The 461,373-nt window shown below is 69.3% G+C and carries 425 protein-coding genes, 2 tRNA genes, 6 pseudogenes, 2 riboswitches and 1 other annotated feature (1 of these 436 only partly in view); of the genes and pseudogenes, 268 read left to right on the top strand and 165 right to left on the bottom strand.

Annotation, left to right across the window (positions count from 1 at the left end):
* Window positions 1–2,019 carry the 5' portion of an efflux RND transporter permease subunit gene (locus tag R3A49_10155; protein ID MEZ5171094.1) on the bottom strand. Its footprint begins 333 nt before the window's first position, so the window shows 2,019 of its 2,352 coding nt (coding positions 1–2,019); the start codon lies at window positions 2,017–2,019; its stop codon lies beyond the left edge, outside the window.
* Between the two features lie 110 nt (window positions 2,020–2,129).
* Here R3A49_10155 and R3A49_10150 point away from each other — a divergent pair, with 110 nt between their 5' ends.
* The 32 genes from R3A49_10150 to truA all read left to right on the top strand — a co-directional run bounded on the left by R3A49_10150 (window position 2,130) and on the right by truA (window position 19,722).
* The gene (locus R3A49_10150) at window positions 2,130–2,795 is read left to right on the top strand and encodes a metalloregulator ArsR/SmtB family transcription factor (GenBank protein ID MEZ5171093.1); all 666 of its coding nucleotides are present in this window, start codon (window positions 2,130–2,132) and stop codon (window positions 2,793–2,795) included.
* Between the two features lie 230 nt (window positions 2,796–3,025).
* Entirely contained in the window at window positions 3,026–3,679 is a 654-nt protein-coding gene (rplC, locus tag R3A49_10145) for a 50S ribosomal protein L3 (GenBank protein MEZ5171092.1), read from the top strand.
* Window positions 3,676–4,353, top strand: a complete 678-nt coding sequence (gene rplD, locus R3A49_10140; protein MEZ5171091.1) for a 50S ribosomal protein L4 — start codon at window positions 3,676–3,678, stop codon at window positions 4,351–4,353. The genes rplC and rplD overlap by 4 nt, the downstream gene beginning before the upstream one ends.
* Entirely contained in the window at window positions 4,350–4,643 is a 294-nt protein-coding gene (gene rplW, locus R3A49_10135) for a 50S ribosomal protein L23 (GenBank protein MEZ5171090.1), read from the top strand. Before rplD ends, rplW begins: the two co-directional genes overlap by 4 nt.
* 2 nt (window positions 4,644–4,645) lie before the next feature.
* The gene (gene rplB / locus R3A49_10130; GenBank protein ID MEZ5171089.1) at window positions 4,646–5,482 is read left to right on the top strand and encodes a 50S ribosomal protein L2; all 837 of its coding nucleotides are present in this window, start codon (window positions 4,646–4,648) and stop codon (window positions 5,480–5,482) included.
* Between the two features lie 3 nt (window positions 5,483–5,485).
* On the top strand, window positions 5,486–5,758 hold the full coding sequence (gene rpsS / locus R3A49_10125) for a 30S ribosomal protein S19 (protein ID MEZ5171088.1): 273 nt from the start codon (window positions 5,486–5,488) through the stop codon (window positions 5,756–5,758).
* Window positions 5,758–6,336, top strand: a complete 579-nt coding sequence (rplV, locus tag R3A49_10120) for a 50S ribosomal protein L22 (GenBank protein ID MEZ5171087.1) — start codon at window positions 5,758–5,760, stop codon at window positions 6,334–6,336. Before rpsS ends, rplV begins: the two co-directional genes overlap by 1 nt.
* 3 nt (window positions 6,337–6,339) lie before the next feature.
* Window positions 6,340–7,263 carry a 30S ribosomal protein S3 gene (gene rpsC, locus R3A49_10115; protein MEZ5171086.1) on the top strand — a complete coding sequence of 308 codons (924 nt, stop codon included), beginning with the start codon at window positions 6,340–6,342 and terminating at the stop codon, window positions 7,261–7,263.
* A 152-nt stretch (window positions 7,264–7,415) separates the two neighbouring features.
* Entirely contained in the window at window positions 7,416–7,832 is a 417-nt protein-coding gene (gene rplP, locus R3A49_10110; GenBank protein MEZ5171085.1) for a 50S ribosomal protein L16, read from the top strand.
* The gene (rpmC, locus tag R3A49_10105) at window positions 7,832–8,062 is read left to right on the top strand and encodes a 50S ribosomal protein L29 (protein ID MEZ5171084.1); all 231 of its coding nucleotides are present in this window, start codon (window positions 7,832–7,834) and stop codon (window positions 8,060–8,062) included. The genes rplP and rpmC overlap by 1 nt, the downstream gene beginning before the upstream one ends.
* Entirely contained in the window at window positions 8,055–8,342 is a 288-nt protein-coding gene (gene rpsQ / locus R3A49_10100) for a 30S ribosomal protein S17 (protein ID MEZ5171083.1), read from the top strand. Before rpmC ends, rpsQ begins: the two co-directional genes overlap by 8 nt.
* Before the next feature lie 25 nt (window positions 8,343–8,367).
* The gene (gene rplN, locus R3A49_10095) at window positions 8,368–8,736 is read left to right on the top strand and encodes a 50S ribosomal protein L14 (GenBank protein ID MEZ5171082.1); all 369 of its coding nucleotides are present in this window, start codon (window positions 8,368–8,370) and stop codon (window positions 8,734–8,736) included.
* A 1-nt stretch (window position 8,737) separates the two neighbouring features.
* A complete protein-coding gene (rplX, locus tag R3A49_10090) occupies window positions 8,738–9,070 on the top strand; it encodes a 50S ribosomal protein L24 (protein MEZ5171081.1) in 333 nt (110 codons plus the stop codon).
* Window positions 9,070–9,636, top strand: coding sequence for a 50S ribosomal protein L5 (gene rplE / locus R3A49_10085; protein ID MEZ5171080.1), 567 nt, complete (start codon window positions 9,070–9,072; stop codon window positions 9,634–9,636). The genes rplX and rplE overlap by 1 nt, the downstream gene beginning before the upstream one ends.
* 8 nt (window positions 9,637–9,644) lie before the next feature.
* Complete coding sequence (locus tag R3A49_10080; protein MEZ5171079.1) at window positions 9,645–9,830, top strand: type Z 30S ribosomal protein S14; 186 nt, start codon at window positions 9,645–9,647, stop codon at window positions 9,828–9,830.
* Between the two features lie 13 nt (window positions 9,831–9,843).
* Window positions 9,844–10,248 carry a 30S ribosomal protein S8 gene (gene rpsH / locus R3A49_10075; protein ID MEZ5171078.1) on the top strand — a complete coding sequence of 135 codons (405 nt, stop codon included), beginning with the start codon at window positions 9,844–9,846 and terminating at the stop codon, window positions 10,246–10,248.
* 7 nt (window positions 10,249–10,255) lie between these two features.
* Entirely contained in the window at window positions 10,256–10,804 is a 549-nt protein-coding gene (rplF, locus tag R3A49_10070) for a 50S ribosomal protein L6 (GenBank protein MEZ5171077.1), read from the top strand.
* A gap of 10 nt (window positions 10,805–10,814) precedes the next feature.
* Complete coding sequence (rplR, locus tag R3A49_10065) at window positions 10,815–11,171, top strand: 50S ribosomal protein L18 (GenBank protein ID MEZ5171076.1); 357 nt, start codon at window positions 10,815–10,817, stop codon at window positions 11,169–11,171.
* A 13-nt stretch (window positions 11,172–11,184) separates the two neighbouring features.
* Complete coding sequence (gene rpsE / locus R3A49_10060; protein MEZ5171075.1) at window positions 11,185–11,736, top strand: 30S ribosomal protein S5; 552 nt, start codon at window positions 11,185–11,187, stop codon at window positions 11,734–11,736.
* Window positions 11,736–11,936, top strand: coding sequence for a 50S ribosomal protein L30 (gene rpmD / locus R3A49_10055; GenBank protein ID MEZ5171074.1), 201 nt, complete (start codon window positions 11,736–11,738; stop codon window positions 11,934–11,936). Before rpsE ends, rpmD begins: the two co-directional genes overlap by 1 nt.
* The gene (gene rplO / locus R3A49_10050; protein ID MEZ5171073.1) at window positions 11,933–12,424 is read left to right on the top strand and encodes a 50S ribosomal protein L15; all 492 of its coding nucleotides are present in this window, start codon (window positions 11,933–11,935) and stop codon (window positions 12,422–12,424) included. Before rpmD ends, rplO begins: the two co-directional genes overlap by 4 nt.
* A 35-nt stretch (window positions 12,425–12,459) precedes the next feature.
* Window positions 12,460–13,773 carry a preprotein translocase subunit SecY gene (secY, locus tag R3A49_10045; protein MEZ5171072.1) on the top strand — a complete coding sequence of 438 codons (1,314 nt, stop codon included), beginning with the start codon at window positions 12,460–12,462 and terminating at the stop codon, window positions 13,771–13,773.
* Between the two features lie 4 nt (window positions 13,774–13,777).
* Window positions 13,778–14,365, top strand: coding sequence for an adenylate kinase (locus R3A49_10040; protein ID MEZ5171071.1), 588 nt, complete (start codon window positions 13,778–13,780; stop codon window positions 14,363–14,365).
* Window positions 14,362–15,111 (top strand): type I methionyl aminopeptidase, encoded by a 750-nt coding sequence (map, locus tag R3A49_10035; protein MEZ5171070.1) that lies wholly within the window; start codon window positions 14,362–14,364, stop codon window positions 15,109–15,111. The genes R3A49_10040 and map overlap by 4 nt, the downstream gene beginning before the upstream one ends.
* A 676-nt stretch (window positions 15,112–15,787) precedes the next feature.
* The gene (gene infA / locus R3A49_10030; protein MEZ5171069.1) at window positions 15,788–16,012 is read left to right on the top strand and encodes a translation initiation factor IF-1; all 225 of its coding nucleotides are present in this window, start codon (window positions 15,788–15,790) and stop codon (window positions 16,010–16,012) included.
* Between the two features lie 34 nt (window positions 16,013–16,046).
* The gene (gene rpmJ / locus R3A49_10025) at window positions 16,047–16,160 is read left to right on the top strand and encodes a 50S ribosomal protein L36 (protein ID MEZ5171068.1); all 114 of its coding nucleotides are present in this window, start codon (window positions 16,047–16,049) and stop codon (window positions 16,158–16,160) included.
* A gap of 12 nt (window positions 16,161–16,172) precedes the next feature.
* On the top strand, window positions 16,173–16,550 hold the full coding sequence (gene rpsM / locus R3A49_10020) for a 30S ribosomal protein S13 (protein MEZ5171067.1): 378 nt from the start codon (window positions 16,173–16,175) through the stop codon (window positions 16,548–16,550).
* Window positions 16,551–16,552: 2 nt separating this feature from the next.
* A complete protein-coding gene (gene rpsK, locus R3A49_10015; GenBank protein ID MEZ5171066.1) occupies window positions 16,553–16,948 on the top strand; it encodes a 30S ribosomal protein S11 in 396 nt (131 codons plus the stop codon).
* Window positions 16,948–17,565: a 30S ribosomal protein S4 gene (gene rpsD / locus R3A49_10010; GenBank protein MEZ5171065.1), complete on the top strand. Its 618-nt coding sequence runs from the start codon at window positions 16,948–16,950 to the stop codon at window positions 17,563–17,565. The genes rpsK and rpsD overlap by 1 nt, the downstream gene beginning before the upstream one ends.
* A gap of 54 nt (window positions 17,566–17,619) precedes the next feature.
* Window positions 17,620–18,561, top strand: coding sequence for a DNA-directed RNA polymerase subunit alpha (locus R3A49_10005; GenBank protein MEZ5171064.1), 942 nt, complete (start codon window positions 17,620–17,622; stop codon window positions 18,559–18,561).
* A 6-nt stretch (window positions 18,562–18,567) separates the two neighbouring features.
* The gene (gene rplQ, locus R3A49_10000; protein ID MEZ5171063.1) at window positions 18,568–18,918 is read left to right on the top strand and encodes a 50S ribosomal protein L17; all 351 of its coding nucleotides are present in this window, start codon (window positions 18,568–18,570) and stop codon (window positions 18,916–18,918) included.
* Between the two features lie 12 nt (window positions 18,919–18,930).
* Window positions 18,931–19,722: a tRNA pseudouridine(38-40) synthase TruA gene (truA, locus tag R3A49_09995; protein MEZ5171062.1), complete on the top strand. Its 792-nt coding sequence runs from the start codon at window positions 18,931–18,933 to the stop codon at window positions 19,720–19,722.
* Here truA and R3A49_09990 read toward each other — a convergent pair.
* The 3 genes from R3A49_09990 to R3A49_09980 form a co-directional block, all read right to left on the bottom strand.
* The gene (locus R3A49_09990; GenBank protein ID MEZ5171061.1) at window positions 19,707–20,252 is read right to left on the bottom strand and encodes a hypothetical protein; all 546 of its coding nucleotides are present in this window, start codon (window positions 20,250–20,252) and stop codon (window positions 19,707–19,709) included. The two genes, truA and R3A49_09990, sit on opposite strands and share 16 nt — an antisense overlap.
* 116 nt (window positions 20,253–20,368) lie before the next feature.
* Entirely contained in the window at window positions 20,369–20,935 is a 567-nt protein-coding gene (locus tag R3A49_09985; protein ID MEZ5171060.1) for a hypothetical protein, read from the bottom strand.
* 42 nt (window positions 20,936–20,977) lie between these two features.
* A complete protein-coding gene (locus tag R3A49_09980; GenBank protein ID MEZ5171059.1) occupies window positions 20,978–21,724 on the bottom strand; it encodes a hypothetical protein in 747 nt (248 codons plus the stop codon).
* A 38-nt stretch (window positions 21,725–21,762) separates the two neighbouring features.
* Between R3A49_09980 and R3A49_09975 the strand changes: the two genes are divergently transcribed.
* Window positions 21,763–22,875, top strand: coding sequence for a VIT1/CCC1 transporter family protein (locus tag R3A49_09975; protein ID MEZ5171058.1), 1,113 nt, complete (start codon window positions 21,763–21,765; stop codon window positions 22,873–22,875).
* A gap of 6 nt (window positions 22,876–22,881) precedes the next feature.
* Here R3A49_09975 and R3A49_09970 read toward each other — a convergent pair whose 3' ends face one another.
* Entirely contained in the window at window positions 22,882–24,423 is a 1,542-nt protein-coding gene (locus tag R3A49_09970) for an alkaline phosphatase family protein (protein MEZ5171057.1), read from the bottom strand.
* A gap of 196 nt (window positions 24,424–24,619) precedes the next feature.
* On the opposite strand from R3A49_09970, the gene rplM reads away from it, so the two are divergent.
* From rplM to groES, 15 genes are all read left to right on the top strand, one after another.
* Window positions 24,620–25,063, top strand: a complete 444-nt coding sequence (gene rplM / locus R3A49_09965; protein MEZ5171056.1) for a 50S ribosomal protein L13 — start codon at window positions 24,620–24,622, stop codon at window positions 25,061–25,063.
* A gap of 23 nt (window positions 25,064–25,086) precedes the next feature.
* Window positions 25,087–25,479: a 30S ribosomal protein S9 gene (gene rpsI, locus R3A49_09960; protein ID MEZ5171055.1), complete on the top strand. Its 393-nt coding sequence runs from the start codon at window positions 25,087–25,089 to the stop codon at window positions 25,477–25,479.
* 18 nt (window positions 25,480–25,497) lie between these two features.
* The gene (gene glmM, locus R3A49_09955) at window positions 25,498–26,862 is read left to right on the top strand and encodes a phosphoglucosamine mutase (GenBank protein ID MEZ5171054.1); all 1,365 of its coding nucleotides are present in this window, start codon (window positions 25,498–25,500) and stop codon (window positions 26,860–26,862) included.
* A gap of 23 nt (window positions 26,863–26,885) precedes the next feature.
* Complete coding sequence (gene glmS / locus R3A49_09950) at window positions 26,886–28,721, top strand: glutamine--fructose-6-phosphate transaminase (isomerizing) (protein ID MEZ5171053.1); 1,836 nt, start codon at window positions 26,886–26,888, stop codon at window positions 28,719–28,721.
* A gap of 1 nt (window position 28,722) precedes the next feature.
* On the top strand, window positions 28,723–29,175 hold the full coding sequence (locus R3A49_09945) for a holo-ACP synthase (GenBank protein MEZ5171052.1): 453 nt from the start codon (window positions 28,723–28,725) through the stop codon (window positions 29,173–29,175).
* Between the two features lies 1 nt (window position 29,176).
* Entirely contained in the window at window positions 29,177–30,607 is a 1,431-nt protein-coding gene (locus tag R3A49_09940) for an NAD(P)H-hydrate dehydratase (protein MEZ5171051.1), read from the top strand.
* A gap of 57 nt (window positions 30,608–30,664) precedes the next feature.
* A complete protein-coding gene (locus tag R3A49_09935; GenBank protein MEZ5171050.1) occupies window positions 30,665–31,129 on the top strand; it encodes a CBS domain-containing protein in 465 nt (154 codons plus the stop codon).
* Window positions 31,130–31,139: 10 nt separating this feature from the next.
* Window positions 31,140–32,273, top strand: a complete 1,134-nt coding sequence (gene alr / locus R3A49_09930) for an alanine racemase (GenBank protein MEZ5171049.1) — start codon at window positions 31,140–31,142, stop codon at window positions 32,271–32,273.
* A gap of 2 nt (window positions 32,274–32,275) precedes the next feature.
* Window positions 32,276–33,256 carry a P1 family peptidase gene (locus R3A49_09925; protein MEZ5171048.1) on the top strand — a complete coding sequence of 327 codons (981 nt, stop codon included), beginning with the start codon at window positions 32,276–32,278 and terminating at the stop codon, window positions 33,254–33,256.
* The gene (locus R3A49_09920) at window positions 33,249–33,833 is read left to right on the top strand and encodes a uracil-DNA glycosylase (GenBank protein MEZ5171047.1); all 585 of its coding nucleotides are present in this window, start codon (window positions 33,249–33,251) and stop codon (window positions 33,831–33,833) included. The genes R3A49_09925 and R3A49_09920 overlap by 8 nt, the downstream gene beginning before the upstream one ends.
* Window positions 33,833–34,357 (top strand): tRNA (adenosine(37)-N6)-threonylcarbamoyltransferase complex ATPase subunit type 1 TsaE, encoded by a 525-nt coding sequence (tsaE, locus tag R3A49_09915; GenBank protein MEZ5171046.1) that lies wholly within the window; start codon window positions 33,833–33,835, stop codon window positions 34,355–34,357. The genes R3A49_09920 and tsaE overlap by 1 nt, the downstream gene beginning before the upstream one ends.
* Entirely contained in the window at window positions 34,354–35,073 is a 720-nt protein-coding gene (gene tsaB, locus R3A49_09910) for a tRNA (adenosine(37)-N6)-threonylcarbamoyltransferase complex dimerization subunit type 1 TsaB (protein ID MEZ5171045.1), read from the top strand. The genes tsaE and tsaB overlap by 4 nt, the downstream gene beginning before the upstream one ends.
* Window positions 35,070–35,612, top strand: coding sequence for a ribosomal protein S18-alanine N-acetyltransferase (rimI, locus tag R3A49_09905; GenBank protein ID MEZ5171044.1), 543 nt, complete (start codon window positions 35,070–35,072; stop codon window positions 35,610–35,612). The genes tsaB and rimI overlap by 4 nt, the downstream gene beginning before the upstream one ends.
* On the top strand, window positions 35,609–36,604 hold the full coding sequence (tsaD, locus tag R3A49_09900; GenBank protein MEZ5171043.1) for a tRNA (adenosine(37)-N6)-threonylcarbamoyltransferase complex transferase subunit TsaD: 996 nt from the start codon (window positions 35,609–35,611) through the stop codon (window positions 36,602–36,604). The genes rimI and tsaD overlap by 4 nt, the downstream gene beginning before the upstream one ends.
* 206 nt (window positions 36,605–36,810) lie before the next feature.
* Complete coding sequence (gene groES / locus R3A49_09895; GenBank protein MEZ5171042.1) at window positions 36,811–37,107, top strand: co-chaperone GroES; 297 nt, start codon at window positions 36,811–36,813, stop codon at window positions 37,105–37,107.
* 100 nt (window positions 37,108–37,207) lie between these two features.
* Here the strand turns inward: groES and R3A49_09890 are convergent, their stop codons facing one another.
* Window positions 37,208–38,839, bottom strand: coding sequence for an AMP-binding protein (locus R3A49_09890; GenBank protein ID MEZ5171041.1), 1,632 nt, complete (start codon window positions 38,837–38,839; stop codon window positions 37,208–37,210).
* Window positions 38,840–38,903: 64 nt separating this feature from the next.
* Here R3A49_09890 and R3A49_09885 point away from each other — a divergent pair, with 64 nt between their 5' ends.
* From R3A49_09885 to R3A49_09850, 8 genes and pseudogenes are all read left to right on the top strand, one after another.
* The gene (locus R3A49_09885; GenBank protein MEZ5171040.1) at window positions 38,904–40,397 is read left to right on the top strand and encodes a sulfatase-like hydrolase/transferase; all 1,494 of its coding nucleotides are present in this window, start codon (window positions 38,904–38,906) and stop codon (window positions 40,395–40,397) included.
* A 60-nt stretch (window positions 40,398–40,457) separates the two neighbouring features.
* Complete coding sequence (locus R3A49_09880; protein MEZ5171039.1) at window positions 40,458–41,129, top strand: CoA pyrophosphatase; 672 nt, start codon at window positions 40,458–40,460, stop codon at window positions 41,127–41,129.
* Window positions 41,130–41,244: 115 nt separating this feature from the next.
* Window positions 41,245–42,405 carry a GuaB3 family IMP dehydrogenase-related protein gene (locus R3A49_09875; protein ID MEZ5171038.1) on the top strand — a complete coding sequence of 387 codons (1,161 nt, stop codon included), beginning with the start codon at window positions 41,245–41,247 and terminating at the stop codon, window positions 42,403–42,405.
* A gap of 112 nt (window positions 42,406–42,517) precedes the next feature.
* A complete protein-coding gene (gene guaA / locus R3A49_09870) occupies window positions 42,518–44,044 on the top strand; it encodes a glutamine-hydrolyzing GMP synthase (protein MEZ5171037.1) in 1,527 nt (508 codons plus the stop codon).
* Window positions 44,045–44,126: 82 nt separating this feature from the next.
* Window positions 44,127–46,916, top strand: a complete 2,790-nt coding sequence (locus R3A49_09865; protein MEZ5171036.1) for a choice-of-anchor Q domain-containing protein — start codon at window positions 44,127–44,129, stop codon at window positions 46,914–46,916.
* 33 nt (window positions 46,917–46,949) lie between these two features.
* Window positions 46,950–47,421 (top strand): annotated as a pseudogene (gene dtd, locus R3A49_09860) (D-aminoacyl-tRNA deacylase).
* Between the two features lie 59 nt (window positions 47,422–47,480).
* Window positions 47,481–47,759, top strand: coding sequence for a hypothetical protein (locus R3A49_09855; GenBank protein ID MEZ5171035.1), 279 nt, complete (start codon window positions 47,481–47,483; stop codon window positions 47,757–47,759).
* Between the two features lie 71 nt (window positions 47,760–47,830).
* On the top strand, window positions 47,831–50,197 hold the full coding sequence (locus R3A49_09850; GenBank protein ID MEZ5171034.1) for a UvrD-helicase domain-containing protein: 2,367 nt from the start codon (window positions 47,831–47,833) through the stop codon (window positions 50,195–50,197).
* On the opposite strand, the gene R3A49_09845 is transcribed toward R3A49_09850, so the two are convergent.
* On the bottom strand, window positions 50,098–50,682 hold the full coding sequence (locus tag R3A49_09845; protein MEZ5171033.1) for a hypothetical protein: 585 nt from the start codon (window positions 50,680–50,682) through the stop codon (window positions 50,098–50,100). The two genes, R3A49_09850 and R3A49_09845, sit on opposite strands and share 100 nt — an antisense overlap.
* A gap of 155 nt (window positions 50,683–50,837) precedes the next feature.
* Here R3A49_09845 and R3A49_09840 point away from each other — a divergent pair, with 155 nt between their 5' ends.
* From R3A49_09840 to sucD, 3 genes are read left to right on the top strand one after another with little or no spacing between them, the layout of a single operon-like run.
* Complete coding sequence (locus R3A49_09840) at window positions 50,838–51,260, top strand: cobalamin B12-binding domain-containing protein (protein MEZ5171032.1); 423 nt, start codon at window positions 50,838–50,840, stop codon at window positions 51,258–51,260.
* A gap of 55 nt (window positions 51,261–51,315) precedes the next feature.
* The gene (sucC, locus tag R3A49_09835) at window positions 51,316–52,461 is read left to right on the top strand and encodes an ADP-forming succinate--CoA ligase subunit beta (protein MEZ5171031.1); all 1,146 of its coding nucleotides are present in this window, start codon (window positions 51,316–51,318) and stop codon (window positions 52,459–52,461) included.
* A 48-nt stretch (window positions 52,462–52,509) separates the two neighbouring features.
* A complete protein-coding gene (sucD, locus tag R3A49_09830) occupies window positions 52,510–53,394 on the top strand; it encodes a succinate--CoA ligase subunit alpha (GenBank protein MEZ5171030.1) in 885 nt (294 codons plus the stop codon).
* A gap of 76 nt (window positions 53,395–53,470) precedes the next feature.
* Here the strand turns inward: sucD and R3A49_09825 are convergent, their stop codons facing one another.
* The 4 genes from R3A49_09825 to R3A49_09810 all read right to left on the bottom strand — a co-directional run bounded on the left by R3A49_09825 (window position 53,471) and on the right by R3A49_09810 (window position 57,247).
* On the bottom strand, window positions 53,471–54,016 hold the full coding sequence (locus tag R3A49_09825) for a CD225/dispanin family protein (protein MEZ5171029.1): 546 nt from the start codon (window positions 54,014–54,016) through the stop codon (window positions 53,471–53,473).
* A gap of 148 nt (window positions 54,017–54,164) precedes the next feature.
* Entirely contained in the window at window positions 54,165–54,992 is an 828-nt protein-coding gene (locus tag R3A49_09820; GenBank protein ID MEZ5171028.1) for an SDR family oxidoreductase, read from the bottom strand.
* A 15-nt stretch (window positions 54,993–55,007) separates the two neighbouring features.
* Window positions 55,008–56,618 (bottom strand): hypothetical protein, encoded by a 1,611-nt coding sequence (locus tag R3A49_09815; protein ID MEZ5171027.1) that lies wholly within the window; start codon window positions 56,616–56,618, stop codon window positions 55,008–55,010.
* Between the two features lie 158 nt (window positions 56,619–56,776).
* Window positions 56,777–57,247, bottom strand: a complete 471-nt coding sequence (locus tag R3A49_09810; GenBank protein ID MEZ5171026.1) for a hypothetical protein — start codon at window positions 57,245–57,247, stop codon at window positions 56,777–56,779.
* A gap of 154 nt (window positions 57,248–57,401) precedes the next feature.
* Between R3A49_09810 and purN the strand changes: the two genes are divergently transcribed.
* From purN to mdh, 7 genes are all read left to right on the top strand, one after another.
* Window positions 57,402–57,980 carry a phosphoribosylglycinamide formyltransferase gene (gene purN, locus R3A49_09805; protein MEZ5171025.1) on the top strand — a complete coding sequence of 193 codons (579 nt, stop codon included), beginning with the start codon at window positions 57,402–57,404 and terminating at the stop codon, window positions 57,978–57,980.
* A gap of 48 nt (window positions 57,981–58,028) precedes the next feature.
* Window positions 58,029–59,540: a bifunctional phosphoribosylaminoimidazolecarboxamide formyltransferase/IMP cyclohydrolase gene (gene purH / locus R3A49_09800; protein ID MEZ5171024.1), complete on the top strand. Its 1,512-nt coding sequence runs from the start codon at window positions 58,029–58,031 to the stop codon at window positions 59,538–59,540.
* An 81-nt stretch (window positions 59,541–59,621) separates the two neighbouring features.
* Window positions 59,622–60,488 carry a tetrahydrofolate dehydrogenase/cyclohydrolase catalytic domain-containing protein gene (locus tag R3A49_09795; GenBank protein MEZ5171023.1) on the top strand — a complete coding sequence of 289 codons (867 nt, stop codon included), beginning with the start codon at window positions 59,622–59,624 and terminating at the stop codon, window positions 60,486–60,488.
* On the top strand, window positions 60,485–60,742 hold the full coding sequence (locus tag R3A49_09790) for a hypothetical protein (GenBank protein ID MEZ5171022.1): 258 nt from the start codon (window positions 60,485–60,487) through the stop codon (window positions 60,740–60,742). The genes R3A49_09795 and R3A49_09790 overlap by 4 nt, the downstream gene beginning before the upstream one ends.
* Window positions 60,743–60,862: 120 nt before the next feature.
* Complete coding sequence (gene icd / locus R3A49_09785; protein MEZ5171021.1) at window positions 60,863–62,068, top strand: NADP-dependent isocitrate dehydrogenase; 1,206 nt, start codon at window positions 60,863–60,865, stop codon at window positions 62,066–62,068.
* Window positions 62,069–62,123: 55 nt separating this feature from the next.
* Window positions 62,124–62,837 carry a hypothetical protein gene (locus R3A49_09780; protein ID MEZ5171020.1) on the top strand — a complete coding sequence of 238 codons (714 nt, stop codon included), beginning with the start codon at window positions 62,124–62,126 and terminating at the stop codon, window positions 62,835–62,837.
* Between the two features lie 82 nt (window positions 62,838–62,919).
* Entirely contained in the window at window positions 62,920–63,855 is a 936-nt protein-coding gene (mdh, locus tag R3A49_09775; GenBank protein MEZ5171019.1) for a malate dehydrogenase, read from the top strand.
* A gap of 9 nt (window positions 63,856–63,864) precedes the next feature.
* Here the strand turns inward: mdh and R3A49_09770 are convergent, their stop codons facing one another.
* Both R3A49_09770 and R3A49_09765 read right to left on the bottom strand, forming a co-directional pair.
* Window positions 63,865–65,109, bottom strand: a complete 1,245-nt coding sequence (locus R3A49_09770) for a hypothetical protein (protein MEZ5171018.1) — start codon at window positions 65,107–65,109, stop codon at window positions 63,865–63,867.
* A 24-nt stretch (window positions 65,110–65,133) separates the two neighbouring features.
* A complete protein-coding gene (locus tag R3A49_09765; GenBank protein ID MEZ5171017.1) occupies window positions 65,134–66,375 on the bottom strand; it encodes a hypothetical protein in 1,242 nt (413 codons plus the stop codon).
* Between the two features lie 316 nt (window positions 66,376–66,691).
* On the opposite strand from R3A49_09765, the gene R3A49_09760 reads away from it, so the two are divergent.
* From R3A49_09760 to R3A49_09740, 5 genes are all read left to right on the top strand, one after another.
* Complete coding sequence (locus R3A49_09760) at window positions 66,692–67,153, top strand: hypothetical protein (protein ID MEZ5171016.1); 462 nt, start codon at window positions 66,692–66,694, stop codon at window positions 67,151–67,153.
* 77 nt (window positions 67,154–67,230) lie between these two features.
* Window positions 67,231–68,433 (top strand): acyl-CoA dehydrogenase family protein, encoded by a 1,203-nt coding sequence (locus tag R3A49_09755; GenBank protein MEZ5171015.1) that lies wholly within the window; start codon window positions 67,231–67,233, stop codon window positions 68,431–68,433.
* A gap of 119 nt (window positions 68,434–68,552) precedes the next feature.
* Window positions 68,553–69,683, top strand: a complete 1,131-nt coding sequence (locus tag R3A49_09750; protein ID MEZ5171014.1) for a ferritin-like domain-containing protein — start codon at window positions 68,553–68,555, stop codon at window positions 69,681–69,683.
* A gap of 11 nt (window positions 69,684–69,694) precedes the next feature.
* Window positions 69,695–70,141: a hypothetical protein gene (locus R3A49_09745; GenBank protein ID MEZ5171013.1), complete on the top strand. Its 447-nt coding sequence runs from the start codon at window positions 69,695–69,697 to the stop codon at window positions 70,139–70,141.
* Between the two features lie 7 nt (window positions 70,142–70,148).
* Window positions 70,149–70,535, top strand: coding sequence for a 4Fe-4S binding protein (locus tag R3A49_09740; GenBank protein MEZ5171012.1), 387 nt, complete (start codon window positions 70,149–70,151; stop codon window positions 70,533–70,535).
* A 12-nt stretch (window positions 70,536–70,547) separates the two neighbouring features.
* On the opposite strand, the gene R3A49_09735 is transcribed toward R3A49_09740, so the two are convergent.
* Window positions 70,548–71,807, bottom strand: coding sequence for a class I SAM-dependent methyltransferase (locus R3A49_09735; protein ID MEZ5171011.1), 1,260 nt, complete (start codon window positions 71,805–71,807; stop codon window positions 70,548–70,550).
* Window positions 71,808–71,964: 157 nt separating this feature from the next.
* Here R3A49_09735 and R3A49_09730 point away from each other — a divergent pair, with 157 nt between their 5' ends.
* Window positions 71,965–72,597, top strand: coding sequence for an MOSC domain-containing protein (locus R3A49_09730; protein ID MEZ5171010.1), 633 nt, complete (start codon window positions 71,965–71,967; stop codon window positions 72,595–72,597).
* A 24-nt stretch (window positions 72,598–72,621) separates the two neighbouring features.
* Here the strand turns inward: R3A49_09730 and R3A49_09725 are convergent, their stop codons facing one another.
* Window positions 72,622–73,428: a sulfite exporter TauE/SafE family protein gene (locus R3A49_09725; GenBank protein ID MEZ5171009.1), complete on the bottom strand. Its 807-nt coding sequence runs from the start codon at window positions 73,426–73,428 to the stop codon at window positions 72,622–72,624.
* A gap of 38 nt (window positions 73,429–73,466) precedes the next feature.
* Complete coding sequence (locus R3A49_09720; GenBank protein ID MEZ5171008.1) at window positions 73,467–74,894, bottom strand: rhodanese-like domain-containing protein; 1,428 nt, start codon at window positions 74,892–74,894, stop codon at window positions 73,467–73,469.
* Window positions 74,895–74,998: 104 nt separating this feature from the next.
* On the opposite strand from R3A49_09720, the gene R3A49_09715 reads away from it, so the two are divergent.
* Window positions 74,999–75,946, top strand: coding sequence for a hypothetical protein (locus tag R3A49_09715; GenBank protein ID MEZ5171007.1), 948 nt, complete (start codon window positions 74,999–75,001; stop codon window positions 75,944–75,946).
* 78 nt (window positions 75,947–76,024) lie between these two features.
* Here R3A49_09715 and trxA read toward each other — a convergent pair whose 3' ends face one another.
* Entirely contained in the window at window positions 76,025–76,351 is a 327-nt protein-coding gene (trxA, locus tag R3A49_09710) for a thioredoxin (GenBank protein MEZ5171006.1), read from the bottom strand.
* A gap of 72 nt (window positions 76,352–76,423) precedes the next feature.
* Window positions 76,424–76,774, bottom strand: a complete 351-nt coding sequence (locus R3A49_09705; protein ID MEZ5171005.1) for a rhodanese-like domain-containing protein — start codon at window positions 76,772–76,774, stop codon at window positions 76,424–76,426.
* A gap of 108 nt (window positions 76,775–76,882) precedes the next feature.
* Here R3A49_09705 and R3A49_09700 point away from each other — a divergent pair, with 108 nt between their 5' ends.
* Together R3A49_09700 and R3A49_09695 are read left to right on the top strand one after the other, a co-directional pair.
* Complete coding sequence (locus R3A49_09700; GenBank protein ID MEZ5171004.1) at window positions 76,883–77,875, top strand: ATP-binding cassette domain-containing protein; 993 nt, start codon at window positions 76,883–76,885, stop codon at window positions 77,873–77,875.
* A 3-nt stretch (window positions 77,876–77,878) separates the two neighbouring features.
* Complete coding sequence (locus R3A49_09695) at window positions 77,879–78,718, top strand: ABC transporter permease (protein MEZ5171003.1); 840 nt, start codon at window positions 77,879–77,881, stop codon at window positions 78,716–78,718.
* Window positions 78,719–78,892: 174 nt separating this feature from the next.
* Here the strand turns inward: R3A49_09695 and R3A49_09690 are convergent, their stop codons facing one another.
* From R3A49_09690 to R3A49_09680, 3 genes are all read right to left on the bottom strand, one after another.
* The gene (locus R3A49_09690; GenBank protein ID MEZ5171002.1) at window positions 78,893–80,116 is read right to left on the bottom strand and encodes a serine hydrolase domain-containing protein; all 1,224 of its coding nucleotides are present in this window, start codon (window positions 80,114–80,116) and stop codon (window positions 78,893–78,895) included.
* 13 nt (window positions 80,117–80,129) lie between these two features.
* Window positions 80,130–81,344 (bottom strand): serine hydrolase, encoded by a 1,215-nt coding sequence (locus R3A49_09685; protein MEZ5171001.1) that lies wholly within the window; start codon window positions 81,342–81,344, stop codon window positions 80,130–80,132.
* A 97-nt stretch (window positions 81,345–81,441) separates the two neighbouring features.
* Window positions 81,442–82,332 (bottom strand): alpha/beta fold hydrolase, encoded by an 891-nt coding sequence (locus tag R3A49_09680; protein MEZ5171000.1) that lies wholly within the window; start codon window positions 82,330–82,332, stop codon window positions 81,442–81,444.
* A 188-nt stretch (window positions 82,333–82,520) separates the two neighbouring features.
* Here R3A49_09680 and R3A49_09675 point away from each other — a divergent pair, with 188 nt between their 5' ends.
* The 5 genes from R3A49_09675 to R3A49_09655 all read left to right on the top strand — a co-directional run bounded on the left by R3A49_09675 (window position 82,521) and on the right by R3A49_09655 (window position 87,595).
* Window positions 82,521–83,525 carry a hypothetical protein gene (locus R3A49_09675; GenBank protein MEZ5170999.1) on the top strand — a complete coding sequence of 335 codons (1,005 nt, stop codon included), beginning with the start codon at window positions 82,521–82,523 and terminating at the stop codon, window positions 83,523–83,525.
* A 93-nt stretch (window positions 83,526–83,618) separates the two neighbouring features.
* Window positions 83,619–84,404, top strand: coding sequence for a VOC family protein (locus tag R3A49_09670; protein MEZ5170998.1), 786 nt, complete (start codon window positions 83,619–83,621; stop codon window positions 84,402–84,404).
* A gap of 112 nt (window positions 84,405–84,516) precedes the next feature.
* On the top strand, window positions 84,517–85,008 hold the full coding sequence (locus tag R3A49_09665; protein ID MEZ5170997.1) for a hypothetical protein: 492 nt from the start codon (window positions 84,517–84,519) through the stop codon (window positions 85,006–85,008).
* Window positions 85,009–85,046: 38 nt separating this feature from the next.
* Window positions 85,047–86,651, top strand: coding sequence for an alkaline phosphatase D family protein (locus R3A49_09660; protein ID MEZ5170996.1), 1,605 nt, complete (start codon window positions 85,047–85,049; stop codon window positions 86,649–86,651).
* 77 nt (window positions 86,652–86,728) lie between these two features.
* Complete coding sequence (locus R3A49_09655; protein ID MEZ5170995.1) at window positions 86,729–87,595, top strand: SGNH/GDSL hydrolase family protein; 867 nt, start codon at window positions 86,729–86,731, stop codon at window positions 87,593–87,595.
* A gap of 27 nt (window positions 87,596–87,622) precedes the next feature.
* Here R3A49_09655 and R3A49_09650 read toward each other — a convergent pair whose 3' ends face one another.
* Window positions 87,623–88,333, bottom strand: a complete 711-nt coding sequence (locus R3A49_09650; protein MEZ5170994.1) for a hypothetical protein — start codon at window positions 88,331–88,333, stop codon at window positions 87,623–87,625.
* Between the two features lie 146 nt (window positions 88,334–88,479).
* Window positions 88,480–88,779: a MazG nucleotide pyrophosphohydrolase domain-containing protein gene (locus R3A49_09645; protein ID MEZ5170993.1), complete on the bottom strand. Its 300-nt coding sequence runs from the start codon at window positions 88,777–88,779 to the stop codon at window positions 88,480–88,482.
* A gap of 84 nt (window positions 88,780–88,863) precedes the next feature.
* Here R3A49_09645 and R3A49_09640 point away from each other — a divergent pair, with 84 nt between their 5' ends.
* The gene (locus tag R3A49_09640; GenBank protein ID MEZ5170992.1) at window positions 88,864–89,778 is read left to right on the top strand and encodes an HNH endonuclease; all 915 of its coding nucleotides are present in this window, start codon (window positions 88,864–88,866) and stop codon (window positions 89,776–89,778) included.
* On the opposite strand, the gene R3A49_09635 is transcribed toward R3A49_09640, so the two are convergent.
* Window positions 89,762–93,166, bottom strand: a complete 3,405-nt coding sequence (locus R3A49_09635) for a UvrD-helicase domain-containing protein (GenBank protein ID MEZ5170991.1) — start codon at window positions 93,164–93,166, stop codon at window positions 89,762–89,764. The two genes, R3A49_09640 and R3A49_09635, sit on opposite strands and share 17 nt — an antisense overlap.
* Window positions 93,159–96,362, bottom strand: a complete 3,204-nt coding sequence (locus R3A49_09630; protein ID MEZ5170990.1) for a PD-(D/E)XK nuclease family protein — start codon at window positions 96,360–96,362, stop codon at window positions 93,159–93,161. Before R3A49_09630 ends, R3A49_09635 begins: the two co-directional genes overlap by 8 nt.
* 80 nt (window positions 96,363–96,442) lie before the next feature.
* Here R3A49_09630 and R3A49_09625 point away from each other — a divergent pair, with 80 nt between their 5' ends.
* Window positions 96,443–97,372 carry a WYL domain-containing protein gene (locus tag R3A49_09625; GenBank protein MEZ5170989.1) on the top strand — a complete coding sequence of 310 codons (930 nt, stop codon included), beginning with the start codon at window positions 96,443–96,445 and terminating at the stop codon, window positions 97,370–97,372.
* Complete coding sequence (locus tag R3A49_09620; GenBank protein ID MEZ5170988.1) at window positions 97,369–98,328, top strand: WYL domain-containing protein; 960 nt, start codon at window positions 97,369–97,371, stop codon at window positions 98,326–98,328. Before R3A49_09625 ends, R3A49_09620 begins: the two co-directional genes overlap by 4 nt.
* Here the strand turns inward: R3A49_09620 and R3A49_09615 are convergent.
* Window positions 98,319–98,915 (bottom strand): GNAT family N-acetyltransferase, encoded by a 597-nt coding sequence (locus tag R3A49_09615; protein MEZ5170987.1) that lies wholly within the window; start codon window positions 98,913–98,915, stop codon window positions 98,319–98,321. The two genes, R3A49_09620 and R3A49_09615, sit on opposite strands and share 10 nt — an antisense overlap.
* A gap of 106 nt (window positions 98,916–99,021) precedes the next feature.
* Entirely contained in the window at window positions 99,022–99,870 is an 849-nt protein-coding gene (locus R3A49_09610) for an alpha/beta hydrolase (protein MEZ5170986.1), read from the bottom strand.
* Window positions 99,871–100,026: 156 nt separating this feature from the next.
* Between R3A49_09610 and R3A49_09605 the strand changes: the two genes are divergently transcribed.
* Window positions 100,027–101,913 (top strand): potassium transporter Kup, encoded by a 1,887-nt coding sequence (locus R3A49_09605; GenBank protein MEZ5170985.1) that lies wholly within the window; start codon window positions 100,027–100,029, stop codon window positions 101,911–101,913.
* A gap of 20 nt (window positions 101,914–101,933) precedes the next feature.
* Here the strand turns inward: R3A49_09605 and R3A49_09600 are convergent, their stop codons facing one another.
* The 3 genes from R3A49_09600 to R3A49_09590 form a co-directional block, all read right to left on the bottom strand.
* Window positions 101,934–102,299, bottom strand: a complete 366-nt coding sequence (locus R3A49_09600; protein MEZ5170984.1) for a VOC family protein — start codon at window positions 102,297–102,299, stop codon at window positions 101,934–101,936.
* Window positions 102,300–102,322: 23 nt separating this feature from the next.
* Window positions 102,323–103,777: an alkaline phosphatase D family protein gene (locus tag R3A49_09595; protein MEZ5170983.1), complete on the bottom strand. Its 1,455-nt coding sequence runs from the start codon at window positions 103,775–103,777 to the stop codon at window positions 102,323–102,325.
* 163 nt (window positions 103,778–103,940) lie between these two features.
* Window positions 103,941–104,468, bottom strand: coding sequence for a hypothetical protein (locus R3A49_09590; protein ID MEZ5170982.1), 528 nt, complete (start codon window positions 104,466–104,468; stop codon window positions 103,941–103,943).
* Between the two features lie 98 nt (window positions 104,469–104,566).
* On the opposite strand from R3A49_09590, the gene R3A49_09585 reads away from it, so the two are divergent.
* Complete coding sequence (locus tag R3A49_09585; protein MEZ5170981.1) at window positions 104,567–104,956, top strand: VOC family protein; 390 nt, start codon at window positions 104,567–104,569, stop codon at window positions 104,954–104,956.
* A gap of 36 nt (window positions 104,957–104,992) precedes the next feature.
* Here the strand turns inward: R3A49_09585 and R3A49_09580 are convergent, their stop codons facing one another.
* The 8 genes from R3A49_09580 to R3A49_09545 form a co-directional block, all read right to left on the bottom strand.
* The gene (locus R3A49_09580; protein ID MEZ5170980.1) at window positions 104,993–106,123 is read right to left on the bottom strand and encodes a ribonuclease D; all 1,131 of its coding nucleotides are present in this window, start codon (window positions 106,121–106,123) and stop codon (window positions 104,993–104,995) included.
* A gap of 14 nt (window positions 106,124–106,137) precedes the next feature.
* A complete protein-coding gene (locus R3A49_09575) occupies window positions 106,138–106,320 on the bottom strand; it encodes a hypothetical protein (protein ID MEZ5170979.1) in 183 nt (60 codons plus the stop codon).
* A gap of 249 nt (window positions 106,321–106,569) precedes the next feature.
* Entirely contained in the window at window positions 106,570–107,766 is a 1,197-nt protein-coding gene (locus R3A49_09570; GenBank protein ID MEZ5170978.1) for an AI-2E family transporter, read from the bottom strand.
* 126 nt (window positions 107,767–107,892) lie between these two features.
* Complete coding sequence (locus R3A49_09565; GenBank protein ID MEZ5170977.1) at window positions 107,893–108,651, bottom strand: succinate dehydrogenase/fumarate reductase iron-sulfur subunit; 759 nt, start codon at window positions 108,649–108,651, stop codon at window positions 107,893–107,895.
* Window positions 108,652–108,653: 2 nt separating this feature from the next.
* Window positions 108,654–110,594, bottom strand: coding sequence for a fumarate reductase/succinate dehydrogenase flavoprotein subunit (locus R3A49_09560; GenBank protein ID MEZ5170976.1), 1,941 nt, complete (start codon window positions 110,592–110,594; stop codon window positions 108,654–108,656).
* The gene (locus R3A49_09555; protein MEZ5170975.1) at window positions 110,591–111,373 is read right to left on the bottom strand and encodes a succinate dehydrogenase cytochrome b subunit; all 783 of its coding nucleotides are present in this window, start codon (window positions 111,371–111,373) and stop codon (window positions 110,591–110,593) included. Before R3A49_09555 ends, R3A49_09560 begins: the two co-directional genes overlap by 4 nt.
* Window positions 111,374–111,553: 180 nt before the next feature.
* Window positions 111,554–113,695, bottom strand: coding sequence for a glycoside hydrolase family 2 TIM barrel-domain containing protein (locus R3A49_09550; protein ID MEZ5170974.1), 2,142 nt, complete (start codon window positions 113,693–113,695; stop codon window positions 111,554–111,556).
* A complete protein-coding gene (locus tag R3A49_09545; protein ID MEZ5170973.1) occupies window positions 113,692–114,810 on the bottom strand; it encodes an alpha/beta hydrolase in 1,119 nt (372 codons plus the stop codon). Before R3A49_09545 ends, R3A49_09550 begins: the two co-directional genes overlap by 4 nt.
* An 87-nt stretch (window positions 114,811–114,897) precedes the next feature.
* Here R3A49_09545 and R3A49_09540 point away from each other — a divergent pair, with 87 nt between their 5' ends.
* On the top strand, window positions 114,898–116,331 hold the full coding sequence (locus R3A49_09540) for a magnesium chelatase (protein ID MEZ5170972.1): 1,434 nt from the start codon (window positions 114,898–114,900) through the stop codon (window positions 116,329–116,331).
* Here R3A49_09540 and R3A49_09535 read toward each other — a convergent pair.
* The gene (locus tag R3A49_09535; GenBank protein ID MEZ5170971.1) at window positions 116,322–116,687 is read right to left on the bottom strand and encodes a hypothetical protein; all 366 of its coding nucleotides are present in this window, start codon (window positions 116,685–116,687) and stop codon (window positions 116,322–116,324) included. The genes R3A49_09540 and R3A49_09535 overlap by 10 nt on opposite strands.
* A gap of 58 nt (window positions 116,688–116,745) precedes the next feature.
* Here R3A49_09535 and R3A49_09530 point away from each other — a divergent pair, with 58 nt between their 5' ends.
* From R3A49_09530 to R3A49_09510, 5 genes are all read left to right on the top strand, one after another.
* Window positions 116,746–118,743: a hypothetical protein gene (locus tag R3A49_09530; GenBank protein ID MEZ5170970.1), complete on the top strand. Its 1,998-nt coding sequence runs from the start codon at window positions 116,746–116,748 to the stop codon at window positions 118,741–118,743.
* 159 nt (window positions 118,744–118,902) lie between these two features.
* The gene (locus tag R3A49_09525) at window positions 118,903–120,030 is read left to right on the top strand and encodes a GAF domain-containing protein (protein MEZ5170969.1); all 1,128 of its coding nucleotides are present in this window, start codon (window positions 118,903–118,905) and stop codon (window positions 120,028–120,030) included.
* Window positions 120,031–121,093: 1,063 nt separating this feature from the next.
* Window positions 121,094–121,285, top strand: coding sequence for a hypothetical protein (locus R3A49_09520; protein ID MEZ5170968.1), 192 nt, complete (start codon window positions 121,094–121,096; stop codon window positions 121,283–121,285).
* Between the two features lie 497 nt (window positions 121,286–121,782).
* Window positions 121,783–122,664 (top strand): HAMP domain-containing sensor histidine kinase, encoded by an 882-nt coding sequence (locus R3A49_09515; GenBank protein ID MEZ5170967.1) that lies wholly within the window; start codon window positions 121,783–121,785, stop codon window positions 122,662–122,664.
* Window positions 122,640–123,143, top strand: a complete 504-nt coding sequence (locus R3A49_09510; GenBank protein MEZ5170966.1) for a response regulator transcription factor — start codon at window positions 122,640–122,642, stop codon at window positions 123,141–123,143. The genes R3A49_09515 and R3A49_09510 overlap by 25 nt, the downstream gene beginning before the upstream one ends.
* Before the next feature lie 21 nt (window positions 123,144–123,164).
* On the opposite strand, the gene R3A49_09505 is transcribed toward R3A49_09510, so the two are convergent.
* Window positions 123,165–124,460, bottom strand: a complete 1,296-nt coding sequence (locus R3A49_09505) for an MFS transporter (protein ID MEZ5170965.1) — start codon at window positions 124,458–124,460, stop codon at window positions 123,165–123,167.
* 200 nt (window positions 124,461–124,660) lie between these two features.
* Between R3A49_09505 and R3A49_09500 the strand changes: the two genes are divergently transcribed.
* The 5 genes from R3A49_09500 (at window position 124,661) to R3A49_09480 (ending at window position 130,081) form a co-directional block, all read left to right on the top strand.
* A complete protein-coding gene (locus R3A49_09500) occupies window positions 124,661–126,760 on the top strand; it encodes an RNA degradosome polyphosphate kinase (GenBank protein MEZ5170964.1) in 2,100 nt (699 codons plus the stop codon).
* Window positions 126,761–126,870: 110 nt separating this feature from the next.
* On the top strand, window positions 126,871–128,280 hold the full coding sequence (locus R3A49_09495) for a CHAD domain-containing protein (protein ID MEZ5170963.1): 1,410 nt from the start codon (window positions 126,871–126,873) through the stop codon (window positions 128,278–128,280).
* Window positions 128,277–128,708: an NUDIX hydrolase gene (locus R3A49_09490; protein MEZ5170962.1), complete on the top strand. Its 432-nt coding sequence runs from the start codon at window positions 128,277–128,279 to the stop codon at window positions 128,706–128,708. The genes R3A49_09495 and R3A49_09490 overlap by 4 nt, the downstream gene beginning before the upstream one ends.
* Entirely contained in the window at window positions 128,705–129,169 is a 465-nt protein-coding gene (locus tag R3A49_09485; GenBank protein MEZ5170961.1) for a phosphoglycerate mutase family protein, read from the top strand. Before R3A49_09490 ends, R3A49_09485 begins: the two co-directional genes overlap by 4 nt.
* 99 nt (window positions 129,170–129,268) lie before the next feature.
* Window positions 129,269–130,081, top strand: coding sequence for a hypothetical protein (locus R3A49_09480; protein ID MEZ5170960.1), 813 nt, complete (start codon window positions 129,269–129,271; stop codon window positions 130,079–130,081).
* Window positions 130,082–130,117: 36 nt separating this feature from the next.
* On the opposite strand, the gene R3A49_09475 is transcribed toward R3A49_09480, so the two are convergent.
* The 3 genes and pseudogenes from R3A49_09475 to pstB all read right to left on the bottom strand — a co-directional run bounded on the left by R3A49_09475 (window position 130,118) and on the right by pstB (window position 132,867).
* Window positions 130,118–130,810, bottom strand: coding sequence for a response regulator transcription factor (locus R3A49_09475; protein ID MEZ5170959.1), 693 nt, complete (start codon window positions 130,808–130,810; stop codon window positions 130,118–130,120).
* Window positions 130,810–132,054, bottom strand: a complete 1,245-nt coding sequence (locus tag R3A49_09470) for an ATP-binding protein (protein MEZ5170958.1) — start codon at window positions 132,052–132,054, stop codon at window positions 130,810–130,812. Before R3A49_09470 ends, R3A49_09475 begins: the two co-directional genes overlap by 1 nt.
* Before the next feature lie 39 nt (window positions 132,055–132,093).
* A pseudogene (gene pstB / locus R3A49_09465) lies at window positions 132,094–132,867 on the bottom strand (phosphate ABC transporter ATP-binding protein PstB).
* A 289-nt stretch (window positions 132,868–133,156) separates the two neighbouring features.
* Here pstB and R3A49_09460 point away from each other — a divergent pair.
* From R3A49_09460 to pstA, 5 genes are all read left to right on the top strand, one after another.
* Window positions 133,157–134,323 carry a Na/Pi symporter gene (locus R3A49_09460; protein ID MEZ5170957.1) on the top strand — a complete coding sequence of 389 codons (1,167 nt, stop codon included), beginning with the start codon at window positions 133,157–133,159 and terminating at the stop codon, window positions 134,321–134,323.
* 37 nt (window positions 134,324–134,360) lie between these two features.
* Window positions 134,361–135,032, top strand: coding sequence for a PhoU domain-containing protein (locus R3A49_09455; protein ID MEZ5170956.1), 672 nt, complete (start codon window positions 134,361–134,363; stop codon window positions 135,030–135,032).
* A gap of 269 nt (window positions 135,033–135,301) precedes the next feature.
* Window positions 135,302–136,291, top strand: a complete 990-nt coding sequence (locus R3A49_09450; GenBank protein MEZ5170955.1) for a phosphate ABC transporter substrate-binding protein PstS family protein — start codon at window positions 135,302–135,304, stop codon at window positions 136,289–136,291.
* Between the two features lie 4 nt (window positions 136,292–136,295).
* Window positions 136,296–137,234, top strand: a complete 939-nt coding sequence (gene pstC, locus R3A49_09445) for a phosphate ABC transporter permease subunit PstC (GenBank protein ID MEZ5170954.1) — start codon at window positions 136,296–136,298, stop codon at window positions 137,232–137,234.
* Window positions 137,235–137,272: 38 nt separating this feature from the next.
* Complete coding sequence (gene pstA / locus R3A49_09440; protein ID MEZ5170953.1) at window positions 137,273–138,184, top strand: phosphate ABC transporter permease PstA; 912 nt, start codon at window positions 137,273–137,275, stop codon at window positions 138,182–138,184.
* Here pstA and R3A49_09435 read toward each other — a convergent pair.
* Together R3A49_09435 and R3A49_09430 are read right to left on the bottom strand one after the other, a co-directional pair.
* Window positions 138,181–138,618 carry a hypothetical protein gene (locus tag R3A49_09435; protein MEZ5170952.1) on the bottom strand — a complete coding sequence of 146 codons (438 nt, stop codon included), beginning with the start codon at window positions 138,616–138,618 and terminating at the stop codon, window positions 138,181–138,183. The two genes, pstA and R3A49_09435, sit on opposite strands and share 4 nt — an antisense overlap.
* A gap of 75 nt (window positions 138,619–138,693) precedes the next feature.
* Window positions 138,694–140,094 carry a trypsin-like peptidase domain-containing protein gene (locus R3A49_09430; GenBank protein MEZ5170951.1) on the bottom strand — a complete coding sequence of 467 codons (1,401 nt, stop codon included), beginning with the start codon at window positions 140,092–140,094 and terminating at the stop codon, window positions 138,694–138,696.
* Window positions 140,095–140,402: 308 nt separating this feature from the next.
* Here R3A49_09430 and R3A49_09425 point away from each other — a divergent pair, with 308 nt between their 5' ends.
* A complete protein-coding gene (locus R3A49_09425; protein ID MEZ5170950.1) occupies window positions 140,403–140,675 on the top strand; it encodes a WhiB family transcriptional regulator in 273 nt (90 codons plus the stop codon).
* A gap of 13 nt (window positions 140,676–140,688) precedes the next feature.
* Here the strand turns inward: R3A49_09425 and R3A49_09420 are convergent, their stop codons facing one another.
* From R3A49_09420 to R3A49_09400, 5 genes are all read right to left on the bottom strand, one after another.
* Entirely contained in the window at window positions 140,689–141,717 is a 1,029-nt protein-coding gene (locus R3A49_09420) for a hypothetical protein (GenBank protein ID MEZ5170949.1), read from the bottom strand.
* Window positions 141,714–142,211: a zf-HC2 domain-containing protein gene (locus tag R3A49_09415; protein ID MEZ5170948.1), complete on the bottom strand. Its 498-nt coding sequence runs from the start codon at window positions 142,209–142,211 to the stop codon at window positions 141,714–141,716. Before R3A49_09415 ends, R3A49_09420 begins: the two co-directional genes overlap by 4 nt.
* A complete protein-coding gene (locus tag R3A49_09410) occupies window positions 142,208–142,717 on the bottom strand; it encodes a sigma-70 family RNA polymerase sigma factor (protein MEZ5170947.1) in 510 nt (169 codons plus the stop codon). The genes R3A49_09415 and R3A49_09410 overlap by 4 nt, the downstream gene beginning before the upstream one ends.
* Window positions 142,718–142,835: 118 nt before the next feature.
* Window positions 142,836–143,027 carry a twin-arginine translocase TatA/TatE family subunit gene (locus R3A49_09405; GenBank protein MEZ5170946.1) on the bottom strand — a complete coding sequence of 64 codons (192 nt, stop codon included), beginning with the start codon at window positions 143,025–143,027 and terminating at the stop codon, window positions 142,836–142,838.
* A 35-nt stretch (window positions 143,028–143,062) separates the two neighbouring features.
* Complete coding sequence (locus R3A49_09400) at window positions 143,063–144,076, bottom strand: LLM class flavin-dependent oxidoreductase (GenBank protein MEZ5170945.1); 1,014 nt, start codon at window positions 144,074–144,076, stop codon at window positions 143,063–143,065.
* Between the two features lie 56 nt (window positions 144,077–144,132).
* On the opposite strand from R3A49_09400, the gene R3A49_09395 reads away from it, so the two are divergent.
* Complete coding sequence (locus R3A49_09395) at window positions 144,133–144,999, top strand: glutamate formiminotransferase (GenBank protein MEZ5170944.1); 867 nt, start codon at window positions 144,133–144,135, stop codon at window positions 144,997–144,999.
* A 28-nt stretch (window positions 145,000–145,027) separates the two neighbouring features.
* Here the strand turns inward: R3A49_09395 and R3A49_09390 are convergent, their stop codons facing one another.
* Both R3A49_09390 and R3A49_09385 read right to left on the bottom strand, forming a co-directional pair.
* A complete protein-coding gene (locus R3A49_09390) occupies window positions 145,028–145,306 on the bottom strand; it encodes a WhiB family transcriptional regulator (GenBank protein ID MEZ5170943.1) in 279 nt (92 codons plus the stop codon).
* A gap of 281 nt (window positions 145,307–145,587) precedes the next feature.
* Window positions 145,588–146,946 (bottom strand): zinc-dependent metalloprotease, encoded by a 1,359-nt coding sequence (locus R3A49_09385; GenBank protein MEZ5170942.1) that lies wholly within the window; start codon window positions 146,944–146,946, stop codon window positions 145,588–145,590.
* 63 nt (window positions 146,947–147,009) lie between these two features.
* On the opposite strand from R3A49_09385, the gene R3A49_09380 reads away from it, so the two are divergent.
* Complete coding sequence (locus tag R3A49_09380) at window positions 147,010–148,068, top strand: NAD-dependent epimerase/dehydratase family protein (protein MEZ5170941.1); 1,059 nt, start codon at window positions 147,010–147,012, stop codon at window positions 148,066–148,068.
* A gap of 12 nt (window positions 148,069–148,080) precedes the next feature.
* On the opposite strand, the gene R3A49_09375 is transcribed toward R3A49_09380, so the two are convergent.
* Genes R3A49_09375 through R3A49_09365 form a run of 3 tightly spaced genes read right to left on the bottom strand, consistent with a single transcriptional unit; the run spans window position 148,081 to window position 150,340 of the window.
* On the bottom strand, window positions 148,081–148,992 hold the full coding sequence (locus R3A49_09375; protein ID MEZ5170940.1) for an Lrp/AsnC family transcriptional regulator: 912 nt from the start codon (window positions 148,990–148,992) through the stop codon (window positions 148,081–148,083).
* Window positions 148,989–149,132: an Lrp/AsnC family transcriptional regulator gene (locus R3A49_09370; protein MEZ5170939.1), complete on the bottom strand. Its 144-nt coding sequence runs from the start codon at window positions 149,130–149,132 to the stop codon at window positions 148,989–148,991. Before R3A49_09370 ends, R3A49_09375 begins: the two co-directional genes overlap by 4 nt.
* Window positions 149,133–149,185: 53 nt before the next feature.
* Window positions 149,186–150,340 carry a S1C family serine protease gene (locus R3A49_09365; protein ID MEZ5170938.1) on the bottom strand — a complete coding sequence of 385 codons (1,155 nt, stop codon included), beginning with the start codon at window positions 150,338–150,340 and terminating at the stop codon, window positions 149,186–149,188.
* Window positions 150,341–150,451: 111 nt separating this feature from the next.
* Between R3A49_09365 and R3A49_09360 the strand changes: the two genes are divergently transcribed.
* Both R3A49_09360 and R3A49_09355 read left to right on the top strand, forming a co-directional pair.
* Window positions 150,452–150,946, top strand: coding sequence for a molybdenum cofactor biosynthesis protein MoaE (locus tag R3A49_09360; GenBank protein MEZ5170937.1), 495 nt, complete (start codon window positions 150,452–150,454; stop codon window positions 150,944–150,946).
* Window positions 150,947–150,957: 11 nt separating this feature from the next.
* Entirely contained in the window at window positions 150,958–151,953 is a 996-nt protein-coding gene (locus tag R3A49_09355) for a rod shape-determining protein (protein MEZ5170936.1), read from the top strand.
* Between the two features lie 9 nt (window positions 151,954–151,962).
* Here R3A49_09355 and R3A49_09350 read toward each other — a convergent pair whose 3' ends face one another.
* Window positions 151,963–152,685, bottom strand: a complete 723-nt coding sequence (locus R3A49_09350; protein MEZ5170935.1) for a HEAT repeat domain-containing protein — start codon at window positions 152,683–152,685, stop codon at window positions 151,963–151,965.
* 96 nt (window positions 152,686–152,781) lie between these two features.
* On the opposite strand from R3A49_09350, the gene R3A49_09345 reads away from it, so the two are divergent.
* The 12 genes and pseudogenes from R3A49_09345 (at window position 152,782) to R3A49_09290 (ending at window position 167,485) form a co-directional block, all read left to right on the top strand.
* The gene (locus R3A49_09345; GenBank protein ID MEZ5170934.1) at window positions 152,782–153,474 is read left to right on the top strand and encodes a class E sortase; all 693 of its coding nucleotides are present in this window, start codon (window positions 152,782–152,784) and stop codon (window positions 153,472–153,474) included.
* Window positions 153,475–153,604: 130 nt separating this feature from the next.
* Window positions 153,605–154,741, top strand: coding sequence for a PDZ domain-containing protein (locus R3A49_09340; protein ID MEZ5170933.1), 1,137 nt, complete (start codon window positions 153,605–153,607; stop codon window positions 154,739–154,741).
* Between the two features lie 84 nt (window positions 154,742–154,825).
* The gene (locus R3A49_09335) at window positions 154,826–156,724 is read left to right on the top strand and encodes a DivIVA domain-containing protein (protein MEZ5170932.1); all 1,899 of its coding nucleotides are present in this window, start codon (window positions 154,826–154,828) and stop codon (window positions 156,722–156,724) included.
* A gap of 91 nt (window positions 156,725–156,815) precedes the next feature.
* Window positions 156,816–159,905, top strand: coding sequence for a UPF0182 family protein (locus R3A49_09330; protein ID MEZ5170931.1), 3,090 nt, complete (start codon window positions 156,816–156,818; stop codon window positions 159,903–159,905).
* 150 nt (window positions 159,906–160,055) lie between these two features.
* Window positions 160,056–161,465, top strand: a pseudogene (locus tag R3A49_09325) (SufD family Fe-S cluster assembly protein).
* A gap of 438 nt (window positions 161,466–161,903) precedes the next feature.
* Window positions 161,904–162,368 (top strand): annotated as a pseudogene (locus R3A49_09320) (LAGLIDADG family homing endonuclease).
* A gap of 99 nt (window positions 162,369–162,467) precedes the next feature.
* Window positions 162,468–163,214, top strand: a complete 747-nt coding sequence (locus R3A49_09315; protein MEZ5170930.1) for a SufD family Fe-S cluster assembly protein — start codon at window positions 162,468–162,470, stop codon at window positions 163,212–163,214.
* A gap of 45 nt (window positions 163,215–163,259) precedes the next feature.
* Window positions 163,260–164,552 (top strand): Fe-S cluster assembly protein SufD, encoded by a 1,293-nt coding sequence (gene sufD / locus R3A49_09310; GenBank protein MEZ5170929.1) that lies wholly within the window; start codon window positions 163,260–163,262, stop codon window positions 164,550–164,552.
* Window positions 164,545–164,901 (top strand): non-heme iron oxygenase ferredoxin subunit, encoded by a 357-nt coding sequence (locus R3A49_09305; GenBank protein MEZ5170928.1) that lies wholly within the window; start codon window positions 164,545–164,547, stop codon window positions 164,899–164,901. The genes sufD and R3A49_09305 overlap by 8 nt, the downstream gene beginning before the upstream one ends.
* Entirely contained in the window at window positions 164,898–165,746 is an 849-nt protein-coding gene (gene sufC, locus R3A49_09300; GenBank protein MEZ5170927.1) for a Fe-S cluster assembly ATPase SufC, read from the top strand. The genes R3A49_09305 and sufC (R3A49_09300) overlap by 4 nt, the downstream gene beginning before the upstream one ends.
* 158 nt (window positions 165,747–165,904) lie before the next feature.
* Entirely contained in the window at window positions 165,905–166,312 is a 408-nt protein-coding gene (locus R3A49_09295; GenBank protein MEZ5170926.1) for a YciI family protein, read from the top strand.
* 15 nt (window positions 166,313–166,327) lie between these two features.
* Entirely contained in the window at window positions 166,328–167,485 is a 1,158-nt protein-coding gene (locus R3A49_09290) for a DUF6596 domain-containing protein (protein MEZ5170925.1), read from the top strand.
* On the opposite strand, the gene R3A49_09285 is transcribed toward R3A49_09290, so the two are convergent.
* Window positions 167,482–168,495: a fatty acid desaturase gene (locus tag R3A49_09285; GenBank protein MEZ5170924.1), complete on the bottom strand. Its 1,014-nt coding sequence runs from the start codon at window positions 168,493–168,495 to the stop codon at window positions 167,482–167,484. The genes R3A49_09290 and R3A49_09285 overlap by 4 nt on opposite strands.
* 110 nt (window positions 168,496–168,605) lie before the next feature.
* On the opposite strand from R3A49_09285, the gene R3A49_09280 reads away from it, so the two are divergent.
* Window positions 168,606–168,923 (top strand): helix-turn-helix transcriptional regulator, encoded by a 318-nt coding sequence (locus R3A49_09280; protein MEZ5170923.1) that lies wholly within the window; start codon window positions 168,606–168,608, stop codon window positions 168,921–168,923.
* A gap of 22 nt (window positions 168,924–168,945) precedes the next feature.
* Window positions 168,946–169,533: a hypothetical protein gene (locus tag R3A49_09275; protein MEZ5170922.1), complete on the top strand. Its 588-nt coding sequence runs from the start codon at window positions 168,946–168,948 to the stop codon at window positions 169,531–169,533.
* On the opposite strand, the gene R3A49_09270 is transcribed toward R3A49_09275, so the two are convergent.
* The 5 genes from R3A49_09270 to R3A49_09250 form a co-directional block, all read right to left on the bottom strand.
* The gene (locus tag R3A49_09270) at window positions 169,530–169,709 is read right to left on the bottom strand and encodes a hypothetical protein (protein ID MEZ5170921.1); all 180 of its coding nucleotides are present in this window, start codon (window positions 169,707–169,709) and stop codon (window positions 169,530–169,532) included. The two genes, R3A49_09275 and R3A49_09270, sit on opposite strands and share 4 nt — an antisense overlap.
* Before the next feature lie 79 nt (window positions 169,710–169,788).
* A complete protein-coding gene (locus R3A49_09265; protein ID MEZ5170920.1) occupies window positions 169,789–170,271 on the bottom strand; it encodes an SUF system NifU family Fe-S cluster assembly protein in 483 nt (160 codons plus the stop codon).
* A 32-nt stretch (window positions 170,272–170,303) separates the two neighbouring features.
* A complete protein-coding gene (locus R3A49_09260) occupies window positions 170,304–171,536 on the bottom strand; it encodes a cysteine desulfurase (protein MEZ5170919.1) in 1,233 nt (410 codons plus the stop codon).
* Entirely contained in the window at window positions 171,533–172,318 is a 786-nt protein-coding gene (gene sufC, locus R3A49_09255; GenBank protein MEZ5170918.1) for a Fe-S cluster assembly ATPase SufC, read from the bottom strand. The genes R3A49_09260 and sufC (R3A49_09255) overlap by 4 nt, the downstream gene beginning before the upstream one ends.
* An 82-nt stretch (window positions 172,319–172,400) precedes the next feature.
* Window positions 172,401–173,525, bottom strand: coding sequence for a betaine/proline/choline family ABC transporter ATP-binding protein (locus R3A49_09250; protein ID MEZ5170917.1), 1,125 nt, complete (start codon window positions 173,523–173,525; stop codon window positions 172,401–172,403).
* A 101-nt stretch (window positions 173,526–173,626) separates the two neighbouring features.
* Here R3A49_09250 and R3A49_09245 point away from each other — a divergent pair, with 101 nt between their 5' ends.
* The 3 genes from R3A49_09245 to R3A49_09235 are packed head-to-tail and all read left to right on the top strand — an operon-like array spanning window position 173,627 to window position 176,140.
* The gene (locus tag R3A49_09245; protein MEZ5170916.1) at window positions 173,627–174,307 is read left to right on the top strand and encodes an ABC transporter permease; all 681 of its coding nucleotides are present in this window, start codon (window positions 173,627–173,629) and stop codon (window positions 174,305–174,307) included.
* A gap of 1 nt (window position 174,308) precedes the next feature.
* Window positions 174,309–175,109, top strand: a complete 801-nt coding sequence (locus tag R3A49_09240) for an ABC transporter permease (GenBank protein MEZ5170915.1) — start codon at window positions 174,309–174,311, stop codon at window positions 175,107–175,109.
* 47 nt (window positions 175,110–175,156) lie between these two features.
* Window positions 175,157–176,140: an ABC transporter substrate-binding protein gene (locus tag R3A49_09235; GenBank protein MEZ5170914.1), complete on the top strand. Its 984-nt coding sequence runs from the start codon at window positions 175,157–175,159 to the stop codon at window positions 176,138–176,140.
* Window positions 176,141–176,232: 92 nt separating this feature from the next.
* Here R3A49_09235 and R3A49_09230 read toward each other — a convergent pair whose 3' ends face one another.
* Window positions 176,233–176,841 carry an MBL fold metallo-hydrolase gene (locus R3A49_09230; protein MEZ5170913.1) on the bottom strand — a complete coding sequence of 203 codons (609 nt, stop codon included), beginning with the start codon at window positions 176,839–176,841 and terminating at the stop codon, window positions 176,233–176,235.
* Window positions 176,842–176,903: 62 nt separating this feature from the next.
* Here R3A49_09230 and R3A49_09225 point away from each other — a divergent pair, with 62 nt between their 5' ends.
* The 4 genes from R3A49_09225 to R3A49_09210 all read left to right on the top strand — a co-directional run bounded on the left by R3A49_09225 (window position 176,904) and on the right by R3A49_09210 (window position 180,854).
* The gene (locus R3A49_09225) at window positions 176,904–178,493 is read left to right on the top strand and encodes an EAL domain-containing protein (GenBank protein MEZ5170912.1); all 1,590 of its coding nucleotides are present in this window, start codon (window positions 176,904–176,906) and stop codon (window positions 178,491–178,493) included.
* Window positions 178,494–178,631: 138 nt separating this feature from the next.
* Window positions 178,632–179,762: an acyl-CoA dehydrogenase family protein gene (locus tag R3A49_09220; GenBank protein ID MEZ5170911.1), complete on the top strand. Its 1,131-nt coding sequence runs from the start codon at window positions 178,632–178,634 to the stop codon at window positions 179,760–179,762.
* A 41-nt stretch (window positions 179,763–179,803) separates the two neighbouring features.
* On the top strand, window positions 179,804–180,271 hold the full coding sequence (locus tag R3A49_09215; GenBank protein ID MEZ5170910.1) for a hypothetical protein: 468 nt from the start codon (window positions 179,804–179,806) through the stop codon (window positions 180,269–180,271).
* Window positions 180,272–180,632: 361 nt separating this feature from the next.
* Complete coding sequence (locus R3A49_09210) at window positions 180,633–180,854, top strand: hypothetical protein (GenBank protein ID MEZ5170909.1); 222 nt, start codon at window positions 180,633–180,635, stop codon at window positions 180,852–180,854.
* A 3-nt stretch (window positions 180,855–180,857) separates the two neighbouring features.
* Here the strand turns inward: R3A49_09210 and R3A49_09205 are convergent, their stop codons facing one another.
* Window positions 180,858–181,454, bottom strand: coding sequence for a DUF1802 family protein (locus tag R3A49_09205; GenBank protein ID MEZ5170908.1), 597 nt, complete (start codon window positions 181,452–181,454; stop codon window positions 180,858–180,860).
* A 24-nt stretch (window positions 181,455–181,478) separates the two neighbouring features.
* Between R3A49_09205 and R3A49_09200 the strand changes: the two genes are divergently transcribed.
* On the top strand, window positions 181,479–182,264 hold the full coding sequence (locus tag R3A49_09200; protein MEZ5170907.1) for an alpha/beta fold hydrolase: 786 nt from the start codon (window positions 181,479–181,481) through the stop codon (window positions 182,262–182,264).
* 137 nt (window positions 182,265–182,401) lie between these two features.
* Here R3A49_09200 and R3A49_09195 read toward each other — a convergent pair whose 3' ends face one another.
* Window positions 182,402–182,692, bottom strand: a complete 291-nt coding sequence (locus tag R3A49_09195; protein ID MEZ5170906.1) for a hypothetical protein — start codon at window positions 182,690–182,692, stop codon at window positions 182,402–182,404.
* A 163-nt stretch (window positions 182,693–182,855) separates the two neighbouring features.
* On the opposite strand from R3A49_09195, the gene R3A49_09190 reads away from it, so the two are divergent.
* Window positions 182,856–183,926, top strand: a complete 1,071-nt coding sequence (locus R3A49_09190) for a glucose-1-phosphate thymidylyltransferase (protein ID MEZ5170905.1) — start codon at window positions 182,856–182,858, stop codon at window positions 183,924–183,926.
* Here the strand turns inward: R3A49_09190 and R3A49_09185 are convergent.
* The 4 genes from R3A49_09185 to R3A49_09170 are packed head-to-tail and all read right to left on the bottom strand — an operon-like array spanning window position 183,913 to window position 188,122.
* Window positions 183,913–184,809, bottom strand: coding sequence for a GDP-mannose 4,6-dehydratase (locus R3A49_09185; protein MEZ5170904.1), 897 nt, complete (start codon window positions 184,807–184,809; stop codon window positions 183,913–183,915). The genes R3A49_09190 and R3A49_09185 overlap by 14 nt on opposite strands.
* Window positions 184,806–185,936: a glycosyltransferase family 1 protein gene (locus R3A49_09180; protein MEZ5170903.1), complete on the bottom strand. Its 1,131-nt coding sequence runs from the start codon at window positions 185,934–185,936 to the stop codon at window positions 184,806–184,808. Before R3A49_09180 ends, R3A49_09185 begins: the two co-directional genes overlap by 4 nt.
* A 9-nt stretch (window positions 185,937–185,945) precedes the next feature.
* The gene (locus R3A49_09175) at window positions 185,946–187,025 is read right to left on the bottom strand and encodes a glycosyltransferase family 1 protein (protein ID MEZ5170902.1); all 1,080 of its coding nucleotides are present in this window, start codon (window positions 187,023–187,025) and stop codon (window positions 185,946–185,948) included.
* Window positions 187,022–188,122 carry a glycosyltransferase family 1 protein gene (locus tag R3A49_09170; protein MEZ5170901.1) on the bottom strand — a complete coding sequence of 367 codons (1,101 nt, stop codon included), beginning with the start codon at window positions 188,120–188,122 and terminating at the stop codon, window positions 187,022–187,024. Before R3A49_09170 ends, R3A49_09175 begins: the two co-directional genes overlap by 4 nt.
* Before the next feature lie 239 nt (window positions 188,123–188,361).
* On the opposite strand from R3A49_09170, the gene R3A49_09165 reads away from it, so the two are divergent.
* From R3A49_09165 to R3A49_09145, 5 genes are all read left to right on the top strand, one after another.
* On the top strand, window positions 188,362–190,080 hold the full coding sequence (locus tag R3A49_09165; GenBank protein ID MEZ5170900.1) for an N-acetylmuramoyl-L-alanine amidase: 1,719 nt from the start codon (window positions 188,362–188,364) through the stop codon (window positions 190,078–190,080).
* Window positions 190,081–190,180: 100 nt separating this feature from the next.
* Window positions 190,181–192,889: a toll/interleukin-1 receptor domain-containing protein gene (locus tag R3A49_09160; GenBank protein MEZ5170899.1), complete on the top strand. Its 2,709-nt coding sequence runs from the start codon at window positions 190,181–190,183 to the stop codon at window positions 192,887–192,889.
* Between the two features lie 140 nt (window positions 192,890–193,029).
* Complete coding sequence (locus R3A49_09155) at window positions 193,030–194,016, top strand: acetoacetate decarboxylase family protein (protein ID MEZ5170898.1); 987 nt, start codon at window positions 193,030–193,032, stop codon at window positions 194,014–194,016.
* Window positions 194,017–194,022: 6 nt separating this feature from the next.
* The gene (locus R3A49_09150) at window positions 194,023–195,225 is read left to right on the top strand and encodes an acyl-CoA dehydrogenase family protein (GenBank protein MEZ5170897.1); all 1,203 of its coding nucleotides are present in this window, start codon (window positions 194,023–194,025) and stop codon (window positions 195,223–195,225) included.
* Window positions 195,225–196,544 (top strand): acyl-CoA dehydrogenase family protein, encoded by a 1,320-nt coding sequence (locus R3A49_09145; GenBank protein ID MEZ5170896.1) that lies wholly within the window; start codon window positions 195,225–195,227, stop codon window positions 196,542–196,544. Before R3A49_09150 ends, R3A49_09145 begins: the two co-directional genes overlap by 1 nt.
* A gap of 39 nt (window positions 196,545–196,583) precedes the next feature.
* Here R3A49_09145 and R3A49_09140 read toward each other — a convergent pair whose 3' ends face one another.
* The 4 genes from R3A49_09140 to R3A49_09125 all read right to left on the bottom strand — a co-directional run bounded on the left by R3A49_09140 (window position 196,584) and on the right by R3A49_09125 (window position 201,753).
* Window positions 196,584–198,029 carry a hypothetical protein gene (locus tag R3A49_09140; protein ID MEZ5170895.1) on the bottom strand — a complete coding sequence of 482 codons (1,446 nt, stop codon included), beginning with the start codon at window positions 198,027–198,029 and terminating at the stop codon, window positions 196,584–196,586.
* 12 nt (window positions 198,030–198,041) lie between these two features.
* Window positions 198,042–198,650, bottom strand: a complete 609-nt coding sequence (locus R3A49_09135) for a class I SAM-dependent methyltransferase (GenBank protein ID MEZ5170894.1) — start codon at window positions 198,648–198,650, stop codon at window positions 198,042–198,044.
* A gap of 1 nt (window position 198,651) precedes the next feature.
* The gene (locus R3A49_09130) at window positions 198,652–199,551 is read right to left on the bottom strand and encodes a glycosyltransferase family 2 protein (GenBank protein MEZ5170893.1); all 900 of its coding nucleotides are present in this window, start codon (window positions 199,549–199,551) and stop codon (window positions 198,652–198,654) included.
* Between the two features lie 96 nt (window positions 199,552–199,647).
* Complete coding sequence (locus R3A49_09125; GenBank protein MEZ5170892.1) at window positions 199,648–201,753, bottom strand: hypothetical protein; 2,106 nt, start codon at window positions 201,751–201,753, stop codon at window positions 199,648–199,650.
* 283 nt (window positions 201,754–202,036) lie between these two features.
* Here R3A49_09125 and R3A49_09120 point away from each other — a divergent pair, with 283 nt between their 5' ends.
* Window positions 202,037–204,082 carry a S8 family serine peptidase gene (locus R3A49_09120; GenBank protein ID MEZ5170891.1) on the top strand — a complete coding sequence of 682 codons (2,046 nt, stop codon included), beginning with the start codon at window positions 202,037–202,039 and terminating at the stop codon, window positions 204,080–204,082.
* On the opposite strand, the gene R3A49_09115 is transcribed toward R3A49_09120, so the two are convergent.
* Genes R3A49_09115 through R3A49_09100 form a run of 4 tightly spaced genes read right to left on the bottom strand, consistent with a single transcriptional unit; the run spans window position 204,040 to window position 208,656 of the window.
* Complete coding sequence (locus R3A49_09115; GenBank protein ID MEZ5170890.1) at window positions 204,040–205,431, bottom strand: class I SAM-dependent methyltransferase; 1,392 nt, start codon at window positions 205,429–205,431, stop codon at window positions 204,040–204,042. The genes R3A49_09120 and R3A49_09115 overlap by 43 nt on opposite strands.
* Window positions 205,428–206,315, bottom strand: coding sequence for a hypothetical protein (locus R3A49_09110; GenBank protein MEZ5170889.1), 888 nt, complete (start codon window positions 206,313–206,315; stop codon window positions 205,428–205,430). The genes R3A49_09115 and R3A49_09110 overlap by 4 nt, the downstream gene beginning before the upstream one ends.
* Window positions 206,312–207,343, bottom strand: a complete 1,032-nt coding sequence (locus tag R3A49_09105; GenBank protein ID MEZ5170888.1) for a glycosyltransferase family 4 protein — start codon at window positions 207,341–207,343, stop codon at window positions 206,312–206,314. Before R3A49_09105 ends, R3A49_09110 begins: the two co-directional genes overlap by 4 nt.
* Entirely contained in the window at window positions 207,340–208,656 is a 1,317-nt protein-coding gene (locus R3A49_09100) for a DUF4214 domain-containing protein (GenBank protein ID MEZ5170887.1), read from the bottom strand. Before R3A49_09100 ends, R3A49_09105 begins: the two co-directional genes overlap by 4 nt.
* 24 nt (window positions 208,657–208,680) lie before the next feature.
* Between R3A49_09100 and R3A49_09095 the strand changes: the two genes are divergently transcribed.
* Both R3A49_09095 and R3A49_09090 read left to right on the top strand, forming a co-directional pair.
* Window positions 208,681–209,874: a glycosyltransferase family 4 protein gene (locus R3A49_09095; protein ID MEZ5170886.1), complete on the top strand. Its 1,194-nt coding sequence runs from the start codon at window positions 208,681–208,683 to the stop codon at window positions 209,872–209,874.
* On the top strand, window positions 209,856–211,232 hold the full coding sequence (locus R3A49_09090) for a glycosyltransferase family 4 protein (GenBank protein MEZ5170885.1): 1,377 nt from the start codon (window positions 209,856–209,858) through the stop codon (window positions 211,230–211,232). Before R3A49_09095 ends, R3A49_09090 begins: the two co-directional genes overlap by 19 nt.
* Here the strand turns inward: R3A49_09090 and R3A49_09085 are convergent.
* A complete protein-coding gene (locus R3A49_09085) occupies window positions 211,218–212,576 on the bottom strand; it encodes a glucosaminidase domain-containing protein (protein ID MEZ5170884.1) in 1,359 nt (452 codons plus the stop codon). The two genes, R3A49_09090 and R3A49_09085, sit on opposite strands and share 15 nt — an antisense overlap.
* Before the next feature lie 230 nt (window positions 212,577–212,806).
* Here R3A49_09085 and R3A49_09080 point away from each other — a divergent pair, with 230 nt between their 5' ends.
* From R3A49_09080 to lipA, 10 genes are all read left to right on the top strand, one after another.
* Window positions 212,807–215,596, top strand: coding sequence for a VCBS repeat-containing protein (locus R3A49_09080; protein ID MEZ5170883.1), 2,790 nt, complete (start codon window positions 212,807–212,809; stop codon window positions 215,594–215,596).
* Between the two features lie 119 nt (window positions 215,597–215,715).
* Complete coding sequence (locus R3A49_09075) at window positions 215,716–216,645, top strand: ABC transporter permease (protein MEZ5170882.1); 930 nt, start codon at window positions 215,716–215,718, stop codon at window positions 216,643–216,645.
* Complete coding sequence (locus R3A49_09070) at window positions 216,645–217,862, top strand: ABC transporter ATP-binding protein (GenBank protein ID MEZ5170881.1); 1,218 nt, start codon at window positions 216,645–216,647, stop codon at window positions 217,860–217,862. The genes R3A49_09075 and R3A49_09070 overlap by 1 nt, the downstream gene beginning before the upstream one ends.
* Before the next feature lie 12 nt (window positions 217,863–217,874).
* Window positions 217,875–218,525 (top strand): hypothetical protein, encoded by a 651-nt coding sequence (locus tag R3A49_09065; protein MEZ5170880.1) that lies wholly within the window; start codon window positions 217,875–217,877, stop codon window positions 218,523–218,525.
* 2 nt (window positions 218,526–218,527) lie between these two features.
* A complete protein-coding gene (locus tag R3A49_09060) occupies window positions 218,528–220,177 on the top strand; it encodes a hypothetical protein (protein MEZ5170879.1) in 1,650 nt (549 codons plus the stop codon).
* Window positions 220,174–221,325: a hypothetical protein gene (locus tag R3A49_09055; GenBank protein ID MEZ5170878.1), complete on the top strand. Its 1,152-nt coding sequence runs from the start codon at window positions 220,174–220,176 to the stop codon at window positions 221,323–221,325. Before R3A49_09060 ends, R3A49_09055 begins: the two co-directional genes overlap by 4 nt.
* Window positions 221,322–223,760, top strand: coding sequence for a polysaccharide pyruvyl transferase family protein (locus R3A49_09050; protein MEZ5170877.1), 2,439 nt, complete (start codon window positions 221,322–221,324; stop codon window positions 223,758–223,760). Before R3A49_09055 ends, R3A49_09050 begins: the two co-directional genes overlap by 4 nt.
* A 215-nt stretch (window positions 223,761–223,975) precedes the next feature.
* Window positions 223,976–225,340 (top strand): dihydrolipoyl dehydrogenase, encoded by a 1,365-nt coding sequence (lpdA, locus tag R3A49_09045; protein ID MEZ5170876.1) that lies wholly within the window; start codon window positions 223,976–223,978, stop codon window positions 225,338–225,340.
* Between the two features lie 150 nt (window positions 225,341–225,490).
* Entirely contained in the window at window positions 225,491–226,840 is a 1,350-nt protein-coding gene (locus tag R3A49_09040) for a dihydrolipoamide acetyltransferase family protein (GenBank protein ID MEZ5170875.1), read from the top strand.
* On the top strand, window positions 226,837–228,507 hold the full coding sequence (lipA, locus tag R3A49_09035) for a lipoyl synthase (GenBank protein ID MEZ5170874.1): 1,671 nt from the start codon (window positions 226,837–226,839) through the stop codon (window positions 228,505–228,507). Before R3A49_09040 ends, lipA begins: the two co-directional genes overlap by 4 nt.
* A 37-nt stretch (window positions 228,508–228,544) precedes the next feature.
* Here the strand turns inward: lipA and R3A49_09030 are convergent, their stop codons facing one another.
* Entirely contained in the window at window positions 228,545–229,729 is a 1,185-nt protein-coding gene (locus tag R3A49_09030) for a hypothetical protein (GenBank protein MEZ5170873.1), read from the bottom strand.
* Between the two features lie 43 nt (window positions 229,730–229,772).
* Between R3A49_09030 and R3A49_09025 the strand changes: the two genes are divergently transcribed.
* Entirely contained in the window at window positions 229,773–230,852 is a 1,080-nt protein-coding gene (locus R3A49_09025; GenBank protein MEZ5170872.1) for a Xaa-Pro peptidase family protein, read from the top strand.
* Between the two features lie 16 nt (window positions 230,853–230,868).
* Window positions 230,869–231,768, top strand: a complete 900-nt coding sequence (locus R3A49_09020) for a hypothetical protein (GenBank protein MEZ5170871.1) — start codon at window positions 230,869–230,871, stop codon at window positions 231,766–231,768.
* 15 nt (window positions 231,769–231,783) lie between these two features.
* Here the strand turns inward: R3A49_09020 and R3A49_09015 are convergent, their stop codons facing one another.
* Entirely contained in the window at window positions 231,784–233,841 is a 2,058-nt protein-coding gene (locus R3A49_09015; GenBank protein ID MEZ5170870.1) for a sulfatase-like hydrolase/transferase, read from the bottom strand.
* Window positions 233,842–233,846: 5 nt separating this feature from the next.
* Window positions 233,847–237,308 (bottom strand): methionine synthase, encoded by a 3,462-nt coding sequence (gene metH / locus R3A49_09010; protein ID MEZ5170869.1) that lies wholly within the window; start codon window positions 237,306–237,308, stop codon window positions 233,847–233,849.
* 62 nt (window positions 237,309–237,370) lie between these two features.
* On the opposite strand from metH, the gene R3A49_09005 reads away from it, so the two are divergent.
* The 6 genes from R3A49_09005 to R3A49_08980 all read left to right on the top strand — a co-directional run bounded on the left by R3A49_09005 (window position 237,371) and on the right by R3A49_08980 (window position 243,160).
* Window positions 237,371–238,657 carry a CAP domain-containing protein gene (locus tag R3A49_09005; GenBank protein ID MEZ5170868.1) on the top strand — a complete coding sequence of 429 codons (1,287 nt, stop codon included), beginning with the start codon at window positions 237,371–237,373 and terminating at the stop codon, window positions 238,655–238,657.
* Window positions 238,658–238,696: 39 nt separating this feature from the next.
* The gene (locus R3A49_09000; protein ID MEZ5170867.1) at window positions 238,697–239,245 is read left to right on the top strand and encodes a cob(I)yrinic acid a,c-diamide adenosyltransferase; all 549 of its coding nucleotides are present in this window, start codon (window positions 238,697–238,699) and stop codon (window positions 239,243–239,245) included.
* Window positions 239,246–239,298: 53 nt separating this feature from the next.
* The gene (locus tag R3A49_08995) at window positions 239,299–240,786 is read left to right on the top strand and encodes a leucyl aminopeptidase (protein ID MEZ5170866.1); all 1,488 of its coding nucleotides are present in this window, start codon (window positions 239,299–239,301) and stop codon (window positions 240,784–240,786) included.
* 65 nt (window positions 240,787–240,851) lie between these two features.
* Window positions 240,852–242,237, top strand: coding sequence for a right-handed parallel beta-helix repeat-containing protein (locus R3A49_08990; GenBank protein MEZ5170865.1), 1,386 nt, complete (start codon window positions 240,852–240,854; stop codon window positions 242,235–242,237).
* The gene (locus R3A49_08985) at window positions 242,237–242,680 is read left to right on the top strand and encodes a plastocyanin/azurin family copper-binding protein (protein ID MEZ5170864.1); all 444 of its coding nucleotides are present in this window, start codon (window positions 242,237–242,239) and stop codon (window positions 242,678–242,680) included. The genes R3A49_08990 and R3A49_08985 overlap by 1 nt, the downstream gene beginning before the upstream one ends.
* Before the next feature lie 30 nt (window positions 242,681–242,710).
* Window positions 242,711–243,160: a plastocyanin/azurin family copper-binding protein gene (locus R3A49_08980; GenBank protein MEZ5170863.1), complete on the top strand. Its 450-nt coding sequence runs from the start codon at window positions 242,711–242,713 to the stop codon at window positions 243,158–243,160.
* A 62-nt stretch (window positions 243,161–243,222) separates the two neighbouring features.
* Here R3A49_08980 and moeB read toward each other — a convergent pair whose 3' ends face one another.
* A complete protein-coding gene (gene moeB, locus R3A49_08975) occupies window positions 243,223–244,392 on the bottom strand; it encodes a molybdopterin-synthase adenylyltransferase MoeB (GenBank protein ID MEZ5170862.1) in 1,170 nt (389 codons plus the stop codon).
* A 209-nt stretch (window positions 244,393–244,601) separates the two neighbouring features.
* Between moeB and R3A49_08970 the strand changes: the two genes are divergently transcribed.
* On the top strand, window positions 244,602–245,351 hold the full coding sequence (locus R3A49_08970) for an ROK family protein (protein MEZ5170861.1): 750 nt from the start codon (window positions 244,602–244,604) through the stop codon (window positions 245,349–245,351).
* 12 nt (window positions 245,352–245,363) lie between these two features.
* Here R3A49_08970 and R3A49_08965 read toward each other — a convergent pair whose 3' ends face one another.
* On the bottom strand, window positions 245,364–246,059 hold the full coding sequence (locus tag R3A49_08965; protein MEZ5170860.1) for an FxLYD domain-containing protein: 696 nt from the start codon (window positions 246,057–246,059) through the stop codon (window positions 245,364–245,366).
* 462 nt (window positions 246,060–246,521) lie between these two features.
* Between R3A49_08965 and R3A49_08960 the strand changes: the two genes are divergently transcribed.
* A complete protein-coding gene (locus R3A49_08960) occupies window positions 246,522–246,647 on the top strand; it encodes a hypothetical protein (protein MEZ5170859.1) in 126 nt (41 codons plus the stop codon).
* A 4-nt stretch (window positions 246,648–246,651) separates the two neighbouring features.
* Here the strand turns inward: R3A49_08960 and R3A49_08955 are convergent, their stop codons facing one another.
* A complete protein-coding gene (locus tag R3A49_08955) occupies window positions 246,652–247,260 on the bottom strand; it encodes a hypothetical protein (GenBank protein ID MEZ5170858.1) in 609 nt (202 codons plus the stop codon).
* Between the two features lie 747 nt (window positions 247,261–248,007).
* Here R3A49_08955 and R3A49_08950 point away from each other — a divergent pair.
* A complete protein-coding gene (locus R3A49_08950; GenBank protein ID MEZ5170857.1) occupies window positions 248,008–248,796 on the top strand; it encodes a shikimate kinase in 789 nt (262 codons plus the stop codon).
* A gap of 782 nt (window positions 248,797–249,578) precedes the next feature.
* Window positions 249,579–249,722, top strand: coding sequence for a hypothetical protein (locus R3A49_08945; GenBank protein ID MEZ5170856.1), 144 nt, complete (start codon window positions 249,579–249,581; stop codon window positions 249,720–249,722).
* 149 nt (window positions 249,723–249,871) lie between these two features.
* Here the strand turns inward: R3A49_08945 and R3A49_08940 are convergent, their stop codons facing one another.
* Window positions 249,872–250,531 (bottom strand): maleylpyruvate isomerase family mycothiol-dependent enzyme, encoded by a 660-nt coding sequence (locus R3A49_08940; GenBank protein MEZ5170855.1) that lies wholly within the window; start codon window positions 250,529–250,531, stop codon window positions 249,872–249,874.
* A gap of 81 nt (window positions 250,532–250,612) precedes the next feature.
* Between R3A49_08940 and R3A49_08935 the strand changes: the two genes are divergently transcribed.
* Window positions 250,613–251,656, top strand: coding sequence for a 2-oxoglutarate and iron-dependent oxygenase domain-containing protein (locus R3A49_08935; GenBank protein MEZ5170854.1), 1,044 nt, complete (start codon window positions 250,613–250,615; stop codon window positions 251,654–251,656).
* Here R3A49_08935 and R3A49_08930 read toward each other — a convergent pair.
* The 5 genes from R3A49_08930 to R3A49_08910 form a co-directional block, all read right to left on the bottom strand.
* The gene (locus R3A49_08930; GenBank protein ID MEZ5170853.1) at window positions 251,587–254,364 is read right to left on the bottom strand and encodes an EAL domain-containing protein; all 2,778 of its coding nucleotides are present in this window, start codon (window positions 254,362–254,364) and stop codon (window positions 251,587–251,589) included. The genes R3A49_08935 and R3A49_08930 overlap by 70 nt on opposite strands.
* A complete protein-coding gene (locus R3A49_08925) occupies window positions 254,361–256,409 on the bottom strand; it encodes a diguanylate cyclase (protein MEZ5170852.1) in 2,049 nt (682 codons plus the stop codon). Before R3A49_08925 ends, R3A49_08930 begins: the two co-directional genes overlap by 4 nt.
* Before the next feature lie 144 nt (window positions 256,410–256,553).
* Window positions 256,554–257,519, bottom strand: coding sequence for a methylmalonyl Co-A mutase-associated GTPase MeaB (meaB, locus tag R3A49_08920; GenBank protein ID MEZ5170851.1), 966 nt, complete (start codon window positions 257,517–257,519; stop codon window positions 256,554–256,556).
* Complete coding sequence (gene scpA, locus R3A49_08915) at window positions 257,516–259,678, bottom strand: methylmalonyl-CoA mutase (GenBank protein MEZ5170850.1); 2,163 nt, start codon at window positions 259,676–259,678, stop codon at window positions 257,516–257,518. Before scpA ends, meaB (R3A49_08920) begins: the two co-directional genes overlap by 4 nt.
* A gap of 149 nt (window positions 259,679–259,827) precedes the next feature.
* Complete coding sequence (locus R3A49_08910; GenBank protein ID MEZ5170849.1) at window positions 259,828–260,046, bottom strand: hypothetical protein; 219 nt, start codon at window positions 260,044–260,046, stop codon at window positions 259,828–259,830.
* An 88-nt stretch (window positions 260,047–260,134) separates the two neighbouring features.
* Between R3A49_08910 and R3A49_08905 the strand changes: the two genes are divergently transcribed.
* Genes R3A49_08905 through mnmA form a run of 3 tightly spaced genes read left to right on the top strand, consistent with a single transcriptional unit; the run spans window position 260,135 to window position 263,656 of the window.
* Window positions 260,135–261,442, top strand: coding sequence for a hypothetical protein (locus R3A49_08905; protein MEZ5170848.1), 1,308 nt, complete (start codon window positions 260,135–260,137; stop codon window positions 261,440–261,442).
* A gap of 9 nt (window positions 261,443–261,451) precedes the next feature.
* Window positions 261,452–262,624 carry a cysteine desulfurase family protein gene (locus tag R3A49_08900; protein ID MEZ5170847.1) on the top strand — a complete coding sequence of 391 codons (1,173 nt, stop codon included), beginning with the start codon at window positions 261,452–261,454 and terminating at the stop codon, window positions 262,622–262,624.
* 9 nt (window positions 262,625–262,633) lie between these two features.
* Complete coding sequence (gene mnmA, locus R3A49_08895) at window positions 262,634–263,656, top strand: tRNA 2-thiouridine(34) synthase MnmA (protein MEZ5170846.1); 1,023 nt, start codon at window positions 262,634–262,636, stop codon at window positions 263,654–263,656.
* 18 nt (window positions 263,657–263,674) lie between these two features.
* Here mnmA and R3A49_08890 read toward each other — a convergent pair whose 3' ends face one another.
* Entirely contained in the window at window positions 263,675–264,547 is an 873-nt protein-coding gene (locus tag R3A49_08890; protein MEZ5170845.1) for a hypothetical protein, read from the bottom strand.
* A 99-nt stretch (window positions 264,548–264,646) separates the two neighbouring features.
* On the opposite strand from R3A49_08890, the gene R3A49_08885 reads away from it, so the two are divergent.
* From R3A49_08885 to R3A49_08875, 3 genes are all read left to right on the top strand, one after another.
* Window positions 264,647–265,210, top strand: a complete 564-nt coding sequence (locus R3A49_08885) for a hypothetical protein (protein ID MEZ5170844.1) — start codon at window positions 264,647–264,649, stop codon at window positions 265,208–265,210.
* A gap of 50 nt (window positions 265,211–265,260) precedes the next feature.
* The gene (gene ligA / locus R3A49_08880) at window positions 265,261–267,288 is read left to right on the top strand and encodes an NAD-dependent DNA ligase LigA (GenBank protein ID MEZ5170843.1); all 2,028 of its coding nucleotides are present in this window, start codon (window positions 265,261–265,263) and stop codon (window positions 267,286–267,288) included.
* 148 nt (window positions 267,289–267,436) lie between these two features.
* Window positions 267,437–269,878, top strand: coding sequence for a hypothetical protein (locus R3A49_08875; GenBank protein MEZ5170842.1), 2,442 nt, complete (start codon window positions 267,437–267,439; stop codon window positions 269,876–269,878).
* A gap of 17 nt (window positions 269,879–269,895) precedes the next feature.
* Here R3A49_08875 and R3A49_08870 read toward each other — a convergent pair whose 3' ends face one another.
* The gene (locus tag R3A49_08870) at window positions 269,896–270,390 is read right to left on the bottom strand and encodes a hypothetical protein (protein MEZ5170841.1); all 495 of its coding nucleotides are present in this window, start codon (window positions 270,388–270,390) and stop codon (window positions 269,896–269,898) included.
* Here R3A49_08870 and R3A49_08865 point away from each other — a divergent pair.
* The 3 genes from R3A49_08865 to R3A49_08855 all read left to right on the top strand — a co-directional run bounded on the left by R3A49_08865 (window position 270,389) and on the right by R3A49_08855 (window position 274,556).
* Entirely contained in the window at window positions 270,389–272,248 is a 1,860-nt protein-coding gene (locus R3A49_08865; protein MEZ5170840.1) for a PASTA domain-containing protein, read from the top strand. The genes R3A49_08870 and R3A49_08865 overlap by 2 nt on opposite strands.
* Window positions 272,249–272,729: 481 nt before the next feature.
* A complete protein-coding gene (locus R3A49_08860) occupies window positions 272,730–272,969 on the top strand; it encodes a hypothetical protein (GenBank protein MEZ5170839.1) in 240 nt (79 codons plus the stop codon).
* Between the two features lie 63 nt (window positions 272,970–273,032).
* Window positions 273,033–274,556 carry an MFS transporter gene (locus R3A49_08855; GenBank protein ID MEZ5170838.1) on the top strand — a complete coding sequence of 508 codons (1,524 nt, stop codon included), beginning with the start codon at window positions 273,033–273,035 and terminating at the stop codon, window positions 274,554–274,556.
* A gap of 10 nt (window positions 274,557–274,566) precedes the next feature.
* Here R3A49_08855 and R3A49_08850 read toward each other — a convergent pair whose 3' ends face one another.
* Entirely contained in the window at window positions 274,567–274,977 is a 411-nt protein-coding gene (locus R3A49_08850; GenBank protein MEZ5170837.1) for a hypothetical protein, read from the bottom strand.
* 154 nt (window positions 274,978–275,131) lie between these two features.
* Between R3A49_08850 and gatC the strand changes: the two genes are divergently transcribed.
* From gatC to gatB, 3 genes are read left to right on the top strand one after another with little or no spacing between them, the layout of a single operon-like run.
* The gene (gene gatC, locus R3A49_08845) at window positions 275,132–275,458 is read left to right on the top strand and encodes an Asp-tRNA(Asn)/Glu-tRNA(Gln) amidotransferase subunit GatC (GenBank protein ID MEZ5170836.1); all 327 of its coding nucleotides are present in this window, start codon (window positions 275,132–275,134) and stop codon (window positions 275,456–275,458) included.
* The gene (gene gatA / locus R3A49_08840) at window positions 275,455–276,909 is read left to right on the top strand and encodes an Asp-tRNA(Asn)/Glu-tRNA(Gln) amidotransferase subunit GatA (protein ID MEZ5170835.1); all 1,455 of its coding nucleotides are present in this window, start codon (window positions 275,455–275,457) and stop codon (window positions 276,907–276,909) included. Before gatC ends, gatA begins: the two co-directional genes overlap by 4 nt.
* Window positions 276,906–278,357 carry an Asp-tRNA(Asn)/Glu-tRNA(Gln) amidotransferase subunit GatB gene (gene gatB / locus R3A49_08835; protein MEZ5170834.1) on the top strand — a complete coding sequence of 484 codons (1,452 nt, stop codon included), beginning with the start codon at window positions 276,906–276,908 and terminating at the stop codon, window positions 278,355–278,357. Before gatA ends, gatB begins: the two co-directional genes overlap by 4 nt.
* A 50-nt stretch (window positions 278,358–278,407) precedes the next feature.
* Here gatB and R3A49_08830 read toward each other — a convergent pair whose 3' ends face one another.
* A complete protein-coding gene (locus R3A49_08830; protein ID MEZ5170833.1) occupies window positions 278,408–279,427 on the bottom strand; it encodes an LLM class F420-dependent oxidoreductase in 1,020 nt (339 codons plus the stop codon).
* A 115-nt stretch (window positions 279,428–279,542) separates the two neighbouring features.
* Between R3A49_08830 and ilvD the strand changes: the two genes are divergently transcribed.
* Complete coding sequence (gene ilvD, locus R3A49_08825; GenBank protein ID MEZ5170832.1) at window positions 279,543–281,249, top strand: dihydroxy-acid dehydratase; 1,707 nt, start codon at window positions 279,543–279,545, stop codon at window positions 281,247–281,249.
* Here the strand turns inward: ilvD and R3A49_08820 are convergent.
* Together R3A49_08820 and R3A49_08815 are read right to left on the bottom strand one after the other, a co-directional pair.
* Window positions 281,236–282,519 carry a sensor domain-containing diguanylate cyclase gene (locus R3A49_08820; GenBank protein MEZ5170831.1) on the bottom strand — a complete coding sequence of 428 codons (1,284 nt, stop codon included), beginning with the start codon at window positions 282,517–282,519 and terminating at the stop codon, window positions 281,236–281,238. The genes ilvD and R3A49_08820 overlap by 14 nt on opposite strands.
* Window positions 282,516–283,904 carry a GGDEF domain-containing protein gene (locus R3A49_08815; protein MEZ5170830.1) on the bottom strand — a complete coding sequence of 463 codons (1,389 nt, stop codon included), beginning with the start codon at window positions 283,902–283,904 and terminating at the stop codon, window positions 282,516–282,518. The genes R3A49_08820 and R3A49_08815 overlap by 4 nt, the downstream gene beginning before the upstream one ends.
* Before the next feature lie 277 nt (window positions 283,905–284,181).
* Here R3A49_08815 and R3A49_08810 point away from each other — a divergent pair, with 277 nt between their 5' ends.
* Genes R3A49_08810 through R3A49_08790 form a run of 5 tightly spaced genes read left to right on the top strand, consistent with a single transcriptional unit; the run spans window position 284,182 to window position 289,322 of the window.
* Window positions 284,182–285,963: an acetolactate synthase large subunit gene (locus R3A49_08810; GenBank protein MEZ5170829.1), complete on the top strand. Its 1,782-nt coding sequence runs from the start codon at window positions 284,182–284,184 to the stop codon at window positions 285,961–285,963.
* Complete coding sequence (gene ilvN / locus R3A49_08805; GenBank protein ID MEZ5170828.1) at window positions 285,963–286,490, top strand: acetolactate synthase small subunit; 528 nt, start codon at window positions 285,963–285,965, stop codon at window positions 286,488–286,490. The genes R3A49_08810 and ilvN overlap by 1 nt, the downstream gene beginning before the upstream one ends.
* A 33-nt stretch (window positions 286,491–286,523) precedes the next feature.
* The gene (ilvC, locus tag R3A49_08800) at window positions 286,524–287,552 is read left to right on the top strand and encodes a ketol-acid reductoisomerase (protein MEZ5170827.1); all 1,029 of its coding nucleotides are present in this window, start codon (window positions 286,524–286,526) and stop codon (window positions 287,550–287,552) included.
* 13 nt (window positions 287,553–287,565) lie between these two features.
* Complete coding sequence (locus R3A49_08795; GenBank protein MEZ5170826.1) at window positions 287,566–288,702, top strand: adenylate/guanylate cyclase domain-containing protein; 1,137 nt, start codon at window positions 287,566–287,568, stop codon at window positions 288,700–288,702.
* Window positions 288,699–289,322, top strand: coding sequence for a glycerol-3-phosphate acyltransferase (locus tag R3A49_08790; protein ID MEZ5170825.1), 624 nt, complete (start codon window positions 288,699–288,701; stop codon window positions 289,320–289,322). Before R3A49_08795 ends, R3A49_08790 begins: the two co-directional genes overlap by 4 nt.
* A gap of 102 nt (window positions 289,323–289,424) precedes the next feature.
* On the opposite strand, the gene R3A49_08785 is transcribed toward R3A49_08790, so the two are convergent.
* The gene (locus R3A49_08785; protein ID MEZ5170824.1) at window positions 289,425–290,645 is read right to left on the bottom strand and encodes an aminotransferase class III-fold pyridoxal phosphate-dependent enzyme; all 1,221 of its coding nucleotides are present in this window, start codon (window positions 290,643–290,645) and stop codon (window positions 289,425–289,427) included.
* A gap of 147 nt (window positions 290,646–290,792) precedes the next feature.
* Between R3A49_08785 and R3A49_08780 the strand changes: the two genes are divergently transcribed.
* The 3 genes from R3A49_08780 to R3A49_08770 are packed head-to-tail and all read left to right on the top strand — an operon-like array spanning window position 290,793 to window position 294,167.
* Window positions 290,793–291,596 carry an enoyl-CoA hydratase gene (locus R3A49_08780; GenBank protein MEZ5170823.1) on the top strand — a complete coding sequence of 268 codons (804 nt, stop codon included), beginning with the start codon at window positions 290,793–290,795 and terminating at the stop codon, window positions 291,594–291,596.
* On the top strand, window positions 291,593–293,056 hold the full coding sequence (locus R3A49_08775) for an NAD-dependent succinate-semialdehyde dehydrogenase (GenBank protein ID MEZ5170822.1): 1,464 nt from the start codon (window positions 291,593–291,595) through the stop codon (window positions 293,054–293,056). The genes R3A49_08780 and R3A49_08775 overlap by 4 nt, the downstream gene beginning before the upstream one ends.
* Before the next feature lie 7 nt (window positions 293,057–293,063).
* A complete protein-coding gene (locus R3A49_08770; protein MEZ5170821.1) occupies window positions 293,064–294,167 on the top strand; it encodes a C45 family peptidase in 1,104 nt (367 codons plus the stop codon).
* 24 nt (window positions 294,168–294,191) lie between these two features.
* Here the strand turns inward: R3A49_08770 and R3A49_08765 are convergent, their stop codons facing one another.
* Window positions 294,192–295,640 carry an MFS transporter gene (locus R3A49_08765; protein ID MEZ5170820.1) on the bottom strand — a complete coding sequence of 483 codons (1,449 nt, stop codon included), beginning with the start codon at window positions 295,638–295,640 and terminating at the stop codon, window positions 294,192–294,194.
* Between the two features lie 54 nt (window positions 295,641–295,694).
* Here R3A49_08765 and R3A49_08760 point away from each other — a divergent pair, with 54 nt between their 5' ends.
* From R3A49_08760 to R3A49_08750, 3 genes are all read left to right on the top strand, one after another.
* The gene (locus R3A49_08760) at window positions 295,695–297,482 is read left to right on the top strand and encodes a CocE/NonD family hydrolase (GenBank protein MEZ5170819.1); all 1,788 of its coding nucleotides are present in this window, start codon (window positions 295,695–295,697) and stop codon (window positions 297,480–297,482) included.
* 88 nt (window positions 297,483–297,570) lie between these two features.
* Window positions 297,571–298,968 carry an amidase gene (locus R3A49_08755; protein MEZ5170818.1) on the top strand — a complete coding sequence of 466 codons (1,398 nt, stop codon included), beginning with the start codon at window positions 297,571–297,573 and terminating at the stop codon, window positions 298,966–298,968.
* Between the two features lie 28 nt (window positions 298,969–298,996).
* Window positions 298,997–300,115: a hypothetical protein gene (locus R3A49_08750; protein MEZ5170817.1), complete on the top strand. Its 1,119-nt coding sequence runs from the start codon at window positions 298,997–298,999 to the stop codon at window positions 300,113–300,115.
* Window positions 300,116–300,151: 36 nt separating this feature from the next.
* Here R3A49_08750 and R3A49_08745 read toward each other — a convergent pair whose 3' ends face one another.
* The gene (locus R3A49_08745; protein MEZ5170816.1) at window positions 300,152–301,552 is read right to left on the bottom strand and encodes an alpha/beta hydrolase-fold protein; all 1,401 of its coding nucleotides are present in this window, start codon (window positions 301,550–301,552) and stop codon (window positions 300,152–300,154) included.
* Between the two features lie 168 nt (window positions 301,553–301,720).
* On the opposite strand from R3A49_08745, the gene R3A49_08740 reads away from it, so the two are divergent.
* The 6 genes from R3A49_08740 (at window position 301,721) to R3A49_08715 (ending at window position 307,444) form a co-directional block, all read left to right on the top strand.
* A complete protein-coding gene (locus tag R3A49_08740; GenBank protein MEZ5170815.1) occupies window positions 301,721–302,578 on the top strand; it encodes a methyltransferase domain-containing protein in 858 nt (285 codons plus the stop codon).
* Window positions 302,579–302,584: 6 nt separating this feature from the next.
* Window positions 302,585–303,382, top strand: a complete 798-nt coding sequence (locus R3A49_08735) for a hypothetical protein (GenBank protein MEZ5170814.1) — start codon at window positions 302,585–302,587, stop codon at window positions 303,380–303,382.
* A 63-nt stretch (window positions 303,383–303,445) separates the two neighbouring features.
* Complete coding sequence (locus tag R3A49_08730) at window positions 303,446–303,793, top strand: helix-turn-helix transcriptional regulator (GenBank protein ID MEZ5170813.1); 348 nt, start codon at window positions 303,446–303,448, stop codon at window positions 303,791–303,793.
* On the top strand, window positions 303,793–304,296 hold the full coding sequence (locus R3A49_08725) for a hypothetical protein (protein ID MEZ5170812.1): 504 nt from the start codon (window positions 303,793–303,795) through the stop codon (window positions 304,294–304,296). Before R3A49_08730 ends, R3A49_08725 begins: the two co-directional genes overlap by 1 nt.
* A gap of 38 nt (window positions 304,297–304,334) precedes the next feature.
* Window positions 304,335–305,987 (top strand): glycerol-3-phosphate dehydrogenase/oxidase, encoded by a 1,653-nt coding sequence (locus R3A49_08720; GenBank protein ID MEZ5170811.1) that lies wholly within the window; start codon window positions 304,335–304,337, stop codon window positions 305,985–305,987.
* Window positions 305,984–307,444 carry an FGGY-family carbohydrate kinase gene (locus tag R3A49_08715; GenBank protein MEZ5170810.1) on the top strand — a complete coding sequence of 487 codons (1,461 nt, stop codon included), beginning with the start codon at window positions 305,984–305,986 and terminating at the stop codon, window positions 307,442–307,444. Before R3A49_08720 ends, R3A49_08715 begins: the two co-directional genes overlap by 4 nt.
* Here R3A49_08715 and R3A49_08710 read toward each other — a convergent pair.
* Window positions 307,441–308,622, bottom strand: a complete 1,182-nt coding sequence (locus R3A49_08710; GenBank protein ID MEZ5170809.1) for an amidase — start codon at window positions 308,620–308,622, stop codon at window positions 307,441–307,443. The genes R3A49_08715 and R3A49_08710 overlap by 4 nt on opposite strands.
* 340 nt (window positions 308,623–308,962) lie before the next feature.
* Here R3A49_08710 and R3A49_08705 point away from each other — a divergent pair, with 340 nt between their 5' ends.
* Window positions 308,963–310,174: a cytochrome P450 gene (locus R3A49_08705; GenBank protein MEZ5170808.1), complete on the top strand. Its 1,212-nt coding sequence runs from the start codon at window positions 308,963–308,965 to the stop codon at window positions 310,172–310,174.
* Between the two features lie 5 nt (window positions 310,175–310,179).
* Window positions 310,180–310,374 carry a ferredoxin gene (locus tag R3A49_08700; GenBank protein ID MEZ5170807.1) on the top strand — a complete coding sequence of 65 codons (195 nt, stop codon included), beginning with the start codon at window positions 310,180–310,182 and terminating at the stop codon, window positions 310,372–310,374.
* A gap of 33 nt (window positions 310,375–310,407) precedes the next feature.
* Here R3A49_08700 and R3A49_08695 read toward each other — a convergent pair whose 3' ends face one another.
* A complete protein-coding gene (locus R3A49_08695) occupies window positions 310,408–311,601 on the bottom strand; it encodes a class I adenylate-forming enzyme family protein (GenBank protein ID MEZ5170806.1) in 1,194 nt (397 codons plus the stop codon).
* A 179-nt stretch (window positions 311,602–311,780) separates the two neighbouring features.
* On the opposite strand from R3A49_08695, the gene menB reads away from it, so the two are divergent.
* Window positions 311,781–312,536, top strand: a complete 756-nt coding sequence (menB, locus tag R3A49_08690) for a 1,4-dihydroxy-2-naphthoyl-CoA synthase (protein ID MEZ5170805.1) — start codon at window positions 311,781–311,783, stop codon at window positions 312,534–312,536.
* Window positions 312,533–313,432 (top strand): 1,4-dihydroxy-2-naphthoate polyprenyltransferase, encoded by a 900-nt coding sequence (locus tag R3A49_08685; protein MEZ5170804.1) that lies wholly within the window; start codon window positions 312,533–312,535, stop codon window positions 313,430–313,432. Before menB ends, R3A49_08685 begins: the two co-directional genes overlap by 4 nt.
* Before the next feature lie 8 nt (window positions 313,433–313,440).
* Here R3A49_08685 and R3A49_08680 read toward each other — a convergent pair whose 3' ends face one another.
* Window positions 313,441–314,187: an alpha/beta fold hydrolase gene (locus R3A49_08680; GenBank protein MEZ5170803.1), complete on the bottom strand. Its 747-nt coding sequence runs from the start codon at window positions 314,185–314,187 to the stop codon at window positions 313,441–313,443.
* A gap of 41 nt (window positions 314,188–314,228) precedes the next feature.
* Between R3A49_08680 and menD the strand changes: the two genes are divergently transcribed.
* Together menD and R3A49_08670 are read left to right on the top strand one after the other, a co-directional pair.
* The gene (menD, locus tag R3A49_08675) at window positions 314,229–315,389 is read left to right on the top strand and encodes a 2-succinyl-5-enolpyruvyl-6-hydroxy-3-cyclohexene-1-carboxylic-acid synthase (protein ID MEZ5170802.1); all 1,161 of its coding nucleotides are present in this window, start codon (window positions 314,229–314,231) and stop codon (window positions 315,387–315,389) included.
* Between the two features lie 294 nt (window positions 315,390–315,683).
* Complete coding sequence (locus R3A49_08670) at window positions 315,684–315,977, top strand: hypothetical protein (protein MEZ5170801.1); 294 nt, start codon at window positions 315,684–315,686, stop codon at window positions 315,975–315,977.
* Window positions 315,978–316,008: 31 nt separating this feature from the next.
* On the opposite strand, the gene R3A49_08665 is transcribed toward R3A49_08670, so the two are convergent.
* The 9 genes from R3A49_08665 to R3A49_08625 all read right to left on the bottom strand — a co-directional run bounded on the left by R3A49_08665 (window position 316,009) and on the right by R3A49_08625 (window position 324,033).
* Window positions 316,009–316,755, bottom strand: a complete 747-nt coding sequence (locus R3A49_08665; protein ID MEZ5170800.1) for a hypothetical protein — start codon at window positions 316,753–316,755, stop codon at window positions 316,009–316,011.
* A gap of 106 nt (window positions 316,756–316,861) precedes the next feature.
* Window positions 316,862–318,109, bottom strand: a complete 1,248-nt coding sequence (locus tag R3A49_08660) for an ATP-binding protein (protein ID MEZ5170799.1) — start codon at window positions 318,107–318,109, stop codon at window positions 316,862–316,864.
* 2 nt (window positions 318,110–318,111) lie between these two features.
* Entirely contained in the window at window positions 318,112–318,807 is a 696-nt protein-coding gene (locus R3A49_08655) for a response regulator transcription factor (GenBank protein ID MEZ5170798.1), read from the bottom strand.
* A 24-nt stretch (window positions 318,808–318,831) separates the two neighbouring features.
* Window positions 318,832–318,969, bottom strand: a complete 138-nt coding sequence (locus R3A49_08650) for a hypothetical protein (GenBank protein ID MEZ5170797.1) — start codon at window positions 318,967–318,969, stop codon at window positions 318,832–318,834.
* 146 nt (window positions 318,970–319,115) lie between these two features.
* Window positions 319,116–320,396 carry an isochorismate synthase gene (locus R3A49_08645; GenBank protein ID MEZ5170796.1) on the bottom strand — a complete coding sequence of 427 codons (1,281 nt, stop codon included), beginning with the start codon at window positions 320,394–320,396 and terminating at the stop codon, window positions 319,116–319,118.
* Window positions 320,393–321,097, bottom strand: a complete 705-nt coding sequence (locus R3A49_08640) for a ubiquinone/menaquinone biosynthesis methyltransferase (protein MEZ5170795.1) — start codon at window positions 321,095–321,097, stop codon at window positions 320,393–320,395. Before R3A49_08640 ends, R3A49_08645 begins: the two co-directional genes overlap by 4 nt.
* Window positions 321,094–321,888, bottom strand: a complete 795-nt coding sequence (locus R3A49_08635) for a MerR family transcriptional regulator (GenBank protein MEZ5170794.1) — start codon at window positions 321,886–321,888, stop codon at window positions 321,094–321,096. Before R3A49_08635 ends, R3A49_08640 begins: the two co-directional genes overlap by 4 nt.
* A gap of 64 nt (window positions 321,889–321,952) precedes the next feature.
* Window positions 321,953–322,741: a crotonase/enoyl-CoA hydratase family protein gene (locus tag R3A49_08630; protein MEZ5170793.1), complete on the bottom strand. Its 789-nt coding sequence runs from the start codon at window positions 322,739–322,741 to the stop codon at window positions 321,953–321,955.
* Window positions 322,742–322,791: 50 nt separating this feature from the next.
* A complete protein-coding gene (locus R3A49_08625) occupies window positions 322,792–324,033 on the bottom strand; it encodes an MFS transporter (protein ID MEZ5170792.1) in 1,242 nt (413 codons plus the stop codon).
* 104 nt (window positions 324,034–324,137) lie between these two features.
* On the opposite strand from R3A49_08625, the gene R3A49_08620 reads away from it, so the two are divergent.
* Entirely contained in the window at window positions 324,138–326,123 is a 1,986-nt protein-coding gene (locus R3A49_08620) for a HAMP domain-containing sensor histidine kinase (GenBank protein MEZ5170791.1), read from the top strand.
* A 12-nt stretch (window positions 326,124–326,135) separates the two neighbouring features.
* On the opposite strand, the gene R3A49_08615 is transcribed toward R3A49_08620, so the two are convergent.
* The 3 genes from R3A49_08615 to R3A49_08605 are packed head-to-tail and all read right to left on the bottom strand — an operon-like array spanning window position 326,136 to window position 329,661.
* Window positions 326,136–326,960: an ECF transporter S component gene (locus R3A49_08615; GenBank protein ID MEZ5170790.1), complete on the bottom strand. Its 825-nt coding sequence runs from the start codon at window positions 326,958–326,960 to the stop codon at window positions 326,136–326,138.
* Entirely contained in the window at window positions 326,957–328,597 is a 1,641-nt protein-coding gene (locus R3A49_08610) for an ATP-binding cassette domain-containing protein (GenBank protein MEZ5170789.1), read from the bottom strand. The genes R3A49_08615 and R3A49_08610 overlap by 4 nt, the downstream gene beginning before the upstream one ends.
* Entirely contained in the window at window positions 328,594–329,661 is a 1,068-nt protein-coding gene (locus R3A49_08605) for a hypothetical protein (protein ID MEZ5170788.1), read from the bottom strand. The genes R3A49_08610 and R3A49_08605 overlap by 4 nt, the downstream gene beginning before the upstream one ends.
* 161 nt (window positions 329,662–329,822) lie before the next feature.
* Window positions 329,823–329,904: riboswitch (cobalamin riboswitch) on the top strand.
* A gap of 96 nt (window positions 329,905–330,000) precedes the next feature.
* Here R3A49_08605 and R3A49_08600 point away from each other — a divergent pair.
* The 3 genes from R3A49_08600 (at window position 330,001) to R3A49_08590 (ending at window position 334,086) form a co-directional block, all read left to right on the top strand.
* The gene (locus R3A49_08600) at window positions 330,001–331,251 is read left to right on the top strand and encodes a prenyltransferase/squalene oxidase repeat-containing protein (protein ID MEZ5170787.1); all 1,251 of its coding nucleotides are present in this window, start codon (window positions 330,001–330,003) and stop codon (window positions 331,249–331,251) included.
* Between the two features lies 1 nt (window position 331,252).
* On the top strand, window positions 331,253–332,188 hold the full coding sequence (locus R3A49_08595; protein MEZ5170786.1) for a hypothetical protein: 936 nt from the start codon (window positions 331,253–331,255) through the stop codon (window positions 332,186–332,188).
* Between the two features lie 176 nt (window positions 332,189–332,364).
* On the top strand, window positions 332,365–334,086 hold the full coding sequence (locus tag R3A49_08590; protein ID MEZ5170785.1) for a cation:proton antiporter: 1,722 nt from the start codon (window positions 332,365–332,367) through the stop codon (window positions 334,084–334,086).
* A gap of 24 nt (window positions 334,087–334,110) precedes the next feature.
* On the opposite strand, the pseudogene R3A49_08585 reads toward R3A49_08590, so the two are convergent.
* The 3 genes and pseudogenes from R3A49_08585 to R3A49_08575 form a co-directional block, all read right to left on the bottom strand.
* A pseudogene (locus R3A49_08585) lies at window positions 334,111–334,254 on the bottom strand (HNH endonuclease signature motif containing protein).
* A 22-nt stretch (window positions 334,255–334,276) separates the two neighbouring features.
* Window positions 334,277–335,146, bottom strand: coding sequence for an IS3 family transposase (locus tag R3A49_08580; protein MEZ5170784.1), 870 nt, complete (start codon window positions 335,144–335,146; stop codon window positions 334,277–334,279).
* 150 nt (window positions 335,147–335,296) lie between these two features.
* On the bottom strand, window positions 335,297–336,670 hold the full coding sequence (locus R3A49_08575; protein ID MEZ5170783.1) for a DUF222 domain-containing protein: 1,374 nt from the start codon (window positions 336,668–336,670) through the stop codon (window positions 335,297–335,299).
* A gap of 222 nt (window positions 336,671–336,892) precedes the next feature.
* Between R3A49_08575 and R3A49_08570 the strand changes: the two genes are divergently transcribed.
* Window positions 336,893–337,603, top strand: a complete 711-nt coding sequence (locus tag R3A49_08570) for a uracil-DNA glycosylase (protein MEZ5170782.1) — start codon at window positions 336,893–336,895, stop codon at window positions 337,601–337,603.
* 12 nt (window positions 337,604–337,615) lie between these two features.
* Here R3A49_08570 and R3A49_08565 read toward each other — a convergent pair whose 3' ends face one another.
* Entirely contained in the window at window positions 337,616–338,476 is an 861-nt protein-coding gene (locus R3A49_08565) for a sulfite exporter TauE/SafE family protein (GenBank protein MEZ5170781.1), read from the bottom strand.
* Between the two features lie 46 nt (window positions 338,477–338,522).
* Here R3A49_08565 and R3A49_08560 point away from each other — a divergent pair, with 46 nt between their 5' ends.
* Window positions 338,523–339,419, top strand: coding sequence for a 4-hydroxy-tetrahydrodipicolinate synthase (locus tag R3A49_08560; GenBank protein ID MEZ5170780.1), 897 nt, complete (start codon window positions 338,523–338,525; stop codon window positions 339,417–339,419).
* Between the two features lie 28 nt (window positions 339,420–339,447).
* A complete protein-coding gene (locus R3A49_08555) occupies window positions 339,448–339,726 on the top strand; it encodes a hypothetical protein (protein ID MEZ5170779.1) in 279 nt (92 codons plus the stop codon).
* Between the two features lie 6 nt (window positions 339,727–339,732).
* On the opposite strand, the gene R3A49_08550 is transcribed toward R3A49_08555, so the two are convergent.
* The 7 genes from R3A49_08550 to R3A49_08520 form a co-directional block, all read right to left on the bottom strand.
* Entirely contained in the window at window positions 339,733–343,341 is a 3,609-nt protein-coding gene (locus R3A49_08550; protein ID MEZ5170778.1) for a multifunctional oxoglutarate decarboxylase/oxoglutarate dehydrogenase thiamine pyrophosphate-binding subunit/dihydrolipoyllysine-residue succinyltransferase subunit, read from the bottom strand.
* Window positions 343,338–344,705 (bottom strand): 3-deoxy-7-phosphoheptulonate synthase class II, encoded by a 1,368-nt coding sequence (locus R3A49_08545; GenBank protein MEZ5170777.1) that lies wholly within the window; start codon window positions 344,703–344,705, stop codon window positions 343,338–343,340. Before R3A49_08545 ends, R3A49_08550 begins: the two co-directional genes overlap by 4 nt.
* Complete coding sequence (locus tag R3A49_08540) at window positions 344,702–345,184, bottom strand: proteasome activator (protein ID MEZ5170776.1); 483 nt, start codon at window positions 345,182–345,184, stop codon at window positions 344,702–344,704. The genes R3A49_08545 and R3A49_08540 overlap by 4 nt, the downstream gene beginning before the upstream one ends.
* Before the next feature lie 171 nt (window positions 345,185–345,355).
* Entirely contained in the window at window positions 345,356–346,171 is an 816-nt protein-coding gene (locus R3A49_08535; GenBank protein MEZ5170775.1) for an SDR family oxidoreductase, read from the bottom strand.
* A 20-nt stretch (window positions 346,172–346,191) separates the two neighbouring features.
* Window positions 346,192–346,266, bottom strand: a tRNA-Arg gene (locus R3A49_08530).
* Between the two features lie 30 nt (window positions 346,267–346,296).
* The gene (locus R3A49_08525) at window positions 346,297–347,094 is read right to left on the bottom strand and encodes a hypothetical protein (protein ID MEZ5170774.1); all 798 of its coding nucleotides are present in this window, start codon (window positions 347,092–347,094) and stop codon (window positions 346,297–346,299) included.
* The gene (locus R3A49_08520) at window positions 347,091–347,993 is read right to left on the bottom strand and encodes a GGDEF domain-containing protein (GenBank protein ID MEZ5170773.1); all 903 of its coding nucleotides are present in this window, start codon (window positions 347,991–347,993) and stop codon (window positions 347,091–347,093) included. The genes R3A49_08525 and R3A49_08520 overlap by 4 nt, the downstream gene beginning before the upstream one ends.
* Before the next feature lie 278 nt (window positions 347,994–348,271).
* Here R3A49_08520 and argS point away from each other — a divergent pair, with 278 nt between their 5' ends.
* The 5 genes from argS (at window position 348,272) to R3A49_08495 (ending at window position 354,613) form a co-directional block, all read left to right on the top strand.
* Window positions 348,272–349,915 carry an arginine--tRNA ligase gene (argS, locus tag R3A49_08515; protein MEZ5170772.1) on the top strand — a complete coding sequence of 548 codons (1,644 nt, stop codon included), beginning with the start codon at window positions 348,272–348,274 and terminating at the stop codon, window positions 349,913–349,915.
* 13 nt (window positions 349,916–349,928) lie between these two features.
* On the top strand, window positions 349,929–351,266 hold the full coding sequence (gene lysA, locus R3A49_08510) for a diaminopimelate decarboxylase (protein MEZ5170771.1): 1,338 nt from the start codon (window positions 349,929–349,931) through the stop codon (window positions 351,264–351,266).
* 23 nt (window positions 351,267–351,289) lie between these two features.
* Window positions 351,290–352,588, top strand: a complete 1,299-nt coding sequence (locus R3A49_08505; GenBank protein MEZ5170770.1) for a homoserine dehydrogenase — start codon at window positions 351,290–351,292, stop codon at window positions 352,586–352,588.
* The gene (gene thrC, locus R3A49_08500) at window positions 352,585–353,655 is read left to right on the top strand and encodes a threonine synthase (GenBank protein ID MEZ5170769.1); all 1,071 of its coding nucleotides are present in this window, start codon (window positions 352,585–352,587) and stop codon (window positions 353,653–353,655) included. The genes R3A49_08505 and thrC overlap by 4 nt, the downstream gene beginning before the upstream one ends.
* Window positions 353,656–353,779: 124 nt before the next feature.
* Window positions 353,780–354,613: an SDR family oxidoreductase gene (locus R3A49_08495; GenBank protein MEZ5170768.1), complete on the top strand. Its 834-nt coding sequence runs from the start codon at window positions 353,780–353,782 to the stop codon at window positions 354,611–354,613.
* A 20-nt stretch (window positions 354,614–354,633) separates the two neighbouring features.
* Here R3A49_08495 and R3A49_08490 read toward each other — a convergent pair whose 3' ends face one another.
* The gene (locus R3A49_08490; GenBank protein MEZ5170767.1) at window positions 354,634–355,881 is read right to left on the bottom strand and encodes a PQQ-dependent sugar dehydrogenase; all 1,248 of its coding nucleotides are present in this window, start codon (window positions 355,879–355,881) and stop codon (window positions 354,634–354,636) included.
* A gap of 58 nt (window positions 355,882–355,939) precedes the next feature.
* On the opposite strand from R3A49_08490, the gene R3A49_08485 reads away from it, so the two are divergent.
* The 9 genes from R3A49_08485 to R3A49_08445 all read left to right on the top strand — a co-directional run bounded on the left by R3A49_08485 (window position 355,940) and on the right by R3A49_08445 (window position 373,290).
* Entirely contained in the window at window positions 355,940–357,109 is a 1,170-nt protein-coding gene (locus R3A49_08485) for a cofactor-independent phosphoglycerate mutase (GenBank protein ID MEZ5170766.1), read from the top strand.
* Window positions 357,110–357,396: 287 nt separating this feature from the next.
* A complete protein-coding gene (rho, locus tag R3A49_08480; protein MEZ5170765.1) occupies window positions 357,397–359,037 on the top strand; it encodes a transcription termination factor Rho in 1,641 nt (546 codons plus the stop codon).
* Window positions 359,038–359,058: 21 nt separating this feature from the next.
* Window positions 359,059–359,265, top strand: coding sequence for a 50S ribosomal protein L31 (gene rpmE, locus R3A49_08475; GenBank protein MEZ5170764.1), 207 nt, complete (start codon window positions 359,059–359,061; stop codon window positions 359,263–359,265).
* Between the two features lie 16 nt (window positions 359,266–359,281).
* Window positions 359,282–360,217, top strand: coding sequence for a DUF1385 domain-containing protein (locus tag R3A49_08470; GenBank protein ID MEZ5170763.1), 936 nt, complete (start codon window positions 359,282–359,284; stop codon window positions 360,215–360,217).
* Window positions 360,218–360,553: 336 nt separating this feature from the next.
* Window positions 360,554–368,512, top strand: a complete 7,959-nt coding sequence (locus R3A49_08465) for a DUF5979 domain-containing protein (GenBank protein ID MEZ5170762.1) — start codon at window positions 360,554–360,556, stop codon at window positions 368,510–368,512.
* A gap of 347 nt (window positions 368,513–368,859) precedes the next feature.
* The gene (locus tag R3A49_08460) at window positions 368,860–370,944 is read left to right on the top strand and encodes a P-loop NTPase fold protein (GenBank protein ID MEZ5170761.1); all 2,085 of its coding nucleotides are present in this window, start codon (window positions 368,860–368,862) and stop codon (window positions 370,942–370,944) included.
* 39 nt (window positions 370,945–370,983) lie between these two features.
* The gene (prfA, locus tag R3A49_08455) at window positions 370,984–372,069 is read left to right on the top strand and encodes a peptide chain release factor 1 (protein MEZ5170760.1); all 1,086 of its coding nucleotides are present in this window, start codon (window positions 370,984–370,986) and stop codon (window positions 372,067–372,069) included.
* 2 nt (window positions 372,070–372,071) lie between these two features.
* Entirely contained in the window at window positions 372,072–373,016 is a 945-nt protein-coding gene (gene prmC, locus R3A49_08450; GenBank protein MEZ5170759.1) for a peptide chain release factor N(5)-glutamine methyltransferase, read from the top strand.
* A gap of 55 nt (window positions 373,017–373,071) precedes the next feature.
* The gene (locus R3A49_08445) at window positions 373,072–373,290 is read left to right on the top strand and encodes a hypothetical protein (protein MEZ5170758.1); all 219 of its coding nucleotides are present in this window, start codon (window positions 373,072–373,074) and stop codon (window positions 373,288–373,290) included.
* On the opposite strand, the gene R3A49_08440 is transcribed toward R3A49_08445, so the two are convergent.
* Genes R3A49_08440 through R3A49_08425 form a run of 4 tightly spaced genes read right to left on the bottom strand, consistent with a single transcriptional unit; the run spans window position 373,291 to window position 376,761 of the window.
* Window positions 373,291–373,719 (bottom strand): DUF983 domain-containing protein, encoded by a 429-nt coding sequence (locus R3A49_08440; protein ID MEZ5170757.1) that lies wholly within the window; start codon window positions 373,717–373,719, stop codon window positions 373,291–373,293.
* Window positions 373,720–373,743: 24 nt separating this feature from the next.
* A complete protein-coding gene (locus tag R3A49_08435) occupies window positions 373,744–375,234 on the bottom strand; it encodes a hypothetical protein (GenBank protein ID MEZ5170756.1) in 1,491 nt (496 codons plus the stop codon).
* A 10-nt stretch (window positions 375,235–375,244) separates the two neighbouring features.
* Window positions 375,245–376,021, bottom strand: coding sequence for a PD-(D/E)XK nuclease family protein (locus tag R3A49_08430; protein MEZ5170755.1), 777 nt, complete (start codon window positions 376,019–376,021; stop codon window positions 375,245–375,247).
* Entirely contained in the window at window positions 376,018–376,761 is a 744-nt protein-coding gene (locus tag R3A49_08425) for a hypothetical protein (protein ID MEZ5170754.1), read from the bottom strand. The genes R3A49_08430 and R3A49_08425 overlap by 4 nt, the downstream gene beginning before the upstream one ends.
* A 78-nt stretch (window positions 376,762–376,839) precedes the next feature.
* Here R3A49_08425 and R3A49_08420 point away from each other — a divergent pair, with 78 nt between their 5' ends.
* The 4 genes from R3A49_08420 to R3A49_08405 all read left to right on the top strand — a co-directional run bounded on the left by R3A49_08420 (window position 376,840) and on the right by R3A49_08405 (window position 381,796).
* The gene (locus R3A49_08420; protein MEZ5170753.1) at window positions 376,840–378,618 is read left to right on the top strand and encodes a DUF4012 domain-containing protein; all 1,779 of its coding nucleotides are present in this window, start codon (window positions 376,840–376,842) and stop codon (window positions 378,616–378,618) included.
* A 254-nt stretch (window positions 378,619–378,872) separates the two neighbouring features.
* Entirely contained in the window at window positions 378,873–379,217 is a 345-nt protein-coding gene (locus R3A49_08415; protein MEZ5170752.1) for a hypothetical protein, read from the top strand.
* 38 nt (window positions 379,218–379,255) lie between these two features.
* Window positions 379,256–380,692: an exopolysaccharide biosynthesis polyprenyl glycosylphosphotransferase gene (locus R3A49_08410; GenBank protein MEZ5170751.1), complete on the top strand. Its 1,437-nt coding sequence runs from the start codon at window positions 379,256–379,258 to the stop codon at window positions 380,690–380,692.
* A gap of 9 nt (window positions 380,693–380,701) precedes the next feature.
* Window positions 380,702–381,796, top strand: coding sequence for a glycosyltransferase family 2 protein (locus R3A49_08405; GenBank protein ID MEZ5170750.1), 1,095 nt, complete (start codon window positions 380,702–380,704; stop codon window positions 381,794–381,796).
* On the opposite strand, the gene R3A49_08400 is transcribed toward R3A49_08405, so the two are convergent.
* From R3A49_08400 to R3A49_08390, 3 genes are all read right to left on the bottom strand, one after another.
* Entirely contained in the window at window positions 381,754–382,326 is a 573-nt protein-coding gene (locus R3A49_08400) for a glycosyltransferase family 4 protein (protein ID MEZ5170749.1), read from the bottom strand. The genes R3A49_08405 and R3A49_08400 overlap by 43 nt on opposite strands.
* Window positions 382,327–382,916: 590 nt before the next feature.
* Window positions 382,917–383,963 (bottom strand): glycosyltransferase family 4 protein, encoded by a 1,047-nt coding sequence (locus R3A49_08395; GenBank protein ID MEZ5170748.1) that lies wholly within the window; start codon window positions 383,961–383,963, stop codon window positions 382,917–382,919.
* Window positions 383,964–384,253: 290 nt separating this feature from the next.
* Window positions 384,254–384,442, bottom strand: coding sequence for a hypothetical protein (locus R3A49_08390; protein MEZ5170747.1), 189 nt, complete (start codon window positions 384,440–384,442; stop codon window positions 384,254–384,256).
* An 81-nt stretch (window positions 384,443–384,523) separates the two neighbouring features.
* Here R3A49_08390 and R3A49_08385 point away from each other — a divergent pair, with 81 nt between their 5' ends.
* Window positions 384,524–385,621, top strand: a complete 1,098-nt coding sequence (locus R3A49_08385) for an O-antigen ligase family protein (protein ID MEZ5170746.1) — start codon at window positions 384,524–384,526, stop codon at window positions 385,619–385,621.
* Window positions 385,618–387,153 carry a hypothetical protein gene (locus tag R3A49_08380; GenBank protein ID MEZ5170745.1) on the top strand — a complete coding sequence of 512 codons (1,536 nt, stop codon included), beginning with the start codon at window positions 385,618–385,620 and terminating at the stop codon, window positions 387,151–387,153. Before R3A49_08385 ends, R3A49_08380 begins: the two co-directional genes overlap by 4 nt.
* Here the strand turns inward: R3A49_08380 and R3A49_08375 are convergent.
* Together R3A49_08375 and R3A49_08370 are read right to left on the bottom strand one after the other, a co-directional pair.
* Window positions 387,074–388,237: a hypothetical protein gene (locus R3A49_08375; GenBank protein MEZ5170744.1), complete on the bottom strand. Its 1,164-nt coding sequence runs from the start codon at window positions 388,235–388,237 to the stop codon at window positions 387,074–387,076. The genes R3A49_08380 and R3A49_08375 overlap by 80 nt on opposite strands.
* Before the next feature lie 123 nt (window positions 388,238–388,360).
* Window positions 388,361–389,446, bottom strand: coding sequence for a glycosyltransferase family 4 protein (locus R3A49_08370; protein MEZ5170743.1), 1,086 nt, complete (start codon window positions 389,444–389,446; stop codon window positions 388,361–388,363).
* 144 nt (window positions 389,447–389,590) lie between these two features.
* Between R3A49_08370 and R3A49_08365 the strand changes: the two genes are divergently transcribed.
* The 4 genes from R3A49_08365 (at window position 389,591) to R3A49_08350 (ending at window position 394,033) form a co-directional block, all read left to right on the top strand.
* Entirely contained in the window at window positions 389,591–390,814 is a 1,224-nt protein-coding gene (locus R3A49_08365; protein MEZ5170742.1) for a glycosyltransferase family 4 protein, read from the top strand.
* A gap of 209 nt (window positions 390,815–391,023) precedes the next feature.
* Entirely contained in the window at window positions 391,024–391,566 is a 543-nt protein-coding gene (locus R3A49_08360) for a hypothetical protein (protein MEZ5170741.1), read from the top strand.
* Window positions 391,566–392,504 carry a polysaccharide deacetylase family protein gene (locus R3A49_08355; protein MEZ5170740.1) on the top strand — a complete coding sequence of 313 codons (939 nt, stop codon included), beginning with the start codon at window positions 391,566–391,568 and terminating at the stop codon, window positions 392,502–392,504. The genes R3A49_08360 and R3A49_08355 overlap by 1 nt, the downstream gene beginning before the upstream one ends.
* Window positions 392,501–394,033: a lipopolysaccharide biosynthesis protein gene (locus R3A49_08350; protein MEZ5170739.1), complete on the top strand. Its 1,533-nt coding sequence runs from the start codon at window positions 392,501–392,503 to the stop codon at window positions 394,031–394,033. The genes R3A49_08355 and R3A49_08350 overlap by 4 nt, the downstream gene beginning before the upstream one ends.
* Before the next feature lie 41 nt (window positions 394,034–394,074).
* On the opposite strand, the gene R3A49_08345 is transcribed toward R3A49_08350, so the two are convergent.
* A complete protein-coding gene (locus R3A49_08345; protein MEZ5170738.1) occupies window positions 394,075–395,097 on the bottom strand; it encodes a GNAT family N-acetyltransferase in 1,023 nt (340 codons plus the stop codon).
* A gap of 100 nt (window positions 395,098–395,197) precedes the next feature.
* Between R3A49_08345 and R3A49_08340 the strand changes: the two genes are divergently transcribed.
* From R3A49_08340 to R3A49_08275, 14 genes and pseudogenes are all read left to right on the top strand, one after another.
* Window positions 395,198–395,836 (top strand): GNAT family N-acetyltransferase, encoded by a 639-nt coding sequence (locus R3A49_08340; protein ID MEZ5170737.1) that lies wholly within the window; start codon window positions 395,198–395,200, stop codon window positions 395,834–395,836.
* A gap of 41 nt (window positions 395,837–395,877) precedes the next feature.
* Window positions 395,878–397,137 (top strand): serine hydroxymethyltransferase, encoded by a 1,260-nt coding sequence (gene glyA, locus R3A49_08335; protein ID MEZ5170736.1) that lies wholly within the window; start codon window positions 395,878–395,880, stop codon window positions 397,135–397,137.
* A gap of 7 nt (window positions 397,138–397,144) precedes the next feature.
* Entirely contained in the window at window positions 397,145–398,377 is a 1,233-nt protein-coding gene (locus R3A49_08330) for an MraY family glycosyltransferase (protein MEZ5170735.1), read from the top strand.
* A gap of 134 nt (window positions 398,378–398,511) precedes the next feature.
* Complete coding sequence (locus R3A49_08325; GenBank protein MEZ5170734.1) at window positions 398,512–398,811, top strand: AtpZ/AtpI family protein; 300 nt, start codon at window positions 398,512–398,514, stop codon at window positions 398,809–398,811.
* Window positions 398,808–399,302: an ATP synthase subunit I gene (locus R3A49_08320; protein ID MEZ5170733.1), complete on the top strand. Its 495-nt coding sequence runs from the start codon at window positions 398,808–398,810 to the stop codon at window positions 399,300–399,302. Before R3A49_08325 ends, R3A49_08320 begins: the two co-directional genes overlap by 4 nt.
* A 3-nt stretch (window positions 399,303–399,305) precedes the next feature.
* Window positions 399,306–400,082 (top strand): F0F1 ATP synthase subunit A, encoded by a 777-nt coding sequence (gene atpB, locus R3A49_08315; protein MEZ5170732.1) that lies wholly within the window; start codon window positions 399,306–399,308, stop codon window positions 400,080–400,082.
* A 136-nt stretch (window positions 400,083–400,218) separates the two neighbouring features.
* The gene (gene atpE / locus R3A49_08310; GenBank protein ID MEZ5170731.1) at window positions 400,219–400,398 is read left to right on the top strand and encodes an ATP synthase F0 subunit C; all 180 of its coding nucleotides are present in this window, start codon (window positions 400,219–400,221) and stop codon (window positions 400,396–400,398) included.
* Between the two features lie 29 nt (window positions 400,399–400,427).
* A complete protein-coding gene (gene atpF / locus R3A49_08305; GenBank protein MEZ5170730.1) occupies window positions 400,428–401,132 on the top strand; it encodes a F0F1 ATP synthase subunit B in 705 nt (234 codons plus the stop codon).
* A complete protein-coding gene (gene atpH, locus R3A49_08300; GenBank protein MEZ5170729.1) occupies window positions 401,129–401,659 on the top strand; it encodes an ATP synthase F1 subunit delta in 531 nt (176 codons plus the stop codon). Before atpF ends, atpH begins: the two co-directional genes overlap by 4 nt.
* The gene (gene atpA / locus R3A49_08295; GenBank protein MEZ5170728.1) at window positions 401,659–403,272 is read left to right on the top strand and encodes a F0F1 ATP synthase subunit alpha; all 1,614 of its coding nucleotides are present in this window, start codon (window positions 401,659–401,661) and stop codon (window positions 403,270–403,272) included. Before atpH ends, atpA begins: the two co-directional genes overlap by 1 nt.
* Before the next feature lie 135 nt (window positions 403,273–403,407).
* Window positions 403,408–404,301, top strand: a pseudogene (locus R3A49_08290) (F0F1 ATP synthase subunit gamma).
* Window positions 404,302–404,443: 142 nt separating this feature from the next.
* A complete protein-coding gene (atpD, locus tag R3A49_08285) occupies window positions 404,444–405,883 on the top strand; it encodes a F0F1 ATP synthase subunit beta (protein ID MEZ5170727.1) in 1,440 nt (479 codons plus the stop codon).
* Window positions 405,884–405,886: 3 nt separating this feature from the next.
* The gene (atpC, locus tag R3A49_08280) at window positions 405,887–406,285 is read left to right on the top strand and encodes an ATP synthase F1 subunit epsilon (GenBank protein ID MEZ5170726.1); all 399 of its coding nucleotides are present in this window, start codon (window positions 405,887–405,889) and stop codon (window positions 406,283–406,285) included.
* A gap of 63 nt (window positions 406,286–406,348) precedes the next feature.
* Window positions 406,349–407,305, top strand: a complete 957-nt coding sequence (locus R3A49_08275; protein ID MEZ5170725.1) for a hypothetical protein — start codon at window positions 406,349–406,351, stop codon at window positions 407,303–407,305.
* Between the two features lie 88 nt (window positions 407,306–407,393).
* Here R3A49_08275 and glpX read toward each other — a convergent pair whose 3' ends face one another.
* A complete protein-coding gene (gene glpX / locus R3A49_08270) occupies window positions 407,394–408,386 on the bottom strand; it encodes a class II fructose-bisphosphatase (protein ID MEZ5170724.1) in 993 nt (330 codons plus the stop codon).
* Window positions 408,387–408,554: 168 nt separating this feature from the next.
* On the opposite strand from glpX, the gene R3A49_08265 reads away from it, so the two are divergent.
* Together R3A49_08265 and R3A49_08260 are read left to right on the top strand one after the other, a co-directional pair.
* On the top strand, window positions 408,555–410,153 hold the full coding sequence (locus R3A49_08265) for a sulfatase-like hydrolase/transferase (protein ID MEZ5170723.1): 1,599 nt from the start codon (window positions 408,555–408,557) through the stop codon (window positions 410,151–410,153).
* 111 nt (window positions 410,154–410,264) lie between these two features.
* Window positions 410,265–410,891: a class I SAM-dependent methyltransferase gene (locus R3A49_08260; GenBank protein MEZ5170722.1), complete on the top strand. Its 627-nt coding sequence runs from the start codon at window positions 410,265–410,267 to the stop codon at window positions 410,889–410,891.
* 37 nt (window positions 410,892–410,928) lie between these two features.
* On the opposite strand, the gene R3A49_08255 is transcribed toward R3A49_08260, so the two are convergent.
* The 4 genes from R3A49_08255 to R3A49_08240 all read right to left on the bottom strand — a co-directional run bounded on the left by R3A49_08255 (window position 410,929) and on the right by R3A49_08240 (window position 414,328).
* A complete protein-coding gene (locus tag R3A49_08255; GenBank protein MEZ5170721.1) occupies window positions 410,929–411,144 on the bottom strand; it encodes a hypothetical protein in 216 nt (71 codons plus the stop codon).
* A gap of 70 nt (window positions 411,145–411,214) precedes the next feature.
* Entirely contained in the window at window positions 411,215–412,300 is a 1,086-nt protein-coding gene (locus tag R3A49_08250; GenBank protein MEZ5170720.1) for a prenyltransferase, read from the bottom strand.
* The gene (locus R3A49_08245; GenBank protein MEZ5170719.1) at window positions 412,287–413,039 is read right to left on the bottom strand and encodes a methyltransferase domain-containing protein; all 753 of its coding nucleotides are present in this window, start codon (window positions 413,037–413,039) and stop codon (window positions 412,287–412,289) included. The genes R3A49_08250 and R3A49_08245 overlap by 14 nt, the downstream gene beginning before the upstream one ends.
* The gene (locus R3A49_08240; protein MEZ5170718.1) at window positions 413,039–414,328 is read right to left on the bottom strand and encodes a glycosyltransferase family 4 protein; all 1,290 of its coding nucleotides are present in this window, start codon (window positions 414,326–414,328) and stop codon (window positions 413,039–413,041) included. Before R3A49_08240 ends, R3A49_08245 begins: the two co-directional genes overlap by 1 nt.
* Window positions 414,329–414,487: 159 nt before the next feature.
* On the opposite strand from R3A49_08240, the gene R3A49_08235 reads away from it, so the two are divergent.
* The 9 genes from R3A49_08235 (at window position 414,488) to R3A49_08195 (ending at window position 423,435) form a co-directional block, all read left to right on the top strand.
* Complete coding sequence (locus tag R3A49_08235) at window positions 414,488–416,347, top strand: prolyl oligopeptidase family serine peptidase (protein MEZ5170717.1); 1,860 nt, start codon at window positions 414,488–414,490, stop codon at window positions 416,345–416,347.
* The gene (locus tag R3A49_08230) at window positions 416,344–416,985 is read left to right on the top strand and encodes an alpha/beta family hydrolase (protein MEZ5170716.1); all 642 of its coding nucleotides are present in this window, start codon (window positions 416,344–416,346) and stop codon (window positions 416,983–416,985) included. Before R3A49_08235 ends, R3A49_08230 begins: the two co-directional genes overlap by 4 nt.
* A gap of 25 nt (window positions 416,986–417,010) precedes the next feature.
* Window positions 417,011–417,844, top strand: coding sequence for an enoyl-CoA hydratase-related protein (locus tag R3A49_08225; GenBank protein MEZ5170715.1), 834 nt, complete (start codon window positions 417,011–417,013; stop codon window positions 417,842–417,844).
* 60 nt (window positions 417,845–417,904) lie between these two features.
* The gene (gene murA, locus R3A49_08220) at window positions 417,905–419,161 is read left to right on the top strand and encodes a UDP-N-acetylglucosamine 1-carboxyvinyltransferase (GenBank protein MEZ5170714.1); all 1,257 of its coding nucleotides are present in this window, start codon (window positions 417,905–417,907) and stop codon (window positions 419,159–419,161) included.
* A 168-nt stretch (window positions 419,162–419,329) separates the two neighbouring features.
* Window positions 419,330–419,584 (top strand): NifU family protein, encoded by a 255-nt coding sequence (locus R3A49_08215; GenBank protein ID MEZ5170713.1) that lies wholly within the window; start codon window positions 419,330–419,332, stop codon window positions 419,582–419,584.
* A 46-nt stretch (window positions 419,585–419,630) separates the two neighbouring features.
* The gene (meaB, locus tag R3A49_08210) at window positions 419,631–420,590 is read left to right on the top strand and encodes a methylmalonyl Co-A mutase-associated GTPase MeaB (protein ID MEZ5170712.1); all 960 of its coding nucleotides are present in this window, start codon (window positions 419,631–419,633) and stop codon (window positions 420,588–420,590) included.
* A gap of 293 nt (window positions 420,591–420,883) precedes the next feature.
* Window positions 420,884–421,114 (top strand): PLDc N-terminal domain-containing protein, encoded by a 231-nt coding sequence (locus R3A49_08205; protein ID MEZ5170711.1) that lies wholly within the window; start codon window positions 420,884–420,886, stop codon window positions 421,112–421,114.
* A 128-nt stretch (window positions 421,115–421,242) separates the two neighbouring features.
* A complete protein-coding gene (locus tag R3A49_08200; GenBank protein ID MEZ5170710.1) occupies window positions 421,243–421,863 on the top strand; it encodes a class I SAM-dependent methyltransferase in 621 nt (206 codons plus the stop codon).
* A gap of 186 nt (window positions 421,864–422,049) precedes the next feature.
* Window positions 422,050–423,435, top strand: a complete 1,386-nt coding sequence (locus R3A49_08195) for a DUF2252 domain-containing protein (protein MEZ5170709.1) — start codon at window positions 422,050–422,052, stop codon at window positions 423,433–423,435.
* An 85-nt stretch (window positions 423,436–423,520) separates the two neighbouring features.
* Here R3A49_08195 and R3A49_08190 read toward each other — a convergent pair whose 3' ends face one another.
* On the bottom strand, window positions 423,521–424,480 hold the full coding sequence (locus R3A49_08190) for an aldo/keto reductase family protein (GenBank protein ID MEZ5170708.1): 960 nt from the start codon (window positions 424,478–424,480) through the stop codon (window positions 423,521–423,523).
* A gap of 271 nt (window positions 424,481–424,751) precedes the next feature.
* Between R3A49_08190 and lon the strand changes: the two genes are divergently transcribed.
* Together lon and R3A49_08180 are read left to right on the top strand one after the other, a co-directional pair.
* Window positions 424,752–427,085, top strand: a complete 2,334-nt coding sequence (lon, locus tag R3A49_08185; protein ID MEZ5170707.1) for an endopeptidase La — start codon at window positions 424,752–424,754, stop codon at window positions 427,083–427,085.
* Window positions 427,086–427,156: 71 nt separating this feature from the next.
* The gene (locus R3A49_08180; GenBank protein ID MEZ5170706.1) at window positions 427,157–427,960 is read left to right on the top strand and encodes an enoyl-CoA hydratase/isomerase family protein; all 804 of its coding nucleotides are present in this window, start codon (window positions 427,157–427,159) and stop codon (window positions 427,958–427,960) included.
* Here the strand turns inward: R3A49_08180 and R3A49_08175 are convergent.
* A complete protein-coding gene (locus tag R3A49_08175) occupies window positions 427,957–428,958 on the bottom strand; it encodes a hypothetical protein (GenBank protein ID MEZ5170705.1) in 1,002 nt (333 codons plus the stop codon). The genes R3A49_08180 and R3A49_08175 overlap by 4 nt on opposite strands.
* Window positions 428,959–428,980: 22 nt before the next feature.
* Between R3A49_08175 and R3A49_08170 the strand changes: the two genes are divergently transcribed.
* Both R3A49_08170 and R3A49_08165 read left to right on the top strand, forming a co-directional pair.
* Complete coding sequence (locus tag R3A49_08170) at window positions 428,981–429,523, top strand: flavin reductase family protein (GenBank protein MEZ5170704.1); 543 nt, start codon at window positions 428,981–428,983, stop codon at window positions 429,521–429,523.
* Between the two features lie 97 nt (window positions 429,524–429,620).
* A complete protein-coding gene (locus tag R3A49_08165) occupies window positions 429,621–430,325 on the top strand; it encodes a DUF4389 domain-containing protein (protein ID MEZ5170703.1) in 705 nt (234 codons plus the stop codon).
* A 15-nt stretch (window positions 430,326–430,340) separates the two neighbouring features.
* On the opposite strand, the gene R3A49_08160 is transcribed toward R3A49_08165, so the two are convergent.
* Window positions 430,341–431,555: an acyl-CoA dehydrogenase family protein gene (locus R3A49_08160; protein MEZ5170702.1), complete on the bottom strand. Its 1,215-nt coding sequence runs from the start codon at window positions 431,553–431,555 to the stop codon at window positions 430,341–430,343.
* Window positions 431,556–431,629: 74 nt separating this feature from the next.
* A complete protein-coding gene (locus tag R3A49_08155; GenBank protein ID MEZ5170701.1) occupies window positions 431,630–432,523 on the bottom strand; it encodes a YhjD/YihY/BrkB family envelope integrity protein in 894 nt (297 codons plus the stop codon).
* Between the two features lie 71 nt (window positions 432,524–432,594).
* Here R3A49_08155 and R3A49_08150 point away from each other — a divergent pair, with 71 nt between their 5' ends.
* Window positions 432,595–433,230 (top strand): lysoplasmalogenase, encoded by a 636-nt coding sequence (locus tag R3A49_08150; protein ID MEZ5170700.1) that lies wholly within the window; start codon window positions 432,595–432,597, stop codon window positions 433,228–433,230.
* A gap of 12 nt (window positions 433,231–433,242) precedes the next feature.
* A complete protein-coding gene (locus tag R3A49_08145) occupies window positions 433,243–434,373 on the top strand; it encodes a sulfotransferase (protein ID MEZ5170699.1) in 1,131 nt (376 codons plus the stop codon).
* 12 nt (window positions 434,374–434,385) lie between these two features.
* On the opposite strand, the gene R3A49_08140 is transcribed toward R3A49_08145, so the two are convergent.
* Genes R3A49_08140 through R3A49_08125 form a run of 4 tightly spaced genes read right to left on the bottom strand, consistent with a single transcriptional unit; the run spans window position 434,386 to window position 438,086 of the window.
* On the bottom strand, window positions 434,386–435,591 hold the full coding sequence (locus R3A49_08140; GenBank protein ID MEZ5170698.1) for a hypothetical protein: 1,206 nt from the start codon (window positions 435,589–435,591) through the stop codon (window positions 434,386–434,388).
* 23 nt (window positions 435,592–435,614) lie between these two features.
* A complete protein-coding gene (gene ribB / locus R3A49_08135; GenBank protein MEZ5170697.1) occupies window positions 435,615–436,250 on the bottom strand; it encodes a 3,4-dihydroxy-2-butanone-4-phosphate synthase in 636 nt (211 codons plus the stop codon).
* Window position 436,251: 1 nt separating this feature from the next.
* The gene (locus R3A49_08130) at window positions 436,252–437,286 is read right to left on the bottom strand and encodes an ATP-binding protein (GenBank protein MEZ5170696.1); all 1,035 of its coding nucleotides are present in this window, start codon (window positions 437,284–437,286) and stop codon (window positions 436,252–436,254) included.
* Window positions 437,283–438,086, bottom strand: coding sequence for a response regulator transcription factor (locus R3A49_08125; GenBank protein MEZ5170695.1), 804 nt, complete (start codon window positions 438,084–438,086; stop codon window positions 437,283–437,285). The genes R3A49_08130 and R3A49_08125 overlap by 4 nt, the downstream gene beginning before the upstream one ends.
* Before the next feature lie 141 nt (window positions 438,087–438,227).
* Here R3A49_08125 and R3A49_08120 point away from each other — a divergent pair, with 141 nt between their 5' ends.
* Window positions 438,228–439,517 carry a Glu/Leu/Phe/Val dehydrogenase gene (locus R3A49_08120; protein ID MEZ5170694.1) on the top strand — a complete coding sequence of 430 codons (1,290 nt, stop codon included), beginning with the start codon at window positions 438,228–438,230 and terminating at the stop codon, window positions 439,515–439,517.
* Window positions 439,518–439,633: 116 nt separating this feature from the next.
* Here the strand turns inward: R3A49_08120 and R3A49_08115 are convergent, their stop codons facing one another.
* The 4 genes from R3A49_08115 to R3A49_08100 all read right to left on the bottom strand — a co-directional run bounded on the left by R3A49_08115 (window position 439,634) and on the right by R3A49_08100 (window position 444,153).
* A complete protein-coding gene (locus tag R3A49_08115) occupies window positions 439,634–440,638 on the bottom strand; it encodes an ABC transporter ATP-binding protein (GenBank protein ID MEZ5170693.1) in 1,005 nt (334 codons plus the stop codon).
* Entirely contained in the window at window positions 440,638–442,233 is a 1,596-nt protein-coding gene (locus tag R3A49_08110; protein ID MEZ5170692.1) for an iron ABC transporter permease, read from the bottom strand. The genes R3A49_08115 and R3A49_08110 overlap by 1 nt, the downstream gene beginning before the upstream one ends.
* Before the next feature lie 77 nt (window positions 442,234–442,310).
* The gene (locus R3A49_08105) at window positions 442,311–443,393 is read right to left on the bottom strand and encodes a thiamine ABC transporter substrate-binding protein (protein MEZ5170691.1); all 1,083 of its coding nucleotides are present in this window, start codon (window positions 443,391–443,393) and stop codon (window positions 442,311–442,313) included.
* Between the two features lie 76 nt (window positions 443,394–443,469).
* A complete protein-coding gene (locus R3A49_08100) occupies window positions 443,470–444,153 on the bottom strand; it encodes a thiamine diphosphokinase (protein MEZ5170690.1) in 684 nt (227 codons plus the stop codon).
* A riboswitch (TPP riboswitch) is annotated at window positions 444,140–444,252 on the bottom strand. (Overlaps the previous gene by 14 nt.)
* 39 nt (window positions 444,253–444,291) lie before the next feature.
* Here R3A49_08100 and R3A49_08095 point away from each other — a divergent pair.
* Both R3A49_08095 and tal read left to right on the top strand, forming a co-directional pair.
* The gene (locus tag R3A49_08095) at window positions 444,292–444,924 is read left to right on the top strand and encodes a GNAT family N-acetyltransferase (GenBank protein MEZ5170689.1); all 633 of its coding nucleotides are present in this window, start codon (window positions 444,292–444,294) and stop codon (window positions 444,922–444,924) included.
* A gap of 65 nt (window positions 444,925–444,989) precedes the next feature.
* Window positions 444,990–446,075 (top strand): transaldolase, encoded by a 1,086-nt coding sequence (gene tal / locus R3A49_08090; protein MEZ5170688.1) that lies wholly within the window; start codon window positions 444,990–444,992, stop codon window positions 446,073–446,075.
* 67 nt (window positions 446,076–446,142) lie between these two features.
* On the opposite strand, the gene gnd is transcribed toward tal, so the two are convergent.
* Entirely contained in the window at window positions 446,143–447,171 is a 1,029-nt protein-coding gene (gene gnd / locus R3A49_08085) for a decarboxylating 6-phosphogluconate dehydrogenase (GenBank protein MEZ5170687.1), read from the bottom strand.
* Window positions 447,172–447,328: 157 nt separating this feature from the next.
* Here gnd and R3A49_08080 point away from each other — a divergent pair, with 157 nt between their 5' ends.
* The 4 genes from R3A49_08080 to R3A49_08065 all read left to right on the top strand — a co-directional run bounded on the left by R3A49_08080 (window position 447,329) and on the right by R3A49_08065 (window position 452,419).
* Window positions 447,329–447,922 (top strand): histidine phosphatase family protein, encoded by a 594-nt coding sequence (locus R3A49_08080; GenBank protein MEZ5170686.1) that lies wholly within the window; start codon window positions 447,329–447,331, stop codon window positions 447,920–447,922.
* Between the two features lie 63 nt (window positions 447,923–447,985).
* The gene (locus R3A49_08075) at window positions 447,986–449,386 is read left to right on the top strand and encodes an NAD(P)/FAD-dependent oxidoreductase (GenBank protein MEZ5170685.1); all 1,401 of its coding nucleotides are present in this window, start codon (window positions 447,986–447,988) and stop codon (window positions 449,384–449,386) included.
* A 97-nt stretch (window positions 449,387–449,483) separates the two neighbouring features.
* Window positions 449,484–450,698 (top strand): sterol desaturase family protein, encoded by a 1,215-nt coding sequence (locus tag R3A49_08070; protein ID MEZ5170684.1) that lies wholly within the window; start codon window positions 449,484–449,486, stop codon window positions 450,696–450,698.
* Between the two features lie 17 nt (window positions 450,699–450,715).
* Window positions 450,716–452,419: a SulP family inorganic anion transporter gene (locus R3A49_08065; GenBank protein MEZ5170683.1), complete on the top strand. Its 1,704-nt coding sequence runs from the start codon at window positions 450,716–450,718 to the stop codon at window positions 452,417–452,419.
* 3 nt (window positions 452,420–452,422) lie between these two features.
* Here R3A49_08065 and R3A49_08060 read toward each other — a convergent pair whose 3' ends face one another.
* The 10 genes from R3A49_08060 to R3A49_08015 form a co-directional block, all read right to left on the bottom strand.
* Window positions 452,423–452,938: a hypothetical protein gene (locus R3A49_08060; GenBank protein MEZ5170682.1), complete on the bottom strand. Its 516-nt coding sequence runs from the start codon at window positions 452,936–452,938 to the stop codon at window positions 452,423–452,425.
* The gene (locus tag R3A49_08055) at window positions 452,935–453,468 is read right to left on the bottom strand and encodes a hypothetical protein (protein MEZ5170681.1); all 534 of its coding nucleotides are present in this window, start codon (window positions 453,466–453,468) and stop codon (window positions 452,935–452,937) included. The genes R3A49_08060 and R3A49_08055 overlap by 4 nt, the downstream gene beginning before the upstream one ends.
* A gap of 116 nt (window positions 453,469–453,584) precedes the next feature.
* The gene (locus tag R3A49_08050; protein MEZ5170680.1) at window positions 453,585–454,934 is read right to left on the bottom strand and encodes a M23 family metallopeptidase; all 1,350 of its coding nucleotides are present in this window, start codon (window positions 454,932–454,934) and stop codon (window positions 453,585–453,587) included.
* Between the two features lie 48 nt (window positions 454,935–454,982).
* Window positions 454,983–455,768 (bottom strand): hypothetical protein, encoded by a 786-nt coding sequence (locus R3A49_08045; protein ID MEZ5170679.1) that lies wholly within the window; start codon window positions 455,766–455,768, stop codon window positions 454,983–454,985.
* 23 nt (window positions 455,769–455,791) lie between these two features.
* On the bottom strand, window positions 455,792–455,926 hold the full coding sequence (locus tag R3A49_08040; GenBank protein ID MEZ5170678.1) for a hypothetical protein: 135 nt from the start codon (window positions 455,924–455,926) through the stop codon (window positions 455,792–455,794).
* Window positions 455,926–456,654: a hypothetical protein gene (locus R3A49_08035; GenBank protein ID MEZ5170677.1), complete on the bottom strand. Its 729-nt coding sequence runs from the start codon at window positions 456,652–456,654 to the stop codon at window positions 455,926–455,928. The genes R3A49_08040 and R3A49_08035 overlap by 1 nt, the downstream gene beginning before the upstream one ends.
* 112 nt (window positions 456,655–456,766) lie before the next feature.
* Window positions 456,767–457,066, bottom strand: coding sequence for a hypothetical protein (locus tag R3A49_08030; GenBank protein ID MEZ5170676.1), 300 nt, complete (start codon window positions 457,064–457,066; stop codon window positions 456,767–456,769).
* Window positions 457,037–457,109 (bottom strand) — tRNA-Arg (locus R3A49_08025). Before R3A49_08025 ends, R3A49_08030 begins: the two co-directional genes overlap by 30 nt.
* A gap of 168 nt (window positions 457,110–457,277) precedes the next feature.
* Entirely contained in the window at window positions 457,278–458,693 is a 1,416-nt protein-coding gene (locus tag R3A49_08020) for a hypothetical protein (protein MEZ5170675.1), read from the bottom strand.
* A 13-nt stretch (window positions 458,694–458,706) separates the two neighbouring features.
* On the bottom strand, window positions 458,707–459,621 hold the full coding sequence (locus tag R3A49_08015; protein MEZ5170674.1) for a hypothetical protein: 915 nt from the start codon (window positions 459,619–459,621) through the stop codon (window positions 458,707–458,709).
* A gap of 126 nt (window positions 459,622–459,747) precedes the next feature.
* Between R3A49_08015 and R3A49_08010 the strand changes: the two genes are divergently transcribed.
* Together R3A49_08010 and R3A49_08005 are read left to right on the top strand one after the other, a co-directional pair.
* A complete protein-coding gene (locus R3A49_08010; protein MEZ5170673.1) occupies window positions 459,748–459,951 on the top strand; it encodes a hypothetical protein in 204 nt (67 codons plus the stop codon).
* A 177-nt stretch (window positions 459,952–460,128) separates the two neighbouring features.
* Entirely contained in the window at window positions 460,129–460,500 is a 372-nt protein-coding gene (locus R3A49_08005) for an immunity 26/phosphotriesterase HocA family protein (GenBank protein MEZ5170672.1), read from the top strand.
* Window positions 460,501–460,692: 192 nt separating this feature from the next.
* On the opposite strand, the gene R3A49_08000 is transcribed toward R3A49_08005, so the two are convergent.
* Window positions 460,693–460,863: a hypothetical protein gene (locus R3A49_08000; GenBank protein ID MEZ5170671.1), complete on the bottom strand. Its 171-nt coding sequence runs from the start codon at window positions 460,861–460,863 to the stop codon at window positions 460,693–460,695.
* 235 nt (window positions 460,864–461,098) lie between these two features.
* Between R3A49_08000 and R3A49_07995 the strand changes: the two genes are divergently transcribed.
* Window positions 461,099–461,278, top strand: a complete 180-nt coding sequence (locus tag R3A49_07995; protein ID MEZ5170670.1) for a hypothetical protein — start codon at window positions 461,099–461,101, stop codon at window positions 461,276–461,278.
* Window positions 461,239–461,352 (top strand) — a sequence feature (AL1L pseudoknot). Its footprint overlaps the gene before it by 40 nt.
* Window positions 461,353–461,373: the final 21 nt, after the last annotated feature.

Below are 461,373 nucleotides of genomic sequence, written 5' to 3'. Positions count from 1 at the left end.
GATGCCGAAGTCGACGCCGATACCGAGAACGAGCGCGGAGAGCACCGCCATCGGCATGTCGTAGTCCTTGCCGATCCAGCCGGCCACGCCGTAGACGACGAGCACGGCCATGAGAACGGGAATCATGGCGAAAACGGCATGGCGTAGTGAGCGGAACAGCACCAGCATCAGGAGGAAGACCACGACGAGGGTGCCCAGGAACGCTTCGAGCATGCCCGTGACCATCTTGTCCTGCCAGACCAGGTTGAGGTAGGTCTCGCCGGCCCACTGCGCGTCGACACCCTCCGGGAGTGGGTTGCTCTCGAGGAACTCGCCCGTTGCGTCGACGACCGACTGCATCGAGGTGTTGTCACCGTCGTTCAGCAGGAGCTGGATGTTCGCCCGCCGGTGGTCGGATGTGACGAGGCTGTCGACACGCTCACCTCCGACCGACGCCGCGGCGACATCGATGCTTGCGTCGACGCTCGCAGCGTCGGGAGCCACCGCGAGAGCCACGTCGACGAACGACGTACTCGTTCCGACGACGTCGATGTCGCTCCAGCGTTCCTGGAGGGCGTCGATCGCTGCGACGGTCGCAGGCGCGGTGAGGTCTCCGGGCTCTTCGGACGTGAGCACCAGGCTCGCGTTGTAGGTGCCGGGGAAGCGGTCGTTCAGCTCCTCGCTGGCGTGGCGGATCTCGGTTCCAGGCTTGAACCACCGCAACGGGTTGTCGTTGACGGTGATGCGCAGGACACCGGGGACGGCGAGCACCGCCACGACCAGGGAACCGAGGAGCAGGCTCCGGGGAGCACGTGTCGTGAGACGTCCGAGCCGGCGCAGCCCCCCGGTCAAGAGCCCGCCGCGGTCCTCGACGTGAGTGGTCAGTAGCTTCGCGAACCGCCGCTCGTCGATGAGCATGACGAAGGCGGGGATGAACACGATCGTGAGCACCCACGCGGCCACCACGCCCAACGCCACGAAGCCGCCGAACACGCGGACGGGCGGGATGGGGGCGAGCATGAGAGAGGCGAAGGCGACCGCCGTCGTCAGCGACGTGTAGGTGAGGGGGAGGAAGAGCTCTGAGTACACGGCGTGGAGCGTGTCGCGCCGGTTCCGGTGGCGGGGGTAGCGGTCGAAGAACTCGCTGAGCACGTGGATGCTGTCGAGGATGGCGATCGGCATGAGGAAGATCGGGATCATCGAGCTCATGATGTGGACGGTGAACCCGGTCCCGATGAGCAGCCCCATGGTCCAGATCACGGCGGCCATCGCCACGGCCATGGCCGCGAGGACGAGGCTGAGCCGCCGGAAGAAGAACAGCATGAGCGCGAAGATGAGCAGGCCCGCCAGGGGAGCGAGAAGCGCCATCTGCACGAACATGTCTCGACCGAACTCGTCTTCGGCGAGGGGGAGGCCGGCGACGAGCACGTCCGCGTCGGACAGGGCGGGATCCTCCGCGGCGAGCCTCTTCACGGCGTCGGCAACGTCCCCGGCGGCGTCCTCACTCTCGAGAGGGACGACGATCCCTATCGCTGTTCCGTCCGGACTGACGATCCGGTCGGCCAGGAGTGGATCGGCTTCGAGTGCCGAGACAGTCGCGGAGACGTCATCGGCGGTGAATGCTGTGTCGGGGAAGTCGACGACCGTGTCGGCGCTCGTGACGCCGGTGGCGTCGACACCGTCGAGACGCTGGATCTCCCCGGTGAGCTCCGCCACGGCGGTGAACACTTCGGGCGTGAGGACACCGTCGTCGTCCACCACGCCGACCACGATCAGGTCTCCGGTCCCGAAATCGTCGCGCAGCTCGGCGTTCCGCACGCGCACGGGGTCGTCGCCGGGCAGCATGTTCTCCGGGTCGGTGTCCGTCTCGATGGACACGGTGAGGATCCCGAACAGGACCGTGAGAGCGAGCACCCCGACGGCGATTCCCACCGGGCGCCTGATGCCGAAATCGACCATGCCCCGCCCGATTCCGGCGAGCGGTCCGCGTCCGGACGCCGGGGGTGCCGGCTCCCGGATCGTGGGGGTGTTGGCGTCCATGGGAGCGACACTGTAGCATCTATTTCGGTATTCATCGAAATAGCGAAATAGGTAGTGGGCACGTGGCAGACGACGACACACGTGGTGAGGCACCCGGATCGGCAGGCGGGGTGGACTGCTCGACCCGGCGCGCCCTCAACGAACAGTTCGCACGCATCGCGAAGGCGACGGCGCACCCCGCACGGCTGGAGCTCCTGGATCTCCTCGCCCAGGGGGAGAGGCCGGTGGACGCCCTGGTGCGGGAGACGGGTCAGCCGACGAGCACCGTGTCGACGCACCTGCGGGTCCTCCGGCAGGCCCGCCTGGTGGAGACCCGTCGGGAGGGGAACCAGATCCACTACCGGCTGGCCGGCGACGAGGTGTCGTGCCTGCTGGCGGCGCTCCGGGCCGTGGCCGCAGCGAACCTCGCCGAGGTTTCCGAGATCTCCCGCGACTTCCTCGAGGAGCGCGACGCACTCGAGCCCGTCCCGGCCGCCGATCTCCTGGAGCGTGTCCGCGACGGCGAGGTGGTCCTCGTCGACGTGCGCCCGGCGACCGAGTACCGCTCGGGCCACATTCCCGACGCCGTGTCGATCCCCCTGGAGGAGCTGGAGGAGAGGATCTCCGAGCTGCCCGCCGGCACCGACATCGTGGCGTACTGCCGGGGGCCCTACTGCGTGCTGGCTGCCGAGGCCGTGGCGATCCTGCGGCGCAAGGGGCGCCGGGCATGCCGGATGGCCGACGGGTTCCCCGAGTGGCGCCTGGCGGGGCACCCCGTGGCGGGCGCCGCACCCTAGGGAACCACCGGTGACGCCGTTTCGACGGAGGGCAGTGGGGCCGCTAGTATCACCTTTCTGCCCACGGGCCCATTCCTCGGCCACGGGGCGAGTACGACCGGACGTTCCGACAACCGAAGTCTGCTCAGGCCGCCCGCGGGCGGAACCGGGCGGCACAACCAGACCACGCTCCGCCGGGGCTCACCTGCTCCGAGCGGAGCGTTCGCGTGAGAAGAAGGAAGTAGGACGGGATGGCAGGCAAGGGGATCCTCGGGCGCAAGCTCGGAATGACCCAGGTCTGGGACGACGAGAACCGGGTGGTGCCCGTCACCGTCATCCAGGCCGGGCCCTGTCGCGTCGTCCAGCTCAAGACCCCCGAGCGTGACGGCTACTCCGCTGTTCAGCTGTCCTTCGGCGACGTGAAGGAGGCGAACATCACGAAGCCCGAGCTCGGTCACCTCGCCGTGGCCGACGCACCTCCTGCCCGTCATCTCGCCGAGCTGCGCGTCGATGACCTCGAGGGGTTCGAGGTGGGCCAGACCGTCGCCGCCGACGTGTTCGAGAGCGGCGATCTCGTCGACGTCTCGGGGATCAGCAAGGGCAAGGGCTTCACCGGCGTCATGGCCCGCCACAACTTCGGGGGACAGCCGGCCAGTCACGGTGCGCACAAGGTCCACCGCAAGCCCGGAGCCGTCGGCGCCTGCGCGACGCCGGCGCGCGTGTTCAAGGGACAGAAGATGCCCGGCCGCCACGGCAACGCCAAGACCACCACCCTCAACCTCGAGGTCGTCGAAGGTGACGCCGAGCGCAACCTCCTGCTCGTGAAGGGATCCGTACCGGGCCCCCGGGGTGCGGTCGTCTTCGTCCGCGACGCCGTCAAGGCGCGCGAGAAGAGTGCGTCGTGAGCCCCGCGCTGAAGCTCGACGTCCGCACGCAGAGCGGAACGACCAAGGGGAGCGTCGAGCTCCCCGAGGCCATCTTCGGTATCGAGCCGAACGAAGCGGTGCTGCACCAGGTGGTCACGGCCCAGCTCGCCGCCGCCCGTGCCGGAACGCACAAGACGAAGACCCGCGCCGAGGTGGCGGGTGGTGGCGCCAAGCCGTGGCGCCAGAAGGGCACCGGCCGTGCCCGCCAGGGCTCCATCCGTGCTCCCCACTGGGAGGGCGGCGGAATCGCCCACGGCCCCCGACCCCGCGACTACGCCCAGCGCACCCCCAAGAAGATGGTGCGCCTGGCGCTGCGCTCCGCGTTGTCCGACCGTGCCGCCGATGGCAGGGTCCTCGTCGTCGACGCCTGGGCCTTCTCCGAGCCCCGGACCAAGGACGCCATCGCCGCTCTCGAGGCGCTGGACCTTCGCGGTGGCGACACCGAGGGCCGTGTCCTGCTCGTTCTCGACCGGACCGACGTCAACACGTGGAAGTCGTTCCGGAACCTCGGCCGCAGGGTGCAGATCGTCGTGCCCGAGGAGCTCAACGCCTACGACATCCTCGCCAACGACTGGCTGGTTTTCTCGCAGGCCACCCTCGACACCACAACAGACCGTCTCTCCGGCACGACCGATCCGGGAGCGTCGTCATGAGCCGTGATCCGCGCACGATCATCCAGGACCCCGTCGTGTCGGAGAAGTCGTACGCGGCCTTCGACCGCGACGTCTACACCTTCAACGTGGCGCCCGACGCCAACAAGGTGGAGATCGCACAGGCCATCGAGGCGATCTTCGGTGTGCGCGTCACGAAGGTCAACACCCTCAACCGGCAGGGCAAGAAGGTCCGCGACCGCCGCACCGGGACGTTCGGGCAGCGCAAGGCACAAAAGCGCGCCATCGTGTCGCTCGCCGAGGGCGACTCCATCGAGATCTTCGGAGGCTGAGGATGCCGCCGCGCAAACGCAAGCCGTCGAGCCCCGGGCGCCGCTTCCAGACGGTGGCTGATTTCTCCGACCTCACGGCGTCCAAGCCCGAGAAGTCGCTCACCAAGCCGAAGAAGAGCACGGGTGGCCGGAACTCCTACGGCCGCATCACGTCGCGCCACCGCGGGGGCGGCCACAAGCGCAAGTATCGCGAGATCGACTTCACGCGCGACAAGGACGGCGTGCCCGCCCGTGTCGCCACCATCGAGTACGACCCCAACCGCAACGCCAGGATCGCGCTGCTCCACTACCGCGACGGCGAGAAGCGCTACATCCTGGCGCCGGTGGGCCTGAAGGTCGACGACGTACTCCAGAACGGGCACGGCGCCGAGATCCGCGTCGGGAACGCGCTCCCTCTTCGCTACATCCCCGTCGGTACCACGGTCCACAACGTGGAGCTCAAGCCCGGCGGCGGCGGCAAGCTGGGTCGGGGCGCCGGCTCGGCCATCCAGCTGGTCGCCAAGGAGGGCAACTGGGCGACCCTGCGGCTCCCCTCGACCGAGATGCGCCGTGTCCCGATCGACGCACGCGGCACGGTCGGTCAGGTCGGGAACGTCGACGCCGAGCTCATCTCCGTCGGCAAGGCCGGACGCAGCCGCTGGAAGGGAAAGCGGCCGCAGTCCCGCGGTGTCGTGATGAACCCTGTCGACCACCCCCTCGGTGGCGGAGAGGGCAAGAGCTCCGGTGGACGGCATCCGGTGTCGCCCTGGGGAAAGCCCGAAGGGCGCACCCGCAAGAAGAACAAGAAGTCGAACGAGCAGATCGTGCGACGCCGCCGCGGACGCGGTTCACGGAGGTAGGACATGCCGCGCAGTCTGAAGAAGGGACCCTTCATCGACGAGCACCTCGCCAGGAAGGTCGCGGCGATGAACGAGTCGGGCGACAAGAAGGTCATCAAGACGTGGTCACGTCGTTCCACGCTGTCACCCGACATGGTCGGTCACACGTTGGCGGTCCACGACGGCCGCAAGCACGTACCCGTCTACGTCACCGAGTCGATGGTGGGTCACAAGCTGGGCGAGTTCGCGCCCACACGGATCTTCCGGGTTCACTCCGGTGCCGACAGTGCCGGCTGATGGCTGAAGCGACCGCACGCGCCCGTCTCCGCTACCTGCGGACGTCACCGTCCAAGGTGCGACAGGTCCTCGACCTCATCCGGGGCGAGGACGTCGACAGCGCGCGCGACATCCTCGGGCGCACCGACCGTGGTGCCACCGAACCCGTCCTCAAGCTGCTCGACTCCGCTGTCGCCAATGCCGAGGACAAGCTGGCGGTTCCCGAAGAGGAGCTCACGATCGAAGCGGCGTACGCCGACGAGGGGCCCATCCTCAAGCGGTGGCGCCCACGTGCGCGTGGCCGGGCGACCCGTGTCAACAAGCGGACGTCCCACGTCACGATCGTGCTGGCCCGCCTCTCCGAGGACGATCTGGCCCGCAAGTCGGAATCCGACAGCGCCGAGGGTGCGGCCCGCCGACGCTCCCTGCGCCGTCGCCGGGTCGAGGCTGCCCGGGCCGAGGAGGCCGCGGCCGACACGGACGAGGCTGCCGACGACACGACCGAAGAAGAGACCGACGAAGTCACCGAAGACGACACCGGCGACGACGTCGTCGACACGACAGAGTCCGAGGACGAGTCCGCGGACGGGGGCGAGTAGCACATGGGTCAGAAGGTCAACCCCTACGGGTTCCGCCTTGGCGTCACCACCGACTGGAAGTCGCGCTGGTTCGCCGACGGCGACGAGTACACCGACCAGCTCATCGAGGACTGGAAGATCCGCGACTTCCTCACGACCGAGCTCCCGCACGCTGCGGTGAGCCGCATCGAGATCGAGCGCACCCGCGACCGCCTCCGCGTCGACGTCTACACGGCGCGTCCCGGCATCGTGATCGGTCGGCGGGGCTCGGAGGCCGACCGCCTCCGGGCCGGGCTCCTGAAGATCACGGGCAATCCCACGATCCACTTCAACATCCAGGAGATCAAGCAGCCCGAGCTCGACGCCACGCTGATCGCACAGGGTGTGGCCGATCAGCTCGCCGGCCGTGTGTCGTTCCGCCGTGCGATGAAGCGCGCGGTGCAGACGGCGATGAAGGCCGGCGCTCTCGGCGTCCGCGTCCAGTGCAGCGGTCGCCTGGGTGGCGCCGAGATGTCGCGTACCGAGTGGTACCGCGAGGGGCGGGTGCCGCTTCACACACTTCGCGCCGACATCGACTACGGGCTCGCTGAGGCCCGCACCACGCAGGGTCGGATCGGCTGCAAGGTCTGGATCTACAAGGGCGACATCCTCCCCTACAAGTCGGCGTCGGAGGACAAGATCACCAGGGAAGCCGCCATGGCCGTGGGCGAGACGTCGGGGCAGACCCCGGGCCGCAAGATCGTCACCGCAGGTGGCGGCAAGCGTCGGCCGGCTGCCGAGGAGGTCTCGGAGGAGCAGGTCGCCGCGTCCGACGAGGAGCCGGGAGAGGCGGCACCTCTCGTCAAGGAGGCCGACCCCGAGCTCGAGAAGCTCCTCGCCGAAGAGGAGGAGATCGAGCGCCGCACCCGCGAGCACCACGAAGCCCCCCACTTCAGGAACGAAGAATGACATCTTCGACGTGTGACTCTGCCTGGGCTCCTCTTCCCATGGTCGCCCTCACTCGCCTCCGGGGATACCCCTCCGGCGCCCTCCGGGACGTTCGGGACTCCGGCTCGCTCGACTTCGCTCGCTCGCGCGCATGTACGAGGAGGTCGTAACCCGTGCTAATGCCGAAGAAGACCAAGCACCGCAAGCAGCAGCGCGGGCGCATGAAGGGAGTCGCCAAGGGCGGCACGAAGGTGTCGTACGGCGACTACGGGATCCAGGCACTCGAGCCCTGCTGGCTCACGAACCGTCAGATCGAGGCCGCCCGTATCGCGATGACCCGTTTCATCAAGCGTGGAGGGAAGGTCTGGATCAACGTCTTCCCCGACAAGCCCGTCACCGAGAAGCCGGCCGAGACGCGCATGGGCTCGGGGAAGGGCAACCCGGAGAACTGGGTGGCCGTCGTGAAGCCGGGCCGTGTTCTCTTCGAGCTCGCCGGTGTCGACGAGGCGACCGCCCGGGAGGCAATGAGGCTGGCGCAGCACAAGCTGCCGATCAAGAGCCGATTCGTCGTGCGTCAGGATGAGGCGTGATGGCGACCGCGAGCGAGCTCCGCGAGTTGGGCGACGACGATCTGGTTCAGCAGTTGGCCGAGGCCGGTGAGGAGCTGTTCAACCTGCGCTTCCAGAACGCCACCGGGCAACTCGACAGCTATTCCCGTTTGAAGCAGGTTCGACGCGACGTGGCCCGGATCAGGACCGTGCTGCGTGAGCGTGAGATCGAGGCCGCCGAGGCACTCGTCGAGGAGCAGACCGATGGCTGAGTCGGAATCCACCACCGAGCAGAGCGACGACAGGTCGTCTCGAAAGATCCGTGAGGGAATCGTGGTGTCCACCAGGATGGACAAGACCGCGGTCGTGGCGGTCACGAGCCGCGTGCGTCACCGGCGCTACCGCAAGACGATGCAGCGCACGAGTCGGCTGCAGGCCCACGACGAGACCAATGATGCGAACGAGGGTGACCGCGTGCGCGTCGCCGAGACGCGCCCGTTGTCGAAGAACAAGCGCTGGCGGATCGTCGAAGTGCTCGAACGGGCACGCTGACGGTCCCGGAGAGAACGACACACCCATGATCCAGCAGGAGAGCAGGCTCAAGGTCGCCGACAACTCCGGTGCCCGCGAGGTCCTGTGCATCAAGGTGCTCGGAGGAACACGGCGCCGCTACGCGGGTATCGGCGACGAGTTCGTCGCGACCGTGAAGGACGCCGTACCCGGAGCCGCCGTCAAGAAGGGCGAGGTGGTGCGGTGCGTGGTCGTTCGTACCCGCAAGGAACGCCGCCGTTCCGACGGCAGCTACATCCGTTTCGACGAGAACGCGGCCGTGCTCATCAACGAGCAGCGCCAGCCGCGTGGCACCCGCATCTTCGGCCCCGTCGGGCGCGAGCTACGCGATCGTCGGTTCATGCGGATCATCTCGCTCGCCCCGGAGGTCATCTGACATGAAGATCAAGAAGGGCGATCAGGTCGAGGTCCTGGCCGGCAAGGACGTCGGCCGGCGAGGCGAGGTCATGGACGTGATCCCGGGTAAGGAACGCGTCATCGTCGACGGGATCAACGTCGCCAAGCGACACCAGGCGGCCACCCGCGCCACGATGCAGGGCGGCATCATCGACAAGGACATGCCGATCCACGTGTCGAATGTCGCCATCGTGTGCGACTCGTGCGGGGCGCCGACGCGTGTCGGCTACCGCTTCGACCCCGACGGCGCCAAGTTCCGGATCTGTCGCAAGTGTGGCGCAGACCTGCCCGACAACGACAAGAGAGGTGCCTGATGGTCGATACAGCCCCGGCACCGCGCCTGCGCGAGCGCTACCGCGACGAGATCCGGCCTGCACTCCAGACAGAACTCGGTCTCGGGAACATCATGGAGGTTCCGCGCCTCGAGAAGATCGTCCTCAACTGCGGCGTGGGCCTGGCCACCGACAACAAGGCCCTCCTCGACGGGGCGGTCACCGACCTCGGCGTGATCACGGGCCAGAAGCCCCAGGTCACCCGGGCGAAGCAGTCGATCGCGAGCTTCAAGCTCCGTCAGGGGAACGCGATCGGTGCCCGCGTCACGTTGCGCGGCGCGCGGATGTGGGAGTTCTTCGACCGCCTCGTGAGTCTGGCGATCCCACGGATCCGCGACTTCCGGGGCATGAAGACCCGTTCCTTCGACGGTGCGGGCAACTACACGTTCGGTGTCACCGAGCAGTTGATCTTTCCCGAGATCGACTACGACTCGATCGACGCCGTGCGGGGAATGGACATCACCATCGTCACGACGGCTCGGACGAACGATGAAGGACGGGCGCTGCTCGCAGCACTCGGCTTCCCGTTCGCCCGCCAGGACGCGTAGAGGTAGAGATGGCGAAGAGAGCACTGGTCAACAAGCAGCAGCGCAAACCCAAGTTCGAGGTCCGTCGGTACACGCGGTGTCGCCGGTGCGGGCGCGCGCGTGCGGTGTACCGCAAGTTCGGGCTGTGTCGTATCTGCCTGCGCGAGCTCGCGCATGCGGGCGAGGTGCCCGGGCTGACCAAGGCGTCGTGGTGAGGAGGGGCCTGCTGTGTCGATGACCGATCCCATTGCAGATATGCTCACCCGCGTCCGCAACGCCAACCTCCGCCAGCACGATGATGTGTCGATGCCGTCGTCGAAGGTGAAGGTGGCGTTGGCCGACGTGCTCCAGAAGGCCGGCTATGTGAACGGCTACACCGTCGAGGACGAGCCCGGGCGCCCGAGCAAGATCCTCACGATCGAGCTCAAGTACGACGACGAGCGCCGGCGGACGATCTCGGGTATTCGCCGCGTCTCGAAGCCCGGCCTGCGTGTCTACTCCAAGGCACACGAGGTCCCTCGTGTCCTGGGCGGGATGGGGATCGCCGTGCTGTCCACGAGCGTCGGGCTCCTCACCGACGGCGAGGCGCGCAAGCGCAACGTCGGCGGCGAGGTCCTGTGCCAGGTCTGGTAGGTCTCCCATGAGCAGAGTCGGACAAGCACCCATCACCGTTCCCGACGGCGTCGACGTCACGATCGCCGGCGCACACGTCACCGCCAAGGGGTCGAACGGCACGCTCGAGCACGACGTGCCCCGAGGGATCACAGTCACCCTCGACGACGGCACGATCACCGTCGAGCGGGGTAGCGACGAGCGCTCGCAACGCGCGCTCCACGGTCTCACGCGCTCGCTGATCGCCAACATGGTCGAAGGTGTGTCGACGGGCTTCTCCCGGGAACTCCAGATCCAGGGTGTCGGCTACCGCGCCCAGTCGAAGGGGACGTCGGTCGAGCTCCAGGTCGGTTACTCCCATCCCGTGGTCTTCGAGGCGCCCGAGGGCATCACCATCGAGGTCCCCGAGCCCACGCAGGTGATCGTCAAGGGGGCCGACAAGCAGTTGGTTGGCCAGGTCGCCGCCGACATCAGGAAGGTCCGCACGCCCGAGCCCTACAAGGGCAAGGGAATCCGCTACGTCGACGAGCACGTCCGCCGGAAGGCCGGGAAGGCCGCCGTCGGTTCGGGTGCCTGAGGGGTCAGCCATGCGACGCGACAAGGCCGCAGGACGGGACCGGCGTCACCGCCGGGTCCGCAAGAAGATCCGGGGAACCGCCGAGCGTCCGCGCCTGTCGGTGTACCGGTCGAACAAGCACATCTACGCCCAGCTGATCGACGATCTGGACGGCCGAACCCTTGCGGCGGCGTCCACCGTCGAGCCGGGGCTGCGCGACGATGCCACGGGCACGGTGGATGCCGCCCGCAAGGTCGGCGCGCTGATCGGTGAGCGGGGCAGGGACGCCGGAGTGACCCGGGTCGTGTTCGACCGCGGGGGTTTCAAGTACCACGGCCGGATCGCGGGGGTGGCCGACGCCGCTCGCGACGCCGGTCTCGAGTTCTGAGCAGGGAGCAGTCATGGCCGAGGGCCAGTTCGAAGAACGAGTGATCGACATCAACAGGGTCGCCAAGGTCGTCAAGGGCGGACGGCGGTTCTCGTTCACCGCGCTCGTCGTCGTGGGCGACGGAAACGGCTCGGTCGGTCTCGGCTACGGCAAGGCCAAGGAGGTGCCTGCCGCCATCCAGAAGGGGATGGAGGAGGCCAAGAAGAACGTGTTCAAGCCGGCTCTGGCCGGTTCGACGGTCACGCACCAGGTGATGGGCCGCCACGACGCCGCTCGCGTGCTCATCAAGCCCGCGGCCCCCGGGACCGGCGTCATCGCCGGCGGCGCCGCCCGTCACATCCTCGAGGCGGCCGGTATCAACGACGTGCTCGCCAAGTCGCTCGGCTCGGCCAACGCCGTCAACGTGTCCCGAGCGACCATCCAGGGCCTGAAGGACCTGCGCGACCCCGACGAAGTCGCCAAGCTCCGCGGGCTCTCCCCCGAAGAGGTGTCGACACCCGGTCTCCTGCGGGCGTTCCGTGAGCGCCAGCGGGGTCCGGCGCCCGAGCCCACAGAGGTGACGTGATGGCAACCGTGCGTGTCACCCTCACCCGTTCCACCATCGGGACCAAGCCCAAGCAGCGGGGCACCCTTCGCGCACTCGGGCTCCGTACGATCAACCAGACGGTGGAGCACACAGACGGCCCGGCTCTGCGCGGCATGATCGACAAGGTTTCGCACCTCGTGAACGTCGAGGACGGCACCAGTGAGGACGCAACGTCATGAAGATCCATGATCTGAAGCCGCCGGAAGGCTCGAAGAAGCCGGCGCGTCGTGTCGGTCGCGGGATCGCGGGCAAGGGAGGCAAGACGGCCGGCCGCGGTTCCAAGGGTCAGCGGGCCCGTAACACCGTGAAGCCCGGCTTCGAGGGTGGGCAGACGCCGCTCGTTCGTCGTACGCCCAAGCTCAAGGGCTTCAACAACCCGTTTCGCGTCGAGTACGCGGTCGTCAACCTCGACACGTTGAGCGATTTCGCGACCGGGAGCGAGGTCACACCCGAGACGTTGCGCGAGCGTGGCCTCGTCGCCAAGCGTGGGCTCGTGAAAGTCCTCGCCCGCGGTGAGGTCTCCGCCGCGCTCGTCGTGAAGGCCCACGCCTACTCCCGGGCGGCTCGCGACGCGATCGAGGCCGCCGGCGGCAGCGTGGAGATCCTTCCTCCGCCGTGGGGCGATCGCCGCCCGCCCGCACAGGGCAACGCCCTGACCAATCGGTAGACTCGGGCACCGCCCGGCCAGGAGGCTCATCGCCCGTGCTTCAGCTCGGACGCCTTCGCAACATGTTCCGCGTTCCGGATCTGCGGACGAAGATCCTCTTCGTCTTCCTGATCGTCGCGATCTACCGTCTGGGCTCCCACATCCCGGTTCCCTACATCGACTTCGACGCCATCCGGTCGTTTCAGGACGAAGCTTCGCAGTCGGGGGTCCTGGGCCTGCTCAACCTCTTCTCCGGCGGGGCGCTCACCAACGTGTCGGTGTTCGCGCTCGGGATCATGCCCTACATCACGGCATCCATCATCATGCAGCTACTCGGTGTCGTCATCCCGAAGCTCGAGGAGTGGCAGAACGAGGGCCAGACAGGTCAGAAGAAGATCACGCAGTGGACCCGCTACCTCACGGTCGGCCTCGCCATCATGCAGTCCACGGCGCTGGCGTTCGCGTTCAAGAGCGGTACGTCGTCCGGGATCCTGAGCAGCGCAGGGTTGCCCCAGGGCATCAATCTCTTCCCCAGCTTCAACACGCCGCGCGCCCTCTTCTTCATCCTCACGCTCACCGCGGGCACCGCGCTCATCATGTGGCTGGGTGAGCTCATCACCCAGCGCGGGATCGGCAACGGGATGTCGATCATCATCTTCGCCTCTGTCATCTCCGCCCTGCCCGCGATGGGTCAGTCGGTGCTCCAGAACAAGGGGGAGTTCCAGCTGGCGATCGTGCTTCTCATCGGCGTCGCGATGGTCGTGGCGATCGTCTTCGTGGAATCGGGACAGCGAAGGATCCCCGTCCAGTTCGCCAAGCGCGTCGTGGGTCGCCGCATGTACGGCGGGCAGAGCACCTACATCCCGTTGAAGGTGAACCAGTCGGGTGTGATCCCGGTGATCTTCGCCAGCTCCATCCTGTTCTTCCCGGCGCTCATCGCCCCGATGCTCCCCGACGGCATCGCCGAGTGGATCAACGACAACCTCACACAGCCGCAGGGCTTCTTCTACATCGCCACCTTCACGCTCCTGATCATCTTCTTCGCCTACTTCTACACGGCGATCGCGTTCAACCCTCAGCAGCAGGCCGACATCATCCGCAAGCAAGGCGGCTTCATCCCCGGCATCCGGCCCGGGCCACCCACGGAGCGGTACCTGGCCAAGACCCTCAACCGCATCACGCTGCCCGGCTCACTCTTCCTCGCGGCCATCGCCCTCGCCCCGTTGCTCTACTTCTCGCTGGCCAACCTCCCGAGCGGCGCCGCGTTCGGTGGAACGTCGTTGCTCATCACCGTGGGCGTCGCCCTCGAGACGATGAAACAGATCGACAGTCAGCTGATGATGCGCAACTACGAGGGCTTCCTGAGTTGATGCGATGACACGCGGCCCGCGGATCGTCATGCTCGGCAAGCAGGGCTCCGGGAAGGGAACCCAGGCCGAGCGGCTCGCGGCCCACTACGGCGTGACGCACCTGTCCACCGGGGAGATCTTCCGGACGTCGGTCGGCGAGAGATCCGAGCTCGGTCTCGCTGCCAAGGAGTACATGGACCGCGGCGAGCTCGTCCCCGACGACATCGTGGTCCGGATCGTCGAGGAGTTCTTCGAGCGACATGACACGGCCGCCAAGGGCTTCTTCCTCGACGGATTCCCGCGCACCCATCAGCAGGCGGTGGAGCTACGGCGGATTCTCGACGGCACCGGCACGTCCCTCGACCTGGTGATCGAGATCGAGGTTCCCGACAGTGTCGTTCTGGAGCGCATGGTGGAGCGGGGCCGCGAGGACGACACCGCCGCCGCCATGAAGCGCCGGCTCGAGCTCTACCGTCGTGAGACGGAGCCGCTCGCCGAGTTCTACGGTGAGCAGAACCTCCTGGTGCGTGTCGACGGGACGGGTGAGGTCGACGACATCACCAAGCGCATGATCACGGTGATCGACGGGCACTTCGACGACTCGACGCCGTGATCACGCGCAAGACCCCCGACCAGATCGCCCTGATGCGGCGTGCCGGCCGGATCGTGGCGGAGATGCACGAGGAGTGCATCCGGGCTGCCAAACCGGGGGTCACGTTGCTCGATATCGACGCCGCAGCACGTGACGTTCTCGACCGTCGGGGGGCGCGGTCCAACTTCCTCAACTACCACGGGTTTCCCGCTGTGATCTGCGCATCGCCCAACGAGGTGATCGTGCACGGGATTCCCGACGAGAGCACGGTCGACGAGGGGGACATCCTCTCGATCGACTGTGGTGCGATCATCGAGGGCTGGCACGCCGATGCCGCCATCACGATCCCGATCGGTGAGGTCGACGACCTGTCGCAGCGCCTCATCACCGTCACACGGCGCTCGTTGGAGGCGGCGATCGAGCAGATCGTGGAGGGGAACAGGCTGGGCGACGTCGGAGCCGCGGTGGAAGAGGTTGCCGTCGCCGCCGGCTTCTCGGTCGTACGTGAGTACGTCGGGCACGGAATCGGCACGGCCATGCACGAAGATCCGCAGATCCCCAACTACGGGCCCGCGGGGAAGGGTATGACGATCAAGGAGGGCCACGTCTTCGCCATCGAGCCCATGATCAACGCCGGCTCCGCGGGCAACAAGGTGTTGGAGGACGGATGGGCCGTGGTCACCGACGACGGCCAGCGCTCGGCGCACTTCGAACACACGATTGCCGTGACTGCCGACGGCCCGGAAGTGTTGACGGTTCCGTGGTAGCTGCGCTACCCCGGAACCTCCCCACAGCCTCGCCTGGCCAGGTCCCTCCTCCGCCTTGGACGTCCCCGTCACCGCCGGGTTGGTGCGTTGGTGTTGCGATAGGCAACGGGAGTGCACCATCCCGGTGGGGTCTCCCGGGCGCAGAACAAGGGCCTGGCGGGCGGCGTTCCGATCGGTGCTCATCCCGCGATGCTGGGTCTGAACGGGCCCTTTCTCCTTCCTCCGAGATGGTGCGATTTCCGGGTCATAGGACGGGTTATCGCACCATCTCGGCGGGCTATCGACTCGTGTCGGCGTCGAGGTGCTCGAGCGGCGAGAGTGCCACCACGAACACGAGGGCGCCGGCGAAGGCGGGCTGTGCTGCGAGCAGGGCGTCGGAGACGCTCATGACCCTTTCGGGACAAGGGAACCGGGCTGATTCCGCCGGGCTCGCCCATTCTGGCCCCGTCGGGCGGACCAGACCCGGCGGTTCTTCTCCTCGCTATACGTCAATGCGGTGTCACATATGGACCTCAGTGACGCACAGGGAGGGAGGCTCGCATTGGGACCGGTGGGGCCGCTGGTGTATCCTCTTCCTTCGGCCCTGGGCCAGTTTTCTCATGAGGCGCGGGGCGATTCCTCGAGTGAAATCCACGGATACGAGCACGCGCCGCGCGCGCGGGAGTTGGTGAGGACGCTGGCAAAGCCGAAGGACGACACGATTCTGGTGGAGGGCACGGTCGTCGAGCCGCTGCCCAACGCCATGTTCCGTGTCGAGCTCGAGAACGGGCACACGATCCTCGCCCACATATCCGGCAAGATGCGGATGCACTACATCCGGATCCTGCCGGGCGACAAGGTCCAGGTCGAGCTCACGCCCTACGACCTGAGCCGCGGTCGGATCACCTACCGCTACAAGTGATCCGTACGGTCCCGAGAACTGGAACGAGAAGCAGATGAAGGTACGACCCAGCGTCAAGAAGATGTGTGAGAAGTGCAAGGTGATCCGTCGCAACGGTGCCGTGCGCGTCATCTGCGAGAACCCGCGCCACAAGCAGCGGCAGGGTTGAGGGGAACAGCACATGGCTCGAATCGCAGGCGTCGACATACCCCGCGAGAAGCGGACCGATGTCGCGCTCACCTACATCTACGGCATCGGCCGGAGCACCGGCTCGCTGATCTGCGAGGTCAACGAGATCGATCCCGCCACGCGGGTTCGCGACCTCACCGACACCGAGGTCACGAAGATCCGCTCGTGGGTGGAGCAGAACGTCGAGGTCGAGGGTGATCTCCGACGGGACGTCCAGCAGAACATCAAGCGCAAGATGGAGATCGGCTGCTACCAGGGGATCCGCCACCGGCGCGGCCTCCCGGTGAACGGCCAGCGCACCCGTACGAACGCCCGTACCCGTAAAGGTCCCAAGAAGACGGTGGCGGGCCGCAAGAAGGCGGTCAAGTAGTCGTGGCCAACCCGAGCGGGCAGCGACGCCCCAAGCGCAAGGAACGCCGCAACGTCGGCTACGCCGTGGCGCACATCAAGTCGTCGTTCAACAACACGATCATCACCATCACCGACCAGAACGGTGAGGTCCTCTCGTGGGCCTCGGCCGGCAACGTCGGCTTCAAGGGGTCCCGCAAGTCGACACCTTTCGCCGCGCAGACGGCGGCCGAGACCGCGGCTCGTCGGGCCATGGAGCACGGTGTCCGCAAGGTCGACATCGTCGTGAAGGGCCCCGGGTCCGGACGCGAAACCGCCATCCGGTCGATCCAGAACACGGGCATCGAGGTGGCGGGCATCAAGGACGTCACGCCGATCCCGCACAACGGCACCCGACCCAAGAAGCGACGGAGAGTTTGATGGCCCGCTACACCGGTCCCGTCTGTCGCCTCTGTCGGCGCGAGCGCATGAAGCTGTTCCTCAAGGGCCCCAAGTGCGAGTCCTCCAAGTGCCCGATCGAGCGTCGCCCCTACCCGCCGGGTGAGCACGGGCGTGGTCGCATCCGCGAGAGCGAGTACATGCTCCAGCTCCGCGAGAAGCAGAAGGCACGCCGGATCTACGGCCTCCTCGAGGGCCAGTTCCGCAACCTCTACACGTCGGCGGCCGCCGAAGACGGCATCACCGGAGAGAATCTCCTGCGGATGCTCGAGCAGCGGCTCGACAACGTGGTGTTCCGTGCCGGTTTCGCGGCGAGTCGCAACCAGTCCCGCCAGTTCGTTCGCCACGGCCACGTGAAGGTCAACGGAAAGCGCGTCACGATTCCCTCGTACCAGGTCCGCAAGGACGACATCGTCGAGTTGGGCGACAAGGCCAAGGCGATGATCGTCGTGAAGCACAACCTCGACACGATCGACAGGGCCGTTCCACCGTGGCTCGACGTTGTCGAGTCGAAGGCAACCGTGCGCGATCTCCCGATCCGGGAGCAGATCGACATCCCCGTGAGGGAGCAGTTGATCGTCGAGCTCTACTCCAAGTAACCGGGGGCGCCGGAGCGGCGTTCCCCTCTGACGACGACCAGAGGCGAAACACAGATGCTGATCATCCAACGACCCGGTATCGAGATCGGCGAGGCCGAGGGCAACACGCAGAGCTTCACGATTGCTCCGCTCGAGCCCGGCTTCGGCCACACCTTCGGGAACAGTCTCCGACGCACACTGCTGTCGGCGATTCCCGGTGCGGCGATCACGCAGGTGAAGTTCGACGACGCCCTCCACCCGTTCGACACGATCGAGGGGGTCAAGGAGGACGCCACCGACATCATCTTGAACCTCAAGGACGTCGTCCTGCGCTGCCACTCCGAGGAGGCCGTCACGCTGCGTCTCGACGCCTCCGGCCCCGGCGACGTCACCGCCGGTGACATCCAGGTCACCAGCGACGTCGAGATCCTCAACCCGTCGCACGTCATCGCACAGGTCAACGACAAGGGCCGGTTGGCCTGCGACCTCACAGTGGAGCAGGGCCGCGGCTACCTCTCGGCCGATCAGGCCCGGGCGAACACGTCGGGCACGATCGGCGAGATCCCCGTCGACGCCATCTTCTCGCCCGTACGGCGGGTGGCGTTCTCGATCGAGCCGACACGTGTCGAGCAGGCCACCAACTTCGACAGCCTCAGCATCGAGGTGGAGACCGACGGCTCCATCACACCGTTCGACGCGCTCGCCTCGGCCGGCGACACCCTCCGCAACCTCGTCACACTCGTGGCCGACATCTCCGAGGAGCCCCAGGGCCTCGAGCTCGGCGAGGTGGCTGTGGCTGCGCCCATGTCGCCCGATCTCGAGCTCCCCGTCGAGGACCTCGACCTGTCGGAGCGTCCGCGCAACTGCCTGAAGCGTGCCCGGGTCGACACCATCGGGCAGCTCCTCGAGAAGAGCGAGGACGACCTGCTGGCCATCACGAACTTCGGCCAGAAGTCTCTCGACGAGGTCCGCGTGAAGCTCGACGAGCGCGGCCTCACCCTGCGGGTCCGGGACTGACCGGTCGTGCCGACCCCGACCAAGGGACCCCGCCTGGGCGGAAGCCCCGAGCACCAGCGGCTCATGCTGGCGAACCTCGCCGCGCACCTGTTCGAGGCCGAGGTGATCGTCACGACGCTGGCCAAGGCGAAGGCGCTGCGCCCGGTCGCTGAGAAGATGATCACCAAGGCCCGCAAGGGCGGCCTGCACAACGAGCGCCTCGTCGTGTCGGAACTCCGTGACCCCGGGGTCGCAGCCAAGCTGTTCGCCGAGATCGGGCCCCGCTACGAGGACCGCGACGGCGGCTACCTCCGGATCCTGAAGCTGGGCCCCCGCAACGGCGACAACGCCCCGATGGCCCGCGTCGAACTGGTCTAACCCCTGCCCGTGATGGGCGAGTCTCCCGACACAGCGAGCCTCTTCGACGCATCCGGGCGTCCCAAGGTCCGGATGGTGCTCGCCTACGACGGCACCGACTTCCACGGCTTCGCGCAGCAGGCCGACCTCCGCACGGTCGAAGGCGTCCTGACTCGGGCCCTCGAGAAGGTCCTGCGCCACGACGTCGACATCACGTGCGCAGGGCGAACCGACAAGGGTGTGCACGCCGCCGCGCAGGTGATCTCCTTCGAGGCCGACCCCGGCGTCGACCCGTGGAAGCTGCGTGACGCCCTCAACGGGATGCTGGGGCCCGAGGTGGTGGTCCGCAGCAGCGAGCTCGTCGAGCCGTCCTTCGACGCCCGGCACTCCGCAACATGGCGTTCCTACCGCTACACGGTCGTGAACCGGCCCGAGCCCGACCCCTTCCTGGCGCGCTACGCCTGGTGGGTGCCCCAGGAGCTCGACCTACCGGCGCTGCGGATGGGTGCCGACCCGTTCGTGGGAACGCACGACTTCGCGTCCTTCTGCCGCAGGGGCCCCGAGGGCTCGACGACGCAGCGCACGGTCCACTCGTCGTCGTGGACCGACGCGGGCGACGGGGTGCTCCACTACGACATCCGGGCGGCTGCCTTCTGCTGGCAGATGGTGCGTTCGGTCGTGGGCACGCTCGTCGACATCGGCACCGGGAAGCTGCGTCCCGGCGACGTCATGTCGATCATCCGGGCGAAGGACCGCCAGGCCGCCGGGCAGGTCGCCCCGCCCCACGGCCTGTGCCTCACCGAGGTCGGCTATCCAGCGCCGTAGCCGATCGTGATGAGCTGCTTGTCCTCGTCGTCGCCGACGAGCCCACCCTCGGACACGGTGATCGACCCACCTTCGATGCCGTTGCCCGAGAAGCTCATCGCGAAGCTCTTGTTCCCGTTGACCGTTGAGTTGTTGGTACCGGCGACCTCGTAGCCCGCGTCGGGAAGGTCGCTCTCGTACATGCTGACCAGGTCGTCGAACGACTCGTCTGTCGTCCCAGTGACGCCCGCGCTCGTACCGGAGTCGCCATCACCGAAGGACGAGGAGGATGTGACTTCGAAGTCGTCGGGGAGCGGGATGTCGTCGGGGAAGTCGTCGGGGATCTCGCCGCCCCCGAAGCTGAACGAGCCATCGCCGTCCTGGCCTTCACCCTCGATGGTGACCTCGCCGTCGTTGCTGTCGACTTTGATGTCGCCCTCGGGCGTCTCGATGTCGAAGTCGCCGTCGGCGGCGTCGAGGACGTCGCCGGCGTTCGGGCCGTCGTCGCCGCAGGCCGTGAAGGCCACCAGGGCCAGTGCTCCGAGCGTCACCAGAACTGTGCGTCGCATCATCTGTGGGGTCTCCTGTGTGTCGGCCGGGATGGTGAAGGGAGCCGTTTCGCGCCCTGCGTGTCGAACAGTCTGACAGATCCTAGGGCGTACCGGGTTCAGTACGCAACGGAGAGTGAGAACTTGTCGGGGTTCTGACCGCTGAAATCGTGCTCGGCGTAGGTGATCTTCCCCTCGGTGATCCCGTTGCCCTCGAAGGTGATGGCGAACGCCGAGGCTCCCTCGATCGGGTCGTCGTCCTCGGACACGATCGTGTAGCCGGCCTCGGGAAGGCTCGTGGTGTAGAGGGCGTGGAGCCTTTCCAGTGACTGCCCGGTCACACCCGAGATGTTCGCCGTGGGTGCGCCCTCCGTGTCGGAGCCCGAGAACGCGGCTGTGACGACGAAGTCGTCAGGAAGCGGGATGTCGTCGGGGAAGTCGTCGGGAACCTCTTCGGGTCCGAGAACGACCGATCCGCCGCCGTCCTCGTCACTGATCTCGATCGGCCCCGATCCCTCGCCCTCGATACCGGGTGCACCCTTGCCATCACCCTCGACCGTGACGGTCTCGTTGTCGTCGCTGCTGCACGCCGCAAGAAGGAGGGCGCTGACCGCGAGCAGTGCCGCGAGCAGGGCGGCGGTCGTTGCCCGGGCGGGGCGCGAGCGGCGGCTCGAAGGGAGTGGCACGAGCGCGAATGATACTGCCGGGTCGAGCGGACGAGGCCGCGCTCAGCTACCGGGCGTGTCGGGAACCTCGGTGGGAGCGGCGAAGTCGTCCTCGGTCGGCGTGTCGACCACCTCGGCAACGAGGCGAACGGCCGTTCCCTCCTCGTTCTCGGCGATGAGCAGCAGGGGGACACCCGACTCGGCGTCGACGCACTCGGTGAGGCGGACCTGACCGGCGTCGGGTGAGGCGGTCTCCTGCCCGCCGGTCGAGGAGCCGTCGTCGGAGCCGTCGTCCAGCGGATCGGTGGCGAACGCGGCGCAGACGGCAGGTCGTTGTGCGATGACACGACCGTCTTCGGGGGTGTAGCCCGCCAGCATCGACGGTGACTCGCTGAAGACCAGCGAGGCGAACACTCCGAGGAACCCGCTGAGGAGACCCTGACCGGCGTCGCCGACGCCGGGGAGCCGGACGCACACGGGGTCCGAGCCCTCCGTGCAGCTGGCGAGACTCCCGTCGCCGTTGTCGATCACCAGACCCTGCTCCGTGCGGACAGAGACGCGGGGTGGGTCCTGGGCGTAGACGATGTTCTCGTCGACGGGGGGTTCCGAGGTCCCGTCCTCGAGGACGTACGTCACCCGGACGGTGGCGTCCTGGGCCGTCTCCAGCAGGGCGGCGAACTCCGGCTGCGTGACCTGGGCGGGCGGCTCGGCGTCGTCAGTTTCACTGTCGCCGCCACTGTCCGAGCACGCGACGAGCAGGACAGCGAGGGCTGTCAGCGAGGCAAGCAGTACTCGGCGATGCGTTCCCATGTCGGCGCGGTGAGGGTACCCGCTCGTAGGCTGCGTCCATGGCGCAGGAGACCGACGCCGAGACCACGGAGCGGCATCGCCGGCTGTACCTCGACGAGATGGCGGCTGCCGACCTCTACCGACGATTGGCGGCCCACGCCGACCCCGAGTTGTCGCGTCAGCTCGGAGCCGTGGCAGACGCCGAGGATCAGCACGCCGAGCACTGGGTGGGCCTCCTCCGGGAGGCGGGGACCCCCACGCCCGCCTACCACCCTCCCTTCCGGGTACGCGCCCTGGGAACGACGGCCCGGCTCATCGGCGTGGAGAGGGTGCTGCCGCTCGTGGCCCGGATGGAGGCGGGTGAGGTCCGTCGCTACCGGGGCCACGACGACGTCCCCGACGCTCTGGTCGACGAGGAGGTCGAGCACGGGCGCCTCGTGGCCGGCCTGGGAGGTGGAGCAGGTGTGGGCGCGGCCATCGCGGCTGCCGAGGGTCGTCACCGGATCGGCGTGGGCGACTCGCTGCGTCCGCTCGTGTTCGGCGCCAACGACGGACTCGTCTCGAACCTGTCGCTCGTGATGGGCGTGGCGGGCGGGACGTCCGACGAGTCGCTCGTGCTCCTCGCAGGTGTCGCAGGGCTCGTGGCCGGTGCATGCTCGATGGCTGCGGGCGAGTGGATCTCCGTCCGTGCCCAGGCGGAGCTCTACGAGCGTGAGCTCGAGGTGGAGCGTTACGAGATCCGGGACTTCCCCGAGGAGGAGACCGAGGAACTGGAGACCATCTACCGCTCCCGCGGGTTCGACAAGGCGGAGGCCAGGGCACTGGCGGAGCGGCTCATGGAGGACGAGGAGGTGGCGCTCGACGTGCACGCCCGCGAGGAGCTCGGCATCACCCCGGGAGAGCTCCCGTCGTCGTGGGTGGCAGCGGTGTCCTCGTTTCTGGCGTTCGCCGTCGGAGCGTTCGTCCCGGTATTGCCGTACGTGATCATGAGCGATCCGGGGGCCTTCATCACGGCCGCCGTACTGTCGGGAGTGGCGCTGTTCTGCGTCGGAGCGTTGATCTCGATCTTCACCGGGCGCAACGCCTTCTGGTCCGGCTTGCGAATGGTCCTCATCGGCGGTGGCGCCGCCGTCGTCACCTACGGAATCGGAACACTCATCGGCACCACCTGACTCGCATCAAACTTCGTCGAGGTAGAGGAAGCCGGCGCCCTCGTTACGCACCGGTATGCCCGCGTCGCGCAGCGCGGCGTCCCAGTCACCGCGCACCTCGGGGCTCGTCTGCTCCATCCCGTGGTCGGCCACGAGACAGAAGGCGGTGTCGTCGAACACGTCGGCGTTCTCGATGGCCGCGAGAACCTCCCCGAGGCGGGCGTCGGTGTCGCGGATGGCGGCTGCCGCAACCTCGGAGTGAGGTCCGCCCTCGTGCATGGCGGCGTCGGTGAGAGCGAAGTTCACCCACATGAACCGAGGTGCGGGGTAGTCGACGTCGCGGTAGCGACCGGACCAGATGCCGACGGCCTGGTCCATGGCCTGGTGGTCGATGATCGACCAGGCCTTGTAGCCGGGCGACGTGTCGGCGAACCGGCTGGTCGTGTGCGGGAGGCCGTCGGTGCTGGAGGTGATCTCGGGAACTGATCCCGAGCGGAAGAAGTCGAAGGTACTGAAGCCCGCGCCCCGGTCGCACGGCTCGTCGACCGCAGCGGTGAACGCGTCGGGCCACGTGCGTCGCACGGCCTCCCAGAGCGTCTCTGTGCCGTCGACGAGGTGTTGCATGGCGAACGGCCACGTGGCCAGCGAGTTGGTGTCGATGCTGCGGGCGGCGGAACGGTCGTACCAGGCGTTGTGCAGCACGCCGTGGTGGCCGGGGAGCCGTCCGGTGAGGATCGACGTGTGGTTCGCCAGCGTGACGGTCGGGAGGCCCGCCATGGCGCCGTGACGCATCGCCGTCCCCATGTCGATGAGACGCGCCACATGGGGCGCCTCTCCCGACGCTGCCATGTCGTAGAGGACGTTGGGGTTGGTGCCGTCGAACAGGAAGCCCGCCACGTGGCTCGGGACACCGTCGGCCGGGTCGAGCAGGTCGTGGCGCACCACGCCGTCGGCACCGGCCAGCAGCGCGTCGGCCTCGGACCTGTTCGCGGAGGTGTCGCGGGGTGCGACGCCGAGCAGCGCGGCCAGTGTGGGCCCGACATCGACGAGTCGCAGGGAGTCGTCGGACATTCCCCGTCGACGTGTTCCCCGGCCCGCGAGCACGAAGGGCGCGCGTGCCTGCACCACGTCGAGCGAACCGTGCTCGCCCACGTGGCCACCGGACTCCGGCCAGTGGTGACCGGCCGAGTGGACGACGCACACGTCGGGTGCCGCCGCGTGGTCGAAGAGCTGTGCCACCTGATCGTAGGCGTAGGGGTAGGCGTTGGCGGTGCGATCGGGATGCAGCGCGTCGAGTTCGTCGCCGAGCCCGGCGAAACGGTCCGTGGAACGGTCGCCGAGGGGGTTGCGACCCTCGACGGTCGTGTCGTCGGGCTCCGTGTGGGCGTCGCCCGGCCGGTCGAAGCGGACCCGCCCGTCCGGGGCGATCGCCTCGTAGCGCCCGTCGGCGACACGCAGGACCATCTCGACGGTATTGGCTACCGCAGGGTCGAGCAGAGCGCTCACCGCTGCATCCGAGAGCTCACGGAGGCGGGAAGAGGGCTCGCGGGGGGCCGCGTCGACCGGCATGCCGGAGCAGGCTAGTGGCGGTTGCGGTAGAGCTCGGGCCAACGGGGCGCCCGGGCTCGGATTGTCCACGTCCGCGGTGCCCGAGTATCCTTTCCTGTCTGCCCTGAGGCCTCTCCACGGCCCTCCCGTCACCACGCGGCCACGACCCCGAGCACCACGAAGAGCCTGAGTACCACGAAGAGATCGACGACACGACGTGCGCACTTTCAGCCCCACACCCGACGACATCAGCAGCGACTGGTACGTCCTCGACGCCCAGGGCGCCCGCCTGGGCCGAGTGGCCACAGAGGCCGCCACGCTCCTGCGCGGCAAGCACAAGCCCACCTGGGCACCGAACGTCGCCGGCGGCGATCACGTCGTTGTGATCAACGCCTCCGGGCTCGACGTGTCGGCCCGCAAGGCCGAACAGAAGACGTACCACCGCCACTCCGGCTATCCGGGAGGTCTACGCACCGAGACGCTCGAGCACCTGATCGAGCGTGATCCGGCCCAGGTCGTCAAGAAGGCGGTCAAGGGAATGCTGCCGAAGAACCGGCTCGGCCGCAGCATGCTCCGGAACCTGCGTGTCTACGCCGGTCCCGCCCATCCGCACGCCGCCCAGCGGCCACAGTCCCGCGCCATCAGCGGCAGCGCCCGCTGAGCACTCTCGCAGAGGAGTTTCCCGTGTCGAAGCCGCTCGTCCAGAGCACCGGTCGCCGCAAGAGCAGCGTCGCCCGCGTTCGCGTACGCCCGGGCACGGGTGTGGTCACCGTCAACGGCCGTTCCTACACCGAGTACTTCCCCACGCTGGTCCAGCAGATGACGGTCAACGAGCCACTACGTGTCACCGAGACGGCCGACGTCTACGACATCGACGCCAGTGTCGCCGGTGGCGGCACGAGCGGCCAGGCCGGTGCGGTCCGACTGGGGATCGCGCGGGCATTGACGGAGCTCGACGGTGAGCAGCGTGCCGAGCTGAAGAAGCTCGGGCTCCTGACGCGTGATGCGCGCGAAAAAGAGCGCAAGAAGTACGGCCTCAAGAAGGCCCGCAAGGCTCCGCAGTACAGCAAGCGCTGAGTCTGCGACCACCGCACCATGTCGCTGCGGTTCGGTACCGACGGGGTCCGGGGTGTCGCCAACCGTGATCTCACCCCGGAGCTGATCCTGGCGCTCGGGCGCGCGGTTGTGCGCGCGCTCGGAAACGAGCAACCTCTCCTCATCGCCCGTGACACGCGCCTGTCGGGGCCCATGCTCGAGGCCTCGCTCAGCGCCGGCGTGTGCGGCGAGGGCGGCCGAGTCGAGTCGCTCGGGGTTCTCCCCACACCCGGGCTGGCGCATGCGTCGCGGGTGCGGGGCGCACCCGCGGCGATGATCTCGGCCAGCCACAACCCCTTCGGCGACAACGGCATCAAGATCTTCGCCGCCGGCGGTCGCAAGCTCGCCGACGACATGGAGCGGCGAATAGAAACCGAGCTCCTCACGGTGCTCGGACGGGCGGTCTCCGACGACGATCCCGTCGGTGCGGAGATCGGATCCGCCCAGACACGCACGGACGCCGCCGACGAGTACGTCGCGCACCTCGTGGGCGTCCTCGAGGGCCGAACCTTCGACGGATCGAGGGTCGTCCTCGACTGCGGGCACGGGGCCGCACATCGCACGGCTCCCGCGGCGTTCGAGCACCTCGGTGCGGATGTCGTGGCGATCGGCGTCGAGCCCGACGGCCTGAACATCAACGACGGGTGCGGGTCGACACAACCCGAGCACCTCCAACGGGCGGTCAGGCAGCACGGCGCCGACGCCGGCTTCGCCTTCGACGGTGACGCCGACCGCTGTATCGCCGTCGACGAGACGGGCGCCCTGCGCGACGGCGACCACATCCTCGCTGTCACAGCGTTCGACCTCGCAGGCCGCGGGCGACTGCGTGGTGATGCCATCGCGACCACCGTGATGGCCAACCTCGGGCTGCGGCGGGCACTTGCCGCCGAGGGCGTCGGCATCGTGGAGACGCCTGTCGGCGACCGGCACGTCCTCACGGCCATGGAGGAGAACGACCTCGTTCTCGGCGGTGAGCAGTCGGGTCACGTGATCTTCTCGGAGCACGCCACCACCGGCGACGGCACTCTCACCGCTCTCATGGTCCTCGATGTCGTCCGTCGCACGGGTAGGTCGCTCGGCGATCTCTGCGACGTCGTCACCAAGCACCCGCAGGTCCTCGTCAACGTCCGAGTCGATCCCGGCGTGACCGACGCCGACCTCGACGGTGCCACCGGTTTCTGGGACGACGTGCGGACCGTCGAGGCGGAGCTCGCAACCAACGGGCGTGTGCTCGTGCGCCCCTCTGGGACGGAGCCGGTCGTGCGCATCATGGTCGAGGCGACCGACCCCGCCGTCGCCGACACCGCGGCCTCCCGCCTCAGTGCGTCACTGAGGTCCGCTCTGCGGACCTCAGTGACGCACTAGGGGTTGGTCGTAGACTCACTCCCGTGTGCGGCATCGTCGGTTACACGGGCTCGGACTCTGCGCTGCCGATCCTCCTCGACGGGCTGAGTTCGCTCGAGTACCGCGGCTACGACTCGGCCGGTGTGGCGCTCCAGGTTCCCGGCGACGGCCTCTGGATCCGGCGCCGGGCGGGCAAGTTGGCGGAGCTGGCCGGAGCGGTCGGTGACGCCCCGGGGGACGCCACCACCGGCATCGGCCACACCCGCTGGGCGACCCACGGGCGCCCGTCGGAGGAGAACTCCCATCCCCAGACCGACGAGTCGGGCGACCTGGCCATCGTCCACAACGGCATCGTCGAGAACTTCCTGGAGCTCCGCGCCGAACTCGAGGGCGCGGGCCACGAGTTCAGCTCGGAAACCGACACGGAGGTCCTCGCGCACCTCGTGGCCGATCGCCTGACCGACGGCGACGACCTCGCCACCGCCGTTCGCTCCCTGCTCCGCCGCGTGGAGGGGAGCTTCACCGTCGCCGTCGTACATGCCGCGGATCCCGGGCTCGTCGTCGCAGCACGCCGTGTGTCGCCGCTCGTGGCGGGGATCACCGACGGAGCAGGGCTGATCGCCTCCGACATCCCTGCCCTCCTCCCGCACACGCGCGACATCTTCGTCGTGGACGACGACCACGTCGTGGAGCTGCGACCCGGCTCGATCCGGATCACGGACCCCGACGGCACCGACACGGAACCCACGCCGCGAACCGTCACATGGGACGTCGAGCAGGCCGAGAAGGGCGGCTTCGACGACTTCATGCTGAAGGAGATCCACGAGCAGCCCGACGCCGTCCGCGACACGCTGCGCGGCCGCACCGACCCGGCCGGGCACCTGATGCTCGACGAGCTCCGCCTCGAGGAGGACGACCTGCGGGCGGTCGACAAGGTGTTCCTCGTCGGCTGCGGCACGAGCTACCACGCGGCGATGGTGGCGAAGTACGCGCTCGAGCACTGGACCCGCCTGCCGTGTGAGATCGACATCGCCTCCGAGTTCCGCTACCGCGACCCGGTCGTCGACACGCGCACGCTGGTGGTGGGGGTCAGCCAGTCCGGGGAGACCGCCGACACGATCGAGGCGATGAAGTACGCCAAGCGTTGGGACGCCCAAATCATCGCCGTCACCAACGTCGTCGACTCGGGTATGGCCCGTCTCGCCGATGCCGTCCTCTACACCCACGCCGGTCCCGAGATCGGAGTCGCCGCCACCAAGACCCATCTGGCACAGGTGGTGGCACTCGAACTGCTGGCTCTCTACCTCGCCGGCGTCCGCGGGACCCGCTACCCGAGCGAGGCGCGCGACCTGCTCGCGGAGCTCCTCGAGGTTCCGGCGCGGATCGAGACCGTTCTCGGGCGGAACGACGAGATCCGGCCCGTCGCCGAGGAGTTGAGCGAGGTGCGCGACTTTTTCTTCCTGGGCCGTGGCGTCGGCTATCCGGTGGCGATGGAGGGTGCGCTGAAGCTGAAGGAGATCAGCTATGCGCGCGCCGAGGCCTACCCGGGCGGCGAGATGAAGCACGGGCCCATCGCCCTGATCGAACCGGGGACGGTGGTCGTCGGCGTGGCGACCCGATCCCACGTCTACGCCAAGTCGCTCGCCAACATCTCCGAGATGCGAACACGGGGAGCGACGGTCCTGCTCGTGGCCAACGACGGCGACGAGGTAGCCGCCGAGCTCGCCGACCACGTCCTCTGGGTGCCACCGACCATGGAGCTCTTCTCGCCGGCGGTCGACACGGTGGCCCTCCAGCTGTTCGCCTATCACCTCGCCAAGTCACGCGGGCGCGATGTCGACAAGCCACGGAACCTCGCCAAGACCGTCACGGTGGAGTGACGTGGCACTCACCGGTGAGGCCCGTGCCGAGCGACTGACCCGCGACATCGGGGCGATCGCCGTCGGGCGCACGGTCGTGGGGCTCGGTGTCGATCTCGTGGAGCTCGAACGCATGCGTCTCGCGCTCATGCGCACGCCCAGACTCGAGGAGCGCTGCTTCTCACCCGCCGAGCGTGAATACGCCCACCGCTCCCGTGACGCCACGCCGAGCCTCGCCGCCCGGTTCGCCGCCAAGGAGGCTGTGATGAAGGCACTCGGCGTCGGCCTCTGGGCTTTCAGGCTCCGCGACGTGGAGGTCGGACGACTGCCCGGCGGTGCGCCCCGGCTCGTCGTGTCCGGACGGGCCGCAGACCTGGCCGCGTCACGTGGCGTCGGCTCCTGGGGGCTCTCGCTCACCCACACCGACACCACCGCCCTGGCTGTGGCTCTGGCCTTCGCCGCCGGGGGCCACTGACGTGCTGCCGGTCCTCACTCCCGAGGAGATGGGAGCGGCCGATGCCGCCACGATCGCCGCCGGGACGCCACAGAAGGCCCTGATGGGCCGTGCCGGTCGCGCCGTCGCGCGAACCGCTCTCGACATGCTCGGCGGTGGCTACGGGCACCGGTGTGTCGTCGCTGCCGGGAAGGGCAACAACGGAGGCGACGGCCTCATCGCCGCCGAGGCACTCCGGCGCCGCGGCGTGGGCGTGGAGGTGGTCCGGCTCGACGACGGTGTCGGCACGGTGGCCCTCGACCGTGCGCTCTCGCGTGCCGACCTGGTGATCGACGCGATGTACGGGACGGGTTTCCGCGGGTCACTCGAGGGAGACGCGGCGGTCGTGGCCGATCGCCTCCGCGACGGCCCGCCCGTCCTGGCGGTCGACATCCCGTCGGGTGTCGACGGGCTGACGGGCGCGGCGGCAGGTCCGACGGTCCAGGCAACTGCAACGGTGTGCTTCGCTGCTCTCAAGCCCGGCGTCGTCTTCGATCCGGGAGCCACCGCCTCCGGAGACATCGACCTCGTCGACATCGGGATCGACGTGTCGGCGACGACTGTCGGAGTCACCGAGATCTCCGACGTCGCCGCCTGGCTACCCGCCCTCCCCGTCGACAACAACAAGTGGCGGTCCCCGGTCTCGGTGGTCGGGGGCTCGGGGGGGATGACGGGCGCGCCTGCGTTCGTGAGTCACGCGGCGATGCGCGCGGGCGCCGGCATCGTGTGGTGCAACCTGCCGGGTCGCGAGGCTGCCCGGGCGGCGTCGGGGAGCGAGGTCATCACCCGGGCGGTCGGCGCCACGCCGGAAGGAGACCTGGAGTCCGCCGGCGCCCGCGAGGTGCTGGAGTCGCTCCCTCGTTTCCGAGCACTTGCGCTCGGGCCCGGCCTCGGGCGCTCGGGAGCGACGGCCACGGCCGTCCGTCACATCCTCGACAACGCCGACCTGCCCGTCGTGCTCGACGCCGACGGCCTCAACGCGCTCGCGGGCGATCCCGGACTGCTGACGACCCGTTCCCACCCCACGGTGCTCACACCCCACGACGGTGAGTTCGAGCGCCTCACCGGTCATCCTGTCGGGGCCGACCGGGTGGCTGCCGCGCGGGACCTGGCGGTCCGCGCGGACAGCGTCGTCCTGCTCAAGGGCTCCACGACCGTTGTGGCCGAGCCCCCGGGTCGTGCGGCGCTGAACATCACCGGCGGGCCCTGGCTCGGGACCGCGGGCACCGGCGACGTTCTCACCGGGATCGTCGCCGCGTTCCTCGCCCGGGGGGTCCCGGCCTTCGAGGCGGCCACGGCGGGCGCATTCGTCCACGGGCTCGCAGCGGACGTGGCCGGGCACCCGGGTCTGATCGCGGGTGACCTGATCGACGCCCTCGGGCCTACGCTGGCGCAGGTCGGTACCACAGACTGACCGACCCGGCCGGCGGAACCGGCCCCCGAATCCCGTGTGCCGAGAGGCGGAGGAACAATGAGTGAGGACATCCGAGTCGCCGACGTCATGACGAGAGACGTGGTGACACTGCGCCCCGACCAGAGCGTGGCCGAGGCGGCCGACGTCCTGGCGGGCCGAGCCATCGGCGCGGCACCCGTCGTCGACGGAGGTCGCTATGTCGGGTTGCTGAGCGACGACGACCTGATCGTGTCGGAGGCCCGCCTCCATCTACCGACGACCTTCAACATCCTCGGTGGGCAGTTCTTCCTCCCCGGCTCGCAGCACCGGTTCGAGGAGGAGCTCGAGAAGGCCGTCGGCGCCACCGTCGGTGACGTGATGGACGACGACCACGCCACGATCGGCCCCGACGAGCCGCTCATGGCGCTCGCCACGCTGATGCACGACAAGGGAATCACCCACGTCCCGGTCGTGTCCGACGGCGAGGTGCTCGGCATCGTCGCACGCGGCGACCTCATCCGGCACCTGTCGGAAACCACGTGACCCACCTGCGATGACCGATCGTCGCTCCGCGTGGGCGGAGATCGACCTCGCGGCCGTCCGCCACAACGTGTCGGTGCTGGCCGCCGCGGCGGCCGGCGCACAGCTGATGGCGGTCGTGAAGGCCAACGCCTACGGGCACGGCGCCGTGCCGGTGGGTCGCGCGGCACTCGAAGCCGGTGCCTCCTGGCTCGGTGTGGCCCGCGCCGCCGAGGGCACGGAGCTCCGTGCCGCGGGCATCGACGCGCCCGTCATGATGCTGTCGGACCCACCCGCCGACGAGATCGACAGCGTCGTCGATGCGGGTCTCGCCACGATGATCGGCGACATCCGGACCCTCGCACCGCTCGGAAAGGCATCGCGTGATGCGGCCCGGGTTGTCGATGTCCACCTGAAGGTCGACACCGGCATGCACCGTGTCGGTCTCGCCCCCGAGTCGGTGCCGACGGCGGTCGACGAGGTGCTGACCACCGACGGTCTGACGTTCGGTGGGATCGCCACCCACCTGGCGGTCGCCGACGACGTCGACGACGCCTTCACCGCGCAGCAGCTCGACGCCTTTCGATCCGTGGTGGAGGATCTGGAGCGTTCCGGCCGTCGCCCACCCCTCGCGCACGCCGCCAACTCCGCGGGCGTGCTCGCCCATCCGGATTCGCACTTCGATCTCGTGCGGACAGGGATCTCGATCTACGGACTGCCCCCCGGGCCCGGTATCGCCGCGCACCCACCACTCCGCCCGGCGCTGTCGGTGCACGCCCGGGTGTCGGCCGTACGCGACCTCGAGGCCGGCGAACGCGTCTCCTACGGGCGACGCTACGTGCTGGAGCGCCCCGGCCGGGTGGCCACCGTCCCCCTCGGCTACGGCGACGGTGTCCCGCGCCGCCTCGGGGCGGTCGGCGGCGAGGTGCTCATCGGCGGCGTCCGCCGCCCCATCGCCGGAACGGTCACGATGGACCAGTTCATGGTCGATGTCGGCGCCGAACCGGTCGACGTCGGCGACCACGTCGTGCTCATCGGTGCGCAGGAGGGCCCGGAATCGACCGGAGAGATCACCGCCACGGAGTGGGCTGACCGCCTCGACACGATCGACTACGAGATCGTCACGGGGATCCGGCGGCGTGTGCCGCGGGTCTACACGGGGGAGTGAGCGTGACCGGCGGGGGGCCGCGCTTCGAAGGTCGGTGGGCCGGAGAGCCCGTACCGGGTGGGCTGACGTCGATCGACGGCGTTCAGGTCGGTCACCGGGCTGTGGGTGCCACAGGTGTCACCGTCGTACTGGCCCCCGAGGGAACAACCGGTTCGGGTGAGGTCCGTGGCGGAGCGCCCGCGTCGCGTGAGACGGAACTGCTCGATCCGCTCCGCACGGTCTCACGCGTCGACGCCGTCACCGTCGCCGGCGGCTCCGCGTTCGGTCTTGCTGCCGCCGACGGCGTGATGAGGTTCCTCGCCGAGCGGGGCAGGGGACAGCCGACACCGGCGGGACCGGTCCCCATCGTGCCCGCTCTGGCGGTCTTCGACCTCCTGGAGTCCGGCGGCGGGCACCCGGGCGCCGACGACGGCTACGCCGCCGCGGCCGGAGCGGACGCGGACGAGACCGGCGCGTGCGGGCGGATCGGTGCCGGCCGGGCCGCCACCGTCGGTGCGTGGCGCGGATCGGCCGGGGCCGTCCCCGGCGGTCTCGGGCAGGCGGCCCGGCGTGCCGAGAGCGGGGCCGACGGGACGCGCTCGATCCCCACCGTGGCCGCCCTGGCGGTCGTGAACGCCTACGGGGACGTCGTCGATGACGACGGCTCGGTCCTGGCAGGCTCGGGTGCGCCCGACGACGCACCGCCGTTCGCCGAGATCCCACTCGACCCGTCTGTACCTCACGACGCGGGGGGCAACACAACGATCGTGGTCGTGGCGACCGACGCCGATCTCGACGCGGTCCAGTGCTCGCTCGTCGCGCAGAGCGCCCACCACGGGCTCGTCCGCTCCCTGTCCCCGAGCCACACACGCTTCGACGGCGATGCTGTCGTCGTGATCGCGACGGGAGCGGTGCCGGCGCACATCGACCGGGTGCGCGTCGCCGCCACGGCCGTCACGGCCGATGCCGTGCGGTCGGCCGTGAGGAAGCGATCCGGTGCCTGAGACCCCGATCGCCGAGATCCCGACCCTGGGCGATCTGGAGACGGTCGCCTCCACCTGCACGCGGTGCGCGCTCGCCGAGGGGCGCACACACGTCGTGTTCGGCGACGGCGACCCGTCAGCGGGCCTCGTGTTCGTGGGCGAGGGGCCCGGCGCCCGGGAGGACGAACAGGGGCTGCCCTTCGTCGGCCCGTCGGGCAACCTGCTCACGGAGCTCATCGAGGGGATCGGCCTCCGTCGTGGCGACTGCTACATCGCCAACGTCGTGAAGTGCCGACCTCCCGCCAACCGCGACCCCCTACCGGTCGAGATCGCCGCCTGTCGCCCCTACCTCGAGGCGCAGCTCGGCTTCATCGAGCCCACGGTGGTCGTGACGCTCGGGAACTTCGCCATGAAGCTCCTTCTCGACACGACGAACGGCATCACGAAGATGCGTGGTTCCCAGTACCCGTTCGGCGACTCGGTGCTCGTCCCCACGTTCCACCCGGCCGCCGCGCTGCGGGGTGGTGGAGGTGTCCTGGCCGACATGCGCGCCGACTTCGTGCGCGTGAAGCGGCTCCTCACGGGCGAGGAGCCCTGATGCCACCGGGGCTCGAGGTCGAGACCGAGGGTGCGGACGGCACGCGACGCTTCGGGGCCGCGCTCGCCGGCGCTCTCGAACCCGGGGATCTCGTCCTCGTGAGCGGCGCGCTCGGAAGTGGCAAGACGGTCCTGGCGAAGGGCGTCGGGGAGGGTCTCGGCGTCGCCGAGCCCGTCGTGTCGCCGACCTTCACGCTCGTTCGGGAGTACGCCGCTCGCGTGCCGTTCGTCCACGCCGACGTGTACCGGCTGTCCGATCTCGCGGAGTTCGTGGATCTCGACGTTTCTGAGCCGTTCGACGGCCGGGCCGTGACGCTCATCGAGTGGGGCGACGTCGTGGGAGCGGCGTTGCCACCCGAGCGGCTCGACATCTCGATCCGGCGTGTGCCGGGCGCAGCGGATCGCCGCCGGCTGTCCCTGGCCCCTGTGGGGAGATCCTGGGAGCCGCGCCTGCAACGTCTTGCCGCGCTGTGCGGGGGCGACATATCGGCGGGGCGAAACGCGGGCACCGGTGGGCCGTCGTGAACGTCCTCGCGCTCGACACCGCCACCGCCCAGGTCGGCGTTGCGATCGGTGTCGACGACCGTGTGGTCGGCGAGGTGCGCCTGGTCGGTGGTCGACGACACGCAGAGCACCTGGTTCCCGTGATCGAGGCGCTGTGCCGGGAGTCGGGCGTCGCACTCGACCAGATGGCAGCGATCGGCGTGGGGATCGGGCCGGGGCTCTTCACCGGGCTGCGCGTCGGGGTGGCCACCGCCACGATGCTGGCCCACGTTCTGACGATCCCGGTGGTCCCCGTCGGGAGCCTCGACCTCGTCGCACATCCGCTGCGTCACGCCGACCGCCGGATCGTCGCGGTACTCGACGCGCGACGCTCCGAGGTCTTCTACGCCTCGTACCAGCCGGTCCCCGGCGGTGTCCAGCGCCTCACGGAGCCGGCCGTCGCCGGTCCGGACGACGTCGCGGCCGAGATCGTCGGGCAGCGGGAGGAGACCCTGGTCGTGGGCGACGGCGTGGCCGCACACCCGTCCGTGTTCGCCGGACTCGATCGTACCGAGCACGCGGGACCCGAGTTCGCGGCTCCCAACCCGGGCTCGCTGGCGGAGCTCACAGTCCACAGGGTCGAGCGGGAGGAGTTCTCGCAGCCCGGCGAGATCGCGCCGCTGTACCTACGGGGCGCCGACGCGCGGATCAACTGGGAGCAGCGCCGCGGCGCCACGGCGGAGGGCCCGACGCCGTGAGCACACGACCCACCGACACGCGGCCGGCCGATGTCGAGATGGTCGAGATGCGCCGGCGCCATCTCAAGGGTGTGCTCGCCATCGAGGAGAGGGTCTACCCCCGGCCGTGGAGCGCATCGCTGTTCCTGAGCGAGATGTCGATGCGCTCGAGCCGTTCCTACTTCGTGGCCAGGTCGCGGCGCTCCGTCGTCGGCTATGCGGGCTTCATGCTCACCGACGACGACGCACACGTCACGACGATCGCCGTCGACCCGGAGCAGCAGAAGCGGAGAATCGGCACGCGACTGATGCTCACGATCACGCGTGCTGCGGTCGAGCGCGCCGCCCGCCACCTGACGCTGGAGGTCCGGACGGGCAACGCGGCGGCCCGGGCCATGTACCGACGGTTCGGGCTGGCCCCGGTGGGAACACGTCCCGGCTACTACACCGCCACCAACGAGGACGCCCTCATCATGTGGGTGCACGACATCGACTCCCCGGAGTACGCGGAACGTCTCGACGCCATCGGGCGGTCGCTCGACACGGAGAGCACACCGTGACGCACCTCACGCTCGGCATCGAGACCTCCTGCGACGAGACGGCGGCGGCCGTGGTCGCCGACGGCCGTGACGTGCGGTCCTCGGTCGTGTCGAGCCAGGTCGATCTCCACGCCCGCTTCGGTGGCGTGGTTCCCGAGGTCGCCAGCCGGGCTCACGTGGAGCTCATCGACGACGTGGTGTCGGAGGCCCTGGTCGAAGGGGGAGCGACCTACGACACGGTCGACCTCGTGGCGGCGTGCCACGGCCCCGGCCTCGCCGGCGCCCTCCTGGTGGGTGTGTCGGCTGCGAAGGCCGTGGCGCTGGCTGCCGGGATCCCCTACGTCGGGGTCAACCACCTCGAGGCGCACCTCCATGCCACGGTGCTCGAGCACCCCGAGGTCGAGTTCCCGGCCGTCGTGCTCATCGCGTCGGGGGGTCACACGCTCCTCGTGGAGGTGCGCAGCCGGCTGGAGCACGTGGTGCTGGGGGAGACGGTCGACGACGCGGCCGGTGAGGCCTTCGACAAGGTCGCCCGTTTCCTCGGGCTCGGCTACCCCGGGGGCCCGGCGATCGACCGCATCTCGGCGGACGGAGACGCGGGTGCCGTGGCATTCCCGCGGCCGATGCTCGACGACGGTGACACCTTCTCCTTCTCCGGCCTGAAGACGGCCGTCGTGAACCGGGTCACCGAGGAGCCGGGGCTGGCCACGGCCGACGTGGCGGCGTCCTTCCAGGCAGCCGTTGTCGACGTGCTCGCCACGAAGCTCGACCGGGCGGCCGGGCGGGTGGGTGCGGCCACCGTCGCCCTGGGAGGCGGCGTGGCGGCCAACCGGGCGCTGCGGTCCCGGGTGGCTGCCGACGCGGAGGCCGCCGGGCGCGCGGCGGCGCTTCCCGGCCCCGGCTTCTGCACCGACAACGGCGCCATGATCGCCGCCGCCGGATACGTCCGCTTCGGCGCCGACGGGCCCACGGCGCTGGATGCGGGGGTCGTCCCGGGCCTGCGGCTGGGGTGACCCGCAGAAAACCGGCGGGTCGGCCCCGCCCGTGTTGCCGGGGCACCCGGCGTGCTGGTACCTTGCCCGTTAGCACTCGTCAAGGGTGAGTGCTAACGCCACAGGCGCCGGCCGGCACGCCGAGCGGGGGAGACCCCGGCGGCACCTGGCTACCGGCACCGGCACACCGCAGACCAACACCCGCACATGCACGTGGAGGCACGTCGATGAATCTGCAGCCGCTCGAAGACCGCATCGTGGTCCGGACCTCCGAGGCGGAGGAGACCACCGCCAGCGGTCTGGTCATCCCCGACACCGCCAAGGAGAAGCCGCAGCAGGGCGAGGTCCTCGCTGCCGGCCCGGGACGCCGCAGCGACAGCACGGGCGAGGTCATCCCGCTCGACGTCGAGGCGGGCGACATCGTCGTCTACTCGAAGTACGGCGGCACCGAGATCGAGGTCGACGGCGAGGAGCTGTTGATCCTCTCCGGCCGTGACGTTCTCGCCAAGGTGGGCAAGAAGTAGCCCATCCGCCCGCGAGGTCGGATCACGAAACGGCGCCTCCGGGCGCCGTTTCCGCGTCCGGCACTGGGTGCGGCACTGCGTCCGGCAGTGCCCCGTCGTGTCAGCCGATACGCGCGAGCGCCTGCTCCTTGGCCCAGGCGTAGTCGGTCTTCCCGTTGGGCCCCCGTTGCACGGCATCGACGACCACGACATGGCGGGGCCGCTTGAAGCCGGCGAGATGCCCCCGGGTGGCGTCGGCGATCTCCTCGGGTGAGGCCGCGGCGCCCGGCTCGAGCTGCACCACGGCGGTGACGGCCTGGCCGAACTTCTCGTCGGGGACACCCACGACGACGGCGTCGGCCACGGCCGGGTGGCTCTTCACGGCCTCCTCGACCTCCTCGGGGTAGACCTTCTCGCCGCCGGTGTTGATCGACACCGAACCGCGCCCCAGGAGGTTGATCGTTCCATCGGCCTCGACCGTCGCCCAGTCGCCGGGGATCGAGTACCGGACACCGTCGTAGGTGGGGAACGTCGTGGCGGTCTTGTCGGGGTCCTTGTAGTAGCCGAGGGGGATGGCGCCGGCCAGTGCCAGCAGGCCCTTCTCACCGGAGCCCGGCTCGATCTCACGGCCGTCCTCCGTGAACACCTTGGTGGTGTCGCCGATCGTGAACCGCGCCGTCTTCGCCTCGCTGCCGGGGGCGTCCATGCTCGCACCGAAGCCGATGCCCTCGCTGGACCCGAGTGTGTCGATGCAGATAACGCCGGCCTTGTCGGAGAGCGCCTTCTTGACGGGCGCACTCCACATCACGCCCGAGCTGATGATGAGGAACAGCGAGGACAGGTCGTAGGCACGGCCTTCGGACTCGGCCGCCTCGAGTGCGTCCACCATCGGCTTGCCGAAGGCGTCGCCCACGATGCAGACCTGCGTGACGCCCTCTCGTTCGACGGTCTCCCACAGCTCGCGGGGGTTGAAGTGGCGTTCGGTGAGCGTGACCGCGGTACCGCCCACGGTCGTGGCGATCATCTGTGTGAAGAATCCGGTGCCGTGCATCAGGGGTGACGCGGGTATCTGGACGGGAACACGACCCTCGTCGACGAACTCCGCCGCGAGTCGACCCGCCTCCTCGGAGGTGGTCGGGATGTCGTGACCCGCCAGCGGGTAGACGGTCGGAGCGAGTGACCCGAAGACGTCGTCGTGGCGCCACATGACTCCTTTGGGCGTGCCGGTCGTGCCGCCGGTGTACAGGATGTAGAGGTCGTCGCCGCTGCGGTCGATGCGCGGGGCCGGGTCGTGCGCGGCGATCAGGTCCTCGTAGCGGAGGGCGCCGTCGAGGTGCGGTGAGCCGTCGTCGACCTGCACGACCGCCTTGAGGCCGGGCACCCTGTTCCGAACGGCGTTGACCCGCTCGGCCAGATCGCCGTGGAACAGGAGGATGTCGGTGTCGGAGTTGTCGAGGAGGTAGAGGAGCTCGTCCTCGACGTAGCGGTAGTTCACGTTCACGGGCGCGGCCCGCGCCTTGAAGGACGCGAACAGCCCTTCCATGTACTCGTTGCCGTTGTAGAGCATGGAGGCGACCTTGCCGCCGGCGGAGCACCCCAGCTCCGTGAAGGCGGCGGCGAGACGCGCGCTGCGGTCCTCGAACTCGGTCCAGGAGCGGCGGTTGTCTCCGTTCACGAGAGCGGTGCAGTCGCCGATGCCGTCGGCCACGACCTCCCACGTGCTCGCGATGTTGATGCCCTGCCCGGTCCCCACCGGTCGGAGGATACCTGCACTGCTTGTCTTCGCCCTTGGGGGGGACCTGTAACCTGGCATCTCCATGCCGAGCCCCGAGAAGCGTCCCAACATCCTCTTCGTGGTCTCCGACCAGGAGCGCCAGCGGAGCTGGCTCCCCGACCACATCGAACTCCCTGCACGACAGAGCCTGCTCGACAGCGGCCTCGAGTTCACCAACTACTTCACGCACTCGTCGCCGTGCTCGCCGTCGCGGGCCTCGCTCATGACCGGTGAGTACCTGCCCCAGCACGGTGTCGTCGACAACCTCATCCACGACCACCACAAGCCCCTCGACACCGCCACGCCCACGGTGGGCTCGATGCTGCGCGAGGCCGGCTACCGGTCGAGCTACATCGGGAAGTGGCATCTCTCGCGTGGCGCACACCCCGACATGGAGGCCTACGGCTACTCCGACTGGGAGGGCGACGACCGCCACTTCATGGGATGGGCCGGAACAGGCGTGCACTTCGACCCGATCATCGCCGAGAACGCCGCCCACTGGCTGACGACGAACGGCACCTCGCTCGACCGGCCGTGGTTCCTCACCGTCGCGCTCGTGAACCCGCACGACGTGATGTGGTTCCCGATCGACCAGCCCTTCTACCAGGAGCAGCACGCGAGCGAGGTCGACTTCTTCCGCACGCTCCTCGCGTCCGCGGGGTGGAAGGAGGGCGAGACGATCCCCGCCTTCGAGGACGACTACGACGAGATCTTCGAGCAGCTCCCCGACAACTTCGGCGACGACCTCTACACGAAGCCCGGCACCCACCGGCAGTGGCGGTGGGACCAGCAGCACGGTACCTGGGGCTACATCGATCCCGACGACAAGAAGATGTGGCTCCGCCACCTCGACTACTACGTGAAGCTGCACCAGCTCGCCGACCGGAGCCTGGCGACGGTGCTCGACGCTCTCGAGAAGAGCGGGGCTGCCGACGACACCGTCGTGATCTTCACGTCCGACCACGGCGACATGTGCGGATCGCACGGGCTCCGCTCGAAGGGCCCGTTCGTGTACCAGGAGATCATGAACGTCCCGCTCTACGTGCGCGCCCCGGGTGTCACCTCCCCGGGAACGGTCACCGACTCCCTCGGCTCGGCCGTCGACATCCCCGCCACGATCTGCTCGCTGGCAGGTGTCGAGGCACCGCCGTCGGTCAGGGGTGTCGACCTCACACCGGTGCTGTCCGACCCGACGGCATCGGCGCGCGACCGGATCATGTTCGCCCAGGACTCGGCGCACACCACGAACATCCAACGCACCCGCTACGCGCTGCGGGGCACGTTCGACGGCCGCTACAAGTACGCCCGGTACTACGGCGTCGGCGGGGGGCTCCCCAACGACCTGTTCGACCCGGCGCTCGCGGGCGAGAAGCTCTATCCGGTCGACGCGGCGTTCGACGACCAGGACCACGAGCTCTACGACCTCCGCGAGGATCCCGGCGAGATGGTCAACCTGGCGATGGACCCGGGGCGTCGCGACGAGGTCCGTCGCCGCTACGACGACCTCCTCGCCCTCGAGGCCACCCATTTTTCTTGATGCGTCCGTGAAGCGCGCATAGCGCGCTTCACGGACGCATCAAATCTGTAGGGTGAGGAGATGGTGGGGCGTGGGGGGAGGCAGCGGATTCCGCGGCCGCCCACGATCCGGCCGGGGCGACCGTCGCCGTGGGCCCACGTTCCCGCCGACAGGCGCAGTCTCGGCCTCGATGCCGTGCGGGAGCGCCTGGCCGATCTTCCTCCCCCGTCGCCACCTGACATCGCCGTGCCGGGCTCCCGCGACGCCGCCGTGCTGCTCCCGCTGTTCGAGGAGGCGGGTGAAGCGCGGCTGATCCTCACGAAACGCCCCGACACGATGCCGTCACACCGCGGTGAGATCGCTTTCCCCGGCGGCAAGCTCGACGTCGGCGACGTCACACTCGAGGCCGCCGCGCTGCGGGAGACATACGAGGAGATCGGCATCGACCCGGCCGACATCGAGGTTGTCGGCGAGCTCGACGCCCTCGGTACCGTCGGGTCGCGCTTCACGATCACGCCCTTCGTGGGCCTTCTCGAGGGTCGACCCGAGCTCCACCCCGACCCCGTCGAGGTGGCGAGGGTCTTCGACGTCCCGCTCTCCGCTCTCCTGGCCGACGGCGTCCACAGTGAGGAGGAGTGGGAGGTCGGCCTGCCCGATTTCACCATCCAGTTCTTCGAGCTCGACGACGAGACGGTCTGGGGTGCTACCGCGCGGATCCTGACCCGCTTCCTGGCTCACCTCGTCGCCGACTGAGGAGACTGCGTCGGGCGCCGGTCGGCCCACCGCTCCGGCTCGTCAGTACCCGAGTGCGCCGGTATCCGGGAAGTAGACTGACGAGTTCGGGCGGCGAGCGGAACGGGGTGCACCAGTGGAAGTCGAGATCGGGATCGGCAAGTCGGGTCGGCGGGCGTACGGGTTCGACGACATCGCCATCGTGCCCAGTCGCCGGACCCGCGATCCCGAGGACGTCGACATCTCCTGGGAGCTCGACGCGTACCGGTTCGAGCTCCCGCTCATGGCCTCCGCGATGGACGGTGTCGTGTCACCGAGCACGGCGGTGCAGATCGGGAACCTCGGTGGCCTGGCGTGCCTCAACCTCGAAGGTCTGTGGACGCGCTACGAGGATCCCGACCCGCTCCTCGACGAGATCGCCAACGAGCCGCCCGAAAAGGCGACCCGCCGCATGCAGGAGATCTACACCGAGCCGATCAAGGAGGAGCTGATCGGGCGGCGTATCCGTGAGATCAAGGACGGCGGCGTCGTGGCGTGCGCCTCGCTCACACCGCAGCGCACCGAGCAGTACGCCAAGCTCACGGTCGAGGCGGAGCTCGACATCCTCGTCATCCAGGGGACCGTCGTATCGGCTGAGCACGTCTCGAGCACCGTCGAGCCGCTCAATCTCAAGAAGTTCATCCGACACTTCGACCTGCCGGTGATCGTCGGTGGTTGCTCGAGCTACTCCACGGCGCTGCACCTGATGCGGACCGGTGCGGTCGGCATCCTCGTGGGCGTCGGCCCCGGACACGCGTGCACGAGTCGTGGCGTTCTCGGCATCGGTGTCCCGCAGGCGACAGCCATCGCCGACGTGGCCGGTGCACGGATCCGTCACCTCGACGAGACCGGGGTCTACGTCCATGTGATCGCCGACGGCGGAATGCGCACCGGTGGTGACATCGCCAAGGCGATCGCCTGCGGAGCGGATGCCACGATGATCGCCTCGCCGCTCGCCTGCGCCCACGAGGCGCCGGGGCGCGGCTTCCACTGGGGGATGGCCACGTTCCACCCCACACTGCCCCGCGGGGCTCGTGTCCACGCAGGCCAGAAGGCGACGCTGGCCGAGATCATCTCCGGTCCGGCACACGAGAACGACGGGACGCTCAACCTGATGGGGGGACTCCGCACCTCCATGGCCACGACCGGATACGAGACGGTCAAGGAGTTCCAGAAGGCAGAGGTCATGGTGGCGCCGTCTCTCCAGACGGAGGGCAAGACCCTCCAGCGCGCCCAGGGCATCGGCATGGGCAAGTAGTGGGAGTGACAGCGCGCCTGTCGCGGGCGAGCGAGCCGCGTCGAGCGAGCAGGAGTCCCGAGCGTTCCGGAGGACGCCGGAGGCGTAACCCCGGAGGCGAGCGAGGGCGACCATGAACGTTGTCCTTGTTGTCGACTTCGGGGCCCAGTACGCGCAGCTGATCGCCCGGCGCGTGCGCGAGGCGCACGTCTTCTCCGAGATCGTGCCCCGCGACATGCCGGTCGACGAGATGCTGGCGAAGGATCCTGCCGGGATCATTCTGTCGGGCGGGCCGAAGTCGGTCCACGTCGACGGTGCACCCTCCATCGACCCGGCGATCTACGACTCCGACGTCCCGGTTCTCGGAATCTGCTACGGGTCGCAACTCCTCGCACAGCAGTTGGGTGGCGAGGTGAGCCGCACCGACTCGGGGGAGTACGGCGGAACACCGCTCACCGTCGAGGTGCCCGGCGTGCTGTTCCGTGACCTCCCGACCGAACAGCAGGCGTGGATGAGCCACGCCGACGCCATCACGGTCGCGCCCGACGGGTTCGTCGTCACCGGCTCCACGCCGGGCGCTCCCGTCGCCGCTCTGGAGAACCGGGAACGCGGCCTGTACGGCGTGCAGTTCCACCCCGAGGTCGCGCACACCGAGCGCGGTCAGGAGGTGCTGAAGCATTTTCTCTACGACGCGTGTGGCACAGCCCCCGAGTGGACCAACACGTCGATCATCGAGCAGGCCGTCGCCGATGTACGGGCGGCCGTGGGTGACCAGAAGGTGATCTGCGGGCTGTCGGGCGGTGTCGACTCCGCCGTGGCCGCGGCGCTCGTCCACAAGGCGGTCGGTGATCAGCTCACGTGCGTGTTCGTCGACACGGGAATGTTGCGCCAGGGAGAGGCCGAACAGGTCGAGGAGACGTTCCGTCGCCAGTTCCACATCGATCTCGTGCACGTGAAGGCAGCCGACCGCTTCCTCGACCTGCTGGCCGGCGTCACCGATCCCGAGACCAAGCGCAAGGTCATCGGAGAGACGTTCATCCGCGTGTTCGAGGAGGTGGCGCGCGACCACAGCGACGCCCGCTTCCTCGTCCAGGGCACGCTGTATCCCGACGTCATCGAGTCGGGTACGGCCGACGCCGCGAAGATCAAGTCGCACCACAACGTCGGTGGTCTCCCCGCCGATATGGACTTCGAGCTCGTCGAGCCCCTGCGTGACCTCTTCAAGGACGAGGTGCGCGCCGTCGGTGCCGAGCTCGGGCTTCCCGAAGACATCGTGTGGCGCCAGCCGTTCCCCGGGCCCGGGCTGGCGGTCCGGATCATCGGTGACATCACCGTGGAGCGGCTCGAAACCCTCCGGGCCGCCGACGCCATCGTGCGCCACGAGATCCGCACGGCCGGTCTCGACCGCGAGATCTGGCAGTACTTCGCGGTCCTGCCCGCCGTCCGCACCGTCGGCGTGATGGGCGACGACCGGACCTACGCCTATCCGGTCGTCATCCGGGCCGTGACCTCCGACGACGCCATGACGGCCGACTGGGCCCGGCTCGACCATTCCCTGCTGGAGAAGCTCTCGAACCGGATCATCAACGAGGTCCCCGGCGTCAACCGGGTCGCCTACGACATCACGAGCAAGCCCCCCGGCACCATCGAGTGGGAGTGACCACCGCCACGCTGCGACCAGTCGGTCTCCAGGCGGGGCCGAGTTTCTCTCATCCGCCACCCGTCGTGACCGATCGAAGGACATGGCCTCTGACGATGGATCGCTCGCGCCCCGAGCAGGGCGCATCGTCGCTCTGCTCCTGCTGGTCGCGGCCGGCCTGACTGTCGTACCGGCGCAACGCGCCGATGCCGCGACGTTCGACGTCACCCGCTTCGACGACCCCGTTCCCGACGGTTGCAGCTCCGGTGTGGACTGCTCGCTGCGTGAGGCTGTGATAGCGGCGAATGCCAACGGCGGACCCGACGTCATCGACCTGCCCAACGGCACCTACTCCCTGACGATCACGGGATCCCTCGAGAACTCCTCGGCCACGGGCGACCTCGACATCACCGACGACCTGACGATCAACGGCTCCGATCCCGGAACGTGGGTCAGTGCGTTCGGCCTCGCTGCCGATCCCGACCGTGTGTTCCACTCCATGAACGGAGCGGCGGTCGAGCTCGTCGACCTCCAGGTTCAGGACGGTCAGGCGCCGCCGGCAGAGCCCTACGGCGGAGGGATCCTCCAGGAGAACGGATCGCTGACACTCACGCGTGTGGGCGTGCACGACAACTCGAACCCCGGTTCCGGTTCGCCCAACGACGCCGACGGCGGTGGGATCGCGACCCTCGGCGGGGATCTGACGTTGGACACGAGCGCGATCCAGAGCAACTCCACCAACGACGACGGCGGCGGTGTCGCGATGCTCGGTGGCGGCCTCCTCACGCTCACCGACTCGTCGATCGATCAGAACACCGTCACCGGCCCCGGGACCGGCGGTGGCGTGTCGACGAAAGGTGCCAACGGTGGCGGGCTCTACGTGGGACCGTCGGCCACCGGCGACTTCACGAACGCCAGTTTCGGCAACAACACGGTCCTCGACACCGACGAGTATTCCGGCGGTGGCGGATTGTTCATCGCAGGTTCCGTCGTGGCGGACGAGATGTACGTCTCGCAGAACGCCGCGGGGTCGTTCGGCGGTGGTGGACACATCGCAGAAGACGGCTCCCTGACAGCCTCGAACCTGCGTGTCAACACGAACGACGCCGGGGGTGCGGGTGGTGGTCTGGCGGTGCAGGGCACGCTCGACGTCACGTCCGGCTCGGTTGCGTTCAACACCGCGAGTGGAGCCGCCGGTCTCATCGTGGGCTCGAACGACGGGCCGACGGGAGATGTGACCTTCGGCGGCGTAAGAGTCGAGGAGAACGTCGCCGACTCCGTGGCCGGTCTCTACGTGTTTCCCGGCGCCGGCTTCAGCATGAACGGGGGGTGGGTGCGAGCGAATACAGCGACGAGCGGAGGGGTCGGTGGAATCGCCAACCTCGGAACGATGTCGCTGTCCAACGTCGCCGTCTCCGAGAACACGGCGGCCGACGGTGCCGGCGGCATCCTGAACGCGGCGACTCTCGACATCACCTCGGCCTCCGTATCGAACAACGATGCCGGAGACGGACCCGGCGGCGGTATCTTCACGTCAGGCTCGACGACGCTGGACATGGTCCTCGTGGAGGACAACGCGGCAACCAGCCTCGGGGGTGGCCTCCTCGTGACCGGTGGAAGCGTGGACGGCACCGACGTCGCCGTCCGGGGCCACGAGGGCCCGCTGCTCCTCGGTGGTGGGATCTACCAGGTGGACACAGGCAGTGGGCCGGCGGACATCACGCTCCATCGAGCCGTGATCAGCGACAACACGGTGTCTTCGGGGGGCGGCGGCGTGGTCCTCGATAACGGGACGCACAGCTTCACGAACACGACGGTCTCGGGCAACCAGGTGACCGACGGGAGTGGTGAAGGAGGCGGCATCATGGTCGGCGGCTCGGGAACGCTCGACCTGGAGTTCTCCACCGTCGTTGACAACAGCGCGTCGGAGGGCGGAGGCGTCGAGAACATGGACACGTCGACCGTGACCTACACAGCGTCGCTCATCTCCGACAACGCAGGTGGTGACTGCGACACCTACGACAGTGGCGTGCGTGTCTCGAACGACTTCAACGTGGCCGGCGACAACACGTGCGGCTTCGGCCAATCCGCCGACGTGAACAATGCCGGTCCGATGCTCGGTTCGACACTCGGTCCCCTCGCCGACAACGGAGGCTGGTTCGGCGTGATGCTGACGCACGCCCTGTTGCCCGGAAATCCGGCGTTGGATCTCGCAACAAACCCGAGGCCGTGCCCGGCGACCGACGAGCGCGGCAACAGTCGTCCGAACGGCCCGGCCTGCGACAGCGGGGCTTTCGAGGCGGCCTACACGCCACCGACCCCCACCGACCACAACCTCACGATCGACAAGACACTCGTGGGTGAAGCGAGGTCGGGTGGCGACGCGCGCTGGAACATCACGATCGGCAACTCGGGCACGGACCCCGCGCCCGGGCGTCTCACGTTCGCCGACACGTTGCCCGACGCCGTGCGTTTCGTGTCGGTGGATGCTCCCGAGTGGGACTGCTCCACCGAGGGCCGGACACTCACCTGCTTCTACGACGGTGATCTGGCGCCCGGCGTCGTGACGAAGCTCGACATCGTTGCGACTGTGGTCGGACCACCCGGTTCGAGCGTCGCCAACACGGCGAGCGTCTCGACGTTCGGGAGCGTGGATCCGACATTCGCAACGGCTCCGGGCACGGTGGCCGGTCCGGGTGAGAGCCCCGGCGACCCGACACCAGGTGAGCCGGGGAACGAGCCCACCGACGCCGGCCTCACGGATGCGGTCGGTCCGGGTGGGAGCCTGCCGTTCACGGGCTTCGACCTCACCAGCATCGCGCTGGGGGCACTCGTCGCCGTCGTTGTGGGAACCACACTCGCCTGGAGACCGCGCCGCGGCGCGTCGGCATAGGGTTCGTCCGACAACAGCTTTCCGGAGGCGGGGATGCGCGCGGTTCAACGTGTGAGCGAGGCGTCGGTCCGCGTCGAGGGTGAGATCGTGGGGCGCGATCGGTGCGGGCCTGTGCGTCTTCGTCGGGGTCACACACACCGACGATCCGGAGGCCGCTACGAAGCTCGCCTCGAAGGTCTGGAACCTGCGCGTGCTCGACGGACCGTATGACGCCGACGACGAGGATGGCGGCGAGGTCATGGAGCGCAGCGCTGCCGACCTCGGTGCTCCACTGCTCGTCGTCTCCCAGTTCACGCTGTACGGCGACACCCGCAAGGGACGTCGGCCGTCGTGGGGAGCTGCTGCGCCGCCCGCCGACGCCGAGCCCCTGTGCGATGCGTTCGTCGCAGCGCTCCGGGAGCTCGGCGCCACCGTGGCGACAGGCGTCTTCGGCACCGACATGGCCGTGTCACTCGTCAACGACGGGCCGGTGACCCTCATGCTCGAGGTCCCCACAGGCCCCTGACCTCGGGGGTTGTGGCACCCGGTGCCCCGCCGCCGTGGCCGGGCTACGCTGGGGCTCCCATGCGACGGATCGACTCCGCCCACTCCGTCTGGCTCTTCGACGAGGACGAGATGGTCTACCGACGCCTCCCCCGCGGCAGTGACGTCGACGCGCCGTCTCTCGCCTCCGACTGGGAGCGCTACTACGCGCTCGAGCTCGACGACGTCACAGGTCGGTTCACGGTGGCCCTCAACGAGGAGCGCACGCGCCTCATTCGCGCTACGCGCGACACCGAGGCCGACGACACCGACACCACCGAGCTGAACCTCACACCGGTCGACGGCCAAAGCCGAGGGTGAGCGCCGCAGGTCTCCGGGCCTGCGCGTCGAACGTATGTACGCCTCCGGGCGGTAGTCGCTACGATGAGTCGGTGAGCCCCGACGAGAAGCTGCTGGCCGGCCTCAACCCGGCCCAGGAGGACGCCGTCACCGCACCCGACGGCCCACTACTCGTGGTTGCGGGGGCCGGATCCGGCAAGACCCGGGTTCTCACGCACCGCATCGCCTGGCTGATCGCCGAGCGGGACGTGTCGCCGTTCGGCCTGCTGGCCATCACCTTCACCAACAAGGCGGCCGCCGAGATGAAGGAGCGGGTCGGCGCGCTCGTCGGTCCGGTGGCGCAGCGCATGTGGGTGTCCACGTTCCACTCGGCGTGCTCCCGCATCCTGCGCCGGGAGGCGCCCGTCCTCGGCTACCGGTCGGGTTTCACGATCTACGACCAGTCCGACGCGGTGCGCCTCACCGACTACGTGCGACGGGACCTCGACCTCGATCCCAAGCGTTTCCCGCCCCGGCGTCTCCACGCCGCGATCTCCACGCTGAAGAATGAGCTCATCGGCCCCGACGAGGCGACCGACCGCGCGGAGTCGATGTCCGACCGACACATCGCCGACGTGTACCGCGAGTACCAGAAGCGCCTCGCCGACGCGTCGGCGGTCGACTTCGACGACCTGCTCATGCTCACAGTGAAGCTGTTCCGCGAGCACGCCGACATCCTCGAGCACTGGCGCCGCCGGTTCGGCTCCATCCTCGTCGACGAGTTCCAGGACACCAACGTCGCGCAGTGGGAGCTCGTGCGGATGCTGGGCGAGGAGCACCGCAACGTGATGGTCGTGGGCGACACCGACCAGTCGATCTACCGCTTCCGCGGCGCCGACGCCCGCAACCTGGCGCGTTTCGAGGAGTCGTTCCCCGAGGCCGCCGTTGTCGTGCTCGAGCAGAACTACCGCTCGACGCAGCGAATACTCGACGCCGCCAACGCCGTCATCGAGAACAATCCGACGCGGCACGCCAAGAAGCTCTGGACCGACCAGGACGGCGGCGAGCTGATCGTGCGCTACCACGCCGAAGACGAGCACGACGAGGCTGCCTACGTCACGGGTGAGATCGTACGGCTGGTCGACGGGGCCGAGCACCGCTACTCCGACCTGGCGGTCTTCTACCGGACCAACGCCCAGAGTCGCGTCATCGAGGAGCAACTCGTGAGGGCGAACGTGCCCTACCGGGTCGTGGGGGGCACCAAGTTCTACGACCGCCGCGAGATCAAGGACGCCCTGGCCTACCTGCGGGCGTTCGTGAACCCCGACGACGAAGTCAGCTGGAAGCGGATCGCCAACACCCCCAAGCGCGGCGTCGGACAGGCCTCGCTCAACAAGGTCGAGGCGTACGCCCAGGGCGCCGGGATCCCGTTCCGCACGGCTCTCGCCGAGGCACGCTCGGCCGGTGTCACCGGCAAGGCGGTCTCGGGGATCGCCGACCTGCTGTCCGTCATGGACGAGTTGGACGGTGCCGCGGCCGGGGGGACGGCTGCCGTTCTCCGAGCCGTGCTCGACAGCACCGGCTACGTGGCGGCGCTCGAGGCCGACCGCTCCATCGAGGCACAGGGTCGGCTCGAGAACCTGGCCGAGCTCCTCGGTACTGCCGAGGAGTTCGACGAGGCCCTCGACGCCGGGAACCTCGACGGCCTCGTCGGTATCGCCGGCGTGGGGGACCCGACGCTCGGAAGCTCCGATCTGTCCGGCGACGGTACCGACGACATCCCCGACGCCGACACGCCGCTCGAAGCGCCGGTCGGGCTCGCCCGGGTGCAGGCGTTCCTCGAGGGCGTGTCGCTCGTCACCGAGCTCGACGACTCCGACCCCGACGGAAGCGCCGTCACGCTCATGACGCTGCACGCCGCCAAGGGCCTCGAGTTCCCGGCGGTGTTCCTCACGGGGCTCGAGGACGGCATCTTCCCGCACTCCCGGAGCCTCGGTGACCCCGACGAGCTCGAGGAGGAACGGCGCCTCTGCTACGTCGGGATCACCCGTGCCCGGCAACGTCTCTTCTGTACGCACGCCTGGAGCCGTACCCTGTTCGGCTCGACCGACTACTACCCGCCCAGTCGGTTCCTCGACGAGGTGCCGTCGGATCTCGTGCACGAGATCGGCGAGGCGCGCCGACGCGGCGAAGGCTCGTCGCAGCACCGCGACCACGTCGTCGACGCCGCCGTGCGCTCGGGTTCGGCGTCGGGCGGAGCGGGGGTCCCGCGCTCACACGCGCCCGAGGGTGCGCGCGGCGCCGAGTCGGCGGGGCTGCGGGTGGGTGACGACGTCCGCCACGACAAGTTCGGTGACGGCGTGATCATCGAGATCGAGGGTCAGGGCGACAAGGCGGAAGCCGTGATCCGGTTCCCCGACGCGGGGGAGCGCCGCCTGCTGCTGGCCTGGGCACCGCTCGAGAAGATCGGCGCGGCGTAGCGACGCTCAGCCGGCAGTCGCCGGCGCGGACTCCCGGGCCGGCGCGGGTTGCACGGTGTCGAGGTCCACGAGGAGGGCTCCTCGTTGTCCTCGTCGGTCGACACGCTCAGCGCGTAGCGGTCGAGTTCCTCGGTCTCGATCGGTTCGCCGTCGCAGTCGACGAAGGTCTCGTCGCGGCCCCGGTAGTCGGCGATGCAGCCCGGACGTCCGGGGACCTCGATGACCAGTGCCACGATCTCGCCGTCCTCCTTGGTGAGCCAGAACGACCGGTCGTTGCCCGTGGGGTCGGCCAGGAAGGCCGGGCCTTCCTCGTCGATGTTCTTCTCCTGGGCGGAGGCCAGCCCGATCTGTACGGGGCCTTCGCTCTCACCCTCACCGTCGCCCGCGGTCACGAACAGGATCGCCGCCGCCACGGCCAGGCCCGCGGCGATGAGAATCACCGACGACATCACGATCAGTGGGACGTCCTTCTTGGCGATGGCCACGGGTTCAGTGTCGCGGCGTCGACCCCCGACCGGCGAACCGGATGCTCCTGCATCCCGGAGCAACCGCGGAGCGGTGCTTTGGAGCGATCTCGGCGCCGGCGGGTACCGTGAGCGGCCGTCCGGGGAACGGCAGCCCCGGCAACCCAGGAGACGGAGTGCAGCGCCGCTACCGCGTTCTGATCGCCAAACCGGGCCTCGACGGGCACGACCGCGGCGCCAAGGTCATCGCCCGTGCCCTTCGGGATGCCGGCTTCGAGGTCGTCTACACGGGCCTCTTCCAAAGCCCGGAACAGGTGGCCGAGGCGGCGCTCCAAGAGGATGTCGACGCCGTGGGCCTCTCCCTGCTCTCGGGCGCGCACGCCACCCTCTTTCCCAAGGTCCTGGAGGCCCTGGCCGAGCGCGGGCGCGGCGATGCCCTCGTCTTCGGGGGCGGGATCATCCCCGACGACGACCTCCCGACGCTCGAGGCCGCCGGCGTGGCCAGACTCTTCACCCCCGGCGCCCCGCTCGACGAGATCACCGACTGGTTGGAATCCGCCCTCGACGAGCGCGAGGTCGACCTGACCGGCTCGGCCTGAGCGCTGACGACGTACCCATCCGGCACCGACACCAACAGAGACGTCAAGGAGCACCGTGGACCTCTTCGAGTACCAGGGCAAGCAGTTCTTCGCCGGCTACGACATCCCCGTGTCGCCCGGCGAGGCCGTCGAGACGGTCGACCAGGCCGTCGCCGTGGCGGACAGGATCGGTTACCCCGTCGTCGTGAAGGCCCAGGTCCTCGTGGGAGGGCGCGGCAAGGCCGGCGGCATCAAGCTGGCCGGCACGGCCGACGAGGTGCGCGAGCACGCCGGGAACATTCTCGGGATGGACATCAAGGGTCACACGGTCGGCTTGCTGTGGATCGAGAAGGCGAGCGACATCGCCGAGGAGTACTACGCCAGCTTCACGCTCGACCGCTCCGCCAAGCTGCACCTCGGGATGCTCTCGGCTCGAGGTGGTGTCGACATCGAGCAGGTGGCCGCCGAGGAGCCCGACGCCATCGCCCGGATCCATGTCGACCCTGTCGACGGTCTCACAGCCGAGGCCGCGGCCGACTGGGTCGACGCCGCGAAGCTCAACCCGGCAGCACGCGACGGCGCCATCGACATCCTCACGAAGCTCTACACCGCCTACACCGACGGTGACGCCGACCTGGTGGAGATCAACCCTCTCATCCTCACACCCGACGGGCGTGTCCACGCACTCGACGCCAAGGTCACCCTCGATGTCAACGCCCAGTACCGCCACGACGACTGGGACGCCTACGAGGCCACGCAGGTTCTCGACGCCCGGGAGCGCGAGGCCAAGGAGAAGGGGCTCAACTACATCGGCCTCGAGGGAACCGTCGGCATCATCGGCAACGGCGCAGGGCTCGTGATGAGCACCCTCGACGTCGTCAACCAGGTCGGTGGGGCACCCGCCAACTTCCTCGACGTGGGAGGGGGCGCGTCCGCCGAGGTGCTGTCGAACGCCATCGAAGTCGTCAACAACGACGAGGACGTGAAGGCGATCCTCATCAACATCTTCGGCGGGATCACCCGTGGCGAGGAGGTCGCTACCGGCATCGTCGAGGCCATGGGACGCGTCGAGCTGCGATCACCGATCGTCGTCCGCCTCGACGGCACCAACGCCGCAGAGGGTCGTGAGATCCTCGCGGCCAGCCCCGACGACCTGCTGCTCTCGGAGCCCACGATGCTCGACGCCGCACGGCGCGCTGTCGAGATCGCCAACGCGGCCTGACCGGCACCCGGAAGCGACGCACACCCACTTCGGAGGACACACCGCACCATGAGCATCTTCGTCGACCAGGACACCAAGGTCGTCTACCAGGGTCTCACCGGCAGCCAGGGCCGGTTCCACGGCCTGCGCAACCGCGACTACGGGACGCAGGTCGTGGCGGGAACCAACCCCAAGAAGGCGGGAACCGACGTCGACGGCGTGCCGATCTTCGCGTCGGTCGCCGAGGCCCGTGAGGCGACCGGTGCCGACACCTCCTGCATCTTCATCCCGGCCCCCGGCGTCGCCGCGGCCGTCGAGGAGGCTGCCGACGCCGGGATCGGCTTCATCGTCGTGATCACCGAGGGTGTTCCGGCCCACGACGAGGCGCGGTTCTACAACCGGATCCGTCGTGACCACCCCGACACGCTGATCCTCGGACCCAACTGCCCGGGCGTCATCAGCCCCGGGAAGTGCAACATCGGCATCACGCCCGGCGAGATCACGAAGCCCGGCGGACCGGTGGGCATCGTCTCGCGGTCGGGGACGCTCACCTACCAGGCGCTGCACGAGATGACAGCTCGTGGCATCGGCCAGACGACGTGCGTCGGCATCGGCGGCGACCCGGTGCCGGGTGTGAGCTTCATCGACTGTCTCGAGCGTTTCGAGGCCGACCCCGATACGGGTGCCGTCATCATGATCGGTGAGATCGGTGGCTCGGCCGAGGAGGAGGCCGCCGAGTTCATCGGCTCGAAGATGAGCAAGCCGGTGGTGAGCTACATCGCGGGTGTCACGGCACCGGCCGGCAAGAAGATGGGCCACGCCGGGGCCATCGTGTCGGGCTCGAAGGGCACCGCCGCCGCCAAGATGGACGCCCTGCGCGAGGCCGGGGCGACCGTGGCCGAGAACCCCACCGAGATGGCCGAGGCCATGGCCGACGTCGTCGCGGCGATGTGACGCTGAGGGAGAAGTAGGACGTCGGGTGTGAGTTGAACCAGATGTTCGGGCTCAACTCACCTGCTCGGGGGTGTCTTCAGAAGATCGGGGCGTTCTCACAGACGTGCCGGTTCTCGGGCGGCCACGCCGAGCAGATGTTGTCCCGTTGCACACGATTGAGTCCGTCGAAGCTGTCGTTGTTCTGTGTGGTGGGGACGTCGATGCGGTCATCGCGGTCGGCGGACATACTGCCGAGAGCGGCACCGATCACGATGATCACGAAGACGATCGAGATGACGGAGATCCACACGGACATCCGGCACCACCTCTTCGCCTCCTCGGCCTCCATTCTCGCCCGTGAATAGTCACCGTCCCTCCGGGCGTTGTTGGCGTTGTTTGCGTGTACCAGCGCCAAGATTCCCGTCGGCAGGAACAGGAACAGCGACACGACGGCGAACGTGGTGTTGTCGGGGATGTCACGGCTCGGCGGGTCCAGGTGGGTTTTCGACAGCGGCCGTACGGGCCGCTCATCGCCGCTGGAAACCGCTGTACCGCACGCAGCGCAGAAGCGCGCGCCTCGGGAAAGAGTCTCTCCGCAGTCTGTGCAGTAGTTGACTACTGGTCCATCGGTGGTACTGCTCATCGTCCTCACAGCGCTCGAATCGCCGATAGGTCCTATACAGGGACATGTTACCCGGCGAATCGAAACCCGAGAGGAGAGCCTCAGCGCACAAGCGCCGTCGCCGACCCCTGGTCTCGCCGATGGGTCAATGAGGTGTCATATGCGAACCTCATTGACCCATCGAGGAGGTACGCGAGCGGCGGACGGTCCGGTCGAACAGCATGGCGAACGCCTCGGGGGCGAGGCTGGAGGTGCGCGCGAGCAGCCGGGTCCGCCAGTCGGGTGCGATCGAGAAGGTGCCGCGTTCGATGCCGCGCACGGTCGCGCGGGCGACCTGGTCGGCGGAGATGGGTTCGATGGCACCCGAGATGGCCTTCGTCTCCTCGGGCTTGAACTGCTCCTCTGCTGTGAGCATCGGCGTGTCGACGTCGGGCGGGTACACGCAGCCGACGTGGACTCCGTGGGGCGCCAGCTCGCCCCGTAGGGACTCCAGCAGCCCCCGCACGGCGAACTTCGTCGGGGCGTAGGCGGTGAATCCGAAGACGCCGATGAGCCCCGCCGCCGACGACACGCCGACGACGCTTCCTCTCCCACGCGCCACCATCGACGGGACTACGGCCCGGACGGCGTGGAGTGTCCCGAAGTAGTTGACGTCCATGAGCCGGCGGAACGTCGCCACCTCGAGCTGCACGAAGTGGCCGGGGCGTGACACTCCGGCAGAGGCCACGAGGATGTCGCACGGGCCCATCTCGGCGATTGAACCGTCGATGGCGGCACCGAGAGCGTCGGGGTCGGCGACGTCGGCCGGGGCGGTGAGGATGTCTCCCCCGGCATGCCGTAACTCTGCTGCGGCGGACTCCAGCTGCTCCGGGCGCCGGGCGATCAGTGAGACGCGCGCTCCGCGTTCCGCAAGGAGCCGGGCCGTGGCGAGCCCGATGCCACTCGAGCCACCGGTCACGACCGCGTGGGAACCGGAGATCGTCGTGAACCGGGGCACGGCGCGGCGCTCGGGCTACGTGCCCGGAGGCGGCGGTGCAGGTGGTGGCCCGGGCGACGCCGGCGGCGTCGTCGGTGGAGACGGCGGGGTCGGCGTCGCGGGCGGTGCCGGAGGCTCGGGTGGTGGTGGGGGCTCGCGGCGGGTGAACGTGCCCGTCCTCGTGAACTCCTCGACCTCGTCCTCGGTCTCGGGGTCGCGCAGGATCCCCTGGGCGGCCAGGACCGCCGCCGCGGCGATCAGGACCATGCCCAGCGCGGCGGTGACGAGCCCGAAGCCCGTCACGGACTCGGAACTCTCGAAGAGATCGCCGACGAAGGTGAGAACACCGACGACAACGATCACGAGCCCCAGCCATGCGGAGCCGCGGCGCTGGTTGAGCGTGGCGATGAACACGCCGGCTGCTCCCGTGGCGGCGACCATGAGACCCACGAGCCACCATGCCTCGGCAGCCACGATGTAAGAGCCGAACACGGTGGCGAACAGCCCGATGACGAGGAACGGCGTGGCTGCCCCGGAGAAGTGCCGGCGGTCGAGTCCGAAGGCCGCGGCGAGGTACACGAGTCCGATCACGAGCGACGCGATCCCGGGGCCCCGGTCCTGGTCGGTGCTGCCGGTGAGGAAGAAGTCGAGGTCACCGACGAACGGCTCGTCGATGACGTCGCCCTCCGGGGGGAACGGAATCGGCTCGTCGTCGACGCCGTTGTCGACGCCGTTGCCAAAGTCGCTGTCGAAGTCGCTGTCGGGACCACCGTCGATGTCGGGTCCGACATCAGGCCCGACGTTGGAGCCGGTCGCGCACTCGCCTCCGAAAGCACCCGGGTCCCGGTCCCCGCACGTCTGACCGAAGTCCTCGTACTCCGAGCCGATGGGTGACTCGTAGTAGAGGTCGTCGCAGGCGGTGTCGTCGCCTGCCTCGCAGTCGTCGTAGAGGCCGTCGAGGTAGGAGTCGTCCCCGTAGTTCTGGGGCTCGTCCTCGTCGAATCCCACCGGGATGAAGGGAGCCGAGCCGACGTTGGTGGGCGCCTGTTCCGACCTGGAATCGTCGAGGCCGAAGGACGCCCCGTTGTCAGTGACCTGATCGACCGCGAAGACCCAGAAGAGCGCGAGGGTGACCACGAGGAACACGGTGCGGCCCCTGGTGGGTGGCACGGCGTAGAGGGCGCCCCAGCTGAGCAGGGTGAGGATCTCGATGGACGTCGTCGGGTCGCTCGTGGCTCCGACGGCGAGGAGGAAGATCCAGAAGGCCGGAACGGCCACGACGATGGCCGTGACCGCTCCGGCGCGCACCGGTTCGTTGCCGAAATAGACGGCCACGAGCCCGGCGAGGACCACGAGGGCGCAGAACGCCGCTCCGATCGTGCCCGACGGCTCACCGCTCGTGGTGAGGTCCGACTGGTCGGTCGCGAGTGCGAGCACGCCGATGACCGCCAGGAGCCCACCGGCGGCGCCGAGGGCGCTCGTGAGCGAGGGCACGGGCCGCAGGTGTGCGCGCCACCCCAGGTAGCCGGTCGATCCCGAATCGGCCCCGCCCGTGTCGCCGCCGGTGGGCGGTACGTCGCCCGGGCCGTTGCCGTCGTCGGGAGCGCTGTCGTAGGGAAGGCTCCCCGGTTGTGTCGGGTCGGTCACGGTGGTCTCCTCGACGGGGTCTCAGTCCGCACGATCTTCGCAATCCGACCAACGTCGGTGGTGGATACCCACTCAGCGCCGTCACGGGACGCGAAAAGGCCCCGCCGTAGCGGGGCCCTCCCGGTCAGTCGTTGATGGGGCCGGTGCGGCCCCGGCGCTCAGGCGCTGGGGGGTGGAGGAGGCGGTGTTCCCCCGGTGCCACCGGCGTCGCCCGTCTCGCCGATGCCCTGCATGGCCATGAACCCGCCCGCGGCGAGCCCGGCGGTGCACAGCAGACCGAGGTAGAGCCCGAAGGCTGTGTAGTCGGTGTTGCCGAGCCACTTGATGAGCACCAGGACGAACGCCGCCGCACCACCGATCGTGTACACCTGCTCCCACGTGAGGGGCCCCAACCGGTCCGGGAGCTCCACCTCGGTGAAGGTGCGGATCACGAGCAGTGCCACGAGCGCGATGCCGATGAGGATGGCGAGAATGCTGAGGAACGAACTCGGCGCCTGCCATCCGTTGCGCGTGTAGCTGCCGAAGCCGAAGTCGACGCTGTACCACGAGAGGAACGAATCCAGGAAGAGCACGATCCCGGCGACGCCGATCACCATCTCTCCCGGCTTGAGCTCCTTGATCTTGTCCATTGAGGCCTCTCCTTGCTCGTCTTGGTGGGGGCCTCGCTGGCCCGGCCGGCGCCCAGCATACGATCAGAAATCCCCGCGGAGCGCAAGGATCCTCCGATTTCTGGCCGTTTCCCGGCACACAAGGGCAGCGGGCGGCGTGCGCTAGGTTGCCAAAGTGCGCATCGGCGTCTTGGCATCGGGCGGAGGGACGAACCTCCAGGCGATCCTCGACGCCGACCTCCCCGTCACCGTGGTCCTGGCCGACCGGCCGGGGGCCGGGGCCCTGGTGCGGGCCGAGCGGGCCGGTGTGGACACCGCCGTGGTCGACCGGGCGGCACACCTCCCCGACCGACTGGCTTTCACCGACGCCGTCGTCGACGCACTGGGAGAGTACGAGGTCGATCTCGTCGCCATGGCCGGCTTCATGACGATCCTGGAGAAACCGATCTTCGACGTGTTCGCCGGGAGGGTCCTCAACACGCACCCCAGCCTGCTGCCGGCGTTCCGGGGGGCGCGTGCCGTGGAGGACGCGCTCGAGGCGGGGGTGAAGGTCACCGGGTGCACGATCCACATCGCGATCCCCGAGGTCGACGCCGGCCCGATCCTCGCCCAGGAGGCCGTGGAGGTTCTCGACGACGACACAACCGACGTGCTGCACGAGCGCATCAAGGAGGTGGAGCGGCGTCTCTACCCCGAGGTGCTCGCCCGGGTCGTCGCCGAGGGGACGACCGGGTTCGACGATTCGAGCCGGTAGGGGCTCCCACGCGGACGTACGAACGACGACACCGAGGAGAGAGCTGAGTTGACGAGACGGAGAATCGAACGGGCGCTGCTGTCGGTGTCCGACAAGGACGGGCTGGTGCCCTTCGCCCGCTCGCTGTCCGAGATGGGCGTCGTGCTCGTGAGTTCAGGGGGTACATCCAAGGCGCTGGCCGACGCCGGCGTTCCGGTGACAGCGGTCGAATCCGTCACGGGCGCCCCCGAGATGCTCGACGGTCGCGTGAAGACGCTGCACCCGCGGATTCACGGCGGGATCCTCGCGGATCGCGACAAGAAGTCGCATCGTGCCGACCTGGAGAGTCAGGAGATCGCTCCCATCGACCTCGTCGTGGTCAACCTCTACCCGTTCGTGGAGAAGCCGGGTATCGAGACGATCGACATCGGTGGGCCTGCGATGGTGCGCGCCGCGGCGAAGAACCACGGCTCGGTGGCGGTCGTGACCCGTCCCGACCAGTACGAGGGTGTCATCGCCGAGATGCGCGCCCACGAGGCGACCCTCGGCGCCGACACCCGTGAGGAGCTGGCGCTCGAGGCGTTCGCCCTCACCGCGTCGTACGACGCGGCGATCGTCGGCTGGCTCCAGCGCGAGGAGACACTCCCGAGGCATCTCGTGATCCCGCTCGAGCGTGCCGACGTGCTGCGCTACGGCGAGAACCCGCACCAGGAGGCCGCCCGCTACACCGAGCGCAACGTTCCGCCGGGGTGGCCCGAGCGGATCGTGCAGCACGGCGGCAAGGAGATGAGCTACATCAACTACCTCGACGCCGACGCGTCGTGGTCGCTGGTGCACGAGTTCGACGACACGGCGTGTGTCGTCGTGAAACACGCCAACCCGTGTGGTGTCGCCCTGGCCGACGAGCCCGCGGAGGCCTACCGCCGTGCGTTCGCCTGCGACGACCTCAGCGCCTTCGGCGGCGTCGTGGCACTGAACCGCGAACTCGACGTTCCGACGGCCGAGGCCATCGCCGGTGTCTTCACCGAGGTCGTGATCGCACCCTCATACGCCGAGGGAGCACTCGAGGTGCTCGCCGCCAGGAAGAACCTGCGCGTGCTGGAGGCTCCGGTGCCCGGCGTGTCCGGTCTCCAGGTGAAGGCGCTCGAGGCAGGGATGCTCGTGCAGCAGCCCGACTGCGTGTCGACCGACCGAGGCGAGTGGACCGTGGCGACCAAGGCGTCGCCCTCCGAGGGCCACTGGCGTGACCTCGTCTTCGCCTGGCAGGTCTGTGCGGCGACGGGCTCCAACGCCATCGTGCTGGCCAAGGACGGCCAGGCCTTCGGCATCGGCGCCGGTCAGCAGAGCAGGGTCCACTCCACCGAGATCGCCGCGAAGAAGGCCGGCGGCCGCGCCGAGGGCGGTGTGGCGGCCAGCGACGCCTTCTTCCCGTTCCGTGACGGCATCGACGCCGCCGCCGAGGCCGGGGTGAGCGCCGTGATCCAGCCCGGCGGCTCGATGCGGGACGACGAGGTCGTGGAGGCCGCCGACGAGCACGGAATCGCCATGGTGTTCACCGGAGCGCGACACTTCCGGCACTGATCTTTGTTTTGATGCGTCCGTGAGGTTCGCATAGCGAACCTCACGGACGCATCAAAACAGGCAAGCAAGAAGGGGGAGCGGGTGGGGGCGACGAAACTCGACGGTAAGGTGGCGTCGGCGGCGATCCGCGAGGAGTTGAAGGAGCGGGTCGCCAAGCTCGCCGAGCAGAACGTCACACCGGGGCTCGCCACGGTGCTCATCGGCGACGACCCCTCGTCGACGGTCTACGTCCGCAACAAGCACAAGGCGTGTGCCGACGTCGGCATCACCAGTGTGCGCGAGGACCATGGCGCCGACGTGTCGACGGCCACGGTCCTGGGCGTCATCAACCGCCTCAACGAGGACCCGGCGATCGACGGCTACCTCATCCAGTATCCCGTGCCCGACCATCTCGACTACGGAGTGCTCATCGAGGCGGTCGACCCCGACAAGGACGCCGACGGGCTGCATCCCACCAACCTCGGTCACCTCGCGTTGGGGGCCCGCGACAAGCCGCGACCGTGCACGCCGCTCGGGGTCGTGGCGCTGCTCGAGCGCAACAACGTCCCCATCGCCGGCCGCCACGTCGTGATCGTCGGTCGTGGCCCCACGGCGGGCCGACCGCTGGCGATGTTGCTGTCGCTCAAGGAGGATGGCGGCAACGCCACGGTCACGCAGTGCCACACCGGTACCACAGGGCTGCCCGACCACACGCGTAGCGCCGACATCCTCGTGGCGGCCGCCGGCAAACCGGGGATGATCACCGCCGACATGGTCAAGCCGGGAGCGGCGGTCGTCGACATCGGCATCTCGCGCACCGACGACGGGATCGCCGGCGACGTCGCACCGGAGGTCGCCGACGTGGCCGGATGGCTCGCACCGGTTCCCGGCGGGGTCGGGCCGATGACGATCGCGATGCTGCTGCGCAACACCGTGGAGCGTGCCGAGCGCCGGGCTGCGCGGCAGTGACGGCCGAGTTCCGCGCATCCGACGCGGGCGCGCCCGACGACGGCGCGCCGGAAATTCCCGGAGCGCCCTCGACGTGCGCACTGTGCGGCACGATGGTCCCGGCGGCCGACATCCGCTGCCCGGAGTGCCGCATGGACGCCCGGTTCGGCCCCGGACAGCCGCGGGCCTTCTCCCGGGCCACACTCTGGGCGCTGGTCGGCGTGCTCGTGGCCGTCTACCTCGTGACCCTCGGGCTCGTGGCGCTCGTCCGCTGAGAGGCCCGTCGAGGCGTACACGCTCGGATCGCCGGCCGGGGCGATGGGCGGCGCCAAACGGGGCTCCCCTACGATGACGGGTCCACCCCCATCGCGATCGCCCGGCTGCCGGAGGAGACCATGCCCGAGAAGATCCACCTCGACGACGACTCGGTTCTCCAGGTTCCCGACGACCCGATCGTCCCGTTCATCCGGGGGGACGGGACCGGCGTCGACATCTGGCCTGCGGCACAGGACGTCCTCGACGCAGCCGTGAAAAAGGCGTACGACGGCGAGAAGGCCTTCCACTGGAAGGAGGTCCTCGCCGGCCAGGCGGCCTTCGACGAGACCGGCGACTGGCTCCCCACCGAGACCGTCGAGGCCTTCCGCGACCATCTCATCGGCATCAAGGGGCCTCTCACGACCCCGGTGGGTGGCGGGTTCCGCTCCCTCAACGTGGCTCTGCGCCAGATCCTCGACCTCTACGTGTGCCTCCGCCCCGTCCGCTGGTTCAAGGGCGTGCCGTCGCCGGTGAAGTCTCCCGAACTGGTCGACATGGTGATCTTCCGCGAGAACACCGAAGACGTCTACTCGGGTGTCGAGTTCGAGTGCGGAACACCTGAAGCGGCCAAGCTCATCGACTTCCTCGGGGACGAGTTCGACATCGAGCTGCGGCGCGACTCGGGAATCGGCATCAAACCGATTTCAGTGACGGGCTCGAAGCGCCTCGTGCGCGCCGCCATCAACTACGCGATCGACCACGGACGCGAGTCGGTGACACTCGTGCACAAGGGCAACATCATGAAGTTCACCGAGGGAGCCTTCCGACAGTGGGGCTACGACCTCGTGCGCGAGGAGTTCGCCGACCGGGCCGTCGGCTGGGACGACTGCAACGGCGAGCCGGGCGACAGGATCCTCGTGAAGGACACCATCGCCGACATCACGCTCCAGCAGGTGCTCACGCGGCCCGCGGAGTTCGACGTGATCGCCACGATGAACCTCAACGGTGACTACCTCTCCGACGCCCTCGCCGCACAGGTCGGCGGGATCGGGATCGCGCCGGGCGGCAACATCAACTACGAGAGCGGGCACGGCATCTTCGAGGCGACCCACGGTACGGCGCCCAAGTACGCGGGCCAGGACAAGGTGAACCCGGGGTCGCTTCTGTTGAGCGGGGTGCTCATGCTCGAGCACCTGGGGTGGCAGGAGGCGGCCGACGACATCGTGCGTGCGCTCGAGGCGACGATCGCCGACAAGATCGTCACCTACGACTTCGCCCGTCTCACCGAGGGAGCCACACTCGTGAAGACGTCGGAGTTCGCCGCGGCCATCATCGACCGGTTGTAGGCGGGCGGGCGACCGGGTGCTCGCGGAACTGAACGTCCGCCACACCCGGCGCCACATGCCGACGCGGCGGGTGGCGGTCGAGGACAGCTACCTGCCGTTCGGTGGAGCGGCCCACGGGCTCGTGCTGCTCCAGGCGGTGGTCGCGGAGTTCGCCCCGTTGCTCGACGAGGAGCGTGCCGAGGCGTTGCCCGACCTCCTCACGGAGGCCCGCGACGGGTTGTCGGTCCCGTCGATCGCGCTCCGCTACCGGCTCCAGACCGACGTCCACGGGCTGGACCGTTCGCGTCACCGCGTCGTCGAGGAGTACGGGACCCGGGTGCTCGAGCTCGACGTGCACGGACGGGCGACACCCCAGATCCTGGGGGCGGTCATGGCCGCTGCCGCCATGCCCTCCGCGCCGCGACGGAAGGCACTCGGGGCTCTCGGGAGGGCACTCGGGCTCGAGTGGACGCCTCCTCCGGGCATGGTGGAGCGCCGACTCCTGCACGGCCTCCCCGTGGCGCGTCCCGCGCCGCCGGGCGCACGGGCCGGTTCGGCGCCGCGTAACGGGCACGACTCCTGGAAGGGAGTGCCCACCGAGACGCGGTGGGCGCTGGAGACACTCGACCTGGGACCGGGTGACGACATCCAGCGGGCCGTCGTGCAGCGGCAGTTCCGCGAGCTCCTGCGGGCGGCGCATCCCGACCACGGGGCGGCAGACGCCGGCGCGGCCGACCGGATCGCCGAGCTCACCGAGGCACGCCACGTTCTGCTCCGTGTGTCGTCCTGAGTTCCCGTAGCGTCGGTAGGAGCGCCGCCGGGGGCCCGGGGTAGGTTCACTACCGAACCATGCCGCGGAGGTCACAGAACCCATGAAGGTCACCGTTGTCGGCGCCGGCTTCTACGGCTCCACCACAGTCCAGCGCATCGCCGAGGCCGGCTACGCCGACGAGGTCGTGATGGTCGACATCATCGAGGGCAAGCCCCAGGGTCTCGCTCTCGACATGATGCAGAGCCGCTCCATCGAGGGCTTCGAGACCCGCATCGTGGGCACCAACGGATACGACGAGACCGCCGCCTCCGACATCTGCGTCATCACCGCCGGGCTGCCGCGCAAGCCCGGCATGAGCCGCATGGACCTCCTCGAGGTCAACGCCGGGATCGTGCGGGAGGTCACCGAGAAGTTCGTTGCAGAATCACCCGACGCTGTGATCGTCGTCGTGTCGAACCCACTCGACGAGATGACGATGCTCACCTCCCTCGTCAGTGGGTTTCCGCACGCACGCGTCATGGGCCAGGCGGGACTGCTCGACACCGCCCGGTTCAAGCACTTCGTCGCCGAACACTTCGGCGTCTCACCGTCGGCTGTCGAGGCCGTGACGCTCGGAAGCCACGGCGACACCATGGTCCCGGTCCCCAGCCTCGTGACCGTCGAGGGGAAGCCTCTCCGTGAGGTGGCCGACGCCCCGGCCGTCGACGAACTCGTCCAACGCACGCGTGACGGCGGTGCGGAGATCGTCGGCTACCTCAAGACCGGCAGCGCGTACTACGCCCCGTCGAGCGCCGCCGCGAAGATGGTCGAGGCCATCGCCACCGACTCCGGTGAGGTCATGCCCGTCTGCGCGTGGCTCGACGGCGAGTACGGCATCAGCGACGCCTACCTGGGTGTCGTGGCCAGGCTGGGTACGGGCGGCGTCGCCGAGATCGTGGAGCTGGACCTCGACGACACGGAGAAAGTGGCGCTCGCCGAGGCCGCCGAGGCCGTCGCCGCCAAGCAGGACGACGTCCGCCAGTTCGCTCAGAGCTGAGAGCCCCGGTCAGGCCCGGTTCAGCCGACGGTTGCGGGCACGGCTGATCGCGTTGCCCGTGAGGACCAACCAGCCCGCCACGATCAACGCGATGCCGACGGTGGTGAGGCCGGGGGCGTTGGACCCCGTGCGCGGGATCGTCTGAACACCAAGAACGTCGACGCCGGTATCCGTCGGCGTGCCGGCGTTCTCGATCTGGATGCCGGCGACATCGGTCGGAGGCTCCGGATTGGTGCAGAGAGCCGCGAAGAGCCCTCCGAGATCGAGTGTTGCGAGATCGAGACCGCCGAGATCGAGCCCGCCGCCGGTGGCCGATGCACCGAGCGACTTGGCTGCAGCCTGGCCCGGGCCACGACCGGCTGCGTTGATCGCCGCCGGGTCCACGAAGACGCCGTCGACGACATCCAGGACCGACATGTCGGGAGTGGGCATGTCGATGTTGGCGTAGCCCCCTGCGAGCGTCTGAGGAACGTCGGCCGCGCTGCCCAGGCCCACGTCGACCTGGGCGGGGCAGATGAAGTCGAGGAGCCCGGAGATCTGTGCGGGCGAGAGGGAACCGACGAAGTCGCCGAGGACGCCGGTGAGGCCGTCAGCTGCAACATTCAGCACACCCGTCGCAGGGTCGCTCAGCGGCTCGCCGGGCGCGCCGTTGATGGTGACGTCGGCCGCTGCCTCGAAAGCGGCGGGGTCGGCGTTCGGTCGGGGGAGGCCAACCGCCATCGTGTAGCTGCCGCTACCGGTGACGGCGACCTCGTCGGTGTCGTGCCTCCACTGGCCGAACACGCCCCAGCCGCCCATGGTGATCCCGTAGGAGACGGTGAAGAAGCTGACGGGAGCCTTGAACTGGCAGGGTGTGCCGTCGGAGGCGTTCTGCACGTCGATCGTGGCGTAGGCCTGGCCGGACGGCACGTCGACGGTGATGGCGTCGGGGTCGAAGCCGACGTAGCGGGTGGCGGCCTCGATGGCGGCGCACTCGGCTTCGGTGCCGAGGTCGTGCAGGATCTCCTGAGCACCGCTCGCGTTGCCTGCAGCGAGCTGGGCGACCGCTGCGTTGACGTCGTTCTTCGCCTGACCCTTGAGACCGTCGACGATGGCGCCGACCTGGCCGAGAGCGTTGCGGATGTCGGCCTCGGTGCGGTCGTTCAGGTCCTCAGGTGTTGCCGCTCCGGCCGGGACGGCGGCGAACGTCAGGGTGAGGGAAACGACGAGGGCGGACAGCATCACCAGCCGCCGGCCCCTTCGGTTCACGGTCATCGTCTTGTGCCTCCTGGTTGCCGGTCAGGCTTCGAGCCGGTTCCTGCGGATCCGACTGAGGGCGTTGCCGGTGAGCACCAGCCAGCCCGCCACGATCAGCGCGAGACCCACGCCGGCTTCGCCCGGGGCGTTGGAGCCGGTACGGGGAAGCGCCTCGGTGGCACCCGCCACGTCGACGCCCGAATCGGTGCCGGTTCCCGTCGACGCGGGAACGTTCTCGTCACCCGTACCGCCCACGTCGGGGGGCTCGGGGTCGACGCAGAGCACCTCGAGGTCGAGGCTTCCGAGATCGATCGCACCCAGGTCGAGTCCACCGCCCTCGGCCGACGCTCCGAGCGTCCGGGCCGCTGCAGTTCCCGAGTCACGACCAGCAGCGGCGAGCTCGGGGGTCTCGACGACGATGCCGTCGACCATGCGGGTGACCGGGAAGTTCGGGTCGGTGAGGTTGGTGGTCCCGAAGCCTCCCCCGAGCGTTGCCGGGACGTCGGCCGCCGATCCCTGGAAGGTGTCGACCTGGAAGGGGCAGATGAAGTCGAGGATTCCGCTGATCTGTTCGGGCGTGAGGGAACTGATGAGGTCACCGATGATGTCGTTGATGCCGTCGGCGATTCCGTCGAGCGGCCCGGCCGCGGCGCCGAGGTGCTCACCCGACTCACCGTCGAGGATGAGGTCCTGAGCGGCCTCGAGTGCGGCGGGGTCGGCCGTGGGCCCGGGAAGCCCGACGGTCATGTTGTAGGTGCCACTGCCCGTGACGGTCACGGCGCTGGTGTCCTCTTCCCACTGCGGGAGGACGCCCCACTGGCTCATGTAGAGACCCCAGGAGACGGTGACGAGGTCGACGGGCGCCGCGAACTGGCAGGGTGTGCCGTCGGACGCGTTCGGTACGACGATCGTCGAGTAGGCCTCGCCCGCACCGATGTCGTACGTGATGGCGTTGTTGTTGTACCCGAAGTAGCGGGTCTTGGCCTCGATGGCGGTGCACTCGGCCTGGTGGCCGAAGTCCTTCAGGGTCTCCTGTGCGCCACCGATGTCGCCGGTCGCGAGCTGACCGACGGCGGCGTTGAGGTCGTCCTGGGCCTGGCCTTGGAGGCCGTCGGCGATGTTCAGGACCTGCCCGAGCGTGTCGCGGATCTCACCCTCGATGCGCTGCTTCACCTCTGCCGGCGTTTCGCTCTCGGCTCCGACGGGCAGCGCCGTGACCCCGATGACCATCGCCACGAGCACTCCGAGAACGGTCGCCCGCCTGAGTGTGCGTCGCGCCTTCATGGGGAGCCTCCACACGCCCTGCCGGGCGCCGTCTCAAGGATGTGTCGCTCGACGGGTCTCCGCGCGATTCGGCGGAGCTTCTGTCGCCACTCTACGTGGCTACTACAAATCGGACAATAGGTCAGATGGCTCATCGTGTCAACCTCGTGGCGATCCGCGTGTTTCCGGGGGATCCGTCCGGTGCGGAGGCACGGCGCCGACGCCGGGGAGGTGCACACGGCGGCGATTCCCCTGTTACCACGAGAACGACGGACGGATCCAGCCTCGCGGCGCATCGAAGCGGCGCGAGGACGGCGGCGGTGGCAGGATGCCCCCCATGGACGACACGACCTCCCCGGACCGCTTCGACGCGCAGCGGATAGCGCTTCTCGCTGCCCGGGGGCGCCTCGGCCTCGGCCTCGCCGCGGTGGTGTTCCCGGGCCTGGTCGCCCGGGCGATGCTGACCGACGATGTGAGCGCGGGTACGAGGGCCCTGGGGCGCCTGGTCGGGATCCGCGACTTCGTGATCGGCGCGGCCACGGTCATGTCGATCAAGGACGGCAGCCGGCCCGAGAACTGGGTCGGCATGAGTGCGCTCATCGACATGGCCGACGGTGTCGTCTCGCTCGTGAGCCCCGGTGCGTCACGTCGCGCTCGGCTGGTGGGCGTACCGCTCGCGTTCGCGTCGGGTGCGCTCCACCTGCGCCTGGCCCGCGCGCTCGCCGACGCGTCACTCGACGAGGAGCGCGCCCGGCTCGAAGGGCCCTCCAGCGAGGCCGACGCCGACGACGCGTCGTGAACCGGCGCGCGATCTCCCGGTCATCGCCCGTCCCGACGTGTAGGCCGTCGGCACCGGATCGGCGGGAGTAGCGGCCGGTGGTCGACTGCGCACTCACGCCGGACCAGGACGACATACGCCGCCTGGCGCGGGACTTCGCCGTGAACGAGATCCGCCCGGTCGCGGCCCACTACGACGAGGTCGAGGAGGTGCCGTGGCCGGTGCTCCGGCGGGCGAACGAGATCGGGCTCCTCTCGTTCGGGCTCCCCGAGGCCTACGGCGGAGGCGGCGTTCCCGGCGGCCTGGTCGGGACGACGAACTTCGTCGTGATGGAGGAGCTGGCCTGGGGCTGCGCGGCGATCGCCACGACGATCGGCTCCTCGATCTACGCGGCCGGGCCGATTCTGGCATTCGGCACGCCCGAACAGCACGCGCGGTTCATCCCCCGGTTCTGCGACCCCGACACCGTGAGGCTCGGCGCCCTGTGCATCACCGAGCCCCACGGCGGGTCCGACGTCGCGGCGATGCGCACGACGTTCCGCCGGGAGGGCGACGAGTACGTGCTGGACGGCACGAAGTGTTTCATCACCAACGGAGGGATCGCCGATCTCCACATCGTCTTCGCGGTGGCACGTCCGGGCGGAGGGTGGCCACACATGGCGGCGTTCATCGTCGAACAGGGAAATCCCGGCCTGAGGATGGGCAAGGTCGAACGCAAGCTCGGTGTACGTGCGTCACACACCGCCGAGGTGGTGCTCTCCGACTGCCGCGTTCCGCTGGAGAATCGGCTCGGCGGGGAGCCGGGAGGGGAGTCGACCGGTGGGGCGACCGGTGAGAGCGGAGATCGCAGCGACGCCAACCCGCTGATGCTGCTCCAGTACTCGCGCATGACCTTCGCCGCGGCCGCGGTCGGACTGGCGCGCGCCGCTTTCGAGTACGCGCTCGATCATGCGCAACAACGGGAGTCGTTCGGCCGCAGGATCGCCGATCACCAGGCGGTCGCGTCGTTGCTCGCGGACATGGCGATGGGCGTCGACGCGGCACGCCTGCTGGTGTGGCGCGCGGGCTGGATGGTCGACACCGGAGCGCCACTGGACCGCGCCGAGGGATCCATGGCGAAGTGCTATGCGGCCGACGCCGCGGTGGCGGTGACCCGGGATGCGGTCCAGATCCTCGGTGGGCACGGGTACATGCGCGATCACCCTGTCGAGAAGTGGTACCGGGACGCCAAGGTGTACCAGATCTGGGAGGGCACCAACGAGATCCAGCGCACGGTCATCGCCCGGGCGCTCACGGGCTGACCCCGGATCCCGTACAGAACGTCCGGTGCCACGTCTCGGGACCTTCGGCCCTAGCCATGAGACAAAGTGGGGTCCATTGTCTCAGTGACGGTGTCCGTGGACGACGGTGGAGGTGGGCGATGGGCAAGCCGGTCATCGACTGGAGCTACGTGGAGCGGGTCCAACAGGGTGAGCTGGACCTCGACTGGCTGCGCAAGTGGAACCACGAGGTGGACGGCGAGGTCGTGCCGTCGCGCATCGGGCTCACGATGCGAGACATCGCGGTCGGCCAGTACGGCGACATACCCGAGACCGCTCCCATGCGCACCATGGCGCCACGCGGATCCGAACGCGACGCCGACCTGCCCGACATGGGCTACACGATCAACACCAAGGACGAGGTCTGGGCCGAGAACGTCATGGACCTCTACGAGGAGGGCGTCAGCCGTCAGTGGTCGGCGACCCGCGACATCCCGTGGAGCGAGATCCCCGATCTCGATCCCGACATCGAGCACGCGATGTGTCAGTTCTCGACGTTCCTCTCCGAGGTCGAGATGATCGCCTCCGACTTCCCCGCCAAGTGGATGTGGCAGATCAACCACGACTTCGTCGAGACCAAAATGTTCCTGGCGAGCCAGATCATGGACGAGGCGCGCCACACCGAGGTGTTCAGGAAGCGGGCGTTGGCGAAGGGCGGCGGTCTCGGCCGGGCGAAGACCACCACCGAGTACTTCCTGAAGCTCGTGCTCGACGCGCAGAACTACCAGGAGGGTTCCGCTCTCATGCACCTTCTCGGTGAGGGCATGGTGCTCTCGGTGTTCCGGGCCGGCGAGCTGATCTCGCCGAGTCCCGTCGAGAAGAAGATCTTCCGGCTCTGCATGCAGGACGAGGCGCGCCATGTCGCCTACGGCACCATGCACCTGCGCCACGTGCTGGAGCAGGATCCCGACAAGGCCGAGGAGTTCCACGAGTACCTCGACGCGGGTGAGGAGATCATCGCGGCCCTCTTCACCGTTCCCGAGGTCGTCGAGCCGCTGACCGTCATCATCGCCGGTGGTGCCGACGCGGCGGCCGACGTGGGGGACGAGGCGTCGAACATGCTCCAGGGGCGCGTGATCACCGAGTACCTCCAACGCTGCGATCGCGCCGGGCTCGACCGCCGGTCGCGCATCAAGATCCCGGGCGTGCTCACAGGCTTCGATCCCGCCACCGCGGGCGTCACGAGCGCCGATGCATACGCGCAGGCCGGCCAACCGGTCGCGGTCAACTGAGGAGGCTCACCGTGCCGAACTTTCCGTCCACCGAATGGTTCGATGCGCTCGCCGCGACGGCGCGACAGGACAACGATGTCCTCGAATCCCTGGGTTTCGCCAACATCCGGCTGGCTCTGCGAATCGCGGGCGCTCCCGGCGGCGACACCGTCTACGGCCTGCGCCTCGAGGACTACGACGTCTTCAGCGACGGAGAGGTCGATCCTGAGGAGTGGGGCGCCGACTGCGTGCTGGAGGGGCCCGCAGCCGTGTGGGATGAGATGGTTGCCAACATCGTCGAGCACGGTGCGGCAGACCTCGGTCACACGCTCAACGCACTGTCACTTCCCGAGACCCCCTTGCGTGTCGTGGCGGCCGACCCCATGGGTCGTGACCTCTTCTTCCGGTACAACCAGACGCTCCAGGAGATCTTCGACCGGGCGGCGAAGGTGCCGACAGAGTTCGCGGCGCTGGCCTGAGTCGGCCATGAGTCTCACGGTCCTCGAGGAATGCCTCGGCTGTGGAGCGTGCGAGACGGTGTGCCCCACGGGCGCCATCAGCCAGAGCGACGACTTCCGTGTCGCCTACGTGGTCGATCCGCTGCTCTGCAACGACTGCCGGGAGTGCGTGCCGATCTGCCCGGTCGACGTGCTCGTCGACGATCCCTCGTGGGCTGTCTGTGAGGGTCGCGGCTGCCCGCTGACGTCGTCGCGGCTCGCGGGGTGGGAGTGCACCCAGGGTCAGGGACGCTGTACGACGTGTGGAGCGATGCTGTGGTCTTCTCCCGACGGCGGCGGGTGGCTCTGTCCGCGCTGTGACGGCCGGTCACGGGTGATGTGCCCCAAGACGCGCAAACTCGAGGTGGCCGGGTAACGCCGGGTCCAATCAGATCCCGAAGTCTGGTCGGAGCGCCATGCCGGCGTCGCCGACGCTCACTCCGGACGGGCTGTCGTCGCCGGGGGTCTTCGTGGCGAGGATCTGGTGGACCTGTGTGCGGTTCCCCTCGAAGTTGATCGCCGACGCCGCCATGTAGAGAAGCCAGATCCGGGCGCGGGCCGCGCCCGCCTCGGCAACGGCGTCGTCCCAGTTCGCCTGGAGGTTCGCGACCCACGCCCGCAGCGTGAGGGCGTAGTGCTCCCGCAGCGTCTCGAGGTGGCGGACCTCGAAACCGGTCGCCTGGATGGCGGACGTGACCTCGCCGACCTCGTGGAGCTCACCGTCGGGGAAGACGTAATGGTCGATGAACGGTGAGATGCGGTGGCGGCGCCGGAGCCGGTAGCGCAGCGGCTCCCTGTGGCGCGGCGGTGAGCTGATGCCGTGGTTGAGGAGGCGCCCACCGGGTGCCAGCAGCCGGTAGAGCGACTCGAAATACGTACCGAGTCGGGCCAGGCCGACGTGCTCGAACATGCCGATGGAGCTGATGGCGTCGTAAGGGCCGTCGGCGATGTCGCGGTAGTCCTGGACGCGGATCTCGACCTTGTCGGACAGTCCCGCGTCGGCGAGGTCCTTCTCGGCCCACTCCGCCTGACGGCGCGACAACGTCACACCGACACCGGTGACGCCGTGGTGCTTCGCGGCGTGCTTGACCATGCCGCCCCAGCCGCAGCCCACGTCGAGGAGACGCATGCCGGGGCCGAGGCCGAGCTTGCGGCAGATGAGCTCGTACTTGTTGGCCTGGGCGTCGGCCAGGTCGATCGACGGGTCGGACCACACGGCACAGGAGTAGGTCATCGAGGGGCCCAGGACGAGTCGGTAGAAGTCGTTCGACACGTCGTAGTGGTGGGCGATGGCGGCAGCGTCGCGCTCAGGTGAGTGGAGCCTGCCGTGGAGGTGGGCCTCCTCGGGCGGTGGGGGGAGCGGGCGCAGCCCCGACGGCCCGACCGACTTGATGGCCTCCCACCAGTCGCCGGGTCGGATGCGGATATTGGGGAAGCGGTCGCGCAGAGCCAGCCCGTCGAAGATGTCACCCTCGACGTCGATGTCGCCCGCCACGAACGCCCGACCGAACCCGAGCTCACCCGGCGCCCACACGATCCGGCGCAGCGCGTCGGGAGACCGCACGACCACGGTGCACGCTGCGTCGGGGTCGCCGATGGCGCTGCCGTCGTAGAGGCGGATGCGCACGGGGAGGTCGGATCCGAGCATCCCCTCGACGAGCCCGGACAGAGGTGTGCGCACCGACGTTCCGGCGTCGCCGGCGCCGCCGGCTCGGTGCTCCGTGCGCTGTGCGGCCTGCGCAGCGTCCATGCGACGCAGCGTATTGGGCAGAGCCGGACCGTGCACGGCCTCTACGATCCGTGGGGTGGGAGGCATTCTCGTGTCGGTGAACGTGGGTCGTGTCCGCACCGTCGAGCGCGACGGGGAGAATCCCGACACGGCCATCTGGAAGTCGCCCGTCGAGGGCCGCGTGCGGGTTGCCGGCGTGCAGATCGCCGGCGATTCGCAGGCCGACAGGGACGCGCACGGAGGCCCCGACCGTGTCGCCTACGCCTACGCCGCCGAAGACCTCGGGTACTGGTCGGAACAGGTCGGCCGCCCGCTGGAGCCCGGGTCGGTGGGGGAGAACCTCACGACCCGCGGTGTCGACGTCACCGGGGCGCTCATCGGAGAGCGGTGGCGGGTCGGCACGGCCCTGTTCGAGGTCGCCCAACCCCGCGTGCCCTGCTGGAAACTGGGCCACCGGATGGGCGACCTGTCGTTCCCGAGGCGCTTCCGGGAGGCGGGGCGCCCCGGCGCCTACCTCCGGCTGCTCGAGGAGGGCGAGATCGGCGCCGGCGACTCGATCGGGGTCACCGCCCCGGCGACTGCCAGCCTGAGCGTCGCCGAGGTCGCCCGGATCCACGGAGCGGAGCGCCACCGGTCGGGTGAGCTGCTGGCGCTCGGCGCCCTGTCGGCCGACTGGGTGGCGTGGGCGCGCGACCGTGCCACCGCCTGAGGGGCGGACCGGCCCGCACCGTCGCTACATCGACAGGGCCGTGTCGAGGGCCGTGTAGAGCGCGATCACGATCAGCAGCTGGGCGAACGCCCGGATCAGCACACGCGATCGCACGCGCTTCGCGAGCCAGTTGCCGGTGACGACCCCGAGCAGCGCCGCCACGGTGAACGGGAGCGCCACGGACCACTCGATGGATCCCCAGGCCTGCCGGGCGATCAGCGACACGAGCGAGTTGATCGAGATGACCAGGAGCGACGTTCCCACGGCCTGGTGGACCGGGAACTTCAACACGACCATGAGGACCGGGACGATGATGAACCCGCCGCCGACCCCGAAGAAGCCCGTCACCACCCCCACACCGATGCCCAGGGCCGCGACCTCCGCGACCTTCCCCGGACGGCCCGCGAGCGCGTGGGGTACAGGGTCGCCGTCGTCCACGACACCGGGCTCGCGGTCGAACCTCGGGTCACGGGCCTGGCGGAACATCGACGCCGACACGACCAGGAGCAGCCCCGAGAACGCCAGGAGCAGCACGTCGTCGTCGACCAGCGTGTTGAGGGCGGAGCCGAGCAGCGCTCCGACGACACCACCGGAGCCGAAGGCGAGCCCGACACCCCATTGCACGTTTCCGTCACGCGAGTGCGCCAGAAGACCTCCGATCGCTGTGCACATCACGATGAGGAGGGCGCTGGCCGTCGCGTTCTTGGGAGTCTGTCCGGCCACGTAGACGAGCGCCGGCACCGCGAGCACGGCACCGCCGCCACCCAACGCGCCCATGACGAGGCCGATGAGGAATCCGAGCGGTGAGGCCAGGAGACCACGGAGGTTCATGGCGTCACCGTGTCACGCTCCGGCGGCGCTGCGGGTGATCAGCCTGCGTCGACGGGGTCGTCGGACGACGCTGTCGGTGCGGCTGCGACGGGTCGGTCCGCCGAGGCCCAGGCCTGGAAACCGCCGACGAGGTCGGAGACGTCGGAGAAACCGCGCGCCGACAGCGCGCTCGAGGCGATGGACGACCGGTAGCCGCCCGCGCAGTACACGACGGTGGGAACCGACCGGTCGAGCCCGCCCGGGTCGTCGAGCAGCGTGGCAAGGGGCACCGTTGCCGCGGCGGGGACGGTTCCGCCCTCGAGCTCTCCGGGGTTCCGGAGGTCGATCAGCTGGAGATCGGCGTCGTCGTCGAGGAGCTCCGCCAGCTCTGCGGCCGTGACCCGGGAGCTGCACTCCGCCAGGTCCGCGTGTTCGACGAGTGCCCGGATCGGGTCCTCCAGGTATCCCACGACCGTGTCGAACCCGATACGTCCGAGGCGGACCTTCGCCTCCAGCTCGGTGCCCGGATCACCGACGAGGACGATCGGCTGACCGGGCCGCGCCACGTCGCCGGCGTACTCGGCGAAGCGCCCGCCGAGCCCGACGTTGACCGAGCCCGGGAGGTGGCCGGCCGCGAACTCCATCTGGTCCCGCGTGTCGACCACCACTGCCCCGTCCGCCTGGTACGAGAGAACGCCTTCGAGGTCGAGAGCCGGTGGTGGTTCCGCCTCGGCCATGAGGTCGTGCGTTGCCTTGTTGGCGTCGGCGGCGAACGAGAAGTAGAGCGGTGCCACGCCCTGGCCCTGCGTGACGACCTCCACGAAGTCGTCCTCGCTCATCGGCGCGAGCGCGTAGTTGGTGCGCTTCTGCTCCCCGATCGTCGACTGCGTCTCTGTCGAGAGGTTCTTGCCGCATGCCGACCCCGCCCCGTGCGCCGGGAACACACGTGTCTCGTCGGGGAGGATGAGGAGCTTGTCGTGGAGTGAGTGGTAGAGGCGCCGCGCCAGGTCGTCGGCGCTCACACCCGAGGACGCGAGCAGGTCGGGCCGGCCGACGTCGCCGACGAAGAGCGTGTCGCCGGTGAGCACGCCGTAGGGCGTCCCCGTGCTCTGCTCGGTGTCCCACACGACGATGCTGATCGACTCGGGCGTGTGACCGGGCGTCGCGAGGACCTCGAGAGTGACCCGGCCGAGGTCGATCCGTTGCCCGTCGGCCAGGGGCTCGAAGTCGAAGTCGGCCCGCGCGGCCTCGCCGAAGCCGATCGTCGCACCGGTGGCATCGGCGAGCTCGAGGTGCCCCGAGAGGAAGTCGGCGTGGAAGTGGGTTTCCAGGACCCACTCGATCGTGAGCCCCTCGGCCTCGGCGTCGCGCAGGTACTCCGAGACGTCCCGTTGCGGGTCGACGACAGCGGCCCGTCCCGTCGTCGTGTCGCCGACGAGGTAGGAGGCGTGGGACAGGCAGTCCAGGTAGTACTGCGTGACGTGCACGCGCTCATCGTGGCACGCCGGCGCGGCACCGGCCCGGGCGGGACCCGGGGCCCGATTTCTGGAACACTGGCCCGAACAGCGCAGGTCGGACATCGGGGGCAGGGATGCCGAGGTTTCGGGTACGGACGTTGTGCGCTCTCGTGGCGGTGCTGGCCCTTACGGCCGCGGCGTGCGACAGCGACGGCAACGGGGAGGGCGACGGCAGCGAACCGGCGGAGTCGACGACCACGACCACCGCTGCGGCCCTCCCGGACCCGATCGCGGACCAGACGCCCCCGGTCGGCACGAACGGCATCGCCGACCCGGGTGACGGCACCTTCTGGATCGCGGACCTGAACGGGAGCCAGGTGCTGCGCGTCGACGCCTCGAGCGGCGCGATCCTCGCCCGCTACGGGGCGGCCGAGGGCGTCAACTCCCCCGACGACGTCGCCGTCGCCGACGACGGGTCCGTCTACTACACGGGCCTGGGTGCGGGAGAGGTGGGTCGCATCGATCCCGACGGCACGGTCGAGGTCGTCGCCGAGGTCCCCGTGGGCGTCAACCCGATCGCCTTCACCGACGACGGTCGCCTCTTCGTGGGCCTGGAGAAGGACGCTCCCGAGGACGCGGTCTACGAGATCGACATCACGGGCGACACAGAGCCGCGCCTCGTGGGCAGCGACCTCGGCCGTGTGAACGCCTTTGCGTTCGGTCCCGACGGGCTCCTCTACGGCCCGGGCTTCGGTCTCGACGGTGCGGGCACGCTGCGCCGCATCGACGTGGAGACCGGTGAGAGCACGGTCGTCACGGACGGCTTCGGGTTCCCCGTGTCGGTCCGCTTCGGCGACGACGGCACCGCCTACGTGCTCCAGACCGCACAGCCGACGCTGTGGAGCGTGGACATCGAGACAGGGGAGAAGACCGAGGTCGGCACGCCCACCACGGAGCTCGTCGACAACTTCACACTCACCGACGACGGCTTCGCCGTCACGGCGTTCAACGCGCCGACGGTCACGCTCATGTCCTCGGACGGCTCCGTGACCGGCACGCTGACCATCGGCACTCCCACCTGACGCCCCACCCAGGTGACGCGAGACGACCCCGGCCCTCGGGGGAGGTCCGGGGTCGCCCGGGGGGATCGGGAGGACCGCTCAGACCACGGCGCCCAGTCCGAGGTCGGCCTCGATTCCGGCCCGCGGTTTGGCGCCGACCGACACGGCGGCCATCTGCCCGTCCTTGAACAGGCCGATGGTCGGGATGCTCTGGATCCGGTAGTTCATGGCCGTGTTCTGTGCGGCGTCGACGTCGACCTTCACGACCTTCACGTCGTCGCGGTCGGCGGCGAGCGACTCGAGCTCGGGGGCGACCATGCGGCACGGGCCGCACCACTCGGCCCAGAAGTCCACGATCACGGGAACGTCGCTGTCGAGGACCTCCGCAGCGAAGGTTGAGTCGTCGACGTTGATGATGTCGGGCATCGGGGACCTCGGGTCGGTTGTCGGGGGGTCGACACAGGGAACAGCATTCTCCCCTCGTGTATTCCCGACCCGTCAGATCACCGAGCCCTCGGAGCCCTCGTCGGTGACCACGGGCATGCCCTCCGCCTCCCACGACTGCATACCGCCCTCGAGGTTGTAGGCGTCGAAGCCCCACTCCGTGAGGGTGGCGGTTGCCTCAGCCGAGCGCCCTCCCGACCGGCAGATGCACAGGATCCGGAGGTTGACCGGGAGGTCGAAGCGGTGGCTCTCGAGTGACCCGAGCGGGACGTGGTGGGCGTCGGGCGCGTGACCGGCGGCCCACTCGTCGGGCTCGCGCACGTCGAGCAGCCAGGTGTCGGCCGGCTCGGAGCGGTACTCGGCCGGGCGCACCGACGGAACACCGGAGCGGTTGATGAGTCCCATGAATGCCTTTCGGGAAGTGGTTCGCCTGCAGGCTATTCCGAGGGGGCCGTCCGCCGGGACCCGCCACGCCGCTTTGCCGACCGGCTCGGTGTCCTGCGACCCTAGAGCGTGCCTCCCAGCCGCAAAGCCGTCGAGGTCGACGGCCTCGTCCGGAGATTCGGCGACTTCACGGCCGTCGACGGGATCTCCTTCGACGTCGAGCCCGGTGAGCTGTTCGGTTTCCTCGGTCCCAACGGCGCCGGGAAGACGACGTCCATCTCGATCCTGTGCACCCTGCTCAACCCGAGTGGAGGCTCGGCCCGTGTCGCCGGCTACGACGTCGTGGATCAGCGCGACGAGGTCCGCACCAACATCGGACTCGTGTTCCAGGAGATCACCCTCGACGACTACCTCACCGGCGAGGAGAACCTGCGTTTCCACGCCGTGCTCTACGGCCTGCGCCGTGAGCAGATCGAGGAGAGGATGCCGCCGCTTCTCGAGATGGTGGGCCTCACCGACTGGGTCGACAAGCAGGTGCGCTTCTACTCCGGAGGGATGCAGCGCCGCCTCGAGATCGCCCGGGGGCTCCTCCACGCGCCGAAGGTCCTCTTCCTCGACGAGCCGACGATCGGCCTCGACCCGCAGACCCGCTCACACATCTGGGACTACGTCGACCAGTTGCGCCGGCGCGAGTCGACGACGCTCTTCCTCACGACGCACTACATGGACGAGGCGGAGCGCTGCGACCGCATCGCCATCATCGACCGCGGTTCCATCGTCGCGATCGACACACCCGACAACCTGAAGGCCTCCGTCGGCACCGACACCGTCACGATCACCACCGACGACGAGGACGATGCCCGGCGGGTGATCGCCCGCGAGCTCGGCGTCGACGGAGAGCCCTGTACGGAGGGGCTGCGCCTCCAGGTGCCCGAAGGTGAGAAGTTCGTCCCGCGACTCTTCCAGACTCCCGGGATCGGCGTGCAGTCCGTCGCGGTGCGCCGTCCGAGTCTCGACGACGTCTTCATCAAGTACACCGGTCGGGACCTGCGCGACGCGGAGTCCGACGCGACCGAGCAGCTCAAGTCCAACTCCATGGTGCAGGCATTCCGGAAGCGCTGACCGATGGCCGACACCGTTCTCGCCGCCGACACCCCGCGCACGACATCGCCACGCAACGGCCGCCTCCTGCACAACGCACGGACCGTCTACATGGTCTGGTACCGGGAGCTCATCCGCTTCCTGCGCTCCCCCGCCCGCATCATCTCCGGGCTCGCACAGCCGATCCTGTTCCTGATCGTGCTCGGCGCCGGCCTCAACCCACTCGTGGGCGACAGCTCGTCGGGTGTCACCTACCAGGAGTTCATCTTCCCCGGCGTGTTGGCGATGTCGGTCCTCTTCTCCAGCCTCTTCTCGGCGATCTCCATCGTGTGGGACCGGGAGTTCGGCTTCTTGCGGGAGATGCTGGTGGCGCCGGTGTCGCGCACGAGCCTCGTGCTCGGCAAGGCGGCCGGCGGCGGTGTCGTCGCCGTCATGCAGGGCGTCATCCTCCTCATCCTGGCGCCGTTCATCGACGTGAGCCTCGACGTGTGGCAGATCCTCGGCGTGTTCGGGCTCCTGCTCGTCCTGTCGTTCGCGCTCGTGGCGTTCGGCATCGTGCTGGCGAGCCGCATGCAACGCATGGAGAGCTTCCAGATGGTGATGGCGCTCGTCGTCAACCCGATGCTGTTCCTGTCGGGTGCGCTCTTCCCGCTCAACGACCTGCCGACCTGGCTGGCGGTCCTCACGCGCCTCAACCCCGCCACCTACGGAGTCGACGCCATCCGTCAGGTGATGATCCCGAGCACCCCGCCGGTCACGCTGAACGGCTGGCCGGTTCCGATCTGGCTCGACGTCGTGATCGTCCTCGGGATGGGCGTGATCATGCTCGGCCTCGGTGTCCGCTCGTTCCGCAAGGTCGACTGAGCCGAGGGTCAGCGGCGCAGGTATCCTGCGCCGCCCGAGGCGTGGCCCAGCGGCCCGGCGCCGAAGGCGCCGAGAGCGGCAAGAACTGAGCCGAGGGTCAGCGGCGCAGGTATCCTGCGCCGCCCGAGGCGTGGCCCAGCGGCCCGGCGCCGAAGGCGCCGAGAGCGGCAAGCACTAACCACCCTCGGTGAGTTGACCACCGAGGCGCATCAGTTCCGGTATCACGTCGGCGTCCTGGTTGTTGGCGGCCTCCTCCAGGTCGGCGGGTGCCATCCGGGTGAACACGATGCCCGACGACGGGTACCCGACGCTGACCTGCCCACCGAGACCCTGGGCCGAGAACATGTCCTCCGGGGCGCCCGGTGTCGGTACGCCGTCGCCCTCGGGCTTGCCGGCCAGCGTGCTCGGCTCGACCCAGTGCCCGGGCCGGTTCAGCCAGAAGAGGAATCCGTAGCCCGAGTTGAGGGGTGTGGGCGTGAGTGACTCCTCGACGTACTCGCTCGACACGACCGTGTCACCGTCCCACTGGCCGTCGCGCAACCAGAGGTAGCCGAAGCGCGCCAGATCGCGACAGCTCATCTGTGCATTGAAGAAGACGTTGGTGTTGCCGGCGGGGTCGTGGCCCATCTCGGCGTCCATGCCCGTGGGGCCGAACAGGTACTCGTCGGCGAAAGCGGCGACGTCGGTTCCCGTCGCCGTCTTTACCACGGCGTCGAGGACCTGGATGGCCGCGTTGTTGTACTCCCACTCGGTGCCGGGCGGGAACTGCTGACCCAGATCGACGGCGAGCTCCGTCTTGTCCTCCGCCTGGATCCCCATACGCACGTAGTCGGTCACGAAGTCCCACTCCCTCCCCGAGTCGTTGCTCAGGATGTTGCGGATGGTGACGTCTTCGCTGTCGGTGCCCTGCCACTCGGTGACGTAGTCGGACACCCGGTCGTCGATGTCGAGCGCGCCCTGGTCCTGGGCGATCCCCACGAGCGCGGACGTGACCGACTTCGTCGCCGAGAAGATCTCACCCTGCGTCGAGGCGTCGGTGCCCCTCCAGTACCACTCGCCGACCAGCTCGCCGTCGCGGGTGACGACGAGACAGCTCGACCCGCCGGACTCCGCGGCGTCGGCCATCTCCTGGAGGACCGCCGGGTCGACGCCGGCGTCCTCCGGCGTGACCTCCGTCCACGTGGCGCCCGGGTAGACGAACTCCCCGTCGGTCGTCGCTTCCTGTTCGCCCGACGGGGTCGTCTGTTTGTCGCTCCCCGTGCTGTCGGACCCGCCCCCGGAACTGCAGGCCGTGGCGATGAGCGCCATGGCCAGGACGGCCGCGGGAACGAGCAGCTCGCGACGCCGGCGCGCAGGCCGCCGAGGGTGGGCGTCGGTGGGTTGGTGGGTCGCGGTCAACTCGCCTCCACCGTCAGTTGCCGACCGGGAGCTCGGCGGCCAGCCTCTGGAGCTCGGTCACGGGGTCGGGCACACCCGGAACGGGCGTCGGGCTCGTGGGGCCCATCCGTGAGAACACGATGCCCGACGAGGGGTAGCCGACGCTCACCTGTCCGCCGAGACCCGAGACGCGGAAGATGTCCTCGGGCACACCCTCGGTCGGGATGCCGTCGCCTTCGTCCTTCGTGTTGTCGGAACGGCCCGCGCCGACCCAGTGGCCCGGCCGGTTGAGCCAGATCAGATAGCCGTACTGTGAGTTCGTGGGTGTCGGCGTGACCGACGCCTCCACGTATTCGGACGACACGACCTGCTCGCCGTCCCACTCGCCGTCGCGCAGCCAGAGGTAGCCGAAGCGGGCGAGGCTCTCGCAGTTCGACGAGACGTTGAAGTACATGACCGCGTTGCCCACCTCGTCGTACCCGAACTCGGCGTCCATCCCTGTGGGACCGAACAGGTACTGCTGGGCGTACTCGCCCGGGTTCATGCCTGTGGCCTGCTCGAGCACCTCGTCGAGCGTCTGGATGGCCGCGTTGTTGTACTCCCACTCGGTGCCGGGTGGGAACTGCTGGTCGAGGTCGATCGCGAACTGCGTCATGTCGTCGGCATTGGTCATCTCGATGTAGTCGGTCGTGAAGTCCCAGTAGCGCCCCGAGTCGTTGCTGAGAAGGTTCTCGATCGTGACGTCTTCGCTGTCGGTGCCCTGCCACTCGGTGATGTAGTCGGACGCAGGCTCTGTGATGTCGAGCTCGCCGCGGTCGTGGGCGATCCCGACGAGCGCCGCGGTGATCGACTTGGTGGCGGAGAAGAGCTCGCGAGGTGTCGATGCGTCGGTGTCGTCCCAGTACCACTCGCCGACGAGCTCACCGTCGCGTGTGACGACGAGGCACGTGGAGCCGGCAGCCTTCGCGAGCTCCGCCATCTCCTGGAGGACAGCAGGGTCGACGTCGGCCTCCTCTGGCGTGACCTCCGTCCACGTGGCGCCCGGGTAGACGTACTCCTCGGTCGCGCCCGGCTGGTCGGCCGGCGTGCTCTTCTCGTCGGAGCTCCCGGTGCTGTCGGAATCGCCTCCCGAGTTGCACGCCGCGGCGAGGAGCGCCAGTGCCGCAAGGACGGCGGGAGCGATGAGGAGTCGGCGTCGGTGGTGGGCCGGCCGGCCCCGGGTGTGGGGGCTCCGGTGGGTCGCTTCCATGTCGCCTCCGCGGCTTTTGTCCGAACAGCCTACAAAGCTACACGGCGAGCGCCGACCCCGGCCGTCGGCCGCAGGAACGGGATGGCCGCCGGCGAGGTCAGGCCTCGGCCGCGGCCAGTTGCCGGCGACGGCGCTGTGGAGCGTGGTCCGCGGGATCGGTCTCGTCGATGAAGGACGTGAGCACCTCGACGAAGCGCTCGGGCTGCTCGGCGTGCGGGAAGTGGTTGCAGCCCTCGAAGATCTCGAGCCTGCTCGCAGGCAGCGTCTCGTGCGCCCGGTAGGCGTGGTCGACCGGGATGATGGAGTCCTTCGAGCCCCACACGATCAGTGCGGGCACACCCTCGGCGATGTGGAGCTTGTCGAGGGCCGTGACCGACTGTCCGCCGGGATCGACGACGGCGCGCAGTGTCCGGACGAAGGCGCGGCGGTTGTCGGCGTCGGTGAGCGAGGCGTAGGCGCGCCAGACCTCCTCGACGAACGGCGCCTGCACACCGAAGCCATGGAGAGTCCCCCAGAGGCGGTCACCGGCGGACCGGGCGAAGCCGGGGAACAGCACGGGGAACGCGATCTCCGCACCGGGGACGGTCAGCAGGCGGAGAAGCGGGCTCAGTTCCCGGCCGAGGCCTCCTCCACCCACGACCGCGACACGGTCCGCCATCTCCGGGAACTGGTAGCCGAACTGCATCGCGATCCCACCACCGAGTGACTGCCCGACAACGGTGACGTGGTCGGCCTCGAGCACCAGCAGCAGGTCGCGCAGCGTGTTGGCGAAGGCGCCGAGCGAGTAGTCGCTGTGGGTCTTGGCGGACCGGCCGTGCCCGGGGAGGTCCGGTGCGATGACGGTGAAGCGACTCGCCAGCGCGGGAACGATCGGTGACCACGTTTCGGCGCTCCCGGCCATGCCGTGGACGAGGAGGATCGCCGGCCCCTGCCCCTCGAACGTGTAGCTCAGCTCGTGGCCGTGCAGGTCGACCGTGTGACGTTCCATGCCTGTCCTCCCGGGATCCGGTGGTCCGGCGGCGCGGTCGGACATTAGCCCCCACGGATCGCCCGACGACTCACCCGGACGCGACGCGAGGACGTGCCGGTTGTCACATGCCTGACGGCACAACGGGGCGTCTGCCAGTATGCAGCGGGGGCACACCCATCAGAGACACGATCACGGGAGTCATCGACATGGGACGGGTGCGCTACGACGAGCCGGTCCGGCCGTTCGGCCGGTACGGCTGGCAGACGATCAACGGGTTCCTGGAGAACGAACCGAGCTTCGGGTTCGCCGGCCGGCCCCTCCACGGGATGCAACTCCAGACACAGTGGCTCTACGGCTCGTTCAAGGCCGACGACTCCGACACGTACTACGCCGCCATCAAGCACTACAACCCCGTCAGCTCACTCGCTCTGCTCCTCTACAAGGCCGAGCCGGGCGGCGACTTCGAGTTCGTCAAGGAGGGCAGTCGCGCCTACAGGGGCGGCTGCTTCGGCGGTGAGCGCGCGGGCCGGTGGGGTGTGTGGGACATCGTGAGCGGTCCCGACGACCAGCGCTTCACGCTGAACGTCGGCGAGGACGGCGACACACACTGGCGCGACCGTGGCCTGCTCGACGTGAGTGGCGAGCAGCGCGGGAACCTCATGCAGTCGGTCGTCCTCGACGCCGAGTCGCCGATGGCCTACACGTCGCGTTGCGTCCGCGCGAGCGGAGACGTGATGGGTGATCCCGTCGAGGGTTTCTTCTTCCAGGACTTCCACCACCTCGCTCCGGGACAGGACTGGTTCATCACCGAGTTCTTCCACGGCGTCCAGGGCATCTGGGTCGTCGGCGCCACCGAGTACGAGGACGGCGGCTGGGACGTCACGAACTTCTTCAAGGGCGTCGACGGGTTCGCGTCCGTCCTCGTGCAGCGTTCGAGCGGGGAGCGCTTGGCGGCGACCGACCTGGAGGTGGAGGTCGACGTCGACGACGAGGGTTTCGTGTCGTCGGCGCGCTTCCTCGTCGACGACGACCAGACGTGGCAGTGGGCGCCGCGCAACGACGACGGCACACCGCGCATGCCGCCGCAGGCACTTCCCGGCGCCCCTGCATGGAACGAGGGGGTCGTGACACGGGTGGGCGAGAACCGCCCCTGGGCCCACAGCGAGGCCTGGATGGAGATCTACCAGCCCACTCTCGAGAAGATCACCTGACGCGACGCGTCAGGCCTTGGGGGTGATGAGCCGCCCGCGTACCCTGGGTGACGGTCGATCGCTGACCGCCGTCGAACGACCGAGGAGACACCCATGCCCGAACGCACGAGCTACCCCGCCGGTACCCCGTCGTACGTCGACCTGTCGACCACCGACCCCGAGGCGGCCCGGGCCTTCTACGGAGCGCTCTTCGGATGGGAGTACGAGATCGCCAGCGGGCCCCAGGAGGGCGGGTACGCCTCGGCGATGAAGAACCAGAAGATGGTGGCGGGGATCTTCCAGCAGCAGAAGGAGCACGCCGACATGGGGATGCCCCCGGCGTGGAACACCTACGTCACCGTCGACGACGTCGACGCCACCGCCGGGAGGGTCACGTCGGCCGGCGGACAGGTCCTGGCTCCTCCCTTCGACGTCATGGACGCAGGGCGGATGACCGTCACGATGGACCCGACCGGTGCCGCTCTTTGTTTCTGGCAGCCCAAGGGGGGCATCGGTTCCGAGCTCGTCAACGAGCACGGCACGCTCACGTGGAACGAGCTCGTGACGCCCGACGTCGACACGGCGGTTGCGTACTACGGCGATCTCCTCGGCTGGGGGACCGAGGCCATGGACATGGGCGATTTCACCTACACGGTGTGGACCCTCGGCGGTTCGCACGTCGGCGGCGCCATGCCGCCACCGATGGAGGGGATCCCGCCGCACTGGGCCGTCTACTTCGCCGTCGACGACTGCGACGGGACCGTCGAGACCGCGAAGGCCAACGGAGCCACGGCCCTCACCGAGCCGATGGACTCGCCGCCGGGGCGCATGTGCGCGCTCGTGGACCCACAGGGCGCTGCGTTCCACGTCATCCAGCTGGCCGAGCCCCCCACCGAGTAGCCGGCCGGAAGATCGAACCGGGCCCGAGCCCCGGGTGTGCCGTGGCGGCGTGTCCGGGCTCGCCGGCCGCTCTAGCCTGCACTCACGGACATCCCGATCCCGAGGAGTGAACATGCGCCGATACCGGTTCCTGATCCTGGCCCTCGTCGGCGTCCTCGCGTTCGCCGCGTGCAGCAGCGACAGCGACGACAACTCGAACGGTGACACGACCACGACGGGCGAGACGGCGGCCGAGGGTGACGTCGCCGACAGCGAGATGACGGTTGAGGTCGTCGACTCGTCGGAATTCGGGGAGATCCTGGCGACGAGTGAGGGCTTCACGCTCTACGCCTTCACGCCCGACGAGGCCGAGGGCAAGCCGACGTGCACGGACTCGTGCGCGTCCACGTGGCCGCCGTTCGCCGACAGCGGCAACAACGCCCCCGAGCCGTGGGGCGACGCCGACTTCGGCAGCGTCGACAACCCCGACGGCTCGGTCCAGGTCACCTACAAGGGCCTACCCCTCTACACCTACAGCGGTGACAGCAGCCCCGGCGAGACCAACGGCCAGGGTGTCGGCGGCCAGTGGTTCGTCGTCGGCCAGGACGGCATCGTCGGCGGCTGACCGACCCGGTCATCGACGTGGGCAGCGGGGGCGACGCGATGAGGGTGACGCGGCGCGGCTTCCTCGGGGGCCTGGGCGCCGTCGGCCTCGTGGCGTGCACGGGTGGCTCGCAGGACTCGCAGGAGAGGTCGGCCACCACCACCACGCTCGATCTTCCTGATCCACCTGCGCTCCCCGACGACCCGTTCACCCTCGGCGTGGCGTCGGGCGACCCGCTTCCCGACTCCGTGGTGCTGTGGACCCGCCTCGCCCCCGACCCCGTGGCCGGCGGAATGCCCGACACCGACGTCCCGGTCGTGTGGGAGGTGGCCGCCGACGAGAAGTTCGACGACGTCGTGGCATCCGGCGGCGAGATCACGGGACCGCTCGTTGCCCACTCCGTACACGTCGACGTGCGCGGTCTCGATCCGGCAACGGACTACTGGTACCGGTTCACCGTCGGCGACCACGAGAGTCCGGTGGGGAGAACCCGAACGGCGCCGGCACCGGACGCGTCACCCGACCGGATCGCGTTCGCCGTGGCGAGCTGCAACGCCTACCAGTCCGGCTACTTCACCGCCTACCGCCACATGGCCGACGAGGACCTCGACGTCGTCGTCTTCCTGGGTGACTACATCTACGAGCTCGAGGCGTCGGTCGACGCCCGTCCGCACGGCATGGACATCCCCCGCGGCCTCGAGGGGTACCGCTCCTACTACGGCCTGTACAAGACCGACACCGACCTCCAGGCCGCCCATGCCGCCTTCCCGTGGATCGTCACGTGGGACGACCACGAGGTGGAGGACAACTACGCCGGCCTCGAGCCCGGCGAGGTGAGCACCAAACTGTTCGACGACGCCGTCGAGACGTTCCCGGAGCGCCGGGCCGCGGCCTATCGGGCGTTCTGGGAGCACATGCCGCTCCGGGCGGAGCCGACGATGGGTGAGTCGCTCCGGCTCTACCGCGACTTCCGTTTCGGGGACCTGCTCGAGCTCCCCGTGCTGGACGCTCGTCAGTACAAGTCGCCCGTCGTCGAGGGCGAGGGCGCGGGCGGTCTGCCCCGGGGTGCGGGTGGAGGGCCGCTGCTCGACGGCGCGTTCGACGAGTCACGGTCGATGCTCGGCGAGGAGCAGGAGGAGTGGCTCGAGGAGATCCTCGTCGACTCCGACGCGCGGTGGAAGGTGCTGGCCCAGCCGTCGGTGATGGCCGAGATGGACCGGATGCCGGACGACCCGTCGATCGGCTTCTCCATGGACGCCTGGGACGGATACATCGCCAACCGCAACCGCCTCCTCGGTCTCGTCGCCGACGAGGGCATCGGCAACGTCGTGTCGGTGGGTGGCGACATCCACACGAGCGCCGTCACCGACCTGCGCGCCGACTACCAGGACCCGACCTCATCGCTCGTGGGCTCGGAGTTCGTCGGGACCTCGATCTCGGCCATCGAACTTCTCCCCGACGGTTTCGCACAGGCGACCCTCACCCAGGACCACGTGCACCTCTACGACCCCGACCGGCGCGGCTACATGCGCGTCGAGGTGGCGCCCGATGAGCTCGGTGTCACATACCGGTACGTGTCGGACACCGGGACACCCGACGGCACAATCGCCGATGGGACTCGCTGGGTGGTGGCCGACGGTGTACCGGGAGCACGCCCCGCCTGAGGTCGCACGTGCAGGCCGCGCTACAGGTCGGATGTGCGCCTGCCGATCCCACCGGATGAACGCACAGCGCCGTAGCCTTGTCGGCGCTCCGAGACCCGATCACCGAGGGCGTCGTGCTCGAAGCCACCCGCGGAAGGCCGATGTCGCGTACCCGTCGGGGCGCGCGCGTTCTCGTGCCCGCCCTTGCGCTCCTGATGGTGGCCGCCGGGTGCGGCATCGCACGTCCGATCCCGCCCGTCTACGAGCCTCCCGCCGGCACCGAGACGTCGACTGTGCTCCTGTTCGGTGACTCGCTGCTCGACCAGTCCGATGACGAGATCATCAGCCAGTCGGCGGCGTTCGGTCTCCCCTTCGAGTTCGTCGACGAGGCCATCGGCGGGCGGGGTCTGCTGTCGATGTGGAACTTCACCGATCCCCCGCGGGAGTCCCTCCAGGGCTACCTCGCCGAGTACGAGCCCGACTACGTCGTGTTCGAGTTCGCGGGGAACTACCAGCAGGTCCTGGCGGCGCCCGGCTACGAGAACATCGTGCATGGATCGGACGAGTTCTACGCCGCCTGGCTCGAGATGTACGAGTGGATGATGGCCGACATCGTCGCGGCCGGTGCCGTCCCGATCACCGTGATCCCTCCACCGATGGGTCCCGGTAGCCACGAGGAGGAGGTCCGCAACGCCCTTGTCGACCTCTACGCGGAGGCGGCGCCCGCCAACGGCAGCGAGGTCGTCGACTGGAGTGAGGCGCTCTCGGCACGCGACTGCATCGTGTGGATCCAGACCCGCAATGGCCTGCAGAGTATTCCGATCTGTTACGCCGACGAGCTGCGCTACGAGGGCGACATCGTGAACTACACCGTCCGGACGACGGACCGGCTCCACCTCGCGGAGCACGGGATCGTCCGGGCGGCGCGCTGGACCGTCGCGGGGCTCAGCGCGCAGCTCACCTGACAGCGGGCGGGCCTAGCCTCGGCCCTGCTACTGGATGCCGGCCACCTGCGCATCGGATCGGTCCTCCTGGGCACGGGAGAAGGCTGCGTAGCTCTCGTCGGCGACGGCGCACAGGGCGTTGACGTCGTCGGCCAGGGGCACCAGGTGCGTGAGCGTCGTGTTGCGCTCATAGGCCGCCAGGACCCGCTGGAGGAGATCGTTGCTGACCTCGAGGCAGCGGCGCGTCTTGTCGGCAGCGTCGGTCGCGAGGATGGCCCTCAACGCCGCCGCCCCGGAGTCGCTGCGAGCGGACTCGAGGTCCCGGGTCGCGGCGACGAGGCGTTCCTCGGCCGCCGCCATGTCGTCACGGAGTGTCGGGACGGCGTCCTCGAGCGACTCGGCGTCCTGAGCGGTCACGCTCAGCTGGGCGGCGAGCTCATCGGCATCGCCCTCGGCCTCGACCGCCCGCTGCTCCCAGTCGTCGCGCGCCTCCCTCGCCGACACGAGCGCCACGAGTAGGGCCGCCACGACCGGCAGGAGCGTGAGAAGCCCGAGGGCCAGGGGCCACCGGCGGGGGCCCGGCGCGGAACCTGCCGGCTCTGGGAACGGATCCACCGGCTCCACGTAGGGGACGTCACCGGGCGCGGTGGGCGGCCCGTCGCCGGTGTCGGCGTGCCACGACCCGCCGGCGGCGTCATGGCCGGGATCGGTGAACGCTGCGCTGTCGTCTGGTTCGGCGGGGTACCCGTCGGACTCCATCACCACTCCTCGTGGGCGATTCCTTACATGTCTACCCGCTGAGTGACGAAATGGCCAGCCTGGGTGCCTTTGCCCCCTCCAGAGGCGGTTCCGCGGAACCGGCTTATCCACAGGTGACGGTCCCGCGGGACCGTCGAGGCCCGTCGTCAGGGCCTCGGGGGAGTCCCCGCGCACGCGCACGGCGACGCCGTGCAGCGTGGGCAGCCGTTCGCGTAGCGCTGCGCCGCCTCGTCGAGCGAGAGGCCGAGTTGCGCCGCCAGGGAGGCCAGCCACGCCTGGACGTCACCCAGCTCGTGGAGCTGGTCCTCCGGCGTGCCCTTGCGGACGGCCCGGGCGAGCTCTCCGAGCTCTTCGGTCAGCCACGCCACCGTGGCTTCGACGCCGCGCGCCCGGTCCCGCTCGCCGTAGATGGCGACCATCAACTCCTGGAACTCATCGATCCGCATGGCGAACAGTCAAGCACCGGACGAGGCGAGTCGAACTCCACGTATCCCGATCCCCGGAGATCGACGACGTGGTAGCAAGGCTCCGTGATTCTCGACCTGGAGTCAGACCACGAACTCAGGTCGTCTGCTTTCGCCTTTCTCAGAGCTGCTCAGCTTCGGACGGGAGGCCCCGTCCGATTGGGAGATGTCTCGACGTTCGAGTTCAGGGGTGAACGGATTTCGCTCCTCGATCCCCAGCGCGGCATCAGGAGCCCTCGACAGTTGGAGACGGCGCTCTCATTCAGAACGCGCTTTGCGGATCGGCCCGAGGCGAGACCCTACGACGATTCCCCAGGTCCCGACGGCTACTTGCGCTACAAGTGGCGCGGTACGAATCCCGCACAGGCAGAGAATCGGGCAATGCGCCGATCACTCGAGCTCGGTCTACCCATGATCTGGTTTCAAGGGATCGCATCGGGCCTCTACCTCCCGATCTTCCCCGTGTGGGCCCTGGAGGAAGAGCCGAGTGCGTGCCAGTTCGTCATCGCACTCGACGAGCTGCAGATCGAGAGGTGGAAGCGGGCGGAATCGGATGTCACGCCACTCGATCGCACGTACGCCGATGAGATCGCGAGGCGTCGCCTACACCAGCCGGTGTTCAGAGCTCGCGTGCTCGACGCGTACGGATCGCGTTGTTCTATTTGTCGACTTCGACACAACGAGCTCCTGGACGCCGCCCACATCCGGTCGGATGCTGATGGCGGTCAACCAGTTGTCCCCAACGGTCTCGCGCTCTGCAAGATTCATCACGCCGCATTCGACGCCGAGCTCCTTGGAATCAGTCCCGACTACGAGGTCGTGATACGACCCGACGTTCTGGGCGAGACGGATGGCCCGACCCTCCGGCATGCGCTGCAAGGAATGCACGAGACGCTGATCGCGGTTCCGAAGAAGAAGGCCGCCCAGCCCGACCGCGAGCTTCTCGCGGAGCGTTTCGATTCGTTCAGGAAAGCCGGGTAGGCGACAGCGACGCGGTGACGGTTCCTCGCGCGGCGGCGAGGTCGCGGATCGACCGCGTCTCGGCGCCGTCTTCGCTCAGGAAGAGGAAGCGGCATTCGGTGACGTCTTGGCCGGTGGCCTGGGAGACGGCGAGGGCGTAGCTGGCGCCCTGGAGGCGGTAGCGCTCCAGCTTGGCGTCGAGGTCCTCCTCGGTGCGCCAGGCGTCGGTCTTGTAGTCGACGACGACGAGCCCGTCGTCGGTGCGGTAGATCAGGTCGACGTACCCCTCGAGGATCCGGTCACCGACGGGCGTCGCCACGTAGGTCTCCCGCCAGAACCGGCCCGACGCCGCTTCCTTCACGGTGTCGCTCTCCAACGCCGAGCGGGCGAGGGCTGTGACGCGTTCCTCATGGCCGACCACGCCCTCGGCGGCGGCCTGGGCGGCGGCGGTCTCCTCCAGGCCGGCACCGGTGCGGAGGTCGATCGTCTGGAGCACCGCGTGGACGGCCCGACCGATGGACGTTCCGTACCGACCCTTCATCCACGGTGGTAGCTCCAGGTCGCGGGCGTTCTTCTTCAACCCGGGGTCGTCGTCCGCCGGGGGCGCCTCCGTGGCCTCCCTGGCCTCCTCGGCGGCCTGCTGCTCCGCGGCCTGTCGGGCGATGGTCGTGGCGGCGATCGTGCGGGGCACCTCCCCGCGGGCCAGGACCTGCTTCAGCTCGGCCTCCCACGTGTTGCGGTCGGGGAACTCAGCCGACTCCCGCGGCTCGGCGATCGGGATGTCGGACTCCACAGCGTCGAGCTCCACGGCGTGTGGCGCGTCGGTCGATCCCTTGCAGAGAAGCTCGGCGGCGGTCAGCGACTGCTCGTCGGCGTCGCCCTTGCGTTCCTTGCGGTGAAACGACACCACCAGGTGGTCGCGTGCCCGGGTGGCCGCCACGTAGAGCAAGCGCAGTTTCTCGTGGTGGTCCATCTGCTCGTCGAGTGGCTGGAAGCGCGTGAACTCCTCGGTGGCGATCGAGTTGGTGAGCCGCAGCCCGTACCCGCCGTCGCGGGGCCACGTGATCTTCACGCCGCCCTTGCGCCCGCCGGGTCGTGTGCTCATCCCCGACAGGATCGTGATGGGGAACTCGAGGCCTTTCGCCCCGTGGACCGTCATGATGCGTACCGAGTCGTCGTCGGTCTCGGGGAGCACCGTCTCCACGACGCGGGCCCCGTCGTCGCTCTGGAGACGTGTCCACTCGAGGAACTCGCGCAGGCCGCCGCCCTGCGCCTCCCCGAAGGCGCGCGCCTGGTCGATCACGAACCGGACGCGCCGCCACAGGTCGCGTGGTCGTCCCTGTGCGAATCCCAGCTCCATGAGACGCCGGTCTCTCACGATCGTGGCCAGCAGTTCACTCGGCGACATCCACACCCGACGCTCGTGGAGGTCCGCGAGGTAGCGCATCGCCTGTCCGACCGGGTGATCGCCGGGAAGCCCGTCAGGCAGGGGAGCCTGGTGGTTGAAGACGCCGTCGTGATCGTGTCGGAAGGTGAACAGGTCGTCGTCTGCGCACCCGAGGATCGGGGAGCGAAGGGCGGTGGCCAGCGACAACTGATCGGTCGGGTCGTCGATCGCCCGCACGGTGGACAGGAGCTCACGGATCTCGCGGGTGGCGTAGACGAGCGAGGACGACTCGGCGCGGTAGGGGATCCCGGCGTCGTCGAGAGCCATCTCGAGGGCGGAGAGCGACGTGCGTGTGGGCAGGAGGATCGTGATGTCGCCCAACCGGGCCGGGCGCCAGATCTGCTCCTCGTTCTCATCGAGGCCGTCACCGACGGACCACTCCTCCGCGATGGCCGTGCGGATGGTTGCCACGACGTCGTCGGCCTCGAACTCGCGCAGCGGATCCGCCCTCGTGTCGGAGTCGTGGGCCGCGGCGCCGAGGATCGTGACGGCCGGCCCTTCCTCCGCTGCCTCGCGGACCGGGTCGAGACTCTCGTACTCGGGCTGCGAATCGGGCTCGGGTCGGATCAGCGTCGTGAAGGTCGCGTTGACCCACTCGATGATCGGACGCGTCGTCCTCCAGTTCTTCGTGAGCGACAGCCGCGTTCCGCCGAGAGAGTCGCGGGCCTCGAGGAACATCGCGATGTCGGCACGGCGGAAGCGGTAGATCGACTGTTTAGGGTCGCCCACGAGGAACAGGCGCCCCGGTTCGACGTCGACGTCGCTCCACCGCTTCGACCCGGCGTCGGGGTCGCCCGACGCCAGCTGCACCGCGAGGTCGATCTGGATCGGGTCGGTGTCCTGGAACTCGTCGAGGAGCAGTCGCGTGTAGCGGGACCGCAGCCTCTGTCGCACGGTCCACCCGTGCTCCGGGTCGCGCAGCAGACGGCGGGCGTGCACGAGCAGGTCGTGGAACTCGAGGCGCCCGGCACGTCGCCGCTCCTCCGCCTCGTCGAGCGTGAAGCGCCCGATCTCGGCGGCGATGCGCTTGGCTGCGCCCTCGGCAATCGCGTCGAGCGCCCGGCGACGCTTCTCCTCCATCTGCCCGAGGTCGGCCTTGATCTCCGCCAGGCACCCCTCCGGCCAGTTGCCCTTGCGGCCGTTCCCGAAGGTGAGCCTCGCGAGAGAAGACACGACTCGCAGGGTCTCGACCTCGTCGCCCTCCTGTGCGGCAGCGTTGACCTCGGCGCACCAGTCGACGACCTTGTCGAGGTGCCCGGCCATCAGGTCGTCGTCGGCCGTGCAGTGGTCGCGTCGCTCGCAGAGCGTCACGACGTCGTCGATGAGTGCCGACAGGTTCACCGCCGGTGGGTCGGGCTCGTCGCCCACGCGCTCCTCGACGAGGTCCCAGTTGGCGTTGAACTGGCCCGCCACGTCGCGGAAACGCTCGATCGTGCCGCCTGTCGCCAGCGTGAGGAGCAGGGCACGCTCGATGTCCGGGTCGACGAGCAGCCTGTCGACGAAACGGCGCCACCGGTCGTCGAAGGCCACCTGTGAGCTGATCTCGTCGAGGATCTCGACGCCGGGCGGCAGACCCGCCTCGATCGGGTGCTCGATGAGCAGGCGCTGGGCGAAGGCGTGCAGGGTGGAGATCGCGGCCGAGTCGAGCTCGTCGAGCGCCTCGCGGCACCGTTCCCGCTGTTCGTCTGACAACCCGGGATCTGCCGCACCCTTCTCGAGCTCCTTGCGGATCCTGTCGCGCAGCTCCGAGGCCGCCTTCTCGGTGAACGTGATGGCAGCGATCTCGCGCATCGGCGTGCGGTGCTCCGGATCGTCGGAAGTGACGAGCGCCACGACACGGTCCACGAGGGAGTTCGTCTTGCCCGATCCGGCGCCGGCCTCTGCGAACAGGGTCTGGTCCAGGCGCGACGTGATGGCGCTGCGGGCCTCCTCGTCGTCGGTGACCAGGACCGGTTCAGCCATCGTCGTCCCCGGGCTCCGGCAGCGCCTCGGGCTCGGCGAGCTCCGTGAAGACCCTCACCGCAGGGTCGAGCCGCTTGCGGGTCCACTCGCGGTACCGGTCGTGGGTCTCGAGACCGTCGGGGTCGCACCACGGGCACGAGATCCAGCCCTTCCAGCTCGTGGGCTCGTCGGGGTGGGCGGGGAACACGCCCGCCGAGATGCCGTCGGTGATGGTGGCCAGCGCCACGAGGAACTCCTGGTACACGTGCGGGGAGTAGTCGTAGCCGACGAGTGTGAACTCCCCCTTGGAGCTCACGAACCAGTAGTCGGCACGCACAGGTGTGGCGTCGTCGCCGAAGGCCCGCTGCGCGGCGAGCGCGTAGACGGGTAGCTGGAGCTTCGTGCCCCGCACGGTCGGCTCGGTCTCGTCGAGATCCTTGAACGCGCGCGTGCTGCCGGTCTTGTAGTCGACGACCGCCACGGCGCCGTCGTCGGTCACGTCGACGCGGTCGGCACTGCCACGGAACCGCAGCACTGTGCCGTCACCGAGTGGGAAGACGACCGGCTCGTCCCCGTCGGCGAGGCCGAAACCGAGTTCCGCGGCGACAGGAGTGAGCCGGAGTTGCGCGCGGCGCTGTTCGTCCTCGTCGAGGAAGCGGTCGAGGTCGCGCAGCATGCGACGCTTCGTGCCCCGCCACAGGAGCGGCCGTCCGGTGAGGCCCTGCTCCTCGAACTCGGTGCATGTGCCGTGGGCTATCTCGTGCAGGCGTGCGCGCCGCTCCGCGGACCACGGCTCACCGGGACTCGGGACGTCGTCGGAATCGAGGACCTCGGAGAGGAAGCGGTCGAGTGTGCGGTGCACGACGTTGCCGAGTTCGACGGGTGCGATGTCGAGCCGCTCCTCGGGATCGTCGGGCTCCTCCATCCCGAGGACCGTCTCCATGAAGTACCGGTGCGGGCACGACGCCCACTTCTCGAGACGCGTCGGGGAGGTGACCGTCTCGCCGACGTTCGGCCCCTGGACCGGGAGATCCCCCAGATTGCCGTCGTAGCGCGTGAAGCGGGAGGAGCGGCGCGCCAGGACCATCCGCAGGCCCGCGGCGATGGCGGCGTCGTCGGAGGCGAGCGGGTGGTCGGAGAGCCGCCCACCGGTACGTGTGTGGTCGAGGAGGACCCGGAGGTCGTACTCCTGGACCGTGGCGGGAAACCGCAGCCGGCTGAGCCCGCCCACGAACGACTCGACCTGGGTGAGCCAGGGGAGCTCGGACGCGGGCAGACCGTCGATGTCGTCGGCGTAGAGGCGGTCGCCGCCGTGCAGCGCCTCCACCGTGTCGAGCCAGAACCGTGACGGCATCCGCTCGGTGGAGCGCCGCAGGTCGCCGCGGGGGAAGCAGAGCACCGACTCGCCGGCCGCGGCCAGAACCGCCAGAAGCGCCCGGTGGTCGTCGTCGGACCGTGAACCGCGCAGCTGGAGTGCTCCGCCCGTCGCCTCCCGCTCGAGGTCGGGCAGGAGAGAGTCTTCGCGGTGGCGGGCCGGGAACGTTCCCTCGGCGAGACCGAGCACGATCACCCGATCGAGTTCGAGGCCGAGCCCGGCGGGGACTCGGCCCATCAGGAGCCCGTCGCCGAAGTGCCCCACGCGACCCAGACCGGCGTCGAGCTCCATCTCGAGGGTGCGGCGGAAGACCGGGAGTGTGGGCGCCTCCTCGAGCTCGTCGAGCCCGGCCAGCCGGTCGAGGGCCCGCTCGATCTGCTCGGCCGCGTCGACCTCGTGCTCGGGCCAGTGACGCCGGTGCCGCTCGTCGCCCAGCAGGTCGTGCAGGAGCTGGTGGGCCCATGCCGCCTTGTCGGCCCACGAGGGTGGGAGCTGACCCGCATCGAGCTGTGCGGCGAGGTGCTCGACGAAGTCGCGCAGGCCGCTCGTGTGGCGGATGTCGCGTGTGAGCCGCTCGACGCGCGACTCGTGCTCCTGGCGATGGGCCTCGGTGTCGGGGTCGGTCTCCGCCTCGAGTCGGCTCTCCCGCTCGGAGATGCGACGGTCGAGCCTGTGGCGCCACTCCTCGATCCCACGCACGACACCGGCGCGACGGCTGATCCTCTCCCATGAAGCGGACGGCACCGGCCGTCCGTCGACGCCGCGTACAGGTGCGGAGGTGACGAGGGCCATCACGTCCTGGCGTCGAAACGCGTGGTCGGGTAGCGCCAGAGCCCCGAGCAGGGTCCGCCCGACGAGGCTCTCCCGGAGCGTTCGCACAGAGGCGCCGTTGTGGATGATGCCGGCGGCCTCGAGCTGCTCGTGGACGATCCGTGCGTAGGGCTCGTCGGATCCGTACAGCACCGCCATCCGCTCCAGCGGCACGCCGTCGCGCAGGCCCTCGACGACGAGCCGGATCGCGGAGCGGACCTCGTCGTCGGCGTCCGACACGCTCATCAGACTCGTGCCGTGGGCAGGTGCGACGCCGCTGCTGGGCGCACCGACCCCGAGACGGTCGAGTGTGGACACGACGGTGGCGTCGGCACGTTCGACGCCGGTGAGACCGGTGACGACCGTGACGGGTGCGTGCTCGGAGACAGCGCGGAGCAGACGAGCCTGGGGCTGCGACATCCGTTGCGGAAGGTGGACGACGACCGCACCGAGGTCGGCCAGGACAGGGGAGCCCTCCCCGAGCGCCTCGACCGCCGCGTCCATCAGGTCGTGCTCGTCGTACCAGTCGGAGCTCAGCCCCGTGCGCGTGGCGCGGTGGATGCGGACGACGTCAGCGGCACGCTGCGACTGTCCGGCGAGCAGGTCGAGTTGGCCGGAGTCGAGGTCGGAGAGCTCCCGGTGGGCCCGGACGAGCGATTCCTCGGTGGTGGGGTGCTCGGCCACCTCGGCGAACATTCCGGCGTCGCTCGTCAGCACAGTCCGGATCGCGGCTGCGATCACGGGTGTGGACACGGGTCGGCGGTGTGCAGCGGCGAGGCGGGGTGCACCGAGCATCTCGGCGACCCGGTAGAGCGTGAGGAGGCTGATCCCGACGATGCCCGAGCCGGCGGTCGTGACGTCACCCTCCCGTCCCTCGGCGAGCATGCGGCGGGTCGCGACGCCGACGTAGTTGGTGGGTACGACGATGCTGACGGGCGCGAGCGGGTCATCGGCCTTGGCATCGGCCACGACCTCGTGCAGCGTTGCCGACGCCGGCCGCCCGTAGGAGGTGGTGATCAGCTCGATGGGCATCGCCCCGGATCGTAGGCGCCGCCCGGGACACTGACGGCGTGTCCGACAGCGCACCGCCCGGCGGTGCCTAACCTTCCGGCATGGTGCCTGACGCCGGGGGTCGACCACTGAGCCAGGCGGTCGCGGAGCGGCTGCTGCGCCTGGCCGCCTACCTGCGCCACAACGCCTCCGACGGACGGTCCGTCACCCTGGAGCACATCACCGCCGACCTGCCCGACTACGCCGACGGCACCTACGAGGGGACGCGTAAGAAGCTGCGGCGTGACCTGACGTCGCTCGAGGACTCGTTCCGGATCCGGGTCGACGTCGACGAGGAGGGCAACTACTCGCTACCCCGACCGTTCCTCACGTCGGAGGAGCGGCGAGCACTCTTCGCTGCTGCGGCCGCCGTCCACATCGACGACGACCTCGAGTTGCACCCCGGTGAGCTCTCGGCGGGTGTCGACTCACGGGACGCGTCGGTGTGGCTCCACCTCCACGGTCTCGTTGGTGCCCTCACCGGGGCCATCGCGGCGCGCCGACCGGTCGAGTTCGTGCACGACGGGGTGCCACGTTCGGTCGAGCCGTGGGCCCTGGGCCACTGGCGACGGCGCTGGTACCTCGTCGGCTACGACCGCGACCGTGAGGACATCCGGCGTTTCCGCCTCGACCGGATCGAGGTCACGGACGACGACGGCGGTGTCACGGTCGGCCCGGGCGGTGGGTACGTCGTGCCCGACGAGTTCGATCCTGCGAAGGCCTTCGACCTCCACCCCGATGCATGGGGCCACGACCCGCCTGTCCGTGCCCGGATCCTCGCCGACCGCGAGATCGCGGGCGCCCTCGCCACCCGCCTCCAGGGCGCCGTCACCGGCGAGGAGGACGGCCGGGCCCTCGTGGAGGCCGAGGTCCGACACTACGAGGCGTTCGTCGACACGGTGCTGGTTGCCGGTACGTGCGCCACCGTCGTGGGGCCCCCGGCCCTGGTCGACGCTCTTCGCTCACACCTCGAGGCGGCGGTCGGCACGTGAGTCCCGTGGGTGGCGCCCGACGCTTCGACGCGGTGCTCGGCGCGCTGGCATTGGCCGAGGAGCAGGGTGCGGTGAGCCTCGACGACGCGGCCGACGCGGTCGGTGTGAGTGCCGACACCCTGCACGCGCTCCTCGAGCCGGTGCTCTACCTCGACTTCCGGCTCACACCCCGCGGCGGGCGAATCGGTGAGCAGATCAACGAGTCGCGTGCGTTCCTCCTCACCGAGGACGGGACACTCGTGGTCGAGGAGGACAACTGGCTGCGCAACCTCGTGACGGAGCCCCCCGAACGCGACCTGGTCCTGCACCTGCTCACGGCAGGACTCGCGTACCGGGCGAGCACGTTCGCGCAGCGACGCGAGCTCGACCGCGCGCTCGACAGGCTCTCCGACGCGCTCGGTGCAGCGGTCCATGTGGCGGTCGACACGCCACCGGCACTCGGAGTCGCCCGCGAGGCGGCGACGCGCCGGCGCACGCTGAGGTTCTCCTACGTGAAGGCGGGTCTCGCCGAACCGTCGGAGCGCGAGGTCGAGCCACACCGCGTGTTCTGCAACTGGGGCAACTGGTACGTGTTCGGGCCGGAGGTCGGCGGTGGGGAGCCCAAGTACTTCCGTGTCGACCGCATGACCGACGCCGAGGTGGCCGACGGGACCTTCCCGGATCCACCCGACGTGGAGCTTCCCGACTTCTTCGACCTGTCCGACCACGCCGTCGACGTCGACCTGCGGGTGCCGCGCTCCGCCCTCCGGATGCTCGACGCCGACTACCTGATCCGGCAGACCACTGATGTGGAGCAGCAGCCTCACCTCGTCGACGTCTCGCTGACCGTGTACGGCGCGGCGACTCTCGACCACCTCCTGTTGCGCCTGCCGGGCGGCTCCTCGGTGACCGCACCCCACGAGCTGGCGCAGCGTCGCGACGCCCTCGCCCGGGAGGTTCTCGCTCTCTACGCCTGATCGGGGCGTCGGGGATCGCGCCACATCGTGCGCATGACGGGGACGCCGCCACCGAGATGGACCTCGTCGCGGATCCCGAAGCCGTGTCGGGCGTAGAAGGGCTCGTTGACCGGGTTCGACGACTCGAGGTAGCAGGGGAGGCCCTCGGCGTCGGCGCGGTTGGTCATCGCCGTCAGGAGGCGTGCGCCGAGCCCCTCCCCCTGCCGGGTGGGGAGGGTGCCGATGGAATCGAGGTAGTAGTGCGGTTCGAGGGGATGGACCGCCTCGATCTTGCGGAGCACGCTGAGGCCGGGGCTGGGCCCGAACGCCCGCAGGCCCGGCCACAGGAGTCGCAGCGTGTCGGGAAACCGCAGCTTCCACCTGTCGACTCCGCGCCAGATGGCGACGGCGGCTGCCTCGGCGCCCACGAACACGAGGTGGTCGTCGCGACGGAACTCGGCGCCGAGATCGGCGTGGAAGTAGTTGCGCAGCAGCCGTTGGCGGTGGGGGACGTCGCGCAGCAGGTACGACATGACCGGGTCGGTCACGAAAGCCGCACCGAGGGTGCCGGCCGCTGCGGAGCGGTCGCCTTTCGTTGCTCGGCGCACCTCGGTCACTGTGTCTGGGGCTTCCCCGGGTCGCGGTCGGCCACGTCGTCGACCAGGAACGGCCCAGCATGTCCCACCGGTGGGCGCGCGCCGCGCGGATCCACTGTCAGGAGCGCCGGTACGGATCGGAGTGCTCCCAGTCGGCGAGCAGCGTGCGGAGTCCCACGAGGAGGGGGAGCGGCTGGTCGAGCATGACGTGGTGCCAGGCCAGGGGGATCTCGATGACCGGTGCGACACGGCCGAGCTGCTCGTACATGTAGTCGCCGATGTCGGCTGTCACGAGGCCGTTCTGGGAGCGGAACAGTGCCACACGCGACGTCACGCGCTGGAGGGTGTCACCGGTCGGGAGCCGGAAGGCGAAGATCTCCGGGTCGAACTTCCATGTCCACCCGTCAGCGGTGCGGCGTGCCGAGTTCCGTGCGATGTGGTCGACGACGTAGGGCAACGAGGTGGGCTGGTCGGGCACGGTGCGGTACCGCTCGAGAGCGGCGTCGAGTGTGGGGTAGGTGCGTAGCGGCCCGAAGGCCTCCCGGCGCTTGGCGGCCTGTTCTTCGGGTGCGAGGCGCCACACGGGCGTGTCGAGGATCATGATGCCCGCCAGCGCGTCGCCGTAGGTGGCCGCCGCGGTGATCGCCACCCAGCCGCCCATGCTGTGGGCGATCACGATCGGTGGGCCGGAGATCTCCGCGTCGTGGGCCACGGCGAGGACCTCCTCGGCCCACCGTCCGTGCGTGTAGTCGCTGCGTCGCCCGCTGTCGCCGTGGCCCGACAGATCGATGGCCGCGACGCGGTACTCGTCGCGTGCAATCAGCGGTGCGAGGTGGTCCCACCAGTGGGAGTTCGCACCTCCCCCGTGCACGAGGACGATCCCGGGCCGGCCCGGTTGCCCCCATCGCCGGGAGTTGACCGGGCACCCGTCGACGGTGACGGCGACATCGTCGGACGGCGCCGCCAGAGCGTCCGTGAACCACTCGGGAGCGGCGGCTTCGTTTGGAGTCACCGGTGCATCGTTGCACGTTCCTCCGGTGGCCACGGACACCGCCGACGGCCCGATTTCGCCAACGCTCCGGCAACAGGCATCATGCGGGGCGGCCCAACCACGGAAGGTCTGATGGCGGAGCACACCCAGGAGCGGAGACACCGCGGCGCGTCCTACACGGCCGTCCTGTCACTCGGTGCCCTCGGCGTCGTCTACGGCGACATCGGGACCAGCCCCCTCTACGCGCTGCGCGAGTCCTTCGTGGGCTCCGGCCACGAGATCGCCGTGGCCGAGTCGAACGTTCTGGGGCTCCTGTCGCTGATCTTCTGGTCGCTCATCATCGTCATCACCCTGAAGTACCTCGTCTTCGTGATGCGCGCCGACAACGACGGAGAGGGCGGGATCCTCGCCCTCACCGCTCTCGTCACACCGAGGTCGGGCAACGGGCAGCGTCGTCGATGGATCCTGATCATGATCGGCCTCTTCGGAACCGCGCTTCTCTACGGCGACGGCATGATCACCCCCGCCATCTCCGTGCTGAGTGCCGTCGAGGGAACCGAGGTCGCCACACCCGGCCTCAGTGACCTCGTCATCCCTATCTCGGTCGTGATCCTCGTCACGCTCTTCGCGGTCCAGAAGTGGGGCACGGGCACCGTCGGGCGGGTCTTCGGCCCGGTGATGGTCGTGTGGTTCGTGGTCATCGGGGCGCTCGGGGCCGCCGAGATCGCCCGGCATCCCGGCGTGCTCGAGGCGGTTCTGCCCCACCACGCCGTGGCGTTCTTCGCTGACAACGCCTGGACCGGGTTCCTCGCCCTCGGTTCGGTGTTCCTCGTCGTGACCGGTGGTGAGGCGCTCTACGCCGACATGGGCCACTTCGGGCACGGGCCGATCGCGATCGGGTGGTTCTCGCTCGTGCTCCCCGGCCTCCTGCTGAACTACTTCGGCCAGGGCGCCCTCCTCATCAACGACCCGTCGGCGATCGAGAACCCCTTCTACCTCCTGGCGCCGGAGTGGGGGCTCTACCCGCTCGTCGTGCTCGCCACCGCGGCGACGGTCATCGCGTCCCAGGCGCTGATCTCGGGTGCCTTCTCACTGACGCGGCAGGCAACGCAGCTCGGTTACGCGCCGCGCCTTCGGATCATCCACACGTCGGCCACCGAGATGGGCCAAATCTACGTGCCGCTCGTGAACTGGATCCTCATGATCGCCTGCGTCGGGCTCGTGATCGGCTTCAAGGAGTCGAGCGGCCTGGCCGCCGCCTACGGGGTGGCGGTCACGACCACGATGGTGATCACCACGGTCCTCTTCTTCGTCGTCGCCCGCGAGGTCTTCAAGTGGTCGTTCACAGCGGCCGCGGCGGTCTGTGGCGTGTTCCTGGCCGTGGACCTGGCGTTCTTCGGGGCGAACATCCCCAAGATCCCCCACGGTGGCTGGTTCCCGCTCGTGGTGGGCGTCGTCGTCTTCACGGTCCTCACGACGTGGCACACCGGCCGTCACCTGGTGGGCCAGAAGATCCAACGACGCCAGACCGAGCTGTCGACCTTCATCGAGAGCGCGCTCCGCAAGAACCCCGAACGGGTACCCGGCACGGCGGTGTTCCTCTACAGCGTGCGCGGTACGACGCCGCCGGCGCTGTTGGCCAACTTCCGGCACAACAAGGTGCTCCACGAACAGCTCTTCGTCGTGTCGATCGTCACCGACGACGCCCCGAGGGTCCATCCCATCCACCGGTGCACGGTCCACGACTTGGGTGAGGGGATCTGCGAGGTCGAGCTTCACTACGGGTTCATGGAGAGCCCCGACGTTCCGGCGGCACTGGAGCACAACCTCGGGGTGAACACCGTCGACACCACGTACTTCCTCGGGCGCGAGACGGTGGTGGCCACGGCGCGCCCCGGCATGGTCCGCTGGCGTGAGCACCTGTACGTGCTCATGAGCCGCAACGCGTCGAGTGCCGCGTCGTACTTCAACCTGCCGGGAGACCGGATCTTCGAGGCGGGGATCCAGGTCGAGCTGTAGCGAGGGCCGGTAACGACGCGCTACTGGTCCTTCGGAGCGATGCAGAAGACGTTACCCTCGGGATCGGCCATGATGGTCCACGAGAAGTCGAAGATCTCGTGGTCCTCCACGTGGCTGCCGCCCAGCGCCTCGATGCGACGGCGCGCCTCGGCCACATCGTCCACGTAGGTGTCGAGGTGGACGGGGTTCCGGCCCTCCGAGCGCGCCTCGGTCAGCTGGAGTGCCACGGAGATCCCGCCCTCGTGCTGCGGCTCGAGCCACACGAAGAAGCCGGGGACCTCGCGGGCCACTCCGACACCGAGGAGCTCCGACCAGAACTCCTGTTCCTTCTCCAGGTCGACGACGTTGATCACAACCGCCGCCACCGTTGCCACACGCTGCGCCATCACGTTCCTTTCTGTCGTTGTTCTCAGGTCCGGATCGCTACGGAGCCGGGGCCGGCGGGGAGCGTCCACGTGGAGCCGGTGCTGCTCCCGGAGTCGTCGGAGCCCGGATCGTCGACGAAGCGGTACTCGGCGTCCCAGGCGTCGCGCGACACGTCGTGCAGCACCCAGCCCCGGTGCATCGCCTCGGCCCATGCCACGTGGGGGCTGTTGCCCGGCACGACGTCGGCGGCGACGGCCACGGCGCCGTTGTCCGAGGAGATGCCCGGCGCCACGAACTCGGTGCCGAGCGTCGGCGCGTCGGGGTCGTCGAAGTCGGTGGTGAGGCCTCCGACCCAACTGGAGTGCACGTCGCCGGTGAGAACCACGGGGTTCGTCGCCCCGCTCCGCGCGAGCGTGTCGAGCAGACGGTCGCGGGCCGCGGGGTAGCCGTCCCACTGGTCGAGGTTCCAGGCCTTGTTTCCCGGCCCGAAGCGCCACTGTTGGACCACGATCTGCTGCGCGAGCACGTTCCACACGGCGTCGGAAGCCGCGAGCTCGTCGGCCACCCAGCGCTCCTGCTCCGGCCCGAGGACGGTCGTCTCCGGGGCGAAGGCGGCGTCACAGCGTGGCCCGACGTCGCCGAGGGGGACATCGGGATCGCCACAGACCTGCGGTGTCCGGTACTGGCGGGTGTCGAGCACCAGGAACCGCGCCAGGTCGCCGAACGTCGAGCGGCGGTAGATCGCCAGGTCGGGCCCGTCGGGTGGCTCCATCCGAACCGGCATGTGCTCCCACCACGCCTGGTAGGCCGCAGCGCGCCGTGCGAGGAACGACGCGCGGTCGGGGGTCTCACTGTCGGACTCGGGGCTGTCGGCGGTGTAGTTGTTCTCGACCTCGTGGTCGTCCCAGGTGACCAGCCACGGCGCAACGGCGTGTGCCGCCTGGAGGTGACGGTCCTCCTTGTAGAGCGCGTAGCGGTTGCGGTAGCCGTCCAGGTCGAGGGCCTCCGGGAGAGGGTCGTCGCGCACGATGACGTTCTCGAAGCCCTCCCCGACATCGGTCGACGGGAACTCGTAGATGTAGTCGCCACAGTGCACGACGAGGTCGGGGTCGTGCGCCGCGAGGTCTGCATAGGCGGCGTAGAAGGCAGCCTCGTAGTTCTGGCAGGACACGTGACCGAAACGCAGCCGCTCCGGCGACGCGTCCGGTGCGGGCGTCGTTCGTGTACGCGCGACCGGGGTTTCCCAGTCGCCGGTGAAGAACCTGAACCAGTAGGGACGGTCGGGATCCAGCCCGCCGGCGTCGACGTGCACGGAGTGCCCGAGTTCGGGCACGGCGAGAGCAACGCCGCTCGCAGCGATGTCGCCCATGTCCTCGTCGGTGGCGATCTCCCAGCCGACCTCGACGTCCTCGTCGGGCATGCCGCCACCCTCTGTCGGGACCGGAGCGAGCCGCGTCCAGAGGACGACGGAGTAGGCCGACGGATCGCCCGACGCCACGCCGAGGCTGAACGGATCCCGTTCCAGGCGGGGCGGGACGGCCGGTCGTGCCGAGTCGCTCCCACCGCCCCGGCTGCACGCCGCGAGGAAGGTCGCCGCCGCTGACGCGCCGAGGAACCGCCGACGCGTCAGCTCTGGCAGGAGCGCCGCACGCCGTTGTCCTCTACTGGTCCGCAACCTGACCTGTCGGAGCGTTCGGCTGTGTGGGCGTCGTGCCACCCGTCGTCGTCGTGTTGCTCGGCTGCGTCGTCGTGGAGGTGTTATCCGTCGTCGCCCCGCCACCGGTCGTCGTGGTCCCGCCACCGCCGCCACCGCCGGAGGCCTCGGTGCTGACCGTCTCGGTCTGTGAGGCGGTCTTGCCGTCGCCGTCGTCGGCTGTGAGCTCGATGTCGTGGTCCTCGCCGTCGCAGGGGACGTCGATCTCGTTGGTGCCGGAGGGGTCGGGGCCCGAGGCGACCTGGTCACCGTCGACGGAGATCTCCACCTCGGTGGCACCCTCGGTCTCCCAGCTCACCTCGACAGTCCCCGTGCCGTCCCCCGAGCAGTCGGCGCTGTCGGGCACATCGAACGAGGTGATCGACACGTCGCCGCTGTCGTTGTCGTTGCTGTCGTTGCTGTCGCTGCTGCAGGAGACCGCCACGAGGACGAGGACCGACACCCCGACGAGCAGGGTCAACCGAGCACGCTTCATCACAACCCCCGACGACGACCCGACAGGCGCACACTAGCTGTCGGGCCGTTTCGGCGCGGCTCGCGGAACGACTGGCGGGACTGCGTAGGATCGTCCCGATGGACGTCCTCTCCAGCCGAGTGCTTCTCCACCCGACCGACTTCGACCGGTCCTACGGGTTCTACGCGCGCACCGTGGGCCTGCACCCGTACCGGGAGTTCGGCAGCGGCGACTCCCGGGGCGTCGTCTTCTTCACGGGGGGTGGATTTCTCGAGATCTCGGGACGGAGTGATGCTGGGGTCGTGAGCGAGCATCTGGCGCTGTGGTGGCAGGTCCGTGGCGTCGACGCCGAGTACGAGCGTCTGATTGATGCGGGGGTCGAGTCGTTCGAGGCACCGACGGACAAGTACTGGGGACTACGCGAGGCGCGGGTTCTCGACCCCGACGGGCTCGTGCTCGTACTCGTGGAAGTGCCCGACGACCACCCGTTACGCCGTGACACCCGTTGACGGCGAGGGCACCGGGGTGATGCCGGGACAACGCGTCTAGGCGAGGTCGTGGAGCCGGAGCCCGCCTTCCGGACGGAGCGCGAGAGCCTGGTGGCCGTCGAGGAGGCGGTCGATCGTCTCGGCCAGAACCTCGTGCCGCCACCCGTGCGACAGGCGGCCCGAGCCGTCGCGTAGGTAGTCGACCACGTCGGCGCGCGTCGCGAGTGCCGAGGTGTGCAGGTCCAGATCGGACGCACGCTGGTTGGCCCAGGCGAGGATCACCGTGACAGCGGGGCCGAGTGACCGGTCGAGCTCCTTGCCGTCCGGTGGTGGCAGCACACGGTCGTCGTCGAGGTCGATCCCCTCCCCGACCGCGTCGAGCACCTCCTGCCGGGTCCGCTCGTTCAGCCCACCGCGGTCGAGGCCGCGAACCGCCAGGAACTGCTTCGCCGTACGCGGCCGACGTTGCGCGATTCCGGCCAGCGCGAGATCCGACAGCACGAAACGCGGGGGGAGATCCCGTTTCACGGCGGTGCGCTCACGCCAGGCAGCCACCGTCTGGGCGACGCGGCGGGTCTCGCCGCGGAAGCGCCGACTCCCCTTGATCTTCCACCAGGCCGTGTCGGGGTCGCGGGGCGACCGGTCGCGGGCGAGGAGTTCGTCACACTCGTCGAGGGCCCAGTCGAGGCGACGCATCTCCTCGAGACGTTCCCGAAGTATGTGGTAGAGGTCGAGTAGGTACTCGACATCGGCCGCCGCGTACTGACACTGCTTCTCGTCGAGGGGTCGACGGGTCCAGTCGGTGAGCTGCTGACCCTTTGCCATCTTCTCGCCCGTGACGCGACGGACGAGGTCGGCGAGGCCGGGAGAGCCCAGACCGACAAAGCCGGCTGCCACCTGCGTGTCGAAGAGGTGGGTCGGCGTGGTTCCCGTGGCGCGCTCGAGGATGGCGAGATCCTGGTCGCCCGCGTGGGTCACCATGGTGCCGTCGCCGTCGAGGATCTCCGCGAGGGGCGAGACGTCGAGGGCGAGGGGGTCGATGAGGGCGACTCCACCGGGCCACGCGCACTGCAGAAGTGCCAGCTGCGGGAAGTAGCTCCGCTCGCCGTGGAACTCGGTGTCGAGGCCGTAGGCCGACTCGTCTCGGAGGGCCGCGACGACGGTGGCAAGACCGGATGGATCGTCCACCCAGCGGGTCCGGCTCAGCTGAGGCCTTCGCCGTCGTCCTCGCCGGCGGCCGCTCGGGCGAACACCCGGTCGATCATCGCGGCGTCGCGTTTGCTGGCCTTTTCGCGCAGGGTCCGTAGACGGCCGCGGTCACCGGCACCCGTGATGCCGATCCGGCGGACCTCGTCCAGCCACTTGCGTTCGGTCTTGGTCAGCATGACCGCTTTCTCCTCTTTCTCCCCCGGTCGGCTCCGGTGTACCGGTGTACCGGTGACGACGCCCGGAGAGCCCGGAATATTCCCAGATCCGGGCCCACCGTTGCGACTCCGGTCGGGTATTTCACCACTGATCGGCGCTCGAGATGCTCACCTTGACAGACCGGGCGAGCCGGCGGGCGCATTTTTCCGCCCGGAGCGGCACCACCGCCCCGGGGTCTGCAGCAGGCCGGGACCGGGCGGGTCGTCCGGTCAGTCGGCGTTGTGAAGCGACCGGAAGGGCCACCGTTCCCGCCACGGCCGGTGCTCGGCCGGCTCGTCGGTGAGGGCCGACTCGTCGAGCACGTCGTGGCGCTGGATGTAGGTGGAGCCGAACGCCTGGATGACCGCGGCCGCCGGGAGCGCGAGCAGCGCGCCCACCGGCCCGAGGATCCCGGCGCCGGCGATGACAGCACCGAAGGCCACGGCCGGGTGGAGCGCCATGGTGTGCGCCGTGACACGCGGTTGGAGCAGGTAGTTCTCGACCTGCTGGTAGACGACCACGAAGGCCAGGACCCACAGGGCGTCGACCGGGTCGCTGAGCAGTGCCACCAGCACGGCCAACGCTCCCGCCAGGTACGTCCCCACCGTCGGGATGAACTGTGAGACGACACCGACCCACAGTGCCAGTGCGACGGCGAACGGCACACCGATGATCGAGAACGCGATCCAATGGACGACAGCGGAGATCACAGCGAGGAGAGCCCGTGAGTAGATGTAGCCGCCGGTCTTGTCGATCGCGAGCTCCCACGTTTGTAGAAGGAAGCGCTGGCGCTTCTCGGGGAGTGCAGACAGCAACGTGCGACGGAGACGCGGGCCGTCGGCCACGAGGTAGAAGGTGAACAGTGCGATCGTGAAGAGCTGGAAGAGCACCGTGAGTACGGTCGTACCGACGTCGAGGGCGTTACCGGCCAGACCGGTCGCGAAGTCGCGTGCAGGGCCGTCCTTGTTGGTGAGGTCGTCGATCAAGGCGTCGGCGTCGACGTCGGCGTTGAACGTGTCGTTCACCCAGGTCTCGGTGCGCTGTACATAGTCGGGCGCCTCGTCGATGAAGTCAGCGACCTGGTTGGCGACGAGCGCGCCGATGGCAGCGAGGAAGCTGACGCTGACGACGAAGACTCCCAGGAACACCATGGCCGTGGCGGGACCGCGTCGCCATCCACGCCGGGCGAGGACGTTCACCGCCGGCTCGATCGCGAAGGACAGGAACAGCGCCACGAGGATCATGACGAGGAGCGTCCGGAGCCGGACGAGGAGCCAGTAGGACACGACGAGGGTGACGATGCCGGCGAAGAACAGGACCATCGCCCGGTTCAGCCATGGTGGGACGGGCGTCGGCTCTGCGGAGGCGTCCGGAACCCCGGGCTCGGCGCCGGGAGGCGGTGACGTGGGTGGTGTCGTGTCGTCCATGCGGTGGATCCCCCGGATCGGGATCCAGCGTACGGTCGCCACCCTCAGCCGTCGCGCACCCTCTCTCAGATCGATGCGTCAGTCGAGGTCGCCGTTGGTAGGCGGCCTCGAGTGGTGCATCGAGGTCTAGCGACGTCCCGCGAGGGCTCGGTTGGAGAATTTGGCGCGGACGTAGTCGCGGTTCATCAGCGCGATGAAGTCGATGGAGATCTCCTTCGGGCACGCCTTCTCGCACTCGCCGTGGTTGGTGCACGAGCCGAAGAAGTGCTCCATCGTGTCGACCATCCCCGCGACGCGGGAACCGCGCTCCGGTGCCCCCTGGGGCAGCAGGTTCAGGTGGGCGACCTTCGCCGCTGTGAAGAGCTGCGCCGCACCGTTCGGGCACGCAGCGACGCAGGCTCCGCAGCCGATGCAGGAGGCGGCGTCCATGGCGGCGTCGGCGGCCTCCTTGGGGACCGGCACACTGTTGGCCTCGGGGGCCGATCCGGTGGGGACGCTCACGTAGCCCCCGGCCTCGATGATCCGGTCGAACGGCGAGCGGTCGACGACGAGGTCGCGGATGACGGGGAAGGCCGTGGCGCGCCAGGGCTCGATCGTGATCGTCTGGCCGTCGTGAAACTTGCGCATGTGCAGCTGGCACGTGGCCGTGCCGAGTTCGGGACCGTGCGGGCGCCCGTCGATGATGAGAGAGCACATTCCGCAGATGCCCTCACGACAGTCGGAGTCGAAGGCGATGGGCTCCTCGTTCTTCTCGATGAGGCGCTCGTTGAGCTCGTCGAGCATCTCGAGGAACGACATGTCCTCGGAGACGTCCTCGGCGACGTAGTCGCGGAACTCGCCGTCCGTCGAGGAGGTCTGCCGCCAGACCCGCAGCTCGAGCCGCATGACTACTTGTAGCTCCTCTGTGCGAGCTTCACGTTGTCGAACACGAGTTGCTCCCGGTGGAGGGTCTCGGCGCTCCCCACGTCGTTGAACTCCCACGCGGCGACGTAGGCGAAGTGCTCGTCGTCGCGTAGAGCCTCGCCGTCCTCCGTCTGGTGCTCGCTGCGGAAGTGCCCTCCGCACGACTCCTCGCGGTGGAGGGCGTCGGCACACATCAGCTCCGCGAACTCGAAGAAGTCGGACACGCGCCCGGCCTTCTCGAGCGACTGGTTGAGATGCTCGTTTCCGCCGAGGACCCGCACGTCCGTGTGGAACTCGTCCCGGAGCACGGGGATCTCGGAGAGGACCTTCTCGAGGCCCTCCCGGCTGCGTTCCATGCCGCAGTGCTCCCACAGCATCTTGCCGAGCTCCCGGTGGAACCAGTCGACGGTGCGCGCGCCCCGGATCGACAGGAGTCGGCGGACCCGGTCGTCGACGTCTGCCTCGGCCTGTGCGAAGGCCGGGTCGGTCGTCGGGACCGGGTCGTCGCCGAGCTGATCGGCGAGGTAGTCGGCGATCGTGAACGGCAGGACGAAATAGCCGTCGGCGAGGCCCTGCATGAGTGCCGAGGCCCCGAGCCGGTTGGCGCCGTGGTCGGAGAAGTTCGCCTCCCCGATCACGTAGCAGCCGGGGATCGTGCTCATCAGGTTGTAGTCGACCCACAGGCCACCCATCGTGTAGTGCAGCGCCGGGAAGATCCGCATGGGCTGGTTGTAGGGATCTTCCCCCGTGATGCGCTCGTACATCTGGAAGAGGTTGCCGTACCTCTCCTCGATGGCGTCGCGTCCGAGTCGCCCGATGGCCGAGGCGAAATCGAGGTACACGCCGTTCTTCTTCACCCCGACACCGCGGCCCCGGTCGACCTCCAGCTTGGCGGCCCGCGATGCGACGTCGCGGGGCACCAGGTTCCCGAAGGCGGGGTAGCGCCTCTCGAGGTAGTAGTCGCGTTCATCCCGGGGGATGTCACCCGGCGCGCGTGTGTCGCCGTCGTCGTCGGGAACCCAGATGCGCCCGTCGTTGCGCAGGGACTCGCTCATGAGCGTGAGCTTCGACTGGAACTCCTCGGACGCCGGGATGCACGTGGGGTGGATCTGGGTGAAACACGGGTTGGCGAAGTACGCACCCTTGCGGTGCGCCCGCCACGCCGCCGTGACGTTGCAGTTCTTGGCGTTCGTGGAGAGGAAGAAGGCGTTGCTGTACCCGCCGGTCCCGAGGACGACGGCGTGACTCGAGTGCGACGAAACCTCACCCGAGATGAGATCGCGTACGACGATGCCCGCGGCGCGCCCCTCCTTGACGACGAGCTCGAGCATCTCGGTACGCGTGTGGAGCTCGACGGTGCCGGCGTCGATCTGGCGGGCGAGCGCCTGGTAGGCCCCGAGCAGGAGCTGCTGGCCGGTCTGGCCGCGGGCGTAGAACGTGCGGGAGACCTGCGCGCCTCCGAAGGAGCGGTTGTCGAGCAGGCCGCCGTATTCACGTGCGAAGGGCACGCCCTGTGCGGCGCACTGGTCGATGATGTCGAGGCTCACCTCGGCGAGCCGGTGGACGTTGGCCTCACGCGCGCGGTAGTCGCCACCCTTCACGGTGTCGTAGAAGAGGCGGTACACGGAGTCGCCGTCGTTCTTGTAGTTCTTGGCGGCGTTGATCCCGCCCTGGGCGGCGATCGAGTGGGCCCGGCGGGGGGAGTCCTGGTAGCAGAAGACCTTGACGTGGTAGCCGAGCTCCCCGAGCGAGGCGGCCGCGGCGGCGCCGGCGAGACCGGTGCCGACCATGATGATCGTGAACTTCCGCTTGTTGGCGGGATTCACGAGCTTCATGTCGAACTTGTGGTTCGTCCACTTGTCGGCGATGGGGCCTTCGGGGACCTTCGAGTCGAAGGTGGTGTCCGGTGCGGCGGTGGCGGTCACGAGATGATTCCCAACTGCACGGCGACCGGCATGCTGACGTTCCCGACCACGATGAGGGACGCGAAGCCGACGGCGAAGTAGCGCCGCCACAGGTTGAAGCGGGGGTTGTTGACACCGAGGCTCTGGAACATGCTCCACGCCCCGTGGAAGATGTGGATGCCGAGCAGGATGTTGGCGACGATGTAGACCACCGCCACCGGAACGCGTTCGAAGCTGGCCACCATGTTGTCGTAGACGTCGCCGCGTACGAAGTCGGGATTGGTGACACCCCACGTGAGGTCGAGCAGGTGGTAGACGATGAAGGCAGCCACGATGATGCCGGTCCAGCGCATCGTGCGCGACGCGAAGTTGGCGGCAACGTAGTCGCGTGGTGCCTGCCCGCGCTCTCCCCGGGCACGCCGGTTGGAGGCGGTCAGCTGGGCCGCCGCCAGGATGTGGAGGCCGAAGGCCGCGACGAGGCCGATGCGCAGGATCCACAGCAGTGAGGTGCGGGGGACCAGGTGCCCGCCGAGGTCACGCAGCGACTCGCCGTAGAGGTTGATCTCGTCGGGGCCGAGGAAGACCTTGAGGTTCCCGATCATGTGGACGAGCACGAAGCCGAGCAGCATCAGCCCCGTGACGGCCATCACCCACTTCTTGCCGACGTCGGAGGAGTAGAAGTCGACGATCCACGGACGCTTGGGCTTCGGTGGCGGTGGGACGGCCGGGCCGATTCCCGACGAGAGTGACGACGCGGCGTCGGCGCCGGGGGCCTCGTCCTCGGTGGTGGCTTCGGGCATGGGCGGATCCGCGTCCTGGGGACGCCGTCGTGAGCGGCGCGCACCCCGTAGTCGGGGGCGTGTCGACGGTAGCCAAGGCCCGGCGCGCTCCGCAGTTTGTGAACCGGGGCACGAGGACGTCCGCTCCATGTCGTCGTGCGTGCGCACGGACGCACCACCAACCGGATCCGGTGGCCGCGCTCAGCTGGGGAGAGCCGCCCCGGGGCGGGTCGACCGGAGGAGGAGAGGTGAGTAGGTGTTGACCACCTCGCCGCAGCGGCTGTGGCTGACGCTGATCTCCGCCTCCTCGGAGCGTCCCGCGTCGTCGATGGCGATGCGTCCGACGAACGTCACGTCGTCGGATGCGATGTCACCCTGCCACCGCCGGTGTGAGCGGCCGACGCGTGCCTCCACGACGGCCCCGACGAGCGGCTCGTCGCCCTCGTGGACGACGTGCACGGCCCCGGTGCGCGGGTCGAGCACGGGGAGGAGCGGCCGGCAGGCGTCGCGAAGTGCCCCGTAGCCTTTCTTGGGGCGGCGGGCGTGGTCGAGAACCGACCACGTCACCGACGGGTGCCCGTCGGCGAAGCAGAAGTGGCAGAAGCCTCCCGCCGGACGGTGACGGATCCTCCGGATGTCCTCGGTCTGGAGCTGGATCAGGGCCGCCTGGTACTCCTGGGTGGCGTCACGCCAGTCGTCGAACGTCGCGTAGTCGTCGGGCGGGACGTAGCGGTCGAAGTTCCGCTTCTGGAGGGCGTGGCGCTCGAAGAGACGGTCCCAGTCGAGGTCGGGCCAGCGGGCGGGCTCCATGAACGACGCGTCGGCGGGGACGGCCTGAGCGCCGTACTCGGAGATGAACCGGGCTGTGCGGGGCCACGCCGTGAGCATCCGGGCCAACTGGCCCATCTCGCCGTGGTACCAGCCGAAGTACCAGTGCGTGTCGGTGCCACCGGAGGTCGGCCCGGGCACGATCCCGGAGTGCCGGTCGACGAAGCGGCTCGAGTCGGCCCTGTGCAGCGCACGGGCCACCGACCTGTCGAGGACGTCCTTGTTCCACGTCGGCAGGGCCATGGAGCCGAGGATCCGGACTCCCGTGACAGCGTCGATCGCCTCGCCCGGGTTGGCGTCGACGGCCAGGGGCTCGTTGTGGGCGCACCACAGGGCGATGCTCGGATGGTGGCCCAGCTGCTCGACCATGGCGCGGGCCTGGCGCGTCGCCTCGCGCCGCAACCCGCGCGCGTAGCCCCACTGGAGCGGGAAGTCCTGCCACACCAGCAGGCCGGCCTCGTCGGCCGCGTCGTAGAACCCGGGGAGCGTCACGTGCGCATGGACGCGCAGGAGGTCGAGGTTCGCCTCCTGGGCCAGCTCGATGTCGTGGCGGAACTCATCGTCGTGGGTCTCGCCGATCTGCATCCTCGTCGGGCCCTGGTTGGAGCCCATCACGAATATGCGGCGGCCGTTCACGGTGAACGTCCAGTTCTCGACCGAGATCTCGCGGAAGGCCGTGCGTCGCGACCGGGTGTCGCTCACCGCTCCGTCGATCTCGACGGCGATGTCGACGTCCACGAGCGGCTGGTCGCCCAGACGCTTCGGCCACCACAGGGGAGGGCTCTCCACCTGGACGGTCCACGGAATCCTGTTGGAGCCCGCCACCACGGTGGCGTCGCGTGTGGCGTGCTCCTCGACGCCCGACCCGTGGACGTGGGCGGTCAGGCGCACCTGCCTCTCGGTGCCGACCTCCTCGCCGGCGTCGAGGTCGAGGTCGAGAAGCAACCGCCCGCGTTCGACGGTCGCCTCGGTGCAGAGCACGGCCGTGCGGGCGAGGCGCACCGGTCCGGTGTCGAGCAGGCGCACCGGCCGCCAGATGCCCCCGGGGTTCCACGTGGGGTCGAGATTGTCCCAGTGGGAGAAGACGCCCGTCACGAGTCGCTTGGCCGTGCGGTCCGACTGCGGCGCGCACGCCACCTCCACGGCGAGCGTGTGCTGGGATCCGTCGCGCATGCGGTCGGTCACGTCGAAGGTGTGGCACTCGAAGTAGCCCTGTGTGTCACCCACGTACGCGCCGTCGAGCCACACGTCGCCGTCGTAGAAGATGCCGTCGAACTGCAGGAACCGGCGCCGCCCCGCTGCGGGAGGGTCGATCGACAGGCGGCGCCGGTAGAGGACGGGGCCGTCGCTCGCCGCGAAGTGCTCCGAGGAGCGCCAGTGCCCGGGGACCGTGATGGTCGCCCATGACGAGTCGTCGAACTCGCGCTCGGCGAACGTGCGCTCCAGGGCGCCGTCGGCCTCGGCAGCGCGCCACGTCCCGCTGAGGTCGTGAACCTCGATGTCACCCGCGCTCACGGGCGATCCCCGGCCGAGGCCGGTGACCCCTCACCCGTGAGCTGCTCGTGCCGTGTGCGCTCACGAACAGCGACGGTGGCGAGGACAGCGATGAGGAGGGCGGCCGTGATGGTGGGTACGAGCCAGTCAGCGAGTGTGGGCTTCTCCACGCCGAGGTGACGGCGGAGGAACGACTCGGTGCTGCCCCAGACCTGGTTCTGGTAGAGGGACGCATGGGCCCGGCCGGGAAGGTACTGGTGGGAGTTCGGTACGCCGGCGGCCGTGAGGCGGTTGATCATGGCGTCGGGTTGCGACAGGGGAATCAGCTCCTCGGTGGAGTTGGCCAGGAACATCGGGGCTGTCGACGTGCCGACGTGGTCGATGGGCGACGCCTCCGCGTAGCGCCCCGGGCACTCCTTCGGTGTGCAGCCGAGGAAGTCGGTCACGAGGTTGGCCCGGGTGACGGCGATGCACTCGGGGTCATTGTCGCAGGCCTCGTCCTCTCCGGGCACCAGCGTGGCCAGGTCGAAGAGGCCCGACCAGCTCACGACCGCCGCCACCTGCGTGCCGGACGGCTCGGTGGCGAGCGGCTTCTCCGTGGGATCTCCGGTCGTCCCCAGTGTGGCGACCATGGCGGCCAGGTGACCCCCCGCGGAGCTGCCGATCATCCCGATCTTGTCGTCGTCGACGCCGTAGCGGTGGGCGTTGTCGGCGAGCCACTGGACAGACAGCTGCACGTCGTGGACCGCGTCGGGAAAGGCGTGGTCGGTCTGGCCGACGAGCCTGTAGTCGACGGTGGCGGCGACGAAGCCCTCCCCGGCGAGACGCTCGGCGGTCGGGGCCATGCTCTGCCGTTTCCCCTTCGCCCATCCACCACCGTGGACGAGGACGACGGCTGCACCGTTGCGCTCGTCGGCGGGGGGCAGGTAGAGATCGAGCTTCTGCTCGGGCTCGGTTCCGTACGCGACGCCTGTGTGGACCTCGTTGGCGTCGTCTGCCGCCGCCACACCGGCGGGCAACGACACGAGCGCCACGGACGCGAGCACCGAGGCGAGAACGAGGATCAGCGTGACGCGTTCCGCGCCGCGGCGATGGGGTCGTCGCGTGGCGGTGCGGGGACTCCGTCGGCTGCTCATGAGCGGGCCGATGGTACCGACCCGGTCATGGCAGTAGCCTCACGCGTCCGTCCCGGGAAGATTCGGGAAGTCGGGGAAACAGGAGTCATGGGTCGACCGACCTCGCTCGGGGAGCTGAAGGCAGCCGGGTGGGTGTCGCGCCCGGTCAAGGAGGAGATCCGGGCCAACGCCGCTGTGCGGATCGCGTCGGGCGACCGACTCGTGGACGGTGTCCTCGGATACGACGACACAGTTCTCCCGCAGGTGGAGAACGCGCTCCTGGCGGGTCACGACGTGATCCTCCTCGGAGAGCGTGGTCAGGCGAAGACCCGGATGATCCGTTCGCTCACGGGACTGCTCGATGAGTGGATGCCCGTCGTCGCCGGCAGTGAGATCAACGACGACCCGTACGCGCCGGTCTCCTCCCACGCCCGCCGGCTCGTGGCGGAGCAGGGCGATGACACGCCGATCGACTGGGTGCACCGCGATCACCGGTTCGGCGAGAAGCTGGCCACTCCCGACACGTCGATCGCCGACCTGATCGGTGAGGTCGATCCGATCAAGGTCGCCGAGGGGCGGTACCTGTCCGATGAGCTCACCATCCACTACGGCCTCGTGCCGCGCACCAACAGGGGCGTCTTCTCGATCAACGAGCTCCCCGACCTGGCGGAGCGGATCCAGGTCGGCCTGCTCAACGTGCTCGAGGAACGCGACGTCCAGATCCGCGGATACAAGGTGCATCTCCCGCTCGACCTGATGCTCGTGGCGTCGGCGAATCCCGAGGACTACACGAACCGCGGCCGGATCATCACTCCCCTCAAGGACCGCTTCGGAGCACAGATCCGCACGCACTACCCGCTCGACGCCGAGGTGGAGACCGCCGTCATCAACGCCGAGACGGCCGCTCCGGGCGTCGACGGGGTCACCGTCACGGTTCCGGATTTCATGACGGCCGTCGTGGCCGAGATCAGCCAACTCGCCCGCCGGTCGCCGCACATCAACCAGCGCAGCGGGGTCTCGGTCCGGCTGTCGATCACGAACAGGGAGACGCTCGTGGCCAACGCACTGCGTCGGGCGCTTCGCAGCGGCGAGCGCGAGGTCGTCCCCCGAATCAGTGACCTCGACGCCCTCGTCGCGTCCACGGCCGGGAAGCTGGAGTTCGAGACGGTGGAGGAGGGTCGTGACGAACAGGTCCTCGACCGGATCATGAAGGGCGCCGTGCTCGAGACCTTCCGGGTTCGGGTCGACCCCACGCTGCTCCCCGGAGTGGTCTCTGCCTTCGACGAGGGCCTCGTCGTCCACACGGGCGACGACGTGCCGTCCGAGGAGTATCTCGAGCTCCTCACGGGGCATGCCGAGCTGGGCGAGGTCCTGCGCTCCCTCGACGCCGGGGAGTCACCGGCGCAGGTCGCAGCGGCCGTCGAGTTCGTGCTGGAGGGCCTCCATCTGTCCAAGAGGCTCAACAAGGACGCGGTCGGAGGTCGCGCCGTCTACCGCGGCCGGCCGCGCCCCGACCCGCAGCCGGGTGGGGATCACCCGTAGGGCGAGTTCCCCTCGAGGAGATCGCACGCCTTCGAGGCGAAGCGGTTGACGTTGTCGACGCTGTCCTCGATCTCGGGGTCGTCGATCACGCTCTTGTCGCCGTCGGCCACCGACTCGAGAGCGCGGAGGAACACCTCGGCGTCGTCCCGGATCTCCGCCGGTGCGCTCTCGGCCATCGTGGTCACGAGATCGACCTGCTCCTCCGACGACAGGTCCCCGGTGCCGACCTCGGTGTCGTAGGTGGCGGCGGCCTCACAGAACTCCTCGGACGCCTCGGGCCCGTCGGACCCGGAACAGGCCGCGGCGACGGGCACGAGAGCGAGGAGTGGGAACAGGGCGATCCGGTGGCGGTGCACGGCACCATGGTCGGGGACGCCGGTACGCGGTCCCGAATCGGCCGGTACGCTCGGCGTGATGGCGCGGATCTTCCGGTACTCGCGTTGGGACGGCACCCAGCAGGGGTTCGACCTCGACGCGGAGTCACTCTTCGCCGAGATCTCCGACGACCTCGTCTACCACGGCGACCTCAACGCCGCGCTCCGGCGTCTGCTCCAGGGCGGCATGGAGGACGCCGACGGCAACCGGATGATGGGCTTGCGGGAGATGCTGCGCACCCTGCGCGAGCGTCGGCGCGACGAGCTCGAGCGACGCGACCTCGGCGGCGCCTACTCCGATGTGAACGAGCGGCTCGACGAGGTCATCGAGGAGGAGCGGCGCGGTATCGACCGCCAGGTGTCCGAGGCCGCTCACTTGCCCGACGAGCGCCGACGCGAGCTTCTCGAAGAAACGGCCGAGCGGCGGCAGCGTCAGCTCGACGAGCTACCTCCCGACCTCGCGGCGAAGGTGCGCGGGCTCCGGGACTACGAGTTCATGAGCGCCGAGGCGCGCGAACGCTTCGAGGAGCTCCTCGAAGAGCTGCGCAGCGAGCTCATGAGCTCCTACTTCAACCAGATCGCCGAGGGCATGGAGAACATGTCGCCCGAACAGATGCAACGGACGAAGGACATGCTCGCCGAGCTGAACGGGATGCTGGAGGCCCGCGAGCGCGGCGAGGAGCCCGACTTCGAGGGCTTCATGAGCCGGTACGGCGACTTCTTCCCCGGGAACCCCGCGACCCTCGACGAGCTCCTCGAACAGATGGCGCAGTCGATGGCGCGGATGCAGCAGCTCCTGAACTCGATGACGCCCGAGCAGCGCGCCCAGCTCCGGGAGCTGTCCGAGGAGCTGCTGGGCGACATGGACCTGAACTGGCAGGTCAGCGAGCTCGGACGGCACCTCGCCGATGCGTTCCCACAGCTCCCGTGGGACCGCGGACTGCCTTTCGAGGGCGACGAGCCCGTGGGCTTCGGGGAGATGTCGGGACTGCTCCGGACCCTCGGGGATCTCGACGAGTTGGAGAACCTGCTGGGAAACGCGACGCAGCCCGGACAGCTCGCCGAGGTCGACATCGACAAGGCGCGTGCGTTCCTCGGTGACGAGGCGGCCTCGTCACTGGAGAGGCTCGCCGACCTCGCCAGGATGCTGGAGGAGGCGGGGCTCATCGAGCAGCGGGAGGGTCGCCTCGAGCTCACACCCGCCGGCGTGCGTGCTCTGGGGAACCGGGCGCTCGGGGAGCTGTTCCGTCGGCTGGTCGCCGACCGGCCCGGCCGGCACGACACCCATCGAAGCGGCGCAGGCAACGAGAGGGCCTTCGAACACAAGCGCTACGAGTTCGGGGACCCGTTCCACCTCGCTGTCGGCCCGACGATCCGCAACGCCATCTGGCGCACCGGCGCCGGGACTCCGGTGCAGCTCCATCCCGACGACTTCGAGATCGAGCGCACCGACGCCACGACCCGCACGTCGACGGTTCTCCTGCTCGACCTGTCGATGTCGATGCCGATGCGCGACAACTTCCTCCCCGCGAAGAAGGTCGCGATGGCGTTGCACGCCCTGATCTCCGGGCAGTTCCCGGGCGACCATCTCGGCCTCGTGGGATTCGGGCGCGTCGCCCGCCCGATCCGGCCCGAGGAACTCCCGGAGGTGTCGTGGGACTTCGAGTGGGGCACCAACATGCAGCACGCCCTCCTGCTGGCACGCCGCGACCTCGCGCACCGGTCCGGAACGAAGCAGGTGTTGATGATCACCGACGGCGAGCCGACCGCCCACATCGAGAACGGTGAGGCACAGTTCCAGTACCCGCCGTCTCCCGTCACGGTGGAGGAGACGCTGCGGGAGGTCGCCCGCTGCACGAAGGCCGACATCCGGATCAACACGTTCATGCTCGACGAGAGCTATGCACTGCGCGAGTTCGTGGAGCGCATGACGAAGATGAACCGCGGGCGGGCCTTCTTCACGACGCCGGACGATCTCGGCGACTACGTCCTCGTCGACTTCCTCGAATCTCGCGCCCATCGATGTCGTGTGGGCTGAACGCTTCGTTCTCCGTGAGGAGCTGGGTTCTCGCGCCCATCGACGCCGTGTGGGCTGACGAGGCCTCCCACCGCCCCGACGGGAACGGCGGCCGGCGAATAGCGCACAACGGCTCAAGCCGCCCGTCCGGGCTCCCGATGAGACAGGGAGGAGCAGGAGATGACCCAGACACAGATCAACGCGCGACCCGAGCCCGAGGTGGGCATTCCTCCCGATGTCCGGGAGCGGATCGACGCGGAGGCACGCGGCGCCGGGCTCCGTCACGAGCCGACGGCTGCTGCCATCCGCCGACGACGAGCCCAGATCTCCATCGTCGCCGTCGTGGTCGTGGTCGGTCTCCTCTTCGTGACGGTCTTCGCGTCCGGCATCGCACCGAACGAGGACATCGTTCTCAGCCCCAACGTCCTGCGTCTCGGCCTTCTCGCCCTCGCGGTCGGCTTCACCGTGTATGCCATCGAGAAGGAGTTGCACCTCCGACGGCTGTCACGGCTACTGGCCGACGAGCTCGCCATCAACACGGCGTTGACGCACAGCCTCGACCAGTACAGCGCGCTCGTCGCGGCCGGTCAGGTCGTCAACTCCGTTCTCGATCTCGACGAGGTACTCGACGTGATCCTCGAGAACGCGCTCGACATGCTCGAGGGCTCACGTGGCTCGGTGATGCTGCTCGAGGGAACCGATGAACTGCGCGCGGTCGCCGTTCGGGGTAACGACCGCGCCAAGGGAGCGGCGGTAAAGGTCGGGGAGTCGGTCGCGGGGCAGGTCGCCCGGACCCGGGAGGCTCTCGTCCTCTCCGGAAACGTCGACTCGGACCGGTTCCCGGGTCACGAGCGCGACGACGCGACACCGACGACGTCCGTGTGCGCGCCGCTCGAGCACCGCGGGGAGCTCCTGGGTGTCATCAACGTCAGCCGGGAGAGCAACGACGACTACGACGAGTACGCGCTCCAGACACTTCGGCTCTTCGCCGAGCCGGCGGCCGCCGCAATAGCGAACGGCCGACTGTACGAGGCCGAACGAGCGCACGTGGTGGAACTGCTCGAGCTCGACAGGATGAAGTCGGAGTTCATGGCATCGATGGGACACGAGCTCCGCACGCCTCTCACCTCGATCCGGGGCCGTACCGCGCCACGCCGCCCGGTACTGGCCGACGAGGAGCGTGCCCACCTGCTGGATGTGGTCGACCGTCAGGCGAGCGTCTCCACGGGAATGGTCGAGGAGATGCTCACGTCGGCGGATCAGCGGACGCCGGGCGTGATGCCTCTCCTGGGTGCCCGGTCGATCTAGCGGCACCTGTTCGGCTCGTTGCACCGACTCGCAGGTCGCGGGCCGGCCCGTGCAGGTCGAGGCCTCCACGCCGCGATCGTACGCGGCGATCCCGAGGCCCCAGGCTTGCATCGTCGGCAACCTCATCGAGAACGCCTTCAAGTACGGCGAGCCGCCGTCTGGATCATCGTCAGCGCCGACGCGCCGGGAGCCCTGCTCGTCGAGGGACGAGGCCTGGGGTCCTGGCCTCGAGCGCGAAGATATTCGAGCGCTACTACTGGGCCAACTGGTCCGGACTCCACGCCCGGCCACGGACTGGGCCTTCCATCGTGCGGGGCCTCACAGCCTGTGGGGGCGAGGTGGGTGAGGAGGCGGAAATCCATGGCGCAGCCTTCAGAGTGTCGCTCTCGTCCGATCAGAGACCGACGACGAACAATCGTCGGCCACGTTCCGATCCAGGAGGAAGCCCTGCGGGCAGCAAGCCAAAGGTCCTGATCGTCGACGACGAGCCGGATGTGCTGCCACGCTCCGCATTCTCCTCGAGGGTGCAGGGCTTCGAGCCGTCCCTCGCCGCGGAGGGAGACAGCGCTGCGCGCACGATCACGAGAACCCCGGATCTCCTCCTCTGCTCGACATCATGATGCCGGTGCTGGACGGCTGGATGGTCTTGGCGCAGTTGGCCGACCGGCCGCAGCGACCCCACGTCGTCGCGCTCCGGCCAAGACCGGGCAGCGACACGCGTGCCCGCGAGCTTCTTGCGCAGCCGCCTACATCACGAAGCTGCCCGACCTCGCCGACCTGTCGCCACGCTGCGGAGCGCCTTCGCCGGTGAGACGACGGCCGCCGGGGAACTGCCGGTGAGGCGGGAGCCCCTGCCCGCCGGCTGGTGCCGACGAGCACCCGGCGGACAGTGGCGCGCCGGGATTCGGGTGCCGCCCGTGGGCACGGCGTCGCGAACGACCTTCCGCTGAGATCCCCACGACGATTCCCCGTTTCGCAATTCTGGGTATTCTTGATCATAATTTAGGAAAATCAGCCACCTGTAGGTGTGCCATGCTGGCCGACCAGTTCTCCGAGACCTTCCGTGACGAGCACCGTGCGGCTGTCTGCGACGCCCTGTCTGACCTCGACGACGCGCCTGGTCACGCACCGCGAGCGCGCAGCCGGGATCGTCGAGCGGATCGCGGTTCTCACCGGGCCGCACTTCCGCTACGAGGAGGAGTCGCTCTATCCGGCTCTGTCGAGATTCGGCGACCGTACGTCGAGTCGCTCCTGACGACCACGACGGGGCCATTGCAGGTGCCCGCCCTCGCCGAGCTCACGTCGGTTCCAATCGGCGATGACGAGGCCGAGGAGGGGACGGGAGATCGCCTCGGTCGATCCTCCCTCACGTGAGTGACTGCGATGGCCTGTCGATCATGGTCGAGCGGCTCGACGAGGGCGTCGTCAGCTCGATCTTCGACGCCCGCGCGCGCGGTCGCTCGACGAGAACCTCGATCTGCTCGCCTGGGCCGATCGGACCCGTCGGCGCCCGGCTCTCAGCACGGCGGCTTGATCCGCCAGCCGCACTCGTGCTCAGCGGGATCGCGGGGCCGCGCTGGAACGCGCCAGTCGCTCGATCACGTCGGCGGCCGAGGTAGTCGCGGAGCCTGGTGCCCATGAGATCACCGAGCTCCCGAATGGCGTCGCCGGTGGTGACGATCGGCGGTTCCGGGACCGGAGCGCCGTTCCCGGGCCCACACCGACGGTTGCGTCAGGCCGTTACAGAGGCACGTGCGACCTCGGTGTCGGGAGAGCAACGACGACTACGACGAGTACGCGCTCCAGACTCTTCGGCTCTTCGCCGAGCCGGCGGCCGCCGCGATAGCGAACGGCCGACTGTACGAAGCCGAACGTGCGCACGTGGTGGAACTGCTCGAGCTCGACAGGATGAAGTCGGAGTTCATGGCGTCGATGGGACACGAGCTCCGCACGCCTCTCACCTCGATCCGGGGGGCCGTGGCCGCGTCACGCCGCCCGGTACTGGCCGACGAGGAGCGTGCCCACCTGCTGGATGTGGTCGACCGTCAGGCGGAGCGTCTCCACGGAATGGTCGAGGAGATGCTCACGTCGGCGGATCAGCGGACGCCGGGCGTGATGCCTCTCCTGCGCCCGGTCGATCTGGCGGCACTCGTTCGGCTCGTTGCACTCGACTCGCAGGTCGCGGGCCGGCCCGTGCAGGTCGAGGGGCCTCCACGCTGCGACGTACGCGGCGATCCCGAGGCCCTGCGCCGCATCGTCGGCAACCTCATCGAGAACGCCTTCAAGTACGGCGAGCCGCCGGTTCGGATCATCGTCAGCGCCGACGCGTCGGGAGCCCTGCTCTCCGTCGAGGACGAGGGCCCGGGGGTCCCGGCCTCGGAGCGCGAGAAGATATTCGAGCGCTACTACCGGGCCAACCGGTCCGACTCCACGCCCGGCCACGGACTGGGCCTTCCCATCGTGCGGGGCCTCGCCACAGCCTGTGGGGGCGAGGTGTGGGTGGAGGAGGCGGCAAACGGCGGCGCAGCCTTCAGAGTGTCGCTTCCCGTCCGATCAGAGACCGACGACGAATCGTCGGCCACGCCCCGATCCAACCAGGAGGAAGCCCCGTGGGCAGCAAGCCAAAGGTCCTGATCGTCGACGACGAGCCGGATGTGCTGCTGACGCTCCGCATTCTCCTCGAGGGTGAGGGCTTCGAGCCGTCACTCGCCGCGGAGGGAGAGACAGCGCTGCGGCGCATCGATCACGAGAACCCCGATCTCCTCCTGCTCGACATCATGATGCCGGTGCTGGACGGCTGGATGGTCCTGGCGCAGTTGGCCGACCGGCCGCAGCGGCCCCACGTCGTCGTGTGCTCCGCCAAGACCGGAGCGAGCGACATCGCGCGTGCCCGCGAGCTCGGTGCAGCCGCCTACATCACGAAGCCGTTCGACCCCGCCGACCTCGTCGCCACGCTGCGGAGCGTCCTCGCCGGTGAGACGACGGCCGCGCCGGGAACCGCCGGTGAGGCGGAGCTCCCCGCTCCGCCGGTCGGTGCCGACGAGCACCCGGCGGACAGTGGCGCGCCGGGTGCGGTGCCGCCCGTGGGCAACGGCGTGGCGAACGACCGCTGAGCCGCACGGCCACCCACCGGGTCACGCGTCGGGGAGATCGCCCGCCGAGCGCGACTGCCGCCACGCGCGGATCCTGTCTGCGAACGTCGGTCGGGGCGGCGTTCCCGGTCGGTCACGCCCGTGGCGGAGCCCCCCCAGGTAGGAGAGCCCGGCGAATCCCAGCGTGAGCGCCAGCAGGAGCATCCCGAGCTGCGGACCGGGCACGAACACGACCGCCAGGAGTGACCCGATGACCCACACGATCTGGAACCGGGTCTCCATACGCGCGAACGTGCGGCCGCGCACCGCGTCGGGAGCGTCGCGCTGGAGCACGCTGTCGAACGCCAGCTTGCCGGCACTGGCACCCATGCCCACGACGACCGACGCGATCAGTGCTGTGGCCGTGGTGTAGGCGCGGGCGACGATCAGGGTGGTGACGGCCGGTATGAGAAGGGACGCCACGAGGATGTACTCCTCGCGGACGTGCTCGCGCAGCCGCGGGGCGACGATGGCACCGAGGAACGTCCCGATCGAGCTCGCCGCCAGTGCAGCACCGAAGACCCAGAACGGTTCGGCGTCGCGCTTGAACGTGAACGCGAGGAGCAGGACGAGAAAGCCCACCGCCATGCGCATCACCGCCATGGCCGTACCGGCGAGGACGACGCTGGGCAGATGGAGCTCCTCACGTTCGAGCTCCGCTTCCTGATCGGTGGTTACCGGTTGCCTGCGCGTGCTACCTCGTGGGATACGCAGTGCGGTGATCCCACCGGCGAGGTACAGGAACGCGCCGACACGTAGGACCCAGTCGGAATCGAGAACACCGAGGATCGTTGCAGCCACGACGCCGGCCACGGCGCCCGCGATCACGCCGATCATCGACAGGCGCGCGTTGGCGGTCACCAGCTCCTCGTGGTTCCTCACGAGACCGGGCACGAGGGAGCTCTTCGAGATGGAGTAGGTCTTGCCGAGAACCAGGAGGGAGAACGCGAGAGGGTAGAGGGCCAGGTCGTTGAGGTGGTTGGCCGTCACCAGGCACAGTACGAACTGCGTGATCCCGACAACCGTGATCATCAGGGAGCGCGCCCCCCTGATGCGGTCGAGTGCGGGGCCCATGAGCGGTGCGACGACGGCGAACGGGGCCATGGTGAAGAGCAGCGCCAGAATCACCCGCGGTCGGGCCGCATCCGCCGAGACGGTGAAGAAGAGCGATCCCGAGAGCGCGAGGAAGAAGAACACGTCGCCCGACACGGAGAACGCGTGTGTGACTGCGAGTCGCGAGAAGGGCGTGGCCCCGGCAAAGCGCGGGTCACGGGGCCCCGGAGGGGTCGGGTTCGCCATCGCGTAGGCGAGCCTACCGCCGACATGTGACGCACACGGCTACGAACTCGGCCGGCTCACCCGGGCGGGTGACGCTCGGGGGGATTCGCCGGTAGGCTCGCGCCGTGGCGAGTCCTTCCCCTTCATCACAGCCTGACGCGGAACGTGCCGGCCCCTCCGGGGTGTCGCCGGTCCGCCCGGCTGCCACCCGGGAGCCGCTCCTGCCCGACGCCGCCGGTCGTCTCGGGCGCACTGACGACGGTGAGATCCGGTACCTCAACCGCGAGCTGTCGTGGCTCGACTTCAATGCACGGGTCCTCGCCCTGGCGGAGGATCCTGAGCGCCCCCTGCTCGAGCGGGCCAAGTTCCTGGCGATCTTCTCGTCCAATCTCGACGAGTTCTTCCAGGTGAGGGTCTCGGCCCTGCGTGCGCAGCTCCACGCCGGCGTGTCCGAGCCCGGCTCCGACGGGCTCGACCCGCTGGAGCAGCTGCGGGCGATCACGGCAGCCGCCCGCGAGCTCGTCACCCGCCAGGCGTCGGTCTTCACCGACGACATCACACCCGCGTTCGCCGACGAGGGAATCGAACTCGTCGACTGGGCCGACCTGGACACCGACGACCGCAAGCAGCTCGTGGAGATCTTCGAGGAGCGCGTGTTCCCGGTGCTCACGCCGCTCGCAGTCGACCCTGCCCACCCCTTCCCCTACATCTCGAACCTGTCCCTCAACCTTGCAGTGGTGGTGCGCGACCCCGTCGACGGCGACCGTCGCTTCGCCCGGGTCAAGGTCCCACCGCTGCTCCCGCGATTCGTGACGCTTCCCGACAACCAGCGCTTCCTGCCTCTCGAACAGCTCATCGCCGCGCACGCCGACGCCCTGTTCCCGGGCATGGAGGTGATCGAGCACCACGCCTTCCGTGTCACACGGGACACCGACTACGAACTCGGCGACGAGTCGGCCGATCTCCTCGAAGCCATGGAAACGGTGTTGCGCCAGCGCACCAAGTTCGGTCGTGTCGTGCGCCTCGAGGTGGGAGCGGACATCTCCGACGAGGTCCTCGACCTGCTCGTGCGTGAGCTCCAGCTGTCGCGTGACGACGTCTACTCCATCGCGGCTCCGCTGGATCTGTCGGGCCTCTGGGCGGTCTACGACCTGAACCGCCCCGAACTCAAGGATCCTGTCTGGACCCCCCAGACGCAGCCGATCCTCGGTCGGCCCGACTCACCCACCGACTTCTTCCGCGTCCTGCGCGGTGGGGACGTTCTCGTCCACCACCCCTACGACTCGTTCGGGACGTCCGTGGAGGCGTTCATCGACCAGGCGGCCGGCGATCCCGCAGTCCTGGCGATCAAGCAGACGATCTACCGGACCTCCGGCGACGAGAGCGGCATCGTCCGTGCGCTCGTGAAGGCGGCGGAGTCGGGCAAGCAGGTCGTGGCGCTCGTGGAGCTCAAGGCGCGCTTCGACGAGCAGGCGAACATCGAGCAGGCGCAGACCCTGGAGGAGGCCGGCGTCCACGTTGTCTACGGCCTCGTCGGGCTCAAGACGCACTGCAAGACGCTGCTCGTCGTCCGCCAGGAGCCCGACGGCCTCCGCCGCTACTGCCACGTCGGCACGGGCAACTACAACCCCAAGACCGCGGGCCTGTACGAGGACATCGGCCTGTTCACCGCCGACGAGGAGATCGGGGCGGATCTCAGTCAGTTGTTCAACCACCTCACCGGTTACAGCCACCAGGCCCCGTACCGGAAGCTCCTCGTTGCGCCCGATGCCATGAAGCCCGGGCTGCTCGAGCGCATCGCCGAGGAGGCCGGCCGCCCCGGCGGCCGTATCACCCTCAAGATGAACGCCCTGCTCGACCCCGAGATCATCGACGCCCTCTACGACGCCTCCGCCGGGGGGTGCAGGGTCGACCTGATCGTCCGGGGTATCTGTTCGCTGCGCCCGCAGGTGCCGGGCCTGTCCGACAACATCACGGTCCGGTCGATCCTGGGGCGCTACCTCGAGCACTCCCGCATCTACCGATTCGGCGACGACCCCGAGGAGGCGGAGTACCTGATCGGGTCCGCCGATCTCATGCCCCGGAACCTCGACCGCCGGGTGGAGGCGCTCGTCCCCGTCAGCGACCCGAAGCTCCGCTCGCGGCTCGCCGAGGTTCTCGAGATCAACGCCTCCGACGACGTGCTGGCGTGGGAGCTCGGCTCCGACAACGTCTGGCGCCGCGTCGAGCGCACCGTGGGATCCGACACGCATTCGGCCCTCGAGGCGCTGGCACTCGCCAGGAGTCGCGGTGACACGACGGTGACCGCAGCCGGACGGTGAGCTCCGACGATGCACCCGCAGGGCCGCCCGAACACGGCGTGACGCTGTCGGCACCTCCCGGGTTCCGCCTACCCGAGCTGCAGGAGGCCGTGGTCGGGGGTCGAGCTGTCGTGAGCGACCCCCAGGAGATCTCGACGGTCTACGTCGACACGGAGGATCTCAGGCTGATCCGGTGCGGCGTCACCCTCCGGTTTCGGAGCGACCGTGGGTGGATCATCAGCCTTCCGGTCGGCGAGGGTGAACGCGGCACGGGCGCTCCGACCACGGACGAGGTGGAGCTTCCGGGGACAGCGGGGCACGCACCGGGAAGGGCGGCCGATCTCGTGCGGGCCTACTCGCGTGTGAAGCCGCTTGTTCGGGTCGCGCGCCTGCGAACACTCCGTCGGCGCGTGGCACTTCGTGGAGCCGACGACCGCGACCTCATCGAGGTCGTCGACGACGAGGTCTCGGTGTTCGACGGTCGCAGGATCGCGCTGCGCTTCCGGGAGATCACCGTGGGCGCGGAAGCTCCGGGCTCCGACGATGTTCTGGCGGCGGTCACCGACCGACTCCGGCGAAGCGGTGCCGGCCCGCCCGACCCGACACCGGTGGTCGTGCGTGCCCTGGGCCCCCGGGCGCTCGATCCTCCCGACGTGCAACCCGACGCCGACCTCTCACGCGATGCCGCGACGCGCGACGTGATCGCCAACACCCTGGCCGGGTCGGTCCAGCAGCTCCTCGCACGCGACCCGTGGGTTCGCCGGAGCCGTGACCCCGAAGACGTCCACCAGGCGCGGGTCGCGGTACGGCGGCTCCGCTCGGACCTCCGGACCTTCCGTCCGCTTCTCGACTCCGTATGGCAGACGGCCCTTCGGGACGAGCTCCGGTGGCTCGGAGCGGAACTGGGTGACGTGCGCGACGTCGAGGTGCTCCGGATGCGCCTCGGTCTCCGTGTCGACGATCTTCCACCCCAGGAGGCGCTCCCGGCGCGGCGGATTCTCGAGGACCTCGACGAGCGCCACCGGGTGGCACGGCACGACCTCCTGGAGGCGATGGCCTCCGAGCGCTATGCCGTCCTCCTCGAACGGCTCGTCGATGCGGCGCGAGAGCCGCGCATCGGCCCCGATGCCACGACACCGGCGTCACATGTGCTCCCCGAGCTCGCCCGGGGCCCGTGGAAACACCTCCAGGAGGCCGTCGCTGCACTGGGTGACAACCCACCCGACGAGGCGTTGCACGAGGTACGGATCCGCGCCAAGCGGGCCCGGTACGCCGCGGAGGCGGTGGCGCCATCGGTGGGGAAACCGGCGCGCCGGTACGCCCGCGCCGTCACCCGCATCCAGGACGTCCTCGGTGAGCACCAGGACGCGTGCATCGCCGGGCAGTGGCTGCGATCGGTGGCCCGGGACGCTCCCACACCCGTCGTGTTCGCGGCAGGGATGATGGCCGAGCGCGAGCGCCGTGCCGCCGACCGCTCCCGCCGGCGGTTTCCCAAGGCCTGGCGACGGCTGGATGCCAAGAAGCTCCGAGCCTGGATGTGAGCGACACGGAGGGAGCCGACGACGATGTCGTCGTGCGTGCGGCGGGCGGGGTGCTCTGGCGACGGCAGGCCGACGGCGAACTCCAGGTCGCGCTCGTCCATCGACCCTCCTACGACGACTGGAGCCTCCCCAAGGGCAAGCTCGACGAGGGTGAGAGCGACGAGCAGGCCGCTCGGCGCGAGATCGAGGAGGAGACCGGCTACGCATGCCGACTCGGCGAGGAGCTCGGCACGGTGCGCTACACCGACGCCAAGGACCGGGCCAAGCGTGTGAGGTACTGGTCGGCAACGCCGGTCGACCCGGGCTCCACCGGGTCGTTTCGCGCCGATCACGAGGTCGACGAGTGCCGCTGGCTCGGTGTCGACGAGGCGCGACGCCGACTCACCTACGATCGTGACCGCGACATTCTCGACAGGCTCGACAGATGACGATCCACCTCCTTCGTCACGCCAAGGCCGGAAACCGACGTGAGTTCGAGGGTCCCGACGACCTACGCCCGCTCACCAAGGCCGGACGACGACAGGCCGACGCCATCGCCGAGGCGTTCACCCCGATTCCCGTGGAGCGCGTCATCTCGAGTGCCTACGTGCGGTGCCGCGAGACCGTGATACCGCTCGCCCACGGGCGCAGACTCCCGATCGACCTCGACGACGCACTGGCCGAGGGCTCGTCGTGGGCGGTCGTCGAGGCGCTCCTCGGAAAGATCGGCGACACCGACACGGTCCTCTGCACACACGGTGACGTCATCGCTGAGGTTCTCCGACACCTCGTCGATGCAGGGGTCAGGCTGGAGCGCGATCCCACCTTCCCGAAGGGGAGCGTGTGGGTGCTCGACACGCGTGAGGGAGAGATCGTGTCCGGGAGCTACACGCCACCACCGGAGCTGTGACCGCCCACTGACGGGGATCGCGGGCGCCGCACGTTCCCTACAGCGCGAGCCGTCAGCGGTCGATACCGTTGCGGAGCGTTCGATGAGCGGGAGACCATGATGCGCATTTCCGATCTGCTCGGCGACGAGCCCGACGATGAAGGCCCCGACAGGCCGGAGGACGAAACCAGCGACGAGGCGACGCCCGGCCCGCCGGGCTCCGCTTCGTCAACGGGCGAGCGGTCACTCACCGAGATCCTCGAGGAGGCGGCCGGTGCCGCCGCGGCCGGCGAGAGCGGCGCGTCGTCGGGAGGCGACGCGGGCGCGTCGGACGTCCCTCCCCCCGCACCGTCCACCGATCCGGATCCGTCGGCGCAGCCCGTCGACGAACCCCGACCGGAGCCTCCCGCCGTGAGCGAAGACGCCGCACCCGGAGTCGTGTCCGACACCGGTCCCGCAGAGCACACGGCAGCCTCGGTGTTCGGAGGTGGCCGGGCTGTCGGGCCGGAGGCACCCGAGGACGGGGGTCGCGTGCTGACCCGCGCGATCGAACCGCGTGACGACGACCTGTTGCCTGCCGCCGGGACCAAGCCGGCACGGGGCCCGAAGAGGCAACCGAAGCCCCCGACACCCGGTGTGGCGGCCGCCACCCCCGGAGTGGCGACTCCGCCTGCTCCGGCGACGTCCGATACTCCCGACGCCGAGCCGACCCGACGCGAGCGGCGTGCCGCGCGCTCGGAGGGTGTCGACAACGGCGCCGACAAGAAGGCACAACGTGCGGCCGACAAGGAACGCACGAAGGCGCAACGAGCGGCCATCAAGGCGGAGAAGGCAGAGGCGTCCGGTGCCACCCGGACTGGTGCGGCGGCCTCCGAGGGCGAGAAGAAGCCCTGGTACAAGAAGGAGATCTCCTTCGGGAAGAAGAAGAGCTAGGAGCCCCGGCGGCCCCCTCGTCGGTGGCACGTCGGTTCAGGGCACCTCGTAGCGGTAGCCGACGCCGCGCACGGTCACGATCCGCGTCGGGCTCTTCGGATCCTCCTCGATCTTCGAGCGCACCCGCTTCACGTGGACGTCGAGGGTCTTCGTGTCACCGAAGTAGTTCGGTCCCCAGATCCTGTCGATCAGGACGTCACGGGTGAGGACCCTCCCCGCGTTCGCCATCAGCAGCGCGAGCAGCTCGAACTCCTTCAGCGGCATGGCGACGAGATCGTCGTCGACCCGTACCTCATGGCGGGATGCGTCGACGGTGACACCTCCCAGCTCGATGACGTCGGCGGCGGGCTCGGGGGCCCCGGCACGCCGCCGCAGTGCCGCCCGGATCCGGGCGACGAGCTCGCGGAGCCTGTAGGGCTTGGCGACGTAGTCGTCTGCCCCCACCTCCAGGCCCACGACGGCGTCGATCTCGGCACTTCGCGCGGTCACCATGATGATCGGCACCTGCGAGTGCGACCGGATCTCGCGGCACACGTCGATCCCCGACATCTCGGGAAGCATCACGTCGAGCAGGATCAGGTCGGGTGGGTTCCTCTCGTAGCGGTCCAGTGCCTCCCTGCCGTCGGAGGCCACGTCGACCGAGAACCCCTCGCGTTCGAGCCCGACCGACAGTGCGTCGCGGTAGGACTGCTCGTCGTCGACGACGAGGACCACGGGCCCCGCTCCCATCAGCCGGCCTCGTGCAGACGACGACGCTGCTGTCTCGGGAACCACAACGTGAACAGCGATCCTTCGCCCTCGGTCGACTCCACCTCGACGTCGCCGCCGTGGACCTGGACGATGTGACGAACGATGGCGAGGCCCAGGCCGGTGCCTCCGGTCTGCCGACTGCGTGCCTCGTCGACCCGGTAGAAGCGCTCGAAGATCCGTTGCCGGTCGGCCACGGGGATGCCGATTCCGTGGTCACGGATCGACACGGTGACGCCACCGTCGGGGCCCGAGCCGGTCGACAACTCCACGGCCTGCCCCGGGTCGGAGTACTTGACGGCGTTGTCGACGAGGTTGACGACGGCACTCAGCAGTTGCCGCCGGTCGCCGACCACTGCCGGGTTCCCACCCGCGCTGTCGACGACGATCGGGATTCCGCGCGCATCGGCGGACTCCCGGAGGCGCTCGGCCGCTTCGGTGAGTAGCCCTCGCAGGGCGACGGCTTCGCGTACCGGTGTCTCCTGGGCCTCGATCATCGTGAGATCGAGCAGGTCGTCGATGGTGTGACCGAGCCGGTCCGCCTCCCGGACCATCCGCTCGGCGAGCTGCCGCGTGATGTCATCGACGTCGCCGTCGACGATCGTCTCGGCCAGGAGGCCGAGCGCGCCGATGGGAGTCTTCAGCTCGTGGCTCACGTTGGCGACGAAGTCGCGGCGGACGCCTTCGAGGCGTCGCGACTCGGACACGTCCTCCACGAAGGCCGCGGCGCCGATCACGGCCAGACGGTCGGTCAACGGGAAGGAACGGATGCGGACCACCTGGCGCGGTGGTCCGAACATCTGGAACTCGTGCTCGACGGGCTCGCCGTCGAGCGCCCTCCCGAGGAGCTCGGTGACGAGCTCGTCGACAGTGGCTTCGGCGTGCCGGATCGATGCGAGCCTGACGGCCGGAGCGTTGCGCAGGACCGTCCGACCGCTGGCGTCGATCACGACGATGCCGGCGTCATGCTCACGCAGAGTCGACGCGAGACGGTTCAACTCCGATTCGAGATCGGTGCGGCGGTCCTTCTCGGCGGCTGCGAGATGTTCCAGCCCGTCGACGACGCGCCCGAGCGTCATTGCACCACCGGGACCGGCCGGGTCGCCGAGCTGGCGGGTGACGCCGACCAGGCGCTCGCGAATCCGGCGGACACCCCATGCGAGGCCGATCAGGGCAGCCACCGTGATGATGACCACGACGGCCAGGACGACGGTCACGAAACCCATTGTGCCCCGGTACCGCACGGACGCGCGGCATCGATGATGTCAGCCGAAGGCACCGCTGACGTAACCCGCGGTCCGTGGATCGACCGGTGTGTTGAAGATCGCATCCGTGCGGTTCACTTCGACGAGTTGACCGATCCGCCTTTCGCGATCGTCGAGTTCGGTCGCCATGAAAGCAGTGAAGTCGGACACTCTCGCTGCCTGCTGCAAGTTGTGGGTGACGATGACGATCGTGTATTCCACGCTCAGGTCGCGCATCAGATCCTCGATAGCGTTCGTCGCGTGTGGATCGAGGGCGGAACACGGCTCATCCATGAGGATCACGTCGGGTTCCACTGCCAGACACCGCGCGATGCACAGGCGCTGCTGCTGACCACCTGACAACGCGAGGGCGGACTTGTCGAGCTGTCCTTCGACCTCATCCCACAGGGCGGCGCGAGTCAAGGCGTCGTGAACGATGTCGTCGAGGCCCTGGCGTACGCCGTGGACACGCGGTCCGAAAGCGACGTTGTCGAAGATCGACTTCGGGAACGGATTCGGCTTCTGGAACACCATCCCGATTCGCCGCCGCACCTCGACAGGGTCGACGTCAGCTCTGTACAAATCCTGTCCGTGGTAGCGCACCGTTCCGCACACCTCGGCGCCCGGGATGAGGTCGTTCATCCGGTTGAGGGCGCGAAGCATCGTGCTCTTTCCGCAGCCCGACGGACCGATGAGCGCGGTGATCCGGTGTCGGGGAACAGCGAGTTCCACACCCTGGATCGCGGGTGAACCTCCGTAGCTCACGCCGAGGTCGTCGATCTCGAAGACAGGCTCTATCCGGACATAGTCGTCAGCGGTGGTGTCGGAAACGCCGGTACGGAGTGCAGCGCCGGCCACTGGGTTCTTCTCGGTCATCGTCACGTGGGGCCTCCCTCGTCGGCCACGGCCAACAGTCGAAGCGTACGGACGCGTTGTGTCCCACCCCTGGCTCGGCTGTGTCCGACAGGTGAACAGCAGGTGAACAACGAGCCGGTCGTGCCGCTGTTCCCCAGCTGTACGGAGTTGGATGCTTACTCTGCAACGAGGCCCGTGACAGCGGGTCAACCGTCCGGCGGAGGTTTGTGTGGCACCCGACGACGCGGTCCACGCTGCGATCGAGCTGCCCGACCAGGGGGCACGCGCCGGTCTGCGCACGTGGCAACGCGCGCTCCTCGTCGTGGCGCTTCTCTACGTGTTCCTCGTCGGTGTCTCGTCGATCGAGGCCGGGATCAACGCTCTCGGAAGTGAGACCCAGGCAAAGCTCTTCGAGAACGTCACGAGCCCGCTGGCCGGCCTCTTCGTCGGAATCCTCGGAACGGTGCTCGTGCAGTCGTCGTCGGTGTCGACGGCAACGATCGTCAGCCTCGTTGCGACGGGTGTGCTGAGCGTCGACACAGCTGTGCCGATGGTCATGGGCGCCAACATCGGAACCACCATCACGGCCACGCTGGCCTCGCTCGGTCACGTACGCCGTACCGACGAGTTTCGTCGCGCCTTCGCGGCCGCCACGGTCCACGACGTGTTCAACATCCTGACCGTCGCCATCCTGCTCCCGCTGGAGTTGGCGACGGGCTTTCTGGCGTCGACCGCCACGTGGCTGGCCGAGCTCATCGGTGGATCCGGGGGTGCGAGGTTCGACAGCCCCATCAAGGAGGCGGTAAAGGGGCCTGTCGGCTGGATCGAGGACCTTCTCGGAGCTCTGGGCCTGCACGGGAACGCGCTCGGCGTCGCCACGGTCGCGATCGGGCTCCTCTGCATCTTCGTCGCGCTGTTCTTCATCGCGCGCAACATGCGCGAGCTCGTGGCCGAGCGCGTGGAGCGGTCGTTCAACCGACTTCTCGGGCGTTCCAGCGGCGTGCTCGCAATGGCGCTCGGACTCGTCGTCACCATGACGGTGCAGTCGTCGAGCATCACGACGTCGATCCTGATACCCCTGGCGGCGTCGGGCATCCTCACACTCGAGAACTCCTACCCCGTCACGCTAGGCGCCAACGTCGGAACGACCATCACGGCACTCCTGGCGGCGCTGGCCACCGACAGCTCCGAGGCACTGACCATCGCACTCGTGCACACGCTGTTCAACGTCTCGGGGATCCTGCTCCTCTATCCGCTGCCGGTCGTGCGCGATGTGCCCATCCACATCGCCCGGGGACTGGCCGATCTGGCGGTGGACAACCGGGTCCTGGCCGTGCTCGCCGTGGGGGGCGTGTTCGTCGTGCTGCCGCTTGTTGGCATACTGATCATCGGATGAAGGGACCGCAGGTGTGTGAGAGCAGGGTGTGGCGACCATGGTGATGGAGTTCTTCCGCAAGTCCGACAGTGGTGGGCTCGAACGGATCGAACAGCAGATCATCCGCATGCTCGTCGACACGCGCCACGCCTTCGACGAGGCGATGAGCTCCCTGCTGGGCGGCGCCGACCCGACCGTTCTCGGTCCCGACATCCGGGTCACCGACAGCCGTATCAACGCCTCGGAGCGAGAAATCCGTCGGGAGCTCGTCGTCCACGCAAGCGTGCAGGGCGCCGAGGACGTGTCCACGATCCTCGCGTACATGATCGTCATCAAGAAGGTGGAGAGGATCGGCGACAACGCCAAGAACATCTTCGACCTGGCTGCCGAGGGCGTCCGCCTCGAGGGCGAGCCGGACTTCGACCTCAACGTGCGCTTCCAGAACCGGCTGTCGGAGATGATCGCCGACGCCGGCGAGATCTTCGGCGCACGCGACCAGGAGAGCGCCACTGACTACATCGCGACCGGAGACGAGCTCCTCAAGGAGTTCGACAATCTCGTCGTGGAGCTCATCCACTCCGACGCAGCTGCGTCGGCAGCCGTTCCCCGGGCGTTGCTGTACCGGTACATGAAGCGGATCGCCGCCAACCTGCTGGGTGTCGTGTCGTCGGTGGTGCAGCCCGTCGACCAGATCGACTACTTCGACCAGGACGACTCACGCGGCGGCTGAGACGCCGCTCTATCGACTCCACCGTTGGAGTTGCGTTGCCCGCTGCCCCCGGAACGGATGTTCGCAACATCCGGCCGACCCGGATTGGTGGACGGGAGCGGTTCTGTTCGCGGGTCGCGCGACCACATGTCCTTCGGACGTTCACCCCCGATTCACCGGTTGGCGACGATCGCGACAGATGACATCCGTACCGTGCGGGCTGTCCGGAAACAACTGTTCCGGCTCCTCGGCAGGGTGCCGAGGTCTCCCGTACGAAAGGACCTCAACGGATGCGTCAGCATCGAATCCGATCATTCCTCGTACCGCTGGTTCTCGTTCTCGCCCTCGTCGTTGCCGCTTGCAGCAGGGACAGCAGCGGTGACAGCGGTGCCGGTGGTTCCGTCACCGTTTCCGGCTCGTCGACCGTGGAGCCGATCTCGGCCGCAAACGCCGAGAAGTTCGCCGAGACAAACCCCGATGTTGCCATCTCGGTCGACGGCCCCGGAACGGGCGACGGCTTCCAGCTGTTCTGCAGCGGCGACACCGACATCTCCGACGCGTCGCGTCCCATCAAGGACGAGGAGATCGCGACGTGTGAGGACAACGGCATCGAGTTCGTGGAACTCAAGGTCGGTATCGACGGCCTCTCGGTCATCACGTCTCCCGCGAACGACGCCGTCGAGTGCCTGAACGTCGGTGACCTCTACGCCCTGATCGGACCGGAGTCCGAGGGCTTCGACAACTGGAGCGACGCCGATGACCTCGGCGCCGAAGTGGGTGGCTCGGGTGACTATCCCGACTCCGAACTGACCATCACCGCCCCCGGTGAGGAGTCCGGCACCTACGACAGCTTCGTCGAGTTGGCGCTCGAGGAGATCGCCGAGGAGCGTGACCAGGACGCCGTTGCCCGAGCCGACTACGAGTCGTCACCGAACGACAACGTGATCATCGAGGGTGTGGCGGGCTCCGACACGTCGCTCGGATGGGTCGGGTACGCCTTCGTGGTCGAGAACTCCGACTCGGTGAGGGTCCTCGAGATCGACGGTGGAGGCGGCTGTGTCGCTCCCACCGACGAGACGATCGCGGCGGCGGAGTTCCCACTGGCCCGTGATCTCTTCGTCTACGTCAACAAGGAGAAGGCGGCCGACAACCAGGCCGTGACCGACTACATCGACTTCTACCTGAGCGACGCCGGTCGTGCCTCCGTCACCGAGGTCGGCTACGTCGACCTCACCGACGAGGACTGGCAGGCGTCCGTCGCAGCCTGGGAGGGCCGCTGACCCCATGGCCGCACCACAGGGCGGGTTCGACCTCCGGGGGGCGCCCGCGCGTCACCGCAAGGAGCGGATCGTCAAGTACGTCCTCCTGAGCGCCGCTGTCGTGACGCTCGCTATCAGCGCGGGCTTCGTCGTCGCGCTCACGGGCAAGGCGCTGGAGTTTCTTGCCAACATCGATCTGAGCCTCCTTTGGTCCCGCGGCTGGTTCCCCCGTCGCGGGCTCTTCGACGTTCGGACTCTGTTCGTCGGGACGCTGATGGTGACGGGGATCGCGATGGTGGTCGCGACGCCTCTCGGACTCGGCTCGGCCGTCTACCTCTCCGAGTACGCCGGCCCTCGGACCCGGCGGATCCTCAAGCCGATCCTCGAGGTGCTCGCCGGGATCCCCAGCATCGTCTTGGGCTTCTTCGCGCTGAGCTGGATCACGCCGAACATCGTGCAGACGTTCTGGTCGGACGCCGGTGCCTTCAACCTCATGTCAGCGGGCATCGCCGTGGGCGTGATGATCACTCCGCTCGTCGCCACGATCTCGGAGGACGCGATGCGGGCGGTACCCCACGCGCTGCGCGAGGGCTCGTACGGGCTCGGGGCGCGCAAGGCGACGACCAGCATCCGGGTCGTCTTCCCCGCTGCCATCTCCGGCATCGTCGCGAGCCTCATCCTCGCAGCCTCACGCGCCATCGGCGAGACCATGGTCGTGTTCATCGCTGCGGCGGCCTCGGGAGGGTCGTTGTTCACGACGAATCCCCTGGAGGCCGGCCAGACGATGGCGACGGCGATCGCGTCGCTGGCAACGGGAAGTGACCAGGTGGCTGCGGGTGGCGGGCAGGACGCCGGACAGGCCTTCAACAGCCTCTACTTCGTCGGCCTCCTGCTGTTCTTCTTCACCCTGTCACTCAACATGATCGGTGACCGTTTCGTGCGCCGCGTACGCCAGGTCTACTGACGATGCGACAAACGGCGACGAGAACGAAAGGCGAGACGGTGACACAGGTCGCGACGGAGCATCAGGTCGGGCGACGCAGGACCGACCTGTGGGGACTGATGTTCCAGCTGGCGCTCGTGTTCTGCCTGCTCGCGTGCTTTGCGTTCCTCATGGTCCTCGTCGTCGACGTCTTCGCCGACGGACTGCCTGTGTTCGCAGACCGGGGCGTCGACTTCCTCACGAGTGACCTCTCGCGGAATCCCGAGGAAACCGGCGTGTGGCAGGGGATCAAGGGGTCGCTGCTGCTCGGGATCATCACGTTCCTCGTGGCGATCCCCCTGGGCGTGGCGTGCGCCGTGTACCTCGAGGAGTACGCGCCCGACAATCGCTTCACGCGCTTCATCGACCTGAACATCCGCAACCTCGCCGGAGTCCCGTCGGTCGTCTACGGAATTCTCGGGCTCATCATCTTCGTGCAGTGGTTCGAGGGATTCACCGGCGGCCGCAGCGTCATCGCCGGAGGCCTCACGCTCTCGGCCCTCGTTCTCCCGATGGTCGTCATCACGTCGGCCGAAGCCATCCGGGCCGTGCCGGGCTCGTTGCGGGAGGGGGGCTTCGGTGTGGGGGGAACCCGGTGGGACGTCACCCGACGTCTCGTTCTTCCCGACGCCTCCCCGGGAATCCTCACCGGTGTGATCCTGTCGTTGGCGCGGGCCATCGGCGAAACGGCCCCGCTGCTCCTCGTGGGTGCGATCGCCTCGAACTTCTTCACCACCGGCAGCCAGAGCTACTGGGAGCAGCTCCAGGGCACGTACACAGCGCTTCCGGTGATCGTGAACACGTGGGCACGGCAGCCGCAACAGGAGTTTCGTGACCTCACGTCGGCCGCCATCATCGTGTTGTTGGTGATCACGCTGGTGGCCAACATGGCCGCGATCCTGCTGCGGAATCGCTACCAGCGGAGTCGCTAGGAGTCGGTCGACTCGCTCTCCGGCTCTGCGGCTTCGGAAGCGTCGGCCGTCGGCTCGGTGTCGTCGGGACCGGTCGCGGGCGCAGGGGATGCGGCGTCCTCGGGCGTGGGTGATTCCGCCGCGGCGGCCGGGCTGACGGCGTCGGGCTCGTCGAAACCGAGGTCCCACTCGATCACGAGGCGCTCGCGTTCGGCGTCGCGATCCACACGGGCGCGGTTGCGGTGGAACTGGGGGTCGTGGGGCGGGAGAAGCTGGAGGCGGGCGGTGACCCGCTGGCGGAAGGCGTCGATGACCGCGCGGTCGCCGATGATGTCGTGAACCTCCCAGTGCGGGGCGACCGGCCCGAGGTACACGACCTTCACGTGGCCCTGGGGAGGTAGCTGCTCCTCGTCCTCGGTTGCCTGCTCGCCGCCCGCCGTGCTGTCGTCCGCCATCGTGGTCTCCACTGGGTCGTTCACCCCGGGCGTGCGGCCCGGGGGGAGGACCGAGGATACCCGCGACCCGTTCGGCTACCCGGCCCGGGTCCCCAGTACGGCACTCAGGTCGATCGTGTCGCCGCCGCGGTCGATCACAATCCCGATCTCGTCGCCGGGCTCCCGGGCGCGAACGGCCGTGGCCACGTCGACGTTGCGCTCGATCGTCATGCCGTCGACCTCGACGATGACATCTCCTTCCCGGACGCCCGCCTGGTCGGCTGGCGAGCCCTCCTCGACGGAAGCGACCAGCGCGCCCGCGTCGACGGACAGGCCTTCCGCCTCGGCGACCGTCTCGTCGACGCTCAGTGTGTTGACGCCGAGGAAGGTTCCCTTGCGCAGGGTCTCGATCACGGGTTTGGCCTGCTCGATGGCGATCGCGAACCCGACGCCCTGCGCGAACGACGGATCGGCGATGGCGGTGTTGATACCGACGACCTGTCCCTGCGCGTTCAGGAGGGGTCCACCCGAGTTCCCCCGGTTGATCGCGGCATCGGTCTGGATCGTGCTCTCGAGAGCTGCCCCGTCGCCGGTGTCGATGGCCCGGCCGACTGCCGACACGATTCCGGTGGTGACCGTCGGCTCGCCCTCGAGGCCGAGAGCGTTGCCGATGGCGACGACACTGTCGCCGACCACGAGCGCGTCGGAGTCGCCGAGCTCCACGACGGGAAGACCGGTCGCCTCCACGTCGAGAACGGCGAGGTCGTTGTCGGTGTCGGTGCCGACGACGGTGGCCTCGCGGGTCTCGCCGTCGTCGAAGTCGATCTCGACCTTGTCGGCACCGGCCACGACATGGGCGTTGGTGACGATGATGCCGTCATCGCTCACGATGAAGCCGGAGCCCTCACCCTCGCCGGTCGGACCGCCGATCTCGCCACCGAGAGTGGAGCGCACCGTGACGACGGCCGGCTGCACCTTGGTGAGGATCCCCGAGACGTCGAGTGGCCCGTCCTCGTCGAGCGACGTGTTCTGCGCCGGTGTGCTCGACGCGGCGGGGGTGGTGGTCGTGGAGTCGTCGTCATTGAGGTAGACGAGCCCGCCCGCCACGAGGGCACCCACGAGTGCGCCCACCGCGGCACCGGCCAGGAACTTCACGAAGCCCCTTCCGCCGCCCGTGTCGCCCGACGGCGGAACTGTCGAGCCGTCGTCGTCGCCGTCACCGTAGGATCCCTCTGGTCCACCGGCGCTCCACGTGTCGTCGGCGACGGGTCCCTGCTCGCGGGGCGAGGTTCCCGTGTCGGGCGCGCCTGCGGAGCTCCAGTCGGACCACGGCCGGGTCGTGGAGGACACCGGCGGGGTCTGTGGCGGATCGAGCGGCGCCTCGGGTGCCGTGGGCTCGGCCGGGGGAGGCGTCGGGGGAGTCGCCGGCGGTGGTTGTGGCGATCCGGGGCGCGGGGTGGACGGCGCCTGATACGGGTCGGTGGGCTGGTCGCTCATGGTTCCTCCCGGCGGACCGGTGTGGGTCGGCTTGGTTGCGTGGCGTGACACCGTGCGGTGTCATGGGGTGGAACGGCACACCGGGCGTGATCGTTCCGACTTTCGCCGATCCCGGGTAGTTCTTCGGAGATCTTCAGGTTCAGCCCTGTCGGAGCCCGGCGGTCGGCCGTGTCACCGGATCCGCTCTGGCATGGGGTTCTATCGGCGCCGGGGCGCCGGACGTGAGACCTCATTCTACGGGAACGGAACGGGCCCGGCGGTCGTTACACCGGAGAGAGCCACGGCACACGACACCGGATGTGAGGACGATGGGAACGAGCGATCTCCCGGCACTGACCGAACGTGAGCAGCCGTGGATGCGCCACGGCCTCTGCCGCGGCTACGAGCCGTCGGTGTTCTTCCCCTCCGACGGCGTCGGCGTCGAGACCGCCAAGCGCATCTGCGCCGAGTGCCCCGTCGCGTCCGAGTGCCTCGAGTACGCCCTCGATTACCGCATCGAGCACGGCGTGTGGGGTGGCGCCTCCGAGCGTGCCCGCCGTCGCATGCTGCGTCGCCGCCGCAGCACCCTCCTCGCCCTGTAGTGAACGACGACCGCTAGAAGAGGCTGAACGGCGAGATCGCGAAACGCACCAGTCGCCCGAGGAACGAGTCGGACCCCTCGAAGTCGTCGATGACCGCCGGGAGGTCGCTGACGGGGCCGTCGGTGACGACGGCGAACGTGGTGTCGTCCATCTCCCAGACCGCGACGGAACCGCCCGGCGCGTGCCACAGACGGACGGGGTGGCCGGCGATGTCGGCGTCGTCGCCCGCCGGGGGTAGCGCGTCCCAGTCGAGCTCACCGTCGGTCTCCGAGACCGAGAGGCCGAAGACGCCGTCGGAGTAGTGGAACTGGGTCGTGTCGGACGAGACGACCTCCGCAGCCTGGAGTCGCCAGCCGTCCCCGACGGACTCGGGAGCGTCGATGTCGGCACCCCCGAGCGTCGTGGCGGCGGTGACCGACTCGACACCGTCGGGCGGTACTGCGGCCGGTCCGGCCGACGGTCCGTCGGCGATCTCCTCGATCCGGTTCAGGGTCAGCACCCGCACCGCCCGTCCGTCGTCGTCGAACTGCTCGCGCCGGAGGACGATCCCGGTGTCGTCGTCGAGGAAGCGCCGCTCGCGAAGAGCCCCACCGTCGCCGTCGTGGATCTCCACCAGGTTCGTGGTGCGGCCCCCCACGACGGCCGTGGAGACGTTGAGGTCGTACTTGGCACTGGGATCCGGCGCGTCGACGGCCTCGCCCTCGCGCCACAACGTGCGCCATCCGCTGTCGTCGTGGACGTACCCGCCGTCGTCGTCACTCACGACGGTTCGCTCACCCTCGATCTCGATCACCCCGTCGACCGAGCGCACCGGCATGGTGCCGGAGTGGTAGTCGGTTCCGTCGTACCACTGGAGCGACATCGTTCCGCTGAAGTCGTGGCCCCTCGCGGCATGGCGGGCCTCGCGCACCATGACGTCACCCTCGTCGGGCGAGCCACCGGCGGCGAAGGGAAGCCCGACCGCACCCAGCGCCACGACGACGGTGCACGCGAGTGCGGTACGCGTACGGCGACGGTCGAGAACGGGTGGGTGCGAACTCACGGGGCGAGGCCCGCCTGGACGCCCACGGGCCCCAGCCCGGTGACCGGGTCGGACGCCCCTGTCCGCGCCACCGCAGCGTTGTCGGTGATCTCGTCGATGGGTGGGGTCCCGTCGGGAGAGTCCCGTCCCGGGACCACGAACAGGGCGAGTGCCGCTGCGACCGCTGCGCCGACGGCGACCCACCGGGCGACGCGTGGCCGGCGACGGTCGCCGAGGTGGGTCGGTCCGCCGGGCGTGTCGTCGCCGACGGGCTTCGACACGACAGTGGAGCTGTTGACGGCGTCGAGGATCTCGTCCCATGTCCCCGGCGGTATGTCACGGGGCGGGAGCGCCCGCACGGCCTCGCGGGCGACGCGTACGTCGTCGAGGACGGCGGCGAGGGCCGGGTCGGCGGTAACGGCGCGCTCGACACGGTCTCGGTCGGTGTCGCTCAGCTCGCCGTCGAGATGGGCGGACAGCATGTCCTCGCTCAGCGGAGTGGAGTCGGAGGTCATGCAGGCTCCAGTCCTGCGAGCTCGGCGCGCAGCAGCCTGCGGCCGCGGTGGATGCGTGACCGCACGGTTCCGACCGGCACGCCGGTCGTCTCGGAGATCTCGTCGTAGGGGAGGCCCACGACGTCGCAGAGCACCACAGCCGTGCGGAACTCCTCGGAGATCGAGGCGAGAGCGGCCTGCACCTCGTCGGAGAGGTCGGTGGACACCTCGTCGGCCGCGGGCGAGGGTGGGACCACGAGATCGGGATTCTCCGGAAGCGCGTCGGCGGGCCGTCGCTTCCGCCGGCGCACCTCGTCGAGGAACGTGTTCGTCACGATTCGCGCCAACCATCCTTCCAGTGACCCGGGCTCGTAGCTCTCGAGACCCCGGCGTATCCGCACGAGAGACTCCTGAACCACGTCCTGGGCGTCCGCATCGTTCCCGGCCAGTCGGTAGGCCACGGTGTAGAGGAACCGCCCGTGGTCACGGGCGACCTCCTCCCACGTGGGCACCCCGTCTGTCGTCATGGGGAACGACGGCTCACACCGGATTGGTTCCCGGGCGCGCCGAACACAGGCGATTCGGGGGGGAACGACAAGGGTCGACGGCGCGCGCGGGGCGTCGCCGGCGGCCCCCCCGGGCCGGTCAGGAGGAGGCTTGACCCTCGTCCTTGGTGGCGTCCTCGTCGTCCTCGGCAGCGCCCTCCTTCAGGCCCTTCTTGAACTCCTTCTGGGCCTGGCCCACGGAGCGGGCGAGCTTCGGGAGCTGGCTGGCACCGAAGATGAGGACGACGACGAGTGCGATGATGAGGAGCTCGGGAAATCCGACGGAGCTCATGATTCGTGCCTTTCCGAAGGCGGTCAGACCCCACGTTACCCGTCGGAGCCCGTCGGTCCGGTGTCAGCACACACAGCTGCCAGGATCTCCACGTCGTCGGGAGCGGTGACGGAGAAGGGGAGCGGCCCCGCTCCGAGGATCAGCGTCTCCACCCCGAGGTCGCTCCATGCGTCCACCTGCTCGCGGACCTGCTCCACGGTGCCGACGAGGCGTCCCTCCCGGTACTCCTCGAGGCTGACGCCACCGAGGACGCCGGGTGGGTAGGCGTCTCGCATCCGCTCGAAGCGGCGTTTCAGGTCGCTCTCGTTCTCGCCGACCAGGGCGTAGAGGCCGAGGCTGCGCCACACCGTGGCGGGGTCGCGTCCGACGGCCTCGCAGGCCTGCGCGAGGACGCGAACGCGTTCGGCGTAATCGTCGGGCGTCCACACCCAGCACGTGTTCCACCCGTCGGCGAGCTCCGCAGCCAGAGCGAGGAGCCGGTCGCCCTTGCCGCCTACGAAGACCGGCGGTGCCGGCTGCTGGACAGCCGGCGGGCGGTTGCGGGCGTCGTGCGCGCGGGGGTACGTGCCGTCGTGGGACACGGGACCGCCCCCGAGCAACCCGCGCACGATCTGGACCGCCTCACGCAGGCGCGCGAGCCGCACGCCCGGGCCGGGCATCTGTTCGCCGATCGCCGCGTACTCGGGCTCGTACCAGCCCGCGCCGAGGCCGACGTCGAGGCGGCCGCCCGACACGTGATCGAGGGCTGCGAGTTGCTTGGCGAGGACTGTCGCCGGGCGCAGCGCCTCCAGGAGAACGAGCGTTCCGAGGCGCACCCGTGAGACCTCGCGGGCAAGTGCCGCGAGCGTGACGACGGGCTCGAAGACCCCGCGTGGCTCGTCGCTGCCGCCGTACTTGGCGATGTCGAGGAACAGGTGGTCGGAGCACCACAGCGAGTCGAAACCGACGCGCTCGGCGAGGCGTGCGTGCTCGACAACGGTCTCGAACCCGAGCGGCTCCCGGCCGGGAACCGAGTAGTCGTACTGGGGCAGGGCGAGCCCGATGCGCATTCCGTCAGGCTACGGCGGCCGTCACAACGGGTCGGAACGGGTCGTAGGGTGGCGCCGTGGGCGTCGTGTACGAGTGCGTGCCGAATGTGTCGGAGGGCCGTGACCGGGCTGCGCTCGACGCGCTGACATCGGCCTGCGGGCAGCTCCTCGTCGACGTCCACAGCGACGCCGACCACCACCGCAGCGTCCTCACGCTCGCCACCGAGGATCCCGTGGCCCTCGAGGCCGCGGTCCGTGCGCTGGCCCGGGAGGTGGTCGCTCGCTGCGACATCGGCACCCACGAGGGGGTTCACCCGCGTCTCGGTGCACTCGACGTGGTTCCGTTCGTCGCCCTGGGTGGCGGTGCGCCCGAGCGCGAGGTGGCCACGGGCCTCGCCCGGCGCTTCGCCGACTGGGCAGGGTCGGAGCTCGACCTGCCGTGTTTCCTCTACGGTGACGTCGACGCTCTCGGGAGGTCGCTTCCCGATGCGCGCCGCGAGGCGTTCCGCAGCCGCCGGCCCGATCACGGCCCGATGCGGCCGCACGTCACGGCCGGCGCCACGGCGGTGGGGGCGCGCCCGCCGCTCGTCGCCGCGAACGCCGTGCTCGACACCGACGATCTCGTGCTCGCCACACGCGTGGCCGGTCGGGTGCGCGAGGCGGGTGGGGGCCCGCCGGGAGTGCGCGCACTCGGGCTGTGGCTGGCGGCGTCGGGCCGGGTTCAGGTGTCGATGAACCTCGTGGATCTGACGTCGACGGGTCTCCAGGACGCCGTCGGTGCCGTCGAGGCCGCTCTCGCCGGGAGCGGCGCAGCGGTCGCCGGTGTGGAGGTCGTCGGGCTGGTTCCGCGATCGGAGTCCGAGACGTGGTCAACGGAATTCCGGGAGCGGTGGGGGCTCACCGACGCCCTGACGGTGGAGAGCCGCCTCGACACGCCGCGGTGAAAGGCGTGGGCGCCGCCGGGTGAGCGGCTCAGGCGCCGCTGGCGATGATGCCGCGGCGTGCCAGGGCCCGCTGCCGGCGGAGGCGGCGGCGCTCCCGCTCGGAGAGCCCGCCCCAGATCCCGAACTTCTCACCGTTGCTCAGGGCGTACTCGAGGCAGTCGAGGCGGACCTCGCACCCGGCGCACACCCCCTTGGCCTCCTTGGTGGAGGCTCCCCGCTCAGGGAAGAAGAGGTCGGGATCGACCCCGAGGCAGTTGGCCTGCTCCTGCCAGTGCTTGTCGGGGCCGCTCAGCAGCGCCGCGTTGATCGAACCGTCCGGAAGGAGTTCCTGCACCGGTGTTCCCCCTGCTCCGGCGTCGTCCCGTCCGGCACGGCCCGTGGCCGGCCGCCCCCCGACGCTCCTGCGGCGTGCCACACGACACACCTGTAATTACATTCCTGTCATCTTGAAGGCGTGGGCCCCGTCCCGCAAGGGGAAATCGGCCCGGGGAGGGCGGAATTCCGGGGATCCGGGAGAAAAATACGGACAAAAGGTCCGTTCCACACGGTCCGGCCGGGCCGGTCGGCGGCCCCGGCGGGTGAGCCGGATCAGGCGGGCTCCGGGCGGTCCCCGTCGTCGGGGAGGTCGATACGCGCCAACCAGAGGCCCGGCGCCTCGAGCTCGTTGCGTGTGGGTGTGTGCCCGGGCCGCTCCCAGAGCCTGTGGAGACCGTCGTGGCCGGCCCGTTCGACCACGCCGCGGCAGAAGGCCTCTCCGCGCTCGTAGTCGGCCCGTTGCACACCCACGCCGAGGAGCCGCTCGATGAACCGCTCCGCCTCGCCCCTCTCGACTCGGTGGCGCTTCATGGCCTCGGCGATGCGGGCGAACGACGGGATGAGGGGCGCGCCGATGCGCTCGAGCTGGAGGTCGGCGTACCCCTCGAGGACCGCCGTCAGGTCGGACAGTCGGGAGAGGGTGGCGTCCTGCTCCGGGGTGCGCATGGCGTCGAGGAGCTTCTGCGGGTCGCCGAGTGCCGCCGGGATCGTGGACGGGTCGGTTGGATCGAGGCCCGCCACGTCGAGAGAGCTCTCGAGCGCCTCGGGGTCCATGCGGTAGCCCGAGACGAACTCGGTGGCGAGCTCGATGAGGTGGGACCGGACCCAGGTGACGCTGCGAACGGCCGCGTGGACGACCTCGTGCAGTGCCACCCAGTAGCGCAGGTCGTCGCGCTCGAGCGACCAGTCGCTCTCGAAGGCGTCGATGTTCTCCACGACGAACAGCAGCGTCGGCTCACCGGTGACCGGGAGCGGGAGGTCGTACTGGCCGAAGGCGTGGGTGGCGAGGTGGCCGACCATGGAGCCGGCCTGGACGCCCAGGAGCGCGGGAGCGAGCATCTCCATCAGCTGGGAGAGCTGGGCTGCGTCGAGCCCCCCGCTCGGGATACCCAGCTGGCCGAGCTGGTCGGCGAGTTCCGGGTCGATCTCGATCTCGAGGTCGGACCCGTCCTCGTCGCCGGTCCCGAGCCCGAAGCCGTCGCGTACGAGCGTGGTGGCGAGCGCCTCGAGAACGGGGCGGAGGCTGTCGAGGTGGCGGCGCGCCCAACGGCGCCGCCCGACGGCGAGTGTCCCCGTACCGAACACAGCCGACAGGCCCGTTTCCGCCACGACGGCGGTCTGGGCCGCCGCGGCCAGGTCGGCGAGCTGTGAAGCGTCCGCCTCGTCGACAGGTGCCTCCTCGGGTAGCGCGGCGGCTGCTCCCAACCCGCCGAATCCGGCAGTCGCGGCCCCGACCGGCCCGCCGGGCCCCGCCGGGGTGGCGACGTCGCCGCCGGCAGCGGTCCAGTCGGCCACCTCGCGAGCGACCTGCCAGTTCACGGGCCCGTCGCCGGCACCGAACATCCCGACAAGGCGGGAGAGATCGAGGCCGAAGTCGTCGGGGGTGCTCCCGGGTTGTGACTCGTCGCTCACGCGTACAGTCTAGGGACCGGTCAGCGTACGGCAACGCGGGAAAAGGTGACGCGGGACACGGTGATGACCTCAGGACAGGATGCCGGCTCGACGGGTCGAGCCGTGGCGATCACGGGCGCCTCGGGGTTCGTCGGTCAGCGGCTGCTGGCACACCTCGATCGCTCTCCCGAACTGGGTCGACTCGTCGGCCTCGATGTGCGCGATCCCGAGCGGCGGGTACGCCACCTCGACTTCCACCGCGTCGACATCGCCCACGCGGAGCTGAAGCCGATGCTCGACGGCATCGACGTGCTCGTTCACCTCGCCGCGATCCACGATCCCATCCCGGACGTCGATCTGATGGCTCGTGTCAACGTCGGGGGCACACGTCGCGTCCTCGATGCGGCGGCCGCGGTTGGTGTCGATCGGGTGGTTCTCATGTCGAGTGCCACCGTGTACGGGGCGTGGGCGAACAACCCCGTCCCACTCACCGAGAACGAGCCGTTGCGCCCCAACAGCGGGTTTGATCCGGCGGTGCAGTCGGCGGAGGTCGAGCGGCTGCTCGCCGAATGGTGTGCCGCGCACCCCGGTGTCGGTGTTGTCGTCCTGCGTCCCGCCCCGATCCTCGGGAGAGGCGCGCAGCACCTGATGGCCCGCGTCCTGGCTGGTGCGCCGGTCGCCGTCCGCGGGGCGTCGTCGCCGGTCCAGTGCTCCCACGTCGACGACGTCGCCGATGCCCTCACACGCGCGTGCACGGCCGACATGTCCGGCGTCTACAACGTGGCGTGTGACGGCTGGCTCGACGCGGCCGACGCCAACGAGCTGCGTGTGAGGCGGCTGCGTCCATCGCTGCCCCAGGAGCTGGCGGCCCGCGCCCTCGCGGCCGGCTGGACATCGGGCCTCGGTGACATCCCACCCGGTGTCGTCCCGCTCATCACCCACCCGTGGGTCGTGGCGAACGACCGTTTGCGCGCCACGGGTTGGGAGCCGTCGGCGTCGAACGAGGACGCCCTGCTCGCCACGGCGGACTCCCTGGCGACGCCCCCGGTCTGGCCCTGGGTGGTGGCCGGGACGGCCACGGTGGCGGCCGCCGTCCTGGCGGAGGAGGTGCTCCGGCGGAGGCGTCGCCGCGGGCGCGCCTGATGCCGCTGCCGGTCAGGCCGAGGCCGTCGCCAGGTGCTCGGCGCGCCAGTCGTCCCACTCGTCGGTGAAGTAGCGGACCCTCGTCTTCTTGTACTCCTTGACCGACCAGAGCAGTTCATAGTCGGTGATGCCCGTCTCCTCGCTGATCGCAGCGATGGTGTTCTCGCAGGCCTCACCGTTGCGGCCGTGCACCATCGTGAACACCGAGTACGGCCAGTCGTCGTAGGTCGGTCGGCGGTAGCAGTGGCTCACGGCCGAGAACTCGGCCATCCGCGGTCCGAGCGCCTCGAGGTCGTCCTCGGGCACGGCCCACACGCCCATGGCATTGGCCTTGAAGCCCGCTGTGCGGTGGTTCATCACGGCGGCGAAGCGGCGCATCAGCTTCCGGTCCTCGAACGAGCGCAGGAGCTCGAGCACCGTGTCCTCGTCGCACCCGATCGCCTCCCCGTGGACGGCGAAGGGACGCTCGACCAGCGGGAGGTCGTACTGGACGGCGCTGATCGTCGCGACCTCGAGGTCGCTGAGCTCGGGGACCGGCATCTTCTCCGCCCGCTCCGGCTTCTCGTGGGCGAGGACCTCACTCTTGGCGTCGGCGGCGGTGTCGCCCGTCATGTCGAGCTTCACGCCGATCTTGAACAGCTTCAGCGTCGGGAGCATGCGGGTGAGCTGCGAGCCCGACAGCGAGTGCAGAACGTCGACGTGGTCCTGGAGCTCGTCACCGGGGGGGACGGCGATGGTGTACCAGAGGTTGTACCGGTGGTTGCGCTTGTAGTTGTGGCTCACGCCGGGATGTCCGGAGATCACGGCGGCCGCCTCGTCGACCCGGTCGGGCTCGATCTGGGCCGCTACGAGGGACGACCCGTACCCGAGGGCTCTCGTGTCGAAGATCGCCGAGAGTTGCCGGAGAACGCCGGCGTCCTTCACGCTCGCGGAGTGCGCTCCCGGACCTCCGCCTCGGAGATGTCGAGCCGGTCACCGAGGTCGGCGTAGGGCCTCGGGGTGAGCGGAAAGTCCCACTGCAGCGCATTGAGGAGTTCGCGGTCCAGGTCGTCGAGCTCGGGCATGGCGTCCATGGTGACGGGGCGGGCTCCGGCGGACAAGTTCTGTTCCGGCGCGACTACGGCCAGTGTGCCGTGAAGAGCGTGACAGAGCGCGTCGAACCGTGATTCGCCTCCTCGCCCGGGTCGAAGACCCGAAGCGTCAGCTCGGCCCCGGGCGGGCGCTGCGCCACCTCCGCGGCGAGCTCGTGGATTCCGTCCAGCTCGTCGTCACCCACGTGGGTGATGCGGTCCCCGGGCTCCAGGCCCGCGGTGTCCGCCGGACCACCCGACGCGACGTCGTCGACCTGCACCCCGCCCGAGGTGTCGTCGTGCCCGCTCAGGCCGATCCAGCCCGGGACCACGGCACCGGACGCGCGGAGCTGGTCGACCACGTCGGCCACCAGACGCGTAGGAGTCGCGCCTCCCGGCGGGAATCCGTCCCGATCGCCGGCGACGACACCGACGAGCCGCCCGTCGTCGTCGACGACCGCAGCACCGACGGCGTCGGTCGGTGACCGCGTGTCGAGCTCGAGCATGCCCGGATGGGTCGTGGTGCCCACGGTGACGACCACGTCGCTGGACGACACCGTGGCCGCAACAGGCGGCCCTGCCCCAGCCTCGCGTGCGCCCACAACGACGACGCTCGCTCCCGGGTCGGCTGCGACGCCGCGGTCGAGCAGGAGTGACGGAAGAGGCGACCCCGACACGTGTAGGAGCGCGATGTCGGTCACCGGGTCGGCGCCGACGAGGGTTGCCGTCCGGGACGCGCGGCCGGCCGGTACGACGACGACGGTATCGGCGTCGTGGAGTGCCGTGTAGCTGGTGACGATCTCACTCGAGACCTCGCCATCGCGGTCGGCGGTCCGGCGTATCACGACGCCCGAGGCCGTCGTGGCGAGATCACCGGTCGTCGCACGCACCGCCACGACGGAAGGCTCGACGGTGCCCGCGATGTCGCTGGTCGGAGCACCCGCGGATGCCGACCCGGCCTCGGCGGGCACGTCTGAGCTGTCGGCACCCGAGACGTCGAGCAGGCCCAGGGCCGCCAGGACGACGATCGTGACGAGACACCCGGCCACGGCGGTCGCGGCCGGGAGCGGCCACGTGCGACGGGCGGGCCGCACCGGAGCGGGCTCGGGCGCACCACGGAGTTCGCTGGGATGGGACCAGACGCGGTCCAGGGGATCGGGTGGGGAGCCGTTCGGCTCGGACTCGTCGTCTCCGCCCGGCATGACGGCGAGTGTAACGACGCCCGACGCACGGGAGGCCTCGCCCCGAACGGGCGTGGGGTCCCGCCGGGAGCGACGGCGGGCGAGAGCGTCACCAATCCGTACAATGAGCCCGTGGACGCGCAACCGGGGGACCGCGACTGGGTCGGCCTGTTCGACGCGCCTCTTCCCACCGACGAGGCGGGTCGGTGGGTCTCCACGCCCGGTTCGGGCGCTGTCGTGTCGTTCCAGGGAGTGGTACGCGACCACTCCGACGGCCGGCCCGGTGTGACGGGGATCACCTACGAGGCCTATGCCGAGCAGGCCCAGCTGCGGCTGAGCGCCGTCGTGTCGGCACTGCGCGACCGGTGGCCTGCGGTGGAGCGGGTCGTCCTGCTCCACCGCGTCGGTGATCTCGCCGTCGGAGAGGCGTCCGTGGTCGTTGTCGTGTCGGCCCCTCACCGCCCGGAGGCCTTCGAGGCGGCACGCTTCGGCATCGACACCGTGAAGGAGACCGTTCCCATCTGGAAGCGCGAGCACTGGGCCGGTGGGTCCGACTGGGCGGAGTGCGGCCACGATGTCGTCGCACCGCCCGCCCCTGCGACGGCGTCGGCCCGCGAGGCCCGCTAGTGGCGCGCGACATCGCCATCGACCTCGGTACGGCCAACACGCTCGTGTACGCGCGTGACCGCGGCATCGTCCTGAACGAGCCCACCGTGATCGCCCTCAACACGCGGACGATGGAAGTGCTCGCCATGGGTCACGAGGCCTGGCAGATGATCGGCCGGACACCGAGCTACATCCAGGCTGTCCGACCACTCCGCGGCGGGGCGATCACCGACTTCGAGATCACACAGCGCATGATCCGGTTGCTCTTCCAGCGCGCCGGGATCTCCCGGCTCAGCAGAGCGCGGGTCCTGATCTGCGTGCCCTCCGCCATCACACACGTCGAGCAACGTGCCGTCCTGGAAGCGGCGCGCCGGGCCGGTGCCGCGACCACCTATCTCATCGAGCAGCCCATGGCGGCGGCGATCGGAGCGGATCTCCCGATCCACGAGCCGATGGGCAACATGGTCGTCGACATCGGCGGAGGAACCTCGGAGGTGGCGGTCATCTCGCTCGGCGGCGTCGTGGCCCTCGAGGCCGTGCGTGTCGGGTCCTTCGACCTCGACGCGGCCATCGCAGCCTTCGTCCGAAAGGAGTTCGGCATCGCCATCGGCGAGCGGACCGCCGAGGAGATCAAGCTGGCGATCGGGTCGGCCTACCCGACCCGGGAGGAGTTCCGCGCCGAGGTGCGTGGACGCGACCTGATGAGCGGCCTTCCCAAGACGGTCGTCCTGTCACCTGCGGATGTGCGTGGCGCGATCGAGGAGCAACTCCGGGCCATTCTCGACGCCGTCATCGGCTGTCTCGGCCAGACGCCCCCGGAACTCGCCCAGGACCTCATCGTCCAGGGCATTCACCTCGTGGGCGGTGGCGGGATGCTGCGCGGTCTCGACACGCGCATCGAGGAGGAGACGAGGGTGCCGGTGCATCTCGTCGATGCACCACTCGAATGTGTCGTCCTCGGTGCGGGCCGCTGCCTCGAGTCGTTCGACCAGCTCCGGGACCTGTTCATGGCCAAGGCCCGGACCTGAGAGAACCGGTCACCCGGGAACGGGTCGGGAGCCGCCGCCACCGTCGTCGACCCCTCCGCCGAGATCCTCGGCGGCTTGGCGCACCTGCCAGTCGCGGTCCTCGGCCGCCGCAGCCAGCGCGACGTCGACGGCGTCGCCGTCGAACGGCGCCAGGGCCAGGACGGCCCGGCGCCGCACCGCCGGCTTGTCGCGACACGCCGAGAGGATCGCCTCGAGCCCGTCGGGATGGCCGAGAGCACCGAGCGCGGCGACGGCGGACTCACGGACCAGCGCATCGTCGTGCCCGACCGCCACCGACGCCAGGCGCGCAACGGCCCCGGCGGACACGGCGGTGGCGCCGAGTTCGCCCAGAGCCCACGCGGCGCCCTCGGCCACGTGCTCGTCGTCCAGCAGTCCGAGGAGCACCCGCGCCCCAGGAACCGAGCCGGTCGCGACCTCGGGGGCAGTGTCGGTGGCTCGGCGCCGCACAGCCGCGTCAGGGTCCGTCGCCGCGGCGGTCCACGCCGAGCGAACCGCAGCAGCGGTGGCGTCGAGGCGGACCAGCGCCCCCAGGGCGGCGCAGCGGACGAGCGGCGAGGGATCGTCGGTCACGAGGGGGAGCAGGTCATCGATCACCTCGTGGCGCGGGGCCTCCGCCCCACGGCTGCCGAGGATTCCCCGCGCTGCTGCCGCGGCTGCCCGTTCGTGGGCATCAGCGACGTCCTGTCCGGTCTCGGCGCCCGGGCGAGTCACGGGGCCGAACCCTACAGTGGCGTCCAGATCGGCCGATGGGAGGAGGCCCGGAGTCCGCGGATCGACCTCGGACATCCACTCGTAGACTGGTCGCCTGTGACGAACGACAGCTACCGGCGAATCGGCGCTCCGCTCCCGTTCGGTGGGCGCGCCACCTCCCCGATCGTGGGCGCCGCCGTCGCCCTCGTCGCCGTGTTCAGCCTGACCGTCGCCTTCGCTGCGGCGGCCGATGTCGAGACCGGCCCGCTGGAGGCGCGCGCCGCCGCGGCCGACGACGCGTCGCCGGCGTCCATCTCCGGTGCACCCGACGGCCCGCTCCTCCCCGACCTGCCGGTCCCCGATCCCGTGCCCGAGGATCCCTTCGAGGACGTCCCCATCGTGCCGATCGGGTCCATCGAGATCCCCGCCATCGGGCTCTCCCACACGATGTACAGCGGCGTGTGGCTCACCGTTCTCGACCACGGTCCCGGCCACTGGCCCGGGACGGCCGAGCCCGGGGGCTACGGGAACTCCGTCATCGCCGGTCACCGGGTCACCAACTCCCATCCGTTCCGCGATCTCGACCAGCTGGACGTGGGCGACGAGATCATCGTGAACGACGATTCGGGAACCCACGTCTATTCGGTGACGGGCACCGAGATCGTCGAGCCGACGGCCCTGCGCATCGTCGAGCAGAGCCACGATCGGACCGTCACGCTGTTCGCGTGCCACCCGCCGGGCAGTGCCGCCCAACGGATCGTCGTGCACGGAGACCTCGTCCGGAGCGACCGCGCCGCACCGGCGGCCTGAGGGAACCGGCGGCCCGGCGACGGCGTTGTCCGTGTCGCACCCGATCGGTCACACCCGGTTGCCGGTCCCGTTGAGGGACTCGGCGGAGCCGTGATACGACCTTCCGGGATCCATCTGCCGGAGAATGCCCGTGCCTGAGTTGCCGTCGACCGTCGATTCGCCGCCTCCGCCCCCGCCGCCGTCGGGAGCCTCTCCCACGGGGCCCCCCGGGGACTCACGCCGGCGCCGCGGCCGTGGCTGGGTCTACGGCGGGATCGCGGCGGGCATCGTCGTCGTACTCCTGGCGGTCGGCGCCTTCCTCCCGCTGCCCTACATCGTCTTCAGCCCCGGCTCGGCCACGCCGGTCGAGGACGCCCTCGTCATCGACGGAGCCGACACCTACGAGCCGAGCGGCGACATCCTCTTCCTCACGGTGAACGTCTCGGGACGGGCGGTGCCCTTCCAGATCCTGTGGGGCTGGCTCGACGGCGACTCGGAGGTCGTGAAGGAGGACGAGTACCTCCAGGGGGACACGCGCGAGGGGGTTCGCGAGCTCGCGCGTATCGCCATGGTCGAGTCGCAGGAGGTGGCCACGGTCGTCGCACTCGAGACCTTGGGCTACGAGGTCCCGCTCAGTGGAGACGGTGCCGTCGTTCGCATGGTCGGTGAAGGGGAACCCGCCGACGGTGTGCTCGAGGTCGACGACGTGATCGTCGCCATCGACGGACAGCCGGTGGAGCTCGCCACCGACGCTGTCGAGCTCGTGCGAGCGCGCGACGCGGGGGATGACGTCGAGATCGAGTTCGTGCGCGATGGCGACGCGGAAACCGTCACCGTCGAGACGGTCGAGAACGACGACGGCCTGCCACTGATCGGCGTCTCGCTGCAGACGGAGAACCTGGAGATCGACTTCCCGGTAGACGTCGAGATCGACACGGGGAAGGTGGGCGGGCCGTCCGCCGGGCTCGCTTTCACGCTGGCCATCATCGACGAGCTGACCGAGGGGGAGCTCACGGGCGGCATGAAGGTCGCTGTCACGGGGACCATGAACTCCGACGGGGAGGTCGGTCTCGTCGGCGGCGTGCCCCAGAAGGCCGCCGCGGCCGACGACGCGGGAGCAGAGCTGTTCCTCGTGCCGCCGGGTGAGGAGGACGAGGCGCGCGCTCACAGCGGGGGTGTGCCCGTTGTCGCGGTGGAAACGATCGACGACGCTCTGGTCGCGCTCCGGGAGGCGGGTGGAGATCCCCTCGTGAGCCCCGTCGAGGGGTCACTCGATCCGGCAGCCTGACCCACCGGAGGGGTCAACGGATTCGATCACGTGTGGCAATACGATGTTCTGTCGCGTGGGCACACCGGATCCGGGGGTTCGTACATGACCGAACGTGCGTCGCAGCACCAGAAGATCTCGACATCGGGCATGTTGTCCCCGACGGAGATCGCCGAGCGGTCCTTTGCCGTCGCGCGCAAGGGCCTGTCTCCCAACGAGGTCCGGAGCTTCCTGCGACGCGTCGCCGATTCCGTCGGTATGGCCCAACAGCGCGAGCAGGACCTCCGCTCCGACATCGAGAGGCTGGAGGCGAAGCTCGCCGAGCCGGTCGAGCTCGACGAGCGGGAGTTGCTCGACGCGCTCGGCGAGGAGACCGCCAGGGTTCTTCGGTCCGCCCAGGATGCAGCGGACGCGATCCGCGTCAAGGCAGACGAGCGTGCCCTGCGGATCGTGCGCGAGGCGCAGGAGGAAGGTCAGCGCCTCCGGGAGACCACCGAGCGCATCGTGGCCGAGCAGCGCCAGAACGCGGAGGACGTGGCATCGGAGATCCGCGAGACAGCGGAGCGCAACGCGCGTGAGTCGTCGGAGCGCGCCGCGACCGCCGCTGCCGAGATCAAGGCCGAGGCAGAACGCACCGCGGACAGCGCGGTCGAGGAGGCGCGCACGAAGGGCCGCGAGATGGTCGCGGAGGCCCGTAGCGTTCGCGAGCGCATCCTCACCGACCTCACCAAGCGGCGGAACGATCTCGAGGCACAGATCAACGCGTTGAAGTCGGAGCGGGAACGTCTCGTCGAGGCGCACCGTGTCGTGCAGCGCGCCGTTGCCGAGGCGGGCGCGGCGCTCACCGGTGCCACGGGGCCGGAGGCCGATGCGGCCGTGCCTCCCGATGTCCCCGATTTCATGGGCACCACGGAGCCCACAGACACAACCGGTGCCGAGTCACCGTCAACACCGGAGCCCACCTCGGAGCCGGAAGCGGAGTCGGACGACGAGCCACCGGCCCCGAACGGCAACGGCGCCGAGGCCGGCGGCGACGGAGGCAGGAAGGGCGTCCGTGCCTACGTGCGGGGGGCCCTCGGGTACGAGAAGTCCGAGGCCGACGGTTCCGATCGGGAGGAGGAGGCGTCCGCGTCCGGCTCCGACGTGGATGTCGACGACGGCGACGCCGCCGACGCCATCTTCGCCAAGCTCCGAAGCGCCGATGCGGATGGCCCCACCGCGGGCTCCGAAGACCCGCCGGCAAGCGACGACACCGACACTGCAGACGATGTTCCCGACGACACCGTCGACGAGGCTGTGACGATCGCCGACACCGGACCCACCGATGACGATCCGGCGTCGGTCGCACTGCGAGAACGCGGCGAGTCCCTGGCGGCGCAGCGCACCGAGCTGGCGAAGGCGCTGAAGAGGCAGCTGCGCGAAGACCAGAACGAGCTCCTCGATGCGCTGCGCAAGAAGCGCGGCAAGCTCACGTCCGAGAAGCTCCTCCCGGGCGAGGCCGAGGCCCGCACGGCATGGACCGAGGTCGTGCGCGGCCCTGCCACGACCGCCTACCACGCGAGTGGTTCCGACGCAGAGCTCCCCGCCGAGCTCCTCGATGACCTCGTGGGTCGCGTTGTCGTCGTGCAACGCGAGACCATCGCCGCGGCCATCGACGACGACACGGCCGACCCCGACGAGATCGTCGAGAGCATCAGAGCCCGGTACCGCGAGTGGAAATCGGCCTCCGTCGACCAGTGGGTCGACGACATCCTCGTCACTGCCCATGCACAGGGTGCCTTCGACGTGGTCGAGGACGGCACGGTGCTGCGCTGGGTGGTCGATCCCGACAGCGGGTGCGGCCCCGACTGCGAGGACAACATGCTCGAGCCGACCCGTGCCGGCGAGCCGTTCCCGACGGGCCAGACGCACCCCCCCGCCTACCCGGGGTGCCGGTGCCTGGTGGTTCCCCTCGACGACGCCACAGCGGAGACGCTCGGGATCGCGACCTCGGCGGCGTCCTGACCGAGCCCGGTGAACCGTCGTCGCGACGTGCGGCGACGACAGGCGGTGTGCGCGGTCGGATCCCACCGGCCTCCGGCTACCCTACGGCCGGATGCGTGTTCCCCCCGAGGTGCCACCCGAGAAGCCGCGCCCCCGTCGGCGCCTTCGCGCCTGGCTGATCGCGGCGGCGGTCGTCCTCGTCCTGCTGCTCGCCAGCCTCTGGCAGTTGGCGGAGTTCTACACCGACAAGCTCTGGTTCGACAGCGTCGGCTTCGGGGGTGTCTGGAGCGGCCTGCTGGGTGCCCGCATCGTGCCGGCGGCCGCGTTCACGACGCTCTTCTTCGTCGTGATGCTGGCGAACCTCATCATCGCCGACCGCATCGCCCCCAAGCTCCGGACCGGGGGGCCCGAGGACGAGATCGTCGACCGGTACCGCCAGGTCGTGGGCCCCTACCAGGGTCGGATCCGCCTGGGAATCGCGTTCTTCTTCGCCCTCATCACCGGCATCGGTGTGTCGGCGCAGTGGCGCGAGTGGATCCTGTTCCGCAACTCCGTGGACTTCGGCATCAAGGACCCGCAGTTCAACATGGACATCGGCTTCTACGTCTTCCAGTTGCCGTTCCTGAAGTTCGTGGTGCAGTGGACGTTCGCGAGCCTCGTGATCGTTCTCATCGTCACCGCCATCACGCACTACCTCAACGGCGGGATCCGCCTCCAGGCCCCCCACCAGCGGGTCACGCCACAGGTGAAGGCGCACCTCTCCGTGATCCTGGCGGTGATGGCCCTCGTGCGGGCCGTCGACTACTGGCTCGGACGCTACGAACTCACGTCGTCGGCACGCGGCGTCGTCGACGGTGCCAGCTACACCGACGTGAACGCGCAGATCCCCGCGCTCCAGCTCCTCGCCGGTGTCGCCGTGGTCGCTGCGGCGTTGTTCATCTGGAACATCTTCCGGCGCGGGTGGGTCCTGCCGGTCATCGCGGTCGGTCTGTGGGGCCTCGTGAGCGTCACGGTCGGCACCATCTACCCGGCCGTCATCCAGCGCTTCCGGGTCGATCCCAACGAGCTGTCGAAGGAGTCGGAGTTCATCGAGCGCAACATCGAGGCCACGCGCCAGGCGTTCGCCATCGACGACGTGGAACAGGTCGTGTTTCCCTACGAGCCCACGCTCACCGCCGAACAGGTCAACCAGAACCTCGTGACGGTCGACAACGCACGCCTGTGGGACCCGGCGCCGCTCCAGGGCGTCTACCGGACGCGCCAGGAGGTCGGCTCGTTCTATGAGTTCGCCGACGTCGACATCGACCGCTACATGGTCGACGGCACGATCCAGCAGGTGCTGCTCTCGGCGCGAGACCTGTCACCCGAGAAGCTTCCGTCGCGCTCGTGGACGAACGAGCACCTCGTGTTCACCCACGGCTACGGCGCCGTCGTGTCGGAGGCCAACACCCGCGAGGACGACGGCGATCCGCGTTATCTCCTCTCCGACATCCCCACTGTCGGCGACGCGATCCCGCTCGAGCAGCCCCGCATCTACTTCGGTGAGGGAATCAGTGGCTTCGCCTACGTCGACTCGAAGCAGGAGGAGTTCGACTTCCCGAGAAGCGACGAGGAGTCCGACGACGCGGAGTTCACGCGCTACGACGGTGCGGGCGGAGTCGAGGTGTCGAGCCCGGTGAAGCGGGCGGCGTTCGCGCTCCGCTTCGGCGACTGGAACACGCTCTGGTCCGACCAGATCGAGAGTGGCACAAAGGCGCTGTTCCGGCGCAACATCCGCGACCGCGTGGAGGCCGCGGCGCCGTTCCTCGAGTACGACGCCGACCCGTACCCGATCATCCTCGACGGTCGTGTTCTGTGGATGATCGACGGCTACACGACGACCGACAAGTACCCGTACTCGCAGGCGATCAACGACGAGCGACTGCGCTCGGGCAGCGGACTCCGCCAGAACCTCAACTACGTCCGCAACTCGGTGAAGGCCACCGTCGACGCGTACGACGGAACGATCAGCTTCTACGTCGTCGACCCGGACGACCCGATCATCCAGGCGTACGAGAAGGCCTTCCCCGACCTGTTCACCGACCTCGACGAGGCTCCCGACGGCCTCGAGGAGCACTTCCGCTACCCCGACGACCTCTTCCGGGTCCAGACCGACGTCTACGCCAAGTACCACGTCACCGACGTGTCCGACTTCTTCAACGGCAACGACCTCTGGGTCGCGTCCCCCGATCCCGGGTCGGGGGAGCTGGGCAGTGAGCCCGTGGCGCCTGCGGCACCGGCCGACGAGAACACCGAGGAGGAGACCGAGGAGCCACGTGACATCGAGGTCACGTCCAAGCGGATGGACCCGCTCTACCTGCTCACGAAGGTCCCGGGCGACGAGTCGGAGGGCTTCCTGATCCTCCAGCCGTTCGTGCCGATCTCGGAGAACGACCGGCTCATCAACATGCGCTCCTTCATGACGGCCAAGTCCGACCCCGGCGAGTACGGGCGGCTCCAGGCGTTCGTCATGCCACGTGACCAACAGGTGAAGGGGCCCGTCGAGGCCGACAACGCCATCAACTCGACCGCCGAGATCTCGCAGGAGTTCACGCTGCTGAACGTGGAGGGCTCCACGGTGATCCAGGGCAACCTCCAGACGATCCCGATCGAGGACTCGATCGTCTACATCCGCCCGATCTACGTGGAGTCGAACATCGCCCGGTTGCGTTTCGTGACGGCCTACGACGGCGAGAAGGCGGTGCTTCGCGAGACACTCGACGAGGCGTTGGCCGCTCTCTACCCGGGCTTCCGGGGGATCATCCCGGAGGACACGAGCGCTGTTCCCGAGGAGCTCCAGGCCGATCCCGACGCGGCTCCGCCCGACGAGGAGCCCGACGGCGAGACGCCCGACACGACCGAGCCCGAGACGCCCGACACCACGGAGCCCGCGCCGACGGGTTCGGCGGCGGAGCTCCTCCAGCAGGCCGACCAGGCCTTCGCCGACGCCGACGAGGCGCTGAAGAACGAGGACCTCGGCGAGTACCAGAACAAGATCGACGAGGGGCGCGACCTCCTCGGCCGTGCCCTGGAGCTGCTGGCCCAGGAGTCGGGTGGCGACTCGTCGGCGCTCGGCGTGACCTCGGGCGGCCCCGGTCTGGCGACGCCCGTGGCCCTCGGCCCGGCCCGGCCGGCCATCCCCTGGGCGTCGTCGGGGACCTGACAGCCGATCGCGCCCAAAGGGTCCTCCCCGGCCTTGTCGCGCCGGGCCCCGAATTGTTACTATCTCCGTAGTGGAAATACCCGGTTCCCCTCGGGTTTCCGCCCTTTTCCCGCAAGCCGTTCCGGGGCCCACTCCCCGGTGGAGGCAGACATGGCAGTGTCCGGGGTCGATCTCGGCAAGTACAAGCTCGGCTGGTCCGACACCGAGGACTACGTCTACAAGCCCGAGAAGGGCATCAACGAGAAGGTCGTGCGCGACATCTCGTGGCACAAGTCCGAGCCCGAATGGATGACCGACTTCCGCGTCAAGGCTTTGAAGCGCTTTGAGCGCAAGCCGATGCTCCCGTGGTTCGCGCAGAACATGCCCGACATCGACTTCGACGACATCTACTACTACATCAAGCCCACCGACCATCAGGTCGACGAGTGGGACGAGCTCCCCGAGCAGATGCAGGAGACCTACGAGAAGCTCGGCATCCCCGAGGCCGAGCGCAAGTACCTCGCCGGGGTGACAGCGCAGTACGAGTGCCTCCGTGGTTCCACGCTCGTGTGGACCTCCGCCGGAATGCGCCCGATCAAGGACCTGACTGCGGGCGACGAGGTCTTCTCGCTCGACGAGGAGACGAAGAAGATCGTTCGCTCACAGGTTGTCGCGGCCGCCAGTTCCGGCGACAAGGAGGTCTTCGAGATCTCCGCCCGGGGCGCCACGATCGGCGCATCAGGCAACCACCCCTTCCTCGTCCTCCGCGATGGAGGTCATCCGACGTGGATTTCCGTCGCCGACCTGAACGTCGGCGATCTGGTCGCCGTTCCAACAGCGTTGCCCGTCGACCGCGAAGCGCCGAGCGTCGAGGACGCTCGCCGTTCAGTCGGCGTCCTCGAGCAGAAGTCCGTCGCTCTCCGATTGGAGAACGAGGTCGACGTCGTTCTCGGCGACAGCGACATGCTGGGGTTCGTGCGAATCGATTCGATCGAATCGGTGGGCGTCGAGACCGTGCACGACATCGAGGTCGCGGGCCACCACAACTTCGTCGCCGAAGGCTTCGTGGTCCACAACTCCGAAGTCGTCTACCACAAGAACCGCGAGGACCTGGAGAAGCTCGGGGTCCTGTTCTCCGACATGGACACCGCGGTGCGCGAGTACCCCGAGATCGTGCAGGAGCACATCGGGACGGTCATCCCGCCGGGCGACAACAAGTTCGCCGCGCTCAACTCCAGTGTCTGGAGTGGAGGGTCCTTCATATACGTGCCACCGGGTGTGCACGTCGACATGCCCCTCCAGGCGTACTTCCGCATCAACGCCGAGAACGCCGGACAGTTCGAGCGGACGCTGATCATCGCCGACGAGGGTGCGTCGGTTCACTACGTCGAGGGCTGCTCGGCGCCCGTGTATTCCTCGGACTCGCTGCACTCCGCCGTCGTGGAACTGATCGCCAAGCCGAGCGCGCGCATTCGCTACACGACCATCCAGAACTGGTCACCCAACGTCTACAACCTCGTCACCAAACGCGCCCGCGCCGAGGAGGAGGCAACCGTCGAGTGGATCGACGGCAACATCGGCTGTCTTGCCGGTGGGTCGCGGGTCATCACTCCTGACGGCCCCAAGGAAATCGCCGACGTCCGTGCCGGCGACCGTGTCCAGTCATGGGATCCCGAAGCCGGCGAGTTCGTTTTCGCCGAGGTCACGGCCAGCCGCTACTCGGGGCACCAGCCCGTCCACACGGTCACCCACGGCGTACGTTCGCTGCTGGCGACATCGAACCACCCCTTCTACTCGTACACGTACGATCCCGAGCGACCGAAGAAGCTCGGTCGCTACGCGCTCGACTATGTCCGTACCGACGAACTAGCACAGGCCATCGTGCCGAGGAGCTCCGTCGACTACGGCCAGCCCCACAAGATCGTGTGGCCCGAGGCGTCCACCACGTTCGAGTCCTCGAATCAGTGGAGTGACGCGTTCACAGCCACCCGCGCCCGCATCCCACGCCTCCCAGGAGAGATGATCGAGACCGACGACGAGCTCATGTGGCTCCTGGGTCTCTACATAGGTGATGGCTCGATGGAGACTGCGCAGGCTGCTCACGGGGGTCTGCGCTGGGCCAAGGTTCAGTTCTCGGTACCTGCCGATGATCGGGCGCGTCCGAAGCTCATGCGGGCGATGGGCAGACTGCTCACCGGTACGGAGCCCACCGAACGTGCCGACAAGCGCCTGGTCTCGTGGAACTCGGTAGATCTCGCCCGAACGCTCCTCAATGAAGGTTTCGAAGGCAAGGCGCGGACCAAGCGGCTGCCGGCATGGATCGCTGGGCTGCCCGAGTCCCAGCGCCTGGCTCTCGTCGCCGGCTACGTCGACTCCGACGGGTGTGTGGTGCCCGCCCGGCGATCGTTCTCGCTGAAGTCGGTCAATCGACCCCTTCTCGCAGATGTGGCGTGGATCCTCACGACCCTCGGTATCCCAGCCCGGCTCCACACCGAGTTCGACGACCATCGCGAGGTCGAGATCGTCGGCAACGCGTGCACGGCTCATGGCGCTCACCGGCTCGAGTTCCCGCTCGACAGCAGAGTGCTTCCGTTCCTGAGCGACGAACTCGCCGACCTGGCACGTGCAGTCCCGCCCGCACAGCTGACACATCACCGGAGCGTCGGCCGTTCGAACATCGACCTTCCAGATGCTGTCGAGTGCCGGACGGTTGAGGTCTCGGAGCAGAGCGCCGTGGAGGTTCCCACGTACGACATCGAAGTCGCCGGTACCGGGAACTTCGTGGCTGAGGGGTTCATCGTCCACAACAGCAAGCTCACGATGAAGTACCCGGCGGTCGTGCTCACGGGGCCGAAGGCCCACGGTGAGGTGCTGTCCGTCGCATACGCCGGGGAGGGGATGCACCAGGACGCCGGGGCGAAGATGACCCACGTCGCCCCCGAGACGACGTCGATCATCGACTCGAAGTCGATCTCCAAGGACGGGGGCCGCACGACCTACCGCGGCCTCGTGAAGGTGGACGACGGCGCCACGAACGTCAAGAGTCATGTGCGCTGCGACGCTCTCATCCTCGACCCCGAGAGCCGATCCGACACCTACCCCTACATGGAGGTCGACGAGAAGGACGCCCGGGTCGGCCACGAGGCCACGGTCAGCAAGGTGGGTGACGACCAGATCTTCTACCTGATGAGCCGCGGGCTCACCGAGCAGCAGGCCGAGGCGATGATCGTGAACGGCTTCATCGAGCCGATCACCAAGACGCTCCCCATGGAGTACGCCGTCGAGCTGAGCCGCCTCATCGAGCTCAACATGGAGGGCTCCGTCGGCTGACGCCGGCACGCCGAACATCCACACCCACGGGACGACACGACGACGATGACCACAGCCTTCACCGCGGAGACCTCGCGAGCGCTCGACGGACCCGACTGGCTGGCGCAGCGCCGCGCGGCGGCCTTCGAGCGTCTCGCCGGCGTGGAGTGGCCGACGTCGTCGGAGGAGGTGTGGCGCTACTCCCGCATCGACTCCTTCGACCTCGACCGGTACCGCCCCACGCCCTACGACGAGATCGGCCCGCCCGGCGACGAGAAGGCACCCGGTGGCGGGCCCGTCGCGGCCGAGGCCGGCGAGCATGCGGGTCTCGTGGTCGCGCGCGACGGGCGTGTCGTGCACCACGAGGTCGACCCGCAGCTCGAGGCGAAGGGTGTGCGGATCTGCGAGCTCGCAACCTGCGAGGAGGCCGACGTCGCCGACGTGCTCGGGCGTGCCGCCGACGAGTCGCCCGACGCCTTCACGACGCTGCACGACGCGTTCCTCGCCGGCGGCGCCTTCATCCGCGTTCCCGCCGGCGTGGTCGTGGAGCGCCCGATCGTCGTCCTCCACTGGTCCGACGGTGACGGGCTCGCCAGCTTCCCCCACACCGTGGTCGACGCCCAGGAGAGCTCCGAGGTCACCGTTCTGGACCGCTTCTCGTCGGCCGACACCGACCACCTCGTGGACGCCGTCGTGGAGCTCCTCCTCGGCGACGGCGCGGTCGTCCGCTACCTCTCCATCCAGGACCACGGACCCCGCACGTGGCACATCGGGTTCCAGCGGGCCCACCTGGGTCGCGACGCCGACCTGTCGTCGTCGGCCGTGGCGCTCGGCGGCGACTACGCGCGCCTGCGCAGCGAGACGTTCCTCGCCGGTCAGGGCGCCAACAGCGACCAGCTCGCCGTCTACTTCGGTGACGGGACGCAGATGCTCGACTTCCGCACGCTCCAGGACCACGACGCGCCGCGCACCACGAGCAACCTCCTCTTCAAGGGTGCCGTCGAGGACGACGCCCGCTCGGTCTACTCCGGCCTCGTGCGCCTCCGACCCGACGCCCAGAAGGCCGTGGCACACCAGACCAACCGCAACCTCGTGCTCACCGACGGCGCCGGTGCCGAGTCGATTCCCAATCTCGAGATCGAGGCTGACGAGGTCCAGTGCACCCACGCCAGCGCCGTCGGCCCCATCGACGAAGAGCAGCTCTACTACCTCGAGAGCCGCGGCGTGCGTCCCTCCGACGCGCAGCGGCTCATTGTTCTGGGCTTCTTCGACGACGTCTTCAACCGGCTCCCCGTGCCGTCGCTCGTCGACACGTTGCGGAGGTCGGTCCACGAAAAGGTGGGGCACCTCGATGGCTGAGAGTGCACACGACGACGAGTTCCGTGTGTGCGGCATCGACGACGTCGAGCCGGGCTCGGCGCTACGTGTCGACACCGAGGGACTGCGGCTCGCCGTGGTGCGCATCGGCGACGACTGGTACGTCGTGGGTGACCGCTGCTCCCACGAGGACTACTCGCTGTCGGAGGGCTTCGTGGAGGAGGACGACTGCGAGATCGAGTGCCCGAAGCACGGATCGGCCTTCGACCTGAGGACGGGCGACGTCAGGACGCTCCCGGCGACCCAGCCGATCCCGACCTACGACGTGCGGGTCGACGGCAGCGACGTGCTCGTACGGCCCGTACCGGCGAACGGAGTGGAGCCACAATGAGTGAGCTGCGGATCACCGGTCTCCACGCCACCGTCGGTGGCCACGAGATCCTGCGCGGTGTCGACCTCACGGTCGCATCGGGTGAGGTCCACGCGCTCATGGGCCCCAACGGGTCGGGGAAGTCGACCCTGTCACACGTCCTGATGGGCCACGCCGACTACGACGTCACGGCGGGCTCGGTCACCCTCGACGGTGAGGAACTGCTGGGACGCCCCACGTGGGAGAGGGCACGTGCCGGCCTGTTCCTGGCGATGCAGTACCCCACCGAAGTCCCCGGCGTGTCGCTCGAGGACTTTCTCGATGCCGCTACGAGCGACGGTGAGGTGGCCGGCCAGGGAGCGAACGGGTCGGCCGGTCTGGCCGAGCGCATCACCGCCGAGGCCGATCGACTCCACGTGGCCGAGGAGTTCCTCGCACGCGGCGTCAACGTCGAGTTCTCAGGCGGGGAGAAGAAGCGAAACGAGACGCTCCAACTCGCCGTGCTCGAGCCGAAGATCGCCGTCCTCGACGAGATCGACTCGGGTCTCGACGTCGACGCACTCCGCGACATCTCACGGCGGGTCGAGGCCATGACGAACGAGAGCGATCTCGGGGTGCTGGCCATCACCCACTACGCCCGCCTCTTGGCCGAGCTGCGTCCCGACCGTGTGCACATCCTCATGGCCGGGCGCATCGTCGCGAGCGGCGGTCCCGAGCTGGCCGATCAGCTCGAGTCCTCGGGCTACGAGGGGCTGGCGACCGAGCTGGGCGTCGAGGAGCTCTCCGTGACCGGCCCCGTCGAGCGCACCACCGACGAAGATCCCTTCGGCGACCCAACGGCCGGTGCCCTCCCGTTCGAGGACTGACGGGCCACGGCCGGGAGCCTGGTGGGGCGGCCGGCTGTGCGCGATCTCACGCATGCGCCGGAGGTTTTCTCCTCCGGGGTGTCGAGATCTGTGGCGTGGCTCCGTCCCACGAGTACGGAGCGACCACGAGGGTCGCCACCAGCGAGAGGAGCCCCACGATGGCCACGTACCTGCTGCTCAAGCACTACCGAGGCGCACCACAGGCGGTCAACGACGTGCCGATGGACCAGTGGACCCCGGACGAGGTCGACGCCCACGTCCGGTACATGGACGACTTCGCTGCGAAGCTCGAGAGGAGCGGTGAGTACGTCGACAGCCAGGCCCTCTCGTCCGAGGGGATGTGGGTTCGCCACGACGGCGCGAACAAGGCACCGGTGACCGACGGCCCCTTCGCGGAGACCAAGGATCTGATCGCCGGGTGGATGGTCATCGACGTTGACAGCGAGGAGAGGGCGATCGAGCTCGCCGGCGAGCTGTCGGCGGCGCCGGGAGCCGGTGGCGAGCCGGTCCACGAGTGGCTCGAGGTGCGGCCGTTCCTGACCCAGCCCGAGAACGCCACGGACTGAGCGTCCGGAGCCGTCATGGGCCACGACGTCGACGAGGAGCTGCTGCGTGACCTGCTGCCCGGTGTGCTGGGCACACTCGTGCGTCGCGGTGCCGACTTCGCCACGGCCGAGGACGCCGTCCAGGAGGCCGTGGTCACGGCGCTGACCGCATGGGCTGACGACCCGCCACGTGACCCGAGGGGTTGGCTGGTCACGACTGCCTGGCACGCGTTCATCGACATCGTCCGATCGGACAGCGCGCGTCGCGACCGGGAGCAGCGCGTGGCGGCCGAGCCTCCACCCGGTCCGGCCGAGCACGTCGACGAGACGCTCGCGATGTACGCGCTGTGCGCCCACCCGTCGCTCACACCGTCGTCAGCGATCGCTCTGACGCTGCGAGCCGTCGGCGGCCTCACGACGAAGCAGATCGCCGAGGCGTATCTCGTCCCGGAGGCGACCATGGCGCAGCGCATCAGCCGAGCCAAGCACACGGTGGGCGAGGTCGGGCTCCAGGAGCCGGGCGACCTCGGTGCCGTCATGCACACGCTCTACCTGGTCTTCAACCAGGGACACTCCGGCGACGTCGACCTGGCAGCCGAGGCGATCCGGCTGTCGCGCCGGCTCTCGACGGTCGTCGACGAGCCGGAGGTGCGTGGTCTGCTCGCATTGATGCTTCTCCACCACGCCCGCCGTCGGGCGCGCTTCGGGCCCGGAGGCCGCCTGATCCCCCTCGCCGACCAGGACCGCGGGCTGTGGGACCGCGCCTCGATCGCGGACGGTGTGGCCGTGCTCCGGGCAGCCCTGGCTCTCGATCAGCTCGGCCCCTACCAGGCGGAGGCGGCCATCGCCGCGCTGCACGCGGATGCACGCTGTTTCGAAGACACCGACTGGGAGCAGATCGTGGAGTGGTACGACGAGCTCGTGGCGTTCGGGGACAACGCCGTGGTGCAGCTCAATCGTGCGGTGGCGGTCGGCGAGGCCGACGGGGCGGGGGCCGGACTCGCAGCGCTCGCCGAGGTCGATCCCTCTGTCCCGCGATGGACCGCCGTCGCCGCACACCTCCACGAGCGCAACAACGACCTGGAGGAAGCTGCCGCGCTGTACGCGCAGGCCGCACGCGACGCACCCAGCCTCGCCGAACGCGCGCACCAGGCCCGTCAGGCCGCCCGCGTCAACGCCCTGCTCCGGGCCTAGGGACGCGGAGTGTGTGCGCCGAACCGGGCGGGGAGCGGCTCCCCCTCCGAGCAGAGCGCACGCCACAACGCGGTGTAGCTCGGGTACGTCATCGTGTCGTCGACGTAGCCGGCACGAACGAGCTCGGCGTGGAAGCGGGGGAGGTTCCGCCAGGGGATCCCCATGTCGACATGGTGCGCGAGGTGCCAGCCGGTGTTCCACGGCACGAGCCAGAACCGCGCCGGCCACGTCTGGCGGACGTTGTGTGTCGTGATGCGACGGTCGTCGCTCGGGCCCAGGCCACCGTGCTCGCCGAGGGCCCGCAGCCTGTTGGCGACGCGCCAGCCCGTCATCCACGGCCCGAGCCACAGCACCGGGTAGACGAACCAGAGCCCCGTCGTCCACCACATGAGCGCCCAGAGGGCGAGCTGGACCCCGATGATCGGAAGGCTCACCTCACGGCCGGGTCCCCTGATCGCCGACCGGAACAGGGGCGCGAGGTTCTTCCAGCCGGAGATCCCGGCGGCATCGCGGAGTAGGCGGCGCCGGAGAGCCGACGGCGGGCCGGGGTAGCCCGAGTAGAACTCCACGTCGGGCTCGTCGGGACCGAACTCCTCCCTGTGGTGCGCGAAGTGGGCCGAACGGTAGAGGCCGATCGGCACGAACGCGGGGTAGGCGATGAGCCACTTCCCGATCCCGTCGTTGACCCGGCTGTTGGAGAACAGGAGCCTGTGGGCAGCCTCGTGCATGAGGATGGCGAGACGGACGTGAACGGGAACCATCAGCACGAAGGCGATCACGAAACCGACGGGTCCCCACCACACGGCGAGGGTGACCAGTCCCGCGACCGAGGCCCACGTGATCGCGACGCTCAGCGCGTTGCGGACGTTCGCGATGCGACGGAGCTCGTCGCGGATCTCGCGACGTGCCATGCCGTTGGGAAGGAGGCGCTCGGTCGGCAGGACATCGGGGAGGCGTTGCGGATCGAGCAGCATCGTCGGCTGCGCATCGCTCGGTACCGAACCGGTCACGGTGCCGACACTAGGCCGTGCTGTCCGGGGGCTGAGGTTGCAGGTCCCTCCCTTGAGGGGCCTGGGAGGGCGTCCCGGCAAGGTGGTATCCGATCGGATACCATATGGCCATGCGGGCATCGACACTCATCCGCCGGGCCCGTCGCCGGGCCGGGTTGTCGTTACGGGACCTGGCGAGACGGGCAGGAACGTCCCACGCCACCGTGTCGGCCTACGAGGCAGGGCGCAAGATCCCCACCGTTGCGACGCTCGATCGCCTCGTCCGTGCCTGCGGGCTCCGACTCCGCGCCGAGATCACGCCGGATCCCGCGGGGCCGGACCCCGAGCAACGCGGCCGGGAACTCGCGCAGGTACTCGCGCTCGCCGAGAAGTTCCCGGCCCGACACGCGATCGACATCGAATACCCACCGTTCGGCATGAGCCATTAGATGGGGTGAGCTCGACGACGGCATGAGCCTCGAACAGAAGATCCTCGCCATCCACCGGTCACTCGACGCGGCCGCCGTTCCGCACGCCTTCGGGGGGGCGCTGGCGCTGGCCTGGTGCACCGAACGTGCCCGGGGGACGATCGACATCGACCTCAACGTGTTCTCCGGTGTCGACGACGCGCCGCGGACGCTCGCCGCGTTGCCGCACGGGGTGTCGTGGTCCGACGACGACGTGGAGCGCCTCGTCCGGGACGGTCAGGTCCGCCTCTGGTGGGGCGCAACGCCGGTCGATCTCTTCATGAGCACGACGGAATTCCACGACGAGGTAGGTAAGAGGTCGCGTCGGGAGCCCTTCGGGGGAGCCGACGTGCCCTTCCTCGACTGCACCGATCTCGCTGTGTTCAAGGCGTTCTTCGACAGGACGCGCGACTGGGCCGATCTCGAGGACATGACGGCCGCAGGGACTCTCGACATCGACCGGACGATCGGAGTGCTCGTTCGCTACCTCGGAACCGACGACGCCCGCATCGTGCGTCTGCGCTCACTGGCCGACGTCACCCCGCCCGCGCCTGACAACCCACCTGAGGGTTCCGGCAGGGAGACGAGCTAGGCGGGCTCGGGCTCGGGCTCCTCGGCGAGGAGCTGCGCGAGCTCGTCCTGTTCGAGGGCGGCGCCGCGCAGATCGAGGAGGACGTCGACGATCTCGGAGGCCTGCACCATGCCGCGCGCACTGAAGCGCTCGAGCGCCTCGTCGATGAGCTTCGTCAGGTCGGTCGGCTGATCCATCAGCTCGTCCTCTCCGCCGGCTGCCCGGCCCCGTCGTCGGCCACCCACCACGCTACACGCAGGCTGGAATGTCGGACCCTCATGTTTCGGGCGTCTCGTCCAGGCCCTGTTCCAGGGTGTTCCAGGCGAGGGTGGCGCACTTGATGCGCACGGGGAACTTCACGACTCCCTGGAGCGCCTCGAGGTCGCCGAGCTGCACACCTTCGAGGTCGTCGGCGGCTCCGTCGCCGTCGCTGTCACCCTCGAGCTTCGACTCGTGGATCGACATCAGGGCCTTGAAGGCCCGGATGAGGCGGCGGGCCTCATCGACCGATCTACCCTTCACGGCGGCGCTCATCATGGACGACGACGCCTGCGAGATCGAGCAGCCCTGACCGGCCACGAGGAGGTCGGCGATCGTCCCGCTCTCGTCGATCTCGAAGGTGAGCACCACCTCGTCGCCACAGAGCGGGTTGAAGCCCTCCGAGCGCGATGCGGGCGGAGACGGGAGCTCGCCACGGTTCCGCGGCGCGCGGTAGTGGTCGAGGATGATCTCTCGGTAGAGGTCTTCGAGACCGGGCATGGTGGGTGGCTCTCCTCGTCGGTGGGACGATCCTAGAGGGCGAAGAACTTCTCGGCGCGGGTCAATCCCTCCACGAGGGCGTCGGCGTCGGCTTCGTCGTTGTAGAGGTAGAACGACGCCCGGGTCGTGGCCGGCACGCCGAGATCGCGCATGAGCGGCTTGGCGCAGTGGTGGCCGGCCCGCACGGCGACGGCGTCCTCGTCGAGGACCTGCGACACATCGTGGGCGTGGATGTCCCGGAGCAGGAAGGAGATCACGCCGCCGCGGATCGACAGGTCGCTCGGGCCGTAGAGGGTGATGCGATCGTCGAAGCACTCCTTCAGGGCGTGCAGGGCGTAGCCGGTGAGCTCGATCTCGTGACGGCGGATCGCGTCGAGCCCCACGGCGTCGAGGTAGTCGATGGCCGCCTCGAGGCCCACGGCCTCGGCGATCGGTGGTGTGCCGGCCTCGAACTTCCAGGGCACGTCGTTGGTGGTGAAGCCCTCGACGGTGACGTCACGGATCATCTCACCGCCGCCGAGGAAGGGTGGCATCTCCTCGAGCAGGCTGGAGCGTGCCCACAGGCCGCCGATCCCGGTGGGCCCGAGCATCTTGTGGCCGGTCCAGCCGACGAAGTCGGCGTCCCAGGCCGTGACGTCGACCTCCACGTGGGGGACCGCCTGGGCGGCGTCGACGGCGATGAGGGCGTCGGCGGCGTGCGCGGCGTCGGCGAGCGGGCGGATGTCGTTGATGGTGCCGAGCACGTTGGACAGCGCCGTGACCGACAGGAGCTTGGCGCCGGCGAGAAGCTGCGGGAGCGTCTCGAGGTCGAGCCGACCGTCGTCTGTGAGGGGGATCCAGCGCAGCTCGATGCCGCGCTCGGCGGCGAGCATCTGCCACGGAACCACGTTGGCGTGGTGCTCCATGAGGCTGAGCACCACGGCGTCGCCCTCGCGCAGGTTGGCGCGCCCCCACGACTGGGCCACGAGGTTCATGGCTTCGGTGACGTTCTTCGTGAACACGATTTCCGATGCCGACGGGGCGTGGAGGAAGCGTGCGACCCGGGCGCGTGCCGACTCGAAGGCGGCGGTTGCCTCCTCGGCCAGCGTGTAGACGCCCCGGTGCACGTTTGCGTTGGTGCTGCGGTAGTAGGAGTTGACGGCCTCGATCACCGACGTGGGCTTCTGCGAGGTCGCGGCGGAGTCGAGGTAGACGAGCCGGCTGCCGTGGAACTCGCGTTCGAGAACCGGGAAGTCGCGACGGATCTCGGCGACGTCGAGGCTCACGCGCCCACGCCCGCGTCCGTCCGGAAGGCGTCGAAGCCGGCCTCCTCGAGTCGTTCCGCCAACTCGGGACCGCCCGACTCCACGATGCGGCCGTCGAGGAGGATGTGGACTGCGTCGGGGGTGAGGTGCTCGAGGATGCGTCGGTAGTGCGTGATGAGCAGGATGCCCAGGTCGGGACGGTCGGTGCGCACCTCGGTGATGCCCTCCGACACGACGCGCAGAGCGTCGATGTCGAGACCCGAGTCGGTCTCGTCGAGCACGGCGACGTCGGGCTCCATCATCGCCATCTGGAGGATCTCGTTGCGCTTCTTCTCGCCGCCCGAGAAGCCCTCGTTGAGGTAGCGGTCCTGGAAGCTGTCGTCCATCCCGAGTCGCTTGGTCCACTCCATGAGGCCCATGCGCACCTCGAGCACCGACATGTCGATGCCCTTGCGTGCGGAGAGGGCCTGTCGCAGGAAGTTGAGCACGCTCACACCGGGAATCTCCTCGGGGTGCTGGAACCCGAGAAACATCCCCCGCGCCGCCCGCTCGTCGGTGGACAGAGCGGTGACGTCCTCGCCCTTGAAGAGGATGCGCCCGCGTGTGATCTCGTAGGAGGGGTTGCCGAGCAGGGTGTTGGCGAGCGTCGACTTCCCCGAGCCGTTGGGGCCCATGAGGGCGTGGACCTCGCCGACGGGCAGGGCGAGCGACAGACCCTGCAGGATCGCGTCGGCGTCGTCGGTGGTGTCGGCCACACGCACGTGGAGGTCGTCGAGGAGCAGAAGGGGCTCGGGGGTCGTCACGGGGCTCATCGTAATTCCACTATGGCCGTAGTGTAAATTTTGAGGCGTCCCTCAGGCTCGGATAGCGCGCTCCAGGGACGCTTCAAACGACGGCGGTCTGGTCGGCCTCCTCGAGGGAGCTGCGAAGCGCCTGGTAGATGGCCTCGGGGGTGAGCACCCCGACGAACTCGTCACCGTCGACCACGGCCACCCATCCGTAGTCGGTGAGCAGCATCCGGGCGAGGGCGTTCTCGAGGAAGTCGTCGACCGACACCCAGGCCTCGACCCGTTCGGTGTGATCGCCGACCGTCCCGCTCCCGTCGGCGTTGGCGGCGCGCACGTGACCACGGAGCCGGGTGTCGCCGTTGACGACCGCCACCCATCCCGCGCCCTGCGCGTCCATCACGCGCCGCGCCTCCTCCAAAGAGTCGGTGGGCTGCACCGTCGGCGGGTGCTCGAGGCAGTCGAGGTCGATCGGGGTGACCTTGAGGCGTTTCAGCGCGCGGTCGCGCCCCACGAAGTCGGCGACCATGTCGTTCGCCGGATTCCCGAGGATCGCCGCGGGCGTGTCGTACTGGGCCAGGGTGCCGCCGACGTCGAGGATGGCGATACGGTCCCCCATCTTCACGGCCTCCTCGACGTCGTGGGTCACGAACACGACCGTCTTGTGGAGCTCGCTCTGGAGCCGGAGGAACTCGTCCTGGAGGCGCTCCCGCGTGACCGGGTCGATCGCACCGAAGGGCTCGTCCATCAAGAGGACGGGAGGATCGGCGGCCAGCGCGCGGGCCACGCCGACGCGCTGGCGTTGCCCACCCGACAGCTGCGCGGGGTACCGGTCGGCGTACGTGTCGGGGTCGAGCCCGATCAGGCCCAGGAGTTCGTGGACCCGCGACTGTGTGTCGGAGCGCGACCAGCCGAGGAGCCGGGGGACCGTCCCCACGTTCGCTGCGATGGTCTGGTGGGGGAAGAGCCCGATCTGCTGGATGACATAGCCGACGTGGCGACGGAGCTCGACGGGATTCGCCGTCGTCACGTCGTCGTTGCCGAGGAAGATCTTCCCGCCGGTGGGCTCGATGATCCGGTTGACCATCTTGAGCGTCGTGGTCTTGCCGCAGCCCGACGGGCCGACGAGGACCGTGGTCTCGCCGGTGGGCACCTCGAGGGAGAGGTCGTCGACCGCGAGGTGGCCGTTGGGGTAGCGCTTGGAGACCGACTCGAGCCGGATCATGGAGGAGGTTCTCGCTCCGATCGGAGACCCGAAACGGTACCATCGGCGCCGGATCCCCGGGCATGAGCCCGAGAAGCTGTCCCGTCGACCGCAGAGGCCGTGTGTCCTCTCTCCACCTCGCCACCGACATCAACGATCGCTGGTTCTGGTGGCCTTACGTCGACCGCAACACCGACCTGATCTGGGAGAAGTTCACCGAGCACGCCCAACTCACGCTCCTCGCGGTGGGAATCGGGATCCTCATCGCACTGCCCCTGAGCCTGCTCGCGACGCGGTTCCGATGGCTCTACCCGACATCGATCGCCGTCGGCGCCGTGCTCTACACGATCCCGTCGATCGCGCTCATCGCGTTCCTCATTCCGATCACCGGGCTGTCCACCACGACAGTCGTCATCCCGCTGGCGAGCTACACGATCCTGATCCTGGTCCGGAACTTCGTGACCGGTCTCGACGGTGTGTCGCCCGAGGTGAAGGAGGCGGCGCGGGGGATGGGCTACCCCCCGCTTCGCCAGACGGTGCGCGTGGAGCTACCGCTCGCGCTCCCGGTGTTCTTCGCCGGTATCCGCATCGCGACGGTCACGATCATCGGGCTCGTGCCCATCGCGGCGATCATCGGCAAGGGCGGCTTCGGAGCCCTCATGAACGCCGGATTCCAGCGGGGATTCCGCACCCCGATCACGGTCGGCATCGTGCTCACCGTGGCGTTCGCCGTCACCGCCGACCTCGTGATCCTGCTGATCCAGCGACTCGTGACACCGTGGACCCGGCGGGAGGCCACCTGAGATGGGCCTGGCCGGCGACGTCTACGCCTTTCTCACCGACCCGGCCAACTGGTCGGGCGATGAGGGGATCCCCACCCTGTTTTTCGAGCACCTCCAGATCAGCTTCTGGTCGATGGTGGTGGCGGCGGCGATCGCCCTGCCGATCGGCGTGCTCGTGGGGCACGCCCGCAAGGGCGGTGTGGTCGCCGTCAACCTGGCGAACATCGGCCGGGCGATTCCGAGTTTCGGGTTGCTGCTGCTCATGGTGATCTGGATCGGCAACAAGCCGCAGCCGTTCCCGCTGAGCCTCCCGGGCAACCTGCCCGTGTCGCTCGTGCTCATCGCGCTGGCGGTTCCACCGATGCTCACCAACGCCTACGTGGCGATCGCCGAGATCGACCCCGAGGTCCGGGAGGCCGGGCGCGGGATGGGCCTGAACGGCCGCCAGATGCTCACGCAGGTGGAGCTCCCGATGGGCGTGCCGCTCATCATGGCGGGCGTGCGCATCTCCGCCGTGGCTGTCGTGGCGACAGCCACGATCGCGGCCTTCGTGGGGTTCGGAGGCTTCGGGCGCTACATCATCGACGGCTTCAAGCAGGCCGACGGCGACGCCAAGCTCTGGGCCGGCGCGCTCCTCGTGGGTGTGTTCGCGCTCGCGGTGGAGGGGCTCCTCGCGTTGGTGCAGCGTTGGCTCACCCCGAAGGGTCTCCGGGTTGGTAGCCACGGCCCCCTCGTGGCCATGGCCGAGGGTGACGAGCCAGCGGCGGCGTCGGGGACCGGACCCGACGCCGAGTCGCGCGCCGCGGGCGACACGGTCCTGTAGTAGACCGGAGGAGTCCCGCGATCGCGGGGCAACTCGAATCGGGTGACGTGTCTGTCGCGCGCCCGGCCGGAAAGGGGCGCCAGATGTTCAGGAAGAAGCAGAGACTCCGCCGCAGTGGGCTCGCACTCGGCGCGATGGCCATGTCGATCGCTCTCCTCGTCGCCGCGTGCGACAGCGACGACAGCAGCAGTGACGACACCAACAGGGACTCGGGCAGCAGCGAGTCCATGGGTGATCTCACGATCGGGTCGAAGGACTTCACCGGTGCGTTGATCCTCGGGCAGGTGTACGGCCAGGCGCTCGAGTCCGACGGCTACAACATCACCTACCAGGAGAACCTCGGCGGTACCGAGATCATCTACCCGGCGCTCACGTCGGGTGAGATCGACCTCTACCCCGAGTTCCAGGGCACGGTGCTGGCCACGTCGTTCGAGGGGACGCCGACATCGGACGCCGACGAGACCAACGCTGCGCTGGCCGACGCGGCCGCGGCCGACAACGTCGTGGTCACCGAGCCGGCGCCCGCCGTCGACGTGAACGGCTTCTACATGACCGAGGAGCGCGCCAAGGAGTTGGGCGTCGAGACGCTCTCCGACCTGGCGGAGGTGTCGGGCGATCTCACCCTGGGCGGACCGCCCGAGTGTGAGGAGCGCGAGCCGTGCCTTCTCGGGCTCGAGAGCGTCTACGGCATCGAGTTCGCCAATGTCGAGAAGCTCGACGTGGGCGGGCCGATCACGGCGCAGAACCTCACCGACGGCGTGATCGACGTCGGTGTGCTGTTCACCGGCTCGAGCATCATCCCCGATGGTGTCGTGCTCCTGGAGGACGACAAGGGTCTCCAGGGCGCCGACAACCCGGTGGTCCTCGTGCGTCAGGAGGTCGACACCGACGAGCTGAACACGCGGCTCAACGAGGTCTCGGCGGCGCTCACCACCGAGGAGTACAACCAGATGAACGAAGAAGTAGCGGAGGAGCAGAAGGAGCCCTCCGAGGTCGCCACGGCGTTCCTCGAGCGCAACGGGCTCATCTGACCCATCGGAGCATCCGACACGGTTCTGGTGCGAAAGAGTGACGGCCGGGGGCTTGCCCCCGGCCGTTGCGCGTTCCGTAGCGAACAGCGGCGCTACCAGCCCCGGTCGACCCACTCCTGGAGGTGGGGGCGCTCGGTGCCGATCGTGGTGTCGAGCCCGTGGCCGGGCAGCACCAGCAGGTTCGGGTCGAGGGTGAACAGCCGCCGGTCGATCGACGTGATGATCTCGTCGAAGTCGCCACCCTCGAGGTCGGTCCTTCCCGGCCCGCCGGGGAACAGCGTGTCGCCCGAGAAGACAAGAGGCGTCTCCTCGAGACGGAAGGACAGGGATCCCGGGGTGTGGCCCGGCGTGTGCAGGGTCGTGAGGCGCAGGTCACCGACCGCGATCTCGTCGGTGTCGTCGATCGTGAAGTCGTAGGCGGGCAGCATCGCGGCGTCGTCGGGCGCGATGCCCACGTCGATGCCGGCGTCGCGCATGGCCGTCACGGCCTGGATGTGGTCCCAGTGCCCGTGCGTGGTGAGCACGCGGCGCACGCCGGTCGCACGGGCCACGTCGAGGAGCAGCTCGTGCTCGTTGGCGGCGTCGATGATCACCGCTTCACCGGTTCGGCGACACCTTACGACGAACACGTTGTTCTCGAAGGGGCCGACGACGAGCTTGTCGACGCGGACGGTGGAGTCCTCGTAGTGCGCGGGTCTCATTCGGTCTGCAGCGTATCGGCATAGGATCCGGTGCGGCCCACGACCAGCCGGAAGGTGGCTCGGTGCAGAGGAGACGATCGTCGGTCGGCGGAGCGGCGTTCGTCGGTACGGGGCTGCTCGTCGTCGGTTGCAGCCTCGTCGGCATCCAGCAGGCGCAGCGCCTCGGTGACGAGACTGCCGTCTCGGTGACGCTCACCTCGGCCATGGTCGTGGCGGCCGCCGTGGCTGCGGTGACCCTCGCCGAGCTCGCCGCTACGTTCGAGAACGACGCCCTCGCCTGGATGGCATGGGGTTTCGGTGTCGCCGCCGGGGCCCTCGCGCTGATCTCGCTGACCTTTCCCGCCTACGCGGAGGGAGGCGGCCTCCTCGGCTCCTCGCGCGCCGCCCACGGGCTCGTGGCCGTCGGCGCGCGGACGGTTCTCCCGCTCTTTGCACTTCTCGCCGTGCTGGTACCCCACGCGACCGGCGTCCGCCGGGCCCTCGGCGCCGGTTTCACCGCCGCGTTCCTCCTCGTGATCCTGGTCGTGCCCAGCGGGGACCTCCTCGTCGACGCCGACGGCGACTTCAGCGTTCTCGCGCGGGTTCTCCTCGGTCTCCCGGTGCTCCTCTTCGCCGCCGCCACCGTCGCCTGGGCGGTTCGGCGCCCCCCCGTGATCCGACCCGTGGCGTGGTGGATCGGCATCGGGCTCCTCGTCGGGCTCTGGGCCTCGGTGGAGTGGGTGTTCGTCGACGGGGACTTGACCGCCGCATGGTGGGGCGCGCAACTGGCCACAGCGGCCGTGGTGGTCGTTCCGGCCGCCGGCATGCTCGCCGCTGTGCTGTCGATGTCGCGCTCGGCGCGGGTGGGCGAGCGGCAACTGCGGAGGAAGCTCGACACCGAGACGGCACCGGGAGTCGATCCTGCCGCCCGTGGGCGGCAGGACAGACCCGTGGTCGCCGCAGCCGACGTGGATCGCGTCTTCGACACCGACACTCCGTGGCTCGCCTACCAGCCGATCGTCGATCTGTCGAACGGTGACACCTACGCCGTCGAGGCGTTGTCGCGCTTCGACCTCCCACCCGATCGTCCACCCGATGAGTGGTTCGACGAGGCGCACCGCTGTGGTCGCGGCGTGGAGCTCGAGATGCGGTCGATCCTTCGGGCGATGGCGGATCTGGATGCGCTCCCGCAGCACGTGGCACTCGCCGTCAATGCGTCGCCCGTGACACTGGCCGACCGCCGTTTCACCGCCGCCCTCGAGGCGGTCGACGTCCGTCGACTCATCGTGGAGATCACAGAACGCGAAGCGGTCGATGACTACATCGTTCTGAAGAGTGCGGTCGACGACCTGAGAGAGCGGGGGATGCGGATCTCGATCGACGACGCCGGTGCCGGTCATGCCGGCCTCCGTCACCTGGTGGGGATCGTTCCCGACATCATCAAGCTCGACATCAGCCTGACGCACAGGACCGACGACGCCGTGGTGCTGGCTCTCGTGCGGGCGCTGACCGCCTTCGCCCGTTCGGTCGGCGCCGTCGTCGTTGGCGAGGGCGTCGAGACCGACGAGCAACGCCGGCGTCTCATCGAGGCAGGCGTGGAGCTCGGCCAGGGCTTCCGACTCGGGCGCCCCCAGCGCGTGTCGGACCTCTCCCACGTGATGGGCCCAACGTGAGACACGGACGATGCGTCGGGGCCGCCGACGACTCGCCCGTGCCCGGAGTGTGAACTACCGTTCACGCTCCGGGTCGCACTGGCCCGCCGAGACGGTCGCGCCCTACAGTCAGCGGACCGATTCAACGAGGAGACACCTGTGAACTTCGCCTTTTCGGACGAGCAGGAGGAGCTGCGCCAGACGGTGCGGCGCTTCCTCGAGGACAAGTCGCCGTCGGCGGAGGTACGCCGGCTCATGGAGACCGACGAGGGCTACGACGAGGCCGTGTGGAAGCAGATGGCCCAGGAGCTCGGGCTCCAGAGCCTTCACCTCCCCGAGGCGCACGGAGGCCAGGGTTTCACCTTCGTGGAGCTCGGGATCGTCCTCGAGGAGATGGGACGGGTGCTCCTGTGCGCCCCCTACCTCTCGACGGTCGTGCTCGCCGCCAACGCGATCATGAACGCCGGCACCGACGAGCAGCAGGCCGAGTACCTCCCGGGCATTGCCTCGGGCGACACCATCGCCGCTCTGGCCTTCACCGAGCCGAACGGCAAGTGGGACGCCTCGGGCATCGAGATGGAGGCCACACCCGGCGACGGCGGGCACACCCTCACGGGCACCAAGCACTTCGTCATCGACGGTCACGTGGCGAATCTCCTCGTCGTGGCCGCGCGCACCCCGGGCTCCGAGGGCACCGACGGGATCTCGCTCTTCGCCGTCGACGGTGACGCCTCCGGGCTCAGCCGTGAGTCGCTCACCACCATGGACCAGACCCGCAAGCAGGCCAGGCTCGAGTTCTCCGGGGTCCCTGCCACGCTCCTGGGCACCGAGGGCGCCGGGTGGGACGCACTCTCGAAGACGCTCGACCAGGCCGCCGTTGCGCTGTCGAACGAGATGATCGGTGGATCGCAGTTCGTGCTCGACATGGCCGTGCAGTACGCCAAGGACCGCGTGCAGTTCGGTCGGCCCATCGGCTCCTTCCAGGCCATCAAGCACAAGTGTGCCGACATGCTCCTCGAGGTGGAGTCGGGCAAGTCGGCCGCGTACTACGCCGCCTGGGCAGCCGCCGAGGACAACGACGAGCTGCCTGTCGTCGCGAGCCTGGCGAAGGCCTACTGCTCCGACGCCTACTTCCACGCCGCGGCGGAAAACATCCAGATCCACGGCGGGATCGGCTTCACCTGGGAGCACGACGCGCACCTCTACTTCAAGCGTGCGAAGTCGTCGGAGATCCTACTGGGTGACGCCACCTACCACCGCGAGCTGCTGGCCCAGCGCATCGGGATCTGATCGACCACGCGGTCGGGTCGCGACCCCGTTAGGTTCACGTCGTGGCGATCGTCGTCGGGGCCCTGGCTGTCGGGATCATTCTCCTCATCGCGTCGGTCTTCGTCGTGCGCGAGGCGCGGCACATGGCCGCCGAGCCCCCGCCGCCGGTCTTCAACGTCGAGGAGGCCTACGACTGGGTCGTGGCGCACGTCCCCGACGACGTGGCGGGAACCCTCACCCCCGACGACGTACGTCGGATCCTCGACGTCCAGATCGAGTACTTCCGGCGCCGTGGCGTGTCGGGGAACGGCTCGTCGGGCAGCCCACCCGGATCGGTGATCGTCGGCGGCTCGGAGACCGTCGACTACATCCTCGACCGGTGCCGCGAGGCCGGCGAGGAGTTCCTACCCGAGCAGGTCCACGCCGTTGTCGACACGCAACTGGGCTACCTGCGCGCCATCGGCGCCGTCGGGCCCCGCGCCGACGACGGTCCCGACGTGGGGGGTGGCACGCCGCCCTCCGACGTCTGACGGGCACGCCGAAATCGACACGGGGGTACTTGCCGCCCGTGTTAGAAACGGAGGCACCAGAGAGGGGAGGTGGTCCGAGAGATGCATGAGAGAGTTCTTGGGACCCTGGAGGTGCGCGGCCGCTAGGCCGTTGAGCTGGACCGCCTGGCGGAGTTCGACCGCCGCACCGACGTCTCCCGGGCAGGACACGGTCCCGCCTGCACGAACACCGGGAACCGTTCCGACCAGTGAGTAGTGAACAGTGAGTAGTGAACAGAGGGAGGGGCCTCCAAGTTCCTCCCTCTGTCGCGCGGGTCCCGGTTCGCGGGATCCGGCGGTATCGTGGCCGGCGGCACACCGAGCACGGCGTGGGAGGCCCACCGTGAGCAGGCCCGTTCGTTTCGAGCACTACCGCTTTCTCGGCGACAAGCGCACGCAGGTCGTCTACGACCTCGACAATCCACCCGACGACGAGACCATCGACGAGCTCATGGAGTCGGAGCAGTTCGCGGCGTTCGGCCCCGACACACTCGTGGAGGCATCCAACCGCGGGTACACCCCCGACGCAGCCGCCCTCGCGGCGGCACGCGCCGAGGGATCCTGACGGTCAGCCGCTGACGGGTTCCAGCGCCGGGAGCGCTTCTCGCGTCCCGCTCAGGCGTGCCTCGAACGCCTCGTCCGAGAGGGCCGGTGTCGACGACAGGGTCTCCGGGTCGGCGGGAAGGCCCGGGAGGTCCACCCACGACGTGCAGCCTCCGTAATCGTCGGACCAGTCGACCACGAGGGGCTCGTGCAGGCGGTGGGCCCGCAGGGCGAGGACCCACAGCGGGTCGCGTGCCTTCCAGCGGAGCCTGCTCCCGGCGTAGTCGGGCGTCCAGATGAGCTTCGTCGTGAGTGCCTCGAGGTCCGCAGGGTCGGTGACCGTCGCCGTCGCCACGACGTCGGCCCACCCCGGCACCACGATCGGCTCCCCGGCCGGTGATCCGGGCGAGAGATCGATGCGGTGTCGGTAGGCGGGCTCGAGCAGCTCGGGCTTCTGGTGCTCGCTCGTCGGATAGAGCCAGAAGCGGTTGGCGCGCAGGTCGAAGTGCCGGCCGTCCTCGCGCAGCCCGCCCTTGCGGATGTCGACGATCTGCTCACCGGCGAGGAGAGCCGACACGATGACGGCCCACTCCTTGTAGGCGGGGGTGCTGGTGGCGGTCACCCGTTCCAGGATAATGAGGGGTTCATGGACGAGTGGATCGAGGCACGACGGGGGGAAGCTGCCGCCTTCTTCGCCGACGGAGCGTCGCCTGACGACCCCGTCCGGTTGGCCGCACACGTCGCCGCCCCCAACGGGGGGAACCACCGGGGAGCGATCGTGCTCTGCCACGGCTTTCCCGCGGGCCCCGGTGGCGCCACGTTGTCGGCGGCGACCTATCCCGAGTTCGCCGACAGGATGGCTGCGCACACGGGTTCGATGGTCCTCACGTTCAACTTCCGCGGCACCGGGACCTCGGAGGGTGAATTCTCCTTCTCGGGCTGGCGCTCCGACGTGCGCGCAGCAGTCGACGAGCTGTGCCAACGCTCGGCCATGCGGCGCGTGGCGTGCGTGGGATCGAGCCTCGGTGGAGCGGTGGTCCTCGACCATGCGGTCGACGACGACCGTGTGGCGGGCGTGGCGACCCTCGGGTGCCCGACCGGGGGTCTGTGGAGCCGGAATCCCGGTGAGTTCCTCGAGCATGCCCGTCGTGTGGGAGTCATTCGTGCCGACGACTTCCCCGAGGACAGGGGAGCGTGGTGCGACGACGCCGCGTCGCTCGACCCGGTGGTGTCGGCGGAGGCGTTGGGTGAACGCCCCCTTCTCGTCCTGCACGGCTCCGACGACGACGTGGCGCCCGTCGAGGACGCACGGGCCCTGGCGCAGGCCGGGGGATCACGCGCAGAGCTGCACATCGTGCATCAGGCCGGGCATCAGCTGCGCCACGACCCACGCGCGGTCGCCGTCCTCCTCGGCTGGCTCGAACGCCTCTAGCCGGTAGTGCGTCACTGAGGTCCGCTGGGCGGAGGTGGCCTCAAGTGGTGAGCGCGACGTCGTCGGTTTCCACATCCTCTCCTCTCGACGAGTTGTTGTCGGGGAAGTGCAGAGGAAGCGGAGGTGGGGGGGCGGCGTCAGGAAACGCGAGCGATCATTGCGGCGAGCCCGAGACCGGTGAGCATGGTCGGGAGCATCCACTTGAAGATGGATGCCTTCAGATCCTGCATCTCGCCGCGAAGCTCGAGACGGAGCGCGTCGAAGCGGAAGTCGATACGCGCTTCGAGTGCTTCCAGGTCACGCTTCGTTGCCACATCGGCCCAGCCGAGCGGGGGGAGCATCTCCATCAGCGTATCTGCGGCGAGCTCTCCCCACTGCTCGCGTGCGATCTCGTGCACGTGGTGCCGCGTGTGCTCGTCGATGGTCATGGCTCCTGCCGGACGGTGCAGCTGCTGTGAGGGAGCCAGACAGGCCGGGCTCCGAGCCTGAGGTCACCGTATGCCCGGTGTGTGACAGCTACCCCCGCCACCTGTCCGACAGATCCTGCGTCGCCTTCGGGCCGTGAGTGTCTGTCCGGTAGCGTGCCCGGGCGTGAAGGCCCTGGTTCTCTCCGGTGGGGCGGGCACACGGCTCCGCCCGATCACGCACACCAACGCCAAGCAGCTCGTCCCGCTGGCGAACAAGCCGATTCTCTTCTACGGCCTCGAGTCGATCGCCGCGGCCGGGATCGAGGAGGTCGGCATCGTCGTGGGTGCCACACACGAGGCGATCCGAGAGGCCGTCGGCACCGGTGAGGAGTTCGGGCTCCGCGTCACATACATCCCACAGGACGAGCCACGGGGCCTCGCGCACGCCGTGCTCATCGCCCGCGACTTCCTCGGCGACGAGCCGTTCGTCATGTACCTCGGCGACAACCTCATCGTGGGTGGCATCACACCGTTCGTGCAGGAATTCATCGACACCGCACCCAACGCGCTCGTCCTGCTCACCGAGGTCGACGAGCCCGAGCACTTCGGTGTCGCCGAGCTCGACGGCGACGGCCACCTCGTGCGCCTCGTCGAGAAGCCGAAGGACCCACCGAGCCAGCTGGCGCTCGTCGGCCTCTACCTCTTCGACGAGAACATCCACGAGGCGGTCCGCGCCATCGAGCCTTCCTCGCGCGGCGAGCTCGAGATCACCGACGCGATCCAGTGGCTCATCGAGTCGGGGAAGCTCGTGATGCCCCACACTCTCGAGACGCCCTGGATCGACACCGGCAAGCTCCAGGACCTGCTCGAGGCCAACCGCATCGTCCTGGAGTCGCTCGACGCCCGCTCCGACGGCACCGTCGACGCCGGATCGCGTGTGAGCGGGCGTGTCGTGATCGAGTCGGGAGCCGATGTCGTGAACAGCGAGGTGCGGGGTCCGGCCGTGATCGGCGCCGGCACGCGGCTCGTCGACTCCTACGTCGGGCCGTACTCGTCGATCGCCGCCGACTGTCTCCTCGAGCGAGCGGCCATCGAGCAGTCGGTCGTGCTCGACCGCGTGGAGATCCGCGACGTCGGGCCGATCCGTGACAGCCTCATCGGCCGTGATGCCCGCGTGGAACGTGCCGGTGCCATGCCCGGCGGCCACCGGCTCCTCATCGGCGATCACTCGGAGATCTCGGTCAGCCAGGCGTGACTGCCGCCCGGGCCTCGGCGAGGACGGCCTCCAGGGTGTCGTCCAGCGAGAACCCGGGGGCGAATCTCGTGTCGGTGACGAGTCGCGTGGGGTCGCCCACCAGTCTCGGGACCTCCACGGGGCGCACGAGCTCGGGATCGACGACGAGTTCCAGATCCGCAGCGGCGAGCGCACACAGACGCTCCGCCACCGACCGGATCGCCACCGGCGTGCCCGAGCACACGTTGTAGGCGCCGCCGGGATCACCCGTCTCGACGAGGAGCCGGTAGGCGGCCACGACGTCGCGGACATCGAGGAAGTCGCGCACGGTATCGAGGTTGCCGATCGTCAGGTGATCGCTGCCGGCCCTCTCCGCCTCGGCGATCCGTCGGGCCAGGGCCGGCACGACGAACCGGTCGGGCTGGCCGGGCCCCGTGTGGTTGAACGCCCGCACCCGCAGGGTGGAGAGCCCGTCGCCGAGGTGCGCCTGGAGCGCGAGGACGTCGGCGGCCGCCTTGCTGGCGCCGTAGGGCGTGAGGGGCCGCAGCGGTGAGTCCTCGGTGATCGGGCCGTCGTGGGCGCCGTAGGCGTCGGCGCTGGCGACCACGAGGACCCTCTCGACGCCGAGGTCGACGGCGGCGCGCAGGACCGTGAGTGTGCCCCCGGCGTTCACGCGCAGCACCTCGGCGGGCGCCGACCACGAGTCACCGATGTGGCTCAGGGCCGCGAGGTGGTAGATGGCGTCGGGTGCCCCGTTCTCGACGGCGGCGTGCACGGCGTCGGGATCCGTCACGTCGACCCCGGAGTCGACGTCGACACCGACCACGTCGTCACCGTGCGCCCGGAGGTGGTCGACGAGGTGGCGCCCGACGAAACCTCCCGCGCCGGTGACCAGGGCCTTCATGCCGAGCCCACCCGGGCGGCGGCAGCGCTGTAGGCCTCGACGTGTGCAGCCGTGGACACCGCCCAGGTGTGGGCGGCGGCGACATGCGGTCCACGCTCCCGGAGGGCCTGTTCGGTGCCTCGGTCGGTGAGGCACGTCTCGAGTGCCGCAGCCAGCCGGTCGGTTGCTCCCCGGTCGACGAGGAGTGCGGCGTCGCCCGCCACGTCGGCCATCGAGGTCCCTCGCGTGGTGACCGTCGGTGCGCCGCACGCCAACGCCTCGAGCACGGGGAGGCCGAAGCCCTCCTCCAGTGACGGGTAGGCGACAGCGGCGGCGCGGCGGTAGAGGGCCGGGAGCACGGCGTCGTCGACGTACCCGGGGCGGACGATCCTCGTGGTGAAGCCGCTGCTCCCGACGGCCCGGCGTACGGCGTTCGCACCCCAGCCGTCACCGCCGGCGAGGACGAGACGGAGATCGGGGTGCCCGGGCGCGATCCGGGCGAAGGCGTCCACGAGTGTGGGTACGTCCTTGCGGGGCTCGAGAGTGCCGGCGAAGGCCACGAAGGGTGGGTGCACGCCGATTCCTCGAAGCACCTCGAGGTCGGCGTCCTCGACGGCGGGGTCGGGGTGGAACCGGTCGTGGTCGACGCCGTGCGGGATCGTGACGACGTCGGCCGACGGGTGGACCAGGTCGCGGAGGCGTCGAGCCGTCGTCTCCGACGGCGTCACGACGACCTGGGCGCGCTCGGCCGATGCCCGGATCGCCCGGCGGAAGAAGGCCACCTTGGAGCGTTCGTGCCACTCGGGGTGGTCGAAGAACGTGAGATCGTGCACCGTGACGACCGCCGGCGGCGAGCTCCGGAACCACGGCATGGTGTAGTGGGGGCCGTGCCACACGTCGAGGCCGTCCTCGTCGGCCGCCCGCACCATCTGCTCGGCGGCGAGGCGCAATGGCCGCACGGCCGGGAGTCGGGCGTCGAGGCGCGCCGCCGGGGCGATGGTCGACCAGCGGGATGCATCGGCTCGTCGCGTGAGCAGCGTCAGGTCGATGTCGCTGCGTTCATCGAGAGCCTTCGCCAGGTTCACCGTGTAGACGCCCGCACCGACGGGTCGTTCGGGTACAGCGGAGACGTCGAGGAGGACGCGCACGCGGCGAGTCTACGAGTGGGCCGCGCGCGCGGCCTCATAGGCGCGCAGGTGGGCCGCTGCCGATCTCGCCCAGGTGAACTCGGCTGCACGCCGCCGTCCCGCCGCGGCGAGCTCCTCGCGTCGCTCGGAATCGCACAGGACATCGTCGATGGCGGCGCGCCACCCCTGCACGTCACCCGGCTCCACGAGGATCCCGGCGTCTCCGACGACCTCGGGCAGGCTCGTCGCATCCGAGGCGATGACCGGACACCCGCGGGCCATCGCCTCCAGGGCGGGAAAGCCGAAACCCTCGTAGGTGCTCGGAACGAGCGTGGCCGAGGCGCTGCGGTAGAGGGCGTCGAGGCGGTCGCGGGACACAGCGCCCAGTCGTCGGACACGTGGAGCGTCGAGGCCGGACAGTTCGCCCCAGCCGTCGGGGCCGGCGATCACGAGGTCGACGGGAGTGGCGCCCGCGAGCGACTGCACGGCCGCGGCGGCGACCTCGAAGCCCTTGCGGGGCTCCACGGTGCCGACAGCGAGCACGAAGGGCCCGTCGATGCCCGCCCGCTTCCGGACCTCGGCAACGGCGTCGGGACCTGGGAGTTCGTCGTCCACGATGTCGGCCCCGTGCGGCGCCACGTGGATCCGATCGGCGGTGAAGCCGTCGTCGATGAGCGAGCGGCGTGTGGACTCCGACGGTGAGATCACGGCGGCTGCTTCCGCGCGCGCCAGCGCGAGGCCTCGTTCGTGGAAACGCCGACCCTGTTTCGTGAAGGCGTCGGGCAGCGCCCGGAACGCCAGGTCGTGGACCGTGACCACGAGCGGTTCGGCGGGTGGAACGGCGAGGCTGGGCGCGTGGACGACATCGACGGGCGCGCCCGGAAGCGAGACGGCAGGGCGCCGGAGGCGGTGCCAGGCCTCGTAGCGCCACCGGCCGGTGGGCCGTCCCAGATCGACGAAGCCCTCCGGTGGCCGAGGCGGTGCACCCGCGGCGAACGGCACGACGCCGACGCCGGCCGTCGGCAGGGCGTCGATCAGGCACTCGACGTAGCGCCCGATCCCGCCGGGGACGGGTTGGCAGAGCTGGCCGACGTGCAGTCCGATCCTCACGCCATCTCCCCGTAGAGCTCGGCGAAGGACTCCGCTGCCGTGGCCCAGCTGTAGCGGGCGACGCGCTCGTGACCCGCGGACACGAGTGAGTCACGAAGGTCGGCGTCGCCGAGCACGCGGCGGAGCGCATCGGCGAGTGCGCCTGCATCCGTGGCGGGAACGAGGAGCGCTGCGTCGCCGAGCACCTCCGGGAGGGCCCCGGCGTCGGCCGCGACGACGGGAACGCCGTACTGCATGGCCTCGAGCGGTGGGAACCCGAAGCCCTCGTACACCGACGGGTAGGCGAAGACGTGAGCGCCCGCGAGCAGGTTGCGGCGTTGGGTGTCGGTGATCCATCCGAGTCGGATGATTCGGTCGGACGCGGCGGAGGCCGCGTGGGCAGCGTCGAACGCCGCGACCCCCCAGCCGTCGGGGCCGGCGACGACCAGGTGGACGTCGGGATCGGACGCGGCGACCTCGTCGAACGCCTCCACGAGCACGGGCATGTTCTTGCGCGGCTCGACCGTGCCGAGAGCGAGGACGTAGCGGGTGCTCCCCGCGAGCTTCCGGCCCGCGTCGGCGTCACCCTCGTGGTGCGCGTCGACCCCGGGGGCGATGCGGGCGATCTCGTCGAACACAACGCCGAAGGTGTCGGAGACCTCCTGTGCGATGAAGTCGGTCGTCGTGTGGATGCGTGCTCCCGCGTCGAGCGCGCGGCGGATCGCGTCGGGATAGCGCAGCGTGTCGGGTGTGCACATCTCCGGGTACCGGAGCGCCGTGAGGTCGTGGACCGTGACGATGGTCGGTCGGTGGACGGGGGGAGCGATCACGTTGGTGGCGTGGACGACGTCGACGGGCTCCGTCCACCGCTCGATGCGCGGGTGGCCGGTGTGCCGCCACATCCGGTGGACGAGGCGCGCCGGCAGTGGTGACGTCGACGCCCGGACCCCCCGGGGCAGGATCTGCTCGAGTCGCCGGCGCCCGCGCAGTGTGACGGCGTAGGCGGTGAGGTCGAGCGTGTGCCCCTCCGCCAACGCATCGAGAAGCCCGTGGACGAAGCGCGCGACGCCCGTGCGGACGCCGAGGAGCGCAGTGCCGTCGATGGCGACCGTGAGCACGGGACCTGCCGGAGGGGAGCGGGATGCGCCGGTCCCGGACGGGGCCGCGCCGCAGTGACAGTAACCGCCACGCCGGCCCGAGAACTACGCAATCCGGACACGGCGCACGGCCGGACCTCCAGTTCCGCGCCGATGGCGTCGATAGAGGCCCCGGGCGCGCGAGACTTCCCCGAGGCGGAGCCCCGACCCGAGCCGGCAGCCGACGACAGATCTGTCCGGCCACGATCCAAGGCGGACTGATGCGTCGACTCTGGTTGCTTCCCGCTCTCGTGATGGCGTTCACGACCGCGCCCTACGTCGCGCAGGATCCCGGCGACCCCACGCCGGAGGCCACGACAGAGGAGGTTCCGCTCACCGACGCTCCCGACGAGGTCGTGGAGCCCGGCTGGGGGGTGCAGGTCACGACCGACACCGACCTCGTCGGTATCACCTGGGAGGGTGACCCCGGGGCCCGCTTCACCGTGGAGGCACGCGACGAGAGCGGCGAGTGGACGCCCGCCTTCGTCACGAGGCCGCTCGACGGTGGACCGGATCCGGGAACTGACGAGGCCGCTCGCGTGGAGACGCTCCAGGGTGACAGCAACGTATCGGAGCCGGTGTGGTTGGGGGACGCCACGGCGGTGAGGGTCCGCCTGGCCGACGACGCCGGTGAGCCGGTCACCGGCGTCGAGCTCACCGATGTCGAGTCCCCCGAGGCGACCGCGCCGGAGGGTAGTGCCGGCGCCGTTCCGCCACAGCCCGGGATCCGCTCCCGCGCGTCCTGGGGAGCGGCACCGCAACGAGCCGGGTGCTCCGGCATCGCCGGCACGATCACGCGGGCGATCGTGCATCACACGGACGGAACCAACAACTACTCCGACACCGCAGCGGTGCTACGTGGCATCCAGCAGTACCACTTCAATCGAGGCTGGTGCGACATCGGTTACAACTTCCTCGTCGACAAGTGGGGCACCGTGTGGGAGGGCCGCGGCGGCGGGATCACGAAGGCGGTGATCGGCGCCCACTCCGAGGGCTCCAACACCGGCTCGACCGGCATCGCGCTCATCGGGAATCACGTCAGCACCCCGGTCTCGAGCGCAGCGCGTCTGGGCCTCCGCTCGATCCTGGCGTGGAAGCTGGGGCTCCACGACGTCGTGGTGAAGTCGTCGTCGATCATCGGTCATCGCAACGTCTATTCGACAGCGTGTCCCGGGAATCGGGCATACGCAATGTTGCCGGCGTTGCGCAACGAGGTGGCGTTCATCGTGGCGGTCTACGCGCCGCGCTACAAGGCCCTGGAGGAACGTCCGGGTGGCGGCTGGTACCAACTCGACGGCACCGGGACCGTCGACGCCGTGTTCGCTCCTCACTACGGGGAGCACGATTTCAACTGGGACATCGCCCGCGACATCGCGGTGATGCCCGACGGCAAGGGCTACATCGTCCTCGACGGCTACGGCGGCCTCTGGAAGTTCGGGTCCGCCAATCAGGGAACCATGAAGAACCTCCGGGGCCCGTACTGGAACGGTTGGGACATCGCGCGCGACGTCGCCATCACACCCAACGGCAAGGGCCTGGTCGTGCTCGATGCATGGGGTGGGTTGCATCCGCGCGGTAACGCGCCGGTGGTGGCCGGTTCCTACTGGCCGGGCTGGGACATCGCCAAGGACGTGGAGTTCGACGACGACTTCGGTGTCTACATCCTCGACGGCCTGGGTGGCATCCGGCAGCGCAATGGTGCGTCGAACTTCGGCGCCGACTACTGGCCGGGTTGGGACCTCGCGGAGGACCTGACCGTGAAGGGCGACGGGAGTGGTTACGCATCACTCGACGCGTGGGGCGGGATCCACCCCCGCGGCAACATGCCCGGCGGCAACCTCGGATGGAAGCCCGTCGACCAGTGGCGCGGGCTCTTCTACTCCGAATCGGGTCACTACTACCTCGGCCTGAAGCACGACGGAAGCGGCGCCACCGGCTGAACCCGTTTGATGTGTCCCTGGAGCGCGCCGTGCGGACCGCACGGACCCATCAAGAACGGGCGTAGCGCCCGGAAGCCGCGATGTGTAGTGTGCCGCCGACATGGCCCGAGACGTCTTCATCTGCCACTCGTCGGACGACGCCGACACCGCCAACGCCATCGTGGCGGGCCTCGAAGCCGAAGGTGTGAGCTGCTGGATCGCGCCGCGCGACGTGCCGACCGGCCTTCCGTACGCCTCGGGCATCGTCAACGGAATCCGCTCGGCGAAGATGATGCTCTTCGTGTCCTCGGATGCGGCCAACCGCTCTCCGCACATCGAGCGCGAGCTCGAGCGCGCGGTCCACCGCAACATCCCCATCCTCCCCGTGAGGATCGAGGACACCGCGCTCAGCGACTCACTCGAGTACTTCATCAGCACACCGCACTGGTTCGAGGCCCACGACGCACCGATCGACAAGGCGCTCCCGGCACTCGTTGCCGACGTCCGGCGGATTCTCGGCGAGACGGAGGGAGGCGACGACATTCCGCCGCCGCCTGTCGCCGCCCCGGCAAAGCACTCGAAGAGGACCGGGCTGATCGCAGGCGGGGCGGCCGCACTCGTTCTCGTGCTGGCGGTGGCAGGATGGCTCCTGCTGTCGTCGGACGACTCGGCGTCGGCCGGCGAGCTGTTCCTCGAGCCGGCCTCGGAACAGGGCGACGATCCCTTCACATCGAGCTTCGCGGCCTTCGAGCCCGACGGTGGTGAGCTCACCGATCCACCCGGGAGTGACGACTCCGGTTCGGCCGAGCTCACCTCGGCGACGGGCTCCGACCCGGGTCTCTACGGAGGGAGCAACGAGCTCGCCGTGTGCGACTCGGCGCAGCTCGTGGCCTTCCTCGACGACGAGGCCGAGAAGGCATCGGCGTTCGCCGGGGTCCTCGGTATCGAGCCCGACGGGATCGGCGATTACGTCGCCGGGCTGACCCCGCTGGTCCTCCGCGAGGACGTGCGGGTCACGAATCACGGCTTCGAGTCGGGGTCGGCCACGTCGTTCCAGGCGGTTCTCCAGACGGGTACCGCTGTCCTGGTCGACGACCTCGGTGTGCCGAGGGTGAAGTGCAACTGCGGGAACCCGCTCACATCACCCGACGACATCCGGGGGGACGTGACGTACGCCGGGACCGCCTGGCCCGGCTACGACCCCGCGCTGTCGATCGTCGTGATCGCCGCCGACAGCCCGGTTCAGTCGTTCGAGGTGGCGAATCTCACGGGGCCTCCGGAGATCCTCGGAGCCGTCGACGTCGGCGGCGGCGTGAGCGGCGCCACGCTCGACGACGGGATCCTGTGGAGCAGCGTCTATGCCGAGAGCGGCGGTGCGACCGCGTCGAGCAGCGTCGTTCGTACGGAGCCGGAGTCGGGTGAGGTCGGTTCCCCGGTGCCCGTCGACGGCGCTCTCGTCGATCTGGCCTCCGGCGACGGTCAGCTCTGGGCGTTGACGCTCCTGGAGCCCGTCGACTTCCCCAAGGGGATCAGCGGGCGGCTCACGGCCCTGCGCCTCGACGCCGACACCGGCGAGACGACGGCCTCGGTGGAGGTGGCGCAGGAGGCGAGCGTCGGCGTCCCGGGAGAGGCACACATCGTCGTGACCGACAACGGAGACGTCTGGGTCCGTTGGGCGACGTCGTTGATGCGGATCGACGCGGATGCCGGAGCGGTGGCCGAGACGATCGAGCTCCCCGAGGGCTCCTACACCGACCTGGCGGCGTCGGGCTCGATCCTGTGGACGGGTGGAACCGACGCGTCGGGCACCGCCGGCCAGCTCGTGCGGGTCGACACCGCCGACGGCTCCGCCGAGCCCGTCCCGGTGGGTAGCGCCGTGTCGGCGGTCGCGGCCGCGTCCAGCGGCGACGCGTGGGTCGGCCTCGGTGAGGAGAACCCGGATCCCCAGTCGGAGGCCGAGCGCGGCCTGCTGGCGGGGTCGGGGAGTGTCGTGCTCGTCGGTGAGAGCGGCCCGGTCGGTGAGCCGGTGCCACTCGAGAATCCCGTGTCGGAGCTGGCGTCCGACGGAGAGATCGTGTGGGGAGCAGACCTCGTCGGTGGCTCGGTGGTCCGGATCGTCCCGGCGGCGGGGACGGTCGAGGCCGTCACACCCGGGTCTCCGCCCGCGGCCCTCACGGCGGGGGGAGGCGACGCCTACGCCGGCGTCGGTACCGAGGTGCTCGAGATCGCCCCGTTCGAGGCCGCCGAGGTGCCGGCCGGCTCCGCACGACAGGCCCCCGCCGAGCCGGTCGGTTCGGCAAGCCCCGAGGAGGCTGCCCGGGCGTGGATCGAGGAGATGGACCTCGTCGACGTCGGTGCGTGTGACGCGGTGTTCGAGGCACCCGACGCCGCCACCAACGCCGGCCCCTCTGACGTCTGCATCGGCGCCGTCAACGACGCACCCGGTGGTGGAGCGCACGTGCACGTCTCGTTCGTCAGCACCTACGGCGAGGACGCGGTGACCCTGTACGCCACCGAGACCGACGGCGTGTGGACCGCCGACGTCTCGGCCTGCGACCAGTTCCTGACGTTCGCCTACGAAGGCCCCACGCCTCCCGGCTTCCAGAGCCCCGACGGCACACTCGACGAAACGGCCTGCCGGGACTTCGCAGGCGGTGACGGCGGGTCCGAGGGTGGTGAGGCGATGACACAGGACCGGGCCTCCGTGTGCGGCGAGTACGGCGACCCCGGATACTTCGAGTGCATGACCTTCACCCTCGACCCGAACGACTGCCCGGCCGGCACCTCGCCGCAGTGGGTGGGGCCCGGCGAGGGAGCGTGCCTCCCCTGACATCGGGGAGTGTGCGCCGCCCGGCGACGGGGGTCGAAGGACCCTGGCAGGACGCGACGCCGCCCTGACATCCTGAGGGGGACGGTCGTCCACCGGGCACCCGCACCTCAGCGTCGTGCCCCAGGTCAGAAGGATCCTCCATGGGATGTGTTCGCAAGACCCTCGCCCTGGCCGCCGGTGGAGCCGCCGTGGGCTACGGCCTCACCCGCCTGGTGCGCTCGCGCACCACCGACGACAACGACGGCGGTTTCTTCGGTGACGCCACCGCGAAGCCGGAACGCGTCGACGTCGGATCCGCCGAGATCGACCTGCCGATCCTCTACCACCGCACCGACTGCTCGTTCGGTGTGTTCTCCGCCGACGCCGAGGCCACGCGGGCTCTTCTCCCCTCTGATCGCCTGCACCCCGTTCTTCTCCGCGGCGGCCGGGCGGCGGTCGCGGTCGTGTCGTACAACTACATCGAGACCGGCGTCGGGCCCTACGGAGAGATCGGCATCGCTGCCCTGTGCACGCTCGACACGGGGGCGCCCCCGGTCGTGCCGCTGCTGCGGGAGTCGGGCCACCCGGGATTCGGTGCTTTCGTGCTCCACCTCCCGGTGACGACCCGCATCGCCCGCGACGCCGGCCGCGAGTTGTGGGGCTACCCCAAGTTCGTGGCCGACATGGCGTTCGACTTCCGTCCCGAGACCCACTCCGTGGATCTGAGCGAGGCCGGCGAGGACATCCTCTCGTTCTCGGTCCAACGACGCGGACGGCTCCTCCAGGACCGGAAGCCCCTCGTGACCTTCTCGGAGAGCGACGGCGCACTCGTTCGTACCGAGATCGCCCTTCGCAGCGCCTACCACGTCGGCCTCGGCGGTTCGTTCGGGCGCCTCGAGTTGGGGGACCACCCGGTGGCCAAGGAGCTGAAGGATCTCGACCTCTCGTCGGAACCCGTCGCCACGAAGAGCTACGTGTCGCACGCGGCGATCCTGCCCCGCGGCGAGGTGATCGGCGCGACGGACCGGGCCTACGACGGATTCCAGGGAGCGTCGGTCGAGTCGGGGCGTCACACGGTCCGCTACGCAGACGGTATCGAGCGTGTCGTCACGGAGGCGTCGGCCGGCCGATCGTCCACCACGGGGTAGCCCACCGTGATCTCATCCGACGACCTGGACCTGCTCCGGGAGAACCTGGGCCGGTTCGGCGACCACGTGACCGCGACCCTCTTCCCGCCGGGGCACGACGCGACGCCCGACGGCGACCTCGGCGCCGTCGCCGGCCTGCTCGGGGAGTCGGCCGGCATGGAGCTCACGGCCTCACCGTCGCCGGGCTGCACCCGCCATGACTACGGCGTGTGGGGCCGCCACGTCCTCACCGACGGGTGCCGGTTGTCGCTGGAGATCCTCGCCGGCCTGGCGGAGGCATGCGCCGGGATCGGGGCCTGTGTCCACGCGCAGGGGATCGGGTGCCTGGCGCTCGACGGGTGGAAGCCACCCGGTCCGGGTTCTGCCGACGCGGAGCCGGTGGGATCGCACGACACCGTCGCCGCCGTATTCGTGCCGCCGTACGGTGTGGCACTCGACAACCGGACGTCGGGCGACGGCGTGCACATCGACACCGCGACTCGTCGCCTCGTCGGGGCGTCTCCATTCGTGTGGTCGGCATCGGCCCCGGAGCGCCTGGTCGTGTTCGCCCGGTCCGACACCGCCGGCGGCCGCGACGCGGATCACCGGGGCTGGGTCGTGGCGGCCGTCCCCACGGAGGCACCCGGGGTCCGGATCGTCGACGTGGGAGCGCGTGTCGGGCTGCGGGCGTTGTCGCAGTTCCAGGTGGAGTTCGACGGTGCCGTCGTCGACGAGGCCTCGGTGGTGGCGTCGGGCCCGGCGGCCGAGAGCGTCGTGACGCGAGTCGTGGCGTGCGACTGGCTCGGGAACGCGGCGCTGGCCCTCGGGACGAGCCGCCGCGCGCGGCGCGAGGCAGGCGACTACGCGCAGGGTCGCTACCAGGGCGGCCACGTGATCGCCCGCCACGCCGCTGTTCGGCTCCTCCTCGCCGAAGCCGACCACGACGTCGCGACGATGGAGGCGCTGGTGGGCCGCCTTGCCGACGAGCCCCTGGAGTCGATGGACGCCCCGGATCTCCTGCGCTGGGCGATCGACTGCCGGTTGGCTGTCGGTGAGCACGCCCACCGGGCCGTCACCAACAGTGTGCAGGCACTGGGTGGCTACGGGTATCTCGACGACTACGGCCTTTCGAAGCGCCTACGCGACGTGAGCGCGCTCCGGGTCCGCCACGGCGGGCGCGAGCAGGTACTCCTCCTCCGCCAGGGACTCGCGCAGGAGACCACTGCGTAGTGGACGCCGTGCTCCAGCGGTCGGTGGACCGTCTCTCGCCGGTCGGGCGGTGGCTCTACGACACATCGGCGCGACACCTGTGGGAACGCGACACCGCGACCCTGCCGCGGGTCCTCCGCGGTCGTCGTCGTGCATACAGGGCTTTCGCCCGCCGCCACCTGACGCCTCTCTCGTTGTCCGTCGACGCCGATCCCGGGAGCTACGACCCCCGACCGCTCCTCGACGCATCGGCGAGGGAGGGTTTCCAGTCCGAACAGCTGCCCCCACCCGTGGGCACGATGCCGGTGCGGGCACTTCGCCACGGCACGATGTTCCACACGGTCCTGAAGGCCGAGGAGTTCGCCGCCGCGTGCGCCGGTCTTGGCCTGTCGATTCTCGCCCACGACCTGGGTGCCGCGCCGCTGATGCTCTGTGGGGACCCGCGCAGCGTCAGTCGCTGGCTCGTTCCCCTGTGCCGGGCGAACCGGTCGGGGAACGCACGCCTGGCGGCCTTCGCGATCACCGAGCCGGCCGCGGGCTCCGACGCCGAGGACACCGTGGGCGCGACGTCGGCCCGCTTCGGCACGACCGCGCGGCGTCGCGCCGGTGGCTACGTCCTCGACGGCCAGAAGGTCTTCATCTCCGGAGGGAAGCATGCGGACCTGGTCACGGTGTTCGCCACCCTCGATCCCGGCAATGGCACGAAGGGCCGGATCGACGAGCACTGGACCTGTTTCGTCGTGGAGCGCGGGACGCCGGGCTTCCGGTCGGGTCGCAGCGAGCACAAGCTGGGTCAACGGGCCGGCGACGCCACCGAGCTCTTCTTCGACAACGTGTTCGTCCCCGAGCGGAACCGTGTCGGCCCGGAGTTCTCCGGATGGGCGTTGAACCGCAACGTCCTCAACTACTCACGTGTCCCGGTCGCGGCGATCGCCCTCGGGATAGCCCAGAACGCGCTGGAGGCCGCCATCGACTTCACGCGACGCACCTCGCTCGCCGGTCGACCCGCACTCTCGTACCAGGAGGTCCAGCTGGCGATTGCCGACATGTGGCTCGACGTCAGCGCCATGCGCTCGATGGTCTGGCAGTCGGCCCGCCACAGCCCGTCGAACCAGGGCGTGTCGAGCGCCGCCAAGGCCCAGTGCGGCGACATGGCCTTCTCCATCGCCACTCGGGCGATGGAGCTTCTCGCCGATCACGGGACCCTGTCGCACAACCGGGTGGAGAAGGCCATGCGCGACGCCCGGCTGAACCAGATCTACGAGGGAACCAACCAGATCAACCGCCTCGCCGTGCTCGAGGCCTTCGAGGACACCGACCTCGCCCCAGTGCGTCACTGAGGTCCGCATGGCGGACCTCGGTGACGCACTGGGGTGGGGTCAGAGCTCCAAGGGTTCGTGCTCGAGGACTTCGACGAGGGCCCGGGAGCTCTTCGGGGCGTAGGAGCGCAGCCGGGCGATCACGAAGGCGCCCATCACCGCCACGGCCACGGCGGCACCGCACACGAAACCGAGCTCGGCCCGGAGGAACAGGCCGTCCACAAGTGCCGTCACGATGACGAACACCACCACGCCGGCCATCCACCCGTAGGCGGCGTGGCTGTGGCGCACGAGGGCGATGAGCGCCTGCGCCAGCGTCATGGCGGCTATGAACAGGCAGCTGCCGAGCGCCAGGAGCGCCAGGTCGGAGCGGCCGAGCGTCTCGGCGAACTCCTCACCGAACAGGACACCCACCGCCCAGGGGCCTATGGCGTACGACGCTCCGACGCCGAGCACCGTGACCCCCACGACCAACAAGAGGAGCTGGCGCAACCCTGCCTTGAACTCGACGTGCTTCCCGGCACCGGCCAGCCCGGCGAGTTTCGGAAGGAGTGCCGCCTGCACGGCCTGGAAGAGGAGGATAGGGATACGGGTGACGAGTGACGCGGTGAAGAACTGCCCCGCGGCGTCGGCCTCGGCGTCGGTGGCGAGGAGGTTGACGGCCACGATGGCGGCGTAGGCGAGGGTCTGGGCGAGGACGGAACCGCACAGGAGCCAGCCCAGGTGGGTGCTCAGCTCCGACCACGGTGCTTCGGGTCCGTCGGTGACGAGCCCGTGCTGGCCGCGCAGGGCGAGCAGCGTGGCGGCGGCGGGGGCAAGGCCGAGGACGAGGCCGTAGGGGCCGGCGAAGCCGACACCGATGACGGCGAGCGCGATGCACCCGAGGAGGCGCAGGACCCCCTCTGAGCCCAGGAGGAGACCGTAGGCACCGAAGCGGCCGTTGCCCGAGAGGGTCCCGCGGGTCAGGTGCTGGGCGTAGAACGCGAAGATCCCGATGATCAGACCGACGAGCAGCATCACGCTGCCGTCGAGGAGGCTGTGGAGCAGCAGGGTGGAGAAGACCAGGGCGGCCACGGCCAGCGTGCCCGCGACGACCGAACCCAGGGCGACGGCCCGCTTGACGAGCGGCCCCCCACCGAGCCCCCGTGCGCGCCGATCCGCCAGGGCGCGGGCGACCTCCTGTTCCAGCGGCAGGAAGAAGCCGGGGCCGAGGATGAAGATGAGGGCCCACAGTCCCGAGAGGCCACCGGTCTCCTCGGTGCCCAGCGCACGGGCCGACACGACGATGAAGCCGTAGGCGGCGAGGCCCGCGGTGATGAGCCCGCCGCCGACCGTGAGGGTGCCCTCGGGCAACCCGATCCTCGCCTCGGCCTTCTTCTCGACCTCGGGGATGTCCGGAGCCGGATCCGACGTAGGGGTGTCGGTCGCTGTCATGTCGGGCGGCACCGCGCGCTCTGCGGCCTGGTCGCCGGCGGGCTCGGACGGCTGCTTCTCAGGGGGGCCCATCGCGCTCAGACCCTACTCACGGTGGGCCGCCACGACTGTCCAGGGGAACGGGTGGTGTGTGGCCGTGACGGTGAGTTCCGACGCCACGAAGTGCCGGAAGCCGCGGGCGCTCCAGTGGTTGACGTGCCCCGGCGTGTTGCCGAGGGCGCCCCAGTACCTTCCCCGAGCCATGTTGGCGGCCCGCCAGACCGGCTCGCGGGGGACCGACACCACAACCGACGAGCGGGCGACGCGCGCGATCTCCCGCAGCGCGCTTGACGGGTCGGGAACGTGCTCGAGAACCTCGATGGCCAACACGAGATCGAAGGTGCGCTCCGGGAACGGGAGCCGACCGGCGTCACCGTGCGTTCCCGCGACCTCGAGCGTTCCCCACTCCCCGGCCAGTTCGGGATCGGGGAGGTCGAGGACCGTGATGCCGGCGTGCGGGTAGCGGTCGGAGACCCTCTGTGCGATCTCGCCCTCTCCGGCACCGACCTCGAGGATCCGCTCCGGCGGGGCGGCGGGCAACGCCGCGTCCAGCGCCCGGAAGAACCCGGCCATCAGGCGCCGCTCCACGCGGTTTCCCGACGTGTACTTGTCGTAGGTGTTCCCGGTGGGCGCACCGGTGGTTGGAGCGGTCACGTCAGAGCCGTGCGGGCTCGACGTAGTCACGCGGCTGCGAGAGCCGAACGAACAGGTCGGCGAGCAGCCCGACGGAGAACACCTGGAACGACGCGAACAGGATGAGCAGTGTGTTGGCGGCGAGGCGGAAGTCCTTGTCGATCCAGTCGTAGGTGAGCTTGCCGACCCCGAGGAGGAGCAGGACCGTGCCGACGGGCAGGAAGATGCGCAGCGGGTTGTACGAGAGGACGAGGCGGATCACCTGCGTGAGGTAGCGCCGGGTGTCGGACCACCAGTGGAACTTGGAGCGCCCGGCGCGCTTCTCGTACTCGATCGGGACGTACTTCACGGAGTAGCCGTTGGCGAGGAACGCCATCGTGATCGTCGTCACGCACGAGAAGCCCTTCGGAAGCAGGTGGAGATACTGCATCGCGACGTCACGGCGGAACACCCGCAGTCCCGAGTTGAGGTCTGGGATCTTCGTGTCGGTGAGGAAACTGGCGAGCTTACGGATGAACCACTTGGCAGGAATCCGGAAGAACTTGGCGGTTCCCTGCTCGCTCGTGCGTGCCCCGACGACCTGGTCGTGACCCTCGAGTTCGCGTACGAGGTCAGGGATGCGGTCGTTGGGGTAGGTCATGTCGGCGTCGGTCCACGCGACGACGCGCCCGCGGGCGGCGTCGGTGCCGGCGCGGCGAGCCGAGCCCGAGCCACGGTTCTGCGAGAAGCGGAGGAGCCGGATGCCTTCGATCCCGGTGAGCTGCTCGCCGGAGCCGTCGTCGGAGCCGTCGTCGACCACGACGATCTCGTAGCTGAACTCGGAGGCCTCGAGAGACGCGCGGATCCGGTCGATCTCGTCGCGCAGGTGCCCTTTCTCGTTGTAGACGGGCAGCACGACGCTGACGTCGATGTCTCGGGCCATCAGGAGATTTCCACCGGGTTCGGGGGGAGTGAGTGGTGCGTCGGGTGCGCGGATCGGCAGGTTACCGGACACCCGTTTCGGGCCACGAAGGGCGTCTCAGGTGACCGTGAAACTCTGCGAGTACGCGGGTCCGCGGGCGTCACCGAAATCACGAAACCCCTCCTGCACCAGGTCGATCTCGAGCGTGTAGTCGCCCGGTTCCAGAGGATCACCGGCGGGCTCGGTGAGCGTCACCGGTACCGTGAGGCGGACCTCGTCGCCCGGAACCATGAACTCCGATAGTTCCACGGCGGAGTCGGCGACGACGGTGCTGGTTCCGTCGACGATGCGAGCATGGACACGCACGAGCCCGGGCAGCCCGTAACTGTCGAAGTCGACCCACGGCGATCCTGCCCCGGCGTGTCGGACGACGACGTCGTAGTCGTAGGTCGAACCGCTCTTTCCGCCGGCGAGTTCACAGGCCGAGAACTCGTCGCAGTCGACGGCGAGGTCGACCTCGGCGCGTAGCGCTTCATCGGGGAGGTCGGTGGGGAAGCCTGACGGGAGGAGCTTTCCCTCGGCGTCGAGCTCGTCGGCGCGCTCGCCCGGGAGGATCCAGAGGCCCTGCGCGTTGCGCCCGTCGGGGACCACGAGCCGGGCATTGAGGTCGTCGGCGGCCGCCCACTCGAGCGGTGCGATGACGGCCTCGGTGGGTGGATCTTCGCCGCCGGCCGAGTCGAACGGCTCGAAGGGGAGCCCGGGGAGGAACCACTGGTCGCGCCAGAAGCAGACGGTGCATGCGGTCGACGAGTCGAAGGCGACGGTGTCGAGGTCGAGATCGTTGACGTGGTCGGGGAAGGACCAGTCCGAGTACCAGATCTCTGCTTCGTCGGGGAGCATCTCGCGGTACGCGTAGAGCCCACCGAGAAGGAACACGACGACTGCTACGCCGGCCGCCAGACGCGGGAGTCTCCAGGCCGCCAGCCCGACGACGACGAGCGCGACGAGTGCAACGACCATGGCTCGGGGCACGAACGAACCGAAGCCGTCGAACGGCCATTCGTTGACCTGCCAGAAGACCCCGGTGATCGTCGGCCAGTTGGTCGCGCCGGTGAAGAGCTCCGGGTCCCGGAGGAGCCTGAGCACGGCCGTCAGCACGAGCAGGGTGACGGCCGAACCGCCGACAACGACGAGAATACGGCGGGCGCTGTGGCGTGTGGCCAGGAACGCCGTTCCGCAGGCGAGGAACACCGGGAGGAACGCCTCGTTGTAGCGCCCGTACACGAGGTGGTCGACGCGGTGGCGGTTGACGGTCATGAACACGACAGATGCCACGAACATGGCGAGTGCAGCGAGCAGCACGAAGCCCGCCACCAACGACGACACCGGGGCTTCGCTCCACGCCTTGCGTGTGCGGGAAACCAGAGGACGGGCACGCCCCGCGAGAACGACAACGCCGACGGCGAAGAGACCGAACGTGGCCGCCAGGAGGTACCAGCTCTGGCCGATCGCCATCGCGACGAGTTCGCGCCACTCGCCGGGATCGAGAAGTGTGCGGGCGAGCTCGCCGGGGGAGTTCTCGATGACGTCGTTGCCCGCAGCCCAGCGTGCGTCGAAGAGAGCGGTGTTGACGAGTCGCACGAGAACGAAGCCGACCGTCAGGAAGGTGGTGTTGAGCGCCGCCAGCCGACGCGGCATGCGGCCCACCCACCAGGCGACCCACAGGAACGCTACGCCCACGATCAGCACCCCCGTGTAGCGGGGATGAACGGCGTACGCGAGCGCCACGCACGGGCCGGTGAGGAGGCGCTGCCACGTCGGGCGATCCGTCAGCGACATCCACGATGTGAGGACGAGGGCACAGAAGACGGGGACCGCAGCGGCCTCGGTCCACGCGTGGTTGCCGGCGAACGTGACGGACGGGTACACGGCGCCGGCGGCCGCTCCGAGAAGTGCCGGTGTGGTCGCCACGCCGAGGATCCGCCGGAGGACCACGTACAGCATCGGGAACAGGGCGGTCAGTAGGAGAGCGTTGACGACCATGGCGAAGGTGTAGAGGTGCCACGGGTCGGAGAGAACCGCGAAGCCGGGGATCAGGAACAGCGAGTAGCCGAAGTAGTAGTACGACGTGGCGCCCATCTGGAGGAGCGGGTCCTCGCCGAGGAACCAACGGGGATGACCGAGGAGCCCCGCCTCGTCGGGGAACACGAGCGGGCCCCGCATGCGCAGCCCCAGCCAGAGGTGGAGGGCCAGGAGGGCGAGGGTCCCGGCCGTGAGCCACCACGTGGCGGTACTCCACGACCGGGGTGACCAGCGGGCGGGAGGCCGCGGGTCGGATGAAGGGCGCCGAGGCGCTGGGGGGGAGAGGGACGTCACGCGGGAACTGAGGAGCCTGGAGAGCCGTTAGCCTGGAAAGGCTACCGGAGCGCCCTCCGTGAGCAGTGGCGGGACCCCGGCGAGGTGGGGGAACCCTCGCCGACACCGTCCACAGCCGGAGACGACCAGAGTGGATCCGAGTCGCAGACCGCCACGGAACGGGACGGCTCGACCGCGAGGCCGGGCGCCGTTCCTGCTCGGGCTCGTTGGTCTCCTGGTCGTACCCCTGGGGCTCCTGTCCGGTGCCGCGGCAGGCCAGGAGCCGGACGCAGCCGACGCGGGCACGTTCGACGCCCCGACCCTCGGGACAGGTGCGGGGGCCGCCGAGGTCGCCGTCGGGCCCGACGGCACGGCCCGCGTGATCGTGGGTCTCGACGTGGACGCCACACCCGAGCACGAGCTCGATCCGGCGGGAGCGTTCGCGCAGCGCATCGAGATCGCCGTGGCGCAGGACGAGCTCGACGACGGGCTTGCCGGCACCGGAGCGGAAACGGTGCGCGAGATCGAGGGTCTGCCCTACGTGGCCGTGGAGGCCACGCCCGAGGCGTTGGCCGCACTCGAGGAGTCGCCGGCCGTCGCGAGCGTCGAGCCCGATCTCCTGCTGTACGCGAGTCTCGACTCGACGACGCCGATCATGGGCGCCGACGCCGCCCAGGGCATGGGCTACGACGGCTCCGGCCAGACGATCGCGATTCTCGACAACGGCGTCGACCGCACGCACCCGTTCTTCTCAGGTCGGGTCGTGAAGGAGGCGTGCTTCTCGCACTCGGCGTGCCCGAACGGCGGGAGCACCCAGACGGGCACCGGTGCCGCCCGCCCGTGCTCCTTCGGTGACGGGTGCTGGCACGGCACTCACGTGGCCGGCATCGCGGCCGGCGACGACCCGAACGGCGACCTGTACACCGGTGTGGCCCCCGGGGCCGACGTGTTCGCCGTCCAGGTGTTCTCACCCGTGGGCGGCTACGTCCTCGACCGGTGGGGGACACTCCACACCCTGGGTGTCGCAGACCCGATGAGCGGCTGGAACTCCGGCGGCTTCCCCAACTGGGACATCGCGCGCTCCTTCGTGCTCCGTGACGCGGGCGGCGGCTACATCCTCGACGCATGGGGCGGGCTCCACCGCGCGGGCAGCGCGCCCGTGATGGGCGGTGGTCCCTACTGGCAGGGGTGGGACATCGCCCGCGGCCTGGCGCTTCGCTCCGACGGCAACAGCGGCTACGTCATGGACGGGTGGGGTGGGCTGCACCGCGTGGGAGGTGCGCCGGTCATCGGAGGCGCGCCCTACTGGAGCGGCTGGGACATCGCACGCGACGTCGCTCTTCACCCCGACGGTGGCGGCTACACGCTCGACGGGTGGGGCGGGATCCACGAGTGGGGTGGTGCGCCGAAGTTGTCCGGGGGGCCGTACTGGCCCGGCTGGGACATCGCCCGTGGCCTGGAGCTCACGGCGGACGGCACAGGCGCCTGGGTCGTCGACGCGTACGGCGGGCGCCACGGCGTCGGTACCGCACCGTCGCTGGGTGGTGGCAGCTACTGGCCTCCGTGGTCGATCGCGCGAGATGTGGCTGCTGTTCCTTCCGCTACCGCCTACACCATCGATGTCGTGGCCGGCCTGAACCACGTCTACCAGCAGCGCAACAGCCCTGGTCTCGACCCGATCGCTGCTGTGAACATGAGCCTCGGTGGCGGGCTCTACTTCGGAACCTGCGACAGCTCGACTGGAGTAGAAGGAGCCATGACCACGGCCCTCTCGAACCTCCGAGCGGTCGGTATCGCCCCCGTCGCGGCGTCGGGAAACCAGGGCTCGACTTCGTCGATGAACTTTCCCGCGTGCATCTCCCACGCGATTTCCGTCGGGGCAACGAAGGATGACGATTCGATCGCGTCGTTCACGAATCTCGGCTCCGTCTTCGGTGCACCCGTCGATCTACTGGCGCCCGGCAAAGGCGTCGTGTCAGCCGTCCCCGGATTCTGGTCGAGCGCGAGTCCGCCCCGTGGCTCGTCCGATGGCACCTCGATGGCTACCCCGCACGTCGCCGGCGCCTTCGCCGTCGTTCGAGACAAGGCGCCTGCCGCCACTGTCAACGCGATGCTCACGTCGTTCAAGAACAACGGTGCCGTGATCCAGACCTTCTACCGCCGGCTGCAACTCGATGCCTCGCTCGACGACTTCTGACCCCTACGTTCAGAACCTCCCTCGGGAGGCGTGGTGGCGATGGCCGCGTACTCCTGGGCGCCGAAGAGAACCTCGTTGAGGCGTTCCAGCGCGGCGTTGATCGTGGCCACCTGGTCGGGATCGTCGGGCTCCTTGCCCGGGTCGAGCAGCGGGAGCCGGTAGTCGTCGGCCGGCGAGTGGAAGCGCAGCTCCACGTCGCGGAACCCGGCTCGTTCGCACAGGAACGTCATGAGCGAGGGGTGGAGCGGCCACACATGCGTGGGGTCGAGGATGTAGGAGTTGCCGAGCACGATGAGCGACGTCGGATTCGGCGTCTCCGCGACGAGGACGCCGCCGGGATGGAGACGGCTGGCCGACAGCTCGAGGAACGCTACGAGCTGTTCCAGCGAGAGATGCTCGGCGACGTGGATGGCCGTGATGGCGCCGAAGGAGCGCTCGGGGCGGCTCTCGAGGAACGCGATGGCGTCACCGGCGTGCGCCGTGACTCCGGCGGCTCGGGCCTCGGCGACCATCCCGGCGTCGAGGTCGACACCCTCACCCTCCACGCCGTGCTCGGCGAGGGCGGCGAGGAGCTCGCCGCGCCCGCACCCGACGTCGAGGACGGGGGCGTGGTCGGCGAGCAGGTCGAAGTAGCGGTCCTCGAGGATCGCGAGGATCTCGTCAGGGTCGCCGCGGAAGCGCTGTTCGAAGCCGACGTAGTCGAAGCCCGCCGCTGCCGATGTGGGCGTGCCGACGTCGTCACCGACAGTCGAGGGCACCGGCGCGGCCGGGTTCGCCGGATGAGGGATGTTCGAGCGTGCCGCACGGTCGAGGGCGTTCACCCGCTCGCGTAGCTCCGCGAACCTGTCGGGCACACCGGCAAGCCCGGCGGCAGGCGCGATGGCGGTGCCGAGCTCGTTCAGGGCTGTGCGGAAGGCGTCGAGCTCACCCTTGTGGAGCTCGAGGTTGACAGCCAGCGTGTGGAGCTCGCTCGCCAGGTCGCGACCCGAGGCGGTGAGCTCGGCGACGTCGCCGACGGCCTGGAGGGCACGCAGGGACGGGACGAGACCCTGGACCTCGGCGCGCAGCAGCTCGTGGCGGTTCTCGAGGTCACCGAGGTGGGCGAGCACCCGGGCCTCCACCGACGGCTGGACTCGAACGGCGACCCGCTCCGCGAAGCGTGAGACGAGTGGCCGGAGCAGCCTCTTCGCAGCGTCTTTGATCCGTACTGTGGCCGTCGCCTCCCCGGGCCCGTGTGCGGTGCCGCTGTGCGGAACGGGCGGACGGTCAGGCGCCGGACCGACGTCGGGCCCCTCCAGCGCCGCGCGCGCCCGGTCGACGAGATCGGGGCGGAGATCCGGGTGCGTCACCGTCGGGCTCCCACGTCGGCCAACGACGCAGTGTCCACGACCGGGGCCAAGGAGTCCAGGGCGTGCAGCGCCTGTGGGGCGAGTGGCTCCGTGTGGAGCTCGTCGAGAGCGCGCACGAGTCCCGACAACCCGACAGGAGACGAGAGCCTCAGACCGAGGTGTTTCGCGAGCTCCTGGGCCACGGTGTCGGTCGAGAACTGCCGCTCGGCGATTCGCCGCGCGCGCCGCCCCATTCGTGCGGCACGCGTGGGATCCGCGGCCAGGAGGTCGGCTTCGGGCCGGGTGTCTGCCGCACCGGTGGTGCGGAGGCCGTCGTCGTCGAACGGCGCGAGGCCCAGGCGGTGTGCCGTCGCGTTCTCGACGACCGTCGGTGTCCCGAGCGCCATCGCCGTCAGGACCGTGCCGTCGGTGGCGATCACCGCCGACGCGAGCGCCATGAGCGTGGCAACCGGCGCGTCGTTGCCGACGGGGGTTCGGAGATCCACGACGAGGTCTTCGTCGAGCCCGAGCCGCCGGCGCCAGCGTGACCGGACGAACGGCGTGACCGGCTGGTGGAGCGCTGTGTCGACCGACCGTGCCGGAAGGCAGAGCACGTCGGTCGACTCGGCGTGGGCAGCGGGAGCGACGACGATCGTCGCCGCGTCGCGCACGGCGAGGGGTATCCGGTCGGGGTCGAGTGCGGCGACAGCCAGCGGGATCTCCGAATCCCGCAGCACCGGATCGAGTCCACGGGCGTCGGCCCCGATGACGAGGCGGGCGCGCGGCGTACCCAGGGCGGGGTCACCGGCCCGGGGTTCGCACCACCGGCGGACGTGCCGGAGAAGCGGCGCGACCCATCCGGTGGGCTCCGTACCGGCGATCACCTCGAGGACGGGGCGTGTCACGGTGCCGTGAGGGTCGACACGACCCCCACCCAGTCGAGGTCGCGAACCCGGTCGTGGCCGGCGGCTCCCCGACGGGCCGCCTCTGCCGGATCGGTGGCGAGCCGGTCGATCGCCGCGGCGATCTCCTCGGCGCTGCCGTCGGTGACGGAGCCGGTGGCGCCGTCCTCGACCCATTCGAGCGTTCCACCCGAGTCGTGGGCGGTGATGACCGGGGCCCCGGCCGCGAACGCCTGGAGGGTGACGTAGCCGTAGTCCTCGTCGAACGGCACGTAGACGACGCCGAGCGCGTCGGCGTAGAGATCCACGAGGTCGCGGTCGCTGACGAATCCGGCCAGTTCCACGCGATCGCCCACGCCGAGCGCGTCGATGCGATCGCGGAGCTCGGTTTCCATCGACCCCTTGCCGGCGATGACGATGCGGGTCGACGAGCTCAGGTGCTTCGCCGCCTCCACGAGGAGCTCCGGGCGCTTGTTGGCGTCGAGGCGCGTGGCGCAGAACACGTAGTCGCCTGTCGTCCCGGTCCGGTTCGCTCCACGCTCCCGGAGCTCGTCGAACAGGGGCGGGGGGTGGTAGAGCGGCGTGGCGTCGAGGCCGTTGTAACGCGCCAGGCGGTCGGCGACGACGCCCGAGGTCGTGAAGCGATGCTGCGCCTCCTCGAGGGCCCGGGTGTCCCAGTCGGCCAGTCGGCGCTGAGCCTCGAGAGCGTCGTCGTCGAGACCGAAGTCGGACCATGCCGAGTCGGCCGCGTCGTAGGCGGCCCGGTGCTGGTGGAACAGCCACACGACCTTGTTGGGGTGACGGGCGAAATACGACGGGAAGTTGGTGGCGATCACGAGGTCGGTGTCGAGCGGCACCAGGCGCCAGGCCAGGGCGGCGTCGAAGATCCTCTCGCGGTCCCACGCCGTGGGGAGCCGGACGAGCTCGGCGTCGTGACCGGCGTCGCGCAGCGCCGCGGTGAGGTTCTCCATGTGGAGCTCCGCTCCACCGCGCACGAACGGGACCTGGGCACCGCACACACAGATCTTCATGAGGCGTCACCGAGCGAGGAGAGGACGGCGGAGGGAGTGGTGTCGATCCGCTCGACGATATCCGCCGTGGTCGCACCGTCGGCCCCCTTCGAGAACACGTAGAACATGCGGCGACCCGGATAGGTCGACGTGAGGAAATCGTCGTAGCGGCGGTGCAGTGCCCGTTCGATCCCGAGCTCACGGCCCAGCCCCACCGCGTCGAAGCGCCTCACCCACCACGGGGAGTCGGCCCAGATGAGATGGCCCATCTGGGGATAGCCGTCCGCATCGACCGGAAGCGCCGAGAACAGCGATCCTTCGCCGTCGAGGTCGTGACGCCACTCCTCGAGGTCGACGGGGGAGACCGTGCCGAATCCGGGGTCGTCGCCGAAGACGGGGATGTTGGCGAACACGAAACCCCCGGGGACGAGGCAGTCGGCGATCGCCCGGAGGTAGGCGTCTATCCGGTTCGGGTTGAGGTGCTCGAAGATGTCGAGTCCGAAGACCAGGTTGTAGCGCGTACCGAGGTCGAGGTCGAGCAGGTCGCCCTGGTGGATGCGCTCGGCCACATCGGGCTCGGCCCGGTCGATGGCGAGCCTGCTGATCTCGACGCCCTCGGCGGTGTGGCCGAGGTCGCGCATGCAGGCCATCACGGCGCCGCTCGCGCAGCCGAGGTCGAGGGTGAGATCGGGGGCGAACGACGACATCACCTCGGCCATGACGCGCTTGTCGAGATCGATGCTGTACGACCACACGCCCGGCTGCTCGTAGTAGCCGTGCTCGAGGATGGCATTCTCGAGCCAGTCGAAGTCGGGGGGGGCGTTTGCCGTGAAGACCGCCCGACGGGTCCCGCTGTCGGTGACGGCCTCGGTGTAGGCGTCGGGGCGCAGCTCGCGCAGGCTCTGGATGGATCGGTAACGCCGGCCGACGCGGTTGAGGTGCTCGTCGGATCCCGCGAGTGTGCCGACCACCAGGGATCGGGATGCACCGTCGCGCAGTGACGCCAGGAAGCTTCGGCGACCTGCGTCGTCGGGGCTGCGGTCGAGGAGGAGTTCGTAGGCGGCCCGGAGGAAGGCGTCGTCGTCCCTCTCGGCACCGGACACCGGGTCCGTGGAGGCCTCGCGGGTGACCCGACCCACATACTCGTCCGACGTGGCGATCCGTGTCACGACCTCAAGGTGGTCCGTACCGGCCCTCAGGGCGTCGCCGTGGTGCCGCCGCCCTTCGGTGTCGGCCGGACGCCCCAGCAGGTCGCGGTAGGCCTCGTCGAGAAACACGCGGTCGTCCGCCGGCAGCGGGCGTAGCCGCCTCAGGCGCCTTGTCAGGGAACTCACGGGCCCCAAGGTAGTGTCCGCCCGATGGATCGCACGGGGCGGATCGGGTTCGTCACGCCGCGCTACGGCGACGAGGTGATCGGGGGCGCCGAGGCCGCCATGCGCGAAGCCGCGCACGGTCTCGCCGAGCGCGGCTGGGAGGTCGAGATCCTGACCACGTGCGCGCGCGATCACTTCACGTGGGCCAACGAGTACGACGAGGGTGCCACGACCGATGGCGACGTCCTGATCCGCCGTTTCCCGGCCGTGATCGACACACCCCGGGTCGAGCGGGCCGAGATCGAAGCGGCGATTCTCGCGGGGGACCGACCTCCGATCGAGCTCCAGCAGCGCTGGATCAACGACGACCTCCGGGTGCCCGGCCTCTACCACCACCTGCTCGACACAGCGGAGGGCTACCGCGCACTGGTCTTCGCCCCGTACCTGTTCTGGCCGACCTTCGCGTGCGCGCAGGTGGCGCCGGGGCGTTCGATCCTGATGCCGTGCCTCCACGACGAGCCCCACGCGCAGCTCGAGGTGTTCGACCCGGTCTTCACGGGTGTGCGCGGGCTGTGGTTCCTTTCCGACCCCGAGCGCGACCTCGCGGCTCGTCGCCACCCCGGCCTGGCCGACCACGAGGTCGTGGGATCCGGGGTCGACGTACCGGAGAGCTACGACCCGGACGGTTTCAGGAAGCGCTACGGAATCGACGGCCGCTTCCTCTACTACGCCGGACGCCGCGAGGGCGGCAAGAACTGGGAGCGTCTCCTCGAGGGCTTCAGCATCGCCGTTCGGCGCGCCGACCTGCCGTTCAGCCTCGTGACGTCAGGGACCGGCCCAGTCGACCCGCCGACGAGCATCGCCGACCGTGTCATCGACCTCGGTTTCCTGTCCGTCGACGAGCGCAACTCGGCGTTCGCGGCGGCCGACGCCTATCTCCAGCCGTCGGCCTACGAGAGCTTCTCGCGCACGATCATGGAGGCCTGGCTTGCGGAAACGCTCCCCGTCGCCAACGCCGCGTCGGCCGTCGTGACGTGGCACATGGACCGCGCCGCGTCGGGCTTGGCCTACGACGACGACTTCGAACTCGAGCAGTGCCTTCGTTTCGTGGCGGAGGCCCCCGACGAGGCCCGGGCGCTCGCCCGGGTCGGCCGCGAGTACGTCCTGGGCAACTACACCTGGGATCCCGTTCTCGACCGCATGGAGGCGACCCTCGACAAGTGGCTGCCCGCGTCATGAGGGTCCTGATGGTCTCCCCCTACCCGCCGTCGCGCGACGGGATCGCGCAGTACGCGGTGCAGGAGGTGAAGCGGCTCCGCTCCGAGGGGCATGACGTCGAGGTGCTGTCGCCGGGGCCGTCGGCGGCCCACCACCATCTCGACCTCCAGGGGCCCCGGGGGGTGCTCGCCCTGGCGAGGCGCGTCTCCGACTACGACCGCGTCATCATCCAGTACCACCCCGACGTCTTCTACCCGGTCGCGTGCAATCCCGCGACGCACGCTGCGATCACCAGCTCGCTCCTGGCTGTCGCACGGCGCGCCCGCGATCTCGAGATCCGCATCCACGAGATCGACTACGACCGTGGGCCGCGGTCGCCACTCGACCGCCTCCTGTGGCGGTCCGTGCCTCGGATCGTTCTTCACACCGAGGCGGAGCGGGCGCGCTTCGCCTCCACGTTCGGTGTGCCCGTCGACAGCCTCACCGTCGCCGACCACGGCGAGTCATTCGAACGCCGCACGGAGCTCGGCCGCGCCGACGCCCGCGCGGCACTCGGTGTCGCCGACTCGGCGTTCGTGTTCCTGTGCATCGGTTTCATCCAGCCGCACAAAGGCTTCGACCGGGCGGTTCGCGCGTTCGCCGGGCTCGGTGGGCCCGACATCCGCCTCGACGTCGTGGGTTCGGTGCGCGTCGAGGAGCCGGAGTACCTCGACCACGCCGACGAGCTCGGCCGTCTCGTGGCGGCAACGCCGGGGGCAACGCTGCACGGCGGCTACACGAGCGACGAGCGTTTCGACGAGTGGATCGTCGCTTCCGACGTGGTCGTTCTCCCGTACCGGTTCATCTGGTCGTCGGGTGTCCTGGAGCGTGCCCGGCTGTACGACCGGCCGGTGATCGCGACGGCGACGGGAGGCCTCGGCGACCAGGCCCACGACGACGTCACGCTCGTGGGGAACGACGCTGAGCTGGCGGTGGCGATGATGGACGCCCTCGGGCCTCGTGCGACGGTGCGACCGAGCGCTCCGTGGCCCGTGGACGGGGTGTCCGGCGCCGTCGATCGCGGCGTCGTCCAAGCCGAGATCGTCGCCCGCGCTGCTGCGGAGCGAGGCGCGCCGGTCGCGTTCGCCTCCGACGGGACCGGCCGCGCCCACACCGCAGCACCGGGAGGGAGGAGTGCGGCGCTTCGCCGCATCGCCCCGTTGTCCCTTCCCTCGGCCACGTCGGCACGGCCCGGCGTCGGGGCGCTCAAGCGACTGGTACGACGCCTGACGGCCTGGGAGGTCGACCCGATCGTCCACCAGGTGAACAAGCTCCGCAACGCCTCGATAGAGGTCGCCGAGACTCCTCCTCCCGAAGGGAACGACTCACCCGACGGCTGAGGTTCCCGACCGCTGGGCGGCGACGTAGCCGGTGCCGGTCCAACTGGCCGACGACCACTTGTCGGCCGGTGCCCAGAAGGCTCCCGACGGCGGTGCGGTCCCCCGGTTGTGGATCCCGCCCCACCCCTCGAACATGGAGTAGCCGCTGCCGTCGGGGAGCACGACGAGGTCGCGGGCGATGTCCCAGCCCTTCCAGTACTTGCTGCCGTAGTTGGCGGCTCCGTTGTAGTTGTGCACGCCACCCCATCCGTCGAGGACGTAGACGCCGCCGTCGTCGTCGACCTCGACGTCGCGCGCGATGTCCCAGTTCGGCCAGTAGGCGGTGCCTGTCGCGGTGGGAGCGGTCCCCCGCGGATGGAGCCCCCCGAAGCCGTCCATGACGATCAGCCCCGCCCCGTCGGTCGTGACGGCGAGTGCGTTGGCGATGTCCCACCCCTGCCAGTACGGCCCGCTGAGCGTCTTCATGGCACCGCTGCGCGCGGAACCGAACTTGTGCAGCCCGCCGAAGCCGTCGAGCATCACGTAGCCCTGGCCGTCGGGCATGACGGCGAGCGCGCGGGCGATGTCGAAGCCGAACGACTTGTCGCCGAAGTCAGGGGCACCGTCGCGTGCCACGACGGTGCCGTCGCCGAAGAGCACGTAGTGACCGCCGCCGGGCCGGGCCGCCACGTCGCGGGTGGGATACGCCGGATGTACGACTGATGCATGGGCGTGTGCCGCAGCGGCGGTGAAGAGCTCGATGATGCGGGACCCGTAGGTCGTGCTCGACGCCCAGGTTCCCGAGAGCCCCAGCCAGGTCGGCGCCTTGCCTCTGGGCGAGACGAGACCGAAGCGCGGATCGACGAGCGGATGGGCGAGGTTGCCGGCCGTGACGGTTGGGTCGCCATATGCCCGCAGGTGCTGGATCTGTGCCCGCACACCCTCGCGTGGCGTTGCGAACTCGTTGGCGGTCGTGCCGTTGTCGACGGCGCCGATGCCGGCGTAGTTGTTGTACCAGGGTCTCACGCGGCCGCCGTCGGGGAACCAGAACCAGCCTGTTTCGAGAACTGACTGCGCGAAGGCAATGTCGCCCCGCACACCCTCGTCGCGCCCCTCCTCGATGAACATCCGTGCCAGGTTCCTGATCGCCGTGCCTGCCGTTCCGACCGCACTCGGGAGTCGGTGGTTGGTGGCGCTGCCCTTGACGGAGACGAACCACGCCTCGAGGTCGGTGGCCGTGAGCGTCTGGGAGCCCATGATCGTGGGGTCGGTCGCCGTGCCCGGAGGCTTCGAGGAACTGGGCGCGCAGGACGCGACCAGCAGCCCGGCGGCGAGGACCACTGACGTGACACGGCGTGCGCGCACGGCGCCTCTCCTGTGAGGGGGAAGATCGACATCGCGGCGGCGGGCCGTCCCGGCGTCGCCGACCGCTCAAGGCTACGGCCCCGGGCCCCGTGTTGCCAGTGATGCCCGTGTGGTCGGACGCCGCCGGGAATCCGCCTCAAGGTGGCCGCGTCCGGTACCGATGCTCCCGTGAAGGGCCCCGACGGTGACCGCGGCGCGCCAGAGTGAGACGTCGGAAAGGGTTGGTCGGAATGAGGACTCGTCGCTACGTGATCGGGCTCACCGCCCTGGCGATGACCGTGGCGTCGCTCGGAGCGGCGGCAGGCGCCGAGGAGCCCGCGACCGACGACACGCCACCATCGCTGGAAGCCCCCGGGACCGGAGCCCCCGCCACGGATCCACCGTCGGCACCGCCCGAGCCCGTGGCGCCACCGACCACGGCATCTCCCTCGACTGAGCCCACCGAACCTGCTCCCCCGGTCTCCCCACCCCCCTCGACACCGGCGCCGGCGTCGCAGGAGCTCCCCGACACGTTGGAGGTTCCCGAGCCGGGCCCGCTCACCGCGTCGGGATCCGACGACCAGCAGCTCGGCACCTCGGCGACCGCGAGTCTCAGCAGCCCCCAGAAGATCGGCGCCACCTACTCCCAGTTCCACATCAAGGGAACCCACGAGTCGTTCTCCACAGCGGCCGTCGGAGACATCAGCGGTGACGGGCAGCCCGACATCGTGTCGGGCGGCATGGACGGCCACCTTCGCGCCTATCACAAGAACGGAACCAAGTTCATGGACGTCGTCACCGGCGGGGGAGCTGTCCAGGCGAGCCCCGCACTCGTCGACCTCAGCAACGACGGCGTGCTCGACGTTCTCGTCGCCAACGCCGGGGGCGCCGTGGCGGTCTACAAGGGCAACAGCCAGCGGATCTTCTGGCGACCCGACAACTGGTTCTTCAAGGTCAACGGCTTCTTCGGCACGCCGACCACCGCGGACCTCGACAACGACGGACAGCTCGAGATCATCGCCACCAGCTACGACCACCACGTGTACGCCTGGAACCTCAACGAGACCCTGGTACCCGGGTTCCCGCGCTTCGTCTACGACACGATCTGGTCGTCGCCGGTGGCCGCCGACATCGACAACGACGGCCGGCCAGAGATCATCTTCGGCGGCGACATGGACTTCTACGCCGGTGCTCCCTACCCGTGGGGTGGCCTGCTGTGGGTTCTCGAACACAACGGCGTCCCGAAGGCCGGCTTCCCCAAGTCACTACCCGGGCAGGTGATCTGGTCGAGCCCGGCCGTCGTCGACATCACGGGGAACGGCAACCTCGACATCGTGGTGGGCACCGGCCTCAACTGGCCGAACCCGTGGGGCAGGAAGTTGTACGCCTTCGACAAGAAGGGCAACAACCTCCCGGGGTGGCCGCAGCAGATCTACAACGGCCGCGTCATGGCGTCACCGGCGGTCGGTGACCTGATGGGCGACTCGAAGCCCGAGATCGCCGTCCTTGCCGACGACGGACGCGTGAACGTCTACAACTCGACCGGGACGCTCAAGTGGTCCCGGTGCGCCGCCGACAGCGGTACGGGCTGCCCCCAGAACAAGGGCACCCACGGCCAGCCCGCCATCGCCGATGTCGACAACGACGGGCAGCAGGAGGTCGTGGTCCAGGCCGAGCACTGGATGCGCATCTTCGACGGCGCCTCGGGCAACGAGGAGACGCAGGCCTCGTGGCCACTGGCGTGGGCTCCGGCGTCATCGCCGGCGATCACGGAGATCGACGGCGTCACACACATCATCCAGACCGCCACGAGCAACACGAAGAGCGGCCCGCCCGGTGTCGGCGACACCGCCGGTATCTACATCTGGGAGACGGGAACACCCCTGGGTCAGGCCGACTGGCCCACCTTCAAGAAGAACTCCGCGCGCACCGGCACATACCTCGACGATGTCGCACCCGTGGCATCCGTCGACGCCACCGCGGCGAACCAGACCGCAACGCCCTTCACGATGTCGTTCACCGCGACCGACGCCGACACCGGCGTGAAGAAGTTCATCGTGGACTCGAGAGACGCCAGTGGGACGTGGGTCCCGTGGCTCAACAAATCACCGGACTCGGTCGTGGGTGACACGGCCAGGCTGTCGCGGTCCTTCTACGGGATTCCCGGGGAGACCTACGACTTCCGGGTGCGTGCCCAGGACGGCGCCGGCAACATCTCACCGTTCTCCGCCGTCGTGTCGACGACGGTGAATGGCGGCGCCACCGACAATCGCCCCTTCAACGGCATGTACGCGTTGAGCCGCAGGGGTCGGGTGGCGAGCCAGTCGAGCCCACCGGCCGACGGCCCGAACTGGCCGTGGAACATCGCCCGTGGCATCGCCGCCACGCCTGACGGCGCCGGTGGCTACGTCGTCGACGGGTTCGGCGGTCTCCACAAGTTCGGAACGGCGCCTTCGATCACGTCGTCGGGCTACTGGTCGGGTTGGGACATCGTGCGAGGCGTCGCCCTGAATCCCGACGGCACCAGCGGCTACAAGCTCGACGCCTTCGGCGGATTGCACCGCATCGGCAACGCTGCCCCGGTGACGAATGCCGACTACTGGCCCGGCTGGCACCTTGCCGCCGACATCGCCATGCTGCCCACCTCCACCGCGGCCGACCCGGCGGGATACGTCCTCGACATCTGGGGCGGGATGCACGAGTTCGGCTCCGCACCCCCCGTGACCGGCAAGAACTGGATCGGGTGGAACATCGCCCGCGGGCTCGCCCTCGACCCCGAGGGACCCGGTGGGTACATCCTCGACGGATTCGGCGGGGTGCACCCCTTCGGTGGCGCCGCTCCGTCGACGTCGAACCCCTACTGGCACGGATGGGACATCGCCCGCGACATCGCTCTCATCGCCGACGGCAACGCCGGTCAGCCCACGGGCTACGTCCTCGACGGCTTCGGCGGCGTCCACCGGGTGAGTGGCGCCCCGACAGTCTCCAACGACGAGTACTTCGGGTGGAACACCGCCAAGTACCTGACGGTCGCACCCTGAACAGCCCGCAGGCCGGAGCGGCCGACGGGGCCGGCGCGTTAGCGGGTTCCGGCGACGGCGGGTAGTACCCTGAGAGCTCGGTCGATACGGGTGATTCCGCCCTGCACCGAACCTTCACCGTGAGCGATCTCACCGACACCGCGCCGCTTCCCGTCGTGGGGGAGCCCGGGTCGGCCCGCCCCGGGATCCTGCAACGGATCCGCGACGTGTGGGCCTACCGCGAGCTCCTCGGCAACCTCACGCGCAAGGAGCTCAAGGTCAAGTACAAGGGCAGCTTCCTCGGCTTCGCCTGGTCGCTGCTCAACCCGATCCTCTACCTCGTCGTCTTCTGGATCGTTTTCCAGAAGATCCTGGGAGCAGGAATCCCCAACTTCCCGATCTTCTTCCTCGCCGGTCTGCTGCCGTGGAACCTGTTCTCCATCTCCCTGGGATCCGGAACGACGGCGATCACCGGAAACGCCAGCCTCGTGGGGCGTGTGTGGTTCCCACGCGAGATCCTCGTCATCGCCCCCATCGGCGCGAACCTCGTCCACTTCTTCCTCCAGTTCATCGTGCTGGGAATCGCGCTCGTGATCTTCCGCGTGGCGCCGTCACCGGCGTTCATGGTCCTCCTGCCGTTCGCGCTCCTGACCCTGCTCGTGCTCGTAGCGGCACTCGGCCTCCTCTTCGCGGCCGTGAACGTGTACCTGCGCGATACCGAGCACCTGCTCGAGCTGCTGCTCCTGGCCTGGTTCTGGATGACGCCGATCGTCTACCCGTACATGACGGTCGCCTCGAAACTCAAGGAGCTCTGGTGGGTCTACCTGCTCAACCCGATGACATCGATCGTCATCACGTTCCAGCGCGCCCTGTACAACCACACCACGACGGGTGGTGGCGACGCCACGGGGGTCAAGGGGATAGCCACGGGAAGCGAGATCATCCCCGACGCATCCGTGTTCTGGTACTTCCGCAACCTGGCCCTGGTCTTTCTCGGCTCGCTGGCCCTCTTCTGGTTCGCAAGTTGGGTCTTCGGTCGCCTCGAGGGTGACTTCGCCGAGGAGATCTGATGTCGAAGGCGATCGAGATCCACGACGTCGAGAAGCGCTTCCGCCTCTACCACGAGAAGGCACCGAGCCTGAAGGAACGGGTCATCAAGTTCGGGCGCCTCGAGTTCGAGGAGTTCTGGGCGCTCAAGGGCGTGAGCCTCGACGTCGACTCGGGTCAGTCGCTCGGCCTGCTCGGCCACAACGGCTCGGGGAAGTCAACCCTGCTCAAGTGCGTCGCCGGGATCCTCCGGCCCACGGCCGGCGACATCCGGGTCCACGGCCGCGTCGCAGCCCTCCTGGAGCTCGGTGCGGGCTTCCACCCCGACCTCACGGGCAGGGAGAACGTCTATCTCAACGGGTCGATCCTCGGGTTCAAGAAGAAGGAGATCGACCAGATCTTCGACGCCATCGTCGACTTCTCCGAGATAGAGAAGTTCATCGACAACCAGGTCAAGCACTACTCGTCGGGCATGTACGCGCGCCTCGCCTTCGCCGTGGCGGTGCACGTCGAGCCGGAGATCCTGCTCGTCGACGAGGTGCTCGCCGTCGGTGACGAGCAGTTCCAGAAGAAGTGCCTCGCTCGCATCGAGAGGTTCCGTGAGGAGGGGCGGACGATCCTGCTCGTCACGCACGCCGCCGATCTCGTGCGTCGTATCTGCGACACCGCAGCCGTGCTCGATCACGGCAGGCTCGTCACGGTCGGCGAGCCCACCGAGGCCGTCGCGGAATTCCGTGAGACGCTCGTGAAGCGCGGGCTGGAGGTTCCCGAAGAGGCACTCGACAACCCCCTGTGGGACCACTCGCAGGAAGTGCGGATCACATCGGTGAACGTCACGTTGTCCGACTCGTCGAGGAACTTCCTGCCGTCCGGGGATCCGATGACCGTGGCGGTGGGCTTCGAGACCCGCCATCCCGTCGACGACGTCGTGTTCGCCGTGGCGATCTTCAACGACGCCAACGACAACGTCTACAGCGCCAACACCGCGACGTTGGGGATCGATCCGCAGAGGCTCTCGGGACGCGGCACAGCGACGTTCCGCTTCCCGTCGGTTCCCCTCCTCGACGGCTCCTACAAGCTCCACGTCGGTGTCCACTCACTCGACGGACGGGTCAGCCACGACCACAACTCCGACTGCACCTTCGTCATCTCCAGTGAGACCAAGTCGGCCGGTATCGTCGACCTCGCGCCCGAGGCGGTCATCTCGGTCGACGGCGCCGAGCGGCGCGCCACCGGCTGACGCCACGAAGCGATGCGCAAGGTCATCTGTTCCATCGGCTCCGGCCCTCACGCCGAGCTCCTCGGCATCAGCGGTGAGACGTTCCGTGTCTACGCGGAGCGCCACGGCTACGACGTCGACCTCCGAACCGAGCTCCTCGACGCCGACCGACCCGCGTCATGGAGCAAGGTTCTTCTCCTGAAGGAACTGCTCGAAGACTACGACTTCACCTTCTGGGTCGACGCCGACGCGGCCATCGTCGATGCCTCGTCGGACGTCGCCGACGAGATCGAGCGTGGAAAGCTCCTCTACATCGTCGCCCACGAATACGACAACCAGGTCGTCCCGAATCTGGGCGTCATCGGGATGAGGGCCGGGCGCCGCGCCCGGAAGTTCCTCGATCTCCTGTGGGGGGACGAGCGATACATCGACCACAAGTGGTGGGAGAACGCAGCGGCGCTACGCCTTCTCGGTTACGACTTCGAGCCTGTCGTGCACCGCCAGGCAACTCCGTGGTACCGGCACACGAAGTTCATTCCCAGGGCGTGGAACAGCATCGCCGCCGACGCGTCCGAGCATCCGAGGATCAACCACTATCCGGGCCGGTCCCACGAGTTCCGCCTCGAGCACCTCCGTGCCGACGCCGAGAATCTGCGCGCGTCGACGACAACTGCGAAGGGCTGAGCGTGCATGTCGGCGCGCCACGGCTCGAGCTGAGCGAAACCGAGGCCCGGCTCGTTTCGTCTCTCACCGACGAGAGTGGCGACAGCTTCGACCTGTTCCTCGCCGTCGACCGCTCCCTCGTGGGGCTCGTGGACGCCGAGGCCACACCGTTCCTTCCCATCGTGACCGTGGCGGCCTCGTACCTCGGCGAGGACGTGACCGTCGAAACGCCCGTGTCGCCCGCTGTCGCGATCGGCGCCGAGCGTGCCACCCGTGGGTTGGTCGGGAGATGGGGAGACCGACCTGTCACCGTTCACGGGCCCCGCCGTGAACCCGGGTTCGTGCCCGGATCGGGTCGTGGTCTGTTCCTCTCGCGCGGCGTTGATTCGATGTACTCACTCGTTCGATCCGTACAGGGCGAGATCCCGGGTTTCACGCATCTCCTGGGTGTCGCCGATCTCGACCACTGGGTGTCCCCGGCCGCTCGGGAAGGCTCTTTCCACCGCACCCGTCTGGTCGCCCGGGACGTCGGTCTACCTCTCGTCCGCTTCACGACGAACGCCCGCGCGCTGCTCGATCCGATCGCCGACTGGCTCCGTGCCCACGGTTCGGTCTTCTCCTCCTGTGCACTGCTGGTAGGTCCGCTCCTCCGGTCCGCCACGTTGGCGGCGAGCTTCTCGCTTCCCTACGCCGAGTCCTGGCGCTCACATCCCGACATCGAGATGTGGAGTTCGGAGACGACCACGATCCAACACGACGGCGACGACACGTCGCGGCCCGACAAGGTGGTGCGCCTGACGCAGGAGCCGGACCTGCTGAGGAAGATCAAGGTGTGCTGGGTGGCCGACACGGCCGGGAACTGCGGACGCTGCCCCAAGTGCCTGCTCACGATGACGATCCTCGACGTCCTCGGTGTGCTCGAGCCCGGGAGCTTCGACGCCGAGTTCACGCTCGATGCGCTGGCCGACGCCCCGTTCGCCATGTCGTCCGAGATGCTCCGCGAGCACCTCGACTGGCTCGCTGCACGGCCCGGTGTACCCGACGAGCTCCGGCGTGCCTGGGTGGCCCACGGAAGGCAACATGGTGAGTTGGCCGACGAGGTGGGAGACATGACGAACGAGGAGGCGGCCGACGGTGAGCGCGAGGACCTGGAAGCGCTGGTCGGCCACCTGGCGGATTCGGGGAACCGATCGGTGGCGTGGTGCCTCGTCGACGAGCAGTCCGCCGGTTCCGTCCGACTCGCCGATGTGCTGAACGCAACGTGGGGCCCGGGCATCGTCTACCTGCACGGCGTTCCGTGGACGCCGGACCAACAATCGGGGCTTCCCTCCCACGCCGTGTCGCGGCTACTCCGGGCGAGCTGCGTGCGCTACTGGTGGTCCGACGAGGACGACCTCGACCTCGATCGGATGGGTGAATCCGTCGAACACGGCTGTCTCCCGATCCAGGCGATGGACGCCGGCCCCGCCGTGCTGTTACAGCGCCGCCTCCCCCGTCCGCTGCGTGTCTGTGTGGTGGCGGTCACGCCCCACGATCCACCCGGGCCCCCGGATCCCGAGCAGACCACCCGGGGACTCACGCAGGTGGCCGCCCACCTCGCTGCGGCTTCTCCGCGACGCACACGGCTGCGCGAGCGAATCGCCGCCCGCGTCAGGGAGGATGTGGAGCGGTGAGGATCTCGTCACCCCGCCTGGAACTGAGCGACGACATGGTCGTCTCCGAGGTCACCGTCGAGCCCGACGCCGGTGACGCACGTGCCTTGCGTCTCGGGATCGACCGTTCCTTTGTGGGGGCACTCGATCCGGGCCTCACGCCGTTCGTCCCGATTGCCGCGATCATCGCGTCCGCTGCCGGCGAGGATCTCGTCTGTGACGGGCCGATCTCACCGGAGGTCGCCGCAGGCGCCGAGCACGTGACGGAGGTCTTCTCGCGGTGGTGGGGCCTCCGCCCGGTCCATGTGCACGGGCCCCGCTCCGAGGCTCCGTTTGTCGAAGGAGGGGACCGGGGCCTCTTCTTCACACGTGGCGTCGACTCGAGCTACACGCTGGTTCGCTCCCTGAACGGTGAGATTCCCGAGCGCGTCACCCACCTCCTCCTGATCGACGACCTCGACCACTGGGTCTCACCCGAGACCAGAGCCGCCGTGTTCCACGGCACGCGCCGGGCGGGCGAGAGGCTGGGTCTCCCGAGCGTCCGCTTCACCACGAACGCCCGTGAGCTGCTCGACCCCGTGGTCGAGTGGCTTCGCTCGCACGGCACGGTCCTCGCCGCGTGCGCCCTGTCGGTGGGGGCGTTGTTTCGACGCGTCGCGATCTCGGCCTCGTTGCCGTACCACTATCCGGGTGCCATCGGGTCCCACTTCGAGATCGACGGTCACTGGAGCTCGGAGCGCACCACGATTGTCCACGAGGGTGCCGAGGCCACGCGGCCCGAGAAGACGGCGCGCGTGGCCGAGTCGCCGGAGCTGCTGGCGTGCCTCAAGGTGTGCTGGATCGCCGACACGTCGGGGAACTGCGGTCGCTGCCCGAAGTGCCTCCTGACCATGACGGTCCTCGAGACCGTCGATGCGCTCGAGCCGGGCCTGTTCGAGGAGGAGCTGACCCCTGAGGCGATCAGGTCCGCGGCACCGTCGATCCCTCCCGGTTTCGTGCGCGAGCAGCTCGACTGGCTCGCGCTCTGCGACGCCCCGGACCTCGCCGCTGCCTGGGAGGACTTCGCGCTCCTCCACGACATCGACCTGGACATCGAGCCGGACGAGCAGGACCCCGTGGAAGGCCCGGCGCCCGATGGATCTCCCGCCACCACTCAGGACCGACCGTGACACACGGCACGGGGGACCGGGACGGGCGCCACTGGGCGGACCGTGCCCGCCGGTGGCTGGGTCGCTCCAAGGCCGCTCCGGCACGAATCGACCGGCTCCACGCCGAGAGTGAGGAGTTTCGCCACCGGCTCGACGAAGTGGCAGGTGCGTTGGAGCGGCTCGAAGGTCTCGTGGCCGACCTCCGAACGGGCCTGGACGGGCTGGCGAGCGCCCGGGAGGCCGACGAGACGCGCGGCGTGTTGGACCGCCTCGACGCCACCGTGCGGGAGGAGGCGTCACTGACCCGCGTGGCCGTCAGCGACCAGCTCCGCGACGAGACCGTGGAGCGGCTGGTCGCGGAGCACGGCCACGACGCTCCCTTGTCTCCCGGCCTGAGTGTCATCACGATCACCTGGAACCACGCAGGGTTCCTCGAGGAATCCATCTCGAGCTCGCTGGCGTCGCTCGACACGTTGCCGGACGACCTCGCCGGTGAGGTCCTCGTTCTCGACGATCGCTCGACAGACGAGACACCGACCGTGTTGGACGCGCTCTCGCGGTCGGACTCCCGGGTGCGCGTGATCCGGTCGCCGGTCGGCCTCGCACTCTCGCGCGCCCGCAACGTGTTGCTGCACACGTGCCGGACATCGCATGCGTTCGTTCTCGACGCCGACAACGTCGCCTTCCCCGAAGGAGTCGAGGCGCTCTACGACGTCGCCCGCACGTGGAACAGCGCCTTCACCTACGGCACCGTCATCAAGGCACGCCCGGACGGCTCGGAGTACCTGGCAGCGTCGAACGAACCTCCCACGGCCGCTCTTCGCATCGGCAACTACATCGACTCGATGGCCGTGGTCGACGTCGGAGCGCTTCGTCGCCTGGGCGGGTACACACTCGACCCGCTGCTGCACCGTTACGACGACTACGAGCTCGTGAGCCGCCTGGGCCGCCTCGGCGAGCTCCTCGCCTTCGTGCCCACGGCCGTCGGCCGCTACCGGATCCTCGACACGAGCCACATCCAGACGGTGACCGACTCCCGGACGGCGCTGGGCCGCCTGGAGCGCTCGTACCGCAGTGACGGAGGCGTCGATCCGAAGGACATGGCGGTGCTCGCTGCGCATCCCGCCACCGGGCCGATCTGGGCCACACCGGCCGCCGTCGCCCTGCGCCCGACGCTCGCCGACGCTCTGGGGTCCGCAGTGCCCACACCACCGACCCTGAACGGCCCGCGCGTTCTCGTGGTCTCCTCGGGCGGTTTCCGCAACGTCGGCGACGACGCGATGGCACGCGGTGTGATGCGGCGGCTTCGGGCCGTCGCGCCAGATGTGCGGATCGATCTCGTCACCGACGGCGACGCACTACTCGAGGACTCCGGACAGCTCGCCGAGGGTGTCCTGTGGATCGGAACGCTCCCCGAGGTCGTCGCCGGACTCGACTCCGGTCCGGCCGGGCAGCGGCTCCTCGATCCTGCCGACTACTCGCTCGTCGTGTGCAGCGGAGGCGGCTACGTCAATCCGGTCTTCGGTGACCATGCGAGACGTCGCGCCACGCTGGTCACGACGGCCGATGTCGCCGGGGTGCCCGTGGTCTTCACCGGGCAGGGCATCGGGCCGCTCGAGATCCACGACGGTTCGACCGGCTCCGGCGGTGGGATCGACGAGGGTGTCGTCCGCTGCCTCGTGGAGCGATCGACTTCCTTCGGGCTGCGTGAGCCTCTCTCGGCGGAGGTCCTGGCCGATCTCGACCTCGACGCACCCCACGTCGAGGTCGTCGGCGACGATGCGATCGGGTTCCCACCGGCGACGGACACAGAAGCGGACGCCGCACTCCAGCACGCCGGGGTCGATCCGGGTGCACCGGTCGTCGCCGTGCACCTGCGCCAGGCCGGGTACGTGGGTGTGAGCGACGCCTCCGCCGACCAGTTCGCCACAGTCGCCGACGCCGTGGCGTCGGGCCGGCAGGCAACGGTCCTGGGAATCACGTTGTGTGACACACCACCGGTTTCCGAGACCGTGAGGCTCGTGCAGCTCGGCCACGGCGCTGCGCCACGCCTAGCTCCCTGGCGCATCCTGGAGTGCCACGAGGACCCGGCACTGCTGGCAGCGGCGCTCCGCCGTGCCGACGCCGCGCTGGTGCACTCCTACCACGCTGCGGTTTTCGCCCTGGAGCACCGGACCCCCGTGCTCCTGTTCGTGGCGTCCGACTACTACCGGCACAAAGCGGAGGGGTTGCGACGGCTCGCCGGGCTTCCCGCCGAGTTCGTCGTCGACGTCGGATCGGGTGCCGAGCATCCGATGCCGGGTGTCGACGAGATCGAGGAGCGGTTGGCTGCGGTGAGTGAGGTCATCGAGGCCCGAAGCATCGTGCTCGACGCGGGCCGCGTCGATGATTTCTTCGAGCACGCCGTCGGCGCCGTTCTGCGTGATGCGTCCGGCTCGCACGTGGGTGAGTCGTGAGCACGCGGATGCTGGTGATCCTGGCCTTGATCTGCGGCTTGGCGATCCTGGCGGCGTTCGCCGTGCAGGTCACCGTGGCGCGGTGAGGTGGCTGCCGTGACCGGTCGCACGGGATTGCATCGACAGGAGGGCGGGTAGGATCGGCCGGGTCGGCGGAGCCACCGCCGGGAAGACCGTGCCGAAGGAGGTGTGTCATCGCCGAGCAGTTCGACGTCGTGGTGCTGGGCGGTGGCCCCGGCGGCTACGCCACAGCCCTCTACGGCGCCGCGGCGGGGCTTCGGATCGCCCTCGTCGAGGAACGCCGCGTCGGCGGCACGTGCCTGCACCGGGGCTGCATCCCCGCCAAGGAACTCCTCCAGACTGCCGAGGTCCTGCGCACCGTGGGGGGCGCTGCCGACTTCGGCGTCACCGTGAAGAAGCCGAAGCTCGACCTGTCGGTCAGCCAGGAACGCAAGCAGCAGGTCGTCGACCGACTCACCGGAGGGCTCGAGACCCTTCTGAAGGGTCGGAAGGTCACCGTCGTTCCTGGCACCGGCACCCTCGTCGACGCCGAGGCGCGCCTCGTGCGGGTGTCGGACGGCACGGAGCTACGCGGCGACGCTGTCGTCCTCGCCACGGGCTCGATGCCGCGCACGATCCCCGGGTTCGACTTCGACGGCGAGACGATCCTGTCGTCCGACCACGTCCTCGAGATCACCGACGTACCGAAGCGGGTGGCGATCATCGGTGGCGGTGCCATCGGCTGTGAGTTCGCCTCCCTGTTCGCCGACATCGGCAGCGAGGTCACTGTTCTCGAAGCACTGCCCCAGATCCTCACCGGTGTCGACGTCGACGTCGCCAAGGTGGTGCAGCGGTCGTTCGCGAAGCGCTCGATCGATGTACGTACCGGCGTGTCGGTCACCGGTGTCGGGACCGACGGAGGCGCGACGGTCGCTTTCGAGGACGCCAAGGGTGTCGACAAGCTCGCGGTCGACGTGGTCGTCGTCAGTGTCGGGCGTAGCCCCCGCTCCGGAGGGATAGGGCTCGAGGGCAGCGGGGTCCGAATCGACGACCACGGCTTCATCGAGATCGACGAGTACCAGCGAACCGGCGTGGCCGGGGTCTACGCCGTCGGCGACGTCGTCGCCGGCCCGGCTCTTGCCCACGTGGCCTTTGCCGAGGCCATCGTGGCGGTCAAGACGATTCTGGGCGAGACGGTCGTGCCCCTCGACCGAGCGCGTGTCCCCTGGGGTATCTACTGCCACCCCGAGGTGGCGTTCTCGGGGCTCACAGAGGAGCAGGCGAGGGAGGCGGGCCACGACGTGGTCGTGTCCAAGCACCGTTTCACCGGGAACTCGAGAGCCCTGATCATCGGGGAGACCGACGGCCTCGTGAAGATCGTCGCCGACAAGGACGGTCCGATCCTCGGCGTTCACATGGCAGGCCCCTGGGCCACGGAGTTGCTCGCCGAGGGCTACCTGGCGGTCAACTGGGAGGCCCTGCCCGAGGAGGTCGCGGCCTTCGTGCACCCGCACCCCACCCTGTCAGAACTGTTCGGCGAGAGTGCCATGGCCCTCACCGGCCGGGGGCTCCACGGGTAGCGACGAAGTGGCAACCGAGCTGCGACACGCGCAGTAGCGAAGAAGAGGAAACGAAGCCGAGAACAAGCGGCGCAGGTATCCTGCGCCGCCCGAGGCGGGGCCCGAGCGGCCTCGTGCGGAGCACGGAGAGCGGGAAATATGGATGTGACCATGCCGCAGCTCGGGGAGACTGTCACCGAGGGAACGATCACGCAGTGGTTCAAGCAGCCCGGCGACACCGTCGAGCTCGACGAACCGCTCTTCGAGGTGTCGACCGACAAGGTCGACTCCGAGGTCCCCTCGCCGGTTGCCGGTGTTCTCCGTGAGATCGTCGTGGCCGAGGGCGACACCGCTCAGGTCGGCGACCGCCTGGCGGTGATCGACGACGCCGGAGGCGCCGCATCCGAGCCGCCGACCACGACGGGATCAGCCGAGGCGACGGAATCGGCCGAGCCTGACGAACCGGTCGCAGAGCCCGCGGCGGAGTCACCCCCCGAGGCGGCGCCCATGCCCCCACCGGCCCCCGAGCCGGAGAACACTCCGGTGGAACCCCCCCGTGAGACTTCCGCGGCTCCGCCCCCACCACCTCCCCCCACCTCCGAGGGCGCGGTCGTCACGTCCCCCGTCGTGCGGCGCCTCATCACCGACAAGGGACTCGACGCGTCGACGATCGTGGGGACCGGAGAAGGCGGGCGCATCACACGCCGCGACGTCCTGGCCCACGCCGACCGTCACGGCGCCGCAGCACCACCGCCGGGCCCAACGTCTTCCGCCACGCCGGCATCCTCTCGCGCAGCGCCGCGTCAGGGCGATGAAACGGTGCCCTTCGACAACGTGCGGCGCCGCACCGCCGAGCACATGGTCCGCTCCCTGGCGACCAGCGCCCACGTGTACACCTCGGTCGAGGTCGACTTCGAGCGCGTCGAGCGGGTCCGTGGGAGCCACGGGTCTGCGTGGAAGGACCGTGAGGGCTTCTCGCTGACCTACCTGCCCTTCATCGTCCGCGCCTTCTGCGACACGGTCGACGACTGGCCCCGGCTCAACGCCAGTGTCGAGGGCGAGTCACTCGTCATCCACCACGACGTGAACCTGTCGATCGCCGTCGACATGGACCACCGGGGCCTCGTGGCCCCGGTCGTTCGCGCGGCCGACGGCAAGCGCATCCGGCTGCTGGCCCGCGAGATCCGGGACCTCGCCCAGAAGGCGCGCAGCGGCGGGCTCGGCCCCGACGACCTCGTCGGTGGCACGTTCACCATCACCAACCCGGGGCCGTTCGGAAGCCACATGACGCTTCCGATCATCAACCAGCCCCAGGTGGCGATCCTCTCGACCGATGGCATCAAGAAGCGCCCGGTCGTCGTGGAGGGCCCCGACGGCGAAGACACCATCGCCGTTCACGCCACCGGGATGCTCGTTCTCACGTGGGACCACCGAGCCTTCGACGGTGCCTACGCCTCGGCGTTCCTGGCCCAGATGAAGGAGATCCTCGAAGGGCGCGACTGGGAGGCCGAGCTCGAATGACCCGCCTCCGGGTCCGCTGGCTCGGGACGGTCCCCTACGGTCAGGCCGACGTCCTCCAGCGCGCTCTCCACGAGAACGCCACCGACGACCACCTCCTCCTGCTCGAGCACCCCCACGTCTACACGCTGGGAAGCAGCGCGGACCCCGAGCACGTCCTCGTTCCTCCTGTCGACGTCGGCGCGGAACTCGTGAAGGCAGACCGCGGCGGTGACGTCACCTACCACGGGCCCGGTCAGCTCGTGGGCTATCCCATCCTCGACCTGCCGGAGTGGCGCGGCGGCACGCGTGACGTCGTGGCCTACGTGCGGGCGCTGGAGCAGGTCCTCGTTACTGCACTGGGCCGTTTCGACATCGAGGCCGGTACGAGCGATGGTCTCACCGGTGTGTGGGTCGGCGACGAGAAGATCGCGGCCATCGGTGTGAGGGTGGCCCGCGGTCGGACCCGGCACGGCTTCGCCCTCAACGTCGATCCCGACATGGCGATGTTCAACCACATCGTGCCGTGCGGGATTCGCGACCGGGGCGTCACCTCTGTGGCGGAGCTCGGCGGCCCGTCCGACATACGTGTCGTCGCCGAGGCCGTCGTGGAGGAGTTCGCCCGGACCTTCGGCCACGACGAGGTCGAGCGCTCTGACGTGGCATGGCGTCACCGTCCGTCGGATCTCTCGCTGTTCTCCCGGGAAGGGAGCGCCGCTCTCGATGCAGTGCCCACGCAGGAGGACGGAACCCGTGTGCGGCTCCTGGGGCGACTGGCCGATGCGGGCGTCGACGCCGATCCGACGCCCGATTTCCACCGCCCCGAATGGATGAGGGTGAAGGCCCGCCTCGGTCCTGAGTACCGCTCGCTCAAGAAGACGATGCGCGACCTCGAGCTGCACACGGTGTGCGAAGAGGCGGGGTGCCCCAACATCTGGGAATGCTGGCGAGACGGAACAGCCACGTTCATGGTGCTCGGCGAGCGTTGCACCCGGGCGTGCGGGTTCTGTCTCGTCGACACGCGCCGGCCCGCGGCCCCCGACCCCGCCGAGCCGGCTCGCGTCGCCGCAGCGGTGGCCCGCATGGCGCTCGACCATGCGGTCGTGACGATGGTGGCACGTGACGACCTTCCCGACGGCGGCGCCGCACACATCGCGACCGTGATCGCTGCGATCAGGCAGCGCAGGCCCACGACGGCTGTCGAGGTCCTCGTCTCGGACCTGGCAGGCGACGAGCAGGCGGTCGAGACGGTCACCGATGCCGCACCCGACGTCTTCAACCACAACATCGAGACGGTGGCCCGCCTCCAACGGGCGGTCCGCCCGTCGGCGGGTTACGCCCGGTCCCTGTCGGTCCTCGCACGTTCGGCACGGGCGGGTCTCACGACGAAGTCGGGGCTCGTCCTCGGGATGGGTGAGACGCCCGACGAGGTGCGCTCCACGCTCGTCGACCTGCGCGACGTGGGCGTCGGGATCGTGACCATCGGCCAGTACCTGCGTCCCACCGCAGCGCATCTTCCGGTAGACCGGTGGTGGCACCCCGACGAGTTCGCCGCCCTGGCCGAGTTCGGCCACGACCTGGGGATCGGCCACGTGGAGTCGGGCCCCCTCGTACGCTCGAGCTACCACGCCAAGGAAGCGGTGCGCCCCACGGTGACTCGTCCTGCCGGCGGCTTCGTCGCGACGTCCTGACGCCCTACGGTTCGGTGGGGCCGACACTGTTCCACGCTCAGAGGTAGTCGGGGCTCACGCCGTCCTGGTGGCGACCCTCGATGTCGGCCCATTCCTCGTACCCGTCGGCATCCGCACCGCCCGGGTCGGGGAAGGCCATCTGGAGGTCGGGCCGGCGTCGCCAGAGTGCGTCGAGGTACCGGGAGACGCGACCTCCCGGCGCGGGGCTCCGCATGAAGTCGACGAAGTCGTCTCCGCTCCCTCTGTCGAACGGATCGGGAGGGGGAGTGTCGGCACCGTCGGTCTCGTGGGCGAGTAGAGCGCTACGTGCCGCGCGTCGTGCGGTGGTGTCGATCGGCGTTCCGCCGCCCGTGGCGCCATACCGGTAGGGAACGTCCCGGAACTCGTCGAAACCCGCGTCGAGGAGGCGCCTCCCGTAGTCGTCGCACAACCGGGCCAGCGTCGGGTGGTCGCGCAGTGTGGTGCGCGTCTGGTAGCGGCTCAGCTCGTCGGGCCGATCGGGGGAGTAGCCGCTGAAGTGAAAGAAGCGCAGCGCATGACCGTTTACGGTGTACCCGGCTCCATCGTGGGCCACGGTGCGTTGGTCGACGTTCCAGTACGCCACATTGCACCCGGCGTCGCGAAGAATCCAGTGATCCCACAGGCCCGGAACGAAGTCGATCCACCGTTGGTCGACGAACGACTCGTCGTCGGAATCGGCGAGGCAGTGTCGCCGCAGTCGGTCCTGCCACCATGGAAGCATCGCGTGGTTCCGCCCGAGTGCGAGGAACCCGAGGTTGTAGACGCCCGCTTTCAGAATGCTGGCCTCCGACGGCAGTAGGCCATCGCGGGTGATGGGGGAGAGCAGGTGCGGAGTCAACACGATCTCCGAATCCCGCGCCCGGTGGTCGATGTCCCCGAGGGGAGCGAAGACCTGGATGTCGGCGTCGAAGTACGTGACGGGTTGGTCGGAGCCGTCCAGCAGGCGTTCGAGGAGGAACGGCTTGAGCGCCGTCGAGAACTCCAGTGCGTTGTAGATCATCGCCATCCGACGGAACTCCGACGGTGAGAGACGGAGATCGTCAGGTGTCCACACCTCGAACGGTTCGCCCTCGATCTCACCGACCTCCGCATCGAAGACCAACGCAGTCAATGTTCCTGATGGATGCTTGTTGAGAAACGACGTCGCGAGAACTCGGGCGAACGGAACGTAGCTCCGGGTGACGATCGTGCACGTACGCATCTCGACACGGTAGGCGCGAGCGCGGGGTCGTAGCCTTCTGCGTGTGTACGAAGAGCGTGTCGAGCGGGTGCGGTCCCGCATGGACGAGATGGGCGTCGATTGTCTCCTGTTGTCGGTCGGTGCCGACCTCGTCTACCTCACGGGATACGACGCCCCGGACCTCGAGCGCCTCACGATGCTCGTCCTGACCGGCGATCAGGCGACGCTGGTCGTTCCCCGCCTCGAGGAGCCACGGGTGGGCCCCACGGAGATCATCGACGAGGTGCTCTCGTGGGACGAGACCGACGAGCCGCTCGATCTCGTCATCGGTCGTGCCGGGTATGCAAGGAGGGTGGCGGTCGGTGACCGGACACGCGCGTCGGTCCTGCTCGGGCTCCAGGAGCGGATGCCGGGTGTGGCGTGGAGCAGGGCGAGTGGTGTTCTGGCACCGCTGCGGGCTGTCAAGAGCAGCGAAGAGATCGATGCCCTCGCCCGTGCGGGTGCCGCCGTTGATGTTGTGGCGCTTGCGATGCGCGATCGCCCGTTCGGTGGGCGCGCCGAGCGTGAGATCCAGCGCGAGCTCGGTGACCGGATGCTCGAGGCCGGCCACGACCGGGTCGACTTCGTCATCGTGGCGTCGGGCCCGAACGGCGCCAGTCCGCACCACGAGGCCGGTGACCGCCTGATCGACGACGGCGACCTGGTCGTGTGCGACTTCGGCGGGTCACTCGGCGGCTATTCGTCCGACACGACGCGGATGTTCGCCGTCGGCGATCCGCCGGGGGAGATCGCGGAGGCGTACACCGTCCTCGCCGAGGCACAGGACGAGGCCGTGAGAGCGGCGAGGCCCGGCGTGCCGGCCCGGGACGTCGACCGGACCGCCCGGCGGATCATCGGCGACGCCGGGTGGGGTGGCAACTTCGTGCACCGTACGGGCCACGGCATCGGGATCGAGACTCATGAGGAGCCGTGGATCGTCGCGGGGAACGACACTCCGCTGGTGGCCGGAAACGTGTTCTCGGTCGAGCCGGGGATCTACGTGGGCGGGGAGTGGGGAATGCGCCTCGAAGACATCGTCGCGGTCACCGACGACGGCCCGTTGCGCCTCACCGTCTCGCCACGCGACATCGCCGTGGTGGAGTGAAGAACGGTCGGTGACGATGACGCTCGACTTCTCCACCGTTCTGCTCCAGTGGGCGGCGGGAGGCCTCGCCTTCACCTGGGTCACGACGCGGCACCGTGAGGTGAGCCTCGGTTTCGGGTGGGTCCAGCGTGCCGTGTGGGCGGCGATCGCCCTGTGTGCCGGCCTCACCGCTGTCGTGCTCGGTGACTCCGGCACCGGCGCTGTCGTCCGAACCGTCTGCTCCTTCGGGACAGTCGTTGCGGCGTTGTCGGTGCTCGCGGTGTCCGTGGCGATGCGCAAGGCCGGGGTGTCGGGAGCGCGCGCCGACAGGGAGCGCAGGCGTGAGCGGGTCGCAGCGATGCTCGATGACAGTGAATCGCCGAGCGTTTCCAACGACGAGGTCAATGCAGCCGAGGTGCTGGGCGACAAACCCGTCGGGCGGGAGTTTCCCCCTGTTCTCGATCTCGTCGCGCCGACGGTTGCCCTCATCGGCCTGTGCGGGGCCGCGTCGGCCGACGGCGGCGACTACGCGCTCACCCTGTCGCGACTCGTCGTGGGCGCCGCGTTTCTCGGAGTCATCACCGACGCCATGCTCCTCGGGCACTGGTATCTCATGCAGCCCGGTCTGGGCAGGGGCCCGATCCGGGAGCTCGTCGTGTGGAGCGGCGTGCTCTGGCCCTTCGAGGTCGTCGTGTACCTCGTTCCGACGGGCATGATCAGCGTGATCAACGGCACCATCGACGACGGGTGGGGCGGCCTCCTCGGGTGGACGTGGCTGGCGTGCGCGGCCGCCACGATCATCCTCATCGGGGTGGCCTACGCCGCGGTACGCGAGCGCTACTACTCGGCGGTCATGGCCACGACGGGGCTCCTCTACCTGGCGATCCTCACCGCGTTCGGCCAGGACCTCGTGGCGCGCGCCGTCCTCTCTCCGTAGTCGGTCTGGCGTCGCTCACCCGTCGAAGGTGAGCGGCCGGAGCACCAGGCTGTCTCTACCGTCCTCGATGGCGTACACCTCGACAGGTCCTGCACCGACCGTGGACTCGGGGAGCAGCGTCCCGAATTCCCTGCGTCCGTCTGCCGGTTCGAAGGTTGCGGAGGTCGCGACGACGACACCGTCGACGACGTAGGCCAGCTGGGGGTCGGGACCGAACTCGTCGGGTATCAGCCCCGAGATCCACACGGGCCGGACCGGTCTGCCCTCGACGGCGTCGAGGTCGTCGTCCGACGGTGGGCTGTTCCATGTGCCGGTGGTCGAAGCAGGGGGGCCAACCGTGAAGTCGGCGACCGGTCGCCCGACCATCTCGCCGTGGGCTCCGCGCGCAAAGGGTCGCGCTCGCGGGTCCATGGTTTCCACGAAGCGTCCGCGCGCGCGCTGGAGCAGTTCGGACAGCCCGGCGTCGCCGTCGAGATCCTCACCGAAGGGGTAGAAGTCCTCGGGGTTCTCCTGGTACGGAACGAAGGCTTTGTCGGTGCCCGTCCGGGTCTCGCTCGTCAGCGGGATTCCGTCGACACTCCACGGGATGTCGATCCCGAGAACGTCGGCGATCGTCGGCACGATGTCGATGGTCAGAGCATTCTCGTCGGTCACCACGGGCTCCGTCTGCCCCGGGAGCTTCACGATCAGGGGGACCCAGGCAACCTCGGGGACGGAGAGCTCGGTGGACAGGCGTCGGGGTTCACCGGGCTTGAACGCGATGCCGTGGTCAGCTGTCACCACGATGAGCGCGTCGTCGTAGACACCCAATTCCTCGAGCCTCGACGTCACCTCGCCGACGAGTGTGTCGACGTACATCATCTGGAGATAGTGGTGCTGACGGCCAATGGCCGCCACCTCGGGATCCCCCCAGCCGCCCGTCGTCACGGGATGCTCCTCTTCGTAGGTCGAATTCGAGAGATCACCCGACGGCAGCAGAAGCCACGGGTGGTGCGGAAGGAGAGTGTGGCCAGCGGACAGGGTCCGGCCCGGCCCGATCGTGTCGACGAACGCCTCGAAGCCCTCCACCCGTTCCGCCGTCATCTCGTCGTGCGGCCTGTCCTCGAGGGTGGCGGCCAGCCCGTCGGCCTCACCGTCGGTCGTGAGGCGCTCGGTGAAGACGTCGCACGCGCTTCGAACGAGGTCGCCCAGGATCCCGATCGCTCCGTCCGTGACCGGTGGGCACACAGAACTCGGGCACACAGCGAACGCCTGGATCGAGTTGACCTCGTAGCTCGAGCCGAGCAGCGTGAAGATCGACTCGGGGTACACAGATGCGTCGGGGGCAACCTGCGCCTCGGGCGGCATCTGCCCCGTCTCCACCGCCGGTACGGCGTGTGTCGTGAGGGTGTGCACTGTTGTGGCGTTTCGGTACCAGGTGGAGTCGTCGGCGAGTGCTGCGAGCGAAGGGAAGAGATCGCGGTCGATCATCCCGTCGGCGTCCATCAACGTGAGCGTCGGGAACTCGTCGAGCACGATCAGCACGACGGGTGTCTCGGCACCGGACAGCTCGACATCCGCCAGCGCCACGTCGCTCGGCAGCACGAGGGTACTGACCGGGGACGCGAGAAGGAAGAAGAACGTGAAAGCCAGCGCGGCAGGCGAGAGGTAGGCGGTCCACGAGCGTACGGATGTGAAGCGCGTGTACGCGAGCCCGGAGCCGCCGGTGGCGGCACCGGCCAGCACGTAGCTCGGTACGAGCGGGAGGCCCATCGCGTCGAGGAAGATCTGGAGGACGAAGACACCAACGCCCAGCGAGACCATCCCGATGTGGACCCACCGTCGTGCGCGTACGTCGGCGAGGGCGACGAGGAGTTCGATCCCCCAGAGTGCAGTGGCCGGCACGAGAGCGACGACGAGGGCGAACACCACGATGATCCAGCGGCCGGCGCCCAGGTGCACGAACGTCTCGGGGCTCTTCCCGAAGACAGACAGGATCGGCTGCGTGAGGGCGAGGCTGTAGACGCCCAGGAGCTCGAGGAAGAGACGCAGCTCGACGCGCGGCTCGAATCGACGCGGCGCCCTCTCGCTCACCGTTCTCAGGCGATGAAGTACTTGGCTTCAGGGTGAGGGACGATGATGGCCGAGGTGGACTGCTCGGGCTCGAGGTGGAACTCCTCGGTGGGGTTCACCCCGATGCGGTCGATCTCCAGCAGCTCGGCCACCTTCACCTGGTCGGCGAGATCGGGACACGCCGGGTAGCCCCAGGAGTAGCGCGACCCGCGGTACTGCTGGCGGAAGAGCCCCGCGAGGCTCGGCCCGTCCTCGTCGGCGAAACCCCACTCCTCGCGGATGCGCCGGTGCCACAGCTCCGCCATGGCCTCGGTCATCTCCACCGAGAGCCCGTGTGTGAAGAGGTAGTCCTGGTACTTGTCGGCGGCGAAGAGCTCGCGCTCGAGGGCGGTCGCCTCGCTTCCCATGGTGACCACGTGGAAGGCCGCGTAGTCGGCATCGCCCGAGTCGACGGTCCGGAAGAAGTCGGAGATGCAGAGGAACCTGTCCTTGCGCTGCCGCGGGAACGTGAAGCGGAGACGCTCCGACGTGCGGTCGTCGTCGGTCCAGACGATGAGATCCTCGCCGTCGGCGTTGACCGGGAAGTAGCCCCACGCCGCTGCCGGGACGAGCCAGCCGTCCTCCTTGGCCTTCTCGACGTACTCCCGGAGCTGTGGCCGGATACGGTCCTTGAACTCGGCGTCGTTCTCACCGCTCTCGGGTCGGAACTGCCACTGGTTGCGGAAGAGCGCCGTCTCGTTGACGTAGGCGGAGATCTCGTCGAGCGACACACCCTTGGCGACACGCGATCCGAGGAACGGGGGGTCGAACACCGGGACGTCGGTGGCGACGTCGGAGCGGGTGCCGGGAGGAGGAGCCTCGGGCTCCTCGCGCTGCGACTTGCGCGCGGGGAGCTCGCGTCCACCGGGTGCCACACCGAAGTCCGGGTCGAGTTCACCTGTCTTCTTGCCCTCGACGAGCGCGTCCATGGTGCGCAGGCCCTCGAAGGCGTCCTTGCCGTAGAAGAGTCGGCCCTTGTAGACCTCGCGCAGGTCGCGTTCGACGTAGTTTCGGGTGAGGGCAGCGCCGCCGAGAAGCACCGGCACGCTCTCGAGCCCACGGTCGTTCAGTTCCTCGAGGTTGTCGCGCATGATGAGCGTGCTCTTCACGAGTAGGCCGCTCATCCCGACAGCGTCGGCGTCGACCTCCTGCACCTTCTCCACGAAGTCGGGGATCGGCACCTTGATGCCGAGGTTGTAGACCTCGTAGCCGTTGTTCGTGAGGATGATGTCGACGAGGTTCTTCCCGATGTCGTGGACGTCGCCCTTGACCGTGCCGAGCACGATGCGGCCCTTGCCTCCGGAGTCGGCCTTCTCCATGTGTGGCTCGAGGTGCGCGACGGCGGCCTTCATCGTCTCGGCGCTCTGGAGCACGAACGGGAGCTGCATCTCGCCGCTGCCGAACAGCTCACCGACGGTCTTCATGCCTTCGAGGAGCACGTCGTTGATGATCGACAGAGCGGGCCGGTCGGCCAGCGCCTCGTCGAGGTCGTCGGTGAGCCCGTCGGCGTCGCCGTCGACGATCCGGGCCTCGAGACGCTTTTCGACGGGCCAGTCGGAGCGGTCCTCCTGCTCGATGGCGCCGGCCTCGACGTCCTCGAAGAGCGCGAGCAGCTCGATGAGAGGGTCGTAGTCGTCGGTGCGCCGGTCGTAGACGAGGTCGAGCGCCACCTCGCGGGCCCGTTCGTCGATCTTGTGCATCGGCAGGATCCGTGCCGCATGCACGATGGCGGCGTCGAGGCCCGCCTCCGTGCACTCGTGGAGGAAGACGCTGTTGAGGACGTGGCGTGCGGCGGGCTTGAGCCCGAAGCTCACGTTCGACACGCCGAGGATCGTGGAGACGCCCGGCAGCTCCGCCTTGATGCGCCGGATCGCCTCGATGGTCTCGATGCCGTCCTTTCGGAGGTCCTCCTGGCCGGAGCCGAGTGGGAAGGTGAGGGCGTCGAAGACCAGGTCGGTCGGGTCGATCCCGTACCTCTCGGTGGCGAGCTCGTGGATCCGCTTGGCGACGCGTACCTTCCAGTCGGCCGTGCGGGCCTGACCCTCCTCGTCGATCGTGAGGCACACGACGGCGGTGCCGTACTCACGCGCGAGACGGAGCACGCGGTCGCAGCGCGAGCCCTCGCCGTCGCCGTCCTCCAGGTTGGCCGAGTTGAGCAGTGACTTCCCACCGAGGTGCTGGAGCCCCGCTTCGAGGACGTCGGGCTCGGTGGAGTCGAGAACCAGGGGGATGGACGCCTGGGTCGCGAAACGTGCGGCGATCTCGTCCATGTCGGCGGTGCCGTCGCGCCCGACGTAGTCGACGCAGAGGTCGAGGACGTGTGCACCCTCCTTGACCTGGTCACGAGCCATGAGCACACACGTGTCGATGTCGCCCTCGAGCATCGCCTCGCGGAACTTCTTCGAGCCGTTGGCGTTGGTGCGCTCACCGACGACGAGGAACGACAGGTCCTGCTGGAACGGGACGTGGCTGTAGAGCGACGAGCAGCCCGGTTCGACGTCGGGCTCGCGTTGCGTCGGTACCCGCGTACCGATCGTCTCCACGACACGGCGCAGGTGCTCGGGGGTCGTTCCGCAGCAGCCACCCACGATGTTGACGCCGAACTCGTCGACGAAGCGCTCCTGCGCCTCGGCGAGACCGTCGGGTGTGAGGTCGTAGTGCGTGCGCCCGTCGACGACCGAGGGCAGGCCCGCGTTGGGCAGGCACGACAGGTACGTGGTGGCGTGCTGGGAGAGGTGACGGAGGTGCTCGGTCATCTCCTCGGGGCCCGTGGCGCAGTTGAGGCCGATCACGTCGGGTCGCAGGGCCTCGAGGGAGGTGAGCGCCGCCCCGATCTCGGAGCCGACGAGCATCCGCCCGGTCGTCTCCACCGTGACCTGCACCATCAGCGGGACCTCACGGCCCGCGGAGCCCATCGCCCGGCGCGCGGCGATGACGGCCGCCTTGGCCTGGAGGAGGTCGTAGACGGTCTCGATGAGCACGACGTCGACACCGCCGGCGAGGAGACCCTCGATCTGGACCTGGTAGCCGTCGCGCAGCTCGGGGAACCCGATGGCCCCGAGTGACGGCAGCTTCGTGCCCGGCCCGACGGAGCCCACGACCCAGCGCGGACGGTCGGGGGTGGCGAAGTCGGAGGCGACGTCGACGGCGAGGCGGGCGGCGGTCTCGGAGAGCTCGAAGGCGCGCTCGGCGACGCCGTACTCGGCGAGGACGTTCGGGAAGGAGCCGAAGGTGTCGGTCTCGACGGCGTCGCAGCCGACCTCGAGGAACGAGGCATGGAGATCGCGGATCACGTCGGGGCGGGTGTCGACGAGGATCTCGTTGCAGCCCTCGAGGTTCTCGCCGCCGAAGTCGTCGGGGCCGAGGTCGCGGTCCTGGATGTTGGTGCCCGCAGCACCGTCGAACACGAGGACGCGCTCACGCAGCGCGTCGAGAAACGAGGAATCCATCTGACTCAGGCTACCGGCCGGGCCTTGCCGGGCCCGACGCCAAAGGCGGAATCGCGCGAAGCGTGAAACCCGCGATTCCCGTGAAGGTCCGCTCCCGGGAGGTCGATGAATCGGGGACAGACCCCGATCCCGAGGACCTTCCCGTGCGCCGTCTCGCAGCAGCCACCGTGGCCGTGATCATGATCTCGGGCCTCGGCATCCAGACGTCGGCCGAGCCCGCCTCCGCCGGGACCGTCGACGGCTGGGCCGAAGCCGACTTCGTCCAACGCATCAACGACCTGCGCGTCGCGTGGGGCCGTGCCCCGCTCCAGCGACACACAGTCCTCATCAGGAAGGCGCGTGGCTGGTCGCAGACGATGGCGAACAACGGTCACATCTCCCATTCGAATCTGAGGAGCGGGATCACGGTGCCGTGGTCGGTGCTCGGGGAGAACGTCGGCGTCGGACCGAGCGTCGCGTCCCTGCACGATGCCCTCATCCATTCCTCGGGCCACCTCGCGAACATCCTCGATGCCCGTTTCAACTACATCGGCGTCGGTGTCGTGAAGCAGGGCGGACGCATGTGGGTGACGCAGTCGTTCATGAGGTCCAACACGCCGTCGCCCCCCAAGCCGCTCGTGGCCACGGTGGCGCCGAAGCCCAAGCCACCGCCTCCACCACCCGTCCGGGCGATCCAGGCGGCACCCGGTGGGGGCTACTACGTGCTGCACGGGAACGGCCGCGTCGAGGCGCGTGGCAGCGCCAAGCACTTCGGGCAGCCGTCCTTCGGCTTCGACATCGCGCGCGACCTCGCCGTTATGCCCGACGGCCAAGGATATGTGGTCCTCGACGGTTTTGGTGGGCTCCACCGGTACGGGAGCGCGGCGCAGGGGACGATGAAGTATCTCGCGACGTCGTACTGGCCGGGATGGGACATCGCGAACAGCATCGCCATCACCGCTGACGGCAAGGGCGTCCTCGTTCTCGACGGGTGGGGCGGCCTCCATGCCTCCGGCAACGCTCCCCGTGTGGCGGGCGCGTACTGGCGCGGGTGGGACATCGCGCGTGCTGTCGCCCTCGATGACGCCGGAGGTGTGTACCTCCTCGACGGATGGGGCGGCGTCCACACGCGCAACGGCGCGACCTTCCGGGGAGCCCCCTACACGCCCGGCAAGGGCTACGCCCGGGATCTCGAGCCGATGCCCGACGGGAGCGGCTACGCCGTTCTCGACGGCTGGGGGAGCCTCCGCACCTATGGCGCACCGCCCCCGAAGCAGTCAGTGCCGGTCATGGGCGGATGGATGGGCCTCGACCGCCACGCCGGCCGCTGGTGGGGTGTCCGCAACGACGGGACCGCGGCGTTGATCTGAGACAGGCGCTCCGTCGGCGCGTCGTAGACTCGCCCGACGATGAAGGTCTACACACGCAGAGGCGACGACGGCACCACCGGTCTGCTCCACGGTGGCCGGGTCGGCAAGGACTCGCCCGCACCGGCGGCCTACGGCGCCGTCGACGAAGCCGTGTCGGCGCTCGGCCTGGCCCGTGCCGACGCCGAGCGCGACGGCGAGCTCGACGAGCTCCTCGTCCGCCTGGAGCGGGAGCTCTTCGTCGTCGGAGCGGAGCTGGCCACCGACCCGTCGAACCGCTCGAAGCTGGAGCCGGAGACGTCACTCGTGACCGAGGAGATGGTGTCCGCGCTCGAACCCCTCATCGACGATCTCACCGCCCGCTACGAGGCACCCACCGAGTTCGTGCTCCCGGGTGAGAACCGGGTGGCGGCGGCTCTCGACATGGCCCGCGCGGTCGTGCGCCGGGCCGAGCGCGAGTCGGTGGCGGCCGCGGCCGCCGGGTGGTTGGACGGTAGCCACGTCGTGGCCTACCTGAACCGCCTCGCCGACCTCGTCTACACCCTCGCCCGGTGGCAGGAGGGGGCGTTCCGCTCCGTGCGCACCGACTGACGACCCCGTAGCGTCGACACACGTCGGCACCGACCACCCCAAGGAGATCCCCTGTGCCCATCGACTTCACGACGACCACGGCCTCCCCCGAGCGGGTCGACGCCGACCTGTTGGCCGTTCCCGTCTACGCGGACCGCGAGCTCGGCCCGGGTGGTGAGGCCGTGGACGATGCGCTCGACATCGACCTGCCCACCTTCATGAAGGAGGCGGGGTTCACCGGCAAGCTGGGCCAGACCCGGTGGGTGCCCTCGGGTGACGGCATCGCCGCCGACTCGGTTGTCATCGTGGGTCTGGGATCCCCCGACGAGGTGTCAGCCGGCGTCCTCCGCCGCGCCGCTGCGGCTGTGGCACGCAAGGCCAGGAAGGCCGGGAGCGTCGCGACGACGCTGGTCTCGGCGGGCAACGACGTCACGGCCGACGCACGTGCCGTCGCGGAGGGACTCATCCTCGGGTCGTACCAGTTCCTCACCTACAAGGGGGACGGGGAGGACTCCGAGCTCACCGAGGTGATCTCCATCGGACCCGGCGGCAAGCGCGTGCTCGCCGCGTTCGACCGGGGCGGTGTCGTGGCCGACGCCACCTGCTGGGCACGCGACATGGTCAACGAGCCGGCGGGCAGCCTCGGACCCAGGGAGTTCGTGGCCGCGGCCAGGAAGCAGTTGGCGGGCGCCGGCGTCCGGGTCACCGTGCTCGAGGAGGCCCAGATCAGGAAACAGAAGCTGGGGGGCCTGCTCGGTGTGAACGCGGGGTCCGACGAGCCACCGCGGTTCCTGAAGGTCTCCTACAGCCCGACGAGCCCACGCGGGAGCCTCGCCTTCGTGGGCAAGGGCGTCACCTTCGACTCCGGGGGCCTCTCGCTGAAGCCCGCCAAGGCGATGGAGCAGATGAAGACCGACATGGGCGGTGCCGCGGCCGTGGTCGGCGCCATGTCGGCACTTCGCGATGCGGGTGTACGTACCAAGGTCACGGCGTACGTCCCCCTGACCGAGAACATGCCGAACGGGCGCGCGACGCGCCCCGGCGACGTGCTCACGATTCGAAACGGGAAGACCGTCGAGGTGCTCAACACGGATGCCGAGGGGCGCCTCATCCTGGCCGACGCACTGTCGCTGGCGGTCGAGGACGGGCCCGACGCCATCGTGGATCTCGCCACGCTCACGGGCGCCTGTCTCGTTGCTCTGGGCGAGAAGATCGCAGGGCTCATGGGGAACAACGACTCCCTCGTCGAGCAGGTCGAGGAGGCGGCCGGCGCAGCGGGCGAGCCCGTGTGGCACCTCCCCCTCCCGGAGGACTACCGCTCGCAACTCGACTCCGAGATCGCCGACGTCCAGAACATCGGTGGGCAGTGGGCGGGATCGCTCACCGCCGGTCTGTTCCTCGAGGAGTTCGTCGACGATGTGCCGTGGGCGCACCTCGACATCGCCGGCCCGGCCCGGGCCGACAAGGACGACGGGGAACTCACGCGGGGTGGTACGGGCTACGGCGTCCGGACCCTGGTGGAGTTGGCGTCGTCGTTCCGGCGCCCGGTGCGCAACGGCTGAGCGCCGCGCGTACAGTGTCGGACAGCCCACGGCCGAGGGCGTTGTTCGACAAGGGGGAACCTGTGATGGGGAAGCGTTTCGGAGTCGTTGCCGTGCTGATCATCTGCATGGCGCTGATCGCGTCGGCGTGCGACAGCGGCGACGACTCGACGGGCGACGACGGCGGTGGTGACGGCGACTACCGCACCCTCGAGGTCCCCGGTGACTACGACACCATCCAGGCCGCCGTCGACGACGCGTCTGCGGGCGACCTCGTCCTCGTCGATGAGGGCGTCTACAAGGAGGCGGTGACGGTTCCCGAGGGCACCGACAACATCGTCATCCGGGGGACGGACCGCAACAAGGTGATCCTCGACGGTGAGTTCGAGAAGGAGAACGGGATCTTCGTCGTCGGAGCCAACGGTGTGGCGGTGGAGAACATGACCGCCCGCAACTACACCGCCAACGGATTCTTCTGGACCGGGGTGGAGGGCTATCGCGGCTCGTATCTCACGGCCTACCGCAACGGTGACTACGGCATCTACGCCTTCGACTCCGTCACCGGCCAGTTCGACAACTCACTCGGCTCGGGAAGCCCCGACGCCGGGTTCTACATCGGGCAGTGCTACCCCTGCGACGCCGTGCTCGACAACGTCATCGGCGAGTTCAACGGCCTCGGCTACTCGGGAACCGATGCCGGCGGCAACCTCATCATCGCCAACTCCACCTTCCGCAACAACCGCGCCGGCATCGTCCCGAACACCGGCGCCTACGAGCTGTGCTATCCGCAGCGTGACATGACCATTGTCGGCAACAGGGTCTACGACAACAACTACGGCGAGGGACCGGCGGTCGGCCTGACCCAGGATGTCGACGTCGTGGGGTCGGGTGTACTCGTCGGCGGTGGGATCGGCAACAACATCGAGCGGAACCAGATCTACGACAACGACCTCGCTGGCGTGCTGCTCACGAACTTCCCCGAGTCGGGCGCTGCCGACGACGTGCCCGGTCCCGAGGACCGCACCACGCCGTGCTCGGAGTACCGGGAGCGCCCTCTTCCAGACCCGAGTGAGATCCCCGAGGTCGTGATCTGGCCCACCGCGGAGAACACGATCGTCGGCAATGAGGTGAGTGGTTCGGAGTACGACCTCGCCATCGCCCTCCTCGACGAGGCCTACGACAACGGCAACTGCTTCGCCGACAATGTGTTCACGACGAGCGGGCCCGCCAACATCGAGCAGTTCCTCCCCTGCGAGGGCGAGGGCACCGGGAGCAAGGACGACAGCCCGTTCCCGATCCTGCAGCTGGCCGAGGCCGGTCCGCCGGCGGGCGACTACAAGACGACGCCGGAACCCGACGACCAGGAGAACATGCCCGACGCGTCGTCGGCCCCACCCGTTCCGGCCACACCCGACAACGTGCCGATGCAGATCGACGTCGACTCGATCACGCTTCCCTCGAAGGAGTCCTGATGCGAAATCGCTGGACGGCAGCGGCCGCGTTCGTGGCGGCGGCTGCGCTCGCGCTGGGCGCATGCGGAGGTGGTGACGACTCCTCCGACGACGGCGGGGGAGGCGACAACGGCCCCGTCAACACGGAGGGAGCCGTCGACGAGACCGGCTCGACCGAGGTGGCCGTGGCCGCCCGCGACAACGTGTTCGAGCCCGAGACGGTCACGGTCGACGCCGGTACGACGGTCACGTGGACGAACGACGGGCGCAACGACCACAACATCCTCGACGCCTCCGATGCCTACAGTGACGCGACGGCCACTCCGTTCGAGGTGGAGGCGGTGGCGTTCACGCCCGGCGACGAGTACAGCGCCACGCTCGACGAGCCCGGTACCTACGCCTACTACTGCTCGCTGCACGGCACCCCGACCGGCGGCATGATCGGCACCATCGTCGTCGAGTAGCCCCGTTTTGATGCGTCCGTAGAGCTCACTATGCGAGCCTCAGGGACGCATCAAATCGTGGTGGCGGCGCTCGTGGCTGTGGTGCTCGCTGCGTGCGGCGGTTCCGATGAGTCCCGGGGCTCGGATGCGGCCGACGACCTGCAACCGGTCCCGACGGCGGGCGCCGTCGACGACACCGGCGTGTCCGACGTCGGGGTCATCACGACCGGAAACACGTTCCGTGACCCCACGATCCGCGTCGACGCCGGCACGACGGTGACGTGGACCAACGGGAGCGCCGCGCGCCACGACATCCTCGACGCCTCCGAGGGCTGGAGCAACGCCACGCCGGCCCCCGACGACTTCGGGGTCGACGCCGACACGTTCGACGCCACCGGCGAGTACAGCTTCACGTTCGACGACCCGGGGATCTACGCCTACTACTGCTCGATCCACGGAGGACCCACCGTCGGGATGACCGGCACCGTCATCGTCGAGTAGCTCTCCGTTTTGATGCGTCCGTAGAGCGCACTATGCGAGCCTCAGGGACGCATCAAAATCAGTCAGGCGTCGGGGAGCACCGCGTGGGGGAGGCAGAACTGGTCGTACTCGGCGATCTGGATCGGAGGAGCGTCCTCGCCGCAGGCCGGGCACTGCGGGTCGCGCCGGACCTTGAACGTCCGGAAGCTCTCGTCGAGGGTGTCGATCGCCAGCAGTCGGCCGTCGAGGGTGTCACCGAGGTCGAGGAGCACCTTGATGGCCTCGAGCGCCTGGATGGAGCCGACGATGCCGGGCAGCACGCCGAGCACACCGGCCTCCGAGCAGCTCGGCGCCAGCTCCGGCGGGGGCGGCTCGGGCAGCAGGCACCGGTAGCAGGGTCCGTCGTAGGGCTTGAAGACGGTGACCTGCCCCTCGAAGCGGAAGATCGAGCCGTGAACGACCGGAATCCTCTTGAGCAATGACGCGTCGTTCAGCAGGTACCGCACGGGGAAGTTGTCGGCACCGTCGACGATCACGTCGTAGCCGTCGATGATGTCGAGCACGTTGTCGGCACCGAGACGCACGTCGTGCGCCACGACGTTCACATCCGGGTTGAGCTCGGTGAGCGTCTTCTTCGCCGAGTCGACCTTGCGGTCACCGATCCGGCCCATGTTGTGCAGGATCTGACGCTGGAGGTTGGAGGCGTCGACGACGTCCATGTCGACGATGCCGATCGTGCCGACCCCGGCCGCCGCGAGGTAGAGCGCGGCGGGCGACCCGAGACCGCCGGCGCCGAGCAGCAGCACTTTCGAGTCGAGGAGCTGCTGCTGACCCTCCACGCCGACCTCGGGGAGCAGCGTGTGACGCTGGTAGCGGTCGCGCTGGTCGGAGGTGAGGGTCGCGGGTGTGACCCAGTCGCGCCCTTCGTCCTTCCAGCGCCCGTAGCCACCCTCCAGGGACACGACGTCGGTGTAGCCGAGCTGCTGAAGGGTCTGGGCGGCGAAGGCGGAGCGGACCCCGCCGGCGCAGTAGACGACGAGCGGGGTGTCGCGGTCGGTGACCCTGTTCTCGACCTGGCTCTCGAGGTGTCCGCGGGGGATGTGGACGGCGCCGGGCACGATGCCCTGGTCGACCTCGTCCTGCTCGCGCACGTCGAGGAAGGTGGCGTCGCCGAGGCGCTTCTCGGCCTCGGCCGGGTCGATCTCGGTGATCTGCGACTTCGTGTCGGCGAGGAGGTCGCGGAAGCTGGCCATCGGGAATCCTTGTTGGTCTCGGGGCGTGCCGGGTACCTGGCGCCTGACCAGGAGCCCGGTCGGCGCACTCGGAGCGCCGTCGACGGGTAAAAGCCTACCTCAGAGGTCGGATATTCCCAACCTCTGCGGATCCCTGGCGACCCGGGCCCACGCGCCGACAGAGTTGATAAGACATACCCCTCAGGAACACGGCGAAGGGACCGGTGACCATGGGTGCAGCGAGCAGGCTCGTCGGGGTCGACATCGGCGGAACCGGCATCAAGGGGGCCCCGGTCGATCTGGCCGCCGGTGAGTTGGCCGAGGCGCGCAACCGGATCCCGACGCCGCACCCCGCCACCCCCGACGCCGTCGCTGCCACCGTCGCCCGGGTCGTCGGACACTTCAGTGACACCGGGCGGATCGGTTGCACGTTCCCGGCGGTGATCCAGCACGGAAGGGCGCTCACCGCCGCCAACGTCGACACGTCGTGGAAGGGGGCCGACGCCCGTGCGGTGCTGGAGGAGGCGACGGGCCGACCGGTCACCCTCCTCAATGATGCGGACGCCGCCGGGATGGCCGAGATGGAGTTCGGCGCGGGCAGGGGTCGCAAGGGTGTCGTGGCCATGGTCACGCTCGGAACCGGGATCGGTACGGCACTGTTCGTCGACGGCACGCTGGTGCCCAACACCGAGCTCGGGCACATCGAGATCAAGGGGCGTGACGCCGAGACGTGGGCGTCCGAGAAGGTCCGCGAGGACGAAGGCCTGAAGTGGAAGAAGTGGGCCAAGCGGGTGAACAAGTACCTCCGGACTCTGGAGGCGCTCATCAACCCGGAGCTCATCATCATCGGTGGCGGGGTCTCGAAGAAGTCGCAGAAGTACTTCCCCCACATCGACGTCCGCGCTGAGCTCGTAGCGGCGAAGCTCCGCAACGAGGCCGGAATCGTCGGTGCGGCTGTTGCTGCCTCCCGGGAGGAGTGACCCCAAACGCCCTCAGGGTGTGACGGATCGCTCGGTCACGTCGACGACTTCGCACGTCGGTTGGGGGACGACCCCCACATTCGGGTCGAGACTCGGTGCCTCGTCGACCAGGACACCGCTGCTGGCTCTCCAGTCTGCGGTTTCGCCAGGCGCCACGTCGTCGACCGGTGCCGTAGGAAACGCACGGCCCCCGTCAGGGTCACCGACCTCGATCTCGATCTCGAAGCTGCGGGTGTCGTCACCGGTGTTGGTGAGCGTTCCCTCCACATGCGTGTAGCCGTCGTCGCCCGGGGCGCACTCGACCGTATACAGGACGTCTGAGGCCATCGGAGTGCGGGATTGCGACGCGTCGAGTTCCTGCGCCGACTCGTCGAGCGCCGTGAACACGTTCTCGCCGGCCTCGTCCCAGAACGAATCCCACATCCAGAAGAAGAGCACCGCACTCGCCACGCCGGTGACGATGGCGACTCCACCGAGGATCGACCCCACGAGCGCCGGTGTCCGGCCAGGCAGCGTCGGGTCCTCCGCGGCCTTGCGGTAGCCGACAACGCCGAGTCCGATCGCGACCGGGCCGAGGAGGATGCCGACGTACCCCAGCAGGATCCCGATGATCCCCACGACGAGCGCCGCGGTGGCGACGCCGTTCTTGGGAGGCGGCGGGCCCGGCGCCGGCACTGGCTGGCGCGACTCGGGCGGATACCAGAGCATGTCGCTCGCCTGCCACCAGCCCACTGCGCTTGGTGGCGGCTGTGGTCGGCCCTGGATCGTGGGTCCCTGATTCGCCATGGACACCCCACGGTGCGCGTCACACCCAAAACAGGCATTCTACCTGTGTCGCCGGATGGGGGCCAGGGCGATCGATGCGTGAGACTGCTGCGGTGACGGCTCCACTCCTCGCCACGCTGAAGCGCTTCGGCGCGTTCATGCTGATCGGACTTCCGGCCTTCGTACTGGCGATCGGGCTCAACATCGTGCTGGTGGAGTGGACGCCGGTACCGACGTGGCTCGCCTACGCCCTGGTGCTGTGGGTGCAGGTGACGATCAACTTCTTCCTGGCGCGACGTTTCGTCTTCGAGGCGTCGACTCTCCACGCGTCGCTGCGGGCCGGTAAGAGCGTTCCTCGCGGGGTGTCCGGTCGTCCGGGCTCTCGACTGGCTGGCGTACGTGATCATGGTGGCAGCGGTGTTCTTCGTGGCCGCCCAGTTGATCAACGTCGTGGCGTTCTCGGTCGTGCGCTTCGTTTTCGCCCGGCGGGTCATCGAGAAGTCCGGCGACGCGAGAAGGCAGCCGGACTGACGGCTCAGAGCGACTCGATGATGCGCCAGGAGGATGTCGCCGAGCGGATCGGCACACGACGGTGGCCACTCCGTCGAACGGTGTGGACTCGGCGCGCGTTGACGACGACGAGCTGGCTGCCTGTCGACGATCGAAGTCCGGCGGCGGGATAGACCGTCAGCGACGACCGGCGCAGTACGAGGTCGGCCGACCCGGCGGCGTCCTGAGAGCGCTGGAGGACCTCCGGCACGGGTTCTCGCCGAAGGAGATCGTGGCCGACAGGGATGCCGCCACAGCCCGGGCAGGCCGGGTCGTCGTCGCCCGCCGCGGCGCGATCGAGCGTCGGCTCCATGGGTGAAAAGCGCCGCAGCGTGCACTTCACCTCGTGGACGGTGCCGTGGACTCGCGACCGCCCCCGGCGAGTTCGGCAGCCTGGTGGAGCCGTCGACGTTCTGCGTGACGAGCGTGTGGAGCTTCCCCGGCGTTCGAGGTCGGCGAGCGCCCGGTGGCGTTGGGCTCGGCCTTCCATGCCGCTCTCGATCCGGTGCCGCCAGGCCTGGCGGCGGATGTCGGGATCGGCCATGTAGTGGGAGATGTCGGCCATCTTCTCGGCGTCGCGATTCTTCGTCCACAGCCCGTTCGGCCCACGGAAGTCGGGGATCCTGACTCGGTGAATGCCCGCACCTGTGAGAACGACGACCCGCTCCGGCTGCCCAGATCAGCGGCGATCATCCGGCGGGCTCGGAGGTGTGATGTCATGCCCCCGACGGTAGCCAAGCCGCCACGGCGAGGACGGTACGCCGCGGCGTCGGGGACGCTCACCGCGTCCAGGCGCTGTCGCCACGCATCGGCTGCCTCGGCCTCGGCCTGTGCTTCCGTGTGACGCTCGTAAGCCCACTGAGCCGCGTCGTGACAGATCGACGGGTGGAACCCCGTCGAGAAGAAGAGGAGACACGCTCCACCCGGCCGGGGTCGTCGCCCTGCTCGAGAAGCGTGAAGGCGACGTCGTGCCCGCTTGCGTGCGGAGGCGAGTGTGGCGTTGTCGTCGCCGACCTCGTTCCACTGAGCCAGCTCGGCGCGCAGGTCGGCAGAGCAGCAGGCGCTTGAGTGCCGCCGGTTCACCGGTGGGACGTTGCGACGGCGACGGTCCACGCCCGTCGTCGCGCGCGCGAGGTCGAACTGGCCCGAGACGGGGTCAGGCTGCGCACGAGCGAGGCTGGCGCCCTCCGCCTTCGGCCTGCGAAGTGGAGGCCAGCCGGATCTCGATGCCCTCGGGCGACTGGTCGAATCGCGTGGCGAGATGGCGCAGCAGCAGGAGCTCGTCGGCCCCAGCGTCGGGAGCCAGAACTTCTCGACGTAGTGCGAGCGCGGATCGTGGCCGATGACGTCGATCACCTTGTCGGGCCACGGCTGGATCGTGATGGTGGTCATGGCTGTTCCCCCTTCGGCGCAGCACGACGCCGCGCGTTGCCTGTGGCGCGGCACCCGGTGGTCCGGGCGCTCCGTGGGGGAAGTGACGGACTGCACCATGACAGACCACGACAGATTGTGTCAAGTGGCTCCAGCGGGGACGCCGCCGTTCGCGCATGACACGCTCTGCGCCATGCGCCGGGTCTCTGTTGTCGGAGTGCCGGGTTCGGGAAAGACGACCGTCGGTCGGCGGCTGGCCGGGAGTCTCGACGCGCCGTTCGTCGAGCTCGACGCGATCTTCCATCAGCCCGACTGGGGCGAACTTCCGGCTGAGGAGTTCCGACGACGGGCGCTCGAGGCGATGACCCCCGATCGCTGGGTTGTGGATGGCAACTACCCGGCCGTGCAGGATCTCGTCTGGGCCCGAGCCGACACCGTGGTTTGGCTGGACCTTCCCCGCCCGGTGGTCATGTGGAGGATCATCCGACGCACGACGCGGCGTGTGGTCACTCGCGAGCGGCTCTGGGCGGGGAACCGTGAGTCCCTCGCGGACCACCTCAGAATGGACCCGAACCGGAGCCTCATTCGCTGGGCCTGGATCAAGCACGGCGAGTACCAGGTGCAATACGGCGCGGCCATGCGTTCGCCGGAGAACGCCCACATCGAGTTCATCCGACTGCGTTCTCCAGGGAGAGGTCGGCGACTTCATCACTCGATCGGCCCGGATCTGAGAGCACCCCGAGCTGGACTTGTTTACTGACCGAAGAGGCGCGATCTCAGCGTCGCCGCCGTCTTGTTGCTGCTCGATATTCGGCTCAGCGCTCGAAGCTCGTGGGCGACACTTGACGAAGCATGCCCACCGAAGCCCACATGACGACGGATCCGGCGGAAGCCCTCGAGTGTGGGGGAGTTTCTGGCAGCTCGGCCCATCGATCACAACGTGATTCTCACGGTTCTCGAGCGCCGAATCGCGAAACCTGCGCCCGGTCGATACTGGTGGGTGAGCTTGGACGAGGCGATCAGGGGTTTCGCGCTCCTGTCGCCCCTCGATTTCCATTCGGCGATCACACCTCTTCCGCCATCCTGCGTCGAAGCGATCGCTGACCTCATGGGCGAGACCACGCCCGACCTGGTCGGTGTCGCAGGAGAGGCGACCTCGGCCGCTGCGTTCGCTGCTCGCTGGGGTGAAAGGACCCGAGTGTCGGTCGTGCCCGCTGGGCGCAGCGGATCTACCAGTTGGACGAACTTCACCCACCCTCGATGGTCTCAGGCAGTTTCCGCCAGGCAGCCAATGCGGACCGCGACGTTGATGCGCGTACCGGATTGCCTTCGAGAACGACGTTGGCCAGCCCGGTGATTCTGACCCTGCGTCCGCCGTCGACGAGTCGTTGGTGGGCGGAAGGCCATTGTGGTGCGATCCAGAACCGTTGCGACGGTCGGAATCAGCCGTCCCACAGCGGGTATCGCGGCTCGGCCCGTCTACGCCGCTGTCGCTTCGGCGGCGAGGGTACGGCAGCGCCTGTCGCCGCTGCCTCCCAATGGGTGCGCGACAACGACGACGCCGAGTGCATCCTCTACACACAGCTCTCGAATCCGACGTCCAATGCGATCTATCGGGCTCTCGGCTATGAACCCGCGGGCGACGTCCTGATGTACCGCTTCCGGAACGCGGCGGCGTTCCGCTAGAACAGGCTTGAAGAGCCGAGTTCGAGGCCGCCTACTACCGTCAGACAACCTCGGTCGAGGAGGCCGGGACTCAAACCAACGAGCCTCTATGAAACCCGGGGCGATTCACTCGAGGCCTTGGGCTCCGACCGTTGGGTCGTGGACGGCAACTACCCCGACGTCCAAGATCTCGTTTGGGCGCGAGCGGACACCGTGGTCTGGTTGCCGCCTTCTCCCAACATCCGGAGCTCCACGCCAGTGCCTTCCGGGGCGCCGTGTTCTGAGAGTGCGACAGGTACGGAATGGACGAACGTTGCCAGGACCGCTGTGAGATAACGGGGCTCCATGAGGCCAGGCCGGTCAACCGCCTCCCGGATGTGCTGCTGGTGAACCCAGCGTTCGGTGTACTCGCGTGCAACGTCCATCCAGACGGGTGCAGGTTCTTCGCCAGCCCATGACACACGAGCTTCGAGTGCATCGAGTTCGAGAGTAGCGACATGCTCCTCGAACCAACCCGCGGCCATGTCGATCAGATCGGTAATGAGCTGTGGGCTCAGGCGACGAGCCGCAGCGACCCATTGCTCGTTCAACTCGGCCAACCACTCACCGATGTCATTCCCAACAGTTCGAGACTCGGCAACTCCGTCCCGCCAGCGAGCAACGTTGCTCAGTTCCACACCGAGCAGATGCGACGCGACGTCGCCGACGGTCCAGTCGCCGCACGCTGTGGGAGCGTTCCATTCGTCGAGAGTCAATCCCCGGAGAAGATCCGTCAGTTCGTGCCGAATCTCCGGAAGCAAGTGTGCTGTATCGACCCGCAGCCATCGCACGGACACAGCCTAGGAGTCGACGTACGAATCCATCTCCGATGGGTCTTCGCGACGAGCCGCCGACGTGACAGGATCGGCGCCGTGACCTCGGACGAGATCCTTGATGTGGACCTGCTTGCCTTCGAGCAGGGATCAGCGGAGAAACGCGCCGCGGTGGTCGACGGGGTGCGGCGCAGCCTGGCCACGGGCTTCGTCTACACGAGCCACGACGTGGGTGAGGACCTCCTCGACACCGCCTACGGGATGCTCGCCGAGTTCTTCGACCTTCCCTCCGAGACCAAGCACAGGACCCACGTTCCGGGATCTCACGGCCAGGCGGGATACACGGGTCTTCTCGTCGAGACGGCGGCGGCATCCGACGATGCCGACTGGAAGGAGATGCTCAACTGGGGCCACGCGCTCCCCGAGGCGCATCCGCTGCGTGCCGGTCATCCTCACCGCTACGCGTCGCCCGTGTTCCCCGAGGCCGACGTTCAAGGTATCTCGGAGGTCCTGACGGAGCTCCACGAGCGGCTCAGTGCTCTGCTCCAGCGCTTCCTCCGTGTCATCGCGGTCGGCCTCGGCGCCGACGAGCACGTCTTCGACGAGGCGGTGCGCGACGGCCCCGACCTCACACGGGCGATCCACTACCCGCCGATGGCCCACGCACCGGGAGACAACCACGTGTGGGCCGCCGAGCACGGCGACATCAATCTCATCACGGCTCTCCCGCGAGCGACCGCAGCCGGTCTCCAGGTTCGTAGCGCCGACAGATGGATCGACGTGGCACCGCCCGCCGACCACGCGGTCGTCAACACCGGCATCATGCTCGAGCGCGTGTCGAACGGGGTGATCCCGACGGGTGTCCACCGCGTCGTCGCCGGTCCCGACGCCACCGGTGCGCGCCACTCGCTCGTTCACTTCTGCCACCCGACACCCGACACGGTGCTGGCGCCGCTACCCACCTGCGTCACTCCCGACAGCCCCCCACGACACCTCCCCGTGAGCGCGGGCGCACTCCTCGATCAGGTCCTGTGGGACATCAACCTCGTGGAGGGCGACGCTGATGTCACGCCTCAGATCCGAGGTGAGACGTCGGCAGATGGTTCGGCCGTACCGCCGAGTAGGTCGGACCCTGCGTCGTGACGGCGGAGGAACTCGGCGAGCTCGTCAGCGGGGAGGGGAGGGGAGAAGTACGTGCCTTGGCCGACGTCGCACCCGAGGGTGCGCAGGTTCGCCAACTGCTCGGACGTCTCGACCCCTTCGGCGACGACGCGCAGGTCGAGAGCATGGGCGAGGCTCACGACGGCCGTGACGATGGCCGTGTCCTCGGCGTCGGTGCCAAGGCCGTCGACGAAGGACTGGTCGATCTTCAGCCAGTCCACGGGAAAGCGCTTCAGGTACTCGAGTGAGGAGTAGCCCGTGCCGAAGTCGTCGACGCTCAGCTGCACCCCGAGGGCGCGGAGGGCCTCGAGCGAGAGCAGTGTGGCGTCTCCCTCGTCCATGAGAGCCGTCTCGGTCATCTCGAGGCAGAGCCGTCGGGCGTCGAACGCGGAGTCGGTGAGGGCCGAGGCCACGAGGTCGGGGAGGTCGGGGAGCAGGAACTGGCGGGCCGACAGGTTCACCGACATGGCCAGCCCCGCTCCGACGCCCGCGTCGTCCCATGCACGAGCCTGCCGGCACGCCTCACGGATGGCCCAGGAGCCGAGCGGCACGATGAGACCCGACTCTTCGGCGATGTCGATGAAGTCCACGGGTGCGAGGAGGCCGCGCGTCGGGTGGTCCCACCGCATCAGGGCCTCGACACCGGTGACGGCTCCGGTGTCGAGGTCGACCTCGGGCTGGTAGTGCAGGAGGATCTCGTCGGACTCGAGGGCGTGTCCGAGCTCCTGTTCGATCTCGAGGATTCGCCGCGTCTCCGACCGGGCCTCGGCATCGAAGAACTCGATACGGGACCGCCCGTGTGACTTGGATCGGTACTGGGCCGTGTCGGCATCGCGGAGGAGCGAGTCGGGCGTTGCATGACCGCCGTGGCTCAACGCGATCCCGATACTGGGCGTCACCGACACCGTGGAGGAGGCGACAGCGATCGGCTCCGCCACGGCCGCGTGGATCCGCCGGGCCAGGGTCGCCGCATCGTCGGCGTCGGCGACATCCCGGGCGAGGACCGTGAACTCGTCTCCTCCCATCCGGGCGACCTCGTCGCCCGTTCGCAGCGCAGCCTCGATGCGCTGCGCCGTGATCCGCAGGACCTCGTCACCGGCAGCGTGGCCCAGCGTGTCGTTCACGACCTTGAAGCGGTCCAGGTCGATGAACAGCACCGCGATCCCGGTGCCGGGTTCCTCCAGCGCCACCTCGAGGGTCGCGGCGAAGGCGCTGCGGTTCCAGACCTCGGTGAGGGCATCGTGGCTCGCCTGGTGCGCGAGTCGCGCCGCTGTCGCCTTCCGTTCCGAGACGTCCTCGATCTGGACGATGAAATACGGCTGGGAGGAACCGGATCCGGTGGAGTCCTCCGACACGCGGGAGGCGCTGATCGAGGCCGTCACGGGTGCTCCGTGGGCCTCCACGAAACGCGCCTCGAGAGGCGACGTCACGGGGTCACCCCGCATGAGCGCATCGAGATGGTCGCCGACCCGGTTGACGTCGTCCGCATGGGCGATGGCGTCGAGGCCGGAACCGACCAGCGCATTGGCCGAACGGCTGAGCATCCGGCACAGGGACCGGTTCACGCGCTGGATGGTGTGGTCGCGCCCCACCAGGGCCATGCCGATGGGCGCGTCCTCGAAGGCGCTCCGGAAACGCTCCTCCACGGCTCCGAGACTGCTCGTGGCGTGATCGGCGACCGCCAGGGCCCGCGCGCGCCCTCGCGCGAGGACATAGAGGACGGCGAACATCGCGAGGCCGAGCGACGCGCCCGCCACGAAGATCAGGATCGGCTCGCTCCAGCCGACGGCGGGCGGGGTCTGCATCGATTCGAACCGCATCTCCCATGTGACGCCGTACGCATCGAGGGTTGACGTCGCCTGGAGATGGTCGGCCGGGTCGTCTCCGCCTCCGGCTTCGTCGCGTCCGACGTGCCTTCCCACCGGCGACGAGCCTCCGTCGGACACCATCGACACGTCGACACCGTGCGGGAAGCCCGGGATGACTCCCGCCACGAAGACATCCCCGAGGACCGTCGTCGACACCCATCCCCGCTCAGCTGTGAGGGGGCGGGTCGCGTCGACCGGTCGGAACATGCTGAACACCGTCAGATCGTCGACCTCGCCCGTGTCCGCGAGCGGCACGTCGATCGGTGCCGCAGCCGTCGTCGTGCCCGTCTCGAGGGACCGTTCCATCGCGATCCGGTTCTGGGGAACGGCGCGGTTGTCGATGTTGGGAAGCCGGAGGTTCGACTCGGGGATCGTGACGAGGGGTAGCCAGTAGGTGTCGCGCTCGCCCGGTGGCTCGATCTGCTGTGCCTCGGATCCGGTGATGTTCGCTCGTCTGTCGAGATACTCGGGGAGCTCGACAGGTGACACGACCACGATGTGGCTGAGGCCGAGGGTGCCCGGGCCCAGTGCCGACAGCCATGGTGGTCCCAGGACGGCCGAGCCCCCGTCCTCCGGGACGGGTGTGTCCAGGAAGAGGTGGGCCGCCTCGTCGAGCGCGCCGGCCTGCGTGTCGAGTGCCTCCCGCAGCGCGCGGTTGTAGTGCTCCACGTCGCGGTCGAAGGACCGTCCGAGGTCGCCTGTCATCGTGTGGCGTCGGACCAGGGCCGCGGAACAGGCGGCCACGAGCACCACGGCCAGGGCCACCCACGCCACGACGGTCGTTCCGCGGTTGCGTCGACGGGCCGCCGAGACGTCGCTCACCGGTCTGCTCCGAGCTCGGGTCGGAACGCAGGTGTGACCGCGTCGGGATGGTCACCCGACTCCACGACCAGATCCTCGCCGACGACCACGTGGATGCGGTTCCGACCCTCCTGCTTGGCTTCGTACATGGCACCGTCCGCTTCGCGCACCAACGTCTCCGCGGTGTCCTCGAGGTCGTCGGCCAGCACCACGCCGATGCTGACACCGACGACCGCCTCACCGTCGGCGAGAGTCACGGGTGTGGTCAGCGCGTTGCACAACTTCTGGGCCACCGTCAGGACCTGGTCCTGGTCGACGTCCTCGCAGAGCACGGTGAACTCGTCGCCGCCGTAGCGGGCGACGGTGTCGCTGGCCCGCAGTGCCCGTCGAAACCGCTCGGCCACGGCGGCAAGGACGTTGTCGCCGGCGGCATGGCCCCACCGGTCGTTGATGGCCTTGAAGTGGTCGAGATCGACGAACATCACGGCCGGTGTCGCACCGTCGCGCGTGCGGCGGGCCAGCACGACCTCGAGGCGGTCCATGAAGAGCGCGCGGTTCGGAAGCCCGGTGAGCGGGTCGTGCGTGGCCTGGTGCGCGAGTTGGGCCTCGAGGGCGTGCCGTTCGGTGATGTCGTCGATCTGCCCCACGATGAAGCTGGACTGGGGATCGACACCGGGAATCAGGGAGAGGGCCAGTGCCGTCCAGACCACGCTGCCGTCGGGAAGGTCGAACCGACGTTTCAGCGGTGCCGTGTCGATCTCCCCGGCGAGGAGCCGATGTGTCGTCTCGTCACCCATCACGGAGTCCTCGTGGGGGAGGAGATCGTCGATCGGTGAGCCGACCATGTCGTGGCCCGCCCGGCCGAGAAGGGAGCATGCCGACCGGTTCACGCGAAGCACGGTTCCGTCGTCGGCGAGCAGGACCATTCCGATGGCCGCGTTCTCGAAGGCGGTCCGGAAGAGCGCAGCGGCGGCACTCAGGGAGCTCGTCGCATCGCGCACAGCCTCGAGGGCGTGAGCCCGGCTGCGAGCCAGGGCGTAGACGAATCCGAACAGCAGGAACGACACGAGGAGACCACCACCGAGCACCAGCCATGGCGACGGCCCGCTCGGGGCGCTGAAGCCGCCGAGCGCCCGGAAGTCCGCGACCCATGTCCGGCCTGCTGCCTCGATGGTGCGGGTGGCTGTGAGGCCCTCACGGGGACCTTCGTCGGCGAGCGAGGCCGTGGAGGCAGCGAAGGCGGGTTCGTCGTCGCCTTCGGAGAGCGACACGGCGATGTCGGACGCGCCCGCTCCCCGAGCTACGTCGATGAGCACGTCCGGGTAGAAGGCCACCGAGACCGCTCCGGCGAGCGCGGCGGAGCGCTCGGCCGGCGTCTTCGGGACGATGGGTGTGTCGTAGAGCGGGTTGGTGAGAACCACGAGGTCCTTGTCGTCGAGCGAGCTGGGGGTGATCTCGAAGGTCGTCTGGGGCAGCGGCTCGCTGAGCGCGGGTTCACCGCTCCGGACGGCGCGAGGCAGCGCCTCGTCCGCGGGGGCGTAGAACCGCCCGTCGACGCCGACCGCTCCCGATCGGAGGGCCGCGGGCGCGGCGTGGACGCCGATCTGGTAGTCGCCGTCGGGTGGGCCGAGGTCCGCATCCTTGAGGAGGAGTCCGCCGTACTTCGGGTCGATGAGGGTCTTCTCGAATGCCGCGAGGTCGTCCGGGGCCACGCTCTCGGTCACGAGCACGGCGTACGTTCCCGGAAGGGTCACCCCGAGGCGCTCCTCGTCGACGGCATCGAGGAACTGCTCCCGATCGAACGTCCCGTCGGGACCGGCTTCGCCGGTGATCCGGGTCACGAGATCCTCGTAGCGGTGGATCCCCTCCTCGATCCCCGCCTCCACGATGTCCGCCTGCTCCTCGAGCTCGCGCTCGGCGGCGGACTGGCGGGAGTTCCAGGACTGGAAGAAGGCCAGCAGTGTGGCCGACAGGAGAACGGCGAGCAGGGCCCAGGCCGCGACGGTGCCGCGACCGCGTCCGGCTGCCGCGGACGGCTCGGTGCGCTCGGGCTGTCGTGCCTGCACCCGTTTCCCCTCGTCGCTCAGGGTTTCTGTCGGTGCGGCGAGCCTCGATCTGAGCGTCGGACGACACCAAAGGCACAAAGAACGACGTGGAACAAAAGGTGTAAAGCTTCGCGGGCTGCCGGCGGCTGCCGCCGGCGGTGCCGGTCAGCTGTCGAGGACCTCACGTGCGGCGACCGGGGGAAGCAGCCCGCCGTCGGCCACGGCGGCTTCCGCCTGCTCGAGCCGACGGGCCACCTCGGGATCGGAGCGCAGGCGCTCGAGCATCGTGTCGGTCAGCTCCGACCACATCCACGCCCGTGCCTGGTCGGCACGCCGGGCGTCGAAGCCACCCGAACGCGTGAGTGCATCGCGGAAGGTGCCGATGGCATCCCACAGCTCGTCGATGCCCTTCCGTTCGAGCGCCGAGCACTCGAGAACCCGTGGTGTCCAGGCGTCCGAGCGCACACGGACGAACGCCAGTGCGGCGGCGTAGTCGGCCGCGGCGCGGTGCGCCGCGGCTTCGAGGTCACCGTCGGCCTTGTTGACCACGAGGAGATCGGCCAGCTCGACGATTCCCCGCTTGATGCCCTGGAGCTCGTCACCCGCTCCGGGAGCGAGGACGACCGTGAACATGTCGACCATGTCCGAGACGGTGACCTCCGACTGCCCGACGCCGACGGTCTCGACGAGCACGACGTCGTAGCCCGCCGCCTCACAGCAGAGCATCGCCTCCCGCGTCCGCCGTGCCACGCCGCCGAGGGTCCCTCCGGTCGGTGACGGGCGGATGAAGGCGCGATCGCTGCGCCCGAGCTCGCTCATTCGTGTCTTGTCGCCGAGGATCGACCCACCCGTGCGGGTACTCGACGGGTCGACGGCGAGCACCGCCACGCGGTGGTCCCGCTCCACCGCGTGCAGCCCCAACGCCTCGATGAGTGTGGACTTTCCGGTGCCCGGTGCCCCGGACACCCCGACACGGATGGACTGTCCGGTGGCGTCGAACAGCTCCGCGAGCAGTGCCTCGGCGTCGCTGCGGTGGTCGGTGCGGGTGGATTCCACCAGCGTGATGGCCCGGGCGAGCGCGGTGCGGTCACCGCCGCGCACCGCCGCCGCCAGACCGGTTGTGTCGCTCACTCCGCGCCCACGAGGTCGAGCACGCGACCTGCCGCGGGGAGGATGTTTGTGCCGGGGCCGAAGACCGCACCCACGCCCGCCTCCTCGAGGGCGGGATGGTCCCGGGGAGGGATCACACCGCCGCACACGACAACGATGTTCTCGCCACCGATCTTGCGCAGATGGGCGATCAGCTCCGGGACCAGCGTGAGGTGCCCGGCAGCCTGGCTCGACACGCCGACCACGTGCACGTCGTGCTCGACGGCGTCGCGCGCTGCCTCCTCGGGTGTCTGGAAGAGGGGTCCGACATCGACGTCGAAACCGAGGTCGGCGAACGCCGTGGCGATCACCTTCGCACCACGGTCGTGGCCGTCCTGGCCGAGCTTCACGACCAGCATTCGCGGTTGACGCCCCGTGGAAACGGCGAACCTGTCGACGCGTTCACGCAACGCCTGATAGGCAGCGTCGCCTTCGTACTCGGAGCCGTACACGCCCGAGATGCTACGGACCGTCGCCCGGTGGCGTGAGAACACCTCCTCGAGTGCGTCGGAGATCTCCCCGACGGTCGCACGGGCGCGGGTGGCCTCGATACTGAGCGCGAGGAGATTGGCGTCACCCCGGGCGCCCTCGGTGAGTGCTGCCAGCGCGGCACGGAGGTGGTCCTCGTCACGCGACGCGCGCAGCCTCGCGAGCCGTTCGATCTGCCGGTTCCGGACGGCCGTGTTGTCGATGTCGCGGATGTCGACAGGCTCGTCGTCGTCGGGTTGGTACCTGTTGACGCCGACGACGACATCCTCACCGCGGTCGACACGGGCCTGGCGGCGTGCCGCGCTCTCCTCGATACGGAGCTTGGGGAGGCCCTGCTCCACCGCGGCCGTCATGCCGCCGAGCTCCTCCACCTCGTCGATGAGCTTCCATGCCTCGGTGGCCAGGCTGTCGGTGAGCGACTCGATGTAGTAGCTGCCACCGAGTGGGTCGACGACGTCGGTGACCCCTGTTTCCTCGGCGAGGATCAACTGCGTGTTGCGCGCGATGCGAGCGGAGAACTCCGACGGGAGAGCGAGCGCCTCGTCGAAGGAGTTGGTGTGGAGGCTCTGCGTTCCCCCGAGAACAGCCGCCATTGCCTCGAAGGCCGTTCGCACGATGTTGTTGTAGGGGTCGTGCTCGGTGAGCGAGACACCAGAGGTCTGGCAGTGGGTGCGCAGCATGAGGGAGCGGGGATCCTTCGCCCCGAAGTCCCTCATCATCTGAGCCCACATGAGTCGCGCCGCGCGCAGCTTGGCGACCTCCATGAACACGTTCATGCCGATGGCGAAGAAGAACGACAGCCGGCCCGCGAACCGGTCGATGTCGAGGCCCCGGTCGAGTGCCGCCCGGACGTACTCGCGGCCGTCGGCCAGGGTGTAGGCGAGCTCCTGGACAGTGGTCGCTCCCGCCTCCTGCATGTGGTAGCCGGAGATCGAGATGGAGTTGAAGCGCGGCATCTCGGCCGCGGTGTACTCGATGATGTCGGCGACGATCCGCATGCTCGGCTCGGGCGGGTAGATGTAGGTGTTGCGGACCATGAACTCCTTGAGGATGTCGTTCTGGATCGTGCCGGTGAGCTGGTCGTGGGCGACGCCCTGCTCCTCGGCCGCCACGACGTAGCCCGCCATGACGGGAAGCACCGCCCCGTTCATGGTCATCGACACGCTCATCTCGTCGAGTGGGATCCCGTCGAAGAGGATCTGCATGTCCTCGACCGAGTCGATCGCCACACCGGCCTTCCCGACGTCGCCCACCACGCGGGGATGGTCACTGTCGTAGCCGCGGTGGGTCGCGAGGTCGAAGGCGACCGAGAGCCCCTTCTGGCCCGCCGCCAGGTTGCGGCGGTAGAAGGCGTTGGACTCCTCGGCCGTGGAGAAACCGGCGTACTGGCGGATCGTCCACGGTCGGTTGGCGTACATCGTGGCGCGCACGCCCCGGGTGAACGGCTCGAAGCCCGGGAGCGTCGGGATGTCGCCCAGGCTCTCGAGATCGGCTGCCGTGTAGAGCGGCTTGATCGGGATTCCCTCGGGGGACTCGCGGACCATCGCGTCGGGGTCGCCCCCGGTCTCCCGGGCGGCCAGGTCGTGCCAGTCGTCGAGAGACGGCTCACCGGGCCCGTCCCCGGGATCGGCCCACCGGTCGTTTTCTGCCACGTCGTCTCCTGCTCCGCCGGCTCACAGTGATCACGCTGTTCACCGTGAGCGCGCTGTCGCCGGTCAGGCTAGATGTGGCGACCGCGGTTGGGCGAGGTGAGCAGGCGCCTCCGGTACGATTCGGCGTGATTTCAGGCGGACAGGAACTGTCAACCGGCGCGCCGCAACGGGCGGCGTGCGTCGGCGAGGGCGTCGCGGGCCCGGGCGACACCCTGTCGACCGACGGTGCGGGCGCGCCGCGAGAGGTGCCACGGGTTCGTGGACTCGCTCACGAGCACGAGCTGGCTCGGCCGGGTGGGCGGCGCGTCCGACCCGGCGCCGGTCGGCCGCCTGCGTGGCCTCGGGGGAATGGATCTCGTCGGTGCCATGGTCTGATCCTCGCGTCCGGGTGTGACAGCCATCCCGGCTCGGGGGCTCCCCTTCGACAACGACGTCACGGTGCGGAGGGTTCCTGACATGCCCTGTCGCCCACGACGGGTGGTCGTCGTGGCGCTCATCGTGATGGCGGTGGCATCGTCGTGCGGAGGGTCGTCGTCACCCACCGATCTCGACGCAGATACGACCGAGGCCCTCGACGAGGCCACGGACCGGTGGCTCGACCGGTACCAGGAGGTCGCCGACGGCGTCGACGAGATTCCGGAACCGGCCCCCGCCTTCGTCGGTGCCGTGTGGGCCGAGTCGCGAGCCGCCGCCGAGACCGCCGCCCGGCTGCGTGACGACGGGGAGGTGGCCGGCGCCTACCGCGCCGCCGTTCGCGCCGCCGCCATGGCGACCGGTGTGGGAGCGCTCGCCGACGCCTACGGCGTTCTCGTGGAGCAGGGGCCGGTGGCGTTCGGGGAGCTGATCGCGACCGGCGACACGGCGGGGGAGGAGGTCGGGGCCGAGCTCGTCGAGCTCCTGCGCTTCGAGCCGTCCAACGTGAGCCAGGCCGCCGCTCTCACGGCCGGCTACGCCACGGCCCTCGACGCCGCCAGCCTTGCGCTCCTGGGCGTCGAGCTCCTCGAACGACCCGGCCGCGACGCCGAGGAGCAGCTGTGGCTCCACTCGCTCACCGGCTTCTACTTCGCCGTCGCGCCGGTCCTCGCCGAGGCTGCAGCAGAGCAGGTGGAGCTGGGGTCGGATCTCGACGGTCCTCCCATCCGAGGCGACGCGTACGCGGCCGGCGACGTGCTCCGGGCGGCGGCCGAGACCGACCTCTCCCGCTTCCAGGACGAGGTGGTCGGGGGCGCGGCGCGGGCGGCAGGCACCGAGAACGGGCCGGTGATCGACGCGTTGGCCGGCTACGACCTCGACTACTCGCTGGCCGTGGCGAACCTCCATCTGCTCGAGGTGCTCGACGACGTGTTCGGCGGTGCCCCGAACGAGCAGTACGCGTTGCTCGGCGGAGCGCTGTCGGCCTACGAGCGGGTACGCGCGCTCAACGCCCGCTACGCGCACTACGGCTGGATGCTCGACGAGAGCCTCTCCGTCAGCCGCGACCCCGATCCGCAGACGGTGTTCGAGGCCCGGATCGCCGCGGAACAGCGACTCGACGCATCACTGGAGTGGCTCCGCGACAGCGAGATCGTTCCTGTCGACGTCATCGCGCGCCTCGAAGCCGGCCGCGTCGTTTCCGGCGACGGCGACAGCGCCGACGAGGTGTCACCCGATGTGGGAGTGGACGACGTCGGGGCGTTGAGCGCGCTCTGGGGGGCCGAGACGACCGCTGCTGTGCTCGCGTACCTCGGCGGTATCGACGGGTCGGTGCCCGAACGCGAGCCGTAGACTGACGGGGTGACCGGTCCAGGCACGATCTACCTCGACAATGCGGCGACCACCCCGATGCGCCCGGCGGCCCGTGAGGCCGTCGAGGCGGCGATGCGCGACGACTTCGGCAACGCATCGGGGGTCCACGCCGTCGCGCGTCGGGCCAGAACGGCCCTCGAGGAGGCGCGCGAAACGGTGGCGGCGGGGTTGGGGTGCCGGCCCGGCGAGGTCGTCTTCACGTCCGGGGGCACGGAGTCCGACAACCTCGGCGTGAAGGGCGCCGCCCGGGCCGCCCGCGCCGACGGCCGCGGCGACGGTGTCGTCACGACGACCATCGAGCACAAGGCCGTGCTGGCGTCGTGCGACCGCCTGGCCTCCGAGGGGTTCCGGGTGACACGCGTGGGTGCCGACGGAGGCGGTGTCGTCGATCTCGAGAGTCTCGCCTCCGCTCTCGACGAGAAGACGGCGGTGGTGTCGGTGATGCTCGTCAACAACGAGGTGGGGACGATCCAGCCGCTCGACGCCGTGGCCGACCTCGTTGCCGAGCGCAGCCCGCGCGCTGTGCTCCACACGGATGCCGTCCAGGCCGTTCCATGGGTCGATGTCGAGGCGGCCGCGGCACGGGCGCACCTCGTGGCCGTGTCCGCGCACAAGTTCGGTGGCCCCAAGGGCGTCGGCGCGCTCGTCGTACGGGAGGGAACACGACTCGTTCCCGAGCTCGAGGGCGGTGGCCACGAGAACGGCCTCCGCTCGGGCACCTACAACGTGGCCGGTGCCGTGGGGATGGCGGCCGCGCTCGAGGAGACGGTCACCGACCGTCCCGCCGACGTCGAGCGCATCGGTTCTCTTCGCGATCGATTGGCTGCGGGACTCCTCGACGCGGTGCGGGGCTCGTGGAGCAACGGCGACCCGCTCCGCAGGATCGCGGGGAACTGCCACATCGGCTTCCCCGGGATGGAGGTCGAGATGTTGCTCCTGGCCTTCGACCAGGCGGGGCTGTGCGCCGCCGCCGGATCGGCGTGCCAGTCGGGGTCGATCGACCCGTCGTACGTCCTCCTCGAGATGGGCCTGGAGCGGCGCGACGCACTCGCGTCGGTGCGGTTCAGCCTCGGCTGGGCCACGACCGAGGCCGACGTCGACGCCGCGCTCACTGTCATTCCCGACTGCGTGGGGCGCCTGCGTCCCGCACGTCGCCGCTGAGGTCGCGCCATGCGTGTTCTCGTGGCCATGAGCGGCGGTGTCGACTCCTCGGTGGCCGCGGCCCTCCTGCGGGACCAGGGCCACGACGTCACCGGCGTCACTCTGAAGCTGTGGGGAGGGCCGAGCGCCTCGGGGTGCTGCTCGGTCTCCGACGTCGAGGACGCCCGCCGCGTTGCGGCACAACTCGGCGTCCCGCACTACGTGTTCAACATGGCCGACGAGTTCGAGTCGGCCGTGGTGACCCCCTACGTCGACGCCTACGCGTCGGGCCGCACCCCCAACCCGTGCGTGGAGTGCAACCGCTCCATCAAGTTCGGGCAGCTGGCCGAACGGGCCGACGAGTTGGGGTTCGACGCGGTCGCGACCGGTCACCACGCCCGCGTGCGGCGCACCCGGGAGGGATTCACGCTGGAGCGCGGCGTCGACGCCGCCAAGGACCAGTCGTACGTCCTCTACATGCTCGGCCAGCGCGAGCTGCGCCGCCTGCTCCTCCCCGTCGGCGAGATGACGAAGGCGGAGGTGCGACGCCGGGCGGCGGACCTCGAACTGCGGACCGCCGACAAGGCCGAGAGCATGGAGGTGTGCTTCGTGCGCTCCGGCAGTCGTGTCGAGTTCCTCGAGGAGCGCGTCCCGCCACGACCGGGGTGGATCGCCGACACCGACGGCACGCGTCTGGCACGACACCGTGGCGTGGGTGGCTTCACGGTGGGGCAGCGACGCGGGCTCGGCGTGGCCCGGGGTGAGCGGGCGTATGTGGTCGACGTCGATGCGGCCAGTGCCACCGTCACGATCGGGTCGCGTGACGATCTGTTGCGCCCGGAGGTCGCCGTACGCGATCTACGTTTCGTGTCCGATCCTCTCTCCGCCGGGAGCACCGTCGACGTGCAGGTACGCGCTCATGGGTCGGTCGCGCCGGGAGTCCTCGACGCGGGCCACGTGCACTTCGACTCGCCACAGCCCCGTGTCGCCCCCGGGCAGGTCGTGGCGTTCTACGACGGCCCGACACTGCTCGGCGGGGCCCTCGCCGCCTGAGCACGCGGCAGCCGGCCTCTACACGCGCCGGGGCCGCCGGTGGGCGTACACGTCGCCGAGCTCCGGTCCTCCCAGGGGAGCCACCAGGAGGGCGGAGGCGTCCGTCGGGGTGAGCGTCCGGTGGCGCCGGACTCTCGGCATGAGCGTGGCCGGTTCCGACAGATCGATCCGCACGGACCGTGCAACGGCACCCAGCCGCAGGTCCATGACGTCCGTCCCGCCGTCGACGCGCACCGGGGCCCTGCCGATACGGGCGATCTGGGCGTGGGTGAGCAGTGGTGGCTCCGCGAGGGTCATGGGGTCGACGACGACGAGGCCGTTGGGTACGAGAACGACCCAGCGTAGGGAGAGTCCGTGCAGCGAGCGGCCGGCGGCGAACGCGACGGCCAGCCCTGCGACGGTCACGACGGCGCCGAGAGCCCAGCGTCTGTCGCCGAGCAGCAGCGGTCCGCTCGACACCCCGGCGGCGACGAGGGCGACGGCCACGGGCACCGGGCCGAGCAGCAGCCCGGGTGGTGTGCGAAGCGGGAAGCGGCGCTCATCGCCGTAGGCAACCGCGTCGGCACACGCCCGAGCGAAGAAGGCGGACCACACGAGGACGGCGGCCGCGCCGGCTTCGACGACCGCCACCACCTCCACGGCGGACGCGGTGTCGGCCCGGAACGCTGCGAGCGCAACGGCCACTGTGGCAGCGGGGGCTCCGATGCGGGCCACAGTGAGTGCGAGGGGACGAGGGACGAACAGCGCCAGCACGACCGCTCCCCACGCCGCCCACGCCAGGGAGGCGGCCACCACGGCGACACCGCTCGGCCATCCGTCGGCGGCGTCGGCGACAACGGTCCCGGCGGTGACGGGCAGCGCCGCCCACAGAACGCGCAGCAGCCAGATCACTGTCGGGACGTGCTCCTCCGGGAGGTGGACGCTCCGTATACTACGGACCGGTTCCCGGCGGCTCCCGCCCGGGCCGCACCCGGATCGAGGGGTCCTGTGATGGCTGACGACGAAGGCACGAGCGGTCCGCCCACCTCCGGCGCCGGGTCGCCCGACGAGCCGATCACAGCCGTTCCCGCCGACAGCACGACGCCACCCGCCGACAGCCCGGAGCCCGGCGGGGCCGACGTCACCCGGCCCACGCCCGGCGCCGCCGGGGACGCCACACAGGCCGTCCCGGCGGATCCCACCGCGGCCATGCCCGGCGGAGGCGACGGGGGCGCCGGTGTTCCACCGGGCGGCCCGCCCGACGAGCCGGAGGAGCCCGGGAGCTGGCGGAAGCCGGCGCTGATCGCGGCGGCCATCGTCGCGGGAGCTGTGATCGTCGTGCTCATCATCCTCCTCGTCAGCGACTCGGGTGGAGACGGCGACGATACCGATGAGTCGACGACGACCGAGCTCGAGACCACCACCACGTCGCCGCCCCCCCCGACCGATGCTCCGACGACGCAGCCACCGCCGACCCAGGCACCGACGACCACTCAGGCTCCGACGACCACGACGACCCAGCAGAGCACCACGACGACCCAGCAGAGCACGACGACGACGACCTCTGCTCCCTGACGTCGAGGCGGCGCGGGCGCACGCAGCGGCCGCGCGTAGGCTCCGGGGCGATGGCGGTACCCCGGAAGGCCTCAGCGCGCGCGGCGGAGCTGCGAGCGGAGATCGCCGAGCACAACCGTCGCTACTTCGAGCTCGACGCGCCCGTCATCACCGACGCCGACTTCGACGAGCTGATGCAGGAGCTGCGCCGGCTCGAGGCCGAGCATCCCGAGCTCGTCGATCCCGACTCACCCACCCGGCGACCCGGGGGCCGCGCAGCCGCGCACTTCGCCGCCGTCGAGCACCTGGAGCCGATGTTCTCGCTGGACAACGCGTTCGAGCGCTCGGAGCTCGACGCCTGGGGAGAGCGCCTCTCGAAACACCTCGAGGAGCCACCCTCGTTCGTGTGCGAGCCCAAGCTCGACGGAGTGGCGATCTCGCTGCTGTACGAGAACGGGGTGCTCGCCCGCGCCGCCACCCGTGGTGACGGGGCGGTCGGGGAGGACGTCACCCCCAACGCCCTCACGATCGCCGACGTCCCGAAGCGCCTGGCGGGGTCGAGGGTCCCCGGTGTCCTCGAGGTCCGGGGGGAGGTCTACCTGCCGGTTGCCGCCTTCGAGCAGCTCAATCGCCAACAGGACGCCGCCGGTCTCCCGCGCTTCGCCAACCCGCGCAACACCGGTGCCGGGTCCCTGCGCCAGAAGGACCCGGCGGTCACCGCGGGTCGTGACCTCCACGTCTTCTGCTACCAGACCGGGGCCCTCGAGGGAGCTCCCGCACTCGGCAGCCACACGGAGACTCTGGCGTGGCTCACCGAGCTCGGTTTCCGGGTGAACCCGCTGATCGCCCCGGTGGAATCGCTCGACGAGGTGGTCGGGTACTGCGAGCGCATGGAGGCGCAGCGTCACGACCTCGAGTACGAGATCGACGGCGTCGTCGTCAAGGTCGACGACCTCGAGCAGCGCAGGACCCTCGGTTTCACGAGCAAGGCCCCGCGCTGGGCCATCGCCTACAAGTTCCCACCCGAGGAGAAGACGACGACACTCCTCGACATCATGGTGAGCATCGGCCGCACCGGGCGTGCAACGCCCTTCGCCTCGTTGGAGCCTGTGCACATCGCCGGGTCGACGGTCTCGCTGGCGACGCTCCACAACGCCGACGAGGTGGCGCGCAAGGACGTGCGCAAGGGTGACACGGTCGTCGTCCGCAAGGCCGGTGATGTGATCCCCGAGGTCGTCGGACCGGTCCCCGAGGACCGGCGCAAGGGTGCCCGACGGTGGAAGTTCCCCACGACGTGCCCGGTGTGTGGTGAGCCACTCGTACGCCTCGAGACCGAGGTCGACCACCACTGCGTCAACTTCGAGTGCCCCGCGCAGCGCGTGCAGCGGATCGTGCACTTCGCGGGGCGCTCGGGGCTGGACATCGAGGGCCTCGGGGAGGAGCGAGTCGCCCAGTTCGTGGAGGCAGGTCTCCTGAAGGACGCCGGTGACGTCTACGCGCTGAGCGTCGACGATCTCCTGCCGTTGGAGCGGATCGGGCAGCAGTCGGCGGAGAACCTCGTGGCGGCAATCGCCGCGTCGACGCAACGTCCGCTGGCAAAGCTCCTCGTCGCACTCGGGATCCGCCACGTCGGACCGGCAGCGGCCACGGAGCTTGCCGCGCGCCTCGGGCACCTCGACGCGATCGAGAGTGCATCCGAGGCCGAGCTGACGGAGCTCGACGGGATCGGCGCCGTGATCGCCGAGAGCATCGTCCGCTGGTTCGAGAGCGAGTACAACCGCGCCCTCGTCGCCAAGCTGCGCGCCGCCGGCGTGAACCTCGTGGGCCCCGCAGCGCCCGGTCAGGGGTCGGGTGGTGCCGATCTCACGGGTACCACCGTCGTGATCACGGGCTCCTTCGGCGACCGGACCCGCGACGAGATCCGCGACGCTCTCGTGGCCCGCGGGGCGAAGGTGACCGGCAGCGTGTCGGGACGCACCGACTACGTGGTGGCGGGCGAGAGCCCCGGCTCGAAGCTCGCCCGTGCCGAGGAGCTGGGTGTGGCGGTTCTCGACGAGGCGGGTCTCGACGCCCTGCTGGCCGGCGACCTCCCGGCCTGAGCCGGCACCCGGCGACGACCGGCGCCGCACCGGCCGCGTGTCGGGCTTGTACGCCCCACGCCACGTTGGTAGATTTGTCCGGATTGGGCGGTGTCATCGTTCCCGGTCCCGTCTGGGGCCTGGACACCGACGAGGGGAGCACAGGGCAATGCGTCGGATCCTCGTGGGGCTCTCCGCAGTACTGCTCGTGGCGGCAGCGTGCTCGCCGCTCACGCCGCCTGCCGACACGGAGACGCCACCCGACCTGGGCCCGGGCGGCGACGATCCGGCCGGCGGGCCCACCGAGGATCCCGCGCAGCCCGACCCGTCGGCGGAGCCCGCGGCCCCCGGCACCGGACCCCGCGGGGTACCGGCGTGGTGGCAGACACTCCTCGACCGTCTCGAGCAGTACGTTGCCGAGCGACGCGCACAGCCTCCCGGGGCCGGCGCCACCGGTGCCGGAGCGCTCGTCGCGCCGGGCTCCGAGGACCCCGGACCGCTCGGGGCATCCGGCGGCCCCGTCGAAGCCGACACGGGGCAACCTGACCGCCTGGTCGTGGCCGCACTCGACGGTCTCGCCTGCAACCCGCTGGGTGCCGGCGACCCGTCCGTACCGGGTGGCCCGTCGTGCGCCGTCCCGTGGCCGAGCGACCTCTTCCGCACGGCCGCCGGCGTGCTCGACATCCCCGACTCGCTCATCGACCCGGCCACGGTGGCGGAGTATCCCGCCACCATGACGCCCTCCGCGATCATGAACGGCGCCGACGGCTTTCCGGCACTCAGCCCCGTGCTGTTCGAGACCGACCAGCCGATCGACCCCGCCGGCGTCCCTGCCGACGGTGGGAACGCCCTCGTGATCTACGACCTGGGCACCGGCGAGCGCGTCCCGGTGATCGTCGACCTCGACCCCGACGCGGCGAAGCGTGGCGCACCCGACACGATCATCCGCGCGTGGCCGCGCACGCGTTTCGAGTTCGGCCACCACTACGTCGCCGCTCTCACCACCGCGCTTCCCTCCGCCGCCGACCCGTTCATCCGCACGCCCGGTGTCGACGAGGCGCTCGGGGGAACCGGAACACCTCTCGGCGACCGCTTCGACGGCCTGCTCGGCCCCGTCGACGCCGAGTTCACGCGCGACGACATCCTGTCGGTCACCGACTTCACGATCCGTTCCGAGGCCGATGCGGTCGGCGATCTCGACGCCATGGTCGCCACGGTGGGGACGCAGGTCCACGACGTCACCATCAACTCGGTCGACTGGAACATCCTCCTCCCGGGTGTCGATTCGATCGTGAGCGGGACCGTCACCATCAGCGACTTCCGCGACGCCAACGGCGAGATCCACTACCAGCCCGGCGACCAGGGAACGCCGCTCGAGGTCCCCTTCCTCCTCGCGCTCCCCCGCGTCCCTGCCGGATCGTCGGTCCCGGTCGCGCTCTACGGCCACGGCCTCGGCTTCTTCAAGGAGACCTACCTCGCCGCCGTGCTCGCCAACGGACCGCGTGGTGTCGCCACGATCGCCATCGACCATGTGAACCACGGCGACCGTGTGGTCCCCGACGATCCCAACAACGCGCAGATCTTCGACATGCTCAACCCCGGGGACATGGGGCGCGCGACGTCGATCCCGATCCAGTCGACGATCGACCAGGCTTCCCTTCTGCGGGCCGTCCGGACCGAGCTGACAGATCTCGACGTCGCCCCGTTCGACCTTCTGGGGCCGAACGGAGACGGAACGCCCGATCTCGACCTCGACCGGATCATCTACGAGGGCACGTCGCTCGGCGGTGTCCTCGGCACCTCGTTCGTCGCCATGCAACCCGAGATCGACGCCGCCTTCCTGCAGGTCGCGGGCGTCGGCATCACGCACATCCTCAACGAGTCGACCTACTGGACCAAGAAGGACCAGGCCTTCGGGGGAATCGTCGCCTCCAACGCGTCGCCCGGGGACTCGGCGGTCCTCGTCGCACTGGCCCAGCAGCTCGTCGACGCCGGCGACGCCACGAACGTCGCCCACCGCCTCGCCGACAGGCAGCAGCCGGTCGGTCTCGTGTACGCGCACGGCGACACGACGGTCCCGAACTTCGCCAGCGAGCGGCTGGTCTCGCTGGCAGGGCTTCCTCTCTACGGCCTCCAGCAGTACGCCATCCCGTGGCTTCCCGCGCCACGGCCCGACCGACCGACCGACGGTCACGGCGCGTTCCAGATCGATCCCTCCGGGCTCGGTGTGCTCGAAGGCCTCCTCGGGCCGCACCTGTCGTTCCTCGCGGGGCCGCCCATGACGGAGTTCGACCTCTGGCTCGCGACGGTTCTCCCGGTGCAGGAGCCTCCCGTCGACCCGCCCGAACCGCCCGTCGACCCACCCGAGCCCCCCGTCGACCCACCGGAGCCACCGCCCGGGGATCCGCCACCCGGGGATCCGCCGCCCGACTCACCGCCGACGACCGTGCCCACCGACGTGGGTGGTGAGCAGGCGTCCAACACCGGCGGTGACACGTTGCCGTTCACGGGCTGGCTCGGCGGATGGCTGGTGCCGCTCGGCCTGGCGTTGCTCGCCGGCGGTGTGGTGCTGGTCGGCAGCGTGCGGGCCCGGAGGGGTTTCGGCGCCTGAGCGACCCGGCGGCGGCGTCAGCCGCCCACGCGGAAGTCCCAGCTGAACGACTCGGAGTCGGCCCGGCTTCCCGTTCGCGGCCAGTACACGACCGTCGCTGTGTGGCGCCCGGGCTCGAAGCGCGAGATCTCCTTGTCCTCGCCGGGGCGGAACTCGATGATCTGGAGGTCGGCGGTGATCATGAGCTGATCCTCGGGGATCTCCGAGCCGTCTATGGCGAGCACGCCGGTCGTGTCGTCGCGCAGGTCGACCTCCACGCTGCTGTTGGAGCTCGTGAGCCCGCCCTCCACCGGCACGATCGCCTCGATCGCCTCCGGCAACGGCTGGCCCTCGTCGCCCTGGTCGGCGGACAGACCCGCCCAGACGATCAGGTTCACGGCCACGAGCAGGCCCGCCACGACGATCACCACCCGCCACGGATTCCGTCGTGCCCCGGACTGCGCCACGGCGCCGACGGTACCCGCCGGTGCCGCGGTCCCGGCCAACGGGGCCGGTACCGTGGGGTCAGCCATGACCGTGAGTGGAGTCTCCGACCTGGTCGGGACGGTTCTCACCGACCGGTACCGGTTGCGCGTCCCCATCGGGACCGGCGGTGGCGGTCGGGTGTACCTCGCCGACGACATCCGGCTGCGCCGCCGCGTGGCCGTCAAGGTGCTGCACGCCGCCCTCGCCGAGGACGCCGGCTTCCTCCGCCGGTTCCGGGCCGAGGCGCAACTGGCGGCCTCGCTGCACCATCCCAACATCATGGCGGTCTACGACTGGGGCCAGGACGGACTGCCGTTCATGGTCCTCGAGTACCTCGCCGGCGGAAGCCTCCGCAGCATGCTCGACGCCGGCGTGCACCTGTCGCCCGCACAGGCGGCCCATGTCGGGCGTGAGGTCGGGGCCGCACTCGAGCACGCGCAACAACGCGGTCTCGTGCACCGCGACATCAAGCCCGCCAACCTCCTCTTCGACGAGCACGGCATCGTGCGCGTCGCCGACTTCGGCCTCGCCCGGGCTCTCGCCGAGGCGAGCTGGACGGAGCCGGCCGGGGCCGTGCTGGGGACGGCGCGCTACGCCGCGCCCGAGCAGGGTCTCGGAACACCACTCGACGGACGCGCCGACCTCTACGCACTGTCGCTCGTGCTGATCGAGGCGGTCACGGGGCGCGTGCCCGGCGTCGCGGACACGCCCATCGGAACACTCGCCGGGCGGGCACAGCGCTCGGTCGTCGCCCCCGAGGAGATGGGACCGCTCGCAGCGGTCGTCGAGAGGGCCGGGCGCGCCGACCCCGACGAGCGCTACCCGGACGCCCGGACGATGCGCGACGCCCTCGAGGCCGCCTCCGAGCAGCTCCCACCGCCGGCGGCGCTCACGCTCGTGGGCGCGGGCGAGGTCGCCACCGACGCCAACCCGACCCAGATGCGGGCCGAGACCTCACACGAGGTCTTCGACCAGGACGCCGATGCGGAGCCCATCGGGCCCGAGCCGGCCGTCACCACGTCCACCGGGCGGCGTGTCGCCCCGTGGATCGTCGCGGCCGTGATCCTCATGGCCCTGGCCGCAGCGGCGTTCGCGCTGGTGCAGAGCCCGGCGTCGACGGTGCCGGCACCCCAGCTCGTCGGGTTGAGCACCGACGCAGCCGAACAGGTCGCCGACGAGACGGGACTGTCGCTCGACGTCGTGGAGGAGGTGGAGGCCGCCGAGCCCGCCGGCACGGTCCTGGAGCAGAGGCCGGTGGCCGGGGCGTTCATGAACGAGGACGGGACCGTCGACCTCGTGGTGTCGGCCGGCCCACCACCCGTGGCCGTCCCGACCCTCGAGGGGCTCGCCGTCGCCGACGCGGTCCGTGAGATCGAGGACGCCGGTTTCATCGTGGGCGAGCAGTCGCGAGAGCCCTCCGAGACCGTTCCCTTCGACACGGTCATCAGCCAGGACCCGGCCGCCGGTGAGGAGATCGCCGGTGGGTCGACGATCAACATCCTCATCAGTGACGGGCCTCCGCTACGGACGATCCCGGCGCTGTCGGGAGCGACGTTCGACGACGCCGCGGCGCAGCTGGCCGACCTGGGCCTCGAGGTGGCGCGCACAGACGAGTTCAGCGATGACGTGGCCGAGGGATCGGTGATCTCCACGAGTCCCGGGGCCGGCGAGCAGGCGCGGCGGGGCGACACGGTCACCGTCCAGGTCAGCAAGGGCCCCGACCTCGTGGTCGTCCCGTCGGTCGTCGGGTTGGGGATCGACGCCGCCACGGCCGCCCTCGAGGACAAGGGCCTCGGCTTCGAGGTGGACACGTCGAACTTCACGCCCGGCGCCGCCGTGGCGACCCAGAGTGAGGCAGCCGACACCGAGGTGAAGCGCGGCACCGTCGTCACGATCTCGTTCTGACGAGCCCGAGGCGAGGCAAAGGGAACCCGAGACGAGGCAAAGCGAAATAGCACGGGTGTCGCCGGGGGGGCTAGCCCGGAGCTTCGTCCGAAGGGTCCCTCTTTGACCGCGGGCTTTCGGAGGCTGCGAAAAAAAGTTTCGGCGTCCCCGCACTTCTCGCGCGCACAGTGGCGAGTGCGCCCGGCCTTGTTCCGTGGGGGATCTCCCGCCCGCGGCGCCCGACTCATAGCCCGATCGGGCTATCAGTCCATAGGGTTGACCTTCCCAGAGGTCAATGTTTCCCTGACCTTCTGGCGAAATCACTGATCTGGTCACCGCCCATGGAAAGACATAGTCGACACGGAGGACGGTCGGGCCACACGGGTGATAGCGCAGATAGTGGTCACAAAGGGACAGACGTGGAACTGCACACCGGCCGGACCGGGGACATGACACACCGAGCACACGACATCGGGGGAACGACCACACGGGGGGAGCGGCCATGATCGTGCGCCGACCCTCGACGGGGGCCACGACGGCACCGGCCGTCAACCGTCCCGGCAACGGCTACGGACGCCCCGCCTCACGGCCCGGGCCGGCCCGGGCCTGGAACGCGGAGGCACTCGCCTGGCGTCGCTCGCAGAGCTCCGAGCGCGACTTCGCGGGACTGCTCGGTCACCCCGCCGAGATCGACCTCACCGACCCGGCCACGACCACCACCGGAGTCGACGACCGCGTCTGACCATAGGCTCGAGCGCACCCGACGTGACTGCGACCCGACCGGGTCGCGGCACCCGGGTCGCCCATGACGAAGCCTCCGACACGCGACGCCACTCCCCACGACGACATCGGCCCCGACGCGCCACTACTCGGGGAGTTCCCCGGAACCGAGGAGGTTCCCGGCGTCGCCTGGACGACGCTCTGGCGTGAGCGGGCTCACCGACGCGTTGCACGCTCCGACCACTACCGCTGGTGGGTCCTGTGCTCCGTGCTCACGGGCGTCTTCGCAACCGGCTTCACGATCACCGTGCTGGCCGTGGCCATACCCGAGATCGCCGACGACCTGGGGTCGAGCGACACCACGCTGACGTGGGTGGTCACCGGACCGTTTCTCGCCCATGCCCTCGGGATGCCGCTGCTCGGGCGGTTGGGTGACCGGAGTGGCCACCGTCAGGTGTACCTGTGGGGCCTCGGTCTCTTCATGGTGTTCACCGGCCTCACCGCGTTCGCCTGGAGCGCGGCGTCGCTCATCGCCTTGCGTATCGTCGGTGGATTCGAGGGGGCTGCGACGGGCCCGAGCTCGATGGCGCTCATCATGCACGCCTTCACACCGGAGGACCGCGTACGGGCCATGGGGTGGTGGGCGCTGGTCGGTGCCGGTGCCCCGGTCGTGGGGATCGTCGTGGGCGGCCCGCTCATCGAGGCCGTGGGGTGGCGGGTCATCTTTCTTGCCCAACTGCCCCTGCTCGCTCTGGCCTGGGTCATCTCCTCGGTGGTTCTCCGGGAGACCCCGAAACGGGACGATGTCACGATCGACGTGCGGGGCGCGCTGCTGCTCGCCGCGACAGCCGTTCCGCCGCTGCTGGCGCTGAACGTCGCCCGTGCCGTCGGATGGGGCTCGCCGCTGACGGTCAGCCTCTTCCTCCTGGCACCGCTGTTCGCCTACCTGTTCGTGCGCGTCGAGTCGCGAGCCGACGACCCGATCCTGCCCCTCGACTTCTTCGGTCGCCGGAACTTCACAGCTCCCCTCATCGCACAGAGCGCCAACCAGTTCGCCTACATGGGTGGGTTCATCGTGACGCCGTTGCTGCTCGAGGGTGTCTTCGGTTACACGTTGACGGTGACGGGTCTCGTGATGCTGAGCCGGCCGTTGTCGTACAGCCTGTCGGCGCCGCCCGCCGGGTATGTGGCGGTGAAGGTCGGCGAGCGGGCGGCGGCTGTGACCGGCGCGCTGTGCATCGCCCTGTCGATGGTCGTGCTGGCGGCCGGAGCCGGCCTGGAGTCGGTGTGGCTCGTCGTGGTCGGCCTCACGGCGTCGGGTCTCGGGCTCGGGATCGCCTCCCCGAGCCTCATCAGCTCGGTCGCCAACACCGTCGACCTGTCCCGCCAGGGTGTCGCGGGAGCAGCGCAGCAGATGGTCGGGCTGCTCGGGCTGGTGGCGGGGATCCAGGTGGCAGCCACGGTGCAGGGGGGAGGCGATGAGCCGGGGTCGTTCGCGCGCGCCTATCTGGTCGGCGGGGCCGTGGCCGCCGTGGCCGTCGTGGCCGCGGGGTTCGTGCGGTCGGCCGACCGGACCCGCGAGATCGTGGCGGGCGAAGCGCCCGGCTGAGCCCGGCGTCCTACTCGGTGATGGCCTGGAGAGTCTCGGCGATCCCGCGTGCGCGCGGACCCGTCTCATTGTCCTGGACGACGAACATCAGCTTGGTGAGGTCGCCCTGCACGGTGACCTTCCCCGCCATGAACGCGGCGAGTGCTGCCTGACCGTCGCCGGACACGAACACGTCCTTGGCCGTCACGTAGTCGACGGTGATCGACAGGTCGGCTTCTGCGTCGTGCTCACGTCCCCAGAGGGGAGTGCCGTCGCGGGAGCCGACATGGAGTTCACGAACCTGGTCGAACGGCGTCTCGGTGACCGTGAGGTTCATGACGACATCGGAGGCCGGGCCCGTGTGCCCGGCGGTGGCGTGGTCGGTGAGGATCTCGTGGACGGCGTCGAACCAGTCGTCCGACAGAAACGGGTGCGTCGGCATTCGTGGTGCGTGTCCCCTCTGAGTCGAGCGTCGCCGAGGCCGGGACGTGACAGTCGGTCCCCGACCGCTCGCATCATACGCCGCGACGCTGCGGGCGACTCCGGCATGGCACGCCGGGTCGGACGCCCCTTCGCGCCGCCGGTACGATCCGGCCATGTCCGGCGAGCAAATCTCCCGCAAGGACGTCGAGCACGTGGCCCGCCTGGCGCGCCTGGCCCTCACCGACGACGAGGTGGCGCTGTTCGCGGAGCAGCTCTCGGGCATCCTCGAGCACGCGGCGCGGGTCTCGGCACTGCCGACCGACGGTGTTCCACCGAGTACCCATCCGATCCTGTTGCGCAACGTGCTACGCCCCGACACGGTGAGGGCGAGCCTCGATCGCGACGCGGTTCTCGCCGAGGCCCCTGACGCCGATGACGGGCGCTTCCGTGTTCCCAGGATCCTCGGGGACGAGCCCCCCGTCGGCGACGAGGCCCCGTGAGCACCGGCGGGGTGGAGGATCTGGCGGCCCGGATCCGATCGGGGGCCCGGAGCGCACGGGAGGTCACCGAGGAGGCGCTGGGCGCCATCGAGGACCGCGACGGTGAGCTCTCGGCCTTCCTTCACGTGGCCGCCGACGAGGCGCGCCGCACGGCCGACGGCATCGACGAGACCGTGCGCTCGGGCGACGATCCCGGCCCGCTCGCCGGTGTCCCCGTCGCGGTCAAGGACAACTTCTGCACGGCAGGTGTCCCGACGACGTGTGGCTCGAGGATCCTCGACGGGTGGCGCCCTCCGTACTCGGCCACCGCGGTGCGGCGTCTCCTGGGTGCGGGCGCGGTCATCGTCGGCAAGACGAACCTCGACGAGTTCGCCATGGGGAGCTCCACGGAGAACTCGGCGTTCGGCGCCACACGCAATCCGCACGACCCCGACCGTGTTCCGGGCGGGTCGAGCGGCGGAAGCGCGGCGGCGGTGGGCGCCGACCTCGTCCCGCTGGCCTTCGGGTCCGACACCGGCGGCTCGATCCGCCAGCCGGCCGCCTTCTGCGGCGTCGTCGGCGTGAAACCCACCTACGGTGCGGTCTCACGCTACGGACTCGTGGCGTTCGCCAGCAGTCTCGACCAGATCGGGCCCTTCGGTGCCGGCGTGCGCGACGCCGCCGTGGGCCTCGAGGTCGTGGCGGGTCACGACCCCGCCGATTCGACGTCGATCCGCGAGGACGCGCCCGACATCACCGCCGGGTTGGAGGACGGCGTCGCGGGACTTCGGGTCGGGTTGATCCGTGAGCTGACCGGGGTGGAGGGTGTCGCTCCCGAGGTGTCCACCGCCACCACCAACGCCGCCGCGGCGCTCGAGGCAGCGGGTGCGCACGTCGACGAGGTGTCGGTACCGAGCGCCGAGTACGCGCTGTCGGCCTACTACCTCCTGGCTCCCGCAGAGGCGTCGAGCAACCTCGCGCGTTTCGACGGTGTCCGCTACGGGCTGCGCGTCGACGCCGACGAGGTCGAGGAGATGAACCGGAAGACCCGCGCCGCGGGATTCGGCGCCGAGGTGAAACGGCGGATCATGCTCGGCACCTACGCCCTGTCGGCGGGCTACTACGACGCCTACTACGGACGGGCACAGCGCGTGCGCACGCTCGTGATCCGTGAGTTCCGGGAGGCCTACACCGACCACGACGTGCTGCTGTCGCCCACCTCGCCCACGACGGCGTTCGCGCAGGGGGAGCGGGTCGACGATCCCCTGTCGATGTACCTGAGCGACGTGTGCACCGTGGCGTCCAACCTGTCCGGAGACCCCGCGATGAGTGTGCCCTTCGGTACCGACGCAGAAGGGCTCCCGATCGGCGTGCAGGTCCTCGCACCAGCTCTCGGCGAACCCGTGATGTTCCGGGCCGCCCGGGCCATCGAGCAGGCGGCTCCCGACACCGGCGACGGGGTGGCGACGTGACGTACGAAGCCGTCATCGGCCTCGAGGTCCATGTCGAGCTGTCGACTGTTACGAAGCTCTTCTGCGGGTGCCCCAACGAGTTCGGCGCCGAGGCCAACACCCACGTCTGTCCCGTGTGCCTGGGGCTGCCCGGCTCGCTGCCGGTTCTCAACGAGGCGGTGGTGGAGTACGCGTTGCGCGTGGGTGAGGCGATGGGCTTCACCGTGCCCGAGGAGTCGATCTTCGCCCGGAAGAACTACTTCTACCCCGACATGCCCAAGGACTTCCAGATCAGCCAGTACGACGACCCGATCTGTGTCGACGGTCACCTCGAGGTCGACGGGCAGCGGATCGGCATCGAGCGTGCGCACATCGAGGAGGACACCGGCAAGACCACCCACGTGGGTGGTGGAGGCCGCATCCACGACGCCCGGCACTCACTGGTCGACTACAACCGCGCCGGTGTTCCCCTCCTCGAGATCGTGAGCCGTCCCGACATCCGCAGTGCCGAGCAGGCACGCGGTTACGCCGAGGAGCTGCGCGCCGTCCTCACGGCGATCCACGTCTCGGACGTGAAGATGGAGGAGGGCTCGATGCGCATCGACGCCAACGTCTCCGTCCGGCCCTCGGGCACCTCGGAGCTCGGCACCAAGGTCGAGGTGAAGAACATGAACTCGCTGCGGTCGCTGACGCGGGCGATCGACTTCGAGATCCATCGCCAGTCGGAGATCCTCGACGCCGGCGAGCGCGTCGTACAGGAGACCCGCCACTGGAACGAGGACGACGGTCGCACGCACGGCATGCGCTCGAAGGAGGAGGCGTTCGACTACCGCTACTTCCCCGAGCCCGACCTCGTCCCGGTGGCTCCCACCGACGACATGCGAAAGTCCGTCCGCGCGACGATGCCGGAGCTCCCCGCCGCTCGGCGACAGCGCTTCGTCGATGAGTGGGGGATCGCCGACCACGACGCCCGGGTACTCGTCGGAGATCCGGCCCTGGCCGACTACGCCGAACGGGCGGTCGACGCGCTCGACGGCGGCGATGCGCGCGACGTGGTGAACTGGGCCACGGGTGGCGTGCTGGCACATCTCAACGAGACCGGGCTGTCGGCCGAGGTCCTGCCCCTGGCACCCGACGGTCTGGCGGAGCTCGTGGGCCTGGTTGCGAACGGCACGCTGTCGCGCAAGCTCGCCCAGGACGTTCTCGGTGAGGCGCTCACCGACGGGAGGCGTCCCGGTGACATCGTGGAGGAGCGGGGACTCGCCCAGGTGAGCGACGAGGGCGAGCTGGCGTCGGTTGTCGACGGTCTCATCGCCGACAACCCCGACGAGGTGGCGCGCTATCGCGAGGGCGACGACACGACGAGGAAGAAGCTCCGCGGTTTCTTCATGGGTCAGGCCATGAAGGCCACGAAGGGCCAGGGGAATCCCCGGCTCCTCAACCAACTCCTGGACGAACGCCTTTCCTGAGGCCGGACCTTCGTCTGCTTCGTCTCGGGGGCCGCAGGGTACGTGAGGCCCTACCCGTCGCCGCGGGCCTTGAAGTCCGCCAGGATCGCCTGCCAACGGTCACGTCCCACCCCACCGGGAGGGTGGATGGCGATCCGGTCGACGATGTCGCCATAGCGGTCGTCGATCAACGCCGGTAGTTCCTCGGGCGCGCCGGTGACGGCGACGGCGTCGAGCAGATCGTCGTCGACCAACTCGCCCATCTCCTCCCATCGGCCCTGCTTCGACATGATGTTGAGCTCGCCCTGGAGATCACCCCACCCGTGGGTCTCGAGGACAGACCGGTAGGCGGGCGTGGAGGCGTAGAAGGCCATCTGCTGCCGCGCACCACGCGCCGCGGCCTCGCGCTGCTCGTCGGTGTCGCCCGACACGACGAAGAGCGGCCACGAGATCTCGAAATCCTCGCGCTTCCGACCGCTGAGCGCGAAGCCCTGCTCGAGGGCGGGCATCGTCGTTTCGCGAAGGAACCTCGCCGTGCTGAACGGGTGGACGAGAAAGCCGTCGGCCACCTCACCGGCGACCCGGGTCATCACGGGTCCGACCCCGGCGATGACGACCTTCGGCGTTCCGAACGAGTTGGGCCCCGGGTCGAAGAACGGCGTCATGAGCGTGTGGGTGTAGAACTCGCCGCGGAAGTCGAGGTCGGCACCGTTCTGCCAGCAGTCCCAGATCGCCCGCAGGGCGAGAACCATCTCGCGCATCCGGGCCGCGGGCTTCGACCACGGCATGGAGAAGCGCTTCTCGATGTGCGGCTTGATCTGTGAGCCGAGCCCGAGGACGAACCGTCCCTTCGATGCGGCGTGCAGGTCGTAGCCGATGTTGGCGAGGATCATCGGGTTGCGCGCGAAGGCGACGGCGATGGCGGTGGTGAGCTCGAGTCGTTCGGTGTGCTCGGCGGCCCGCAGGAGCGGGAAGAACGGGTCGTGAGGCCCCTCGAAGGTGAAGAGCCCGTCGTAGCCCAGTGCCTCCAGGTCCCGGGCGTTGTCGGCCACGTCGCCGAGGTCGTTCACCAACGCCGAGTCGACCTTCATCGTGTACAGCCTTCCATCGTGGTGAGCCCGCCCCTGGTTGGGTTGGTGCGCTCACGTTCGCATAGGCCACACGACTGCACCAACCCGGCGGAGGGCCTGACGGTACGCTGAGCGCATGGCCAACGACGACACGACTCCGACCAACGATCACGGCACGAAGATTCACAGCTTCGAGGTCACCGACGGCATGGAACGGGCGCCGGCACGGGCCATGCTGCGCGCCGTCGGCATGACCGACGACGACTTCCCCAGGGCCCAGGTCGCCGTGGCGTCGTCGTGGAACGAGGTCACGCCCTGCAACCTGCCGCTCGACCGGCTGGCCAAGCGGGCCAAGGACGGGATCCGTGCCGCCGGCGCGTTTCCGATCGAGTTCGTCACCATCGCCGTGTCCGACGCCATCTCGATGGGCCACGAGGGCATGCGGGGATCGCTCGTGAGCCGCGAGATCATCGCCGACTCTGTCGAGTGCATGATGCACGCCGAACGGTTCGACGCCCTCGTCACGTTCGCCGGGTGCGACAAGAGCCTCCCGGGGATGCTCATGGCGGCAGCCCGGTGCAATGTGCCCTCCACCTTCCTCTACGGCGGATCGATACTTCCCGGCCACCTGGGCGATGAGACCCTCGACATCGTCAGTGTGTTCGAAGCCGTCGGTGCCTGCGCCGCCGGGACGATCGACCAGTCCGAGCTCGACCAGATCGAGCGCAACGCCTGCCCCGGCGAGGGTGCCTGCGCCGGGATGTTCACGGCCAACACCATGGCGTCGGTGGCCGAAGCGCTCGGTATGAGCCTTCCGGGATCGGCCACCCCTGCGGCCGTCGACCGTCGCCGCGACGAAGCCGCCTTCCAATCGGGTCAGGCCGTCGTCCGCCAGCTCGAGGCCGGTATCCGCCCGCGGCAGATCCTCACCAAGGAGGCTTTCGAGAACGCCATCGCGGTGACCATGGCGCTCGGTGGTTCCACCAACGCCGTGTTGCACCTGTTGGCGATCGCCCGCGAGGCGCAGGTCGATCTCGGGCTCGACGACTTCAACCGAGTCGGCTCGCGGGTGCCCCACATCGCCGACACGAAGCCACACGGCCAGTACCACATGTTCGATGTCGACCGGGTCGGTGGCGTGCCGGTCGTGATGCGCGAGCTGCTCGACGCAGGCCTGCTGCACGGCGACTGCCTCACCGTCACGGGCCGCACCGTGGCGGAGAACCTCGACGACCTCGACCCTCCTGCCCCCGACGGTGAGGTCATCCGCCCGCTCTCGTCGCCCATCCACGTGCTGGGGGGCATCGCGGTCCTGCGCGGGTCTCTGGCCCCCGAGGGCGCCGTCGTGAAGGTCGCAGGGATCGACGAGCTCCGCTTCGAAGGCACCGCACGGGTCTTCGACGGCGAGGACCTGGCGATGGAGGCGATCCTCGCCGGGAGCATCAACGCAGGCGACATCGTCGTGATCCGCTACGAGGGCCCCAAGGGCGGGCCGGGGATGCGCGAGATGCTGGCCGTCACCGGCGCCATGAAGGGCGCCGGGCGTGGCTCCGACGCGGCGTTGATCACCGACGGGCGCTTCTCGGGGGGAACGCACGGCTACTGCGTTGGTCACGTGGCGCCCGAGGCCGTCGACGGTGGGCCGATCGCCCTCGTTGCCGATGGCGACCGCATCGTCATCGACGCCGAGGCGCACACGATCGAGCTCCTGGTCGACGCCTCGGAGCTCGAGAGACGCCGGGCCGACTGGAAGTGCCCCGAGCCCCGCTACACGACCGGATTCCTGGCCAAGTACGCCAAGCTCGCGTCGGGTGCCCAGGACGGCGCCATCACGACCCCGTGACCACGCCCTCCCGGCCGGCGTCGACGGTGGCGTCGCTCGCTGCGACGACGCGGTTGCGCCCCTGTTCCTTCGCCTCGTAGAGAGCGGCATCGGCCCGACGTGCGAGGGAGGCGAGGTCCTCGGCGCGTCGCGACCCGGCCACCCCCACGCTCACGGTGAAGGGTGGGACGGTGCCCTCGTGCAGCGCCAACGCCAGGTGTTCCCGGAGTCGCTCGAGCGTACGAACCGCCTCGCGAACGGTCGCGTCGGTGATCACGATCGCGAACTCCTCACCGCCGTAGCGGCAGGCCAGATCGACGGGCCGGAGGCTGGAGCGCGTCACGTCGGCGAAGAGGCGGAGCGCGCGGTCACCCGCGTCGTGACCGTGTGTGTCGTTGAGTCGCTTGAAGTGGTCGAGGTCGGCCATGGCGAACACGAACGGGGTCCCGTCGTTGCGCAGGACCCGGAGCTTGCTCTCGAGGCTGCGACGGTTCAGGAGGCCCGTGAGACCGTCGGTCGAGGCCTGGAGCTGGGTCTCGGCCATGATCCGGAGCATGCCGACACGTTGTCCGACCTGCTGGGCGATCGACTCCAGATTCGACACCGTGCGTGCGTCGTCGGGCAGTCGGGCCCCGTGGAGTACATGCACGACGCCCGTGGTCTTGCCCATGATCGACACGGGAACGCAGGTCGCCGAGCGGCAGCTCGTGTCGAGACCGTCGGCGCGCAGCCGGAGCTTGGGGCACGCGTCGATGTCGGCGGCGTCGCCGAACCTGAGGGCCTGGGAGGTGCGCGCGGCGGGGCATTCATCCGTCGATCGGACCGGGCACCCCGGTGAGGCAGCGTCGGGGGCGGACACCGCCACACGCCGGAGCTCGCCGTCGACGTGCGAAGCGAGGAGGAGCTCGGCTCTCGCGTCGGGTACCGCCGTGAGGAGCGCCCGCTCCGTGAGCTCCAGGGCATCCTCCTCGCTCTGCGACATCTCCAGCGCCACGTTCAGGTCGCGTTCGAACTGACGGCGCTCGGCATCGGCGCGGAACTCGGCTTCACGTTCCTTGTCCGCTGCCCGTCGCCGGTGCATCGCTTTCTCGTAGGGCCGGACGATCACGACACCGACGATCGCAACGCCGATCACGGAGCTGATGCACGCGACGAGCAACGCACGGGCGATACCGTCGGGACCGCCCACAGTCTCGTTCGCGGCCAGCACGGCGACGAAGACGGCGATGAAGATGCCCACGGACGGCAGGTACTGGCCGAGGACGGAGGCGTACCGGCCGCGGCGCCTCATGATGCACCGCCGACGGCGTCGTCGGAGTTGGCGTCCGCATCGGCGACGAGTGTCAGGCTGCCGGCATCGACGGCGTCGCCCCACACGACGATGCGGTCACCGCCCTGCTCCCGTGCGGCCCGCAACGCTGTCTCGGCGCGAACGAGGAGGTCGTTGAGGTCTCCACCGGACCCTGGCCCGACCACACCGCAGCTGATGCGAAGCCGGCTGTCGCTTCCGTCCTGTTCCCGCGTCACGAGCGAGTCACGGACCCGTGCGAGCACGTGGAGCATGTCATCGCTGTCGGCGTCCGGGACGGCAACGAGGAACTCCTCACTTCCCCGACGGGCGACGATGTCCTCCGGTCGAACGGTCGAGCGCAGGACATCGGCGAACGTCCGGAGAAGCTGCTCGCTCGTGGCCGTGCCCTGCTCGTCGCGGGTCCGTGCAAAACCGTCGATCTCGCACAGCGCCAGGGCGAAGTCCCGGTTGTCGGCGCGTAGGGATCGCAGCTTCTCCTCCATCGCACGACGGTTGAACAGACCGGTGAGCTCGTCGGTCGTGGCCTGGAGACTCGTCTCCGCCATCACGCGGAGGAGACCGAGACGTCCACCCGCCTCCTTCGCCAGGACCTGGAGGCGGTCGACCGTCAGGTCGTCGACCTCCTCACCCGCCGGCCCCGTGGAGTGGAGAACGCCGACGGTACGACCCATGACGGCGACCGGGACGCACGTGGCCGAGATCTCCCCCTCGGGACGCCCGCGGAGATGCGGGCACGCCGTCAACTGCTCGCTGCTCGCGAACCCCATGACGTGGGCTCCACGTGTCGCGACGCAGCCGTCGGGCGACTGAACCGGGCACGAGGCCTCTGTGTCGTCGCACACCGTGTGCGTCATCCGCGTGAGGTGGGCATGGCTGTTGTCGGCCAACAGGAACTCGGCGGCGCGGTCGGGCAACGTGAGCTCCAGAGCGTTCTTCACCACCGCCATGGCGTCGTCCTCGGAGTCGGCCATCTCGAAGGCACGGGCGAGTTGTGTGTCGAAATCACGTTTCTGCGCCGCCCGGTACATCTCCCGCTCACGCGCCAGCGTCGTGGCGCGGAGGCGGATCGATCGCCGGAGTACGACCGCACGGAGAACGACGACTGACACGGGAGCCACGATCGCCACGAGGAGTGCTGCGGTGATCAGCGCCAGGCCCACACCAGCCTCGACGGACGGGAGGATCAGGTGAGCGAGGACGCCGGCGAGGACGCACGCGACAGCCGTGATGGCGAGGGTGGGGAGGATCGCGCGGTTGAGCATCGCGACCACGACCTCGCGTGCCTCTGCGCGATCGCGGCTGGTCACCCGGACGTCCAACGCGATGGGTGGGTCACCGTCGGGCGCGTGCGTGGTGTCCGGCACCGTGCCCCCGTTCTCGAACTGTCGGGTGTGCTGATGTACTACTCGGCGCCCGACGGCCCGATCTGAACGAATGCGGCTCTGGAAACGCCACGATGTGACCATTGGAGAAACGCGACATTCCGACTTGCGGGTGTCGGCACCACCGTGCACAATGGTCAGTCCATGGACACGACCACCTGCGCCGCCCCTGCTCCGCTTCTCGTAGTTCCGTAGCGTACGGAGCGCTCCGGCGCGTCCGTACGCTGACCCACCCCTCGCCCGTGGCGGGGGGTTTTTCGTGCCCGGATCCCGAGACCCCGACCGACCCGAAACGACCGAGACGAGAAAGGTTGCAGCCATGCAACTCACCGGCGCCCAGGCCCTGATCAAGAGCCTCGAGATGATGGAGGTGGAGGTGATGTTCGGCCTCCCCGGCGGAGCGATCCTGCCGGTCTACGACCCTCTCATCGAGTCGTCGATCCGCCACGTCCTCGTGCGCCACGAGCAGGGCGCCGGGCACATGGCGGAGGGCTACGCGCAGGTCACGGGCCGTCCGGGTGTGGCGATGGTCACGAGCGGCCCCGCGGCCACCAACATCGTGACACCGCTCGCCAACGCCATGCTCGACTCGACCCCCCTCGTGGTCATCACGGGCCAGGTGCCGACGACAGCGATCGGTTCCGACGCCTTCCAGGAGTGCGACACGACCGGGATCACGATGCCGGTCACGAAGCACAACTGGCTCATCACCGACGCTGCCGACATCCCCACCGTGATCACGGAGGCCTTCCACGTCGCGACGACGGGCCGTCCCGGGCCTGTTGTCATCGACGTTCCCAAGGACGTGTCCAACCAGCAGATGGAGTGGTACTGGCCGGACTCGGTCGACATGCCCGGCTACCGGCCGACGACCCGTGGTCATCCGCGCATGATCAAGGAGGCGGCCCGCCTGATCGTGGAGTCGGAGCGCCCGGTCATCTACGCCGGCGGGGGGATCCTCAAGGCCCGTGCCGCCGAAACGCTGCGGGAGCTGGCCGAACTCACCGACATCCACGTCGTGACGACGCTCATGGCCCGGGGAGCGTTCCCCGACGACCATGAGCTGGCCCTCGGGATGCCCGGCATGCACGGCAACTACACGGCGGTCACGGCCATCCAGAAGTGCGACCTGCTGCTGGCGCTCGGTTCACGGTTCGACGACCGCGTCACCGGCAAGGTGGACGCCTTCGCACCCGATGCCATGGTCGTGCACGTCGACATCGACCCTGCGGAGGTCGGGAAGGTCCGACGACCCGACGTGCCGATCGTGGGTGATGCGCGCAACGTCATCGAGGGGATCGTCGCCGAGACGAAGAAGCTCCTCTCGGACGGGCCGTTGTGCGACCGGACGAGCTGGGACCGGCAGATCGACGAGTGGAAGCGCGAGTTCCCCCTCGTCTACGACCAGGTCGACTCGGGCCCCCTCAAGCCGCAGTACTGCCTCGAGCAGCTGCGCGACCTGTCGCCCGAGGGCACCATCGTCGTGGCGGGTGTCGGCCAGCACCAGATGTGGACCAGCCAGTACTGGCGCTTCAACGAGCCCTACACCTTCGTGAACTCCGGCGGCCTCGGGACGATGGGCTTCGCCGTGCCGGCTGCTGTCGGCGCCAAGGCGGGGATGCCGGAGCGGACCGTGTGGGCCGTGGACGGCGACGGCTGCTTCCAGATGACCGCCCAGGAGCTCGTGACGGCGGCGGCCGAGCAGATCCCGGTGAAGATCGCCATCTTGAACAACGCCTACCTCGGCATGGTCCGGCAGTGGCAGGAGCTGTTCTACGAGGAGCGCTACAGCGAGGTGTACCTGTCGCCCGACCTCCCCGATTACGTCAAGTGGGCCGAAGCCATGGGATGTGTGGGATTCCGTGTCGACAGCCCCGCCGACGTGGCGCCCACCATCGAGAAGGCCAACGCAATCAACGACCGCCCGGTGGTCATCGACTTCCGGGTCGACTACACCGAGAAGGTGTACCCGATGGTTCCCGCGGGCGGCGCGAACGACGACATCATCCTGGGGCCCGCACACGGGGAGGGTGGTCACTGATGCTGACCCGGCACCACATCCTGAGCGTTCTCGTGCAGAACAGGCCCGGCGTCCTCTCGCGAGTCTCGGGGCTCTTCTCCCGACGTGGTTTCAACATCTTCTCGCTGGCCGTGAGCCCCACGGAGGACGAGCGCGTGAGCCGGATGACGATCGTCGTCGACGTGGAGTCCACACCCCTCGAGCAGATCACCAAGCAGCTCAACAAGCTGGTCCCCGTGATCAAGATCGTGGAGCTCGCACCGAGCGACGCGGTGGAGCGCGAGCTCATGCTCGTCACGGTGAAGGCGTCGGGCGATGCGCGCAGCCATCTCAGTGATCTCACGTCGATCTTCGAGGCCAAGATCGACGACGTCGGCCACGACACGCTCACCGTGATGGTGGCGGGGGATCCCGACAAGCTCGACGCTCTCACCGACCTGCTCAACCCGTTCGGCATCGTCGAGCTCCAGCGCACCGGCCGGATCGCGCTCCCGCGCCTCGTTCGCGCGCCGACCGCCCTGCACGCCGTCAAGAACCAACCGGGCTGAGACCTGCCCGACCCGAGGCTCCGAGGAGGAGACATGCCCGCCACGATCTACTACGACGCCGACGCCGACCCGGCGCTCATCGAAGGCCGCAAGGTGGCCATCCTGGGCTACGGGTCGCAGGGGCACGCCCACGCCCTGAACCTCAAGGAGTCAGGGGTCGACGTGCGCGTCGGGTTGCGTGAGGGCTCGCGCTCGCGGGCCAAGGCCGAGGAGGCCGGGCTCCGTGTGCTGTCGACAGCTGAGGCGTGCCGCGAGGCCGATGTGATCATGGTGCTGCTCCCCGACACCGAGCAGGCCCGTGTCTACGCGGAGGACATCGAACCCAATCTAGAGAACGGCGACGCCCTCGCCTTCGCCCACGGTTTCAATATCCACTTCGACCAGATCGACCCGCCGGCAGGAATCGACGTGTGGATGATCGCCCCCAAGGGTCCCGGCCACCTTGTACGGCGGACGTTCGAGGAGGGCGGTGGTGTGCCCTCGCTCGTCGCGGTGCACGCCGATGAGTCGGGGAAAGCGAAGGAGACAGCGCTCTCGTACGCCCGTGCCATCGGAGGCACCCGGGCGGGTGTGCTCGAGACCACGTTCGAGGAGGAGACCGAAACCGATCTCTTCGGTGAGCAGGTCGTTCTCTGCGGTGGTGTCGTGGAGCTGATCAAGGCGGGCTTCGACACGTTGGTCGACGCCGGGTACCAGCCCGAGTCGGCGTACTTCGAGACGCTGCACGAGGTGAAGCTCATCGTCGACCTCATCTACGAGGGCGGCATCACGAACATGCGGTACTCGATCTCTGACACCGCCGAGTACGGCGACATGACCCGCGGGCCGCGTGTGATCACCGAGGAGACCCGCGCCGAGATGCGCCGCATCCTCGACGAGATCCGCAGCGGCCGCTTCGCCACCGAGTGGATCAACGAGAACCGGGCGGGTCGTCCGACCTACAAGGCGCTCCAGCGCCGGGGGGCCCAGCACCCGGTGGAAGACGTCGGGGAGCGGCTGCGGGCGATGATGCCCTGGATCGGAGCGGGCAAGGCGCGTCCGAGCGACGTCTCCGGCGGTTGAGCGCCCTCCAGCTGTGCCGGGCGACGACGAGGTGGCCGTTCACGACGACCCGATGGAATCTCTCCACTCGTTCGACCCGACAATCGACTTGGCGGCAATCCTCGATTCCCACGGCGTACCCGCCGACGACATTGCCGCGGCGCGCGCCGAGGGGTCTCGAGCTCTGGCCCTCCTGGCCATGGAACACATCCTCTTTCCCGATCGTGGGCGGCTGACTCCTGCCGAGCTGTTCGAACGGGTCGAGACGGACTCGGAAGCCGTCCGGGCACTGTGGCGGGCCCTCGGTTTCGCCGGGCTCCCCGAGGACCAGCCCGCTCTCTACGTCGACGACCTCGTCGCGCTCCAGAGCGCGGAGCAGATGCTCATCGACGGCACGGTCGACGAGGAGACGGTCTTCCGCGAGGCCCGTGTGATCGGACGCTCCATGGCGCGGATCACCGAGAGCTACACGAGCGCACTCATGGAGCAGATCGAGGCCGCACGCGCGGTCGATCCCGATCTGCCCGGCGACGGTGACCTCCTCGTGCAGGCTGCCTCGCAGACGGCGCCGCTGATGGAGGAGCTCGTGCGTTACCAATTCCGTCGGCACCTCCTCGACTCCTTCCGGCGGACCCTGCTGGGCGCATCCGACAACGAGTCCGGAACCGACCACACGGTGGGCTTCGCCGACATCGTGGGCTTCACAGCCTCGGTGCTGGTCCTCAGCTCCGTGGACCTCGGGCGACTGGTCGAGCGGTTCGAGGCGATGGCCACCGACGTCGTCTCGCGGTACGACGGCCGTGTCGTGAAGTCGATCGGCGACGAGGTCATGTTCGTGATGCCGGACGCACCGACTGCGGCGTTCGTCGCCCTGGAGCTCATCGACCTGAGTCGTTCCGAACTCGGCGCCGACCTGCGCGTGGCCCTCGCGCGCGGACCGACCCTGGCGACACAGGGTGACTTCTACGGCTCGACCGTCAACCGTGCGGCACGCCTCGTGGGCATGGCGTATCCCGGGACGGTGCTGATCGACGAGGCCGTTGCATCGGCACTCGACGAGCATCGGGGCAGGGATTTCTTCACGAAGCGGACATCGGATCACGACCTCGAGGGGTTGGGGAAGGTGAAGTCGTGGGTCCTGCGCCGGTGGCGAGCCCGAGGTGATCGGTGAGACTCCAACGGAACGGACTGACCCGGGGCCTGGTCGCCGGCGCCGTGGGCTACCTCGTCGGATCGTTCCCGTCGGCTGACCTCGCCGCACGTCTGGCCCCGGGGGAGGGACGGGATCTGCGTCGCGAAGGCAGCGGCAACCCCGGGGGTGTCAACGCCGGTCAGGTGCTGGGCACGACGTGGGGTGCGGCGGTCATCCTCGCCGACGTCGCGAAGGGCGCTCTGGCGGGCTTCGTCGGCCGGGGCATAGGTGGCGACGGTGGGGCGTACACGGCCGCAACCGCGTCCATCGCCGGGCACATTTACCCGCCGTGGACCGGGTTCCGGGGGGGCAAGGGCGTCGCGACGTCGGCCGGGGCATGCCTGGCCGTGTTCCCCGCGTTCTTCCCGATCGACGCCGCCGTTGCCGCGGCAGGCGTCGCGGGCTCCCGTCATGCGGAGCGCACCGTTCAGACCAACGCGGCGGTCTGGACTCTCTCGTCGCTCGCATGGTGGAGGGGCGACCTCCCCAATGGCTGGGGACCGCCCCCGAGTCGGGGTCTCGTGGCCTTTTCGGTCGTGGGCAGTGGGCTGATCCTCCACAAGTTCCGCTCGGCTCGCCGCCGGGGAACCGCGGCGTGACACCGTCAACCTCACTGCGTGATCCCGAGTTGGTGCGGAAACTGGCTCCATGACCCGGAAAACGCACCATCTCGGCAGGGGTTCACCGCGGACGGTGGCTTCTCAGGGGCTGACGGCCTCGATGGCGTCGCCGAGGACCTCGACACAGAGGTCGAGGTCGTCGTCGCCGATCACGAGGGGTGGGCAGAACGCGATCGTTGACGGTGGGATCGCCCGCGAGATCACGCCACGCTCACGCATGGCGTCGCGGACGGCGGCGACAGGAACATGGGCGGCGAGCTCCACGGCGCGTAGCGCCCCCTCACCACGGACCGACAGGATGCGCTCACCGTCGACCAGCGAGGTGAGGCCGGCAACGAGACGCTCACCCACGGTCACGGCCCGCTCGAGCAGGCCGTCCGATCGCAGGATGTCGATGGCGGCCACACCCGCTGCGCACGCCACGGGGTGACCGCTGTAGGTGTGGCCGTGCCGGAGCACGTACCCGGGATCCGCCTCCAGCCGCTCACGGACCTTCCGGCCGACGAGTACTCCGCCGAGGGGGATGTACCCCGACGTCACGCCCTTGGCAAAGGTCACGAGGTCGGGCACCACGCCGTAGCGCTCTGCGCCCCACCAACGCCCGAGCCTCCCGAACGCGCAGATCACCTCGTCGAAGCAGAGCAGCGCGCCGTGCTCGTCGCACAGCGCGCGTAGCCCTTCGAGGTAACCGGGCTCGGGTGGCCGGACGCCACCGGCTCCGATCACGGGCTCGGCGAGAACGATCGAGACCTCGCCGCCGCGCTCGGCCATCACGCGCTCGACATGGTCCAGGTCGTCGTGCTCCACCTCGACGCGAGGGAGCAGCTCCCCGAAGCCTTCGCGGTTGGCGGGCAGCCCCTGGGCCGACGTACCGCCGAGCGTGACCCCGTGGTAGGCGTGCTGCCGGCTCACGATGAGGGTCCGGTCCTCGTCACCACCGAGGAAGTGAGCCAGACGCGCCAACTTGATGGCGGAGTCGACGGCCTCCGATCCCGAGTCGGCCAGGAACACCCGCGCGCCCGGGAGCGGCGCCAGGGAGGCGAGCTCGTTGGTCAGCGTCTCGGCCGGCTCGTTCGTGTAGCGCTCGAAGGTGTGGAAGGCCTCGAGGGCCTCGAGCTGTGCGGTGATGGCCGCGATCATCTCCTGTCGCCCGTGCCCGACGCCGCAGTACCACAGCGATGCCAGGGCGTCGACATAGCGGTTCCCGTCGGCGTCGAAGACGACCGCGCCCTCGCCCCGCACGATCGTCGTGTAGTCGTCGGACGCCGGGGACGCGAACGGATGGAGGAACGCCGGTGGCACAGAGAGCTCCCGCGTAGTCGCTTCGGTACGTTGACGACCGGGTGTGAACGGCCGTTCACCCCTACTCTATCGGTGAGGATGCCGTCGCAGAGGCGACATGCCGCGTCCGGACAGCGACGAGCAGAACAGCGACGAGAGGACGAACCCGTGGCCGACGAGCCGGTCCTGGTGGCGGACGAGCGGGCGGTCCGCACCATCACCCTCAACCGCCCCGAGGCCCGCAACGCCATCAGCGCGACGCTCGACACCGCTCTGACGGCGGCGTTCCGAGGCGTCGCCTCTTCCGACGCCGTCGCCGTCGTGGTCCTCACCGGGGCGGACCCCGGCTTCTGCGCCGGTCTCGACCTGAAGGAGTTGTCGGAGACGGGGATCGGTGGGCGCAAGGGAGCGCCGGGAGACACGACGCGGGACAACTGGTACCGGTCTCTCCTCGACATCCCGCAGCCGGTGATCGGCGCCGTCAACGGCGCCGCGATCACCGGTGGGTTCGAGATGGCGCTCAACTGCGACTTCCTCGTGGCGTCGGAGCGGGCCCGTTTCGCCGACACCCACGTGAGGATCGGCGCGTTGCCGGGTGGAGGGATGAACTCGCTCCTACCTCGTGTGGTCGGCCCGCGCATGGCCGCCGAGATGACCTACACGGGGAACTTCATCGACGCCGCGGAGGCCCACCGCCTCGGGCTCGTGAACCACGTCGTTTCCCACGACGACCTCCTGTCGTTCACGGCCGAGATCGCGCACACGATCGCCGGGAACGATGCCGGGATGGTTCGACGCATGAAGCAGGAGTACCGCAGGTCGGTGTCGGGAACACTGGCCGAGGCAACAGCGGCCGAGCAGGATGCGTTCCGGTCGTGGACGGTCGACGCCCACGACATCGCCGGGCGCCGTGAGGCCGTCATGTCGCGCGGACGGAACCAGGCGACCGGCAGACCAGAGGCGGACGGATGAGCGTTGTGGACGAGCGCGCGGTCGTGGAGTCGGTCCCCGGGGACCTGTTCATCGGCGGCGAGTGGCGACCGGCAACAGCATCACGGACGCTCGACGTGGAGGATCCCTCGACCGCCGAGATCCTGGCTTCGGTGGCGGACGCCTCGCCCGAAGACGCCGTCGCGGCCCTCGGCGCCGCTTCGGCCATCCAGCCGCGATGGTCGGCGGTGGCGCCACGGGAGCGCAGCGAGATCCTGCAGCGCGCGTTCGTTGCCATGACCGAACGCGCAGAAGACCTCGCCGTCCTCATGACACTCGAGATGGGCAAGGCACTACCGGAGTCCCGCGCCGAGGTGGCCTATGCCGCCGAGTTCCTCCGGTGGTTCTCCGAGGAGGCCGTCCGCATCGGTGGTGACTACTCCGTGGCGCCCGACGGCTCGGGTCGCCTGTTGGTGATGCACCAGCCCGTCGGCCCGAGCCTGCTCATCACACCGTGGAACTTCCCTCTCGCCATGGGAACGCGCAAGATCGGCCCTGCGGTGGCGGCGGGCTGCACGGTGGTCTGGAAGCCGGCGCAACAGACCCCGCTGTCGGCTCTGGCGCTCGCAGAAATCTTCGACGAGGCGGGGTTGCCCCCGGGGGTTCTCAATGTGATCACGACGACCGACCCGGGTGCCACGGTGGAGCCGCTGCTGGGAGACCCCCGGCTCCGCAAACTCTCCTTCACGGGTTCCACCGCGGTGGGCCGCCGACTGCTGGCGGGTGCCTCCGATCACGTGTTGCGGGTGAGCATGGAGCTCGGTGGCAACGCCCCCTTCCTCGTGTTCGACGACGCCGATCTGGAGGAGGCCCTCGACGGTGCGATGACCGCCAAGATGCGCAACATCGGTGAGGCGTGCACGGCGGCCAACCGCTTCCTCGTGGCCCAATCGATCGCCGACGAGTTCACCGAGCGGTTGGCGGAGCGTATGAGTTCCCTCCGGGTGGGTCGCGGCGTCGAGGAGGGCGTCGATCTCGGGCCACTCGTGGAGGATCGCGCACGCGACAAGGTGCACGGTCTGGTCACCGATGCACTCGAGCACGGGGCGCGTGCCGTCATCGGCGGGGCACACATCGAAGGCCCCGGCTACTTCTACGAACCGACGGTGCTCGCCGAGGTCCCGACCTCGGCCGACATGTTCCACGAGGAGATCTTCGGACCTGTCGCGCCAGTGACGACCTTCGCGGGAGAGGAAGAGGCCGTCGAACAAGCGAACGACACCGAGTACGGCCTCGTTTCCTACGTCTTCACCCGCGACGTGAAGCGTGCGTTGCGCGTGTCCGAGGCGCTCGAGACGGGCATGGTCGGGCTCAACCAGGGAATGGTCTCCAATCCGGCGGCACCCTTCGGCGGGGTGAAGGAATCCGGCCTCGGTCGGGAGGGTGGAACGGCCGGGATCCTCGAGTTCCTCGAGACGAAATATGTGGCGGTCAACCTGTGACGAACCGGTGACGCCGCAGCTCCGTGTGATCGAGGTCTCGGGCGGCCCGCAAGAGCGGGGCCGCGCGCACGGAGAGGAGGCACGTGAGCTGATTCACGACGTCATCGGACGGTGGCACGACGACATCGCCCTCGACGTCGGGGAGCGCGTCGACTCCTATTTCGAGGAGTTTCTCGACACCACCGACTTCCGCACAGCGATCCGGCGGTGGACTCCCGACCTGCTGGAGGAGGTCACCGGGATCGCCGAGGGAGCGGGCCTGTCGGAACCGGCATGCACGGCCTGGCAGCTCCTCGACGAGGAATGGTGGTACCGCGAGCGCTACGTGGCGCGGCGTGTCGACGCCGCCGAGCATTGCAGCGCGGCCGGTGGGTCGGCGTCGGAAGGCCACAGGATCATCGGCCAGAACATGGACATCGAGGCGTACCACGACGGCTCCCAGGTCCTCCTGCACTCGCGGGCGACCGGTGCGGTTCCCGAGTCGCTCGTGGTCACGACCGCCGGGATGATCGGTCTCACCGGGCTGAACCGGGCCGGTGTCGGCGTGTGTGTCAACTCGCTCCCGGAGCTCGCGCCCTCCCCGACGGGCCTACCGGTCGCCTTCGTCATCAGAGGTGTCCTGGCGTGCAGCACTCTGGGGGCCGCTGCCGAGTTCCTCCACTCCGTCGCGCACGCCTCGGGCCAGAACTACCTCGTGGGCTCGCCGAGCGGCATCGTCGACGTCGAGTGCTCAGCAGGCCGGGCACAGGAGCTCGACACACGGGCCGGGAGGGTCGTCCACACGAACCACCACCTGGCGAACGACGACCTCGCCACCGATCGCCCGAGTATCGCGACGGCGACGCATCGGTCGCGGCGGCCACCCTCGACGACCCGGCCGCGCTTCGAATTGCTCGCCGAGCGGCTGCTGGACGATTCGGAACCGTTCTCGGTCGAGCGGCTGCGCGACGCGTTGTGCGACCGGTCGACGCCGGTGAGTGTCGTGCCGTCGGGGGTGGGCGACTTCATGACGTTCGCCTCGGTCGTCATGGACCTGAGCGACGAACCGGTTCTCCACGTCGCACCCGGCCCACCCGATCACACGTCGTTCGAGACCCACACGTTCGAATGACCCGTCGCGCGGGCCCGGCGGCCTCTATCCCTCGGGCCCGACCTGGGCCAGGGCGTCCGCCCGGGCGCGGGCGACGTCGCGTGGGTAGCTGTTGAGGGCCAGGAGGATGATCAGGGCGTTCAGGAGCACGACCGGCATGGCCGCGAGGAAGGCCACGCGCAGGTCGGTGGCGTCGGAGATCGCCCCGATGACGAGCGGTGCCGTGGAGATGGCGAGGACCCGGATGATCGAGAACAGCGCGTCGGCGCGCCCCCGGAGCTGCGGGACGAGGATGTCGAGCCACATGGCCCACAGCGGGGCGATCGGCACGGAGACGAGGAACCCCGCGGCGACCAGGAAGGCAACGGCGACAACCGTGTTGTCGAGGGCGAAGCCGGGGACCGACATGAACCACGCTGCGGCGTAACACACGGCGGCGAGCTTCACGCGGTCTCGCCCGCGCCCCACGGCCGTCAGCCGGTCGCCCGCCCGGGCGCCCACGAGCAGCCCCGCGAGTGCCGCAGCACCGAAGATGACGGTGACGCCCCCGGCACCGGCGGCACTCATGTCGTGGAAGCGCCGGAAGAACGTCGTCACCCACGCACCGAGCCCGGTCGAGGCGAACAGGCCGACCGAGGCCGCCACGACCATCACCCAGGCGGTTCGTGTGCCGACGATCCGTCTCAGTGCCACTCGCAACGGGGCACGGTGGTAGTCGATGGCGTCGGGAGCCGTGTCCGGCGTCGCTGTGGACGGGGAACCCACCGCTCCGGACCTGGTGTCCGAACCGGCGAAGTCGGTGGTCTCCCCCCGGGCACGGGCGAGCTGCTGCTCCGCCTGGTGGAGTGCATCGGGAAGACCCCGTTCGGGCTCCCTCAGCACCCGCAGCACCACGGCCGCGCTCACGAGCCCGAGCCCACCGAAGACGAAGAAGGGTGCCCGCCAGCCCAGTGCGGTGGCGATGACCCCGGCGATGCCGGCGCCGAGGGCCGAACCGATGATCTCGAAGGACCTCCAGATCCCCATGACCCGGCTGCGTCGCTCGACGGGGTACCAGTCGCCCACGAGGGACAGCGAGCTCGGCCCGTTGGTCGCCTCGATGGAGCCGAGGAACATCCGCGCCACGAAGAGCATCGCGAACGACGTGGCGGCACCCTGCCAGAACATGGCGAGCGACCACGGCAGGAAGCCGAGCGCGATCAGCCACACGCGCTTCCAACGGTCGGCGAGGATCCCGCAGGGGATGACCGAGAGTGTCGCGACGACCGTGTAGGCGGCGACGAGCGACCCGAGAGCGGTGTCGCTGACGCCGAACTGCGTCTTGATGTCCTCGAAGACGACCGCCAGCACGGCCCGGTCGGCGAAGTCGATGGCGCCGACGGCGATGATCACGCCGAGGAACGTCAGCGGGTACGTGGGGAAGCGCCCGCGTAGCGACGAGACCCGGGTTTCGAGCTCGGCGGTTCCCGGCCGTGGGCTCGCGGCGTCGTCCATCGGTGCAGGACGCTAGCGTGAACACGCGTTCACCTCTGATGATGGAGGACCCGCATGGCGCTGAACAGCATTCGCATCGACCGCGACCAGGAGATGACGACGCGCGACGGCACCGTTCTGCGTGCCGACGTGTACCGCCCCGAGAGCACCGGGAAGGTCCCGGCCATCGTGATGCGCACGCCCTACGAGAAGGCCAACACCTCCATCGACCAGACGCGCTTCCTTCCTCCGCTCACCGCGTGCGAGAAGGGCTTCGCCGTCGTGATCCAGGACATCCGTGGCCGCTTCGCGTCGGAGGGCGAGTGGGACATCGTCCATCTCCACGCCGCCAACGTCGAGGACGGGGTCGACTGCATCGAGTGGGTGGCGTCCGAGCCCTGGTGTGACGGCAACGTCGGTATGACAGGCGGCTCGTACGTCGGAGTCACCCAACTGGCCGCCGCGGCCGGTCGGCCGTCGTCCCTGAAGGCCATCGCTCCGTGGCTCCTCGGAATGCCCGCCGAGCGCGCCATGCGCCACAGCCTCCCGCTCGAGTCGATGACGGTCGGCTGGCTGGCGGGCCTCGGCGTCGACAACGTCATGAAGAAGATGGAGTCCGGTGAGGCGAACACCGACGACCTGACGAAGCTCGCGGAGGCGATCACCGACCCGGCGCGGCCGTCGGAGACGCTGCCCCTGTCCGATCTCCTCAACCTCCAGACTCCGGGAAACCCCTCGTACGCGGAGGTGGAGGAGATGCTCGTCCACGCCAACGTGGAGATCGAGAGGCACTTCGAAGCCTTCGAGGTACCGGCGCTGTGGTGCTTTGGCTGGTACGACAACGCCGGTGGGACCGAGATGTTCGAGACGATGGGATCCGCGGCTGCAACGAGCACCGCCCGCACAGAGAGCCGCATGATCATCGGGCCGTGGACACACAACTACGCCCTCGACTTCGTCGGACAGTTCGGGGTCGGCGGCCTGGGCTCGGCGCCGGGAGGGGCCGTGCCACAGTCACACCTGACCTTCTTCTCGCGTCACCTGCGCGGCGAGGACGTCGACATTCCCGTCGTCCGCTACTTCGTGATGGGCAGCAACGTGTGGAAGACGGCCGACGCCTGGCCGATCCCGGGCACCGAGTTCCGCGACATGTACCTGCGGTCGGGCGGGCAGGCGAACACGTCCGAGGGTGACGGGCGTCTCGACCGTGAGCCTGCGTCGGAGGGGGAGCGACCCGACGCGTACCGCTACGACCCGATGGACCCTGTGCCGGCGTGGGGGTTCCGGGTCATGTACACCGGAGGCTCCGTCGTCAACGGTCCGCACGAGCAGACCCGTGTGGAGCGACGCGGCGACGTGCTCTGCTACACGTCCGAGGAGCTCACCGAGCCGTTCGAGATCGCCGGTGACGTCGTCCTGCACCTGTGGGCGGCATCGAGTGCGGTGGACACCGACTGGATCGTGAAGCTGTGCGTCGTCGACCGGGACGGCCTGTCCGCCAACCTGGCCGACGGGTACATGCGGGCCCGGACGCGCAACGACTGGCAGGATCCGGAGCTCATGGAGCCGGGGACGCCGTACGAGTTCACGATCAGCCTCGGCCAGACGGCGTACCGCTTCGAGCCGGGCCAGCGGGTCCGAGTCCAGGTGACCTCCTCGGCGTTCCCGCACTTCGTCCGGAACATGAACACGGGCAAGCCCATCGCCGACGACACGGAGGCCACGGTGGCCGAGCAGACGGTCCTGCACGACCCCGAGCACCCGTCGCGGGTCGTGCTGCCGGTCCAGCCCGCCGCCGAGGACCTTGCCGCGGAGCGTCTGGCCGGGGCGATGGCCGTGATGCCCGCCGTGCTCGACCGCTGACCACGTCGTGGCGGCGGCCACAGTTGCGTGAACGAGCGTTCACACGCTAGACGTTGTGGGGAACGGTCGCCGCCGGAGGAGAAGCCCGATGGACAACGGACGGAGCCTCGTCGGGCTCAGCGCCTCCGGGATCGCCCGCGCGGTGCAGCGGCGCGGGGTCGCTCCCACCGACGTCGTGCGCGCGCATCTCGAGCACATCGGGGCGTTCGACTCCATGCTCGGCGCGTTCCAGGTTGTCGACGCCGAGCGGGCCCTGACCGCTGCTGCCGCACTGGAACAGCGTGACGATCTCGACCGGCTCCCCCTGGCGGGTGTCCCGGTCGCCATCAAGGACTCGATCGCCGTCGAGGGCCTCCCGTGGCGCCGTGGATCGCTCGCCACGCCGGCCGAACCGGCGGACCACGACGACGGGATCGTGCGCCGGATCCGGGCCGCAGGCGGCATCGTCATCGGCAAGACGAAGATGCCGGAGTTCGGCACCTCGGCGTGGACCGACTCGGCCTTCGGCGTCTCACGCAACCCCTGGGACCTGAGCCGCACGCCGGGTGGATCGTCGGGGGGGAGCTCCGCAGCTGTGTCGGCGGGCCTCGTTCCCGTGGCGCACGGAAGCGACGGTGGCGGGTCCATCCGGATCCCCAGCGCCTGCTGCGGCCTCGTCGGCATCAAGCCCGGCAGCGGGGTCGTTCCGAGTGAGATCGAGGGTGGTGGCTGGCGCGGGCTGTCGGTCGACGGCCCGCTGGCCACGACGATCGACGACCTGGCTACGACGCTCAGCGTGATGGCGGACCGGCCCGACCTGCTACGACCGGAAGCGCCGACGGGTGGGCTCCGCATCGGCTGGTCCGTGGCGGTCCCGGCCCAGGGGCACACCCTCGATCCGGTGATCGGCGCGGCTGTGCGCGAGACCGCCGTCCTCCTCGCCGGCGCGGGTCACGAGCTCTTCGAGTCCGATCCCCCCGAAGGGAGAGGCACGCTGCTCGGGTCGGGCCTGCGCGCCTCGGCCGGTATCGCCGACTCCGCGCAGGGCCTCCCGATACGGTTGATCGAGCGGCGCACACGGTTGTACGTGCACGCGGGGCGGATCGTGAACCTCCTGGGGCTCGTGAAGGACGACCAGCGCGATCAGTGGCGCGCCGAGGTCGGGGCGTTCTTCGAGGACATGGATCTTCTCATGACACCGACACTCGCGAGACCGCCGATCCCCGCCGAAGGATGGTGCCGCCGGTCTGCGCTCGCCAACGCCCGTGCCGCCGAGTTCGTTCCCTTCACCGGTCGCTGGAACCTGGCGGGCTATCCGGCCATGTCGGTCCCGGCGGGCGTCCACCCGGACGGGACGCCGCTCGCCGTTCAGCTCATCGCTCCCGACGGTGGTGAGGAGCTTCTCCTCTCGGTGGCGAAGCAGCTCGAGGACATCCGTCCGTGGCGCCGCCACGCCCCGCTCGTCGATCACCTCCTCGACCCCGCCGCGGGCGAACCCGCGCCGTAGGCCCACGACCGGGTCGGCGCTGTCCGCTGTGACGATGTCGACCGGGGCGGTGATGTACGACCTCGTCTGCCGGTACGCCGCGCTCGGGAACCACCGGACGGGCACACCGGCCGATGACGCGACGCGGGATCTCGTCGCGGCGGCGCTGGAGCGGCGAGGCGCGGCCGTCGAACGGGTGCCGTACACGTTCGACCGCTTCGAGGCGACCGCCTCGGTGGTTGCCGACGGTGCCCGGGTTCCCTGCCTCCCTCTCTACTACTCGGGAACCGGGTCCTTCTCCACTGATGCGCCGTTCGTGGCGTCGTTGGAGATGTTCCGTGGCGTCGCGGCCGTCGATCTTCGGGAACGCCGCCACGACGCACGCGACGTGGGCGCAGAGATCGCGGTGCTCGCCACCGGTCGGGGAGAGGGACCGGTCGTCGCGGAGAATGTCGTTCCCGAGGTCGACGACGGCCCGGTGACCGTTCTCGTGGCCGGGTCCGACGCGGAGCGGGTGGCAGCGGGCCCCACGAGCGCCGAGGTCTCGGCGCAGCTCGTCGCCGGGCGCAGCGAGACGGTCGTCGCCCGCCTCGGCCCCGTGGGTGAGGATCCCGTGGTCGTGACGACTCCGCTCACGGGGTGGTTCACGTGTGCCGGTGAGCGGGCCACCGGGATCGCGGTGGCGCTGGAGGTGGTGTCGGATCTCGCCGTCGGGGGCCTACCCGTTCTGTTCGTGGGCACGACGGGCCACGAGCTGGAGCATCTGGGAGTTCGTCACTGGCTCACCGCCTCGGAGGTGGCACCACGCGCGGTCCTGCACTGCGGGGCGTCCCTGGCGGCGGGGGCCGTGACCGACGGTGTGTGCGAGCTGTCCGACCTGCGACTCGCCATGAGCAACGTCGACGACGACTCGCTCCGTCCCCTGGCCCGGGCGTTGTCGCCGGTCGGCCTGACGACGGTGCCCGGTCCGGGCGACTGGATCGGGGAAGGGGAGCAGTGGAGGCGGTTCGCCGTCCCGCTTCTCTCGTGCACCGGCGGCTTCGACCGGTTCCACACACCTGATGACGTACCCGAGGCGGTCACGGCACCCGAGGCTCTCGAGGCCGTCCGGGCAGCGGTCATCGAGGCGGCACGCGTCCTGGTCGACGCCGACATACCCGGTCCGTGACGACGCCGCGACGGTTCCACCTCGTCGCGAGCGCCCTCAGGGCGTGCGGATCTCGACCCGGGTGTGGGGAAACGGGAACGCGCCGCGGGCGACGGCGCGCGAGGTCTCGTTGTCCCGGCGGGGCACCCCGAGGGCGAGCGTGATCTCGATTCGGCCGTCCGCCCGGACGGTGCGCTGTTTCGACACGGGCGGTTCGCCACCCGCTGTCGACGTCACGCCGACGGTCGTTCCGGGCTCGAACCGGGCCGGGGTCGTGACGTGTGCGGTTCCGGTGCCGGCGATGGTGAAGTCCCGCCCGTCGGTACGCGACCGCAGGAGGTGGAGGAACTCGGTGTTGGGGCGCTCGGTCTCCACGTCGTATCCCCACACCGAGAAGGCCGGATCGGCGTTCTTGTAGGAGAACGTCTCCGGCTCCGGCACACCCTGCTCGAAAACCGTCTCCATCCGTTCCCGGAAGAACCGTCGGAACGTCGACCGGCCGATCGAGTGGTAGCCGGTCGTCGTGACATAGGTGAACGGCACACCCGCTTCCGTGAGCCGGTGCGCGATCTCGTCGTTGACGCGCCGCTGGACCGTCTCCATGGTGACGTCGGAGCGCGACCCGATCTCGTCGGGTGCGTACGGGAGGTACTCCTCACCACTCTCCGTGCCGGTGCCGATGACGACGACGAGCTCGATCCCGCTCCCCGCGACGTTCGGGGCGAGATCGAGGAGGTTGTTGTTGCGGTAGTGGATCTCGTCGGCAGGGAGAGGCCGGAAACCCTGGCTGCGGTTGTAGATCAGCCAGCGGACACGCCGGCGGGACATGTGGTCCTGCATCAGGCTGAGGACGCCGCTCGAGCACCCGACGAAGCCGAAGCGGTCGGGGTGACGGAACCCCTGGATCGCGGCACCGCCACCACCCATGGAGTGCCCGATGACGGCGCGCCCGGCCCTGTCGGTGCGCGTGCTGAACAACGCCTCGATGAGTGGCATCGCCTCGTCGTGGAGGTGCGTCTCGGCGGCGAGGCCGGGGGAGCGCGGCCCGTCGACCCAGTTGCACGACGGGCACCACGGCGGCTTGCCGGCATCGGGCGCCACGACGAGGAACCGGGCGTCGTCGAGGAGCTCGTCGAAGCCCATCGTCTTCGGCCCGACGGCGCGTTCGCGCCCCGACGAGATCAAAGGCCTGCGGCCCCGGTCCTCCGCGCGCGCGACGAGGCGCTTCAGCAGCGGGTGGGTGAAGGGGGTGACGGTTCCGTGGAGGAACCAGCACACCGGGAGGGGATTGCCTGCACCCCGGTAGTGGTCGGGAACCCAGACCATGCACTCCGTGCGGCGACCGAGCACCGGGCTGTCGAACGCCACGATGAGGACGCGCTCCTCGTCGCGGTGGGGCGTGACGACGACGTCCCAGGACGAGAACGGCTCCCCGAGATCCGCTGTGCCGGTCTCCATGCCTGCTCCGTTGCCGAGTGAGCGGAACCTAACAGTCGTGGCCCGCAGCGCCGGTCGCGCACGGCGCCGTGGCGCCTCGGGTTGCACCGGAGCACACATGGTGCTTAACTTAGCCTCACCTGAGTTATCTCAGGTGAGCCTCTACTGACGACAGATCCGGAGGGCCGCATGCACGCACCGCCGACCGGGCTCGCAGACCCGGAGAACGTGAGGACTCCGACCGGGGAGCAGGGTCTCATCCCGGGTGACTCCCTGCCCACGGACCGGGTGCCCGGCCACTGGCTGCTGGCGCGTCTCGGCAAGCGCGTCCTGCGCCCCGGGGGCCGTGAGCTGACCGACCTTCTGCTGGGCTCACTCGACATCGGTCCCGACGACGACGTCGTGGAACTGGCCCCCGGGCTCGGCTCGACCACGGAGCTGGTCCTGGCCCGGAACCCGGCCAGCTACCGCGGGGTCGACCGCGACCCGGTGTCGACCCGTCGCGTGGCGGCGGTGGTGGCGGGTCCCGGCCGGTCCGTCGTCCACGCGTCGGCCGCAGCCACCGGGCTTCCCGACAGCTCGGCCGACGTGGCCTTCGGCGAGGCGTACCTCACGATGCAGCCGGAGCGCCTGAAGCGCGATGTCGCCACGGAGCTGGCGCGGATCGTCCGCCCCGGGGGTCGGGTCGGGATCCACGAGGTCGCCTTCGCCGATGACGCCATCGACGACGATCGACGGTCCGCCGTCAACAGCGACCTCACCGCCTCGATCAAGGTGAGTGTCCGGCCCGAGACTGTCTCCGGGTGGGTCGGGCTCCTGAGCGATGCGGGCTTCGACGTTCACGAGCGCTTCACAGCGCCGCTGCACCTCCTGGAGCCGCGGCGCCTCGTCGCCGACGAAGGGATCGTGGGCGCGGCCCGGTTCGGCGCTCGCGTCGCTCTCGATTCCGACGCGAGACGACGCGTTCTGGCCATGAGATCGGCCATGCGCGCGAATGCCGCCGACCTCCAGGCCCTCGCACTCACGGCGACGAGACGAGGTCGGTGAGCGGGGGTGTCGCTGCGCCGGTGGATCCTCGTGGTGAGCGCGGCTCTCGGTGTGGCCGTCGTTGGCACGGTGGCCTACGCGGTGTGGCCCCGGCGGGCCACACCGTTCACCGAGGAGGAAGCCGTCGCCGACTTCCGGGGCCGCCCGGAGAACATCGCGTCGTCCGACGGCGCCGCCGGTGAGCGGGAGGTCCCCGCCGAAGGTGTGTACGTCTTCTCGGCCACGGGCGGCGAGGACGTCAAGCTCGGGCCCTTGCCCGCCCAGTCGCGGCCCTATCCCGACGTGGTCCCCGTCGTCGTGGTCCACACCGAGCCGGGATGTTTCACGGTGACGTTGAACCTCCTGGACCAGCACACCGAGGACACGACGTACTGCACCGACGGCGCGGAGTCGTTGCGGCTCGACACCCATGTGAAGCATCAGGAGGTCGGGGCGCTGTCGCCGACGGCGACGATGACCTGCGATCCGAGCCGACTCCTCGGGCCCGACGCACCGGCGCACGACCTGCACTGCCGGCTCGTTCTCAGCGGTGGCCCGGTCGATCTCACGGCGGACGTCGACGGCGTGGCACGTTCGTCGCGTCCCGTGGTGACGCAGGTCGGCGGCGCCGACATCGACGCCGTACGCCTCGACTCGAGCTACGGGATCTCGGGCGACCTCGACGGCACGTGGGAGGAGTCCCTGTGGCTGCGCGCGAGCGACCTGCTCCCGCTGCGCATCGAACGTGACCTCGACCTCGAGGGCCTCGCGACCTTCGAGGAGCACTCCACCCTGGTCCTGAGCGACCTCGAACCGGCCACGTAGGGCCGGTCGGAACCCATATCAGATCCATGATGTAGATATCACGAATCAGATATACTGGGTGTCATGAGGATGACCGTACCCGTCACCGCCGGGCGGGACCCCACGGGCAGCGTGGCCTCGCTGATCCGCTCCGCCCGCGATGCGGCGGGCCTCACCCAGGCCGCCCTCGCCGAGCGGCTCCACACGAGGCAGTCGGTCGTCTCGCGCTGGGAGAGCGGCCGCGACGAGCCCCGGCTCTCGACGCTGGCGCGGATCATGAGCGCCTGCGGCCTGTCACTGTCGCTGGTCGTGGAGCCCGAGGGCGTCGACCGCGCCCAGCTCCGCGAGCAGCTCGCCATGACCCCGTCGGAGCGCCTGGCGTCGGTCCGTAACCTGAGTCGTACGCTGGCGGGCGCGCGTCGGGTCGGCTGATGCCGGCGCCCCTCGATCCGGAGTGCCTCGTCGGCGTTCTCGACACACACGACGTCGACTACGTGCTGGTCGGTGGTCTGGCGGGAGTACTGCACGGTTCGACCGCCATGACCAATGACGCCGACATCGTCCCGGCGGGCGACCGCGACAACCTGGAGCGTCTCGCAGCAGCCCTGCGCGATCTGGATGCACGCCTTCGCTCCCCCGACGCACCCGGGGGAGTCCCGTTCGAGCCGCACCCGGAGTTGCTGGCCTCGATGGCGACACTGAACACGACGACGCGCTGCGGCGATCTCGATGTGACCTTCGCACCGACCGGGCTCACCGGCTACGACGCCCTCGCGGCAGGGAGCGTCGAGTTCGACATCGCCGGACACCGGGTCCGGGTCGCGTCGCTGGCCGACATCATCTCGTCCAAGGAGGCTGCCGATCGTCCCAAGGACCGCGCCACGCTCCCGATCCTCTACGCACTCGACGAGGAGATCCGCCGCAAGGATGGCTGACCACTTCGTCCGCGCCACTCGGTAGCCTCGCGACGGCCATGACGAGATCCCGCGAGATCGCCCTGTCCCGGCTCGCCGACGAGCACTTCGACGTGCTCGTTGTCGGTGGCGGCATCACCGGTGCAGGCGTCGCACTCGACGCCGTGACGCGTGGGCTGCGGACCGCACTGGTGGAGCGCCACGACTTCGCGTCGGGCACATCGTCGAAGTCGTCCAAGTTCGTCCACGGCGGCGTCCGCTATCTCGAGCAACGTGAGTTCCGACTCGTCTACGAGGCGCTCGCGGAGCGACAGGTGCTGTTGCGCAACGCACCCCACCTCGTGCGGGTCCTGCCGTTCGTCCTCCCGGTGTACGCCCGGGGAGGCGTCGTCCCGCGGAAGCTCAGCCGGGCACTCGGGACGGCGATGTGGCTCTACGACCTCACCGGTGGCGCCAGGATCGGCCGCCGGCACCAGCGCCTCGCCGTCGACGAGGCCCGTTCGCTCATTCCGACGCTGCGGCCCGAGGGCCTCGCCCCGTCGTACCTCTTCTACGACGCCCAGGCCGACGACGCCCGCCTCACCCTCACCGTGGTCATGACGGCGGCAGACCTGGGGGCAGCCGTCGCCAACCATGCAGAGGTCGTGGGGCTGAGGCGTTCCGGGGACCGGGTGGTCGGGGCCGACGTCGTCGCCGACGGCTCCGAGATCCCCGTCGCCGCATCGGTGGTCGTCAACGCCGGGGGCGTGTGGAGCGACCGGGTGCGTTCCCTCGAGGACGGTGCCGACCCGGGTGATCTCCGTCCGGCCAAGGGGATCCACGTGGCCGTGCCGTGGGGCAGGGTGCGCAACAGCGTGGGGTCGATCATCCCCGTGCGCGGTGACAGGAGGTCGATCTTCGTCGCCCCGTGGGGTGACGTCGCCTACTTCGGGACCACCGACACCGACTACGACGGCCCGCTCGACGACCCACCGTGCACCCCCGACGACGTCGACTACCTGCTGTCGGCGGCCAACGGACTGCTCGACGTCGACCTCGACCGCAGCGACATCGTCGGATCGTGGGCCGGATTGCGCCCGCTGCTGCATGGAGCGGGCTCGGAACGCACCGCCGACCTGTCTCGGCGACACGCGGTCCATGAGTCCGCCGCCGGTGTGATCACGGTCACCGGCGGGAAGCTCACGACCTACCGTCGCATGGCGAGTGACGTGGTCGACAGGATCATGACGAGACTCGACCGGCGCGGCCGGTGCCGGACCCGCACGTTGAGGCTCGCGGGCGCCGAGGGCATTCGCCGGTCGTCGCCGGGGCCGGAGCCGGGAACGGCCGACCACCTGCTCGGGCGCTACGGGAGTGGGGCGGGTGCCATCACCGAGCTGGTGACGGCGGATCCCGAGCTCGGTCGGCCTCTCGTCGAGGGGCTTCCGTACCTCCGGGCGGAGGCCGTGCACGCTGTCCGCGACGAGTACGCCCGAACGCTCGACGACATCCTCTCGCGTCGGACCCGCGCCCGCCTCTTCGGGCGCGACGCATCGGCGCGAGCGGCGCCCGACGTGGCGGTGCTCGTCGCACCCGAGCTCGGGTGGGACGCCGGCGACGTCGAGCGCGAGGTCGCCGACTACCGGGCCTCCGTTGCAGCCGAGCGCGACGCCGCCGGGCTCCCCGAGACCCCGTCGACCACCGTCGACCAAGCGCTCACTGCAACCTCATGAGGTTCCTGGTGCTCGATGCCGGCACGAGCTCGGTTCGTGCGTCGCTCATCGACGGCCCGACCGACCGCGGCACGGCCGAGGTCGTGACCGAACACGCGCGGCCGCAGCTACCGTCGTCACCGGCCGACGGTCTCGTCGAGTTCGACGCCGCCGCGATGGCGGCTGCCGCTCTGGATGCGGCGGGCGAGGCGCTCGACACCGGGGGACCCGTCGAGGCGATGGCGGTGGTGAACCAGCGTGGGTCGGCAGTCGTGTGGGACTCCCGGACGGGACATCCCGTGGCGCCGGGCCTCGGGTGGCAGGATCTCCGCACCGTGGGCCGGTGCCTCGAGCTGAAGGCCGAGGGCATCGATCTCGCACCCAACCAGACCGCCACCAAGATCGAGGCCCTTCTCGCAGGCACAGGTACGGCGGACACCGACCCGTTGCTCGCCGGTACCGTCGACACGTGGCTCGTGTGGAACCTCACCCGGGGCGAGCACCATGTCACCGACGCCACGAACGCGGCGGTCACCGGGTTGCTGGCCGACAGTGGATCGGCGTGGGACGAGTCACGCCTCGCGACGTTCGGGATCCCGGGCCACCTCATGGCCGAGGTCGTCGACACGACGGGCGTCGTGGGACATGCCGCTGCGCTCCCGGGTGCACCCCCGATCGCCGGCATCGCAGGCGACCAGCAGGCCTCACTCGTGGGCCAGGGATGCGTCGCCCCCGGCGACGCCAAGATCACGTTCGGCACCGGGGCGATGCTCGACGTCGTGGTCGGCGCCGAGCGACCGTCGCAGGGCGTCACGGCGAGCGGTGGCTACCCCATCGTGGCGTGGAGGAAGGACGGCGTCGACATGTGGGGCCTCGAGGCCATCATGCTGGCGGCGGGCACGAACGTGGAGTGGTTGCGCGACGGCCTCGGTCTCCTCGCCGACGTGGCCGACTCCGCGACCGTGGCCGCAGAGTGCGACGACACCGGCGACGTGTTCTACGTCCCGGCGCTGCTCGGTCTCGGAACGCCCTACTGGGACTTCGGGGCGCGAGGCACTTTCGTCGGGCTCACCCGCGGAACGGGAAAGCCGGAGGTCGTGAGAGCGGTCCTCGAAGGGGTGGCACACCGGGCCGCCGATTTGGTCGACGCGGCGACGGACTCCGGCCTGGCGATCGACGCGTTGCGCATAGACGGCGGGATGGCGGAGAACGACGTCTTCGGCCAGGCCGTGGCCGATGCCACGGAGCGGCCGGTGGAGGTCGCTCCCGTGCGCGAGGCGACGTCGCTCGGAGGTGCCTTTCTCGCAGGGCTCGCGTCCGGTGCATGGACAGACATCGGGGAGCTCGCCGCCACCTGGTCGCCACGCGCTCGCTTCGAGCCCCGGGGCGAGTCCCGTCGCGACCGTTGGAAAGAGGCCGTGGGGCGCGCCGGCGGCTGGCACCCTGCGCTGTCGGAGCTCGACCTGCGGCCGCGCTAGCGGGAGCTCGCCGACACCGGCGGCCGACGGTCGGCCCACGGCCGGGCCTGTTCGACCTGTGCCGACACCCGGAGCAACAGGTCCTCACCTCCGGTGGCGGCGATCAGCTGGGAGCCGATCGGCAACCCCTCGTCGCTCCAGGTGAGAGGGAGCGAGACCCCCGGCTGGCCCGTCATGTTGAACGGTGCGGTGTAGGCGGCCATCGTGCTCTGGCGGAGGATCCCGTCGAGGAGGTTGTCGTCGTCGGGGACGAGCTCACCGAGCTTCGGCGGAACGGTGGCCAGCGTGGGGGTGAGGAGCAGATCGAGGCCGTCGGTCCACAACGTCACGACACGGCGCGTCCACGCGTGGAGCTCCTCGATGGCGGTGATGTAGTGCGCCGCGGAGAACTCCGCGGCGTTGTCGGCGTAGAAGGCCGTCATCGGCTCGACGTCGGCCGACGTGATCTCCCGTCCCAGACGTCGTCCGAACGCGTCGAGATCCGAGCGGACCCACGACGACATCAGGACCACGAAGTGCTCCAGGACCGAGGCGTCGTGCAGCGCCGCCGTGTCGGCGGGCTCCACGTGGTGGCCGAGGGACTCGAGGAGGGCGCCGGTGTCCTCGGCCGCAGCCGCGCATGCCGGGTCGGTGTCGCTGAGCGGGCTCTTCGTGAGGATCCCGATCCGCAGCTTCCCGGGATCGGTGCCGACCTCCCGGGCGTAGGGACGCTCGGGGAGTGGCTCGCGGTAGGGGTCGCCCGGAGCACTGCCGGCGATCACGTCGAGAACGGCAGCGGAGTCGCGTACCGTGCGTGTGAGGACGTGCCGCACGACGAGACCGTTCCAGGGGTCGTGCTCGTCGGGGCCCATGGAGGTGCGGCCGCGGGTGGGCTTCAGGCCGAAGAGACCACACGCGCTGGACGGGATCCGGATGGAGCCGCCGCCGTCGCCAGCGTGCCCGACGGGAACCATGCCCGATGCAACGGCGGCTGCCGATCCACCGCTCGACCCACCGGGCGTGTGCTCGGTGTTCCACGGGTTGTGGGTCGGTCCGAAGGCGCGGGGTTCGGTGGTCGGCATCAGGCCGAGTTCGGGGGTGTTGGTCTTCGCGATCGGGACGAATCCGGCGTGCCGGAGCCGGGCGAAGAGGTAGGAGTCGCGCTCGCCGGTGAGCCCCACGTCCTTGAGGAGCTGCATGCCGTGGCACACGGGATCGCCGGCCGACTCGCCGTCGTGGTCCTTGAGGACGATCGGTACCCGCGGAACGGCCCGTCGGGAAGTCGGCGGCGGCCGACGCCCGGGCCTTCTCGAAGAGCGGGTGGATCACGGCGTTGAGCTCCCCGTTGAGCTCTTCGACGCGTGAAATGGCGGCCTCGACGAGCTCGGACGGGCTCGCCTCGCCGGAACGGACGAGCTCGGCCTGGGAGGTGGCGTCGAGGAACGGGTCGTTGTGCTGTGTGTCGGACATGGGCGGCACGCTACCGCCGTTCGCAGGTTGGCTCCGCAGTGGCGGTCGACACCGTTAGGGTGACGGGCGATGTTCGACGACGACGGCTCTCCCCATCCCCTCGACACGGTACGACCCGGCGCCGACTACGACCCGGAGATCGGCGGGAACCCCCAGCAGTTCCACGCGTCGATGCGCGACGAGGCAGCGGTGACGCGTGTCGAGGAGATGGGCATGGCGCTGCTCACGCGCCATGAGCACGTCCACTGGGCGCTCCGCTCCCCGGAGCTCTTCTCCTCGCAGTTCGACGCCGTGCAGATCGGCCAGGTCCGTCCGCTGATCCCGCTCCAGATCGACCCACCCGAGCACGTTCAGTACCGCCGCCTCCTCGATCCGCTCTTCGCCCCGCGCGAGATGGCGTTGCTCGAGGACGACATCCGGAGCCTGGCGAACGACCTCGTCGACGGGTTCATCGAGGACGGCCGCTGCGAGTTCGACTCGCAGTTCGCCATCCCGTTCCCGTGCACCGTCTTCCTCCGGATGCTCGGGCTCCCGCTCGACGACCTCGAGCTGTTCCTGCGATTCAAGAACGACATCATCCGACCGGTCGCCGACGACGCCGAGGGCGATAAGGCGATCCGTGACGCCACGGGCCAGGAGATCTACGCCTACTTCGAGGAGGTGATCGAGGAGCGCTCCCGTGACCGCCGCGACGACCTCATCTCGGGATTCCTCGACGCCGAGGTCGACGGCCGCACGCTGTCCCGCAACGAGATCCTCGACATCTGCTACCTCTTCCTCCTCGCCGGACTCGACACCGTCACGGCCTCCCTCGGGTGTGCCGTCTCGTACCTGGCGCAGCGTCCCGACCGCCGTGATGCCCTCGTGGCCGACCCGTCGCTGATTCCCGGCGCGGTGGAGGAGCTGCTGCGCTGGGAGACGCCGGTCCCGGGCGTTCCGCGTCTCGTGATGGAGGACGTCGACGTCGACGGCGAGACCCTCACCGCCGGCGAGACCGTGACGTGCCTCCTGGCGTCGGCCAACACCGATGACCGCCACTTCTCCGATGCCGACGTCGTCGACTTCGAACGCGAGTCGAACAAGCACCTGGCGTTCGGTGGTGGTGTGCACCGCTGCCTCGGGTCGCACCTGGCACGCCTCGAGATGCGCGTGGCCCTCGAGGTGCTCCACGGGCGTATCGGCGACTACGTCCTTCCCGACGGTGAGACACCGCGGTACTCGCTGACGATCCGTGAGGTGGAGTACCTCCCCCTGGAGTTCACGCCGGGGGAGCGCCTGTGAGCCCGGTGAGGGTCCAGGTCGACCCCGACCTGTGTGTCGGGCACGGCCGGTGCTACGCCCTGGGCCCCGACGTCTACTCCGCCGACGACTACGGCCACTGTGTGATCCGGGAGCCCGATGTCGCCCCCGAGCACGTCGACCAGGCCCGCATCGGCGCCGCCAACTGCCCCGAGGACGCCATCACGGTCGTGGAGGACTGAGCGGGGCGCCGACCGGTGCTACCGGCCCCGTGGTCAGTGCCTGAGCTCCACCCGTCGGATCTTGCCGCCCGGCGTACGCGGGATGCGCTCGGTGACCCGGACGTCCCGAGGCAGCGACGGGGCGGGGAGCGAGTGCGCGGCGAACGCGCGCAGCGCATCCAGGTCGGGTGGTTCGCCGGGGTCGACGGGCACCACGTGAGCGACGACGCGCTCGCCCCACTCATCGTCGGGTGCGCCGGCAACCGCGACGTCGGCGACACGCGGATGCCCGATGAGCGCCGCCTCCACAGCCGTGGGGCTGACGTTCACACCGCCGGAGATGATGAGATCCTTGATCCTGTCGACCACGCGCAGCCGGTCGGGCTCTCCCCGCGAGCCGGCCGTGAGCTCGCCCACGTCGCCCGTCCGGAGCCAGCCGTCGGCGGTGAAGGCTCTCCGGGTCCGCTCCGGGTCGCGGTGGTAGCCCGGGGTGACGACCGTGCCACGCACCTGGATCTCTCCCCCCTCACCGATGCGAAGGTCCACGCCTGCGTCGGCCACGCCGTCGTGCACACACCCACCCCAGGTCTCGGTCATGCCGTACGTCGCGACGACACGACCGCCGGCCTCTTCCGCGCGCCGTCTCAGGCCGTCGGGCACCGGTCCACCACCCAGGCGCAGGGCGCGGTAGCCGTCGACGGGCACGCCTTCCTCGAGCATCCGGTGGAGCATCGTCGGGACCAGCGACACGATCGTGGCGCCGCTCTCCGTCGGCGCCCGGGCAACGGCGGCCGCGTCGAACGACTCGTGGATGACGAGGCCGTCGCCGCCCAGATGGTGCCGGGCGAGAATTCCGAGGCCGGCCATGTGGTGCAGCGGAAGACAGCACAGCCACGTCTGCGCGGTCCCACCGGCTCCGTGTGCCGCCGAGACGCCGGCAACCATGGCGTGCATGCCCGTGCCCGTGAGCGTGACCGCTGCCGGCGTGCCCGTCGTCCCTGACGTGAGTACCACCGCCACGACGTCGGGCTCCACGGGCGTGCCCGTGGCCACCCGGTGCGGGCCCGACGAGTCGATCAGCCGTGTGGCGTCGAGGCTCTCGACCTGCGCCTCCACCGCGGCGGGCGACGAGGCCGGATCCAGGACCGCGACGGCGTCGCCGGCGTCCCAGGCGTCGCACACCGCCCGGGCCACCGCCGTGCGGGGCATGCGCCCGCCTCCGACGACGGCCACGAGCTCACGCGTCACTGGCGATCCCGGGGGTCCACACGACTAGGCTAACCGTCGGAGTGATCGCTCCCAGAGTGAGGACGCCCATGGAATCCGAGACGACGCAGCCCGCCATCCGCCCCGGCGCCGACTGGGCCCCGGTGGCGCCTCGCGACCGTGACGCCTATGTCGACATCCGCCACGAGGCGGCCGACGGCATGGCCAAGATCACCATCAACCGGCCCGAGGTCCGCAACGCCTTCCGGCCCACGACCCTCTTCGAGCTGCGCGACGCCTTCGACGTCGCCCGCGACGACCCCGGGACGGGCGTCATCGTCCTCACGGGCGAGGGGCCCGATGCATTCTGCTCGGGTGGCGACCAGCGCATCCGCGGCGACGACGGCTACAAGGACGAGCAGGGCATCGGTCGTCTCAACGTGCTCGACCTCCAGATCCAGATCCGTCGCACCCCGAAACCCGTGGTCGCGATGGTGGCCGGCTACGCCATCGGCGGCGGTCACGTACTCCACGTCGTGTGCGACCTCACGATCGCGGCCGACAACGCCCGGTTCGGTCAGACCGGCCCCAAGGTCGGGTCCTTCGACGGCGGCTACGGCTCGGGACTGCTGGCCCGGATGGTCGGGCAGAAGAAGGCCCGTGAGATCTGGTACCTGTGCGAGCAGTACGACGCGCAGGCCGCCCTCGACATGGGTCTGGTCAACACCGTCACGCCGCTTGCCGACCTCGAGGTCACCACGGTCGAGTGGTGCCGGAAGATGCTGCGCCACAGCCCGCTGGCGCTCCGGATGCTGAAGGCGTCGCTCAACGCCGCCGACGACGGCCTGGCCGGGATCCAGCAGCTGGCGGGCGACTCGACACTCCTCTACTACATGAGCGAGGAGGCCCAGGAGGGGCGCGACGCGTACGTCAACAAGCGACCACCCGACTTCGGCCAGTTCCCCAAGCGTCCGTGAGCTCATCGGCCGCGGCGCCCGTGCCGACCGGCTGGCACCTCTGGCTCGCCGGTGCCCGTCCCCGCACCCTGCCCGCAGCAGTGGCGCCGGTTCTGGTGGGCGCTGCTGTCGCGACACACTCGCCGGACCCGGTGTGGTGGCGGGCCCCCGGGGCGCTCGTCGTGGCGCTGGCACTCCAGGTAGGCGTCAACTACGCCAACGACTACTCCGACGGCGTGCGGGGAACCGATGTCGATCGGGTCGGTCCTCTGCGGCTCACCGCGTCGGGGGCAGCGCGCGCGTCGTCGGTGAGGACGGCCGCAGTGGTGTCGTTCGCCGTTGCCGCCGCCGTCGGCCTGCTGCTCAGCCTCGTCGTGAGCCCGTGGCTGCTCCTCGTCGGCGTCGCCGCACTCGCGGCGGGCGTGCTCTACACGGGCGGACCGCGCCCCTACGGCTACTCGGGGCTCGGCGAACTCATGGTCCTCGTCTTCTTCGGCTACGTGGCGACGGTCGGCACCACCTATGTCGTCGCCGAGGAGATCCCGGCCGCTGCATGGTGGGGCGCAACCGGCGTCGGCCTGCTCGCGGCGGCGCTGCTGCTGGCCAACAACATCCGCGACATCGGCACGGACACGTCGGCGGGCAAACACACCCTCGCGGCGCGGGTGGGTGACCGTGCGGCGCGCGTCCTTTACGCAGCGTGCCTGGCCGGCGGAGTTCTCGCTGCCGTCCCGCTGGCCTGGACGAGCCCGTGGGCGCTCATGGCCCTGGTGGCCGGGATCCCCGCCGGTGCTCTCGCACGTGTCGTCGCCCGTGCCCACACGCCACACGACCTGATCCCGGCGCTCGCCGGCACCGGCCGTGTCCAGCTCCTGTGGTCGGCTCTCGCTGCGTGTGGACTGGCGGTGGGATCGTGACCGGGCGCTCAGCTGCGACCGTCGGTCTCCGACGACTCCACGGCCCCGAGGAAGTCCGCCACCAGGCCCGCCACGGTTGCGGGCTTCTCGAGCTGGACGGCGTGGCCGGCGTCGTCCACCACGGCGGGGATCACGTGCGGCCCGGTGGCGTCCGACATGGAGCCGGCGAGCACGGCGAACTTCTCGTCGAGTGCGCCCGCGATGAGCAACGTCGGTGGAGCCAGACCGGCGAGACGGTCCCACACCGGTACCTGCGCGCCGGTCCCGAGTACGCGCAGAGCGGCCGCGAGGCCCTCGGGCTCGTTGTCGAGACGGTCGGCGAGACCGGCGACCTCGGCGGGAAGGGTGGCGAAGAGCGGCTGTGCCAGCCATGCGTCGAGAAAGGCCGCGGTGCCGACCTCCTCGATGCGGGTCGCCAGTTCGTCGTCGGCGTCCGTGCGAAGCGCCCGCTGAACCGGGTCGTCGATCCCGGGCGACGCGCCGATGAGTACGGCGGCCCGCACGACCTCGGGACGGTCGAGGGCGAGGCGCAACACGAGACGGCCCCCGAGGGAGTAGCCGACGTAGGCGGCCTCGCCGCAGCGGTCGCCGAGGTCGGCCGCCACCTCCTCGAACGAGGTCGGCCGGTCCGCCCCGCGGGCGCCGTGCCCGGGGAGATCGACGGTCTCCACGTCGAACGAGTCCGACAGGGCATCCGCAACCGGGCCCCACGACGCGGCAGTCTGGGTGAACCCGTGGACCAGGACGACCTTCACGGACCCATTCTCGCCTGCCGCCGACAGCCGGGGAGAACGCCGTGACGGCACCGGTCGGCGACCGTGACGCCACGACGTCGTTCGCCCGGACGCTCGTCGACGAATGGGTACGGGGTGGAGTCCGGATGGCAGCCCTGGCCCCCGGATCGCGATCGACACCCCTGGCGCTCGCGCTGGCGTCCGACGATCGGATCCGGCTCGAGGTCTTCCTCGACGAGCGGTCGGCGGCCTTCTTCACGCTCGGGTGTGCCCGCGGCGACGGTCGCCCCGCCGTGGTGCTCTCGACCTCGGGGACGGCAGCGGCCAACTTCCATCCCGCGGTCGTCGAGGCCGATCACGGTCGGATCCCACTCATCGTGTGCACAGCCGACCGTCCCGCAGAGCTGCGAGACGTCGGAGCGGGCCAGACGATCGACCAGACCCACCTCTACGGCCGGTCGGTGCGCTGGTTCTGCGATCCGGGGCCGCCCGAGGACCGTCCGGGCGTCGGCCGCGTGTGGCGTTCCCTCGCGGCACGGTCGGTGTGCGAGGCGACGGCCGGAATCCCCGGCCCGGTCCACCTGAACCTCCCGTTCCACGAGCCGCTGGTTCCGACGGGTGCACCGCTCGTCGAGGCACCGGGTCGGCCGGGCGACAGACCCTGGACGTCAGCGGTTCCGGGTGCGAGCCCCGGCGACAGAGCGATCGAGGCCGTCTGCGCTGCGGTTCGAGGTGTCGCACGGGGCGTCGTGGTCGCCGGCTGGGGGACCGACGCCGGGACGGGCGCGGTCGGCGCCTTCGCCGGAAGACTCGGTTGGCCCGTCCTCGCCGATCCGTTGTCGGGTCTCAGGACGGGTGCCGACTCCACGTCGCTCGCGACGGTGACGACCTACGACCTCCTGCTTCGCGACGACGAGCTCGCGCAGCGCCTGCTTCCCGACGTGGTCGTGCAACTGGGTGCGGTCCCGACGTCGAAGGTCGCCGTGTCATGGCTGGACCGTGTTGCGCGGCGAATCGTCGTGGATCGTCCCGGTGGCTGGCCCGACCCGGCACATGGCGCCGACCTCGTCGTCCACGCCGATGCCGACGAACTCCTCGCAGCACCTCCACACGCCTGGACGGCGCGACCGCTCCCGATCCGGCATGGATCGACGCATGGGAGGCCGCCGAGTCGGGCGCGCGCCGGGCCGTCGACGCCGAGCTCGGCCGGTCCGACGAGCTGACCGAGCCACGCATCGCCCACGACGTCGTAGCGGCCGCTCCGCAGGGATCCACACTCGTTGTGGCGTCGAGCATGCCGGTCCGAGACGTCGAGGCGTTCGCGGCCGATCGTCGCGGGTTGCGCATCGTCGCCAACCGGGGCGCCAACGGGATCGACGGACTCGTGTCGACGGCTCTCGGGGTCGCCGCGACCTCCGACGGCCCGACGCTCGCCCTCGTCGGGGATCTGTGCCTTCTCCACGACTCCAACGCGCTGCTCCGGGCCGTCGAGCGCGACATCGACCTCCTCCTCGTCGTTGTCGACAACGACGGGGAGGATCTTCTCGTTCCTTCCCCAGGCCTCCAGTCCGTCGGTCAGCGACAGGTGCTTCGAGGAGGTGTTCGGCACCTCGCACGGCCTCGACCTCGCAGCTCTCGCCACCCTCCACCGGATTCCCGTCGAGCGCGTCGCGACCGCAACCGATCTCGGACGCTCGATGTCGTCAGGGCTGGAGTCCGGGGGTGTCCGGATGCTGATCGCATCGACCGACCGCGCCGCGAACGTCGAGCATCACCGCCGGATCGTGCACGCCGTCGAAGGGCTCGCCTGACCGGAGACGCGTCGGGCTCTGCCGGCCGGGGTCAGCAGCGGGGGTTGCGCGACCAGCGCTCCTCGCACACGTTGCACATCAGCGTGATCCGCCCGTCGGAGGTGAGGCGCATCCCCCACAGGTCCTCGGCGCCGCAGGCCGGGCACTCCAGGCGCCCGTCGAGTGCGGCCGGGAGTGCGATGGTGCGGGTGAGGGTCGGCTTCCCCGCATCACCGTCGGGGTGGAAGCGGAAGGCGGCCCGGACTCCCGGCGCCACGATCCAGAGCGCCTCGGGGCGGAGCCCGTGCAGCCGGGCACGGAGCTTCGACCGCTCGGCGTCCCCCAACGGCCCGTCGTCGTTCAGCCGGTCCAGGAGCTCCCGGCCCTCCTCGTGTGTCGCGCGCGTCTCGCAGGCGACACGGACCTCGTGATCCGCGCCCAGTCCCATGAGGTCGACGCCGTCGTCGAGAACGATCCTGCTGGCGGGCCAGCCGTGCTGGGTGACGAGCTCCCCGAAGGCCTGGAGCTGGACGAGTCGCCGACGGGGGTCGTCCATGTGCGCTCCCCCCGACGGCGGCGCGTAGTCGCGTTGGTGCGTCGGAGGCCCGGCCAGGCGGAAGGACCCGGACTCGAACAGCTCGACGAGCCCTCCCTCGACGAACGTCTCGAGCTCCACGAGATCGGAGGCGGGGAGCTGCCATCTCGTGGGCCCGCCGTCGACCACCCGGCGCTCACGGGCGTAGCCGTGGGCCCACCGACCGATCCTGTCGGTGGTCCGCATCCTCTCGAGGGTCGCCACGGGCACCTCCTGGAACGGTGCGAGTCGGGCCCTGCACGATACGAACCGACGCGTCTGCGGGACCCCAGCGCCGGGCAAAGGGCGGGTAAAGAGTGCGCCGGCCCTCCTACCGAGCAGCTTCCCTGGCGCGCGGGAGGTAGATCTCGAACACGGGAGGGCGCCCGCTCGTCAGCACCAGCCGTCCGTGCTCGAGTTCGACGATCTCGCGTGCGATGGGGAGCCCGAGGCCACTGCTACCGCTCAGGGACACCCCCCGCCGGAACACCTGCGCCCGGGCGTCGTCGGCGATGCCCGATCCCTCGTCGGAGACACGCAGGACGACCGAGTCCTTCTGATCGCCTGAAGCCATGACGACGGTGCCGGCACCGTGCTGCAGGGAGTTGTCGACGAGGGCGTCGAGAGCCTGGCCCACGGCAGCGGGGTTCACCCGCACCTCACTCCGTGACCCGATGTCGACGACGAGCACGCGGCCCCTGGCGGCGAAGACCGGTCGGAACCGCTCCGCGCAACCGTGGATCAGATCGTCTGCTCCCACGACCTCCGCGTCGCCGATGCGACCGCTCTGCGAGAGAGCCAGGAGCTCCTCGACGGTGCCCTCGAGTCGATCGACGACGCGCAGCGTGGTGTCGATCTCGTCGTCGAGATCGGAGCGGTCCTCGATCGTCGCCAGCTCCTCGACCCTGATGCGCAGCGCTGTGATGACCGAGCGCAGCTGGTGGGAGGCGTTCTCGGCGAAGGCACGCTCACGGGAGAGGAGGGCCCCGATCCTGGCGGCTGCCATGTCGAGCTCGCTGCCCACTTTGTCGATCTCGGCCAACCCCGTCGGGCTCGTCCGCACGTCGAATTGGCCGGCGCCGAGCCGTTCGGCGCTGTCGACCAGTGTGTCGAGCGGAGAGGTGAGTCGCCGTGCCGTGAAGACGGCGATCAGAACGGCACCGACCAGTGCCGCGATCCCGACGACGGTGACGATCAGCCAGACCTCGCGGGTTCGGGCGTCGAGAGCGGATCGGCTCGTCGACACCCGCACGGAGGCTTCGTCGTTGATCGGCGCCAGGCGCGACAGGACGGCTCCCTCGATGTCGTCGCCGGCCTTGAAGAGACCACCGCTCACCGTCCGGACCTCCACCTGGTGGTCGTCGGGGGTGAACTCCTCGACGAGCGACTCGTCGAGTGCCGACGGGTCGGCACGGATCTCGCGGTCGAGGCTCGAGGCAGTGGAGAAGGCCTGCTGTTGGAGTCGCTCCACGGCCTGGTCGTGGACGAGCCGTGTACCCACGAGCCCGAGGGGAACACCGAGTGCGGCGATGAGGAGGACGGAGAAGGCGATGAACGCGATGAGGATGCGTTGCCGCATGCTCAGTCGGATTCGAAGCGGTAGCCGACACCCCGGACGGTCGAGATGTACCGGGGCGACGACGCGTTGTCACCGAGCTTCCTCCGGAGCGAGGAGATGTGCATGTCGAGGGTCTTGGTGGACGCCGACCAGTGGATGTCCCACACGTCGTCGATCAGCCGTTCCCTCGTCACGACGCTCCCGGCCTCGCTCATCAGGGCGTGGAGGAGATCGAACTCCTTGGCCGTGAGGTCGAGCTCGGTGTCGCCGGACCAGGCTCGGCGGGCCTCACGGTCGATCCGCACGCCGGTCCCCCCACCGGCTTCCCCACCCCGGTCGTCCCCGTCGCCGGGCACGGTTCCGCGGCGAAGGAGGGCGCGGGCGCGGGCGAGGAGCTCGGCGACGCCGAACGGCTTGGTGACGTAGTCATCGGCGCCGGCATCGAGACCCACGACCGCATCGACCTCACTGGCACGTGCCGTGAGGATGAGGATGGGAAGCCGTCTGTGTGCGGCGCGGAGCTGTCGGCACACCTCCAGTCCGTCGAGGTCCGGAAGCCCGAGGTCGAGGATGACGAGGTCGAAGCGCTCGTCGACACCGAGTTGTGCAGCCGTGGCACCGTTCGACACGACCTCGACACGGTGCTGCTCGCGGCGGAGAACCCGCGCGAGCGGCTCAGCGATGTCGCGATCGTCCTCGACGAGCAGAACCGTGGCCACGGCCGCAGCGTAACGGTGCTGTCTCTAGGGACAGCTGCCGTGTCGGGGGTGGTGACCCGTCCGGGTGGCGGACCATCGCCGGAGACCCGACCACAGGCGGGGGAGCGCGGCGAGAGCCATGAGCCCGAGCACCATGGCCGCCAGCACCATCGTGTCGTTCACGGCGTGTGCCGTTCCGGGCTGTTGCGCCGGTCGCTCCGTCGCCCTGTGCGCCAGCTCGGGCCTCTCAGGTCTCCCCGGGTCCTCTCCACACCCCGACCGTACCGATGACCCGGTCAGCGCGCGCTCACGCGAGGGTCAACAGAGAGTCAACTCACGGGTCGCGGCACGCCGAGAGCCGAGAGCATCGGCGCCAGCTTGGCCTCCGTCTCGTCCCACTCCCGGTCCGGGTCGGAACCACTGACGATGCCCGCTCCGGCGAACAGCCGGGCGAGCGCGCCGTCGAGGAGACCACAGCGGAGCGCAACGGCCCACTCACCGTCGCCGTCGGCACGCACCCAGCCGACCGGTCCGGCGTAGCGCCCGCGGTCGAAGGGCTCCAGCACATCGATGAGGGCGACCGCCCGGTCCCGCGGCGTTCCCCCCACGGCGGGTGTCGGATGGAGAAGGAGAGCGAGGTCGAGGGCGGACGGTACCGCTTCACCGGGGGTGGTGGCGGGGAGCTCGGCGGTGATCCGGGTTGCGAGGTGGGCGACGGAGGGGAGTCGGACGAGCTCGGGAGCGTCGGGAACATCGACGCGCAGCGAGTGGTCCGCGAGCACGTCGGCCACAGCCTCGACGACGACACGGTGCTCGTCGCGGTCCTTTCCCGAACGCGTGAGCGCGGCGAGGCTCGTCGCCGCCGTCGCATCGTCGGCCGAGACCGGAACGGACCCGGCCATCGGTTGCGACTCGACGTGCGGACCAGAACGCCGGATCAGGAGCTCCGGCGAGGCACCGACGAACGAGCGGTCGGAGAACACGAACGCACCGTGCGTCGTCGAGGCGAGGTGACCCAGCACAGCGCCCAGGTGCGCAGCCCCGCCGAGCTCGACGGCGACCTCGCGCGCCAGCACGACCTTCGCCAACTCGCCACGCCGGATCTGCGCGAGCGCGGCGGCGACCATGCGGGCCCATCCGTCGCGGTCGGGAAGCGACGTCGCCGTGGCCGTGCGACCGGACCGCGCCGTGCCCGGTTGCGGGACCTCGGCCCGGTCCCGCAGGGCGTCCGGTGCAGCGGAATACGCCGTGGAGACGTGGAGGTCGTCGTTCCCGCCGGCCACGGTTGTGCGCCACCACGTGCCCGACGCCGTCACCCCGGTGACCGACGTGGGGACACGGAGCATCACCGAGTCGTGCCGGCTCGGATCGAAGGGAAGTGCTCCGCATGCCACGGCGCCGGTCCCGGGAGCTCCGACCTCGTCCTCCACCGTCATGTCCGCGAGGCGGTCGTGGACCTCGTCGAGCGGGTACTCCGCCGCGGACCCTGAGGCGACGAAGCTCCCGCGCGGCGTGATCCACGCGAAGTCGTCACCTGTGACGTGGTCGACCAGTTCCAGGCCCGGGGTGGTGTCGGCGCCGGCGGCGCGGTCGTCGACGGACTGGTTCACGCTCGCGTGCCCACGAGCAGCTGGATCGCCCCGAGGCCGAGAACCTCGCGCTCGACGTCCGGGAATCCACCGGAGCGGAACTGCCGGAGCAGAACCTCCGACTCCGGAAGAGCGTCGGTGGAGGCCGGCAGGTACCGGTAGGCCTCCGCGTCGGACAACCAGGCCCCGATACGCGGCACGATCCGCCCGAAGTAGAACCCGTGTGCCGCCCGCACAACGGAGCTCGTCGGCCGGGCGGTCTCGAGCACGGCGACGCGGCCTCCACTGCGCAGGGCCCGGTGGCACTCGCCGACGAAGGCCTCGACATCGGAGAAGTTCCGGAGCCCGAAGCCGCAGACGATGCCGTCGACGCCACCGGCCGCGACGGGAAGCGTGAGGGCATCGGCGCGCACGAGCGGCTCACGGGTCCGGGCCCTCCGCAGCATCCCCGCCGAGAAGTCGACGCCGACGGGCCTGTACCGCCGGTCGGCCAGGGCACGGCAGAGGTCGCCGGTTCCGCACGCGACGTCGAGCACCACGCTCCACGACGGGAGTTGCAGGGTCTCGACGGTCCGACGGCGCCACCGTTCGTCCTGTCCTCCCGTCATGATCCGGTTCACGAGGTCGTAGCGCGGCGCGATCGTGTCGAACATCTCCTCGACGACAGCGGCCTTTTGGTCCGGCGCGGGCAGGACCGCGTCGTGCACGCGGCGCTCGGTCACGGGACGTCCGGCGAGCCCGAGTCGAGCCGAACCGCCTCGGCGTCGGCGGCAGCCAGCTCCGCGGGCTCGCCCACTGCCGCCAGGTGCTCCTGGGCTACCTGGAGCAGGACGCGTCGGAAGTGATGCTCCACGAGAGCCGTCACCGACGGCAGGAGGACCCGGAACGCCTCCACGAGACGCTGTGCCTTCTCGTCGTCGGTGAGGTCAGCGTCCTGCAGAGGCTCACGGACGTGCTCGTCGAACAGGGCGACGGCCTCTTCGGCCACATCGTGCACGGAGTCGTGGTAGCGGCGCGCGAGCCCGAGGAGCTCGGGGAGCGGGAGACCGGTCTCCAGGAGCCGGAGCCCGGCGCGGACGATCTCGACGTCGGCGACGGTGAAGGTGGGCTGTCCCTCCGACAGGCGCGGCACGAGGAGACCCTCACGCACCACGGCTTCGACGATGGCCGGGGGTACGCCGGCTCGTTCGGACAACGCGGTGGCGCTGAGCAGCTCGGCGTCGGTGGCGACGTCCTCGGCCTGCGCGACGGCTGCAGCGAGCGGAACGTCGGTGGCGTCCAGCTCCCCGTCGAGGATCCGGCCGATCACGGCGAGGGGGAACCCCTCTCGCTGGAGGTCGCGGATCCGCCCCAGGCGCTCGAGGTGGTCCGGGCCGTACCAGGCGATGCGCCCCTCACGGCGGGGCGGCGGCAGGAGCCGGCGCTTCTGGTAGAAGCGGACGGTGTCGACCGAGACATCACCGCGGCGAGCGAGCTCCTCCACGCGCCAGCTCTCCCGCTCGGTCGTTGTCATGAGCAACGATTCTAGGAGCAGTTACTCCCTATGTCGGCTCCGGACGGTGGTGTCTCCGGGGCCCTCAGCCGCTCGTCCACGCCGGGTCGCGCTTCTCGGCGAACGCCAGTGGGCCTTCGAGCGCGTCGGGGTGTGAGAAGACCTCCGCCAGGAGGTCCTTCTGGAAGTCCCAGGCGGCGTCCTCCTCGAGGTCGACCGACTCGCGCATGATGCGCCGCGAGTTGCGTACCGCCAGCGGAGCGTTGGCCGCGATGCGATCGGCGAGTGACAGCGCCTCGTCGACGACACCGCCCGGCTCCACGACACGGTTGACGAGGCCGAGCACACGGGCACGTTCGGCGTCGATGGGATCACCGGTCATGGCCAGCTCGAGGGCGACGGCGGTGGGGACGCGCCGCGGGAGTCGGATGACGCCTCCGGCAGCGGCGATGAGCCCGCGCTTCACCTCGGGAATCCCGAAGCGCGAGTCGGTACCGGCGACCACGAGATCACACGACAGGACGATCTCGAACCCGCCCGCCAACGCCGGCCCGTTGACCGCGGCGATCAGCGGCTTCGGGAAGTTCCGTTGCACCACACCGGCGAAGCCGTAGTCGGGATGGGCGATGCTGTCGATCTTCCCCTCCGCCGCGAGCTTGAGGTCGGCTCCTGCCGAGAACACCTCTCCGGCACCGGTGAGAACCACGACCCGGACCGACGTGTCGGCCTCCAGGTCGTCGAGCACCTCGGTGACCGACTCGGTGACCTCGCCGCTGACGGCGTTGCGCGCCTCGGGACGGTTGAGCGTGACGAGGGCGCTCGAGCCGTGTCGCTCGGTCGTGACAATGGGTTCGCCGGCCTTGTTCGTGTGCACGTCTGGCCTTCCTCGGTCTCGTGGGTTCTCGGCGACGGTGGTCGGCGACGCTACCCGCTCGCTGCTGTGTGTGTCGGGGTCACATCGAGCGCAGCGAGGAGCGACTGTCGTTGCGTGGCCAGCCACGCGAGTGCGCCACCGTAGAGAACGGCCGCTCCGGCGACGGTGACCCGGAGCCCGATGCGGTCGCCGACGGCACCCTGGAGAAGAGATCCGAGAGGGAAGAGGCCACCGAGGATCATCATGAGCACGCTCATCACCCGGCCGCGCATTTCGTCGGGGGCGCGCAACTGGCCGATCGTGGTGAAGCTCGAGAGCGCGCCCAGGTACACGGCACCGACCACGAAGATCGCCACCACAGCCGGCCAGATGGAGGGTGCGAGCGCGTAGAGCACGAGTGCGGGCGGCAGGAGCCAGACGGACACCAGGAGCGTGCGGCGCGATCCCAGCCGCGCCTGGATCGAACCGAACAGGACGCCCGTGACGACGGCGCCGAGGCCCTGGGCCGACACGAGCGCTGCCGTACCCCCGGTCCCCGCGTCGAACACCTTGATGGCCATGGCGGGGATGAGGCCGATGAACGGTGCGGCGAGGAAGACGGTGACCAGCATGTACACGAGCGTTGCCCGGATCCCCGGCTCGTTGCGGACATACCGGAAGCCGTCGGTGATCGTCTCCCAGAGCCGCGTGACGACGGGCTTCTGGCGGCGCAGGGGAAGGATCACCAGCACGGCCATCACGGCCGCGTAGCTGGCCGCATTGATCCCGAAGGCCCAGCTGTACCCCCCGAGCTTGATGGCGATGCCCGCGCACGCCGGTCCGATGACACGCCCGAGATTCCACTGGGCCGACGCGAGTGCCACCGCACCCGGGAGGTCGTCGCGGGGGACGAGCTCGGGCAGGATCGCCTGGTAGGCGGGGAACCCCAGAGCCCCGAAGCACCCGGCAACGAACACGATGAGCGTCACGGCCCCCGGCGACGGAACGCCTCCCAGAGCCAGGAGTGTCAGCACCACGGCAAGAGCGCACTGCACGCCCATGGTGCCGAGCAGCAGCAGCCGGCGGTGGTAGCGGTCGGCGAGCGCACCACCCAGTGGGCTGAGAAAGGCGTTGGGAGCGAAGGCGGCGACCGCCACGAGCCCGGTCCAGCCTGCCTGGTCGGTCGTCTCCGTCACGAGGACGCCGACGGCCACGGCCTCCATCCAGCGCCCGATGTTGGAGACGAACGCGCCCGACCACAGGAGGGTGAACGGGCGGTACCGGAAGGCGCTGAGCGAGCGGGGAAGCGGCATCCGGCCACGCTACCGGCGCGGTCCGCAGGGCCGCCCGGTTCCACGGGGCCCGGGGCGTGTCGTGGTCAGAGGGCGGTCCGGGGGCACGTACGATGGTGTGCAGCATGTCGCCTCCAGAGTCGGAGTATTCGAGGTCGACCGCCCGGCGGCGGTCGACCGTGTGGGCCTGGGTGTTCCTGGCGGTCCTGCTGGTGGCGGCCGTCATCGTCTGGCAGGTTCGCCGACTCCAACTGGCCGGCGCCTCCGAGGCACGTTTCGACGCAGCGACCCACGCGCTCGCCGAGGACGGGCTCGAGCGCGCGCTCGAGCCCTACGCGCGTTTCGTGGACGAACTCGCAGCGAAGGCTGAGGGAGATGGCCTGACGCGCGAGGAGTTCCTCGCCGACCCCGGGATCGACTCCATCGAGTCCAAGTTGCCCGCCAACTACGCGGCGATCATCACCGAGCGCACACCCGACGAGGATCTCCCCGCGCTCGGCGAGAGGATCTCGACGTTCGAGGGGAGTTTCGGGACACCGACCGTCGTGGCCCTCGACCCGGGTACCGGCAGGACCCACCAGGTCATCGTGCACGCTGCGCCGGATCTCACCCGGTTCAACGCGATCGGGCTCGACGTCGACTTCCTGATCTCTGAGGGGTCACTGCTCGAATCGACCGACACCGGCGCTGCGCTCGTCGGCGTCGTCGACTTCACGCTGATCGACGAGATCCCCCAGCTCCTCGACGGGTCGAAGACTCCCGAGGACCTGCTCGAGGCCGAGGCTTCGGGGCCGACGAGCGACCCCGGTACCCAACCGGTCGCCAGGGACTGGCTGGGAATCATCGCCGCGCCCTGGTTCGATGCAACCGGTGAACCAGCCGGCGTGGCTGCGATGGTCGTGTTCCTGGAAGCGGCGGTCGCGCCGGCCGTCCAGGCCGAGCCGGGGATCGGGCTGGATATCGAGGGTCCCATCACCGAGATCCCCCTCTTCCAGGAACTCCAGCCCGGTGGTGAACACCTCCTCGCAGCCATGCCGGGTCCACCCGTCCGGATCGTGGGCGATGGATACCGGGGACAGGACGAAGCGACGGTCTTCGGTGCTCCGTGGCAACTCGGCTTCACGGAGATGGAGGGCTTCCCGGAGACCGGGACCGCCGAGGAGTGGGTCTGGTTGGGTGCAGGGGTCCTCATCAGCCTCGCGCTGTTCGGGCTCGCCTATTCACAGCTCCGTGCACGCGACCGTGCGTACGAGATGGTCGACGAAGCCACCGCCGACCTGCGTGTGAGCGAGGAGCGGTTCCGTCGTGCCTTCGAGAGCGAGAAGGAGCTCGCGGAGCGCCTCCGGGAGGCCGACGAACTCAAGGCGGAGTTCGTGTCGATGGCGTCCCACGAGCTGCGGACGCCCCTCACCGCCGCCACCGCCTTCGTCGACACCGTTCTGCTTCAGTGGGACCGCCTCGACGACGACAAGCGCAAGGAGCTCCTCTCCCGGGCATCGGGGAACGCCAAGGAGCTCACCCGGCTCATCGACCAGCTCCTCGCCTCGGTCCGGCTCGACGATGCCGCGATGGCCGTCGAGCCCGAGCCGCTGGGTCTGCTGAGTCTCGTGTCCGGCGTCGTCGAGCCGATCGCTCCGTTGCTCGCCGACCACGAGCTCGACATCGAGATCGACGACGCCATCACGGTCATGGCCGGGAGCGAGGCCTTCAGCCACGTTCTCGGCAACTTGCTGACGAACGCCGCCAAGTACTCCGAGCCCGGCACACCCATCCGCGTGTCGGCGCGTCGAACGGCAAGCACGGACGGGGACGATGGTGCCGGAATGGTCGCCATTTCCGTGTCCGACGAGGGAGACGGCATCCCACCGGAGGATCTGGAGCGGGTCTTCGAGCGGTTCTTCCAGTCCACGGCGTCCACCCGCTCGTCGCGGGCCGGTCTGGGTGTCGGGCTCGCCATCGTCCGGCGCTACGTCGAGGCACTGGGCGGTGAGATCAGCGTCGCCAGTACCGTCGGGGAGGGCTCGACGTTCACCTTCACCCTTCGGGACGCCACGGCGCCGTCCGAGCCGTCCGGGGGTGGTGGCGCGCAGGACGAACCGGCGCGGACCTGAGGACTGCGACGCTCAGGTCGCTCGAACGGTCACGTCCGGACGGTTGGTCATGGGTTCCAGGATCACGACGGGCTCGAGACGCCCCGAGAAGCGCCGGAACGCGGGAAGGAGAGCGGCACCCGTGAGGGCGACGAGGAGCGCGTTGGCCAGCGCACCGGCTGCGTCCCACCCGAGCGACGTGGCGACGTAGAACGACCAGTAGTGCGAGACGGTTTCGGCGATGCTGAGGTCAGGGTTCCACGCCAGGTCTCCGTCGCCGATGGCGAATGGCCAGAACCACAGGTTCAGGATGGCCCCGTAGATGAAGCCCCACACCCACGCGTAGGCAGCGAGTGCGGTGATTTCGAGGCGGGGGTCGAGCGACACGGTCACACGGCCGAGGAGTCCTGCGCCACCGCCCATCCACGCCAGGCCGAGCATCTGGAACGGGAGCCAGGGCCCGATACCCCCCGTCAGGACGGCCGAGGTGGCCATCGACGTGAAGCCGAGCAGCAGACCGAAGCGCGCACCGAACGCGGCGCCGGCCAGGACGACGACGAAAAAGATCCCGCTGCCGCCGCCGGGCAGGTCGAGGAGGCGCAGGAGCCCGGCGACCGCCGACAGGACCCCGAGGATCGCGATCGTTGCGCCATTCATGGTTCCCCGGCGCACCTCGAGTGCCATCGCACCCACCACGAGCAGCCCGAGCGCGGCGGCCACGATCGGGGCGTCGCCGGCGTGGCCGGTGCCCGGGATGGCTTCGGCGGGAAGGAAGAACGGGTACAGGAACGCCGCAGCCCCCACGACGACGGCCAGCGTGTACACGAGGCTCGGCCGGATCCGGTCCAGGAGCCTCACGGGGTGTCCGCCTCCGACAACGCGCGCTCCACTTCACCGACCGTCAGGAACGGTGGGACGACCCGTAGCGTCTGAGGGGCGAACAGCGAGTCGGTGAGGACCTCGCGCGCATCACCCGACGCCACGATGTCACCGTCACCGAGGACGATGGCCCGTGTGGCGACACGCGCCGCGAGCTCGACGTCATGGGTGGCGAGTACCGCAGCGCCACCACCGGCAGTGTGCTCACGGAGCGCGTGCTCGAGGGCCGTGCGCGACTCGGCGTCCATGCCGCGGGTCGGCTCGTCGAGAAGGAGGACCCGGGCACCTCCCACTGCGACCGCGGCGACAGCCGCACGTTGCCGCTCACCCGACGACAGCGTGCGCGGATGTCGGTCGGCGAGTGCGGTGAGCCGGAGCCTGTCGAGCCAGTGATCGACCCGGGCGCCATCGCTGTCTCCCTGTGCGGTGGTCGGGGAGCGGGTGGACGTCCCGCGGCGGGCTGTGAGACGGAGGGTCTCGAGCAGTTCCTCGCGCACCGTGGGGCGGAAGAGCATGGCGTTCGGATCCTGTGGAACGTACGCGACGGTGGCCGACCGCGTGACGCTCCCGGCGTGCTCGTCGTGGAGCCCGGCGAGGGTGGTGAGCAGGCTCGACTTCCCGCTCCCGTTCCGCCCGAGAACGACGACGACCTCACCCTCCCGTACCTCGGAGTCGACGTCGCGCAGGACGGTCGTGGCGCCCTGTCGGATCTCGAGGCGGGAGGACGACACGAGAACGTCGCCGGGGCCCTCGGCTCCCGCGCCGTGCGAGCGGGGCGGCTCACCCAGCCGGGCCGGACGCGACTGCGCGAACCCGCGCGCCTGCTTGACGGTGAGCGGCAGAGGCTCCCAGCCCAGGACACGCCCGAGGTGCGTCACCGTCGGAGCGCCGGAGTACGCCGACACCGTCGTTGCCGGGTCACCGATCGCCGTCACCGTCGCGGCCGCATCACTGCTGCGCGCCAGGACGGCGGCGCGGTCCGCCATCGGCGCAGCGCGCTCGAGTCTGTGCTCGGCGAGGAGCACCGTGGTGCCGAGGTCGGCGTTGAGCCGTGCGAGGGCCGACAGGACGTCGTCGGCGCCCTGCGGATCGAGCTCGGACGTCGGCTCGTCGAGAACGAGAACAGCGGGGGCCAGCGCCAGCGCTCCGGCGACCGCCGCACGCTGCCGCTCGCCACCCGACAGCGTGCCCGGCGAGCGTCCGCGCAGGTGAGCGATACCGAGCGCATCGAGCGCCTCCTCCACGCGTCGGCGCATCGTGGCGGGATCGGCTCCGAGGTTCTCGAGCCCGAACGCGATGTCCTCTTCCACGCGGTCGACGACGAAATGGGCCTCGGGATCCTGGTGCACGAAGCCCACCACATCGGCGAGCTCCCGCGGCGTCTCGTGGCGTGTGGAGCGCCCGCCCACCACGACCTCGCCGCGGAACGAGCCACCGGTTGCGTGGGGAACGAGACCGTTGACGCAGCGCAGCAACGTGCTCTTCCCCGATCCGGAGGAGCCGACGACCAGCAGCACCTCACCGGACGCGATGGAGAGATCAAACTCCTCGAGCACCGGGTCGTCCGCCCGGCCGGGGTACGCCACGCCGACACGGCGGAAGTCGACACCGGTCACGAGATGTGCTCCCGGGTCGGCGCCGGTCGGAGCGCGAGCGGGACGGCGAGGCCCAGGAGCGCGAGGACCACGAGTGCGTTGACATCGGGAATGTGGAGGGGGTAGGCGCTCCAGCTCAGCGACCCCTCGTCGGCCATGGAGAAGCCGGCGACGACGACCGGCGTCATGACGGCCGCCGCCATCACCAGCCAGTCGGCGGGTTGGAAGCTCCGCGCGCGGTATCGCGAACGACGCACCGAGCGGGAGGAGCCGACGACGGCGGCGGTGAGCAACGCCGTTCCCGCGAAGGCGAGACCGGCGGCGGCGAGGTCCTGTTGTCCGACGAGCGCCACGAACGCCCCGCCGAGCGCGAGCAACGCGCCCAGCCCACACCACGCCGCCACATGGTCCGCACGAGTCGGCGCCAGGCGCGCGAAACCGCGGGAGTCCATCGACTCACTGAGATGGATCGCACGCTCCATACCGGTTTCGAGGACGGGAAGCGTGTTGCGCAGCCACCGCCCGCGGCGGGCCGGACGACCCCCCGTTCGGGCTCGGTCGGCGAGACGCACGTCGCGTATCGCCCCGACCGTCGCCGGCGCAACGGCCAGCGCCACGGTGACGACGAGGCCAGGCTCGTAGAAGGAGCGCGGGGCGGTCTGTACGAGCTCGTAGTGGGACACGACGGCGTTGAAGGCGCCGAAGGCAGCCACCAGGCCGACGATGGCCAGACCTTCTGCCGCCGACTGGAGCACGACCTCGAGCTCTACCGACCCACCGACGGTGAAGCCACCGAGCATCCGGGGGAGGGTGGCATCGGGCAGCGTGAACAGCGTGCGGCCCGCGCCGTGTGCCGTGAGAGCGGTGAGGACGATGCGAATGACAGCGAAGCTCGCCCCGAGGAGGAGGAAGGCGGGGAAGGCCCGCGCGAGCGCCGTGTCGCGGCCGTGGACCTCCACGACCAGGGCCGACAGCACGATGACGACCACGACGTACACCGGGCTCGGCGCGAGCTGTACCGTCGTTCCGGCCGCGATCGCCCAGACCAGCCACGTCACAGCATGGAGAGATGGTCGATCGTCCACGGCCGCCTACTGTCGCACGCCCTACGACGGAAGATCCGAGCGGCCCACACGGAGGCGACACCTCGTGTGGAGTGGCGGGAGCACGGCACCTGTGCCTACCCTCACCTCCGACGAGGAGCGCACGTACCCGGATGTGCGTGCCGCCCCGCTCCGGCGGGGTGGGGGAAGCCGGTGCAAGTCCGGCGCTGACCCGCAGCTGTGACCGGTCCCGGAGCCCTGCTCCCGCCGGAAGCCAGGAAACCCACCTCGTTCACCGGGTCCACCCGGTGATCCGTCAGCAGACCGCCCTCGGGCGGGAACACAGGGCCCTCGTGGAACAGGGGCCCCCGGAGGTGGGACATGTCCCGTCGAGTCGTCATTCCTGCGCTGTTCAGCGCGCTCGCCTGCGTCGTGTGGTCTTTGCCCGTCGGGGCAGCATCACCCGCGAACGAGGGAGCGGCCGCCGCCGCCGTCTCGTACCTCGCAGCGTCCCAGTTGCCATCGGGCGGGTGGGACACCTCGGACCCCGGCGACTTCGCCTGTGGCTTCTCGACCGCCGACGTTGCACTGGCGATCGCCGAGACCGGCCAGACCGGGACGGCGTGGAGCGCCGCCGAGGCCGACGCAGCGATCGACGCGGTCGCCAACAGCTCGCACTCCGCATGGGACTACCTGGACGACCAGGCCGAGGGTCTCTGCGGTGGGCCACCGAGCGTCGGAAAGTCCGCACAGCTGATCGTCCTGGCCGCCGCAGCGGGCCAGGACCCCGCCGCCTTCGACCCGAGCGACGACGGAACGCCGGTGGACCTCGTGGCGATCCTCGACGCGGGCATCGGCGACGGCTCGTACGGGTCGATCTACACGACGCCTCTCGCCGCGTTCGCCAACGTCGCTCTCGGACGCACGGTTCCGGTCGAGACGGTGGGGTGGCTCCTGGCGCAGCAGAGTTCCAACGGAGGTTTCGAGACGGGCCTCGGAACCGATGTCGACTCGACGAGCCTCGTCGTGGCCGCGCTCATCGCCGGTGGTGTCGACCCCCAGGGCGACGTCATCACCGACGCACTCGGGTTCCTGGCCGGCCTCCGGAAGGCGGACGGCGGCTTCACGTCCTTCAACGCCGACGACCCGTCGAACCCGAACTCGACGGCCGTCGCGATCATCGGGATCACGGCGGCGGGCTGGGACGCCGAGGAGACCTGCTGGTCGGGCGCCGACCCGGCCACATACGTCTCCCCCGACCAGTACCTGCGCTCGACCCAGACCGTCGACGGAAGCTGGCCCGGCTTCTCGCCGGCGTTCGCCTCCGCCCAGGCGGTTCAGGGACTGCTCCGGTCCGTCCTGCCGCCGGTCGTGGCTCCCGCACAGACCTGCGAGGTCGGTCGTGTCGACCCCGTGGACCCGTCGGGTTCCGGTGATCCGTCGGGGACGGCGGCTCCCGCTCCCGGGTCCGACCCGGTCGGCGGGGCGGGCGGCGAGGGTGCCGGTGGAACCGCACCGACACTTCCGGCGACCGGCGTGACCTCGGCCGGGATGGCGCTCGCCATCGGTCTGGTGCTCGTCCTCATCGGCGTGTCGGCCGTTGTCACCTCACGGCGACGGCTGGAGGTGTGACGTGAGGCGCCTCGTCGCGGTCGTCGCATTCCTGGCGCTCGCGGGCGTCGGTCTCTTCGGGACCCCCCAGGCCGGCGACACGGGTGTCCTCGAGTCGGCCGCAGGGCTGCGACCCGGTGTGGCCGCAGCCGCGGGCTCCAACAGCGCGGGGGTGGTCATCGACAACGGCAGCTCGGTGCGTCGCGTGTGCATCCACTTCAACGGCACCCTGACAGGTGTCGAGGCGCTACAACGCGCGGCGAGCGTGACCGTTGCACCTTTCGGTGGTCTCGGCGTCGCGGTCTGCGCGATCGACGGTGTGGGATGCCCGGGTGACAAGTCCTGCCTCACATGCCAACAGCCGAAGTTCTGGTCGTACTCGCGCGCACCTGCGGGGTCGAGCGGCTTCAGTACCTCGTCCGGAGGAGCCTCATCGAGCACCGTTCGCGACGGTGACGTCGAAGGATGGCGCTGGGGCGGCGGGAAGCCGGCGTACGCCTCTGCCGACGAGATCTGCGGCAACGCCGCGCCTCCACCTCCCGCTCCGTCGCCACCGCCCGTCTCGAACGGCGGTGGAGGCGGTGGGTCGCAGGGCGCCTCCGGAGGGTCCGGCGGCGCCCCGGCGTCGAACACCGCCGGTGGCGGTGGATCGGGTACGGAGGGTCAGGGGGGTCGGCCCGCCGCCGACGGTCCTGTTGACGTCGCCGGCGAGGAGGAGACCCCCGACGAAGGTCCCGACTCCACAAACGCGACGTCGACCACCGCGGCATCCGCAAACGATGCCGGTGACGGCGTCGGCGGGGGGGAACCTGATGACGACGCCGAGAGCGCTCTGGCTGTAGCCGACGACTCCACCGGTTCATCGGGAGCATCGGTGGTCGGGTTCGTCGTGCTCGGGCTCGTTCTCGCCGGGGCGGCTGCGGTATTCCTGGTCCTGCGGATGCGCTCGCGCTCCTGACGGCTCCCGGCCCGACCGCGAGCCACTGTCCCGAGTCGTCGGGGAACGGGTTCACCGCGAGGTCGCGTGCTCGACACCGATCCGGCGGCCGTAGTCGACCCGGAACCCGAATGACGGTCGCCGGTATCTCCGGTGAGGCAGGATGGGGCGTCCGCTGACACACGAGGCTCGGAGGCATGGACGACAACGTTCTCGTCGCGCTGGCGGCGATCGTCGTGCTCGGCGTCGGTTGTCAGTGGGTGGCGGCCAAACTCCGGCTGCCATCCATCGTCCTGCTACTGATCGCCGGAATCCTCGCCGGACCGGTCACGGGCCTCATCGAGCCCGATGAGCTGTTCGGTGAGACGCTGTTCCCCGGAGTGTCGCTGGCGGTCGGTCTGCTCCTGTTCGACTCCGGCCTCGGCCTCCGTTTCGACGACCTGGCCGGTGGGGTCCGCCGCCCGGTCATCCGCCTGATCACCATCGGTGTCCTGATCACCGGCTGCCTCACCGCCGCCGCGGCGTTTCTCATCTTCGATCTCCCCTTCCAGTTCGCTCTTCTCCTCGGGGCGATCCTCGTCGTGTCGGGACCGACCGTCGTCGGACCGATCCTGAGCCTGGCGCGGCCACGGGAGCCTGCCGGTTCCGTGCTCAACTGGGAGGGGACGTTCGTCGACCCCATCGGTGCCGCTCTGGGCATCCTCGTGCTCAACGTCGTCGTCCTGGATGATGCGAGTCCACTGCACCAGGGTCCCGACACAATCGCCGTGGGCATTCTCGTCGGCCTGGTCGCTGCGGCTCTGCTCGTTGCCTCGCTCCGGTGGTTCCTGATCCCCGACGACCTCGAGGTCGGGGTCGCCGTGCTCTTCGCGGTTGCCGCCTTCGCCACCGCCGACACGGTCCAGTCGGAGGCAGGGCTGATGTCCTGCACCGTTCTGGGTGTGGCACTCGCCAACCAGCCGTGGGTCCCCGTGAACGGAATCTCCTTCTTCCACCGATCACTCGGCTCCCTCATCATCGGGAGCCTGTTCATCGTTCTCGCGGCCCGAATTGATCTCGGCGATCTCGTCGACATCATCCCGGGCGCCGCAGTTCTCCTCGCGGTTCTCGTGATCGTGATCCGGCCGGCCGCCGCCTTCGCCGCCACGGCGTTCAGCAGTCTCCCGATCCGCGACCGTGCGTTCATCGCATGGATGGCGCCCAGGGGAATCGTCGCAGCGGCAACGGCCTCGCTGTTCACGCTTCAGATCGAGGACAACGGCAAGCACTTCGACGACCTCGTTCCGATCACGTTCGCCGTCATCATCGGGACCGCCGTCGTGTACGGCCTCTCCGCCTATCCGGTCGCCAGGCTCCTCGGCGTGTCCCGCGGCCGGCCGCAGGGAATCGTTCTCGTCGGCCGCAGGCCCTGGCTCCTGTCGCTGGCGTCGGAGCTCTCGTCCGCAGGCGTCGATCTTGGTGTCGTGGCCACGGGCGCATACGACCTGGAAGCCGAGATCGAGGGTTTCGAGATCTACACAGGTCCGTTGACGGAGGAGGCGATGGCCGAGGTGCTCGACGGGAAGTCGCATGTCCTCGTGGCATCGGACAACGACGAGCACAACCTCCTCGCTGCACGGATCTGCATCGACGTCATCGGACGGTCCGGGGTGTTCGTACTCCCGCACTCGGATCTCGATGTGCGTGAGGCGCGGGAGCCCTTCAGTGCGCGTGCCTCGCAGGAGCACCTCGAGAACCTCGTGTCGCGCGGGGCGACCTTCACGACACTCGATGACGAAGGTTTCGTCGCCCGCGCTGAGGACGGCCGGATGGCTGCGGTCCTCATCGGGCCCGACGGCTCTCTCCGCCTCGATCCAGGCTCCAAGCCTCTCCGGAAGGGCGAGATTCTCGTCGCTCTCGACGGCTTCGAGCCCGCTTGAGGCTCGAATCCCCGCGGACCTCCACTATGGCGGTTTCACCTCGAGTTGGCCGTGGGCGGTGAGTGTCACGGTCCAGCGGTGTTCGTGGACTCGGCTGTGGTGTGTTCGACATAACAGGACGCAGTTTTGGGCCGAGGTGGTGCCGCCGTTCGCCCAGTGGACGATGTGGTGGGCGTTGAGGTTGCCCTAGTTAGGCGGACATGTTGATGTGGTTGTTCTCGTGGTCGTTGGGTGTGTTGTAGCCGATGGCGGAGTGCAGCCGCTGACGATTGTGGAAGTCGATGTGTCGAACGAGTGCTCGTCGAGCACTGGTCCGGTCCGGCGGGGTGTCATTGGGATAGATCGCCTCGTTCTTGAACGACGAGAACCATGACTCGATGAGGGCATTGTCGAGAGCAGATCCGACGTTGCCCATGGATGGATGCATGCCGGCATGTTCGACGGTGCTGAGCCATGCCCGCGAGGTGAACTGGTAGCCGCGGTCACTGTGCACGATCCCTCCGGGTGTCGGTTGTCGGGCGGCGGTTGCCATCGCGAGTGCTTCGATCGGAAGTTCGTTGGTGTGGCGGTCGTTCGTCGCCCAGCTGATGACCTTGCGGCTGAACGCATCGATCATCACTGCAGCGAAAAGCCAACCCCTTTGAGTCCGAATCTGAGTGATGTCGATGCACCACAGCTTGTTCGGGCCCTCGGTGCCGAAGTCACGTCGAACGAGGTCAACGATCTCTGGGCGTCGACGAGGCGGAGCAGAACGAGGCCGGTATCGCGTTCTGCCTCGTCGAGCCTGCAATCCCGCGTTGCGCATGAGCCGAGCGACACGGTTGCGCCCCGCGCAGTGCTCGCGTCGGCGCAGCTCCTGGTGGACTCGCGGTGATCCATAGGACGGGAAGTCCGCGTGAACTGCTCGGATCTGAGCGAGCAACTGCTCGTTGGCTCGGTGACGTGGCCCCGGACACCCCCGACGTTGACGCCATCCGTAGAACCCCGACCGGGACACACCCAGGACTCGGCACGCCACCGCAACACGCATCTGTGGACGCTTGGCCTTCTCCGTCTCGATCCAACGGTAAATCGCTACTGGTCCGTCTTGCGAGCGAAGAAGGCCAACGCTTTTCCCAGAATCTCGAGCTCTTCCTCCTTTTGACGGAGCTTCCGCCGCAACGCCGTGACCTCCTCGCGTTCTGCGAACGTCAACGCAGCGTCGTGACCCTCATCGACCCGGGCGGCCTTCACCCAGTTCGCCACCGACGTAGGTGAAAGATCGAACTCCTTCGCGACGTCGACATACGTTCGCTCGCCTTCCCGATACAACTCGACAATTCGAGCCTTGAACTCCGGTGGATATTGCGCCATGGAAATGACTCTCCTCCCTCACGAGCTGGAACTCCAGCCCGAAGTGTCCGCCACTCCAGGGCAACCTCACGTCGCACCAGCCGGGTGGGCGGTCGCATCCGGGCCAGGCGCATCCGCCGTCCCGTACGACGAGTGCCCGTCGGATGTGGGTGGGCACTGTCGCCGTTTTGCGTCCGATGTCGAGGGGTTGGCTGGCGCCGTCGGTGATGATGCGGGTCACGCCGGCGTCGCAGGCGAGGCGTCGGGCTGCTTCGCCGCTGAGGGCGACGCCGTTCTCCAGTTCGGCGGCGGGAACACCGGCACGTCGTTGGAGTGTTTCGAGATCGACGATGACCGACAGGTGGGGGCGTTCGCCTCCGGTTGCGGGGAGCCGACCCGAGTCGAGTGCCTTCCAACAGGTGGCGACCAGAGCGTCAGCCAGCCGCCGTGAGGTGCTGCGTGGCGGTGTGTGGAACCGGTCGCGCCGTGGGGTGTCGTGGGTGTCGGCCACCGCCGGCATGAGCGAATCGAGTGCTGTCTTGATGATGGCACCGCCTTCGGCGTCGAACTCGCCTCGCAGGTGATACCGACCGTCGAGGGACTGCGACATGTGCAGGTGGCGTCGTGAGACGGCGTCGATCTCGTCGGACACGACGATCTGGGGTTCGACCGCATGACGGAAGTGCACGGTGGCCTTGCGGAGGTTGGCCGGGTCCATCTGTCGGGCGGCGTCGGCGAAGATCCGTTCACCGGCTGCGACCGCGTCGGCCACAGCGTCGGCGTCGACTGTTGTGGTGCCGTCGAGTCCTTCGGTGAGTTCGGTGCCCGCCACGATCACGTTCACGTGGTCGCGCGAGATCTCACCGGCGGCGAACGCCTCGGCAGTGGTCGGCAGCTCAGGCAGTCGTCGGGCGGCCTTGACGCGACTCGACGCTGCGGGGCCTGTCATGCGGCCGTGATGACGCAACCAGCCCTGAACGGACGCTGCACCGTCGAGGCGCCACTCACCTGACGTGTCGAACTCAGCCAGCTCCGCTGCGAATCGGGCCTCGAGATGGTTGATCTCCCCCAGGAGCTCCAGGAGCCTCCGACCCGACGGCCCCGCCGGATCAGCCGGCGGCCCCGGTGCGCGCCGCACACGCGGAAGACGAAACGTCCGGGACGCGCCACTCACGCCGGGCTCACCCGGATCCCCGTCCCCGCCCGCATCACCCGGGCCCGCACCGTCGTCGGCCTGGTCGGACACTGTCATCTTCACCCCCTTCGGATCTCCGACCGCGCGCAGCCAAGGACACGCGGCCGTAGCCAACGGGAGAAGAAACCGACCAGCGGAACACACCCGCCGCATCGACAGAACCAACCTAACAACCCGGTGTGACACCTACGCCGGGACAGGGCCGATCCACCGTCGGGAGCCCCGGACCCCGGCTGCCCGTGCCGGCCTCTTGCCGCTTTGAACCTAGGCTCGGCCGAAGTGCCAACACCGAGTGGGGCAAAGGATCTGGCTGTTCTCCACGACGAGGTCGTGGCCTGCCGCCGGTGTCCGCGGCTCGTCGAGTGGCGCGAGCATGTCGCGGCCAACCCGCGGGCCTCGTTTCGTGACGAGGTCTACTGGGGCCGTGCGGTGCCGGGTTTCGGCGATCCCGACGCCGCCATCATGCTCGTGGGCCTGGCCCCGGCGGCTCACGGCGCCAACCGCACGGGGCGGATGTTCACCGGAGACCGCTCCGGCGACTGGCTCTACGCGGCACTGCACCGCGCCGGGCTCGCCAACCGGCCCACGGCGACCGCCCGTGACGACGGCCTCGCGCTCCTCGACACCTACGTGACCGCAGCGGTCCACTGCGCACCGCCCGGCAACAAGCCGACAACCGAAGAGAGAGACCGCTGTGCGCCGTACTTGAGCCGTGAGCTCGACATCTTCGAGCCACGGGTCATCGTCGTCCTCGGTGGGTTCGGCTACCAGGCCCTGTGGCGCGTCCTCGCGGAGCGGGGCTCGCCGCTCCCGAAGCCGCGCCCATCGTTCGGCCACGGCGTCGAGATGTCCCTCGACATGTTCGGCGGCGCGACGACGACGGTTCTGTGCTCGTACCACCCGAGCCAGCAGAACACCTTCACCGGGCGGCTCACCGAGGCGATGCTCGACGACGTCTTCACCCGGGCCTGCGAGCTCTCGGGATCCTAGAGAAGCGACGACCTAGAGAAGCGACACCGTCTCGACGATCCCAGTGGCGATGGCAATGGCGCCCAGCACGCTTCCGACGGTGAGCCGCAGCACCCGTTCCCGCGCCGCGATGGCAAGATGCGCGCCGATGCGTGCACCAGGGATAACGCCGATGGCGAGAGGAAGCGCGTACAGCCAGTTGATGTTGCCGAGCACGGCGTGGGTGATGGTTCCGGGAATTGATATGAGGCCCACGCAGGCCAGCGACGTCGCCACCGTGATCTTGATCGGGAGCCGGAGCCATCCGGCGAGCGCGGGAACGATCACCACACCACCGCCGAGTCCGAGCAGGCCGTTGATGAGGCCTGCCGCCACGCCGACCGCGAGTGCCTGACCGGCCGACACTGCGACGGTGGCCGTGCCCGGACCTTCGCCCGAAGGAGCGCTCTCGGCCGCCACGTCGGACACGTCGGCAACGTCGACGATCTCGGACACGGGCAGGGCGTCGGTGTCGGGCCCGTTCCCGCCGAAGACGATCCGTGCGGCGGAGTAGGTGATGACACACGACACGGCCACCATGAGGATCCCGCCGTCGCCCGGAACGGCCTCGGCGGCGACGGCACCCAGGACGGCGAAGACGGCCCCGACGGTTCCGATCCGCGCCACGACCCCCCAGTTGACGAGGCCCTCACGGCTGTATCGCAGTGTCCCGGCGATCGCCGACGGGATCACGGCGGGCAGTGTCGAGCCCACCGTTTCGATCGGGGACGCACCCAGCGCGCGGATCGCAGGTTTGGCGACGACACCTCCGCCGACGCCGAACATCGCCGACACGACACCTGTGGCGACTCCGACGACCAGGGTGGCGAGAATCCTGAGCTCGTCGCCGTCCACGAACCGAGGGTAGACGCCGCAAAGCACGCGGCTACGCTTCGGGCGCATGCCGAGCGACCTCGACCTCCGCGGTATCTACGTTCCGCTCGTCACACCGTTCACCGCCGACGGCGGCGTCGCAGCCGACTCCATCGACGCACTCTGCCACCACTATCTCGATGCCGGTGCCACCGGGATCGTGGCACTCGGTACGACCGGGGAGTCGCCGGCGCTCGACGCCGCTGAGCGGGCTGTCGTCACCGACACCTGTGCCGCTGTGTGCAGCCAGCGCGGAGCGCAGCTCATCGTCGGCGCCGGGACCAACAACACCGCCACGACCGTCGCGTCGGTGGCGGCGCTCGAGGGCACGCCGGCGCTGTCGGCCGCGCTGGTGGTCGTGCCCTACTACGTGCGCCCGGCGCAGAGCGCACTCGTCGAACACTTCCGGGCGGCCGCCGAGGCCAGTCCGGTTCCGCTCGTCCTCTACAACATCCCGTCCCGAACCGGCCGCAACCTCGATCCCGAGGCCATGCTCGAGGTGGCCGCCCTGCCGAACGTGGCGGGTGTCAAGCAGGCGACATCGGGCCTCGACCTCGACACGCTCCGGGTGCTCGCCGGGCGTCCCGACAACTTCCACGTGCTGGGCGGAGAAGACCCGTTCCTGTTCCCGATCGTCCTCATGGGGGGCAGCGGCGCCATCTGCGCGTCGGCGCACCTCTGCACCGAGCGCTTCGTGGCGATGATCGAGTGCGGGCTGGCCGGGAAGGTCGACGACGGGCGTGCCCACGCCGAGGCGTTACTTCCGGTGGTGCGCGCGGGCTTCGCCGAGCCCAACCCGTCGGTCTTCAAGGGTGTCCTGCACCGTCAGGGGCTGATCCCCACGCCGGATCTACGCATGCCGCTCGCACCGGCATCGGACGTGGCGGTCGAGGCGGCGCTCGCGGCCGTCGAGGCCGCAACGTGACAACAGTTGAGCACCGTATGAGCACCCCGTGAGCCGTCGCAGCGCCTGGTTCCTGATCGTCGCCGCGGGCTGGACCGCCTACGTGTGGATCAGCCGGCTCTACCTCATGGCCGGATCCGACGACTCGACCGGTTTCAAGGTCGTCCACGCCGTGATCGCTGTCATCTCTCTGGCCTTCGGTGCCGGTGTCGGCTGGATCGGGATCAGGGCCCTGCGACGACGGCGGCCGGCCGGACGCGGCGCCCGGATCGGAGCCGACCCCGGCTCCGACCGCGATCCCGCCGATCCTGTGAGCGTGTCCCGCTAGGAGCTCTCAGGCGAGCGCGGCGTCGATGACGGCCTGCTGCTCGAGTTCGTGCACGCGCGCCGAGCCCGTGGCCGGACTCCCGCTCGGGGGCCGCGCAACGACCGCGACGTCGGTTCCCGCGCCCATCCGGTCGATCATGCGACCGCGCACGAAGCCCCACGCCCCCATGTTCTCGGGCTCCTCTTGCACCCAGCGCAGCTCCACGGAACCTCGGTACTTCCCGAGCGTCGCCAGGAGCTGCTCGGTGGGGAACGGATAGAGCTGTTCCAGCCGCACGACGGCCACCGGTGCCGACCGCTCGTCGCGCTCCTCACGCAGCTCGTGGGCGATCTTCCCCGTGCACAGCAGTACCCGCGAAACCTCCGTGGGAGCGCCGTCGTCGTCGAGGACCTCCCGGAACCCACCCGACGTGAGATCTTCGACCGGCGAGATGGTTCCCGGCATCCGCAGATACCGCTTCGGGGTGATGCACACGAGCGGCGTCCGACGTCCCGAGCACGCCTGGCGCCGGAGAACATGGAAGTACTGAGCAGCCGTGGTGGGGTAGGCGATTCGCATGTTGCCGTCGGCGGCGAGGATGAGGAAGCGCTCGAGGCGGGCGCTCGAGTGCTCCGGGCCCTGTCCCTCGTAGCCGTGGGGGAGCAGCAACGTGAGGGAGCTGCGCTGGTCCCACTTGTCCTCGGCGGCGGCGATGAACTGGTCGATCGTGATCTGACCGCCGTTGGCGAAGTCGCCGAACTGGGCCTCCCACCCGACCCAGCTGTCGCTCGTGGCGACCGAGTAGCCGTACTCGAAGCCGAGCGCGGCGTACTCCGACAGCAGGGAGTCGTAGAGACGCATGGGGGCCTGGAAATCGCTGATGTGGGCGAGGGGGATGTACTCCTCCTCGGTCTGCTTGTCGACGAGGACTCCGTGGCGCTGCGAGAACGTCCCGCGGCGGGTGTCCTGACCTGCAAGGCGCACCGGGATCCCGTCGGTGACGAGGGAGCCGAACGCGAGCGACTCGGCGAGAGCCCAGTCGACCCTGTCGGCGTCGAAGGCCTCGCGGCGTTTCGTGATCAGCCGGGCGAGCTTGTCGTGCGGTGAGAAGCCGTCGGGCCATGTTGTGAGGGCCGTGACGATGTCGTCGAGGCGCTCACGGTCGACGGCGGTGGGTCGGTCGTCGGCGACGGGATCGTCGTGGTCGGCGGTTCCCGCCTCGTCGCTGCCGCCCGTCGCCTCGATGCCGGCTTCGAGCTCCCGGAAGGCCCCCTCCAGGATCCCGCTGAACGCCTCGAGGGCGGACTCCGCCTCGTCGAGCGTGATGTCACCCCGGTTGACGAGTGTCTCGGTGTAGAGCTTGCGGATGGAGCGGTGGGCGTCGATGCGCTCGTACATCCGGGGTTGGGTGAAGGCGGGCTCGTCGGTCTCGTTGTGGCCGTAGCGCCGGTAGCACACCATGTCGACCACGACGTCCTTGTCGAAGCGCTGGCGGAACTCGAAGGCCAGATTCACCACCCGGACACACGCCTCGGGATCGTCGCCGTTCACGTGGAGGATGGGTGCCTGCACCATCTTCGCCACGTCGGTGGCGTAGATGCTGGAGCGACCGTGCTCGGGATCGGTCGTGAAACCGAGCTGGTTGTTGACGACGATGTGGACCGTTCCACCCACGTCGTAGCCGGGGAGCTCCGAGAGGTTGAGCGTCTCGGCAACGACGCCCTGACCGGCGAAGGCGGCATCGCCGTGGATCAGCACCGGGACGACGTCGTCGTGGCCGGCCTCGAGCTCGTCGCGGCGGGCACGTGCCATTCCCTCCACGACCGGGTCGACCGCCTCCAGATGGCTCGGGTTCGAGGCGAGCCGCACCGTCAGGCTGTTCCCCTCGGCGCTCTCGTGCTCCCCGGTGGTGCCGAGGTGGTACTTCACGTCGCCGGATCCCTGTGGCGCGTCGGGATCGAGCTCACCCTCGAACTCGCGGAAGATCTGCGTGTACGACTTCCCGAGCGTGTTGGCCAGCACGTTGAGGCGACCGCGGTGGGCCATGCCCATCACGACCTCGGGACACCCGGCGTCGGCGGCGCTGTCGAGGAGCGCGTCGAGCATCGGGATCAGCGACTCGGCACCTTCGAGGCTGAAGCGTTTGTGCCCGAGGAACTTCCGCTGGAGGAAGGCCTCGAAGGCCTCTGCCGCGTTGAGGCGGTCGAGGATCCGGCGTTTCGTGTCGAGTGACGGGTCCGGTGACTCGCCCTCCACGTGCTCCTGGATCCACTCCTTCTGGTCGGACTCCTGGATGTGCATGTACTCGACGCCGATGGTGCGCGCGTAGGCGTCGCGCAGCACGCCGAGGATGTCGCGCAACAGCATGGCCCGACGCCCCGCCAGGCCGCCGGTGGCGAACTCACGGTCGAGGTCCCAGATCGTGAGGCCCCAGTGATCGGGATCGAGCTCGGGATGGGTGCGGGCGGCGGTGTAGCCGAGCGGGTCGAGGTTGGCGATCAGGTGGCCGCGGACCCGGTACATGTTGATGAGCTGCTGGACGTGCACCGACTTCTCGTGGGCGGCGACGGAGTCGGGCGGAGGGCTGACATCCTCTTTCCAACGCGCCGGCTCGTAAGGAACACCGAAACTGGTGAAGCAGCCGTCGTAGAAGCCTTCGGCCCCCAGCAGCAGCTCGTGCACCCACCGGAGGAACTCACCGCTCTGCGCGCCCTGGATCACTCGGTGGTCGTACGTGCTCGTGAGCGTGACCGTCTTGGACACACCGATGCGCGCGAGGGCCGAGGTGTCGGCCCCCTCGTACTCACTCGGGTACGCGATCGACCCGACGCCGACGATCAGGGCCTGGTCGGGCATGAGCCGCGGGACGGAGTGTTCCGTGCCGATCATCCCGGGGTTCGTGATGCTGATCGTCGTCCCGATGAAATCGTCGGGGGAGAGCTTCCCCGACCGCACCCGCCGGATCAGCTCCTCGTAGGAGCCCACGAAACCGGCGAAGTCGAGCGTCTCCGCCTCGGCGATGTTGGGCACGAGCAGCGACCGCGTTCCGTCGCGTTTCTCGACATCGACGGCGATCCCGAGGTTCACGTGCTTGTTGCGCGACACCCCCGGCTTGCCGTCGATGAGGCCGTAGGTGGAGTTCATCGCCGGGACGCGGGACACGGCCTGCACGACTGCGTACGCGATGAGGTGGGTGAACGACACCTTCGCGTGACCCAACCGGCGCAGCTGGTTGTTGAGGATCAGCCGGTTGATCTCGAGGAGCTTGGCGGGGACCGTTCGCACCGATGTGGCGGTCGGGACCTCCAGGCTGGCCTCCATGTTCTCCACGACACGTGCGGCGGCTCCGCGGAGAGGAGCGGCGTCGTCGCCCGTGATCGTGGTCGTGTCGGCCTCGCGACGTTCCTCGGGCGACTCGGGTACATCGGCCTCGCTCGCGACCGCCGAGTGGGGAACGGGAGCGGCGGGCTCGACCGCTGCGCGTTCCGGGACGGGTGGCGCCGGCTCGGGCCCGGGTGTGTAGTCGGCAAAGAAGTCGCGCCACGCCTCCGAGACCGAGTCGGGATTCTCCGCATAGCGGCGGTAGAGATCCTCCACGACCCCCGCGTTGGGCCCCAGGTCGCCGGCCGGGGTCATCGGCGGAGGAGCTCGGCGACCTGGAACGCCAGGTCGAGGGACTGCCGGGCGTTGAGCCGCGGGTCGCACTGCGTCTCGTAGCGCTCGCCGAGCTGACCGTCGAGCACCTCCTGGGATCCTCCGAGGCACTCGGTGACGTTCTCGCCCGTGAGCTCCACGTGCACGCCACCCGGCCACACGCCCGCGTCACCGCACATCTCGAAGAAGGACCGCAGCTCGTCCATGATGTCGTCGAAGCGGCGCGTCTTCATCCCGGCCTCGTGACTGAAGGTGTTGCCGTGCATGGGGTCGCAGGCCCACACGACGGGATGCCCCGCGTCGCGCACGGCCGCGAGGAGAGGCGGGAGCACCTCACGCACCCTGCCCGCACCCATCCGGCTCACGAGGGTCAGGCGCCCGGGCCGACGGGTCGGGTTGAGGCGCTCGCACAGCCCCAGGACGTCGTCGACACCCGTTGTGGGGCCGAGCTTGACGCCGACGGGGTTCTGCACGCCCGAGAGGAACTCCACGTGGGCTCCGTCGAGCTGCCGGGTGCGCTCACCGATCCACACGAGGTGCGCCGAGCAGTCGAACCACGATCCCGTGAGTGAGTCACGGCGGGTGAGGGCCTCCTCGTAGCCGAGCAGCAGGGCCTCGTGCGACGTGTAGAAGTCGACCTGGTGGAGCTGGAGCTCGTCGTCGAGGACGATGCCACACGCCGCCATGAAGTTGACGGCGCGGTCGATCTCTCTCGCCAGGGCCTCGTAGCGCCGGCCCTCCGGGCTCGACGACACGAACTCGAGGTTCCAGGAGTGCACCCGCGACAGGGCGGCGAAGCCTCCCTTGGTGAACGCCCGCACGAGGTTGAGCGTGGCGGCCGACTGGTGGTAGCCGCGAAGCAGGCGCTGCGGGTCGGGGCGGCGGGCGTCGGCCTCGAACGCCGCACCGTTCACCATGTCGCCACGGAAGGACGGCAGCTCGAGGTCGTCGCGGGTCTCGGTCGGCGACGAGCGGGGCTTGGCGAACTGACCGGCGATCCGACCGACCTTCACGGTGGGAACGCCGGTGCTGTAGCCCAGGGCCACCGCCATCTGGAGGATCACCTTCAGCTTGTCGCGGATGGCGTCGGCGGAGAAGGCGTCGAAGGACTCCGCGCAGTCGCCGGCATGGAGGAGGAAGCCGCGGCCCTCGGAGACCTCACCGAGGAGGGTGGTGAGGGTCTCCGACTCGCCGGCGAACACGAGAGGGGGTTGGCTCCGGAGCTCCTCGAGTACGGCGGCGAGCTCACGGGCGTCGGGCCAGTCGGGCTGCTGGGCAGCCGGCCGGTCCTGCCAGCTCGCGGGCGACCATCCCGTGGCCCCGCCGGTTCCCGTCGTCGTGCTCACAGGTACTGACCCGCTCCCGGACCGCCCACGTCGGGACCACCCGCTTCGAGCGCGGCGCGCCGGCGCATCTCCTCGAACTGCGCCGTGGCGGCGGCCTGCTGTTGGAACAGCGTGGCCTGGATGCCGTGGAACAGCCCCTCGAGCCACCCCACGAGTTGTGCCTGGGCCAGGCGGAGCTCCGACTCGGTCGGGGCGTCGGCCGAGAACGGGAGAACCATCTCGTCGAGCTCGTCGCGCAGGTCGTCGGAGAGGACGTCGCGCAGCTCCGACATCGTGCGCTCGTAGATCTCGCGGAGCCGCCGCCGCCCCTCCTCGTCGAGCGGCGCCTGGCGGACCTCCTCGAGCATGGTCCGCACCATCGAGGCGATCCGGATCAGCTTCGTCGGGCTCGTGACCTGCTCGCCCGCCGGTTCGTCGCTTCCCGTGTCGGGCCTTTCGGCCGAGGCAGCGTCACCGTCCTCGAGCACGATTGGCGTCACGCCTCGCGACCCGTCGTCGGGGTCCAGCCCCTCTTCTCCATCGTGTGTCGCGTCGGGTGAAGCCGCGTTCGCAGAGTTGTCGTGTGGCACGTTCGACCTTTCTGGCTGTTCCGAGGATACCGAGCACCGACGCCGGTGTTGCCCTCGATTCGGCCCTGGGGCCCCGGGGCCTCAGTCCAGTGAGAGTTCGCCCTCGTCGAGGCCCGGAGGCCTCCGACCCTCGCCGCCCGAGGTCCGCGGGCCGGGGACGTCGTGGAACCGGTAGGGCTCGGGGTCGCGCCCTGGCTGGCACACCCAGCACTCGCCGGTACGCCCGCTCGTCGCGAGGGTGACCACGGCGTCGGCGATCTCCTCGGCGGAGAGCAGGGGGAACTCGTCGGCCAGGAGGGGCTCCCGAATCGGCGCGGTCATCGGCGTGTCGACGATGCCCGGATTGACGGTGTTCACGGTGATCCCGGCAGACTCGACGAGTGGTGCGACGCTGCGTACGAAACCCACGACCGCGTGCTTGGTGAGCGCGTAGACGGGGTCCAGGGCGAACGGGATGATGCCCGCCAGCGATGCTGTGGCGACGACCGCCCCACCGCCACGCCGGGTCAGCGCGGGAATGGCCTCTCGCATCCCGAAGACCACGCCGTCGACGTTGACTCGGACCGCCCGCCGGTAGATGTCGTCGGGAAGCGTGTCCACCTCACCGTGCCCGGTGACCACACCGGCGTTCAGGTGCACGATGTCGACACCGCCGAAGTGCTCCTGACACGCGGCAAAGGCGGCCGTCACCTCGGCGGACTCTCCGACGTCGGCGTGCAGCGCGAGGCCGCCCACATCCCGGGCGATCGCGTCGGCGGCGCCGGTGTCGAGGTCGACGGCGCACACCGAAGCACCGGCCCGGGCGAGACGCCGCGCAGTGGCCGCCCCGATACCGGACCCTGCACCGGTGACGAGGGCGACGCGTCCGTGCAGTATCGGCTCCGGTGGTTCGCCCATGGTGTCCGCTCCCAGCGCGCTGGCGCCCTCGGCAGGAATCGAACCTGCGCTCACGGCTCCGGAGGCCGATGCTCTATCCGCTGAGCTACGAGGGCGGGGTGTCGAGTGTAGGCCGGGCGCGACGCTCAGCTCGCTGCCCAGAGCTCCAGCGCGAGGGTGCGGTTGAGGGCCTGGAGCGTCGCCCGGGCAGCGGCCTCGTAGGCGCCGGCGCCGCGCGACAGGCCGTAGAGGGAAGGGGAGGCGCCGTCGCCGTCGAGTTGCACCGCGTACACGGGGTGCTCGCTGTCGTTCTCGCCGTCGACGGGCTTCACCCACCCGATGCGGTACTCGAGAGTGGGAGTGAAGTGCTGGATGGCGTCCAACGTCGCCAGCACGGCGCCCGCGGCGTCACGCGCCGTCGTGCCCCGCCCGATGCTGCGCTGCCCGTCGAGGGTGAGGTGCACCTCGACCTCGTCCGTGTCGGGAAACGTGAGTACGGCGAGCAGCCGGACGCGCTTCTCCCGCGTATCGTGGCGTGATTCGCCCGCGGCGGTGTCGGATGGTCGGTGGTCGGGTTCGGGCGACTTGTCGGATGCGGCCTCGTCCACCAGGTCGATGACGGTGCCGTTCGGGGCCGCCGGCTCCCGGGTGGTGCCGTTCCCCGTCGCACGCATCTCTCCGGCCTCACGCGTCGGCGGGCTGTCGGGCGACGGCTCTCCGGCCGGCTCTCCGGCCTGAAGCGTCTTCCACCGTACGACTTCGACCGCGACGGGTTGTTCCGAGTGCCGATAGGCGATCTGGAGTGCCTGGAGTGCCAGGTCGGGATCGAGCGACGCGCCGCGGGTGTGGACCTGGACCAGGAGCACGTCGTCGCGCTTGTTGAAACCCGCTGCCTGGACGCCGTCGAGCTTGCGCAGTTCGAATTCGAGTTCGTCGAGACTCATACCGGCTGTCCCTTGGCGAGGTACATCCGCTCGTCGGCGAGGCGGAAGAGGGCGTCGTAGTCCTTGGCCTCGGTCGGGCAGTGCGCCGAGCCGAAGGAGAACGACGGTACACCGGTGGGGTCGTCGCCACGTGACACGCGCTCGAGAAGGGCCGGTACCTGGTCGCGCGTCGTGTCGGGGAGGATGAGAGCGAACTCGTCGCCACCGATACGTGCAGCGTTGTCACCGAACCGGAGCACGTTGCGGAACCGGTCGGCCACCGCGCGGAGCGCAGCGTCACCGGCGGAGTGGCCATCGTTGTCGTTGATCTCCTTCAGGTGGTCGACGTCGACGATCACGAGCGTGAACGGCCAGCCGTAGCGCTGAGCGCGGGCCGTTGACATCTCGAGCAGCCGGTCGAAGCTCCGTCGGTCGTAGAGGCCCGTGAGCGGATCGTGCCATGCGTCGTAGCGGAGGACCTCCAGGCGGAGAGCGAGGATGCACAGGTTGACGAGCAGCTTGGGGTCGAACTCGGCCTCGCCGATCTCGGGCTCGGTGTAGAGGCCCGTGGGTGCGGTGAGCAGGGCTTCGTCGTCGTCGGTGATGGGTCGGCGACCGGCCCGGAAGACCTGGCGGCCGAGCCCGGGCTCCTCCACGACGAGCGCGGCGTCGTCGAGATTGCATCGCTCGACGACGTCGTCGAGCGCGTTGTAGATGAGCGAGAGCCCCGCGCCGTCGGCTGCCAGCTCGTTGACGAGGTCGATGACGGGTGTCACGGCGTCGTCCCGGGCGTCGCGTCGCGCATCGGCGCGCGCGGCCTGACCGCTCTCTGTGTCAACGCGCTCCGTGGTGTCATCGTCCGTCCCCGGTTCCGAGAGGATCTCGCCGGAACGACGTCCGGACCCGGTCGCCTCGGTCACAACCCGTGCCTTCCCGCCGGTCCCCGTGCCCGCCGCTGCTCCTCCGCCTTCCACGCCGCGTGGCGGAATGCCCGTCGTAATGTCCCATCCCGCCGGCGCGCCCGCAAGCCAGTAACAGCGTATCCCAAAAGTCCGGTTCGCGTGACGCTCCCCGGACCGGACCGTCTCCCGTGGGAAAAACGAGGCCGCACCGGGGCCCGGCGAAGCGGCGGGGATACCATGCCACGGGCCGGAGCGGGTGGTGTCCGAACCTTCCGATCCGTCCGGCCTCACGCTCGGTGATCCTCGAAACACTCCGCTCCGCCGTCCTCGCGGCTCTCGACACGGCGGGCCTCCCCGCGCCCGACGGCGGCGTCGAACTGTCGGTCCCCAAGTCGCGCGACCACGGCGACTGGGCCACGAACGTCGCGCTCCGGATCGCCCGCCCCGCGGGCCGCAACCCCCGCGAGGTCGCCGACGAGCTGTGCGCCGTCCTCGCCGGGTATCCTCCGGAGCACGTCACCCGGATCGAGGTCGCAGGGCCCGGCTTCATCAACTTCCACCTCGGGCCCGGGTGGCTCCACGACGTCCTGCGCGACACGGTTGCCGCCGGCGACGCGCTGGGCCACGGCTCCGAGCTGTCGGGCGAGCGCATCAACCTCGAGTTCGTGTCGGCCAACCCGACCGGCCCGTTGCACGCCGGCGGGGGCCGCTGGGTCGCCGTGGGCGACGCGCTCGCCAACGTGCTCGCCGCCCGCGGCGCCACGGTCCATCGCGAGTACTACCTCAACGACGCCGGGAGCCAGCTCGACACCTTCGCCGAGTCGCTCTTCGCGCGCTACGAGGGAGCCGAGCCACCCGAGAACGGGTATCACGGCGGGTACCTCGTCGAGATGGCCGCGGCCATGCGTGAGGAACTCGGTGACGCCGTGACGATCGACCGGGCCCGCGACTGGGGCTACGACCACGTCGTCGGACAGCTCCGGTCGGATCTGGAGCGCATCGGCGTGACGTTCGACACCTGGTTCTCCGAGCGCACCCTCCACGAACGCGGCGAGGTCGACGACGTCCTCTCCGAGCTGACGGCCGCCGGCGTCACCTTCGAGGCCGACGGCGCCACGTGGCTGCGCTCCACCGACTTCGGCGACCAGCGTGACCGGGTCCTCGTGCGCAGCGACGGCACCTCCACGTACCTCGCCGCCGACTTCGCCTACCACCGCGACAAGATGCGGCGTGGCTGGAGCCACCTCATCGACATCTGGGGGGCCGACCACCACGGCCAGGTTCCCTCGATCCAGGCGGGCATGCAGGCGCTCGGCGCCGAGCCGGGCCAGCCCGAGGTGATCCTCGGCCAGCTCGTACGCCTCGAGCGGGGCGGGGAGACGGTGCGCCTGTCGAAACGCGCAGGCGACGTGGTCACCCTGGCGGACATCCTGGATGAGGTGGATCCCGACGCGGCCCGGCTCACCTTCCTCCTCCAGGGCATCGACACGCCCCAGACCATCGACCTCGACGTCGTCACGGCGCAGTCGATGGAGAACCCCGTGTACTACGTGCAGTACGCCCACGCACGGATCGCGTCCATCGCCCGCCACGCGGCCGACGCCGGTGTGAGCCGACGCCCGCTCGACGACGTCGACCTCTCGCCGCTCACCGACGAGCGCGAGCTCGACCTGCTGCGGGCCGTCTTCGCCTTCGACGAGGTGGTGGCCGACGCAGCCGAGCACCGCGCTCCCTACAAGGTCACGAACTGGGTCCGCGACCTCGCAGGGCGCTTCCACCGCTTCTACGCCGAATGCCGGGTCGTCACCGACGACGAGGCGCTCACGCAGGCCCGCCTGTGGCTGGCCGCCGCCGTGCAGATCGCCCTGGCCGCGGGGCTCGACCTGTTGGGGGTCTCGGCACCCGAACAGATGGACCGTCTCGATGCCGAGGCGTCGTGACCGGGCGCGTGCCATGAGCGGTACCGCCGACACCGACGCACCCTTCGATCTCTCACTTCTGGGGCGCACCGCGCGAGTCGACGTGTCAGGGCGCTGCTCGCTCGGTGGCTGTGATCTCGCCGGGCTGGCCGACCGTTTCGGTACGCCGCTGTTCGTCTACGACGAGGTGGAGCTCCGTGCGCGCGCCGCTGAGTACCGCGAGCACTTCGGCGACGGTGTGATCTACGCCTCGAAGGCGTTCCTCAACCTCGCCATGGCTCACCTCGTCGACGAGGAGGGCCTCCGCCTCGACGTCGCCACGGGTGGGGAACTGGAGGTCGCCCGCGCCGCGGGGTTCCCTCCGGAGCGGATCGTCTTTCACGGCAACAACAAGTCGACCGACGAGCTCGCGGCGGCACTCGAGGCCGGTGTCGGTCGGATCATCGTCGACTCCACCGACGAAATCGACCGCCTCACCGGTCTCGTGACCGGTGGCCTGCCGATTCCTGCCATTCTGCTGCGCGTCACACCCGGCGTCGAGGCCCACACGCACGAGGCGATCACGACCGGAGTCGACGACACCAAGTTCGGGCTGTCGATCGCCACCGGCGCGGCGGGCGACGCGTTCCGGCGCGTCGTCGACAGCCCCGCGCTGCGCCTGGTCGGCCTGCACGCGCACATCGGGTCCCAGGTGTTCGCGATCGACGCCTTCGCGAAGTCCGCGCACGTCGTCGTCGATTTCGTGGCGGCGATGTCGAAGGAGACCGGTTTTCTCGTCGACGAACTCGATCTCGGCGGTGGGCTCGGTGTCCGCTACCTGAGCCACGACGACGCGCCGACCATCGCCGGCTACGCCGCGACGTTGCGGCGGGCGCTGTCCGACGCCTGGAGCGACGCCGGCCTCGCCGGCGAACCGGTCCTGTTCGTGGAGCCCGGGCGCTCGATCGTGGCGCCTGCGGGACTGACTCTCTACACGGTGGGGACCGTCAAGACCGTCGACGGTGTCCGGACCTATGTCGCCGTCGACGGCGGCATGAGCGACAACATACGTACCGCCGCCTACGCCGCGGAGTACGAGGCGTTCCTGCCGACGAGGGCCGAGGCCCCGCGCCCGCTGCGGGCCACCGTCGCCGGTAAGCACTGCGAGCAGGGCGACCTCCTCGTGCGCGACGCCCGACTCCCCGCCGACGTGGCGGTCGGCGACGTCCTCGCCACGCCCGTCACGGGCGCCTACGGCTACGCGATGGCCTCCAACTACAACAAGATGACCCGCCCCGCCGTCATTTTCGTCCGAGATGGCGAGGCCCGGGTGGTCACACGCCGTGAGACCGCCGACGATCTCATCCGCCTCGATACTCGTCCGGAGCGGTAGGCCTGCGTGGGAAGCTGGGGAGCATGACAGGTTCCGACACGACGGTCCGGCTCGGTGTTCTGGGATGTGGTCACGTGGGAGCGGCGCTCATCCGCCTCGTCGAGGCGCACGCCCCCGTGATCGCGCAGCGCACGGGTGTCGGCCTCGAGGTCGCTCGCGTCGCCGTGCGCGACACGTCGCGTGATCGCGACGTTCCGGTGGCGGCCGACCTCTTCACCGACGACCCCGCCGGCGTCGTCGGCTCGGGCGACGTCGACCTCGTCGTGGAGCTCATCGGCGGGACCGACCCGGCGCAGAGCCTCGTCGTCGCCGCCCTCGACGCCGGCAAGCCCGTCGTGACCGCCAACAAGGAGCTCATCGCCCACGCCGGCGTCGACCTCTTCGACCGTGCCGCCGACGCCGGCGTCGACTTCCTGTTCGAGGCGTCGGTGGGTGGTGGCATCCCCCTCGTCCGCCCCCTGCGCGAGTCCGTGGCAGGCGACCACATCCGGCGGGTGCTCGGCATCGTCAACGGGACCACGAACTACATCCTCACGAAGATGACCGAGGAGGGCGCGGGCTTCGACGAGTCGCTCGCCGAGGCACAGGCTCTCGGGTTCGCCGAGGCCGACCCGACCGCCGACGTGGAGGGCTTCGACGCCGCGGCCAAGGCCGCCATCGTGGCGTCGATCGCTTTCGGTGCCCATGTCACGCTCGCCGATGTCCACCGCGAGGGGATCACCGACGTCACGATCGACGACATCGACGCCGCCCGGCAGCTCGGCTACGTGGTGAAGCTCCTCGCCATCGCCGAGGAGCAGGGCGACGGCGTGGCGGTGCGTGTCCATCCCGCGATGGTCCCCGACGGGCATCCCCTGGCCGCCGTGCGGGAGTCGTTCAACGCCGTGTTCATCGAGGGCGACGCCGTGGGTGAGTTGATGTTCTACGGGCGGGGCGCGGGAGGAGGGCCCACGGCCAGCGCCGTCCTCGGCGACGTCGTCGACGCTGCCCGCAACCTCGCTGCCGGCCATCCCGGCGCCGCCATGGGCACGCTCGAGCAACGCCGCGTCCTGCCGATCGGCGAGATCGAGTCGCAGTTCTACCTGCCGATGGAGGTCGTTGACCGCCCCGGCGTGCTGGCCGCCATCGCCGGGGTCTTCGGTCAGCACGACGTGTCGATCAAGTCGATGCAGCAACACGGCCTCGGTGAGGAGGCCCAGCTCAACCTCGTCACCCACCTGGCACCCGAGTCGGCTTTCGCAGCCACCGTCGAGGAGCTGCGCGGCCACGACGCGGTGAAGAACGTCGGGCGCATGCTGCGCGTCACGGGGGACGACACGTGAGCCCCCAGCCGTCGCCGGCGGCCTGGCCGGGAGTCATCGAGGCCTACCGCGAGTATCTCGACGTCTCCTCGGCCACTCCCGTCGTCACGCTCCTCGAAGGCGGCACGCCGCTCGTCCCCGCCCCGCGGCTCTCGGAGCAGACGGGCGCACGCATCCTCCTCAAGATGGAGAGTGCAAATCCCACGGGCTCCTTCAAGGACCGTGGCATGACGATGGCCATGTCGAAGGCTCTCGAGGAGGGCGCCAAGGTCGTCATGTGCGCCTCCACCGGCAACACGTCGGCCTCGGTCGCCGCCTATGCGGCGCGGGCCGGTCTCACAGCGGCTGTCGTCATCCCGTCGGGCCACGTGGCGCTCGGAAAGCTCGCCCAGGCGATCATGCACGGCGCTCGCGTCATCCCCATCGGCGGCAACTTCGACGACGCCCTCACGATCGTGCGCGAGCTCGGCGCACGGGGCGCCGTCACGGTCGTCAACTCGGTCAACCCGTACCGCATCGAGGGGCAGAAGACGGCTGCGTTCGAGATCGTCGACACGCTGGGCGACTCACCCGACGTCCACTGCATTCCTGTCGGCAACGCGGGCAACATCACCGCCTACTGGCGGGGTTACTCCGAGTACGCACGCCGCGGACGCTCCTCGCGCACACCCCGGATGCTGGGATGGCAGGCGGCCGGCTCCGCCCCGATCGTCCACGGCGAGCCCGTCGCCCACCCCGAGACGATCGCCACGGCCATCCGCGTGGGCAATCCCGCCAGCTGGGCGTCGGCGCTGGAGGCACGCGACGCCTCGGGTGGGACGATCGGCGCGGTCTCCGACACCGAGATCCTCGACGCCTACCGTTTGCTGGCATCGTCCGAAGGGTGCTTCGTGGAGCCGGCCTCGGCCGCCTCGGTGGCCGGTCTGCTCAAGGCGGCGGCCACAGGTCTCGTGGAGCGCGGCGAGACCGTCGTGTGCACGCTCACCGGCCACGGCCTGAAGGACCCCGAACGGGCAACCCACGAGGTGGAGCTGGGCGAGCCGCGTGAGCCAACGGTGCAGGCGGTGGCCGACGAGTTGGGGCTCTGAGAGCCACCCGACCTCCGGTGTCGTCGGCCACGTCGACCCCTCGGTGTGCCCGTGGTAGTACCCGTGGTGCAGCTGTAGTTGTGGACGTCGCAATAGACGCAATAGAGATGTGAGGGGGACCGTCATGACCGACGTCGAGAGCAGCGCCACCGGTGAGCGCACCGGCGGGGCATCCGAGCCGCCCGTCGCCCTCGTCACGGGAGCGTCGGCAGGCATCGGCGAGCAGTTCGCCCGCTACCTCGCGGCCGGCGGCCACGACGTCGTGCTCGTCGCCCGCGACAAGGGGCGCCTGGACGCACTGGCCGAGGTGCTGGCGACGGAGCACGGCGCCGGCTCGGAGGTCCTGGCGGCCGATCTCACCGACGAGGACGACCTGGTGCTCGTGGAGAGGCGTCTGAGGCAGGCGGACCGACCTGTGGAGCTGCTCGTCAACAACGCCGGGTTCGGCACCATCGGCCGGTTCGACACTCTTCCGGTCGACCGTGAGATCGACGAGATCGAGCTCAACGTGATCGCCGTGCTACGCCTCGCCCACGCTGCCGCCGGACCCATGGTGGAGCGCCGCCACGGCGCCATCCTCAACGTGTCGTCGATCGCGTCGCGCCAACCGACGCCGAACATGGCCACCTATGCCGCGACCAAGGCGTTCGTGTCGAGCTTCTCGCAGTCGCTGCACGTCGAGCTCGCGGGCGCCGGCGTCCACGTGATGGTGCTCGAGCCGGGCTTCACGCGCACCGAGTTCCAGGAGCGTCTCGGTGCCGGTGACAAGGAGGGGCGTGTCCCCGGGTTCCTCTGGACGACGCCCGACACCGTCGTGGAGGAAGCGCTCGCGGATCTCCGACGCGGGAGGGCAGTGTCGGTGCCGGGCCTTTCCAACAAGGTCATGGCCGGCGGGAGCAGCACGCTACCGACCGCTGTGACGCGCCGCATCGCCGCCTCCCTCATGAAGACCGACTGAAGCGCCGCCCCGCTACGTCGTCAGGCCGGGTCGATCCGGTAGACGGGCCCGTCGAGGCTGAGGGCGTAGAGCTCACCGGTGGGCCCTTCACCGAAGGACGCCAGGCTCGGCACGTCCACGTCCAGCGAACGCTGCGTGGCGACCGCGCCGTTGTCGAGAGCCAGCGCGTCGACGTTCCCGCGACAGAAGTCGCCGTAGACGTAGGCGCCGACGAGGTCGGGAATCGCTGCGCCCCGGTACACGTAGCCGCCGGTCACGGCACACTCCCCGTTGCGCCGGTCGTACTCGAAGACGGGTCCGACGGCGCCGTCGGCCGATCCGCCCCCGAAGCTCTGCGACCCCTCGAAGGCGGGCCACCCCAGATTCGCTCCTGCCTCGCCTCCGGCCGGGAGACGGTTGATCTCCTCGATCGTGTCCTGTCCGACATCGCCGATCCAGAGGTCGCCGGTCCCGCGGTCGAAGGAGAACCGCCACGGGTTCCGCAGCCCGTAGACCCAGATCTCACCCCTGGAGTCGTTGCTGCCCACGAAGGGGTTGTCGGCCGGCACACCGTAGGGGTCGCCGCGGGTCGGGTCGATGCGCAGGATCGCGCCGAGAAGCGTCGACGTGTTCTGGGCATTCCCCTGTGGGTCGCCGGCGCTCCCGCCGTCACCCAGGGCGACGTAGAGCATCCCGTCGGGCCCGGTCTGGAGCTCGCCTCCGTTGTGGTTGGCGAAGGGCTGGCCCACGGCGAGGATCTCGCGGGCGGAGCCCGGATCGGCCTTCGAGCCCTCCATGGCGTACTCCACGACACGCGTGTCGCCCGAAGTGTCGGTGTAGTCCACGTAGAGGCGGGTGCCGTCGACGGAGAACGCCAGCCCGAGCAGCCCCTGCTCGTTGGCCGTCGACACCAGGTCGCTCACGTCGAGAACAGGCGTGGGGTCGACGGTGCCGTCCCGCAGGACGCGTACGCGGCCGGGCTTCTCGGCGATGTAGACGGCGTCGTCACCCGGTCGTGAGGTGAGTGCTGTGGGCGCCACGAGCGACGCCACCTCCGTGAGGCTCACGCGTACATCGGCGAAGTTCGGCACGGACGCCGTCGTCGTGGGGACACCGGTGGTCGTGGTCGGGGGAGTGGTCGTCGTTGGCGCCTCGACACTCGGCGGTTCGGGCGTCGTCGCCTCGTCGCCGTCGCCACCGGAGCACGACACAAGCACAAATGCAGCGGCGAGCGCGGCGACGAATCCGCGTCGGCGCGTGCGGGCAGGGGAAAGTGTGCGGGTCGTCACAGGATCGCGACGCTACACAGCAGTGCTGCGCGGCAGGGCGCGCCTACGATGAGTCATCATGACGGACACCCGGAAGTACGTCGTGCTCGTTCCCGACGGCTGTGCCGACTGGCCGGTCGACGAGCTCGACGGCCGCACGCCTCTGGAAGCCGCGGTCACTCCGAACATCGACGCGCTGAGCGCGCGTTCCGAGGTGGGGCGCGCCGCCGTGATCCCCGCCGGGATGCCGCCGGGAAGCGACGTCGGCAACATGGCGATCCTCGGATACGACCCCGCCGACTTCCACACGGGCCGCGCGCCCATCGAGGCGGCGGCGATGGGGGTGGCGCTCGCTCCCGACGAGGTGGCGTTCCGCTGCAACCTCGTCACGGTGCACGACGACACCATGGTCGACTTCGCCGCGGGGCATCTCACAACTGATCAGGCGGCACCGATCGTGGCCGCGCTCTCCGAGGCCTTCGCCGACGACGACGTCGCGTTCCACGCAGGTGTGGAGTACCGGCACCTCGCCGTGCTCCCGGCCGCTGCCGGCGACGCAGAGTGCGTTCCGCCCCACGACCTCACCGGGAAGCCCGTCGTGATGCCGAGCGGCCCGTCCGCCACAACGTTGGTCGACCTCATGAAGCGGTCCCGTTCCGTGGTGGAGGCCGCCGCCGCGGAGGTCGGCTCGACGGCCAACCAGATCTGGTTGTGGGGCCAGGGGCGGTCCCCCGTGCTCGACCCCTTCGAGGAGCGCTACGGGCTCACGGGCGGCCTCACCTCGGCGGTCGACCTCGTTCGCGGCCTGGGTGCACTCACCGGCCTCGACGTCGTCGACGTGCCGGGCGCCACCGCCGGTTTCGACAACGACTACGCCGCGCAGCGCGACGCTACACTCGCCGGTCTCGAGCACCACGACTTCTTCCTCCTGCACGTCGAGGCGACCGACGAGGCGGGTCATCAGGGGCTCGTCGACGAGAAGGTCTCCGCCCTCGAGCGATGGGACGCCGACATCGTCGGGCCGCTCTGTGAGGCGCTCGCCGAGCGCGGGCCGCACCGGATCCTGATGATGCCCGACCACGCCACGCCGCTGGCCACGATGACCCACTCGACGGACGCCGTGCCCTACCTGCGCTTCGACTCGGAGAACGAGGTCTCCGGGCGTCCCTACACCGAGAGCGCCGTGGCCGACCTCCGGCCCGTTTCGGGCCACGGCCTGCTCCCGGGGATGTTGAGCCGTACCGACTGAGTCCGCTATAGTCGGTCCTGTCGCCGAGCAGCGGTCGCGGCAACCCCCCGAAGCCTCTTCGGATTCGCCCGCGTGCCCGGTAACCCTTTTCGCCGTCCATGGCGGTGCCCACCGGCACAGGCCCGGACGGGGCTTTTCCAACCCGGCCACAGCTTCGGCGCCGACGCGTCCGTCCACGGCGGCCGACGACGGGATCCCCGTCGGGCGGTCACGAGCCCGGGATGGGACGAGTTCCCGGAGCGAATTCCGAAACAAGAACCGCCCCGAACACAGAGTGAGGAGACACCATGGCGAAGGTCGGCACACCCGACCGGAGCGATCTCGAGTCGAAGGACCGCGAGCAGCTCCACGAGATCGCCGGCGCGCTCGGCGTGAAGGCTCCCACCCGCACCCGCAAGGCCGAGCTGGTCGACGCCATCATCGAGGCGGCGTCGGAGAACGGCGACACTGCCGCGCCAAGTAAGAAGGTCCGCTCCACCCGCGGCGCCGACGACGACCTGGTGGCACTCGCCGAGGAGGAGAACTCCCTCGACGCCGGCGACGCCGGCAGCGATGCCCAGCCACGGCGTCGTCGCAAGCCGGCGTCGGAGTCGAAGGGCTCGGCCCCGGGTGATTCCGGCGGCGGCGAGGATCACGGCGGCACGGAGCGCAGCGACAGGAACGACGGCAGTCGCACCAAGACGGCGTCGGGTATCACGATCGACGAGGAGGACGAGCGCGCCGCCCGGGGCGAAGGCAACCGCAAGCGCCGCCGCCGCGGGCGCAACCGCAACCGGCAGCAGGAAGATCGCGAGCCACAGGGCGACCCCATCGAGTGCGAGGGCCTGCTCGACATGCGCGACGAGGGCTACGGCTTCCTGCGGACGAAGGGGTTCCTCCCGAGCAAGAACGACGTCTACGTGTCGGCCTCGCAGGTGCGGCGCTTCGGGCTCCGCAAGGGCGACTACATCAAGGGCGTCACGCGCCCCGCGGGTAACAGTGAGAAGTACCCCGCGTTGTTGAAGGTCCAGTCCATCAATGACATGGGCCCCGACGACGCCAAGTCGCGTCCGCGCTTCGAAGACCTCACGCCGCTCTTTCCCGACGAGAACCTCCGCCTCGAGCAGGCCGAGGACCCCAAGAACGTCACGGGGCGGATCGTTGATCTGATCTCGCCGATCGGCAAGGGCCAGCGCGGCCTGATCGTGTCGCCACCGAAGGCCGGCAAGACGACGATCCTCAAGCAGCTCGTCTACTCGATCGAGCGCAACAACCCCGAGTGTCATCTCATGGTGCTACTCGTCGACGAGCGCCCTGAGGAAGTCACCGACATGAAGCGACACGTGCTGAAGGGCGAGGTCGTCGCCAGCACGTTCGACCGTCCCTCCGACGAGCACACCCAGGTCGCCGAGCTCACCATCGACCGGGCCAAGCGCCTGGTCGAGATGGGCACCGACGTCGTGATCGTGCTCGACGGCATCACCCGTCTCGCTCGTGCCTACAACCTGGCGAGCCCGGCGTCGGGTCGGGTTCTCTCGGGTGGTGTCGACTCCACCGCCCTCTACCCGCCCAAGCGCTTCTTCGGTGCGGCCCGCAACATCGAGGAGGGTGGGTCGCTCACGATCGTGGCCACCGCCCTCATCGAGACCGGCAGCCGGATGGACGAGGTCATCTTCGAGGAGTTCAAGGGCACCGGCAACATGGAGCTGCGACTCGACCGCCGCCTCGCCGAGCGCCGGATCTACCCGGCGATCGACGTCGAGCAGTCGAGCACGCGTCACGAGGAGCTTCTCTTCGAGCGCAAGGAGCTCCAGCAGGTGTGGAAGCTGCGTCGGGTGCTCAACGCCCTCGAGGGTGGTGGTGGTCTCGAGCTCCTCGTCGACAAGATCAAGACCACCGACTCGAACAAGCAGTTCCTCACAGAGATCGCCCAGGCCCCTACTACCTGATTCCACGTAGACTGGACAGCCATGAAGACCGACATCCACCCCGACTACACCACGTGCACGGTCACGTGCTCGTGCGGCAACACCTTCGAGACCCGCTCCACGGTTTCGGAGCTCCACGCCGAGCTGTGCTCGGAGTGCCATCCCTTCTACACGGGCAAGCAGAAGCTGGTCGACACCGGTGGGCGCGTCGAACGTTTCCAGCGTCGTTACGGCAAGGCCGCCAAGTAGCGACACGGTGGCGTCGATGGCCAAGGATGCGCCGCGCTATGTGGGAGGCCAGGCGGTTCTCGAGGGCGTGATGATGCGCGGCGACTCGTCGTGGGCCGTCGCGATCCGCACACCCGACGGCGACGTCGAGGTCGAGGTGCACGACGCGCCGCGCTGGTCCGAGCGCTACAACAAGATCCCGCTGCTGCGCGGTGTCATGGCGCTCGCCGAGTCGATGAGTCTCGGCTTCAAGGCGTTGTCGTGGTCGGCCAACCAGCAGGTGCCCGAAGAGGAGCAGATCTCCGGACGCGCGATGGGCTGGACGATGGGCGTCGCGCTCACGATCTTCACCGCGTTGTTCATCATCCTGCCCGCGCTCGCGGGCCGTGGGCTCGGCAGTCTGTTCGGGCTCACCGGTTTGGGCGAGCACGTCGCCGAGGGAGTGCTGCGCCTCGCCATCTTCCTCGGCTATCTCATCGCCATCGGATTGATGAGCGACATCAAACGCGTGTTCCAGTACCACGGCGCCGAGCACAAGTCGATCGCCGCCTACGAGCGCGGTGTTCCGCTCACTCCGGAGTCGGCGCAGCGCTTCACCACCGAGCACGTACGGTGCGGTACGAACTTCCTCCTCACCGTCATGGTCGTCGCGATCATCGTCTACTCGTTCCTCGGTCGACCGTCGATCCTCGTGATGGTGGCCTCGCGCGTCGTGCTCATCCCTGTCATCGCCGGCTTCAGCTACGAGGTCATCCGCTTCGCCGCGAAGCACATGGACAAGGCCTGGGTGCGCGCCGCTATGAAGCCGGGGCTGGCCCTCCAGAGGCTCACGACGCGTGAGCCCGATCTCGACCAGCTCGAGGTGGCCATCGTGTCGTTGCGTGCGGTGCTCACCGCCGACCAGCTCGCCGAGGTCGACACCCGGGTCGACACGCCCGGCGGCTTCGCCCCCGCCTTCCGCGGCGCGCTCTGACTCCGTCCTAACCGAGGCATGTGACGCGCATTCGTCTACCGGAATGCTCCTGCGGAGTTGCTCTCCGAATGACGGACGAGCGGGAATCGGCATGCCTGTGCGGGCGTCGGGCATCTGTTACCACCGTTCGCGGAATTCTCCTTGACCCTGCGCCGATCCGCGGTCATCATCGTGAAGGTCGCCACTCAGAGTGGCGGCTCACAATGCGGGGATTGGGAGCGTTGACCCCCCGGCGGCTGATCGGTCGCCTACGCCGGGGGTGAGCGACGGCGAGACCGGCCCAACCAGTTCGAGAGCCGACGCAGCGTGCGCTGCGGACGGACAGGGGAGTTGGGCATGGGCCACCAGCAGCTCGGTGCAGGTCAGTCTCGTCGGAACCCTTCGAGGTACCGCCTACGGCGCTTCTTCTCGTCGGCGTTGAGCCTCGTCGTGATCGTGTCGCTGATGGGCCTGGCGCCCGCGTCGGCCGAAGACACGGGCGAGGCTGCGGGCGAGGACCCTGCGGTCACCGACCCGGCCGACGAGGCGACACCATCTGCCGAGGAAGAGACGACAACCCCTGCGAACGAGGTCGTCATTCCCGACGACGCGGACTTCGAGGTCGAGACCGCGGAGCCACCCGCCGAGGTTGCAGTCCCCGATGAGGCGGAGGTTCCCGGACCGGCCGAGCGATCGGAACTCGAGGGGGACCCCCGCACGATCACCGTCCGGTCCGAGACGGTCCCCAATGATCCAGGACCGCAGTTCACCTTCGACTTCCGACTCGAGGCCTGTCAGGAGGTCGGGTCCGAGACCGACGGCTGCACCTCGTTCGAGCCGCCGCGATACGTCGACCCGAACCCGGTCACACTCGGCGACGACGGCCTCCACACGTGGGGCGACCTCGAGTACGACCGGAGCTACCGACTCAGCGAGGACCCCACCGATCCGGCGTGGAGCCTCACCAACCTCGAGTGCAACCCCGAAGGCCCCGTCCAGTCCGTCGACAACGTCGATTCCCGAGGCGTCACTCTCCGACTCGGAGACGCAGACGGCAACCGCGAGACGAGTTGTGTGTTCGTCAACACCGATGCCTCCATCACCGTTCACAAGAAGTCCGACCGCGCGACCAATGGAAGCGTCGGGAACCTCGCAGGTGCGACGTTCCAGGTGTACTCGAACTCGAGCTACACGACGGAGATCGCCGGTGCGAGTTGCACGACGAACGCGAGCGGCGTGTGCACGATCGCCGGCCTCACCAGCGGAACTCGCTACCTGCGGGAGAAGACCGCGCCGAGCGGCTATCAGCGCATCGACACGATGACCGAGAGCTCGGGCGGTTCCAAGATCTACGGCGAGCAGTTCTCCCTGAACAGCAACACCAACGCCAACTCGCGCGACTTCGCCAACCGACGAACCAACCCTGCGTTTCCTGATACGTGCGGGATCGAAATCGCGCTCGTCATGGACCTGTCGAACTCGATCAGCGACACCGAGCTCGCACAGATGAAGACGTCGGCGTCCGCCTTCGTCGACGCCCTGGAGGGCACGCCCTCGTCGGTCGCCGGGTTCACCTTCGCGACCAACGCGCCCGCCTCGGGGAACTCGAACCTCGCTCTCACGAGCGTCGCCACGACGGGTGGTGCCAACACAGCGCGCTCGTGGGTCAACGCCAGGTCGAAGCCGGGCGGGCAGGCAGGCGGAACCAACTGGGACGCCGCCTTCCGCCAGCTCATCTCATCGGCCGGCAGCTACGACATCCTCGTGTTCCTCACCGACGGCAACCCGACGTTCTACGGCTCACCCCAGAGCGGCGGATCCGGTTCCGACACCACCTTCCGGGAGGTGGAGGAGGGCGTCTTCTCCGCCAACGGCGTGAAGTCCGCCAACCCCGCGCTCAAGGTCGTCGGCGTCGCCATCGGATCGGGCGCAGCGGTGGACAACATCGCCGCCGTTTCCGGACCCGTCGCCGACGACGACTACTTCCTCGCGGCGAACTTCGTGGACCTCCAGGAGAAGCTCGAGGAGATCGCGACCAACCTCTGTGGCGGTACCGTGACGGTCCGCAAGCTCGTCGAAGGCCCGGGCGGTTTCGTGGAAGCGCCGGGCTGGGGCTACACGGTCAGCGACTCCGCACAGGGGACGGGCACGACGGGCGGCAGCGGCGTGACGCCCGCGTTCGACATCAACCCCCCGTTGCCCCGGACGGTGACGATCACCGAAGACCTCGCGTCGAAGCCGGGCTACACCATCGTCCAGACCGGCGGTAAGAACGCGACGTGTACGCGTAACGGCCAGGCCGTGCCCGGCGCGCAGATCACGAACACGACGAACGGCGTCTCACTCACCGTCGACGCGCTCGACATCGTCACCTGTGAGTTCAAGAACACGCCGAACCGGGTCACGATCAACGTCCGCAAGCAGACCGTCAACGGGGTCGGGGGCCCGTTCACGATCCAGCGCACCGGCAACAGCAGCGGAACCGCGTCGCTCAACTTCACCACGAGCGCAGGAAACAACCCGACGGCCTTCCAGTCCTGGACGAACCTGTTCCCGGGCACCTACACCCTGACCGAGACCAGTCTTCCGGGAGCCATCTGGAGCCTCATCGGCATCGACTGCGGCCAGGTCAACCTGGGCAGCAAGTCGACCCAGGTCACGCTCACGGCCGGCCAGACCGTGAACTGCACGTTCGGCAACCAACGTGCCGCTCAGCCCGGCTCAGTGACCGTGGAGAAGCGCACGATCGGTGGGCTCGGAACCTTCAACTTCTCGTTGTCGGGCCAGACCGGCCGACAGGTGACCACCACGACCGAGAATGTGTACACGGCCGCGACGCCGTGGTCGAACCTCGCTCCCGGGCAGAGCTACACACTCGGCGAGACGGGTCAGCCCGCGTGGGTCGAGGGCATCTTCACCTGTACGGCCCCGGGTGAGTCGAACATCGTGGGAGCCAACCCGGTTCTCCCGATCGACGACGGTGAGAACTGGACGTGTGAGATCACGAACAGTCTGCGTCCGAAGATCACGATTGTGAAGGACGCGAATCCTGCGGATGGGACGAGTTTCCCGTTCACGGGTGAGTTGGGTGCGTTTGGTTTGCAGGACGGTCAGTCCAAGGTCGTGCAGAACACGTTGACGCCTGACACCTACACGGTGGCTGAGGGTCCGTTGGCCGCTGGGTGGGATCTGGATGCGATCAACTGTCAGACGTCGCCGGGTTCGTCGGCGACGCCGAACCTCAACGATGACGACGTCGACATCACGGTGGATTGGGGTGACGAGGTCACCTGCACGTTCGTGAACGAGGGTTCCGGTTCGGTGAAGGTGACCAAGGTCACCGATCCGGCTGGTTTGGCCGGGTCGTTCCCGGTCCAGTTGACGGGTCCGGGATACAACCAGGGGACGTCGTTGGTGACGCCGGGTCCTGTGACGGACATGCACACGTTCATGGGTGTGCCCGCGGGTGTGAACCTGAACTTGGTGGAGAACCTGCCGGGTGGTTCGCCGTGGACGAACACGACAGTTGTGTGTGACAACGTCGACGCGAAGGGTGTGCCGTTCCAGGTGGCGCCGGGCGCCACCGTCGAGTGCGTGGTCACCAACGTTCCGGATGCCGGGTCGATCACGGTGGAGAAGACGACGGTTCCGCCGGGTCTGTCGGGCGAGTTCGACGTCGAGGTCACCGGCCCGACGCCGGGTTCCACGACGTTGACGGGCGATGGCGACTCCCACACGTTCACGCCGGTGTCGGCGGGTACGGGATATGCGGTGGCTGAGACCGACAGTGACGGCTTCAACTCGGTGTCCTACGACTGCGAGGGCTCCGTGCAGGGCACGGTCGACAACGCTGACTTCACGGTGGAGGCCGGCGAGACCGTCACCTGTGAGATCACCAACGCCGAGCCCGACCCGGGCACGGTCATCGTGCAGAAGGTGACCGACCCGCCGGGTCTGGACGGACCCTTCGAGGCGACGCTCTCGGGCGGTCCCGACAGCTACGACGACGCGCAGGCTCTGGCCGGCCACGGCAGTGAGTACACGTGGACCGAGGTTCCCGCCGGTACCGGCTACGACCTCATCGAGACCGACCAGGACGGCTTCGGCACGGTCACCTACTCGTGCACCGACGCCGACGGCGTCGTGCCCAACGAGAACTTCACGCTCGAGGCCGGCGACACGGTCACGTGTGTGATCACCAACAGCGAGGGTGATCCCGGTCACGTCAAGGTCACCAAGACGACCGAGCCTGCGGGCCTGTCGGGTGACTTCCAGATCGACCTGAACGGCCCCGGTGGTGCACAGACCCACACCCTCACGGGTGACGGCGACATGCACACCTTCGACGTTCCGGCCGGTACCGGGTTCTCGGTCGAGGAGGTCCTGCCGGCTGGTTGGCACGACTACGTGATCGACTGCGGCCAGGGCGTGGATCCTGACGACTTCGACGTGCAGACCGGCCAGACCGTCGAGTGCGAGGTCACCAACCGTGGCCCCTCCGACGGCGAGGTCATCGTGGAGAAGATCACCGACCCCGCCGGCCTGTCCGGTGAGTTCGACGTGGCCCTCACGGGTCCGACACCGGGCAACACGACGCTCACGGGCGACGGTGACTCCCACACGTTCACGTCGGTGTCGGCGGGTACGGGATATGCGGTGACCGAGACCGACAGCGACGGGTTCAACGCGGTGTCCTACGACTGTGAGGGCTCCGTGCAGGGCACGGTCGACAACGCTGACTTCACGGTGGAGGCCGGCGAGACCGTTACCTGTGAGATCACCAACGCCGAACCGGATCCCGGCAAGGTCGTCGTCACGAAGGTGACCGACCCGGCCACCGCCACCGGGACGTTCCCGATCAATCTCGCGGGGACGGGCTACGACGAGGATGGCGAGCTCGTGAACAACGGTGGCACCGACGAGTTCGATCCGGTGCCGGCCAACACGGGCTACGTGCTCACCGAGGACCTCACGGATCTCGACTGGGGTCTGGTGAGCATCGTGTGCGACAACGTCGACGTCACCCAGGGTGAGAGCTTCACCGTGGAGGCGGGCGAAACGGTCAACTGCACCGTCACCAACGAGGCCGACCCCGGCTCGATCACGGTCGAGAAGCGGACCATCGGCGGCACCGGCACGTTCGACTTCACGGTGAGCGGCCAGCCGGGCCGGCAGGTCACCACCGACGCCGAGGACACCTACGAGGCGGCGACGCCGTGGTCGGTGCCGGCGGGTGCGAGCTACACGCTGGCCGAGATCGGCCAGGACGAGTGGCGCGAGGGCCAGTTCACGTGCACCGCCGACGGGCAGAACCCGATCACGAACGCCACACCGGAGATCCCGGTGGGCGCCGGTGACGACTGGACCTGCCAGATCACGAACCACCTCCGCCCGATCATCACGGTGGACAAGGTCGCCCAGCCCGACGATGGGCAGAGCTTCCCGTTCAACATCTCGGGCACCGGCGGTCTCGACGAGGACTTCCCCCTCACCGACGACAGCGCCCCGGCGGTGTTCCAGGACGACCTGGTCGCCGGGTCGTACGACGTCAGCGAGGACCTCACCGGTCTCACCGGGTGGGAGCTCGATGGCATTGTCTGCGACCCCGACATCGGTCAGGACATCGACGACGGCGTCACCCTCGGTGTCGACTGGGGTGACGAGGTCACCTGCACCTTCACCAACGAGGGCACCGGTTCGGTCGAGGTCGTCAAGGACACCGACCCCGAGGGCCTGACCGGTGAGTTCCCGGTTCAGCTCACGGGACCGTCCTACGACCAGGGCGACACGTTGACGATCGACGGCGACTCGACCGAGTTCCTGGCCGTGCCGGCGGGCGTCGACCTGAGTCTGGCGGAGAACCTGCCCGACGGCTCGTCGTGGACCAACACGGCGATCACCTGCGACAACGAGGACGCCCTGGGCGTGCCGTTCCAGGTGGCGGTCGGCGAGACGGTCACCTGCACGGTGACGAACGTGCCGGATGCGGGCAGCGTGCGGGTGATCAAGGACACGGACCCCGACGGTCTCACCGGTGAGTTCCCGGTGAATCTGACCGACGGTGGTGCTTACGATGAGGACGGGACGCTGGTGGACGACGGTGGCGAGACCACCTTCGCGGGTGTTCCTCTGCAGACGTCGTTGAACCTGACGGAGGACCTCACGGGTCTTGCGTGGTCGCTCGAGGGCATCGAGTGTGACAACGGCCAGGCAGCCGACGACATCGTCGTGCAGCCGGGTCAGACCATCGAGTGTGTGGTCACGAACGTACCGGATGCCGGGAAGGTCGTGGTCACGAAGATCACCGACCCCGACGGTCTCACCGGTGCGTTCCCGGTCAACCTCACCGACGACAACGGCTACGACGAGGACGGCATCCTCACGACGCCCGGCGGCCCGCCCGTCGAGTTCAGCGAGGTGCCGCTCCAGACGCCGCTGACGCTCACCGAGCCGCTACCGCAGGACTCGCCGTGGACCGAGGAGTCCATCGACTGCGGCGACGGCGTCGATCCCGCCGCCATCGAGGTGCAGCCGGGTGAGACGGTCAACTGTGAGATCACCAACGTGGCCGACGACGGGAAGGTCGTCGTCACGAAGGCGACCGATCCCGAAGGCCTCGAGGGTGAGTTCCCGATCAACCTGAGCGGTCCCGACAGCTACGACGAGGACGGCCTGCTGGTCAACGACGGGGGTGTCGACGGGTTCGACCCCGTCCCCGCCGGTATCGGATACGAGCTCACGGAGGACCTCACGGGCCTGCCGTGGACGCTCGACGGGATCAGCTGCGAGGGCAGCGTGCAGGGCGCGGTCGACGCCGGCGACTTCACCGTGGAGGCCGGCGAGACCATCGAGTGCACGATCACCAACATCGCGGATCCCGGCACGATCACGGTGAAGAAGGTCACGACGACGCCCAACGGCGACGACGAGACCGAGTTCACGTTCACCGGTAGCGAGGGCGTGCCCGAGATCGACCCGCTGAAGGGTGGCGACGAGGACAGCGTGGAGGTGACTCCCGGACAGGTCTACACGGTGTCCGAGGACGACCCGGGTGCCGAGTGGCTGCTCTACGACATCCAGTGTGGTGAGGGCGGCACACCCGACCTCGCCGAGGGCAGCGCGTCGTTCGACGTGGGGCCGGGTGAGACGGTGGAGTGCACCTTCTACAACGGCCAGGCCGAGATCGAGGTCGCCAAGGAAACCGTGACCGGGAGCGGCAACGACCCCGGGTTCATCTTCACCGAGGATCTTGCCGGTGTCATCGGCAACGGTGGCACGATCTCGAAATTCGTGGGTGCCGGCACGACCGATGCCGAGTTCTCGACCGTCGAGGACGAGGTGGACGGCTGGCAGCTCACCGACATCGCCTGCGACGAGGGTGGGTCGGGTGACACCGAGACCCGGACGGCGACCTACACGGTCCAGGCCGGTGACAGCGTGTCCTGCACCTTCGAGAACACGCAGGAGGGATCGATCACGGTGGTGAAGGACACCGGCGGCATCGAGCCTGCTCAGGAGTTCCCCTTCACCTTCGACGACGCCGATCCGTTCACCCTCGTCGACCAGGGGAGCCGGACCTTCAGCGGTCTGTTGCCGGGTGACTTCGACGTGATCGAGCCGAGCGCCGACATGCCGGAGTACTGGCTCCTGGCGCAGATCGACTGCGTGTCCGACCAGGTTGTCAACGGTGACGACGATGAGATCCGGCCGACTCTGGAAGGCCCGACAGAGGGCCCGGCGAGAGTCATCGACATCGCCGACGGCGACGGCGTGAAGGTGGCTCTGGCCGCCGGCGAGAACGTCACGTGCACGTTCGCCAATGTGCAGGTGTTCCCGGCCCCGGCGATGGTGATCACCAAGACACCGAGCATCGAGTCGGGCTCTCCGGGCGACACGGTCACCTACACCTACGTGGTCGAGAACACGGGTCAGGCCCGTCTCGACAACCTGGTGGTGGTCGACGACAAGCTCGGCGAGATCACGATGGACAAGACCACGCTCGAGCCCGGCGAGACCGCCACGGGCACGAAGGACTACGTGCTGAAGGCTTCCGACATCGGGAACCTGAAGAACGTGGCGGTGGCCACGGCCGATCCCGAGGGCGGCCAGGACCCGATCAGGAGTGAAGACGACGCCGTGGTCGAGGTGGTCGAGGTCAAGGACCAGCCGCCGGTCACGCAGCCCGAGCCGCCTGCCGAGTTGCCCTTCACGGGTGCGACGATCGCCGGCATGGTCCTGGCAGCGCTGGCCCTGATCACCGGAGGGTTCCTCCTCTGGGGCGCCGTCAGGCGCCGCCGTCGGGAGGCACACGCCTAGCGGAGGGGCTCCGGGCTGAACAGCACGGGTCTGGGGCGGGCTGGGCCCCAGTATGAGAACGGCCCCGGGATCCCCGGGGCCGTTCCGCGTCGTCGTCACGTCCGGCGCGACTGACCGCCGTCCCTGCGAGTCCTTCGCCGGCAACGGCAGAGCCGTGGGGGGGAGCGGGCTTCGGGAATCGGTCGGAACGGCGGTCAGGAGCGTGTGACGCTCTGGGTCGATCATCGGATCCGGGGTGGCCAACACGAGGCTTTTCGCCTACGGATCGCGAAATTTGGGCCGAATGTCGTGTGAACCCACAAGGGACTACTCTCCGTGTTTTCCGCGACGGCGGGGGAGAGCCGGTCGTGACCGACGACGTCCAGCAGTCAATCTCGGCGGACCTACCGCTCGTCGACCCCGACGACGACCGACTGGGGTACGCCCCGTTCGCCGAACGCCTCGCCGGCGCGATCGCGGCGCTCGACCCCGACCAGGCGATGGTCCTTGCGCTCAACGGCGCCTGGGGCTCCGGCAAGACCACGGTTCTGAACTTCGTCGAGCACCATCTTCGCTACGAACAGCGCCACGGCCCCGTGGTCGTCGTGCGCTTCAATCCGTGGCAGTTCTCCCCCGACGACGACCTGGCCGTGCGGCTCGTCGATCAGATGCAGGCAGGCCTCGCGCCGGCGAACGTCCAGTTGGCCTCGGCCCTCGAGGACATCGGAGCGCTCCTGTCCGGGAAGCGTCTCTCGACCTCCCGGAGACGACGCGGTGGTGTTCCATTCGCTCTCGATGAAGCGCGCGCAGCCGTCGCGGACGAGCTCCGAAAGGTCCCGCGCGTCGCTGTCCTCATCGATGACGTCGACCGACTCGAGGCGCATCAGCTCACGGAGCTCTTCCGCGCGGTTCGGGCCGTGGCCGACTTCCCGAACGTCGTGTACCTACTGGCCTTCGATGAGGGTGTTGCCCGCAGCGTCCTCTCGAGTGGTTCGGTGATCGACGGCGGCCAGTACCTCGAGAAGATGGTCCAGTCCGCCTTCGAGCTCCCGGATCTCGACCGGTCTCTGCTGCGCGATCTCTTCTTCGAGAGCATCGACCGGGTTCTCCTGGCAGAGGAACGCGCAGGCCGTCTCGATGTGCGCTACTGGGGAAACGTCTACTGGGACGGTCTCGACCACTTCATCGTCACCCCACGCCATGTGAACCGACTGACCAATGCCCTGGCCATCACGTATCCGGGGATAGCCGGCGAGGTCAACGTCGTCGACCTGATCGCGATCGAGACGCTTCGAATGTTCGTTCCACACGTGTACGAGACGGTGCGGGCTCATCCGTATCTCTTCACGGGAGCAGCTCCACGAGTGCACGATTCCGAGGGTGCCCGCAGGCTTCGTGCCGAGGAGGCGTTTCATCAGGAATGGCTCGAGCAGGTTCCGAGCACCGACCGCGACGCCGTGAAGCGGCTCGTCACACGCGTGTTCCCGCGCCTCGAGAGCGTGTGGGGCACGACGTCATTCGGCCCCGAGAGCGAAAAGCTCTGGCGTCGGCAGCTGCGTGTTGCATCCCCCGACAGCTTTTCCGTCTATTTCCGCTTCTCGGTGCCCCCTGGCCGGGTTTCGCGGCGCGAGCTGGAGGCACTGTTGCGGGCAGGAGGTGATCGGGAGGCCTTCGACGAGCTACTGGTCGAGATCCTGCGCGCGGATCCCGATCGGACCGCCGACAGGGCCCGCTCGCTGCTGGAGCAGGCGGCAGACCTCGACGTCGCCGATGTCAAGCCCTCACATGCCGTCATCTGCCTAAACGTTCTCCTCGACCGGGGTGACGACATCCTCCGCTTCGACCGGACAGCCCGGGGAAGTTTCGAGTTCGACCTCGCCGCCGTCCTGGGGCGTGCTCTGAGGTTCTTCGTCGAATGTGTGCCCGAGACAGAACGTGCCGAGGTCGTTCTCGAGCACGTGCGCGACACGAAGTCGATAGCGGCTCCCGATGTGCTCTTCGAGGCTCTGGTCGAGGATGTGCGCTCTTCTGCGCGCCAGACCGGTGCTCTGAGCCCCGAGGATCTCGCTCGAATCGATGTGGCGTGCCTGGACCTGATCCGGGAGGGCGCGAGAAGCGGTGCCCTGGCTGCGGCTCCGTTGCTTCCCAGACTGCTCGGTAGGTGGTCGAGTGTTTCCGGTATCGATGCTGCGCGCTCGTGGTTCGCCCGCTCGGCAACGGATGATCAGGCGCTTCGACGCCTCATCGCCGGGTTCTCCCACCTGGAGATCCGGGCTGAGGGCGACGATGTCGCCGGCGTGGCGACGACAGCCGTCGACACGGCAGCCCTCGATGAGTACGTCGACGTGACCGCTGTTGCAGCCTGGGCTCGGGAACAGCTTGCGTCGGGTGAGGGGACACGCCTCGAACGGGCTGCGTTGAAGGCAGTTTCGTCGTGGTCACCCGACGAATGAGATCTCGGAGCACGCCCGGTCCTCATTAGCCTGACGGGTGTGTACGAGCAGCTGCCCGACCTGGCCCGTGAGCTCGAGGACCTCGAGCGCCGCCTGCCCGACATCTACGCGTCGGGTGACCGGGCAGCGGCCCGGGAGGCAGGGCGCCGGCACCAGTGGTTGAAGCCCGTGGTGGCCGCCTGGCGGGAGCGCAACGTCGCCGAGGAGGATCTCGCCGACGCCCGGGAGCTGCTCGACGGCGAGACGGATGCCGACATGAAGGACTATCTCTCCGGTGAGATCGACGAGAAGCAGGCCCGCCTCACCGAGCTCGACGAGGAACTGACCCGGCTGCTCGTGCCGCCCGATCCCAACGAGGGCCGCGACGTGATCGTCGAGATCCGCGGGGCCGAGGGGGGCGACGAGGCGAACCTCTGGGCGGGCGACCTGTTCCGTATGTACGAGCGGTACGCCGCCCGGGCCGGCCTCCCCCTCGAGGTTCTGGCGCGCCAGGAGTCCGACATGGGGGGCTTCCGGGAGATCAGCTTCCTCGTCAAGGGCGACGATGCGTGGAGGCTCTTCAAGCACGAGGCGGGCCCGCACCGTGTGCAGCGGGTACCCACCACCGAGAGCCAGGGCCGCATCCACACGAGCGCGGCGACGGTCGCCGTTCTCCCCGAGGCAGAGGAGGTCGACGTCACGATCGACCCCAACGACCTCGAGATCGACGTGTTCCGCAGCTCGGGACCGGGTGGCCAGTCGGTCAACACGACCGACTCGGCGGTGCGTGTCACGCACACACCGACGGGTGTCACCGTGTCGTGCCAGGACGAGAAGAGCCAGCTCCAGAACAAGGACAAGGCGCTGCGCATCCTCCGTGCCCGGCTCCTACGCGCCGAGCAGGAACGCCAGGAGGCCGAGGTGGCCGAGGCGCGTCGTGGCCAGGTCGGCGGTGGTGGACGCGGCGAGAAGATCCGTACCTACAACTTCAAGGAGAACCGGGTCACCGACCACCGGGTCGGGTTGACGGTCCACAAGCTCGACAGGGTCCTCGAGGGTGACCTCGAAGAGATCGTCGACGCCCTCGCCGCCGCGGAGCGCAGCGCTGCTGTCGGCAGCGGTGACGCGGAACCTGACAGTGCCTGACAGTGCCTGACAGTGGCCGTCGGGGGCCAGGTCTCGACGTGGCGCTCACCCGCAACGATCTGCGCCGCGCGGTCACGGAGCAACTGGCCGGAGCCGGCGTCGAGAACGCCGACGACGAGGCCCGCTGGATGCTCGAGGAGGTGTCGGGGCTCGGCGAGGCGGAGCTCATCGTGGCCGGCAACGACCCGCCGACGCACCAGGAGCGGGCACGTCTGGCGGGTCTCGTGGAGCGACGGCTCACGGGGGAGCCGGTCCAGTACGTGCTCGGCTCGTGGTCGTTCCGGGGACTCGACCTGTTCGTCGACCACCGGGTGCTGATCCCGCGACCCGAGACCGAGGTCGTCGTCGAGACGGCTCTGGTCGACATGGCCGAACGCGGCTTCCGCCGCGGGAGACCCGACCGCTGGAGTGCTGCCACGGCGACCTACGCGGTCGCCGACCTCGGGACGGGGTCGGGCGCCATCGCCCTGGCGTTGGCGGCGGAGCTTCCCGACGCCCGGGTGTGGGCGACCGATCTCGATGCCGACGCCCTCGCCGTGGCGGGTGCCAACGCCGCGGGGTCCGGAGCACCCGGTGCCCGGATCCGTGTGGCACAGGGGTCGTGGTTCGACGCCCTCCCCGACGACCTGCGCGGGTCGTTGCAACTGGTGGTCTCCAACCCGCCCTACGTGGCCGCCGAGGAGTGGGAGGACCTCGACCGTTCGGTGCGGGAGCACGAGCCCCGGCAGGCCCTCGTGAGCGGGGGCGACGGCCTCGCGGACCTGGCGACGGTCGTGAATGGCGCCCGTGAGTGGCTGGTGCCGGGGGGCACGCTTGTGCTCGAGGTCGGTGAGACGCAGGGCGGGGACGTCTCGGCACTCGCGCGCGGCGCCGGGTTCGCCGAGGCCGAGCTTCGCGCCGATCTCGCAGGCGCCGACCGGGTGCTGCTGGCGCACTCGCCGGGCTGATCCGGCGGTACTCTCGACGGGACACGGCGACACCTGACCCAGATGGGAGGCGGTCATGTCCGAGGAGCTCGACGTCGACGCGATGCTGGCGAGGTTCGGTGAGCGTGCCCAGGCCGTACGCGACCGACCGCTGCCGCCGGTGACCGGTCCCGAACGTGAGCACTTCGTGAAGCAGGCGGAGCTCGACTTCCAGGACTTCGCGATGCTTGCCGACGCGGAGTGGTCGTTCGACGACGGCGTGCTCAGCCTGCGGGTGGATCTGCGCCCCGAGTAGTCAGCGCGACCCCCGCACGACGGCGCGGCGCTTCGTCTCGATCTGCTCGTCGAGCGCTTCGTTCCTGTCGAGTCGCTGGAGGAACGCCCGGTCGACGGCGACCCAGATCGTCTTGGAGAACGGGTAGAAGAAGATCGGGAACGCGGCGTTGACCACGATGAGGCTCACCGTGAGGATGGCCACGTTCACGTCGGGCCACATCAGGAGCAGGCCGCCGATGAAACAGACGAAGAACACCATCGTGGCGGCGATGATGTTGATGGCGAGGGCGCCGGCGAAGTAGCCCTGCTCGCGCTCGAAGTGCAGGCCGCAGCCGGGGCAGTCGTCGACCATCGTGAACCAGCGCCGGAAGAGGTGCCCGGCGCCGCAGCGCGCGCACCGCAGCGTCAGCCCGCGCATCAGTGACGTGAACCGACCGGCGTGCTCCATCCGGAGGACGGTAGTGGTGCCCTCTCAGAGGTCTCCGATCGTGAGCCGGCGTCCCTCCCACGCCTCGTCGACCATCGCGGCGCACACATCGGGTGACTCCACCGTGGCAACGGTGCGTGACCCGTCGTCGAGGAGGGCGGAGACGACGGCGTGGGAGGGGGCGCCGTCGCGGTCGACGACGACCGCCGTCGCCTCGACCGTCACCTCCGTCGTGGGCGGGACCCCGGCGGCGGGTGCGAACGAACGCACCGCTTCGAGGTGGCGGTCGTCCGCCGCGGCGTGCCGCCAACCGGCGGTGGGTGGCGCCGACGCGAAGAGTCCGGCGGCGTGTTTCGTGAGGTACCACCCGACCGCCGTGGTCATCCCGACGGAACCCGGGTCGGCGCGGCACTCCTGCACCATCGAGGCGATGGAGTGCGTCACGTAGTTGCTGACGGGCGCTCCGGCGAAGCTCAGGCCTCCGGTGACGGTGAGCGGTCGGTCGTCACCTCCGCCGGGTCCCGCCAGCCCCAGGGCGGCCATGGCGGCGCGTACCGCCGACGGGAAGCAGGAGTACAGGTCGAAGCGGCTCACGCCGTCGGCGTCGATTCCCACCGCCTCGAACGCGGCATCGACGGTGGCGCCGAGTCCGGGTGACGTGGACCACGACAGTCGCTCGGTGATGTTCCACACGTCGACGCCGTCGGAGCCGGCGAGCGGGAAGACCATCCGGTCGCGGGCGATCCCGGCGCCGAGAGCCGCCTCGTAGGAACAGACCAGCAGTGCGGCGGCCATGTCGACGGCCTCGTTGGCGCACAGGCGCAACGTGTAGGGAGCGACGACCAGCCGGTTGCCGGCGCCGGGTGTGGCGATGTCGTCGGCGGTGAAGGCGTCGGTGCTCCATGCGTGGGGGTTCGCCGCCGCCACCTCGGAGAACCCGGCGTAGAGGTCGGCGGTGCGGCGGCGGTGTGCCTCGGGTGACAGGCCCGAGGCGTGGCGCTGGGCCGTGTCGAACAGCGGGTACACGACGATGGGCGCCGTGAGGCCCGCCTCCTTCTCGACGGTCGAGGAGCCGTCGCGGTCGACGCCGAGCACGTCGGGGCACGGCACGTCAGGACCCGTCTCCCACTCCAGCCACGTCCTCGGCTCGACACGCGCCCGCCGACGCGTCCGGAGGCACTCCGCTCCGCCCATCAGGACCACGTCGGCCGTACCCGCCGCGATGCGGTCGCACATCTCGTTGAGGAGCATCTGGGGCGAGTTGCCGCCGGTCGTCGTGGTGACCGTGGAGCGTGGCTCGATGCGGAGGCGCCGGGACAGTGCGGCTCCGGGGTCCGGGTAGCGCCACGACACGATCTCCACGACCCCCACGGTGTCGGCCCGATCGAGGAGCCTGTCGCCCACGCCGGTGTCGTCGGCGGCCTGGCGGACGGCCTGTTCGAGGAGAGCGACCGGTTCGAGCGCCGCGGCGGGGTCGTCCTCGTGCTGGGAGACCTGACCCACGCCGACGATCACAGGGGTGCGGGGGTCGGGCATCCGGTGGAGGCTACCGGCCGCCCCTACCGATGCCCGCGGATTCGACCGCGGCGGAGTCGCGGCAGATCGTCCGGTGGGCGCACCGCCCGCAGATCTCCGGGTCGGCGACGCCGTTCCAGTCGCCCTCGTTGTCCTCGGCCCACATCTTCTCCACGACCGAGCGGAGTTCCTCGGTGATCGAGTCGAGGTCGTCGCCGTCGGGCTCGAACGGCTCGGGGTCGTCGGTGACGCCCGCGGCGAGATACTCGTAGCGCAACCGCAGAGCGAGCCCGTGACGTTCGGCGTAGCGCGCCAGGATCCAGGCCTGGAGCCGGGCACCCGGGTCGGCGCGCACCTCCTCGAGCCAGAGCGCTCCGGTCTTGTAGTCGCGTGCGTCGAGGAGCCCGTCGTGGACCCAGATGGCGTCGATCTGTGCGATGCCCATGAACATCGGTGACGGTGCCCGGTGGAAGCGGGCCACCTGGTACTCGTGGAGTGCCCTGTCCGATTCCGCCGGGCACCGGAGGACGTGTCGCTCCACGAACGAGTGCAGACGGCGCTCCGTGGAGTCGCCGTACCCCTCGATCACCGACGCCACGTGGTCCTCGTCGCGGCACGTGCCGTGCGTGTGGATCATGCGCAGGACGTCGTGGGTCATCTGACCGAGCTGGGCGCCACCCGAGTCGTCGTCGGCGTAGCGGAGGCCGAGGAGCTGGCCGAGGAGGAACTGGCGGCGGCACAGCCCCCACGCCGACCGACCGGTCGGGCTGAGCGGAACGATCTCGGACAGGAGGCGCTCCCGGCTCACTTGTGGGCCCCGCAGCGGCTCACGAACTTGCAGCGTCCGCACTCCATCGACGGGCGGGGCTCACCGTCGGAGTCGATCGCGCGGACGACCCGCAGACGCTCGTCGAGCCATTCGCCGATCGCGTCGCGCTCGTCGTCGAGATCGACGGTCACGTCGTAGTCGATGACCCCGTCGCGGAGGTTGGCGCTCCGGATCCTTACCGGGCCTCCGGAGACCTCGTCGGTCACCCGGAAGAGCGCGAAGCGGACGCCGGCGTCCTCCGTCGGCCCGCCGGGTGTCGTCCACGGGTCGACGTCGAGAGAGCGGATCTCCGCCCCGCCTCCGGGGACCTCCAGCAGGAGGTCGACACCACCGACGAGACGGACGCCGCGCTCCTCGTCGATCGTTTCCCATTCGTCGAGCTCGATCGTGCGGCCCGGGGAGTCGGCGAAGAGGTCGACGTAGGCGGCGGCCGCCGTGTCGAAGCGCTGCACCTCTTCGGGCAGCAGGTTGGGGAGTGCCTCGAAGTGCCGGGACTCCGCGGCGCGCATCTCGGCGTGGGCGACCCTGGCCTGCGACACGATGGACTGGCGCACGCGATAGCGGCCGTTGCCGCCCCGGTTGCCGCGTGTGCCGCGGTACTCGTGGCGGGCGCGCAGGGGGCACATGGTCTCGGCGTCGCGCAGCAGCGCTGGTGTGAGCCGGGGGAGCTCCTCGGCGTCGGTGGCGGGAGTCGTGGTGCCGTCGTGGGTGTCGCTCACGTCCCCGAGCGTAGGCGGCACCCGGGACGTTGCTGCGCCTGCCGCCGGAGACCGGAGCGCCTCTCCTACGATGAGCCGATGCCCGATGCCCCGGTCCGGTCGACGTCTGCCGTTCCCAGCGCCAGGACACGCCGGCGCCGGTGGCCCTGGGTGGTGGCGGGTGTCGGTGTCGTCGTCCTGCTCTGGGCTGTCGTGACGGCTGTCACGCTCATGTCGGCACGCTCCGACCTCAACGAGGGGGTCGACGCCTTGGAGCAGGCCCGTGACGAGCTCTCCCCGTCCGATCTCATCGAGGGGACGGGGCTCGAGACCCTCGCCGAGGCCGAGCAGGCGTTCCGCGACGCGCGCGACAAGGTGCGGGGGCCGTTCGTGTCCCCGCTGCGCGCGCTCCCGGTGGTGGGACGCCAGATCCGCTCGGTCGACGCCATGTCGGGGGCTGCCGCAGGGGTTGTCTCGGCGGGGAGTACAGCGATCGACGAGGCCCAGGCGGAGCTCGACAAGGACCCGACCGCCGAAGAGCGCGTCGGCACGATGCGCAACCTCGCCGCCACCGCCGATGGCGCCCGCGAGGAACTGGCGGCAGCCGACCTGGGGCCGACCGAGGCGCTCGTCGGTCCGCTGGCCGACGCCCGCAACGAGTTCGCCCGGGAGCTGGCCGACGCCGAGGAGTCGCTCGGGAAGGTCACGAGTGTCGCCAACGCCCTGGCCGACCTGTTCGAGGGCCCGAGCCGCTACGTCCTCGTGGCCGCCAACAACGCCGAGATGCGGGGCGGGTCGGGCATGTTCCTGTCTGCCGGCCCGCTCGAAGCGCTCGACGGGACCATCGAGGTCGGCGACCTGGTCTCCACCGCAGACCTGGCGTTACCACCGGGTGCCGTCCCATTGCCGGGCGCTTCCGACCTCACGCAGCGGTGGGGGTTCCTGCGTCCCAACGAGGAGTGGCGCAACCTCGCCACCACCCCCAACTTCGACATGACGGCGCCGCTGACAGCGCGGATGTGGACAGCAGCCACAGGCCGGCCTGTCGACGGCGTGCTGGCCGTCGACCCCGTGGCGCTCCAGGCGCTGCTCGCGGCAACGGGCCCCGTGGAGGTCGACGGCGAGGTCATCAACGAGGACAACGTGCTCGGGTTCCTCTACCACGACCAGTACGTGGACGTCTCCTACGAGGACCCCGAGCAGTCGCCGCGGCGCGAACGTCTCGGCGAGATCGCCGGCGCGGTCGTCGATGCGCTCGACGAGGGGGACTACGACACCGCCACGTTCGCCGAGACCCTGATCGACGCCGCGGAGGGACGCCACATCCTCGCCTGGTCCAGCCGCGACGCGGAGCAGGAGGGTTGGTTGGCGGCCGGGATCGACGGTGAGCTCGAGGAGAACTCCGTCATGGTGTCGGTGCTGAACAGGGGGGCGAACAAGCTCGACCAGTTCCTCTCCGTCGACGCCGACATGACGATCGACCGGGCAGGCGACAGCACGCACGTCACGATCCGTGTGACCCTGACGAACGAGACGCCCGAGGGGGAGCCCGTCTACATCGCCGGCCCGCACCCACAGATCGATCTCGCCACCGGCACCTACCGGGGCTACCTGTCGGTCGACGTCCCGGGAATGGCGATCGACGTGGCTCTCGACGGCACCAGCCGGATCGTGACCGAGGGCCCCGACGGCCGTGCGTGGGTCGTCGCGGGCCTTGTGGAGGTCCCCCGGGGAGAGGCGGCCGAGGCCGTCGTGACGTTCCGCCTTCCTGCGGGCGCCGATCCGATGGTCGTGGAGCCCTCGGCACGCGTCCCGCCGGTCGGGTGGAGCGCGGAGGGTGAGAGGTGGAGCGACAGCTCACCGCACAGGGTGAAATAGTGAGAAACAGGACACCAGATGACGTTGCGCCTCTCTCCGGATGGTGAAATCGGGAACCGACCTGCCTCTCGGGTCGTTGTCGCGAAGCTACTTCTGTTAGGGTTTCGGGGTCCTCGGCCGCTGCCAGGGCCTGTGCCAGGGTCTTTCGACCCCCCTTGATGGGGACCTTTGGGTCTGCTACTCTGAGTGGCATCGAGCGGCCCGTAGAGTCAACACTTACAGCCATTCTGTTACCGAAAGTCGGGAGGCGGTCCATGTCTATCGCTCCAGGAAAGCGCGTACTGCTTGCCTTTCTCGTGGTCGCACTCGTTGCTCTGCTCGCCCTGCCCGCTGCCGCGGGGGGTGACGCGGGAGGCGACGACAAGGGCCCCTACCTCACGGAGTCCACGTCGCCTCCGGTCACCGAGGGCGGCACGGATGTGAGCGTCGACCAGGAGACCAACGATCCGGGTGAGGACGCGGCCACCGAGGTGGCGGGGGCGACCCTGCCCTTCACGGGTGGCGACGTCGCCGTCATCGCGGCGGTCGGCATCGGCCTCGTCGCAGCGGGCCTCGTGCTCGTCGCAGCACGCCGGCGCCGTCCCGACACCACCGTCTGACCCACCGTCCTCAAGGACGGTTCGGAGACGCCGACAGAATGGCCATCGAGGCTCCATTCGGCACCCCTGCAGGTAGCAACGCGCCCTCCGGAGGCGTGGCGGTTTCCGCGCGCCGTCGGTGGCTCCGCGCGGCGCCCGACCGGCGCAGCACTCCACCCTGGCGGGCCAGTGCTCTCATCGCAACGGGCGACACCGCGGCTCTCGTCCTCGCGCTCGTCGTCACCAGCGCATGGAACGTCGCCGGCGTTGCCTACGCTGTCGTCGCACTCGGTGTTCTCGCGCTGAGCGGGGAGTACCGGCGCCGCCTCACGCTCAGTGCCCTCAACGAGGCTCCCCGGCTCGCCGGGCGCCTCGCCGCGCCAATGCTCCTGGCCGGACCGCTCGCATTGGCGACATCCGTGGGTGCGAGCTTCCTCTGGGTGCCGCTCACGGCGGCCGTCGTGCTCGTGTTCTACCGGATCCTCACCTACGCCGTGATCCGCCGCGGGCGCCGTCGCGGTCAGGCCGTCACCAACACGGTCGTTCTGGGCGCCGGCCACGTCGGCTCGGAGGTCGTGGAGATCCTCCGGGCACACCCCGAGTACGGCCTGACTCCACTCGGTTTTCTCGACCAGGTCGATGACACCAACCTGCCGGTCCCCCTCCTCGGCGACATCGCCGAGCTCGAGACAGTCCTCAAGACAATCGATGTGCAGGCCCTCATCGTCGCCTTCGGGCCCACCCGGGAGGCCGATCTGGTCGGGGTGATGCGGATGGCCGTCCAGTACAACGTCGAGGTCTACGTCGTCCCACGCTTCTTCGACGTGGGTGTCGCACCCGAAGGTCCCGACACAGATGACGTGTGGGGCATCCCTCTCTACCGGGTGCGCCGCGCTGCCCTTCGAACCGGCGCGTGGGCAGCAAAGCGCGCGATGGACGTCGTCGTCTCAGGGCTGTTGCTCCTCGTTGCGTCGCCCGTGCTGGGTCTCATCGCCCTGTGGGTGCGTCTCACGAGCCCGGGCCCGGTCCTGTTCCGCCAGAAGCGCATCGGCCAGCACGCACAGGAGTTCGAGCTCCTCAAGTTCAGGACGATGCGGGTGAGCGAGGATTCCGACACCGAGTGGCAACCCGACGCGGAACGAATCACGCGCATCGGCCGTTTCCTGCGGAAGACGAGCCTCGACGAGCTTCCACAGCTCTGGAACGTGCTTCGTGGCGACATGTCGCTCGTCGGAGCGCGTCCCGAGCGGCCTCACTTCGTCCACGAGTTCGGCGGTGCCATCACGGGCTACGGCGACCGTCATCGGCTTCCCGTGGGGATGACGGGTTGGGCACAGGTCCACGGGCTCCGTGGTGACACATCGATCGAGGAGCGCGTGCGCTTCGACAACCAGTACATCGAGCACTGGTCACCCTGGCGCGACACTGTCATCCTGGCCCGGACGGCCGCGGAGGTCCTCCGCAGCTCAGAACAGCGTCGTCGGAAGGAATCCTGAGAGCCCGACGTGGACGAACCTCCGTCGAACGGACCGAACGGCCGCACGGAACCGGATGCCGACCGCTCGATGCCGACGGATCGACCTGTCGCCACCGTCGTGATTCCGGCACGCAACGAGGAAGCCTGGATCGGAGCGTGCCTCGACTCGATTGTCAGCCAGGACGAAAGGCGTCTTCAGATTCTCGTCGTCGACGGTGCATCCACTGATCGAACACCCGAGATCGTGAAGGAGTACTCAGCTCGCGACGGCCGGGTCACGCTGCTCTCGAATCCCGACAGGATCATCCCGCGGTCTCTCAACATTGCGCTTCGGGAGGCGTCGGCCCCCTGGTTGGTGCGAGTCGATGCGCACGCAAGCATCCCCTCCGACTACGTGGGGCGAGCCGTCGATCATCTCCGTTCGGGACGGTGGGGAGGTGTGGGTGGCCGAAAGGACGGAGTCGGCGTCACGCCGGCCGGTCGCGCGATCGCAGCTGCGATGGCCTCGCCATTCGGTGTCGGGAACTCCACCTATCACTACGGATCGGAGGCGACAACGGTCGAGCACATTCCGTTCGGCGCCTATCCCGTCGACCTCGCCCGTCGACTCGGCGGCTGGGACGAGCGACTCAGGGTGAATCAGGACTTCGAGTTCGACTACCGGGTCCGGCTCGCCGGCGGGGAACTGCTCTTCGATCCGGACCTGCGAATCCAGTGGTTCTGCCGCCAGTCCGTTCCGGAGCTGTTTCGACAGTACCGCCGGTACGGTGAGGGAAAGGTATCGGTGGCGGTCCTGCACCCCCTGTCGTTGCGATTGCGCCACCTCGCCGCCCCGGCACTCGTCTTTTCCTGGGCCGTCTCGGCCCTACTGGCGCGACGACACCCCGCGTGGGCGGCAACACTCGTGGCCCCCTACGCAGGCGCTCTCGCCGTCGCCACGCAGCGAACGGCGAGAACCCTGGCGGACCCACAGGATCGCAAGTGGGTCGCACCGGCGTTCGCTGCCATGCACACAGGGTGGGGCGTTGGATTCTGGCGGGGTGTTGCCCGGGTCGCTCGCAGTCGTGCCCGGGGTCTGCGTCAGTCGCCGGGTTCAGATGCTGATGTGAAGACGTCGGCATAGCGGGCCGCCGCGTCGTCCCAGCCCGGCAGGGAATCCACGAACGCCGACCCCGAGCGGGAGAGATCGCTTCGGCGGCGATCGTTGCGGATGAGCGATGCGATCTCCGCTCCGAGGTCGGCAGGGGTGGACGCGGTGACAACGGGGTGCCCCGATGCCAGACCCCGGACGGACTCGCGCGTCGCCACGACGGGGCATCCCGCTGCCAGGGCCTCGAGGACCGTGTTCTTCGTCCCTCGCCCGGTTGTTCCCGGGTAAACGGCGACGCCAGCCGCAGCGAAGACGTCGTTGACGGATTCGACGTCTCCGTGGACCGTGACGTGGTCACCGGCTAGTTCTGCGACCTCAGGGCCGGGTCTCCGGCCCGCGAGAACAACGTGGGCCGCCGGTACCTTCTCGCGGACGCGGGGAAGGATCTCGCGACACAGGCTTCGTGCGGCTTCGATGTTCGGCGCGTAGTCGAGCGTTCCGACGAACACGAGACAGCGGGGGTCGCGGAGAATGTCGTCGGGCACACCGGGCAGTGCATCCACGCCGTTGGGGATCGCTGTTATCCGCCTGTCCAACTGATCCTCCAGGATGTCCGCGTCGACGCGATTCACAACGATGTACGCGCTAGCGAGCTTCGCGGTCGATTGCTCGACTCTCGCGGCGCGTCGAGACTGCACCGCGTCATACCAACCGCGCAACATCGAGCTGCTTTCGGAGCGCTGGGCCCAGAACAGGGACCAGGGGTCGATCTCGTTGACGACGAGCGGCTCAGTGATGCCCGTCGCGAATCCGAACGTGTGGAAGCCATGGAGATACACGACGTCGGCGTCCGAGGCGAGCTTCGTGATGGTCGCACAGTTCTCGCGGGTCGTGCGCTGCCACGTGGCTCGTGGGAGGCGTGTGGAGGGTTGTGCAGCGTAAGCGAGTCCTGCGGGCCTGATCGCGAGGACATGCGTGGTTCGACACCGTCGGAGAACAGCGTCATCCGGTTCACGAGGGCGGTCGCGGAAATACGCGAGTGTGATGTCGGCGTCCTCCGGGAGACGAGGGAGGACCCTGGCAGCGATCAAAGTCGAGCCGTTCCCGTGGCGGGGATCTGTGGTCGGTGGGCTCTCGCAGACGGCGAGGAGTCTCATCGGTGTGCGGCGATCGCCCGTTGGTAGATGTCAGCCATTCGCGTGCGGAGGTTGCCGGTGTCGAACGACTCTTCTGCCCGTTCGCGCGCCGAGGCACCGAGAGTCCTCCGCAGATCGGCGTCGAGCGCGAGACGACGAATGCCATCGGCCAGCGCTGCCGGGTCGTGCGGATCGACCAGGAGTCCGTCGACGCCGTTGCGGACGACGTCGGGGATCGCGCCGACGGTTGTGGAGAGGATGGGAAGTCCCGAGGCCATCGCCTCGAGAATCGCGATCGGCTGCCCTTCCCAGTGGGAAGGCAGCACGAAAACATCCGCGCGACCGAGCTGGTCACGAACTTCGGTCTGCGGCAGGGAGCCGAGGAGGCTGTCGGAGTAGCCGGCTGCCGCCACGGCCTCTCTGATCTTGTCAGCTTCCTCTTCTCCGACCTCTGCCGAACCGCCGACAACGACGAAGGACCACTTGCGGGTGAAGTCGGCACCGAGGATTCGGAGAGCGGACACGAGGTCGCCCAGTCCCTTACGCTGGCTGAGCGTACCGACATAGAGGAATCGAGGCGGGTCTCCACCCGGGTCGACGGGATCGAAGCGCGACACGTCGACAGCGTTGTCGACGGTCTCGACCTCTGTGTCGGGTACGAGGTGTTGAAGGGTTTCCGTGCCCCGGTCAGAGACCGTGAGGACAGCGTCGGTGATTCGGAGCATCGTGAGCAGCCACCGTGTGACTCGCCCCGGCGAGAATGCCTCCGCCTGTCCCGAGTTCACACGTCCCGAATGAACGTGACACAGAACCGCCGCACCGCCGGCACGTGCTGCACCGCAGAGCGCGAGCGCGCGGAGCAGGGGCAGTGTCGGCATCAGAGCAGTCTGCACGTGGACGATCGAGGCATGTCGCGCCGCCCGGAACGTCCGGACCGCGTCCGCTACGGCGTGGACGATGTTCTCGAGCGACAAGGAGCCGGCCTTGCGCTCGGATCGACGTGTCGTGTTCAGCAACACGATTTCGAAGCTCTCGGCCAAGACAGGGTCCTCGACGATCGTCATGGCGAAGCTCGAGATCCCTCCGAGCGCGGGGGGTCCCTGGGCAACGACGACCACGCGGGGTCTCGTGCCGCCTGTTCGCGTTGCGCCCCCTCGATCCGGAACGTCGACCGGTGCTCCCTCCTCGGGCGGATGTCGATGGCTCATGGGTGATCCGGTGTCTGGTCGAGCATTGCTGGTGGTCCCACTGGTCGTGACCATGCGCGACCGAGGGGTGGCGCACGGCCGGTAAGCTATCTGTGGCGCAACACCAGGTGGCCCGCAGACGGTGCTACCTGCGCGCTCACACCATGTCACGATACAGAACGCGCCAATCCGGTCGTGGCGTGGCCCTCACCGGCGGTGTTGTGGCGACTCTCCTCGTGTCCGTCCTCGTCGGATTCGGGTTGAACGAGAATGCCACCCTCGTTACGGCTGTCGTCGCGCTCATCACAGCTGTCGTCGTTGTCATCGTGGTTCGCGACATCGAGGCAGTCCTCCACGTTCTCGTACTCTCGGTCTTTGTCGAAGGGGTCTCGGCCGGGCCGACGAGCGTCGGACGGATTCTCGCCGTCGTCGCCCTGATGGCGGTCGTCGGACGCCTTGTGTTCTCCGAGTGGCGTCCGGCTCGTCTCCCGCCCCGCGCATGGCTTCCGACGGTTCTCTTCATCTCCTGGGCGTGGGCGAGCGGCTTTTGGGCGTACGAGTTCGGCGCCTGGGTCGAGGGCGTGGGCCAGATCGGGCTGGCGGCTTCCTTTTTCGCCGCCTTCGCGTTCTTCGTCCGCGACGAAGCGCAGGTCCAGGCCCTCCTTCGGACATTCGTCGTCGGAGCGCTTGCGGTTGCCGCGATCGGCATTGTCCAGTCGTCCAGTGGCGACCGCGCCATCGGGCTCCAGGGTGACGGCAACCTCTATGCCGTCTACCAGGTCGCCGCTGTCCCGGCGGCCATCACTCTCGGGCGTGTGAGCCGATCGTCGCATCGTATGTGGTGGTTCGTTTCGGTTGTTCCTCTCGTTGGCTCTGTTCTTGCTTCGGACTCCCGCGGCGCGTTGCTCGCGACGGTTCTCGTTCTCGCTCTGTCGATGTACCCGATCATCAGGAATCCGGCAGACGGACGGCGCCGTCTCGCTGCAGCGTTCGCCACGGTGTTGATCCTGGTCGCCATCGCGGTGACGGGGGCCGCCTTCAACGACCGGTTGGATCCGGCGCGGATCGCAAGCGACCGTGCAAGCGGCAGGCTCGACCTGTGGCTCGTGGCGTGGAATACGGCGCAGGATCACCCTGAGTTGGGGTTGGGAGCGGGTAACTTCAAGGAGCAGAGCGTCGAGCGGCTACGGACGCAGCCGGGGGTTCAGCTTCCGAACAGTCATCATCTGTATGACCTTGACAGCATCGAAGTGCACAACATCTATCTGGAGACTCTGGTGGACTACGGCGTGGTCGGCTTTCTTCTCTTCGGCTCCGTGATCGTCGGTGCCGGGTTCGGTATCCGCACCGGTGTTCGCAGGGTCGGACAGGGGACGGCACTCGATGCGCTCGGCCCGATGCTCGTCGCCTACTGCACCACGGCCTTCTTCCTCTCGGTTGTCAACAGCAAGTTGCTCTGGATGATCGTGGGAATGGCCGCTGCGTTCCAGGCCGTACCCCGGCGGCAGGTGTCGAAGGTCAGGGTTTCGACATGAGTGACCAAGACACCCAGGATCTCGGCGACGGGTTCGTCGACAGGCCGCTGCCCGGCGAGCGTCTGGGTCGTTTCTGGCGGATGTCGGGTCGGCGAGTGCTCCTCGTCGTCCTCGTTGCCGCCACGATGGCTGTTGTCGCTGGCCTGATCACATCGCGACAGCCAACAGAATACGTGTCTTCCACGACGCTCGTCGTTCAGGACGAGACCGGGTCTGCCGACAGCGAGACGTTGATCAGATCGATGCAGACTCTCCTCACGAGTGAAGATCTCGGCGGCGAGGTTCAGGAGCTCACCGACGTCGACCTGACGCCGCAACAGATCGCAGCAGAGATCTCGGTCGAGCGCGCCCCGGGCTCCGGCGTGCTGAGGGTGTCGGTCACCGACACCGACCGCGAGCGCAGCCGGGTGATAGCGGAGGCGATCGTTCCCGCCTTCACGACGCTCGTCGACGAGCTGATCCGGCCCGATCAGGAAGAAAGCCCGGCGACCTTCTCGGTGACCCGTTGGGGCACCGGGGAGGTTCTCACACAGGAGCAGCCGCCTCCCGCGACCCGAAACGCCGTGCTCGGATTCGGGCTCGGGCTGATTCTGGCCGTGGCTGCTGTGCTCCTGCTTCAGCAGCAGCGGCCGACGATCGGGTCGGCGGTCGACGCTCGCGACGCCTTCGGGCTCCCACTGCTGGCCGTTGTGCCTCGAATTCGCTCGCGTCGGCTCACATGGAATCCCTCCGACATGACCGAGGGCGTCCTCCGGGCGGGTGTGTCGGTCGGCTGGCCGACCCGCCCGGCGAGTATCGCCGTCTACGGCCCCGGCGGCGGCGACGAACGCTCCGGCTTCATCGTTGCCTTGGCGTGGTCGCTCGTCGCCGACGGGGCTGATGTGACGATCATCGATGCGAATGTGAACCATGCCGGCGTCACAGCGTTGCTCGATGCGGGTGACCGTCCCGGGCTTCTCGACTACGCATCGGGCTCCGCTCCGCTCGGTGAGTGTGTGCACAACGTGAGACCCGGCAGTGGGCCTGCGTGGGCGACAGATGTTGCAGTATCGAGTTCCGCCGGCGAGCTGTTCCTCGTTCCGAGAGGAGTTACCGACGTCGAGTCTCTCGCGGTGGTGGGAGGAGATGCCGGGGAACGGCTCGTCGGAGTTGCCGCCGAGAGAAGCGTCGTCCTCGTTGATCTGCCGCCGATTCCGGGCCCGGTCCCGGTTTCGAGGTTGCTCAATTCCTGCGACAGCGTCATCGCCGTGGCCACCGAGTTCCGGACCCTCGTATCGGACGTGTTCGCCGCGGGGGAGGCTCTCCGGACACTGGGTGACCGCCCCGCCGGCGTCGTGTTGCTCGGTGGAAACCGCCTGCAGATGGGGCGTCCGAGGCGGGACCGTTTCCCCGACGCCCGCCCGACTGCCGACAAGGATCGGGCGGCTCCGCAGTCCGCTCGGAAACGTCCGGTCAGGCGAGGTGACCGTAGGCCTGAGCCGCCGAGCTCTGCGGCACGAGATCTCCGCCCGCGAGCTGAGGGTCGGCCATGACGTTCCCGCCACCGTCGACCAGCCCCTGAGAGGCATCGGCGATACGGGGCGCCTCCCATCCCAGGTTGTCGTGCACGACGTTGCCCGAACCGGTCAGTTCGAACGCTGTGACATTGGAGCGGTTGGGTGCGGGGCGAACCATGATGTTGCCGTAGATCTCGTTGTTCGAGGAGCCCCATGCCAGCTGGATGTTGGAGGGGCCCGTGTTCCCGAACATGGTGTTGTAGCGGACTGTCACGTTCTCGACGACGCCGGAGTGCGCTGACGGTGGCCCGATCTTGACGGCCCGGCCGTTGGCGCTTCCGACGAGCAGATTCCTCTCGATCACGCCGCCGCCTGTTCCGGAATTCGTGTAGATCAGATGGTCCTGGTTGGTGCCGTTCGCTGGATACGTGTCGTGCACGTAGTTCCCTGTGATCGTCCAGTCCGAGGCGTTTCCGGCCACCAGGATCGCTGCGTAGGACCGGGCACCCCACACCTCGGAGTCCGAGAAGACCCAACCCGTTCCGTTCGTGAATTTCACCATGTGCTCCGAGGCGGAGTTCGACGGGCCCCACGTGACGTTCAAACCCGAGATGTGCCAGTGGGAGGCGTCCTTCATCCAGAGCAGGCCCGACACGACGGGGCGCTCTCCCGGGTACGCCCGAACGTGGATCGGTTCGGAGGCACTGCCGCTGGCGACCGGTGGGGACTGGATCCGCTCGTTGTACGTTCCCTGGCGAACCAGAAGGAGGTCGCCGGCAACGAGGGACCTGAGGCCGTGCTCGACGGTGCGGAACGGCGCTTCGATGGTTCCGGCCGCGGCATCGGAGCCAGTCGGCGCCACGTAGTACGTCGTGCCGGTGACCTCGGGGGGATCGACCGGGTCCTCAGCGGGTGGAGACGGGGGCTCGGGTGGAACGAGCGGGGGAGCCGTCGGCGGGGTGGGTCTGTGGTGCCTGTGCGAGGGGGCCGGCGCCTGGGCAGGAAGACACGCCAGGGTGAGGAGGGCGAGGAGGGCGACGCTCAGCACGAGGCCGCGGGGCGCCCGCAGGATCGAGTCGGCGGCTCCGGATCGGGCGCTGGAATCGGGCGGTCGAACCATTCTGTGCACGCTCCGTGAGCAGGGTCACAGGGCGTATCGACCACTCTCCGTATTGGCTTGAGCGTCATTTTCTCTCTCTCCGTATGATTCGAATGGGTGTCCCGGCTGGGAGCGCCGCAGTCCTCAGAGCGCTCCCCCCGGTGCCAGGCGCTGGTAAAGCTGCTCGTACTCCGAGGCCATCCGCTCGGGACTGAACCGCTCGAGGGCACGATCCCTTCCACTCCGCCCCATCCTGCCTGCGAGGTCGGGGTTGTGGATGAGACGGCGAAGCGCGCGGCCGAGGGCATCGGGATCCCCCGGCGGGACGATGAGCCCGGTTTCTTCGTCCGACACGACCTCCGGAACGCTGCCCACGCCGGACGCGACGACGGGTAGCCCCGCCAGCATCGCCTCGATGGCGACGAGTGGCGTGCCCTCGGAACGGGACGGAAGAACGAAGACGTCCATCGTCGTGAGGTGATCTCGAGCCACGTCGCTCCATCCTGTCCAGTGGACGCGCCCGTCGACGCCCAGACGGCGCGCCAGGTCCTCGAGAGCCGAGCGCTCGATTCCGTCGCCGACGATGACTGCTGATGCACCAGGCAGTTGGTGGAGGGCCCGGAGGAGGACGTCGGTTCCCTTGATGGGGTCGAGTCGCCCGATGGTTCCGATGGTCGGGTCGTTGGAGTACCGCGGTAGGTGACGGAGGTCCGCGTCGCCGACTCCGTTGTAGATGGTGATGATCGAATCGAGCGGCAGACCCGCGATCCTCTCGACGTCGCGGCTCATCGCATCACCGACCCCGACGTGTGCGGCCAGACGCCGGGATGTCCAACGCTTCAGGGCGCGGGAGATTCGCGACGGTGGCGCCACGACCGAGTTCTCGACGGCCACGACCGGAAGACCTGTGATGGTTTCTGCCGCGGCGAGCGCGTACTGACACGACGACAGGGAGGAGAGGTTCGCCTGAAACACGGTGGGCCGCAGTCCCTTGATGGATTGCCGGTGCTCGCGCAGCGCCGCGAGGTCCGTCTTGTTGCGGACGCGCCGCAGTGTCACGACCTCTGTTCCGGGGCGGTGGGCGCCGATCCAGTTCAGGATCCCGGGGTCGGATCCCAACAACGTCACCGAGATGTCGCTCGACAGGGCGGAGAGCAGCGTCGCGACGTGGACCTCAGCACCACCACGCTGCGTGGCATCTGAGTAGATCACGAGGTTTGGTGTCGTCACGCTCTGGCCATCGAATCCTCAGGGGAAACGCCGAGTTGCCGATACTTTGGACCACGTACCCGCGAGCCGGACTCGGGAGCAGTCCCGCGACAGTACCTCCGACTCTCCGCGGGAGGACCGTGTGTCGGCACTTCGGAGAGAGCAATGAGGATCCTGCTTGTTGCCGAGGATCTTCCCTGGCCCGCCAACAACGGCTATCGCATCAGACTCTCGAACATCGCGCGCGCTCTCGCCGACGCGGGAAGCGTGCACGTTGTCGCCGCTGCAACTCCCGGCGATACTGCAGCGTCCGTGTCGCCTGATATTCCGGTCGCCGGAATGGACGTGGTGTCGCTCCCGCGTGACGATCCGCACGCAACACGACTCTGGCGGTGGGTGCGCTCCGGTCTGCCTCGCCGACTCGTCTCCCGCGACTGGACGTCACTCCGACACGCGACCCATGCGGTGCTCTCGAAGGAGGCCTTCGATCTCGTGTGGTTGGGGCACGCGCAGTCGTTCGTCGCCGTGCGTCGTGTCGTCGATGAGCCCTTCGTCGTCGACATCGACAACCTGTTCGAAGAGGCCATCAGGCATCGGCGCGCGGGGCAGCGGGACCGACCCGGTGGGCGAAGGGGAGTCCGTTCCGTCATCGCTCGGCGAGTCGACGCCATCGATGAAGGGAGGTGGGAGCGCCTCCATGCAGAGATCAGTCGAGAAGCGGCAGCCGTGGCTGTTTGCAGCGAACTCGACCGTCGGCGGCTCGGAGTCGGTAACGCGGTCGTGGTGCCCAACGGCGCGACGATTCCCGAGGCAGCGCCCGTGAGCGCGACGGACCCCGATCGTCCGGTCGTTACGATGATCGGGCTTCTGGCGTACGAAGCCAACGCCGATGCGGCGCGCTACTTCGTGAACGACATCCTCCCAACACTCCGTACCTGGTTTCCCGCCCTCGAGCTTCGTCTCGTCGGACGTCCGGGTCCCGTCGTTGACCAGATCGAGGGAACTCCCAATGTCACGATCGTCGGAGAAGTGGACGACGTGGCGGATGAGCTTGCACGAGCTGACCTCGTGGCGGTGCCTATCCGATTCGGAGGCGGAACACGACTCAAGGTTCTGGAGGCGTTCGCCCACAGGGTTCCCGTCGTGTCGACGACTGTCGGGTGTGAGGGCATCGATCTCGAACCCGGCCGCGAGCTCCTCGTGGCGGACATGCCCGAGGCGTTCGCCGCTGCATGCCGAGACATCATCCAGCAGCCCGAGCTCCGACAGCGGCTCACGTCTGCGGCACGCGACCTTGTGGTAGACGAGTACCGCTGGGAGGACATCCGTAGGGAGGTCACGCATCTCGCCCTTTCGCTGGGATCGGCGCAGGATCGGACATCGTCGTGAACGCGTCTCTACGCACGAGGATCCGAGCGCGAGGCGCCACGGCGTCACCTGCCACGAAACGCGCGGTCCAGCGTGTGCTGGGATCACCCGTCGCCCAGGGACTGGTCCGAGTCCTCGACCCGGCCTGGCTCGTTCGGCGGCGGGGGGAGGACCGAGCCCGATCGTCCCGGCGCCTCGCGCGAGGGACACCGATCCTCGAGCATCTCTACGTGCGGTTCGTTCGGGCGCACTCCTTCGAAATCCGCGGGCGGGTCCTCGAGCTCGACCCGAGCAGGCTGGCCGAGAAGCTCGGGTGCCCGACGGTTCTCGACCGGATCTCCACCAACCCCGACGATGACTCGGTGACGATCCTCGCCGATCCCGGCGAGCAAGGATTCGTTGCCTCCGACAAGTACGAGTGCGTCGTGATGGGAACGAGCTGGATACGCGAGGAAAGGCCGCGGGACGTACTCGCGAACATGTGGGCGGGCGTCGCGGACGGTGGACGACTTCTCGTGGCGGTACCGACCCGGTCGGCGAGTACGGGCGGGCCGTTGTCCGACGAACTGCCCCGGCACTCCAGCGGATTCCACCGTTACCTCACTGAGGTGTGCCCGAAATCGGAGATCAGGATCGTCGGGTTCGGCAACGCCGACGTGAGCTCCGCCCAGCGTTTCGGTCTCAGTATCGAGGACGTCCCTCGAGGTGTCCGAGACAACGACGACGCGCGCGCCCCGTCCCTTCTCGGAGCCTGTATCGAGAAGGGAACGTGATGGCGTTTCTCGACGAGAGCGCGGTGATCCTCATGTACCACCGTGTCAGCAGCGTCGATCGCGACCCGTTCTGGCTGAACGTCCGACCGGAGAGATTTCGGGAGCAGCTCGCGATGTTGAAGAAGACAGCTGACGTCGTTCCTCTCCGGGAACTCACACCGGGTGCGCGCCGCGTGGCCATCACCTTCGACGACGGCTACGCGGACAACCAGGAGGTGGCGAAGCCACTACTGGACGACGCGGCACTCCCCGCGACCTTCTTCGTGTCGTCGTGTGTCGTCGAGCAGGGGCCTGGCTTTCGCTTCTGGTGGGACCGTGTCGAGCACCTTCTTCTCGACCACGCATCCGACCTCGACATCTCGCCCATCCGGGTTGCCCCCGGCCTCCGTGCCGATTTGAGATCGACCGCGGGGCGTTTCCGGGCGTTGGCCGCCGCGAGTCGGCGCCTTCGTGTGCTCGGACCGTTCCGCATCGAGCAGGAGCTCGCGAACCTCGCAACTCGGCTGGGTGCCCAGGAAACCGCATGCCGCTGTCACCGTGTCATGTCCGAGTCACAGCTGCGAGACCTCGACGCCAGTCCTATTGCTGACATCGGGGGCCACACTCGCAGCCATGCCCAGCTGGCTTCACTCGACGCGCCGGCACAGCGTGCTGAGGTCGCACTCGGTCGAGCGGTTCTCGAGGAGACACTGGATCATCCCATCGAGTCGTTCGCCTATCCGTTCGGGGGTCACGAGGCTTTCGATCGCCGCAGCGTTGGAGCCGCGCGGCGAGCGGGATTCGTTCGAGCGTGCACCACGATTCCGCGTTCCGTAACACGGTTCGCGACCCGATACCGGCTCCCGCGCTTCGCTGTCCGCGACTGGAGCGGGGCCGACTTCTCGCTGCAGCTCGAGCGCTGGTTCTCGGGGCTGGGCACGGGACCCCTCCACTCATGAGCGACGAGCAAGGGCGCCCCGGTTCGTCTCCACGTGACGCCACCTCGCCCGACGTCGTGATGCCGGTCCAAGGGCAGAGCGGGGAGCTCGTCGGGCGGGCCACACGGTCGTTCCTCTGGGCGACGGCGTCATTTGTGGGCAGTCGCCTGATCTCGTTCCTGGCGGTTGTACTGCTGGCACGGATCCTCGTGCCCGACGACTTCGGAGTCGTCGCGGCAGCGATGACGGTCTTCCTCTTCATCGAGTTCGCCCTGGACCTCGGCATGGGCGCAGCTCTCATCTTCGAGCAGGAGCGCGGAATCACCGACCGCGTGCACACGGCGTTCACGCTGAACCTGATGGTGGCGATCGCCATGGCAGCCGGATTCTTCTTCGCAGCACCCTGGATCGCGGACTTCTTCCGCGTTCCCGATCAGGTCCAGATCTTCCGGACGTTGTCCCTGTTGATCGTTGTCAAGGGCCTCAGCCAGATTCCGGACTCCCTGTTCAAACGTGACCTCGAGTTCAAGCGCCGCACTGCCGTCGACGTGTCGCGTGCCGGAGTACGCCTTGCCGTGGCCGTTGCGCTGGCAATGGCGGACTTCGGCGCGTGGTCGATCGTCTGGGGCACTCTCGCCGGCGAGTGCGTCGGCGTCGTACTGAGCTGGGCGCTCCTCGGTTTCTCGCCTCGGTTCGTGTTTCAGCGGCGAGTCGCACGGGAGCTTCTCGGATTCGGGATGACGGTCCTCGGCTACCGCGCGCTCGAGGTGTTCGCCACCAACGCCGACTATCTCGTCGTGGGCAACCAGCTCGGCCCCCGGATGCTGAGCTTCTACTACTTCGCCTTCCGCCTACCACAACTGGTGATCGGTAACGTCTACAACGTCTTCTCGCAGGTTGCCTTTCCCACCTACTCCCAGGCGCGGGAGCGTGGCTCTGCCACCCTGGAACGAGGGATGCTCCGATCGCTCAAGCTCCTCGCACTCTTCGGCTTCACGACAGGTACCGGCCTCGCCCTCGCGTCGCGGGACCTCGTCGACGTCATGCTCCCACCCGATTGGGCGCCGGCTGCCCTGCCGATGGCACTGATTGCGTTGACGTTCGGGCTCCAGTCCGTCGGCTTCGCCTCAGGCGACATCTTCCCCGCAATCGGGAAGCCGGGCTTCCTTCTCAAGATGAACCTGGTGGCGTCCCCGATTCTCGTCGTAGCCCTCATCCTGGCCGCCCCACGGGGGATCAATGCTGTCGCGGCCGTGCACTTGGTCCTCACGGGCATCTACTCGGCTGTTCGCCTCGTGTTCGCTGTGAGGCTCGTCCAATCACCGCTGTCGAGGTCGCTCGTGGCGATGTGGCCCGCGCTCGTCATCTCGATCGGTATCGTTGTCGGAGCGCTCCCCGTTCTCCTGTTGTTCCCACCCGGAGCTCTGTCGCTGGTCGTCATCGTTGCCGCAGGGCTCGCGGGCGCCTACGTGGCTGGGGTCCTGTTCACCCGGTCCGTGTTCTCGGACGCCGGTGAGCTGCTCGGGCGTGCATTGCGATCGAACGGATGAGATGTGGGGTGCCGACGTGTCGCGCCTCAGTACCGAAGAGTTCAGTGCCCGCCCCCGCTCTTGGCAAGGCGTCGTCGCACGCGGGAGGCAGCGAGCAGAGCCCGTGCTCGGAGACCATGGGCGGAACGAAGATGGACGACTCTTCGGGAGTCGTCTGCCCAGTCCTGCTTGTAGGGCTCGTCGCCCCGAAGCATGTCGTACTCCTCGAGATTCCGCGCGCATGCCACGTCGATCGCTGCTGCCTTCACGACGTTCCCGCTCCCACGCCACGCATGGTCCGTCGCCCGGCCCGCTTGGTAGAAGTGCATTGTTGAGCCGGCGACGAAGTCGATCTCCGAGGCGATGACCTCTCCGTGGCTGACGAGCTCAACGACAACGACCTCGTTTCGCAGAGCACCAGCGGACACGGCCGCTCGGAACTCCTCGAAACGCTCGAGGAACTGTGACTCGTCTCCCCACCGAGCTGCATGCAGCGACGCCAGGTCGTCGAGTGCGCGCTCGATGTCACCACTCCCGACAACCCTCGTCTCGACACCATCTCGCTCGAGGCGGCGCCGAGCTCGGGGGACCTGCGTGCGGAGTTTGGAGTGCTCCTCGAGGTATTCGTCGAGCGTGCCGGGGAGCGTGGCGAACGGGACCGGCGTCTCGCCCCAGTTCTGAACGGGCCTCGGGAGAATCGCTGCAAGGCGGCTGTCGGGAACCAGGCCGTCGAGATCGAAGAAACGGGCTCCGTTCCTCGTGAGCCACTCGCCGAGGCGCGCCTCGACCGTGCCCCGGCGATCGGGATGTGCGATGAGGTCGAGATGGTCGGGTTGGATGATCCTCTGACCGAGCATGCGGAAACGCCTAACGCCGAGCCACGTATCCGTCTCGAAGGCGACGCCACCGAGGAGCTCGCCGTCCTCCACGACCAGCACGAAGCACGCTTCCGGGCCGGCGAACGACCCGAGCCACCACGACGTGAGGAACGGCGTGGGAATCGGAAGCGCGGCGACGAGTGCGTCCCAGCGCTCCTCGAACGTGCCCAGCCGTGGCGCGGTGATCACGGTCGTCGTAGCGTCCATGCTCTGCTATGCGCGCTCGACGGTGATCGGCACCGAAGGTAGACCCCGCACGCTAGGGTCGTGTGTTGCCGAATCACGATACCGGTCGGCGGGATTGGACATGACAGAGAAGCCTGCACGCAAACCCTTGTTCGGTGGTCGTCTGGAGTTCGTGCTGAGCGACGTGTGGGGTATCTCCGCCGACGACCTGGCGCCCGGTTCCGTCGAGGATCTTCCCGACACGATGTCGATCCACGAGGTGACCTCACAGGCCGATCCGCTGCTCTCGCTCCTTCCTGAGCGACGTCGCGTCTTCGCGGAGCGCACGCTACGAGCCGGCGACCGCTGCTACATGCTGGTGGAGAACGAGGCCGCCATTGCCTGGTGGTGGGTGTCGGACCGGTCACACACCGATCATGTCGCCGGAATGCGCGTGAACCTGCGGCCGCGGGAGGCCTACCTCTACGACATCTGGACCGTGGAAGAGCATCGCGGAACGCATGCCGGTCTGCAGCTCGTCACCGAGGTGTTCGCGAGGCTCATGGCGACGGGGAACTACGACGCGTTCATCACTTATATCGACAATGACAACAAGCCCAGCCAGAACTTCGCGAAGAGGTTCGGCTTCCAACCGACACAGCAGTTCAGGTCCCTTCGCCGTGATCAGCGGGGCTGGCAGATTCCCCGTTCGGACAACCCGCGCGGTGGTCCCGCGAGCAGGACGCGCCGTGGACCGCTGATCCCCGAGTCCGACCGGTAGGCTGGGTGCCCGGTACGCGAGCCGGGAGCCGACGGAACACCATGCACCCCTTCGACGCCCTTCGGGCCACCGATCCAGACGTCGCGGCGCTCATCGAGCGGGAGGAGGAGCGCCAGAACACGGCGATCCAGCTCATCGCGTCGGAGAACTTCACGTCGCCGGCGGTGATGGCCGCCACCGGGTCGGTGCTCACCAACAAGTACTCCGAGGGCTACCCCCACAAGCGCTACTACGGCGGCAACGAGGTCATCGACGATGTGGAGGACCTCGCACGCGACAGGGCGTGCTCACTCTTCGGCGCCGACCACGCCAACGTCCAGCCCCACTCGGGCGCCAACGCCAACATGGCGGTGTTCCTTGCCGTGCTCGACCCCGGCGACAAGGTCATGGGTATGCGCCTCGACCAGGGCGGACACCTCACCCACGGCTCGCCGGTCAACTTCTCCGGTCGCTTCTACGAGTTCGCCGCCTACGGTGTCGACGCCGAGAGCGAGACGCTCGACTACGACGTGATCCGCGACCAGGCGAAGGCCGAGGCGCCCAAGGCCGTCATCGCCGGCGCCACCGCCTATCCGCGGATCATCGACTTCGAGGCGTTCCGCTCCATCTGCGACGAGGTCGGCGCCCTGCTCATCGTCGACGCCGCGCACATCGCGGGGCTCATCGCCGGGGGCGCACACCCGTCTCCCGTCCCGCACGCCGACATCGTCACCTTCACGACCCACAAGACACTGCGGGGCCCGCGAGCCGGTGCGATCCTGTGCCGCGAGGAGTACGCCAAGGTCATCGACAAGGCCGTGTTCCCCGGCCTCCAGGGTGGGCCCCTCGAGCACGTCATCGCCGCCAAGGCCGTCGCCTTCCGGGAGGCGGCACAGCCGGCGTTTCGCGACTACGCCGCTGACATCGTCACCAACGCCCGGGCCTTGGCGGCCGGTCTCGACGGTGAGGGCTTCCGCATCGTGTCGGGAGGCACCGACAACCACCTGATGCTCGTCGACCTCCGCCCGTTCGGCGTCAACGGCAAGATCGCCCAGGAGGCGCTCGACGTCGCCGGGATCGTGTGCAACAAGAACACGATCCCCGACGATCCCGAGTCCCCCTTCGTCACGAGCGGGCTGCGCCTCGGCACGGCCGCCGTCACCACGGCGGGCATGGGGGAGTCCGAGATGGGCGAGGTCGCCACCCTCATCGCCCGTGTGCTGCGCGCCCCCGACGACGAGCAGGTCCGCGGCGAGGTCCGCGACGCCGTGCGGGTGCTCACGTCGAAGTTCACGCCCTACCCCGACCTGCACGGCGGGTAGGTCGGCCGTGGGCGGCTACGCCCTCGTCTTCGGCGTCGCCGCCGGGGTCACCTGGCTCTTCACGTGGGTCGTCCGCTGGGCGGCCCCGCGCATCGGGGCCGTGTCGATGCCCGACTCCGACTCCCGGCACACCCACTCTCGCCCCACGCCCACCCTCGGGGGTGCGGCGATGTTCGTCGGCCTGCTCGCGGCGATGCTCGTGGCCTCACGCATGAACCAGTTCCACGAGATGTTCGACAGCTCGTCGGAGCCCCTCGGGGTGCTGCTGGCCGCGGGGATCATGTTCGTCGTCGGCGCACTCGACGACATGAGGGAGGTGTCGCCACCCGCCAAGATCTCGGGCCAGGCCCTCTCGGGCGCCGTCCTCTCCCTCATGGGTGTGACGATGCTCTACTTCCGCATCCCCTTCGCGGCGTCCGACTTCGTCGTTCTCTCGCCCGACCTGGCTCCGCTGATCACCGTGGCGTGGGTCGTCGTGATGGCCAACGCCATCAACCTGATCGACGGCCTCGACGGCCTGGCCGCGGGCATCGTGGTCATCGCCGGCACGGCCCTGTTCATCTTCGCCGACCGTCTCTTCGAGGCCGGTCTCCTCGACGGCTCGAACATCGCCCCCCTGGTGGCGGTGATCGCCGTGGGGATGGCCGCCGGCTTCCTTCCGCACAACCTCAGCCCGGCACGGATCTTCATGGGTGACGCCGGCTCGATGCTGCTCGGGCTCATGCTGGCCGTGGCCACGATCACCGTCGGGGGGCGCGTCGCCGACCAGTTCTCGGGCCAGACCTACTTCTTCTTCGCCCCGCTGGCGATCCCGATCGTGATCCTCGGCGTGCCGATTCTCGACGCCGTCTGGTCGTTCCTCCGGCGGGTGGCCCGCCGGAAGTCGGTCGCCACCCCCGACCAGGACCACCTCCACCACCGCCTCGTCCGCCTCGGGCACGGGCCCCGCCGCTCCGTCGTGATCCTGTGGGCGTGGACGGCGGTGCTGTCGGGCCTGGTGCTCGTGCCCACGTTCACCAACGAGGGCAACGCCATGGTGCCCTTCGGGGTGGCCGCTCTCGCCCTGCTCCTCTACGTCTACTTCCACCCGAGCGTCCGCACCGAGCGGGCCCTGGCGGCCGAACGTGAGATGGCGACCGACCCGGTCGCGGGTGACCACGCCGGTGACCACGCCGGTGCCCGTCCCGGGGACGAGCAGATCGTGGATCTGGAGGCCCGCCGCCGGCGCGACGCCGGCTGAGGCGCTGCCCGCGGACCTTCTTCGTCGAAAACCGGTCCCCGGTTTGCCGGGGCCGGACCGCCCGCGTAGATTGCGAATCCGTTCACAAGCTCCGGTGTCGACGTCGGGGCCGGAGCGTTCAGGAGCCCTGTCCGGTGGAGTCCGAGGTACCAGAGCCGACGCCCTCGCAGCGTCGCGGCGCCGTGTGGAACGGCCTGGGCACGGGTATGTCCCAGTCGCTCGAACTGGTCGTGGGCCCCCTTCTCTTCGCCCTGCTCGGCGTGTGGCTCGACAGCCGGCTCGGCACGTCACCCTGGTTCGCCGTCGGGCTCCTCGTCTTTGCAACCGCCGGCGCCACCATCTCGGCCTACTACCGCTTCCAGGCCCGCGCCGAGGCGCACGACGAGGGCAAGCCCTGGGCGCGCAGGACCGCGTCACGGGGAGGTGCACGGTGAGTCAGGCCGACACCTCCGTTGACGTGACGACGCCGGGCCCGACAACCGACGAGAAGGCCGCGGCGCTGCGTGCCGAGTTGGCGGGCCAGGACGCGCCCGAGACCGAGATCGCCCTCGACATGGCCACCCACGCCCTGTGGGTCGCCCCGGCCGTACTGGTCGTGTCGGGGCTCTTCGCCGGATGGGGCGGCGTCCTCGGCGCCGCGGCCGCCCTGGTTCTCGTGGCCGTCAACTTCCTCCTCGCCGCCGCCCTGATGCGCTGGGCCGCGCGGATCTCACCCGAGATGCTCGCCGCCACCGCCCTGGGCGGCTACGTCGTTCGCCTCGGGCTCATCACCGTCGTCGGTCTCGGCCTCAGGCAGGTCGACGCCGTCGACTTCCTCACCTTCGGTGTGGTGCTCGTCGCGACCCACATCGGGCTCCTCGTGTGGGAGCTCCGGTCCGTCAGTCTGTCGCTCGCAGCGCCGGGTCTCCGCCCGGCGGGGGAGTAGAGGATGTCCGTTCTCGCAGCGTTCCAGTTCCCGCCGGTCAGCCACCTCTTCGAGTGGCCGGCGCTCCTTCTCGACGGCACCCCGTTCGCGATCAACAAGACCGTCATCCTCTGCGGGATCGCCGCCCTCCTCTCGGTGGGCTTCTTCGTCCTCGGCGGGCGCAAGCGCGCGCTCGTCCCCACCGGAATCCAGAACCTCGCCGAGTCGAGCTACGAGCTCGTGGAGGAGAACATCGCCGTCGAGGCCATGGGCGTGGAGGACGGCAAGCGCTGGACGCCGTTCCTCGCGTCGCTGTTCTTCTACATCTTCTTCATGAACATCTTCGAGGTGATCCCCGGGATCCAGTTCCCGCCCACCTCGCGAATCGCCATCCCGATGTTCCTGGCGCTGATGGTCTGGCTGATGATGATCGCCCTCGGCGTGAAGACCCAGGGGCTGGGCGGCTACTTCAAGAACTCGCTGTTCCCGCCGGGGGTGCCCTGGCCGCTCTACCTCCTCGTGACGCCCATCGAGTTCATCTCGACGTTCCTCGTACGGCCCTTCTCCCACATGGTGCGACTGTTCGCCAACATGATGGCGGGCCACATCCTGCTCACCACCTTCGCCCTGCTGTCGGCGGCACTGTGGATCGCCAAGTGGAACATCGTCTTCCTGCCGCTGCCCTTCCTCGGCGGTGCCGCCATGACGGGCTTCGAGGTCCTCGTGGCCGTGCTCCAGGCCTACATCTTCACGATCCTCACCGCCGTGTACATCGGCGGGTCCCTGCACCCCGAGCACTAGAGCGAGCAGATTTCACGAGATAGTCCGACAGCACGAGTCGAGCAGCAGTTCGAGACAGCAACAAGGAGACAACCCAGTGACGATCCTGACCATCCTGGCCGAGATCACCGGTGACATCGAGGTCGGCCTGAAGGCCATGGGATACGGCCTCGCCGCCATCGGCCCCGGTATCGGCATCGGTTACCTCGTGGGGAACGCCGTGCAGGCGATGGCCCGACAGCCCGAGGCTGCCGGCATGGTGCGAACCACCATGTTCCTCGGTATCGCCTTCGCCGAAGCGCTGGCGCTCTTCGGCTTCGTCCTGTTCTTCCTCTGATCCGACCGGGAGCAGACACAGTCATGTTCGTGCGAACACGCATACTCGTCGTCGTCGCCTTGGCGGTCGGCCTCGTCGTCGCCGTTCCCGGCACGGCGTCGGCCTCCGGGGAGACGCTCGGAGGATGCCTCATCAAGAACTTCGAGGAGATCGTCGGGGGTCACGAGATCCCCGAGGAGCTCACGGCCGATCAGGAGGAACAGCTCGACGAGGCCGCCGAGGAATGCAAAGAGGCGCCCAACCCGATCCTTCCCGAGGTCAACGAGCTGATCTGGGGTGGGTTGTTCTTCCTCGTCGTGCTCGTCGGGCTCGTCAAGTTCGGTGTCCCCGCCCTGAAGAAGGGGATGGCCGACCGCGAGGAGCGCATCCGGGAGGACCTTGAGGAGGCCGAAAGGGCCAAGGCCGACGGCCAGGAGCAGCTGGGCGAGTACCAGAGGCAGCTGGCCGACGCCCGCGAGGAGGCGGCCCGGATCATCGAGGAGGCGCGGGAGTCCGCCGACGGTGTGCGATCCGAGCTCATCGCCCAGGCGGAGCAGGATGCCGCCGCGGTGCGTGAGCGTGCGAACGCCGACATCGCTGCTGCCACCGAGCGTGCGACCTCCGACCTGCAGGCGCAGGTGGGTGAGCTCGCCATCGAGCTGGCCGAGAGGGTCGTGCAGCAGAACCTCGATCACGACACCCAGGTGGCGCTGATCGAGAACTACATCAACGAGGTCGGGAGCACGAGCGAGTGACCGATCAGGACCGAGTCGACGCCTACGCCACGGCCGCCTACGAGACGGCCGTGGCCGAGGGTGCCCTCGAAGCAGTCGAAGACGAGCTCTTCCGGTTCGCCCGGGTCCTGGAGGGATCCGATGATCTCCGGATGACGCTGACCGACGCCGCCACCCCGATCGAGCGTCGTATGGCCGTCGTCGAGCAGCTGCTCGGCGGCAGGGCCCACCAGGTGACGGCGAGTTTCGTGCTCTACGTCGTCGGTGCCGGTCGCGCCCGCGACCTCCCCGCGATCGCCGACGCACTCGTGGCGAAGGCCGCCACCCGCAAGGAGAGCGCCGTGGCCGAGGTACGCAGCGCCGTGGAGCTCGACGACGCCACGCAGCAGCGCGTCGCGCAGGCGCTCTCCGACGCCACCGGACAGCAGATCACCGTCAAGGTGGTCGTCGACCCCGCGGTCATGGGCGGCCTCGTCGCCCGTATCGGCGACACCGTCATCGACGGCACGGTCCGCCACCGCCTCGAAGAACTGAAGGAGCGCATCTGATGGCCGAGCTCACCATCAACGCCGGCGAGATCGCAGCGGCGCTGCGGGAGCACGTCGGGGGTTTCGAGCCCAGCCTCGAGCAGGCACAGGTCGGCAACGTCACCGAGGTCGGTGACGGCATCGCCCGTGTGTCGGGGCTTCCCAACGCGGCCGTCAACGAGCTGCTCGAGTTCGAGGGCGGAACCCTCGGCCTCGCGCTGAACCTCGACGAGGACACCATCGGCGCCGTCGTGCTCGGCGAGGCCAGCGACATCGACGAGGGTGCGGCCACCCGTGCGACGGGGCGGATCCTCTCGGTGCCGGTCGGCGACGCCCTGCTCGGCCGCGTCGTCGACGCGCTGGGTCAGCCCGTCGACGGGAAGGGCCCGGTGTCCTCCGACTCCGAGCGGCGCCTCGAGATCCAGGCGCCGGGCATCATCGACCGCCAGCCGGTCGACGAGCCGCTCCAGACCGGCATCAAGTCGATCGACGCCATGACCCCGGTGGGCCGCGGTCAGCGTGAGCTGATCATCGGCGACCGCAAGACCGGCAAGACCACCGTCGCCATCGACACGATCATCAACCAGGCCGGCCAGGACGTGAAGTGCATCTATGTGGCCGTCGGCCAGAAGGGCTCCACCGTCGCCCAGACCGTCGCCACGCTCGAGGAGAACGGGGCGCTCGACTACACCGTCGTCGTCAACGCTCCGGCGTCCGACGAGGCGGTCTTCAAGTACCTCGCCCCCTACACCGGCGCCGCCATGGGCGCGCACTGGATGGACGGCGGCGAGGCCGCGCTCGTGGTATACGACGACCTCTCCAAGCAGGCCGACGCCTACCGGCAGCTCTCGCTGCTGCTGCGCCGCCCACCGGGCCGTGAGGCCTACCCCGGCGACGTCTTCTACCTCCACAGCCGCCTTCTCGAGCGCGCCGCCAAGCTGAGCGACGACAAGGGCGGTGGGTCGCTCACGGCGCTGCCGATCATCGAGACCAAGGCGGGCGACGTCTCGGCCTACATCCCGACCAACGTGATCTCGATCACCGACGGCCAGATCTACCTCCAGGACGACCTGTTCAAGGCCGGCGTGCGCCCGGCCGTCGACGTGGGGATCTCGGTTTCCCGTGTCGGTGGTGACGCACAGATCAAAGCCATGAAGAGCGTCGCCGGAACGCTGAAGATCGACCTGGCGCAGTTCCGCGACCTCGAGGCGTTCGCCACCTTCGGCTCCGAGCTCGACAAGGTCTCGGCCGCGCAGCTCGACCGCGGATACCGGCTCACCGAGCTGCTCAAGCAGCCGCTCAACTCGCCCATGCCCGTCGAGGAGCAGGTCGTCGTGATCTTCGCCGGCACCAAGGGCCACATCGACGACATCGAGGTCGAGGACGTCAAGCGCTTCGAGACCGAGGTGCTCGAGTGGTTCCGGGTGCGCCACACGGACCTCCTCCTCGACATCCGCAACACGGGAAAGATCGCTGACGAGGACGCCATCGCGACAGCGATCGACGACTTCAAGGCGCAGTTCACGCCGCCGACCGGTCACGCCCCCGAGATCGAGGCAGACGTCGACTCGCTCGTCGCCGACGCCGAGGCCGTGGGCGAGGCCGAGTCCGACAAGACCCTGGCGACAGAGTGAGCGGCGGTCGGATGCTTACTTTCGGATCGTTCACCCTCGTCGGAGGGGCACGGGCGCTGCTGAGCACCTGCACCCGTCCTCGAACGAGCGACCGCGACCGGGGTACCCCCGGTCGCAGCGAGTGAGTCAGACAGAATGGCAGGGGCCCAGGAGCGGATTCTTCGGCGGCGCATCAAGAGCGTCGACTCCACGAAGAAGATCACACGCGCCATGGAGCTCATCGCGGCCAGCCGGATCGTCAAGGCGCAGGCCCGCGTCACCGAGGCCGTTCCGTACAGCGACGAGATCACCAAGGTGGTCCGCAACCTCGCCGCGGCGTCGACCGGCCTCGACAACGACTACCTCACGGCACGCGAGCAGATCCGCCGAGCCGCGCAGGTCGTCGTCGCCGGTGACCGCGGGCTGGCCGGTGCCTACAACGCCAATGTCATCCGTGCGGCGGAGGGCGCCATCAGAGAGCACCGCGAGCAGGGTCGCGACTACGCGCTGTTCACCGTCGGCAACAAGGCCGAGAGCTACTTCCGCTTCCGACAGTTCACGATCGACGCCGCCTTCGGCGGTTTCACCGACAAGCCCTCCTACGAGGACGCCCGCAGGATCGCCCATGCGGTCAATGCGGCCTTCCTCGAGGGCGACATCGACCAGGTCGACCTCGTCTACACGCGCTTCGTCTCCGCCGGCACCCAGGAAGTCGTGGTGCGTCCGCTGATTCCCTTGGAAGCCGAAGTCGTGGCCGGTGAGGACGAGGTCATCACGGCCGACGAGCGGCAGGCCGTCGCCGGCTACGAGTTCGAGCCGGCGCCCGATGTGATCCTCGAGCGGCTCCTTCCCCGCTACATCGAGGCGCGGATCTACGCCGCCCTGCTCAACGCGGCCGCCTCGGAGCACGCCAACCGGCAGAAGGCCATGAAGGCGGCCACCGACAACGCCGAGGAGCTCAAGACCACGCTCAGCCGCCAGATGAACCGTGCCCGCCAGGACGCCATCACCACCGAGATCACGGAGATCGTGGGTGGCGCCGAGGCGCTGCGCGGTGGTGTTGCCGTCACCGAGGAGGAGCCGGCGCTCATCGACGCCGGCGAGGCCGCCTACCTGCTCGACCACGAACAGACGTGACACGAACGTTGTCCACGAAGACCTTCACAGAGATGTTGAAACGAGGAGTATCCCGATGGCAGTGACCGAACAGGACACCCAGTTGAAGGACGGCCGCGTGGTCGCCATCGCTGGTCCCGTGGTCGACGTCGAGTTTCCCGGCGACGCGTTGCCCGAGATCAACACCGCGCTCGAGATGGAAGTCGAGCTCGAGGGAGACACGATCGTCATCACGGCCGAGGTCGCCCAGCAGATCGGCGAAGGCCGCGTGCGCGCGGTCTGCCTGAAGCCGACCGACGGCCTCCGTCGTGGTGCCACCGTGCGCAACACCGGTCGGGGCATCACCGTGCCCGTCGGCGAGGGGACCCTCGGCCATGTGTTCAACGTGATCGGTGAGCCGCTCGACATCAGCGAGGACCAACTCACCGGCATCGAGGACCGCTGGGAGATCCACCGCGACCCTCCGCCGTTCGACGAGCTCGAGCCCAAGGCGGAGATGTTCGAGACCGGCATCAAGGTCATCGACCTCCTCGAGCCCTACGTGCAGGGCGGAAAGATCGGCCTGTTCGGTGGTGCGGGCGTCGGCAAGACCGTGCTCATCATGGAGATGATCAACCGGGTCGCCAGCCAGCACGGTGGCGTGTCGGTGTTCGCCGGCGTGGGGGAGCGCACCCGGGAGGGAACCGACCTGCACATCGAGATGCAGGAGTCGGGTGTCATCGAGAAGGCCGCTCTCATGTACGGCCAGATGGACGAGCCGCCCGGCGTGCGCCTGCGGGTAGCGCTCTCGGCGCTCACGATGGCGGAGTACTTCCGTGACGTGAAGCACCAGGACGTGCTGCTGTTCGTCGACAACATCTTCCGTTTCGTGCAGGCCGGCTCGGAGGTGTCGACGCTGCTCGGACGCATGCCCTCCGCGGTGGGCTACCAGCCGACGCTCGCCGACGAGATGGGTGAGCTCCAGGAGCGGATCACATCCACGAAGGGCCGGTCCATCACGTCGCTCCAGGCGGTCTACGTTCCCGCCGACGACTACACCGACCCGGCGCCGTTCACGACGTTCACCCACCTCGACGCCACGACCGAGCTGTCCCGCCAGATCGCGTCGCTGGGCATCTACCCGGCTGTCGACCCGCTGGCGTCGACCTCCAACATCCTCACCCCCGAGGTCGTCGGCGACCGTCACTACGACGTCGCCCGGCGCACCCAGGAGGTCCTCCAGCGCTTCAAGGAGCTCCAGGACATCATCGCCATCCTCGGGATGGACGAGCTGTCCGAGGAGGACAAGATCACGGTGCAGCGTGCCCGCAAGGTGCAGCGGTTCCTGAGCCAGCCGTTCTTCGTCGGTGAGAAGTTCACGGGCAACAAGGGCATCTACGTGCCCCGCGAGGAGACCGTCGAGTCCTTCGAGGCCCTCGTGAACGGCGACCTCGATGACGCGCCCGAGCAGGCGTTCCTCAACGTCGGCGGCGCCGAGAGCGTGCTGGCCAAAGCCCGCGAGCTCGAGAGCAGCTGAGGCGTGTCGGTCCACGTCGAGCTCGTCTCCCCGGAGAAGATGCTCTACTCCGGAGACGCGGAGATGATCGTCGCGCGCACCACCGAGGGCGACATCGCCTTCCTCGACGGGCACGCGCCGTTCCTCGGCTCACTCGGCATCGGTGTCGTGCGGATCATCCACGAGCAGGACCGGGAGGACGTCGCCGCCATCCACGGCGGTTTCGTGGAGGTCACCGGTGGCAACGTGATCGTGCTGTCCGACGTGGCCGAGTTGGCCGCCGAGATCGACGTCCCACGTGCCGAAGCGGCGCGTGACCGGGCCCGACAGCAGTTGGACTCCGAGCCGACCGCCGAGACCGAGGCCGCCCTCGCCCGGGCCAACACCCGTCTCCTCGCCGCCGGCGCCGACGCCGTCATTTGATGCGTCCCTGAGGTCCGAATAGCGCGCCTCAGGGACGCATCAAATTGCTCGTAGTGTGCGGGTGTGAGGTCGCTGCTGGCCGTCTTCGGTGTCCTGGTCCTCCTGGCGTGGGGGATCAGCCGCGGGCAGGAGCCGTTTCCGCCTGAGTTCGTTCAGCCCGAGGTGGCACCGGCAGAGCCGATCGAGGCGCCCGGTGTCACTCGCGACGTCGCGGTCTACGAGGGCCTCGGTACCTGGGTCGACATCTTCGACATCGACGCCGGTCGTGCCGGCGGGACGCCTCCGGTCACCCCCGACGCCCTGCCCGACATGGCGGGCGTGGGGGTGCGGACTCTGTACCTCCAGGCCGCCGACGAGTCGATGGACGAGCCCGGTGTCTTCCAGCCCGACCTGACGGGGGAGTTCCTCGTGAAGGCGCACGCGGCCGGAGTGCGGGTCGTCGGCTGGTTCGTGCCACGGCACGGTGACGTGGAGCGGGATCTGGCGTTTCTGCGGGCCGTGGCCGAGTTCGAGTACGAGGGGCACCGCTTCGACGGCGTGGCGCTCGACATCGAATGGACCCAGACCGAGCCCGACCCCGCCGCGCGCAGCGCGGCGACGGTGGAACTCGCGGCGCAGGCGTCGGAGTTCCTCGGTGACGAAGCACTCGGCGCCATCGTCCTGGAGCCACTCCTCGTGGAGGACGTGAACCCGAACCTCTGGCCCGACTATCCATATGCCGACCTGGCCGGGAGTGTCGACGTGTTCCTCCCGATGAGTTACTGGACGAACCGAACGGCGTCGTCGGGCCTGCGTGACGGCTTCGTCTACACGGCGGGGAACGTCGAGGGGTTGCGGGCGCACGTCGGCGAGGGCGTCTCGATACACGTGATCGGGGGCGTCGGCGACGCCACGACGCCCGACGACCTCCAGGGGTTCGCCACCGCGGCCTTCGAGCAGAAGGCGGTCGGCCTGTCGCTCTACGACTGGAACACGACGCTCAGCAGCGCCTGGGACACCCTCCGCGGCCCCGCCTCCTGACGACCCCCACCGACCCCTCGCCGAGATGGTGCGATAACCGGTTCCATGGCCCGGAAACTGCACCAACCCGGCCGGGGTGGTGAGGTGTTCAGTCGAAGTCGAGGGAGGAGTACTGCATGAGCTTGCGCCAGGTGTGGTTGGCCTCCACCCGGCGGACGGTGCCGCTCTTGGAACGCATCACCAGCGAGTGGGTCTCTGCACCGTTGCCCCAGTAGCGCACGCCCTTGACGAGGTCACCCCCGGTGATCCCCGTGCACGCGAAGAAGCAGTCGTCACTGGCGATGAGGTCGTCGAGGCCGAGGATCCGGTCGAGGTCGTAGCCCTGGTTCTCCGCCTCGCTGCGCTCCTTGTCGTTGCGCGGCCACAGGCGTCCCTGCATCCCTCCCCCGAGGGCCTTGAGTGCCGCCGCAGCGATCACGCCCTCGGGGGTGCCGCCGATACCGAACAGGATGTCGGCCCCGGCGTCGTTCCATGCGGCGGAGATCGCCCCGGCGACGTCGCCGTCAGGGATGAGACGGATCCGCGCGCCCGCCTCACGGCACTCCTTGATGATGTCGGTGTGGCGGTCGCGGTCGAGCACGACGGCCGTGACGTCGTCGACGTCCTCGCCCTTGGCCTTCGCCACCGCGTTCAGGTTGTCGGTGACGCTCGCCTCGAGGTCGATCACGTCGGCCGCCTCGGGCCCGACGGCGATCTTCTCCATGTAGACACAGGGACCGGGATTGAACATCGACCCGCGCTCGGACACGGCGATCACGGCGATGGCGCCGGGCCGACCCAGGGAGGTGAGTGTGGTCCCGTCGATCGGGTCGACGGCGATGTCGACGTGCGGGGGGTTCCCGTCGCCGATCTCCTCGCCGTTGTAGAGCATCGGCGCCTCGTCCTTCTCGCCCTCACCGATCACGACGATGCCGTCCATCGTCACGGTGTTGAGGACGAGCCGCATGGCGTCGACGGCGGCCTGGTCGGCGGCGTTCTTGTCGCCCCGGCCCATCCACCGGCCTCCCGCCAGGGCGGCGACCTCGGTGGTGCGGACCAGGTCCAGCGCCAGGTTGCGGTCGGGCGCCTGTCGTTGCTCCATCGGGCTTCCTCCGGTCACGCTGTGCGTGCTCTGAACTGCCGCTGACACTACGCCTCCCCACGCCGTCACGACGATCCGACACCTCCGGTAGGGTCGCCACTTTGATGCGTCCCTGAGGTCCGTATAGCGCGCTCCACGGACGCATCAAACGGACCGGGAGGGCGGGGCATGGGACGGAACATCCTGTTGATCACCACCGACCAGCAGCGCTACGACGCCCTGGGATGCAACGGCGGCACCGTGGCCCGCACACCGGTCGTCGACGCCCTCGCCGCCGCGGGAATCACCTACCGCCGTGCCTACAACCAGAACACCGTGTGCATGCCGGCGCGCTCCACGATGCTCACCGGGCAGTACGTCCGCACCCACGGCGTCTTCGCCAACGGGGTGCCCCTCCCCGCCGACGCACCCAGTGTGGCCGCGCACCTCGCCGAGTCGGCCGGCTACCGGACGGCACTGCTCGGCAAGGCCCACTTCGAGCCGGGTTTCGACCCGTCGCACGACTACCCCGAGAACAGCCTCGCCGACACCGACTCGACGGGCCCTCTGCGCGGCTTCGACCACGCCGAGCTGAGCATGCACATCGCCGCGGGCCTCGGTGCCCCGCTCCAGCACTACGGGAAGTGGCTGATGGAGAACTTCCCCGGCGAGGAGAAGGGTTTCGCCCCGTTGCTCCTCGCCAAGGGTGGTGGCGACACTGGCGCGCCGGAGACGAAGCTCAACCCGATTCCCCGCGACCACTACCACACCGACTGGGTCGCCGACCGCACGATCGCGTACCTCGACTCGCTGGATGCCGACGACGACTGGTTCGTGTGGATGAGCTTCCCCGACCCTCACCACCCGTGGGATCCACCGGCGTCCGAGCGGCACCGCGTCGACTGGGGCGATCTCGACCTCCCCCCGGGACATCCCGGGTCGCCCGAGCGCATCCGTGAGATCCTGGCGCGGAAGCCCGCGCACTGGCTCGCCTACTTCGACGGGTCATTCGTCAACCTCGAGGGCGCCCCCGCCACGTTCCGGCCCGGCGCGCTCTCTCACGACAACATCCGCGAGATCAACGCGATGTGTCACATCATGAACGAGTTGATCGACGAGGCCTGTGGGCGGGTCCTCGACCGTGTCTCCGCACGGGGATGGGACGCACGCACCGACGTGTTCTTCACCACCGACCACGGCGAGATGCAGGGCGACTACGGGCTCCTCTACAAGGGGCCGTTCCACACCGACTCCTTGATGCGGGTCCCCCTCGTGTGGCGCCCGGCGCCCGAGGTCGGGGTGGCGCCTGCTGCCGTCTCCGAGCCGGTCGGGCACCTCGACCTCGCTCCGACGTTCTGTGACATCGCCGGGGTGGAGACGCCCGAGTTCATGCAGGGGTCGCCGCTCCCGACCGCACCCGGGTCGGGTCGGGAGCGCGTGCTCTGCGAGTGGGACTCCCAGTTCGGCGGGTACGGGATGCACCTGCGCTCCATCTACCGCGACGGATGGCTCGCCACGGCCTACGAACCCAGCACCGTCGGACAGCCCACCGGGATCGAGGAGTGGCTGGCCGAGGGGGTGCTCGGCATCACGGAGAGTCCAGTGACCGACATCGAGTACGAGGGGACCGAGGGCGAGCTCTACGACGTGGAGTCCGACCCCCACCAGTTCCGCAACCTGTGGGACGATCCGGGCCACCGCTCACAGCGCGACGACCTGGTCGCCGACCTCTACGACAACCTTCCACCGCAACGGGATCCGCGCCTGAAGGTCACGCGTCCCGCGTAGAGACGCACCAGGAGTCGACGCCTTCAGTAGGGTCGCACCAGATGCAGTGCGTCACTGAGGGGTCATATGCGGACCTCAGTGCCCCACTGCATCTCCTGGCAGGGGAGTCGAATGGACGAGGCGATGCTGAACGTGGCTCGGGCCGCGCGCGGGTTCATGCCCGACGACGAGGGTCTGGCCCTCCACGAGGCGGGGCTGCGCGGCGCCCGGGTCGGCCCGCTCCTCGAGATCGGCAGCTACTGCGGGAAGTCCGCCGTGTACCTCGGCGCAGCGGCGGCGGCGTCCGGCACCGTTCTGTTGACCGTGGACCACCACCGTGGGTCCGAGGAGAACCAGGCGGGCTGGGAGCACCACGACGTCGAGGTCGTCGATCCCGGAACGGGACGGATGGACACGCTCCCGTTCTTCCGCCGGACGATCGAGGAGGCGGGTCTCGAGGACTCGGTCATCGCGATCGTGGGCGATTCGCCGACACTCGCGCTGCACTGGCGCACACCCGTCGGGCTCCTGTTCATCGACGGGGGCCACTCGGAGGAGGCCGCGGGTTCCGACTACGACGCGTGGGCCTCGTTCGTCGTGCCCGAAGGGGTCCTCGCCATCCACGACGTGTTCGAGAGTCCCGATGACGGTGGGCAGGCCCCGTTCCATGTGTGGCAGCGGGCGGTCGCCGGTGGTGACTTCGAGCCCGAGACGACCACCGGGAGCCTGCGGACGCTGCGACGCGTGCGTACCGGCTGACGAACCCTCAGCTGAAGGTGCCTCAGGTGAACCAGCCTCAGGTGAAGAAGATGAAGGCGACCATCCCCACCACGATGATGACCGCGAGGACGGCTGCACCCACCTTCTCGGCCGCCGTGTGGGACTCGACGTCGAAGCCGAGGTTCTCGGCCACGGCGTCGCGTTGATGTCGCTGTGAGTACTCGCGCTGTGGCCTGGAGCCCACCTTGGGGAGGTGCTGACGACCCTTCTTCTTCATGCCGGAGGAGCCCATGGGGCGTCAGACTACCTGCGGACAGCCGCCCCCCGAACGACCGACGGCGAGACGACCGCCTCGCGAACGACTACCCCGCGGAGCGGCGGATCTCGGCGAGGATGGCCTCACGGTCGAGACCCTCGGCCAGACCCTCGTAGCGGAAGAACGACGCCGTGAGGCCGGTCCCCTCGAGGGCGTTGGCCGCCAGGACGACGGCCGCCAGGTTCCACGTGGGCTGCTCCTCGGGGTAGATGGCGCCGTCGAGGTGGAAGGTGTCGTCGTCGAAGTTCATGCCCGTCCAGTAGCCGCCGCCGTCGGCACGCAGGAACTGGATCCATCCGAACAGCTCGCGGGCTTTGGCGGTCTCGCCGAGGGCGTCGAGTGCGAGCACGAGCTCACACGTCTCGGCGGCGGTGATCCACGGACGGTCGGACACGCAGCGCACACCGCGGCCCTCCACGACGAAGTGGGGCCACAGCTCGACGATGCGCCACCATGCCGACTCCCCGCGCAGCACGCCGCCGAGGAGCGGGTAGTACCAGTCCATCGCCCAGCGTTCCTTGTCGAGGAAGACCTCGCGGCGGGTCTCGACGGCGTGGGCGAGCGAGCCCAGCGACAGCTCCCAGTCGGGGCGCTCGTCACCGAGGTGCTCGGCCATGAGGATGGCGCAGCGGATGCTGGCGTGGATGCTGGAGCAGCCGGTGAGCAGCGCCCCGCGCCAGATCTGCTTCGTGGGGTCGGCCGACCACACGATCTCGCCGGACTCGGCCTGGTGGTCGAGGCAGAAGTCGATCCCGTCGGCCACCACCGGCCAGAAGTCCTTGAGGAAGCGGTCGTCACCGGTCGAGAGGTAGTGGTGCAGCACACCGTTGGCGAGGTAGGCGGTGACGTTGGTGTCGATCGTGACGTCCTCGATGTCGGTGCCGATGTAGTAGGCGTGGAACGCTCCGTCGGGCCGTTGCATCCGGCGCAGCCACTCGTAGGCGGCCTCGGCCTCGGCGTGACGGCCGCCGACGTCGAGCGCCATGGCGGCCTCCACCATGTTCCACGGGTCGCTGTGGCCCCCGGGGGTCCACGGGATGTTGCCGTCGTCGAGCTGGTGGTCGGCGATGAGTGCGACCGTCTCGTCGAGCTCGTCGGCGGTGACGATCCCGCTCACGTCACGCAGCGGCATCGGACACCTCGGCTCGGGTCGCGTCACCGGGGGGCAGTGTGCAGTAGATGATGAGGCTCTTGCCGAGCACGGGGTTCGCCAGATCCTCGAGGACGCGGGTCCAGCGCGGGCGACGGGTCATCTCCCACACGAGGAAGTCGTGGTAGCGCCTCGTGGCGTAGGCGTCGTCGTTGTCGACCCCGACGGTGCAGCGCACCCACCAGTAGGGCGAGTGCAGGGCGTGGGCATGGCCGGACCCCTCGACCACTAGGCCGCCGCGGCGCAGCCTGTCCTCCAGTTGACCCTTTCGGTAGATCCGGACGTGACCGCCGGGCGTGGTGTGGTAGTCGCTCGACAGCGCCCAGCAGACCCGCTCCGGCAACCAGGTCGGAACGGTGACGGCGATGCGACCGCCGGGACGCAGGACGCGCACCAGCTCGGCCATGGCGGCCTCGTCGTCGGGGATGTGCTCGAGGACCTCCGAGGCCACGATGCGGTCGAAGCTGTCGTCGGGGAACGGGAGGCGCAGGGCGTCGCCCTGGACGGGGCCGCCCGGATCCCCGTCGGGGAGCTCACCGGCCTCGTGCATGGCGCCGCTCGTGGCCACCACGTCCTGGAGCTCCCCCCAGCCCTGGTCGAGCGCCACGACGGTCGCACCGCGTCGCATCATCTCGAACACGTGACGCCCGCCCCCGCACCCCATGTCGAGCACGCGCTCGCCGGGTCGCAGCTCGAGACGCTCGAAGTCGACGGTGAGCATCAGGTGCCCGTCGCCCCGTGGCCGGTCCGGTCCTCGCCCGCGGCGACCCGCCGGTAGTGCTCGGCGGTGCCCTGCGCGGTCGCCTTCCATGTGAAGCGCTCCGTGACGCGGGCACGGCCGGCCTCACCGATCCGTTCCCGGAGGGTGGCGTCGCCGAGTCCCTCGAGGAGTGCGCCGGCCAACGCGGAAGGGTCACCCGGTTCGACGAGCAGCCCCGTCTCGTGGTCGGTGCCGACGACCTCGGGTAGTGCTCCGCCCGTGGTGGCCACGAGCGGGACGCCGCAGGCCATGGCCTCGACCGCCGGAAGGGAGAAGCCCTCGTAGAGCGACGGGACGACGGCCAGTTCGGCCTCGCCGTAGAGCCGAACGATCTCGGAGGTCTCGACGCCGCTCACGAACTGCACCGCGTCGCCGAGGTTCAGCCGGTCGAGAACGGCCGGGACGGCGCTCTTCTTCTTCTTGAGCTTGCCGATCACGACGAGGTGCGCGTCGGGGCGCTCGGTGCGCGCCTTGGCGAGTGCCTCGAGCAGGATCGTGAGCCCCTTCATCGGGATGTCGGCGCTGGCCGTGGTCATGATCCGCCCGCGCACCCTCTGCACGTCGGGCCGGGGCACGAAGACCTCGGGGTCCATGCCCACGGGGACGATGTGGAGCTGGTCGTCGGACACGCCCATCTGGGCGACGATGTCGCGCCGCGACGACTCGCTGACCGTGAGGAGCCGGGGGATCCGACGAGCGACACGCATCTGCATGTTGAGGAAGCCGTACCAGCGCCGGAACATGAACCGTCGCCACAGGTTCTTCTCGTGGGCGAGCTCCACGTCGCGATCGACGGTGATGGGGTGGTGCAGCGTCGCCAGGACCGGGAGGCCGTCGTCGACGAGGTCGAGGATTCCCGTGCCGAGGCACTGGTTGTCGTGGATGACGTCGAACTCGTCGGCGCGCTCACGCACGATGTCGCGGGCGCGGATGCTGAAGGCGTAGGGCTCGGGGTAGCCGGCGGCGCAGAGGATGGCGTACTCGGCGACGTCGGCGTAGGAGCGGAACTCGTGGGGCCACGGGGCGCGGAACGGGTTGTCCTTGCGGTACAGGTCGAGGCCCGGCACCTCGACGAGCTCGACCCCCTCGTCGAGCACGGGGTACGGCTGGCCGGAGAACACGGTGACCCGGTGGCCGAGGTTCGCCAGCTCCCGGGTGAGGTGGCGGGTGTAGACGCCCTGGCCGCCGCAATGCGGATTGCCCCGGAACATCAGGTAGGCGACGCGCAGGGGCCGCTCGGCGGTGGGCATAAGGCAGTAGTTTCGCCGAATCGGTGCCCCCGAGGGCAAATGTCGCCCGCAATCGCAACGCCCGCAGGCGCCCGGTGTCCCCGTCGGGCCGCCCACCTGCGGGGACGTACGCCGGCGAACCGGAGGGCGCCGGCGTGGCGACCGGTACGCTCCGGCGCCGTGGGCACTCCCGGCACGCCGCCACTCAGCGCCGAGCAGCTCTCCTCGGGCGGGGGCCCGGGTACCCCGCTGTGGGTGCCCGGTTTCGGGCCCGCCTGGACGGAGCGCTCCGGTGACGACTCGTCGGTGGTGTGCGAGTCGGCGTCGGGAGCGCGGCGGGTGATCTCGGGCGACGCCCCGCCGGCGGGGCGTCCCACGATGGACGCCACCTTCGACGGTCGGGTCGTCTACCCGGAGCGGTCCGGGCGCCTCGTCGTCGCCGACGTCGCGGCCCCGTCCGGGAGCAACCCGGTCCCCCTCACACCCGAGGGCGTGCGCGCCGGTGCGCCCGCCGTGTCGCCCGACGGCGAGCACGTGGCTTACGTCGCCGAAACGCAGGAATCCTGCGTCGTGGCGGTCACACCTCTCGACGGGGGTGGCGCCTGCGCCGGGCCCATCGCCGTGTCGTCGGCCGACTTCGCTCTCGACCCTGCCTGGTCGCCCGACGGGAAGTACCTCGTGTGGCACGAGTGGGACATCCCGGCGATGCCCTGGGACGACTCACGCGTCGTCGCGATGGTCTGGCCCGACGGCCCGGTGACTGTCGTCGCAGGCCGAGGGGCGGGGAGTCACGCGGCCGAACACCCGCAGTCGGTCGGCCAACCGCGGTTCTCGCCCGATGGAGCGCTGGTGGCGTACGTCGGCGACGCTCCTGGATGGGCACGCGTCACCGTGTGCCCCGCCGGCGGCTCCGGCGCGCACCACCCGGTGCACGGCACCGGCGAGCACGCGGAGCCGACGTGGGGGCCGGGCCAGCGCAGCTACGCGTGGGCGCCCGACTCGTCCGCCCTGGCGTGGTGCGAGAACGACGACGGTGCGGGGCGGCTCGTGGTCGGCGCGCCGGGCCACGACGGGCGTCATGTCGCCGGCGGATGGCACCGGTCGCTGCACTGGTCGGAGGAGGGCGGTCTGCTCGCCGTCCGGTCCGCGCCGTCCGTTGCTCCCCACATCGTGCGCTACGCGGATCCCCGACCCGTCGACAGCCCGGATCGGGCGGCCCCACCCGTCGTCGTGGCGTCGGCTCCCGCCGTCGGCGACCAGCCCGGTCCCGAACCCGTGTCCTGGGAGGTGGGAACCGACATGGCCCACGGCCTGCTCTGGCGGGCGACCGGCGGCCACGACACGGCCCGTCCCCTTCTCGTGAACATCCACGGCGGCCCGACCGATCAGGCCGTGGCCGACTGGTGGTCCCGGGCCGCCTTCTGGTGCGGGCGCGGGTGGAACGTGCTCACCCCCAACGGGCGCGGGTCCACCGGTTACGGGCGTGCCTACACGCAGGCGCTCGCCGGGCGCTGGGGTGAGCTCGACGTCGACGACGTCGTCGCGGTGCTGCGGGTGGCCGGTCCTGCGGGCTGGGGCGATCCCGAGCGTGTCGTTGTCACCGGCGGCAGCGCGGGTGGCTTCACGGCGTTGCTCGTGGCCGCATCGACGCCCGGTCTCGTGGCAGCCGTGGTGGTGCGCTACCCGGTCACGGATCTCGAGGCTCTGGCGGCCGGCACGCACCGCTTCGAGGCCCACTACACCGACACCCTGGTCGGGCCGCTGCCCGAATGCCGGGACACCTACAGGGAGCGCTCGCCGGTGCGCAGGGTCGAAGGTCTGGCGTCGGTGCCCGTCCTGGTCTTCCAGGGAGGCGACGACCCGGCCGTCCCGCAGGCCCAGACCGACGCCTTCGTGGAGGCGGCACGCGCCGCCGGCGCCGAGGTCGAGTACCGGGTCTATCCCGGCGAGGGCCACGGCTTCTCCGACCCCTCCACGGTCGTCGACGAGCTGACCCGAACCGAGGCGTTCCTCGACCGACACGTACCCTCGTCGCCGTGAGGCTCGCCTACTCGTTCCAGGGGCCGCGGCGGGGCGCCGATCGTTCCGTCCTGCTGGCGCACGGCGCGGGTTCCGACCGCCACGCGCCGGTCCTCGTCGCCGTGGCGGCCGCCCTCGAAGACGCCGGAATCCCGAGCCTGCGTTTCGACTACCCCTACCGTGTGGAGGGCCGCAAGGCTCCCGACTCCAAGAAGAAGCTCGACGCCGCCACCCGCCAGGCCGCGGCGAACCTCACCCGTCGCACCGACCTCCCCCCGGAGCGCCTCGTGCTCGGCGGGCGCTCCATGGGTGGGCGCTACACGTCGATCATCGTCGGCGACGAGGACGACCCCGTTCCGGCACTCGGGCTCCTGCTGCTCGGCTATCCCCTGCACGCGGCCGGCAAGCCCGAGAAGGCACGCGCCGACCACTTCCCGCGCCTCGACGTGCCCGTACTCTTCGCCAGCGGCACCCGCGACAGCCTCGCCGCGAAGCCCGACCTCGCGAAGGCGGCGAGGAAGATCCCGGGACCGGTGGAGTTCTGCTGGCTGGAGAGCGCCGACCACGGGTTCAAACCGCTGAAGAGCAGCGGCCTGACCCCCGACGACATCAACGCCACCGTGGCCGATGCAGCCGTGCGCTGGGTGCGCGGCCTGTAGCGACAGTTCGACGACAGGAGAGCTGATGGCACGTTTCGACACCACCGGATTCACGACCGACAACCTGCGCTACGAACGCGACGGCCACGTCGCCACGCTCACCCTCGACCGGCCCGACAAGCTCAACGCCCTCACGATCGAGATGTGGGACGAGCTCGCCGACCTAGGAGAGCAGCTCATCGCGGAGAACACCGAAAAGAGCGACGTGCGCTGTCTCGTGGTCCGGGGAGCCGGGCGTGCCTTCTGCAGCGGTATCGACGTCTCGGTGTTCGCGAGTGGTGGCTCCGACGGCAGCGGCGGAAGCATCGCCAACCCCGACGGCATCCAGCGCCTCCAGGCCGGCTTCAACTGGCTGGAGGACGCCCCATTCCCCACGGTGGCGGCGCTGCACGGCTACGCCTTCGGTGGCGGGCTCCAGTGTGCGCTGGCGTGCGACATCCGCGTCGCACGGGAAGACACGAGGATGGGCATCCTCGAGCTCAACTTCGGGATCATCCCCGACCTCGGGGGGACGCAGCGGCTCCCGCGGGTCGTCGGGGTCGGCAAGGCCAAGGAGCTCATCTACACGTCGGCCAAGATCGACGCCGCCGAGGCCCACCGCATCGGGCTCGTCGAGCGGCTCGTGGCGGAGAGCGACTTCGCCGCCGAGGTCGACACCCTGGCGTCGGAGCTGGCGGCGCGTCCGCCGCTGGCGCTGCGCCGGTCGAAGGAGATGGTGAACGCGTCGTTCGACCTGTCGATCGCCGAGGGCCTGCGCCGGGAGGCGGAGGTGCAGATGGACTGCCTGCGCTCGGCCGACGCCATGGAGGCCATGGCCGCCACCCTGGAAGGCCGCGACTCTGAGTTCACCGGCCGCTAGAGCCCGACGGAGCGCGGCCGCTCGTGGCTGCGTCGCACGATCGGAATAGCCTCCACCGGCATGGACCGGCTGCTGGTGCGACCCGGGAACGCGCTGTCGGGGTCGGTACGCGTCTCGGGAGCGACGAAGAACAGCGGCTGCAAGCAGATGGCCGCCGCGCTCATGGCACCCGGGCGGTCGCGGCTCTCCAACATGCCGCCGGTGGCCGATCTCGACGTGATGTCCGACGTTCTCCGGGCCGTCGGGGCCACCGTCGAGCAACCGAACGACGACGAGGTCATCGTCGACGCCAGCGGCGACCTCCACGGTGAAGCTCCGTATGACCTCGTCACAAAGATGCGGGCGTCGGTCAACGTGCTCGGTCCGCTCCTCGCGCGCTGCGGTGAAGCATTCGTCGCCATGCCCGGCGGCGACAACATCGGGAGCCGCAAGCTCGACATGCACTTCCGCGGTCTCGCCGATCTCGGCGCCGACATCGAGGTCGTCCACGGCACGATCCAGGCGCGGTGTACGCGCCTCGTCGGCGCGTCGCTCACACTCGACTTCCCCTCGGTCGGCGCCACCGAGAACCTCCTCACGGCGTCGGTCCTCGCCGACGGTCACACGCGCATCGAGAACGCCGCACGCGAGCCCGAGATCACCGAGCTCGCCGCGTTCCTCAACCGGATGGGCGCCCACATCACGGGAGCGGGCACGGCGGTGATCGACGTGGAGGGAGTCCGCGAGCTCCACGCCGTCGACGCCGAGATCATGCCCGACCGCATCGAGACCGGAACCTTCCTCATGGCGTGCGCGGCGGCCGGCGGTGAGATCACGCTCGAGGGAGCGCGTCTCGAGCACGTCGAGATGGTGGCCCGGAAGCTGGGCGACATGGGCGTGAAGGTCGCCGGCACGCCGGAGGGAATCTGGGTGTCGGCTGTGGGCCGACCCCGCGCCGTCGACATCTCGACGCTCCCTCATCCCGGTTTCGCCACCGACTTCATGCCGTTGGCGATGGCGCCGCTCACCGTCGCCGACGGCACGTCGGTCGTCACCGAGAACGTGTTCGACAACCGCTACACGTTCGTCGACGAGCTGAACCGGATGGGCGCCGACGTCCGCACAGAGGGCCGCCACGCCGTGGTACGCGGCGTGGAATGCCTGTCCGGTGCACCGGTGCGAGCCCTCGACGTGCGCGCGGGTGCGGCACTGGTCCTCGCGGGACTGGCGGCCGACGGTGAGACACTCGTGTCGGAGTGCCGCCACATCGCCCGGGGCTACGTCGACCTTCCGGGCATGCTGCGATCCCTCGGCGCCGACGTGACAATCGCCGACTGACGCCTTCCGCCCGGGCGGCGGTCGGATCAGCGGTAGCCGACCGGTCCGTCGACGGCGCCCGACCGTTTGGGACCGGCACCGGGAACACATGGGATACTGGAGGTTGTTGAACGACCCGGACGGCGCCACCCGGTGCCGCGACACGGTGAGTGATCTGAGGACACGACCATGACCACAGGGACCGACACCGACCCCCGCGAAGCAGGCGTCGCGGAGGCGATCGACGCCATCCGCCCTGCGCTCCAGGCCGACGGCGGCGACATCCGACTCGTCGGCATCGACGACGAGGGCGTCGTGTCGGTCGAGCTCGTGGGCGCCTGTGGCACGTGCCCGGTGTCGACGATGACGCTCAAGGCCGGTGTCGAGCGCATCATCATGGATCGCGTCGATGGCATCACCGAGGTCGTCCAGGTCGAATCCTGAGGGTCCCGGTGACTCCACACGTTCGCTTCCCGCACCTGCGCTTCTCGTGACCAAGGCCGTCGCGGCTGCATCCGCGGGAGACCTCGTGGAGGCCGCCGTCACAGGTGAGCGTGGCGCCGTGGCGCGCCTCCTGTCGATGATCGAGACCGGAGGCCCCGACGCACACACGGCGGTCGGGGCGCTCTACTCGCACACGGGGAGCGCCTACGTCGTCGGCATCACCGGTGCGCCCGGGTCGGGGAAGTCGACGCTCACCGACCGGCTCGTCGGGCGCATCCGCGACGACGGTGACGAGGTCGGCGTGCTCGCCATCGACCCCACGAGCCCGTTCAGCGGGGGAGCGATCCTCGGCGACCGGATCCGCATGCAGGACCACGCCACCGACCCCGGCGTGTTCATCCGCTCCATGGCAACGCGCGGCCACCTTGGCGGCCTGGCACTCGCCACACCCCAGGCCGTGCGCGTTCTCGACGCCGCGGGAAAGGACTGGGTGCTGATCGAGACCGTCGGGGTCGGGCAGGTGGAGGTCGAGATCGCCGGGGCCGCCGACACCACCATCGTGGTCGTGAATCCCGGGTGGGGTGACGCAATCCAGGCGAACAAGGCCGGGCTGCTCGAGATCGCCGACGTGTTCGCGGTCAACAAGGCCGACCGTCCCGGTGCGGCAGAGGCCGTGCGGGATCTCGAGATGATGCTCGATCTCGCGGGCGACCGGGAGTGGCGCCCACCGGTGGTGGAGACCGTCGCTGTCGACGATACGGGCACCGACACACTGCTCGACGCCGTCGCCACCCACCGCCGGTTCCTGGAATCGGACGGGCGGCTCGACGCCCGCCGTCACCGCCGCACGCTCGACGAGCTTCGCCGCATCGTCGTCGCCCAGCTCGACGCCCGCGCCGACGATCTGTGCAGCGGTCAGCGGTTCGAGACCCTGGCGCAACGTGTGGTCGAGCGCGACATCGACCCCTACGCCGCCGCCGCCGAGCTCCTCGGCACCGAAGGCTAGGTGTCGACGCCGACGACTACGACAAGCTCCAGAAGGCCATCTCGGATGCTTCCGACGACGTCGGCAGGGCGATCGATTCCTGAGCAGACAACGCTGGTCGGAGCCGAACCGTCTCGTCCGGCGTCACGCGCCGGGATCGGCCTCAGGTGGGGAGGATTCCGGGGCGGCGCGCTTCCTCGACGGTTCCCGGACTGATCACCCTGAACGGGTGACGAAAAGCTCACGCCGGTCGGCGATGATCGGTCATCCCACTAGCGTTGTCCACACCTACTCGTCTCCAAGGAGGCACACGAATGCTCGCCTATGATTTTCCGCTCCTGAGCCTGACCCTGGCGGTGCTCTGGTTCTTCTTCATCTTTTCCATCTTCTTCGCCATCATCTGGGCGTTCATCGACAACTTCCGTCGTCACGACCACAGCGGCTGGGCGAAGGCCGGATGGGCACTGGTCATCTTGATCATTCCCTTCTTCGGGATGTTGATCTATCTCATCGCTCGTCCGCCCGACGCGATTCCCGCAACCTGACCATCGAGCGCAACCGGGCGCTCTGGAAAGCGGTCAACGAGAAGTTCACCGACAGTCAGGCCGAGGCGTTGTGGGGGACGCCCGGCATCGGCTGGGGACTGTTCCGACGGTCCGAGGAGCAGCTCGAGGTGTTGGGCGATCCAGCCGGGCTCGACGTCCTGGAGCTCGCGTGCGGCACGGCGTACCTCTCCGCGTGGCTCGACGCCGCGGGCGCCCGAACGGTCGCGCTGGATCTCAGCCGAGCTCAACTCGCCACGGCACAGAGATGTCAGGCCCTCTTCGGTAGGCGCTTCCCGCTTCTCGAGGCCACCGCGGACGACGTCCCGCTGCGTTCGGCATCCTTCGATCTGGTCGTGAGCGAGTACGGCGCCGCACCATGGTGCGAACCGAGGCGCTGGCTGGCCGAGGCCGCACGGCTCCTGCGCCCCAGCGGGAAGCTGGTGTTTCTGACCAACAGCGTGCTCGCCGGCCTGTGTGTCCCCGACGACGAGGGACTTGCCGGCGACCGCTTGCTGCGGTCGCCGCGAGAACTCGTCCCCGTCGCTTGGCCGGGTGGCGGTATCGAGCACCATCCGGGCCATGGACAATGGATTCGGGAGCTGCGAGCAGCGGGTTTCGACGTCGAAGCGCTCCACGAGCTCTACGCTCCGTCCGACGCGTCGACGCCGGCGTACTACGAGATCGTGAGCGCGGACTGGGCTCGGAGATGGCCGGCCGAGGATCTCTGGGTCGCACGGCTCCGGGGATGACTCGACGTCACGCCGATTCGTGGCGCCCTCCGATCCGGTGATCGAACGACACCGCTGTGTCCGGCCGTGCTGATCACCCGGACCGGGTGACGCACCCCGCGGCGAGTCGGAGCAGGTGGCCTCTGTGGGTGTGCGGCGAACGGGTGTGGGAGAGTCGTGACCGCGAGCTCACCAAAGGAGCCTGCTGTGCCGAGCCTTGTTGATGGAACCGTTGCCGAGCGGGCCGAGGTCGGGCGTGCCGCCCGCAAGGACGTCCCGCGGTCGAGCCACGGAGACTGGAGCCCGGCGGAGGGACGGAGAGACCCCATCACGCTGCTCGAGGAGCAGAACGCGACCCGTGTCCCGTGGTTGGTCCCGCTTCGCCACGCGAGGATGCGCGTGTCGCCCTTCACCTTCTATCGGGGAACGGCGCGCATCATGGCGGCCGACCTCGCGTCGACACCCGTCTCCGGTTTCACCGCCCAACTCGGCGGTGACGCACACCTGTCGAACTTCGGTGCCTACGCGTCCCCCGAGCGACAGCTCGTGTTCGACGCCAACGACTTCGATGAGACGTTGCGCGGTCCGTGGGAATGGGATCTCAAGCGTCTCGCGGCGAGCTTCACGATCGCCGGACAGCACCTCGGTTTCTCCCGCAAGGCATGCCGAGAGGCGACGACGCACGCCGTCCGTTCATATCGGGCGGCGATGGCCGACTTCGCGAAGATGCGTACCCTCGACCTCTGGTACGACTACGTCAGCGTGGCGGACCTCCACGCCTCGGGGAAGATGGACTCCGCGGAGTTCGAAACACGACTCGACCGTTTTCAGCACCGCTCCGAGAAGAAGAACAGTCTTCAGGCGCTGCGCAAGCTGGCGGTCGAGGTCGACGGGCACTACAGGATCCGGAGCGACCCTCCCGTTCTCTTCCCTCTCCGAGATCTACCGGCTGAGTACGATCCCAGGGCACTCGAAGCGCTGGTGCGCAGGGCACTCGAGAGCTACAAGGGAACGCTCAGCGACGAACGACGCTGGCTCCTCGACCAGTACACGCCGATCGACGTCGGTATCAAGGTCGTCGGCGTCGGCAGCGTGGGGACCCGTTGCGTGATCGTCCTCTTCCAGGGGCGCGACGGAGGGGATCCCCTCTTCCTCCAGGCCAAGGAGGCCGAGGCCTCGGTGCTCGAAGAGCACCTCGAGCCGAGTCCCTACGAGAACAGCGGACGGCGGGTGGTGGAAGGCCAGAGGCTGGCGCAGGCACAGTCCGACATCTTCCTGGGCTGGACCGAGGGCCTCGAAGGCCGTCAGTTCTACGTGCGCCAGCTCCGCGATTGGAAGGGGTCGGTCGAGGTCGAGGACGGGAGCCCCCGACAGATGCGCTTCTACGCGGGGCTCTGTGGCCGGACGCTCGCGAGGGGCCACGCCCGATCGGGCGACCCGATCGCGATCGCCGCGTATGTGGGGAAGGGCACCGTTCTCGACCACGCGCTGGCTGACTTCTCCGAGGCCTATGCGGCTCAGAACATGGACGACTACGAGCGCTTCCAGGAGGCCATCGACAACGGCCGCCTGGAGGTCTCCGAGCTCCGCTGAGCGCCCGTCGACGGAGCGCTGGCCGCATCCTCCAGTTCGGATGAAACGGGGTTCACTCTGCCGGAATCGGACTCCCGCCCGGCGGTCAGCCGCGGGTCACGGACTCGAGCAGGTCACCCGCCCGTTGGAGAAGCTCGTCGGGTACATCGAGATCCGACGCCGCCACGTTGTCGTCGACGTGCTCGACCTTCGTGGCGCCCACGATGACGCTCGAGATCCCCGGCTCGCGCAGCGCCCACTTCAGTGCCAGCTGCGGGAGCGTGCACCCGGCCTCCTCGGCGAGGGGTCGGAGCGCCTGGACGGCGTCGAGCACCTCGGGCTCGAGGAGCCACGTGACCATGTCCTTGTCGCCACCCGCCGCCCGTGAGTCCTCGGGGATGTCGTCGGGCGTGGCGTACTTGCCCGTCAAGACGCCCTGGGCGAGAGGCGACCACACGACCTGGCCGAGCCCCAGCTCCCCGGAGACCGGGAGAACCCGCTTCTCGATCTCGCGCCACAGCATCGAGTACTGGGGTTGGTTGCTGATCGGCACGGGCCAGCCCTCCGAGCGGCACAGCGTCACGGCATGGGCGATCTGGTCGGCGGTCCACTCCGACACCCCCCAGTAGTGGACCTTGCCGGAGCGGATGGCGTCGGCCATGGCCGCGCAGGTCTCCTCGAGGGGCGTCTTCTCGTCGTAGCGGTGGCACTGGTAGATGTCGATCGTGTCGGTGCCGAGGCGGCGCAGGGAGGCGTGGAGCTGCTCCATGATGTGCTTGCGCGACAGGCCCGAGCTGTTGGGTCGTCGTGACATCGGGAAGTACACCTTGGTGGCGAGCACGTAGGACTCGCGCCGGTAGTCGGCGAGTGCGGCTCCCATGACCTCCTCGGCCCGGCCCGCGCTGTAGACGTTGGCGGTGTCGAAGAAGTTGACGCCCAGCTCGTAGGCCCGCCGGATGCAGGCGGTGGCGGCGTCGGCCTCCACCGAGCCGCCGTAGGTGAGCCACGACCCCAGCCCCACCTCGGACACCTCGACTCCCCAGCGACCCACCGACCGGTACCGCATGCCGTTCCTCTCCGTCGCGCCCGTAGATTCCCGTTCGGGTCTACCACTCCGGGATTGAGTCCCGTCGACGCAGGTTTCCTCACAAATCTGATCTCGTTCTCGGGAATAGGGGGCCCGGCTGTTCTGTTGTCACCGTCGAGGCCAGATCTGCCCAGCCGGAAGGTGACCCATGAGCGACGACGCCACCATGTCGGACGACACCGTGTCGGGCGATGCCATGCCCGACGGCCTCCCGCCCGACGACAGCACGGACGACACCACGGAGGACACAGTGCCTGTGCTACCGGTGCTGACGCTGACCACCGGTGTCGTGCTGCCCCAGATGGTGCTCACCATCGCCGCCGAGTCCGACGAGGCCCGCGCCGCGGTGGCGGCGGCCATGGAGGCCGACCGGCGCCTCCTGCTACTGCCGAAGGTCGGCGACCGCCATGCCCGGGTCGGCACGGTGGCGGTCATCGAGGACTCCGGTGACCTGCCGAGTGGCGGTCGTGGCATCCTCGTGCGAGGTCTGGCTCGCGCGCGGGTGGGCGCCGCCCGACCCAACGGGGATTCGGCGCTTCACGTAGAGGCGCAGCCGCTCGGCGAACCCTCCCCATCGGAGCGGGCCCACGAGATGGCCCGTGAGTACAAGGCGGTCGTCGAGAGCGTGCTGGAGCACCGCGGCGCGAGCCGCCTCATCGAAGGCCTTCGCGGGATCGACGATCCGGGCGTCGTCGCCGACACGGCCGGCTACTCGCCCGACGTCACGTTCGAGCAGAAGGTCGAGCTCCTCGAGGCCGTGGACGTCGAGGAGCGTCTCGACAAGGCCCTGGGCTGGATGCGCGACACCCTCGCCGAGCTCTCCCTCAAGGACAAGGTTCGGCGCGATGTGACCGAGGGGATGGAGAAGACCCAGCGCGAGTTCATGCTGCGCCAGCAGCTGGAGGCCATCCGGAAGGAGCTCGGCGAGGACGACGACGTCGTGGCCGAGTACCGGGCGCGCATGGACACGGCCGATCTGCCCGACGACGTAGCCGAGGCCGTGGAGCGTGAGCTCGGCCGCCTCGAGAAGACCAGCGAGCAGAGCGCCGAGCACGGGTGGATCCGCAGCTGGCTCGACACGATCTTCGAGATCCCGTGGGGGACGCTCTCCGAGGAGCACCTCGACGTGTCCGCGGCCCGCGACGTCCTCGATGCCGATCACACGGGTCTCGACGACGTGAAGGAACGCATCCTCGAGTTCCTCGCGGTCCGCAAGCTGCGCTCCGACCGAGGCCGTGAGCAGGAGGGCGGCCGTGGGTCGGGAGCCATCATCGCTCTCGTGGGTCCGCCCGGCGTGGGCAAGACCTCCCTCGGGGAGTCGGTGGCGCGCGCCCTGGGTCGTGAGTTCGTGCGAGTGTCGCTCGGTGGTGTGCGCGACGAGGCCGAGGTGCGCGGGCACCGTCGCACCTACGTCGGTGCGCAGCCCGGGCGGATCGCGCGGGCGCTGCGTGAGGCGGGCACGATGAACCCCGTCTTCATGCTCGACGAGGTCGACAAGCTCCAGCCCGGTGCGTTCTCCGGTGACCCGTCGGCCGCGCTCCTGGAGGTCCTCGACCCGGCGCAGAACCACTCGTTCCGCGACCACTACCTCGAGGTCGAGCTCGACCTGTCCCACGTGCTGTTCATCGCCACGGCCAACGTCGTCGACACGATCCCCGGCCCGCTGCTCGACCGCCTGGAGGTCGTCCGCCTTGACGGCTACACCGAGGACGACAAGGTGGCGATCGCCCGCAACCACCTGCTGGAGCGCCAGATCGAGCGCAACGGGCTCGACGACGACGAGGTCACCGTCGACGACGACGCCCTGCGGGGGATCGTGCTCGATTACACGCGTGAGGCCGGCGTCCGGAATCTCGAGCGGGAGATCGGGACGGTGCTTCGCAAGGTGGCGACGCGCATCGCCGCCGGCGACGACACTCCACCCGTGTCGGTCGGACGCGGCGACCTGCCCGACCTGCTCGGCCGCCCGAAGTTCTTCAACGAGGTGGTCGACCGCACCGCGAACCCCGGCGTGGCGACCGGCCTCGCCGTCACGGGCGTGGGTGGTGACGTCCTGTTCGTCGAGGCGAGTGTGATGCCCGGCGACGGGGGCACGGGAGCGGGCAGCTTCACGCTCACCGGGCAGCTCGGCGACGTCATGAGCGAGTCGGCGCAGATCGCGCAGTCCTACGTGCGCTCGCACGGCGACGCGCTGGGTCTCGACGCCGACGGCTTCGCCGGCAAGCGCTTCCACCTGCACGTGCCGTCGGGGGCCGTCCCCAAGGACGGTCCGTCGGCGGGGATCACGATGACCACGGCGCTCGTCAGCCTTCTCTCGGGCCGCCGGGTCCGGTCCGACGTGGGGATGACGGGAGAGGTGACCCTCCAGGGCCGCGTGCTGCCGATCGGTGGCGTGAAGCAGAAGGTGCTGGCGGCCCACCGCGCCGGGCTGCGGGAGGTCATTCTCCCGGCCCGTAACGAGGGCGACCTCGACGACGTGCCCGAGGCCGTCGCCGCGGAGATGACGTTCCACACCGTCGACGACGTGGCCGACGTTCTCGGCATCGCTCTCGAGCCTGCGACTGTCGAGGACGCGGCGGCCTGACGCACCGCTCCCGGTCCGGACAACGAGGTCCGGACTGGGGCACTCGCCCGCGCGGGCCGTAGCCTGCGCCCATGCCCGATCTCGTACGTACCGAACGTCTCGACAACGGCGTCGTCGTCGTCACCCTCGACTCGCCACCCGTCAACGCCCTGTCGCGTGCCCTCCTCGTGGAGCTGGCCGGGATCGCCGAGGAACTGGCCCTCGACGCCGAGGTGAAGGCCGTCGTGCTGTGCGGGGCCGGCAGGATGTTCGCCGCCGGAGCCGACGTCTCGGAGTTCGGCGGGCCCGAGGAGGCCCGGGTCGTCACGGGGGCCTTCCGGGTGGCGGGCGACACGCTGGGCACCATCCCGCGACCCACGATCGCTGCGCTGCACGGGGCGGCGCTCGGAGGAGGACTCGAGATCGCCCTGGCGTGTGACCTGCGCGTCGCACTCGCCTCCACGAAGCTCGGCCAGCCCGAGATCCTGCTGGGTCTCATCCCCGGCGGAGGCGGCTCCCAGCGCCTGAGTCGCCTCATCGGCCCGGCGCGCACCAAGGAGATCGTGTGGTCGGGCCGCCAGCTGCGTGCGGCCGGGGCGCTCGAGCTCGGGATCGTGGACCGCATCGTGGAGCACCCGGGCGACGACGACACGGCACCAGCTGACATCATCCGTGAGGCGGCCGTGGAATGGGCGTCCGAGCTGGCGTCAGGAGCCGTCGTAGCGATGGGGCTCGTGAAGCGGGCGATCGACGATGGTCTCGACGGCACGCTCGCCGACGGCCTCGACCGGGAGTCCGACGCCTTCGTGAAGGTCTTCGAGACCGAGGACGCCGCCGCCGGCGTCGCGAGCTTCCTCGACCACGGCCCGGGACAAGCAGAATTCAGGGGCCGTTAGACGCTTCGGAGCTCCTGGGCGGCGGTGTCGGGGTCGACGATGTTGACGGCGAGGCCGGTGGCCATCTCGAAACCGGCCTGGACCGTGAGTCGCGGGAGAACGTCGACGAACCAGTGGAACCTGGTGGTGTCGGTGGGGGCCGTCCGGAGCACGACGTTGTAGGGCGGGTCCCCCAGGAGACGGCCCAGGCGGGCGAGTGCGTCACGCAGGCCGTGCGACGCCGCGCGGACCTCGTCGTCGTCGGCCGTTGCGAACGACGGACCGGCGGCGCGCAGCGCGAGTCGTACCTGGTAGGGAACCACCGAGGCGTACGGGCACCAGACGTCGACACCGTCGATGTCGCCGTGAAGCACTCCCCGCGGCCCCCCGGCCTGCTCGCAGGCTTCGACGACCGGATCTGCGCCCTCGGCGCTGTCGGCACCCGCGGCGAAGCGCTCCATGTCGGCCTCGACACCCTCGGGGACATGGTCGAGCGCCACGATCTGCATGTGCGGGTGGGGGAGCGACGCCCCGGCCTCCCGCCCGTGGTTGACGAGAACCTGCACGTGCGAAGCGCCGTCGGCCGGGAGTTGTGCCGCCCGCGTCCGGGCCGCGAGGAGCGCCTCGGCCGCCTGATCGTCGTCGAGCAGGCCGAACGACCGTCGGTGCGAGGGCGAGAGGACGAGGACCTCGTGCATCCCTGTGACCGTGGAGCCGCCGACACTGTCGGCGGTCACCCTGCCCACCGACGCATCCGCAGACTCCACCAGAGGAAAGAGGTTCGGGAACACCCGGACGCTCCACCCGTCGACCGCCGATCCCGCGGGCGAGCGGAGAACCTCGGGCGGGGTGCGGTCCTCGTTGCCCGGGCAGAACGGGCATTCGGGATCGCGCTCGTCACCCGTCACCCCGCTACCGTCAGCCCTGCCGGTGCGACCGAACGCCGCCGGTCTGTCGGCGCGCGCCGTGGCGAGCAGGACGGCGTCGCCGGTGAGCGCGTCGTGGCGGATCTCGGGCATTCGTGCAGCGTAGGCTGCGCGCATGCCGGTCCAGGACGGGATCGTGGGGCCCATCCCCGAGGGGATGGACGCCGAGGAGTACGACAAGCTGCGGCGTCGGGTCCTGTGGGCGATGCCCTACGGGCTCTACATCCTGGGAAGCCGCGACGGCGACCGTCGCAACGGCATGGCCATCAACTTCGTCACGCAGCTGAGCTTCTCGCCGAAGTGGCTGGGCGTCGGCGTCGAGAAGGAGGCGTTCACGCACGAGCTCGTCACCGCGGGTGGTGTCTTCAGCCTCAACATCATCGCCCGCGACGACCGCGCCATCATCCGCAAGTTCACCAAGCCCGTCGACGTCGACACCGAGGCGTCGACCCTCAACGACTTCCCGTTCCACGACGGAGCAACGGGAGCACCGATTCTCGACCAGGCGGTCGCCTACGTCGACTGTGAGGTGCGCGACACGCTCGACTGCGGCGAGCACACGCTCTTCGCCGGCGAGATCGTCGATGCCGCCTTCCAGCAGGACGAAGACACCGAGGTCCTGCGGATGGAGGACACCCGCCTCAACTACGGGGGCTGAACGGCGGCCCACGCCGGCTCGACGGTCCGGGCCCCGGAATCCACCGCCGAGTGTGTCGGAGCTGTCACGATGTGCGTACCGCACGGGAGGATCTCACATGGCGATCGAGAAGTATCCGGCACGCTTCGAACTGGACGCACCCTTGGAGGTCGCCAACTGGCGCCCGCTCGTCCAGTGGTTGCTGGCGATCCCGCACCTCTTCATTGTCAATGTTCTGTCGGCGGTCGCCAATGTGCTCGCCTTCGTGTCGTTCTTCGCCGTCCTGTTCACCCAGCGGATTCCTGACGGAATCGTCGGTTTCCAAGCCATGGTTCTGCGCTACCAGTACCGGGTCCTCACCTACGTGCACTTCATGCGCGAGGACTACCCGCCGTTCTCCTTCGAGACGGTGGAGCTCGACGACGGTATCGACCAGACCCGTCTGTCGATCGAGAACCCCGGTGAGATGAACCGGTGGCTCCCCCTCGTCAAGTGGCTCATGCTCATCCCCCACATCATCGTCGTGGTCGTCCTGGCCATCGGGGCGGTCTTCGTGGGGATCGTCGCGTTCTTCGCCGTGCTCTTCACCGGTAAGTTTCCCGAGGGGATGAGGAACTACATCCTCGGCGTGGCGCGCTGGGCGTTGCGGATCAACTTCTACGGGATGTTCCTCACCGACGAGTATCCGCCGTTCTCGCTCGACCAGAGCCCGCCCCTGGGTGGTGGGCAGGCGCCGGGCGCCGGTGGGACACCGCCCCCGCCGCCTCCTGCGGCACCCACGACACCGCCGGCGCCGCCACCCCCGACCGCACCGCCGGCCTAGCGGCTGACACCGGGGTCAGGCGCGGAAGGCCTCGTACCTGCGGACCTCGCGGCGCGCGATCTGGTCGAGGTGCACCTCGTCGGGCCCGTCCACGAAGTGGAGCGTGCGCGCGTGCGCGTACATGGCCGCCAGTGGCCAGTCGTCGGTGACGCCGGCGCCGCCGTACACCTGAATCGCCTCGTTGCAGGCGCGCGTCGCCATGCGTGCGGCGGCCACCTTGATGGCCGAGATCTCGAAGCGGGCCGCCTTCTTGCCGACGGTGTCCATCATCCACGCCGCCTTGAGCGTGAGGAGGCGAACCTGTTCGATCTCGAGCCGGAGGTTGGCGATCGTGTCGCGCACCACGCCCTGGTCGGCGAGGGGCTTGCCGAAGGCCACACGTTGTTGGGCACGCTGGCAGAGAAGCTCGAGGGCGTGCTCGGCCAGCCCGACGGCCCGCATGCAGTGATGGATGCGCCCGGGTCCGAGCCGGGCCTGGGCGATGGCAAAGCCCCCGCCCTCCTCCCCGAGCAGGTTCGACGCCGGCACGCGGACGTCCTCGAAGAGCGTCTCCCCGTGGCCCGCCCCGGCGTCATGGCCGAACACCGGTAGCCCGCGCACGACGGTGAACCCCGGGGTGCCGAAGGGAACGAGGATCATCGACTGCTGGTGGTAGGTGTCGGCCTCCGGGTTCGTGACGCCCATGACGATGGCGACCTTGCAGCGGTCTGTCATGGCGCCGGTCGTGAACCACTTGTGGGCGTTGATCACGTAGTCGTCGCCGTCGCGTTCGATCCGGCTCACGATGTTGGTGGCATCAGAGCTGGCGACCCACGGCTCGGTCATGGCGAAGGCCGAGCGGATCTCCCCGTCGAGGAGAGGCTGGAGCCACTGCTCCTGCTGCTCGGGCGTACCGAACTGGGCGAGGATCTCCATGTTGCCCGTGTCGGGCGCCGCGCAGTTGGTGGCCTCGGCGAGGAGGACGTGTCGCCCCATGATCTCGCAGAGCGGCGCATAGTCGACGTTCGACAGTCCGGGACCGAACTCGTCGTCGGGCAGGAACAGGTTCCAGAGGCCGCGCCTGCGGGCCTCGGCCTTGAGTTCCTCCATCACGGGAGGGTGGAAGCGGACGTTGCCCGACTCCTCGACCTGCTGCGCGTAGACCGACTCGGCCGGCACGACGTGTTCGTCGACGAAGGCGAGCAGTTCGTTGCGCAGTTCCTCGGATCGGGGGCTCGGTGCGAAATCCACGGTCGGTCACCTCAGGGGCTCGTCGAGACGATCACGGGAGCGTCGCGACCGGGCGACGCCGTGCCCGGCGCAGGCTACTCGCCGGTCAACGATTCGCCGGCGGGCGCCCACGGCCGGTTCGGATCGACCCCCGACTTGACGGGCGGGAGCTCCGTTCCGTGCTCGCGGACCCATCCGGCCACCTGGATGCACGCCACGTAGACGATGACGCGCCCGAAGAACAGCGACCACACGAGGAGGGCGAACGTGACCCCGATCGACCCGTACAGCGCCGATGACCGGGCCACGAGCCCCGGCACGATGCGGGTCCCCACGACCTTCAGGACGCCGAGTGCGACCGCGCCCACCGCAGAACCGAGCACCAGGTTCCGCCATGGCACGATGCGGTTGGGGAGGAGCCGTGACGTCCACATCAGAAACACGAAGTCGAGACCGGCCGCTATCCCGACGGCGAGAGCGGAGAGGCCCCACGGGAGGTCGTCGGTCAGGGCGACGGTACCGACCGACACCAGCGTGATGGCGCCCGCTCCCACGAGCCATCCCGCCCCCACGGCCCTGTCGTGGAGGCCACGACCGGGCACGCGCCACGCGGAGTCGAACGCCAGGTCGAAGCCGGTGATGATGCCGGATCCCGCCCACACGAGCCCGAGGAGCCCGACGATGGTCGCCGCCGTCCGGCTCCGCTGAGCCGCGTCGACGGCGTTGGCGACGGTCTCCTGTGCGTTACCGGTCACACCCAGGTTCTCGACGATCCGGGTCGCCAGATCGTCGACGTTGACCGACAGGAAACCGAGCACCGCCGTCGCCAGGACCATGAGGGGGAAGAGGGCGAGATAGGTGCGCAGTGTGATGGCAGCGGCCAGACCGCTCCCGTTGATCTCGCTGAACCGCTTCTGGACAGCAAGGGCCCACGCCACGGCCGGGTGCTCCGACAGCCGTTTTCCGGCACGGACGAGGAACTGCTTCATGGACGCGTCATCGTAGGCGTGGCGCGAACCTGATTCGCCGGGTGAGGGGCCACCGGCTAGACCGTCCGTCCGTGAACGCCGCTGCCGCCACCTTCCTGGTCATCGCCGGCATCTGCGCGTTCGCCGACTGGTACGCCGTGGCGCGACCGTCGAAGACGCTCGAGTACGTCGCCAAGCCCGCGACGCTCGCGGCGCTGATCGTGGTGGCGTTGCTCCTCGACCCGGTGGACGACGCGCAGCGGGCGTGGTTCGTGGTGGCGCTCGTCTTCTCCCTGGGCGGCGACGTGTTCCTCATGCTCCCGCGCGACCTGTTCGTGGCGGGACTGGCGTCCTTCCTCGTGGGACACCTCGCCTACGTGGTCGGCATCAACCTCACCGGCGGCGACGCCCTCGATGTCCTCGTTGCTGCTGTCGTTGTTGTCGCCGTTGCGGCCCCCCTGGCGTTGAAGATCGTGCGGTCGGTAGTGGCCGTCGACACGAAGCTCGTCGGGCCTGTCGTCGTCTACATCCTGGCCATCACGGCCATGGTGGTGAGCGCGGTCGCGGCCGGCATCGCGTGGATGATCCTGGGCGCGGTGCTGTTCTACGCAAGCGACGCCCTCATCGCCTGGAACCGCTTCGTACGCCCCGCGGCCTGGATGCCCGTGGCGATCATCGTGACCTACCACCTGGGGCAGGCGGGGTTGACACTCGGTCTCCTCGGCTGACACGTTTCGTCGGTGCGACCCGCCATCGACGAACGAGTAGATCGCGCCATAGCGGTCACGGGTCACGACGACTTCGGCGACGGCTCCTGGCGCGAAGGGCTGGCGGCGCTGCTGAGCGCTGCCCAGGCGACCGCCCGACTGTCGGAGGGAGGCTGGTCCGTGATCGACGGCTATGTCGACCACCGCCTCGAGAACCGACTGAAGATCGTCGACTGGGCGGCCCAGCATCCCGAGGTTCGCGACGATCCGGTGTCGGCGCCGGTGTTCGTCGTCGGGATGTCGCGCACCGGAACGACCTTCCTGCACAACCTGCTCTCATCGGATCCCGGTGCCCGTGCGCTGCTCAAGTGGGAGGCCCTCGACTCGGTGCCGCCCCCCGACGGCGACCACCTCGACGACGACCCGCGCGTCGCTCCGTCGGTGGCCTCGACCGAGGCCATGTACGAGGCGGTTCCCGAACTGCGGGCCATGCACTACGAGGCCGGTGACGGTCCCACCGAGTGCGGGATCCTGCTCGGCCAGGACTTCCGGTGTGTCGACGTGGCCGGCATGGCCTTCATCCCCGACTACACCGCATGGCTCTTCGCCGACGACACCCGCTCGGCCTACCGGTTCCACCGTCTGGCCCTCCAGGTGCTCGGCTCCGCCGCTCCGGGGCGTTGGACCCTCAAGGCCCCGTACCACCTCATGGCGCTCGACGCGCTCCTCGACGAGTACCCGGACGCCTCGGTCGTTGTCACCCACCGCGACCCCACCGAGGCCGTGGCGTCCACGGGGAAGCTGGTCACGCTGGGATCGGCGGCATTGGGGGAGGTCGACCGGCACGCCATGGCGCGTCTCTGGTTCGAGCTCCTGGCCGAGATGACGGACCGACTGCTCGACGTCGACGCGCGCCGTGGCGACCGGATCCTCCACGTCCGCTACCCCGACCTCGTGGCCGACCCGATCGGCACCGTCGACGCCATCTACGCCCACACCGGCCGTCCCATGACCGAGCAGGCGGAAGCGGCCTTGGCGAGCTACCGGGACGACAACCCCCAGGGCAAGCACGGGCGAGTCGAGTACTCCCTCGACGAGTTCGGCCTGACCGCCGGCGAGGTCGACGAGCGCTTCTCCGACTACCGGAGCCGTTTCGACGTCTGATCGGCCCGCCGGCTACGCGCGATAGCGGCGCAGGCCTGCGGCGTGACGCCGCTCGAGGATCTCCGGTCGCTCGTGGGGTGAGACGCGAGGTGTGTCGGCCGGCAGTTCGGCGTCGAGGTTCTTTCGCGCAAGAGTTCGGAACGTGGGGCGCGGCACATCGGATTCCGGGTCGAGGAACCGGCAGAAGAGACCACCGGTGTCGAAGCCGCACGGGTCGAGCCAGTTCCACACACCCGGGTCGTCGTGGCTGATCACGAGCCGCAGCACGCCGTCGGAGTCGATACGGGCCTGCGTGTGGTTGAGGTGGCTCTGGCGGCCGTGGTAGTCGAGCGCCGCGTTGAACGGGCTCATCAGCGCCACGCTCCAGTACCGGCAGGGCGGAACCTCCACATCGAGGACCACCGCCTCGTCCGGTGCGCAGGCGAACGCACCCACGCCGTAGACCAACCCGTGCATCGCCGTTGCGTCCTCGCCGGGGGTCACGAAGACACTCAGGTCGTTGGGCCGCTTCGCGAGCTCTGTCATCCAGTCGTCCCACCAGCCGAGGCCGGCGCTCATCCACGTCGTCAGCCGCTCGACGCGTTCGACCATGGTCGCCACGTCGGGGAGCGGTGTCGGGAACTCCGCTCCGACAAGCGAGATGGAGAGGTCGGCGGGCCGCTCGGTCTCCCAGTCGCCGAAGTACTGGCGAACGAGGAGGAACGTGGGGTCGAGACCGGGGCTGTCGGTGATGAGTGTGTTCGGCCCGGTGACGTCGGGGCCCACGGCCACCGACAGGGAGCCGTCCGGCGCGCACTGGAGGGTGTCGTCGGTGATCGAGGAGATCGTCCGCCATTCGCCGGGGTCACCGCCGGCGAAGTGTCCGGTGTTCACCTGGAGCTCGATGGCTGTGGCGCTGCCACGGTTTCCCTCGATCCGGTAGGTGCGCCCCGGTCCGACGGGGGCGTAGAGGTAGAGGCAGTCGGGGTTGTCGAGGCCCCAGCGCGCGTCGGGGGCGATCATGCGTACGAAGCTCGGGTTGTCGGCGTCGGCGTGGGTGACGCACTGGCCGATGCCCGCGCTCAGGAACTCGGAGAGGTAGCCGAGGGCGGCGGCACGGACGTGCTCACCGCCGGGAGCGTCGTCGGCCAGGAGCCGCCCACCCGCGGCGGCGACGGCATCCGACAGGCGTGCCCACGCCGTCGCGGCCTCCGGCTCGCGGGCGGGTGGATCGGGCACGGATCCGGGTGCGACCGGGGTGGCTACAGGACCGCCATCGACTCGGGGAGCTCGCTTCCCGAGTGGCGGAACTCGATGAGCTGCTCGATGGAGACGATGGCGATCCTGTGGCGGTCGGCGAAGTCGGCGAGCCAGGGGAGGCGTGCGGGCTCGCCGTCCTCGGTGAGCACCTCGCAGATCGCGGCCACGGGGGCGAGGCGCGCCATGCGGGCGAGGTCGACCGCGGCCTCGGTGTGACCGGGGCGTTCGAGGACACCGCCGTCCTTGGCTCGCAGCGGGAAGACGTGGCCGGGGCGGTGGAAGTCGTCGGACGTGGTGTCGGGGTGTGCGGCCCTGCGGATGGTGAGCGAACGATCCTCGGCGGAGATGCCGCTACCGGTCGACGTGTGGTCGATCGTCACGCAGAAGGCCGTCTCCTGCTCGCACGTGTTGTCGTCGACCATGGGCGCGATGCCGATGCGGTCGAGATGGTCGCCGGTGGCGGGCATGCAGACGAGACCCTTGCCCCACGTGATCATGAAGTTGATCGCCTCGGGAGTGACCCAGTCGGCCGCCATCGTGAGGTCGCCCTCGTTCTCGCGGTTCTCGTCGTCGACGACGAGAACGATCTCCCCGCGGCGGATGCGCCGGACGGCGTCTTCGACTGTGGTGAAACTCATGTCACTCACCTCTCTGTGCGCTCTCTGCGGCGTCGCGTCGTTGCGACGCCGGTAGCTCGACCACCATTCGGCATCCCCGCGGCTCCCGGTCCTCGGGGTGGATACGCCCGCCGTGCAGGTCGACGATCCACTGTGCGATCGCCAGGCCGAGGCCGGCGCCACCGCCGTCGACCGCCCGGGCCGGGTCGGCCCTGTAGAAACGCTCGAACACCTTGCCACGTTCCGTCTCGGGAATGCCGGGTCCCTCGTCGGCGACCTCGATCACGACGTTGTCGGGTGCCCGGCGTGCCCGTACCTCGACCAGCCCTCCGTCGGGGGTGAACCGGACCGCGTTCTCGAGGAGGTTGGCGACGACCTGGTGGATCCTCTCGGGGTCGCCGTCAGCGGCCAGCCCGGCGCTGTCGACCCGCACCCTGATCTCGGTGTTCGGGGCGTGCAGCTCCGATTCACGTGCCGCGTCGGTGAGCATCGGCTCCACTTCGAACTCCCGGCACTCCAGTGGAACCGCACCCGACTCGAGACGGGACAGGTCGAGGAGCTGGGTGACCAGGCGACCCAGGCGCTCGACCTGCCGGAGCATTGTGTCGAGCTTCTCGGGGTCGGGCGACTCCACGCCGTCGACGATGTTCTCCAGCGACGCCTGGAGAGCGGTGATCGGCGTGCGCAGCTCGTGCGAGACGTTGGCGACGATCTCGCGGCGTACGCGGTCGTTCTCGGCGAGCTCGTCGGCCATGTTGTTGAAGGCGTTGGCGAGGCGCCCGATCTCGTCGGCAGAGGTGACGCGGACGCGCTGCGAGTAGTCGTGGCGCGCCATGGCCTCGGACGCTGCCGCCATCTCACGCAGCGGGGAGGTCATGCCGCGGGTGAGGAACCACACGACCGCGAGCGCCAGTGAGCCGGCGAGCACGCCGCTGACCGACGGCCACAGGCCCGTGTGGACACCCGCCCAGAAGACGACGACGGTGGTGCCGACGGCGGCCAGGATCACAGCGCCGAGGCGCAGCTTGAAGTAGGGGACCTGGTCGAGCGGTCTCACGGCGCGACGTCCGGTGTGGCGTCGTCTTCGGACCCGGACCCGGACCCCGGCTCGGGCTCGGGCTCGGGCTCGGCGAGGGCGTACCCGACGCCGTGCACGGTCCGCACGACGTCGGCACCCACCTTGGCGCGCAGTGCCCGGACGTGGGAGTCGACGGTGCGCTCGCCGGTGCCCTCCGGATAGCCCCACACGTCGGCCAGGAGCTCGCGGCGTGAGTAGACGCGCTCGGGGCGTTCCGCGAGGACCGCGAGCAGGTCGAACTCAGTGGGTGTGAGGTGGATCTCGGTGCCGTCGCGGTGCACGCGCCGGCTCTCGCGGTCGAGCTCGAGTGCTCCGATCCGCACGCGTGGTTCAGGCCCGCCCCCGTCGGTGGCGCTGCGTTCCACACGACGGAGAATGGCGCCGACGCGGGCCACGAGCTCGCGCGTACTGAAGGGCTTCGTGACGTAGTCGTCGGCACCGACACCCAGGCCGACGATCTTGTCGGTCTCGGAGTCCTTGGCCGTGAGCATCAGGACGGGCACGGGGCGCTGCGCCTGGATGCGCCGGCACACCTCGAGCCCGTCGATTCCCGGGAGCATGAGATCGAGCACCACGAGGTCGGGCACCATCTCCTCGCAGCGCGCCACGGCGGTGGGGCCGTCGTGGGCCACCTCCGCGGTGTAGCCCTCACTGCGGAGCCGGGCGGCGACGGCCGCGGCGATGGCGGTCTCGTCCTCCACGACGAGCACCGTGGCGCCCTTCGGCGGTGCGGCGCCCGACGGCGAGGTGGTCGCGTCGCGGGGCTTCGGAGGTGTCATCACGGGCACCGCATCAGCATAAGGAAGCGGCTGTGTGGGGAACCGGCCGGAGATGTGTGGATTCCGTGGAGGCGTACCGATCCCTGTGGTTGCACGGGTAGATGTTCGCGCCGGCACGGCGCCGTGTCCTAGGTTGCACCTGTGACAGGCCCCGTTCTGAGCGGCGCGATCGCCTCGATGGAGGCGGCCGCCGAGCATGTGAACCCGGATCCCGAGGTTCTCGAGCGTCTGAAGGTCCCCCAGGCCGTGCTCCAGGTGTGGATACCTGTCCGGATGGACGACGGGAGCGAGCGGATCTTCGAGGGGTTGCGCGTGCGCCACACCGACGTCCGCGGCCCCTCCAAGGGCGGGATCCGCTTCCACCCGAAACTCGGCCTCGACGAGGTGGAGTCACTGGCCTTCTGGATGACCTTCAAGTGCGCAGCCCTCGGGCTGCCCTTCGGCGGCGCCAAGGGCGGCGTGGTCGTCGACGCGAAGCAGTTGTCGCACCTCGAGTTGGAACGCCTCAGTCGCGGCTACATCGAGCATGTTGCCGACTTCATCGGACCCGAGACCGACGTACCCGCGCCCGACGTCTACACCAACGCCCGGATCATGGGCTGGATGATGGACGAGTACTCGACGATCAAGCGGACGCGGACTCCCGCGGTGATCACCGGCAAGCCCATCGAGCTCGGTGGAAGCCTCGGTCGCGACGACGCCACGGGGCGCGGCGCGTTCCACTGCATCGAGGATCTGGCGAACGCCAACGCCTGGGATCGGGAGAACACGACGGTCGCGGTGCACGGTTTCGGCAACGCCGGCCGCTCCGTGGCGTTGCGCCTCGACGAGGCGGGCTACAGCGTCGTGGCGGTCAGCGACTCCCAGGGCGGCCTCTACCGACCGGAGGGTCTCGACGTGGCGAGCCTCGTTCGCTTCAAGGAGGAAACCCGAAGGCTGGAGGCCGTGTACTGCAGGGGTGCGGTGTGTGAGGTCGCACCCGCCGACGGGATCAGCAACGAGGAGCTCCTGGAGCTCGATGTCGACATTCTCGTGCCGGCTGCCATCGAGGGTGTGATCACCGAGGACAATGCCAAGCGGGTGCGTGCGCGCACCGTTGTCGAGGTGGCCAACGGCCCCGTGAGCGCCGGTGCCGATCCGTTCCTCGAGGACGCGGGCGTCACCGTCGTTCCCGACATCGTCGCCAACGCCGGGGGCGTCACCGTGAGCTACTTCGAGTGGGTCCAGAACCGCACCGGCGACTACTGGCCGCTCGAAACGGTCCACGATCGGCTCGCTGCCCGGATGCGCCGCGAGTTCGCGGCCGTGCGCGGGTTGTCCGGGGAGTTGTCGGTGAGCCTGCGGGTTGCGGCCTACGTGCACGCTCTCCAACGGCTGTGCGACGCCATCCAGGCGGGCGGCACAGCGCCCTTCTTCCGCCAGGGCCACTGACCCCCCCGAGATGGTGCGATTTCCGGGTCATGGGCCGGGTTTCTGCACCAACCCGGCCTCGAACCGGGTAGCGGGATCGCACCAACCCGGTGGGGGTTCGTGCAGAGCGTGGTGGTCTAAGCGCCGAAGGTGAGGACGGCATCGGGGTCGACGGCGACGTGCACGTGGTCGCCCACCGACGGGGGCGTGTCGGCCACCGACGTCGTGAGCACCCGGTCGTCGGCGGTGCGCACCCGCACGACGAAGCGGTTCCGTTGGAACAGCACGTCGACCACCTCGGCGCCGATTTCACCCTCCGTATCGAGGACGACGCCCCCGGGACGAATGCCCGTACCGTCGTGGATGTCGGTCCAGCCCAGGAACCCGGCGACGAAGGCGTTCACGGGGTCGTGCCACACGTCGCGGGGCGTGCCGTCCTGTTCGACGTTTCCTGCGCGCATCACGACGACACGGTCGGCGACCGTGCAGGCCTCGTCCTGGTCGTGCGTCACGTACACCGCCGTGGTGCCGAGGTCCCGCAGGATGCTCCGCAGGTCGACCACGAGCCGTTCCCGCAGAGCGCGGTCGAGTGCTCCCAGCGGCTCGTCGAGCATGAGAAGCCGCGGTCGGGGGGCCAGGGCGCGGGCGAGAGCGACCCGTTGCTGCTCACCGCCCGACAGTGTCGACACGGCACGATGCTGCGTCCCGGCCAGACCGACGGTCGTGAGCACCTCCGCGACACGATCGTCCACCTGCGACCTGGGGGTCCTCTGCATCCGGAGCCCGAACGCGACGTTGCCCGCCACGTCGCGGTGGGGGAACAGCACGTGGTCCTGGAACATGAGGCCGAAGCCGCGCGTGTCGGGTGGCACGCCGGCGAGGTCGTGCCCGTCCCAGCGGATGGTGCCGGTGTCGGGCTCCTCCAGGCCGGCGAGCAGCCGCAACAGCGTCGTCTTCCCGCACCCACTCGGGCCGAGGACGCCCACGATCTCGCCGTCGGCGACGGTGAGGTCGAGCCCACCGCACCCACCGAGCGCGTCGACGTCACCGTACGAGCGTCGGAGGGCGTCGATCTCCAGCACGGCCGCCCTCCCTCCTCCTCGCCCGGGTCGCCGGCCGGACAGCTCGTCGACGTCACCCATCAGAACTGGCCCACGTTTCCGACCCGCACACGGTCGATGAGGAAGACCGCCGTGGCCGTGACCGCCACGAGGATGGTGCTCATGGCCATGGCCTGCCCGAAGCTGAGCGCCCCCGGCTGGCCGAGGAAGCGGAAGATGGCGATGGGGATGGTGGGGTAGTCGGGCCGCGCGATGAAGGCCGTGGCGCCGAACTCACCCATCGAGATGGCGAACGCGAATCCGGCGCCCACGGCCACGGCACGACCCACGATCGGCAGGTCGACCTCGCGCCACGCACGCACAGGGCCGGCGCCCAGCATCGTCGCTGCCTCGCGTAGACGGGAGTCGATGGACCGCAGCACCGGGACGAGGACCCGCACGACGAACGGCGTGGCGACGAGGGCGTGGGCGATCGGTATCAGCCACGGGGACGACCGCAGGTCGAAGGGGGGCTGGTCGAGGGCGATCAGGAAGCCGAAGCCGAGTGTGACCGCCGACGCACCGAGCGGGAGCATGACGAGCAGGTCGAGCCCGCGCCGTGTCGCTCCCGGCGACGTCACGACGACGGCGATCATCGTGCCGAGAACCACGGCGATGAGCGTCGCGACGAGGGCGAACACGAGGGAGTTGCGTATGGCCTCGATGGGTGGGACGAACAGTGTGCTCCCGCGCGGATCCGCCGCCAACTCGCGGTAGTAGCGCAGGCCGAGACCCGTCGCCGTGTCGAACGAGCGTTGGACGAGAACGCCGATCGGGACGCCGATGAGCGCCACGACCACGGCGAGGTTGACGCCGACGAGCGACCACTGCCCCGCACCCCGGGGGCGACGTGTCGTCTCACCCCGGGAGCGCAGCGGCTGTTCCACTGTGCCCGTCCGCTGCGACCGGCCGTAGACGAGAAGGACGGCCGACACGGCGAGGAGTTGGAGGACCGACAGGGCCGCGGCAAAGGGCAGGTCGAGGAACTGGGTGGTCTGCCGGTAGATCTCGACCTCGATCGTGGCGTGGGTCGACCCTCCGAGGATGAGGATCACCCCGAAAGAGGTGAACGTGAACAGGAAGACGATGAGTGCGGCCGAGGTGATCGCCGGGCGCAGAAGGGGCAGCGTGACCGAACGGAACGCCCGGAGCCGCGATGCGCCGAGGACACGGGCGGCATCCACGGCGCGAGGGTCGAGGTTCGCCCAGAATCCACCGACCGTGCGAAGTACGACGGCGTAGTTGAAGAACACGTGGGCGATGAAGATGGCCCAGACCGTGCCGACGAGATCGACACCGAGTGGGCCGCTGGGGCCGAGGAGCGCGAGGAACGCCGATCCGACAACCACGGTCGGGAGCACGAACGCAACGGTCGCCAACGCGCGGACAACACCCTTGCCGGGGAAGTCGTAGCGGGCGAACACGTAGGCACCGGGAAGCGCGACCAGCAGTGTCAGCACGGTGGAGACCGCGGCCTGCCAGGCCGTGAACCAGATGACGTCGCGCAGTGCCGCGTCGCCCAGGACGTTTCCGAAGGTCGACAGGAGCCCACCGTCGACGCGGGTGAAACTCTCCCGCAGTATCGAGACGAGCGGGTAGACGAAGAAGACCGCCAGGAACGCGAGCGGGGGCACCACGAGCGCGGCGCCGAGTGCCCATCGTCGCCAACGGGGTCGGCGACGCGGGCGGCCCGGATCCGGAGGACCGGGGGCGTTCAGCGCAGCACCGTGTTCGTCCACTCCTCGATCCAACGGTCGCGGTTCTCGCCGATCTCGTCGGGCGGCATCTCGTAGCTGTCGTCAGGGAGCTGGGCGTTGTCGACGAAGACCTCGGGCAGCTCGACATCGTCACGCGCCGGATACACGAACATGGTGAGCGGGATGTCCTCCTGGACCTCCGGGGAGAGCAGGAAGTCGATGAGCTCGCCCGCCTCGTCGGGGTGCTCGGTCCCCGCGAGGACGCCGGCGAACTCGATCTGGCGGAAGCAGGAGGCGTCGATCACGCCCGTGGGCGCCTCGTCGAGCGCGCCCTCGGCGAAGAAGACCTCCGCAGCCGGGCTGGAGGCGTAGCTCACGACGAGGGGCCGCGTGCCGTCGTCGGAGGCCGCCGAGAAGCTGCCGTAGTAGGCCTCCTCCCAGCCGTCGGCGACCTCGACACCGTTGTCGCGCAGCGCCGACCAGAAGTCGAGCCAGCCGTCCTCGCCGAACTCCTCGATCGTGGCGAGCATGAACGCCAGCCCGGGCGACGACGTGGCGGGGTTCTCCACGACGAGCAGGTCGGCGTAGGCCGGATCGGTCAGGGCCTCCAGCGAGTCGGGAACAGCGACGCCGGACTCGCCGAAGGCGGCGATGTCGTAGTTGAGGCACACGTCGCCCAGATCGATTGGCGTGACCCGCTGCTCGTCGTCCAGTTGGAGCGTGCCCGGAACATCCGCGAGCGCCGGCGAGGCGTAGGGCTCGAAGATCCCCTCGTCCAGGGCGCGGGTGAGGAAGGTGTTGTCGACACCGAAGAGGACGTCGCCGAGGGGGTCGTCCTTCGTGAGCACCGCCTGGTTGACGACACTGCCGGTGTCGCCGGCCATCAGGATCTCCACGGAGATGCCGGTCTCGTCGGTGAAGGCGTCGAGCAGGTCGTCGCTCACGGCGAACGAGTCGTGTGCGACGAGCGTGAGCGTCACGTCGGTGCTTCCATCGCCGGCGGCGTCACCGCCCGTGTCGTCGTCATCGGAGCCGCAGGCCGTCAGGAGCAGCGCGAGAGCGACGGCGACGCCGAGGATGCGTCGAAGGGTCGTGGTCATGCTGTGTCTCCTCCTCGGTGGTTCGGTCTCGGTCGGGATCGGACGGGTCAGGGCCGTCAACGCACGGCCGGTCATGTCAGGAGACCTCGTGGGGAAGCACGGCGAGCAGGGTCCCCCCGGTCACGCTCACCGTCGCCGGTGCTGACTCGATGATGTTGCTGACCCCGCGCGTCGTGCCGGGCTCCAGGTTGTCGCCCGCCAAAGCGAACTCCAGGCCGGACGTTCGCACCCCCCGGGCCCCTCCCCCCAGTGGCAGGAGCGAGACGAGGTCGCCGACCGTTCCGGGGAGGGTGGCCGACCCCGTGACCACGACGGCACGCGCCGAAGGGGACAGTGTCTCGATCGCCACCGACCTGTACTTGTGGGATCCGAGGAGAAGGAGGTTCGCCAGCTCGTGGTCGGGCCGCCCACCGTCGATCCCCACGACGACGAGGTGTGTCGCCCCGCGCCCCACGGCGGCGTCGAGGGCCAGTTCGAGGTCGGTCCGGTCCTTGTCGGCTGGATGACGCTCGACGACGACGCCCGTCCTCTCTGCGGACGCGACCGCCGCCGGTGAGGCGGAATCGAAGTCGCCGACGGCGACGTCGACCGCCAGACCGAGCTCGTGTGCCAGGTGGAGCCCCGAGTCGGCGGCGATCACGAGGTCGTGGGCGGGAAGAGAATCGCCGATCGACGCGTCGGCGCCGCTCTCCGAGCGCGACGAGACACCGCCCGTGCACACGATCGCCGTGATGGCTCCGGCTGCGTCCGTGCCGTCCACGTTGTTCCTCCGCCGGCATTACCCGGGTCAGGTTCGGAGGGTCGGTGGCGGATCGGCCACCCTCTCAGCCCGGCGCCCCGAGCTCCCCTGTGGTGTCGACGATCGTACCGCGCCCTCCGGGAGCGCGACCATGCAGCAATGGACGGTGGGCGTTGGGAGTCGCACGGGACGGCGGCGATCGAGTCCGAGAGGCTGCTGCTGCGGCCGTGGACACGCGACGACCGCGCGGCGCACGCCCGTCTCTTCGCGGACCCGGACGTGTCACGCTACCCGTGGGGGAGGGGTCTCACCGCCGACGAGGCAGCCGCCGGGCACGCCCTGCTCGTCGACCACTGGGAGGAGCACGGCTTCGGCTACCACGCCGCCGTTCTGCGTGCCACCGGCGACATCGTCGGGACGATCGGCCTCGGAACACCCGACTTCCTGCCCGAGGTCATGCCGGCGGTCGAGGTGGGGTGGAGGCTCCATCCGGACCACTGGGGATCCGGGCTCGCCACCGAGGGGGCCCGGGCGAGCCTCGCGGTGGCGTTCGGCCGCCTCGGCCTGGACCGCGTCATCGCCGTCATCGAGCCCGCCAACGAGGCATCCTGGCGTGTCGCCGAGCGTCTGGGGATGCGTCGCGAGCGCGAGACCCGCACACCCGACATCTCGACGACCGTGGAGAAGCTGCCACCGGTCGACGTGCTCGTCTACGAGATCACAGCCGCCGCGTGGCGGTCGAACGGTTCCGAGGGCACAGAGGCCACGGCCGGGCCGCACACGTCGACCTGAAGCCGGACGTCGGTTCCGGCGGGTAGCGTGCGGGGTGACGCCCCGTGCGACCCGAGGAGAGCCCGATGAAGCCCACCCAGCAGCTGCACGACGCCGGTCAGAGCCTGTGGCTCGACAACATCACGCGCGGCCTGCTCACGAGCGGGACACTGAAGTCCTACATCGACGAGCTGTCGGTCACGGGCCTCACGTCGAACCCCACCATCTTCGACAACGCCGTCCGCAAGACCGACTTCTACGACGACGCCATCACGGCGAAGGTTGCAGCCGGGCGCTCGGGTGAGGACCTCTTCTTCGACCTGGCCCTCGAGGACCTCACCGAGGCCGCCGACCTCTTCCGCCCGATCCACGACGAGACAGCCGGCACCGACGGCTACGTGTCGCTCGAGGTCTCACCGAAGCTCGCCTACGACACCCGGAGCACCATCGAGGAGGCGAAGAACCTCTTCGCACGCGCCGAGCGGCCCAACCTGTTCATCAAGATCCCTGGCACTCCCGAAGGGCTTCCGGCCATCGAGGAGGCCATCGCCGCGGGGATCAACGTCAACGTCACGCTCCTCTTCTCCCGTGAGCACTACATGGCTGCGGCGGGGGCGTACATGAAGGGGATCAGGCGCCGTATCGACGCCGGCGAGAGCCCGCAGGTGGCGTCGGTGGCGTCGGTCTTCATCAGCCGGTGGGACAAGGCCGTCATGGGGAAGATCCCCGACGAGCTGAAGGACCAGCTCGGGGTCGCGGTGGCCAAGCGGTGCTACAAGGCGTACCGCGAGCTACTCGACTCCGACGAGTGGCAGACGCTCGCCAACGCGGGCGCCAGGCCGCAGCGCCTGCTCTGGGCCAGCACCGGCACGAAGGACCCCGACGCCTCCGACGTCCTCTACATCGAGAAGCTGGCCTCACCCCACACCGTGAACACCATGCCGGAGAAGACGCTGCACGCCTTCGCCGACCACGGCACGGTCGGCGACATGCTTCCCCCCGACGGCGGTGACGCCGAGGAGACGATGGCGAAGCTGGCCGACGCCGGTGTCGACTACGACGCTCTGGGCGCGCAGCTCCAGACCGACGGCGCCAAGGCGTTCGTCGACTCCTGGGACGAGCTGCTCACCTGCATCGAGGACAAGAGCGAGGCTCTCGGCAAGGCGTCGTAGCCAAAGAATTTGATGCGTCCGTGAAGCGCGCATAGCGCGCTTCACGGACGCATCAAATCTGGGTCGCCTACTTCTGGCCCTTGCCGGCGCCCTTCTCGACGTGGCCGCCGAACTCGTAGCGCATCGCCGAGAGGAGCTTGTCGGCGAAGTCGGCCTCACCACGTGAGGTGAAGCGCTCGTAGAGCGCGGTCGTGAGAACCGGCGACGGCGCGCCACTCTCGATGGCGGCGATGCTCGTCCAGCGCCCCTCGCCGGAGTCGGACACCTTGCCCGTGAAGTCCGACAGGTCGGCGTTGCGGTGGAGGGCGATGGCAGTGAGGTCGAGCAGCCACGACCCGATGACCGTGCCACGTCGCCACGCCTCGGCGACCGCCGGGAGGTCGAGGTCGTACCTGAACTCGTCGGGGTTGCGCAGCGGCGTCGTCTCCGCGTCGACCTCGCGCTGGTGCTCACCGGCATCGGCGTGGGCGAGGATGTTCAGCCCCTCGGCGTAGGCGGCCATCACGCCGTACTCGATGCCGTTGTGCACCATCTTCACGAAATGGCCGGCGCCGTGCGGCCCGCAGTGGATGTAACCGCACTCCTCCCGGGAGTAGTCGCCGGTGCGGCCCTCGGTCCGTTCCACGTCGCCGGGTCCGGGTGCGATCGACCGGAAGATCGGGTCGAGGTAGTCGACGATGTCGGTCTCACCGCCGATCATGTGGCCGTAACCCCGGTCGAGACCCCACACGCCGCCACTCACACCGACGTCGACGTAGTGGATCTTCTTCGGCTCGAGCTCCTTCGCCCGGCGCAGGTCGTCCTTGTAGTAGGAGTTCCCGCCATCGATGAGGATGTCGCCGGCGTCGAGCAGGTCGACGACCTTCTCGATCGTCTCGTCGACGACAGCAGCGGGCACCATCATCCACACGGCCCGGGGCTTGTCGAGCTTCGCCACGAAGTCCTCGAACGACGACGACCCCGTCGCGCCCTCGCCGGCCAGTTCCGTCACAGCGTCCAAGTTCAGGTCGTAGGCGACGATGTCGTGGCCGTCGCGCATCAGTCGGCGTGACATGTTGGCGCCCATCCGGCCGAGGCCGATCATCCCGAGCTGCATGACTGGAGTCCTTCCGGTGGCGACCGGCACCGAGTCGTGCCGGAGATGAACACGTCGATGTCGATCCTACGGCCTGAACCGGCGTCGGCACGCGTCCCGACCACATCGCCGTCCACGACCCGCGGGGACGGCCCGCCGTAGTCGCTACGATGCCGTCGTGTCCGCTCCTGCACACCATGACGCCGTCGTCGCCCGCCACGGCGAGACGGAGTGGTCCAGGAACGGCCGCCACACCGGGCGGACCGACGTTCCCCTCACTGACAAGGGTCGGAAGGATGCCGAGAACATCGGCCCCGCGTTGGCGCAGTGGGACTTCGCCCTGGTTCTCACGAGCCCCCTCCAGCGCGCCCGCGAGACCTGCCGTCTGGCCGGACTCGGCGACGTGGCAGAGATCGACGACGACCTCCTCGAGTGGAACTACGGCGACTACGAGGGCCTCACGACCCCACAGATCCGTGAAGACGATCCCGACTGGTTGATCTGGACCGGGCACACCCCCGGTGGTGAGACACCCGACGAGGTCGCCACACGCGTCGACCGCGTCATCGAGCGCGTCCTCGCTGCGGACGGCCCCGTCGCACTCTTCGCCCACGGACACGTCCTGCGGGTGCTCATGGCGCGCTGGCTGGGGCTCGGTCCCGCCGACGGTCGGCTGCTCACCCTCGCCACGGGTACGTTGAGCGTGCTCGGATGGGAGCACGAGTACCGGGTCGTACGATCGCTGAACGAAGGGCTGTACCGGACGTCATGACACACCGGGAAGATCGTCGCCGTCCACCGTGTTCCCACCTGCATGGCTGACGGAGGCGGCGCGGTGGACGAGTTCGACGTCGTCGTGATCGGCGGCGGCTCCACCGGCGAGAACGTCGCCTGGCGGGCCCGCGACCACGACATGACAGCGGCCCTCGTGGAGAGTGAGTTGGTCGGCGGGGAGTGCTCCTACTGGGCGTGCATGCCCAGCAAGGCGCTGCTGCGCCCCGCGGAGGCTCTGGCGGCTGCCCGCCGTGTCCCCGGTGCGTCCGAGGCGGTCACCGGATCGATCGACGTCGACGCTGTCCTCGCACGGCGCGACAGTGTCACCTCGCACTGGGACGACAAGTACCAGGTGCAGTGGGTCGACAGCATCGGTGCGGAGCTCGTACGGGGGAAGGGGCGCCTGGCGGGAGAGCGCACCGTCGAGGTCGAGCGGTCCGACGGCAGCACCCGCACGCTGCGGGCCACGAAGGCCGTCGTCGTGGCCACCGGCAGTCACGCCGCTGTCCCACCCGTGTCCGGGTTGAGCGACATCGCCACGTGGGACAACCGCGACATCACAGCGGCCGAGGAGGCACCCGACAGCCTGTTCGTGTTGGGTGGTGGGCCGGTCGGCTGCGAGATGGCACAGGCCTGGCACTCACTCGGGACCGAGATCGTCGTCCTCGTCCAGGCCTCCGAGCGCCTTCTGCCGAGGCTCGAGCCTTTCGCCGGTGGTGAGCTACGCGCCGCCATGGAGGACCAGGGCATCACCGTGCGCACCGGCGAGGCCGGGCGCGCCGAGAAGGTCGAACGCGACGGTGACGGTCCCGTGACCGTCACGATGGCCGACGGGGGGACCTTCACGACCGACGAGATCGTCGTCGCCGCCGGGCGGCGGCCGTCCACCGACGACATCGGGCTCGAGACCGTGGGCCTGGAGCCCGGAGACTGGCTCGAGGTCGACGACCAACTCCGTGTCACCGGTGTCGACGGCGACTGGCTCTTCGCCGCGGGCGACGTCAACCACCGGGCGCTGCTCACCCACATGGGCAAGTACCAGGCGCGTGTCATCGGGGACGTCCTCGCCGGACAGGACATCACGGCCTGGGCCGACAACCGGGCCGTGCCGAGTGTCGTGTTCACAGAGCCGCAGATAGCGTCGGTCGGGATGACCGAGGCCACGGCGCGCGACGCCGGGCTCGACGTCACGGCCGTCAGCGTGGGGACCGGGAGCGTGGCCGGTGCCACCGTCCTCGGGCGTGACATCGAGGGTACGTGCCAGCTCGTGATCGACGACGACCGCCAGATCGTCGTCGGGGCGACGTTCACCGGGCCGGGCGTTCAGGAGATGCTCCACGCCGCCACCGTCGCCGTGGCGGGCGAGGTCCCCCTTGAGGCGCTCTGGCACTCGGTGCCGTCGTACCCCACGGTGAGCGAGGTGTGGCTCCGACTCCTCGAGGAGTACGACTACCGCCTCTGAGGGGCGCGTCGACAGATTCGGGCTACCTGGCCACGCCCACCGGCGGATGCGCCACAATGAGTGAGTACGGCTCGGTCGTGCGACGAGGGAGTGCCGGATGGACCTGACGGTGACAGCCACGCCGCTGTACTTCGGCACCATGGCACTCGAGTACAGGGCGCTCCGGGACCGCGCACGACGCGAGGGGCCGTCGGCCGCCGACTACGAGCGTCGCGACACGATCGCCAGCCTCTCGATGGGTGTCGGCAGCCTGCTGACGCCGCTCGTGTTGCCGCGGATCCTCGCGCCCTTCGCTCCCGGCAAGGGGAAGTTCGGCAAGGTGCTGCTCGTCACCGCCGGCGGGGCGGTCGTGGTGACGACCGTGGCCGACCTCCTGGCCCGCCTCGACGGGGAGGAGCCCGGTGACCCCGATGGCCCGGACGACAGGACCCTGTTCGACGGGAAGCGGCCGGGCCCGGAGGAGCCGTCGGCCACGATGCCGACGACGGTTCCGCGGAACCGCTCCCGGCGACGGCGCGTCGCAGTGGCGGCGCGTCGGGTGGCGAAGGTCGGCGGTGTGGCCTCGATCGTGGCCGGCGGGCTCGCACTCACCACGTGGTGGGCGGCGAGAACCTCCCCACGGCAGATGTGGAACAGGCGCCTCGTTCGGGATCTCGGCGCCGGCCCTCTGGCGGTGATCGCCGCCACGCTGGCATGGGACTTCGTCTACTACTGGAACCACCGGTTCATGCACGAGAGCCGCTACATGTGGGCGATCCACGTGGTGCACCATTCGAGCGAGCACTACAACCTCTCGACGGCGTTGCGACAACCCGTGGCGGACGCTTTCGGGACATTCCTGCCGTACTCGGTTCTGTGCATGTTCGGGTTCCGGCCCGACGTCGTGGCCACGGCCCGCGCGCTGAACCTGCTCTATCAGTACTGGATCCACACCGACACGATCGACGGAGTCGGCCCCCTCGAACCGGGCTTCAACACACCGAGTCACCACCGCGTGCACCATGGGTCGCAGCCGCAGTACCTCGACCGGAACCACGGAAGCATCCTCATCGTGTGGGACAAGCTCTTCGGTACCTTCGAGGCCGAAGGGGAGAAGGTGGTCTACGGACTCACGAAGAACATCGACACCTACGATCCGCTGCGGGTCGCGACCCACGAGCACGTCGAGATGCTCCGCGATGTGTCGCGTTCACGAACCTGGCGTGAACGGCTGTCGAACGTGTTCCGCGGCCCCGGCTGGGCCGTCGAGAACCGTCGGCGACGAAACGGCGACGGGGGGACGAGCCTCATGAGGTCGTCAGCGGCGGCGTAGGCGTGGCGAAGGCGTCGATGACAACTCGCACCACGCGGGCACAACGCATCCTGCCGATCGTCGCGTGGCTCTCTCGATACGAGAAGACCTGGTGGCGACCCGATCTCCTGGCGGGCCTGACCGTGTGGGCGCTGCTCGTTCCCGAGGCCATGGCCTACGCCGAGCTGGCGGGGATGCCGCCCGAGACCGGTCTCTACGCCGGCCTGGGGGCGATCGTCGCCTACGCGGTCTTCGGGACGTCGCGCCAGATGTTCGTGGGGCCGAGTTCGACCGTCGCGATTCTCTCGGCATCCACGGTCGCGGCGGTCGCGACGGCGTCCGAGGACTTCGTCGCCATGACCGTGGCGCTCGCATTGCTCGTCGGCGTGGTCTTCATCGCCTTCGGGCTCTTCCGGCTGGGCTTCATCAGCGTCTTCATGTCCCGGTCGGTGCTCGTCGGATTCACCTTCGGACTCGGTCTGACGATCGCGGTCGACCAGGCGGCCGAGGTCGTCGGCGTCACCGGAGGCTCCGGCAACTTCTTCGAGAAGCTCTGGTCCCTTCTGGAGAGCCTTCCCGACATCGACACGACAACGACGATCATCGGCCTCGTGTCGTTCGCCATCCTTCTGGTGAGCCGGATGACCCTCGGGCGTAGGGCCCCGGCGGCCCTCGTCGTCGTGATCGCGGCCGTGGCGCTGTCGACGCTGCTCGACTGGTCATCCGACGGCGTGGAGGTCGTAGGTGATGTGCCGGCAGCACTCCCGAGGTTGACCCTTCCCGACGTCTCCCTCAGGGACCTCATCATGCTCGTCCCCGGAGCGATCGGGATCGTCGTCGTGGCGTTCGCCGAGGGCTACGGCATCGCGGCGAACTACGCACGCAGCCACGGACACGACATCGACGCGAACCAGGAGATGGTCGCCACCGGGGCCGCGAACATCGGAGCAGGCCTGCTGGGTGGCTTCACCGTCTCCGGCAGCCTGTCCAAGTCCGCAGCCGCCGACGACGCTGGTGCGAGAACCCAGATGGCGATGCTCATCTGCGGGGTGGTGACGCTGCTCACGATCGCCGCCTTCACGCCGGTGTTCGAGAACCTCCCCAGCGCCGTTCTCGGAGCGGTCGTCATCGCGGCCGTGTGGGGGACCTTCAACGTCGTCGAGATGCGCCGGATCTGGCGGATCCGCCGCGGAGACTTTGCCGCGGCGATGGCCGCCCTCGTCGGTGTGTGTGCGGTCGGAATCCTGGAAGGTCTCGCGATCGCGGTCGGGATATCGTTCGTGATGCTGGTCTACCGCGCGTCGCGTCCGCGTATGCCGACCCTCGGGCACCTTCCCGGACGGCGCGCGTACGCGTCGACAGATACAGCGCCGCTGGCGATCAAACCCGAGCGGATAGCGGTGGTGAGGTTGGACGCCCCTCTGTTCTTCGCCAACGCCGAGGCGTTTCAGGAACGGATGGCCGAGATCATCGCACGTGAGCCCGACGGCATCGTGGTCAATCTCGAGACCGTGAACTACGTCGACGTCGACGGAGCCGATGCCCTGCGTTCGGTCGTCGAGACGGCCGCGGCCCGGGGAATGGCCTTCGGTGTCGCGCGGCTCAACGCACAGGGTCGAGAGATCCTTAGAAAGGCAGGCGTCTACGACCTCATCGGCGAGCGGTGGTTCTTCGCCAGCGTCGACAGTGCCGTCCGGGGCCTGAAGGAGGCGCCGCGCCCGGGTTTCGCCTCCGGTCCGTAGCCGTCAGTCGGGTTGGAGCAGTGAGTTGCTCTGGGCCGCGAGGTCGTTGACCGTGTCGGCGAGACGCCGTGCCTCGGCGGCGAGGTCGTTGTAGGCGGTTGCGTCGCCCCGGGTGTTCGTCTCGATCAGCGAGTACGACACGAGGATCTGCTCGGCGGCCGTGTCGATCATCTGCTGGTTGATGTCGAGGAACTCCTCGCTGGTGCCTGCGACACCGTCGGCTTCGTCGACCGTCGCGTCGAGCGAGGACCGAGCCTCCGCGCGCTCGCTCCGGGCGCCCCCCAGAGCCTCCTCGGCAGCGGTCCTCGACGCCCGCGCCTCGTCGCGGGCGTCTCCCACTCTCGAGACCCATAGAAGGGCGAGCGCGAGTGCCACACCGCCGAACACGAGAGCGAAGACCGACACCCACGCCAGCGTGTGCTGCCGGTCGGGTGTCTCGACGGGGGAGGTCGGTGGTCGGGCGGTCGTCCCCCTCCACCCGGCCGGAGGCCCGGCAGAGGTGGGTTCGATCCGTGTCATGGCTGCCCCGCGTCGGCCAGCAGTCCCCGGAGCTCGTCCACGGCAGCCTCGAGTGTCTTCGCCTCGTCCCGGAGCGCCTCCAGGTCCTGCTCGGCGGTTTCGAGAGCACCACCGGCCTCGGTGTCGAGGATCTGCCTCGCCTGCACCACATCACCGTCGTTGAAGAGGTCGACGGCACGGGTGGCCGCTGCGAGTGCGGCGTCGTTGGCGCCGGCCACGGCATTCCAGGCTTCGACGACCTGCGCCCGGAGGGCCGACTGCTGGGCGGCTGCCGCCTGGATGTCGGCCTGTCGGGCCACGAGGTCGGCCGTGTCGGCGTTCGTGTCGGAGAGATCCTCCTCGGCCGATCGTGTGTCAGCCTCGGCGTCGGCCGTTTGCCACTCGGCACGTACAGCGAGGAAGGTCGTGACGGCCGCAGCGAGAACGAGCACGACACCGATGCCGAGCATCACGGTGTAGGCGATCATCCCGGACCGGGGTCCCCGGTCGGTCTGGTCAGTCGGTTCGAGCGGCGTGTCCTCGGGGCTCATGGTCCTCCGGAGTCTCGCATGCAGGGGCCCGGACGACTCGGCGGGAGCGCCGGGCGGACCCCGTGGAGCTCCGATGGGGAATCGACGATCCGTCGTGCGGGGACGCGGAGCCGGGACTACCCGCCGGCGGGGAAGTCGATGATGTTCAGCTGGAGGGGCGACTCGTCGGTGCGCGACTCGGGATCGGCGAGCTGCCCGGTGTTGTACTCGCCCGAGAGGAAGTCGTCGCTGTCGATGAGCGTCTGTGGATCGACCTGCCCGGCGAAGTCGAACTCGTCGATGACGTAGGGGAGCCCGTTGGAGCCCAGCACCGAGGGCCCGTCCATCAGGTGGAAGTGGAGGTGCGACGCGTTGGCGTTGCCGGTGTTGCCCAGCTCGGCGAGCTTGTCGCCGCGCTCGACCGTGTCACCCTCCTCCACCTCGAGCGTACCGGCCTGGAGGTGCGCGTAGAAGGCGTACACGCCGTTGCCGAGGTCGAGCACGATGTGGTTGCCGTCCACGGTCTCCACGGTGAGCTGGTCGCGGAGCTCCGGGTCGTCGGCGGGAAGCACCCCCGGTTCGTTGGCGGGCATGCCGTCGAGGGTCGCCACGACGGTTCCGTCGGCGACCGCGAGAATGTCGGCTCCGTAGTCGACATAGCTCTCGTTGCTGTTGGGATCGCCCTCGAAGAACTCACCGTCGTCGTTCATCTGTTTCCAGTCGATGGCGAACCGCTGACCGTTCACGATCTTGCCGTTGAAGGGCCCGGGGCTGGAGCGGTGCGGGAACCCGGGATCACAGCATCCGTTGAGAGCCACCCAGTTGTCGCCGGCGAGTGGCGGACCGATCACCGGGGCCTCACCGGCGGAGATGTCGTAGGGCGCGGCCAGGTAGTCGATGTCGCTCGGCTCCTGTGACGCCGGAGAGGTCGCGCCCTGCCCGACGATCCGGTGGAGGACGTTGTCCGGCAGGTCCTCACGCTCGGGGGCACTGAAGTCGATGAAGACCATGCGGCCACCCTGGGGCTCGATGGTCGAGCTCTCCACGGGCTGCCCCGTGAGGTTCCGGAGCCGGTCGCAGTCGCCGACAACGCAGTCCGGGTCGACCAGTGCACCACCCGCGACGGTGTGGACCACGGTGCTCGGGTCGTCGGCGGCGACGACCTCGATCTGGGTGATCGTGGCATCGACGCCGACGGAGGTGTTCTGGAGGCCGAGGTCGTAGGCGACGTGGTAGTCGCCGTCGGTCCCGAGGAAGGGGTAGGTGGGGGCGCCCAGGACATCGGCGACGACCGCCGTGTAGGCGTCGGGAACCTCGATCGACGCCGCCGTGTCGGTGTCTGAGCCGGTGCCGACGCTCGTAGCCTCGTCGCCCGTCGCGTCGCTGCTCGACTCAGAGCCTGAATCGCAGGCGGTGGCAAGCAGGAGCAGGGTCGTCAGAGCGGCACAGGCGCGGAGCAGTGCACGACTTCTCTTGGTTGTTGCCATGGGGGAACCATCGGCACGTGGCCCCGTAACCTGATGGTCCGGCTGCCCCTATTCATCACCTGAAGGGGGCCATCCCGTCGGTTCGCAGTCGTCGGTGGCGCACCACTCGGTCTCCACAGGTTCGGTCAGAACCTGGCCGCGCACTGGTTCCTCACCCACGAACAGCTCGGTGCAGAGAGGCCACGCATTGGCTTCCTCGATGTAGACGCGTTCGCCACACGTGACGCCATACCCACGGTAGGCATCGACGTGTCGAACCTCTTCGCACGCCGCGAGCGAACCCTCGAAACACTCCTGCGCCAGCGAGTCCGCCTCGGGGTCATCGCCGAACTCGACGTCGTAGTAGGAGTCGAGGCCGTCCTCGGGAGGTGTCGGTGGCTCCAGGACGTAGGGCACTTCCTCGCATCGCGCGTCGAGCCCGACGACACGGACCGAGATCGTCAGCTCGAGGGCGTTCTGGTTCTGGCTGTACTCCTCGGGGTTCTTGTCGGCGACCTTCACGAGCTCCGCGTACTCGGTGAGCGAGTCGACCAGCGCCTGGCCCATGTCGGCGCGGTCGTCGGGAGGGGTCAGGGAGGCCAGCTCCTCGGCACCGTTCCTGAGCGCCTCGGCGGCGGCGTCGATGTCGTAGACGTCGTCGGCAGAGTCGATGGCATCGTCGGCGCCGGCCACCGCCTCGTCGCAGATGCGGGTGACCTCGGCCGCGTACTCCTCCGCGCTCATCGGGGTCCCTTCCGAAACCGACGGCGACGTGGAAGACTTGTCGCCACAGGCAGCCACGACGAGCGCGCCAGCGGTGACGACGATGAGCGACTGACAGAACCAACGCGGCACGGCGACTCCTCTCGGTCCATGCATCAGTTTGTCAGCGTGAGCAGGCGCCATGAGCCGCCGACGCCCTCGAGCTCGTGCTTGCCGCTGTCCTCGGACGACAGACCGGAGCCGACGACGCGGCGTTCGACGAACCATCCGTCAGAAGTCGTCGTCTCCATCAAAAGACGTCGTCGCCGGATACGCCGACGACCACCTGTCCTCGGACGGGTTCGTCGCCCACGAAGGTTTCGACACAGTCATAGTTGTTGTTGGCCTCTTCATGGGCGATGCGGCCGCCACACATGACGCCGTAAAGGCGGTAGGCGTCGGTCTCGGACACTTCGTCACATGCAGCCAGCTCCCCTTCGAAGCAGCGCTGCGCCAGCGCGTCGGCTTCGGGGTCGACGCCGAACTCATCTTCGCTGAATGTACCGAGGCCCTCCTGGGGCGGTTCGGGTTCCGCGATCTGGATCCCGGCGGACGGGCATTCGGCGTCGAGGCCTGTGGCGCGCACGCGAATCACGATGGCGAGCTCGTTTTGGTCTTGGCTGAACTCCTCGCGGTTCTCGTCCCTTCGCCCGTAGAGATCGGCATAGGCAGCGAGCGAGTCGACGAGCGCCTGCGCCATCTCGCGTCGATCGGCGGGGGGCGTGAGGGCCGCGAGCTCCTCGGCGCCGGTGCGGAGGAGCTCGGCTGCACGACCGGGGTCATCGTCGTCTGCAGACGCCGACTCCGCAGCATCGACCGTTTCATCGCAGATCGCGCCGGCCTGCTCCGCGTACTCCGCCGGCTCAGCCGGCGTTCCGTCGGCGACGGTCGGTGCCTCGGTCGGATCGCTCGCGCACCCGGCGCCGACGAGCGCGGCGGCGGTGATGACGACGAGCGACTGACGGACCCAACGCGCCACGGTGACTCCTCTGGTCGACGCTGTCAGTCTGTCAGCCCGAAGGCGCCATGAGCCGTCGACCCCCTCGAGCTGTGTTCACCCCGGTCCTCGAACGACAGACCGGGCAGGCTGGTCACCGGATCGGACAACCCCGTCCCACGCCTGTCGAGCGCGATGACTCGTGCGAACGAACCCAGCCCGCGCGCAGGTCGGCGAAGGGCGGGTACTCCCCGAGGAACTCGAGATGCGACACGAAGCCCGGGATGAGCGCCAGGCCCACGTCGCCGTCGCCGAACACCTGGTACGCGATGCGCACGCCTTCGTCGGCCTCCGCGTACCGGGTCTCGAGGATCGACACGATTCGGGTCTCCAGTGTCAGGCGGAGTGGGAGCGTTCCTCTGAGCGCCCTCGGCAGGAATCGAACCTGCGACACCCGGTTTAGGAAACCGGTGCTCTATCCCCTGAGCTACGAGGGCGGGGCATGTAGAAAACGTGGTCGAAAACCACTCGGCACGTTGATCGACACCCGATTCTGCGTCGAATCTACTGGCCCCGAGGCGTTTCGGAGGTCCGTGGAGGTCAGTCGCGCGGATTCGAGCGTGCTCCAGCGCGCTGATCTCGCCGGTTCGAACGCCGAGGAAGATTCAGGCGGCGGTGGCCAGCCGGTCAGGTGGTCGGCCTCGGTGACGATGCCGGTGGCGGTGGAGCGTGAGCGAGTTGACCATCAGCGCGTAGCCGAGGACGTTCACGAGCTGCCGGTGGTGGCCGATGCTGTGGGCCCTTCTGAGATAGAGGGTGTCGTCGAGGGCTCGGTTGATGGATTCGGCGTCGTTGCGACGGCGGAAGAGCTCGGTGAAGTCGGGATCGGTCGGCGGGATGGGCCGGACGTTCTCGGGGCGGTTGAGTCCGCGTTGGTCGTCGTCGGCGGTGCCGTGGAGCCGGACGGTGATCGTCGTGTCGCCGTATTCGGCGGGGAGGGCGTAGTGGTTATACCAGCGGTACTTGCCGGACTGGTCTCTTGCTCGTTGCGTGCGGATCCGGCGGAGCTCGACGAAGCCCATGTTGCCGCGGTCGTCGAGTCGTCCGATCCCGACTCCACCGCCTCGGGCGTAGAGGGTGATCGAGGCCTTGGAGCCATCGGGGAGCGTCACGGTCTTGTCTTCGATGCGGACCGTCTTCTCGACGCGCCTGCCTTCGCCGCGTCGTGGCCTGTTGGCGTCGGCTTTGGCAGCTGTGACGCGGTTAATGGGGAGCAGGCCGAGCTCTCGTAGCAGCGTCTGGTGGTGTGTGCCTCGGAAGGCGGTGTCGTAGACGACGCCGGTGGCACCGGGGACGAGGGGAGTGGTGCGTCGGATGCACTCGAGAGCGGTCGTTGCTTCCGCTCCAGGTTTGGGCACGCTCTCGAAGTCGAGAATGACCCGCGAGTGCTCGGTTTCGCCGCGTGCGGCGACGAGGACGAACTTGGTTCCCCACGCTGTTTCGCCGGTCCCCTCGAAATGCAGTCCGGCATCAGGCTCATGGCGCTTCGGGATCACTTCGCCGGTTTCTGTGTCGACGCGTGTTTCGCCCGGCTTGGCCTTGAACAGCGGCGTGACGACCTTGCCGTCTCCATAGAGGAGACGACTCCGGTGGGGGCGGGTGAACGAGCCGGGGCCGTTGGGGTCCAAGAGCCCGACCTCTCTCGCTGTGCGCGCAGCGGCCTGTCGGTGAGCGTCGACGAACTGCTCGAGGAGTTCGGGGTCGGCGAGGTAGCGGTTGCGGCCGTAGATGTAGTGATGTCGTCGCATCGGCTCGCGAGGTAGGTGCAGGTCTCGTCTTCGTGGGTGCATCTTCCGCACGTGTGTGCGGATGAATGACCACACCTTGGGGTGTGCGAGCTCGGCTTCGACCTGGCGTGCCGAGCCGTAGACGGAGATCAGAGCCTCGTAGAGGATCAGCATGAAATCGGGATAGGTGCGCCGCCGACCACCTGCCGATGGATCCTGAGCTGGGACGAGTTCCCCCAGCTCGTAGATCTCGGGGTTGGACAGGATCGCCTCGATCCGTTCGAAGGCAGACACACCAACTCGCGGTCTACCCATCGGTATCTCGCCAGTCCCAGCAGATCAGTTCTGCTGTCCGGTCGAGACTTCGCCGTCCGAGGCGTCTCGCCACCTCATCGATCGGGTAACCGTCATCGAGCAGCTGGGCGCCGGCCCACGCTGTGACCGACGCCGGCCGCAGATCGGGCTCATTGCCGAGTCCTGCCCAGCCCACCACCTGGCTGATCGCGGCGCAGGCGGAGGCTTGGCGGCTCTGCGCGGAACCGGACCCCTCGTAGACGAGCGGCTCCGTTCGTGTGGTCCTTCTGAGCGCATCGAGGCGGCGGCCGGCCTGGGCGACACCCCAGCTCGAGAACTCACCCCACCGGGCGGCAGTCGACCGGCCGCCACGAAGCCACACCCGTTCGTGCTCGAGATCTACATCTCCGCAACGGACGAGAGGGATCTCGGAAGTGGTCGCGGTCGCCTCGGCAAGCGCCCACGACGCTGAGGGTCGCGTCGAAGACAACGTGTGGACCGAAGCGCTGCGGCAAAGCGCTACCTCGTCGTCCGTGAGTGGCCGACCCTTGCTGCGGGATCGAGGTGGAAGCTCGAGATCCAGTGTCGGATCACCGGTTGCCACTCCCAGTTCTCGACCGATCCGGAAGAGCAGCCGGATCGCCGACCGGCGCATGTGCATCGTGGCCGCCGCCGGAACATCCCCGGCGACCCTCGTTCGAACGAACTCCTCGACCACGTTGGGTTCGGCATCGAAGAGCCGCTCGAGGTTGTGCCCCGCAACGCAGAAGTCGCTGAAACGAGCTAGGAGGTCGATGATCCGGGGATGGCTCTGCTCGGAGAGGAGACCCCGCCGACCGATTTCGGCCTCGACAAGCGCGACGCATTCGCCGATCCCTGGTCCGCGTCGTTCACGCGGCCCAACGCTCTGCGTCCTACTCTTGTCCATGTCGGGACCCCTCGCCGGGTTCCGGCCAGGCCCCGGGGTGTTGGCGCACCGCCGGGGCCACTTCTGTGTTGTGGTAGTACAACAGTACTCCGCCCAGTTGTCGCAATGCAACTACATTGAGGCTTCATGGCCAGACGCGTAGACCTCGACGATCTTCTCGACGCAACGCAGGTCGCCGAGCTTCTCGGGCTCAGCAGCCAAGGAGCCGTCAGCGTGTACCGAAAGCGATACGAGGACTTCCCGGGCCCGGTGCTCGAACGCGCCTCCGGCCGCTGCCAGTTCTGGCTTCGCCAGGAACTACGAGCGTGGATCGACAAGCGCAGTCGTTGAGCAGACCGGTCGCCAGGCGGGGGAGTTCGCCCGTGCGACCGATGCCGATTGCAATCGCGCTTGCGGGCCTGTCGATGAGAACGCCATCAACTCGATCAGTCCGAGACACTCCTACTACCAGCAGAGCGTCGATTGGGGCGAGGCCTGGCTCCGAGCGAACGGGTACGGGTGACAACGGTGAGCGACGGTGAGACGAACCTGCAGGTGCTGAGCCCGTCCCGGAAGAAGCCGAAGGTTGGCGATGTCTTTGCGCTGCAGCTAGCCGACGGCCGGTACTTGTTCGGTCGGATCATCTCGACGGACGCGATGGCGGGACCGTCGATGGGCGGGGCGATTCTGATCTACGTGTACCGGGAGCGTTCCGACCAGAAAGCGCTGCCCAAGCGGGCTGAGCTGCGACCAGACCGGCTCTTGGTGTCGCCGATCATGACGAACCAGCGGCCGTGGACCAAGGGATGCTTCCGAGACGATCGGAGAACCTGCCATCGACGGCGACGACGTCCTCGACCAGCACTGCTTCCGGCGCTGGGATGGCCACTACTTCGATGAAGCACTGGACAGTTGTCTGGGCCGATCGAGCCGGTCGGCGACTACGGCGTGCACGGCTACCGGACCAATCGACGACAGAATCAGCGACATCCTGGATTGACCAGCGCCGGACTGACTGAGCCGCCGCTGGCGGTCAGGCGGAGGGTCGCCGTTGCCGGTGAGTTGTTGGATGCGGTGTTGGTGCCCAAGAGTTCAGCGGATGGGGGTGGGGGTCGGGTTCCAGCGGTTGCGCCAGTCGATGAGTTTGGCGGTGATGAGGGTGGCGACGGCGAGTGCGAACTGGGCGAGTCGGTGTGTGGGGTGACGGTCGGTGTTGGCCGGGTTGACCGAAGCGGGCGAGCCAGAGGTGGTCGATTCGGCCATCGGTCGCGGGAGCGTAGACGTGAACCGCCCTGGGTTGATTGGAGACTCCTGAGCTTGGAAACGAGGATGGAGTCATGCCGAAGGAGACGAACGTTGAGGAAGCCGACGGCGCGTCGGTACTCGCCCGGAGAAGGCTCGTGCGGTGCGACTCGTCCGTCAGTTGCGTGAAGAGCTCGGAACATCGCAAGGGCCGGTGACCGCATCGCGGATCAGCTCGGTTACGGGCCTGAGACGGGTGCGTAAGTGGGTGCGTCAGGCTGATGTCGACGAGGGCGTCAGCGGTCTGAACACGGAGGACTCAGAGCGGAGTCCAGTGGCGCTCGAGCAGGAGAACCGTGAGCTCAAGCGAGCGAGCACGATTCTCAAGTCTGCGTCGGCTTTCTTCGCGGCGGAGCTCGACCGCCCACAGAAGTGATGGTCGATTACATCGATTCTCACAAGGAAAGTTTCGGGGTCGAGCCGATCTGCAGAGTGTTGCAGTTCGCCCCGAGCACCTACTACGCCGCCAGG

This window comes from Acidimicrobiia bacterium (assembly GCA_041394025.1).
Lineage (GTDB): Bacteria > Actinomycetota > Acidimicrobiia > IMCC26256 > JAOSJL01 > JAOSJL01.
The sequence above is the reverse complement of the archived record's forward strand: the minus strand, read 5'-3'. Positions and strand labels throughout refer to the sequence as shown.

What these genes read in the sequence shown, in the direction of transcription:
- R3A49_08865 (MEZ5170840.1), top strand. Translation starts at nt 270,389, where the DNA reads ATGACCGTGAGTGGAGTCTCCGACCTGGTCGGGACGGTTCTCACCGAC.
- R3A49_09855 (MEZ5171035.1), top strand. Translation starts at nt 47,481, where the DNA reads ATGCGACGGATCGACTCCGCCCACTCCGTCTGGCTCTTCGACGAGGAC.
- R3A49_08015 (MEZ5170674.1), bottom strand. Translation starts at nt 459,621, where the DNA reads ATGGACAAGAGTAGGACGCAGAGCGTTGGGCCGCGTGAACGACGCGGA.
- R3A49_09250 (MEZ5170917.1), bottom strand. Translation starts at nt 173,525, where the DNA reads ATGATCCGGCTCGAGTCGGTCTCCAAGCGCTACCCCAACGGCCACCTC.
- R3A49_09485 (MEZ5170961.1), top strand. Translation starts at nt 128,705, where the DNA reads ATGACGATCCACCTCCTTCGTCACGCCAAGGCCGGAAACCGACGTGAG.
- R3A49_08395 (MEZ5170748.1), bottom strand. Translation starts at nt 383,963, where the DNA reads ATGACGATCGTCGAGGACCCTGTCTTGGCCGAGAGCTTCGAAATCGTG.
- R3A49_08050 (MEZ5170680.1), bottom strand. Translation starts at nt 454,934, where the DNA reads ATGGCAACAACCAAGAGAAGTCGTGCACTGCTCCGCGCCTGTGCCGCT.
- R3A49_08375 (MEZ5170744.1), bottom strand. Translation starts at nt 388,237, where the DNA reads ATGGTTCGACCGCCCGATTCCAGCGCCCGATCCGGAGCCGCCGACTCG.
- R3A49_09780 (MEZ5171020.1), top strand. Translation starts at nt 62,124, where the DNA reads ATGCCGACGCGGCGGGTGGCGGTCGAGGACAGCTACCTGCCGTTCGGT.
- R3A49_08495 (MEZ5170768.1), top strand. Translation starts at nt 353,780, where the DNA reads ATGACCGACGTCGAGAGCAGCGCCACCGGTGAGCGCACCGGCGGGGCA.
- R3A49_08180 (MEZ5170706.1), top strand. Translation starts at nt 427,157, where the DNA reads ATGCCCGATCTCGTACGTACCGAACGTCTCGACAACGGCGTCGTCGTC.
- R3A49_09290 (MEZ5170925.1), top strand. Translation starts at nt 166,328, where the DNA reads ATGGGCCACGACGTCGACGAGGAGCTGCTGCGTGACCTGCTGCCCGGT.
- R3A49_08260 (MEZ5170722.1), top strand. Translation starts at nt 410,265, where the DNA reads ATGGACGAGGCGATGCTGAACGTGGCTCGGGCCGCGCGCGGGTTCATG.
- R3A49_09380 (MEZ5170941.1), top strand. Translation starts at nt 147,010, where the DNA reads ATGACCTCAGGACAGGATGCCGGCTCGACGGGTCGAGCCGTGGCGATC.
- R3A49_08885 (MEZ5170844.1), top strand. Translation starts at nt 264,647, where the DNA reads ATGGCTGACGACGAAGGCACGAGCGGTCCGCCCACCTCCGGCGCCGGG.
- rplF (MEZ5171077.1), top strand. Translation starts at nt 10,256, where the DNA reads ATGAGCAGAGTCGGACAAGCACCCATCACCGTTCCCGACGGCGTCGAC.
- R3A49_09735 (MEZ5171011.1), bottom strand. Translation starts at nt 71,807, where the DNA reads ATGCTCGGATCCGACCTCCCCGTGCGCATCCGCCTCTACGACGGCAGC.
- R3A49_08105 (MEZ5170691.1), bottom strand. Translation starts at nt 443,393, where the DNA reads ATGACCACGACCCTTCGACGCATCCTCGGCGTCGCCGTCGCTCTCGCG.
- R3A49_09095 (MEZ5170886.1), top strand. Translation starts at nt 208,681, where the DNA reads ATGGATCGCACGGGGCGGATCGGGTTCGTCACGCCGCGCTACGGCGAC.
- ribB (MEZ5170697.1), bottom strand. Translation starts at nt 436,250, where the DNA reads ATGAGTTTCACCACAGTCGAAGACGCCGTCCGGCGCATCCGCCGCGGG.
- R3A49_08095 (MEZ5170689.1), top strand. Translation starts at nt 444,292, where the DNA reads ATGGACGGTGGGCGTTGGGAGTCGCACGGGACGGCGGCGATCGAGTCC.
- rplW (MEZ5171090.1), top strand. Translation starts at nt 4,350, where the DNA reads ATGAGCCGTGATCCGCGCACGATCATCCAGGACCCCGTCGTGTCGGAG.
- R3A49_08355 (MEZ5170740.1), top strand. Translation starts at nt 391,566, where the DNA reads ATGGCGTTTCTCGACGAGAGCGCGGTGATCCTCATGTACCACCGTGTC.
- R3A49_08245 (MEZ5170719.1), bottom strand. Translation starts at nt 413,039, where the DNA reads ATGCTCACCGTCGACTTCGAGCGTCTCGAGCTGCGACCCGGCGAGCGC.
- R3A49_09540 (MEZ5170972.1), top strand. Translation starts at nt 114,898, where the DNA reads ATGGGTCGACCGACCTCGCTCGGGGAGCTGAAGGCAGCCGGGTGGGTG.
- R3A49_08905 (MEZ5170848.1), top strand. Translation starts at nt 260,135, where the DNA reads ATGCCCTGTCGCCCACGACGGGTGGTCGTCGTGGCGCTCATCGTGATG.
- R3A49_09400 (MEZ5170945.1), bottom strand. Translation starts at nt 144,076, where the DNA reads ATGCGCATCGGGCTCGCCCTGCCCCAGTACGACTACTCGGTTCCCGGC.
- R3A49_09230 (MEZ5170913.1), bottom strand. Translation starts at nt 176,841, where the DNA reads ATGAGACCCGCGCACTACGAGGACTCCACCGTCCGCGTCGACAAGCTC.
- R3A49_09660 (MEZ5170996.1), top strand. Translation starts at nt 85,047, where the DNA reads ATGAGGGTGACGCGGCGCGGCTTCCTCGGGGGCCTGGGCGCCGTCGGC.
- gnd (MEZ5170687.1), bottom strand. Translation starts at nt 447,171, where the DNA reads ATGCAGCTCGGGATGATCGGCCTCGGCCGGATGGGCGCCAACATGTCA.
- R3A49_08255 (MEZ5170721.1), bottom strand. Translation starts at nt 411,144, where the DNA reads ATGGGCTCCTCCGGCATGAAGAAGAAGGGTCGTCAGCACCTCCCCAAG.
- R3A49_09565 (MEZ5170977.1), bottom strand. Translation starts at nt 108,651, where the DNA reads ATGCGGCTCGAGCTGCGGGTCTGGCGGCAGACCTCCTCGACGGACGGC.
- mnmA (MEZ5170846.1), top strand. Translation starts at nt 262,634, where the DNA reads ATGCGTGTTCTCGTGGCCATGAGCGGCGGTGTCGACTCCTCGGTGGCC.
- R3A49_08550 (MEZ5170778.1), bottom strand. Translation starts at nt 343,341, where the DNA reads ATGACCCCGGCCGGCGACCTGGGGCCCAACGCGGGGGTCGTGGAGGAT.
- R3A49_09935 (MEZ5171050.1), top strand. Translation starts at nt 30,665, where the DNA reads ATGAGTGAGGACATCCGAGTCGCCGACGTCATGACGAGAGACGTGGTG.
- R3A49_08415 (MEZ5170752.1), top strand. Translation starts at nt 378,873, where the DNA reads ATGTCTATCGCTCCAGGAAAGCGCGTACTGCTTGCCTTTCTCGTGGTC.
- rpmD (MEZ5171074.1), top strand. Translation starts at nt 11,736, where the DNA reads ATGGCAACCGTGCGTGTCACCCTCACCCGTTCCACCATCGGGACCAAG.
- R3A49_08875 (MEZ5170842.1), top strand. Translation starts at nt 267,437, where the DNA reads ATGCGTCGGATCCTCGTGGGGCTCTCCGCAGTACTGCTCGTGGCGGCA.
- rpsD (MEZ5171065.1), top strand. Translation starts at nt 16,948, where the DNA reads ATGGCCCGCTACACCGGTCCCGTCTGTCGCCTCTGTCGGCGCGAGCGC.
- atpD (MEZ5170727.1), top strand. Translation starts at nt 404,444, where the DNA reads ATGGCAGTGACCGAACAGGACACCCAGTTGAAGGACGGCCGCGTGGTC.
- R3A49_09680 (MEZ5171000.1), bottom strand. Translation starts at nt 82,332, where the DNA reads ATGGAACGTCACACGGTCGACCTGCACGGCCACGAGCTGAGCTACACG.
- R3A49_09410 (MEZ5170947.1), bottom strand. Translation starts at nt 142,717, where the DNA reads ATGACGACAGACGGGGTGCCCACGTGGGAGGAGGTCGCCCGTGACCAC.
- R3A49_08970 (MEZ5170861.1), top strand. Translation starts at nt 244,602, where the DNA reads ATGGGTGCAGCGAGCAGGCTCGTCGGGGTCGACATCGGCGGAACCGGC.
- R3A49_09365 (MEZ5170938.1), bottom strand. Translation starts at nt 150,340, where the DNA reads ATGCCGGGCGGAGACGACGAGTCCGAGCCGAACGGCTCCCCACCCGAT.
- R3A49_09650 (MEZ5170994.1), bottom strand. Translation starts at nt 88,333, where the DNA reads ATGGAGTCCGACGGGTACCCCGCCGAACCAGACGACAGCGCAGCGTTC.
- R3A49_09825 (MEZ5171029.1), bottom strand. Translation starts at nt 54,016, where the DNA reads ATGAGCAGTACCACCGATGGACCAGTAGTCAACTACTGCACAGACTGC.
- rpmJ (MEZ5171068.1), top strand. Translation starts at nt 16,047, where the DNA reads ATGAAGGTACGACCCAGCGTCAAGAAGATGTGTGAGAAGTGCAAGGTG.
- R3A49_09765 (MEZ5171017.1), bottom strand. Translation starts at nt 66,375, where the DNA reads ATGAAGGCGCGACGCACACTCAGGCGGGCGACCGTTCTCGGAGTGCTC.
- R3A49_09625 (MEZ5170989.1), top strand. Translation starts at nt 96,443, where the DNA reads ATGGTGCCTGACGCCGGGGGTCGACCACTGAGCCAGGCGGTCGCGGAG.
- R3A49_08435 (MEZ5170756.1), bottom strand. Translation starts at nt 375,234, where the DNA reads ATGCCCGACCCCCGCACCCCTGTGATCGTCGGCGTGGGTCAGGTCTCC.
- pstC (MEZ5170954.1), top strand. Translation starts at nt 136,296, where the DNA reads ATGGCCGCACCACAGGGCGGGTTCGACCTCCGGGGGGCGCCCGCGCGT.
- R3A49_10080 (MEZ5171079.1), top strand. Translation starts at nt 9,645, where the DNA reads ATGGCGAAGAGAGCACTGGTCAACAAGCAGCAGCGCAAACCCAAGTTC.
- glpX (MEZ5170724.1), bottom strand. Translation starts at nt 408,386, where the DNA reads ATGGAGCAACGACAGGCGCCCGACCGCAACCTGGCGCTGGACCTGGTC.
- R3A49_08575 (MEZ5170783.1), bottom strand. Translation starts at nt 336,670, where the DNA reads ATGACAGTGTCCGACCAGGCCGACGACGGTGCGGGCCCGGGTGATGCG.
- R3A49_08505 (MEZ5170770.1), top strand. Translation starts at nt 351,290, where the DNA reads ATGACAGGTTCCGACACGACGGTCCGGCTCGGTGTTCTGGGATGTGGT.
- R3A49_08440 (MEZ5170757.1), bottom strand. Translation starts at nt 373,719, where the DNA reads ATGGAGCACGCCGGTCGGTTCACGTCACTGATGCGCGGGCTGACGCTG.
- R3A49_09155 (MEZ5170898.1), top strand. Translation starts at nt 193,030, where the DNA reads ATGGGATGTGTTCGCAAGACCCTCGCCCTGGCCGCCGGTGGAGCCGCC.
- R3A49_09630 (MEZ5170990.1), bottom strand. Translation starts at nt 96,362, where the DNA reads ATGCCCATCGAGCTGATCACCACCTCCTACGGGCGGCCGGCGTCGGCA.
- rpsE (MEZ5171075.1), top strand. Translation starts at nt 11,185, where the DNA reads ATGGCCGAGGGCCAGTTCGAAGAACGAGTGATCGACATCAACAGGGTC.
- R3A49_09455 (MEZ5170956.1), top strand. Translation starts at nt 134,361, where the DNA reads ATGGTGATGGAGTTCTTCCGCAAGTCCGACAGTGGTGGGCTCGAACGG.
- R3A49_08860 (MEZ5170839.1), top strand. Translation starts at nt 272,730, where the DNA reads ATGATCGTGCGCCGACCCTCGACGGGGGCCACGACGGCACCGGCCGTC.
- R3A49_09760 (MEZ5171016.1), top strand. Translation starts at nt 66,692, where the DNA reads ATGGACGACACGACCTCCCCGGACCGCTTCGACGCGCAGCGGATAGCG.
- R3A49_08950 (MEZ5170857.1), top strand. Translation starts at nt 248,008, where the DNA reads ATGACGTCGATCACCTTGTCGGGCCACGGCTGGATCGTGATGGTGGTC.
- ligA (MEZ5170843.1), top strand. Translation starts at nt 265,261, where the DNA reads ATGGCGGTACCCCGGAAGGCCTCAGCGCGCGCGGCGGAGCTGCGAGCG.
- R3A49_08165 (MEZ5170703.1), top strand. Translation starts at nt 429,621, where the DNA reads ATGGCGATCGAGAAGTATCCGGCACGCTTCGAACTGGACGCACCCTTG.
- R3A49_09505 (MEZ5170965.1), bottom strand. Translation starts at nt 124,460, where the DNA reads ATGGCGAACCCGACCCCTCCGGGGCCCCGTGACCCGCGCTTTGCCGGG.
- R3A49_09450 (MEZ5170955.1), top strand. Translation starts at nt 135,302, where the DNA reads ATGCGTCAGCATCGAATCCGATCATTCCTCGTACCGCTGGTTCTCGTT.
- lipA (MEZ5170874.1), top strand. Translation starts at nt 226,837, where the DNA reads ATGACCCGCCTCCGGGTCCGCTGGCTCGGGACGGTCCCCTACGGTCAG.
- R3A49_09740 (MEZ5171012.1), top strand. Translation starts at nt 70,149, where the DNA reads ATGAGTCTCACGGTCCTCGAGGAATGCCTCGGCTGTGGAGCGTGCGAG.
- R3A49_08445 (MEZ5170758.1), top strand. Translation starts at nt 373,072, where the DNA reads ATGTCCGAGGAGCTCGACGTCGACGCGATGCTGGCGAGGTTCGGTGAG.
- R3A49_09685 (MEZ5171001.1), bottom strand. Translation starts at nt 81,344, where the DNA reads ATGGAAGCGACCCACCGGAGCCCCCACACCCGGGGCCGGCCGGCCCAC.
- R3A49_09305 (MEZ5170928.1), top strand. Translation starts at nt 164,545, where the DNA reads ATGGCTGAGAGTGCACACGACGACGAGTTCCGTGTGTGCGGCATCGAC.
- R3A49_09335 (MEZ5170932.1), top strand. Translation starts at nt 154,826, where the DNA reads ATGACCGAACGTGCGTCGCAGCACCAGAAGATCTCGACATCGGGCATG.
- rplB (MEZ5171089.1), top strand. Translation starts at nt 4,646, where the DNA reads ATGCCGCCGCGCAAACGCAAGCCGTCGAGCCCCGGGCGCCGCTTCCAG.
- R3A49_09705 (MEZ5171005.1), bottom strand. Translation starts at nt 76,774, where the DNA reads ATGGGACTCATCAACCGCTCCGGTGTTCCGTCGGTGCGCCCGGCCGAG.
- R3A49_09665 (MEZ5170997.1), top strand. Translation starts at nt 84,517, where the DNA reads ATGCGCCGATACCGGTTCCTGATCCTGGCCCTCGTCGGCGTCCTCGCG.
- R3A49_08340 (MEZ5170737.1), top strand. Translation starts at nt 395,198, where the DNA reads ATGACAGAGAAGCCTGCACGCAAACCCTTGTTCGGTGGTCGTCTGGAG.
- R3A49_09600 (MEZ5170984.1), bottom strand. Translation starts at nt 102,299, where the DNA reads ATGGCGCAGCGTGTGGCAACGGTGGCGGCGGTTGTGATCAACGTCGTC.
- R3A49_09330 (MEZ5170931.1), top strand. Translation starts at nt 156,816, where the DNA reads ATGCGTGTTCCCCCCGAGGTGCCACCCGAGAAGCCGCGCCCCCGTCGG.
- R3A49_09435 (MEZ5170952.1), bottom strand. Translation starts at nt 138,618, where the DNA reads ATGGCGGACGACAGCACGGCGGGCGGCGAGCAGGCAACCGAGGACGAG.
- R3A49_08660 (MEZ5170799.1), bottom strand. Translation starts at nt 318,109, where the DNA reads ATGCGGCAACGCATCCTCATCGCGTTCATCGCCTTCTCCGTCCTCCTC.
- R3A49_08985 (MEZ5170864.1), top strand. Translation starts at nt 242,237, where the DNA reads ATGCGAAATCGCTGGACGGCAGCGGCCGCGTTCGTGGCGGCGGCTGCG.
- metH (MEZ5170869.1), bottom strand. Translation starts at nt 237,308, where the DNA reads ATGGATTCCTCGTTTCTCGACGCGCTGCGTGAGCGCGTCCTCGTGTTC.
- R3A49_09430 (MEZ5170951.1), bottom strand. Translation starts at nt 140,094, where the DNA reads ATGAGCGACCAGCCCACCGACCCGTATCAGGCGCCGTCCACCCCGCGC.
- R3A49_09185 (MEZ5170904.1), bottom strand. Translation starts at nt 184,809, where the DNA reads ATGAAGGCCCTGGTCACCGGCGCGGGAGGTTTCGTCGGGCGCCACCTC.
- R3A49_08710 (MEZ5170809.1), bottom strand. Translation starts at nt 308,622, where the DNA reads ATGCAGCTCCTCAAGGACGTGGGGCTCACCGGCGAGCGCGACTCCTAC.
- R3A49_09525 (MEZ5170969.1), top strand. Translation starts at nt 118,903, where the DNA reads ATGACCCAGACACAGATCAACGCGCGACCCGAGCCCGAGGTGGGCATT.
- R3A49_08470 (MEZ5170763.1), top strand. Translation starts at nt 359,282, where the DNA reads ATGGCCAAGGATGCGCCGCGCTATGTGGGAGGCCAGGCGGTTCTCGAG.
- R3A49_08850 (MEZ5170837.1), bottom strand. Translation starts at nt 274,977, where the DNA reads ATGCCGACGCACCCGTTTCTGTCGGACGACTGGTTCGACGCCGTCCAC.
- R3A49_09715 (MEZ5171007.1), top strand. Translation starts at nt 74,999, where the DNA reads ATGCCGAGGTTTCGGGTACGGACGTTGTGCGCTCTCGTGGCGGTGCTG.
- R3A49_08635 (MEZ5170794.1), bottom strand. Translation starts at nt 321,888, where the DNA reads ATGACAACGACCGAGCGGGAGAGCTGGCGCGTGGAGGAGCTCGCTCGC.
- R3A49_08065 (MEZ5170683.1), top strand. Translation starts at nt 450,716, where the DNA reads ATGACAACTCGCACCACGCGGGCACAACGCATCCTGCCGATCGTCGCG.
- R3A49_09130 (MEZ5170893.1), bottom strand. Translation starts at nt 199,551, where the DNA reads ATGGCCCGAGACATCGACGTCAGCGTCGTGCTGCCCGTCTACAACGAG.
- R3A49_08410 (MEZ5170751.1), top strand. Translation starts at nt 379,256, where the DNA reads ATGGCCATCGAGGCTCCATTCGGCACCCCTGCAGGTAGCAACGCGCCC.
- R3A49_09405 (MEZ5170946.1), bottom strand. Translation starts at nt 143,027, where the DNA reads ATGAGCTCCGTCGGATTTCCCGAGCTCCTCATCATCGCACTCGTCGTC.
- R3A49_08525 (MEZ5170774.1), bottom strand. Translation starts at nt 347,094, where the DNA reads ATGAGTCTCGACGAACTCGAATTCGAACTGCGCAAGCTCGACGGCGTC.
- R3A49_09750 (MEZ5171014.1), top strand. Translation starts at nt 68,553, where the DNA reads ATGGGCAAGCCGGTCATCGACTGGAGCTACGTGGAGCGGGTCCAACAG.
- R3A49_08725 (MEZ5170812.1), top strand. Translation starts at nt 303,793, where the DNA reads ATGCCGGCGCCCCTCGATCCGGAGTGCCTCGTCGGCGTTCTCGACACA.
- R3A49_09265 (MEZ5170920.1), bottom strand. Translation starts at nt 170,271, where the DNA reads ATGCCCGGTCTCGAAGACCTCTACCGAGAGATCATCCTCGACCACTAC.
- R3A49_09080 (MEZ5170883.1), top strand. Translation starts at nt 212,807, where the DNA reads ATGAGGACTCGTCGCTACGTGATCGGGCTCACCGCCCTGGCGATGACC.
- R3A49_08620 (MEZ5170791.1), top strand. Translation starts at nt 324,138, where the DNA reads ATGTCGCCTCCAGAGTCGGAGTATTCGAGGTCGACCGCCCGGCGGCGG.
- R3A49_08190 (MEZ5170708.1), bottom strand. Translation starts at nt 424,480, where the DNA reads ATGCGGTACCGGTCGGTGGGTCGCTGGGGAGTCGAGGTGTCCGAGGTG.
- R3A49_08720 (MEZ5170811.1), top strand. Translation starts at nt 304,335, where the DNA reads ATGACGAGATCCCGCGAGATCGCCCTGTCCCGGCTCGCCGACGAGCAC.
- murA (MEZ5170714.1), top strand. Translation starts at nt 417,905, where the DNA reads ATGGACCGGCTGCTGGTGCGACCCGGGAACGCGCTGTCGGGGTCGGTA.
- R3A49_09295 (MEZ5170926.1), top strand. Translation starts at nt 165,905, where the DNA reads ATGGCCACGTACCTGCTGCTCAAGCACTACCGAGGCGCACCACAGGCG.
- R3A49_08910 (MEZ5170849.1), bottom strand. Translation starts at nt 260,046, where the DNA reads ATGGCACCGACGAGATCCATTCCCCCGAGGCCACGCAGGCGGCCGACC.
- rho (MEZ5170765.1), top strand. Translation starts at nt 357,397, where the DNA reads ATGGCGAAGGTCGGCACACCCGACCGGAGCGATCTCGAGTCGAAGGAC.
- R3A49_09140 (MEZ5170895.1), bottom strand. Translation starts at nt 198,029, where the DNA reads ATGGGCCCCCCTGAGAAGCAGCCGTCCGAGCCCGCCGGCGACCAGGCC.
- R3A49_09200 (MEZ5170907.1), top strand. Translation starts at nt 181,479, where the DNA reads ATGGACGAGTGGATCGAGGCACGACGGGGGGAAGCTGCCGCCTTCTTC.
- tsaE (MEZ5171046.1), top strand. Translation starts at nt 33,833, where the DNA reads ATGCCACCGGGGCTCGAGGTCGAGACCGAGGGTGCGGACGGCACGCGA.
- R3A49_08265 (MEZ5170723.1), top strand. Translation starts at nt 408,555, where the DNA reads ATGGGACGGAACATCCTGTTGATCACCACCGACCAGCAGCGCTACGAC.
- R3A49_09370 (MEZ5170939.1), bottom strand. Translation starts at nt 149,132, where the DNA reads ATGCCCGAGCTCGACGACCTGGACCGCGAACTCCTCAATGCGCTGCAG.
- moeB (MEZ5170862.1), bottom strand. Translation starts at nt 244,392, where the DNA reads ATGGCCAGCTTCCGCGACCTCCTCGCCGACACGAAGTCGCAGATCACC.
- R3A49_08155 (MEZ5170701.1), bottom strand. Translation starts at nt 432,523, where the DNA reads ATGAAGCAGTTCCTCGTCCGTGCCGGAAAACGGCTGTCGGAGCACCCG.
- R3A49_08010 (MEZ5170673.1), top strand. Translation starts at nt 459,748, where the DNA reads ATGGCCAGACGCGTAGACCTCGACGATCTTCTCGACGCAACGCAGGTC.
- R3A49_09480 (MEZ5170960.1), top strand. Translation starts at nt 129,269, where the DNA reads ATGCGCATTTCCGATCTGCTCGGCGACGAGCCCGACGATGAAGGCCCC.
- atpA (MEZ5170728.1), top strand. Translation starts at nt 401,659, where the DNA reads ATGGCCGAGCTCACCATCAACGCCGGCGAGATCGCAGCGGCGCTGCGG.
- R3A49_09105 (MEZ5170888.1), bottom strand. Translation starts at nt 207,343, where the DNA reads ATGAAGATCTGTGTGTGCGGTGCCCAGGTCCCGTTCGTGCGCGGTGGA.
- rpmC (MEZ5171084.1), top strand. Translation starts at nt 7,832, where the DNA reads ATGGCGACCGCGAGCGAGCTCCGCGAGTTGGGCGACGACGATCTGGTT.
- R3A49_08465 (MEZ5170762.1), top strand. Translation starts at nt 360,554, where the DNA reads ATGGGCCACCAGCAGCTCGGTGCAGGTCAGTCTCGTCGGAACCCTTCG.
- R3A49_08170 (MEZ5170704.1), top strand. Translation starts at nt 428,981, where the DNA reads ATGCCGGTCCAGGACGGGATCGTGGGGCCCATCCCCGAGGGGATGGAC.
- R3A49_08870 (MEZ5170841.1), bottom strand. Translation starts at nt 270,390, where the DNA reads ATGGCTGACCCCACGGTACCGGCCCCGTTGGCCGGGACCGCGGCACCG.
- R3A49_09195 (MEZ5170906.1), bottom strand. Translation starts at nt 182,692, where the DNA reads ATGACCATCGACGAGCACACGCGGCACCACGTGCACGAGATCGCACGC.
- R3A49_08240 (MEZ5170718.1), bottom strand. Translation starts at nt 414,328, where the DNA reads ATGCCCACCGCCGAGCGGCCCCTGCGCGTCGCCTACCTGATGTTCCGG.
- R3A49_08965 (MEZ5170860.1), bottom strand. Translation starts at nt 246,059, where the DNA reads ATGCTCTGGTATCCGCCCGAGTCGCGCCAGCCAGTGCCGGCGCCGGGC.
- R3A49_09885 (MEZ5171040.1), top strand. Translation starts at nt 38,904, where the DNA reads ATGCCGAGCCCCGAGAAGCGTCCCAACATCCTCTTCGTGGTCTCCGAC.
- trxA (MEZ5171006.1), bottom strand. Translation starts at nt 76,351, where the DNA reads ATGCCCGACATCATCAACGTCGACGACTCAACCTTCGCTGCGGAGGTC.
- glyA (MEZ5170736.1), top strand. Translation starts at nt 395,878, where the DNA reads ATGCACCCCTTCGACGCCCTTCGGGCCACCGATCCAGACGTCGCGGCG.
- R3A49_09125 (MEZ5170892.1), bottom strand. Translation starts at nt 201,753, where the DNA reads ATGCGGGGCCCGCTCGTGTTCCCCGACGAGGCGGGGCTCCTCGGTCAT.
- R3A49_08380 (MEZ5170745.1), top strand. Translation starts at nt 385,618, where the DNA reads ATGAGTGACCAAGACACCCAGGATCTCGGCGACGGGTTCGTCGACAGG.
- R3A49_09425 (MEZ5170950.1), top strand. Translation starts at nt 140,403, where the DNA reads ATGGGAACGAGCGATCTCCCGGCACTGACCGAACGTGAGCAGCCGTGG.
- R3A49_09415 (MEZ5170948.1), bottom strand. Translation starts at nt 142,211, where the DNA reads ATGACCTCCGACTCCACTCCGCTGAGCGAGGACATGCTGTCCGCCCAT.
- R3A49_10005 (MEZ5171064.1), top strand. Translation starts at nt 17,620, where the DNA reads ATGCTGATCATCCAACGACCCGGTATCGAGATCGGCGAGGCCGAGGGC.
- R3A49_09675 (MEZ5170999.1), top strand. Translation starts at nt 82,521, where the DNA reads ATGGGACGGGTGCGCTACGACGAGCCGGTCCGGCCGTTCGGCCGGTAC.
- R3A49_09530 (MEZ5170970.1), top strand. Translation starts at nt 116,746, where the DNA reads ATGGCGCGGATCTTCCGGTACTCGCGTTGGGACGGCACCCAGCAGGGG.
- rpsM (MEZ5171067.1), top strand. Translation starts at nt 16,173, where the DNA reads ATGGCTCGAATCGCAGGCGTCGACATACCCCGCGAGAAGCGGACCGAT.
- R3A49_09645 (MEZ5170993.1), bottom strand. Translation starts at nt 88,779, where the DNA reads ATGCGGATCGATGAGTTCCAGGAGTTGATGGTCGCCATCTACGGCGAG.
- R3A49_09040 (MEZ5170875.1), top strand. Translation starts at nt 225,491, where the DNA reads ATGCCGCAGCTCGGGGAGACTGTCACCGAGGGAACGATCACGCAGTGG.
- R3A49_09555 (MEZ5170975.1), bottom strand. Translation starts at nt 111,373, where the DNA reads ATGCCCGAAGCCACCACCGAGGACGAGGCCCCCGGCGCCGACGCCGCG.
- R3A49_08000 (MEZ5170671.1), bottom strand. Translation starts at nt 460,863, where the DNA reads ATGGCCGAATCGACCACCTCTGGCTCGCCCGCTTCGGTCAACCCGGCC.
- R3A49_08535 (MEZ5170775.1), bottom strand. Translation starts at nt 346,171, where the DNA reads ATGGGCGAACCACCGGAGCCGATACTGCACGGACGCGTCGCCCTCGTC.
- R3A49_08740 (MEZ5170815.1), top strand. Translation starts at nt 301,721, where the DNA reads ATGCACGCACCGCCGACCGGGCTCGCAGACCCGGAGAACGTGAGGACT.
- R3A49_09980 (MEZ5171059.1), bottom strand. Translation starts at nt 21,724, where the DNA reads ATGGGAACGCATCGCCGAGTACTGCTTGCCTCGCTGACAGCCCTCGCT.
- R3A49_08820 (MEZ5170831.1), bottom strand. Translation starts at nt 282,519, where the DNA reads ATGAGGCGCCGCGGCCGGTACGCCTCCGTCCTCGGCCAGTACCTGCCG.
- R3A49_08365 (MEZ5170742.1), top strand. Translation starts at nt 389,591, where the DNA reads ATGAGGATCCTGCTTGTTGCCGAGGATCTTCCCTGGCCCGCCAACAAC.
- rplX (MEZ5171081.1), top strand. Translation starts at nt 8,738, where the DNA reads ATGAAGATCAAGAAGGGCGATCAGGTCGAGGTCCTGGCCGGCAAGGAC.
- R3A49_09470 (MEZ5170958.1), bottom strand. Translation starts at nt 132,054, where the DNA reads ATGGGTTTCGTGACCGTCGTCCTGGCCGTCGTGGTCATCATCACGGTG.
- R3A49_09570 (MEZ5170978.1), bottom strand. Translation starts at nt 107,766, where the DNA reads ATGGACGACACGACACCACCCACGTCACCGCCTCCCGGCGCCGAGCCC.
- R3A49_10040 (MEZ5171071.1), top strand. Translation starts at nt 13,778, where the DNA reads ATGACACGCGGCCCGCGGATCGTCATGCTCGGCAAGCAGGGCTCCGGG.
- R3A49_08070 (MEZ5170684.1), top strand. Translation starts at nt 449,484, where the DNA reads ATGGACCTGACGGTGACAGCCACGCCGCTGTACTTCGGCACCATGGCA.
- rplR (MEZ5171076.1), top strand. Translation starts at nt 10,815, where the DNA reads ATGCGACGCGACAAGGCCGCAGGACGGGACCGGCGTCACCGCCGGGTC.
- R3A49_08125 (MEZ5170695.1), bottom strand. Translation starts at nt 438,086, where the DNA reads ATGACACCTCCGAAGCCCCGCGACGCGACCACCTCGCCGTCGGGCGCC.
- R3A49_09545 (MEZ5170973.1), bottom strand. Translation starts at nt 114,810, where the DNA reads ATGAGCAGCCGACGGAGTCCCCGCACCGCCACGCGACGACCCCATCGC.
- R3A49_09585 (MEZ5170981.1), top strand. Translation starts at nt 104,567, where the DNA reads ATGGACGTCCTCTCCAGCCGAGTGCTTCTCCACCCGACCGACTTCGAC.
- groES (MEZ5171042.1), top strand. Translation starts at nt 36,811, where the DNA reads ATGAATCTGCAGCCGCTCGAAGACCGCATCGTGGTCCGGACCTCCGAG.
- truA (MEZ5171062.1), top strand. Translation starts at nt 18,931, where the DNA reads ATGGGCGAGTCTCCCGACACAGCGAGCCTCTTCGACGCATCCGGGCGT.
- R3A49_08250 (MEZ5170720.1), bottom strand. Translation starts at nt 412,300, where the DNA reads ATGCCGCTGCGTGACGTGAGCGGGATCGTCACCGCCGACGAGCTCGAC.
- R3A49_08775 (MEZ5170822.1), top strand. Translation starts at nt 291,593, where the DNA reads ATGAGCGTTGTGGACGAGCGCGCGGTCGTGGAGTCGGTCCCCGGGGAC.
- R3A49_08040 (MEZ5170678.1), bottom strand. Translation starts at nt 455,926, where the DNA reads ATGGAGACGACGACTTCTGACGGATGGTTCGTCGAACGCCGCGTCGTC.
- R3A49_09810 (MEZ5171026.1), bottom strand. Translation starts at nt 57,247, where the DNA reads ATGGACAAGATCAAGGAGCTCAAGCCGGGAGAGATGGTGATCGGCGTC.
- R3A49_09240 (MEZ5170915.1), top strand. Translation starts at nt 174,309, where the DNA reads ATGGGCCTGGCCGGCGACGTCTACGCCTTTCTCACCGACCCGGCCAAC.
- R3A49_08385 (MEZ5170746.1), top strand. Translation starts at nt 384,524, where the DNA reads ATGGCGGTCGTCGGACGCCTTGTGTTCTCCGAGTGGCGTCCGGCTCGT.
- rplN (MEZ5171082.1), top strand. Translation starts at nt 8,368, where the DNA reads ATGATCCAGCAGGAGAGCAGGCTCAAGGTCGCCGACAACTCCGGTGCC.
- rplO (MEZ5171073.1), top strand. Translation starts at nt 11,933, where the DNA reads ATGAAGATCCATGATCTGAAGCCGCCGGAAGGCTCGAAGAAGCCGGCG.
- R3A49_08215 (MEZ5170713.1), top strand. Translation starts at nt 419,330, where the DNA reads ATGACCACAGGGACCGACACCGACCCCCGCGAAGCAGGCGTCGCGGAG.
- R3A49_08730 (MEZ5170813.1), top strand. Translation starts at nt 303,446, where the DNA reads ATGAGGATGACCGTACCCGTCACCGCCGGGCGGGACCCCACGGGCAGC.
- R3A49_08705 (MEZ5170808.1), top strand. Translation starts at nt 308,963, where the DNA reads ATGTTCGACGACGACGGCTCTCCCCATCCCCTCGACACGGTACGACCC.
- R3A49_08350 (MEZ5170739.1), top strand. Translation starts at nt 392,501, where the DNA reads ATGAGCGACGAGCAAGGGCGCCCCGGTTCGTCTCCACGTGACGCCACC.
- R3A49_09020 (MEZ5170871.1), top strand. Translation starts at nt 230,869, where the DNA reads ATGACGCTCGACTTCTCCACCGTTCTGCTCCAGTGGGCGGCGGGAGGC.
- icd (MEZ5171021.1), top strand. Translation starts at nt 60,863, where the DNA reads ATGCCCGAGAAGATCCACCTCGACGACGACTCGGTTCTCCAGGTTCCC.
- R3A49_09575 (MEZ5170979.1), bottom strand. Translation starts at nt 106,320, where the DNA reads ATGCTGACCAAGACCGAACGCAAGTGGCTGGACGAGGTCCGCCGGATC.
- R3A49_08420 (MEZ5170753.1), top strand. Translation starts at nt 376,840, where the DNA reads ATGCCCGATGCCCCGGTCCGGTCGACGTCTGCCGTTCCCAGCGCCAGG.
- tal (MEZ5170688.1), top strand. Translation starts at nt 444,990, where the DNA reads ATGAAGCCCACCCAGCAGCTGCACGACGCCGGTCAGAGCCTGTGGCTC.
- R3A49_08855 (MEZ5170838.1), top strand. Translation starts at nt 273,033, where the DNA reads ATGACGAAGCCTCCGACACGCGACGCCACTCCCCACGACGACATCGGC.
- ilvN (MEZ5170828.1), top strand. Translation starts at nt 285,963, where the DNA reads ATGCTGACCCGGCACCACATCCTGAGCGTTCTCGTGCAGAACAGGCCC.
- R3A49_09275 (MEZ5170922.1), top strand. Translation starts at nt 168,946, where the DNA reads ATGAGCCTCGAACAGAAGATCCTCGCCATCCACCGGTCACTCGACGCG.
- R3A49_08055 (MEZ5170681.1), bottom strand. Translation starts at nt 453,468, where the DNA reads ATGAGCCCCGAGGACACGCCGCTCGAACCGACTGACCAGACCGACCGG.
- R3A49_08715 (MEZ5170810.1), top strand. Translation starts at nt 305,984, where the DNA reads ATGAGGTTCCTGGTGCTCGATGCCGGCACGAGCTCGGTTCGTGCGTCG.
- R3A49_09975 (MEZ5171058.1), top strand. Translation starts at nt 21,763, where the DNA reads ATGGCGCAGGAGACCGACGCCGAGACCACGGAGCGGCATCGCCGGCTG.
- R3A49_08345 (MEZ5170738.1), bottom strand. Translation starts at nt 395,097, where the DNA reads ATGGACGCTACGACGACCGTGATCACCGCGCCACGGCTGGGCACGTTC.
- R3A49_09030 (MEZ5170873.1), bottom strand. Translation starts at nt 229,729, where the DNA reads ATGCGTACGTGCACGATCGTCACCCGGAGCTACGTTCCGTTCGCCCGA.
- rpsQ (MEZ5171083.1), top strand. Translation starts at nt 8,055, where the DNA reads ATGGCTGAGTCGGAATCCACCACCGAGCAGAGCGACGACAGGTCGTCT.
- R3A49_08755 (MEZ5170818.1), top strand. Translation starts at nt 297,571, where the DNA reads ATGGACAACGGACGGAGCCTCGTCGGGCTCAGCGCCTCCGGGATCGCC.
- R3A49_09070 (MEZ5170881.1), top strand. Translation starts at nt 216,645, where the DNA reads ATGTCGAAGGCGATCGAGATCCACGACGTCGAGAAGCGCTTCCGCCTC.
- R3A49_08560 (MEZ5170780.1), top strand. Translation starts at nt 338,523, where the DNA reads ATGCCGAGCGACCTCGACCTCCGCGGTATCTACGTTCCGCTCGTCACA.
- R3A49_08225 (MEZ5170715.1), top strand. Translation starts at nt 417,011, where the DNA reads ATGGCACGTTTCGACACCACCGGATTCACGACCGACAACCTGCGCTAC.
- R3A49_08625 (MEZ5170792.1), bottom strand. Translation starts at nt 324,033, where the DNA reads ATGCCGCTTCCCCGCTCGCTCAGCGCCTTCCGGTACCGCCCGTTCACC.
- rplC (MEZ5171092.1), top strand. Translation starts at nt 3,026, where the DNA reads ATGGCAGGCAAGGGGATCCTCGGGCGCAAGCTCGGAATGACCCAGGTC.
- R3A49_09280 (MEZ5170923.1), top strand. Translation starts at nt 168,606, where the DNA reads ATGCGGGCATCGACACTCATCCGCCGGGCCCGTCGCCGGGCCGGGTTG.
- R3A49_08830 (MEZ5170833.1), bottom strand. Translation starts at nt 279,427, where the DNA reads ATGAAGGTCGACTCGGCGTTGGTGAACGACCTCGGCGACGTGGCCGAC.
- atpE (MEZ5170731.1), top strand. Translation starts at nt 400,219, where the DNA reads ATGGGATACGGCCTCGCCGCCATCGGCCCCGGTATCGGCATCGGTTAC.
- mdh (MEZ5171019.1), top strand. Translation starts at nt 62,920, where the DNA reads ATGAAGGTCACCGTTGTCGGCGCCGGCTTCTACGGCTCCACCACAGTC.
- R3A49_08590 (MEZ5170785.1), top strand. Translation starts at nt 332,365, where the DNA reads ATGGACGACAACGTTCTCGTCGCGCTGGCGGCGATCGTCGTGCTCGGC.
- R3A49_09270 (MEZ5170921.1), bottom strand. Translation starts at nt 169,709, where the DNA reads ATGGATCAGCCGACCGACCTGACGAAGCTCATCGACGAGGCGCTCGAG.
- guaA (MEZ5171037.1), top strand. Translation starts at nt 42,518, where the DNA reads ATGAACGTTGTCCTTGTTGTCGACTTCGGGGCCCAGTACGCGCAGCTG.
- R3A49_08765 (MEZ5170820.1), bottom strand. Translation starts at nt 295,640, where the DNA reads ATGGACGACGCCGCGAGCCCACGGCCGGGAACCGCCGAGCTCGAAACC.
- rpmE (MEZ5170764.1), top strand. Translation starts at nt 359,059, where the DNA reads ATGAAGACCGACATCCACCCCGACTACACCACGTGCACGGTCACGTGC.
- sucD (MEZ5171030.1), top strand. Translation starts at nt 52,510, where the DNA reads ATGAGCATCTTCGTCGACCAGGACACCAAGGTCGTCTACCAGGGTCTC.
- R3A49_08205 (MEZ5170711.1), top strand. Translation starts at nt 420,884, where the DNA reads ATGCTCGCCTATGATTTTCCGCTCCTGAGCCTGACCCTGGCGGTGCTC.
- R3A49_09880 (MEZ5171039.1), top strand. Translation starts at nt 40,458, where the DNA reads ATGGTGGGGCGTGGGGGGAGGCAGCGGATTCCGCGGCCGCCCACGATC.
- rplV (MEZ5171087.1), top strand. Translation starts at nt 5,758, where the DNA reads ATGGCTGAAGCGACCGCACGCGCCCGTCTCCGCTACCTGCGGACGTCA.
- R3A49_08115 (MEZ5170693.1), bottom strand. Translation starts at nt 440,638, where the DNA reads ATGGGTGACGTCGACGAGCTGTCCGGCCGGCGACCCGGGCGAGGAGGA.
- glmM (MEZ5171054.1), top strand. Translation starts at nt 25,498, where the DNA reads ATGTCGCTGCGGTTCGGTACCGACGGGGTCCGGGGTGTCGCCAACCGT.
- R3A49_09590 (MEZ5170982.1), bottom strand. Translation starts at nt 104,468, where the DNA reads ATGAAGCGTGCTCGGTTGACCCTGCTCGTCGGGGTGTCGGTCCTCGTC.
- R3A49_09970 (MEZ5171057.1), bottom strand. Translation starts at nt 24,423, where the DNA reads ATGCCGGTCGACGCGGCCCCCCGCGAGCCCTCTTCCCGCCTCCGTGAG.
- R3A49_09475 (MEZ5170959.1), bottom strand. Translation starts at nt 130,810, where the DNA reads ATGGGAGCGGGGCCCGTGGTCCTCGTCGTCGACGACGAGCAGTCCTAC.
- R3A49_08960 (MEZ5170859.1), top strand. Translation starts at nt 246,522, where the DNA reads ATGGTGGCAGCGGTGTTCTTCGTGGCCGCCCAGTTGATCAACGTCGTG.
- rpsC (MEZ5171086.1), top strand. Translation starts at nt 6,340, where the DNA reads ATGGGTCAGAAGGTCAACCCCTACGGGTTCCGCCTTGGCGTCACCACC.
- lysA (MEZ5170771.1), top strand. Translation starts at nt 349,929, where the DNA reads ATGAGCGGTACCGCCGACACCGACGCACCCTTCGATCTCTCACTTCTG.
- R3A49_09065 (MEZ5170880.1), top strand. Translation starts at nt 217,875, where the DNA reads ATGCGCAAGGTCATCTGTTCCATCGGCTCCGGCCCTCACGCCGAGCTC.
- R3A49_09865 (MEZ5171036.1), top strand. Translation starts at nt 44,127, where the DNA reads ATGGCCTCTGACGATGGATCGCTCGCGCCCCGAGCAGGGCGCATCGTC.
- R3A49_09635 (MEZ5170991.1), bottom strand. Translation starts at nt 93,166, where the DNA reads ATGGCTGAACCGGTCCTGGTCACCGACGACGAGGAGGCCCGCAGCGCC.
- gatC (MEZ5170836.1), top strand. Translation starts at nt 275,132, where the DNA reads ATGTCCGGCGAGCAAATCTCCCGCAAGGACGTCGAGCACGTGGCCCGC.
- atpB (MEZ5170732.1), top strand. Translation starts at nt 399,306, where the DNA reads ATGTCCGTTCTCGCAGCGTTCCAGTTCCCGCCGGTCAGCCACCTCTTC.
- R3A49_08175 (MEZ5170705.1), bottom strand. Translation starts at nt 428,958, where the DNA reads ATGCCCGAGATCCGCCACGACGCGCTCACCGGCGACGCCGTCCTGCTC.
- R3A49_08745 (MEZ5170816.1), bottom strand. Translation starts at nt 301,552, where the DNA reads ATGGAGACCGGCACAGCGGATCTCGGGGAGCCGTTCTCGTCCTGGGAC.
- R3A49_08600 (MEZ5170787.1), top strand. Translation starts at nt 330,001, where the DNA reads ATGTCCCGTCGAGTCGTCATTCCTGCGCTGTTCAGCGCGCTCGCCTGC.
- rplE (MEZ5171080.1), top strand. Translation starts at nt 9,070, where the DNA reads ATGGTCGATACAGCCCCGGCACCGCGCCTGCGCGAGCGCTACCGCGAC.
- ilvC (MEZ5170827.1), top strand. Translation starts at nt 286,524, where the DNA reads ATGCCCGCCACGATCTACTACGACGCCGACGCCGACCCGGCGCTCATC.
- rpsS (MEZ5171088.1), top strand. Translation starts at nt 5,486, where the DNA reads ATGCCGCGCAGTCTGAAGAAGGGACCCTTCATCGACGAGCACCTCGCC.
- ilvD (MEZ5170832.1), top strand. Translation starts at nt 279,543, where the DNA reads ATGGCCAACGACGACACGACTCCGACCAACGATCACGGCACGAAGATT.
- sufC (MEZ5170927.1), top strand. Translation starts at nt 164,898, where the DNA reads ATGAGTGAGCTGCGGATCACCGGTCTCCACGCCACCGTCGGTGGCCAC.
- R3A49_09695 (MEZ5171003.1), top strand. Translation starts at nt 77,879, where the DNA reads ATGGCCGACACCGTTCTCGCCGCCGACACCCCGCGCACGACATCGCCA.
- R3A49_08990 (MEZ5170865.1), top strand. Translation starts at nt 240,852, where the DNA reads ATGGGGAAGCGTTTCGGAGTCGTTGCCGTGCTGATCATCTGCATGGCG.
- R3A49_09670 (MEZ5170998.1), top strand. Translation starts at nt 83,619, where the DNA reads ATGCCCGAACGCACGAGCTACCCCGCCGGTACCCCGTCGTACGTCGAC.
- R3A49_08485 (MEZ5170766.1), top strand. Translation starts at nt 355,940, where the DNA reads ATGACGGACACCCGGAAGTACGTCGTGCTCGTTCCCGACGGCTGTGCC.
- R3A49_09770 (MEZ5171018.1), bottom strand. Translation starts at nt 65,109, where the DNA reads ATGACCGTGAACCGAAGGGGCCGGCGGCTGGTGATGCTGTCCGCCCTC.
- R3A49_08980 (MEZ5170863.1), top strand. Translation starts at nt 242,711, where the DNA reads ATGCGAGCCTCAGGGACGCATCAAATCGTGGTGGCGGCGCTCGTGGCT.
- R3A49_09165 (MEZ5170900.1), top strand. Translation starts at nt 188,362, where the DNA reads ATGCGTCGACTCTGGTTGCTTCCCGCTCTCGTGATGGCGTTCACGACC.
- R3A49_09000 (MEZ5170867.1), top strand. Translation starts at nt 238,697, where the DNA reads ATGAAGGTCTACACACGCAGAGGCGACGACGGCACCACCGGTCTGCTC.
- R3A49_08060 (MEZ5170682.1), bottom strand. Translation starts at nt 452,938, where the DNA reads ATGACACGGATCGAACCCACCTCTGCCGGGCCTCCGGCCGGGTGGAGG.
- menB (MEZ5170805.1), top strand. Translation starts at nt 311,781, where the DNA reads ATGGCCAAGATCACCATCAACCGGCCCGAGGTCCGCAACGCCTTCCGG.
- sufD (MEZ5170929.1), top strand. Translation starts at nt 163,260, where the DNA reads ATGACCACAGCCTTCACCGCGGAGACCTCGCGAGCGCTCGACGGACCC.
- R3A49_08760 (MEZ5170819.1), top strand. Translation starts at nt 295,695, where the DNA reads ATGGCGCTGAACAGCATTCGCATCGACCGCGACCAGGAGATGACGACG.
- R3A49_09725 (MEZ5171009.1), bottom strand. Translation starts at nt 73,428, where the DNA reads ATGAACCTCCGTGGTCTCCTGGCCTCACCGCTCGGATTCCTCATCGGC.
- alr (MEZ5171049.1), top strand. Translation starts at nt 31,140, where the DNA reads ATGACCGATCGTCGCTCCGCGTGGGCGGAGATCGACCTCGCGGCCGTC.
- R3A49_09160 (MEZ5170899.1), top strand. Translation starts at nt 190,181, where the DNA reads ATGGCCCGAGACGTCTTCATCTGCCACTCGTCGGACGACGCCGACACC.
- R3A49_09605 (MEZ5170985.1), top strand. Translation starts at nt 100,027, where the DNA reads ATGGCGGAGCACACCCAGGAGCGGAGACACCGCGGCGCGTCCTACACG.